Source organism: Paenibacillus dendritiformis (assembly GCF_021654795.1).
Taxonomy (GTDB): Bacteria; Bacillota; Bacilli; order Paenibacillales; family Paenibacillaceae; genus Paenibacillus_B.
Genome location: NZ_AP025344.1, coordinates 5,068,512 through 5,529,884, shown reverse-complemented (window position 1 = coordinate 5,529,884; position 461,373 = coordinate 5,068,512). Strand labels below are relative to the sequence as shown.

Annotated in this window: 416 protein-coding genes, 6 tRNA genes, 7 pseudogenes, 3 riboswitches and 1 other annotated feature (1 of these 433 cut by a window edge); of the genes and pseudogenes, 321 read left to right on the top strand and 108 right to left on the bottom strand. The window is 54.9% G+C overall.

Translation table 11 applies throughout. The features are described 5' to 3' along the window. Positions 1 to 9 precede the first annotated feature (9 nt). From L6439_RS24510 to L6439_RS24480, 8 genes are all read left to right on the top strand, one after another. Positions 10 to 3,318 (top strand): non-ribosomal peptide synthetase, encoded by a 3,309-nt coding sequence (locus tag L6439_RS24510; RefSeq protein WP_237096635.1) that lies wholly within the window; start codon positions 10 to 12, stop codon positions 3,316 to 3,318. Then, positions 3,308 to 5,134, top strand: a complete 1,827-nt coding sequence (locus tag L6439_RS24505; protein ID WP_168181686.1) for an ABC transporter ATP-binding protein — start codon at positions 3,308 to 3,310, stop codon at positions 5,132 to 5,134. Before L6439_RS24510 ends, L6439_RS24505 begins: the two co-directional genes overlap by 11 nt. Further along, the gene (locus L6439_RS24500; RefSeq protein ID WP_213471769.1) at positions 5,131 to 6,864 is read left to right on the top strand and encodes an ABC transporter ATP-binding protein; all 1,734 of its coding nucleotides are present in this window, start codon (positions 5,131 to 5,133) and stop codon (positions 6,862 to 6,864) included. Before L6439_RS24505 ends, L6439_RS24500 begins: the two co-directional genes overlap by 4 nt. A 99-nt stretch (positions 6,865 to 6,963) precedes the next feature. After that, entirely contained in the window at positions 6,964 to 25,776 is an 18,813-nt protein-coding gene (locus tag L6439_RS24495; RefSeq protein ID WP_420540600.1) for a non-ribosomal peptide synthase/polyketide synthase, read from the top strand. A gap of 476 nt (positions 25,777 to 26,252) precedes the next feature. Beyond that, a complete protein-coding gene (locus L6439_RS24490; protein WP_213471115.1) occupies positions 26,253 to 26,777 on the top strand; it encodes a transposase in 525 nt (174 codons plus the stop codon). Between the two features lie 415 nt (positions 26,778 to 27,192). Continuing rightward, positions 27,193 to 27,297: a hypothetical protein gene (locus tag L6439_RS29815; protein WP_213471116.1), complete on the top strand. Its 105-nt coding sequence runs from the start codon at positions 27,193 to 27,195 to the stop codon at positions 27,295 to 27,297. A gap of 453 nt (positions 27,298 to 27,750) precedes the next feature. Continuing rightward, the gene (rsgA, locus tag L6439_RS24485) at positions 27,751 to 28,827 is read left to right on the top strand and encodes a ribosome small subunit-dependent GTPase A (protein ID WP_143802265.1); all 1,077 of its coding nucleotides are present in this window, start codon (positions 27,751 to 27,753) and stop codon (positions 28,825 to 28,827) included. Beyond that, positions 28,824 to 29,906, top strand: coding sequence for a phosphotransferase enzyme family protein (locus L6439_RS24480; RefSeq protein ID WP_213471117.1), 1,083 nt, complete (start codon positions 28,824 to 28,826; stop codon positions 29,904 to 29,906). The genes rsgA (L6439_RS24485) and L6439_RS24480 overlap by 4 nt, the downstream gene beginning before the upstream one ends. Positions 29,907 to 30,351: 445 nt before the next feature. On the opposite strand, the gene L6439_RS24475 is transcribed toward L6439_RS24480, so the two are convergent. From L6439_RS24475 to L6439_RS24460, 3 genes are all read right to left on the bottom strand, one after another. Continuing rightward, positions 30,352 to 30,798, bottom strand: coding sequence for a hypothetical protein (locus tag L6439_RS24475; RefSeq protein WP_213471118.1), 447 nt, complete (start codon positions 30,796 to 30,798; stop codon positions 30,352 to 30,354). Beyond that, positions 30,782 to 31,255, bottom strand: coding sequence for a MerR family transcriptional regulator (locus L6439_RS24470; protein WP_143802263.1), 474 nt, complete (start codon positions 31,253 to 31,255; stop codon positions 30,782 to 30,784). Before L6439_RS24470 ends, L6439_RS24475 begins: the two co-directional genes overlap by 17 nt. A gap of 278 nt (positions 31,256 to 31,533) precedes the next feature. Then, positions 31,534 to 32,463, bottom strand: a complete 930-nt coding sequence (locus tag L6439_RS24460; protein WP_213471119.1) for an MBL fold metallo-hydrolase — start codon at positions 32,461 to 32,463, stop codon at positions 31,534 to 31,536. A gap of 630 nt (positions 32,464 to 33,093) precedes the next feature. Here L6439_RS24460 and L6439_RS24455 point away from each other — a divergent pair. The 5 genes from L6439_RS24455 (at position 33,094) to L6439_RS24435 (ending at position 37,869) form a co-directional block, all read left to right on the top strand. Next, on the top strand, positions 33,094 to 33,759 hold the full coding sequence (locus tag L6439_RS24455; protein ID WP_213471120.1) for a response regulator transcription factor: 666 nt from the start codon (positions 33,094 to 33,096) through the stop codon (positions 33,757 to 33,759). Further along, positions 33,752 to 35,176, top strand: a complete 1,425-nt coding sequence (locus L6439_RS24450) for a HAMP domain-containing sensor histidine kinase (protein ID WP_213471121.1) — start codon at positions 33,752 to 33,754, stop codon at positions 35,174 to 35,176. Before L6439_RS24455 ends, L6439_RS24450 begins: the two co-directional genes overlap by 8 nt. Positions 35,177 to 35,332: 156 nt before the next feature. Further along, positions 35,333 to 36,769, top strand: a complete 1,437-nt coding sequence (locus L6439_RS24445; protein WP_213471122.1) for an ABC transporter permease — start codon at positions 35,333 to 35,335, stop codon at positions 36,767 to 36,769. Positions 36,770 to 36,778: 9 nt separating this feature from the next. Beyond that, positions 36,779 to 37,453, top strand: coding sequence for an ABC transporter ATP-binding protein (locus tag L6439_RS24440; protein WP_213471123.1), 675 nt, complete (start codon positions 36,779 to 36,781; stop codon positions 37,451 to 37,453). Positions 37,454 to 37,506: 53 nt separating this feature from the next. Beyond that, on the top strand, positions 37,507 to 37,869 hold the full coding sequence (locus L6439_RS24435; RefSeq protein ID WP_168178668.1) for a hypothetical protein: 363 nt from the start codon (positions 37,507 to 37,509) through the stop codon (positions 37,867 to 37,869). A 276-nt stretch (positions 37,870 to 38,145) separates the two neighbouring features. Here L6439_RS24435 and L6439_RS24430 read toward each other — a convergent pair whose 3' ends face one another. Further along, the gene (locus tag L6439_RS24430; protein WP_168178667.1) at positions 38,146 to 39,507 is read right to left on the bottom strand and encodes an FAD-dependent oxidoreductase; all 1,362 of its coding nucleotides are present in this window, start codon (positions 39,505 to 39,507) and stop codon (positions 38,146 to 38,148) included. A 352-nt stretch (positions 39,508 to 39,859) separates the two neighbouring features. On the opposite strand from L6439_RS24430, the gene L6439_RS24425 reads away from it, so the two are divergent. The 3 genes from L6439_RS24425 (at position 39,860) to L6439_RS24415 (ending at position 42,595) form a co-directional block, all read left to right on the top strand. After that, positions 39,860 to 41,236 carry an Ig-like domain-containing protein gene (locus tag L6439_RS24425; RefSeq protein ID WP_168178666.1) on the top strand — a complete coding sequence of 459 codons (1,377 nt, stop codon included), beginning with the start codon at positions 39,860 to 39,862 and terminating at the stop codon, positions 41,234 to 41,236. Between the two features lie 330 nt (positions 41,237 to 41,566). Beyond that, positions 41,567 to 41,734 (top strand): hypothetical protein, encoded by a 168-nt coding sequence (locus tag L6439_RS24420; protein ID WP_168178665.1) that lies wholly within the window; start codon positions 41,567 to 41,569, stop codon positions 41,732 to 41,734. A gap of 531 nt (positions 41,735 to 42,265) precedes the next feature. Next, positions 42,266 to 42,595, top strand: a complete 330-nt coding sequence (locus L6439_RS24415; RefSeq protein ID WP_213471124.1) for a hypothetical protein — start codon at positions 42,266 to 42,268, stop codon at positions 42,593 to 42,595. A gap of 27 nt (positions 42,596 to 42,622) precedes the next feature. On the opposite strand, the gene L6439_RS24410 is transcribed toward L6439_RS24415, so the two are convergent. Together L6439_RS24410 and L6439_RS24405 are read right to left on the bottom strand one after the other, a co-directional pair. Then, a complete protein-coding gene (locus tag L6439_RS24410) occupies positions 42,623 to 42,853 on the bottom strand; it encodes a Clp protease/crotonase-like domain-containing protein (protein WP_213471125.1) in 231 nt (76 codons plus the stop codon). Then, on the bottom strand, positions 42,828 to 43,040 hold the full coding sequence (locus L6439_RS24405; RefSeq protein ID WP_213471126.1) for a hypothetical protein: 213 nt from the start codon (positions 43,038 to 43,040) through the stop codon (positions 42,828 to 42,830). The genes L6439_RS24410 and L6439_RS24405 overlap by 26 nt, the downstream gene beginning before the upstream one ends. Before the next feature lie 83 nt (positions 43,041 to 43,123). Here L6439_RS24405 and L6439_RS29810 point away from each other — a divergent pair. The 3 genes and pseudogenes from L6439_RS29810 to L6439_RS24395 form a co-directional block, all read left to right on the top strand. Further along, a pseudogene (locus L6439_RS29810) lies at positions 43,124 to 43,357 on the top strand (hypothetical protein); the annotation flags it as partial. Between the two features lie 98 nt (positions 43,358 to 43,455). Further along, entirely contained in the window at positions 43,456 to 44,007 is a 552-nt protein-coding gene (locus L6439_RS24400) for a stage II sporulation protein M (protein WP_213471127.1), read from the top strand. An 887-nt stretch (positions 44,008 to 44,894) separates the two neighbouring features. Continuing rightward, on the top strand, positions 44,895 to 45,191 hold the full coding sequence (locus tag L6439_RS24395; RefSeq protein WP_213471128.1) for a hypothetical protein: 297 nt from the start codon (positions 44,895 to 44,897) through the stop codon (positions 45,189 to 45,191). A gap of 263 nt (positions 45,192 to 45,454) precedes the next feature. Here L6439_RS24395 and L6439_RS24390 read toward each other — a convergent pair whose 3' ends face one another. Both L6439_RS24390 and L6439_RS24385 read right to left on the bottom strand, forming a co-directional pair. Further along, a complete protein-coding gene (locus L6439_RS24390; protein WP_168178661.1) occupies positions 45,455 to 46,558 on the bottom strand; it encodes a sensor histidine kinase in 1,104 nt (367 codons plus the stop codon). After that, positions 46,549 to 47,268: a response regulator transcription factor gene (locus L6439_RS24385; protein WP_168178660.1), complete on the bottom strand. Its 720-nt coding sequence runs from the start codon at positions 47,266 to 47,268 to the stop codon at positions 46,549 to 46,551. The genes L6439_RS24390 and L6439_RS24385 overlap by 10 nt, the downstream gene beginning before the upstream one ends. A 160-nt stretch (positions 47,269 to 47,428) precedes the next feature. Here L6439_RS24385 and L6439_RS24380 point away from each other — a divergent pair. The 7 genes and pseudogenes from L6439_RS24380 to L6439_RS24350 all read left to right on the top strand — a co-directional run. After that, positions 47,429 to 48,115: pseudogene (locus L6439_RS24380) on the top strand (ABC transporter ATP-binding protein); the annotation flags it as partial. Positions 48,116 to 48,152: 37 nt separating this feature from the next. Next, a complete protein-coding gene (locus tag L6439_RS24375; protein WP_213471129.1) occupies positions 48,153 to 48,860 on the top strand; it encodes an ABC transporter permease in 708 nt (235 codons plus the stop codon). Between the two features lie 39 nt (positions 48,861 to 48,899). Continuing rightward, positions 48,900 to 49,754, top strand: a complete 855-nt coding sequence (locus L6439_RS24370; protein WP_306434374.1) for a DUF4097 family beta strand repeat-containing protein — start codon at positions 48,900 to 48,902, stop codon at positions 49,752 to 49,754. Positions 49,755 to 49,887: 133 nt separating this feature from the next. Continuing rightward, entirely contained in the window at positions 49,888 to 50,664 is a 777-nt protein-coding gene (locus L6439_RS24365; protein ID WP_213471131.1) for a formate/nitrite transporter family protein, read from the top strand. A 36-nt stretch (positions 50,665 to 50,700) separates the two neighbouring features. Next, positions 50,701 to 51,126, top strand: a complete 426-nt coding sequence (locus tag L6439_RS24360; protein WP_331253392.1) for a stage II sporulation protein M — start codon at positions 50,701 to 50,703, stop codon at positions 51,124 to 51,126. A 228-nt stretch (positions 51,127 to 51,354) separates the two neighbouring features. After that, positions 51,355 to 54,783 carry a DUF11 domain-containing protein gene (locus L6439_RS24355; protein ID WP_213471132.1) on the top strand — a complete coding sequence of 1,143 codons (3,429 nt, stop codon included), beginning with the start codon at positions 51,355 to 51,357 and terminating at the stop codon, positions 54,781 to 54,783. A 235-nt stretch (positions 54,784 to 55,018) separates the two neighbouring features. Beyond that, positions 55,019 to 55,227: pseudogene (locus L6439_RS24350) on the top strand (formate/nitrite transporter family protein); the annotation flags it as partial. Positions 55,228 to 55,585: 358 nt separating this feature from the next. On the opposite strand, the gene L6439_RS24345 reads toward L6439_RS24350, so the two are convergent. Together L6439_RS24345 and L6439_RS24340 are read right to left on the bottom strand one after the other, a co-directional pair. Beyond that, positions 55,586 to 58,237, bottom strand: coding sequence for a cation-translocating P-type ATPase (locus tag L6439_RS24345; RefSeq protein WP_213471133.1), 2,652 nt, complete (start codon positions 58,235 to 58,237; stop codon positions 55,586 to 55,588). Positions 58,238 to 58,261: 24 nt separating this feature from the next. After that, on the bottom strand, positions 58,262 to 58,837 hold the full coding sequence (locus tag L6439_RS24340) for a TetR/AcrR family transcriptional regulator (RefSeq protein ID WP_168178653.1): 576 nt from the start codon (positions 58,835 to 58,837) through the stop codon (positions 58,262 to 58,264). A gap of 447 nt (positions 58,838 to 59,284) precedes the next feature. Between L6439_RS24340 and L6439_RS24335 the strand changes: the two genes are divergently transcribed. After that, positions 59,285 to 59,881 (top strand): YkoP family protein, encoded by a 597-nt coding sequence (locus L6439_RS24335; protein WP_237096956.1) that lies wholly within the window; start codon positions 59,285 to 59,287, stop codon positions 59,879 to 59,881. Then, on the top strand, positions 59,869 to 60,678 hold the full coding sequence (locus tag L6439_RS24330; protein ID WP_213471134.1) for a polysaccharide deacetylase family protein: 810 nt from the start codon (positions 59,869 to 59,871) through the stop codon (positions 60,676 to 60,678). Before L6439_RS24335 ends, L6439_RS24330 begins: the two co-directional genes overlap by 13 nt. A 60-nt stretch (positions 60,679 to 60,738) precedes the next feature. On the opposite strand, the gene cyoE is transcribed toward L6439_RS24330, so the two are convergent. Further along, positions 60,739 to 61,650, bottom strand: coding sequence for a heme o synthase (cyoE, locus tag L6439_RS24325; protein ID WP_168178652.1), 912 nt, complete (start codon positions 61,648 to 61,650; stop codon positions 60,739 to 60,741). Between the two features lie 111 nt (positions 61,651 to 61,761). On the opposite strand from cyoE, the gene L6439_RS24320 reads away from it, so the two are divergent. From L6439_RS24320 to L6439_RS24270, 11 genes are all read left to right on the top strand, one after another. After that, the gene (locus L6439_RS24320) at positions 61,762 to 62,364 is read left to right on the top strand and encodes a TetR/AcrR family transcriptional regulator (protein ID WP_213471135.1); all 603 of its coding nucleotides are present in this window, start codon (positions 61,762 to 61,764) and stop codon (positions 62,362 to 62,364) included. 240 nt (positions 62,365 to 62,604) lie between these two features. Continuing rightward, positions 62,605 to 63,066 (top strand): 2-thiouracil desulfurase family protein, encoded by a 462-nt coding sequence (locus L6439_RS24315; RefSeq protein WP_213471136.1) that lies wholly within the window; start codon positions 62,605 to 62,607, stop codon positions 63,064 to 63,066. A 292-nt stretch (positions 63,067 to 63,358) separates the two neighbouring features. Then, entirely contained in the window at positions 63,359 to 64,279 is a 921-nt protein-coding gene (locus L6439_RS24310; RefSeq protein ID WP_168178649.1) for an HD-GYP domain-containing protein, read from the top strand. 119 nt (positions 64,280 to 64,398) lie between these two features. Further along, a complete protein-coding gene (locus L6439_RS24305; protein WP_213471137.1) occupies positions 64,399 to 64,629 on the top strand; it encodes a hypothetical protein in 231 nt (76 codons plus the stop codon). A 27-nt stretch (positions 64,630 to 64,656) separates the two neighbouring features. Then, entirely contained in the window at positions 64,657 to 65,331 is a 675-nt protein-coding gene (locus L6439_RS24300; protein WP_213471138.1) for an RCC1 domain-containing protein, read from the top strand. Positions 65,332 to 65,442: 111 nt separating this feature from the next. Beyond that, positions 65,443 to 65,802, top strand: coding sequence for an SH3 domain-containing protein (locus L6439_RS24295; RefSeq protein WP_168178646.1), 360 nt, complete (start codon positions 65,443 to 65,445; stop codon positions 65,800 to 65,802). Between the two features lie 87 nt (positions 65,803 to 65,889). Next, positions 65,890 to 66,189, top strand: a complete 300-nt coding sequence (locus tag L6439_RS24290) for a DUF6509 family protein (RefSeq protein WP_213471139.1) — start codon at positions 65,890 to 65,892, stop codon at positions 66,187 to 66,189. A gap of 25 nt (positions 66,190 to 66,214) precedes the next feature. Then, a complete protein-coding gene (locus tag L6439_RS24285) occupies positions 66,215 to 66,763 on the top strand; it encodes a hypothetical protein (RefSeq protein WP_213471140.1) in 549 nt (182 codons plus the stop codon). A gap of 112 nt (positions 66,764 to 66,875) precedes the next feature. Further along, a complete protein-coding gene (locus L6439_RS24280; RefSeq protein ID WP_213471141.1) occupies positions 66,876 to 67,544 on the top strand; it encodes a carboxylesterase family protein in 669 nt (222 codons plus the stop codon). A 252-nt stretch (positions 67,545 to 67,796) separates the two neighbouring features. Continuing rightward, entirely contained in the window at positions 67,797 to 68,147 is a 351-nt protein-coding gene (locus tag L6439_RS24275) for a hypothetical protein (protein ID WP_213471142.1), read from the top strand. A gap of 726 nt (positions 68,148 to 68,873) precedes the next feature. Next, positions 68,874 to 71,432 carry a fibronectin type III domain-containing protein gene (locus tag L6439_RS24270; RefSeq protein ID WP_213471143.1) on the top strand — a complete coding sequence of 853 codons (2,559 nt, stop codon included), beginning with the start codon at positions 68,874 to 68,876 and terminating at the stop codon, positions 71,430 to 71,432. 93 nt (positions 71,433 to 71,525) lie between these two features. Here the strand turns inward: L6439_RS24270 and L6439_RS24265 are convergent, their stop codons facing one another. Together L6439_RS24265 and L6439_RS24260 are read right to left on the bottom strand one after the other, a co-directional pair. Continuing rightward, the gene (locus L6439_RS24265) at positions 71,526 to 72,797 is read right to left on the bottom strand and encodes a glycosyltransferase (RefSeq protein WP_213471144.1); all 1,272 of its coding nucleotides are present in this window, start codon (positions 72,795 to 72,797) and stop codon (positions 71,526 to 71,528) included. Then, positions 72,787 to 73,404 carry a TetR/AcrR family transcriptional regulator gene (locus tag L6439_RS24260; protein ID WP_213471145.1) on the bottom strand — a complete coding sequence of 206 codons (618 nt, stop codon included), beginning with the start codon at positions 73,402 to 73,404 and terminating at the stop codon, positions 72,787 to 72,789. The genes L6439_RS24265 and L6439_RS24260 overlap by 11 nt, the downstream gene beginning before the upstream one ends. A 187-nt stretch (positions 73,405 to 73,591) precedes the next feature. Between L6439_RS24260 and L6439_RS24255 the strand changes: the two genes are divergently transcribed. The 7 genes from L6439_RS24255 (at position 73,592) to secA2 (ending at position 80,754) form a co-directional block, all read left to right on the top strand. Then, on the top strand, positions 73,592 to 73,975 hold the full coding sequence (locus tag L6439_RS24255) for an MmcQ/YjbR family DNA-binding protein (protein WP_213471146.1): 384 nt from the start codon (positions 73,592 to 73,594) through the stop codon (positions 73,973 to 73,975). 105 nt (positions 73,976 to 74,080) lie between these two features. Beyond that, a complete protein-coding gene (locus L6439_RS24250; RefSeq protein ID WP_168178173.1) occupies positions 74,081 to 74,962 on the top strand; it encodes a DMT family transporter in 882 nt (293 codons plus the stop codon). A 173-nt stretch (positions 74,963 to 75,135) separates the two neighbouring features. Continuing rightward, complete coding sequence (locus L6439_RS24245; RefSeq protein ID WP_213471147.1) at positions 75,136 to 75,819, top strand: HAD family hydrolase; 684 nt, start codon at positions 75,136 to 75,138, stop codon at positions 75,817 to 75,819. Between the two features lie 69 nt (positions 75,820 to 75,888). Beyond that, on the top strand, positions 75,889 to 76,404 hold the full coding sequence (locus tag L6439_RS24240; protein ID WP_213471148.1) for a GNAT family N-acetyltransferase: 516 nt from the start codon (positions 75,889 to 75,891) through the stop codon (positions 76,402 to 76,404). A gap of 191 nt (positions 76,405 to 76,595) precedes the next feature. Continuing rightward, positions 76,596 to 77,273: a cobyrinic acid a,c-diamide synthase gene (locus L6439_RS24235; RefSeq protein WP_213471149.1), complete on the top strand. Its 678-nt coding sequence runs from the start codon at positions 76,596 to 76,598 to the stop codon at positions 77,271 to 77,273. 116 nt (positions 77,274 to 77,389) lie between these two features. Next, positions 77,390 to 77,854, top strand: coding sequence for a flavodoxin (locus L6439_RS24230; protein WP_168178169.1), 465 nt, complete (start codon positions 77,390 to 77,392; stop codon positions 77,852 to 77,854). A gap of 584 nt (positions 77,855 to 78,438) precedes the next feature. Then, a complete protein-coding gene (gene secA2 / locus L6439_RS24225; RefSeq protein WP_213471150.1) occupies positions 78,439 to 80,754 on the top strand; it encodes an accessory Sec system translocase SecA2 in 2,316 nt (771 codons plus the stop codon). Positions 80,755 to 81,274: 520 nt separating this feature from the next. On the opposite strand, the gene L6439_RS24220 is transcribed toward secA2, so the two are convergent. From L6439_RS24220 to L6439_RS24210, 3 genes are all read right to left on the bottom strand, one after another. Next, complete coding sequence (locus L6439_RS24220) at positions 81,275 to 81,943, bottom strand: DUF559 domain-containing protein (RefSeq protein ID WP_213471151.1); 669 nt, start codon at positions 81,941 to 81,943, stop codon at positions 81,275 to 81,277. Between the two features lie 213 nt (positions 81,944 to 82,156). Then, the gene (locus L6439_RS24215) at positions 82,157 to 82,621 is read right to left on the bottom strand and encodes a GNAT family N-acetyltransferase (protein ID WP_168178166.1); all 465 of its coding nucleotides are present in this window, start codon (positions 82,619 to 82,621) and stop codon (positions 82,157 to 82,159) included. 341 nt (positions 82,622 to 82,962) lie between these two features. After that, positions 82,963 to 83,295 (bottom strand): hypothetical protein, encoded by a 333-nt coding sequence (locus tag L6439_RS24210; protein WP_168178165.1) that lies wholly within the window; start codon positions 83,293 to 83,295, stop codon positions 82,963 to 82,965. 63 nt (positions 83,296 to 83,358) lie between these two features. Here L6439_RS24210 and infC point away from each other — a divergent pair, with 63 nt between their 5' ends. Continuing rightward, a complete protein-coding gene (gene infC, locus L6439_RS24205) occupies positions 83,359 to 83,847 on the top strand; it encodes a translation initiation factor IF-3 (protein WP_168178164.1) in 489 nt (162 codons plus the stop codon). 65 nt (positions 83,848 to 83,912) lie between these two features. Here infC and L6439_RS24200 read toward each other — a convergent pair whose 3' ends face one another. After that, a complete protein-coding gene (locus L6439_RS24200; protein ID WP_168178163.1) occupies positions 83,913 to 84,386 on the bottom strand; it encodes a DUF4188 domain-containing protein in 474 nt (157 codons plus the stop codon). Beyond that, on the bottom strand, positions 84,350 to 84,955 hold the full coding sequence (locus tag L6439_RS24195) for a PadR family transcriptional regulator (protein ID WP_168178162.1): 606 nt from the start codon (positions 84,953 to 84,955) through the stop codon (positions 84,350 to 84,352). The genes L6439_RS24200 and L6439_RS24195 overlap by 37 nt, the downstream gene beginning before the upstream one ends. 233 nt (positions 84,956 to 85,188) lie before the next feature. On the opposite strand from L6439_RS24195, the gene L6439_RS24190 reads away from it, so the two are divergent. From L6439_RS24190 to L6439_RS24155, 8 genes are all read left to right on the top strand, one after another. Continuing rightward, a complete protein-coding gene (locus L6439_RS24190; RefSeq protein ID WP_168178161.1) occupies positions 85,189 to 85,458 on the top strand; it encodes a YqkE family protein in 270 nt (89 codons plus the stop codon). A 214-nt stretch (positions 85,459 to 85,672) separates the two neighbouring features. Further along, positions 85,673 to 85,894, top strand: a complete 222-nt coding sequence (locus L6439_RS24185) for a hypothetical protein (protein ID WP_213471152.1) — start codon at positions 85,673 to 85,675, stop codon at positions 85,892 to 85,894. Between the two features lie 223 nt (positions 85,895 to 86,117). Next, positions 86,118 to 87,299 (top strand): dicarboxylate/amino acid:cation symporter, encoded by a 1,182-nt coding sequence (locus L6439_RS24180; RefSeq protein ID WP_168178159.1) that lies wholly within the window; start codon positions 86,118 to 86,120, stop codon positions 87,297 to 87,299. Between the two features lie 34 nt (positions 87,300 to 87,333). After that, positions 87,334 to 87,558: a hypothetical protein gene (locus L6439_RS24175; RefSeq protein WP_213471153.1), complete on the top strand. Its 225-nt coding sequence runs from the start codon at positions 87,334 to 87,336 to the stop codon at positions 87,556 to 87,558. A 225-nt stretch (positions 87,559 to 87,783) separates the two neighbouring features. After that, the gene (locus tag L6439_RS24170; protein ID WP_168178157.1) at positions 87,784 to 88,737 is read left to right on the top strand and encodes an ABC transporter permease; all 954 of its coding nucleotides are present in this window, start codon (positions 87,784 to 87,786) and stop codon (positions 88,735 to 88,737) included. Then, on the top strand, positions 88,727 to 89,677 hold the full coding sequence (locus tag L6439_RS24165) for an iron chelate uptake ABC transporter family permease subunit (RefSeq protein ID WP_168178156.1): 951 nt from the start codon (positions 88,727 to 88,729) through the stop codon (positions 89,675 to 89,677). The genes L6439_RS24170 and L6439_RS24165 overlap by 11 nt, the downstream gene beginning before the upstream one ends. Beyond that, positions 89,671 to 90,429 carry an iron ABC transporter ATP-binding protein gene (locus tag L6439_RS24160; protein WP_168178155.1) on the top strand — a complete coding sequence of 253 codons (759 nt, stop codon included), beginning with the start codon at positions 89,671 to 89,673 and terminating at the stop codon, positions 90,427 to 90,429. Before L6439_RS24165 ends, L6439_RS24160 begins: the two co-directional genes overlap by 7 nt. A 122-nt stretch (positions 90,430 to 90,551) precedes the next feature. Continuing rightward, on the top strand, positions 90,552 to 91,514 hold the full coding sequence (locus tag L6439_RS24155; protein WP_213471154.1) for a siderophore ABC transporter substrate-binding protein: 963 nt from the start codon (positions 90,552 to 90,554) through the stop codon (positions 91,512 to 91,514). A 90-nt stretch (positions 91,515 to 91,604) separates the two neighbouring features. Here the strand turns inward: L6439_RS24155 and L6439_RS24150 are convergent, their stop codons facing one another. The 4 genes from L6439_RS24150 to L6439_RS24135 form a co-directional block, all read right to left on the bottom strand. After that, complete coding sequence (locus L6439_RS24150; protein ID WP_213471155.1) at positions 91,605 to 92,384, bottom strand: hypothetical protein; 780 nt, start codon at positions 92,382 to 92,384, stop codon at positions 91,605 to 91,607. Between the two features lie 285 nt (positions 92,385 to 92,669). Further along, on the bottom strand, positions 92,670 to 94,526 hold the full coding sequence (locus L6439_RS24145; RefSeq protein WP_213471156.1) for a M56 family metallopeptidase: 1,857 nt from the start codon (positions 94,524 to 94,526) through the stop codon (positions 92,670 to 92,672). Beyond that, positions 94,526 to 94,936: a BlaI/MecI/CopY family transcriptional regulator gene (locus L6439_RS24140; protein WP_213471157.1), complete on the bottom strand. Its 411-nt coding sequence runs from the start codon at positions 94,934 to 94,936 to the stop codon at positions 94,526 to 94,528. Before L6439_RS24140 ends, L6439_RS24145 begins: the two co-directional genes overlap by 1 nt. Before the next feature lie 266 nt (positions 94,937 to 95,202). Further along, positions 95,203 to 95,763 carry a CGNR zinc finger domain-containing protein gene (locus L6439_RS24135; RefSeq protein WP_213471158.1) on the bottom strand — a complete coding sequence of 187 codons (561 nt, stop codon included), beginning with the start codon at positions 95,761 to 95,763 and terminating at the stop codon, positions 95,203 to 95,205. Between the two features lie 233 nt (positions 95,764 to 95,996). On the opposite strand from L6439_RS24135, the gene L6439_RS24130 reads away from it, so the two are divergent. Then, complete coding sequence (locus tag L6439_RS24130; RefSeq protein WP_213471159.1) at positions 95,997 to 97,148, top strand: epoxide hydrolase family protein; 1,152 nt, start codon at positions 95,997 to 95,999, stop codon at positions 97,146 to 97,148. Between the two features lie 520 nt (positions 97,149 to 97,668). Here the strand turns inward: L6439_RS24130 and L6439_RS24125 are convergent. Continuing rightward, positions 97,669 to 97,971, bottom strand: a complete 303-nt coding sequence (locus L6439_RS24125) for a hypothetical protein (RefSeq protein WP_213471160.1) — start codon at positions 97,969 to 97,971, stop codon at positions 97,669 to 97,671. 378 nt (positions 97,972 to 98,349) lie between these two features. Between L6439_RS24125 and L6439_RS24120 the strand changes: the two genes are divergently transcribed. From L6439_RS24120 to thpD, 9 genes are all read left to right on the top strand, one after another. Beyond that, positions 98,350 to 99,243 (top strand): DUF2268 domain-containing putative Zn-dependent protease, encoded by an 894-nt coding sequence (locus tag L6439_RS24120; protein WP_213471161.1) that lies wholly within the window; start codon positions 98,350 to 98,352, stop codon positions 99,241 to 99,243. A 341-nt stretch (positions 99,244 to 99,584) separates the two neighbouring features. Next, a complete protein-coding gene (ehuB, locus tag L6439_RS24115) occupies positions 99,585 to 100,487 on the top strand; it encodes an ectoine/hydroxyectoine ABC transporter substrate-binding protein EhuB (protein WP_168178140.1) in 903 nt (300 codons plus the stop codon). 4 nt (positions 100,488 to 100,491) lie between these two features. Next, positions 100,492 to 101,151, top strand: a complete 660-nt coding sequence (gene ehuC, locus L6439_RS24110) for an ectoine/hydroxyectoine ABC transporter permease subunit EhuC (RefSeq protein WP_213471162.1) — start codon at positions 100,492 to 100,494, stop codon at positions 101,149 to 101,151. A gap of 3 nt (positions 101,152 to 101,154) precedes the next feature. After that, positions 101,155 to 101,805 (top strand): ectoine/hydroxyectoine ABC transporter permease subunit EhuD, encoded by a 651-nt coding sequence (ehuD, locus tag L6439_RS24105; protein WP_168178138.1) that lies wholly within the window; start codon positions 101,155 to 101,157, stop codon positions 101,803 to 101,805. Between the two features lie 16 nt (positions 101,806 to 101,821). Next, the gene (gene ehuA, locus L6439_RS24100) at positions 101,822 to 102,688 is read left to right on the top strand and encodes an ectoine/hydroxyectoine ABC transporter ATP-binding protein EhuA (RefSeq protein WP_168178137.1); all 867 of its coding nucleotides are present in this window, start codon (positions 101,822 to 101,824) and stop codon (positions 102,686 to 102,688) included. A 2-nt stretch (positions 102,689 to 102,690) separates the two neighbouring features. Beyond that, positions 102,691 to 103,230 carry a diaminobutyrate acetyltransferase gene (ectA, locus tag L6439_RS24095; RefSeq protein WP_168178136.1) on the top strand — a complete coding sequence of 180 codons (540 nt, stop codon included), beginning with the start codon at positions 102,691 to 102,693 and terminating at the stop codon, positions 103,228 to 103,230. After that, the gene (gene ectB, locus L6439_RS24090) at positions 103,227 to 104,510 is read left to right on the top strand and encodes a diaminobutyrate--2-oxoglutarate transaminase (RefSeq protein ID WP_213471163.1); all 1,284 of its coding nucleotides are present in this window, start codon (positions 103,227 to 103,229) and stop codon (positions 104,508 to 104,510) included. The genes ectA and ectB overlap by 4 nt, the downstream gene beginning before the upstream one ends. Positions 104,511 to 104,572: 62 nt before the next feature. Then, positions 104,573 to 104,956 carry an ectoine synthase gene (locus tag L6439_RS24085; RefSeq protein WP_168178134.1) on the top strand — a complete coding sequence of 128 codons (384 nt, stop codon included), beginning with the start codon at positions 104,573 to 104,575 and terminating at the stop codon, positions 104,954 to 104,956. A gap of 89 nt (positions 104,957 to 105,045) precedes the next feature. Beyond that, entirely contained in the window at positions 105,046 to 105,948 is a 903-nt protein-coding gene (gene thpD / locus L6439_RS24080) for an ectoine hydroxylase (protein WP_168178133.1), read from the top strand. A gap of 551 nt (positions 105,949 to 106,499) precedes the next feature. Here thpD and L6439_RS24075 read toward each other — a convergent pair. The 5 genes from L6439_RS24075 to pepV all read right to left on the bottom strand — a co-directional run bounded on the left by L6439_RS24075 (position 106,500) and on the right by pepV (position 112,908). Further along, positions 106,500 to 106,931 (bottom strand): TlpA family protein disulfide reductase, encoded by a 432-nt coding sequence (locus tag L6439_RS24075; RefSeq protein WP_213471164.1) that lies wholly within the window; start codon positions 106,929 to 106,931, stop codon positions 106,500 to 106,502. Between the two features lie 2 nt (positions 106,932 to 106,933). After that, positions 106,934 to 108,877 (bottom strand): ABC transporter ATP-binding protein, encoded by a 1,944-nt coding sequence (locus L6439_RS24070; RefSeq protein WP_213471165.1) that lies wholly within the window; start codon positions 108,875 to 108,877, stop codon positions 106,934 to 106,936. Positions 108,878 to 109,332: 455 nt separating this feature from the next. Beyond that, positions 109,333 to 111,027: an ABC1 kinase family protein gene (locus L6439_RS24065; protein WP_213471167.1), complete on the bottom strand. Its 1,695-nt coding sequence runs from the start codon at positions 111,025 to 111,027 to the stop codon at positions 109,333 to 109,335. Beyond that, a complete protein-coding gene (locus tag L6439_RS24060) occupies positions 110,987 to 111,358 on the bottom strand; it encodes a phasin family protein (protein ID WP_168178128.1) in 372 nt (123 codons plus the stop codon). Before L6439_RS24060 ends, L6439_RS24065 begins: the two co-directional genes overlap by 41 nt. 110 nt (positions 111,359 to 111,468) lie before the next feature. Next, positions 111,469 to 112,908 (bottom strand): dipeptidase PepV, encoded by a 1,440-nt coding sequence (pepV, locus tag L6439_RS24055; protein WP_172879109.1) that lies wholly within the window; start codon positions 112,906 to 112,908, stop codon positions 111,469 to 111,471. A 316-nt stretch (positions 112,909 to 113,224) separates the two neighbouring features. Between pepV and gpmA the strand changes: the two genes are divergently transcribed. Next, positions 113,225 to 113,971 carry a 2,3-diphosphoglycerate-dependent phosphoglycerate mutase gene (gpmA, locus tag L6439_RS24050; protein WP_213471168.1) on the top strand — a complete coding sequence of 249 codons (747 nt, stop codon included), beginning with the start codon at positions 113,225 to 113,227 and terminating at the stop codon, positions 113,969 to 113,971. 80 nt (positions 113,972 to 114,051) lie between these two features. On the opposite strand, the gene L6439_RS24045 is transcribed toward gpmA, so the two are convergent. The 4 genes from L6439_RS24045 to L6439_RS24030 form a co-directional block, all read right to left on the bottom strand. Next, on the bottom strand, positions 114,052 to 115,158 hold the full coding sequence (locus tag L6439_RS24045) for a Ger(x)C family spore germination protein (protein ID WP_213471169.1): 1,107 nt from the start codon (positions 115,156 to 115,158) through the stop codon (positions 114,052 to 114,054). Further along, positions 115,155 to 116,249, bottom strand: coding sequence for a GerAB/ArcD/ProY family transporter (locus tag L6439_RS24040; protein WP_213471170.1), 1,095 nt, complete (start codon positions 116,247 to 116,249; stop codon positions 115,155 to 115,157). Before L6439_RS24040 ends, L6439_RS24045 begins: the two co-directional genes overlap by 4 nt. Positions 116,250 to 116,253: 4 nt before the next feature. Next, positions 116,254 to 117,669, bottom strand: coding sequence for a spore germination protein (locus tag L6439_RS24035; RefSeq protein ID WP_213471171.1), 1,416 nt, complete (start codon positions 117,667 to 117,669; stop codon positions 116,254 to 116,256). A 140-nt stretch (positions 117,670 to 117,809) separates the two neighbouring features. Continuing rightward, positions 117,810 to 118,691: a hypothetical protein gene (locus tag L6439_RS24030; protein ID WP_168178122.1), complete on the bottom strand. Its 882-nt coding sequence runs from the start codon at positions 118,689 to 118,691 to the stop codon at positions 117,810 to 117,812. Between the two features lie 205 nt (positions 118,692 to 118,896). On the opposite strand from L6439_RS24030, the gene L6439_RS24025 reads away from it, so the two are divergent. After that, complete coding sequence (locus L6439_RS24025; RefSeq protein ID WP_168178121.1) at positions 118,897 to 119,295, top strand: DUF3221 domain-containing protein; 399 nt, start codon at positions 118,897 to 118,899, stop codon at positions 119,293 to 119,295. A gap of 75 nt (positions 119,296 to 119,370) precedes the next feature. On the opposite strand, the gene L6439_RS24020 is transcribed toward L6439_RS24025, so the two are convergent. Together L6439_RS24020 and L6439_RS29560 are read right to left on the bottom strand one after the other, a co-directional pair. Further along, positions 119,371 to 119,943 carry a thymidine kinase gene (locus L6439_RS24020; protein ID WP_168178120.1) on the bottom strand — a complete coding sequence of 191 codons (573 nt, stop codon included), beginning with the start codon at positions 119,941 to 119,943 and terminating at the stop codon, positions 119,371 to 119,373. A gap of 91 nt (positions 119,944 to 120,034) precedes the next feature. Beyond that, positions 120,035 to 121,309, bottom strand: coding sequence for an NUDIX hydrolase N-terminal domain-containing protein (locus L6439_RS29560; RefSeq protein WP_168178119.1), 1,275 nt, complete (start codon positions 121,307 to 121,309; stop codon positions 120,035 to 120,037). A gap of 286 nt (positions 121,310 to 121,595) precedes the next feature. Between L6439_RS29560 and L6439_RS24005 the strand changes: the two genes are divergently transcribed. After that, positions 121,596 to 122,669 (top strand): acyl-CoA dehydrogenase family protein, encoded by a 1,074-nt coding sequence (locus L6439_RS24005; RefSeq protein ID WP_168178118.1) that lies wholly within the window; start codon positions 121,596 to 121,598, stop codon positions 122,667 to 122,669. 122 nt (positions 122,670 to 122,791) lie between these two features. Here the strand turns inward: L6439_RS24005 and L6439_RS24000 are convergent, their stop codons facing one another. Both L6439_RS24000 and L6439_RS23995 read right to left on the bottom strand, forming a co-directional pair. Next, a complete protein-coding gene (locus L6439_RS24000) occupies positions 122,792 to 122,980 on the bottom strand; it encodes a hypothetical protein (RefSeq protein WP_168178117.1) in 189 nt (62 codons plus the stop codon). 177 nt (positions 122,981 to 123,157) lie between these two features. Further along, positions 123,158 to 124,081 (bottom strand): aldo/keto reductase, encoded by a 924-nt coding sequence (locus L6439_RS23995; protein ID WP_168178116.1) that lies wholly within the window; start codon positions 124,079 to 124,081, stop codon positions 123,158 to 123,160. 426 nt (positions 124,082 to 124,507) lie between these two features. Between L6439_RS23995 and L6439_RS23990 the strand changes: the two genes are divergently transcribed. After that, positions 124,508 to 124,837: a thioredoxin family protein gene (locus L6439_RS23990; RefSeq protein ID WP_213471172.1), complete on the top strand. Its 330-nt coding sequence runs from the start codon at positions 124,508 to 124,510 to the stop codon at positions 124,835 to 124,837. Positions 124,838 to 124,978: 141 nt separating this feature from the next. Next, positions 124,979 to 125,551, top strand: a complete 573-nt coding sequence (locus L6439_RS23985) for a class I SAM-dependent methyltransferase (RefSeq protein WP_168178114.1) — start codon at positions 124,979 to 124,981, stop codon at positions 125,549 to 125,551. A gap of 112 nt (positions 125,552 to 125,663) precedes the next feature. Here the strand turns inward: L6439_RS23985 and maa are convergent, their stop codons facing one another. Continuing rightward, positions 125,664 to 126,227: a maltose O-acetyltransferase gene (maa, locus tag L6439_RS23980; RefSeq protein WP_168178113.1), complete on the bottom strand. Its 564-nt coding sequence runs from the start codon at positions 126,225 to 126,227 to the stop codon at positions 125,664 to 125,666. A 196-nt stretch (positions 126,228 to 126,423) separates the two neighbouring features. Between maa and L6439_RS23975 the strand changes: the two genes are divergently transcribed. The 3 genes from L6439_RS23975 (at position 126,424) to L6439_RS23965 (ending at position 131,086) form a co-directional block, all read left to right on the top strand. Continuing rightward, on the top strand, positions 126,424 to 127,089 hold the full coding sequence (locus tag L6439_RS23975; protein ID WP_168178112.1) for a tetratricopeptide repeat protein: 666 nt from the start codon (positions 126,424 to 126,426) through the stop codon (positions 127,087 to 127,089). A 320-nt stretch (positions 127,090 to 127,409) separates the two neighbouring features. Next, positions 127,410 to 130,184 (top strand): endo-beta-N-acetylglucosaminidase, encoded by a 2,775-nt coding sequence (locus tag L6439_RS23970; protein ID WP_168178111.1) that lies wholly within the window; start codon positions 127,410 to 127,412, stop codon positions 130,182 to 130,184. A 269-nt stretch (positions 130,185 to 130,453) separates the two neighbouring features. Next, positions 130,454 to 131,086 (top strand): LysE family translocator, encoded by a 633-nt coding sequence (locus tag L6439_RS23965; RefSeq protein WP_168178110.1) that lies wholly within the window; start codon positions 130,454 to 130,456, stop codon positions 131,084 to 131,086. Here L6439_RS23965 and L6439_RS23960 read toward each other — a convergent pair. After that, on the bottom strand, positions 131,070 to 131,462 hold the full coding sequence (locus tag L6439_RS23960; protein WP_213471173.1) for a hypothetical protein: 393 nt from the start codon (positions 131,460 to 131,462) through the stop codon (positions 131,070 to 131,072). The genes L6439_RS23965 and L6439_RS23960 overlap by 17 nt on opposite strands. A 661-nt stretch (positions 131,463 to 132,123) precedes the next feature. Between L6439_RS23960 and L6439_RS23955 the strand changes: the two genes are divergently transcribed. Then, positions 132,124 to 133,131 (top strand): copper amine oxidase N-terminal domain-containing protein, encoded by a 1,008-nt coding sequence (locus L6439_RS23955; protein WP_213471174.1) that lies wholly within the window; start codon positions 132,124 to 132,126, stop codon positions 133,129 to 133,131. Between the two features lie 187 nt (positions 133,132 to 133,318). On the opposite strand, the gene serS is transcribed toward L6439_RS23955, so the two are convergent. The 3 genes from serS to L6439_RS23940 form a co-directional block, all read right to left on the bottom strand. After that, complete coding sequence (gene serS, locus L6439_RS23950; protein WP_168179915.1) at positions 133,319 to 134,593, bottom strand: serine--tRNA ligase; 1,275 nt, start codon at positions 134,591 to 134,593, stop codon at positions 133,319 to 133,321. Between the two features lie 296 nt (positions 134,594 to 134,889). Continuing rightward, positions 134,890 to 135,363, bottom strand: a complete 474-nt coding sequence (locus L6439_RS23945; RefSeq protein WP_168179916.1) for a MarR family winged helix-turn-helix transcriptional regulator — start codon at positions 135,361 to 135,363, stop codon at positions 134,890 to 134,892. A 26-nt stretch (positions 135,364 to 135,389) separates the two neighbouring features. Further along, positions 135,390 to 135,869 (bottom strand): glutathione peroxidase, encoded by a 480-nt coding sequence (locus tag L6439_RS23940; RefSeq protein ID WP_168179917.1) that lies wholly within the window; start codon positions 135,867 to 135,869, stop codon positions 135,390 to 135,392. Positions 135,870 to 136,057: 188 nt separating this feature from the next. On the opposite strand from L6439_RS23940, the gene L6439_RS23935 reads away from it, so the two are divergent. From L6439_RS23935 to L6439_RS23915, 5 genes are all read left to right on the top strand, one after another. Continuing rightward, entirely contained in the window at positions 136,058 to 136,417 is a 360-nt protein-coding gene (locus tag L6439_RS23935) for a c-type cytochrome (RefSeq protein WP_168179918.1), read from the top strand. 416 nt (positions 136,418 to 136,833) lie between these two features. Then, a complete protein-coding gene (locus L6439_RS23930; protein ID WP_217277225.1) occupies positions 136,834 to 137,637 on the top strand; it encodes a gluconate 2-dehydrogenase subunit 3 family protein in 804 nt (267 codons plus the stop codon). A 21-nt stretch (positions 137,638 to 137,658) separates the two neighbouring features. Next, the gene (locus L6439_RS23925; protein ID WP_213471175.1) at positions 137,659 to 139,380 is read left to right on the top strand and encodes a GMC family oxidoreductase; all 1,722 of its coding nucleotides are present in this window, start codon (positions 137,659 to 137,661) and stop codon (positions 139,378 to 139,380) included. 49 nt (positions 139,381 to 139,429) lie between these two features. Then, the gene (gene tatC / locus L6439_RS23920) at positions 139,430 to 140,161 is read left to right on the top strand and encodes a twin-arginine translocase subunit TatC (protein WP_168182645.1); all 732 of its coding nucleotides are present in this window, start codon (positions 139,430 to 139,432) and stop codon (positions 140,159 to 140,161) included. Between the two features lie 33 nt (positions 140,162 to 140,194). After that, positions 140,195 to 140,395 carry a twin-arginine translocase TatA/TatE family subunit gene (locus L6439_RS23915; RefSeq protein ID WP_168182646.1) on the top strand — a complete coding sequence of 67 codons (201 nt, stop codon included), beginning with the start codon at positions 140,195 to 140,197 and terminating at the stop codon, positions 140,393 to 140,395. 56 nt (positions 140,396 to 140,451) lie between these two features. On the opposite strand, the gene L6439_RS23910 is transcribed toward L6439_RS23915, so the two are convergent. Continuing rightward, positions 140,452 to 141,189, bottom strand: a complete 738-nt coding sequence (locus tag L6439_RS23910; RefSeq protein ID WP_213471176.1) for a stalk domain-containing protein — start codon at positions 141,187 to 141,189, stop codon at positions 140,452 to 140,454. Between the two features lie 187 nt (positions 141,190 to 141,376). Then, the gene (locus tag L6439_RS23905) at positions 141,377 to 142,084 is read right to left on the bottom strand and encodes a TraX family protein (RefSeq protein ID WP_168182648.1); all 708 of its coding nucleotides are present in this window, start codon (positions 142,082 to 142,084) and stop codon (positions 141,377 to 141,379) included. Between the two features lie 205 nt (positions 142,085 to 142,289). On the opposite strand from L6439_RS23905, the gene L6439_RS23900 reads away from it, so the two are divergent. From L6439_RS23900 to L6439_RS23890, 3 genes are all read left to right on the top strand, one after another. Beyond that, complete coding sequence (locus L6439_RS23900; protein ID WP_168182649.1) at positions 142,290 to 143,078, top strand: SDR family oxidoreductase; 789 nt, start codon at positions 142,290 to 142,292, stop codon at positions 143,076 to 143,078. 142 nt (positions 143,079 to 143,220) lie between these two features. After that, complete coding sequence (locus L6439_RS23895) at positions 143,221 to 145,353, top strand: DNA topoisomerase III (RefSeq protein ID WP_168182650.1); 2,133 nt, start codon at positions 143,221 to 143,223, stop codon at positions 145,351 to 145,353. A 37-nt stretch (positions 145,354 to 145,390) separates the two neighbouring features. Beyond that, on the top strand, positions 145,391 to 146,380 hold the full coding sequence (locus tag L6439_RS23890) for a D-2-hydroxyacid dehydrogenase (RefSeq protein ID WP_213471177.1): 990 nt from the start codon (positions 145,391 to 145,393) through the stop codon (positions 146,378 to 146,380). Positions 146,381 to 147,705: 1,325 nt separating this feature from the next. Here L6439_RS23890 and L6439_RS23885 read toward each other — a convergent pair. Together L6439_RS23885 and L6439_RS23880 are read right to left on the bottom strand one after the other, a co-directional pair. Then, positions 147,706 to 148,671 carry a hypothetical protein gene (locus L6439_RS23885; RefSeq protein WP_168182652.1) on the bottom strand — a complete coding sequence of 322 codons (966 nt, stop codon included), beginning with the start codon at positions 148,669 to 148,671 and terminating at the stop codon, positions 147,706 to 147,708. 104 nt (positions 148,672 to 148,775) lie between these two features. After that, positions 148,776 to 150,128, bottom strand: coding sequence for a transposase (locus L6439_RS23880; protein ID WP_213471782.1), 1,353 nt, complete (start codon positions 150,126 to 150,128; stop codon positions 148,776 to 148,778). Between the two features lie 987 nt (positions 150,129 to 151,115). Between L6439_RS23880 and L6439_RS23875 the strand changes: the two genes are divergently transcribed. Next, positions 151,116 to 151,973 carry a polysaccharide deacetylase family protein gene (locus L6439_RS23875; protein ID WP_237096632.1) on the top strand — a complete coding sequence of 286 codons (858 nt, stop codon included), beginning with the start codon at positions 151,116 to 151,118 and terminating at the stop codon, positions 151,971 to 151,973. A 23-nt stretch (positions 151,974 to 151,996) separates the two neighbouring features. Continuing rightward, positions 151,997 to 152,731 (top strand): YkyA family protein, encoded by a 735-nt coding sequence (locus tag L6439_RS23870; RefSeq protein WP_213470549.1) that lies wholly within the window; start codon positions 151,997 to 151,999, stop codon positions 152,729 to 152,731. Positions 152,732 to 152,908: 177 nt separating this feature from the next. Here the strand turns inward: L6439_RS23870 and L6439_RS23865 are convergent, their stop codons facing one another. Further along, on the bottom strand, positions 152,909 to 153,118 hold the full coding sequence (locus L6439_RS23865; protein WP_168182654.1) for a hypothetical protein: 210 nt from the start codon (positions 153,116 to 153,118) through the stop codon (positions 152,909 to 152,911). A 381-nt stretch (positions 153,119 to 153,499) separates the two neighbouring features. On the opposite strand from L6439_RS23865, the gene L6439_RS23860 reads away from it, so the two are divergent. Together L6439_RS23860 and L6439_RS23855 are read left to right on the top strand one after the other, a co-directional pair. After that, positions 153,500 to 154,483, top strand: coding sequence for an ROK family protein (locus tag L6439_RS23860; protein WP_168182655.1), 984 nt, complete (start codon positions 153,500 to 153,502; stop codon positions 154,481 to 154,483). A gap of 91 nt (positions 154,484 to 154,574) precedes the next feature. Then, the gene (locus L6439_RS23855) at positions 154,575 to 155,228 is read left to right on the top strand and encodes a bifunctional 4-hydroxy-2-oxoglutarate aldolase/2-dehydro-3-deoxy-phosphogluconate aldolase (protein WP_213470550.1); all 654 of its coding nucleotides are present in this window, start codon (positions 154,575 to 154,577) and stop codon (positions 155,226 to 155,228) included. A gap of 216 nt (positions 155,229 to 155,444) precedes the next feature. On the opposite strand, the gene L6439_RS23850 is transcribed toward L6439_RS23855, so the two are convergent. Then, positions 155,445 to 155,810, bottom strand: a complete 366-nt coding sequence (locus tag L6439_RS23850; RefSeq protein ID WP_213470551.1) for a FlxA-like family protein — start codon at positions 155,808 to 155,810, stop codon at positions 155,445 to 155,447. 436 nt (positions 155,811 to 156,246) lie between these two features. Between L6439_RS23850 and L6439_RS23845 the strand changes: the two genes are divergently transcribed. After that, positions 156,247 to 157,218: an alpha/beta hydrolase gene (locus L6439_RS23845; protein ID WP_213470552.1), complete on the top strand. Its 972-nt coding sequence runs from the start codon at positions 156,247 to 156,249 to the stop codon at positions 157,216 to 157,218. Positions 157,219 to 157,511: 293 nt separating this feature from the next. Then, complete coding sequence (locus tag L6439_RS23840) at positions 157,512 to 158,714, top strand: transglutaminase domain-containing protein (RefSeq protein WP_213470553.1); 1,203 nt, start codon at positions 157,512 to 157,514, stop codon at positions 158,712 to 158,714. A 303-nt stretch (positions 158,715 to 159,017) separates the two neighbouring features. On the opposite strand, the gene pgtP is transcribed toward L6439_RS23840, so the two are convergent. After that, the gene (gene pgtP / locus L6439_RS23835; protein ID WP_168182659.1) at positions 159,018 to 160,382 is read right to left on the bottom strand and encodes a phosphoglycerate transporter PgtP; all 1,365 of its coding nucleotides are present in this window, start codon (positions 160,380 to 160,382) and stop codon (positions 159,018 to 159,020) included. A gap of 418 nt (positions 160,383 to 160,800) precedes the next feature. On the opposite strand from pgtP, the gene L6439_RS23830 reads away from it, so the two are divergent. From L6439_RS23830 to L6439_RS23790, 9 genes are all read left to right on the top strand, one after another. Next, positions 160,801 to 161,748 (top strand): substrate-binding domain-containing protein, encoded by a 948-nt coding sequence (locus tag L6439_RS23830; protein WP_237096631.1) that lies wholly within the window; start codon positions 160,801 to 160,803, stop codon positions 161,746 to 161,748. Beyond that, entirely contained in the window at positions 161,745 to 163,217 is a 1,473-nt protein-coding gene (locus L6439_RS23825; RefSeq protein ID WP_213470556.1) for a sensor histidine kinase, read from the top strand. The genes L6439_RS23830 and L6439_RS23825 overlap by 4 nt, the downstream gene beginning before the upstream one ends. Then, positions 163,174 to 163,848 (top strand): response regulator transcription factor, encoded by a 675-nt coding sequence (locus L6439_RS23820; protein WP_168182660.1) that lies wholly within the window; start codon positions 163,174 to 163,176, stop codon positions 163,846 to 163,848. The genes L6439_RS23825 and L6439_RS23820 overlap by 44 nt, the downstream gene beginning before the upstream one ends. A gap of 210 nt (positions 163,849 to 164,058) precedes the next feature. After that, positions 164,059 to 164,787: an amino acid ABC transporter ATP-binding protein gene (locus tag L6439_RS23815; RefSeq protein ID WP_168182661.1), complete on the top strand. Its 729-nt coding sequence runs from the start codon at positions 164,059 to 164,061 to the stop codon at positions 164,785 to 164,787. A 209-nt stretch (positions 164,788 to 164,996) separates the two neighbouring features. Then, positions 164,997 to 165,803 (top strand): transporter substrate-binding domain-containing protein, encoded by an 807-nt coding sequence (locus tag L6439_RS23810; RefSeq protein WP_168182662.1) that lies wholly within the window; start codon positions 164,997 to 164,999, stop codon positions 165,801 to 165,803. A gap of 83 nt (positions 165,804 to 165,886) precedes the next feature. Continuing rightward, on the top strand, positions 165,887 to 166,558 hold the full coding sequence (locus tag L6439_RS23805) for an amino acid ABC transporter permease (protein ID WP_168182663.1): 672 nt from the start codon (positions 165,887 to 165,889) through the stop codon (positions 166,556 to 166,558). Beyond that, on the top strand, positions 166,558 to 167,208 hold the full coding sequence (locus tag L6439_RS23800) for an amino acid ABC transporter permease (RefSeq protein ID WP_168182664.1): 651 nt from the start codon (positions 166,558 to 166,560) through the stop codon (positions 167,206 to 167,208). Before L6439_RS23805 ends, L6439_RS23800 begins: the two co-directional genes overlap by 1 nt. 95 nt (positions 167,209 to 167,303) lie before the next feature. Next, complete coding sequence (locus L6439_RS23795; RefSeq protein ID WP_213470558.1) at positions 167,304 to 168,557, top strand: ATP-binding protein; 1,254 nt, start codon at positions 167,304 to 167,306, stop codon at positions 168,555 to 168,557. Positions 168,558 to 168,591: 34 nt separating this feature from the next. Next, complete coding sequence (locus L6439_RS23790; protein ID WP_213470560.1) at positions 168,592 to 169,515, top strand: response regulator; 924 nt, start codon at positions 168,592 to 168,594, stop codon at positions 169,513 to 169,515. A 60-nt stretch (positions 169,516 to 169,575) separates the two neighbouring features. On the opposite strand, the gene L6439_RS23785 is transcribed toward L6439_RS23790, so the two are convergent. From L6439_RS23785 to L6439_RS23760, 6 genes are all read right to left on the bottom strand, one after another. Further along, the gene (locus L6439_RS23785) at positions 169,576 to 171,885 is read right to left on the bottom strand and encodes a beta-glucosidase family protein (protein WP_168182666.1); all 2,310 of its coding nucleotides are present in this window, start codon (positions 171,883 to 171,885) and stop codon (positions 169,576 to 169,578) included. Between the two features lie 35 nt (positions 171,886 to 171,920). Then, positions 171,921 to 173,156, bottom strand: coding sequence for a PTS sugar transporter subunit IIC (locus tag L6439_RS23780; RefSeq protein WP_213470562.1), 1,236 nt, complete (start codon positions 173,154 to 173,156; stop codon positions 171,921 to 171,923). Between the two features lie 196 nt (positions 173,157 to 173,352). Next, entirely contained in the window at positions 173,353 to 175,842 is a 2,490-nt protein-coding gene (locus tag L6439_RS23775) for a GH39 family glycosyl hydrolase (RefSeq protein ID WP_213470564.1), read from the bottom strand. Between the two features lie 114 nt (positions 175,843 to 175,956). Then, positions 175,957 to 176,994 carry a cytochrome d ubiquinol oxidase subunit II gene (locus tag L6439_RS23770; RefSeq protein ID WP_168182669.1) on the bottom strand — a complete coding sequence of 346 codons (1,038 nt, stop codon included), beginning with the start codon at positions 176,992 to 176,994 and terminating at the stop codon, positions 175,957 to 175,959. Next, positions 176,991 to 178,364 carry a cytochrome ubiquinol oxidase subunit I gene (locus L6439_RS23765; RefSeq protein WP_213470565.1) on the bottom strand — a complete coding sequence of 458 codons (1,374 nt, stop codon included), beginning with the start codon at positions 178,362 to 178,364 and terminating at the stop codon, positions 176,991 to 176,993. Before L6439_RS23765 ends, L6439_RS23770 begins: the two co-directional genes overlap by 4 nt. 141 nt (positions 178,365 to 178,505) lie before the next feature. Continuing rightward, complete coding sequence (locus L6439_RS23760) at positions 178,506 to 179,966, bottom strand: amino acid permease (protein WP_168182671.1); 1,461 nt, start codon at positions 179,964 to 179,966, stop codon at positions 178,506 to 178,508. Between the two features lie 117 nt (positions 179,967 to 180,083). Then, a riboswitch (Lysine riboswitch) is annotated at positions 180,084 to 180,270 on the bottom strand. Between the two features lie 337 nt (positions 180,271 to 180,607). Between L6439_RS23760 and L6439_RS23755 the strand changes: the two genes are divergently transcribed. The 4 genes from L6439_RS23755 to L6439_RS23740 all read left to right on the top strand — a co-directional run bounded on the left by L6439_RS23755 (position 180,608) and on the right by L6439_RS23740 (position 186,096). Next, entirely contained in the window at positions 180,608 to 181,303 is a 696-nt protein-coding gene (locus L6439_RS23755; RefSeq protein WP_172879052.1) for an N-acetylmannosamine-6-phosphate 2-epimerase, read from the top strand. Positions 181,304 to 181,369: 66 nt separating this feature from the next. Continuing rightward, positions 181,370 to 182,248: an ROK family protein gene (locus L6439_RS23750; protein WP_213470566.1), complete on the top strand. Its 879-nt coding sequence runs from the start codon at positions 181,370 to 181,372 to the stop codon at positions 182,246 to 182,248. A 24-nt stretch (positions 182,249 to 182,272) separates the two neighbouring features. Continuing rightward, positions 182,273 to 183,127 carry a MurR/RpiR family transcriptional regulator gene (locus L6439_RS23745; RefSeq protein ID WP_237096630.1) on the top strand — a complete coding sequence of 285 codons (855 nt, stop codon included), beginning with the start codon at positions 182,273 to 182,275 and terminating at the stop codon, positions 183,125 to 183,127. Positions 183,128 to 184,257: 1,130 nt separating this feature from the next. Beyond that, a complete protein-coding gene (locus L6439_RS23740; protein ID WP_213470567.1) occupies positions 184,258 to 186,096 on the top strand; it encodes an ABC transporter ATP-binding protein in 1,839 nt (612 codons plus the stop codon). A gap of 169 nt (positions 186,097 to 186,265) precedes the next feature. On the opposite strand, the gene L6439_RS23735 is transcribed toward L6439_RS23740, so the two are convergent. Then, on the bottom strand, positions 186,266 to 187,417 hold the full coding sequence (locus tag L6439_RS23735) for a virulence factor (protein WP_168182676.1): 1,152 nt from the start codon (positions 187,415 to 187,417) through the stop codon (positions 186,266 to 186,268). Between the two features lie 461 nt (positions 187,418 to 187,878). Here L6439_RS23735 and L6439_RS23730 point away from each other — a divergent pair, with 461 nt between their 5' ends. After that, entirely contained in the window at positions 187,879 to 188,844 is a 966-nt protein-coding gene (locus tag L6439_RS23730) for an MBL fold metallo-hydrolase (RefSeq protein ID WP_213470568.1), read from the top strand. A 144-nt stretch (positions 188,845 to 188,988) separates the two neighbouring features. On the opposite strand, the gene rsgA (L6439_RS23725) is transcribed toward L6439_RS23730, so the two are convergent. Then, positions 188,989 to 190,164: a ribosome small subunit-dependent GTPase A gene (gene rsgA, locus L6439_RS23725; protein ID WP_237096629.1), complete on the bottom strand. Its 1,176-nt coding sequence runs from the start codon at positions 190,162 to 190,164 to the stop codon at positions 188,989 to 188,991. 446 nt (positions 190,165 to 190,610) lie between these two features. Here rsgA (L6439_RS23725) and L6439_RS23720 point away from each other — a divergent pair, with 446 nt between their 5' ends. Beyond that, positions 190,611 to 192,242 (top strand): ABC-F family ATP-binding cassette domain-containing protein, encoded by a 1,632-nt coding sequence (locus L6439_RS23720; RefSeq protein ID WP_168181395.1) that lies wholly within the window; start codon positions 190,611 to 190,613, stop codon positions 192,240 to 192,242. A gap of 90 nt (positions 192,243 to 192,332) precedes the next feature. On the opposite strand, the gene L6439_RS23715 is transcribed toward L6439_RS23720, so the two are convergent. After that, complete coding sequence (locus tag L6439_RS23715; RefSeq protein ID WP_168181396.1) at positions 192,333 to 192,794, bottom strand: ArpU family phage packaging/lysis transcriptional regulator; 462 nt, start codon at positions 192,792 to 192,794, stop codon at positions 192,333 to 192,335. A 396-nt stretch (positions 192,795 to 193,190) separates the two neighbouring features. Here L6439_RS23715 and L6439_RS23710 point away from each other — a divergent pair, with 396 nt between their 5' ends. The 20 genes from L6439_RS23710 to L6439_RS23620 all read left to right on the top strand — a co-directional run bounded on the left by L6439_RS23710 (position 193,191) and on the right by L6439_RS23620 (position 208,467). After that, on the top strand, positions 193,191 to 193,667 hold the full coding sequence (locus tag L6439_RS23710; protein ID WP_213470570.1) for a hypothetical protein: 477 nt from the start codon (positions 193,191 to 193,193) through the stop codon (positions 193,665 to 193,667). Beyond that, positions 193,667 to 194,665: a DUF3383 family protein gene (locus L6439_RS23705; protein WP_213470572.1), complete on the top strand. Its 999-nt coding sequence runs from the start codon at positions 193,667 to 193,669 to the stop codon at positions 194,663 to 194,665. The genes L6439_RS23710 and L6439_RS23705 overlap by 1 nt, the downstream gene beginning before the upstream one ends. 82 nt (positions 194,666 to 194,747) lie before the next feature. After that, positions 194,748 to 195,152, top strand: coding sequence for a phage structural protein (locus L6439_RS23700; RefSeq protein ID WP_143802128.1), 405 nt, complete (start codon positions 194,748 to 194,750; stop codon positions 195,150 to 195,152). 36 nt (positions 195,153 to 195,188) lie between these two features. Then, a complete protein-coding gene (locus L6439_RS23695; RefSeq protein WP_213470573.1) occupies positions 195,189 to 195,473 on the top strand; it encodes a hypothetical protein in 285 nt (94 codons plus the stop codon). A 164-nt stretch (positions 195,474 to 195,637) separates the two neighbouring features. Beyond that, entirely contained in the window at positions 195,638 to 197,425 is a 1,788-nt protein-coding gene (locus L6439_RS23690) for a hypothetical protein (RefSeq protein WP_213470575.1), read from the top strand. A gap of 64 nt (positions 197,426 to 197,489) precedes the next feature. Then, a complete protein-coding gene (locus L6439_RS23685) occupies positions 197,490 to 198,209 on the top strand; it encodes a LysM peptidoglycan-binding domain-containing protein (RefSeq protein ID WP_237096628.1) in 720 nt (239 codons plus the stop codon). Between the two features lie 61 nt (positions 198,210 to 198,270). Next, on the top strand, positions 198,271 to 198,591 hold the full coding sequence (locus L6439_RS23680; RefSeq protein WP_119793197.1) for a phage baseplate plug family protein: 321 nt from the start codon (positions 198,271 to 198,273) through the stop codon (positions 198,589 to 198,591). Next, on the top strand, positions 198,575 to 199,369 hold the full coding sequence (locus L6439_RS23675; protein ID WP_213470577.1) for a phage protein: 795 nt from the start codon (positions 198,575 to 198,577) through the stop codon (positions 199,367 to 199,369). The genes L6439_RS23680 and L6439_RS23675 overlap by 17 nt, the downstream gene beginning before the upstream one ends. A gap of 47 nt (positions 199,370 to 199,416) precedes the next feature. Beyond that, positions 199,417 to 199,689 (top strand): hypothetical protein, encoded by a 273-nt coding sequence (locus tag L6439_RS23670; RefSeq protein WP_213470579.1) that lies wholly within the window; start codon positions 199,417 to 199,419, stop codon positions 199,687 to 199,689. Then, positions 199,686 to 200,054: a DUF2634 domain-containing protein gene (locus L6439_RS23665; RefSeq protein ID WP_168181405.1), complete on the top strand. Its 369-nt coding sequence runs from the start codon at positions 199,686 to 199,688 to the stop codon at positions 200,052 to 200,054. The genes L6439_RS23670 and L6439_RS23665 overlap by 4 nt, the downstream gene beginning before the upstream one ends. Next, positions 200,026 to 201,210, top strand: coding sequence for a baseplate J/gp47 family protein (locus tag L6439_RS23660; RefSeq protein WP_213470731.1), 1,185 nt, complete (start codon positions 200,026 to 200,028; stop codon positions 201,208 to 201,210). The genes L6439_RS23665 and L6439_RS23660 overlap by 29 nt, the downstream gene beginning before the upstream one ends. Beyond that, positions 201,203 to 201,841, top strand: a complete 639-nt coding sequence (locus L6439_RS23655) for a hypothetical protein (RefSeq protein ID WP_213470581.1) — start codon at positions 201,203 to 201,205, stop codon at positions 201,839 to 201,841. Before L6439_RS23660 ends, L6439_RS23655 begins: the two co-directional genes overlap by 8 nt. 99 nt (positions 201,842 to 201,940) lie before the next feature. After that, a complete protein-coding gene (locus tag L6439_RS23650; RefSeq protein WP_213470583.1) occupies positions 201,941 to 203,254 on the top strand; it encodes a hypothetical protein in 1,314 nt (437 codons plus the stop codon). A 216-nt stretch (positions 203,255 to 203,470) separates the two neighbouring features. Then, a complete protein-coding gene (locus L6439_RS23645; RefSeq protein WP_213470584.1) occupies positions 203,471 to 203,887 on the top strand; it encodes a phage holin family protein in 417 nt (138 codons plus the stop codon). A 78-nt stretch (positions 203,888 to 203,965) separates the two neighbouring features. After that, positions 203,966 to 204,361, top strand: coding sequence for an RNA polymerase sigma factor (locus L6439_RS23640; RefSeq protein WP_168181409.1), 396 nt, complete (start codon positions 203,966 to 203,968; stop codon positions 204,359 to 204,361). Positions 204,362 to 204,393: 32 nt separating this feature from the next. Beyond that, positions 204,394 to 204,522: a hypothetical protein gene (locus L6439_RS29385; RefSeq protein ID WP_269155954.1), complete on the top strand. Its 129-nt coding sequence runs from the start codon at positions 204,394 to 204,396 to the stop codon at positions 204,520 to 204,522. A gap of 93 nt (positions 204,523 to 204,615) precedes the next feature. Further along, entirely contained in the window at positions 204,616 to 205,278 is a 663-nt protein-coding gene (locus L6439_RS23635) for an N-acetylmuramoyl-L-alanine amidase (RefSeq protein ID WP_213470588.1), read from the top strand. 167 nt (positions 205,279 to 205,445) lie between these two features. Further along, complete coding sequence (locus L6439_RS23630) at positions 205,446 to 205,757, top strand: hypothetical protein (protein WP_213470590.1); 312 nt, start codon at positions 205,446 to 205,448, stop codon at positions 205,755 to 205,757. 278 nt (positions 205,758 to 206,035) lie between these two features. After that, positions 206,036 to 206,947, top strand: a complete 912-nt coding sequence (locus L6439_RS23625) for a cation diffusion facilitator family transporter (protein WP_269155953.1) — start codon at positions 206,036 to 206,038, stop codon at positions 206,945 to 206,947. A gap of 527 nt (positions 206,948 to 207,474) precedes the next feature. Beyond that, entirely contained in the window at positions 207,475 to 208,467 is a 993-nt protein-coding gene (locus L6439_RS23620) for a hypothetical protein (protein ID WP_213470592.1), read from the top strand. 86 nt (positions 208,468 to 208,553) lie between these two features. Here L6439_RS23620 and L6439_RS23615 read toward each other — a convergent pair whose 3' ends face one another. Then, on the bottom strand, positions 208,554 to 209,588 hold the full coding sequence (locus L6439_RS23615) for a hypothetical protein (protein ID WP_237096627.1): 1,035 nt from the start codon (positions 209,586 to 209,588) through the stop codon (positions 208,554 to 208,556). A 330-nt stretch (positions 209,589 to 209,918) separates the two neighbouring features. Here L6439_RS23615 and L6439_RS23610 point away from each other — a divergent pair, with 330 nt between their 5' ends. Further along, positions 209,919 to 210,773 carry a C40 family peptidase gene (locus tag L6439_RS23610; RefSeq protein WP_168181412.1) on the top strand — a complete coding sequence of 285 codons (855 nt, stop codon included), beginning with the start codon at positions 209,919 to 209,921 and terminating at the stop codon, positions 210,771 to 210,773. A gap of 79 nt (positions 210,774 to 210,852) precedes the next feature. On the opposite strand, the gene L6439_RS23605 is transcribed toward L6439_RS23610, so the two are convergent. Continuing rightward, positions 210,853 to 211,230 (bottom strand): permease, encoded by a 378-nt coding sequence (locus L6439_RS23605; RefSeq protein ID WP_213470594.1) that lies wholly within the window; start codon positions 211,228 to 211,230, stop codon positions 210,853 to 210,855. A gap of 41 nt (positions 211,231 to 211,271) precedes the next feature. Further along, positions 211,272 to 212,378: an MGDG synthase family glycosyltransferase gene (locus tag L6439_RS23600; RefSeq protein ID WP_168181414.1), complete on the bottom strand. Its 1,107-nt coding sequence runs from the start codon at positions 212,376 to 212,378 to the stop codon at positions 211,272 to 211,274. A 222-nt stretch (positions 212,379 to 212,600) separates the two neighbouring features. Here L6439_RS23600 and L6439_RS23595 point away from each other — a divergent pair, with 222 nt between their 5' ends. The 7 genes from L6439_RS23595 (at position 212,601) to L6439_RS23565 (ending at position 225,116) form a co-directional block, all read left to right on the top strand. Beyond that, positions 212,601 to 213,173, top strand: a complete 573-nt coding sequence (locus tag L6439_RS23595; protein ID WP_168181415.1) for a TetR/AcrR family transcriptional regulator — start codon at positions 212,601 to 212,603, stop codon at positions 213,171 to 213,173. Between the two features lie 201 nt (positions 213,174 to 213,374). After that, a complete protein-coding gene (locus L6439_RS23590; protein ID WP_213470596.1) occupies positions 213,375 to 214,112 on the top strand; it encodes a phytanoyl-CoA dioxygenase family protein in 738 nt (245 codons plus the stop codon). Positions 214,113 to 214,146: 34 nt separating this feature from the next. Further along, a complete protein-coding gene (locus tag L6439_RS23585) occupies positions 214,147 to 215,058 on the top strand; it encodes an AraC family transcriptional regulator (RefSeq protein ID WP_213470599.1) in 912 nt (303 codons plus the stop codon). Positions 215,059 to 215,271: 213 nt separating this feature from the next. Continuing rightward, complete coding sequence (locus L6439_RS23580; protein WP_168181418.1) at positions 215,272 to 217,464, top strand: Ig-like domain-containing protein; 2,193 nt, start codon at positions 215,272 to 215,274, stop codon at positions 217,462 to 217,464. Positions 217,465 to 217,697: 233 nt separating this feature from the next. After that, a complete protein-coding gene (locus L6439_RS23575; RefSeq protein ID WP_213470601.1) occupies positions 217,698 to 218,549 on the top strand; it encodes an EamA family transporter in 852 nt (283 codons plus the stop codon). A 381-nt stretch (positions 218,550 to 218,930) separates the two neighbouring features. Beyond that, complete coding sequence (gltB, locus tag L6439_RS23570) at positions 218,931 to 223,559, top strand: glutamate synthase large subunit (RefSeq protein WP_213470603.1); 4,629 nt, start codon at positions 218,931 to 218,933, stop codon at positions 223,557 to 223,559. A gap of 117 nt (positions 223,560 to 223,676) precedes the next feature. Then, positions 223,677 to 225,116: an MFS transporter gene (locus L6439_RS23565; protein ID WP_237096626.1), complete on the top strand. Its 1,440-nt coding sequence runs from the start codon at positions 223,677 to 223,679 to the stop codon at positions 225,114 to 225,116. Positions 225,117 to 226,184: 1,068 nt separating this feature from the next. Here the strand turns inward: L6439_RS23565 and L6439_RS23560 are convergent. Next, positions 226,185 to 226,553 carry a helix-turn-helix domain-containing protein gene (locus L6439_RS23560; protein ID WP_168181421.1) on the bottom strand — a complete coding sequence of 123 codons (369 nt, stop codon included), beginning with the start codon at positions 226,551 to 226,553 and terminating at the stop codon, positions 226,185 to 226,187. A 658-nt stretch (positions 226,554 to 227,211) separates the two neighbouring features. On the opposite strand from L6439_RS23560, the gene rfbC reads away from it, so the two are divergent. Genes rfbC through L6439_RS23540 form a run of 4 tightly spaced genes read left to right on the top strand, consistent with a single transcriptional unit; the run spans position 227,212 to position 229,598 of the window. Then, positions 227,212 to 227,781 carry a dTDP-4-dehydrorhamnose 3,5-epimerase gene (rfbC, locus tag L6439_RS23555; RefSeq protein WP_168181422.1) on the top strand — a complete coding sequence of 190 codons (570 nt, stop codon included), beginning with the start codon at positions 227,212 to 227,214 and terminating at the stop codon, positions 227,779 to 227,781. A 4-nt stretch (positions 227,782 to 227,785) separates the two neighbouring features. Continuing rightward, a complete protein-coding gene (gene rfbD, locus L6439_RS23550; protein WP_168181423.1) occupies positions 227,786 to 228,658 on the top strand; it encodes a dTDP-4-dehydrorhamnose reductase in 873 nt (290 codons plus the stop codon). Positions 228,659 to 228,688: 30 nt separating this feature from the next. Next, on the top strand, positions 228,689 to 229,363 hold the full coding sequence (locus L6439_RS23545; RefSeq protein ID WP_213470604.1) for an ATPase: 675 nt from the start codon (positions 228,689 to 228,691) through the stop codon (positions 229,361 to 229,363). 28 nt (positions 229,364 to 229,391) lie between these two features. Further along, positions 229,392 to 229,598 (top strand): diaminopimelate decarboxylase, encoded by a 207-nt coding sequence (locus L6439_RS23540; protein WP_213470605.1) that lies wholly within the window; start codon positions 229,392 to 229,394, stop codon positions 229,596 to 229,598. A 357-nt stretch (positions 229,599 to 229,955) separates the two neighbouring features. Here the strand turns inward: L6439_RS23540 and L6439_RS23535 are convergent, their stop codons facing one another. Both L6439_RS23535 and L6439_RS23530 read right to left on the bottom strand, forming a co-directional pair. Then, positions 229,956 to 230,414 (bottom strand): bactofilin family protein, encoded by a 459-nt coding sequence (locus L6439_RS23535; RefSeq protein ID WP_168182831.1) that lies wholly within the window; start codon positions 230,412 to 230,414, stop codon positions 229,956 to 229,958. Between the two features lie 45 nt (positions 230,415 to 230,459). Further along, positions 230,460 to 231,719 carry a peptidoglycan DD-metalloendopeptidase family protein gene (locus L6439_RS23530; RefSeq protein WP_213470606.1) on the bottom strand — a complete coding sequence of 420 codons (1,260 nt, stop codon included), beginning with the start codon at positions 231,717 to 231,719 and terminating at the stop codon, positions 230,460 to 230,462. 281 nt (positions 231,720 to 232,000) lie between these two features. Here L6439_RS23530 and cls point away from each other — a divergent pair, with 281 nt between their 5' ends. Further along, the gene (gene cls / locus L6439_RS23525) at positions 232,001 to 233,428 is read left to right on the top strand and encodes a cardiolipin synthase (RefSeq protein WP_213470607.1); all 1,428 of its coding nucleotides are present in this window, start codon (positions 232,001 to 232,003) and stop codon (positions 233,426 to 233,428) included. A 29-nt stretch (positions 233,429 to 233,457) separates the two neighbouring features. Here cls and ligD read toward each other — a convergent pair whose 3' ends face one another. From ligD to ku, 3 genes are all read right to left on the bottom strand, one after another. Next, positions 233,458 to 234,378 carry a non-homologous end-joining DNA ligase gene (gene ligD / locus L6439_RS23520; RefSeq protein WP_168182833.1) on the bottom strand — a complete coding sequence of 307 codons (921 nt, stop codon included), beginning with the start codon at positions 234,376 to 234,378 and terminating at the stop codon, positions 233,458 to 233,460. Positions 234,379 to 234,465: 87 nt separating this feature from the next. Then, positions 234,466 to 235,461, bottom strand: a complete 996-nt coding sequence (locus tag L6439_RS23515; RefSeq protein ID WP_213470608.1) for an ATP-dependent DNA ligase — start codon at positions 235,459 to 235,461, stop codon at positions 234,466 to 234,468. Then, positions 235,461 to 236,480, bottom strand: coding sequence for a non-homologous end joining protein Ku (gene ku, locus L6439_RS23510; RefSeq protein ID WP_213470609.1), 1,020 nt, complete (start codon positions 236,478 to 236,480; stop codon positions 235,461 to 235,463). Before ku ends, L6439_RS23515 begins: the two co-directional genes overlap by 1 nt. A gap of 225 nt (positions 236,481 to 236,705) precedes the next feature. On the opposite strand from ku, the gene L6439_RS23505 reads away from it, so the two are divergent. Continuing rightward, positions 236,706 to 236,894 carry an H-type small acid-soluble spore protein gene (locus tag L6439_RS23505; protein WP_168182836.1) on the top strand — a complete coding sequence of 63 codons (189 nt, stop codon included), beginning with the start codon at positions 236,706 to 236,708 and terminating at the stop codon, positions 236,892 to 236,894. Between the two features lie 86 nt (positions 236,895 to 236,980). Here the strand turns inward: L6439_RS23505 and L6439_RS23500 are convergent, their stop codons facing one another. Both L6439_RS23500 and L6439_RS23495 read right to left on the bottom strand, forming a co-directional pair. Beyond that, positions 236,981 to 237,541 carry an HXXEE domain-containing protein gene (locus L6439_RS23500; RefSeq protein ID WP_237096625.1) on the bottom strand — a complete coding sequence of 187 codons (561 nt, stop codon included), beginning with the start codon at positions 237,539 to 237,541 and terminating at the stop codon, positions 236,981 to 236,983. Then, positions 237,541 to 238,140: a TetR/AcrR family transcriptional regulator gene (locus L6439_RS23495; protein WP_237096624.1), complete on the bottom strand. Its 600-nt coding sequence runs from the start codon at positions 238,138 to 238,140 to the stop codon at positions 237,541 to 237,543. Before L6439_RS23495 ends, L6439_RS23500 begins: the two co-directional genes overlap by 1 nt. Before the next feature lie 332 nt (positions 238,141 to 238,472). Here L6439_RS23495 and tsaE point away from each other — a divergent pair, with 332 nt between their 5' ends. From tsaE to L6439_RS23465, 6 genes are all read left to right on the top strand, one after another. Beyond that, the gene (gene tsaE, locus L6439_RS23490; protein ID WP_168182839.1) at positions 238,473 to 238,952 is read left to right on the top strand and encodes a tRNA (adenosine(37)-N6)-threonylcarbamoyltransferase complex ATPase subunit type 1 TsaE; all 480 of its coding nucleotides are present in this window, start codon (positions 238,473 to 238,475) and stop codon (positions 238,950 to 238,952) included. A gap of 4 nt (positions 238,953 to 238,956) precedes the next feature. Beyond that, a complete protein-coding gene (tsaB, locus tag L6439_RS23485) occupies positions 238,957 to 239,793 on the top strand; it encodes a tRNA (adenosine(37)-N6)-threonylcarbamoyltransferase complex dimerization subunit type 1 TsaB (protein ID WP_213470613.1) in 837 nt (278 codons plus the stop codon). 18 nt (positions 239,794 to 239,811) lie between these two features. Continuing rightward, positions 239,812 to 240,336, top strand: coding sequence for a ribosomal protein S18-alanine N-acetyltransferase (rimI, locus tag L6439_RS23480; RefSeq protein ID WP_168181884.1), 525 nt, complete (start codon positions 239,812 to 239,814; stop codon positions 240,334 to 240,336). Positions 240,337 to 240,350: 14 nt separating this feature from the next. Further along, entirely contained in the window at positions 240,351 to 241,403 is a 1,053-nt protein-coding gene (tsaD, locus tag L6439_RS23475) for a tRNA (adenosine(37)-N6)-threonylcarbamoyltransferase complex transferase subunit TsaD (protein WP_168181885.1), read from the top strand. A gap of 467 nt (positions 241,404 to 241,870) precedes the next feature. Then, positions 241,871 to 242,128: a binding site (T-box leader), on the top strand. A 76-nt stretch (positions 242,129 to 242,204) separates the two neighbouring features. Continuing rightward, entirely contained in the window at positions 242,205 to 243,836 is a 1,632-nt protein-coding gene (locus L6439_RS23470; protein ID WP_213470615.1) for a 2-isopropylmalate synthase, read from the top strand. Positions 243,837 to 244,240: 404 nt separating this feature from the next. Further along, complete coding sequence (locus L6439_RS23465; RefSeq protein ID WP_168181886.1) at positions 244,241 to 244,717, top strand: YbaK/EbsC family protein; 477 nt, start codon at positions 244,241 to 244,243, stop codon at positions 244,715 to 244,717. 113 nt (positions 244,718 to 244,830) lie between these two features. Here the strand turns inward: L6439_RS23465 and L6439_RS23460 are convergent, their stop codons facing one another. Together L6439_RS23460 and mgtE (L6439_RS23455) are read right to left on the bottom strand one after the other, a co-directional pair. Continuing rightward, positions 244,831 to 246,804, bottom strand: a complete 1,974-nt coding sequence (locus L6439_RS23460; RefSeq protein ID WP_213470617.1) for an ABC-F family ATP-binding cassette domain-containing protein — start codon at positions 246,802 to 246,804, stop codon at positions 244,831 to 244,833. Positions 246,805 to 247,211: 407 nt separating this feature from the next. Beyond that, the gene (mgtE, locus tag L6439_RS23455) at positions 247,212 to 248,543 is read right to left on the bottom strand and encodes a magnesium transporter (protein ID WP_168181940.1); all 1,332 of its coding nucleotides are present in this window, start codon (positions 248,541 to 248,543) and stop codon (positions 247,212 to 247,214) included. 384 nt (positions 248,544 to 248,927) lie between these two features. Next, positions 248,928 to 249,102, bottom strand: a riboswitch (M-box (ykoK) riboswitch). 182 nt (positions 249,103 to 249,284) lie between these two features. On the opposite strand from mgtE (L6439_RS23455), the gene ftsW reads away from it, so the two are divergent. The 8 genes from ftsW (at position 249,285) to groL (ending at position 256,826) form a co-directional block, all read left to right on the top strand. After that, a complete protein-coding gene (gene ftsW, locus L6439_RS23450) occupies positions 249,285 to 250,394 on the top strand; it encodes a putative lipid II flippase FtsW (RefSeq protein ID WP_213470619.1) in 1,110 nt (369 codons plus the stop codon). A gap of 40 nt (positions 250,395 to 250,434) precedes the next feature. Next, positions 250,435 to 251,586: an FtsW/RodA/SpoVE family cell cycle protein gene (locus L6439_RS23445; RefSeq protein WP_475718916.1), complete on the top strand. Its 1,152-nt coding sequence runs from the start codon at positions 250,435 to 250,437 to the stop codon at positions 251,584 to 251,586. 293 nt (positions 251,587 to 251,879) lie between these two features. After that, positions 251,880 to 252,566, top strand: coding sequence for a 5-formyltetrahydrofolate cyclo-ligase (locus L6439_RS23440; RefSeq protein WP_237096623.1), 687 nt, complete (start codon positions 251,880 to 251,882; stop codon positions 252,564 to 252,566). A 110-nt stretch (positions 252,567 to 252,676) separates the two neighbouring features. Next, positions 252,677 to 253,168 carry a MogA/MoaB family molybdenum cofactor biosynthesis protein gene (locus L6439_RS23435; protein WP_168181891.1) on the top strand — a complete coding sequence of 164 codons (492 nt, stop codon included), beginning with the start codon at positions 252,677 to 252,679 and terminating at the stop codon, positions 253,166 to 253,168. Between the two features lie 113 nt (positions 253,169 to 253,281). After that, on the top strand, positions 253,282 to 253,554 hold the full coding sequence (gene tatA, locus L6439_RS23430; protein ID WP_168181892.1) for a twin-arginine translocase TatA/TatE family subunit: 273 nt from the start codon (positions 253,282 to 253,284) through the stop codon (positions 253,552 to 253,554). 69 nt (positions 253,555 to 253,623) lie between these two features. Then, complete coding sequence (tatC, locus tag L6439_RS23425) at positions 253,624 to 254,406, top strand: twin-arginine translocase subunit TatC (RefSeq protein WP_168181893.1); 783 nt, start codon at positions 253,624 to 253,626, stop codon at positions 254,404 to 254,406. A 389-nt stretch (positions 254,407 to 254,795) separates the two neighbouring features. Then, the gene (groES, locus tag L6439_RS23420; RefSeq protein ID WP_168181894.1) at positions 254,796 to 255,077 is read left to right on the top strand and encodes a co-chaperone GroES; all 282 of its coding nucleotides are present in this window, start codon (positions 254,796 to 254,798) and stop codon (positions 255,075 to 255,077) included. A 120-nt stretch (positions 255,078 to 255,197) separates the two neighbouring features. After that, the gene (gene groL, locus L6439_RS23415) at positions 255,198 to 256,826 is read left to right on the top strand and encodes a chaperonin GroEL (RefSeq protein WP_168181895.1); all 1,629 of its coding nucleotides are present in this window, start codon (positions 255,198 to 255,200) and stop codon (positions 256,824 to 256,826) included. Positions 256,827 to 256,942: 116 nt separating this feature from the next. Here the strand turns inward: groL and L6439_RS23410 are convergent, their stop codons facing one another. The 3 genes and pseudogenes from L6439_RS23410 to L6439_RS29805 all read right to left on the bottom strand — a co-directional run bounded on the left by L6439_RS23410 (position 256,943) and on the right by L6439_RS29805 (position 258,166). Next, a complete protein-coding gene (locus L6439_RS23410; RefSeq protein WP_237096622.1) occupies positions 256,943 to 257,368 on the bottom strand; it encodes a Hint domain-containing protein in 426 nt (141 codons plus the stop codon). A gap of 403 nt (positions 257,369 to 257,771) precedes the next feature. After that, positions 257,772 to 257,890, bottom strand: a pseudogene (locus L6439_RS23405) (ran-binding protein 10); the annotation flags it as partial. 33 nt (positions 257,891 to 257,923) lie between these two features. Beyond that, a complete protein-coding gene (locus L6439_RS29805; RefSeq protein WP_213470621.1) occupies positions 257,924 to 258,166 on the bottom strand; it encodes a Kelch repeat-containing protein in 243 nt (80 codons plus the stop codon). 170 nt (positions 258,167 to 258,336) lie between these two features. On the opposite strand from L6439_RS29805, the gene L6439_RS23400 reads away from it, so the two are divergent. Together L6439_RS23400 and L6439_RS23395 are read left to right on the top strand one after the other, a co-directional pair. Then, a complete protein-coding gene (locus tag L6439_RS23400) occupies positions 258,337 to 258,537 on the top strand; it encodes a hypothetical protein (protein ID WP_237096621.1) in 201 nt (66 codons plus the stop codon). A 243-nt stretch (positions 258,538 to 258,780) separates the two neighbouring features. After that, the gene (locus L6439_RS23395) at positions 258,781 to 259,299 is read left to right on the top strand and encodes a DUF3231 family protein (RefSeq protein WP_213470623.1); all 519 of its coding nucleotides are present in this window, start codon (positions 258,781 to 258,783) and stop codon (positions 259,297 to 259,299) included. A gap of 419 nt (positions 259,300 to 259,718) precedes the next feature. On the opposite strand, the gene L6439_RS23390 is transcribed toward L6439_RS23395, so the two are convergent. The 3 genes from L6439_RS23390 to L6439_RS23380 all read right to left on the bottom strand — a co-directional run bounded on the left by L6439_RS23390 (position 259,719) and on the right by L6439_RS23380 (position 264,899). After that, positions 259,719 to 260,588: a ComEC/Rec2 family competence protein gene (locus tag L6439_RS23390; protein ID WP_213470625.1), complete on the bottom strand. Its 870-nt coding sequence runs from the start codon at positions 260,586 to 260,588 to the stop codon at positions 259,719 to 259,721. A gap of 106 nt (positions 260,589 to 260,694) precedes the next feature. Continuing rightward, positions 260,695 to 262,749 carry a methyl-accepting chemotaxis protein gene (locus L6439_RS23385; protein ID WP_213470627.1) on the bottom strand — a complete coding sequence of 685 codons (2,055 nt, stop codon included), beginning with the start codon at positions 262,747 to 262,749 and terminating at the stop codon, positions 260,695 to 260,697. 659 nt (positions 262,750 to 263,408) lie between these two features. After that, positions 263,409 to 264,899 (bottom strand): peptide MFS transporter, encoded by a 1,491-nt coding sequence (locus L6439_RS23380; protein WP_213470630.1) that lies wholly within the window; start codon positions 264,897 to 264,899, stop codon positions 263,409 to 263,411. 524 nt (positions 264,900 to 265,423) lie between these two features. On the opposite strand from L6439_RS23380, the gene L6439_RS23375 reads away from it, so the two are divergent. The 9 genes and pseudogenes from L6439_RS23375 to L6439_RS23335 all read left to right on the top strand — a co-directional run bounded on the left by L6439_RS23375 (position 265,424) and on the right by L6439_RS23335 (position 277,740). Further along, complete coding sequence (locus L6439_RS23375) at positions 265,424 to 265,900, top strand: hypothetical protein (RefSeq protein ID WP_213470632.1); 477 nt, start codon at positions 265,424 to 265,426, stop codon at positions 265,898 to 265,900. A 22-nt stretch (positions 265,901 to 265,922) separates the two neighbouring features. Then, positions 265,923 to 267,914, top strand: a pseudogene (locus L6439_RS23370) (collagen binding domain-containing protein). Beyond that, on the top strand, positions 267,911 to 269,899 hold the full coding sequence (locus tag L6439_RS23365; RefSeq protein WP_213470638.1) for a SpaA isopeptide-forming pilin-related protein: 1,989 nt from the start codon (positions 267,911 to 267,913) through the stop codon (positions 269,897 to 269,899). The pseudogene L6439_RS23370 and the gene L6439_RS23365 overlap by 4 nt, the downstream one beginning before the upstream one ends. Before the next feature lie 330 nt (positions 269,900 to 270,229). Then, positions 270,230 to 270,901: an N-acetylmuramoyl-L-alanine amidase gene (locus L6439_RS23360; protein WP_213470639.1), complete on the top strand. Its 672-nt coding sequence runs from the start codon at positions 270,230 to 270,232 to the stop codon at positions 270,899 to 270,901. A 273-nt stretch (positions 270,902 to 271,174) separates the two neighbouring features. Then, complete coding sequence (locus tag L6439_RS23355) at positions 271,175 to 272,533, top strand: FAD-dependent oxidoreductase (RefSeq protein WP_213470640.1); 1,359 nt, start codon at positions 271,175 to 271,177, stop codon at positions 272,531 to 272,533. Between the two features lie 46 nt (positions 272,534 to 272,579). Next, positions 272,580 to 273,872 (top strand): citrate transporter, encoded by a 1,293-nt coding sequence (locus tag L6439_RS23350; protein ID WP_237096620.1) that lies wholly within the window; start codon positions 272,580 to 272,582, stop codon positions 273,870 to 273,872. A gap of 61 nt (positions 273,873 to 273,933) precedes the next feature. Next, positions 273,934 to 276,081 (top strand): hydantoinase/oxoprolinase family protein, encoded by a 2,148-nt coding sequence (locus L6439_RS23345; RefSeq protein ID WP_213470641.1) that lies wholly within the window; start codon positions 273,934 to 273,936, stop codon positions 276,079 to 276,081. 12 nt (positions 276,082 to 276,093) lie between these two features. Next, complete coding sequence (locus L6439_RS23340) at positions 276,094 to 276,783, top strand: hypothetical protein (protein ID WP_213470642.1); 690 nt, start codon at positions 276,094 to 276,096, stop codon at positions 276,781 to 276,783. 96 nt (positions 276,784 to 276,879) lie between these two features. Next, positions 276,880 to 277,740 carry a MurR/RpiR family transcriptional regulator gene (locus L6439_RS23335; protein WP_213470643.1) on the top strand — a complete coding sequence of 287 codons (861 nt, stop codon included), beginning with the start codon at positions 276,880 to 276,882 and terminating at the stop codon, positions 277,738 to 277,740. 171 nt (positions 277,741 to 277,911) lie between these two features. On the opposite strand, the gene L6439_RS23330 is transcribed toward L6439_RS23335, so the two are convergent. Together L6439_RS23330 and bluB are read right to left on the bottom strand one after the other, a co-directional pair. Further along, the gene (locus tag L6439_RS23330; RefSeq protein WP_168181906.1) at positions 277,912 to 278,841 is read right to left on the bottom strand and encodes a manganese-dependent inorganic pyrophosphatase; all 930 of its coding nucleotides are present in this window, start codon (positions 278,839 to 278,841) and stop codon (positions 277,912 to 277,914) included. A 159-nt stretch (positions 278,842 to 279,000) separates the two neighbouring features. Beyond that, complete coding sequence (gene bluB, locus L6439_RS23325; RefSeq protein ID WP_213470644.1) at positions 279,001 to 279,642, bottom strand: 5,6-dimethylbenzimidazole synthase; 642 nt, start codon at positions 279,640 to 279,642, stop codon at positions 279,001 to 279,003. A 282-nt stretch (positions 279,643 to 279,924) separates the two neighbouring features. After that, positions 279,925 to 280,073: riboswitch (adenosylcobalamin (AdoCbl) riboswitch) on the top strand. 382 nt (positions 280,074 to 280,455) lie between these two features. Between bluB and L6439_RS23320 the strand changes: the two genes are divergently transcribed. The 20 genes from L6439_RS23320 (at position 280,456) to L6439_RS23225 (ending at position 297,570) form a co-directional block, all read left to right on the top strand. Continuing rightward, complete coding sequence (locus L6439_RS23320) at positions 280,456 to 281,598, top strand: 1-propanol dehydrogenase PduQ (protein WP_168181907.1); 1,143 nt, start codon at positions 280,456 to 280,458, stop codon at positions 281,596 to 281,598. Positions 281,599 to 281,797: 199 nt separating this feature from the next. Continuing rightward, positions 281,798 to 282,151 (top strand): BMC domain-containing protein, encoded by a 354-nt coding sequence (locus L6439_RS23315; RefSeq protein WP_006676856.1) that lies wholly within the window; start codon positions 281,798 to 281,800, stop codon positions 282,149 to 282,151. A gap of 11 nt (positions 282,152 to 282,162) precedes the next feature. Further along, complete coding sequence (locus tag L6439_RS23310) at positions 282,163 to 282,594, top strand: EutP/PduV family microcompartment system protein (protein ID WP_213470646.1); 432 nt, start codon at positions 282,163 to 282,165, stop codon at positions 282,592 to 282,594. A gap of 51 nt (positions 282,595 to 282,645) precedes the next feature. After that, positions 282,646 to 283,218 (top strand): ANTAR domain-containing response regulator, encoded by a 573-nt coding sequence (locus L6439_RS23305; protein WP_006676858.1) that lies wholly within the window; start codon positions 282,646 to 282,648, stop codon positions 283,216 to 283,218. 1 nt (position 283,219) lies between these two features. Continuing rightward, positions 283,220 to 284,638: a sensor histidine kinase gene (locus L6439_RS23300; RefSeq protein WP_374043185.1), complete on the top strand. Its 1,419-nt coding sequence runs from the start codon at positions 283,220 to 283,222 to the stop codon at positions 284,636 to 284,638. Between the two features lie 140 nt (positions 284,639 to 284,778). Continuing rightward, entirely contained in the window at positions 284,779 to 286,209 is a 1,431-nt protein-coding gene (gene eutA, locus L6439_RS23295) for an ethanolamine ammonia-lyase reactivating factor EutA (protein ID WP_168181909.1), read from the top strand. Positions 286,210 to 286,257: 48 nt separating this feature from the next. Then, a complete protein-coding gene (locus L6439_RS23290) occupies positions 286,258 to 287,622 on the top strand; it encodes an ethanolamine ammonia-lyase subunit EutB (protein ID WP_168181910.1) in 1,365 nt (454 codons plus the stop codon). A gap of 18 nt (positions 287,623 to 287,640) precedes the next feature. Beyond that, positions 287,641 to 288,615: an ethanolamine ammonia-lyase subunit EutC gene (eutC, locus tag L6439_RS23285; protein WP_213470648.1), complete on the top strand. Its 975-nt coding sequence runs from the start codon at positions 287,641 to 287,643 to the stop codon at positions 288,613 to 288,615. A gap of 35 nt (positions 288,616 to 288,650) precedes the next feature. Beyond that, the gene (eutL, locus tag L6439_RS23280) at positions 288,651 to 289,304 is read left to right on the top strand and encodes an ethanolamine utilization microcompartment protein EutL (RefSeq protein WP_006676863.1); all 654 of its coding nucleotides are present in this window, start codon (positions 288,651 to 288,653) and stop codon (positions 289,302 to 289,304) included. 11 nt (positions 289,305 to 289,315) lie between these two features. After that, on the top strand, positions 289,316 to 290,002 hold the full coding sequence (locus L6439_RS23275; RefSeq protein ID WP_213470650.1) for a BMC domain-containing protein: 687 nt from the start codon (positions 289,316 to 289,318) through the stop codon (positions 290,000 to 290,002). 29 nt (positions 290,003 to 290,031) lie between these two features. Beyond that, on the top strand, positions 290,032 to 291,498 hold the full coding sequence (locus L6439_RS23270) for an acetaldehyde dehydrogenase (acetylating) (protein WP_168181912.1): 1,467 nt from the start codon (positions 290,032 to 290,034) through the stop codon (positions 291,496 to 291,498). Positions 291,499 to 291,633: 135 nt separating this feature from the next. Next, positions 291,634 to 291,921 (top strand): propanediol utilization microcompartment protein PduA, encoded by a 288-nt coding sequence (gene pduA, locus L6439_RS23265; protein ID WP_006676866.1) that lies wholly within the window; start codon positions 291,634 to 291,636, stop codon positions 291,919 to 291,921. Between the two features lie 145 nt (positions 291,922 to 292,066). Then, a complete protein-coding gene (locus L6439_RS23260) occupies positions 292,067 to 292,864 on the top strand; it encodes a cobalamin adenosyltransferase (RefSeq protein WP_213430025.1) in 798 nt (265 codons plus the stop codon). 10 nt (positions 292,865 to 292,874) lie between these two features. Beyond that, a complete protein-coding gene (eutD, locus tag L6439_RS23255; RefSeq protein WP_213470739.1) occupies positions 292,875 to 293,516 on the top strand; it encodes an ethanolamine utilization phosphate acetyltransferase EutD in 642 nt (213 codons plus the stop codon). An 18-nt stretch (positions 293,517 to 293,534) separates the two neighbouring features. After that, a complete protein-coding gene (locus L6439_RS23250; RefSeq protein ID WP_213470652.1) occupies positions 293,535 to 294,236 on the top strand; it encodes an ethanolamine utilization protein in 702 nt (233 codons plus the stop codon). A gap of 16 nt (positions 294,237 to 294,252) precedes the next feature. After that, the gene (locus tag L6439_RS23245) at positions 294,253 to 294,531 is read left to right on the top strand and encodes a EutN/CcmL family microcompartment protein (protein WP_172879043.1); all 279 of its coding nucleotides are present in this window, start codon (positions 294,253 to 294,255) and stop codon (positions 294,529 to 294,531) included. Then, on the top strand, positions 294,524 to 295,069 hold the full coding sequence (locus tag L6439_RS23240) for a BMC domain-containing protein (RefSeq protein ID WP_006676871.1): 546 nt from the start codon (positions 294,524 to 294,526) through the stop codon (positions 295,067 to 295,069). Before L6439_RS23245 ends, L6439_RS23240 begins: the two co-directional genes overlap by 8 nt. 119 nt (positions 295,070 to 295,188) lie before the next feature. Then, a complete protein-coding gene (gene eutH / locus L6439_RS23235; protein WP_213470655.1) occupies positions 295,189 to 296,298 on the top strand; it encodes an ethanolamine utilization protein EutH in 1,110 nt (369 codons plus the stop codon). 227 nt (positions 296,299 to 296,525) lie between these two features. Beyond that, entirely contained in the window at positions 296,526 to 297,011 is a 486-nt protein-coding gene (locus L6439_RS23230; RefSeq protein WP_213470657.1) for a hypothetical protein, read from the top strand. 28 nt (positions 297,012 to 297,039) lie between these two features. Then, the gene (locus L6439_RS23225) at positions 297,040 to 297,570 is read left to right on the top strand and encodes a hypothetical protein (RefSeq protein ID WP_213470659.1); all 531 of its coding nucleotides are present in this window, start codon (positions 297,040 to 297,042) and stop codon (positions 297,568 to 297,570) included. A gap of 117 nt (positions 297,571 to 297,687) precedes the next feature. Here the strand turns inward: L6439_RS23225 and fba are convergent, their stop codons facing one another. From fba to iolA, 3 genes are read right to left on the bottom strand one after another with little or no spacing between them, the layout of a single operon-like run. Then, on the bottom strand, positions 297,688 to 298,542 hold the full coding sequence (fba, locus tag L6439_RS23220) for a class II fructose-1,6-bisphosphate aldolase (protein WP_213470661.1): 855 nt from the start codon (positions 298,540 to 298,542) through the stop codon (positions 297,688 to 297,690). A 49-nt stretch (positions 298,543 to 298,591) separates the two neighbouring features. Continuing rightward, a complete protein-coding gene (gene iolC, locus L6439_RS23215; protein ID WP_213470663.1) occupies positions 298,592 to 299,566 on the bottom strand; it encodes a 5-dehydro-2-deoxygluconokinase in 975 nt (324 codons plus the stop codon). Between the two features lie 42 nt (positions 299,567 to 299,608). Further along, positions 299,609 to 301,072, bottom strand: coding sequence for a methylmalonate-semialdehyde dehydrogenase (gene iolA / locus L6439_RS23210; protein ID WP_168181929.1), 1,464 nt, complete (start codon positions 301,070 to 301,072; stop codon positions 299,609 to 299,611). 350 nt (positions 301,073 to 301,422) lie between these two features. Between iolA and L6439_RS23205 the strand changes: the two genes are divergently transcribed. Then, a complete protein-coding gene (locus L6439_RS23205; protein ID WP_213470665.1) occupies positions 301,423 to 302,202 on the top strand; it encodes a DeoR/GlpR family DNA-binding transcription regulator in 780 nt (259 codons plus the stop codon). A gap of 47 nt (positions 302,203 to 302,249) precedes the next feature. Next, positions 302,250 to 302,531, top strand: coding sequence for a hypothetical protein (locus L6439_RS23200; protein WP_237096619.1), 282 nt, complete (start codon positions 302,250 to 302,252; stop codon positions 302,529 to 302,531). Positions 302,532 to 302,769: 238 nt separating this feature from the next. On the opposite strand, the gene L6439_RS23195 is transcribed toward L6439_RS23200, so the two are convergent. After that, positions 302,770 to 302,874, bottom strand: a complete 105-nt coding sequence (locus tag L6439_RS23195) for a DUF6254 family protein (RefSeq protein ID WP_220084708.1) — start codon at positions 302,872 to 302,874, stop codon at positions 302,770 to 302,772. A gap of 254 nt (positions 302,875 to 303,128) precedes the next feature. On the opposite strand from L6439_RS23195, the gene mgrA reads away from it, so the two are divergent. From mgrA to L6439_RS23165, 6 genes are all read left to right on the top strand, one after another. Then, a complete protein-coding gene (mgrA, locus tag L6439_RS23190) occupies positions 303,129 to 304,121 on the top strand; it encodes an L-glyceraldehyde 3-phosphate reductase (protein WP_213470668.1) in 993 nt (330 codons plus the stop codon). 142 nt (positions 304,122 to 304,263) lie between these two features. Further along, the gene (locus L6439_RS23185) at positions 304,264 to 305,946 is read left to right on the top strand and encodes an alpha/beta hydrolase family protein (RefSeq protein WP_213470670.1); all 1,683 of its coding nucleotides are present in this window, start codon (positions 304,264 to 304,266) and stop codon (positions 305,944 to 305,946) included. Positions 305,947 to 307,277: 1,331 nt separating this feature from the next. Beyond that, a complete protein-coding gene (locus L6439_RS23180; protein ID WP_213470672.1) occupies positions 307,278 to 308,189 on the top strand; it encodes an ABC transporter ATP-binding protein in 912 nt (303 codons plus the stop codon). Further along, positions 308,189 to 308,926: an ABC transporter permease gene (locus L6439_RS23175; RefSeq protein ID WP_213470674.1), complete on the top strand. Its 738-nt coding sequence runs from the start codon at positions 308,189 to 308,191 to the stop codon at positions 308,924 to 308,926. The genes L6439_RS23180 and L6439_RS23175 overlap by 1 nt, the downstream gene beginning before the upstream one ends. A 3-nt stretch (positions 308,927 to 308,929) precedes the next feature. After that, the gene (locus L6439_RS23170; RefSeq protein WP_213470676.1) at positions 308,930 to 310,066 is read left to right on the top strand and encodes a sensor histidine kinase; all 1,137 of its coding nucleotides are present in this window, start codon (positions 308,930 to 308,932) and stop codon (positions 310,064 to 310,066) included. Beyond that, positions 310,063 to 310,668 (top strand): response regulator transcription factor, encoded by a 606-nt coding sequence (locus L6439_RS23165; protein ID WP_213470678.1) that lies wholly within the window; start codon positions 310,063 to 310,065, stop codon positions 310,666 to 310,668. The genes L6439_RS23170 and L6439_RS23165 overlap by 4 nt, the downstream gene beginning before the upstream one ends. Positions 310,669 to 310,733: 65 nt before the next feature. Here the strand turns inward: L6439_RS23165 and L6439_RS23160 are convergent, their stop codons facing one another. After that, the gene (locus tag L6439_RS23160; protein ID WP_213470680.1) at positions 310,734 to 311,555 is read right to left on the bottom strand and encodes a sugar phosphate isomerase/epimerase family protein; all 822 of its coding nucleotides are present in this window, start codon (positions 311,553 to 311,555) and stop codon (positions 310,734 to 310,736) included. A 280-nt stretch (positions 311,556 to 311,835) separates the two neighbouring features. On the opposite strand from L6439_RS23160, the gene L6439_RS23155 reads away from it, so the two are divergent. Beyond that, entirely contained in the window at positions 311,836 to 313,422 is a 1,587-nt protein-coding gene (locus L6439_RS23155) for an FAD-dependent oxidoreductase (protein ID WP_168181952.1), read from the top strand. Between the two features lie 121 nt (positions 313,423 to 313,543). Here the strand turns inward: L6439_RS23155 and L6439_RS23150 are convergent, their stop codons facing one another. After that, on the bottom strand, positions 313,544 to 313,927 hold the full coding sequence (locus tag L6439_RS23150) for a hypothetical protein (RefSeq protein ID WP_168181954.1): 384 nt from the start codon (positions 313,925 to 313,927) through the stop codon (positions 313,544 to 313,546). A gap of 375 nt (positions 313,928 to 314,302) precedes the next feature. On the opposite strand from L6439_RS23150, the gene L6439_RS23145 reads away from it, so the two are divergent. From L6439_RS23145 to cysC, 6 genes are all read left to right on the top strand, one after another. Continuing rightward, on the top strand, positions 314,303 to 315,139 hold the full coding sequence (locus tag L6439_RS23145) for an STM4015 family protein (RefSeq protein WP_172878911.1): 837 nt from the start codon (positions 314,303 to 314,305) through the stop codon (positions 315,137 to 315,139). Between the two features lie 8 nt (positions 315,140 to 315,147). After that, entirely contained in the window at positions 315,148 to 316,401 is a 1,254-nt protein-coding gene (locus L6439_RS23140) for an STM4014 family protein (RefSeq protein ID WP_237096618.1), read from the top strand. After that, entirely contained in the window at positions 316,398 to 317,180 is a 783-nt protein-coding gene (locus L6439_RS23135; protein ID WP_168181957.1) for an STM4013/SEN3800 family hydrolase, read from the top strand. The genes L6439_RS23140 and L6439_RS23135 overlap by 4 nt, the downstream gene beginning before the upstream one ends. A gap of 146 nt (positions 317,181 to 317,326) precedes the next feature. Further along, on the top strand, positions 317,327 to 318,658 hold the full coding sequence (locus L6439_RS23130) for an STM4012 family radical SAM protein (RefSeq protein WP_168181972.1): 1,332 nt from the start codon (positions 317,327 to 317,329) through the stop codon (positions 318,656 to 318,658). Then, positions 318,655 to 319,545 (top strand): STM4011 family radical SAM protein, encoded by an 891-nt coding sequence (locus tag L6439_RS23125; protein ID WP_213470682.1) that lies wholly within the window; start codon positions 318,655 to 318,657, stop codon positions 319,543 to 319,545. The genes L6439_RS23130 and L6439_RS23125 overlap by 4 nt, the downstream gene beginning before the upstream one ends. Next, positions 319,538 to 320,068 carry an adenylyl-sulfate kinase gene (gene cysC / locus L6439_RS23120; RefSeq protein WP_237096617.1) on the top strand — a complete coding sequence of 177 codons (531 nt, stop codon included), beginning with the start codon at positions 319,538 to 319,540 and terminating at the stop codon, positions 320,066 to 320,068. Before L6439_RS23125 ends, cysC begins: the two co-directional genes overlap by 8 nt. Positions 320,069 to 320,174: 106 nt before the next feature. On the opposite strand, the gene L6439_RS23115 is transcribed toward cysC, so the two are convergent. Next, positions 320,175 to 321,233 carry a S1C family serine protease gene (locus L6439_RS23115; protein ID WP_213470686.1) on the bottom strand — a complete coding sequence of 353 codons (1,059 nt, stop codon included), beginning with the start codon at positions 321,231 to 321,233 and terminating at the stop codon, positions 320,175 to 320,177. Between the two features lie 348 nt (positions 321,234 to 321,581). Between L6439_RS23115 and L6439_RS23110 the strand changes: the two genes are divergently transcribed. Beyond that, on the top strand, positions 321,582 to 321,827 hold the full coding sequence (locus tag L6439_RS23110) for a hypothetical protein (protein WP_168181964.1): 246 nt from the start codon (positions 321,582 to 321,584) through the stop codon (positions 321,825 to 321,827). Positions 321,828 to 321,907: 80 nt separating this feature from the next. Here L6439_RS23110 and L6439_RS23105 read toward each other — a convergent pair whose 3' ends face one another. Next, on the bottom strand, positions 321,908 to 323,059 hold the full coding sequence (locus L6439_RS23105; RefSeq protein ID WP_168181966.1) for a serine hydrolase domain-containing protein: 1,152 nt from the start codon (positions 323,057 to 323,059) through the stop codon (positions 321,908 to 321,910). 308 nt (positions 323,060 to 323,367) lie between these two features. Here L6439_RS23105 and L6439_RS23100 point away from each other — a divergent pair, with 308 nt between their 5' ends. Then, positions 323,368 to 324,465: a winged helix DNA-binding domain-containing protein gene (locus L6439_RS23100; RefSeq protein ID WP_213470688.1), complete on the top strand. Its 1,098-nt coding sequence runs from the start codon at positions 323,368 to 323,370 to the stop codon at positions 324,463 to 324,465. A gap of 1,291 nt (positions 324,466 to 325,756) precedes the next feature. Beyond that, on the top strand, positions 325,757 to 327,547 hold the full coding sequence (locus L6439_RS23095; RefSeq protein ID WP_168180527.1) for a flavocytochrome c: 1,791 nt from the start codon (positions 325,757 to 325,759) through the stop codon (positions 327,545 to 327,547). Between the two features lie 112 nt (positions 327,548 to 327,659). Here L6439_RS23095 and L6439_RS23090 read toward each other — a convergent pair whose 3' ends face one another. Both L6439_RS23090 and L6439_RS23085 read right to left on the bottom strand, forming a co-directional pair. Next, complete coding sequence (locus L6439_RS23090; RefSeq protein WP_213470690.1) at positions 327,660 to 327,923, bottom strand: hypothetical protein; 264 nt, start codon at positions 327,921 to 327,923, stop codon at positions 327,660 to 327,662. Between the two features lie 299 nt (positions 327,924 to 328,222). After that, positions 328,223 to 328,531, bottom strand: coding sequence for a hypothetical protein (locus tag L6439_RS23085; RefSeq protein WP_213470692.1), 309 nt, complete (start codon positions 328,529 to 328,531; stop codon positions 328,223 to 328,225). Positions 328,532 to 329,375: 844 nt separating this feature from the next. Here L6439_RS23085 and aceA point away from each other — a divergent pair. The 5 genes from aceA (at position 329,376) to L6439_RS23060 (ending at position 335,086) form a co-directional block, all read left to right on the top strand. Continuing rightward, entirely contained in the window at positions 329,376 to 330,659 is a 1,284-nt protein-coding gene (gene aceA / locus L6439_RS23080; RefSeq protein ID WP_168180529.1) for an isocitrate lyase, read from the top strand. Between the two features lie 49 nt (positions 330,660 to 330,708). Beyond that, positions 330,709 to 332,307, top strand: coding sequence for a malate synthase A (gene aceB / locus L6439_RS23075; protein WP_213470694.1), 1,599 nt, complete (start codon positions 330,709 to 330,711; stop codon positions 332,305 to 332,307). A gap of 24 nt (positions 332,308 to 332,331) precedes the next feature. Further along, the gene (locus L6439_RS23070; RefSeq protein WP_168180524.1) at positions 332,332 to 332,511 is read left to right on the top strand and encodes a hypothetical protein; all 180 of its coding nucleotides are present in this window, start codon (positions 332,332 to 332,334) and stop codon (positions 332,509 to 332,511) included. Between the two features lie 145 nt (positions 332,512 to 332,656). Then, complete coding sequence (locus L6439_RS23065) at positions 332,657 to 333,982, top strand: DRTGG domain-containing protein (RefSeq protein ID WP_213470696.1); 1,326 nt, start codon at positions 332,657 to 332,659, stop codon at positions 333,980 to 333,982. 135 nt (positions 333,983 to 334,117) lie between these two features. Beyond that, positions 334,118 to 335,086 (top strand): metallophosphoesterase family protein, encoded by a 969-nt coding sequence (locus L6439_RS23060; RefSeq protein ID WP_213470698.1) that lies wholly within the window; start codon positions 334,118 to 334,120, stop codon positions 335,084 to 335,086. Between the two features lie 49 nt (positions 335,087 to 335,135). Here the strand turns inward: L6439_RS23060 and L6439_RS23055 are convergent, their stop codons facing one another. Next, a complete protein-coding gene (locus L6439_RS23055) occupies positions 335,136 to 336,962 on the bottom strand; it encodes an adenine deaminase (RefSeq protein ID WP_213470700.1) in 1,827 nt (608 codons plus the stop codon). A gap of 187 nt (positions 336,963 to 337,149) precedes the next feature. Here L6439_RS23055 and L6439_RS23050 point away from each other — a divergent pair, with 187 nt between their 5' ends. From L6439_RS23050 to L6439_RS23015, 8 genes are all read left to right on the top strand, one after another. Further along, entirely contained in the window at positions 337,150 to 338,178 is a 1,029-nt protein-coding gene (locus tag L6439_RS23050) for a TIR domain-containing protein (RefSeq protein WP_168180520.1), read from the top strand. Then, positions 338,175 to 338,405, top strand: coding sequence for a cupredoxin domain-containing protein (locus L6439_RS23045; protein WP_168180519.1), 231 nt, complete (start codon positions 338,175 to 338,177; stop codon positions 338,403 to 338,405). Before L6439_RS23050 ends, L6439_RS23045 begins: the two co-directional genes overlap by 4 nt. 173 nt (positions 338,406 to 338,578) lie before the next feature. Continuing rightward, positions 338,579 to 339,571 (top strand): substrate-binding domain-containing protein, encoded by a 993-nt coding sequence (locus tag L6439_RS23040; RefSeq protein WP_213470702.1) that lies wholly within the window; start codon positions 338,579 to 338,581, stop codon positions 339,569 to 339,571. Positions 339,572 to 339,577: 6 nt separating this feature from the next. Then, positions 339,578 to 341,047 (top strand): sensor histidine kinase, encoded by a 1,470-nt coding sequence (locus tag L6439_RS23035; RefSeq protein ID WP_168180517.1) that lies wholly within the window; start codon positions 339,578 to 339,580, stop codon positions 341,045 to 341,047. Continuing rightward, positions 341,022 to 342,395, top strand: a complete 1,374-nt coding sequence (locus L6439_RS23030; protein WP_213470704.1) for a response regulator — start codon at positions 341,022 to 341,024, stop codon at positions 342,393 to 342,395. Before L6439_RS23035 ends, L6439_RS23030 begins: the two co-directional genes overlap by 26 nt. Before the next feature lie 323 nt (positions 342,396 to 342,718). Next, a complete protein-coding gene (locus L6439_RS23025) occupies positions 342,719 to 344,071 on the top strand; it encodes an ABC transporter substrate-binding protein (protein WP_213470706.1) in 1,353 nt (450 codons plus the stop codon). Positions 344,072 to 344,170: 99 nt separating this feature from the next. Further along, complete coding sequence (locus L6439_RS23020) at positions 344,171 to 345,151, top strand: carbohydrate ABC transporter permease (protein WP_213470708.1); 981 nt, start codon at positions 344,171 to 344,173, stop codon at positions 345,149 to 345,151. Further along, entirely contained in the window at positions 345,152 to 345,973 is an 822-nt protein-coding gene (locus L6439_RS23015; protein ID WP_168180514.1) for a carbohydrate ABC transporter permease, read from the top strand. 23 nt (positions 345,974 to 345,996) lie between these two features. On the opposite strand, the gene L6439_RS23010 is transcribed toward L6439_RS23015, so the two are convergent. Beyond that, positions 345,997 to 346,278: a hypothetical protein gene (locus L6439_RS23010; protein WP_168180513.1), complete on the bottom strand. Its 282-nt coding sequence runs from the start codon at positions 346,276 to 346,278 to the stop codon at positions 345,997 to 345,999. Positions 346,279 to 346,782: 504 nt separating this feature from the next. Between L6439_RS23010 and L6439_RS23005 the strand changes: the two genes are divergently transcribed. The 6 genes from L6439_RS23005 to L6439_RS22980 all read left to right on the top strand — a co-directional run bounded on the left by L6439_RS23005 (position 346,783) and on the right by L6439_RS22980 (position 356,212). Continuing rightward, positions 346,783 to 348,879 carry a 5'-nucleotidase C-terminal domain-containing protein gene (locus tag L6439_RS23005; RefSeq protein WP_249723433.1) on the top strand — a complete coding sequence of 699 codons (2,097 nt, stop codon included), beginning with the start codon at positions 346,783 to 346,785 and terminating at the stop codon, positions 348,877 to 348,879. 161 nt (positions 348,880 to 349,040) lie between these two features. Then, complete coding sequence (locus tag L6439_RS23000; protein WP_213470710.1) at positions 349,041 to 352,535, top strand: S-layer homology domain-containing protein; 3,495 nt, start codon at positions 349,041 to 349,043, stop codon at positions 352,533 to 352,535. Positions 352,536 to 352,771: 236 nt separating this feature from the next. After that, a complete protein-coding gene (locus L6439_RS22995) occupies positions 352,772 to 353,890 on the top strand; it encodes a DUF4367 domain-containing protein (protein WP_213470712.1) in 1,119 nt (372 codons plus the stop codon). Between the two features lie 242 nt (positions 353,891 to 354,132). Next, the gene (gene alr / locus L6439_RS22990) at positions 354,133 to 355,359 is read left to right on the top strand and encodes an alanine racemase (RefSeq protein WP_213470714.1); all 1,227 of its coding nucleotides are present in this window, start codon (positions 354,133 to 354,135) and stop codon (positions 355,357 to 355,359) included. A 217-nt stretch (positions 355,360 to 355,576) separates the two neighbouring features. Next, positions 355,577 to 355,858, top strand: coding sequence for a CopG family ribbon-helix-helix protein (locus tag L6439_RS22985; RefSeq protein WP_040731899.1), 282 nt, complete (start codon positions 355,577 to 355,579; stop codon positions 355,856 to 355,858). Positions 355,859 to 355,861: 3 nt separating this feature from the next. Continuing rightward, positions 355,862 to 356,212, top strand: coding sequence for a type II toxin-antitoxin system PemK/MazF family toxin (locus tag L6439_RS22980; RefSeq protein ID WP_006677694.1), 351 nt, complete (start codon positions 355,862 to 355,864; stop codon positions 356,210 to 356,212). A gap of 789 nt (positions 356,213 to 357,001) precedes the next feature. On the opposite strand, the gene L6439_RS22975 is transcribed toward L6439_RS22980, so the two are convergent. Further along, positions 357,002 to 359,473, bottom strand: a complete 2,472-nt coding sequence (locus L6439_RS22975) for a M60 family metallopeptidase (protein ID WP_213470716.1) — start codon at positions 359,471 to 359,473, stop codon at positions 357,002 to 357,004. Between the two features lie 569 nt (positions 359,474 to 360,042). Between L6439_RS22975 and L6439_RS22970 the strand changes: the two genes are divergently transcribed. After that, positions 360,043 to 362,277: a Tex family protein gene (locus L6439_RS22970; protein ID WP_213470718.1), complete on the top strand. Its 2,235-nt coding sequence runs from the start codon at positions 360,043 to 360,045 to the stop codon at positions 362,275 to 362,277. Positions 362,278 to 362,432: 155 nt separating this feature from the next. On the opposite strand, the gene cmpA is transcribed toward L6439_RS22970, so the two are convergent. Then, positions 362,433 to 362,552 carry a cortex morphogenetic protein CmpA gene (gene cmpA / locus L6439_RS22965; protein WP_006677697.1) on the bottom strand — a complete coding sequence of 40 codons (120 nt, stop codon included), beginning with the start codon at positions 362,550 to 362,552 and terminating at the stop codon, positions 362,433 to 362,435. A 180-nt stretch (positions 362,553 to 362,732) separates the two neighbouring features. After that, positions 362,733 to 363,098 (bottom strand): hydrolase/acyltransferase, encoded by a 366-nt coding sequence (locus L6439_RS22960; RefSeq protein WP_213470720.1) that lies wholly within the window; start codon positions 363,096 to 363,098, stop codon positions 362,733 to 362,735. 90 nt (positions 363,099 to 363,188) lie between these two features. On the opposite strand from L6439_RS22960, the gene L6439_RS22955 reads away from it, so the two are divergent. The 5 genes from L6439_RS22955 to L6439_RS22935 all read left to right on the top strand — a co-directional run bounded on the left by L6439_RS22955 (position 363,189) and on the right by L6439_RS22935 (position 367,099). After that, positions 363,189 to 363,686, top strand: coding sequence for a SprT family protein (locus L6439_RS22955; protein ID WP_168180504.1), 498 nt, complete (start codon positions 363,189 to 363,191; stop codon positions 363,684 to 363,686). Then, the gene (locus tag L6439_RS22950) at positions 363,679 to 364,500 is read left to right on the top strand and encodes a uroporphyrinogen-III synthase (protein ID WP_213470722.1); all 822 of its coding nucleotides are present in this window, start codon (positions 363,679 to 363,681) and stop codon (positions 364,498 to 364,500) included. Before L6439_RS22955 ends, L6439_RS22950 begins: the two co-directional genes overlap by 8 nt. Positions 364,501 to 364,587: 87 nt before the next feature. Next, positions 364,588 to 364,663: transfer RNA gene (locus tag L6439_RS22945), tRNA-Asn, on the top strand. Between the two features lie 9 nt (positions 364,664 to 364,672). Next, positions 364,673 to 364,761 (top strand) — tRNA-Ser (locus L6439_RS22940). Positions 364,762 to 364,852: 91 nt separating this feature from the next. Beyond that, positions 364,853 to 367,099, top strand: a complete 2,247-nt coding sequence (locus tag L6439_RS22935; protein WP_237096616.1) for a helix-turn-helix domain-containing protein — start codon at positions 364,853 to 364,855, stop codon at positions 367,097 to 367,099. Between the two features lie 36 nt (positions 367,100 to 367,135). Here the strand turns inward: L6439_RS22935 and L6439_RS22930 are convergent, their stop codons facing one another. The 4 genes and pseudogenes from L6439_RS22930 to L6439_RS29800 all read right to left on the bottom strand — a co-directional run bounded on the left by L6439_RS22930 (position 367,136) and on the right by L6439_RS29800 (position 370,656). Beyond that, positions 367,136 to 367,462, bottom strand: a complete 327-nt coding sequence (locus L6439_RS22930; protein WP_237096615.1) for a hypothetical protein — start codon at positions 367,460 to 367,462, stop codon at positions 367,136 to 367,138. A 98-nt stretch (positions 367,463 to 367,560) separates the two neighbouring features. Next, positions 367,561 to 368,442 carry an IS3 family transposase gene (locus L6439_RS22925; RefSeq protein WP_237096951.1) on the bottom strand — a complete coding sequence of 294 codons (882 nt, stop codon included), beginning with the start codon at positions 368,440 to 368,442 and terminating at the stop codon, positions 367,561 to 367,563. Between the two features lie 50 nt (positions 368,443 to 368,492). After that, a complete protein-coding gene (locus L6439_RS22920; protein WP_172879205.1) occupies positions 368,493 to 368,813 on the bottom strand; it encodes a transposase in 321 nt (106 codons plus the stop codon). A gap of 671 nt (positions 368,814 to 369,484) precedes the next feature. Beyond that, positions 369,485 to 370,656, bottom strand: a pseudogene (locus L6439_RS29800) (transposase). A 112-nt stretch (positions 370,657 to 370,768) separates the two neighbouring features. On the opposite strand from L6439_RS29800, the gene L6439_RS22910 reads away from it, so the two are divergent. From L6439_RS22910 to map, 10 genes are all read left to right on the top strand, one after another. Continuing rightward, positions 370,769 to 370,921, top strand: a complete 153-nt coding sequence (locus L6439_RS22910; RefSeq protein WP_213471666.1) for a hypothetical protein — start codon at positions 370,769 to 370,771, stop codon at positions 370,919 to 370,921. A 326-nt stretch (positions 370,922 to 371,247) separates the two neighbouring features. Continuing rightward, entirely contained in the window at positions 371,248 to 372,210 is a 963-nt protein-coding gene (locus L6439_RS22905) for an ABC transporter permease (RefSeq protein ID WP_213471667.1), read from the top strand. Between the two features lie 16 nt (positions 372,211 to 372,226). Then, positions 372,227 to 373,123 (top strand): carbohydrate ABC transporter permease, encoded by an 897-nt coding sequence (locus L6439_RS22900; protein WP_168178233.1) that lies wholly within the window; start codon positions 372,227 to 372,229, stop codon positions 373,121 to 373,123. Between the two features lie 55 nt (positions 373,124 to 373,178). Then, positions 373,179 to 374,855, top strand: coding sequence for an ABC transporter substrate-binding protein (locus L6439_RS22895; protein WP_168178234.1), 1,677 nt, complete (start codon positions 373,179 to 373,181; stop codon positions 374,853 to 374,855). A 102-nt stretch (positions 374,856 to 374,957) separates the two neighbouring features. Then, positions 374,958 to 376,193 carry an alpha-L-fucosidase gene (locus tag L6439_RS22890; protein WP_168178235.1) on the top strand — a complete coding sequence of 412 codons (1,236 nt, stop codon included), beginning with the start codon at positions 374,958 to 374,960 and terminating at the stop codon, positions 376,191 to 376,193. 240 nt (positions 376,194 to 376,433) lie between these two features. Continuing rightward, entirely contained in the window at positions 376,434 to 377,825 is a 1,392-nt protein-coding gene (gene mgtE / locus L6439_RS22885; RefSeq protein WP_168178236.1) for a magnesium transporter, read from the top strand. 500 nt (positions 377,826 to 378,325) lie between these two features. Beyond that, positions 378,326 to 378,400 (top strand) — tRNA-Glu (locus tag L6439_RS22880). 46 nt (positions 378,401 to 378,446) lie between these two features. Further along, a tRNA-Lys gene (locus tag L6439_RS22875) sits at positions 378,447 to 378,522 on the top strand. Positions 378,523 to 378,569: 47 nt separating this feature from the next. Further along, positions 378,570 to 378,655 (top strand) — tRNA-Leu (locus L6439_RS22870). Between the two features lie 160 nt (positions 378,656 to 378,815). After that, positions 378,816 to 379,565 carry a type I methionyl aminopeptidase gene (map, locus tag L6439_RS22865; RefSeq protein ID WP_168178237.1) on the top strand — a complete coding sequence of 250 codons (750 nt, stop codon included), beginning with the start codon at positions 378,816 to 378,818 and terminating at the stop codon, positions 379,563 to 379,565. Positions 379,566 to 379,676: 111 nt separating this feature from the next. Here map and L6439_RS22860 read toward each other — a convergent pair whose 3' ends face one another. Then, a complete protein-coding gene (locus tag L6439_RS22860) occupies positions 379,677 to 380,858 on the bottom strand; it encodes an ornithine--oxo-acid transaminase (RefSeq protein WP_210429287.1) in 1,182 nt (393 codons plus the stop codon). Positions 380,859 to 380,902: 44 nt separating this feature from the next. Beyond that, complete coding sequence (rocF, locus tag L6439_RS22855) at positions 380,903 to 381,811, bottom strand: arginase (protein WP_168178239.1); 909 nt, start codon at positions 381,809 to 381,811, stop codon at positions 380,903 to 380,905. 475 nt (positions 381,812 to 382,286) lie between these two features. On the opposite strand from rocF, the gene L6439_RS22850 reads away from it, so the two are divergent. The 13 genes from L6439_RS22850 to L6439_RS22790 all read left to right on the top strand — a co-directional run bounded on the left by L6439_RS22850 (position 382,287) and on the right by L6439_RS22790 (position 395,409). Beyond that, positions 382,287 to 382,871 (top strand): 5' nucleotidase, NT5C type, encoded by a 585-nt coding sequence (locus tag L6439_RS22850; RefSeq protein ID WP_213471669.1) that lies wholly within the window; start codon positions 382,287 to 382,289, stop codon positions 382,869 to 382,871. Beyond that, positions 382,853 to 384,607 (top strand): LamG-like jellyroll fold domain-containing protein, encoded by a 1,755-nt coding sequence (locus L6439_RS22845; RefSeq protein ID WP_213471670.1) that lies wholly within the window; start codon positions 382,853 to 382,855, stop codon positions 384,605 to 384,607. Before L6439_RS22850 ends, L6439_RS22845 begins: the two co-directional genes overlap by 19 nt. Before the next feature lie 49 nt (positions 384,608 to 384,656). Next, the gene (locus L6439_RS22840; RefSeq protein ID WP_168178242.1) at positions 384,657 to 385,469 is read left to right on the top strand and encodes a DeoR/GlpR family DNA-binding transcription regulator; all 813 of its coding nucleotides are present in this window, start codon (positions 384,657 to 384,659) and stop codon (positions 385,467 to 385,469) included. Positions 385,470 to 386,353: 884 nt separating this feature from the next. Continuing rightward, entirely contained in the window at positions 386,354 to 386,800 is a 447-nt protein-coding gene (locus L6439_RS22835; protein ID WP_213471671.1) for a hypothetical protein, read from the top strand. Positions 386,801 to 386,926: 126 nt separating this feature from the next. Continuing rightward, positions 386,927 to 387,715 carry a glycerophosphodiester phosphodiesterase gene (locus L6439_RS22830; RefSeq protein ID WP_213471672.1) on the top strand — a complete coding sequence of 263 codons (789 nt, stop codon included), beginning with the start codon at positions 386,927 to 386,929 and terminating at the stop codon, positions 387,713 to 387,715. Positions 387,716 to 387,766: 51 nt separating this feature from the next. Continuing rightward, complete coding sequence (locus L6439_RS22825; RefSeq protein WP_213471710.1) at positions 387,767 to 388,723, top strand: ABC transporter permease; 957 nt, start codon at positions 387,767 to 387,769, stop codon at positions 388,721 to 388,723. 65 nt (positions 388,724 to 388,788) lie between these two features. Then, entirely contained in the window at positions 388,789 to 390,516 is a 1,728-nt protein-coding gene (locus tag L6439_RS22820; RefSeq protein ID WP_172879042.1) for an extracellular solute-binding protein, read from the top strand. 80 nt (positions 390,517 to 390,596) lie between these two features. Then, on the top strand, positions 390,597 to 391,496 hold the full coding sequence (locus L6439_RS22815; protein WP_213471673.1) for a carbohydrate ABC transporter permease: 900 nt from the start codon (positions 390,597 to 390,599) through the stop codon (positions 391,494 to 391,496). A gap of 54 nt (positions 391,497 to 391,550) precedes the next feature. Next, a complete protein-coding gene (locus L6439_RS22810) occupies positions 391,551 to 392,444 on the top strand; it encodes a CehA/McbA family metallohydrolase domain-containing protein (RefSeq protein ID WP_213471674.1) in 894 nt (297 codons plus the stop codon). A gap of 5 nt (positions 392,445 to 392,449) precedes the next feature. After that, positions 392,450 to 393,358: a metallophosphoesterase family protein gene (locus L6439_RS22805; RefSeq protein WP_213471675.1), complete on the top strand. Its 909-nt coding sequence runs from the start codon at positions 392,450 to 392,452 to the stop codon at positions 393,356 to 393,358. Further along, the gene (locus tag L6439_RS22800; RefSeq protein ID WP_213471676.1) at positions 393,342 to 394,718 is read left to right on the top strand and encodes an MATE family efflux transporter; all 1,377 of its coding nucleotides are present in this window, start codon (positions 393,342 to 393,344) and stop codon (positions 394,716 to 394,718) included. The genes L6439_RS22805 and L6439_RS22800 overlap by 17 nt, the downstream gene beginning before the upstream one ends. Before the next feature lie 161 nt (positions 394,719 to 394,879). Beyond that, positions 394,880 to 394,965: transfer RNA gene (locus L6439_RS22795), tRNA-Leu, on the top strand. A 132-nt stretch (positions 394,966 to 395,097) separates the two neighbouring features. Next, positions 395,098 to 395,409 (top strand): PepSY domain-containing protein, encoded by a 312-nt coding sequence (locus L6439_RS22790; RefSeq protein ID WP_172879040.1) that lies wholly within the window; start codon positions 395,098 to 395,100, stop codon positions 395,407 to 395,409. A 685-nt stretch (positions 395,410 to 396,094) separates the two neighbouring features. Here L6439_RS22790 and L6439_RS22785 read toward each other — a convergent pair. Beyond that, the gene (locus tag L6439_RS22785) at positions 396,095 to 396,277 is read right to left on the bottom strand and encodes a hypothetical protein (RefSeq protein WP_213471677.1); all 183 of its coding nucleotides are present in this window, start codon (positions 396,275 to 396,277) and stop codon (positions 396,095 to 396,097) included. A gap of 240 nt (positions 396,278 to 396,517) precedes the next feature. Here L6439_RS22785 and L6439_RS22780 point away from each other — a divergent pair, with 240 nt between their 5' ends. Further along, positions 396,518 to 397,330, top strand: coding sequence for a helix-turn-helix transcriptional regulator (locus L6439_RS22780; protein WP_237096612.1), 813 nt, complete (start codon positions 396,518 to 396,520; stop codon positions 397,328 to 397,330). 50 nt (positions 397,331 to 397,380) lie between these two features. Here L6439_RS22780 and L6439_RS22775 read toward each other — a convergent pair whose 3' ends face one another. Then, the gene (locus tag L6439_RS22775; RefSeq protein WP_213471678.1) at positions 397,381 to 398,589 is read right to left on the bottom strand and encodes a tyrosine-type recombinase/integrase; all 1,209 of its coding nucleotides are present in this window, start codon (positions 398,587 to 398,589) and stop codon (positions 397,381 to 397,383) included. A gap of 84 nt (positions 398,590 to 398,673) precedes the next feature. Next, the gene (locus L6439_RS22770; protein ID WP_213471679.1) at positions 398,674 to 398,967 is read right to left on the bottom strand and encodes a helix-turn-helix domain-containing protein; all 294 of its coding nucleotides are present in this window, start codon (positions 398,965 to 398,967) and stop codon (positions 398,674 to 398,676) included. Between the two features lie 229 nt (positions 398,968 to 399,196). Between L6439_RS22770 and L6439_RS22765 the strand changes: the two genes are divergently transcribed. Genes L6439_RS22765 through L6439_RS22750 form a run of 4 tightly spaced genes read left to right on the top strand, consistent with a single transcriptional unit; the run spans position 399,197 to position 400,800 of the window. Then, complete coding sequence (locus L6439_RS22765; protein WP_213471680.1) at positions 399,197 to 399,412, top strand: helix-turn-helix domain-containing protein; 216 nt, start codon at positions 399,197 to 399,199, stop codon at positions 399,410 to 399,412. 28 nt (positions 399,413 to 399,440) lie between these two features. After that, a complete protein-coding gene (locus tag L6439_RS22760) occupies positions 399,441 to 399,635 on the top strand; it encodes a helix-turn-helix domain-containing protein (protein ID WP_213471681.1) in 195 nt (64 codons plus the stop codon). Next, entirely contained in the window at positions 399,632 to 400,444 is an 813-nt protein-coding gene (locus L6439_RS22755) for a phage antirepressor KilAC domain-containing protein (RefSeq protein WP_237096611.1), read from the top strand. The genes L6439_RS22760 and L6439_RS22755 overlap by 4 nt, the downstream gene beginning before the upstream one ends. Then, entirely contained in the window at positions 400,441 to 400,800 is a 360-nt protein-coding gene (locus L6439_RS22750; protein WP_213471682.1) for a hypothetical protein, read from the top strand. Before L6439_RS22755 ends, L6439_RS22750 begins: the two co-directional genes overlap by 4 nt. On the opposite strand, the gene L6439_RS22745 is transcribed toward L6439_RS22750, so the two are convergent. Beyond that, positions 400,754 to 400,984 carry a KTSC domain-containing protein gene (locus tag L6439_RS22745; protein ID WP_213471683.1) on the bottom strand — a complete coding sequence of 77 codons (231 nt, stop codon included), beginning with the start codon at positions 400,982 to 400,984 and terminating at the stop codon, positions 400,754 to 400,756. The genes L6439_RS22750 and L6439_RS22745 overlap by 47 nt on opposite strands. Positions 400,985 to 401,066: 82 nt before the next feature. Here L6439_RS22745 and L6439_RS22740 point away from each other — a divergent pair, with 82 nt between their 5' ends. Then, positions 401,067 to 401,732, top strand: a complete 666-nt coding sequence (locus tag L6439_RS22740) for a Rha family transcriptional regulator (RefSeq protein ID WP_213471684.1) — start codon at positions 401,067 to 401,069, stop codon at positions 401,730 to 401,732. A 192-nt stretch (positions 401,733 to 401,924) separates the two neighbouring features. Here L6439_RS22740 and L6439_RS22735 read toward each other — a convergent pair whose 3' ends face one another. Further along, a complete protein-coding gene (locus tag L6439_RS22735) occupies positions 401,925 to 402,482 on the bottom strand; it encodes a hypothetical protein (protein WP_213471685.1) in 558 nt (185 codons plus the stop codon). 87 nt (positions 402,483 to 402,569) lie between these two features. Between L6439_RS22735 and L6439_RS22730 the strand changes: the two genes are divergently transcribed. The 52 genes and pseudogenes from L6439_RS22730 (at position 402,570) to L6439_RS29795 (ending at position 439,921) form a co-directional block, all read left to right on the top strand. After that, on the top strand, positions 402,570 to 402,899 hold the full coding sequence (locus tag L6439_RS22730; protein ID WP_213471686.1) for a hypothetical protein: 330 nt from the start codon (positions 402,570 to 402,572) through the stop codon (positions 402,897 to 402,899). Positions 402,900 to 402,915: 16 nt separating this feature from the next. Beyond that, positions 402,916 to 403,077, top strand: a complete 162-nt coding sequence (locus L6439_RS22725; protein WP_213471687.1) for a hypothetical protein — start codon at positions 402,916 to 402,918, stop codon at positions 403,075 to 403,077. Next, entirely contained in the window at positions 403,074 to 403,238 is a 165-nt protein-coding gene (locus tag L6439_RS22720) for a hypothetical protein (protein ID WP_213471688.1), read from the top strand. The genes L6439_RS22725 and L6439_RS22720 overlap by 4 nt, the downstream gene beginning before the upstream one ends. 408 nt (positions 403,239 to 403,646) lie before the next feature. Continuing rightward, positions 403,647 to 405,275 (top strand): AAA family ATPase, encoded by a 1,629-nt coding sequence (locus L6439_RS22715; protein WP_213471689.1) that lies wholly within the window; start codon positions 403,647 to 403,649, stop codon positions 405,273 to 405,275. Positions 405,276 to 405,278: 3 nt separating this feature from the next. Next, the gene (locus L6439_RS22710; protein WP_213471690.1) at positions 405,279 to 406,043 is read left to right on the top strand and encodes a RecT family recombinase; all 765 of its coding nucleotides are present in this window, start codon (positions 405,279 to 405,281) and stop codon (positions 406,041 to 406,043) included. After that, positions 406,009 to 406,836 carry a PD-(D/E)XK nuclease-like domain-containing protein gene (locus tag L6439_RS22705; protein WP_237096610.1) on the top strand — a complete coding sequence of 276 codons (828 nt, stop codon included), beginning with the start codon at positions 406,009 to 406,011 and terminating at the stop codon, positions 406,834 to 406,836. The genes L6439_RS22710 and L6439_RS22705 overlap by 35 nt, the downstream gene beginning before the upstream one ends. Positions 406,837 to 407,248: 412 nt before the next feature. Next, positions 407,249 to 408,262 carry a replication protein gene (locus tag L6439_RS22700; RefSeq protein ID WP_213471691.1) on the top strand — a complete coding sequence of 338 codons (1,014 nt, stop codon included), beginning with the start codon at positions 407,249 to 407,251 and terminating at the stop codon, positions 408,260 to 408,262. Beyond that, positions 408,259 to 408,453, top strand: coding sequence for a hypothetical protein (locus tag L6439_RS22695; RefSeq protein WP_213471692.1), 195 nt, complete (start codon positions 408,259 to 408,261; stop codon positions 408,451 to 408,453). The genes L6439_RS22700 and L6439_RS22695 overlap by 4 nt, the downstream gene beginning before the upstream one ends. A gap of 117 nt (positions 408,454 to 408,570) precedes the next feature. Then, on the top strand, positions 408,571 to 408,771 hold the full coding sequence (locus L6439_RS22690) for a hypothetical protein (protein ID WP_213471693.1): 201 nt from the start codon (positions 408,571 to 408,573) through the stop codon (positions 408,769 to 408,771). Next, positions 408,768 to 409,193: a RusA family crossover junction endodeoxyribonuclease gene (locus L6439_RS22685; protein ID WP_213471694.1), complete on the top strand. Its 426-nt coding sequence runs from the start codon at positions 408,768 to 408,770 to the stop codon at positions 409,191 to 409,193. Before L6439_RS22690 ends, L6439_RS22685 begins: the two co-directional genes overlap by 4 nt. Further along, the gene (locus L6439_RS22680; RefSeq protein ID WP_213471695.1) at positions 409,186 to 409,584 is read left to right on the top strand and encodes a hypothetical protein; all 399 of its coding nucleotides are present in this window, start codon (positions 409,186 to 409,188) and stop codon (positions 409,582 to 409,584) included. Before L6439_RS22685 ends, L6439_RS22680 begins: the two co-directional genes overlap by 8 nt. 35 nt (positions 409,585 to 409,619) lie before the next feature. After that, positions 409,620 to 410,171 carry an MT-A70 family methyltransferase gene (locus tag L6439_RS22675; protein ID WP_213471696.1) on the top strand — a complete coding sequence of 184 codons (552 nt, stop codon included), beginning with the start codon at positions 409,620 to 409,622 and terminating at the stop codon, positions 410,169 to 410,171. After that, positions 410,168 to 410,761 carry a nucleoside triphosphate pyrophosphohydrolase family protein gene (locus L6439_RS22670; protein WP_213471697.1) on the top strand — a complete coding sequence of 198 codons (594 nt, stop codon included), beginning with the start codon at positions 410,168 to 410,170 and terminating at the stop codon, positions 410,759 to 410,761. The genes L6439_RS22675 and L6439_RS22670 overlap by 4 nt, the downstream gene beginning before the upstream one ends. 207 nt (positions 410,762 to 410,968) lie before the next feature. Further along, positions 410,969 to 411,220, top strand: coding sequence for a hypothetical protein (locus L6439_RS22665; protein WP_213471698.1), 252 nt, complete (start codon positions 410,969 to 410,971; stop codon positions 411,218 to 411,220). Between the two features lie 45 nt (positions 411,221 to 411,265). Next, the gene (locus L6439_RS22660; RefSeq protein ID WP_213471699.1) at positions 411,266 to 411,739 is read left to right on the top strand and encodes a hypothetical protein; all 474 of its coding nucleotides are present in this window, start codon (positions 411,266 to 411,268) and stop codon (positions 411,737 to 411,739) included. A 19-nt stretch (positions 411,740 to 411,758) separates the two neighbouring features. After that, on the top strand, positions 411,759 to 412,124 hold the full coding sequence (locus L6439_RS22655) for a hypothetical protein (protein WP_213471700.1): 366 nt from the start codon (positions 411,759 to 411,761) through the stop codon (positions 412,122 to 412,124). Positions 412,125 to 412,154: 30 nt separating this feature from the next. Continuing rightward, entirely contained in the window at positions 412,155 to 412,814 is a 660-nt protein-coding gene (locus L6439_RS22650) for a hypothetical protein (protein ID WP_213471701.1), read from the top strand. A gap of 5 nt (positions 412,815 to 412,819) precedes the next feature. Beyond that, on the top strand, positions 412,820 to 413,200 hold the full coding sequence (locus L6439_RS22645) for a hypothetical protein (protein ID WP_213471702.1): 381 nt from the start codon (positions 412,820 to 412,822) through the stop codon (positions 413,198 to 413,200). Between the two features lie 14 nt (positions 413,201 to 413,214). Beyond that, positions 413,215 to 413,466, top strand: a complete 252-nt coding sequence (locus tag L6439_RS29555; RefSeq protein ID WP_306434379.1) for an ASCH domain-containing protein — start codon at positions 413,215 to 413,217, stop codon at positions 413,464 to 413,466. 14 nt (positions 413,467 to 413,480) lie between these two features. Next, positions 413,481 to 413,708 (top strand): hypothetical protein, encoded by a 228-nt coding sequence (locus tag L6439_RS29550; protein WP_306434380.1) that lies wholly within the window; start codon positions 413,481 to 413,483, stop codon positions 413,706 to 413,708. Next, a complete protein-coding gene (locus L6439_RS22635) occupies positions 413,705 to 414,091 on the top strand; it encodes a hypothetical protein (protein WP_213471703.1) in 387 nt (128 codons plus the stop codon). The genes L6439_RS29550 and L6439_RS22635 overlap by 4 nt, the downstream gene beginning before the upstream one ends. Beyond that, the gene (locus tag L6439_RS22630; protein ID WP_213471704.1) at positions 414,084 to 414,491 is read left to right on the top strand and encodes a YopX family protein; all 408 of its coding nucleotides are present in this window, start codon (positions 414,084 to 414,086) and stop codon (positions 414,489 to 414,491) included. The genes L6439_RS22635 and L6439_RS22630 overlap by 8 nt, the downstream gene beginning before the upstream one ends. A gap of 124 nt (positions 414,492 to 414,615) precedes the next feature. After that, complete coding sequence (locus tag L6439_RS22625; RefSeq protein ID WP_213471705.1) at positions 414,616 to 414,807, top strand: DUF7167 family protein; 192 nt, start codon at positions 414,616 to 414,618, stop codon at positions 414,805 to 414,807. Positions 414,808 to 414,998: 191 nt separating this feature from the next. Continuing rightward, positions 414,999 to 415,301, top strand: coding sequence for a hypothetical protein (locus L6439_RS22620; protein ID WP_213471706.1), 303 nt, complete (start codon positions 414,999 to 415,001; stop codon positions 415,299 to 415,301). Positions 415,302 to 415,521: 220 nt separating this feature from the next. Further along, positions 415,522 to 415,962: an ArpU family phage packaging/lysis transcriptional regulator gene (locus L6439_RS22615; protein WP_213471707.1), complete on the top strand. Its 441-nt coding sequence runs from the start codon at positions 415,522 to 415,524 to the stop codon at positions 415,960 to 415,962. A gap of 323 nt (positions 415,963 to 416,285) precedes the next feature. Then, positions 416,286 to 416,480 carry a hypothetical protein gene (locus L6439_RS22610; protein ID WP_213471708.1) on the top strand — a complete coding sequence of 65 codons (195 nt, stop codon included), beginning with the start codon at positions 416,286 to 416,288 and terminating at the stop codon, positions 416,478 to 416,480. A gap of 179 nt (positions 416,481 to 416,659) precedes the next feature. After that, entirely contained in the window at positions 416,660 to 417,079 is a 420-nt protein-coding gene (locus L6439_RS22605) for a hypothetical protein (RefSeq protein WP_213471709.1), read from the top strand. A gap of 53 nt (positions 417,080 to 417,132) precedes the next feature. Next, the gene (locus L6439_RS22600) at positions 417,133 to 417,708 is read left to right on the top strand and encodes a terminase small subunit (RefSeq protein ID WP_237096609.1); all 576 of its coding nucleotides are present in this window, start codon (positions 417,133 to 417,135) and stop codon (positions 417,706 to 417,708) included. Then, positions 417,701 to 419,158 carry a phage terminase large subunit gene (locus L6439_RS22595; protein ID WP_213471754.1) on the top strand — a complete coding sequence of 486 codons (1,458 nt, stop codon included), beginning with the start codon at positions 417,701 to 417,703 and terminating at the stop codon, positions 419,156 to 419,158. The genes L6439_RS22600 and L6439_RS22595 overlap by 8 nt, the downstream gene beginning before the upstream one ends. Positions 419,159 to 419,170: 12 nt before the next feature. Then, positions 419,171 to 419,509, top strand: a complete 339-nt coding sequence (locus tag L6439_RS22590; protein WP_213471755.1) for a hypothetical protein — start codon at positions 419,171 to 419,173, stop codon at positions 419,507 to 419,509. A gap of 9 nt (positions 419,510 to 419,518) precedes the next feature. Next, complete coding sequence (locus tag L6439_RS22585; protein ID WP_213471756.1) at positions 419,519 to 419,752, top strand: hypothetical protein; 234 nt, start codon at positions 419,519 to 419,521, stop codon at positions 419,750 to 419,752. Between the two features lie 143 nt (positions 419,753 to 419,895). Beyond that, positions 419,896 to 421,853: pseudogene (locus tag L6439_RS29900) on the top strand (portal protein). A gap of 71 nt (positions 421,854 to 421,924) precedes the next feature. Then, a complete protein-coding gene (locus tag L6439_RS22570; RefSeq protein WP_213471758.1) occupies positions 421,925 to 422,899 on the top strand; it encodes a hypothetical protein in 975 nt (324 codons plus the stop codon). An 11-nt stretch (positions 422,900 to 422,910) separates the two neighbouring features. Next, positions 422,911 to 423,330: a hypothetical protein gene (locus L6439_RS22565; protein WP_213471759.1), complete on the top strand. Its 420-nt coding sequence runs from the start codon at positions 422,911 to 422,913 to the stop codon at positions 423,328 to 423,330. Between the two features lie 14 nt (positions 423,331 to 423,344). After that, complete coding sequence (locus L6439_RS22560; protein ID WP_213471760.1) at positions 423,345 to 424,304, top strand: Mu-like prophage major head subunit gpT family protein; 960 nt, start codon at positions 423,345 to 423,347, stop codon at positions 424,302 to 424,304. 45 nt (positions 424,305 to 424,349) lie between these two features. After that, positions 424,350 to 424,511, top strand: coding sequence for a hypothetical protein (locus L6439_RS22555; protein WP_213471761.1), 162 nt, complete (start codon positions 424,350 to 424,352; stop codon positions 424,509 to 424,511). Beyond that, positions 424,462 to 425,055, top strand: a complete 594-nt coding sequence (locus L6439_RS22550; protein WP_213471762.1) for a phage adaptor protein — start codon at positions 424,462 to 424,464, stop codon at positions 425,053 to 425,055. Before L6439_RS22555 ends, L6439_RS22550 begins: the two co-directional genes overlap by 50 nt. Before the next feature lie 4 nt (positions 425,056 to 425,059). Beyond that, the gene (locus L6439_RS22545) at positions 425,060 to 427,138 is read left to right on the top strand and encodes a tail fiber protein (RefSeq protein WP_237096606.1); all 2,079 of its coding nucleotides are present in this window, start codon (positions 425,060 to 425,062) and stop codon (positions 427,136 to 427,138) included. A 14-nt stretch (positions 427,139 to 427,152) separates the two neighbouring features. Further along, the gene (locus L6439_RS22540) at positions 427,153 to 427,491 is read left to right on the top strand and encodes a hypothetical protein (protein WP_213471763.1); all 339 of its coding nucleotides are present in this window, start codon (positions 427,153 to 427,155) and stop codon (positions 427,489 to 427,491) included. Next, positions 427,491 to 427,625, top strand: a complete 135-nt coding sequence (locus L6439_RS29375; protein ID WP_269155951.1) for a hypothetical protein — start codon at positions 427,491 to 427,493, stop codon at positions 427,623 to 427,625. Before L6439_RS22540 ends, L6439_RS29375 begins: the two co-directional genes overlap by 1 nt. Before the next feature lie 48 nt (positions 427,626 to 427,673). Further along, positions 427,674 to 428,234 (top strand): phage adaptor protein, encoded by a 561-nt coding sequence (locus tag L6439_RS22535; protein WP_213471764.1) that lies wholly within the window; start codon positions 427,674 to 427,676, stop codon positions 428,232 to 428,234. After that, positions 428,231 to 429,637 carry a hypothetical protein gene (locus L6439_RS22530; protein WP_213471765.1) on the top strand — a complete coding sequence of 469 codons (1,407 nt, stop codon included), beginning with the start codon at positions 428,231 to 428,233 and terminating at the stop codon, positions 429,635 to 429,637. The genes L6439_RS22535 and L6439_RS22530 overlap by 4 nt, the downstream gene beginning before the upstream one ends. A 13-nt stretch (positions 429,638 to 429,650) precedes the next feature. Continuing rightward, entirely contained in the window at positions 429,651 to 430,316 is a 666-nt protein-coding gene (locus L6439_RS22525) for a hypothetical protein (RefSeq protein WP_237096605.1), read from the top strand. A 78-nt stretch (positions 430,317 to 430,394) separates the two neighbouring features. Then, positions 430,395 to 430,934: a stalk domain-containing protein gene (locus L6439_RS22520; protein WP_213471789.1), complete on the top strand. Its 540-nt coding sequence runs from the start codon at positions 430,395 to 430,397 to the stop codon at positions 430,932 to 430,934. A 296-nt stretch (positions 430,935 to 431,230) separates the two neighbouring features. Beyond that, positions 431,231 to 431,521, top strand: coding sequence for a hypothetical protein (locus L6439_RS22515; protein ID WP_213471796.1), 291 nt, complete (start codon positions 431,231 to 431,233; stop codon positions 431,519 to 431,521). Positions 431,522 to 431,536: 15 nt separating this feature from the next. Then, positions 431,537 to 432,928 (top strand): hypothetical protein, encoded by a 1,392-nt coding sequence (locus L6439_RS22510; RefSeq protein ID WP_213471779.1) that lies wholly within the window; start codon positions 431,537 to 431,539, stop codon positions 432,926 to 432,928. Positions 432,929 to 432,963: 35 nt separating this feature from the next. Next, complete coding sequence (locus L6439_RS22505; protein WP_237096604.1) at positions 432,964 to 433,356, top strand: glucosaminidase domain-containing protein; 393 nt, start codon at positions 432,964 to 432,966, stop codon at positions 433,354 to 433,356. 4 nt (positions 433,357 to 433,360) lie between these two features. Beyond that, on the top strand, positions 433,361 to 437,314 hold the full coding sequence (locus tag L6439_RS22500) for an LPD38 domain-containing protein (protein ID WP_237096603.1): 3,954 nt from the start codon (positions 433,361 to 433,363) through the stop codon (positions 437,312 to 437,314). A 44-nt stretch (positions 437,315 to 437,358) separates the two neighbouring features. After that, positions 437,359 to 437,817 (top strand): phage holin family protein, encoded by a 459-nt coding sequence (locus L6439_RS22495; RefSeq protein WP_213471785.1) that lies wholly within the window; start codon positions 437,359 to 437,361, stop codon positions 437,815 to 437,817. Next, positions 437,804 to 438,493 carry an N-acetylmuramoyl-L-alanine amidase gene (locus tag L6439_RS22490; RefSeq protein WP_213471784.1) on the top strand — a complete coding sequence of 230 codons (690 nt, stop codon included), beginning with the start codon at positions 437,804 to 437,806 and terminating at the stop codon, positions 438,491 to 438,493. The genes L6439_RS22495 and L6439_RS22490 overlap by 14 nt, the downstream gene beginning before the upstream one ends. Positions 438,494 to 439,236: 743 nt before the next feature. Then, positions 439,237 to 439,458 carry a helix-turn-helix domain-containing protein gene (locus L6439_RS22485; protein WP_213470862.1) on the top strand — a complete coding sequence of 74 codons (222 nt, stop codon included), beginning with the start codon at positions 439,237 to 439,239 and terminating at the stop codon, positions 439,456 to 439,458. An 88-nt stretch (positions 439,459 to 439,546) separates the two neighbouring features. Then, positions 439,547 to 439,921: a LytTR family transcriptional regulator DNA-binding domain-containing protein gene (locus tag L6439_RS29795; RefSeq protein WP_369009962.1), complete on the top strand. Its 375-nt coding sequence runs from the start codon at positions 439,547 to 439,549 to the stop codon at positions 439,919 to 439,921. A gap of 218 nt (positions 439,922 to 440,139) precedes the next feature. Here the strand turns inward: L6439_RS29795 and L6439_RS22480 are convergent, their stop codons facing one another. Next, positions 440,140 to 440,295: a helix-turn-helix domain-containing protein gene (locus tag L6439_RS22480; RefSeq protein ID WP_331253367.1), complete on the bottom strand. Its 156-nt coding sequence runs from the start codon at positions 440,293 to 440,295 to the stop codon at positions 440,140 to 440,142. A 601-nt stretch (positions 440,296 to 440,896) separates the two neighbouring features. On the opposite strand from L6439_RS22480, the gene L6439_RS22475 reads away from it, so the two are divergent. The 5 genes from L6439_RS22475 (at position 440,897) to L6439_RS22455 (ending at position 445,887) form a co-directional block, all read left to right on the top strand. After that, a complete protein-coding gene (locus L6439_RS22475) occupies positions 440,897 to 441,778 on the top strand; it encodes an ABC transporter substrate-binding protein (protein ID WP_237096602.1) in 882 nt (293 codons plus the stop codon). Positions 441,779 to 441,930: 152 nt separating this feature from the next. Then, positions 441,931 to 442,938 (top strand): ABC transporter substrate-binding protein, encoded by a 1,008-nt coding sequence (locus tag L6439_RS22470; protein WP_213470860.1) that lies wholly within the window; start codon positions 441,931 to 441,933, stop codon positions 442,936 to 442,938. Between the two features lie 10 nt (positions 442,939 to 442,948). Further along, entirely contained in the window at positions 442,949 to 443,956 is a 1,008-nt protein-coding gene (locus L6439_RS22465) for a FecCD family ABC transporter permease (RefSeq protein WP_213470859.1), read from the top strand. Beyond that, entirely contained in the window at positions 443,949 to 444,980 is a 1,032-nt protein-coding gene (locus L6439_RS22460; RefSeq protein ID WP_213470858.1) for a FecCD family ABC transporter permease, read from the top strand. Before L6439_RS22465 ends, L6439_RS22460 begins: the two co-directional genes overlap by 8 nt. A gap of 34 nt (positions 444,981 to 445,014) precedes the next feature. Then, positions 445,015 to 445,887 (top strand): alpha/beta hydrolase, encoded by an 873-nt coding sequence (locus L6439_RS22455; protein WP_237096601.1) that lies wholly within the window; start codon positions 445,015 to 445,017, stop codon positions 445,885 to 445,887. Between the two features lie 163 nt (positions 445,888 to 446,050). On the opposite strand, the gene L6439_RS22450 is transcribed toward L6439_RS22455, so the two are convergent. Beyond that, entirely contained in the window at positions 446,051 to 446,461 is a 411-nt protein-coding gene (locus tag L6439_RS22450) for a GNAT family N-acetyltransferase (RefSeq protein ID WP_213470856.1), read from the bottom strand. A 52-nt stretch (positions 446,462 to 446,513) separates the two neighbouring features. Further along, on the bottom strand, positions 446,514 to 446,726 hold the full coding sequence (locus L6439_RS22445; protein ID WP_168178347.1) for a Ni2+-binding GTPase: 213 nt from the start codon (positions 446,724 to 446,726) through the stop codon (positions 446,514 to 446,516). A gap of 256 nt (positions 446,727 to 446,982) precedes the next feature. Between L6439_RS22445 and L6439_RS22440 the strand changes: the two genes are divergently transcribed. From L6439_RS22440 to L6439_RS22425, 4 genes are all read left to right on the top strand, one after another. After that, positions 446,983 to 448,236 (top strand): MFS transporter, encoded by a 1,254-nt coding sequence (locus tag L6439_RS22440; protein WP_168178346.1) that lies wholly within the window; start codon positions 446,983 to 446,985, stop codon positions 448,234 to 448,236. 190 nt (positions 448,237 to 448,426) lie between these two features. Then, positions 448,427 to 448,756, top strand: a complete 330-nt coding sequence (locus L6439_RS22435) for a PadR family transcriptional regulator (protein WP_168178345.1) — start codon at positions 448,427 to 448,429, stop codon at positions 448,754 to 448,756. Next, positions 448,740 to 450,044 (top strand): DUF4097 family beta strand repeat-containing protein, encoded by a 1,305-nt coding sequence (locus tag L6439_RS22430; protein ID WP_237096600.1) that lies wholly within the window; start codon positions 448,740 to 448,742, stop codon positions 450,042 to 450,044. Before L6439_RS22435 ends, L6439_RS22430 begins: the two co-directional genes overlap by 17 nt. A 26-nt stretch (positions 450,045 to 450,070) precedes the next feature. Further along, positions 450,071 to 450,316: a hypothetical protein gene (locus L6439_RS22425; protein ID WP_213470852.1), complete on the top strand. Its 246-nt coding sequence runs from the start codon at positions 450,071 to 450,073 to the stop codon at positions 450,314 to 450,316. A gap of 59 nt (positions 450,317 to 450,375) precedes the next feature. Here L6439_RS22425 and L6439_RS22420 read toward each other — a convergent pair whose 3' ends face one another. Further along, positions 450,376 to 451,713 carry an Nramp family divalent metal transporter gene (locus L6439_RS22420; RefSeq protein WP_213470850.1) on the bottom strand — a complete coding sequence of 446 codons (1,338 nt, stop codon included), beginning with the start codon at positions 451,711 to 451,713 and terminating at the stop codon, positions 450,376 to 450,378. A gap of 323 nt (positions 451,714 to 452,036) precedes the next feature. On the opposite strand from L6439_RS22420, the gene L6439_RS22415 reads away from it, so the two are divergent. From L6439_RS22415 to L6439_RS22390, 6 genes are all read left to right on the top strand, one after another. Then, positions 452,037 to 453,938, top strand: a complete 1,902-nt coding sequence (locus L6439_RS22415) for a heavy metal translocating P-type ATPase (RefSeq protein ID WP_213470848.1) — start codon at positions 452,037 to 452,039, stop codon at positions 453,936 to 453,938. Positions 453,939 to 454,124: 186 nt separating this feature from the next. Then, positions 454,125 to 455,618 (top strand): potassium/proton antiporter, encoded by a 1,494-nt coding sequence (locus L6439_RS22410; RefSeq protein ID WP_168178340.1) that lies wholly within the window; start codon positions 454,125 to 454,127, stop codon positions 455,616 to 455,618. A gap of 480 nt (positions 455,619 to 456,098) precedes the next feature. Further along, complete coding sequence (locus tag L6439_RS22405) at positions 456,099 to 458,189, top strand: methyl-accepting chemotaxis protein (protein WP_237096599.1); 2,091 nt, start codon at positions 456,099 to 456,101, stop codon at positions 458,187 to 458,189. 239 nt (positions 458,190 to 458,428) lie between these two features. Beyond that, positions 458,429 to 459,568, top strand: a complete 1,140-nt coding sequence (locus L6439_RS22400; protein WP_168178338.1) for a nucleotide-binding protein — start codon at positions 458,429 to 458,431, stop codon at positions 459,566 to 459,568. After that, a complete protein-coding gene (locus L6439_RS22395) occupies positions 459,565 to 460,893 on the top strand; it encodes a TadA family conjugal transfer-associated ATPase (RefSeq protein WP_237096598.1) in 1,329 nt (442 codons plus the stop codon). The genes L6439_RS22400 and L6439_RS22395 overlap by 4 nt, the downstream gene beginning before the upstream one ends. Further along, a protein-coding gene (locus L6439_RS22390) for a type II secretion system F family protein (RefSeq protein ID WP_213470844.1) crosses the window boundary here: on the top strand, positions 460,838 to 461,373 show its 5' portion. It continues 238 nt past the right edge of the window; 536 of the gene's 774 nt are visible here — the first part of the coding sequence; its start codon is at positions 460,838 to 460,840; the stop codon falls past the right edge of the window. The genes L6439_RS22395 and L6439_RS22390 overlap by 56 nt, the downstream gene beginning before the upstream one ends.

Genomic DNA, 461,373 nt, shown 5'->3' with positions numbered 1-461,373 from the left:
GAGGTACGAATGAAATCTTTATTTGAAAAGGAAGAACGGTATTGGAGCGGCAAGTTTGACGCCGATGACTGCCTGAGCTTCCTTCCCTACAGTCAATCCTCCAAATTATCCGCCGACGGGGAAGCTGCGGCCGAGCCGGGCTTGCTTCACCGTACTCTGCCGAGCGAACTCTCGGAGAGAATCATTCGCCTCGCCAACGGTTCGGATTTGGCTTTGTACATGATTGTTTTGGCAGGAGTAAAAAGCCTGCTGTTCAAATATACCGGGCAGGACCAAGTGCTGGTCGGCATGCCTTCTTATAGCGCAGACCCCGACGGGACTCCGCCGCCGCATGACATCTTGGTGATCAAGACGGCCGTAAGCCATCAGACTACGCTGAAAACGCTGCTCGGGGGCATCAAAGCTTCCATCGGCGAGGCGCTGGAGCATCAGCATCTGCCTTTTCCAAAAATGGTGGAGCCGCTCCATCTGGACTATACGGGGGACGGCCTCCCGGTCGTCAACACCGTCGCATCTTTCGCCCCGATTCATCCGGTACCGCTGGGTAACCGGGTGGCGGCCGATACGGTTTTTCAATTTGACCGCCAAAACCACTCTATCGAGCTGGAAATAAGCTTTGACGGGCAGCGGTACGAGCGGGCATTTGTGGAACAGGCGGCCGACCATCTTGTTCGGCTGCTGTCCTTGCTTTTATTTCAGCCGGATCTGGAGCTTGGACAAGCCGATGTGCTGTCCCCAGACGAGAGGGAGACGCTGCTGAAGCGATTTAATGACACCGAAACCGGGTTCGAGCGGGGGAAAACGATTCACGGCTTGTTCGAAGAGCAGGCGGAGCTTTACCCGGACCACGTGGCCGCCGTCATGAACGAGCGGCAGCTGACCTACCGCGAGCTGAACGAGCGATCCAACCGCCTTGCAAGGAAGCTGCGGGAGACGGGAGTAGAAGCGGACCAGCTGGTAGCGATTCTGGCCGAACGCTCGCTCGATATGGTCGTCGGCATTCTGGCGATTCTCAAAGCGGGCGGAGCCTACGTGCCTGTCGATCCCGACTACCCGGAGGAGCGCATCCGCTTCATGATCGAGGATTCGGGCGCGCCGTTATTGCTGATTCAAAAGCATCTGCACGAGAAGACCGACTTCGCAGGAACGCGCCTCGAATTGGATGATTTCGTTTGGGGCGACAGAGGGGCGGACTCCGAAGGTGCGCTGGACGCTTTGAACCTGGAACCGATTTCCGGACCGGGCAACCTGGCTTATGTCATCTACACGTCGGGAACGACCGGCAGACCGAAAGGAACGCTGATCGAGCATAAGAACGTGGTGCGCCTCCTGTTCAACGAAAAGAACCTGTTCGACTTCGGGCCGTCCGACACGTGGACGCTGTTCCACTCGTTCTGCTTCGATTTCTCCGTCTGGGAAATGTACGGAGCGCTGCTGTACGGAGGCAAGCTGGTCATCGTACCGCCGCTCACGGCGAAAAATCCGGCCGATTTCCTGGCGCTGCTGGGCCGCGAACAGGTCACGATTTTGAACCAGACGCCAACGTACTTCTACCAGCTGCTGCGTGAGGTCTTGGCGGATCATCCGTACGATCTGCGGATTCGCAACGTCATCTTCGGGGGCGAAGCGCTGAGTCCGCTGCTGCTCAAGGGCTTCAAGACGAAGTACCCGGAGACGAAGCTGATCAATATGTACGGCATTACCGAGACGACGGTTCACGTGACGTATAAGGAAATTACGCGGGTCGAAATGGAGGCGGCGAAGAGCAATATCGGCAAGCCGATCCCGACGCTGAAGGTGTACGTCCTGGATGAAAACCGCCGCCCAGTGCCGATCGGCGTAGCGGGCGAAATGTACGTGGCCGGGGAAGGCCTGGCGAGAGGATACCTGAACCGTCCGGATCTGACGGCGGAGAAGTTCGTCGATTCCCCGTTTGCGGAGGGGGAGAAGCTGTACCGCTCGGGCGACTTGGGGGCTTGGCTGCCGGACGGCAACATCGAATACCTGGGCCGGATCGACCATCAGGTGAAAATCCGCGGGTACCGGATCGAGCTGGATGAAATCGAGACACAGCTTCTGAACGTCGAGGGCGTGGAAGAAGCGGTGGTGCTTGCCCGTGACGACGCGAACGGCCATAAGCAGCTTGTCGCTTACTACGTCGCGGAAACGAGGCTGGCGGCGCATGAACTCAAGGAGGAGCTCGCCAAGCAGCTTCCAGGGTATATGCTTCCTTCGCACCTCGTGCAGCTTTCGCGGATGCCGCTGACCCCCAACGGGAAAATCGACCGCAAAGCGCTGCCCGCCCCGGAGGAAGCCGCGGTCAGAGGAGCAGAATATGTAGCGCCGAGAACGCTGCTCGAAATGAAGATCGCCCGCGTCTGGCAGGATACGCTTGGCGTTCCGCAGGTCGGCGTAAAGGATAACTTTTTTGAGTTGGGTGGCAATTCATTAAGTCTGATGAGGCTCGTTCAAGCCGTTTACGATGAAACGGGCATCGAGATACCGCTGAACCGCCAATTCCATCATGTAACGGTTGAAGCCATGGCTTTCGGAGAGGGGGATCTGGGCCTGGATAAAGGGGGAGACTCCTTCATTAAGCTGAATAAAGCAGGAGATCTGAACGTGTTCTGCTTCCCTCCGGGCAGCGGCTTCGGCATCGGTTACCGGGAGCTCGCAAGCAGACTCGACGGCCAGTTTTTGCTCTACGGCATTGATTTTATCGACGATGCCGCCGATTACGAGGTCATGCTGAACCGTTATGTAGACGAGATCGTCCGCATCCAGCCCGAAGGACCTTACGTGCTGCTCGGCTACTGCTTTGGAGGCAATCTCACGTTCGAGGTAGCCAAAACGATGGAGAAAAGAGGGTATTCCGTAACGGACGTGCTCATGGTGGATTCGTGGATTAAGGACACGCTGACGCCTCCCGAAACGTCGGAGAAAGAGCTTGAAGAAATGCTTGCCGATTTCGACGAAGAAGAGAAGGAATTAATGAGCAACCCGCTCGTGCGGGAGCGGGTTCATCAGAAGGTCAAAGCGACTTTGGCGTACGAAGCGCAGCTTATTAACTCCGGCACGGTTCCGGCCCGGATTTACGAGCTGATTGCGAAGGACAGCGAAGCGTTCCGCCTGGAGCACCAATTGCCGTCCTGGCGGGGGGCAACGACGCAAGCTTACGCCGATTACCGGCTGGAGGGCGCGCACGAGGAATTGCTGGAACTCGCGCGCGTGGACGAAACGGCCGTTGTCATCCGGGACATCTTAGAGCAAGTCAAGCGGCAGATCGAAGCGGAGGCCGGGGTACTGCATGGAAGCTGACCGGCAGCCGTCTGTTCGAGAGCACGGCACAGCGGCGCCTTCCAAGCGCCAATCCGCTTACGCCACCTGGAAAGCGTTCCGCTGGCTGATGTCCTATGTAAGCCGTCACAAAGGCTGGATGATCGTCGGTACCTTGTCTGCAATTGCCGCCGCCGTTATTGAGATATGGACGGGAAGTTTGATCGAGCAGCTGACCACCCAGGCCGAGAAGGGGGCGGGGCCAATCGTTCTGCAAATCGTGTACACGGTCTTTGTGGTCATCTTGATCGGTGTGCCGGCGAAGTATTTCATGAGCTTCGGGGTGGAGCGAAGCAGCGCCTCTGCGGTGCAGGATATCCGCAACCATGTCATGCGTCATATCGGCAAACTCCCGGTCTCCTATTTGGAAAAGCAGCATTCCGGCGACGTGTTGTCGCGGATCAACAACGACCTGCAGCTCATCCAGCAGTTTATGATTCGGGACCTTGCCCAGTGGTTTTATCATCCGCTATTGTTCATTGGCTGTTTCGCTTATTTGATCTACCTCCAATGGGAGCTGATGCTTTACAGCCTGCTGTTATTTCCCTTAGCGCTGCTGGTTTCCCAATGGATCGGCAAGCAGTTGGAACGGTTGACGGAGGAAGCCCAGGCGAACATGGGCCGAATGAACGTCAACCTCCAGGATACGCTCGGGGGTATGCCTATTGTAAAAAGCTACCTGCTATCCGGCATGTTATCTCGCTCCTACCAAGTGCTGCTGCAATTGACAGCTCAAAAAAAGCTGGCTGTGAAAAAGCGGGAAGCCTGGGTCAACCCGCTGCTTTCCACGCTGATGATCAGCCCGATCATTTTTGCCGTCAGTTACGGAAGCTATTTGATCTACAACGGGCAGCTAGGCGCGGGAGAGCTGATCGCCTTCCTGTACTTGCTGAATCTGTGTCTGGAGCCGCTGGAGCATATACCCGAGCTCATCACGCGGACGTTCGAAATGGCCGGTGCCCTGAGAAGGGTCTCCGAAATCGTCGAGCAGCCGACCGAAACGGAAAATGGCCGTTCGCTGCCGAAAGCGAGCGCCGCTCCCATCGAGTTTCAGAACGTAACCTTCGGGTATGAGGAGAGCTCCCCGATCCTGCGGAATGTTAGCTTTTCGGTGCCGGAAGGGAAGACGATCGCGCTTGTCGGAGCGAGCGGCGGAGGGAAGAGCACGGTGTTAAAGCTTGTATGCGGCTTTTATCCGCTTCCGGAGGATCAGGGTGAGATCCGCGTGTTCGGCAGCCTGATCCACGGTGCCGATCCGGAGCAGCTTCGGTCGCATTTTTCCGTGGTAACCCAGGATTCATATTTGTTTAGCGGCACGATCGCCGAAAATATCGGCTACGGGCGTGAAGATGCGTCGATGGACGAGATTATCGAAGCCGCCAAAGCCGCTCAGGCGCATTCCTTCATTATGCAGCTTGCGGGCGGATACCAGACGTATGTCGGAGAGCGCGGAGGATTTTTGTCCGGCGGGCAGCGCCAGCGCATAGCAATGGCCCGGGCTTTTCTGAAGGATGCTCCCGTTCTGCTGCTGGACGAGCCAACGTCGGCTCTTGATCCGGAGTCGGAAAGCGCGGTTCAGGAAGCGCTGGGCGTATTGATGAAGAATAGAACGACCATGGTTATTGCCCACCGGCTTTCTACAGTTCAAAACGCCGACGAAATTTGGGTCATGGAACAGGGGAATATTGTTGAAAAGGGCACTCATGAACAATTGCTGGAGAGGAAGGGACTGTACGCCCAGTCGTACTACCAGGAATTTACCGATTCTGCCGAACGCAGGGAGGTGGCGTACACATGAAAAAGGGCGGATGGCTTTCGCAAGTGAAAGAACTCGGCTACTTGCTGACCTTTATGAACCGCAAGCGCAAAACCCAGTACGCCATTGGCCTGGCCGTGACGGCGCTCACCCAGACATTGTTCCTGATCGCCTTCAGTTTGGTCGTACATAACTTGGTTGATTTCGCCGTGTCTCGAGATACGTCCCTGATGGTGGACGCCTTTATTATTTTGGGTGCGGCGCTGTTCCTGGAAAATGTGATTTCACCTTGGTTCATTTACTTATACCAGCGCAGTGTCGAGCTGACTGTGCTGAATATCCGCGAACGTCTTTACGACAAGCTGTGCCGGGTGCGGCCGAGATTTCTGGAACAGACGCACCATGGGGACTTGCTGTCGCGGGTGAACAACGACGTAACGACCGTTGAGTTTACATTTTCGCAGGTTTACTTCGTTTTGCTGCTTCAAATTGTTTTTTGCATCGGCTCCATTGTCTCCATGGTGTTGATCGATTGGCGGTTTGCTGGCGTATCCTTCGTCATTCTGCTGCTGTCCTCCGTGGTCAGCCTGAAATTTGCGCGGGATATTCGCGCCCTGTCCGAACAAGGCTTGCAAACACTCGGTAAAATGACCGAAAAATTCAAAGATTTTATGGGCGGCATTCAAATTGTGAAGCTGTTCCGCATCCGTACGATTTACAACCAGTACGAAGCGTTGAACGAACAAATGACGCAGACGCTTCGGCAAACCGCGCAGAAGAATGGCATGCAGGCTGCGGTGAACCATTTTATCAGCTACGTCACGTTTTGCGGCATCATCGTCATCGGCAGTCTTCTTTATGCCTACGGACTGATGGGCATGGGAAGCGTCGCTGCCCTTGCGGTTCTGCAAGTGAATCTGACGCACGCCTTGTTGGAATTGGGGACGGTTCTGTCGATGACCCAAAATTCGCTCGCGGGCGCTCACCGGATTCAAGAGGTACTAAGAGAGGAAGAGGAACCGGAGCGTTTGGGATCTCCTTACAGCGAGCTCGTGTCGGAGGCTGCGGTGGAGTTTCGAGATGTGGAATTTTCCTATCAGGCGGATAAAAAGGTGCTTGTCGAGATGTCGATGCAGGTGTTTCCCGGCCAGGTCGCCGCTATCGTGGGGGCCAGCGGCAGCGGCAAAAGTACGCTGATCAAGCTGCTGCTCGGCTTTTATCCTGTGGACAGCGGAGAAATCCTGCTCCAAGGCAAACCGTTCGGCCATTATACGCTGGAGGAAATCCGCAGGCAGATTGCATACGTTCCGCAGGAGCCGTTCTTGTTTACCGGCACGATTGAGGAAAATATCCGCTACGGCAACCCGGATGCAACGGATGAAGAAGTGATCGAGGCGGCCAAAGCGGCATACGCTCACCATTTCATTCAGGAACTTCCTGAACATTATCAAACGCCGGTGGGAGAGAGAGGAGCGTCGTTGTCGGGCGGACAAAGGCAGCGAATTGCGATCGCCCGGGCGATTCTCAAAAACGCCCCGATCCTGCTGCTGGACGAAGCGACTTCCGCGCTGGATAACGAATCCCAGCATTGGGTACAGCAGGCCCTGAACGAATTGATGAAGGGGCGCACCACCATTCTGATTGCCCACCGTCTCAGCACCGTGGAACAGGCGGATTTGATTACCGTCATGAATCAAGGCACGGTCGTCGAGCGGGGCCGCCATCAGGACCTGCTGGCGCTCGGGGGTTATTACGCCCGGCTGTACGGTTAGCCTATCTACAAACAATCTCTAAACCGGGAGGGTGTCGATGTGAAAGTGAATACCAACAAGCAATATGGATTAACGCAAGCCCAGCGCCGAATATGGTTCATGGAAATTATGAATCCGGGAACGTCCATCACGATGCTTTCCGCAACCTACCAAATTACGGGCGAGATCGACACACAGCTTCTGGAGCAAGCGGCGGCAGAGATCGTCAAAACCTATGACGCTTTCCGAATCCGCATTAGCGGAGATTTGCAAAATCCAACGCAGTGGTTCGAAGAGCCGGAAAATGTCCAAGCCAGGATAAGCCGCCTCGAAATAGGCACAACCGAACAATTCTATGCTTGGGTGAAAGAAGTAAGCGAAAAGCCGGCCAGCGTGTTTGACGAACACCTCCACCAATTTACGATTATCCATTTCGCGAACGGCCAGGTATGGCTCAATTTGACGATAAATCATATTATCGCCGACGGCTTGTCCGTCACTGCTTTGCTGCATGCGGTGATGGAAAAATACCTGGAACTGCGCAAAGGCATCTCCAGCAGTTACCAGGCCCCTTCCTATCTGGATTATATTTCCGCGGAGCGTGAATATGAGCAATCGCAGCGTTATCAAAAAGGCAAGGAATACTGGCTGACGAAGTACAGCACTTTGCCTGAAACGACCGGCATTAAATCATATCCGCCATTCGCGATCGGCAGCGAATCCAATAAACTGTCCATCACTTTGGACGGTTCCCGGTATGAACGCATTTTGGCCTTCAGCGAACAATATCAGGTCAGCTTATATACGTTATTTCTGTCTGCCATGTACGCCTTATTGTACAAGCTGACCGACAGCACCGATGTTCCGGTTGGCACGGTTTTCGCCAATCGCACCAGCAAAAAGGAAAAAGAAACGATCGGGATGTTCGTCAGCACCGTGGCTACGCGGATTCATCTGAATCCAGACGGGGACGTGCTTTCCTTGATCCAAGCGGTTTCCAAGGAGAATACGGCGGATCTGCGGCATCAGAAATACCCTTATAACCAATTGATCCAGGATTTACGCGAACAACACGGTCGCAATGATCTTTCGGGGCTGTTCCGCACGTCTCTGGAATATCTGCCTTTGAAAATCGTGGAATACGAAGAAATCAAGGTACGCCTGGAGGCTCACTTCGCTAAGCACGAGATGGATGATCTGCTGCTGCGCTTCGACCATATGCTGACTGAAGGCCATGTCATTCTCCATGCTTCCTATCGTACCGGCTTGTTCGAGACGGCCGAGATTGATCGGATTATGGAACAGTATGTAACCGTTCTGGATCAGTTTCTTCAGACTCCAGAACTGCCGGTACGCGAGATTTCTCTGCTGAGCGATGAGGAGAGGCACCGCATTCTGGGCGTTTTTAATCCGCCGGTGACAGGGCTGAGCGAGTGGGAAGCCTTTCATCGGTATGTTGAAAAGTTTGTCCGGGAAATTCCGGATCATCCGGCAGTCGTCTACATGGACAAGCAGCTGACCTACGGCGAATTGAACGAACGCGCCGAGCGGCTGGCTTCTCTCCTTCGCGAACAGGGCGTAGGAAGGGAGACGATTACGGGGATCTGGGCGGAGCGTTCGGTGGAACTGCTGGTCGGGGTGCTCGCCGTGTGGAAAGCAGGCGGAGCCTATGTACCGCTGGATCCCGATTATCCAGCGGAGCGGATTGAGTATATGCTCAGCGATAGCGAAGCATCGGTGCTGCTTACGCAGCGTCATCTGTTGGAGCGGGCCGAAGGTTGGTTGGCCGATGACCGGCTGAAGCTTCAAGCTGTCTATGCCATGGACGATGAACATATTTATAAGGGGGATGCCTTAGCCAGGGAATTTGAATCTGCCGGCAGCGCCCCGCAAGACTTGGCTTATGTCATTTACACCTCGGGTACGACGGGACGCCCGAAAGGCGTCATGATCGAGCACGGCAGTCTCGTGAATACGGCGGATGCGTATCGCCGCGAGTACCGCTTGGATCAGTTCCCGGTGCGGCTGCTGCAGCTGGCCAGCTTCTCGTTTGACGTGTTCGTCGGAGACATCGCGCGGACGCTGTATAACGGAGGCACGATGGTGATTGTGCCGAAGGACGACCGGATTGATCCGAACCGCTTATACGGCTGGATTCGGGAGCAAGACATTACGGTATTCGAATCGACGCCTGCGCTCATCCTGCCGTTCATGCAGCATATTTATGAAGAAGGGCTGGACGTTAGCTCCATGCAGTTGCTGATTACCAGCTCGGATGCTTGCAGTGTCACCGATTACCGGTTGCTGCAGGAAAGATTCGGCGGACAATTCCGCATCATCAACAGCTATGGCGTTACCGAAGCGGCCATTGACAGCAGCTTTTACGATGAGACGCTGGACAAGCTGCCGCCATCGGGCCATGTGCCGATCGGCAAAGCTTGGCTGAACGCCCGGTTTTACATTGTCGATTCCGCTTTAAATCCGGTTCCTGTAGGGGTTCCGGGCGAGCTTGTCATCGGCGGCGCCGGGGTGGCCCGCGGGTACTGGAACCGTCCGGACCTTAACGCCGAGAAATTTGTGGACAGCCCGTTTGTGCCGGGCGAACGTCTGTACCGTACAGGCGATTTGGCCCGCTGGCTGGAAGACGGCAACGTTGACTTCATCGGCCGGATCGACTATCAGGTGAAAATTCGCGGGTTCCGGATTGAACTCGGCGAAATTGAAACGGCCCTGCTGCGTTTCCCGGGCGTCAAGCAGGCTGTGGTGACTGACCGTACGGATGAACAGGGGCAAAAGTATTTGTGCGGCTACGTGGCGGCGGATGCTTCCTTGCAGCTGAGCGATCTGCTGTCCCAATTGAAGCAAGAGCTGCCGACCCATATGATCCCGGCCCGGCTGGTGTCTCTTGATAAGCTTCCACTTACTCCGAACGGCAAAATTGACCGTAAAGCGCTGCCTGAACCGACCGGAGAGGTAGAAGCAGGCCGTGAGTATGTGGCTCCTCGCACAACGCTGGAAACAAGACTTGCTCTCATTTGGCAGCAGGTGCTGGGTATTGCGCGAGTTGGAATCGAAGACGATTTCTTTGACCTGGGTGGTCATTCCTTGCGGGCCTCCACGCTGGTTTCCAAGATTCGGAAAGAGCTGCAAGTCGAGGTTCCGCTGCGGGACGTTTTCCGCTACACCACGATCAAACAGCTGGCCCAAAGAATCGGCGGTTTAAAGCAGCAGGAGACGTATGAAATTACAAAGGCGGCTGAGGCCGAGTACTATCCGGTTTCATCCGAGCAAAAGCGTCTGTACGTCCTGCGCCAGCTTGAGGGGGCCGAGCGCAGCTACAATATGTCGGCGGCGCTTCTTCTCGAAGGCAAGCTGGACCGCATGCGCGCCGAGCACGCATTCCGGGCGCTGATTCAGCGCCATGAGACGCTGCGTACCGGGATCGAGCAGGTTCAAGGCGAGCTTGTGCAGCGCATCTATGACGAGGTGGAGTTTGCTGTGGATTATTTCCAGGCGAGCGAGCGGGAAGTGGACCAAGTGGTGGAAGCTTACTATCGCCCGTTTGATCTGACCAAGCCGCCACTTCTCCGCATCGGCCTGATCGAAGTCGCCGAGGATCGCCACATTCTGCTGTTCGATATGCACCATATCGTCTCGGACGGCATATCGACAGCGCTGCTCTTCGACGAGTTCAGCCGCCTGTATCGGGGCGAAGAGCTGGCTCCGCTGCGCATTCAATACAAAGATTATGCCGTTTGGCAGCATTCCGAAGCTTACGGGCAGATGCTCCAGCCGCAGAAGGAGTACTGGCTGGAACAATTGTCAGGCGAGCTGCCGGTCTTGGAGCTGCCGACGGACTTCCCGCGGCCAGCGGTGCAAAGCTTTGATGGCCGGACCGTGAAGTTTTATATCGGGAAAGAGCGGACGGAGAAGCTGAAGGAGCTGGCGGCACGGACGGGGACGACCCTGTACATGGTGCTGCTGTCGGCTTACTCCATCCTTATGCATAAATATTCGGGTCAGGAAGATCTGATCGTCGGAACGCCGATTGCCGGAAGAACGCAGGAAGAAGTGCAGCCGATCGTAGGAATGTTTATCAATACGCTGGCCATTCGCAGCCGTCCGGAGCGTTCCAAGCCGTACCTTTCGTACCTGGAAGAAATCAAGGACATCACGCTCGGGGCTTTCGAACACCAAAATTATTTGTTTGAAGACTTGGTGGAAAGTCTTCACATTCCGCGCGCGACTGGTCGGAATCCGCTCTTTGATACGTTCTTCTCCCTGCAAAATACGGAGAACGAGCAAATTGTCGTCGAGGGTCTGGAGCAATCGTTTTATCCGCTGGAAAACCGAACATCCAAGTTCGAGCTGCTCCTAGACATTTCGGAGCTGGATGGTCAGCTCGAATGCCGGTTGGAGTACGCAACGGCTTTGTATAAACAGGAGACCGCGGAGCGGTTCGCCAAACATTATGACAAGCTGTTAGAAACCATCGCAGCAGCGCCGGACGGGGATATTGCCTCGCTGGAAATGCTCACGGAGGAGGAAATCCGCGAGCTGGTGCGCGGTTTCAACGATTCGGAGGCGGACTACCCGCGGCAGCAGACGATTCATGGCTTGTTCGAAGAGCAGGCAGAGCTTTACCCGGACAACGTGGCCGCCGTCATGAACGAGCGGCAGCTGACCTACCGCGAGCTGAACGAGCGATCCAACCGCCTTGCGCGGAAGCTGCGGGAGACGGGAGTAGAAGCGGACCAGCTGGTAGCGATTCTGGCCGAATGCTCGCTCGATATGGTCGTCGGCATTCTGGCGATTCTCAAAGCGGGCGGAGCCTACGTGCCTGTCGATCCCGACTACCCGGAGGAGCGCATCCGCTTCATGATCGAGGATTCGGGCGCGCCGTTATTGCTGATTCAAAAGCATCTGCACGAGAAGACCGACTTCGCAGGAACGCGCCTCGAATTGGATGATTTCGTTTGGGGCGACAGAGGGGCGGACTCCGAAGGTGCGCTGGACGCTTTGAACCTGGAACCGATTTCCGGACCGGGCAACCTGGCTTATGTCATCTACACGTCGGGAACGACCGGCAGACCGAAAGGAACGCTGATCGAGCATAAGAACGTGGTGCGCCTCCTGTTCAACGAAAAGAACCTGTTCGACTTCGGGCCGTCCGACACGTGGACGCTGTTCCACTCGTTCTGCTTCGATTTCTCCGTCTGGGAAATGTACGGAGCGCTGCTGTACGGAGGCAAGCTGGTCATCGTACCGCCGCTCACGGCGAAAAATCCGGCCGATTTCCTGGCGCTGCTGGGCCGCGAACAGGTCACGATTTTGAACCAGACGCCAACGTACTTCTACCAGCTGCTGCGTGAGGTCTTGGCGGATCATCCGTACGATCTGCGGATTCGCAACGTCATCTTCGGGGGCGAAGCGCTGAGTCCGCTGCTGCTCAAGGGCTTCAAGACGAAGTACCCGGAGACGAAGCTGATCAATATGTACGGCATTACCGAGACGACGGTTCACGTGACGTATAAGGAAATTACGCGGGTCGAAATGGAGGCGGCGAAGAGCAATATCGGCAAGCCGATCCCGACGCTGAAGGTGTACGTCCTGGATGAAAACCGCCGCCCAGTGCCGATCGGCGTAGCGGGCGAAATGTACGTGGCCGGGGAAGGCCTGGCGAGAGGATACCTGAACCGTCCGGATCTGACGGCGGAGAAGTTCGTCGATTCCCCGTTTGCGGAGGGGGAGAAGCTGTACCGCTCGGGCGACTTGGGGGCTTGGCTGCCGGACGGCAACATCGAATACCTGGGCCGGATCGACCACCAGGTCAAAATCCGCGGGTACCGGATCGAGCTGGACGAAATCGAGACGCAGCTTCTGAACGTCGAGGGCGTGGAAGAAGCGGTGGTGCTCGCCCGTCAGGACGGCGGGGGCGAGAAGGCGCTTGTCGCCTACTTTGTGGCGGACCGGATGCTGACGGTCAGTGAAATGAGAACCTCGCTGGCCCAGGGAATGCCGGGGTACATGATCCCGTCGTACTTCGTGCAGCTGGAGCGCATGCCGCTGACGTCCAACGGCAAAGTGGACCGCAAAGCGCTGCCGGAGCCGCAAGGCGGCTTGCAAACGGGCGTCGAATACGTAGCGCCGCGTAACCGGACGGAGTCCCAGCTTGTGAAGATCTGGGAGGAAGTGCTGGGTTACTCCGGCATTGGAGTCCTGGACAATTTCTTCGAGCTCGGAGGCCACTCCTTGCGGGCGACGAACCTTGTCAGCAAGATTCGGAAGGAAATGAACGTCGAACTTCCGCTGCGCGATGTGTTCCGCTATACGACGGTAGAGTCGATGGCCGGGGCTATTGCCAGCTTGGAGGAAACGCGGCACAGCTCGATTCCGAAAGCGGAAGAGAAAGCGTACTATCCGGTTTCCTCCGCGCAAAAAAGGCTGTACGTCCTGCACCAGCTGGATGGCTCGGAGCTGAATTACAACCTCCCAAGCGCCTTGCAATTGGAGGGGGCTTTGAACGAGGTCAAATTGGAAAAGGCGCTGACTACTTTGGTGAACCGGCACGATATGCTGCGCACCGGTTTTGAAATCGTGAATGGGGAGCCGGTTCAGCGAATTCATCCGCTCGCAGCTTTTAAGGTCCAGAAGCTTCAAGCAAGCGAAGATCAGGTTGCGGCTATTCTTGAAGGCTTCATTCAGCCTTTTGACTTGGCCCAGCCGCCTTTGCTGCGCGCCCTGCTGATCGAACTGGAGAAAGAGAAATTCCTGCTCGCGCTGGATATACATCATATTGGTTCGGACGGCCTTTCCATGGACGTGCTGCTGCGCGAATTCGTGCGGCTTTACAATGGAGAAGAATTGCCGGAGCTGCGGATTCAATACAAGGATTACGCCGTGTGGCAGCAATCCGAGGAGCAGCGCCAGCGCATCAAACGGCAGGAGGAATACTGGCGCGGGGTATTCAGCTCCGAGCTTCCGGTTCTTGAGCTGCCTATCGACTTCTCCCGCCCGGCCGTCCAGCAGTTTGACGGTCAGACGCTCACGTTTACGCTGGATGCGGAGAAAAGCGAAGCTCTCAAACGGCTTGCCGGCGATTCGGGGGCGACGCTGTACATGCTTTTGCTGGCTGCGTACTCCGTATTGCTTCATAAATACGCGGGACAGGAAGATATCGTGGTCGGCACTCCGATTGCCGCCCGTTCTCACGCCGACCTGCAGCCGATTATCGGCATGTTCGTCAACACACTGGCCCTACGCTTGAGTCCGGCGGCGGAACGGACATTCCTGGATTACTTGCAGGAAGTGAAGGAAACGACGCTTGGAGCCTATGAGCACCAGGACTATCCGTTCGAGGAGCTGGTGGAAGCTCTTCAGGTGAGACGGGATTTAAGCCGGAATCCGCTGTTTGACACTATGTTTTCTTTGCAAAAGCACGAAAGCTTGGATGTAACCCTGGAAGGCTTGCAATGGTCGCTGTTCGACATCGAGGAAAAGACGGCAAAGTTCGATCTCAGCTTAGATATCGTGGAAGCCGATAACGAGCTGGTTTGCAAGATCGAGTACGCTACCTCGTTGTTTAGACAGGAAACGATGGTACGACTGGCGGCTCATTACGAGCAGCTTTTGGCGTCGATTCTGGCTCAGCCGGGTGCGCGTATTGCGGATTTGGATATTTTGACGGACAGCGAAAAGCATGATTTGCTGGTCGGGTTTGACGTGTCGTCTTCGGTTCTTGCGAAGCAACCCGCCGCAGAGGGTACAGGCTTGGAAGCGGATGAGTCGTGGAGAGAGAGAACGTTCCACGAGCTGTTCGAGGAGCAGGCGGAGCGCACTCCGGGAGCGCTGGCGGTTGTCTACGAAGACAGCAAGCTGACGTATGCGGAGCTGAACGCCAAAGCGAATCGTCTGGCGTATGCGCTGCGGGCGCGCGGGGTGAAGCCTGAGCAGGTGGTCGGCGTTCTGGCCGGCCGTTCGGCGGAGCTGTTGATCGGGGTGCTCGCCGTATGGAAAGCGGGCGGCGCTTATGTGCCGCTCGACCCGGACTATCCGGCGGAACGGATCGAGTATATGCTCGCGGACAGCGGGGCGTCGGTGCTTCTCACGCAGACCCGCCTGCTGGAGCAGGCGGAAGCTTGGCGCAGCGACGGAGCTCTAGCGCTGCAAACGGTGCTTGCGCTTGACGACGCCGCGACGTACAGCCTCGGAGCGTCGGAAGCGGCTTCTGCCGAAACGTCGGCCACGGCAGAAGCCGAGAAGAACGTACTGGCGGCGGATCTCGCATCGAATCCGGCGAATGTGAACAAGCCGCGCGATTTGGCTTACGTCATCTACACCTCCGGTACGACGGGCCGTCCGAAGGGCGTGGCGGTGGAACACCGCAGCCTGGTGAACACGGCGGCGGGCTACCGGCGGGAATACCGGTTGGATCAGTTCCCGGTGCGGCTGCTGCAGCTCGCCAGCTTCTCATTCGACGTGTTCGTCGGCGACATTGCGCGGACGCTGTACAACGGCGGCACCATGGTGATCGTGCCGAAGGACGACCGGATCGATCCAACCCGCCTCTACGGCTGGATTCGCGACTACGCCGTGACGGTGTTCGAATCGACTCCGGCGCTGATCGTACCGTTCATGGAGCATGTACATGCTGAAGGTCTGGACCTCAGCTCGATGCAGCTGCTGATCACAAGCTCGGATGCGTGCAGCGTAGCGGATTATCGCACCTTGCAGGAGCGCTTCGGCTCGCAGTTCCGTATTATTAACAGCTACGGCGTAACGGAAGCGGCGATTGACTCCAGCTTCTATGACGAGCCGCTGGAGAAGCTGCCGAAGACGGGCAGCGTGCCGATCGGGAAAGCGTGGCTGAACGCCAAGTTCTACATCGTGGATGCGAATCTGAAGCCGGTGCCGGTCGGGGTGTTGGGCGAGCTGATTATCGGCGGAGCGGGTGTGGCCCGCGGTTACTTGAACCGCCCGGATTTGACGGCGGAGAAATTCGTAGACAGCCCGTTCGCCGCTGGGGAGCGGCTGTACCGGACGGGCGACCTGGCGCGCTGGATGCCGGACGGCAACGTGGACTTCATCGGCCGGATCGACAATCAGGTGAAAATTCACGGCTATCGGATCGAGCTTGGAGAAATTGAAGCAGCTATGCAAAATGTTGCCGGCGTGCGTCAAGCGCTTGTCATCGCTCGGACGGACGAGCGGGGGCAGAAATATTTGTGCGGGTATGTCGTAGCGGATTCCAGCTTCGGTCTGGAAGGGCTTGTGGCCCATCTGGACGCCGCGCTGCCTTCCCATATGGTGCCTTCGCGCATCATGCGCCTGGATCAAATGCCGCTTACGCCGAACGGGAAGATCGACCGTAAAGCGCTGCCTGTGCCGGAAGGAAGCATTCGTGCCGAGGCTGCATACACGGCGCCTCGTACTCCTGCCGAGCAAGCGCTTGCGTCGGTCTGGCAGTCGGTGCTGGGCGTGGATCAGGTCGGCACGATGGACAATTTCTTTGCGGTCGGCGGCGATTCGATCAAGGCCTTGCAGGTATCGTCCCGTCTTTTGCAAACGGGGTACAAGCTGGTCATGAAAGATTTGTTCCATTACCCGACGATTTCCGCCCTTAGTTTGCAGCTGCAGACGGCGGAGAGAACGGCAAGCCAGGCCGAAGTGACGGGAGAGGTCATCTTGACCCCGATTCAGCGCTGGTTCTTTGAACAAAATCCGGCCGACGTGCATCACAGCAACCAGGCGTTTATGCAGTTCTCCAAGCATGGCTTTGACGAAGAAGCTTTACGCCAAGCGGTGCGTCAGCTTGTCGTGCATCACGATGCTCTCCGTACGGTTTACCGCCAAACCGAGAACGGCTATATGGCCTGGAACCGCGGCGCCGGGGAGAACGAAGCGCTGTTCGATCTGGAAGTGGTCGATTGCAAGGGAGTCGGCGACGTAAAAGAAGCGGCAGAGGCTAAGGCGAATGCCATTCAAGCGAGCATCGATCTGGAGAACGGCCCGCTGGTGAAGCTCGGCTTGTTCCGCTGCCACGACGGCGACCACCTGCTCATCGCGATCCATCACTTGGTCGTAGACGGCGTATCCTGGCGGATTCTGCTTGAAGATTTTGCTGCCGGCTATGAGCAGGCGCTGCAAGGGCAGCCGATCCGTCTGCCGCTCAAAACGGATTCATTCCAAACGTGGGCGAAACAGCTCGCTGATTATGCGAACGGTCCGGCGATGGAAAGCGAGCGAGAGTATTGGCAGCATATTGAGCAATTGAGCTATGAGCCGCTTCCGAAAGATTTTGAACAAGGCAGATCCAAGCTGAAGGACAGCGGGCTCGTGACCGTCCGCTGGACGGCGGAGGAAACCGAACAGCTGCTGAAGCAGGCACACCGTGCTTACCATACGGAAATGAACGATTTGCTGCTTGCCGCGCTTGGCCTCGCGGTACAAGCTTGGAGCGGCCGGGAACGCGTGCTGGTGAATCTTGAAGGCCACGGCCGGGAAGATATTTTGCCGGATGTGGACATTACGCGCACGGTAGGCTGGTTTACAAGCCAATTCCCTGTCGTTCTGGAGCCGGGTCACGCCCAGGCGCTCGGTCATCAGGTGAAACAGGTTAAAGAAAGCTTGCGCCGCATTCCGAACAAAGGAATCGGCTACGGCATCCTGCGTTATTTGTCGGTGCCGCGTGACGGCGAGCGCTTCGCTTTGGAGCCGGAGATCAGCTTTAACTATTTGGGTCAGTTCGACCAGGATTACGAAAGCAGCGGCTCGCAGCCGTCTCCGTTCAGCCCGGGCTCCGATTCAAGCCCGAATGCAGTGATGGAGTATGTCCTCGATATCAACGGCATGGTGTCGGAAGGAGTGCTGGAACTCACGATCCGTTATGGGGAAACCCAGTATAAACGGGAAACGGTAGAGCGCCTGGGCACCCTGCTTCAATCGAGCTTGCGTGAAGTCATCAGCCATTGCGTATCGAAAGAGCGGCCGGAGCTTACGCCTAGCGACGTTCTGCTTCAAGATGTGACGGTGGAGGAACTGGAGCGGCTGGCCGAACATACGGCGGCGCTCGGCGAACTGGAGAATGTATACACCCTGACTCCGCTGCAAAAAGGAATGTTGTTCCACAGCCTGCTGGATGCCGATTCGGAAGCTTACTTCGAACAGGTGACCTTCGATCTGTATGGAAGCCTGAATGTCGAAGCCTTCACCCAAGGATTGGATACGCTGGTGCAGCGGAATGAGGCGCTGCGGACCAACTTTATTACCGGCTGGAGAGACGAGCCGATTCAAGTGGTATTCCGCGAGCGGAAGTGTGAAGTGTACTTCGAGGATATTCGCTCGGCAAGCGATGAAGACCCGGCGAAGACGATAGCCGGTTTCGTCAGCGCGGATAAAGCGAACAAGTTCGATTTGGCCCGAGGCTCTCTTATGCGCGTGACGGTTTTGCGCACAGGCGGCGAGTCCTACCATGTGATCTGGAGTCATCATCACATTTTGATGGACGGCTGGTGCATGTCCTTCATGATCAAGGAAGTGTTCGACACCTACTTCGCGTTCCAGGAGAAGCGGACGCCGGAGCTTCCTCCGGTTACCTCGTACTCCCGGTATATCGAATGGCTGGAAGCTCAGGATGCCGCGAAAGCTTCGCGTTACTGGTCCGAGTATTTGGCGGGTTACGATCAGCAGACCAAGCTGCCCCAGGAGAAAACGCAGCTGAAGCAGGGCGCTTTTGAAGCGGCTGAATTCGATGTGGAACTCAGCAAGGAACTGACCGGGCAAATCAAGCGGGTGGCGCGCCAGCAGCAGGTGACGCTCAATACGTTCATGCAGACCGTATGGGGACTGGTTCTGCAGGTATACAACAACAGCGAGGATGTCGTATTCGGCTCCGTCGTATCCGGGCGTCCGGCGGAAATTCCGGGCATCGAAAGCATGATCGGCCTGTTTATTAATACGATCCCGGTCCGTATTCAAGCCAAAGCCGAGGAGACGGTAGCCGATATTTTGAGAAAAATCCAGGATCAAGCGCTGGCATCGGGAGCTTACGAAACGTTCCCGCTGTTCGAAATTCAGTCGGTGAGCGAGCAAAAGCGCGACTTGATCAACCATATTATGGTCTTTGAAAATTATCCGATGGAAGAACAGATTGAGCAGGTCGTCGGCGGAGACAAAGAAGCGCTGAAAATCGCTAATATCCAGTCGCCGGAGCAAACGAACTACGACCTGGACATTACCGTCATTCCGGAAGAGCATATTTTGCTGCGGTTTACGTACAATGCGCTGACGTTCAGAGAGGAAGACATCAGGCTGATCCACGGTCATTTTGCCCAGGCACTGGAGAAGGTTGCGGCTAACCCGAACATCCGCGTGAATGAGTTGGAGCTTTTGACGGCGGCGGAAAAAGACCAAATTCTCGGCGCGTTCAACCCGGCGCAGCCGGAAGCGGCTCCTGCGGCCGCGTTCCACCGGCTGTTCGAGGAACAGGCGGAGCGCACGCCGGAAGCGGAGGCCGTCGTGTGCGAGAACGACCGGCTGACGTATGCGGAGCTGAACGAGCGGGCGAACCGCTTGGCGGCCACGCTGCGCGCAAGCGGCATCGGCCGGGAGTCGATCGTCGGCATTCTCGCCGAGCGTTCGGTGGACTTGCTGGTGGCCGTGCTGGCCGTCTGGAAAGCGGGCGGGGCGTATGTGCCGCTCGACCCGGATTATCCGGCGGACCGCGTGCGGTTCATGCTCGAAGACAGCGGAGCGAAGGTGCTGCTGACGCAAATGCCGCTGCGGGAACGCGCCGAAGCCTGGCTCGGCGAAGAGGAGCTGGCGCTGGCGGCGGTGCTCTACCTCGACGACGAAGCGCCGTACAGCGAGGAGCGGGCGAATGCGCCGATTGGCTCCGGCATGGTCTCCGGCAAGCGGACGGATGCTGTGGATGACGGCGATGAGACCCATCCGAATGTTGGCACCGACAGCTTCCATGAAGCCCGTCCGGAGGATCTGGCGTACGTGATCTATACGTCGGGAACGACGGGCAAGCCGAAGGGCGTGATGATCGAGCACCGCAGCCTGGTGAACACGGCGGCGGGCTACCGGCGGGAATACCGGTTGGATCAGTTCCCGGTGCGGCTGCTGCAGCTCGCCAGCTTCTCGTTCGACGTGTTCGTGGGCGATATCGCGCGGACGCTGTATAACGGAGGCGCGATGGTGATCGTGCCGAAGGACGACCGGATCGATCCGTCTCGTCTGCACTACTGGATGGAGCGGGAGCGGGTCACCGTCTTCGAATCGACGCCGGCGCTGATCGTGCCGTTCCTGGAGTACGTGCACGAGCAGCGGCTGGATATGAGCGGGATGGAGCTGTTGATCACGAGTTCGGACAGCTGCAGCGTGGCGGATTACCGGACCTTGCAGGAACGCTTCGGCTCGTTGTTCCGGATCATCAACGCCTACGGCGTGACGGAAGCGGCGATCGACTCCAGCTTCTACGACGAGGATCTGGCGAAGCTGCCGCGGACAGGCCATGTGCCAATCGGCAAAGCGTGGCTGAATGCGAAATTCTACATTGTGGATGCGCATCTGAACCCGGTGCCGGTCGGGGTGCTGGGCGAGCTGGTCATCGGCGGAGCCGGCGTGGCGCGCGGGTACTTGAACCGTCCGGAGCTGACGGAAGAGAAGTTCGTAGACAGTCCGTTCGCCGCGGGCGAGCGGCTGTACCGCACGGGAGACTTGGCGCGGTGGATGGAGGACGGCAATGTGGACTTCATCGGCCGGATCGACAACCAGGCGAAAATCCGGGGCTACCGGATTGAGACGGGCGAAGTCGAAGCGAAGCTGCTGAGTGCAGGTGGCGTGAAGGAAGCGGTCGTTGTCGTCAGGGAAGATCAAGAAGGTCAGAAAGCTTTGTGCGCTTATTATACAGCGGAAGAAGGCTTGACGGCGGCGGACCTGAAGCGGGCGATGGCCAGCGAGCTGCCGGGGTACATGATCCCGTCGTACTTCGTGGAGCTGGAGCGCCTGCCTCTGACGCCGAACGGAAAGATCGACCGGAAGGCGCTGCCGGCGCCGGAAGGGGGAGCAGGCGGAGGCCGCGAATACGTGGCGCCGCGCACCGAACTGGAGGCGAAGCTGGCCGTCATTTGGCAGGAGGTGCTTGTTCGGGAGAAGGCGGTAGGCGTAACGGACAACTTCTTCGACCTCGGCGGACACTCCCTGCGGGCGACGACGCTTGTCAGCAAAATGCATAAGGAGCTAGGCGTTGAATTCCCGCTTCGCGACGTATTCCGCTACTCGACGGTTGAGGAAATGGCCGCGGCTATGGAGCGGCTGGAGATCGGCTCGTTCACGGCTATTCCGGCTGCGGAACCTAGCGAGTATTATCCGCTCTCTTCCGCTCAGAAACGTCTCTATATCTTGAACCAGCTGGAAGGAGCCGAGCTGAGCTACAACATACCGGGAGCTATGCTGCTCGAAGGGGAGCTCGACCGGCAGCGGTTTGAAGAAGCGTTCCGCGGGCTCGTAGCTCGTCATGAAACGCTGCGTACCGGCTTTGAGATGGTAAAAGGCGAAGCGGTTCAGCGGATTTACGAAGAAGCCGCCTTCCAGGTGGAATATGTGCGGATCAGCGGGGAGCAGGCGGAAGAAACGGTGCGTCAATTCGTTCGTCCGTTTGATCTGGCGAAGCCGCCGCTTCTGCGGGTAGGCCTTGCCGAACTGGCGCCGGACCGGCACATTCTGATGTTCGATACGCATCATATCGTATCTGACGGTGTTTCGATTGACGTACTGATCGAAGAGTTCGTCCGCTTGTACAGCGGGGAGCAGTTGGAGCCGCTCCGCATTCAATACAAAGATTATGCGGTATGGCAGCAATCGGACGAGCAGAAGGCTCAGCTTGCCAAGCAGGAAGCCTACTGGCTCGACATGTTCCGCGGAGAGCTGCCGGTTTTGGAATTGCCGACGGACTATCCGCGCCCGGCTATGCAGAGCTACGAGGGCCGCACGCTGCAATTGTTTATGCATAAGGAGAAAAGCGAGGGTCTGAAACGACTTGCAGCCGAGAACGGCGCAACGCTTTACATGGTTCTGCTTGCTGGTTATACAATATTATTGCAAAAATATACAGGGCAAGAAGACGTGGTGGTCGGTACGCCGATTGCGGGAAGAAATCACAGCGACGTTCAGCCGCTGATCGGAATGTTCGTCAATACTCTGGCCATCCGCAGTTATCCGGCTGCCGGTAAGACGTTCCTTGACTACTTGAAGGAAATTAAGCAGACGACGCTGGGCGCTTTTGAACATCAGAATTATCCGTTTGAGGAACTGGTGGATAAGGTGAACGTAGCTCGCGATTTAAGCCGCAATCCGCTGTTCGATACGATGTTTGCTTTGCAGAATACAGAGAATTTGGAAATCCAGCTTCCCGGACTCCATTTGTCAACGTATGCCAGCGAAGAAATTGTTTCTAAATTCGATCTCAGCCTGGACGTCACGGAGATCGAGGAAGGCTTGGAATATCTGTTTGAATACGCCACTGCTCTTTATAAAACCGAAACGGTGGAGAAATTGGCCGCTCACTACTTGCAGCTGCTTGAATCCATTCTCCGCAACCCGTCGGCGACTATTGCCGAGCTGGGCATTTTGACACCGGCGGAAAAAGAGCAAATTCTCGGCGCGTTCAACCCGACGCAGCCGGAAGCGGCTCCTGCGGCCGCGTTCCACCGGCTGTTCGAGGAACAGGCGGAGCGCACGCCGGAAGCGGAGGCCGTCGTGTACGAGAACGAACGGCTGACGTATGCGGAGCTGAACGAGCGGGCGAACCGCTTGGCGGCCACGCTGCGCGCAAGCGGCATCGGCCGGGAGTCGATCGTCGGCATTCTCGCCGAGCGTTCGGTGGACTTGCTGGTGGCCGTGCTGGCCGTCTGGAAAGCGGGCGGGGCGTATGTGCCGCTCGATCCGGATTATCCGGCAGACCGCGTGCGGTTCATGCTCGAAGACAGCGGAGCGAAGGTGCTGCTGACGCAAATGCCGCTGCGGGAACGCGCCGAAGCCTGGCTCGGCGAAGAGGAGCTGGCGCTGGCGGCGGTGCTGTACCTGGACGACGAAGCGTCGTACAGCGAGGAGCGGGCGAATGCGCCGATTGGCTCCGGCATGGTCTCCGGCAAGCTGACGGATGCTGTGGACGACGGCGATGAGAGCCATCAGCATGTCGGCACCGACAGCTTCCATGAAGCCCGTCCGGAGGATCTGGCGTACGTGATCTATACGTCGGGAACGACGGGCAGGCCGAAGGGCGTGATGATCGAGCACCGCAGCCTGGTGAACACGGCAGCGGGCTACCGGCGGGAATACCGGTTGGATCAGTTCCCGGTGCGCCTGCTGCAGCTCGCAAGCTTCTCGTTCGACGTGTTCGTGGGAGATATCGCGCGGACGCTGTATAACGGAGGCACGATGGTGATTGTGCCGAAGGACGACCGGATCGATCCGTCTCGTCTGCACCACTGGATGGAGCGGGAGCGGGTCACCATCGTCGAATCGACGCCGGCGCTGATCGGGCCGTTCCTGGAATACGTGCACGAGCAGCGGCTGGATATGAGCGGGATGGAGCTGTTGATCACGAGCTCGGACAGCTGCAGCGTGGCGGATTACCGGACCTTGCAGGAACGCTTCGGCTCATTGTTCCGGATCATCAACGCCTACGGCGTGACGGAAGCGGCGATCGACTCCAGCTTCTATGACGAGCCGCTGGAGAAGCTGCCGAAGACGGGCAGCGTGCCGATCGGCAAAGCGTGGCTGAATGCGAAATTCTACATTGTGGACGCGCACCTGAACCCGGTGCCGGTCGGGGTGCTGGGCGAGCTGGTTATCGGCGGAGCCGGCGTGGCGCGCGGGTACTTAAACCGTCCGGAGCTGACAGAAGAGAAGTTCGTAGACAGCCCGTTCGCCGCGGGCGAGCGGCTGTACCGCACGGGAGACTTGGCGCGGTGGATGGAGGACGGCAACGTGGACTTCATCGGCCGGATCGACAATCAGGCGAAAATCCGGGGGTACCGGATTGAGATGGGCGAAGTCGAAGCGAAGATGCTGAGTGCAGGTGGCGTGAAGGAAGCGGTCGTTGTCGTCAGGGAAGATCAAGAAGGTCAGAAAGCTTTGTGCGCTTATTATACAGCGGAAGAAGGCCTGACGGCGGCAGACCTGAAACGGGCGATTTCCAGCGAGCTGCCGGGTTACATGATTCCGTCGTACTTCGTGGAGCTGGAGCGCCTGCCTCTGACGCCGAACGGAAAGATTGACCGGAAGGCGCTGCCGGCGCCGGAAGGGGGAGCAGGCGGAGGCCGCGAATACGTGGCGCCGCGCACCGAACTGGAGGCGACACTGGCCGCCATCTGGCAGGACGTGCTCGGGCCGGTCACGATTGGCGTGACGGACAACTTCTTCGACCTCGGCGGGCACTCGCTGCGGGCGACGACGCTGGTCAGCAAGGTGCACAAGGAGCTGAGCGTGGACCTGCCGCTGCGGGATGTGTTCCGGCACTCGACCATCGAAGCGATGGCCGAAGCGATCAGCCAATTGGAGCGGCAGGAACACCTCTCCATTCCGGTTCTGGATAAGAGGGATTACTATCCGCTTTCCTCCGTGCAAAAACGGCTGTACATCCAGCAGCAGATGGAAGGAGCCGAGCTTAGCTACAACATGTCCGGCATGACGGTTCTCGTCGGGCGCTTGGAACGGAAACAATTCGAGGCGGCGCTCAAAGGATTGATCGCTCGTCACGAAATTTTGCGAACCGGCTTCGAAATGGTCGACGGCGAACCGGTACAACGGATTTATCCGGACTTGAAGTTTGCCGTCGAGTATACGAAAGCGACGGAAAGTGAAACGAAGAGCATCGCAGACGGCTTTGTGCGCGTCTTTGATTTGGAGCGGCCGCCGCTGCTGCGTGTGGGCTTAGTCGAATGGGAAGCGGAGCGGCATCTGCTCATGCTGGACATTCATCATATCGTCACGGATGGCATGTCGATGGGCATCTTCGTCGCAGAGCTGCTGCGCTTGTATAACGGCGAGACGCTGGAACCGCTTCGGATTCAATACAAGGAATTCGCCGCTTGGCAGCAGTCCGAACCTGTAAAAGAGCGGCTGAAACGTCAGGAAGCCTACTGGCTGGACGTGCTGGAAGGCGAACTGCCGACGCTTGAACTGCCTACGGACTTTGTCAGACCTGCCGCTCGCAGCTTTGAGGGAGATGTGCTGCCTTTCAGCATCGACAAGCAGATGACCGACAGCTTGCAGCGCATCGCCGATGAGAACGGTGCCACCCTTTATATGGTGTTATCGGCGGCCTATTCCATCCTGCTCAGCAAGTACTCGGGACAAGAAGACTTCATTGTAGGCACGCCGGTTTCGGGCCGCACACATGCCGACCTGGAGCCGCTCATCGGAATGTTTGTCAACACTTTGGCGATTCGCCATTATCCGTCCGGGGAGAAGACGTTCCTCGCTTACTTGAACGAAGTCAAAGAAACGATGCTGGGGGCCTACGACCATCAGGATTATCCGTTCGAGGAGCTTGTGAAAAAGCTGCAGGCGCCGCGAGATCAAAGCCGCAATCCTGTATTCGATGTCGTGTTTGCTCTGGAAACGAACGAAGATAACGTTCCAAGCTTCGGGGATATCAAGATCGAATCTTATCCGGAAACTCATACGGTTTCCCAATTTGATCTTACCTTGGTCATTTCGTTGCTGGATGAGGGAATGAACGGGCAGTTTGAATATGCCACCAAGTTGTTCACACGCAATCTGATCGACAATTTCGCTCAGGACCTGCTCGCGATCATCACCCAAATTTGCGAACAGCCTTCGGTGCTGTTGAAGGATATTTCCCTGAACGGGCAATCCGAACAGGAGCAAGATGTGCTAGAGGCCATTGATATTATTTTCTAATCCCTACCCGGCTTGGGTGTATGCCGTATTTCTCTCGGTACGCATCCTGCCGGGTGTTTTTTTCAAATGAAAGGGAAAAATCCACCACAGGAATCTGACGTCAAGTGCCGCTGAGCAACGATTTCAATTTATTGGAAAAGCAACAAAACACAACAGAAATCTTAGTTTACCTTTGGTATACTAAGAATCAAACCATTTAAACAGAGATATTCCGAATACCCGAAAAACGAAAAGAAGTAATTGCCGATCGTTGCAGACGAGTTTAATCTTTTGACTATGACACCAGAAGAACAACAAACGGCACACGAAGACTACAGGAAGAAATACAGATATCTAAAACGTGCGCCGCGGCTACTCATTACTACTACCTCATAGGGGAAAAGTTCCGAAATACAACGGCCGAAATAGGCCGCAGGAAGGGCTGAGAGAGATAGCCGACGACGTTCTGATAAGGAATTTCAACAGGAATGCTAGGCTTGGAATCGATCTCACCGGCAAAATTATGCCGCAAGCATAATCAGGTGGATCCGAACCTGCTCCAGCAGGTTTTCGAGCGGCTGGCTATGCAGATTTTGTCTAGACATGGTTGTTCGATAGCAGACCGCAAAGCACTCCGGATTATCGACTCTACCACCGTTGCTCTTTGCTTGCGGAGGTACAAGTGGGCCGACTTTCGCAAGACCAAGGCAGGTATAAAGCTTCACCTCCGCCTTGCTTTTGCAGATGCTCATGAGGTCCTGCCAGAGAAGGCAACCATTACGACAGCCAAGAAAAATGACCGGACACAGATGGATGACCTTATCGAAGATGCCGGAATCACCTATGTGTTGACCGCGGTTACGTGGACAGCGGTGGCTGAAGGCTCTGATTTGGAAGCCCTATGCACAGCGGATCGGGCGTATGAAGCGAAAACCGAGCCGCAAGTCGGCAGGACGAAAGCGGTTAGAACCCACGTAACCGAGCCGGCCCGAAGGGCGTTGTCTGACGCAAAAGCCAAGTAAATATACATAAATTTTCAAATGGACAGGGCTACCTTTAGTGGCTGCTCGACCTTTTGGTTCTCATGTTAGATGATAATTATCTGAATTGTCTGTCAATGTTTTATGCAACGCTAGTGAGAATATCTAAGGCATTGAAATAACTTCTGGATAAAACTACCACCCAAATCTGCTTGGTAGTTTTTTATTTTGTAAAAGGGGTCGAATAAACTGAATTGAGATTTTTAAGACTCTCTTTATATCCTGCATTTCCTGCATAAATCCCATTTACAGCACAGTCTGGTGGTCAAAAAGTGTGGAACCAGTAGTAAATGTTGTGAACCGACATGCAAGATGATTGAACGTCTAGAAGGGAGCCCGGGGGAATGATTCGGGCTCCCTTCAGACCGTTCGAAATAATGATATCGTTACGATCGATTTGAGTCCTGTAATGAACAGCTACTGCGGGGATTATGCCAGAACCTATATCATTCGGAATGGACAAGCATTAACTGAAGATGAGCTGACGCAGCACTGCCTGTAGACTTTGTTTCTAATGGAATCGTCTAAAGCCTTTTATCCAAATATATACATACAGCAGGAAATATGGTATATTACTTATGTTGTACCGTGGTTTATAAATGTGTAAAGGGGCTGTTTCGTAATGAAAAACGCAAAAACATTTGAGGTATCCCATACTTAAAACCGAATAAGGGCGCATGACTGAATTTTTACGGGGATTGTATCCCTTTATTTAGTATGCCAAAAAAGTAACCTTTCGTGAATATTGAAGCTTTGGTCAAAAGCAACGGTAGCACACTTCTGGGTGTGTTATTTTTATGCTCATTTTTCCTTCATCATTGGACCGCAGCAGACAGCCATGAACGGCTGCTTGCTGCGGTTTTTTTGCATTGCGCCCTGGACGGTAACAAAGTATGGCCTGTAATGCGGTTTCTCGGACGTGATTTTTCTTTACAAAAACAGCAGGGAGGCATCCATGAACACTTTTACACTACGTGACTACGGCTTCACGCCGCAACATGATCCCCTACACACAGATGGAACCTACGCAAGGGTTACCGCTGTGCATAAACAACATTACAGCCTCATAACCGAGCAGGGGGAATGCCTTGCGCGACTGAAGGCGGGTATCTACTTCAACAACTGTACCGAAGAATTCCCTACCACCGGGGATTTCGTGCAAATTCAATATAATCCTGACGGCGAAAGCCTGATTATCAGAACGCTGCCACGCAAATCGAAATTTGCTCGAAATGACTTATCCGGTCATGCGGCTAACTTTGCAAAGACCGTAAAAGAGCAGACGGTGGCCGCCAATTTCGACTACGTATTCATCATGCAATCGCTAAACCATGACTTCAATCCGCGTCGGATTGAACGTTATCTGGCTTTATCATGGCAATCGGGCGCCATTCCCGTTGTCATCCTGACCAAAGCGGATTTGATAACCGATACCTCGGAATATCTTGCGGCGGTGAATCAAATAGCAATCGGGGTTGCAGTTTATGTCATTAGTGCAAAAACCGGTGAGGGCATAGACGGACTTTCCGACTACCTCACAAAAGGGAACACTATTGTGTTTCTCGGCTCTTCCGGTGTAGGAAAATCAAGCCTTGTCAATAAGCTTGCAGGAAAGGAAATGATGAGGGTTAGCGATATCCGCGAGGATGACAGCAAAGGCAAGCATACCACTTCTCATCGCCAATTAATTCTCCTGAGCAGCGGCGTTATGGTCATTGATACGCCGGGGATGCGCGAGCTTGGCATGTGGGAGGCGTCCGAAGGCATCCGTGAAGGATTCTCCGATGTGGAGCGTTACCTGGGTCATTGCAAATTCTCCGACTGCGGGCACGCAGGTGAGCCGGGTTGTGCCGTCAGAGCCGCCATACAAAACGGTGAGTTGCCGAAGGAGCGTTGGGACAGCTATCTCGCTCTCAGAAGGGAAGCCGCATTCGTAGAGGACAAAGCTGCCTATTTGCGCAACAAAACGGCCCAGATCGTGGCTTCAAAAGTAATAGAGAGACAGCAAAAAAGAGGAGGAAAACATAGATGAGCATAACCTACCAAGCAGCGGCCGCAACAGCACAAAGTCTGTTATTGCCCGCAATTAAGAAACTATATGGTTTAGAGGGCTACTCCTTTTCCCAAATTCCACCGCATGACGGCGGTAGAAATCTGGTGTACACCTGCCATAAAGCAGAAGCACAGGATATGGTCATCCGAATCTCTTTTCTGGACGACCGCAGCAAAGATGACTTTGTGGGCGAGCTCGAATATATCTGTTATTTGCACGAACACGGAGGCAGTGTATCCAATGTCATCCACTCCAAGAATGGTCGGCTTCTGGAAGAAATTCAGCATGAGGGTCAAGTCTTCTTTATCTGTTTGTTCGAACGGGCCCCAGGGAAGCAGCTTGCGGAAAACCACTACCGTTATCGGGATGGAGCGCCACTGACCGAATACTTCTACAACTGCGGCAAAACGCTTGGCAAGCTGCACCAATTGTCCAAAGCCTACCAGCCCACCCGGCAGAGATACGATTTCTTCGATAAATACAATAAAACCTATATAGAACAAATAGTTCCCGACTTCTTGTCGCCGACGGTCAAGGAGAAATTGTTCCGTATTCTTGAGCAATTGCAGGGGCTCAACAGGCATTCCGATCATTATGGCATGGTTCATTTTGATTACAGTGACGGAAACTATAACATCGATTACGATAACGGACAGATTACGGTATTTGACTTCGACAACTCCTGTTTCTGCTGGTATATGTACGACTTGGCGGGTCTGTGGGGACATGGCGTTGGCTGGATTCAATTCGAAAAAGACGTAAACAAACGGATGAAGTTTATGGAAGACTATTTTGAGACTGTTCTGGACGGCTATCGCTCCGAAACTGATCTTGATGATGCTATGCTGGAGCAATTGCCTTTATTTATTCAAACGACTATCTTGGAGGATATGATTGACGCATTTGAGGTGGCACAACATAACGGAGAGCAAGTGGAGTGCGACGAAGCATTGTTGTACCTTATCAAATGTTTGGAGGAAGACATCCCGTATAAAGGATTTTTCCACGACATTTATTCATTCGAAGCGCCTTTTCAATACGAGGAAAACAAGAGGTAACAGCGGTCATGGGCAGTGATGTATTGAATTAGGGATAAACCATCGGTTCTCTTCCCCTGATGCGGGTGATTGTGCATTGCGGAGGAACCGGTGGTTTTTCTTTTGGTTTGTTTATATAACATACTTGCCAATAATCGATTCAATAATTTTGGAGTTGAAAAATATGACAGTATGCCTATGCAGCATTGAGCTGCGTTTTAATCTGGGCTAATGTATCCCCAACTTGAGCTTGATAGTAGACTTCATAGCGGTAGACCCGATAAGCGGAGGAGCCGATGGTCGCCAGATCGGTATCCGATTTCGGAGGCCACATTAGACTCGGAGGTTAACTGGTACACATGTATTTTAGCATCTGCTCAAAAGTGGTAAAAGCCAATTTATTGAGCTAACGTTTCCCGTTAGCGTATTGCGATCACTGGCAGTGATACGCCCCCCAGTTAGTTCTTTAAACTTTCCTACTGGATTGTGCCGATTGACTTCCCAACTCTTTTTTCTTCATTCTTATGCCCAGTATGATGAAAGCGACATAGATTAGGATGGCAATCGAATCAATTAATGTGTCCGTAAGTGCCGAAACATCATAATATGCCGTTACACCAAGAATGACAATCAGACGAACGAGCAGAAGTGACACGATTATCCATGCAGCAGACCGGATCTTCGATCGCTCGCTTTGAAATGAGAGGATAATGAATACAATGCCGAAGATCAGATTCTCCGCAGTGATAATATGCCAGACATACCTAAATACTATCCGTGTATCCATGGCTATATCATTCACCAAGAGCATCGGCAGTACAGCGGATTGCCCGTTCCATGCGTGTGTAACGGCAAACAGTATTGCAAGAACGCCAGCAATCAGATAGTAATAATTTTTAATTTTCACGTCCATCACAATCCTCCTTAGTTATTCCAGGATCCTTCTTGTGCAGATCCCGGTAAATCTCCCGAACGAACGCTGCCAGCCGCTGGTCACTTTCATGATTAAAGTCCCTTAGTGATTCAATTGCTACGTCTAGCAACTGACTGACCTTTTCAAGATGTGCAATTTTTTTGCGCGTTTCTGCTTTTTTGGAATCAAGGAATTCAGCGACCTCCTGGTAATAAGCAGGATCTACACTCTGCATTCTGTGGAATTGAAACTTCTCTTTGATTTCTTCTAGAGAAAAGTCCGCATACTTCATGATTTGAATATTCATCAAATCGATGAGGTCCTCCTTAGAATAACTGCGGTAAGAATTGTGTTCCCGAGACGGTGAGACGAGTCCAATACGGTCATAGTACCGAAGCGTATCCTTCGGGATACCAAGTATCCGTGAAACCTCTTTTATAGAATATTGTTTTTCCATACATCAAAAATAACATTGGAGTAAACTCCAATGTCAATACGTTTTTACTATTTTTTTCACGCGGTATTCTAACAACCACTCTGTTACTGCACCTGACGAGCTTCGTACTTGCATTAATGAGTACATACACTTTTACGACACTGAGCGCTATCAGTGGACATTAAAGAAGATGACCCCTAACGAATAGGAATCATCTTCTGGCAACGTAGTGATTTTTTATACTGTCCACGTTAAGGGCCACAGTTCAAGGCCGTCAGCTACCGGCCGTCAGCGTTATATCATGGCCAGGAACGCTCACCCTTGATCACCTGGGCGCCCAATTCCAGATCACTTGTGTTCTTTAAGTCCGGATGGGCCTTCTGCATCGCTGCAATCAGCTCTGCGGAATTTTTGGCCTGCTTTGCCGCAGCTTCAAATTCTGCAAGGTAGTCACGGGTAAAGACGACGCTGGATGTATCTTCGGAGCTCTTGCCCAGGTAATGGCCCGGGATAACCCGTTCCGGCTTCAGGGCAAGAATCCGCTCCAGAATCTCCCGCCAGTGGTCACGGCTCTCCGGGGTCTGGTTGTCTGCCATCCAGACGTGCAGGTTCTCGTAGATCGGCACACCGCCAAGGATGGTCTTTTTCGACGGAACCCACAGGACGGTATGCGACGGATCCGGACCGTCGAGACCGATCACCTGCACGGTTTCGCCATCGACTGTCAGTTTATCCCCGTCAAGGACATCAGGGACGATCAGCGCGGTTGGGGCGTTTTCTTTCAGGATCGGACTCCAGAAATCGCTTTTGAGCTGGATAGTTGCCTTGATCCCTTCCACAGTGGCCGGGGTGGCAACGATCTTTACGTCAGGAAATGCCTCGCGGATCGCCGACAGGCCGAAGTAGAAATCCGGATCCTGGTGGCTGATATAAACCGTAGTCAGCTTCTTTCCGGTGTCGCGGATCATCTTGACCAGTTGCTCGGCGTAGTTCTTTTCGATCTGAGCATCGACGAGCAGTACCTCGTTCGGTCCTTCGATCAGGCTTGAGGTCACGGAGAAGAGGCCGCTTTCTCCAGGGTTGAACGGCGTGATCTTGAGGTCCGTCGCCGGCGTTTGAGTTCCTTCGCTCGCGGTATTCGTCGTACTCGCCTCGCCGGAGCATGCGCTCAGCAATAACGCGATACAAAGCAATAAAATAATTCCCATCGATGATTTCTTACTAAACATCGTCAAATCTCCCTCTTCCTTATATTGATAACGATTTTGGCTACCAGCATGTCATGCACGTCGTAATCCACGACTCTCCTTTCATTGGATTTCGAGATTTGGTGTTGTAACCAACTTTATTACAACCATTCCAAAAAAAATGGGTTCACTTTATTTTCCGATAACCGGATTCGTTCCGACGCTGCCAGCAATCCATTCCGATGTGGCAGTGCGCATCCTTGGCTGGAACAAGCAATGAAAGAATGTGAACCGCTTTGGAAAATCTGCTGCTTGGTTTCATTACTGACACCCTCGCGGTGTAACTATTATAGTTACAACACATAGCAAGTGTCAAGGGGGCTTTTGAAATTGTTCTCGACGCTCTGGAATCTTCCGGCAGAACACGGAAGAGGGGCGCGAAAGTTCCGAATATCTGTTAAAGCATCTATCAATCAATCCTCCAGACCGCATTCCGTCACCAAAGTGAAAGATATGGTTCAATCTCCGTTGAGCAGAAGCGTAAAAAACACCTTTGTCATGAAGTCTTTGTTATTAAGTCGCCCCCCCTTGGAAAATGATTCAAGGCCATGCTGTTACATCCTAGTTAGATAAAAGTTAGATTTTCATGTTATATTGGCTTCGGGTGAGATTATGGAGATTACAATCTTGGTTGTCGAGGATGATGAGCATATCAGGACGATGGTGCAAAAATTTTTGCAAAACGCGGGTTATCATGTCGATACGTGTTCGGATGGCGATGACGCGCTCGATCAATTTTATAACAAACCGTACCACCTCATCATACTGGATATTATGCTGCCGGGCATGGACGGACAGGAACTGTTGAAGGAGCTCCGTAAAATAAACGATACCCCGGTATTGATGATGACTGCTTTGGGCGATGATCGGAATCAGCTGACCGCATATACGAATGAAGCGGATGATTACGTCACCAAGCCGTTCTCTATGCCGATTCTTGTCAAACGTGTGGAAGCTATTTTACGGCGGAGCGGGGCCATCAAAAAAGAAATTACAGCAGGAAAACTGACCGTCTTCCCCGAAACGTACGGAGCGGAATATAGCGGCGAAAAGATCCAGCTGTCGCCAAAGGAATTTGAGATATTGCTGCTGCTTGCCCAAAACAGATATAAAATTGTATCGCATGAAACGTTGCTGATTAAGATTTGGGGGTATGATTTTGATGGAAACGAGGGTATTATTCACGCAACCATCAAAAAGCTGAGGGATAAATTGCCTAAAAATATCATCAAGACTGTAAAGGGGATTGGTTACTGTTTGGAGGCCGAGGATGATTAAGCGCAGGCTTTTTGGAATTTATGGAAAGGTGTTTTTCTATACCGCGCTGATCTTGCTTTTTGTTATATTTTTTATGTTTATCTTTTTCTTCGACCAAGTCAAATCGGTCGTTGAGTCAACGCAGCGCCAGCAAATATCAGAGGTATTTCAGCCTCTTCTCAATCATCTGCATGGAAAATCCGAGGATGAAATAATGAATATCGCTAAAAATTTTCACGAAAAAAACACGTCCTTTGAATTTTGCTTGGAGGCTTCCGATGGACAAATTTTATATCAAACCGAAAATTTTACGATGATGAAAAATGATATCGGATTACCGCCGCCAAGCCATGTTATCATCAAAGGAAATGCATTTACGGAGCGTAATTATCATTTTCTGACAAGCGATGCCAACGAGCGGTTTCAATTCCTGGTGAAAGCTTCGGGGGGCGTAACCTTATATGTTACGGGTACGATATCGGGAACTAAAGTATATAGCGAAGTCATAGAAAAAATGGTTTTCGCTTTTGGGATGATATTCTTGGCAAGTCTGCTTGCCGCAGCCCTATTTGCCAGACAAATCGCAAAGCCGATTGAAAAAATCGCGAAAGACACCAAGAAAATGGCTGATTTGGAGCCAGTCCCTGCTCCGGCTTCCCGTAAAGACGAGATTGGACAGCTTGCCGGAGATGTCTATAAAATGTATAAAACATTGCAAGTAACAATTCAACAATTGGAAATTGAAATTGAGCGGGAAAAAGAAATGGAAGAGAATCAGCGGTATTTTTTCTCCGCGGCTTCGCATGAGTTAAAGACGCCCATCGCCGCCACCAGTGCATTGCTGGAGGGGATGCTGGAACATGTGATTGCGCCCGCGGAATACCCCAAATATTTACGCGAATGTTTGAAAATGATGAATGAACAAAATCAACTGGTCTCGGAGATCTTAGAAATTGTGACGTTGAGCAATGATATGACCGTACAGGAAAAAGAGCGAATCCATCTTAACGAATTTATGACCGGGATTCTTACTTCCTACCGAACGTTAGCGGATGTAAAAGAGCAAAACATCGATGTGGATATTCCAGAGAACCTGTGCTGTACATTGGATCCAAGCCTGTTCCGCAAAGCGTTGTCCAACATTGTCATGAACGCCGTTCAAAATACGCCGGAAGGCGGACAAATCCATATCTATGCGCAGGAAGTGAATACAAGCGTTCGTCTTTGCGTCTACAACAACGGCGTGAGGATTGAAGAGAAAATGCTGCATAAGCTTGTTGAGCCTTTTTACCGCGAGGATAAAGCCAGAAGCCGGGATCAGGGGCGCAGCGGCCTGGGTCTTACGATTGTAAAAAAAGCTCTCGATTTCATGGGAATCCCGTTTGCGCTTGAGAACGCGGAGAATGGCGTTTTATTTCGAATGGACTTACCATATTAAATAAAATGATGTCTAACCGATTAACCGGCAGATAAACCTGCCGGTTATTTTTTATGTTGGAATCCGAAGTTAGATTAAAGTTAGATTGGGACGGTATTCTATTCTCCGATGAGAATCCGGGGCTCGTCGCAAAACGATTTTCATGGAGGAGAGAACATGTACATTTTAAAAAATGCGCTTCACAATGTGCTGCAAAATAGAGGGAGGAACATTCTGATCGGCGCAATCATTTTGGTCGTTATCGTTACCACCGTGATCACGATTATGATCCGTAACACCGCAAATGGCATCATAGACGACTATAAGGGCCGTTTTGGATCGGAAGTGCGTCTTGAACCTAACATGCAGAAAATACGAGAGGAGGCCATGGCTAACAGCAAAGATGGGCGGGTCATGATAACCATTCCGACGATCCCTGCTGACCACTATATTGCTTTTGGCGAATCGGAATATCTGCAGAGCAGCCTATATACGGCCAGAACCGGTGTAAACAGCGAAAACATAACCGCAATTGACGCGGAGCTTGGCGCGGGAAGCGGCCTGATGCGGATGGGTGGCGGTCCAGGTATGTCCGAGGGTGAACCCATGCAGTTCATGCTGAGTCTTTTCGGAAATAAATTTACTGAATTTGAGGATGGAATGCGGGAGCTTGCGGAAGGAAGAATGCCGGAAGAACGTAACGAGGGTATCATTAGTACGGATTTAGCGGAGAAAAACGGGATTCAAATCGGGGATAAGCTATCGTTATATGGTGAATTGAACAATATGATGGAAGGGAAACGTGCGGATATATCATATGAATTGACCGTGGTGGGAACCTACTATGACGCGACGGACGAATACTCGGAAGGCTCAATGAAAAACGCTTTTACTAACCGCCGCAATGAAATACTTACGACCTATGAGACGGTCGTGCAGGAAATCCAACCAGATATGTCGGGGATCAAGGTTGAAGCGACCTATTTTCTGAAGCAACCCGACATGTTGGATGCGTTCGCTGAGGAAGTATACGATAAAGGGTTGGAGAAAACCTTTGAAGTTACTACGGATGAGGCTTCTTACAATAAAATCATTGGTCCCGTGGAAGGACTCAAAGGCGTGGCTGTGACGTTCATGGCGGTCGTTTTAATTCTCGGGGGCATCATTATCACGCTTCTTTCCTCCATCTCTATCCGGGAGCGCAAATATGAAATCGGCGTCCTGCGGGCGATGGGGATGAAAAAAAGGAAGGTCGCTTTTGGATTGTGGTCTGAAATCTTAATCATAACCTGTGCATGCTTGGCGGTTGGACTTGGGGCGGGCAGTCTGTCAGCGCAGCCAGTCACCAATGCCTTGCTTGCCAACCAGATTGAAATGGCAGAAGAGGCAGCGAATCAACAGCCAAGCGGAGGCAATATGATGATGATGGCTCCGCAGAGCTCCTTTCCAAGCGCAGACGTGGAGCCGCTCAGCAGCATCGATCTTTCCTTAAATATGAACTCGGCTCTTCAAATTATAGGAATCGCGTTGCTGCTCGTATCTTTAGCGAGTCTACTATCGATCACCCGAATTACCAAATACGAACCGATTAAAATTCTTATGGAAAGGAATTAAGTGATAAATATGAGTGTATTGTCGTTACAAAACGTCTCCTACAAATATGATGGCGCCAAAAAAAGCGTTCTGAAAGAGGTAAGCACCGCGTTCGAGGCAGGAAAAGTGTATACGATTATTGGCAAGTCGGGTTCTGGCAAGTCCACCCTGCTGTCGCTGATGGCAGGTCTTGACACTTGTAAGGAAGGTGCGATTTATTATCGGGGCGATGATCTGAAAAAAATTGACCGCGACGATTACAGGGCAAAGAGCATCGGCGTTATCTTTCAGGCTTATAACCTGCTTACAAGCGCTACGGCGGTTCAAAATATTGTTCTTTCCATGAACATCAGCAAGAGCCCTGAAAAGGATAAGAAGGAATTTGCCTATCAAATTCTTGAAAAAGTTGGAATTGATCGTGAAACAGCCGACAGGCCGGTACTGAAATTATCGGGCGGCGAACAGCAGCGGGTTGGTATCGCACGGGCGCTGTCGCATCATCCAGGCATCATCATCGCCGATGAGCCGACCGGAAATTTGGACAAGGATACGGAAGCCGAAATTTTAAAGATTTTCACTTCGCTTGCCCATGAGGAAGGCAAATGCGTCATTATCGTTACCCACTCCAAAAAGGTGACCTCTATTGCCGATGAGGTATGGGGGATACATGCGGGAAGACTGTTTTTAGTTGGAGAAACTGACTAAGTCGTGGCCGTGAGGATTGAACATAAAAAATCTAGCGAAAAGAGAAGGAAAACATGAGAAAAAAGAAGATTCCCATTTTAAGTATGGGTCTATATGCACTTGCCGGGTTGCTAATGCTATATACCGCTTGGTCGGCGGCCAACAGCTACGGTTATATTTCTGAAATGATAGCCATGAGCCAGTTGGTGGCCAGCGAAAATAGATATGAAATTGTAAACTTCTTTATGACAAACTGTGCACAATATATGCTGTTTGCCGTTATCCTATTTACATTAGGGTGGATTCTGCAAATGAATTCATCCGTTCATGCAGGAACTCTTAACACGGGGAACCAGGCCGCTTCGTCCGGAGGTTTACGTAAGAATGAATCCGACGAAGATGATTTTGAAACGTGGTTTCAGAATAATGATAGATGAGGATTGTCTCAACTCTCCTTCATTCTACAATCATCCATGATAACGAGGCGTGTCCTGCTGGGCACGCCTTCTAAGTCTCTTCCTCATTCAAGATCGCTCGTATCACGTTATGTCTCATCTTTTGCTTACCTACGCTTGGTTGAAGCAGGAGTGTAAGGCTATCCCAGCCCCCCCCTGTTTCTGGTACAAGTACGCTTCATGATCGTTCTCGGGTAAAGCAAAAGTCATCGGGCGCCTGTAAAGATGATCCGATGACCTTTATTCATGTTGATTCATTCAGGCGTGCTGCGGCTCCCCGTCTCCAACGTGGGGAAGCGCGGCAATGCCGGCCGTATTCAAAAAGTTCCAAGGCTTGTTAAAGTGAGGCTGGAAGAAGAAGTCGACGAAAGCCAGCTCGTCGATCGTCATCCCGTTTTGAATGCATACCGACAAGGTGTTCATCGCTTGGGTCAGATCGACTTTGGACATGATTTGCGCACCCAGCAGACGGCGGCTTTCTTGTTCATATACCACCTTCAAGGTTACCGTCTCTGCCGTAGGCATAAATTCCGGCCGATAGGCGTCAGTTACCGTAACCGCTTCGGCATTCATCTTCTCGTCGGCGCATGCGACTTCGGTAAGTCCCGTCGAAGCAAGGTTGAGATCGTATATTTTGAGGCCCGACGTGCCCTGCGTGCCCAAGTATTTTGTCGTTGGCCCCATCAGATTGCGGGCCGCCAGCATTCCCATACGCACCGCATTGGTGGCCAGCGGAATGTAAGCCGCCTTGCCGGTAGGATTGTAATGCACGGCACAGCTGTCGCCGGCGGCGAACACGTCCTGCTTGCTGGTTCGCATATATTCATCCACGATGATCGCGCCATTCGGCAGCATATCCACCTGACCTTGAAGCAGTTGCGTATTCGGGCGGAATCCGATACAAAGAATGACCATATCCGTTTCGATTTCGCCCTTGTCGGTGATGACGAGGTTGACCAGGCCGTCCTTGCCTTCAAAACTTTTCACGGTCTGCCCAAGCGCAAGATCGATGCCTTTGCCGCGGAACGCTTCCTCGATCCGGCCGCTGAATTCGGTATCCAGATAACGGTTCAAAATCCGGTCTGCGCTGTCAATCAGCGTCACCTGTTTGCCGCTTTGCTGGAACGCCTCCACAAGCTCTACGCCGATATATCCCGCACCGACCACCGTGATATGATTCGCCTGTTTTGCCTTTGCGATGATGGTGTTGGCATGTTCATAGTTTTTGCACAGCAGAATGTTGCCAAGCTCCATGCCTGGAAGCTGTGGAATGACCGGCCAGGATCCCGTCGTAACAATCAGCTTGTCGAAACCATCTTTGAATTCCTCTCCGGTGAGCAGGTTGCGCACTTGAATGGTTTTCGCATCCGTATCGACCGAGAGGACCTCATGACGCATGCGGGTGACGACGCCCAAATCGGCCAGATGCTGCGGGGAGGAGTAAAAGAGCCCTTCCGGATTCTCTACGACGCCGCCCACATACAAAGCGATACCGCAAGATAAAAACGATATGTTGTCGTTGCGTTCGTAAACGGTAATCCGCGCATCGGGGTACAGCTTGGCCGCATTGACCACCGCTGCGGTTCCGGCATGGGTACATCCAATCACTGCAATCTTCATCGCAATTCCTCCTTGGGAGTCAAGTCTAAGTAACCAAAATTGTTGAATTTTGTTGTGATTTATTTCACACATACAGTCTACTGTGATTTTTTTCACAAATCAATAGTCCAAATTGTTCAAATTTTCACAACGTAAGTAAAGCATACTGTGAAGTGACGAGTTTGACGATAGTCTTGAGGCCGTTGCGGGTCGATATTTTCAAAAAAAGCAACACTTTTTCCCATCAATAGCCGTTATAAGAAGTAGAGCCTATCTCGATCATATGAACTATTCGGAAGAAACATAGTTTAATCCTTAAGTATCGGAATAAGGCATCGAAAAGATACAGTCAGGCAGTTGAAAGGAGTAACTTATGAAGTCCGTATTTGAATCAGGAAAAGGCCGCTTCGGTTCTGGCTTGCTCGTTGTGTGTGCGATACTTATCCTTGCCGTATCGTGGCCGGCTAGCATCCAAGCCAAGAGCAATGCCGCGGCGGCGTCATTTAAATTGAAGGCCGCATCCAAGTCATTATATCTCGTCATTGGCAAGGAAGCCGATCTTCCCAAGGTGAACGCCCTCTATAAGGACGGCAGGATCGAGGATGTGACCGGATCCGTCACGTGGCAGCCCAGTTCGGATGTGTTGACGATCAGCGGAGGCAAGGTGAGCGGCAGATATGGCGCTTCGGCGAAGCTGACAGGCACGTACGGCAATCAGAAGGTTACCGTTCCCGTTCGTATAGAAGAGGATTTCGTGAAGTATGAAGTGGAGCCGTCTTCCGTCACCATAAGCGCGGGCTCCTCTCAGCCGATTAAAGTAACGGGTTATTACTCCAATGGAAAAAAAGTATCCATCGGAACGAAAATCCAATGGAAATCCGGAAATGATCAGGTTGCGCGGGTTAGCGGCGGAACGATAAAGGGAGTGGCGGAAGGCAGTACGACCGTTACGGGCGTGTTAGGCCAGCAGCCGTTCAACATTCCCGTGCAGATTACGCCCAAGATTAAAAAACTAACCGTAACGCCTGCGAAACTGGTGCTGACTCCCGGTAAAGCGGCCGCTTATTCCGTTCAGGCGGTCTATGAAGGCGGGCGAACGGTGGATGTGACCTCGCAGGTGACGGCGAAAGTGGCCGGCAAAGGCATTCAAGCGAGCAACGGCACAGTTACCGCGGCAGGCCAGCCGGGGCGTGCCAGCGTGAAACTGTATTATGGAGGAAAAGGAGTATCCCTTCCAGTCACCTTGCAGGAGAGCCTGGCGAGCATCGAGGTGCAGCCTGCGTCTCTCGTCGTCGGGGCCGGAGCTTCTAAGCCGATCAAAGTAATCGGCACCTATTCCAACGGGAAAAAGGTGTCGCTTGCAAGCAAGGTGGCCTGGACATCCGACAACGCGCAAATCGCCAAAGCGGCAGGCGCCAGCATAAAGGGGTTGAAGGAAGGGACGACGAAAATCGTCGGCGTTTACGGCGATCGCACATTTGAAATCCCCGTTCAGGTCACGCCTAAGCTGCAGAAGCTGACGGTCACGGCATCGAACCCGAAGCTGGCTCCTTATCAAACGACCACTTATCGGGTACAGGCCGTGTATACCAGCGGAAACAGCAGCGATGTAACGTCGCTCGCCCAGTCCAAGTCGAATGGCAAAGCGACCGCCAGTCAGGGCACGATTACCGCAGTGAGCAAAGGCAAGGCCGTCATTACCTTTACCTATGGCGGCAAAAAAGTATCCCTGCGCATTCCGGTAGAGTAGCATGAAGATATCATGCCAGGATGAGGAGAAGGGATTCGTTTCTTTACCATTTTGAATATGATGTGAAATCGAGGGGCTGTCTCATCGTAGTTCATCTACTTATGAGCAGTCCTTTTTGCGATGCATCATTCCCCGTGATGACATGCGCTGATCGGTCAAAAGCAGCCCTATCTCAAAGAGTCACTTGCAGCATTTGTCATTTTGTCCCTCCATTTTTCAAGTACGGCAATCCATGAAAATATGTAATTTCGTTTGATTTTCATAGTTTCAGGGTCCGAAGAGACAACTCCCGAATATAGTAATCTCAGCAAGGCAAGAGGAGGTGATAACATGGCGTTATTCAAAATCGCTTCTATCTTGGGAATTAACCTCGCTGAGGCACAGCAGGTTCTGGAAGGAATCCTTAACGGCGTCGTTCCTCCCGCGCTTGAGCCTGTCAAAGATTTAATTTTATTCCTTGTAGACGCAGGCTTGAGCAACCTTGCCGTTGTACTGTAAGGCATTCACGAGTCTTGCGGTACGATGCGCACCCGTTATCGGGTGCGCCAGACTGTCGACAAAGTCCTGTCGACAGTCTTTTTTTCTTAGGAAGGGCGGGGCCGGGGGAGGCAGAGCAGGTTAGGTTATGGCAAGCTGGTCCGCGCTTGAAGCAAGCTGGTCCCTGCGAGAAGCAAGCTAGTCCCCGCTTGAAAATGCTGCACAGGCCAGGCTGTTGGAAAACCCCTGTTTTTTGTGAAGGGGTGGAGAAGGTCCATTTTCCTCATCCAAACTTTGGCTCTTAGAGCGTTTTAAATCGATTTTTTTCTACCGGGAGAAGAGATCCACATCACAGGTGAAAAGTCCCATAGACTACTCAATGGCCTGATCTTACGGGATCCAACCGACCGCGTCGGATGCTGGGGGCATCATCGCCTTCAGGAAGCATTATCAGCCTGCTGGAAGCACTATCGGCCGGCTGGAAGCATCGTTGCCTCCCGGGGCTTGGACGTGCGGAGGAAATTGCTGCTATTTTACAGGAATTTCGGCTTAATGAGTCCACATCCCGAGGAATTGCTGCAAATCTACATCATTTTAGGCCCTTTTGCTTCAAACCGAAGCGAAACGGGGGAAATTCCTGTAATTTTGCAGGATTCCCTTTCTGGAATAGTCGTCCAGATCGAATTGCTGTATTTCTGCAGGATTTCGCTTACCGAATCGGCGTGCCTGGAAAAATCGTGGAGTTTGCGGATTTCGCCTGCCGGATGGGCGTGTCTAGGGAAATGGTGCAGTTTTCAGGATGGTGGAAATATCCATTTTCCTGCTCAAAACTTCTTTCTCAACAGCCTGACAGGCGCAGCATTTTTAACCTCAAGAGGCTAAATTCCAAGAAAATCATGCAAAATTACATTATTTCGCCATTTTGAACGCTATATATGCCTTGCCGTAGGGGAATTGCTGTATTTTTGCAGCAATCTTATTTTCGCAACCTCGTGTCAATAAAAATTCCTGCATTTTTGCAGCATTGGTGGAGCAGATGACTAGAGTGGCGGGAGATACTGCAGCTTTGGTGGAGTAGATGAAAAAGCCATCGGCCACCGATTTGGCGTTCAATTCATCCAGCGCGCTGAGGATAATCAATCCGTATTTGCAGCGCAGCCAATCGCTTGGTGCAGCGGATGATGATATTCTCGGGGCAGGAGAAGTACGCCTGAGAAGTGGACCTCTCCGTCCCCGGCAAACCGATCCGGCATACGTGGAAGCCGTTGATCACGATAGGCAAAGCCAAGGAGGCTTGCATGCCGATGTTCAGGATCAGCTGCGGCATGGGGAGAGGGTGTGCCCCTTCCGCTATTTGCGAGTTCACAGCATCTTCGACGATGAGATGAGAGTATACGGTGAGGACGAGGCGATCACCTTCGCCATACAGATGAAAACAAATGGAGTTATGCGCAGAGGAAAGAAACAATAGAGCGAGTTTTTGCTGCCATGAACCTCAAAAAAATGGCGACCTGGCTCTGGAAGACCAGTCGCACCTCTCCCAATTTCTTTCGTAATGTAAATATGGATAAACAAGACAAAGAACTCCCGCGATTGCAGTATTTCGCGGAAGTTTGTCTTTCAACCGCATCGGTCTGCTGCTAGAGTTGATAACTTCGACGTACTTAAATCTAGCACGCATGCACGTTTTTCGACATATGATGTACTTGATTACAATCTATGGCAGAAGAAGGGAGCGGGTTATGTTGCGAACCTTTTGGAAGAAGATTTGGCATGATGAAAAGAAACTGATCCGGGCCGCGGCAATTTGGTTCTTCGCAGGCATTGCGCTCAGTCTATTCATTGGAAAGCAAATTCATGTGGATAATTCCAATCTGATCACCGGGTTCGATTACGAATGGTACCAGATTGCGGCGAACAATATCGGTGCAGGTCTTCTCATTGCAGCCAGCGGGATTCTTTTATCCGTTCCTGCCGTGCTGCTGACTCTCTTCAACGGGTTTATGCTCGGTTATCTTGTTATGCTGTCTGCCTCCCATTATTCTGCGGCTGCAATTATCGCGGCGTTGGCGCCCCATGGCATCTTTGAGGTTCCGGCGATCCTACTGGCCTGTACCATAGGCTTGAAGCCCTTTAGCTGGGTCCTTCGCTACGTACGCACCAAGCAACCGGTTGATTGGAAGAAGGAATGGCGTACAATCGCGGCGCTGCTTGGCTTAATGGCCGTCTTGTTTACTGTGGCGAGCTTGATCGAGACCTATGTCTCACCCGTCACGATGAACTACGTTGGCTAGTGTTCTTTGTAAAATAGTGAAATCTGGTATTTGTTCATTTTCTTTTCCGAACAGGTTAACCTGTTATTTGAAGTTTACTGAGGGATAAGTATTATCTTTTCCTGATTATCACTATTCCATTTAATCGTGACTGTAATTTTCTTACCTTCTTCTGGCAATCTATACATACTAATTGACGTTGAAATTGTATTGTTTGTTAAAGCTGATGTCTTACCACTTTTATCCGAAGAAGTTGACGATCCACTTAGCTGAGGACCAATCCCTTCACTAGTTATATCATAAGACATACCATAAACAACTTGAGAAGGGTCGGTGATTTAGAGCACCCAGCCACACCCATAACGACTAAGCCTTTTTAGGATCAGTTAGTTCTAAAAAATATTTCACTCACCTCTCTAAAATATCGAATCAAGTGTGAGGAAACTTAGTTTGTGCTGTACATCAAAGCTAGATGATTTCTTGAATGGTCAACAGAGGAAGGTGTGTGTTGTGCTTGTAATTTATTATATAATACATTTTTACCATAAATAAACAGATAGAGGTTTCTTTGTGAAAAAAAGAAAATTTCTCGTTTCTGTTCTAAGCTTACTTATTATGGTCACATCATTGGGCATTGGAACAATCGCAAACGCAAGTGAAAACCAAAACGCAACTGAAATCATTTCTGTAAAAGGCAAAAGGCTTTGAAAATTTTCAGATTATAAAGACTTACAACAAAAATGAACGAATTGTCCCTAGTGAGCACAGTCTTATCAATTTCTTGAATGGAGATGGGATACTTCCCAATGAGGCAACTGGAGAACTCCTAAATGTACAAGTGAAGAGTGCTTTAACTGAAAAAGTTAACGATCTATATTACTACAACAAACAAGGACGGATTTAACTTTGTGGGAATCGACAAAGTTAGCCATAGATTTGAAATTAATGACTCTTCTTATAAAGTTTCGTTTAAACAAATGCAAATAGCACAAAATGGTGTTGGTTATCCTGATATGAAGAATATTACTAAACAGGATAAGACAATAAACATTGAGGATTCGGGGACTGAATTGGTTAGAAATTATGGATGGACTCCGATTCTGAAATACGGGTTAGGTTATGCCGTAGGGATTAATATTACTGCAAAAATTCAAAGAGGACAACAATCAAACTGGGATTTCAAATTTAATTTCCCGGTCACATAGTAAGTTCAGCAAGATCTAAAATAAAAATATTACAAGCTCCCCTTTTAGAGCGGTTACTTTTTGGCGGCTTGAAGTGACTTTTGTAAAGTGCTACGGATATTTCGTTTGAATTAGCGCTTTTTCGATCCCCCCATCACTGGCCTAAAGGGTATATCGTGTTAAACACAGGCAGGGAAACGAAGGAACATGTTTGGTCTATAAGAAGAGGTGTCCAATGATCTGGGGGGATATCGGAATAAAAGTCCGGTACCCCCCTTCCTTTTTTATAATCGTCCTTTTTTCGGCAGCCTAATCTCGAACGAGGTTCCTTGCGAAGGCTTGCTCTCGACCGTAATAGTGCCGTCCTGGGCTTGAATCAGCTTGTAGACAATGGCCATCCCCAATCCGGTCCCATCGGAGGAGGAATCCGTGGTGGTGCCGCGGTAATATTGCTGAAACAGATGTTCTACCGTAGAAGCCGGCATGCCAACGCCGTTATCCATGATCCGGATAGCGGCATGGTCCCCTTTGTCCGCAAGCTGGACATAGATATCCGCAGGTTCAGGATTATGGATAATGGAGTTCATTAATAGATTTTGCAGGATGCGCTGCATGTATTTCGGATCAAACTGAACATAAATGACAGGCGTGTCCGTTTCAAAATGAAGATGATAGCTGCTTGCTTGCGGATTATTGCTGATATCGGCGACCACCCTTTTCGTAAATTCAACCATATCCTGGTTCGTCTTCTGTAAGGGCAGCGTGCCGTCAGCGCGATTGAGCTGGATGACAAGGCTTAGATCTTGAATTAAGTCTTCCATATGCTTTCCTTTGTCATCAATCTCCCGAATAAAAGAAATCGCCTCTTCCTTCGACCACTCATACTGATCATTTAATAACAGGGTGGAGTAGCCCTTGATATAGGTTAATGGCGTTTTCAGATCATGGGAAATCCCCGCAATCCAATCCTGTTTGGCTTGTTCGATTCTGGTTCTCTCGACTTCATTCGCTTGCAAGGTGACACCCAAGGATTGGAGGTGCTGGAGTACCTCCTGATAGAGACGGTATCGCATGCGAAGCTTCCCTTTGCGGGTATAAATGCGAGGCAATCCGGCTGGCTGCCGGTAGTTGTCTTGCGAGAGCTGATGAATCCAGGCCATGACGAATCCGAGCGGACCGCCAAAATACCACCCGAACAGGCCAATGCAAAGCAGCGTGCTGATCCCAAAAATCCATCCAACGAGAAATCCTTCATCATCTGGACTGACATGGATATCGAGCAGCGGCAGAAGGCCTTCACGCAACGCGATAATGACGAAGCCCGTCCCAAGCATCCACAGAATAAGTCCTAAGGCGAGATGAACAGTGAATCTAGTTTTTATTCGCATAGGAGCGCCTCATTCGGGGGGATGAATTTATAACCGATTCCTCGCAAATTCACAATGATTTTTGGTTTGCGGGTATCGTCCCCGAGTTTTTTTCGCAGCTTGGAGATATGGATCGTGACCGTTTTTTCTTCCCCGAACACCTCATTTCCCCACACCCGCTCGTAAAGCTGAGCCGTCGTGAAGATATGATTGGGATGTCTGCAAAAAAAATGAAGCAGCTCCAGCTCCTTGGCCGTGCAATCTACAGGTTGATGCTTCACGGTTAACGTTGCCGAGTCCGGATGAAAAGCGAAATACCCATAATCGTATACCGTGTTCTGTTGATGTGAATGCTCAACCAGCCTTTGACGGCGAAGGATAGCTTTGATGCGAGCAACAACCTCCAACGGATTGAAAGGCTTGGTAATATAATCATCTCCGCCGATGCCCAGCCCCGTTAGTTTGTCGAAATCGGTAGAACGCGCACTAATAAAAATAATCGGTGCATTTGTATGCTTCCGCATCTCGGTGCATAATTCAAAACCGCTTATATCCGAAAGCATAATATCGAGCAAAATCATATCATATGCTTTTTCTTTGATGCGCTCCAACGCGCCTTTGCCCGTGGATACGGTGTCGATATGAGTAAAGTTCTCTTTCCTGAGCGTGATCTCCAATAACTTCAAAATTCCGATTTCATCATCGACCGCCAAGATGTGTGCAGATTCCATTGTGCTCTTCCCTCGCTTCAATCTTATCCTGCCAATTCATTTTCTATCTTACATCCTATCCAAAAAAGTTACGGGCATTTTCCGCAGCGTTTACTTTGATTTTACTTTCATTCCTTACACTTAGTGTAGCACATCAATAAGAAATCGGGAGGAACTCGGAGTGGAAGCCGTCATTCAAATCCATCAAGTAAGCAAGACCTTCAGGGGCACGGAGACGATTTCGAATGTCAATATGAACGTCAACAAGGGAGAAATTTATGGATTTTTAGGCCCGAATGGAGCGGGAAAAACAACCATCATGAAAATGATATTAAATCTAGTAAAGCCATCTTCCGGTGAAATCAAAGTATTCAATCAGCCGGTTCTGCCAACGTCTTATCAATACTTACAAAGGATAGGCAGCATCATTGAATATCCCGTGTTTTATGACCGGCTAACGGCAAAGGCAAATTTGGAATTTCATTGTGAATACGCGGGGTATCGCGATAAGACCGCGATCAGGGAAGCGCTGGAGATCGCAGGTCTTCACGGAGTGGAGAATAAAAAAATACATGAATTTTCTTTAGGAATGAAGCAGCGGTTAGGGATTGCGCGGGCGCTTGTGACGAAACCGGAGATTCTCCTTCTTGACGAGCCTACTAATGGACTGGATCCTATCGGAATGAAGGAGATTCGCGAGCTTCTCTTGCTTTTAAAAGAGAAATACGGAACTACCATTTTCATTTCGAGTCATATCGTGTCCGAAATTGAATCTCTCGCCGATACGATTGGCGTCATTCATCATGGCAAATTATTAAAAGAAGTAAAGATGGAGACCATCCGCAGACAACATCCCGGCTCGTTAGAAGAATATTTCATCCATCTGATTCATGGAGGCACTCGATATGCTTAAACTGATAAGACTAGAATGGGAAAAAAGTAACGTATCCAGTTATTTGAAAGGCTTAGCCATTTGTATTGTGGCCATTTTCGTTGCCGTTGCGCTGATGGCACGGGGCTCTCACGGTGAAGGCGAGCCCATGTTTCCGGATTATGCCGCCTTCATGTCTTTAACGAATATTTTGATTCGAATCGTATATCTCATTTTCTCAAGCGTTATCTTGTCACGTCTAGTGATTGAGGAATACAAGAGCAGCATGATTCAAGTGCTGTTTACGTATCCGCGGCCACGGAAAAAAATCATTCAAGCCAAGTTAGCCATTGTGTTTGGGTTCTGTTTTTTTAGCATCATCCTGACTACGGTCATCATCAATATACTCACTTTTTTCTTAAATCCGATGATAGGTTTATTTGAAGCGCCTGTTCGTATCGATGACATGGCGGTGGCCGTTCCGGCAACGTTGATGCACGCATTTATGATGGCTGGAATCAGCCTGGTTCCTTTATCTTTTGGCATGAGAAAAAAATCGGCCCCTTCCACCATTACCTCGGCTGTCGTCATCGGCTTCGTGATTAACGCCACGGTGTCTGACGGGGGGAGCCCGATCAGTTTGTTCCAATTCATAGGAATCCCGATTGCGCTATGTCTGCTCGGCCTTCTCATCGGCTATCTTTCTTTTTATAAAGTGGACAAAAACGATGTGGCAATATAAATCCATTTCAAATGAATAGAGGGATTCGCGTTGAAAAAAATGATTTTTGCTTCGCTTGCCTTAGTTGCCGTTGGCGGGTTAGCGGTTGGCTGCCAGGGAGTGGGGATGCAGGACTTTAAAAATAAAATTTCCTTCGAGGCAAACGGCATTGAGGCAATCGAAATGAACAATGATTCTTGGGATATTGAGTTCAAAAATACGGAATCCCGACAAATCACCATCGCTTGTGAAGGAAAGCGGCAAGACAAGAATAGCGACCCTGTGACCCTTCTCCATGACGGGAAGAAAATTGTAATTACCCAGCAAGATCAAGGGGGAATGGGGGGCTTCAGTTTTGGCAAGAAAGGCACTATCTATATATCCATCCCCGATCGTGGGGTAGATTCGATTACATTGCATAATGGCGCGGGTGACATCAAGATGAAGGATGTAACGGCCGCAAACCTCGTTATTTCCAATGATTCCGGCACGGAAATGATGGAAGGACTATCCGCAGATAAGGGTGAATTTACATCCAGAGACGGGGAATTGAACTTGAAAGACAGCTTGCTCAACCAATTAACAATAACCTCCCTTAGCGGTGGCAGCTATATTACCGGTGTGACTAGTCCTGAGATGACCATTACTTCAACAGATGGTGAAGTCTCACTCCAAGAGATGCAAGAAGGGAAGTCATTACGTATAGAAACCAAATCAGGAGATATCGCGGTTTCTTATCGAGCGGCTCCCGTGTCATTAAGGCTTGCCGCGCACAGCGGTTCGTCGGATATAAGCGTTGATTTAGATGGCTTCAAAGAGAACGGGAGCTCGGAAACAGCAAAAGAAGGCACCATTGGGGAAGCCGCACATAAATTGGAGCTCATCAGTGAATATGGGACGATAACCGTAAAGTAGATACGGTTTTGGGGGCCGCATGCCCGTAGAACGAAGCTCGGGTTAGATCCGGCTTGCATGAATGGATATGCGCGTATGGGAGATATTACTTAGAGGCATGCTACAGGGAACTAAAGGGATTAAGGAGTAGGCTATGGAACAGCGGCATGCATTAGATCAGGTGGAGGCCTTGGCATTAAAAAAGAAGGCGGCGTGGGACTCCGGCAAGTTCCCGTATCTGCTCCGTTCCATCCTGGCAAGCATGTTTATCGGGTTCGGCATTGTCGTTGCGTTCAAGACAGGCAATCTGTTCGACGAAGGGGCCTCGCCGTTTGCCTATACAGCGGCTGCTGTGACATTTGGCGCCGCTATTATTTTGATCGGTTACGCGGGCGGCGATTTGTTCACGGGGAATACGTTTTACTTTACCTTTTCTGCGCTGCGCGGATCGACGACCTGGGGAGACGTACTGAAGATGTGGGGCGCCAGTTATGGGGGAAACTTGATTGGCGCGCTCCTCTTCGCCGCGCTCCTATGGGGCACCGGGTTATTCCGCGAACCGCACAGCAACGTTTTTTTCTATGATGTCGTTGCGCATAAGATGGATGCTCCCGCTCTTCAGCTATTTTTTCGGGCCATTCTGTGCAATTGGCTGGTCTGCATGGCGTTCTTCATCCCGATGAGCCTCAAGGGGGATGGGCCGAAGCTGTTTGCGATGATTCTGTTTGTGTATTGCTTTTTTATTTCCGGATTCGAGCACAGCATTGCCAATATGACCTCATTTGCGATCGCCTTGATCATGGAACACCGGCCCGGCATCTCCGTATACGGAGCCCTGCATAATCTGATTCCCGTCACTTTCGGCAATATTATCGGGGGAAGCTTCTTTATGGGGGCAGTCTATTTCTATCTGGAAAAGGTGAAAACATAAAGTCTTTGAACCGGTAAACTTTCAACCGCATCGCAGATTCATGTCGATAATGCCAATCTGATCACCGGATTCGATTACGAATGGTACCAGATTGCGGCGAACAATATCGGTGCAGGTCTTCTCATTGCAGCCAGCGGGATTCTATTATCCGTTCCTGCCGTGCTGCTGACTCTCTTCAACGGGTTTATGCTCGGTTATCTCGTTATGCTGTCTGCCTCCCATTATTCTGCGGCAGCAATTATCGCGGCGTTGGCTCCCCATGGCATCTTTGAGCTTCCGGCCATCCTATTGGCCTGTACCATAGGCTTGAAGCCCTTTAGCTGGGTTCTTCGATACGTACGCACCAAGCAACCGGTTGATTGGAAGAAGGAATGGCGTACAATCGCGGCGCTGCTTGGCTTAATGGCCGTCTTGTTTACTGTGGCGAACCTGATCGAGACCTATGTCTCACCCGTACGATGAGCTGGTTCCAATATGACTTATAAAGCGAGCAAAGGCAAGGCCGTCATTACCTTTACCTATGGCGGCAAAAAAGCATCCCTGCGCATAACGGTAGAGTAGCCTGAACATATCCGGGACAACAGGAGACATCATGCCCAGCCGATGATCAGCAGGTGACAATGAACCATCGGCAAATGTCCAGAATAAGATAATGCACATCATTTAAGTCCTGTAAGGATGTGTAGGCCAATGCCGTTCATTTTACGCTTCAGTACGATTACGAGAGGTGCGATTACATTCACGGGCAACTCGCTCGGAATTAGCCGCGCCTCCCGATTTTCTCCAGCGTGCACACCGGGTACGGCTGACGCGATCGGCTCCTTTATCATCAACAACCCCGACTCGGTATGCGGTTCGGTTCCTTCCAGTCCGGCTACCGGCGGGGGAACGACGAATATGTACGCTATGAACTTTTCCACAAATGAGTTAGTTCTCCCTCCAGGCAGCACGGTGGTGTATGCCGAATTGGTATGGGGCGGGACGTATCTTATTAACGCGCCAGGCGGCGAAGATTTATCGGCAAGATTAGATGATCCCGTACGCTTCAACACGCCGGCGGGCATGTTCAATGTGAACCCAGAGACCTTTTTTAATTATGCCGTGAATGTTCAAGGGGATCTCGGTTATATCCGATCCGCGAACGTTACGGCCCTGGTCGCCGGAGGCGGTGCAGGCACTTACGGTGCAGGCCGAATTGTGGGCACGCTCGTCCCCGACCCGAATACGACGAGCTTCGCCGGTTGGACGCTTGGCGTTGTCTATGTGAATCCCGCTTTGCCTTTCCGCAGCATGAATCTCTATTTGGGGAACGTCCCCATCCAGGCCGTATCTCCTCCGGTCACGGAAATGATCGGGAACTTCCAAACCCCGTCAGTCGGTCCCATTAACGGACGGCTTCTCGTTAGCGCGCAAGAAGGGGATGCATCGATTACCGGCGACTTTGTAAGATTCGGCCCCGATCCGAACAATCTGGTGACGATTCCGCAGCCGGATGGCTTTACAAACAACTTTTTCCAATCTCTCATCTATGATGATAACGGCAATATCAATATGACTGCCACATTCGGGGATCGCAACCCGATACCCGGTCAGCCAGGCTCGAACATAAGCGACGGCAATCGGCAAGGATGGGATATCGCCAACGTCAGCATACTTTCCAGACTCGTCAATGGCCAAACATCGGCCGCGCTCCAATTCGGAACGAACGGGGACGGATACACGATCAACTTATTGGCCATTCAGATCGATAACATTCCCCCTTCCTTATTGCTCGAAAAATCCGCATTCCCCGACACGGTAACCGTAGGGGAGGAAATCGTATATACCATCGTGGTCAGCAACGACGGCGATTCCCCGCTTGAGAATACGGTGCTCACCGATCCGCTGCCGGCCGGGGTCATCTTCCAATCGGTGCAAACAACTCAAGGGACGGCATCGTTCGCGGCCGGTACGGTAACCGTCGATATCGGGACGATTCCGGTCGGACAGAGCGTCACTGTAAATATTACCGTGCTGGCTGCGTCGGTTGGACTCATATCGAATACGGCCTCGGCGCAAGCAAGCCAAACGGGGCTCATCTCTTCAACCGCAGTCACTACGATTGTGCCTCTGCCGCCTCCTGTTCTGGAAATCGAGAAATTGGCTTTTCCTTCTACCGTCGCCGTCAATTCGGAGCTCGTATATATTGTGTTTGTGTCGAATATTGGGGGGAGCACGGCCACGAATGTCGTTATGACCGATGCCCTTCCTCCGGGAACCGTATTCGTATCCGCCGAATCGGATCAAGGAACGATCGTATTCGACGGAACCGTGATCACGAATGACATCGGTTCATTGGCTCCGGGAGATACGGTGCAGATCATCATCGTCGTAAGGCCTGTGGTGACCGGACTCCTCCTGAACACCGCCACAACGTTTTCGGACCAGACGGCTCCTGAATCTGCCACGACGGAAACGGTCGTCATCGAAGAGCCGATACTGGAATTAGTGATATCGAAAGCTGCAGGGCCGGACCCGGCTACGGTGAATGAGGAGCTTATTTACACGCTGGTCGTGTCGAACGAAACGGCGGAAGTGCTGACCGGAGTGGTGGTAGAGGATGTTCTGCCGGCGGGCGTCACCTTTGTATCCGCCGAGACGACGCAGGGGACGGTCGTGGAGGTGCTCGGCACGGTGACCGCGACGATCGGCAACCTTGCCCCCGGCCAATCCGAGATCATCACCATATCGGTTATCCCGACCGCCGCCGGTGTAATCACGAACACAGCTACCGCCACCTCCAATGAAACCGCCGCCGTCATGACCTCGATCGACACGACCGTCAATCCGCTTGCTCCCGCTTCCCTTACGATAGAGAAGCTTGCCGAGCCCGATCTTGTCCATCTCGGCGACGAAGTCGTATTCCATATTACGGTATGCAATAGGGGGGAGACAACGGCGGTAAATGTGGTCGCCACCGACACCTTGCCGGAAGGAGTAGAGCTGCTGTCCGTCCAGGTCTCGGAAGGTTCGTTCGTGCAGGGAGACGGAACCGTAACCGTGGGATTCGGTTCGCTTCCTCCCGGCGGCTGCGCGAATGTGACGATGGAGGCCAGAGTGCTTGCCGTCGGCACGTTAACGAATTCGGCGATTGTTACGGCCGATAACATTATCAATCCCGAAGTGACGACCGCGGATGTCACGGTCATTCAGCCGTTGGCCATCTCGAAGCAAGCATCCAGAGATCCGGCGATTGTAGGCGATAGACTGGAGTATACAATCAGTGTCGCTAATCTTGGCGAGATCGATCTGGACAATGTCATCGTGCAGGATGTTCTTCCTCCCATGGTGCAGTTCATCAGCGTGGAGTCCGAAGGCGGGACGTGTTCCGCATTAGGGCAGACCGTCACTTGTTTCTTGGGAACGCTGGAAGCGCAGCAGGAGCGGACGATCATAATTACGGTGATTCCATTGATGGAAGGGACCATCACGAACACGGCCACGGCACAGGCGGATAATGCGGCTCCCGTGACAACGGCGCTTACGACCCGCGTGGTTCGACTGTTGGAGTGCATTGCGGCCAGCAAGCTGTTCGATTGGGTGGTGACCCGTACCGGGGTTATCGTGGAAGAGACCATTCCGGAGGACTGCAGGGCATTCATAGAGGCAGTCAAGGCGAGCGGCCGCGATGTTCTCGTGAATTGTTCCGTTGTTCCGTCGACGGAAGCATGCAGCCTCGCGATCGTCAAGCGATTGCCGCTGCCGGATATCGGTCCGCAGGCCGGCATCGTTCTGACCGCTTGTACTGTCCAGGTGCTCCTTACATTAACGGAACCGGGAACAGGGGAGCAATGCGCGTTCCCGCTCACCGCGCGGAACAACAAAAAGGTGGCGCTCTGTCTGCCGAATCCGCTGGACGAATCCAACATCGCTTCCCGGATGTTCGACATCCATTGTGCCGCAAGAGTAACGGACAGCTCATCTATCGAGGTGCAGATCGATTGGTGCCTTGAGCTTATTGTCAAATTCGTCATCCCGATCATGATCGAGGCGACGATGTGTCAGCCTAGAGAAGAAGTACCGCTTTCGGAGCTGCCGTGCAGCATCCGAGTTCCCTCCGACTGCGGCATGGGACGATAACAGTACATTAAATGCGGCTGGGCAGGCGGCATTCCCGCAGAGCGAAGCCCGGGTTAGATCCGGCTTGCATGAATGGATATGCACGTATGGGATATATCAGTTAGAGGCATGCTACAGGGAAAGAATGAGGTTAAGGGAGCAGGTTATGGAACAGCGGCATGCATTAGATCAGGTTGAGGCCCTGGCATTAAAAAAGAAGGCGGCGTGGGACTCCGGCAAGTTCCAGTATCTGCTTCGTTCCATCCTGTGCAATTGGCTGGTCTGCATGGCGTTTTTTATCCCCATGAGTCTCAAGGGGGACGGGCCGAAGCTGTTTGATCATGGAGCAGCGGCCCGGCATCTCCCTCGGTGCATAATATAATCCCCGTTACCTTAGGCAATATCATCGGGGGAAGCGTCTTTATGGGGTTGGTGTATTTCTATCTGGAAAAGGTGAAAACATAACGCCTAGGGAAGCGGGAAAACGCAGAGAACGGAAAAACACAGAGATGAGGGTCAATGTCATTAAGATAAGGCGCGGAAACCATAATCAAGCACAAGAGCAGGTTATCGAAAAGATAGTCCGCTCTTTTTTTGTTTCAAAAGAAAATCAAGACTTAACAGGCAGATGGATATGTGTGGCGAAGATCCTTGAAACACGAGGAGGCCACGTCCATGAATGAGTACGCGAATTCGCTAAAAAAACGCTGACAACCCTCATATGAGATGAGGGTCTCTGTGTTTTTTGCATTTTGCTCTCGCTCTTTCCGTTAGAGGAGAGGGAACGAATCAGGGCGGCCCCGGGCCGCCCTGCATTTCCAATCTAGGCTTGCGCTGCTCTTCGCCGCGCACGCTTCTGTAGCTTGATCAGCTCGACCACGACGAGCGGGATGACGGACAGCACCGCAACCAGAGCCCAGTGGGCCAAGCTCAGCGGGACGAGGTGGAAGATGTCCATCAGCGCCGGGATCGCGGCTACCCCGAATACAATCGCCAGTGAGAGCATCGCGCACCAGAACAATGGCCGGTTGGACATGAACCCGATCGTGAAAATCGACAAGGTGTTGCTGCGCACATTGAAAATATGAACGACAGAGGACCAGCCGAGGATGACAAAGGCCATCGTCTGTCCCACTTCGTAGGACGGCCCGATTTGATCAGAGATTTGTACAAAGTTCCCTACATAGAAGCCAATTAACGTCAGAATCGTGTAAACCGTTGCTTGAAAGGCAATCTTCTTGCCCAAGCCATTCGAGAAGATGCCGGCATTCTTCGCGACTGGCTTCTGCCGCATCGCATCTGGCTCCATCTTCTCGCGGCTCAAGCAGAAGCCTGGAATCCCGTCAGCGACGACGTTGATTAAGAGCAATTGAATCGCGATGACCGGCGCTCCCCAACCGAGCAGAATCGCAATAATCATGATCATGATCTCAGAGAAGTTGCAGCTGAGCAGGAAGTAGATCGTCTTGCGTATATTTTCGTAGACGCGTCTTCCTTCCCCCACGGCATCGACAATCGTTGCGAAGTTATCGTCGGTCAATACCATGTCCGAAGCGCTCTTCGCCACATCTGTTCCGGTGATGCCCATAGCCGTGCCGACATCCGCAGCCTTCAACGCAGGGGCGTCATTCACCCCGTCGCCGGTCATCGCGACGACAGCATCATTGGCCTGCCAAGCTTTGACGATACGAATCTTGTCCTCCGGGGACACGCGGCCATATACGGCAATATCTTTGACCTTGCGCGCGAGCTCCTCGTCGGACATGCGCGCCAGCTCTTCGCCGGATATCGCGAGGTCTCCGTCTTCGAGTATGCCAATCTCGCGGGCAATGGCCGAGGCCGTGGCCATATGATCTCCCGTGATCATGACCGTCTTAATTCCTGCATCCTTGGCGGCTTGCACCGCAGCCTTGCTCTCCGGGCGCGGCGGATCAATCATGCCTACGAGACCGGCGAAGCGCAGACCCTGCTCCAGTTCTTCCGCGTCCAGCCTCTCAGGGAGCTCATCATAGTGCTTGTACCCCAGCGCAAGGACGCGAAGGGCTTGCTCGGCGAATCGATCGTGAACCTGGTTCGCCTGCGCTTGATGCTGCATCGTGCAGGCCGCATTCGGATCCAGCGGAATCCGATCGAACGCGCCCTTGGTGATGGAGATATAACCATCCGCGGTGCGGTGCACCGCCGTCATCAGCTTCCGTGAAGAATCAAAGGGCAGCTCATGCACACGCGGATATTTCGCTTCAAGCTCTGCCTTGGTCATCCCTTTATTCAGCATGAGGCGAATAATCGCGGACTCGGTCGGATCGCCGATCACCGTCTCTTCTCCATCCTGTACTTCGATGGATGCGTTGCTTGCCAGGCTGAACATGACGAGAAGATCGTTCTCGGCGTCATTAAATACAGCTCCGGCCTCCTTCGGCTCATGAGAGGCCGCCCAGATCCGCTGAATCGTCATCTGATTTTGTGTCAGCGTTCCCGTCTTGTCGGAGCAGATGACCGATGCGCTGCCGAGCGCCTCCACCGCCGGAATGCGGCGAATGATGGCGTTTTTCTTCACCATGTTCTGAATGCCGAAGGCCAGGGTGATGGTGACGATGACAGGCAGCGTCTCCGGCACGGCCGCTACGGCCAGGGATACGGCGGTCATCAGCATTTCCATCATTGTCTCGCCATGCATGAGGCCAATGAAGAAGACAAGCGCGCCAGATGCGACAGCCACGACGCTTAGCTTCTTCCCGAGCTCCATGAGGCGATTTTGAAGCGGAGTCTTGCTCTTTTTCGTATTGTTGAGAAGGGAAGCGATCTTGCCCATCTCGGTCTCCATCCCGGTGGCTACGACCACGGCTCTGCCGCGGCCATTGGTGACCAGGCAGCCGGAGAAGAGCATATTCACCCGGTCACCGAGCGGGGCGGATGCTTTCACTTTTGCATTCGCGTTTTTCTCCGATGGGACACTCTCGCCCGTTAAGGCAGATTCCTCGACTAGCAGGTTGGAGCTCTCGATAATACGGGCATCCGCCGGAACCATATCTCCGGCTTCGACCACGATAATATCGCCGGGTACGAGCTCTTTCGCATTGATGGGCTGCAGCATGCCATCGCGCACCACCTTGGCCAGAGGAGCATTCATATTTTTGAGAGCATCCAGCGCCTTTTCGGCGCTAACCTCCTGACGGATGCCGAGCACCGCATTCAGGATGACGATGGCGAGGATGACGATCGGCTCCGCATAGTCATGCCCCTCCGTTACCGCCAGATAAGTGGAAATGATGGCGGCGACAATCAGGATTAACGTGGTAACCTCTGACAATTGATGCAGGAGCTTCGCCCAGATGTTCTCTTTCTTCTCTTCTTCGAACTCATTGTAGCCCTTTTGCGCCAGCATCTCCGCTGCCTGCTTGCTGCTTAGTCCGTTCTCTTTGTTTGTCCGAAGCGTCTTAAAGATATCCTCCCGTGTTCTCTCCATCCATTTCATTCAATGCACCTCTCTTTATGAAATCTATCCGCCCCAGAGGCGAAGCAAAAATTCAACGAGCATTTCCTTTTTCATATCCAGTCGAACGGGGTGGCCAAAAGATTCTGCCTTCACTTTCTCAAGAATAAGGGTGAGCAGCACACTGTTCGCGATGAGCGCGATGCCGCTGATTTCATCCTCGGTGATGGAGTCGTCCGCCATCTTGGCAATCTCTTTTTCAAGTTCCTCCGTGATATATTCGAAGATCGAAGGATACATAAATTCCAGCTCTTTGCTGCCCATTTCTCTAATGGTGACCAAGAAGAACGCTTTATGCTCTTCGTATATCTCATGGATAAAATCAATCTTCGCCAGCAGAAGTTCGCGAATGTTTTCATGGTCGGCGTGGAAAAAGGTGTCGATTTTTGTTTTGATCCTGGTCATTTGTTGTTCCAGCGCTTCATGAATGAGATCATCTTTGCCTTTGAAATGCTTGAATATCGTTGCTTCATTAATGGCTGCCTGCCGGGCGATACATTTGGTTGTCGTACCCTTGAATCCATGCACCGCCATATTTTCCAAGGCGGCCGACAGCATTTTTTCTCTAACCGTCTGTTTCACAGAAGAGCTCTCCTTTCTATTAGTCAAGTAAGTACTTGCTTGATTTTTAGTTTACGGCTTGACGGCCGGCATGTCTGTGAAATAGATCGCATTTTTTTATTTTTTTTGCCGCGCCTCTCAAGGCGCATCATAAGAAATTTGTAAGAATCGAGTAAGAAATAAGCAAACATCGATTCCTATAATGAAGTTGTAACGAAACGAGGGACTTGTCGATACGCCGCATCGAGCATATCGATGTGTAAGATAACCAACCAGGGAGGGGGGGAGAGATGGCGCATCAAGCTTCAGCGGAATCGGATTGCTGGTTACGAGGAAAAGGGGTAACCGGGAAGAGGTACGTCAAATGAGTAACGGGTACGGGGCTGTGCCTGAAGCCGGTAATGGCTGGGGGCGGCCTCCTAGGGAAATGAACTTATTTTACGAAGGAAACAGGTGACGGGATTGAGTGTGTTGGCATCAACTTCAAAAGCATGCGTGCAAGGTCTATGGATGATGTGGGAGCGGGCGTTTGATCTGATTACGAAGGCAAGAAGCGTATCCGTATCCCAATATGGGATATGCAAGCTTGTCGTAAGACGCTATCATGGGCGCAGCATGCAATGCAATGACGGACAATGGGTGCATCCCGGCGATTGGGTAGGGGAGCTCCATCTGGATAACAGGCAGGTGCTGGAGCTGTCCCGTTCTCACGGGCCGAATCGGGCCGCCTTGATGACGGCGCGGCAGCTGCGCGAGGCGCTCCATCAGATCAGCAGGGCCATCGACGGCACGCCCGAGCTTGGGAAGGTCACCGCGCTAACGGGCATCACCTTGCTCCATCGCGGCATAATTTATGGATTGGGCTTTGAGCTCCACCCGATGAAGTCCAAATGGCTCCGCTGGACGACGACGCACTATCTTCGCCTCTTGCTGGCGGTAATGCATCCAAGCGGCACGCGAAGAGTGAAGCAGAACAGCGGGAAGCTCAATCCGATGGTATTGATGATGACGAAGCGGTCTTTACTGGAGCGGTACCGCCAAGATGTGATTCCATGCCAAAGCTGATGCTTGGCGGAGCGCTGTTGATTCTGGTGCTGATCGTCTTTTACATGGGGCTCCCATTTGTCATAACGAGAATATGCGGGATTGGTGTCTTAAGAAAAGGAAAGCCTGCGGCGCGGATCGCCCTTACCTTTGATGACGGGCCTGATCCGCGGTACACTCCCCAACTGCTTGATTTGCTCCAGGAGCATGGGGCGAAGGCCACCTTTTTCGTGCTGGGCAGCAAGGCGGAGCAGTATCCGGATTTGACGAGGCGCATCTATCTCGAAGGCCATCAGCTCGGGATACACAACTATTCGCATCTGCCCAATTGGTTGATGTCGCCCTGGCAGGTGAGGGAGCGGCATGTGGAGCGAACGGCCGATATTGTCGAGCGCCTCGTCGGAGAACGCCCCGTTTGTTATCGGCCGCCATGGGGGATGATGAATGGAGGAGACTGGTTCTTGCTGCGCAAAACGTACCGGATCGTTCTCTGGTCCGTGATGGGGTGGGATTGGATGCGCGGCACGGATGCGGGGCGGTTGACGCGAAGGCTGCTGCGGAACATCAAGCCCGGCTCCATCGTGCTGCTGCATGACAGCGGCGACACGGCCGGGGCGGACGAGGATGCTCCGCGGCAAATGCTGAAGAGTCTGCGGGAGGTTCTTGCCAAGCTGCGTCTGCAGGGTTATCGATGCGTGCGTGTAGACGAGCTTCAAGGGCAGCCGCATGCCGGCCGCAGCCCAATGGTTCAAGCGGGACGCGGCCAGGTGAAGATGGCGCTGCCGCGCCAGCGCGGATACCATCAGAATCACGGCTGACAAGGTCACGCGCCGGCTATGAAGATCTGCGGCATCAGAGTTTTTCCTATGCATCGGGGCTCACAGCAATATGCCGATCAAAGAATAGATAATTACGGTGGAGAACAAAACAGTCATATGAAAAAGCGAGAATAAAAACATGGATCTGGCCCATCTCTCGGAGTCCATTTTTCGATACCCGACCAGGCTGAGCAACAGCCAAGAGACACTCGACAGCAAAGCGACCAGCATCAGGCCGAGGCTTAGCGGCCAGAACAGACAGCTTGCCAAAATGAGAGCCGTCAAATACAGATTCGTCTGGATATAGGTTCTGTGGATGCCTTTGACGACGGGAAGCATCGGGATGTTCGCCGCCCTGTACTCTTCATGCTTGCGGATCGCGATCGCATAGAAGTGGGGCATCTGCCAGATGACAGCGTGTACAAAAAGTCCGATAATCGCAGGATGGGCCAGGTCCGGATAGATCGCGGCCCATCCGATAAGCGGGGGCATCGCTCCGGCAATGCTGCCTATCTCCGTATTGTAGACCGTCTTTCTTTTGCTCCACATCGTATAGGGAACCGTGTAAAAGAACAAACCGAGAAAACCGAGCAATGCGGCCAGCGGCGTGGCCAAATATAAGGCCGCCAGACCAAGAATAGAAGCGGCGATGCCAAGCCAGAGCACGGACGCCGGCTGGATTTCCCCGGTCACCGTCGGCCTGTTTTTGGTTCTCTTCATGATGGAGTCGATATCCCGGTCATACAGGTTATTGAAGGCTCCGGCCGCGCCCATGACGAACACCGATCCCATCAAGGCCAGTATCATCTCCGGCAGCTTCTCCGCCAAGCTCAGATGATAGGTATATAAGGCCAACGTCAACCCGGCGAACATCGGAATCAGGTTGGATATGATAATTCCGCTCTTGACCGTCTGGGCCAAGATGGCCGTCCGAGTCCGCTCTTGCTGTGGAACGTCAAGCGCCCTTCGCATAATGAACCTCTCCCTTGTGATGAATTTTATTTTATATACGAATTAGAATATATATACTATGTGGTATGTTAATGGGGTGTGGTATCATTGTCAAGTGAGGGAGGAAGAACCATGGGCAGACGGAGATTAACCCAGGAACAACGTAAACAGGAAACGCGGCAATTGCTTATCGAGTCGGCGATCGAGATCTTTGCCCAGTTCGGCTTCCACGGCGCTTCTGTAGATAAAATCGCAGAGCATGCGGGCTTTAGCAAAGGGGCCGTGTATGCTCATTTCAAGTCGAAAGAAGAGCTTTTTCTCGCCATATTGGAGCAGCAGATGCTGTTGCAAGTTGATAATATTCGGCAAGTCATCGAGCGGCAGCATTCCATCTCCCAGTTCATTGACGCGATGGATGCTTGCTTCGGAACGGTGAAGAAGCGAAACCGGACCTGGAATATGCTGTATATCGAGTTTTTGCTGTACGCGATGCGCGAAGAAGCGGTGCGCCACAAATGGTCGCGCATGCTCACGGAATCCGTCGCGCAAATTTCAGGGTCCATTGGGCAACTGATCTCGAGGGAGAAGGGCGGAACGGCGTTATCGGCGGATGACATTGCATGGACGATTCTGGCTCTGGAAAATGGCCTGGCCATATTCAGTTATATTGGCGACGAGAGCATGCCCCCCTATTTATATAAGAAGGCTCTGCATCATCTGCTTGCGTCACGGTGACGAAGCAGCCATAGCCGGCGGAAGTCGAGACGGTCTCAGGCGTTGAGCCAGAGGCCCCTCGGCTTCTTTTTTGTCCCCATGTCTGCGTCCATGACTAGAAAAAGAGATTGACCGTGCGGAATTCAGGAATTTTCTCCTGTTTTTTTCTCGGTTTTTTGTTTATTCCTGCAAGTTGTCGCGGTAAAATAGATAGGCGCTTGCTAGCTGCAGATTCGAATCGAATAGAAAAGAGGAAGAAACGTGATTATCGTCAGTGCTTGTCTGGCCGGATTGGAAGTAAGATATGATGGAACGCACCGACTCGATCATCGCATCGCGAGGCTGCTGGAGCAAGGGAAGGCCGTTACCGCCTGCCCGGAGCTGCTGGGAGGCTTCGCGACTCCCCGGGAACCGGCCGAGATTATCGGCGGAGACGGGGAGGATGTCCTGGACGGGAAGGCCCGCGTCATCGAGCGAACAGGCAGAGACGTGACCGCCATGTACGTCGAAGGAGCCCGGGAGACACTGAGACAGGCCCAAGCGATGAAGGCCACGCTCGTCGTGCTCAAGGAATACAGTCCTTCTTGCGGAAGCTCGATGATTTATAATGGAGAATTCGCTGGCAAGGCGAAGGCAGGGCTCGGCGTAACCGCTGCGCTCTTGAGAAGGCACGGAATCGAAGTGGAATCGGAGGAGCAGTTCGCGAGGCGGCATATCGGGTAAGTCATCACCATGCCGCTGAAGGAGAAGCAATGGGCTGCGGTTATCGATTCTTCGATGAGCTTCCGGCCCGGGAGGCCGCGTGCAAGCCCGCGAAGTCAAGCGGCTTTTGTATATGAAGGCATCAACAAGCAGGTAGTACAATTCGGGAATCGCCTGGTGTGAGATCAGGAACGCAGCGTGCGAACGGAGAAGAAGGCCAGGCAATGAAGGAGAGCGGGAACGTGTCCGCTCAACCTTGGATCCCGAGATAAGGTGGAATATGGTTCATTTTGCGCAAAGAAGATTACTGAAAATGTGGTGGGAGCGGCCCATCCTGTTTATTGTACTGTACGTATTCTGTTTATCGCTTACGATATGGATTGACGGATTCCTCTACCCGGATCAGGATATGTTCGTCTGGTATCTCGTCGATATCGTGCTTGCCGGATTCGGGTTCTGGCGCATTCCGCTGCTGCAGCTTCTCGCGGCGGCAGTGATTACATGGCTCCATTACGCGTTGGCTCCTTTTCCGTTCCCGCGTGCCAATGTGTTTATATCCCAAGCTCTTATTCATTTATTAGCGATTTTATCGATATCTTTTGCCATTAAATATTACATCCGCGAAAAAGAGAATACGCTCAACCTGACGCTGACCTTAGCCAAGTCGCTGGATTCGAGAGATCCGTATACGGCCTTCCATTCGGAGAATGTGGCTTATTATGCCGTATGCATCGCGACAGAGATGGGGCTGAAGCGCAAGCTGTGCGGCCATATTTATATCGGCGGCCTCCTGCACGATATCGGAAAAATAGGCGTGCCCGAATCGATTCTGAACAAGCCGTCCAAGCTGACGATGGAAGAGTATGAGGTCATTAAGCGGCATCCCGTCATCGGCTATGAGATGGTGAAGCATATTTCTTGCTTTCAAAAAAACGGCGTTCTCGACATGATTCTGTTCCATCACGAACGCTATGACGGGACCGGATATCCGCATGGATTGCGGGGGAGCGAGATTCCGCTGGCGGCGCGCATTATGGCCGTGGCCGATTCCTTCGACGCGATGACGTCAAGGCGGATCTACCGGCCCGAGGCCGATATCCGCTGCGCCCTGGAGGAGATTCGCAAGCATAAAGGGACGCAATTCGATCCCGGCATCGCCGATATCTTCATCCAGATTGTCGAGCGGGAAGGGGAACGCATCCTGTCTCATCCTCGAAATATTATCGCAAGATGACTTCGGGAAGTCCCATCTGCTGAATGATGTGTTTGGAAGGGGCTTAACGCCTCATAAGTTAGTTATATTTTCCCGACAAAGAATTGTGGCTATATACCTAGATACCGGGGGATAGCGGAATGGCATGCAAGAGAAAAAGAAGCGGGACCCTAGCGCTGAGGTTGCTAATCGCGCTGCTGTGGACGGTGGCGGCAGCGCTGCATGCGGAAGCGGCAAAGGCGGCGGATGGAGGCTCGGTCTCGCTCAATGCCTTCTTGGCCCCGGATCGGACGCTGTATGTGAAAGTATTGGCGCCGGAGTATGCCGGCAAGCCCATGCCGGATGGACAGTATGTCGTCATCGGCGCCTAGCTCCAGCGCGATGGATAGGCGAACCAGGTGACATTTCGCGAGTTCGACGAGAAGGGCTTTGTCAGGACGTCCATGGGGGAGGTGGAGGGAGCCCGGTACGTGTCCGTCGAATGGGGCGATCATACTTACTGGACGGACATTAAGCGCGAAGGCAGCTTCGAGCTGGCGAATGGCCTGATGTCTGCGGAGGAAAGGGCGAAGCTGCTGAGCTGCACGAAGGAGGTTGAGCCCGAGGATTTGATTTGGAAGCTGGACATAGGCCAAGCGAAGGCGATCGCGGCGGGGAATTTGCGAAGCTATGCGGTGCTGAAGGACGGTACGGTCTGGTCATGGAAAAATATCGTGCAGAAGAAGAAATATGCGGCGGCACAGCTGCCGGGATTTCCGAAGATGGCGGCCATCGCGGCCGGAAGGCGGAACGGAGACTGGGATAAACCAACCTATGCTTCCGTCACGGCGGGCTCCAACGGGGCCATCCTGCTGACGAAAAATAAGGAGATGCTCTTCTTCGGTTATTTATCCGTTCCGGACTGGCAATCTGTATCAGAAGGCCGATTGCGTCGCGGCGGCCGGCAGCAATGTGTCCGTCAACTCGAACGGGCAGATGTGTGGGCATACGGAACGAATAATGATTATGGACAGCTGGGGAACGGCACGCAAGCGAAATATGAGACGGCGCAGCCGATCCGTTTCTCGGAATAAAGCATTGTTCCCGATGGTCCGCGTGGTCCGTCGGGATTTTTTAATAAGGGAAGATTTCTGCTATGATAAGGAATAAGAATGTATGTTCTGAGGAGGAAGGAGGGGAGCGGGATGAGCCGATCCTATCGAGTGCTCAAGCCCCATCGTTCCAATTACCCGCAGCCGATCCGGTTGTCAGCCGGGCAGCGGGTAATTCTGGGGAGATTGGATGACGGCCCGGAAGGCTGGCCCGACTGGCGCTACTGTTATACGCTCGACCGGAAGCTGGAGGGCTGGGTGCCCGAGCAGATTATCGAGAAGCGGGATCAGGAAGGCATCATTCGGGAAGCGTATTCGGCCCATGAATTGAATGTCGATCCCGGCGATATCGTGAACGTGCGCCGGGAACTGAACCAGTGGGTATGGTGCCGCCGGGAAGGGGAAGAAGAATGGGGCTGGGTTCCCCGGACTCATGTGGAACCGGCAGAATAATTTTCGAGAGCCTCCGGGTTATGCCGCCAGGAACAGAAGCGCGGCAGGAAGCGGCCTGGCAGGCCATGCAGCGAAGGGATGAGATGAATGTTGACCATAACAGACTATAGCGTAGAATCCGTAAAGGATCCGTTCCGCATTTTGGCCGGACGGCGCTATGAATTCAGACTCGATATCGAAGTGCCCGAGGACGACGAACTGTATTCGGAACACGGCGTATACGTCAGAGTGATCTATGCCGTCGAGGCGGAGCGGTCCTATATCGTGAAGCACGAGATCTATGAACGGACGACCGACCGTTATCTGGAGCTCGATCTGGAAGACGATGAGATAGCGGCGGTGAACTTGTTCTGCAGCGATCATTATGCAGAGGCGGACGAATCATGAATCTCCGCCCTAGAAGGGAGCAGCCATGGGACGCAGCAACATAACCGTACCGTATGGCTATGAGCCGCCGGTCGAGAAGGAGAAAGGAACGCTCATTTACTACGATTCTTTTGAACGGGCCACGGAGGAAGAGCTCGAGCGGGCCGCGGAATATGCCGCGATGTATGCCTTCAAGATGCTGGTGCTGTATCCGATTCACGAGGAGACGCTGAAGCGAATGGCGAAGGGAAGCGCGGCCGCCTATTATAAGCGGGTGAACCGGCTGGAGCAATGGGCCCGGGAGCGTGGCGGTGGAGGCGGTGCGAAGGTGACCATCGAAGATTGGGAAGGGAAGCGCAAGAAGTATACGCCGATCGATGCCGCGCTTCGCCATCTGACAGAGAAATATCCTTCTCCTTATTTCTTATATGTCACGCCGGAGACAGCCAATCAGCTCGCATCCTTCTCCTCCTTCGCGGCATGGATCGGGAAGCTCCGGCTCTTGTTGGCGTCCGAGCCGGAGGAGACGCATCCGCGGCTGCGGGAATACGCGCACCGCTGGAGCGTCGCAGGCCAGAGCGAAGGGACGAAATAGCCGGGAACGAGAATGCGGGCCGTACCTTCTACAGCCATTGTGAACGCATTCATGGTACAATGAAGGGAGCAATGCCGCTGCAGCGGAATTCGAACACATGAGGTGACGAAGGATGGCTCTGGCCGCGCATACCCTGGATACACAGATTCGCAAAACGGTACATATTCAATACTTGCTCCATTTGCCGTCGGAGTATGATGCCTCTTCCGACCCAAAATGGCCGGTCCTTCTTTTCTTGCATGGGGCAGGCGAGCGGGGCGACGATCTGGACAAGGTGAAGGTTCACGGTCCTCCCAAGCTGGCGGAGCATGCGGATCTCCCGTTCATCATCGTCGCGCCGCAATGCCCGGAGCATTCGCACTGGCAGTTGGAGATGGACGCGGTGATCGCGCTGCTGGATGAGGTGACAGCCGCTTACCGGGCGGATACGGATCGGATCTATGTGACGGGATTAAGCATGGGCGGATTCGGTACCTGGAGCCTCGGAATAGCTTACCCGGATCGGTTCGCGGCGCTGGTGCCGATCTGCGGGGGCACTAATCCGCAGCAGGCCCCGCTCTTGAAGCAGGTTCCGGTCTGGGTATTCCACGGGGCGAAGGATACGGTCGTCCCGCTGAGCCAATCGGAAGCGATGGTTGAAGCGCTGCGGGAAGCGGGCGGCAATGTGAAGCTGACCGTGTACCCCGAGGCCGCCCATGATTCGTGGACCGAGACGTATAACAATGAGGAGTTGTACGAATGGCTGCTGCGGCAATCGCTGCGCAGCAGGCTTAAGAGATAAGCCAGGCGAGGGGCTGTCTCGCATGCAGTTCTTCGCCGCGGTGAGCCGGCCCCAGCTTGTGTAAAAGAGCCGCCCGTTTTGCCGGATGTCCAAGTATTCCTCATTCGAATTCTTTGATGTGACGGTTGGTTCAATTTGTTCGTTCTACTTGTCTGGTGCCTTCGGTGGTGCCTTCGGCCCCGCCTTCCTTCCACGGCTCGACTTCCCGAAAAAACTGCCAAAATGCAGGTTTCCCTTATAGCGTTTATTCCGTTGGACCAATTCCTGCAAAACAACATTAATCTGAGCACTATCAATGGATTCAAAGCAAAAATCGGCGAAAATGATGCGCTTTTGCAGGAATCTCATCAAATCGCAACTCAACTCGCGAAAATTGCTGCGTTTACCAGGTTGTTGAGAAAAGAAGTAATGAGTAGGAAAATGGATAATTCCACCGGCCTGAAAACGGCGCCATTTCCTGAGACACGCCGATTCGGTAAGCGAATCCTGCATAAATACAGCAATTCGATAGGGACGACTTTTCCAGAAAGGGAATCCTGCAAAATGACAGGACTTTCCCCCGTTTCGCTTCGGTTTGAAGCAAAAGGGCCTAGAATGATGTAGATTTGCAGCAATTCCCCGGGATGGGGACTCATGAAGCCGAAATTCCTGTAAAATAGCAGCAATTTCCTCCGCACGTCCAAGCCCCAGGAGGCAACGATGCTTCCAGCAGGCCGATAGTGCTTCCAGCAGGCCGATAATGCTTCCAGTAGGCTGATAATGCTTCCTGAAGGCGATGATGCCCCCAGCATCCGACGCGGTCGCTTGGTTCCCGTAAAATCAGGGCATTGAGCAGTTTATGGGACTCTTTACCTGCGATGGATCTCTTCTCCCGGTAAAAAACGATTTAAGACGCGCTGAGAGCCAATGTCTGGATGAGGAAAATGGACCATCTCCACCCCTTCGTAAAAAACAGTGGTTTCTCAACAGCCTGGTTTACGCAGGATTGCGCTGCCTCATCGTTTTCCGCGGCATTACCCCCGCCGTCTTCCGCGCTTCCCGCCTTCATTGTTATCCCGTCTTGTCTCCCGTCATTATGTAATAAAGCAGGGAGCAGCCCCTTGATATGGCTGCGTACGTCGAAAATGACAAGAAGATATGTTGAAATTTTTCAAAAAAGATAAGATAGGTTCTGGAAATCAATGAATATTATGGTGTAGGCTAAAAGCGACGAATCGGAACATTGGAGGGGAGGGAGCTGCGGATTATTTCCTGTAGCAGAACTGCTGTGTCATCCTTAACATCGAGCGAAGTCAGAAGTTGTGCACATGAGCGAGAGAGGTGAAGGAATTGAGACGAACAGGAAATCGCATGCTATGCCTGCTGATGGCATTCATGCTGGCTGTCATCCATGTCCCGGGACCCGCTGCGGCGGAAGGGGATCAGCAACAGCTGCTTGCGCAGCAGGAAGCGATTGCGCAATGGGTATTCAAGGATGCGGGAGACAACGGTATTTTTCCCGCGGCCTCCGGCGCTTACAAGAATGCCGCGTTGTTCGAGAATGTGGGCGGGACTTATGAATACTACGGCGATAACGCGATTACGTACCAAGGCTGGGATCGCGGGGTAGGGACGAAATATTGGCTCGCGACGGTGCCGACCGCCGGCTTCAAAAATATTACGGTCTCATCGGCCCAGACCTCTTCAGGTACGGGGCCGCGGGATTTCAAGGCGCAATTCAGTCTCGATAACCGGACATGGACAGACATCCAGGGCGGCGTTCTTAAAATGGAGACCCATAATTTTAACTGTAAAAACAACGCATGCAAGCTGGTCAGCAAGCCGCTTCCGAAGGAGGCCAACAACCAGCCGCTGCTCTATATTCGGTGGGTTGTCAATTCGGATGCAAGAACATCCGGCGAGTCGGGCGGCGTCGGCAGCGCCGGCTCCAGCCGCATCAAAGACGTGCGCATCGCGGGCGAGCGCATTGATGGTTCGGAGCTGGTCGTTCCCACCATCGATAAATTCCGCTATCCGATGAACGGCACCGGCGATGCGGCCGGCAATGTCTCTGTACAGGTGAAATTCAACAAGGCGATTACGGTGAATTCAGGATACAACGCCAGCATCGTGGACAGCGACAAGCAGGCGGTCGCCAATATTTCCGTCTCGGCGAGCAACGATATGCTGACGATTCAGCATCCGGCGCTGTCGCCGGGCAAGACATACACGGTCACGGTGCCGAAGGAATTGGTGAAGGGGACAGATAACGGGCCGCTCGTGCGGGATGTCGTCTGGAGCTTCACGGTGAAGGATTCCCCGTATACGCCGCGGCTCGTCAGTATGACGTTCAACGGCGATCCGAAGACGGGCATTGCGCTCGCCTGGTATACGGATCAGATGACGGGCACGGTGCTGCAGGTCGTGGAAGCGTCCAAGATGCAGGGAAGCGAATTCCCGGAGCGAGAGGCGTTGGTCTTCAACGGCAGCGCGGAAGCGATCAAGACGTTCATGAGCGCCAAGGATCGCGAGAAGAAAAAGTATACGACCTTCATCAGCCACCGGGCTTCCGCCGGCAACTTGAAGCCGGGCACCGCTTACAAGTACCGGGTCGGCAACGGAGATGACGCCGGGTGGAGCCGGATTGGAAGCTTCACGACCGATGCCGCGGGCAATCAGCCGTACCATTTCATCGTCGGGTCGGATTCCCAAGCTTCGAAGCTGTCCGCCTTCGAGAAGTGGCAGGACACGTTCCGCAAGGCGATTGACCAGATCGGCGATCCGAAGTTCCTGATCAGCGTCGGCGACCTGGTCGACAACGGCGATTTGGAGGAGCAGTGGCAGTGGATGCTGGGCGTCGCTCAGGAAGAATTGGCTCAGGTTCCTTTTGTTCCGGTGCTCGGAGGGCATGAAGTGCAGGATTATGACGGCGACGAGACGACGCCGAACCGGAATTTTTACAATCATTTCAACCTCCCGCTCAGCGCCGGGGTGAACGGGGCGCATGAAGGCTCGATCTACTCGTTCGAATATGGCGATGCGCTCTTCCTCGTCATCAATTCGCAGTTCGAGGGCGAGCTGAAGTCCAACGGCAAGGATGTCGATTGGGCGGATGACGAGTTCTGGGCCCAACTGGATTGGATGCGGCTTCAGGTCGCCAAGACGGATAAGAAGTGGAAGTTCGTGTCGCTTCACAAAGGCCCTTATTCGGCAGGCGACAACGCAGGTCAATGGGAGGACGGCCGGATTCAATTTTATAAAAAATATCTCGTTCCGGTGTTCGATGAGATGGGCATCGATATCGTGTTCGAGGCGCACGACCACATGTATATGCGTTCGTACCCGATGCTGAACGACGCGCCGGTGAAGAACGTGCCGAAGGATGAGCAGGGGCGCGTGCTGAACCCGCCGGGCAGCATTTATCTGATGCCGAATTCCCTCGGCGAGAAATTTTACACGAAGTATCCGGGCTATAATGATTATTTTGCGGCCATTAACGAGCAGCCGTTCAAGAAAATGTTCGTCGATGTCTCGATTGCGGATGATGTTCTCAAGCTGACGGCTTATACGGCGGATAAGGCGAAGCCGGCCGTCTATGACGAGTACGCGATTAAGCGCACGGACGGCAAGCCGGACAAGGTCGAGCAGGCGAAGCTCACCTTCAGCGGCAAGCGGGCCGACCTCTCGTGGAAGATGCCTTCTTCCAGCTCCGAGCCGGTCAGAGGCTTCCGCATCTATGAGAAGAACGGCCAGGCCGGCACCAACTGGAGCGCCTATATTCCGGCGGCCGCAGGACAGACCCAGTATACGCATTCCGTGAACAATCTCGACTCGAGCCGCTCCTATGAGTTCATTATTAAAGCGGTCGGCACGCGGAACAACTCGGACCCGGTGTCCGTAAAGAGGTAACGACAGCAGCATCGAACGGTGGAACTCCTTGCAGCCCCTTGCTTGGCCGGAACGGCGAGCGAGGGGCTTGGTTATTGGCCGCATGCACGAGAGTCAGCGCCGTCTGAACTGCTCAAGCTTGCGATGGATGAATTGCAGGGCGTGTTCCAGGCCGTCCTCTTGCCGTATCGATTGGGCAAGCGTGTGCGCGTTCCGGGACAGGCTCTCGTTCCGGGCAAGCTCCTGCAAGCGGGCGGTAAGCGTGTCGACCGTCATTTCCTTCTCGCGGAGAGGGGCCGCCGCTGCGCCCAATTGCCGCATTCGCCTCGCCCAGAACGGTTGATCGCCAACGAACGGGCAGACGAGCATCGGTTTGCCGGCCCGCAATGCAGAAGCGGTCGTACCTGCTCCTCCATGGTGAATGATACCCGTCGTCCGCGGAAACAGCCAGTCATGAGGGGCCGATTCGATAAGGAAGAGGCTGACGTCATCCAACGGTTTCTCCGCCTGCATGCCGCTTCCCCCGGTTAGGATAATGCCTCTTTGCCCTGACCGCTGCAACGCTGCCGTCATCATCGCGAGAATGCGTTCCGGCTGCTTCAACGGCATGCTGCTGAAGCTGATTGCCAGCGGGGCAGGGCCTTGACTCAGGAAAGCGGCTAATTGCTGCGGAGCCTGCCATGGATCTGTCTCCGGCAAATACCAGAACCCGGCCATACAGACACGATCCTCCCAACGCGGGTCATAGGGAACAACGGCAGGACTGCATCCGTACAGGACAGGAATATCTCGTCCGTTGATTCTCAGATCAGGGGTGAACAGCCTCCGAGCCGGCAAGCCGAGCGTCTCCCGTCTCCACCGGTTCAACAGATTCAGGAAAGGAGCGGAGATCAGACGATTCATGGAATAGCTCATCCGATTCAACCAGCCCATGCCCGTATCGAACGGGAGGGCCGGATTCGCGAAGCGCGAGGTCGGCATAAGCAAGGGCACGGGATGAGCCGCGAAGACCGGAATATCCAATTTCTCGGCGATATCGGCGCCGCCCAATGCCTTCGGATGGAAGATAAGCGCTTCGGCTTCCTGGGAGGCTGCCCATAGATCGGCAAGCATTTGCTCCATCATCGGATACATGAGCTTCTTCATATTTCGCATGATCGCGAGCGGGTTCCCGCCTAGCATTTGCTTGCCTTCCTCGGATTGGGCCAGATCCAGAAAGCGGGCCCGGATCGGGCTGCAGAAGAGCCCATGCCGCTCGACGAACGGCTTGAAGTTCTCGGCTGTTATTACCGTGACAGCATGTCCCGCTTTCCGAAGCTTCATCCCCAGAGCTACGAAGGGCTGTACATCTCCCCGTGTGCCCAATGTGAGAAGATTAATCTTCATAACCGTCTTCTCCTTTTCTGTAGACTCCGTACTTTAACATATCAAGAAAAGGCGTCAGATCCGCGCCCCCTTCTATCGTGGCATCGTCGATCGAAGGGGGGCCGTTCTGTGCCATCTGATGCGCAACGAGCGCTTCCAGGGAGAGCAGGATAAATCGGAGGGCCTGATCGGGATCGATCCCTTCGCGGAAATGCGCGTGATTCACTCGCTCCTTCAGCAGCGGGACGTATTGATTCTCCATCTGCTGCTGCATCTGCTTCAGTTCTTGGCGCAATGCCTTCGGAGGGCTGGCAAAGGCGGAGCGAAGCACGCCGAATATCGGAGCATGCTCCAGGAACAGCTTGCGCTTGGCGGCAGAGAGCTGAACCAGCGCCTCGAAGACATCGTCTGACATATGTTCCATCTCGCGCTGCATCGCTTCCATGACGAAATCGTTGCAATACCGGACCACGGCCATATATAGCGACTGCTTATCCCCGTAATAATGAAACAAGATGCCCTTGGATACGCCAGCAGATTGGATTATCCGATTCGTCGAAGCGGCTTCATAGCCTTTCATGGAAAACTCCGACAAGGCCGCTTGAAGCAGCACATCCCGTTTGTCCATTCCAACATGCCTCCCAATTCTGTGGTTTGACCACATGGTCAATTGATGTAGTGCTATTATACAGTTGTGTTGACCATCTGGTCAATGCATTTGAGCTTTAACTGTCCTCTTTTCGGATCTTCTCGCCGCTGTGCTATAATCGGGACAACATTGAACGACTGCAGGAATGTGGAAGGGGCATGACGGTATGGAACCAAGAGAAGGCATGACATCGCCGGAAGGGCGGGAGATGCTGGAGCGGGTGCGCCGCATCTGCGGCACGCTGCCGGAAGTGGAAGAGCTCATTGACGGATTCGGCCACAACACCTTCAAGGTGAAGGGCAAATCCTTCGTCATTATGGGGGAAAAAGGCAAAGTGCCCGGCCTGTCCTTCAAGTCGGACCGGGAGACGCAGGACATTTTGCTCCAGCAAGGCGGCTTTGAGAAGACGCCTTATATCGGCCATTACGGCTGGGTATCGGTCAAGACGGATGAGCCTTTGGATTGGGCTGAGCTGGGCGAGTTAATCGAGGAGGCTTATTTGCGCGCGGCTCCGAAGCGGCTCGTGAAGCAGGTGAAGCCGGAAATCTGACGATTGCGGAAAACCGCCCCGATAACGCCTCAAGAATTGCCGTCTCGCCGGAGAAAAGGTATGATGGGGAATGCATCAGTCATTTTACCGGAGTTGAGATTACTTATGAATTCATTCCCCAAATTGAAGTTGACGCTGTCGATGGCTATCTTCGGTTCCGTCGGCTTTTTCTCGCAGCAGACGGGCTTGCCCGCGCTGGAATTGGTGTTCGTCCGCTGCATCTGCGCGACCTTGTTCCTCAGCCTGTGCTGGGTGCTGACCGGGCAGGCCAAGCGGGAGCGGTACATCGGAAGAGAAGTGATTCAGGTTCTGGCGTGCGGCGTGTTCCTCGTCTTGAACTGGGTCTTTCTGTTCCGATCCTTCGAGACGATGTCGGTCACCATCTCGATTTCAATCTATCATCTCGCGCCTGTCTTCGTCCTCATCTTGGGGAGCTTCCTGTTCCGTGAGAAAATGACGCCGCTGGCGGCGCTCTCCATCCTCGTCTGCTTCGTCGGAACGCTGTTCGTCATCGGCCTCGATCAGGGCTTGTCGTGGGATGAGGTGTGGTCTACGGGCGCGGGGTGGGCGCTGCTGGCCGCGCTGTTCTACGCCGGGACGACGCTGCTGGGCAAAGGCATCCACGTTATGAGCGCCTACCTGATGACGGTGCTGCAGACGCTGTTGGGCGTTTTTCTGCTGCTGCCCTTTGTGGACTTCGGCGCGTTCCACAGTCTGACGCCATCTAATTGGGCATATATTGCGGCGACCGGGCTGATCCATACCGGTTTTGTCTACTATTTGTTTTTTGACAGCCTCCGCAATTTGTCGGCACGGATTATCTCCGCACTCATCTTTGTCGATCCGGCGGTCGCCATTTTGCTTGATACGGTCTTTACCGGATTTCGCCCGACTCCGCTGCAGGTTGCCGGCATCGTGCTTATTTTTGCCGGGATGGCCGGATCGCTGTGGAAGCCGGAGCCCAAGCGGGACTACCTTGCGGCCTGATAATCGTCAGCTGCACCAGGGTATTTGCAGATTCTCGTGAACCCGCCGGTCCAGACAGGCGGATGTTTTTATGAAGCTTTGCATATAGCCGCGGAAGGAAATAAGCGGCGAGGCAGGGAAGTATGTTCTTGATAAGGGAAAACAACGAAGTGGATTGAGAAGGAGGCGGGAATGTGGCGATCAAGGCGATTGCGTTGGATTTTGACGGACTTATTGTGGATACGGAGACGGCCAGCTACGATTCCTTCTGCGAGCTCGTTCGGAGCTTCGATCTGGACATGCCGCTGGAGGTATGGAAGGAGTGGGTCGGCGGCATTCAGACATGGCAGCTGGCCTGCGATTACTTGGATGAGCAGCTCGGCAAGCCTGTCGATCGGGAGGGGCTGCACCGCCGCCACCGGGAAATGTACACCGCCTTAATCGCGGAATTGGACGTAATGCCGGGCGTGAAGCAGCTCCTGGAGGATGCCCGCCGCACCGGCCTGCGCGTGGCCCTCGCCTCCAGCGCTTCGGCCGCCTGGGCCGTAGAGCATATCAAGCGCTGCGGGCTCCTGGACTATTTCGATGTGCTGCAGACGCGGGACGATGCCGCCAAGGTGAAGCCGGATCCGGAGATATACCGGAAAGCGGTGGAGAAGCTCGGGGTGAAGCCGGAGGAGACGATCGCGTTCGAGGATTCCCTTGTCGGGACGATGGCGGCAAAGGCGGCCGGTCTGTCTTGCGTCGCCGTGCCGAATCGGGTGACGCGTCTTTTCTCGTTCGAGCATGCCGATCTGCAATTGGCCTCACTGGCGGATATGAGTCTGGAGGAAATCATCCGCACGTTGGAGCAATCCCGGGCCGCGGCCCAAGGATGAGGCTATGCCGTTCCTCTCCGCAACAAATCCGCCCTTCCATTATCATCAGAAAGGGAGGCGAATCGATAGATGGCCGCCGCGAATGACGCCGCCCGCTCGCTTGTGATTCAACGGGCGGCTTCGGAGCATATTGCCCTCTTGCAAGAACTGTATGTGGAAGCTGCCCGCTGGAGAGCCGGCCGCGGCATTACGCTGTGGGATGAACACGCGTTTACCGCTGCGTACATAGAGCGCTTCATGCGGGAGAAGGAAGTGTTCATTGCCTTGGCGGACGGGGACGGAATCGGGTGCTTTGCCATTCAATGGAGCGATCCGGAGATATGGCGAGAGCTTGATCATGAGGCAGCGGGCTACCTGCATCGGCTCGTCGTCAGCCGAAAATATGGCGGAATGAGGCTGGGATACAGGCTGCTGGAGTGGGCCGAGGAATATGTGAAAAGCCAAGGGAAACGGTTCTTCCGGCTGGATTGCATGGCCGAAAATAAAGGCCTGAACCAGTATTATGCGGAAGCGGGTTTTGCATTTGTGCGGACAGCGGCCGGAGAAGGCTGGAGCGCCAATTTATATGAGAAGAAGCTGCGATAAACCCCCTTGGTGAAGTTAACCTGGGGGCTTAGAAGGGATAGACACAGGCTGCGGACGGCCTGTGTTTTTTTCTGTCTGCAGCTAGGCTGCGATTTTGCGGGTTGAAGCGAGGCTTAGGTTGTAATAAAATAAAGTCGTGATTAATAATGATAATCATTATCAACTATAGTTGTGAGATAAGGAGGAATCCCATGTCATTGCCGGGAATACCGGTGCCGAAGGAGCGGCTCAGCGATGAGGACATCGAACGGTTCGTCCGCTGCCGGCATTGTTATTATCGCAAGTGCCGGAATGCTCATGAATCGAGCTGGGTATATGCGGCGCAAGCGTCGGTCAATCAGATCGTACATGCGTATTATTCACGTGCTCCCGAGGCAAGAACGGCCGCTTCCGTCCTGGGCGATATGGAGAGCTATTGGACGCCGGAGCGGGAGCGTTTCCCGTCGGAACAGCATTATTTGCGAATCAAGCGTTCGGTATTTCACTTTTTGCATGCATACTTGACCGGGGAAACCCCCGGGCACGCGCTGCTGCTCGGGGAGAAGCTGAACGTCCAAGCTGTGGACTTGGGCGCGGATCTGTCGATGACGCTCCAAGTTGCCGAGTGCTCGGATTCGTCTCTCGTCATACGGAAGTATGTGGTTGCCGATGAGCCGCAAGTGTTTAGAGCCTACGTTCAATTTGCGCTCGTCTTCGCATACAAGGCTTTTGGCCGGCTGCCGGACCGAATCGAAATCTATGCCTTGATGAATGGCTCGGCGTATGCCTTCCGCCCGAAGGAGGAGCATTATCATTCTTCGCTTGATTTTGTGCGCTTGATGCTCGGGGTCATGAATGAGGGGCCGGCGGGCAGCGGCCTGTATCACTAAGCCAGTTTTTTGCAGGAAAAGGGGATTTGCTCGCTTTGACGATACGATTTCCCATAGCGCCGTTGGCGATGCCGGGGTGATTATGGGTCGAGATAAGGAAAGGATGGGATGAGAGAATGGCAAAGATCATGTTGATATATGCCAGTATGAGCGGAAATACGGAGGAGATGGCCGATGCGATTGCGGCAGGGGTTCGCGAAGCCGGAGAGGATCTCACTGTAATGGAGGTTACGGATGCCAATGCGGCCGACTTGGCCGGATATGACGGAATCCTGCTTGGCGCCTACACTTGGGGAGATGGAGAGCTGCCGTACGAATTTCTCGATTTTTACGATGATATGGAAGACCTTGATCTGCGCGGCACCAAAGCGGCCGTGTTCGGTTCATGCGATTCATGCTATGCCCAGGTGGGCAAAGCGGTCGATATTCTGATTGATCGGCTGCGGGAGTTGGGGAGCGAGATCGTGCAGGACGGCTTGAAAGTCGAGCTGACCCCGTCCGACTCGGACAAAGAATTGTGCCGGGCGTTCGGAAGGAATTTTGTGAACAGCCTCGTTCAGGGGACGGCCTTGAAGCAATAGTTTTGGATAGATGTGAGTTAGATGGTGGGGAGTCTTTCGTGATGGAACGGAGGGCTCCTTTTTCCGTACATACCTATAAAATACTTAACCTGGGGAAGAGAAGGAATGGAGCCTATGGAGGACTTGGGGAAGAACGGTTCGCAGCAGCGGCAGCGGCTGTGGCTGCGGGTGCGGCTGTGGCTACGGGTGCGGGTGTATCCAAGGGAAACGGAGATTCGGCAGGGGGTGACGGGCGCTGCCGTTCGGGTGCTGCTCTGGATGGCCGCCGCAGCGGCGGGGCTGTTCGGAGTGGCCGGCATCTTTTCACGCTGTCTGGAAAAGATGGGAACCCGAGTGCCGCTCTGCGTCCAGCTGCTGGTGGAGAATACGGCTCAGCGCGAAGAAATGCTGTCCTTGTCGATTATGCTTTTCCGGCCGCAGGCCGTGCTTCGCAACCATGGGGTGCAATCCCTGCGGTATGTGAGCCGAATGAGCGCGCTGCGGGTTATATGGCTTCGAATAATCAAAGATCCGGAAAACGGTCTTGTCGCACGATATTCCGATTCTACCGATACGGTGAATCGTACAGACAAGGGAGGTTTTCCATGGAATCTATTTATTATCGCTTGCGGAACCGATTGGAGCGCGAGCTCCAGTTCCGGAAGCTCAAGCCTTACGCGGAACGCCTCCAGGCGATACGCGCTCTCTCCTTGGAACAGGAGGCGGATGCCCGGCTTCGGGAGAGGGGGTGCCGGCTGCTTCAAGCGGCAAGGAGCGGAGCCTGCGCTGATGAGCTCCTCATCGAATCATACGCCCTGACGAACGAGGCGGTGCGGCGCATGCTGAATATCCGCTTGTACGATGTCCAGCTTCTTGCCGGCCTGGCCCTGCATGACGGGAAGCTGGCCGAGATGCAGACCGGGGAAGGGAAGACCTTGGCCGCCGTGCTTCCGGCCTGTCTGCATGCCTTATCTGGCAAGGGCGTGCATATCATGACGTTCAATGATTATTTGGCGGGCCGGGATGCCGCGTGGATGGGACCGGTGTACGAATACCTCGGCCTTACGGCAGGTTGTGTCCGCGAGGGAATGTCTTCCGCCGAACGCAGGGCGGCTTATGCGGCGGATGTGACGTATGTGACGGCGAAGGAGGCGGGCTTCGATTATTTGCGGGACGGTCTCTGCATGGATTCGGAGTCGCTGGTGCAGCGCCCCTTCCATCTGGCGCTGATCGACGAGGCCGATTCCATCCTGATCGATGAGGCAAGAGTGCCGCTCGTCGTCGCGGGCGAGGGGAAGCCGCCCGGGTACCGGGCCGAGGCGGAGAGAATGGCGGCCTTGGCGAAGCGGCTGCGGCCGGGGCTTGATTATGATGTGGATGACGCCGGCGGGCAGGTCTATTTGACGGAGATGGGGGCGGAACGGGCGGAAGCGCTCCTCGGATGCGGCAGCCTGTATGATCCGGAACAGTCCGGCCTGCTCGCGGGTCTGCACCACGCGCTTCACGCGGAAGCGCTGCTGCGGCGCGATGTCGATTACATCGTCCGGGAGGGGCGGGTCGAGCTCGTTGACGAATTCACCGGCCGCATTGTAGACAAACGCCGGTGGCCGGACGGGGTGCAGTCGGCCGTAGAGGCGAAGGAGGGCGTGGCGCCGCAGCCCGGCGGCCGCATTCTCGGCATGATTACGCTGCAGCATTTGCTGAGCCTCTATCCGTTGATCTGCGGCATGTCGGGCACCGTCCGCTCCGCGGCGGACGAACTGCGGGACACCTATCAGTTGGAGGTGGCCGTCATTCCTCCGAATCGGCCATGCCGGAGGCAGGATGAGCCCCCGCTCGTCTTTCCGAGCTTGCGGGGCAAGCAGCGGGCGCTGCTGGCCGAGATCGCCTCGGTCCACCGGACGGGGCGGCCGATTCTCGCCGGAACGGCAAGCGTGGCGGAATCGGAGCGGCTGGCACGCGATTTGGAGCAGGCGGGCGTGCCCTGCTGCGTGCTGAATGCGAAGCATGACGCGGAGGAGGCGGAGCTGATCGCGCGGGCAGGGACCTGGGGCGCGGTCACCATCTCGACGAACATGGCCGGCCGGGGCGTCGACATCGTGCTCGGCGGCGGGGATCCCGCCCAATATGCCCAGATCGCGCAGCTTGGGGGCCTGTACGTCATCGGCACCAATCTGCATGATAGCCGCCGCCTCGACGATCAGCTCCGGGGGCGCTCGGGCAGGCAGGGAGATCCGGGGATGTCCCGCTTCTTCCTCAGCCTGGAGGATTCGCTGCTGCATCGCTACGGCCGAGTGTATCCGTTCCCGGAACGGTGGAAGTCTGCTGCTCCGGACAAGCCGCTGCGAGCGGCTGCCGTCCACCGCCTGCTCGCCCATATTCAGCGGGTGGCGGAAGGACGGAATGCGGAGCGGCGCCGCATGTTGAACCGCTACGCCGATGTGCTGGAGCAGCAGCGGCGCATTATCGCGGCCTGGCGCCGAGATGTGCTGATGGAGGAGGCGCAGCCGTCGCTGAAGCTGGCTGAAGATGCGGAGCGGCGTGAGCGCATGTGCCGGCGGTGGGGCGCAGAGCGGGTGTGCCGCCTGGAGAAACGGGTGACCTTGCTGAACATCGATCGTCGTTGGTCCGATTATGTGGATTATGTGTCCGCGGTAAGGGAAGGGCTCCATCTGGAGGGATTGAGCCGTCAGGATCCGCTGGATCAGTACCATCAGCGGCTTATTCGGGCCTTCGCGGACTTGCCGCATCTCATCGAGGACGGCATTCGGCAGGAGCTGCGCGCGCTCGATGAGACCGGGCCGGACGCCTGGCAAGATGTCGCTCGGGAGATCGGGCTGGAGGGTGCGCCGCCACAGCAATCGACCTGGACCTATTTGCTGCACGACCATGTGGTGCCGAACCGATTCTCGCTGTTTTAAGCCGACTAGCGGGGATGCGAGAAGGGGGGAGACCGCATCGCAGTTGGCGATACGGTCTCCCGGCATCATTTTCATGCCTTGTGTACTGGTACCTTGTACATCCGCTTTCACGTACACTGTAACTCGTACATCTGCCTTCAAGTAGACATTACCTAGTACATCCGCTTTCACGGACACTGTAACTCGTACAACTGCCTTCACCGTACACCTGTACCTTGTACAGCCGCATTTTCATTTACCCGTACCCTCATGCTTCCACCTTCGCGAGCATCTATCCCGCTCATAATCCATCTCGCCTACATTTCGCCTACATTTCGCCTCTCCCCGGCTGACCAAAGCTGCAAAAATACAGTATTTTTCACTAGAAAACACCGAATAGAGGAAAAATCCTGCAGGGATGCAGGATTTTCACGCTCTGACTGGCACTGCTCCTATTTAAGCGCGAAAATGATGTATTTTTGCAGGAATCCTCCAGAGCTGCATATCGCCGATCAGAAATGATGTAAAATTGCAGCATTTTCTACAAATAGTCTAGCGCACCCGCCCTAAGCTCATAACGCACAACGTATTTCCCCGCCCCCCTGGTGACAGGCGTAAACCATCCCTTGTCACATAGCGACTGCAGCGTTCCCACCGCTTTGCGATGGTTTACGCGTAAATGTCTCTCCACGTCGATGGGGCGGAGCGGACGGCCGAGGGTGCAGGCGAGCCGGATAGTTTCCCGTTCCGCCAGACTATGCAGGCCGACAGGCGCGGAGTCTGCGTGATAGCGGCTCATTACCATGCGGAGCAGCGTCATGCCCAGTTCGGGACGGTCAGCGACGTCGTCATAAGCGAAGGAGATGACTTGGAACCCGACAGCGGACAAAAACGTCTCCCGGTTCAGTTCATTGCAGTACTTCTGCCTATCCATGTTTCGGACATGGGGAACGAAGCCTTTGATCTCGATGATCAGCTTGACATGCGGGGACAGCCAGGCGAAATCGCAGAAATAGGACAGGCCCCGCCAATCAAGCACTTCATATTCCGGATGCAGCTGGTCAAAGCTGCCCCGAAGCGGCCACCATACGTTGCGGCAAAACAGCTTCTCTGCGTCACGGTGTCCCCGCTCCAGCCGTCCCTTTCGTTCACCCGTTCTTCTCTGCAAGTGGTGCCGGATAAACGATGCATGCGCTTCTTCAAAACTCACCCTACCGCCTCCTTCGACAAAATAAAAACGCCCCGATTCCCTTCGCGTGGAAAGGATCGGGACGTTCTTCGTCTCTTACGTTGATTATACTGCGGTTACGGCATCTTGACCAGTTCGGCTTTGGCTGGCCACGGCGAGGCGATCAGACAGGGTGGCAGTGGCTGCATTCTTTTACCGCTGGGCCAGGCGACTCGTACCATGGACATCCTGTTCTCATTTCAATGGCTGCACATCTTGCGCCAGACGCACCATATCCCGCAGCAGCATGCCGTTCTCGTAGATTTCCTCGTCATAATGGCGAACGAAGAAATCGCGGTCGATGCCCGTCATCCGGAACCCGCATTTCTGGTAGAGCGCGAGCTGGCTTATGCTGGTGCTGCCGGTACCTACTTCTATCGTCTGGTAACCGAGCGCCTTGGCGGTCTCGACCGCGTGAAGGACGAGCCGCTTGCCGATGCCCTGTCCCTGGTGACTCTCCGCGACGGCGACGTTGACCAGCTCAATTGTGCTTGGCCGGGTCGGCAGCAGCACATAGACGCCGACGACTTCCCCGTCCTGTTCCGCAACGAAGCAGGTTCCCCGCCCGAGATACTCCTGCACGAGGTCCGTCGACGGGTCTGCCAGCAGCAGCAATTCCATCGGAGGCTTCTCCTCCGTGTTCCATTTTCGAATCTGCATAATCGTTTTGTGCTCCTTTGATGCGACAGACTGCTCTATCTTTATCTCCTTCATTTACTTCGGGTCGGCTTCGCATATTTCCTGTTTTTTTGAAAAAATTCGTCTCTTCTGATGGGCTTGGCGGGGAGAGAGGTGCTCTACAGCGGGCGTCAGTACGCCCAGGCGATCGTCTGACTCCTGCTGGTCAGTACCCGCAGATGCTTGTCTGACTCCTGCTGGTCAGTACCCGCAGATGCTTGTCAGACTCCTGCTGGTCAGTACCCGCAGACGCCTGTGAGACTCCTGCTGCGTCTGGCGTTAGCCGCGCGAATCGGCGGGAGGCTGGCCGCGTCCCGGGTCCGTCAGGAGGCTTCGTTCCCGCCGGCGGCCTTGGCGCGTGCCGCCCGAGTCTTGATCGCCTCCGTCACGACGAAGGCCAGATCATCGTTGCCGTAGAGCGACAGGACGCCGAGCACCGTGTCGTCCGGAATGTCGCCGGCCTCTTCCTTCGGAACCGTGAGCCCGATGGCCTGCTGCAGCGCCGGATTGGCGCCCTGCCGCGGATAGGCCCGCTGATAGAGCTCGGCCGGATCAAGGTCATGATTGACGCACCACTGGGCGAATACGAGGATCATCATCTGCTCGTCCCGTTCATAGTTGCGGATAATCTGTTCTTCGATTTCTTTGCGAGACATTGATATATCTCCTTCCAAGCAGTAATATGGGTTCATTATAGCGAATGGGCAGGAGGATTCACAATGATTAAGAACGAGAAGATACGGGCTGCCGAAGTCGAATTGACCGGTCTGAACGGGGAAAAGCTCGGCGTCGTGCCGACCTCGGAGGCGCTCGCGCTGGCGAAAAAGCTGAAGGTGGATCTCGTCTGCCTGTCGCTGATGAGCAGTCCGCCTCCCTGCAAGCTGATCGGAGCGGGAGCGGCCAAGCAGGAGGCGCAGCAGGCCCGCAAGGCGGAGCGCCAGCCGAAGGTGAAGGAGATTCGCCTGACGCCGCAGATCGAGGATCATGACTATGAGACGAAGAAAAACCAGGCGGAACGGATCCTGCGCGCCGGAGATTCGGTGCAGCTCGTCATCCGCATCAAGGGCAAGGAAGGCGCGCTGGCGCAGCAGATCCTCGAGCGGCTGCTGCAGGATCTGCGTCCGGCAGGAACGAAGCGGACCGGCATCCAATTGAGCGGCAAGCAGGCGATGGTGCAGGTCGATCCGGCGCCGGGCGCGGAAGCATAATCGAAGCAAAACAAGCGGCTCCCATCCGTCCATGCGCCGGACACGGACCGGACGGGAGTCTTCATTCAAGCCCGGACCCGCTGCGCCGCGGAATCGGTCCGAGTCGTGATGGGCGCATGTCCCCGCGCCTTGGCCAGGCCGAACTTCGGCATATTGCCGTAGACGGCCTCGAACTGGCCTCCTCGTACGATATACGTTTCATGATAGATGCCGACCGCATTCGTTTTCCCGACCGCTTGATAGAATCGCCGCCATGCCTTCAAATGCTCCGGCCCCCGCGCATAGGCTGTCAGATCCTCGAAGGAACGCCAATATTGAACCATCAAGATCGTTCTGAAATTGACGGTCGTCTCCAAGGAGAGAAAGCCAAGCCCCGGGTTCGTATACAGTTCGCGAATCATTGGCGGCATCGCTGTAAAGACCGGCCACCATTGATGGACGGCCCACCATTTGTTCACCCTCATTCCGATCAGGAACACGACAATATCCTGTTCCCTGTCCTCTACCGTGTAGCGTCCGCCAAAGATTGATTTTCCCATCCTATCTCCTCCTTCTTACTTTTCTGCTGGAACCGCCGCATCGCCGCATCGCTCCACTCGATCTCCGCCCGAACGACGCGCTTGCCATAGTCGAGCGTAAGCAGCCAATATTGCAAATCTTCTTCATCCGAACAATGCGTCATGATCTGATTTTCGATCGCTTCGTACATCTGATAACGCTCCTGGAGCATCGAGTTGAATCGCTGGATCTGCCGGACCGTCGCATCCGTCTCTTGATGACGGTGGAAGAACAGCTTGAGCAAAAATTCATTTTTGTGCGCGTGGAGCTGTTGAAGCGGCTCCTGCAGCCAGGCCTGCAGCGCCTGCATTCCTTGGGGCGTAATATGGTACTCTTTTTTGTCGGGCTTCGATTCCTGGGCGGTATCGGTGACCACGGCCCATCCGTCCTCGACGAGCTTTTTCAACGTCGGATAGATTTGTCCGTAACTGATCTTCCAGAAATGATTGAGGCTGGTATCCATCATCTGCTTGATCTCATAGCCTGTGTGGCAATCGGTCGTCAGCAGCCCAAGAATGGCATAGGTCGTGTCGCTGTGCTTAGCAGCCATTGCATCACCTTCTAATGTATCATAATGATATATATCATAAAGATACACTATCGAGTTAATGGCGGCAAGGGGAATTTTCCTGAACAATGGGGGGCAGAGCGGCGTTTAACAGATAGTTGCGGAACGAATTACAGATCTGACGGCGCAACGCGCACACAGCAGGGATCCCCGCGGCTGATGACGGCGGTGCCGCATCAGGGAGATTCTGCTATAATGGGGATGAGGTGAGTGCGATGGCGAAGAAGAGAGGCCGGAACGCCGCTCCGCAAGGGACTGCCCCGTCTGCCCAAGATAAGCCGGCGACGCTGAAGGATCTGCTTCGGCCCGATATCGTAGCGCAGCTGAAGGAGCAGGCTACCGTGTTGAAGGCGGAGGAAACGCAGCGGAAGGAAAAGGAGAGACGCCAGGCGGAGGAAGCCCGTGCGGCCGAACAGAAGCGGCTGGACAATGACTTCACTTATTTGTTGAACAACAGCAGCATGGATTGGCGCAAGTATAAATAATATGAGAAGAGAAGGCCCGATGATCTGTCATCGGGTTTTTTTAAATTTCTTGGTGGAGGAACAGGTCCTCCCCCTTGTTTCTGTTTTGGTCAGGCTAGGATATGGGGACGAACATCTTGAAACGAACCATTTTTGGATCAAAACTTGGCACTCTGTCTCCTGGGGCATGATCGTGTAGAGGGAATTGCTGCTATTTTACAGGAATTTCGGCTCCATGAGTCCGCATCCCGAGGAAATGCTGCACAGCTACATCATTTTAGGTCTTTTTGCTCTAAGTCGAAGGGAAACGGGTGAAATTGCTGCCGTTTTGCAGGATTCCCTTTCTGCTGAAGTCGTCCATATCAAATTGCTGTATTACCGCAGGATTTTACTTACCGAATACGCGTGTCAAGAGAAAACGTGCAGTAATGCGGATTGGCTTACCCAATCGGCGTGACCGGCGAAATCGTCAGCTAGTGCCGATTTCGCCTAGCGGATAGGTGCTTGGACGAGTCCAAATGAAGTGCCTAAAAAATCCCTTAGACTTTCTTGTAATCGGCGATTGTCATATGCGTGCGTAATATGTTAGTATATTGAAATGTACTTACAAGATGAACAATTGTATTTGTACAGGAGACAAATAAGCAAGCTTGTCTTCCTGGGCAGAAGGGAGAAGGTTTATGAAATTGCGATTGGGATTGTTTCCGCGCATTGTCATTGCGATTTTGCTCGGCATTGGAGCAGGACTTATTATGCCGGACTGGTTCATACGAATTTTTGCGACGTTAAATCATGTATTCGGGCAGTTCCTGAGCTTCCTTATTCCGCTCATTATATTGGGCTTTATTATTCCGGGGATCGGGGAGCTTGGCAGGGGAGCGGGGAAGCTCCTCGGATTGACTGCATTTATCGTATATGTATCGACGGTACTATCCGGGATGCTGGCTTACGGCGTGGCGTCATCGTCCTTTCCCTGGCTGCTGTCGGGGGCTTCCGGGCTGGCCGCCAACAATCCGGAAGAGATGCTGCTGACCACCTACTTCGAGCTGCCTATGCCGCCCGTGTTCGACATTATGACGGCGCTGCTGTTGTCCTTCCTGATCGGGGTCGGCATCACCTTCGTGAAGACGAACGCGCTTCTTACCGCGTCGCTGGAATTCAAGGACATCGTAGCCAAGGCGATTCAGGCGATTATTATTCCGTTGCTGCCGTTTCATATCGCGGGGCTCTTTATGAATATGACGCAGGCAGGCGAAGTCGCGTTCATTCTGCAAGTGTTCGTTAAGGTATTCGCGATCATACTCGTGATGCATGTCGTCGTCATCCTGTGCCAGTATGCGATCGCGGGGGCCGTGAACAAGCGCAACCCGCTGGCGATGCTGCGCACGATGCTCCCGGCCTATCTGACGGCGCTCGGCACGCAATCATCGGCGGCGACGATTCCGGTAACGATGCAGCAAGTGAAGAAGCTCGGGACAGACGAAGAAGTGACGAACTTCGTCGTGCCGTTGTGCGCGACGATTCATATTACCGGATCGGCGGTTACGATTACCTCGGTCGCGAGCGCTATTCTATACATTCATGGCGTGCCGCTGACGGCAAGCACAATGGTACCTTTCATCTTCATGCTCGGCCTCGCGATGATCGCCGCTCCCAGCGTGCCAGGCGGCGGAGTGATGGCAGCCATCGGGCTGTTCCAGTCGATGCTCGGCTTCGACGAGGCGATGGTCAGCTTGGCGATTGCGCTCTACATCGCGCAGGACAGCTTCGGGACGGCAGCCAACGTCACCGGAGACGGCGCGATCGCACAGATCATTCACGCGATGAAAAAGCGGGTCCGCCGAGAGCCGTCCGCAAACTAGCTTATGAACGATACCAATAGCAAGGGACAATGTGATGACAGTCCAACCTCCTGATAGCCCGGTGTTGCATTCACCGGGCTTTTGGGCGCAAGCGCATCGGCCTTGCAAGCGGGAGGAACAGTTTGCCGCTCCTCTTTTGTCCGGTATCCCTGCGGCCCAGCACGGGCTGGCCGGCTATCCCTTTGCAGCACCGAAGCACGGCCGCCTCGCTTACGAACAGGCGGCGGATCGGATGAAGGATCGCGTCATCCGCCGTTAATTCAATCGTTTTTATCAAATCATTTCATTATAATAACGATTCTAATTGAGAACGATAATCAATTATTTTGGCCAAATCCATTGACTTTCCCCGGGGAACCGCTATAATCATAACTGTTACAACGCGTTAATGATAATGAATATCATTATTATACATGCGGGTGAACATGGGGAATGCAGACCATACATCCGGAACGCCTATACTCTGATTTATAAGGAACGAGACATGAAGAAGAGATATCTGGTTATTGCGCTTATCCTGTTTGCCTTCATCTCCCTGTTTATCGGGGTTATAGACATCAAGCCGTGGGATTTGTTCAATCTGAATGACGATAAGGTTCATACTTTTCTCGTCAGCCGGGTGCCGAGGCTTATCAGCATCATTCTCGCTGGAGTCAGCATGAGCATCTGCGGCCTGATTATGCAGCAGCTCAGCCGGAACAAGTTCGTCTCGCCCACGACGGCGGGGACGCTTGACTCGGCCCGCTTGGGGATACTTGTCTCCTTGATGCTGTTCACTTCGTCGAGTCCGTTGGTGAAGATGCTCGTTGCGTTCGTCTTCGCTTTGGCAGGCACGATGCTGTTCATGAAAATACTGGATCGGATCAAATTCAAAGACACTATCTTCATTCCGCTCGTCGGATTGATGTTTGGCAATATTATCAGTTCCATTTCCACCTTTTTCGCGTACAAGTATGATTTGATTCAGAACATGTCCTCATGGCTCCAAGGCGACTTTTCGATGATTATCAAGGGGCGCTATGAGCTGCTGTATATCAGCATTCCGCTTATCGTGGTTGCATATCTGTATGCGAATAAGTTCACGGTAGCGGGGATGGGCGAGGATTTCTCGAAAAACCTCGGGCTCAACTACAAGCGCGTGGTCAACATTGGCTTGATCCTGGTGGCGCTCGTTACGTGCACGGTCGTGCTTACCGTTGGGACGATTCCTTTCCTGGGTCTGATTATTCCGAATATCGTCTCCATTTACAGAGGCGATAATTTGAAGAATAGCTTGTCGCATACCGCGCTTCTCGGGGCAGTATTCGTTCTGTTCTGCGATATATTGGGGCGCATCATCATCTTCCCGTATGAGTTGTCGATCAGCTTGACCGTCGGCGTCATCGGAAGCGCCATTTTCGTCTATATGTTAATGAGGAGAAGGGCACATGGGTTATAAAGCGAAAACGGGGGTTCTTGCTGTCCTTGCTCTTGCGCTTATCGGGTTGTTCCTGTTCTTCAAGCTGGGGGATAACTGGGACTACGTGCTGCCGAAAAGAACAATCAAAGTACTGGCGATTGTCCTGACCGGCGCTTCGATCGCATTTGCCACAACCGTATTCCAGACGATAACGAACAACCGCATACTGACACCGAGCATATTGGGCCTGGATTCGCTGTATATGCTGATTCAGACCATCGTCATCTTCGTATTTGGCTCGAAGACGCTGATGATGATGAACAGCAATGTCGACTTCCTGGTGTCCGTCGGACTCATGGTTGTATTCTCGGGCCTGCTGTTCAAGCTTATATTCAAGGGCGAGAATCAGAACATATACTTCCTGCTGCTTATTGGCATTATTTTTGGCACTTTTTTCGGAAGCATGTCCACCTTCATGCAGGTTCTGATTGACCCGGCCGAGTTCATGATCGTGCAGGACAAAATGTTCGCCAGCTTCAACCATATCAACACGAAGCTGCTGCTTATGGGAGGCGTGCTGCTTCTGCTGGTCACCCTCTACTTTCTGCGCTTCATCAAGTATCTGGATGTGCTGTCGCTGGGCAGGGAGCAGGCGATCAACCTCGGCGTCAATTACGACTATGTCGTGAAGCGGCTGCTCTTTATCGTCGCTGTACTTATCTCTATTTCCACGGCGCTTGTCGGGCCGATTACCTTCCTTGGCTTGCTCGTCGTGAACGTAACGTATCAGTTTCTGAAGACGTACCGGCACAGCTATCTTATCGCCGGCTCCGTCCTCATCAGCATTATCGCCCTTGTGGGCGGCCAGCTCATTGTGGAGCGGATATTCACCTTCTCCACGACGCTTAGCGTCATCATCAATTTCGTCGGCGGGGTCTACTTTATTTATCTTCTATTGAAGGAGAACAAATCATGGTAGAAGTAAGAGGAGTATCCAAACAATATGGCGGCAAAAACGTGATTGAGGACATCTCGGTCACGATTGCCAAAAGAAAAATTACGTCCTTCATCGGTCCGAATGGCGCAGGCAAAAGTACGCTGCTGTCGATCATAAGCCGGCTCATTTCGAAGGATTCCGGAGAAGTGCTCATCGACGGGAAAGAAATCAGCCAGTGGGACAGCAAGGAACTGGCGAAAAAGATTTCGATTCTGAAGCAGTCGAACCATATCAATCTGCGGCTCACGATTCGGGAGCTGGTCTCCTTCGGGCGCTTCCCATATTCGCAAGGCAGATTGTCCGATGAAGATTGGAAATACGTCGATGAAGCGATTGAATATATGGGGCTTGCCGAGATGCAGCACAAGTATCTGGATCAATTGAGCGGAGGGCAGAAGCAGCGGGCTTATATCGCGATGGTCATCGCGCAGAACACGGAGTATATTTTGCTGGACGAACCGCTGAACAATCTGGATATGAAGCATTCCGTGCAGATTATGAAAATATTGCGCAGACTCGTCAATGAGCTGGGCAAAACGATTGTCATTGTCATTCACGACATCAATTTTGCCTCTTGCTATTCCGACTATATCGTGGCATTGAAGAATGGCAAAGTCATCAAGGAGGGCGCGACCGATGACATTATCGACAGCGCGGTTCTCCAGGACATTTACGATATGGATATGAGCATTGAGAACTTCAATGATAACAAGATCTGCGTTTATTATGCATAGCTCGACACAAAAAGGGGTCACACCGTTCGGTAATATCGCATTGTCGTGCCATAATAGTACGAATTTGTGATATTAACGGCGATAAATATATTTTCAAAAATATGTGGTAGAGGTGAAAGAAATTGAAGAAAACAGTCCTAATTCTGGTTATAGCCATGATGGCAACCCTCGTTGCAGCATGTGGTTCCAATAAGACAGACAGCAGCAATGGTACGACACCTACTGGAGCCGAAGCGAACAACACGGCGGAAGAAATCGTAATTAAGCATGAGCTGGGCGAAACGCCAGTGAAGAAGAACCCGTCCAAAGTCGTTGTATTCAGCTATGGAGTCGTCGATTCCTTGGATAAGCTGGGCGTGGAGATCGCGGCGCTGCCGAAGAACAACCTTCCTCCTTACTTGAAAAAATTCGAGGACGAGAAGTATGTGAATGCGGGCGGTCTGAAGGAACCGGACTTCGAGACGATTCATGGCCTGAAGCCGGACCTGATCATCATTGCCGGCAGACAATCGTCGTCCTATGAAGAGTTCAAGGAAATCGCGCCGACAATCTATATGGATATCGACACGAACCGTTATATGGAGTCCTTCAAAGAGAACGCGGAAACGCTCGGCAAAATCTTCGGCAAAGAATCCGAAGTGCAAGCGGAATTAGCGAAGATTGATACGGACATTAAGCAATTAAATGAGAAAGTGGCAGCGGCGAACAAAAACGCGCTTATCATTTTGGCGAATGACGGCAAAATCAGCGCCTATGGCGCCGGCTCCCGGTTCGGCATTATCCATGATGTATTCGGTTTCCCGCCGGTCGATCCGGACATTAAAACATCGACTCATGGAGATCCTGTGTCCTTCGAGTATATCGTGGAGAAAGATCCGGACTATCTGTTCGTCATCGATAGAGGCGCCGTCGTCGGCGGCGAATCGTCCGCGAAGCAAGTCGTAGAGAACGAACTGGTCATGAAGACCAAAGCTTACAAGGAAGGACATATCGTTTACCTCGATCCGAGCTACTGGTATCTGTCCGGCGGCGGCCTCGTCTCCGTCGAAGCCATGGTGCAAGAAATCGGAGCGGCCATTCAATAATCCATCGCCGGCTTGCAGTTAAGCCGGAACGGCAACCGGGGCGCCTCGTGCGTCCCGGTTTGTTTTTCTACAATCATTCCGTTTACAAAGCTATTTTTTTACTGCCGTTTTCGCCAGCTTGATCAGGTCTTCCTTCGTCAACGGATTACCTGGATTGGTCGAGATTGAAAAACCTTTACCACCTTCTTTCCAGCTAACCGTATTGCCGAGTTGCGGGTGTGTGGATTTCGGATGTTTCTTTTTCATGTCCTCAGCGGATGTATAAACATAATCTTTTTCTTTCACTTTTTCTTTCCCGTCTTTATTTTCAAGGCGTGAACTCGTCAATTGGATATAATCCTCTCCATTCGTGTACGTTAACATGATAAAGTTGGTATATGTCCAGTCAACCTTTTTGGAATATACCTTTTTCCCTAATTTTTTAGCTTCGGCTTTCATTTCTTCGGTATATTCAATGATGTGCGGACCAATAATTATTGCCTCTTCGAAGGTATAGCCCTCTGGCAAGTCAGCAGGTTGTTGCGGCTTCGCCTCCTTCACACTGGATACTTTCTTCAGATAGTCCTCATATTTATCATAGCTACCATCGCCGTTCCTGTACCCCCAAACTTCGCGGCCCTTTGGTTGAAAACTGCTATATGTCAGATAGTTATCAAACGGATTTTTTTTCAATAATTCCAACATTCTAGCGCTCTCTTCTTTTTCTAGCTTCTCCCCTTCGCTTTCGGCCTTTGTTTTAGCGGTCGCCGTCTTCAAGGCGATGTCGCTTGAAGCAGGGGATGGAGCGGCTTCTACCGCGAGGTTCAACGAAGAACCCAGCAATAAAATACTGCTTAGTGCTGCGATTGCTGCTTTTGATGCTACTTTCATTTTGTAATGCTCCTCTCATGTGATGATTTTCAAATCTATAAAACTACAATTGTAGTTTGTTATTATACTACAACTGTAGTTTGATAATGTCAACATGCTTTGTTCAGAAAGTGTTTTCTCGCTTTTGTGACATGCAAAATGACCCCGTATCGGCTGCAAATCACTTTCAAAAAAGAACCCATGCAGTCTTATTTCAGACTGCATGGGCTTGTACGCAATACCTATGATTGGCTCAAAATCGTATATTGTCACCAATTCTTTCTGGTCTTTGTTCAATGGATTAATCTATTTTGTTACCATCGTTTTCGCCAGCTTGATCAGGTCTTCCTTCGTCAACGGATTATCCGGGTTGGTCGAGATTGAAAAAGCTTGACCACCTTCTTTCCAGCTAACCTTATTGCCGAGTTGCATGTCATGTTTCCTTGTATTGTCCTCAGCGGATGTATAAACATAATCTTTTTCTTTCACTTTTTCTTTCCCGTCTTTATTTTCAAGGCGTGAACTCGTCAATTGGATATAATCCTCTCCATTCGTGTACGTTAACACGATTAAGTTGGTAAATGTCCAGTCAACCTTTTTGGAATATACCTTTTTCCCTAATTTTTTAGCTTCGGCTTTCATTTCTTCTACATATTCACTGCCGTACGGACCAAAAATGTGTGCCTCTTCGAAGGTATAGCCCTCTGGCAAGTCAGCAGGTTGTTGCGGCTTCGCCTCCTTCACACTGGATACTTTTTTCAGATAGTCCTCATATTTATCATAGCGACCCCCGCCGTTCATGTACCCCCAAACTCTACCGCCCTTTGGTTGAAAACTGCTATATGTCACATAGTTATCAAACGGATTTTTTTTCAATAATTCGTTGATTCTAGCTATCTCTTCTTTTTCTAGCTTCTCCCCTTCGCTTTCAGCCTTTGGTTTAGCGGCCGCGGTCATCAGGCCGATGCCGCTAGAAGCAGGGGATGGAGCGGCCCCCACATCGTTTCCCTTCGCATTTACCAGCGTCACGCTGCCAAGCGCAACAATAATCGCCATCCCCAAAATGGATAAATGATAGGATTTTTTATGAAATCGCTTGATCATTAACAATCTTTTCTTCATTTGTTTATGTGTCGCAGACAATCCGGCAAGCCCTGGCTGATGTCGTTTGCCTGACCAATGAAAATGCTCCAGCACATGGATAATGGTGTGCCCGTATGTCTTGATATGCTGCAGATTTGGCTCTGAACTCATCCGATTCAGTACACATGCATCGCAGGCCATCTCCTGATCCTGCCTTGCTTTATGTACGGCAAGCCACAACATTGGATTAAACCAATGGAGAATGAGCAGAATGTGCATCGTCCAATTCACCGCCACATCCCGCCGCTGTATATGCGCGAATTCGTGCGCCAAAATACACCGAAGCTGATGCTCTCGCAGCGTAACGAGCAGACTCGGCGAAACCACGATCGCCGGCTTGCGAAAACCGACTATGGCAGGCCCTGGAATACGCTCACTGGCTACAAACCGCACTTCCCGCTTTACGCCCATTAGCTGCTTCGTATCGCGGAACACGGCCGCTAACCAAGGCGTATCAATACATCGGCCTGCGCGCAGAGCTTTGTTCAATCGTAGCTGGTCGTATGCCGTCTTCGCCGCAAGAAACAGCACGCCTGCCAGCCAAACCAACATCAGCAGATTGGTGAATCCCATTTGTTTGAACCCGCTCCACCAGATGCTTATGTCCCGAACAGTTCCCGACTTATGGGACGGATCTGATATTTCCGCATCTCCTCTGATTTGGCTGCTTTTCTCCGGGGTGTAGGAACGCTTTGCTTGAGCTGTCTCGTCATAATCCCCCTCCGTCCCCTTCAACCATTGATGCCAAGCTGATGGATTTGGAGTTTGTTGTTGAATTCCGGGCACTAAGACATCCACAGGCAGAACATTGTATAAGCTCAGCGATGATTCCGGGGCCCAAGGGAGCAGCAGACGAATCGCCACAGGCAACCAGAGCCAGTATTTCCATCTCGCCTCAAGCCTTTTGCGCAGCAGAAATTGCAAGCTCAGGACAAGCACGACCAGGATGCCGGCCATTAACGACCCGCGAATGACCCAGTCGAAGAACGACAATAAACATTCATTCCATGCAGGACTCATCAGGGCTCTCTCTTTTCCGATTCCCCGTCGCTGCGGTTTTCGTCAAACAATGCCTTCAGATCCTCGATTTCTTGCGCATTCAGCTTTTTATCCTGCAAAAAGTTGGCCAACATTGGCTTCAATGCTCCGCCATACAGTTTTTTCATGAAGGATTTAGTTTCAGACCGCAGGTACTCCTGCTCGCTGATAATCGGATAAAATAATTGGGTGCGCTTCGAACCCTTTTCCAGCTTGGCACCCGCCGCTTCCTTCTGCACCAGACGACTGAGGAGCGTCCGGGTCGTATTCGGGCTCCACCCCATTCGATCTGCCATTTTCTTGACGACCTCACTCGAAGGGCAATTCGGATTTGACCACAAGACGCGCATAATTTCCAACTCTGCATCCGTAATGGGCGGTATTTGATTCATGCATACAACCTCCAAAATCAACGTAAAAAACTACGTATGTAGTTACAAATCATGCTACAACTGTAGTCTGGTAAAGTCAACATAGTTTGTGCAAGAATGCTTTCACGCTTTTGTGACATGCCTAAACACCCGGTAACGCTTGCTCCAAATATCATATTTTCACCGTTGGCCGAGAACCTTCAGGCGTATGTGCTTGCCGTGAAATAACAGTAAAGAGTAGAGTAACTGGAAAAAGCCCCGGAGAGCAGGGGTGGCTTTTATCCGGTTCAGATTCCGTTCCCCGACTTCCTTTTCTGCCGGAACGTCTTGTTCTTTGCCCGATTGCCGCAGGCCTTCATGGAGCACCATCGGCCCGTTCCCGGCCGGGAGCGGTCGACGAAGACCCACTGGCAGTCATCGGCCGTGCATACCCGAAGGCGGTGCCACAGGTTGGCCCGCCTCAGATCGAACACCTGCGCCAACAGGTTGGCCGCCCCTTTGCGGCCATTCTCCATAAGCGGAATAAGCTGTTCCGACTGCTCTCCGAACACGAGGCCGAATGAGAACAGACTCAACATTTCATTCAGCTTATCCCAATGCACGGGACCATCATGCTCATTGTTCACAATCGTCCTCCGCAATTCATCCCGGAGCGCTCGCGCCAAGTGCAGTTCCTCTTCCGATACCGTGTCGGATCCCGCAATCAACTGATGCCGCAAGAACCATTCATATAAGAGGCGCGGCTCCGACAAATGCTCGATCCCCGGATCGCCCTCATAACGCATCCGTCTGTCCTGTGTATTGAAAAAGTCGGCCATCATGGCAAGCTGATCGTACTCCGCCGTCATCGAGCAACACTTCCTTCTATTGACACGTTGATTCCTAACTAATAAAATCAATTTACAGGTTAGCTAACTGGTTAAAATTATTTAATGGTTATCCCTTGGCATCATCTCTTTCGCTCTTTAGTTTAGCAGACGGGCGCTCTCTCTCCTACCTCTCGCTCGTTATCTTTCCAAGATCCATATGGCCAGTAGGTCAGTCTTCACCTGAACTTATCCCATTCCAAGGAGCATGTTATATGAAAATGACGCCTTTCACGGTGGATATTCACGAGGATGACATTCAAGAGTTGAAGCGAAGGCTCGATCGGACGCGATGGCCCGACGAGCTGCCCGGGGCGGATTGGGAATACGGCATTCCCCTCTCCTTTATGAAGGATATGATCGCGTGCTGGAAGGAGGAATTCGATTGGCGCGCAGTGGAACGGCGCATCAATTCGTTTTCCAATTGCATTGCGACGATTGACGGCATGGATATTCACTTTGTCTATGAGAAAGGGTCCGGCTCGAATTCGCTTCCGATTGTGATCCCGCATGGCTGGCCAAGCACCTTCTACGAAATGCTCGATCTGATTCCCTATCTTGCCCATCCGGACCGATATGGCGGAGATGCGGCGCTTGCATTCGATGTCATCGTCCCGTCCCTTCCAGGGCACGGATTTTCGGGCATTCCAGGGAAACCCGGCTTCGAGGATCGGCAAGCGGCGAATTTGCTGGTCAAGCTGATGCGCGGATTGGGGTACGAGCGGTTTGGCGCGCATGGGTATGACTTGGGGGCGAGCGTGCTTGGCTTGCTGTGCCTAGATCACCCGGAACGCGTGATCGGTTACCACACGACATCCCCGGGCAACCCGAGCCCCTTTCTGACGAAGGAGGCGCAACTCTCAGAAGCGGAGAAGGCCTTTCTCGCCTGTTCGGAGCAGTGGTACAGGGAAGAGGGAGGCTATGCCCATATCCTGGGGACGAAGCCGCAGACCGCCGCCTATGCCCTGCACGATTCCCCGGCAGGATTGGCCGCCTTCATTCTGGAAAAATGGCATTACTGGACAGGTCCGGCAAGCGGCGATCTGCTGCGGCATTTCAGCAAGGAAGATCTATTGGCCAATGTGTCGATTTACTGGTTCACGCAGACGATCAACGCCGCGAACCGGTACTATTACGAAGGCAAGCATACCCGGTGGCCGGGACCGGATGAGGTGTGCCTTGTGCCGCACGGAGTGGCATTGACGGCCACGCAGCCGCATGAGCGGCCGCCGCGGGAATATGTGGAGCGGCTGTTTCCGAACCTTTTGCAGTGGGAGGAGCTGTGCGCCGGCGGACATTTTGTGGCGTTGGAGCAGCCGGAACGGGTCGCGAGCCAGATTCGCTCCTTTTTTGCCCGGCTTCGATAGCCAGGAGCGATTAGGCGATGACGTCCACCGCATGCCATGGGCCCGGAATGGACAAGCTTTACAGGCTCATTCCAGAATTCGAACTTCCAGATCACCGATTACTCTCTGGGCCGCACCGGTTGAGGCCGTGACGCAGGAGCGGTCCGCGAGCAGGCGCCATCGGTCGAGCGATTGCCGCGGATTGACGCAGCCTGGTCGGCCAATACTGCAATAATGCAGCAATTTCATTGACACGAGTATGCGAAAATAGGATTGCTGCAAAAATACAGCAATTCCACGGCGGCAAGCTATAGATTGCGCCAAAAATGGGAAAATGATGTAACCTTGCAGGATTTTCTCGGAATTTAGCCTCTTAAGATTAAAAATGCTGCGCTGGTGCAGCATTTTTCATGTGGAGCAGCTTGCTCTCACCTAGCCTGACCTGCCCTGCCTTTCCCGGCCCCACCTTCATAAGAAAAAAGACTGTCGACACGATTTTGCCGACAGTCTGAAGCGGGGCTCCTCATGCGCCCCGCTTGTTCTATGTGAGCCGGAACCGTTCGAGCTGCTCCCATTGCCCCTCCTGCCGCAGAATCTCCCGCTGGCGCGGGCCGATGAGATCAAAATGGGGAAAGGGGCGGCGGGCATGGATATAGCGCGGGTTCAGACCATGCTGTACGCACCAGGCGGTCAGGCGGGCCATATCGGCACATCCGACCTTGGTGACGGTCGTGATTCCCGGGAAGCGTTCATCCTGCCAATAATGCGTCAAATAAGCGATTTCCCCGCGAGCGACGCGACGCTTCCACTCGTTGAGCTCCATGCGGGATATGCCGAAGGCCATCATACACCATCCTTATTGCTCTGAAGTGCTACCCCAAGCCGTGTCCCGGGCATCTTCCTCAGGAACGGAAGGTACCCGCTGCGGAGCAAGCAAGCACTCTTTCATTCTACTCCTCATTATATAACATCCGGGCTATCGCTTCCCGCCATTCCGCATTTTCCGGCTTGACCCTCTCGCTGCGTCACCCCGTACACTGCATAGGAGACGCCAGTTCATCGCGGTGATGTATGAGCTAGAGATGCGCAGTATGAGCTACAGATGCGCAGCCAGAGCTGCAGATGCGCAGTCAGCAGATGCGCAGTCAGCAGATGCACAGTAACAGATGCGCAGTCTCTACATCAACGTTGCATCGGCGCGACATAACAGGAGGGAATTACCATGAAAATTAACGTCATCGATACGATGGCCACGTATGAACGAATGTATGCTCAACCGGCAGCCAAGCGGGAGCAGTTGTTCCGCTATGAGCTGATGCAGCCGTTCGAGCCGATGTGGACGACGATACAGGTGCCGCTCAAGGCGGCGCAGCCCGGCGGATATGATGTCGTGATGGCCGCCGGGATGCTCGGCTGCCTCGATGCCGCACGCGATGACCTTGGGCAGCCTGCGATGAAGACGCTGCGGGAGCAAGGCTGGCCGGAGAAGGCGCAGCAAGTGCTGGCGCAGTGCGTCGATTATGCCGGCCGCTTCGGACTGAAGGTGAAGGCGGATGAGATCTTGTGCGGCTTCTTCCTCGCCGATCCGGACAAGCTTCGCCTGCAGCGCAGCTACACCGGCTTCGGCGGCATTCCCGGGTATATCCAGATTATCGTGTACCCGACGGAATATAATCTGCCTCGGCTGCCGTCGATCTTGGCTCATGAATTCCACCACAATCTCCGCTTCTCTTACACCGATTGGGATCACGGCAATGTGACGCTCGGCGAATACCTCGTCATCGAAGGATTGGCCGAATCATTCGCCAAGGAGATGTATGGGGAGGAGCATCTGGGGCCGTGGGTCGCCTCGTTCGACGAAGAGGATCTCGCTTATTCGATCGAGGTGATTGGGGAGCGGCTCACGACGAAGGGATTCGCCGAAGTGGCCGCCTATATGTTCGGCGACGAGATCGCGCGGGCGCAGGGCTTTCCGCCGGCGGGCCTGTCGGACTGTTCCGGATATGCCGTCGGATACCGGGCCGTCCAGTCATTCCTCGCGCGCACCGGCATGACTGCGGCCGAGGCGACGACGCTGGATAGCTGGGACATTGTGCGGGAATGCGGCTTGTTCTAAGGATGGATTTCTCTCTTTTTCTATTTTGCAAGCGATTGAAGGTCTGAATTTGTCTAATATGGGCGAAAAACGTTCATTTTCTGTGAAATCAGTGAATGAACGTTTTTCTGTTGCGGTTTTTTATTTATTTTTCTCTTCCGGGAGCTGGTTTTTAAAAAATCATATCATGCCCTATAGGGAAGGATATGGGAGGGATTTTTTGGATCCTCCCTCTAATCTCCCCTGTTCCCAGGTCAGGAGGGCTGAGGAAGAATAAAGTGGGAATATCAAGGGTGAGATACAGGGAGGAACATGTTACCCTTGAATAGGGCCCCAAAAAAAGGGAAAAAGGAGGTTGTCGGATGAAGAAATGGTATTCGTATGCGTTATGCTGCGTCATGGCCATCCTGCTGGCAAGCTGCGCTTCGCAACCTGGCGATAGCCGGACCGAACCCAACGGCGGAACATCGTCCGGGCAGGAGACGGCCTTGGAGAAGGCGAGGCGGGAAGGATATGTTACCGTAGGCTTCGCGAATGAGAAGCCGTATGCGTACGCCACGCCGGATGGCCAACTGACGGGCGAGGCCGTGGAGGTGGCCCGGGAAGTATTGACACGGATGGGCATCGAGGAGATGAACGGCGTCCTGACGGAGTTCGGTTCTCTCATTCCGGGGTTGAAGGCGAAGCGGTTCGACATCATCACCGCGGGAATGTTCATCAATCCCGAGCGGAGCAAGGAAGTGGCCTTCGCCAACCCCGAATACAGCATTGGCGAGGCGCTCGCGGTCAAGAAGGGGAACCCATCCAATCTGCGCAGCTATGAGGACATTGCCCGCAGCAAGGATGTCAAGGTCGCTGTCATGGTGGGGGCCATCGAGCTCGAATATTTAGCGAAATCAGGTGTCGCGAAGGAACAAATCGTAACGGTGCCGGATCAACCGTCGGCCATCTCGGCGCTGCAGGCGGGTCGTGTGGATGCGGTGACGATGACGGGACCATCCTTGCAGGCGATGCTTGACTCCACGAAGGATGATCAACTGGAGCGGGTCATGGATTTCGAGCAGCCCGAGATTGACGGCAAAAGCGTAAGAGGCTATGGCGCGGCGGCGTTCCGCAAGGAAGATGCCGACTTCCGGGAAGCATTCAATCAAGAGCTGGAAGCGTTGAAGCAGTCGGGCAAGCTGCTAGAACTGCTTGAGCCGTTCGGGTTCACGGAGCAGGAGCTGCCTGGAGATATGACGGCGGAACGGCTGTCGCAGGAGTGAAGCCATGAGGACTTCCGCCATGCTTGAATATGCGCCTGCGCTGCTGCAAGGAGCGTGGGTCACGCTGCAAATTGTATGCTTCTCGATGATGCTGGCCTTCTTCTGCGCTTTTGCGGCGGGATTGGCTCGCCTGTCCAAGTACCGCATCGTCCGCTTTGTCAGCGGGGTCTACGTAGAGGTGTTTCGGGGAACTTCTTTGCTGGTTCAGCTGTTCTGGTTATATTTTGCGCTGCCTATGCTGCTCGACGTCCGCATGCCGGCGATGACCGCGGCCGTGCTTGCGCTTGGCCTGAACTATGGCGCGTATGGTTCCGAGGTGGTGCGGGGTTCGATCCTGTCCGTGCCGAAGGGCCAATATGAAGCGGCCATCGCGCTTAATATGAGTCCGTGGCTCCGGATGAGAAACATCATTCTGCCGCAGGCGATGGCGCTCATGCTGCCTTCGTTCGGCAATCTGCTTATCGAGCTGCTGAAGGGGACATCGCTTGTTTACCTCATCACATTAATGGATTTGACCTACCAAGGGATGGTATTACGCTCCTTCGACAACTCCAGCACGCCGCAAATTTTTGCGTTATTGCTCCTGATATATTTTATCATGGCCTATACCTTGACGCTCGGCATTCGTTTTTTGGAGCGCAGGGCCGTGAAGGGGAGGATATAGCGCATGTGGAGTTGGGACTACGCATTGGAGATTCTTCCTCAGCTGCTGCGGGTGCTTCCGATTACGATCGGAGCGACGCTGCTCGGATTTGCCGCGGCATGTCTGCTCGGCTTGCCGTTGGCGCTTGCCCGCCGATCCCGATATCGAGCCGTATCCGTGCTGGCGAATGCGTGGATGGAATTCATCCGCAGCACTCCGCTGCTCGTTCAGTTGTTCGTGCTCTTTTACGCATTACCGCTTTACGGCATTTCATTCTCCCCGTTTGTCACCGGAGTCATCGGATTGGGCTTGCATTATAGCGCTTATCTTTCTGAAGTATTTCGCTCGGGAATCGAGGCGGTGCCCGCCGGTCAATGGGAAGCGGCCAAGGCGCTTAACTTCGGCAGGCGGAAGTCATGGACGAACATCATCCTTCCCCAGGCCATACCGCCAATCATTCCCGTCATGGGCAACTATTTGATTACGATGTTCAAAGAAACTCCCGTCTTATCGGCGATTACGCTGGTCGAACTGCTGCAAACGGCGAAAGCGATAGGTTCCGGCTCATTCCGTTATCTGGAAGCCTTTACGCTGGTCGGCTTATTGTTTCTGCTGCTTAGCTATCCGTCATCTCTGCTTGTCGGCAGATTGGAGAGGAAGTATCAGATCAAATAGGGGGTGTAGAGCAAAGATGGAAAGCGTTCCATGCAGACCGCTGGCCCTGGACACGGCGCACGAACCAATCGTCATTTATCGGGACATCTGCAAATCATACGGCTCAGTGAGCGTGCTGCAGGACATTAATCTATCCATTAATCCGGGGGAAAAGGTTGCCGTCATCGGCCCTAGCGGATCGGGCAAGACGACGCTGGCCCGCCTCCTGATGACATTGGAGCGGCCCACCTCGGGAACGATTCAAGTCGATGGGGAGTGGCTGTGGCACCAGGAAGTGAAGGGGAAGCTTGTAGCGGCGAAGGAAAAGCATCTGCACAACGTACGCGGAAAAATCGGCATGGTCTTTCAGCACTTTCACCTTTTTCCGCATATGACCATTTTGCGCAATGTAACGGAAGCGCCGGTGCACGTATTGGGATGGAGCAAGGAGGAAGCCGAAGCGCGCGCGCTGGAAATGCTGGCCAAGGTCGGGCTGGCAGACAAGGTGGATGAATACCCTGCGCGCTTGTCCGGCGGGCAGAAGCAGCGCGTCGCGATTGCCAGAGCCGTAGTCATGCGTCCGAAGGTGATGCTGTTCGACGAAGCGACCTCCGCGCTCGATCCGGAGCTGGTCGGCGAGGTGCTGGCGGTCATCAAGGACTTGGCGGCCGAAGGCGACATGGCGATGATGCTCATCACGCATGAAATGGATTTTGCCAGGGAGATTGCCGATCGGATCATCTTTACGGATGGGGGGGCCATCGTCGAACAGGGAACCCCGGAGCAAATCTTCGAGCACCCGGAGAGCCCGCGTTTGCAAGCTTTTTTGAGCCGCTTCAGACAGACGTGGTATAAGGGAGGATTTCAGCAAGCTTCATCATCTGCGGAAGAGGAGGGGATCTGAGCATGAAAGCAAATGTAACGCGCTCCTTGCCCTGCGCAATCCGCAACGCGCGGAAGGGCGATGGAACGGAATTATGGAAGATGGCGACCGAGAGCGGGACGCTCGATGTCAACTCGGCCTATTGCTATATCATGCTGTGCGAATATTTCGCCGACACCTGCTTCGTGGCTGAACAAGATCGGAAACTTATCGGGTTTGTATCCGCGCTGCGGCCGCCAGAGATGCCGGACACGCTTTTCGTATGGCAAATCGCGGTGCGCGACGGCTATCGAGGCAGAGGGATCGCCGAAGCGCTGCTCCGCACATTGCATGATGCGGCATGCCGGGCTCGGGTGCGGTTTATAGAGACGACGATCACGCCGAGCAACACGGCTTCCCAGCGCCTGTTCGCCAAGATGGCGAAAACATGGAAAAGCGCGCTCGTGACGAAGGCGGGATTCTCCGCTCATCTCTTTCCGGAAGGCGCTCATGAGACGGAGAAGCTGATCCGCATAGGGCCTTTGCGCCACAATACACACGATAGAATGGAGACGGTGACATGAAGGTATTGGATGGAAGAACGCCATCGCTGCAAGTATTCGATTCGTTGGAGTCTGAGGTGCGAAGCTACTGCAGGTCGTTCCCGGCCGTATTTACGAAGGCGCAAGGCTATAAGCTGTGGGATGCCGACCATCGCGAATATATTGATTTCTTCGCCGGAGCCGGAGCGCTCAACTACGGGCATAACAACCGGGCGATGAAGCGGAAGCTGCTGGACTATATTCAGCAAGACGGCGTGACGCATAGCCTGGATATGGCCACGAAGGCGAAGGAACGGTTTCTGCAGAAATTTCACCAAGTCATTTTGAAGCCGCGGGGACTTGAATACAAGGTGATGTTCCCCGGACCGACAGGGGCGAACTCGGTAGAGAGCGCCTTGAAGCTGGCGCGCAAGGCAACGGGGCGAGCGACCGTCTTCAGCTTCACGAATGCCTTCCACGGCATGACGCTTGGCGCCTTGTCCGTCACGGGCAACAAGTTCAAGCGGCGAGGGGCGGGCATCCCTCTGCATCATACGGTCACGATGCCTTATGACGGATATCTGGGTCCGGATATCGACACGCTCGACTATATGGAATGCTATATGAATGACAGCGGAAGCGGGGTGTCGCGGCCGGCCGCCATCATCGTGGAGACCGTTCAAGGGGAAGGCGGGATTAACGAGGCGAGCAATGAATGGCTGCAGCGGCTGGAGCGGATTTGCCGCAGCCACGAGATTGTGCTCATCGTGGACGATGTGCAGATGGGGTGCGGCCGGACAGGGACCTTCTTCAGCTTCGAGCGGGCGGGCATTACGCCGGACATCGTCTGCCTCTCCAAATCGATAGGCGGGTATGGGCTGCCCATGGCGCTAACGTTAATCCGCCCCGACCTCGATATCTGGGAGCCTGGCGAGCATAACGGCACGTTCAGGGGGAATAACTTGGCTTTTATTACTGCGGCCGAGGCGCTTGACTATTGGAAGAATGAACGCTTTACGCAAGATATCGTGGCAAAAGGAAAGATCATTCGCTCTTGCTTGGAAGAGCTGGTCGCACAATATCCTGAACTACAAGGAACGGCGAGAGGCCGGGGATTGATGCAGGGGATCGCCTTCGGCATCCCGGGCATGGCGGAGCGGCTCTGCGCCAGAGCCTTTGCGAAAGGGCTCATCATGGAGACATCGGGTACAGACAGCGAAGTGGCGAAGATTATGCCGCCGCTCACGATTGATGACACGGGTCTGCTTGCAGGCTTGGATATTTTGCGAACATGCGTGAAGGAAATGGCGGAAGAGCTGTAGCCAGCCATTCTCTCGCGGCACGTGCAATGTTGGAGAACATGAACAATTAGGAGGAATTTGCGATGATCGTCAAGCAATTGTCCGATATTCTCGGTACGGAACAGGATGTGAAGGCGGAGACATGGAACAGCCGCAGGTTGCTGCTCAAGAAGGACGGGGTCGGTTTTTCCTTGCATGATACGCTGATTAAGGCAGGCACGGAGACCGAAATCTGGTATAAACATCATGTGGAGGCGGTCTACTGCATCGAGGGAGAAGGGGAAATCGAGGTCGTCGAGAGCGGAGCCGTCTATCCGATTCAACCCGGCACGTTATATGTGCTCGATGGCCACGAGAAGCATCTGCTGAGAGGGAAGAGCCAGATGCGCATGCTGTGCGTCTTCAATCCGCCCTGCACCGGCAATGAGGTGCATGATGCGGACGGCGCATATCCGTTAGAAGTCTAAGCGTGGTTGCAAGCGAACGAATAGAAGCGATGACGAAAAAAGCGGGAACGCGAACCGCCATTCTCTTTTACGGAAGGAGCACGATCATATTGACAGGACAAAGCCAAGTTCAGCAGGCCGCAAGAACGCCGGATCTGTATCCGTCCAGAGTGAATACGGAGACCTTATTATTGAAGCGCCAGGATCCGGTTGTCTACAACCATGCGATCGGGCAGGCGGAGATAACGGCCGATCAGCTTGCTTCTTATGAAGCGGACGGATACTTGTTCCTGGATTCGTTCTTCAGCGAGGACGAGGTGCAGGCATGGAAGCGGGAACTGGTCCGCTTGTTCCAGGATTATAAGGGCAGCGCGAAGCCGGAAGTGATTCGGGAGCCGGGCAGCGAAGAGATACGCTCGATTTTTGCCGTGCACCGGGAAGGCATCTTCCAACAGCTGGCGAATCACCCGAGAATTATCAAGATCGTGGAACAGATTCTCGGCAGTCAGGTCTATGTGCACCAATCGCGCATTAATTTCAAGCAAGGCTTTACGGGCAAAGAGTTCTATTGGCATTCCGACTTCGAGACATGGCATGTGGAAGACGGCATGCCCCGCATGAGGGCATTGAGCTGCTCCATTGCCTTGGAAGAGAACAATGCGAACAACGGTCCATTAATGGTCATCCCCGGCTCGCACCGCACGTTCGTCTCCTGTATCGGGGCCACGCCGGACGACCATTATAAATCTTCGCTGCGCCGTCAGGAATACGGCATTCCCGATCGGGACAGTCTTATTCATCTGGCGAATCAAGGCGGCATTGCAGCGCCTACGGGCAAGGCCGGCTCGATTCTATTGTTCGACTGCAACGTGATGCATGGCTCGAACAGCAATATTACGCCGTTCCCGCGCAGCAATGTATTCATTGTCTATAACAGTGTCGATAATCAGCTTGAACCGCCGTACTCAGGCAAGCCGCCAAGACCTGATTTTATCGCGGCCCGTTCATTCTAGCTGAGGATGAGAGAGCGGTGAATCGCTTGCTCGCTCAATATGGAGAAGACCCATCGCGGATGGGTCTTCTTTTGCCGTCCGCCCGGCATAGGCTATAAAATTATCCATAAATAGGAGACGGATTGCTTTGCGATAGCCGGCATTTCACATTTGATAGTAAAACGAAATATGGATTTTATGGTAGAAACGATATATTATATACATGAAATAAAAGTAATTGGTAATGGAGGTAATGAAAGTGAAAAACTTTTTAAGCAAGTTGACCGGATTCCAGCCTCCCGCCGCACGTTGCATCTTAACGCGCAGAGTCGTCTCCTGCCGCTCCGACGCCCTTTGCATTATCCAAAAAGTATCCTCCTGGGAGTACTATGTCGATCGGGATACGGGGGAAGAGTGTACGAGGCCAAGTAAAGTAAGATGCGGTTGCTAGGCACAAGCCTATGTTGTCCAGCATGAGAATGCATTGAACCAGGGAAGCGATTTCGCCTCTGACAAGGCGCAAAATCGCTTCTCTTCTTGTCCGTTTTTCTTCCCATGCGAACGCTGCTCATTCATATCGATAAGGAATTGGGGACCCGGTCATGGGATCGTGCCGATTCATTCGCCAGCATATTCCACAGCATGTTCGAATTCAGTAACGATTGATGGAACTCAAGTGTTCCGTTTTGATTCACGACAAAAGCATAGGGAACTTTTGAGACGCCATAGGCTTCCATGATGTCCAGGGAGCGAATATAATCGATCCCGGAAGGCAGCATCGCTTGAATCTCTTCGTCATCGGATTGCTTATCCGTATTGATAACGACGATGTGCATATCCCAAGTGTCAACCGCTCTTTTTAAGTCAGGCAGTATGCTTTTGCAGGTCTGGCATGTCGTATTGTTCATGATGCGAATATGTTCACGATAGTTCCGCGCTTTATGCAAAAAGGTGGAGAAAAACAAAAAGGCAAGTACATGCCGGAACATCAAAACGAGAGCCATGTTTAGACGAAAACCCCGCTTTCTTGGTTATAAATCTTGGTCTGAGCGCGATAGATGCGATGGTATTCTCCTTGTCGGCGCAAAAGCTCCTTATGTGTGCCTTCCTCGACGATTTGACCTTCCTTCATCACCAAAATATAGTCCGCCTGCACGGCGACGCCAAGACGATGCGTAATAATCAGCACCGCTTTGTCATTGTTCCCTTGAAATAATTCATGGATAACATCAAGCTCCGATTCCGGGTCCATGGATGAAGTGGGTTCATCCAGAATAATCATATCCCCGTTCTTGAAGAGAGCTCTGGACAAGGCCAGCTTTTGCCATTGACCGCCGGATAATTCGCTGCTTCCTTCAAAATGACGTCCGAGCAGGGATTCATATTGTTCAGGCAGATTTGAGATATGTTCATGAATTTTCGTTTTTTTTGCGGCAGCGATTACTTCAGGCTTGCTCGGGTTGTTCAGATTGCCGAATCCGATATTTTCCCGGGCGCTGAATTCAAATTCGATGAAATCCTGAAATAAAGCGGAAATCCGTTGATGGTAGGAGGAAATATCATAATGGCGCAAAGGAATTTGGTTGACGCATATCGTATGTTCACCCGTTTCATAGAGTCCCAGTATGCATTTGATCAGCGAGGTCTTGCCGGAGCCGTTTTCTCCGATGATGACGATCTTTTGTCCTTTTTCAATAGACAGATGAATATTTTTGAGAGCCGGTTTGGTTTGATTCGGATAAGTAAACGTGAGATTTTGCACGCTGATTCGATGGATAGCGCCGCATTTGATGCGAGAAGGTGAACTTGACAACTCCTTTTTTTGTTGAAAAGAGTTGAAATCTTCAATATATAAACTGATCTCATAAATATTGGACAGCGATGCGGAAATCTCGGTCAAACTCGACTGAATATTTTGAATCGACTGCAAGGCCGCCACAAACGCCCCGATTTCTAACCTCTTGGCCGAGATCAGCAGGATAATGAGAATCCCGGAGACGATATAGGTTAATGTGAGCAGCATACTGCCGGCAAGCTCCCATATGCCTTGATTTTTGGACAAATTGTATTTTTCTTGCGCGCTCCGCTTATAGAACGAAGACCATTTGTCGATCAGGTGCGGGCCCAGTCCAAAGAGGCGGATTTCCTTCAAAGAGTCTCGTTGGCTCAGGAGATCGGATATATACATTTCTCTTCTCTGATAGGGAGTCAAAAATCGAGTGAGCGCATATCTTTTATTGCCGAAGCGGATATGAATCATCAGGATCGGAATCGAAAATACAAAGATAATGACCAGCAATCCCCAATGAATATTGGTAATGTAGCCGACTAAAGACAAAACCGTGATGATGGTGCTTCCCAAAGACAGGATGGTCTTGACCAGGGAAACGATCTGGAAGTGGCTATTGATAATTCGCTGGTTCTGATCATAAAAAGACGGATCCTCAAAGGCCGGGTAGGGCAGATTCATAATTTTGCCGAAGATCTGTTTTTTAAGCACCAGTCCGAGCTGATTTTCAAGTTTTTGATCATTTAATTGTGAGAAAAATTGCAGAATATAGGCAGAAAGGATGATGACCATTTGGAAGCTTAACATCGACAACGCTCTCGCGAATCCATGCCCGGGTTGAGCGATGAAAACAACCTCGTTCACGAGTTCTTGCATCGTCCACACGCTCAGCAAAGGCAAGAAACCTAGCGCGAGATAAAGCGCAACGGAGACGTAAAAATAGGGTCTGTGCAATCTCCAGATATAAAGAATAGCAAACCGGGAACTGTTCCAAATATTAGAAAAAGAATGCATCATTTCTCGCCTTTCATCAATATTTGCCATCATAGTAAAAAATAAGTATGATATGAAATGAGTATATACATAATTTGGTAGATGCGCAAGGACGAAATTATGAGTGGCGTAGGAAGGGGGGAGCCGCCGCCTGTACCCTTTGCTCAACCAGCAAGCTCCCTCTATTGTCTTGCCGGATGCCGACGGTACTCTCTTTGATTTAACCCATGTCATAGAGAAGAAGGGAATACTGCTTATTTTTATCGATTCTCATTGCCCTTACTGCATCCCTTCACTAGAGAGATGGATTCAGTCAAATAGGGAGCGGGGATCCGATCCCCATGCGGCCGTTTTGCTGCAGGAGGGCGGAATTGGCGGCTACAAAGACCTCTATAGCGATAGTACAGGGATCCGATTTTTGCAAGCCGGACAGAAATTATTCGAAGCCTGCCGGGTTACGGAATATCCTTACTTTGTCTATGTGAATTCCAAGCAAGAGATTGATTATGCTTCTCCGGATCCGGAGGGATGGCGGGGGAAGATGGAACTGCTTCACAGTTGCGCGGAGTCTAGGGGATAGAGGCGGGGAGAAGCGTCATCGGCCAGTTCCCCGCCCTGTCTTGCTAGAATCTGCCGGAGCGGAAAATCGACAGAAGCAGCCAGATGAACATCAAGGCCGCGATAAGGAAGCCGATCTCGATCGCGGGAATATCCCAGAGCAGCGTCGGCTTCCTGCTGAGCGAGGAGCCGACGATCAGCCCGACCATAATGATGCTGAAGGCAAGCAGCACAATGCTGAAGGAGAGCCGATTGCTGATCTGATCGAGCTTGTGCAGCACATGCTCCAGATCGCGCAGCTCCATTTCGGCCTTGATCTTGCCCCGGCTGAGGAGGGAGGACAGCCGGCTCGCCTGCATCGGCAGATCGGACACCGCTTGCGCCAGATCGAGCGCGCCGCCGACCACCTTCTTCTGAATGCGGCGGAAGCTGTATTTTTCCTTCAGCAGCTTCACGCCGAACGGCTCGGCCATATCGAGGATGGAGAGGGTCGGATCAAGCCTCTCCACGACGCCTTCCAAGGTGAGCAGCGCCTTCGCCAACAGAATCAGATCGGGAGGGAACACGATCCGGTGCTTCTCGGCGACGGCGAACAAGTCATGGAGAGACTCGCCGAGGCTCACCTCGGAGAACGGCACATCGTAGTACCGGTCCCGCAGCCGGTCCAGGTCGCGGCGAAGCGCATCCATGTCCGTCCTGTCGGAGATGAGGCAGAGCCGCGCAATCGCACGGAGCATGCCCGAGGTTCGATGCTGCATCAGCGCGATAATCAGCTCCGCTAAATACTCCTTCATTTCCCCGTTCAGTTGGCCCACCATGCCGAAGTCGATGAGGCCGATTCGGCTCTGGGCGAGCACCATAATGTTGCCGGGATGGGGATCGGCGTGGAAGAAGCCGTCGATGAAGATCAGATGCAGCATCGCGTGCACGAGGCGTTCGGCGATCCGTTTGCGCTCCGGCCCGTCTGGAAGCCGTTCCGTATAATGGTTCAGCATCGTGCCGTCCACATATTCCATGGTCAGCACCTTGGCCGAAGAGCGATCCCAATCGATGCGCGGAATCTGGATGCCCGGGTCTCTGCGCAGCAGATGCGCCATCTTGTCGGTGTTGCGCCCTTCATGCTGATAGTCGAGCTCGGCGATCATCGATTTGGCGAATTCCTGAACCATCTCCGGAATCTGATACTCGGACACCCAGGACCAACGGCGCGTAGCCGCTTCGGTCAGCCCCCGGAGGATTTCCAAATCCCGCTCGATAATGGAGGTAATGCCGGGCCGCTGCACCTTGACGGCCACCGCATCGCCGTTCGGCAGCCAGGCCTTGTGCACCTGGCCGATGGAGGCGGCGGCGAGCGGGATATCCTCGAAGCGCAGAAAAAGCTGCCCAAGCGGCCGGCCCAGCTCGTCCTCGATGATGCGCCCGGCTTCGGCGCCCGTGAAGGGCGGCACTTGGTCCTGCAGCTTCTCCAGCTCATGAATAATGCTGCCCGGCAGCAGATCGGCCCGGGTGCTGAGCAGTTGGCCCAGCTTGATGAATGCCGGGCCAAGCTCCTCCAGCACGAGGCGAAGGCGTTCGCCCAGCGTCTTCGTCTGCAGCGTCTCCTGCGTAATCCAGCGGCGGGGCAGGGATAACACCCGGCGCAATCCGATTTCCTCCACAATATAGCCGAAGCCATGGCGCATCAGCGCCATGGCGATATCGCGGCAGCGGCCGGCATGCCTAATCCGCACGGCCGTCCGTCTCCATATTCGGCTGTCCATCTTCTTCCCGGGGGTCTTCCGGGTCAGCCCCTTCGAGCGCGGCCACCCGCTGCTCCAGCATCATGACCCGCTGCTTCAGCGCGCTCAGGTCGGAACCGGCGGCCACATCGAAGTCCTGCAGCTTGCGCTTCACCATATCCTGAAGCGAGGCGCTGAAGGAGGCCTGCTCCTCTTCTCCCCGTTCCACCAGTTGGTTAACGAGCGCCTTGGACTGCTCCGGAGCGAGCTGTCCCTTCTGGACTAGCTCGTCGACGGCGGCTTCGATTTTCTCTTTGCTGACCACGGCCAGACCCCAGCCCAAGGAGACCGCTTTTTTCAACAAATCACTCACGTTCCCAATCCCTCCCTCATCGTTATATCCCTAATATGCCCAGGAGGGTCCGATTTCATTGCCACGCCATAGAGGCGGGAGAGGGCGGAGCAGCGAGCCATCCGCTTCCATCAGTCTTCCAGATTGGCCAGCTCATAGATGGCCCGCGCATAGATGGCGGTTGCCTTCAGCAGATCGTCGATGATGATGTGCTCGTCGACCTGATGCGCGGTCTCTTCGCGTCCCGGGAAGAGGGCGCCGAAGGCGACGCCGTTATCGAGGAAGGCCGCATAGGTGCCGCCGCCGGTCGTGAGCAGCGCAGGCTCCAACTGCGTCTCTTCCTGGTAGATTTGCTGGAGCGTCCGAATCATCGGATGGTTCCGATCGACATGATGCGGCTCCTTCAGATCAATCTCGCGATCCATCTCGATGCCGTACTCCGCAATCTTCTCCTGCAGCGGCTTCAACACATCGGCAGAGCTATAGGAGACCGGAAAGCGGATATTGAGATGGAAGAACGGAGCCGACTCGCCATCGTATTGGAAAATACCGGCATTGACCGTAAGCGGTCCGGTAATGTCATCGACACAGGCAATGCCGAGGGCGGTGCCCAGATGGTCATCGACCAGATGCTTGTCAATGAACCCGATATACCGCGCGGCATCCGGCTGGAAGGCGTAACCCGCAAGGAAGCGGATGAGCTTCAAGGCGGCGTTGACGCCGACATGCGGCTCCATCCCGTGCGCCGATTTGCCCCGCATGCGCAGGGTTGCTTGACCTTCGCTCACTTCCGCGGCGCCGGCCAGTCCCGCATCGGCGCAGTACGCCTCATACCGCTTGGCGAGGGAGACGAGCGCTTCCGGTTCGCCTGCGACGACGGCGGCGGCCGATTCCGGCACCATATTGGCGATGCCTCCGCCATCGAAGCGGACGAGCTCGTATTGCGGCGCTCCAGAATCGCCGGAGGAAGAACCGCCGAAGCCGCGGAGGTAGAACTTCGTATTGATCTGTCCCTTCTCCGCATGAGTAATCGGGAAATCCGCATCCGGCGCGAATCCGGACACCGGCATTGGTTCCCGCTCGGTATAAGTCTTCATGCATTCCATTCCGCTCTCTTCGTCCGTCCCGAAGATGACGCGCACCCGGCGCTTAAGCGGGAGGCCCAGGTCCTTGACGAGCTTGAGACCGTAGAAGGCGGCCATCGTCGGGCCCTTGTCATCGATCGCGCCCCGGGCGAACAGCTTCCCGTCGCGGATATCCGGCTCGAACGGCGGGGTGGTCCACTGCCCGGTCGCCGGGACGACGTCCAGATGGCAGAGCACGCCGACATATTCCGGCGCCCCTTCATTTCCATACTCGGCATAGCCGACGTAGCCGTCGAGGTTGCCGGTGCGGAATTGCTCCCGCTCCGACAGCCCGAGCATATAATCCAGCGCCTGGGCGATATTTCGTCCCATCGGCTGTCCCGGCCCGGCCGTAGCGTTATCCTTCGTGCTCTCGATCCGGAGCAGGCCTTGCAGGTCTTGCAGCAGCTCTTCTTTTCTCTTCTCGACTTCAGCCAACCAGTTCATGTCAACACGCTCCTTCAGCATGGCGTTCGGCACCAATGTAATAGGTAAATTTCATCTTCTCCTTCCCGACTGCGGGAACGGATGCAAGCCAAGCCAAGCTTCGCTCTAAAAGTAGTATAAAGCGGGAGGCGCAAAATACTCAACTTTCTTATCCGCCGGGCCATCGTGCCATCGGGGCATCTTGTGCCGCGCGCCCGGGAGAATCGGCGCGGGAACGCAGGGAAGGGCCGTATTCGATATAGCCGCCGAAGTTTGCTATAATCATCCATATATCAGAGATACCGGCTGGAACCGGATGAAGGCAGGAGGGATTGAGATGAACAAACTCGTATTGCTGCGCCATGGCCAGAGCGTATGGAACTTGGAAAACCGCTTCACGGGGTGGACCGATGTGGACTTATCCGAGCAAGGCCTGAAGGAAGCGCGCCTGGCGGGAGAAATTTTGAAAAAGCATGGCTACACCTTCGACGAAGGGCATGCTTCGGTGCTGAAGCGGGCGATCCGGACGCTCTGGATCGTGCTGCATGAGATGGATCTCATGTGGATTCCGGTCCATAAGACGTGGAAGCTCAATGAACGGCATTACGGCGCGCTGCAGGGCCTGAACAAGGCGGAGACGGCCGAACGGTACGGTGAGGAACAGGTCCAGCTGTGGCGCCGTTCCGTCGATGTGAGGCCGCCTGCGCTGGACCTGAGCGATCCGCGGTATGAAGCGTCCGCGCCTCAATACAAGGATCTCCGTGAAGGAGAATTCCCTCTGACGGAAAATCTGGACGATACGGAAGCCCGGGTGCTCAGCTATTGGAATGAGACGCTCGCTCCCGCCATCTCGGGCGGCAAGCGGATTATCGTGTCTGCTCATGGCAATACGATTCGGGCGTTGGTCCGGTACCTGGACAAACTGACGTCCGACGGCATTGTCAGTCTCAATATCCCGACCGGGACGCCGCTTGTCTATGAACTGGATGACTCTCTCGCGCCGCTCCGGCGTTACTATCTGGGGCCCGACGGCGAGATTCCGATGGAGGACTTCCCCCATCTGCCGTACGGAACGAACCGTTGATGCCATAATGAAGCCTCCTGCCATTTTCCCGGGCAGGAGGCTTTTGTGCGCATCGGACAGGCTCGCCCCGCCCCGCTCCGTTATATTTCCATTTTGCCGGACTCTTTAATCCGGACTTTGGGGTTCACGGTTACTTTGATATCCGGGAAGGCGTCATGCCAATCGAGTGCTTTCCACGCTTTGTATCCGATCCGGTTGCGGACATATTGTCCGAATCCGAACGGATCGACTTTTTTCTCCTGCACGGATCGTATCATGTCCTCGGCTTCTTTTTTGATATACTCGGTCATCATCTGCTCCAATCGCCGCTGGTTCTCATAATGCCTGGACGACAATTTCCCGGTGTATTCCAATATGGATCCGCTGATTTCGAGATCGACGCGGACTTCGATATCGCGCCCGTTCCGGTGAGAGACGCTAACCGTCCGCTTGTTGGACATCGACCCAAGCATCACATGCTCTTTTTTGCCTCCTTCCCCTTCCAGTTGGAACATCATCTCTCCGTTCGGGGAGCTGCTTCGCAGTATGGACAGAAGGAGACCCTTCGGTGCGGGAATCTGCCCCACATACTGTTCCCCCCGGAATAACGCGATGCCCGCCACTTCGAGCGTTTCGGGATGCGCCTTCATTACCGGCGCAACCGGATCGATCCCGTCATCGAACAGATCCCGGATGAAGCTGTACATACTCACTTCGGGAATCATGGAGCTTTCGATGACCGAATGCAGCAGCTTGTCGATATATTCCCCTGTTAAAGGATAATGGGGGTAACTCGCCGCGATAAGGTCCTTTGCTTTGCCATCGACGATGATGACGTGAATTTTACTGCCGACCGACGGATCCCTCAGCAGCGTATCCAGATGCCGCCACGTTCCTTTGCGGGTGACCTCCAGCCCGAACAGAATATTCCGCATCTGTCCGTTGACCAGCTTGCGGTTGTTCTGCCGGTTGAACCGCATGCGGGCTTCCTTCGCCGTCCTGGCGACGGTGGATAGCGTGAGCTTCTCCTGCTGGTTCGAATTCGGAATGCTGATTGTCACCTCGAGCAGTTGTTCGCCTTCCGGTGATTGCCCCGCGCTATCGAATGCGATTGAACGGATGAAGCCGATCTGCTCCAAAATATTTTGATCCCGGCAGGCGGTAAGCGACATCGACAGCAAGCAGATGAGCACAGCCAATCGTCTCATGAATGCAGCCTCCTTTTCCGGTGCCGCTGCCTCCACAGCAGCAGAAGCAAAAAGACAGGCGCTGCGAAGGAGAGGCCGATTTCAATAAAATAAGCATTCCGCAGCCACAGCTCCGACTTGCGCAGGATATTCGGGAGAAAGGCGGTGCCGTAAGCGAGACATACGACAATGAACTCCAGCAGCTTGGGACGGGCATGAGGAATGACCCGGCGCAGCGCTTGCACAGACGCAAAACAAAATATGACGGCAGAAGCCAGGTTCGTGAACAAGAAGATGGTAAACGTAATATTTTCGATCCGAGTAATAAAGGGCAGCTCGATATAAGCCAGCAGATTGATAATCGGATATTTGAGCAGCTGCAGCTGCTTCAAGCTGAAGAATCCGTAGGCGGTAACCAAGACGAGCAAGTAGACGGCGGTGGCGAACAGGTGGCCGAGGTAGACGCCCCGCAGCCATTTACCGTCCTTCTCGACAAAAGGGAACAGCAGCAGGCACAGCTCGTAGCCGACAAAGACCGTAAACAGCTCGGCCCAGTTATGGAGCGCCCCCTCGGAAGCCACCGCACCCTGAAAAATATAGGGGGTCATCCGGACCGCCTTCCATTCGTCGAAGAAATAGAAATTGAGAAGCGGCATCCACGCCGTCAGGAAAAAGATCATGGTGGTCGCCTTGCTAATGCCGTAAATCCCTTTGGTGAGCAAAAAGTACAGCATGAAGCAGAACAACAGAAACAGCATCATCGGATCGGTCGTAGGGAACGAGATCATCTGGTAAATCAAAATATAGTTTTTGCCGACAAGGCTGCCGATGAACAGCCAGAAGCCGGCCAGAACGAGATAGAACGGATAGAGCAGGGAGCGAGGGAACGATGCTTCCATAATATCGAAGACCGACGCCCCTTTCCCGAGACGGAAGACGAGCGAGATCATGAAAATGTTGACCAGGGCCGCTCCAGACAAGAGGAGCAGCCCGATCCAGCCGTTCGTGCCGAGATTTTCCGCCGAGATGCGCGGCAGGACGAACAGCAGGACATCCAACTCGATGGCGTAAATTAAGATGGCAATGTGGAACCAATTCAGTTTTTCCCGCATTTCATCACCGCTTCATCTTGTTCTTCACATCGTTAACCGTACGGGCGATAGAGGGCCTGAAGATAAGCTTCGCCAATGGGCCGCGGATGAACGTATCGAGCCAGTCGAGCCGGTTCATCGGGGCGACGGGCGTAAGATACGATGTGCCGAGATTCGTTACTCCGGCCAGATGGATGATAACCAGCCCGAGACCGACCATAATGCCGAAGTTGCCCCAGATTCCGGCCAAAATGATAAACGCAAAGCGAATGAGCCGGATGGAAGCGCTCATGATATAGCTTGGAATCGCGAAGGATGCAATAGCTGAGGTGGCAACAGCGATAATCAAAATATTGCTCGTGAACCCGGCCTGTACGGCAGCCTGTCCAATGACGATCCCGCCCACGATCCCGATGGTCTGGCCGATCTTCGTCGGAAGCCGGACGCCTGCTTCCCGGAGCAGCTCGATGGTCGTCTCCATCAGCAGCGCTTCGATTAACGGGGGAAAAGGCACCTTGCTCCTGGATTCGGTCAAGTTCAGGAGCATCGTATGCGGGATCATTTCATAATGATAGGTCGTGACCGATACATAGAAGGCCGTAAAGCCGATCGTGATAATAAAGCCGACCAGGCGAAGCAGCCGCAAGGCGGAACCGATATGCCAGCGCTGATAATAATCATCGGGAGACGAGAAAAATTCAAAGAACGATGTCGGACTGATAAAAGCGGTGGGACTTCCGTCGACGAAGCCGACGATACGGCCGGCGACGAGCTTCGAGACGGCGGAATCGGTTCGTTCGGTCGTCATGAACTGCGGGAAAATGGAGTTCGGATTTTCATCGATCATCTGAACGAGCATATGAGCCTCAAATACGGCGTCAATCTCCATTTCCTGTATCCGCTTCTTCAATTTCTCGACATGCTCGGGATGGACAATATCTTCGATATACATAAGAACGATATCCGTTTTCGAGATTTCGCCCACGGCCAGGCGGATTGCTTTGAGGTGAGAGCTGCGCACCCGCTGGCGCACGACAGCGATATTCTCTTTCATATTCTCCACGAATCCGTCATGCGGCCCGGAGATGACCGTCTCGGTCTCCGATTGCTCCACGCTTCGGCCGACAGGGTGGGCGATATCAATCAAATACGTAAGGGTATGATGGAACAAGGCCGCTTTTCCTTGCAAAATGCCATCAACGCACTCCTTGGACGTACGGGCTATCGAATATTGCGGCCGGGAGAGCATATCCGACGCTTCTTGATCGGTAGCGCGGTCGAACGGAGCGATCACCTCGCGGACGAGCTCATCGTGACCGGCCAGTCCCGCTAAATAGAAGACATGGATATGACAATTCGGGAAGGAGCGTTCCTGGAAATCCATGCAATCCTGAAATTGCTTGCGCACATGCTCCATTTTCGGGCTGCCGGAATCGTTCATCCTCGTCTCACCTCCTAACGGATCGTACAAAGAGAATTGTGTCCATTCAGGGAGTGAATTACTCTTCGGCCCCGAAATGGCCATATAAAAAAACGGACCCCCCGCTCGCATGGAAGCAGTCAGGGCCCGTATAACCGGCATCAGTCAATCGAATTTAAAGCTCGGAGTCTTCCGCCCTGGCGGATCAGCCACTCTCCGCTCTCCCAGTCGGATAATCCGGCGGCTTCCGATTCGTAGTACAAATCGAACCGGATGCCCATGCCGCTGTCCCAGGGGCTCTGAACGATAACGGAGCGGAAAATGTTTTCCAAGCCCGGAATGGCAAATCCAGCCGGCTCCGGGAATATTTCCTCCATCTCCCGCCGCGAAATTTTCGTCTCCAGCGCGAATTGAAGTAGCGGTTTATTCGTATAGACATCGTACACGAATTCGAATTTCGGCGTTCTTTTCACCGTAAAATCGGTAATGTCGGTCCTAAATTCGGCATCGCTGGCCGGAATGATGAATGGCCAATCCTCTCCGGGATACCGATACAGATTGCTGACGCTGCCTATTTTGGCCATGGCCGCATCCCATTCCGATTTGTCTAAGTCGGAAGCCGGGATATTCACTCCGGCATGATCGATTCCTGTCAGACGGCCCTGAAGCTGGCGGAACAGACAGGATATCGTCATATATGCCGCGGCTTGCTGATGAGGAGCGTCGTCGTGCGGCGGGTTCGCCGCTTCGCCTGTCATTGGGGCGCCGCCGATGTCCCCGGATGCCGAGCTGACGAGGAGAGGATGCTGGCGGCAATGAAGTTGAATCTTCTCGTCGGTGTTCAAGAGGAGCATCGGGAGCTTCAAGTCTCCCGTCCGGAACTCGATCGCAGGCAGAGCCGAATCCGTACAGGACGGGCGCAGAGCCCTTTCTGTGCGGAAGGCGGGGATTTGCTCCAGCAAGGCATAGAAATAACCGCACCATTCCTTTTCCGCCTCTGTGGCCCCAGGAAAAAGAAAGATGATTTTATCCAATCGTCTCATGGTCTGGTCCTCCCGACATAGTTTTTCAATCCGGCCCCCTCATAGCGCCCGTGCGGAGGGTCCCGATGGCCGAATTTGCCTCTGAAAGCACGCTAAATAATATTGATTTGTGACAAATTTGTTAATTAACGGAAAAACAAAAGGGTATTAATCTTTTATATAGAAATAGATTCCTGTACCAAAATATAGAAGGAGGATCATAAATATGATTACCAAGAAAAAGTTAGTTGCCGGGGTGCTCGCTCTCTCCTTAGGTTTAGGGTTTACGGCAGGAGTAACGCCTCCTTTTGCGCATGCGGATGAATCCGCATCGACGAGAATCTCTGGCGCAGTTATTGATGACCTGGAACTAGCGACTTTCACCGGATATGTCATTTCGATCGGTGACACGTATATGACGATTGCCAATGCGCCTACAAAAGAAGAAGCGCTGCAAGGGGAGTGGTGGGATCTTGTGAATCAAGGCAAGATATTATTAGTTCCTTCTCCGAAAAACGAAACCTATGCGGCAGGAGACAAAGTAAAGGTATATTATAAAGCGATGACGATGTCACTCCCGCCGATTGCGGTTGCGCCTATCCTCGAAAAAATCGCCGACGAATAGAATCCACCTCCCAACCCAGCACCGTTCAGGTGCTGGGTTTTTTGGCAAGTGTGGACCCCATCCTGGAATAAGTCGTTACAAAGGAGGATGGAAGTAACAACGGCGGCATACCGGGTAATACCGTTCATTGCCGCCAATCTGGATCTGTTCGCCGGAGTAGACGGGCTTGCCGTCGTCGCCGATGCGAAGATTCATGGTTGCCTTCCGTTCGCAGAACCAGCAGATCGTTTTCATTTCCTCGATTTTATCCGCATACAGCAGCATATAACGGCTGCCCTCGAACAGCTCATTGCGGAAGTCATTCTTGAGTCCGAAGCCCATGACCGGAATATCCAGCTCGTCGACGATGCGGGCCAACTGGAGGACCTGCTCCTTGGTGAGGAACTGGACTTCGTCGACGAGCACGCAGGAGACAGGTCCGCCGTGCAGGGAGACCTCCCGGAATATATTCGTATCGGCATGGACAAGCCGGGCCGGGCGCTTCAAGCCGATGCGGGACGACACATACCCGACGCCGTCCCGGTCGTCCACTGCCGAGGTGAAGATAAGCACCGGCTTGTTCTGCTCCTCATAATTGTGGGCCACCTTGAGCGCTTCGATCGATTTGCCGCTGTTCATCGCCCCGTAGCGGTAATAAAGTTGAGCCATTGCTGCCACTCCATTCTGCAGTTGTTGAAGATCTCGTGATGATGCCGGGTCTGTGCGCACACATTCTAGTCGCATCGGCATATTGGAGGAATCAATCGAATAATGCGGGCTGCTCCGGCATGCGATTGAATTGGAACAGCATGTGAAGCTGCGCTGCCGTATTGCGCTGTACGGATAGAGCGGGAAGATCGTCTTCGGGGAAAAAGCGGGCGTCTTCCGTCTCGACCCCGCCGCGCGCCGCGCCGCCAGACAGCCGGCATTGAATGAAAATTTTGTAGACATGATGCGGCTCGGGAGGATGGCGGTGCAGCCGCTTATCAAGCACGGCCAGCAGACGGACCGCTTCCGCGTCATAGCCCGATTCCTCCTTAATCTCCTTCACGGCGACTTCGGCCGGCGAGAGGCCCACATCGGCCCAACCGCCCGGCAGCGCCCAGCATCCGTCCGATTTCTCCTTGACCAGCAGGATCCTATTGTGTTGGAAGACGACGCCGCGAATGTCGACCTTCGGGGTGGCATAGCCGCTGTCCCGGGCGAAGGCCAGCTCCACCGTCCGCTTCTCCTCGCCGGACTGCTCGGCCATCATGGCGACGCTGATGTCGCGCAGCTCTTCGTACCGCTCCCGGTCATAGATATCCTGGCCGTAAGCGAGGCCGGTCTGAGCGATCGCTTGAATGCGCAGCGTCCAGTCGAGCCAGCGGCGATCGGCGGATGAATCGCCTCCCTGACGGCCGATGACGTCCAGCAACTCCCGGGGATGCCCCAATATTCCGTTCGGCTGAGTCTCGAATTGCCGCGTCTGCACCGTGCCGAACCATTGGGCCGCGAACGTCGGGACGCCGGCTCGGCGGCCAGCGGCGATATCGGCCTCGCTGTCGCCGACCCATACGATCTCATTCGGAGCCAGGCCGATCGTCTGCAGAAGCTGATGGATGCCTTCCGGATGGGGCTTCGGCTGCCGCACGTCATCGCCGGTCACCGCAGCGTCGATATACGGGTCCAGTCCAAGCTGCCGGACCGATATCTCGTAAGAGCGCCGGCTCTTGCCGGTCAGGACGCCGATGGACAAGCCCCGCGACTTCAGCTCGCGCAGCAGGTTCATGACCGGCTCCGAGGAGCGGGCCCGGCTCGGGTGCCAGCGGCGGTAATGCTCATAGTACGCTTCGATCGCTTGCGGAAGGAAGCCCTTGTGACGGAGATTGGCCGCCAATATGCCCTCTTCCGTCGGACCGAACATGGACATGATGTCATGGTCTGTCAGCGTTCGCTTGTCATAGGTCTGGAAGACCTGCCGAAATGCATGCAAAGACAATGGCAATGTATCCGCCAATGTGCCGTCGAAATCAAACAACACCGTACGAATCATAGTCTTGCCCTCCGTTTCTGCTCGGGAATGGTCAGATCCGGTTCCGCTGCTTGCTTGCGCGATTCGCGTCAAGGAGCTGTCTCGGTTCACTTGCTTCTTATGATAAAGAATGGAGGCGGCCAAAGCAATGGCGCAAATCGAAGGCGGAAGCGCTCTCCCCGTCCCGGTACGCTGCGCCTGTCCTCTGCCGGGGTTCCATGTTATATTGGAAAGAGCAGGGCGGGAGCGGAGCGGTTCCCGCCCCGGAATCCAAACCATCAAGACCGGAGAAGCAGGAGGGATGCCGATGTTTTTCAACTCAGAAGAAATTGCTTATATCCGCGAGAGGTCGGCGGACATGGAGCGGTCCGGAAGCCTGGCGCCGGGCGTCCTCGATCTGCTGTTCAATAAGGGCTGGTTCAAGCTATTCGTGCCGAAGCGTCTGGGAGGGAGCATGACGCCGCTGCCGGAGGCGGTTCGCCTCTTCGAAGAAGCTTCCTGGGTCGACGGGAATGTAGGCTGGACAATCACCATCGGTTCCGGGGGCGGCTTCTTCGTTCCGTTCTTGCCGCCCGCGTCCGCGGAGCGGTTGTTCGCGCCGCCGGAGGCGGTCGTGGCCGGCTCGGGCATGCCGACGGGAACGGCCCGCCGCGTCGAGGGAGGGTATATCGTCACCGGTCAATGGCAATATTGCAGCGGCTCGAAGCATGCGAGCCTGTTCACGGCGAATGCGTTGATCGGGCATAACGGCGCCGCTGCGGAGCCAGAGATGCGCGCGTTCGCTTTTCTGCCGGATCAGGTGGCGATCGAGGAGGATTGGGATGCCTTCGGCCTGCAGGCGACGGACAGCCATACGATATCCGTGCGGAAGCAATTCGTGCCGGAGGACATGACCTTCCTGCTGACGGAGCGGCAGACGGAGGACCGGGATCCGATCTACGATTATCCGTTCCTTCCGTTCGCGCAGGCCTCGTTCGCCGGCGTCGCTATCGGGCTGGGGCGCCGCTTCCTCGACGAAGCGGAGGAGATGCTGGCAGCCCGGCGCGCCGCCTGGTCGGCCTCCGAACGGGCCGCCTTGGTCGAACGGCTGCTCGCGGCGCAGCGCTTGAAGCTGGCTGCCGCTGTCGAGCCGTTCTACAGCGAACTGGAGTCGTCCTGGGGGCGGGTTGCCGAAGGCGGTACGCTGGATAAAGATGAGCAGGCGCGGGTGACCGCGTCCTGCCGGCATGCGGCCCGGGCCGCGCTCGAATGCGCCCAAGCGGTCTTCCCGTACATGGGGATGGCCTCGGTCATGAAGAGCGCCCCATTGAACCGGGCGTGGCGCGATCTGCAGACGGCCTGCCACCATTCGCTGCTCGTCTCGTTCGAGGATGGGGCGTAGCGGGCGTAGCAGCCTCGGCACGCGTCAAGCGTTCCGGCCTGCCTGCTGAAGGCTGGAGCCGCCGCTCAACGCGATCAAGGGGATGCGGCCTGCGCATCCCCTTGATCCATTGCGGAACGCTGCTAGGATCCACCCGTGCGGCGCCGCTGGTTATTCGGCTTCTTCGTATTCTGGCTTTTTAACACCTTGGCTGCCGATGAGCCGGAAAAGCCGCCTTTTTGACTCGCTTGCTGCTGCTTCTTCTTGGCCAGCATTTCTCTCATCGCATCCGCCAGATTGATTTTCTTTGGCTCATTTTGCTGTTCCGCCATTCCTTACACCTTCCTTCGCTTCTGCCGGCGTATCTTCTCCCGCGGAGCCGGTTCAACAGGCTCCTTACCGATAAGACTATCACGGGTTCTTGAGTGCGGACAACTCCGTATAACAAGACATATCGCTTGTCATGCCGGATGCCGATGCTGTCGCAGACGGCGCCGCCGTCTTGTCCGTTAATGATCCGCCCAGATCTGCGGATGATCGTCCGCCGCATGCCGCGCCGCCCGGGCGTTCCTCTCCACCTGCTCCTCATTCTTGCAACCGGGGATGACACAGGTGACTGCCGGATGGCGGAGACACCAGGACAGGGCCCACTCGGCCATGTCCATGCCGGCGGGCACTTCGTTCCTCTGAATCTCTTCCACCTGCTTCAGCCGCTCGTCGAGCTCTTCGCGGCCATGGCGATGGCGCACATCATTGGCGGCGAACTCGGTTCCCGGCTTGTACTTGCCGCTCAGGAATCCGCTCGCGAGAGGAACCCGCGCCAGCACGCCGAGATCCTGCTCAAGGCAAGCAGGGAACACTTCTTCCTCGGGCCCGCGATCGAGCCGATTGTAGACGAGCTGAATCGCGCCCGCTCCGACTTGCGTCGCCGAAGCCGTCTGGTGCATGCTGTTGCTCTTGTTCAGCGACAGGCCGATATGCCGGATCGTCCCTGCCTGCACCTGCTTGTCGAGCATTGTCCACAGGTCATCATTGTCGAATGCTTGATCATTGCCCGAATGGAATTGATACAGATCGATATAATCCGTCTTCAATGCCCGCAGCGACGCTTCCAGCTGCCCGCGCACCTCATCCGCCCCGTACCGGTCCGTGCGGTTCAGATGGGAGTGGAATTGATGCCCGAACTTCGTCGCGACGACCCAGTCCTCCCGCTTGTCCCGCCGCAGGAAATCGCCGATGAAGGCTTCCGACAGATGGTCGCCGTAGCATTCGGCGGTATCGATCAGGTTGATGCCGAGCTGCTTCGCCCGATGTAAAATACGATCCGCCTCCTGCTGCGTATAATCGTGGCCCCATTCCCCGCCGAACTGCCATGTCCCGATGCCGATAACCGACACTTTCAGATCGGTCCGTCCCAATCTGCGGTATTGCATGCCTCGTCACACCCTTCCTTTTTCGCTAAGGTCTTGTACCCATAATATCACAGCCGTACGGTCAATTCGAAGCGGCAGCGTTCGGGGCGCAGCAGAGCGTTGTCCATTATAAAAAAGGATGACGCCGGCTCTGCATGTGGTATCTTATGGAAGGGACGAACCGGTTCCAATTCTGAGGATGCCATGGAGAACAGAGATGAACTACGATTGTTTAATTGTAGATGAATGACGAGTGTATTCTTGCGGAAACCACCTGCGAGTATTTGAATATGTTCGAGGTGCGAACCGCCTTTGTGACGAGCGCGGAGGAATGCGAGCGGTTTTTGCAAGAGAATGAGAACTCTCTGATTCTTCTCGATATCAATCTGGGCCAACGCATGAATTAATACCGGGAGGGGTATATAATAGTGGGGAGGAGGTGTTCTTATGCCGGTTGTGGAACTAACCGATGCCACATTTGAAGAGCATATACGGAAGTATCCGCTTGTGCTGGTTGAATTTTGGGCCCCGTGGTGCAAGCCCTGTCAAGCCATGGCTCCCGTCATGGAGCAGCTGGCCGCCGAAGCCGAAGGACGGGCAAGCATCGCCGCGTGCAATGCGGATGTGAACTTCGTCGCCGCCGTCCGTTACCAGCTTCAAGGCATTCCATCCTTCGTCGTGTTCAAGGAGGGCAGGGAGTTCGCGCGCAAGGTTGGCACCCAGCCGGTATCCGTCCTGCTGGGCATGATGCAGAGCGCTCTCGAAGCCGATTTATAATGCGGAAGGTCCGGTCATATTCGGGACTTCTCTCTGTTGTTGGTTTTGCGCTTCTTGGTTAATATGAATGCAGGTGTGAATTGCAGCGGGCTTCCTTGGGGAGACTCCGCGCATCAGGTTGATTGTCAAGGAGGAGAAGAAATGTCAGAACGTCGCTTCAACCCGGAGAATATGGCGAAGCTGGACAGTCCGGAACGCCGTCAATCGCTCCCCCCTGAGCGCCTAGTCGCATTATTGAACATCGAGGATGGAGACACGGTCATCGATATCGGCGCAGGCACGGGATACTTTACCCTGCCTGCGGCGAAGCTGACCCGGGGCAAGGTGATTGCGCTGGATGCCGAGCCGCAAATGCTGGAGGAACTGCAAAAGCGGGCCCGGGAGGCCGGGCTGGGCCATATTCAGAGCCAGCTTGGGGAGATCGAACGCATGCCGGTGCCGGATGGGGCGGCCGATCATGTCATCGCCTCGCTCGTGCTGCATGAGGTGGAGCCGCCGGAGCAGGGCTTGAAGGAGATCCACCGCATTCTGAAGCCGGGCGGCCGGGTGCTGATCGCCGAGTGGGACGTGAAGAAGCCGAAGGAAGGCCCGCCGCCCGCTCATCGGATATGGTCCGATGATCTCCTTCATGCGATGCTGCAGCTCGGCTTCAAGGAGATCAGCGTCTCTTTTCCTTCTGAACAATATTACGTGATGACCGGCATGAAGGCATAGCTCTTCGGAGACGGGGGTCATCATCGCGTGTCATCCGAACGGCGCTAGCCGGATGCGAAGCCCCAAGGCCCGCATCCGGCTGTTCTGGTTGCTGAATCGTGGTCCGGCTGTGCTATTGGACGTCGATCGTCTTGATGATGCGGGCCGGATTCCCGCCGACGACGACATTGTCGGGCACATCCTTCGTGACGACGGCTCCCGACGCGACCACGACATTGTTGCCGATCGTGACGCCCGGATTGATGACGGCCCGGCCGCCAATCCAGACCCGATCGCCGAATGTGACCGGCTTCCCGAACTCTGCCCCGGAGCTGCGCTCTACCGGATCCAGCGGGTGGGTTGCGGTATAAATGTGAACGCCAGGCGCCAGGAAGCAGTCGTCGCCGATGCGAATCTCGCAGACATCGAGCATCACACAGTCGAAATTGGCGTAGAATCGTCTTCCGACATGAATGTTGTAGCCGTAGTCGCATTTGAACGACGGCTCGATATAGGCCCCTTCCCCCAAGCTCCCGAAGAGCGAATGCAGCAGGGTTGTCCGCTCCTTATAATCCGTTTCCACGGTCTGATTGTACAGACGGGTCAATCGTCTGGCACGCTCGCGGTCGCGCACCAATTCTTCATCTCCGGCACGGTACAGCTCGCCCCGGATCATCTTTTCCTTTTCCGAACTCATAGATGTCTCCTCTTCGTCGTCGTAGTATAAATTAGAAGCCACCCTTATTATGAATCCATCGCTGCCCCGGTTGCAAGCGGCCAGCGTCCGCCTTACCGTTCCGAAAAAACAGGCCCGGGAAGCAGGGATGGACAGGTAGGGGCAGGGTCCGGAATATGGTATACTCGGATCATTATGAGTTGAGGTGGATGTGAACGTGAGCAAATTTTTGGCCTTTGGGATGCTGTATTGGCTGTTGGGCAATCCGATTGCAGCCATCATCGTGCTGCTGCTCCTTCTATATGTGCTCGACCGGCGCTTTGTCGGTCTGTCGCCGAGCTTGTTCAGGCCGCTGAAGCGAAGGAACCGGATCGGGAAGCTGAAGCAGCAGCTTGGCGCCAACCCGCATGATGTATCCGCCAAGTTGGAGCTCGCCCGGCTGCTGATCGAGCGCAGAGCCTACCGGGAAGCGAGACAATGGCTGGAGCCCTTGCAGGAGACGATGGATCATTCGGCTGAATTCTGGGATGATCTCGGAGCCTGCTGGCTGCATACGGGCGAGCCGGAGCAGGGAGAAGCGGCAATCCGAAAGGCATTGGAGCTGAACCCCCGGGTCAAATACGGCCAGCCGTATCTCCGGCTCGCTTCCTTATATGCAGGGACGGATAAGAACCGGGCGATTGAGGCTTTGCAAGCCTATCAGGAGGTTCATTCCTCATCCTGCGAATCGTATTACCGCCTCGGCAAGCTGTACGAGCAGTTGGGCCGCAAGGAGGAAGCCCGGGAAGCGTGGAGCCAGGCCGTCGCGATCTATCGCGCGCTGCCGCGTTACAAGAAGAGGGAAGAACGGAAATGGATGCTCAAAAGCATGTTCAAGCGGTAGCGGGGCGCACATCCAGCTATTCCTTCACAGGGGTTGCAAGAGCCGGCAACGCTCCCTGCTGCTTGGAGCATACCCATTAAGAGGGTAATCCGGAAATCCCAGTAGTGGACTAATTAAAGGTTCGGGAGATTAATTAAAGGCGATTGTCCGATTGGGGATAATTGCCCTTTTTTTTGCGGCGCAAACGTTTACAATGGGATTTGTCGTTGCATGGAAGCGTTATCTTTTTTCGCTGCGGCTCAAGGGGCCGCGGTGCAAAGCGGACACCAATTATATCGATGCGAAAAGTATACATAATGGACTATTTGGAGGGATTTTTCATGAAACGCCTAAAACCAACCGTTCTGTCGCGCAGCAATATGAAGCGCAAATTTGCCGTATTGCTCAGCACGGCGATGATCGCCGGAGCGCTCACCGGATGGGCCGGACAAGCCCAGGCCGCGCAGCCGCATTCATCCTACTGGTATCCGGATACCTTGCTGGAGTGGTCGCCGCAGACAGACAAGGACGCGCCATTCAACCGGGGCTCGGTGAAGCTGAATACCGACCGGGTTCAGGGGTACAAGGTGAATCCGAACGCCAAGACGGAGCCGAAGGTCATGGCCCTCGCCTCCATGTACAAAAGCACGAGCGGAGCGCCGTCGCAAGGGAACGATCAGTTCCACGGCTATGCGTTCAGCTACTGGCAGTATGTGGACAAGCTTATTATGTGGGGCGGCTCGGCAGGAGAGGGGCTGATTGTTCCTCCGAGCGCGGATGTCATCGATGCAGGCCATAAAAACGGCGTTCCGGTGTATGGAACCGTTTTCCTGCCGCAGAAGGAGCACGGCGGCAAGATCGAATGGCTGCGCGATCTGGTGCAGCAGAAGGAGGACGGATCGTTCCCGGTGGCGGACAAGCTGATTGAAGCCGCGACGTATTACGGCTTCGACGGATGGTTCATCAACCAGGAGACGCAGGGGGCGACGCCGGAAGATGCGCAGCTTATGCAGCAATTCTTGAAATATCTGCAAAAAAAGAAGCCGTCCCATATGGAAATCATCTGGTACGATTCGATGGTTAAGGAAGGGCCGGTCAAATGGCAGGGCGCCTTGACGGACAAGAACAGCATGTTCTTCCAGGACGGGGAAGAGCGGGTCGCGGATCAGATGTTCATCGACTTCCGCTGGCAATTCAAAAAAGAAGGCCAATATGATTACGTCACGCCATTCCGGAACTCGCCCAAGCTGGCCGACAGCTTGAAGCGCGATCCGTATGATCTGTATGCGGGCATGGATCTGGAAGGCGGCGGGGGATACCAGGGCAAATACAACTTCCCGGTATTGTTCCCGGAAGACGGCACGGCCGTAACCTCGCTTGGTCTATATCGTCCGGACTGGGCGTTCAATACGACGAAGACGAACCAGGATTTCATGGAAAAAGAGCAGAGACTCTGGGTCGGGGAGAACATGGACCCGTCGGATACGAAGTCGCAAGGCAACGCATGGCGCGGCATTGCCCATGATATCGTGGATAAGACGGTGATTACGAAGCCGGACTTTATTACGCATTTCAATACGGGGAACGGGAAGCAATTCAGCGTGAACGGGAAAAAGGTTCGCGATCGCGAATGGTTCAACCGGAGCCTTCAGGACATTTTGCCGACCTGGCGCTGGATGGTGGACGAGCAGGGCCAGAAGCTGAAGCCTAGCTTCGATTTCGGCACTTCCTTCTACGGCGGCAGCTCGCTTAGACTGCTCGGCACGGTCGCGCCTGGGGCTTCCACGAACGTGAAGCTGTTCAAGACCGACATCGCGGCCACGTCCGCCTTGCAAATGTCTCTCATCTATCAACCTAATAGCGAAGCGGCGGACATTAACATCGGCGTCGCCTTGGAGGGAGCGCCGGACGAGTACAAGATCGTGAAGCCGGCTTCCACCGAAGAAGCTGGCGTTCATGGCGATTGGACGCGTGCCGTCTACGACTTGAGCCCGTATGCGGACCAGAAAATCGTCGGCGTCTCGGTACAAGTGGAAGGCAAGGAAAGAAGCAACCTGTATGCGGTCAACCTGGGCCGGCTCCAGATTGGCGATCGGAACGACAAAGCGGCGGCTGCCGGGCAAGTTTCCGATCTGAAGCTGATCGAGAACGATGTGCGCGACGGCATTTATGCCGATGCGCGTCTGACCTGGGCTCCGCTCGGCGACGATGCGATGCTCTACGAAGTATACCGCGTCCTGCCGGATGGCTCCCGCGAGTTCGTCGGAGCGACAGGCAACAACTATTACTATGTGTCCGAGATGAAGCGGAGCGGCATGGAGCAGGAGACGAAGCTGGCGGTCTTGCCGGTGAACCGCCACTATAAGCAAGGCCGCGCGTCGGAGGTATCGTTCGAATGGCCGGCCTATCCGGCGCCGAAGGCGGACTTCGAGGCCGACAAGACCTTCGTGGCGCCGGGAGAAGCCGTGCAGTTGACGGATAAATCGTCCGAGGTTACGGCAGAGTGGGAGTGGAGCTTCCCGGGCGGCACGCCGGCTTCCAGCACGGAGCGCCATCCGAAGGTAAGCTATGCGGAGGAAGGAACGTATGAGATTGCGCTGAAGGCCAAAAACGCGGCTGGCGAAGACGTCATGACGAAATCGAAGCTGATTACGGTATCCAAAGAGGCGGCGTTCCGCTCGGAGGATCTGGCCACCGGGGCGAAGACGGAGGCGTCCAGCTTTGTCAATGACAGCGAAGCGCCGCAATTCGCCGTCGACGGAGATATGACCTCGAAGTGGTGCGCCGTCGGCAGCGGCGAGCATTGGCTGACGGTCGATCTGGGGCAAGCGCATGAGCTTACCCAGTTCGTCGTTCACCATGCCGAAGCAGGCGGAGAATCTCCTGCCTTCAACACGCGCGAGTTCAAGATCCAGCTGAGCATGGACGGAGAGAGCTGGAGCGATGCGGTGACGGTGACCGACAACGACAAGGCGACGAGCAAGCACGCCATTGCGAAGACCGAGGCACGCTATGTCCGTCTGCTCGTGCAGAAGCCGACGCAGGGCGGGGACACGGCGGCGCGGATTTACGGCTTGGAAGTGCACGGCTTGAAGAACAAGCCCGCAGCGGAGTAAGAGAGACAAGCAAGATTAATATGGGGACAGCAGGCAGGCCGGAACAGCTCCGGCCTGCTTTGATGTGATCGGCCCCGAGAACGGTAATCGAATCTATGAAAATAACAAACGTATAGAGAGACTCTTCTTGCAAAAGTACACGCAGATCATCGAGTCCCGGCCATAAATATTGATTTTTCACGCATATTTTTGCATAATTATTAAATTCCATGTATTGTTATAGTGAATCTGGAATCATAACGACATCATAATTGAAAGAAGTGTATTCATTGAATCTATTTTTCACGTATCTGCTGGCAGGGCTTGCCGTTGCGATGCCCGTAGGGGCCATGACCGTTGAAATGACGAAGCAAGGCCTGAAAAAGGGGTTTATGCATGGTTGGGCTGTAGGCTTGGGCGGTATGACCATCGATCTTTTCTTAATTATAGCCTTATACATGGGCTTGGCTTCCGTGCTCGCCATACCTTATATTCAAATCCCGATGTGGGTTATCGGCGCAGGGTTTTTGGCGTTTTTAGGCTATGATTCCATCAAAAACTCGGATCAAGACATTGCGCTCGCTGGCGATAAACCGAACACATCTTTCTTCAGCTCCTATCGCAACGGGTTGCTCGTAGCGGTATCGCCGGGCAATCTCGTGTTTTGGATTTCCGTGTTTGGAGCGGTGCTTTCGGACTCGTATGATACGACACAACCGGCCAAATTTTTAATTGTCGGGGCCGGGATTTTAGCCGGCATCCTCGTCCATGATGTTGGTTTGCTTGCCATTGTGGCGGTCACGAGGAAAGCCATGAGCAGAACGATGATTAAGAGAGTATCCATCATCGCCGGCTTCATCTTATTTGGCTTTGCGGGTTATTTTATATATGAGTTTATTATGGCCATCAAAGGAATACTCTAAGTTTCATATCTAGTTGGCCGGACCACCCATCACGCATAAAACTTATTCCTCGTAACGGCAAGGGCAAAGCTGCAAATCCCAGGCTGTTGAGAAAGAAGTTTTGAGCAGGAAAATGGATATTTCCACCATCCTGAAAACTGCACCATTTCCCTGGACACGCCCATCCGGCAGGCGAAATCCGCAAACTCCACGATTTTTCCAGGCACGCCGATTCGGTAAGCGAAATCCTGCAGAAATACAGCAATTCGATATGGACGACTATTCCAGAAAGGGAATCCTGCAAAATTACAGGAATTTCCCCCGTTTCGCTTCGGTTTGAAGCAAAAGGGCCTAAAATGATGTAGATTTGCAGCAATTCCTCGGGATGGGGACTCATTAAGCCGAAATTCCTGTAAAATAGCAGCAATTTCCTCCGCACGTCCAAGCCCCAGGAGGCAACGATGCTTCCAGCAGGCCGATAGTGCTTCCAGCAGGCTGATAATGCTTCCTGAAGGCGATGATGCCCCCAGCATCCGACGCGGTCGGTTGGATCCCGTAAAATCAGGCCATTGAGTAGTCTATGGGACTTTTCACCTGTCTGTAATGTAGATCTCTTCTCCCGGTAGAAAAAAACCGATTTAAAACGCCCTAAGAGCCAAGGTTGGGATGAGGAAAATGGACCTTCTCCACCCCTTCACAAAAAACAGGGGTTTTCCAACAGCCTGAAATCTGCAGGATTTTATCTGGTGACAACGTAAATTCGGCAGAATTCCTGCAAAAGTACATCATTTCCTTCTCTACACGAAGGAATCATCATTATCCGCCGAAAATTGATGCAGATTTGCAGGATTCCCTCTCTACGCTACTTCCACCCCCTAGAAATACTGCAGTTTTGCAGTTTTTCGCGGCTGATGCGTCATCCCCCTGATCTCGCGACATTTTCCTCAATTCTTCGCCGATTGCAGCATCTGGAAGAAGGGTTCGGAGGAATGAATAGCGAATCCCTTTAATAGAAGCACGACCAGGACCTACATCGAATGCGAGAGGAGCAGGAAGCGATGCGCAAATGGATGCTTGCCGGATTATGTCTGGTCATCGGTTTGGGATTCCGATTGTTAGCGGAGCCGGGGAACGCGGAAGCGGCCGGCAAGACGGCGGCCGGCGGAAAGGCCAACGTGTACCTGAATGGATTTCAGCTAACGGAATGGCGATGGGAGCGCAATTACATCATGGTTCCGTTGTTTGCTTTTGACGATTACAGTTACTTCGGCAATTCGAACGAGCAGGAGATTACGTACAAATGGGATGCGGCCTCGAAGACGGTATGGGTCTTTTCCAAGGGCAAGACGAATGCCGTGAAGCTGATCGCGGATAAGACGGTCGCTTGGGTGAACGGCAAGGAAGTGGAGTTGGCGGCCCCGGTCAAAATCATTGACGGCCATACGTATGTGCCGCTCCGCTTCGTGAGCGAGGCGCTGGGCGGCGAAGTGGAATGGAACAACAGCAAGCGCACGGCGATTATCCGGACGCCGGAACGAGTTCGGCGGGATGAGGTGCTCCGCACCGGAGGGCTGGAGGAGGCCCGGAAGGAGGCCTTGCTGCTCCCCTTCGTCTTCCCGAACCGGGAACTGCCGTACCGGACGGAAGGCTTCGAAGTCAAGATCGAGTTTCCCGAAGGAGAGGCTTTGCGCTACTACTCTACGGTGAAAGACGTCAAAAGCTACATCGCCGTCAATGAGGACGGCCTGGCAGAGGTGCTATGGCAGGGACGCACGACGGCTAATCCAGGCGCCTATCTGGAGGAGAGCGGGAACAGGCCGGAAGGGGAGGAGACGCTGATCTATTTTCAGCATACGTTCCCGGTTCAGGACACGGTCAAATATGGAAAAATCGACAAGGACGGCAAGGCGGCCGAGTTGGGTACCTTCGAGGTGAAGCGCTCGCTGCGAACCTCTGCGGACGCGGTCACGGCCATTGCCGGCGAGAAGCGCAAGGATGCGGCAGCCGCTGAAGGGAGTGACAAAACCGCCAGCAAAAACACCAGCAGAACCCGGCAAAACCGCTAACAAGGCTCCAGGCGGCGGCGAGAGCAAGGAAGCGGACAAGAGCGGAAACTAGGGTCAACCCCAATAGGACAAGCCAACTAAGCACATCAGAGCAAAAAAAGCGGCAGCCTCCCATTCCCGGGGGCTGCCGCTGTGCATTGCGCGCTTAGCCGTATCCATTGAGCGGTTCCCGCTGTGCATTGCGCGCTTATTCGATGCGATCGATTCCGCGCATATAGGGACGCAGCGCTTCCGGAATCCGCACCGAACCGTCCGCCTGCTGATGGTTCTCCAGCAGCGGAATCAGGATGCGCGGGCTGGCTACGGCCGTGTTGTTGAGGGTATGGCAGTACTGAAGCCCGCCGTCCTCGTCCCGGTAGCGGATCTGCAGCCGCCGCGCCTGGAAGTCGAGCAGATTCGAGGCCGAATGGGTCTCGCCGTACGCGGCGCGCCCGGGCATCCACGTCTCGATATCGTACTGTCTATACGTCTTCTGCGACATGTCGCCCGTGCATACGTCCATGACGCGGTAAGGCAGCTCCAGAGCCCGAAGGATGTCCTCGGCGTGGGCGACCATCTCCTCCAGCATCCGGTTCGATTCCGCCGCATCGCCGCGCGTCAGGACGACCTGCTCCACCTTGGCGAACTGGTGGACCCGGTACAGGCCGCGCACGTCCCGGCCGGCCGAGCCAACCTCGCGGCGGAAGCAGGACGAGGCCCCGGCCAGCCGAATCGGCTCGCTGACGTCCACGATCTCGCCGCTGTAATACGCGGCGAGGCTGACCTCCGCCGTGCCGACGAGCCAACGGCCGTCCTCTGGGAGCGCGTACGTCTGCTCCTCGCCAAGCGGGAAGAAGCCGGTGCCGACGAGGGCTTCCTCCCGCACGAGGAGCGGAACGTCCAGCAGCGTGAAGCCCCGGCCGGCGAGCAGATCGAGCGCCAACTGCTGCACCGCCCGGTGTAGCAGCACGCCGGCCGCCCGCAAGTAATAGCTGCGCGAGCCCGCGACCTTCACCCCGCGTTCCGTGTCGATCAGGCCAAGCCGCTCGCCGAGCTCGACATGATCAAGCGGCTCGAAGTCGAAGCGGGGCGGCTCGCCGACGCGCCGCAGCTCCACATTGTCGGCGTCCGAAGCGCCGACCGGCGAATCCGCCGCCGGCAGATTCGGAACGAGCAGCATGCAGCGGCGGTACTCCCGCTCCGCCTCCCCCAGCTCCCGTTCCAGACGCTCCAGCGTCTCGTTCATCTCCCGCACGCTCGCCTTCAACGCCTCGGCTTCGTCACGCCGCCCATCGCGCAGACAGGCCGCGATGCGGCTCGATGCCTCATTGCGGGCTTGACGGAGCGCATCCGCCTCCTGCAGTCTCGTCCTTCTCGCTTCATCCCATTGAAGCAATTCGTTCACGTCGAACTCCATTCCTTTGACCCGGGCGGCCTCTTGAACCAAATCCGGGCGGCTGCGAATCCATTTGATATCCAGCATACGTCACATCTCCTTCGTTCTACCGAAAATAAACAGAAAGCGCCCCTCATCCGATTGGGACGAGGAGCGCTAGCTCGCGGTGCCACCCAACTTGATTCCCGCTCCCGCTCAGGCGGAGGAGAATCCCCTTGGTTCCGCGATAACGGGCGGGCCCGGTTCACTTAGAGACTGTGGCGGGCATACAATGCCGCCCATATCCGGTCGAGAACGCCTCCGAGTTGGATGCTCTTCATTGGCGTGATGGCTGTATCATGATTGATCCCTATTATAGAATATTTTAACGAGAAGTCAAACCGTTACTCGGCCCGCTGCGGAGGAAGCTGCGACAAATGCTCCAGCAGCGTGCGGATGTCCTGCAGGAGGCGGGCGGGATCGAGCCGGGTACGGTCAGCCAGCTCCGCCAATCGGGCAGGGATGCAGGCCGCCTCCTTTTTCAAGGAACGGCCCTTGCCGGTCAGCGAGAGGATCACCTTGCGCTCGTCCTCTGCGGCGCGGGCCCGGCGAATCAGCCCTTGCTGCTCCATGCGCTTCAGCATCGGCGTCAGCGTGCCGGAGTCCAGATATAAGCGGAGACCCAATTCCTTCACCGTCATGCCGTCATGCTCCCATAGCGCCAGGAGGGCGAGATATTGCGGGTAGGTAAGCTCCAGCCGCTCCAGCAGCGGCCGGTACAGCTTCGTCAATTCCCGGGAAGCCGCATAGATCGCGAAGCAGAGCTGATTATCGAGCTTCAGCCGCTCATCCGGCTCCGGGGGATGGGATGTCTTCATCGCAACCACTCCTAACTTCGGCCCCGCTACAGCAGGGCCGCGATCTCATCTTCCAGCTTGGCGGGATTCGTCTGCGGAGCATACCGATCCACGACGCGTCCGTCTTTGCCGACGAGGAATTTGGTGAAATTCCACTTAATCTCGGTGCTGCCCAACAGCCCTTTTTTCTCATTCGTCAGATAGGCAAACAACGGATCGGCGTCTGGCCCTTTGACATCCACCTTCGCGAACATCGGAAAGGTGACGCCGTAATTGACCTGACAGAACTCCATCGTCTCCTCCGTCTTCTCGAACTCTTGATTGCCGAATTGCGCGCACGGAAATCCAAGCACGGCGAAGCCGCGATCCTTGAACTTGTCATACAAGGCTTGCAGCTCCTTGAATTGCGGCGTAAACCCGCACTTGCTCGCGGTGTTGACGATAAGAAGAACTTGCCCCTCGTACTCCCGCAAGGACGTCAATTCGCCGCTTGGCTTCTTTGCCGTAAAATCGTAAACCGTTGCCATCACCCATCCGCTCCTTTGCTTAACTAAAAGTAACGTATCAACTTACTACCCTATTTATAGCACAATCAAAAATTGTGGTCAATTAGATTGTACACAATTTAACTGTGAGAGAAACGCTGGATACATGAACAGACAACGAGTGGGTATGCTAACCGTATTCCCGGCATGAATAAGAGGTGGATGAAGATATGTTCAAAAAAATGACCATGATTATCGCCGCTGCGGCTCTTGTCATCGGATTGGCCGCTTGCGGCTCCCCGAATAATCAAGGGGCCGGAACGAATCAGGGAACGGCCCCGGGGCAGACGACGCCCCCTCCCGCTGCCGTAGACGCTGCGGCGGTCTATAAGCAGAACTGCCTGGTCTGCCATGGCGCCAATCTGGAAGGACAAGTCGGACCGAATCTGCAAAAGGTCGGGGCGACGCGTACGCCGGAAGAAATCTCGGCCGTTATCCATAACGGAGGCAACGGGATGACCGCGTTCAAGGGTGTATTGAGCGAGGATGAGATCAGCGCATTGGTAGAGTGGCTGTCTGCCAAAAAATAAGCGCATGCGCCGTCCCCCGCCATGCGGTACGAAGGAGTGGAGATCCAGGTTTTCTCCGCTCCTTTTTCGTGCCGCCATTCGGGAAGGACAGAGGCTGGCTACCCGTGGCGAATATGCATATTGTTCCTGTGAACGGAAATAGTAAGCGTACATTAAGGAAACCTGCATAGATTCAGACCCGTTTAAAAAGAACGGTTTTCAGCGCCGAGAAAGTTGCTTGAACGCGAAGCGGATGCGTTCGCCGTGAGTTTGGCTCCGCAAAACTGGCGAGGAAGCGCGGAGTGAAGGCCAGACTTGATGAGCACTGCACTTCAAGAGTGAATGCAAGATTCGATGTCAAGCTGCTTTCAAGCTGCTTCCCGGATTACTTCGCGATCAAAAGCGGACTTTTTAAACAACCTATTAGAAAAGGGAGGATGAACGTGGCTGAGAAACACAGCAACCAGAGCGGCAGACCGCAAGGACAGGCCCGCGACCAATCCCGCCGCCAATTCCTGAAGGTATCCGGGGCGGCGCTGGGCGGGGCCGTAGTCGGGGGAGTCGTAGGAGCGGTGATCGATCGTTCCGTGCGGCCGGGAGCCGGAACGCAGCCCGGTCCGAATCAGCCGGCGCCGCAGCAGGCGCCGGATCATAACCAAGCGCTGATGTATTTCAATCAGCGGCAGTTCCGGCTAACGGAAGCCGCCGTGGAACGGATATTCCCGGCCGACGATCTGGGGCCGGGCGCGGCCGAGCTGGGGGTTGCTTATTATATCGACCACCAGCTTGCGGGCCAGTGGGGCATTAATGCGCGCGAATATATGCAAGGGCCGTTTTTCAAGGGCGAGCCGACGCAAGGCGGATTTCCGAGCATCAAGCATCATGAGCTGTTCATGCTCGGCCTGGACGCGTTGGAGCTGTACAGCACGAAGCATTACGGCAAGACCTTCACCGAGCTGGAAGCGAGTGAGCAGGATGAAGTGCTCAAGGCGTTCGAGTCCGGGAAGGACGCTCTCCTCGATAACGGAGAGACGACGGGGGCCTTCTTCAAAATGCTGCGTGCGCTGACGCTTGAAGGCGTCTACGCCGATCCGCTCTACGGAGGGAACAAAAATATGATGGGATGGAGAATGCGTCGGTACCCGGGCAACCAGATGAGTTATCTCAATATTATTGACAAGCCCGATTTCGTGGAGATTGAACCGCAAAGCTTGCACAGCCATATGACCCAACATTCATAACCACGTAAGGAGAGCGATGCAATGGCAACGAAGTTACCGAAAGTGCCCGTCGTCATTGTCGGCATGGGTTGGGCGGGAGGAATCATCGCTTCCGAGCTGACCAAGGCCGGCATCAAGGTTCTCGGGCTGGAACGGGGCAAAAGCCGCAAGACGGAAGATTATTTTATGGTCCACGATGAGCTGCGCTACGCCCAGCGCTATGAATTGATGCAGGACCTGTCCAAGGAGACGGTCACGTTCCGCAACAAACAAAGCCAGCGGGCGCTGCCGATGCGAAGCTACGGCTCCTTCCTGATGGGAGAAGGGCTGGGCGGCGCGGGGATCCATTGGAACGGCCAGTATTTCCGGTTTCTGCCGTATGATTTCGAGATTTACACGAAGACGGTGGAACGCTACGGCAAGAAAAAGATTCCGGACGGCATGACCATTCAGGACTGGGGCATTACCTATGACGAACTGGAGCCTTATTTCGACACGTTCGAGAAAATGGCGGGCATCTCCGGGGAGCAGGAGCAAAATCCGATGGTCGGCAAACGATCCAACCCGTTCCCGACGCCGCCCATGAAAAAAACGCCGGCGATCGCGATGTTCGAGGAAGCCGCCAGGAAGCTGGGCTATCATCCGTACATGATGCCGTCGGCGAATCTGTCGCAAGCGTATACGAATCCGGACGGGATCGCCCGGGCAGCCTGCCAATACTGCGCCTTCTGCGAGCGCTTCGGATGCGAGTACGGAGCGAAGGCCGATCCGGTCGTGACGGTCATTCCGGTCGCCGAGAAGACGGGGAATCTGGAAATCCGGACGAACTCCAACGTGACCGAGATTTTACATAGCGGCAAGAAAGCGACGGGCGTCGTGTACGTGGATACCGTGACGCGGAAGGAGTTCATTCAGCCGGCCGATGTCGTCATTTTGGCCAGCTATGTCTTCAATAACGTGAAGCTGCTGCTGCTGTCGAATCTGGGGACACCTTACGATCCGGACACCGGGCAGGGAGTCATCGGCCGGAACTATGCATATCAGGTGAACGGCGGGGCCGCGGTGGGCTTCTATGAGGACCGCGAATTCAATACCTATGCGGGCGCCGGCGCGCTGGGCATCGAGGTGGACGATCTGAATGGCGACAACTTCGATCATAGCGATCTCAACTTCATTCATGGGGCGGGGATCCGCCTGTCTCAGACCGGCCTTCGCCCGATCGCGAACAATTCGACGCCGGAAGGCGTTCCGTCCTGGGGCAAAGATTTTAAACAAGCCTCAATCCACTATGCATACCGGACTTTGTCGATTGCTCCGCAGGGGGCGAATATGCCGTGGCGGCATCATTATCTGGACCTGGACCCGACCTACAAGGATTCCTATGGTCTTCCTCAGATCCGGATTACCTATGATTTCGAGGATCAGGATCGGGAGCTGGTGAAATTCATGGCGGCGAAGTCCCAGGAGATTATGCAGGAGATGAAGCCAAGCAAGATCGGCTCGAACGGGCAGCTTGCCCCGTACAACATCGTGCCTTACCAGTCGACGCACAATACGGGGGGCGTCATTATGGGAAGCGACCCGTCCGCTTCCGCCGTCAATAATTACATGCAAATGTGGGACGTGGATAATCTGTTCGTCGTCGGGGCGTCGGCCTTCCCTCATAACAGCGGGTACAACCCGACCGCCACCGTAGGCGCGCTGGCCTATCGCGCGGCAGAGGGCATTCTCAAATATATGAAGCAGGAAGGACCGCTGGCGTAAATGCGGAACCCTTCGCGTCCTCTGCTTCACCGACAGGGGGCGAGAGCGAATGAATAATCAGGAAGAGCTGATTTTGCATTTGACCGAGCTGCGCAGACGGCTGATCGTGTTCTCAGCGTGGTTCATGGCGATGCTGTGCATCGGGCTCTGCTTATCGCCGCGGCTGCTGCTTCTGCTGAAGTCGCGGCCAGCCCGGCTCGGGATTGAATGGAACGTGTTTGCCTTTACGGATGGGCTGTTCGTCTATATGAAATGCGCGTTGCTCTTCGCCGTGCTGCTGTCGCTGCCGGTTCTCTTTTATCAGCTATGGGCGTTCGTCCGGCCGGGATTGACGGAAGAGGAAGCGCGGGCGGCGCTGGCTTATGTGCCCGCCTCCTTCCTGATGTTCCTGTTGGGGGTTGCTTTCAGCTATTACTTGGTGTTTCCGATGATGCTGGAATTTTTGATGCAGATGAACCGCAGCATCGGGGCGGCGGAGATGTACGGGATCGACCGCTATTTCACGTTGATGTTCAATATCGTCTTCCCGCTCGCCATCGCCTTCGAGATGCCGGTCGTGGTTCTGTTCCTGACCCGGCTGGAGCTGATCGCGCCGGATAGGCTGCGCCGCATCCGGAAGCCCGCCTATCTCGGCTTGACGATTGCCGGGGCCTGCATCTCGCCGCCCGATGTCGTCTCCCATTTGTCGGTGACCATCCCGCTGATCGCGCTGTTCGAACTGAGCATTTTTCTGTCCGCTGCCTATTCCCGCCGGCTGGAAGCCTCGTCTGCCAGTCCATAGCCCTCACATCTTGAAGGAAGGAGGTGTCCTCCGATGCTGAACAATATCGGGATTTCCGGCCTGGTCATTATATTCATGCTGGCGCTGATGCTCTTCGGCCCGGCGAAGCTGCCGCAGCTCGGGCGCGCGTTCGGCGATACGCTGCGGGAATTCCGCAACTCCACCCGCGGCCTGGCCGACGACGGCAAGGAAGACGAAGACCGGGAGACGATCGAGCTGAAAAAGCTGCCATAAGCCTGACGCAAACTGCCGCCGCCTCCCAATCCGGGGATGCTGCGGCAGCGTCGTCCTTATGGAACGGTTTTGAACCACAGGCCGCTTGTGCCGTCGGCTTTGCGGCCGTTCGCGATAAGCGGCTCCGCGTCGTCTTGACTGACCTGGAAGGCGGCCCATCCCGTATAGGTGCCGCCGACATAGATCTTCGTCCGGAGCGGAGGATCCGGAGTGACGACGGCCACTGCCGGATAATCGGCCCCGTCGGATGACACCAGGGTGAAGTCGAACGCGTTGACGTCCATCGCCGCATCCGGATTGGCATGAGAGTCGATGCTGACGGTCACTTTGGCCAATATGTATTCAAAGCCTTTGCGAGGCGCTTTATTGAAACGGTTTGCCGCGTAGATTTGTTCCCATGCTTCCTCACCTCTAACTATCTCCTCGACGGTTATGCTTCCTGTCGCCATCGCGGCGGCTCCGGTGCCCGCGGCAAAGACAACCGTCTCGCCCAGCGAAGCCGGGTGCTTCCGGGATGCCATACGCGCTTCCGCCCCCGCATCTTGGGCCGCCGGCACGGCATGCGGCGACGAATGGAGCGTGATCGTCCGGCTTGCCTTCTCATAGCGAACATCGGCCCCAAGCGCTTCCGAGACCGTGCGCAGCGGCACATAGACGGTTCCGTTGATGTCCCGGATATCCGCATCGATTTTCTTCCCGTCCACGATCAGCTTGTACGACCCGGAGGCGTACACTCCGGTAGCGCAAGCGAGCAGCAGCGCGGCCCCTATTGCGATTGAAAACCTGCTTTTCATATGATCTCTCCTTGAAAGTTATGTATGCAGCCTATCGGTCGTAGGACTATTTTACCTTAGATTGGACCGATTTTCCTGCTTGAGTCTAGTTTTTCGGTTTCAATTTTGGCTCCTCTCTTTAAAGAACGATTATGGATATCGTTTATGCACTTGGTACGCTAAATGCCTGAGCGTTAAAGATGCAAGCCTATGCCGCGGCCAGCCAGCGGATGGCATACAGTATCCATACATGAAGGGGATAAAATAGATAGAATACATATTTGGCCCACGGCTGGTCGGGTCCCCGTCTTCCGTTATAGGCAAGTATCGGCAGGATGGCGAAGATCATCATCCATTGCGGATTCACCGCAAACAGGTAATGCGCTGTCCACATTTCCTCTGCGTGCACATTGGCGTATGGCGCGAGCGAGAATACGAGGGAAGAGAGGACGAACGCCGGAATCATCGCTTTAGAGCCCCGCAGCAGATGAAAGACAAGCGCCATCGATACCGCCAGCAAGCTGTACTCGACGAAGAACATCGCTCCCATGATCGCACCGCAGATCAGGATGCCGCTCAATGTCTGGCTTGAGGCTCTCGCCCAGTCCAATGCCGCCATCAGCACGAGCGCGGCGAAGAGCGAGAGGAAGATGTTGTTGTCGATTGTCCCGCCCGGCATCGCCAATGTCAGCAGTTCGCTGCCCCCCGCCATCACCAGCGCGAAGATGAACATGCGCAGCATATAGCGCCGGATGCCGCGCGTATGGGCGTAGCCTTCCGCCGCTAAGAAGAAGAAGACGGGTGCGGCCAGCCGTCCCGCGCTATGGAACCAATCGGGAGATTCCGGGAAATAAAAATGAATATGATCGAGCAGCATGAGCGCTAGCGCGAGCAGCTTCAGCGTGAACGCGTTCATTGGTGAATCCCTCCTTGCGGTTGCGCCGCGGCGGTACCGGCCACCGCCGGCCCATTCCCTAAAATCATAGCACAAACGATGAGGAGGATTGCGAATAAAGTGGTTGAATTTGGTATAATGTCGGTAACAACATCGTAGGCGCATGTTGAGTCTGCCGCGCCGATCGGCGGACTTGCCGCATTTTCAGGAGAGGAGTCGGATATCTATGGATTTGCAACTGCAGGACAAGACGGCCATCGTGCTGGCCTCATCCAAAGGCTTGGGATTGGCTGCGGCCTCCGAGCTCGCGGCGGAAGGCGCGCGCGTGACGCTGGTCGGGCGCCGGGAAGAGACCGTTCGCGCGGCGGCGGGACAGATCGAGGCTCGGACAGGAAGCCGGCCGCTTGCCGTCGTGGCGGATATTACCCGTCCGCAAGATATCGAACGCATCGTCGCCGTCACCGGAGAGCGGCACGGCACGATCGATATTCTCGTCAACAATTGCGGCGGGCCGGCCCCGGGAACCTTCGACGAGATTGATGACGCGGCCTGGCAGCACGGCTTCGAGCTGACGCTCCTCAGCTATATTCGCTCCATACGTGCCGTGCTTCCTTATATGCGCGCGCAGAAGTTCGGGCGCATCGTCAATGTGACCTCCTCCGCGCACAAGGAGCCGATCGAGAATCTCGTCGTCTCCTCCACGCTGCGGGTCGGCGTGCTCGGGCTTGCCAAGACGCTGGCTCCGGATCTGGCGGGGGACAATATTTTGATCAATACGGTCGGCCCGGGCCGCTTCGCGACCGATCGCGTCCTCCAATTGGATGAGTTGGCTGCGGAAGCGCGGCAGGTGGAGGCCGGCCAGATCGCGGAGGAGCAGCGCCGCCGCATCCCGATCGGCCGCTACGGCAGTCCGGAGGAGATGGGAAGGCTGATCGCGTTCCTCGCCTCGCCGGCCAACAGCTATATGACCGGCCAGGCGCTGTTGGCCGACGGAGGAGCCGTCCGATCGCTCTAAGCCGACATGATGCATCGCCATGCGGGCCCCGAGGGGAAGTGTCCCTCGGGGCTGCGTCCGTTGGCGGCGGAGGGAAGAACGCACCGCGGTTGAACGCCATGCTATAATGGGTTCAGAGTATCGATAAGGAAGGAATGGACGCATGAAATCACTCGTTCTGGCAGAAAAGCCTTCGGTCGCGCGGGAGCTCGCCCGCGTGCTCGGATGCCGCAACTCGCATAAAACGTATTTTGAAGGCGCCGATTACGTCGTCACTTGGGCGCTGGGCCATCTCGTCGGGCTGGCGGAGCCGGAAGATTACGATAAGAAATACCAGACCTGGCGTCTGGAAGATCTGCCGATCATTCCCGATCGGATGAAATTGAAGGTGCTGCGGGAATCATCCCACCAATTCAAGGCGGTCCAGCAGCTCTGCAAGCGTCAGGATCTGAAGGATCTCATCATCGCGACCGACGCGGCGCGCGAAGGGGAACTGCTGGCCCGCTGGATTATGCAGATGGTGAAGTGGAACAAGCCGTTCCACCGTCTCTGGATCTCTTCCCAGACGGACAAAGCGATTCGGGAGGGCTTCCGCCAATTGAAGCCCGGCCAGGCGTTCGATCGGCTGTATGAATCGGCCCGCTGCCGCGCCGAGGCCGATTGGCTTATCGGCTTGAACGTGACGCGGGCGCTGACGACCAAGTTCGAGACCCCGCTGTCCGCCGGCCGGGTGCAGACGCCGACGCTGGCGATGCTGATGAAGCGCGAGCAGGAGATTCGGGAATTCCAATCGCAGGACTATGAGACGGTTCACGCCGACTTCGGCGGCTTCGAGGCCGCATGGCGCGCTTCCGGCGGGGATGCGCGACTGTTCCGGCTGGAAGAGGCCGCGGCGCTGGCCGAGAAGCTGAGAGGGCGCGAGGCGGTCATCTCCGGCTTGAAGAAGACCGAGAAGAGCGAGCCGCATCCGCTCGCTTACGACTTGACCGAGCTGCAGCGGGACGCGAACCGGCGCTACGGCTTCTCCGCGAAGCAGACGTCGAATGTTCTGCAGCGATTGTATGAGCAGCACAAGCTGGTGACGTATCCGCGCACGGACAGCCGCTACCTGTCTTCCGATATGACGGGAACGCTGCCCGAGCGGCTGGACGCGATGGCCGTCGGCCCGTACGCCGCGATCGCGAAGCCGCTCCTGCGCGGGAAGCTGCATGTGACGAAGCGCATCGTCGATGACGCGAAGGTGACGGACCACCACGCGATCATTCCGACGGATGAGCCGCTGCGGCTGGCCAATCTGTCTCCGGAGGAGCGCAAGCTCTATGATCTGATCGCCCGCCGTTTCCTCGCCTTGTTCCTGCCTCCGGTCCGTTACGAGCAGGTCGCGGTCACGATCGATATGGGCGGGGAACTGCTCCATGCGAAAGGCAAGACGGTCATCGACAACGGCTGGAAAAAGGCATATGAAAACGATTGGGATCTGGCGGATGACGAGGATGATGCCGATGAAGGGGACCGGGCCGAGCAGCGCCTGCCGAGCCTGGCCCAAGGCCAGCGGCTGCAGGCGAAGCGCGTCTTCACCCGGCGCGGACGGACGAAGCCGCCCGCCAGGTATACCGAAGCCACGCTGCTGACCCAGATGGAGAAATACGGGCTCGGCACGCCGGCGACCCGGGCGGATATAATTGAGAAGCTCGTCTCCTCCGACACGATCGAACGCCAGGGATCTTCGCTCCAGCCGACCGGCAAGGGGAGCCAGCTCATCAAGCTCGTATCCGAGCAGCTTCGCTCGCCGGAGCTGACGGCGCAATGGGAGCGCGAGCTGGAGCAGATTGCCCGCGGATCGGCCCATACGTCGGCCTTCATGGCGGACATTCGCCAGATGACGGAGCAGCTGGTGAGCGAAGTGAAGCGGAGCCAGGCGGAGTATAAGCCGCATAATCTGACGAACAGCCATTGCCCGGACTGCGGATCGCGGCTGATGGAGCGCAAGGGGAAGCGCGGGAAGTGGCTTGTCTGCTCCAGCAAGGAATGCGAATACCGGCGCTCGGCGGAGAAAAATCTGTCGAACCGTCGCTGTCCGCAATGCCATAAAAAAATGGAGTTCAAGATCGGCAAGGCCGGCAAATTCGTGCAGTGTCTTCCTTGCAACATTACGGAGAAGCTGGAGGATGGCGGCGGCCGAATCAAGAAGCATGAAGAGCGGAAGCTGGTGAAGCAATTCGAGAAGCAGGAGCCGCTCGGCAACAATCTGGGCGAGCTGCTCAAGGCGGCGCTGGCGAAGCAGGACGGCGAATAACGAAGCGGAAGCGAGGAAAACAAGGGGGCAATAAGCGATGCGGATCGTCATCTTGGACGGCCACGCGCTCAATCCCGGCGATCTGAGCTGGGACGTGCTGCGCACGGCAGTCGCGGAAGGGTTGGGCCTTTCTGCGGCCGAGGTGCATGTGGAGGCGCATGCGCGCACGGATAGGGAGGAGATCGAAGCCCGGGCGCAAGGGGCGGAGATCGTGCTGACGAACAAGACGCCGCTGTCTGCGGAGACGCTGCGGAAGCTGCCGTCGCTCCGCTATATCGGCGTGTTGGCGACCGGCTATGACATCGTCGATGCCGAGGCGGCGCGGTCGCAGGGCATCACCGTGACGAACGTGCCGGGATACGGGGCGGACAATGTTGCCCAGTTCGTCTTCGCCCTGCTGCTGGCCTGGTGCCACCGCGTAGAAGCGCATGACCGCTCGGTGAAGCGGGGCGGCTGGTCCCGCCAGCCGGATTTCAGCTACTGGCTGTCGCCGCAGACGGAATTGGCCGGCAGGACGTTCGGCATCATCGGCTACGGAGAGATCGGACGCAAGGTGGCCGTGCTGGCCCGGGCCTTCGGGATGAAGGTCATCGCGGCCACCCGCACCGTGCCGGAGAGCGAGACCGGCATTCGGTTCGTGAGCCGGGATGAACTGCTGGCCGAGGCCGATATCGTCTCGCTGCATTGTCCGCTGACCGAAGAGACGCGGGGCATGGTCAACCGGGCCTTCATCGGGAAGATGAAGCGGACGGCGGTGCTTATCAATACATCCCGCGGCGGGCTGCTGCATGAGCAGGACGTAGCCGACGCGCTGCGGGCAGGCCGGCTCTGCGGCGTGCTGCTGGACGTGCTCGCGGAGGAGCCGCCGCCGGCATCGCATCCGCTGCTCATGCCTCATCAGCGGCTTATCGTCACGCCCCATATGGCCTGGGCCTCGCAAGCGGCCCGGCAGCGTCTGCTCGCGATTGCCGCTGATAATATTCGCGCTTATCTGTCAGGAGCTCCGCAGCATGTCGTCCATCGCTAGCGGATGGCGGACAGATAACGGCGCTTACCAAGATTGACCCGGGATTCGTTCCCGGGTGCAGACTATCGACCAAGTCCTGTCGATAGTCTTTTTCTTATGATACCCGGGGCTGGGAAAGGAGGTCCGGTTCGGTTAGGTTGGGGAGCAAGCTGTTCCCTGAGTGAAGCAACCTGGCCCGCGGAAGAAGCAAGCTGGTATGCCCATGGAGCAAGCTGGCCCGAAGATGAAGCAAGCTGGCATGCCAATGAAAAATGCTGCACAGGCGCAGCATTTTTAGCCTCCAGAGGCTAAATTCCGAGAAAATCCTGCAAAACGGCATCATTTCGCCGTTTTGAACGCTATCTGCGCCTTACCGTAGGGGAATTGTTGTAATTTTGCAGTAATCCTATTTTCACCACCTCGTCTTCAATGAAATTGCTGCATTTTTGCAGCATCGGTGGAGAAAGATGACCGTAGGTGCGAGAGTTGTTGCAGCTTTGGTGGAGTAGATGAATACAGGAGCGAGAGTTGTTGCAGCTTTGATGGAGTAGATGAATACAGGAGCGGGGGATACTGCAGCTTTGGCAGAGCAAATAACTAGAGTGGAGGGGGATACTGCAGCTTTGGCAGGGCAAATAACTAGAGTGGAGGGAGATACTGCAGCTTTGGCGGACCAAACGACTAGAGTGGAGGGTGGTACCGCAGCTTCAATGGAGCAAATGAAAAAGCCATCGGCCGACGAGTTGTCGTTCCATCCATCCAGCGCGCTGAGGATGATCAATCCGTATTTGCAGAGCAGCCACCGTGACGGTTATTAAAATGTATCGCTCGAACCCGGCAGCCTGTAAAGCTTGTCTGTTCCGGGGCCAAAGTAAAGAGAGTATAGATGCAGGAAAGCGCATTAGTCGCTAGGTGTGGGCTGAATAGGTTGAAGAGGCGGATCACCTTCGCCATATCGAAAAAACAAACGGAATTATGCGCAGAAGAAAGAAACAATAGGGCGAGAGAGCGAGGTTTTGCTGAAATAAAAGAGAAGCATGGTATGGGATGGGAGAACTTACGAGGGTCAATGTACAAATAAAATAAAGTTGCAGACGGGAACTGTTGATGTAGCGCGATTTTCTAACATGATAAATCGTCAGTCTTTGAGAAATAAGTTTTAGACTAAGCCACCGCTAGAGTCCATAAATAGATTTGAACCAGAAAATATAGTATTAGACTGACACAAGAGTCCGTTGACAAACGAATAGCTCGGGAAGTGCGACCCCCGAGCCATTTGGGCAAAAATTATAATTTGTACATGCATTTGAGCCTGTATTTTTAGACCGAGAACATTGGCGCACCAATCATTCTGAGCCATCTGATATAATATACACTGCGTTCTTATCAGCATCCAATGCTGCTCTCACTATCGTTTCTTTGCCTGTAACGAAACGGTAATCTTTCGTTGCGTTGTCCCATTTCACTTCATATCCCGCAATATCGATATTGTATAATTCCTTGGCAAGCGGAGCGACCACTTCCTTTGCATCTTTTGCCGTAATCTTTTGGTCTGTCGTTACTTTTTTTCTTGTATTATGAAATACGTTCACAATCTTTGCCTTTTTTGCATCCATCATAAGTGATACAGCGTTATCCTCAAGCGACAACATATAATAATGGTCCCCGCTAGCAACAAGAAACGCCTCTCTTACATTCAAATCATGATCGAAAGCCGTTTTTATCGCTTTTGCTGCCGTTTCCAGCCATTTCGAATCAAGATCCTCCTTGGCAAGCTTTATGGTAACCTCACTCACAAAACCTGCTCCACTCCTCCATACTGCCTCAAAGTCTTTCCCTGTCAGCTTATATGAAATAAAATCTTTTAGTTTCTCTTTTTTTCCATCATAAGTTTGCATCAGAACCGCTTCTTTATCAAGGACGTATGTTTTCTTTGCGTATGCCTTTTTCAGCGCTTTCAGAACCTTGTCCTGAGTCTCTTTGCTGATTTTATCGAGTGGAAGCGGTCCGTCTATCGACTCTACTCCTTCTTTATCATTAAAGTAGACAATGTACTTACCATCTACCGATGTAACCTTCGCATCTGAACCGCTTAATAACTCGGCAGCATCCTGCAGCTTGATCTCTTTCCCCGCAAACTGCTTTATCGCTTTTTGCAGCTTGGCGGCCATCGTTTTGTCGATTTGAACCTTCTTACTATTCGTTTGCTTCTGCTCTTGCGCAGCCTCGACTCCTGCAGGAATTGGGCCTGTCACGGCCACTAACATACTGGATACGATCATAGATGCTAGAATTGCTTTTTTTAAATTCAATTCATTTCCTCCTATGTACGAATTCAAAAGTTCTATTTTTATGATAACATTGAAACAAATAAGATTAACTTAACATAATCTTAAAGTATTTCCTTTTTTGAAAATTATGCAGCTTGCTCTTGGAATTGACGATTTAAACGATCACATGCTAATTTTATACAATTGTAAACCAAAGTAACCAAGTTAAAATGAACCTTAGCTTTTTGACCCGTTCGGTGTCTCACATTGTTCAATTGGAAGAATTCCTTCAAGTAAGCATTCACTCTTTCGACTGCAGAACGTCTCTTAGCGATTTCTTTCCAATGCTTTGAGCCTCTGGCCGGGGCGGTATATTTTCTAAGATCAGTTGTTATCTTCATTTTATAGACTTTCTGGCAAAGTGAATCATGCGCCAATGGACAGCTTTCGCATTCTTTCGGTCGAACATATTTGAGTGTTCCATATTTTGAATCGTAGCTGTCATAACGATAAGAATGCTCCCTTACACAGGTTGGGGCGAAGTGTTCGTCAAATCCGTCGTGTTCTGGTTCTCGGCGACGGTTATACGCAATTACAGCATGTGCCTCTGCTTCTCGAACTTGCTTGTATATAGGTTCATAATCGTATCCAGCATCCATGGTTGCGTACTTGAAACTGAAATTCGGATGCTGTGAAGCAACCCCTTTTAGGAGTGGAATGGCCGCTTTACCGTCATTCAAGCTTCCGGAAGAGAGCAAGGCTCCGAGGATATACTGACTCTGCGTTCCAATGGCAAGATGACCTTTATAGCCATACCAAAAGACATTTTTTCCATCACTATTTTTCTTGACTCCCCACTGCGGATCAAGAGGCATTTGATCTCGCAAAACATGGAATGATTCATTTAATTGAGCGGCAATTTCTTTTTCGAAGATTGGTTTTTGTTCCTCTTCTTCTTGCTTTTGTTTGAGCCAAGCTTCACGTTCGGCTTTTGTTTTTCGCCCACGCTTTTTTGGCTCAGGTTTTTCCTTTTCTTGCTTCGCAGGTGCCTGATCCCGAGCTTCGATATGGGTCGCATCGATTGCAACCGTATCGTCTGTAATGAATCCTTCTGCCATGGCTTGTTCGAGTAACTGCTCTTGCATGTCCTCCAGTGCATGGCTTTGGCTCATCTTGCGCACCAACCGGGAATAGGAAGAGGCCGAAGGAATCGCTTCTGAAAGCATAAAGCCACAATCCATGCGGAATAAGATGTCATGTTGAAGTCTCTTTATTAAATCTTTAATCGTAGGAATACGTTCAACGATTCTAACAATCAAGGAATAGACCATCGCCCTATAATTCACTTCAATGGGGGCACCATAAAAAGATGTTTTCCTGACCAAACGCAAGATCGGAGTGATGTCGATTGTAGAAAAAATCTCACGAAAACGATCTTTTTGTTCCATCTCATAAAGCTCTTGCAGGGTAAATAAGCTCTCATGTCGAATATAGGGCATAGGGAGTTCGCCTCATCTCTTTGGGTATTGTGTGGATACTTTACTTATTCGAGATTTGGGGAGGTACTCCTTTTTCTGTACCTTAAAAACCCAGTCATAGCAAGACTTTCGATTTATGAAATTGATTCATCTGAATAAAATTTAAGAATCAAATCAGAAATGAAATGCGAACAACCAATTCCCTAATGTATGGAGAACATAGAGTATTGGACTGGCAACTTTGATTTGATGGGGAAGAGTCATCAAAGAGACTTATACTAGAAAATAATGTGTTAGAGGCTGAAGGCAAGAGCTGCACCAGAGCATGTTCGGCCATCACCGTCATTGGCGTGCCGCGCCTATCATGCTTTTCTCGTCTGCAACTATGTTTTCCTAGTCTGCGCAGGCGATGCTTTGGCTTTGCTGCCATGTACCGCAAAAAAAATGGCGACCTGGCTCTGGAAGACCGGTCGCACGTCTCCTACGTTCCCTTTCATTTTTGTAAATATGGATAAAAAACGTAAAGAACTCCCGCGGTTGCAGCATTTCGCGGGAGTTTGCCCTCAATTCGTTCCCGGGTCATATTTGGGGCATGACGCCCATATAAATAGTTGGGGCGGCCGTGAATGCGGCCGACGCCGCACTGAGGGAGCGCCCTACTCCTAACGCGCAGGCGTTGCAAGCCCCTGCCCTGGCGCACAGGCGCAGGATAGGCTGCCCGCCAAGCGAATGCAGACATCAGAAACGGGCAGATCTCGTCCCGGAAGCGGATTCCTCAGCGCTATCCTTCCCCGCTCCAGCAGTGTCAGCAGATCTCATCATATTTATTTCCTCGTCTCCTATCCGCTCGAATTCTCGATTCCTACCATATTTTTTCTATGGAATGGTAACAACATTGTTTATATTAATTCTGCTTATTTTCCCTTTTTGTCATGTTTCTGTAATGTCAAAATGCTAGACTTGTATTATAGTAGTGTCGAAAGAAGGAGAAGGAAGTGGAGAAAGAGCATGAATAATCGAAATGTGATGGCGAGAAGCACACGGAAGCGGAAGAGCAAGAAAAGATGGATCGGACGGACCGTATTATTGCTGCTCGTTGTGGGCATTTGCTATGGCGCATACTCGGTCGCTAAGAGTTTGATAGGAACCGGAACGGCATCCGCGACCAGCAGCGAACTGGTTGTCACGGAAGTCGCCGCCTTCGCCTCGGCAGCGGTCGAGAAGGAAGTGCCGAAGGAGTATAATGGCATGACCCGCAAAGTCGCCTATCTTACATTCGATGACGGTCCAAGCAAGTATTCGAACGACATGCTGGATCTGCTGGACCAACACGGTATCAAGGCAACGTTCTTCATGCTTGGCGACAATATGAGAACCTATCCCGACGCGGTGAAGCGGATCGTGGAAGACGGCCATTATCCTGGCCTTCACAGCATGTCGCATGACTACAATAAGCTGTACAAGAGCGGCGGTTCAGACAATTTCATCAAGGAATTCCAGGAAGCGCAGGGCATCGTCAACGATCTGACCGGCGTGACGCCGACGCTTATCCGCGCTCCTTACGGAAGCGCTCCGCAGATTGGGGAAGCATTCCGCGGCGATATCGCGCAGGCCGGATTCAAAATGTGGGACTGGACGCTTGATTCCCTCGACTGGCAATATATCGGCCAGCCGAACCGGATCCTGGAGCAGGTCAAGGCAGGACTGACGGAGGACGTGGAGGTCATCCTGATGCATGATCGCCAGCAGACGCTGGAAGCCTTGCCGTCGATCATCGAGTATATCCAGAGCAAGGGGTACGAGTTCGAGGTCTATGATCCGAACGCTCACTTTGTATGCAATTTTCACCATGACAAGCGTCTGTAGCAGGAACTAGGGAGGTACGAAGAGTGGCAGGATTGAGAATATGGGGCGCAGCGGCGGCGTTATTGTCCATCGCCGTAGCGGTGTCGGGATGCGGCGCATCCCCGACGACGCAAATTTTCGACCGGTTCGAGAAGGCTTCGTCCACGGAAGTGAACGTGCCGGCTGCGATGAGCTCGCTGAAAACCCTTGAAGATAAGGATGAGAAGCAATACATTTCGATTATTAATCAGGGCAAGCAGGACAACCGCAATGTGCAGACGCTGATCGACAATACGAATCAGGCGCTCGCCGAACGCAAGCAGGTGCTGGAGCAGATGAAGGCGCAGCTGGACGAGGCGCGCGAGCAGATTGGCGAGATGGACGGCATCATCGCGAATCTGAAGGAAGAGGAGCTGAAGAAGCCGGCGGAAGACGCCTATCAAGCCTACGTGAAGCGGTACGACACGTTCAAGTCGCTTTTCGAGAGCTATGAGAAGTGGATTCAACATGAGCAGTCGCTGTACGACCAGCTGAAGTCGGAGGATACGAAGCTGAAGTCCATCAATAAGGCGGTCGCGGAACGGAATGAAGCCTACCGCCAGGTCGAAGAATTGAAGAAGCAGTTCAACGATTACACGACGCAGTTCAATACGCTCAAATCGGATTTCTACGAAAAGGCAGGCTTGCAAGTGAAAAAGCCGGCCCCGCCGAAGGAGGATAACGACTCTGTCGATCCTGAGTTGGAAATTCCGCCAATCGAGAACGACGGCAGCGAATGACATCATGCATGGCCCTCATCGCTTTTTCTCCGCCCATCAGGCGGCGGAATTGGCGGCGGGGGCTTTTTTGCCGCCGCGGCAAGCTGCTGCAACATGTCCGGAAGCGGGACGCTTGGATCAAAAAAAGCATCCTTGTCGGCAAGGATGCTTCGAAAAAATAGGGTGGCCGGGTGCGCGTCATCCCCATGTCTTGTTCACGAATTCGGCAGCGATGAGAAAGACGATGTAGGAGACGATAGCGGATGCAATGTATGTGATGCCGATCTTCACGCGCTGCTGGAAGAGACGGACGATTCCCAGACTGACGAGCGGACACACGATAAGCAGAAAAAACAGCACCGTCACGAACATCTGCGGGCTTATGGAACTGATATCGACATATGTCATGAATAATCACCTCTTGGACCGATGGTTGAGCGTTGCTCCTGCGTCTTGTACATCTATCACCAAATGTTCGCCTTCCTTATGTAGTGATATACATCACAGTATCATTATAACGATTTGCCGTTCCCGCGTCTTCCATAATGGTTGCAAGATTAAGGCGATTTTGAGGCGAAATTGCAGAAGTTCGCCGAGGCGGCGCTGTTGAAGACCGCCCCAGATGTTATTTTCGCGTTCGGAGGGCGGCCCGCCGCACAGGTTTTCGTTTTCTTTCGTTTGCGGGAAATTTGTAATCCGGTGATTTTTTCACGCAAAAGATCGGCGCATCTCGTGCTATAATACGAATCAAACATAGCTATCGACTAGAGGGAAGGGCAGGAAACCAGCATGCACTATATGGTAGGGATCGATGTCGGCGGCACGAATATCGTGTGCGGCCTGGTGAATGAGCGGTATGAAATGGTTGGGAAGCTAAAGCAGCCTACGGAAGCGGCGCTTGGCGTCGACCATGTGTTGGACAAGATCGCTCATATGATTGACGAGCTGTTCGTTCAGTTCGAGGCGGATCGGAGCCGGCTTCTGGCTGTCGGCGCCGGAATTCCGGGTTTTATAGATCCGGAGCGCGGCGTAAGTATCTTCGCCTCCAATCTGAAATGGCATAATGTAGACGTCTCCGGGCGCCTCAGCGCCAAGGTGGGCGTGCCGGTCTTCATCGACAACGATGTCCGGATGTATGTCTATGGCGAAGCGATGAGCGGAGCTGGCCGGGGCGCGGGCGTCGTGCATGGCGTCACGATCGGAACCGGACTGGCGGCCGCGACTGTCGTGCAAGGGGAGCTCTATTACGGAAGCGGCTTCATGGCGGGAGAGCTGGGCCATGTCGCGATCCCGGGCGAGACGACCCCGTGCGGCTGCGGGCTGACCGGCTGCCTGGAGACGGTGGTCTCGGCGACAGGCATCGTGCGCCAAGCGAAGCAAGCGCTGGAGGCGGGGCGCGACAGCCTGCTGCGAGGCGCTTACGAGCGGGGAGAGCTGACCGCGGCCCATGTATCGCAAGCCTATGACGAGGGGGATGCGCTGGCCGTCGAGATTATGGAATATACCGGCCAGGTGCTCGGCACCGGCCTGTCGTATTCCATCTCGCTGCTGAGCCCGGATGTCATCGTTATCGGCGGCGGCGGCGCCATGGCCGGCGACCGGCTGCTGAAGCCGGTGCGGGAGACGCTGTCCCGCTCCGTCTATCACGGCTATCTGGAGCGGCTCACGATTCGCCAGGGCGAATTAATCGATGACGGTGGCGTCATCGGCAGCGCGGCCTTCGCCAAGAGCCGGGCCGAGAAGCTGCGGCAGGCAGGCGAATTAAGCAGGTAACCCGGGCGGAGTCTCGTCTTTGCCCGAAGCGGCATACCGAATGGCTTGGGCTGGGCATCACGATAACTAGAACCGGGAAGGGGGCGGGAGGATGGAGTATCCGGACCGCAAGGAAGATCTGACGTCACTCATGCTGCAGGAACGGATTGTCGCCATATTCCGCGGCTATACCGGAGACACGGCCGATCGGGCCGGGGAAGCGCTGGTATCCGGCGGGATACGGTTCATGGAGGTTACGATGAACACCGATGGCGCCCCGGATATCATCCGCCGATGGCGCGATCGGTTCGAGGGCCGGGCCTTTATCGGCGCCGGCACCGTGCTGGATACCGGTATGGCCCGTACGGCCATGGACGCGGGAGCGGAGTTCCTCATCTCGCCGAATCTGGACGAGGCCGTCATCGATTATGCTGCCGGGCGCGGCGTCGATGTCTGGCCGGGCGTGCTGACCCCGACCGAGATCGTGCGGGCGTGGAATGCCGGGGCCAAGGCGGTGAAGCTCTTCCCGCTCGGCACGCTCGGGCCGAATTATATCCGCGAGATTCGCGGCCCGCTGTCCCATATTCCGATCATGGCGACAGGCGGCGTCGATCTGTCGACGATGGAAGCTTATGCCGAGGCCGGCGCCTCCGCGTTCGGGCTCGGTTCGAAGCTCATCCGGAGCGAGGACATCCGTGCCGGCCATTATGCCGCGCTGGCTGAGCATGCAGCCCGCTTCGTTCGGCTGGCCAGAACATTGGGATAGCAAAGCAGACGGGAGAACCGCCATAGAGGGCAGAGGCAAGGGAGAATGCCAGAAGGGGAATCCACCGATCCGCACCATGGCGGTGAGGATGGTCAGAGGAGTGAGCGCTCCTTCCAGGACGCCGCTCCGGCACAAGAGGCGATGAGAACCGTCAACCAAGCGCCGGAGCGGGCGGAAGGAGCAAGCGTGGCCCGGACCGGACAGTCCCGTCCCTCGCTACAGCTTCATATCAATAAAAACAGAGTTGCCTTGCGGCTTCTCGTCGGGTTGAATCAAGTCGCTGATCGAAGGCCCTATATCTCCCGTGTCCGCTTTGGACGGATCTTGTTTGTTCTTCTCCATCTCCATTTTTTTCTTCAATAGCTGCTGAATTTGCATGTCAATGACCTGCATCTCCATCTTGAGCGCCTTTATCTTTTCGTCTTTCACTTTTTGCTCGTCGTCGCCGGTGGCGACGGCCAACATTTTCTCCGCAATGACAGCCTTTCGTTTGTTCAGCCTTTCAATCTGCCGGTCGATGCCGCTGGCCGCACTGCTGCCGTAGCTTACTAGACCGCCTGCAGATACCGCAGATACATTCATATTCAATCCTTCCTTTCTCCTTGCAAGGGACAAATGCGTGACGCGGCCTCTTGGCCGGCAGCACGGGCATCTCGCCGATATACTGAAGTTATCGGTTTTCTTTCGCAATTTTTGAACAGTTACGGCAAAATTTAGGATGCTGGGACTGGTGAAAACGAGCCCCAGAGCATGGATGTTTCCCGGAAGGCGGCGATTGTTCGCGTGGAATGCTTGCCATCATCGTATTTTGAGCCGTAAATCTAGGAAAATTTGGACATATGGTATACAATAAAAGTAAATTGGTTTCGGAAAGGATAGCCTATATGGAGGCTGACGATACTAGAAGTTAGTCCACAAGCGATCCTGAGCATCGCCGCTCTCCAAGGCATGCCGGTCATGCAGCGACGGCTTGCGGCATCGATGGGATGGATGAACCGGAAAGTGAGGCGGGAGGAAGATGACAGAGCTAACTGATATATGGTCCTACAGCATGGGAGCGATGGCCGCGCTGGGCTGCCTCGCCGGAGGAACCTGGACGCTCGCGGTGAAGAGCCAGTCGCCGCGGCAAGTGCCGGTGCGGAAGGAGCCGGAGCGCCCGTTCGAGCGCATCTCCTTCGACGGATGCGCCACGCTGCGGGGCTGGTTCGTATGGGGCAAGGGGAACACTCCGGCAAAGCGCGCTCCGGTCATTATCATTTGCCACGGATGGGGATCCAACCGCGAGCGCGTGCTTCGCTATGCGTACCCGCTGGCGGATGCCGGCTTCAATCTGCTGCTGTATGATGTGAGCAGCCATGGCGACAGCGGGGCGGTCAAGGCCCCTTCGCCGCTTCTGTTCCGCGATGACCTGCTCGCTGCGGTTCGTTATGTGCGTACCCGTCCCGACATCGAGCCGGATCGAATCGGGGTGCTCGGCCATTCGTTGGGCGGCTTCGGCGCCGTTATGGCGCTGGATTGCGGTCTCGATGTGCAGGCGCTGGTGACGGATTCCATGCCTGCGCGCCCGCTGACTCTGGTCGCTGCGGAGCTGCGCCGGCGGCGGCTGCCGTCTTTTCCGCTCGCCACGGTCATTCCGCGCATCTGGCTGTACCGCTCCCAGATTCCCGTCTCGGTGTATGAAGAGCTCGATCTGGCCCGCTCGCTGTCCGACAACGAGGCCCGTACGGAAGGCCGGGTGCCTGTGTTGATGGTGCACTCCCTGGGGGACGGCTTCATCCCGGCCGGAGAGCTGGAGGGAATTCTGTCCCGGCTGGGGTATCCGCAGCAGCACGTGTTCGTAGACAGTCCGGGGCATAGCTGCTCGGAGCAGGATCCCCGCTTCTGGCAGGAGGTGCTCCCGTTCTTCCGCTGGCGCCTCGGGCTGTCGGCCGAGATGCCTTGTTGTTATCCGGAGCGGGCATCTGCGGCGCAGCGGACATTATTGACTTGATTTAAGCGACGCGCAACCGGCTTTTTCGGCCGGCTGCGTATTTTTTTATAGGCAAATGCCGCATCGATTCGCTACGGCTCGTCTTTTTCCAAAAAGGGGGAAAGGGGTTATTCGGGTGGAACAAGCCTGAACCCGCACTGTTGCTGGTGGACACTGTCGAGCGGAATAGAATCGTCAGAGGCCGGGAACGGGGAAGCTCATCCTATAACTAGACAGCATCTGCAAAATCCGTATGTTACGATACGTACCACCAAAGGCGGACAACACCGCCGGATGGAAAGGTGGGTTGCGGATTGTATGATGCAGACGTGCGAGAGGGCGGGGGATACGATGAGGGAATGGCCTTCCGGAAGCGGCCAAGACGTCGCTCCCCGTTCTCCGTTATGCGTATGCTGCTTCTGGGCTGCTTCATCGTCAGCGTCGTGGCTGGACTGGCCTTGTGGCCGACGGTGGAAGCCCGCCCCTTCGAGGTCGTGCTGAATGACGCAGAGGCGATGACGAATTGGTTCGAGGAACGGTTTACGCAGCGGGAGGGCATTTCCTCTTTCCGTTATGAAGGCAGCACCGACGCGCTGACCGCGCAGGTGACGGAAGCTCTGTCCGCCGCGCTTCATTCCGATCCATTTATCAGGTACAATGTAAGCAAGTATTCGTTCCAATGGAAAGGGAGCGCCGATCATGCGCTCGTCACCGTATATGTGGAATACAGAGAAACGCGGGAACAAACACAGTTCGTCTTGAACCGGGCCCGCGAGATCGTGCAGGAGATTACGGCTCCGGATGATTCGCCGCATCAGAAGGTAAGAGCGATACACGACTATGTCGTAAGTCATCTCACCTATGACGAGGGAATGACCAAGTTCACGGCGTACGAAGCGCTGACCGAGGGCAAGACCGTGTGCCAGGGCTATGCGCTGCTGGTACATGCCATGCTGCGAGAGGCTGGCATTCCGGGCCAAATTATCGAAGGCGAGGCGGGCGGAACCCTGCATGCCTGGAATCTCGTGCAGCTCGACGGTTCCTGGTACCACTTGGACGCAACCTGGGACGACCCGCTGCCGAACCGGGGCAAGCAGATCCGGTACACGTATTATTTGCGCACCGATGAAGAGATGGGGGGCGATCATATCTGGGAGGCGGGGCAGGCCCCGGCTGCCGATCGGGCCTACGCGCTGGCCGTCGATCGGATGAAGGCGGAAGGCGGCGCGCTAAGCGGCTTCGCCCGCGAGCTGGAGAAGGTATGGAGCCCGGACGTGCTCCTGGCCGACCGGGCCGTTCATGACGCCCCCGCCTTGGCCGAACGGTTCCAGACGGCCCGCGATGCCGGCCGCGAACGAATGCAGATTCGCTATGAAGGGGATGAACTGCAGCTTCGATCGGATCTGCATGATATGGTGGCGATGCTCGGACTTGCCGCTCCGCTGGAATACCGCGTCTCGTCGCTGACGAACAGCGAGGACCGGATCGTGGAGATTACGATTCCGGCTTCGCCCTAACTTACGGTAGTCCTCTTCCTCTCTATAAGGCCCCGGCCCGCTCAGGCGGAACCGGGGCCTGCTTATTTTTTTATGTACAAACGAAATCGTATGTCAATCAGCGGCGTACCGTAAAATATGTTGAACACTTCGGTTCAGGGAATGATGAGTTGATGCTTACAGTTATGTTGAAACTATCCAGATCCAATCCCATTCTTGACCTAAGCGCCGCCTGAACGATAAGAAGCTCCTGACGGGCATCTGCCCGGAAGGAGCTTCTCGGAATGGATGCGAAGCGGCAGTCGCTTTTTGGGACACCGCAGCTTACGGTTTCACCGCTTCCTGCTTGGCGCGTTCCATTTCCTTGGCCCCCATATGGGTCAGAATGCAGAAAACAATGCACAATATTACGGCAGTCAGCAATACGTAGAAGCCGCCGTTCCAGCCCACCCGGTCTACCATGAAGCCGAAGAGCGTCGTTCCCAAGGAAGCGCCCAAAATATAGCTCATAAATCCGCGCAAACCAACCGCCGATCCAACGGCGAAGGGCGGCACGACCTCCAATGTCTGCACGGACGCGAGGAACTGCGGAATGTAAATCAGGCATCCGATGATGGCCGCGAATATCGTCGTGACCAGCAGCGAACCGCTCTGCCAGTAGCCGATGATACAGAAGAAAATCATGATCATGGCGATAATGGCCGGCGGCATGCGGTAGCCCTTGAAGAACCGGTCCGATATGTAGCCGACCAGGAGCGTGGAAGGGATGGCCGCCCATTCGAAAAAGAGAAAGGCGACGCTCATTTCCGCCTTAGTGAAATGTTTCACGTTCAAAAGATAGATTGGCAGCCAGCTAATAATGCCGAAGCGCACCATATAGACGAATACGTCTACGAACGAGACGAACCAGGCGTTTTTGTTGAACAGGACATAATTTTTGAAAATTTGCCAGACCGACATATCCTCCGGCGGCTTGGAAGCGGAGGAGGCCGATGCGGCCGGCTCGGATTCATCCGGGACGATCTCGTTCAGCGGCGGCAAGCCTTCGTTGACCGGAGAGCCCTTGGTCAGGGCCAATACGATCAGGGCGAACACGATCGCGACCGCCGCAGGCACTTGATAGCTTGCCGCTTGCCAGTGCTCCTGGCCCAGCATGGCGAAGCCGACCCCGACGACAGGCGCCACGATGCCGCCGCCGACATTATGCGAGATGTTCCAGATCGCGCCGACGACGCCTCGCTGTCTGCGCGGGAACCAGTTCGCGATCGTGATGAAGCTGGGGCCGACGCCCATTCCTTGGAATATGCCGTTCAAAATAACGAGTGCGGCGAACATCCAAAATGCCGTTGAGAAGCCCAACATAATATTGACCAATGCACACATGAGAAGACCGAGGGCCATATACCTTTTCGGATCGGCCTTGTCGGCCAGACTGCTCATCAGGCCTTTGCTGATGCCGTACGCAATGAGCATGCAGCTGCTCAGCAGCCCGACTTCCGTCGCGCTGAGGTGGAGATCGTTCTGGAGATGCGGCGTCGATAACGCAAAATTGTTCCGAACGATGTAATAGGCCATATAGCCGAAGAAAACACCCATCAAGGATTGGATCCGGAAGCGCTTATACGTTTTTTGGACTTGCTCCGGCGGCACCTTGGCAGCGCTTACTCTAGGCTTCAAAAATGAAATCATGCAATCAACCTCGATTCTTAGCTGTAGATAAACAAAATGAAAAAACAAATGATTGCGGGGACGATGCCTTCCAACGGTTAGCGGAACCGGTTTCAGAAAGAGTGATGACTCTTGGCGATGTCTATGGGCTGTCCACGGCGTTATCGTACCTCCCTGTCTTTCATTTGCATTCCTCGCTTTTCATTATCAGGCTTAGGCCAGCCCCGATACTATCAGCAAAGTTCTGATTTTTTGTAGGAGAAAACGCGGCCGCTGTCGGAAAAAATCCTACACCGGGCGGGACGAGTAGGCAAAAACTCCTTAAAACGGGTTGGAAAGGGCATCGTTTATAGAGAGGGCGTGCTTTTCATGCTATACTTGGGGATGCAAAAAACGTCCCCGAGGTGGGCGCTGTCGAGGGAGGGAGCCTATACGCACCATGAAGAATAGAAGGATCAGGCTGCCGAGGGCAAAGGGAATGCTGCTTCTGCTTTTGCTTGCCGCGATGATATCGGGCTGCACGTCGGGGCGCTCCGGTTATCAGATTGTGTTCGCCGAGACGGAAAGTACGCCGCCCGATTCCCGAGACGATTCGCCGCCCCCGCTTCGCGTGGCGATTTCCAGTGTGCTGTCGCCGGCCGATACGATCAATTCCTATCGGGCCATTGCCGATTATGTAGGAGATAAGCTGAACCGGCCCGCGATCCTGATTCAGCGCAAGAGCTATAATGAAATTACGATGTTAATGATGAATGGCGGGGCCGATATTGCTCTGCTGTCGTCAGGGGCCTATCTGACCTACAAGCAAAAGAAGGCCGAGGGGCTGGAAGCGATTGCGATGCAGGAACGAATGGGCGTGCCGTATTATTATGGCTATCTGGTCGTCAATCGCGACAGCGGGATGACGGATCTTAACGATTTGAAGGGGAAAAGCATCGCCATTACCGATCCTGCGAGCTACTCGAGCTACTTTTTTATCAGTGAGCGGCTGGCCGAATTCGAGGAAACGCCGGAGCATTTTTTCGGACGCTACGTCTATACCTACAATCATGACAGCTCGCTTAAGGCCGTCATTGACAGGGTCGTGGATGCCGCGGCGGTGAACAGCCTGGTCTATGAGCAGGCCAAGCGCAAAAATCCGGAGCTGGCCGATTCCCTGCATATTATCGCCAAGTCGAAGCCGGCGGGCACCAGTCCGGTTGTCATCAGCAGCAGCTTGCCGGATGAAGAGAAACAGATGGTAAAAGAACTTTTTCTCTCCATGCATGAGCAGGAAGCGATGAAGCCGGCGCTGGAGGGGCTGTTCATTGATCGGTTCGTGCCCTTCGATCCGCGGCTGTATGAGACCGCTTACAGAGGGAAGCAGATGTCGCGAGGCCGCCTATGAGATGGATGGGGAGGCTTCGCATTAACCAGAAAATATTCGGCACCATCTTTGCCGCTCTCATCTTTCTGGCCTTGGTCCTGGGCTCGATCATTTGGGACTCGCTGACGAGCATGATGGCGGAAGAGCTGAAGAAGCGCGGCGCCAATATTGCGCAAAATATCGCGGCGTTGAGCTCGGATTATATCCTGACGGACGATCAATTTTCGCTTCATCTCCTCATCACCCAGGCCCAGAAGACGAACGAAGATGTTCGCTACATCCTGGTGATCAACAGCAATAACGGCTTGGTCGGCGACACCTTCTCCGGACAGCTGCCGCTAGGCATCCGGACCGCGCACCTGCCCGATGGCTCGAACCGCCAGCAGGCGGCCACGCTGCTAACGGATGAAGGCCGCATTCATGATATCCTGGTTCCCATCGAGGGGGGAGATGTCGGATTCGTTCGGGTTGGCATGGAGGAGACGCAGGCACGGTCCTATATTTTTATGAAAATCGGAGAGCTGATTGTCGCGGCCTTATTGGTATGCGCGGCCACGGCCGGCATTACGTATTACGTGACCCGCTTCATCACGAAGCCGATCAACAATCTTGTTGCCGTGGCGACCGGAATATCGGCCGGGAAGCTGTCTCTGCGGGCGCAGGTGACGACCGGCGACGAGGTAGGGAAGCTGGCGCGGGCGTTCAATGAAATGGCGGATAGTCTGATTGACTCCAACATTGAAGTCGAGAAGCTGCTGACCGAGCTGCAGCATAAGGACCGGCTGCGGGATACGCTGATTTTGAAGCTGCTGTCCGCGCAGGAGGATGAGAGAAAGAGAATCTCGCGCGAGCTGCACGATGAGACGAGCCAGGCGCTCACGTCGCTGATGGTGACGATGCGCGTGCTGGCGGATGAAGCGAAGGATGCCGAGCAGCGGGAGCTGCTGTATGCCAGCCGGGATATGGCGGCCGGAATTTTGCGGGAGATCCGGGATTTGGCGGTGGAGTTAAGACCGCCGATTCTGGACGATATGGGATTGATCTCCGCAATCAAGAAATATGCGCAAAAATTCGAACAGAAGCACAACATTGCGGTGCTGCTGTCCGTTCCCGAAGCGGATATCGCCATCGGCAGCCATATCGCGGTCGCCTTGTACCGGATTTTGCAGGAAAGCTTGACCAATGTCGTGAAGCATGCGGCGGCGACCCGGATCGAGATCAGGATGGACGTCTCCGATTCCCGGGTGCAATTGACGATTCGGGACAATGGCCATGGCATCGAGCCGGAAGATTTCGCCAGGGCGCGCGAGCAGCAGCGGATCGGATTATACGGCATGAAGGAAAGAGCCGAGCTGCTGGGCGGTTCCTTCCATGTGACAACGACGAGTGCCGGCGGGACCGAGCTGCGGGCAACCATCCCGTTAGTACTGGAACAGGGGGACAGTGATGGAACAGACCATACAGACCGTCAAGATCATGATCGTGGATGACCACGCGCTGCTCCGCGCGGGCTTGAAGCTGCTCTTGCACAAAAAGCCGTCCTTCCGGGTGGTGGGGGAAGCCGCCGATGGCGTCGAGGCCCTGCGGCTGTATGAGGAAGTCCAGCCGCATCTCTTGCTGCTCGACATCAGCATGCCGCGCCTGGACGGCATTCAGGTGCTGGCCGAGATCAAGCAGCGGCATGAGCAGGCCAAAGTCATCGTCCTCACCATGCATGAAGACGAGGATTATATTACGTCGATTATGAGGGCGGGAGCCTCCGGTTATATTCCGAAGGCGGCGGTGGATGAAGAATTGTATACGGCCATTGATTCGGTGATGAGCGGCTACGTCTACCTGCGGCCGCAGGAAACGCGGATCCTGGTATCGTCGATGCTCAACCAAACGCCGCCGGAAGCGGAGGCCGGCGATCCTTACCGGCTGCTGAGCCCGCGGGAAATCGAAGTGCTCCGTTTTCTGGCCAGAGGCTATACGCTGGCGGAGACTGCCCGGGAATTGATGGTCAGCATCAAGACGGTCGATACCCATAAGTCAAGAATGATGAATAAGTTGAATGTTACGCGCAGAAGCCAGCTTGTCGACTATGCCATGAAGCACCGTCTTCTGCAGAGCGGACGATAAGGCGCGTTGGGAAAATCACCTTGAAAGCCGAGGCTTTCAGGTGATTTTTTTGTGTCCGGCCATCGGAGAGCGGGTCCCGCAATCCTTCCCTCGCACAATTCCCTGCAAATTTTATCATTTTAATTTTGTCGGATTCGGTAGTTTTCCGTTGTTTTCCTATTAACCTGATTGTTATCACCGATTTCATTCCGGCGCAAAGGGGGGAAAGCAATGATTCAATTCCATCAAATCAACAAACATTACGGCAAGTTCCACGTGTTGAAGGATATTAACTTATCGATTAAGCAGGGGGAAGTGGTCGTCGTCATCGGACCGAGCGGCTCCGGGAAGAGCACGATGGTACGCTGCATCAACCGTTTGGAAACGGTTACGGACGGCGAACTGATCGTGGACGGCGTTCGGGTCAATGACAAATCCACCGACATCAATCAATTGCGGCGGAATATCGGGATGGTATTCCAGCATTTCAACCTGTACCCTCATAAGACTGTGCTGGAAAACATTACGCTCGCTCCGATACAAGTAGCCGGCATGTCGAGACAGGAAGCCGAGCAGGCGGCGATGCTGAACCTCGAGAAGGTGGGCATTGCCGATAAAGCGAAGGCTTACCCGTCGCAGCTCTCGGGAGGGCAGCAGCAGCGCGTCGCGATTGCGCGCGGCTTGGCGATGAAGCCGAAAATCATGCTGTTCGATGAGCCTACCTCGGCGCTCGATCCGGAGACGATCGGGGAAGTGCTCGATGTCATGAGAACGCTGGCCCGGGAAGGGATGACGATGGTGGTCGTCACCCATGAGATGGGCTTCGCAAGAGAAGTGGCGGACCGCATCGTCTTTATGGATCAAGGACGGATTATTGAAGAGGCGGCGCCGGACGACTTTTTTTCCAATCCGCGGGAGGAGCGGGCGCGCGTATTCCTCAGCCGGATATTAAACCACTAAGGCTGCTTTTGATCGCGAAGTTACCCAGGCGGCAACACGGCATCGAATCTTGCATTCACTCTCGAAGTCCGCTGCTCATGTAGCCTTGCCTGCTTGCCTGCTTGCCTGCTTGCCTGCATTGCGCTGCTCCTTCTTCGAGTTCAAGCAACCTTCTTGATGCTCACAACAGCCCGCAGCGCACGTAACGAATAATAAAAGGAGTGTTATTAATGAAACGTTGGTTCAAAATTATCGGCGCCGCCGTAGCCGCCGCCTTGATTGTAAGCGCTTTATCCGCGTGCTCCCGGACGTCTGCCGGAAGCGAAGGAACGATTGAACAGATTAAAAAGAGAGGCAAGATCATTGCCGGGGTGAAGTACGATCTGAATCTGTTCGGGCTGAAGGATCCGGGCACCGGGGAAGTGCAGGGTCTCGATATCGATATCGCGAAGCAAATCGCCAAAAAGGTGCTCGGGGACGAAAACGCCATCGAGCTGATGGAAGTGACGTCCAAGACGCGCATCCCGATGCTGAAGAACGGCGATATCGACTTCATTATCGCGACAATGACGATTACGGAGGAGCGGAAAAAGGAAATCGATTTCTCCGACGTTTATTTTACGGCGGGCCAATCGCTGCTCGTTCCCGTTGACAGCCCGATCAACTCCATCAAGGATCTGACCAAAGATTCGAAAGTGTTGACGGCCAAAGGATCGACATCCGCCAAAAACATTCGCGAATCGGCGCCGGATGCGCAGATCCTCGAATTCGAGAATTATGCGGAGGCATTTACGGCATTGAAAGCGGGCCAAGGCCATGCCTTAACCACCGACAATGCCCTGCTGTACGGAATGGCGCAGCAGGACAACAACTTCCGCGTCCTCGACGAGACCTTCACGGATGAGCCTTATGGCATCGGAATCCGGAAAGGCGATGAAGAATTCGTCAAGCTGGTCAATGACACCTTGAAGGAACTGAAGGACAGCGGCGAATACGAGCGGATTTATGAGAAATGGATCGGCAAAAAACCGAACTAGAGCGAGACCATTGAGGGGGAGCGGGCGCTCGCCCCTTTTTGGAACATAGGGATATGACCCGTTCTACCTGGGAGGAGGAAATTATGTTTATTCAATTCACTGTCCTTACCGAGCATCTCGACCGCTACATCATCGGCTTGGGGGGGACCGTTGCAGCCAGCGTCATTTCATTGATTGCGAGCTTTATCCTCGGCGCCGTCATTGCCGTGTTCCGCATTACCCCGATCAAGCCGCTGCAATGGTTCGGCACCGCGTATGTCGAGTTCATTCGCAATATCCCGCTGATGCTGATCGCGTTTTTTGCTCTTGTCGGACTGCCGCTGTTGACGGGCGCCATTCTGGTGCCGTTTGCGGCCGGAATGGCCGCCTTGACGGTGTATACTTCCGCCTTTATCGCGGAGGTGATCCGCGCGGGCATCCAGGCGGTTCCCGCCGGACAGATGGAAGCGGCCCGCTCCTCGGGGCTGACCTATATTCAAGCGATGCGGCATGTCATCCTGCCGCAGGCGATCAAATTAGTCATTCCGCCGTTGGGCAATCAATTTCTGAACCTGGTGAAAAATTCTTCGATCTTGACCGTGCTGTCGGCCCCGGACTTGATGTACCAAGCCGACCTGATTAATTCCGACACCTTCGACACGTTCAGCACGTATATTTTTGCCGCAGCGTTTTACTTGCTTTTGACGATTCCGCTGAGCTTCGGCATTCGTTTCCTGGAACAGAGGTATCAGAGCGGCAAAGGAGTTGAGGCCTAATGGACTTTATCGGAGCGCTGTCCCCCGTCAATATTCAATTTTTGCTGCGAGGCTTTCTCATTACGATCGAGGTGGCCCTGATCTCGATTGCACTCAGCTTTGTGATCAGCGTCCTGGTCGGCACGGTCCGGTACGCCAAGGTGCCGGTGCTGGGCAAATTATTCGCGTTCCTCGTCGAGACGATTCGCAACCTGCCGCTGCTGCTGATTATCTTTTTTACCTATTTCGCTCTGCCCCAGATCGGCGTCAAGCTTGATAAATTTACGGCCGCAGTCATCGCGCTTGTGATTTTCGAGTCTGCGATGATCTCCGAAATCGTACGGGGCGGACTGAATTCCGTCGAGAAGGGCCTGATTGAAGCCGCCCGTTCTTCCGGCTTATCGCAGGTGCAGACGCTTCGGCATATCGTGCTTCCGATCGCGCTGCGCCGCATGGTGCCGCCCATGGTGAGCCAATTCATCTCCTTGCTGAAAGACACGTCGCTGGCAGTCGTCATTGCGCTGCCGGAGCTGATGAACCATGTCAATATCATTAACGGCCAGAATGTCAACTATGTCATTCCTACGTTCGTGTTCGCGGCGCTGCTGTACTTCGCGGTCAATTACGTGCTGTCGATCGCTTCGCGCAAGCTGGAAAGGAAGCATTCCTGAAAATGGATATTTTACGAGACAAAACGGGTTCTTTTCCGGTACGATAAGAGAGAGGGCGTTGAGAGCATCGGGAGGAAAGGAGCGATACTATCAGCGTGCGGGACCACAGGCTGCTCATTTGGAGCATTATTCTCTTATCGACCGGATTGCTGGGCGAAATGAAGATCACCCCGTTCGGCGGCGATTTTCGTTTCTCGCTCGGAATTATGGCCTATTTTTTCGGACTGCTCTGGTTCTCCGTGCCTGTGCTTGCGACCGGCATCGCCGTGGGCGCCTTCGTCGTTGTCTTCCGCATCATGTTAGGCATGCTGCTGCATGGCATCCCTGTCGACGAAGGATTTATGCAGCATATGCCCGTATTTTTCTATTATGTCACCTTCGCGGCGGTTATCTCTCTGCTCAAATTGAAAGCCAACGTAGAATATCATGTCAAAGTCGCCATATTCGGCGCGTTAGCGGATATCGTCTCCAATGGGGCGGAATTGCTCATTCGGTTCGCTGCCGGCACGCCGCCCGCGATCACGGTTCAGGAGACGATGCTGGTCATTCTCGTCGGCTTGCTGCGAAGCTTTTTTGCCGTAGGCCTGTGCAATATGCTGGCGATTCGCCAAGTTCGGGCATTGGGAGAACAGAGGCAGAAGGAATTGGAGCGGTTAATGCTCATTAATTCGGATTTGTTCGAAGAGGCCTTTTATCTTCGCAAGTCGATGTCCCATATCGAAGAAATTACGCGGGAAAGCTACCGGTTATACCGATCGCTCAAAACCGAATCCCACCCGGGCGCGGGACAGGCGCTGCATATCGCAGAGCATGTGCATGAGGTAAAAAAGGATTCGGAACGGATTCTATCCGGCTTGTTCAAAATCATCCAGCAGGAACGGATGCTGACCAAGCGCATCTCGATTGCCGAACTCTGCGCCATGGTGACGCGGGCGAATGCGAATTACGGCTTGCTGCTCGGCAAGAGCGTAGACATCGCTGCCGCATGCGACATCAATTTGTCCACCACCGAAATTTATCCGCTTCTCTCCGTACTGAACAACATCGTATCGAATGCCGTAGAAGCGCTGCCGCATCAAGGCCGCATTCAAGTGAACATCGATCTCCGCGGACAATCTATCTTGTTCTCCGTCACGGACGACGGCCCGGGCATATCCGCCGATGAGCTCGATTTGATCTTTCATCCCGGATACACGACCAAATTCGATGCCGAAGGGAACTCCTCCACCGGCATCGGGCTGTCGCACGCCGCCGATATCGTGCGCTTGCTTGATGGAGACATCCGCGTCCGCAGCGCTCCCGGGAACACATCCTTCGAGATCCGGATTCCTGTGGAGCGGCTGACTTGAAGAGGTTGATCGATCGAAAGGGAGGCTGTCAACGTTGTTGAAATTTTTTCTGGTTGAAGACGACCCTGCCGTTCGCAAAATGTTGTCGCGCATCGTGGGCGAGAGCGGCCTGGGTGAGGTCGTGGGCGAAGCGGGAGACGGATCCCAGGCTTCCGCCTCCGCTGTCCGGGAAGCGGATATTGTCATCCTCGATCTGCTTATGCCGGGGCGCGACGGGATTGAGACCGTCAAAGCGCTGCGCGAGGAGAAGTACAGCGGCAGATTCATTATGATTTCCCAGGTGGAGAATAAAGAAATGATCGGTGAAGCTTACCAGCAAGGCGTGGATACTTTTATCCAGAAACCGATTAACCGCCTGGAGGTGCTGGCCGTGCTGCGGCGCGTCTCCGATCATCTGCTGCTGGAGAAGTCGATGCAGACGATCCGCAATTCGCTGCGGACGCTGGACAGGACCGGAACCGCGGATGCCGGGCCAGGCATTGCCCTCTACAATGACAAACCAATCGAACAACAGGCCCGGTCCTTGCTGCTGCAATTGGGGGTTGCCGGCGAAGCGGGCGCTCCCGATCTGATTCGGGTTATGACATGGTTGAAGGAACAGGAGGAAGGTTACAGCGTCCTGCCCGATCTGCCCCCGCTGAAGGCCATCTACGAACAGGTGGCGCTTCGCAGCCGCAAGGAGGCAGGAGCCGATGCCCATCTGCAGAAGGACGTGCGCGCGATCGAACAGCGTATTCGCCGCCTGGCGCTGCAAGCGCTTACCAATCTGGCGTCGTTAGGCCTGAGCGACTATGGCAACCCGACCTTCGAATACTTTGCATCGCGCTTATTCGACTTTCAGGAAGTGCGCCTGCGCATGCGGGAGCTGGAGGAACAGAGCAAGTCATCCGCCTCCAAAATAAACCTGAGAAAATTTTTGTATGTCTTTTATATCGAGTCCTCATGCCCCGGCCTGTGAACAGGCTCTCCCGCACAGCAAAGCAGCTCCTTCCGAGGCCCGGAAGGAGCTGTCCTGCTATTATCGTTCTGCCGCTGCTTCGTCAGCAGGCTGGCTGCGGGCTACGCGATCCAGCATCTCCTGGATGACGAGGCGAGGGGATTTGTATTGCAGCCATTGCTGGCCGAACATTTGAATAATTTTGATCAACGGGAAATCATTCCAGAATCCGATGAATTCCTCGTTCAAGACGATGGCTTCTTCCACATGCCGGTTCATATCCGCCAGGTATTCCTCCAGTACCGCCCGCGAATGAGGATAACGGAGCCAATCGCTCAACAGGCTGAAGGTGTGGAATTCAACGTCTTGCGTGCCGAAATCGCAGTGCAGCCGGCAGCGAAGCCGGATATCGCGAGAGGAGCTTCCAACCAGGATATTGAAAAATCCGGTCTCGGCTGCCCAGCGCTGCTGCTTCGTGTTGTAATAGGAAAAGTCGCGCCGGTCTAACGTAAAATGAACTTCCTTCGTTTCTCCCGGCTTCAGAGCGATCTTGGCGAATGCCTTCAGTTCTTTGTCCGGACGCACCCACTTGCATTCTTCATCATTGACATACAACTGGATGACCTCCTTGCCGCTGCGGGCGCCTGTATTGCGAATGACGCAGGTGACATGCACTTCGTCTCCCGCCTGAACCGCTTCGATCGAATCATACTCGAATGTCGTATAGGACAGGCCATGACCGAACGGGAACTGCGGCTCCAACTGCTTCCGGTCATAATATCGGTATCCGGTGAACAGTCCTTCTCTGTAATACAGCTTGCCGTCCTCGCCGCGCGGATAGAGAGTCGCAGGGGTGTCCGACAGCTTGACCGGGAATGTCTCCGACAGCTTGCCCGAAGGATTGACCATGCCGAACAGAATCTCGGCGATGGCTCTGCCTGCGCCTTGACCGGACAGCCAGCCCTGAATCACGGAAGGCACTTGATCTACCCAAGGGCGCATGACGAGGGAGGTGCCGCTGCTGAGCACGACGACACAATTCGGTTGGACGGCGGCTACCGCCTGGATCAGCTTGCTCTGATGGAGCGGCAAGTCGATCGAGTCAATATCGACCCCTTCCGATTCTGAGGATTCAGGCCGTCCGGCAAAGATGATCGCTACGTCCGAACGTGCAGCCAATGCGACGCTCTCCTCGATCAAGCCTTCATCGATCGCATCGAGCGGGCTGTCTTGAGCATAGCCTTCCGCATAGCGAAGCTCAAGGCGATCTCCGGCGATGTCTTGCATCTCATCCCAAGGGAGATCGACGCGCGTCGGTGTCACCTTGGCGCTACCCGCTCCCTGGATTCTTGGCTGCTTCGCGAAGCGGCCGATGACGGCGACGGAGGACAGGCGCTCAGGCTGAAGCGGGAGCAGTCCGTTGTCATTTTTCAACAGCACCATGCTCTCGGCGGCCGCACGGCGGGCCAATTCATGCCGCTCTTCGGCGGATTGGCTCTCTGTCGCCCGATGCTCTCTCGTCCGGCGGACCAGCTCCAGTATTCTTCTCACGCATGCGTCCACTTCCCGCTCTTCTAATTCACCGGCTTGCACCGCCTGGACGATCGCTTGCGTATGATAGTGTGCCGGACCCGGCATTTCCAGATCGAGGCCTGCCTTGATGCCCTTGATGCGGTTGTCCACGGCGGTCCAATCGGAGAGGACGACGCCGTCATATCCCCATTCTTCCCGCAAAATTCGCTTCAGCAAAAATTCGTTCTCGCTGGTGTACTCGCCATTGAGCAGGTTGTAAGAGCACATGATCGTCCACGGGTCCGCTTTTTTCACAATTCGTTCGAATGCGCTCAGGTAGATTTCGCGCAGCGTGCGCTCATCGACCTCCGAGCTGGTGATCATCTTCTCGTACTCCTGATTGTTGCAGGCGAAGTGCTTGACCGATGCGGCGACGCCCTGGCTCTGGAGCCCGTCCACGAAGGCGGCCCCCAGTTCTCCGCTCAGGCATGGGTCCTCCGAATAGTACTCGAAGTTGCGTCCGCCCAGCGGCGTTCGCTTCATATTGATGCCCGGCCCGAGCAAGATATCCGCATCGAGCTCCCGGCTTTCCTTCCCAAGCGCGATGCCGAGCTCGCGCAGCAGATCCGCGTTCCACGACGATCCGATCGCCGAGCCTGTCGGGTAGCACGTAGCCGGCACATTTTCCCCCAGGATTCCGAGCTCTTCCGTGCTGGCCGTCTTCCGGATTCCGTTCGTGCCGTCATACATGGCGAGCGAAGGAATATTCAGCCGATCGATGTTTTTGGTCATCCACATATCCAATCCGGCGCAGAGCGACGCTTTTTCTTCCAGTGTTAATTGGGTCAGAAGCTTGTCTGTTTCCTTTGTTGTTTTCATTGTCAGACCTCCTGTACTAGGCTATTATAGCTTTTCTATTGTTGCGCTTGCTGTTCTTTCTTTAATTCCTGCATGTCATAAGCCTTGAAGAAAGGGAACCAGACGGCGAACATGACGAGCAGGACCACCGCCAGTAAGAGCAATCCGCCAAGTCCCGACACGATGTAAGACGAGATGCCAAGCGGGGTATACCACATCTGGAACAACTGGCTTGGAATGGCGGCAAGACCAAGATCGAGCGCGACATAGACGATAATCGGGACAATCAGTCCATTAATCCACATCGGGATCATCAAGATCGGATTGAACGCGATCGGGGCGCCATAGATGACCGGCTCATTGATATTGAACAGCGAAGGCACCAGCGTCGTCTTGCCGATGGCGCTCAGCCGCTTCGATTTGGCGAAGAGGAACCAGATAACCAGCGGCAGCGTGGCCCCCATGCCGCCTACCCCGACCCAGCCGGAGAAGAACGTCTCGAAGGTGTTGATATTCGTTGGCTCCAGGCCCTGGGCGACAGCGACGGCGTTGGCTTCAATGGCGGGCAGCCAGATGGCCAAAAATATTGGCATCAGCACCCACGGGCTGATTCCGAAGGAAAACAGGAAGACCCCGATAAAATTGAAGAGCACGAACCCGAGCAAGCTCTGGCTAATCTGGTTCAGCGGTTCGAACACATTCAAGATCATGACGAAGATGTCGAACTGCAGCGGATACGTCAGCACCCATCCGGCACCCAAGAGCAGGGCAATCGGCACGAGAAAGTCGAACCAGTCGACGATGAATTCCGGAAGGCTCGTATCTTTTTTGAAAAAAGAAAACCGGTGAAACGCGCTAAAGACAACGGCGACAAGCACACCGACGATGAGCGAGGTGAACATGCCGCTCGGACCGAACCGCTCCATAATGAAGCTGATCGTTCCGTCTTCCCCGAATGTCGGCTTCAGCAGCATCAGGTAGAAAGAGAGTCCGGTACAACCCGCGATCAGCTTGATTTTATGGCGTTCCTTCTGTTCCATCACTTTATAAGGAGTGAGGAATGCGATGAAAAGCCCCAGCAGGCCGAAGCTGAAGGTTGAGACCGGCGACAGATCCGGCATTCCCGGGATAAAATCATTGAGTATGGACAACAGTGTAATCAAAGAGCCGATAAATACCATCGGCAGAGCAATCATAATCGATTCCTGGATCGAGAAAACCCATACATTTTTCGTGAAGCTGTCTAATTTGGGCGCAAAACGTTCATTCATCCACTTCATGTACCGATCCATAGGGCCGTTCCTCCTTTGGTTAGTTCCTTCGTGCACATCTTTAGTTTAGATAAAAATGAATGCGCTTTCTTGTTCTTTATTGCCGACTGGGGGGGCGTTTTTTGTTCTTCTGGCCGCCGCGAACCGGAACGCGAAGCGGAGGAAGCGGCCCGAGACAGCAAAAAACACCCTTGTGTCAAAAAGGGTGTCTGCATCTTCAGTATTGGCGCTGCAAGGTGATAAGCTGTACGCCGTGCGGCGGAATCACGATGCGGCGATCGAAGGAAGTGACGGCTTCGAGGAATTCCACCGTGACGGCCGGCCCCGTTCTCCGCCGCAAATAATCGATTTCCTCCTCGCTCGGCGTGCCGGGAGCGCCCATGCGCACCCACTCGTCGAACAGCGAGCCATGATCGCGGTCGAGCCGGTACGTTGTCGCCTTATAGTCCCCCGACAGCCCGTCGAGATGAAGCGCGACTTCCAGATTCCCTTTTTCCTCAAATACCGTATATCTGTCCCGCTCCGTCAGTCCGGACCAATCGCCGCTGGCGAACAACGGATCGACATGAACGTAATGGTACAACAGAATCGAATAGTCGCCGCCCGATGCCGTAATGGCATACCCGTCCCCCTGCCGGAGAAGGTTCCCTCTCAGCTTGGCAAGAAGCTCGAACGCGTAATAGGCGGGCTTCCTTAATCCATTGCGGTTGACTAGGCCGAAGCCGCCGTGCAAGATGGAGGGAACGGCCTGGCTCTCCTCGAACACGTCCGTGAACGACCAGAAGCCGAGCGAGTGGAGATTCCCCTGAGACTGGAGCGCATGCCGCAGAATGAACGGGGCCATGAACATCGTGTCATGAATATAATTCCGGTCGTAGAGCGAGAAGTTCCACTCCGTCACATGCAGTTCCGGCATCACGGGGAACTGTGCGGCGTGGAGCTTGCCGCGGATCCGCTCGATCGTGCTGCGGTAAAAATCAGGCGGCATAATGGTAGTCAACCGCTCTTCATACCTGGTGAACGGGTACTCGGAATAGACGTGGAACGAGAAGAAATCAAGCGGCGCCTGGGAGGCCCGGCAATAGTCGAAAAAATCCTCCGCCCATGTATCGTTCCATATCGATCCGTATCCCAGCGCGGGACCGCCCGTTCTCAGATCGGGATCCACCGATTTGATCGCCTCCGCCGTTGCCTGGTAAAAGCGAAAGTACTCCTCCCGGGTTCCGGCCCAGCAGATGCCCTCCAGATCCGGCTCGTTCCACACTTCAAAATACCATTGCTTCACTTCCTCCAGCCCGTACCGGTTCACGCAATGGCGCACGAACTGGCGCACCAGCTCCGTCCATCTGTCCATGTCGCGAGGCGGAGAGATGTTGCCCTTCCACCAAAATATGGTCTCGTCGGAACGGCGCAGCAGCGAAGGCATAAAGCTCAGCTCGACAAAAGGCCTTGTTCCGGCGCTCAACAAAAAGTCATACAGCCGATCCACATAAGACCAGTTATAGACGGGCGTGCCGTCTTCCGTCTCGCTGTAGATCATCATCTCGTCGTTGAAAATTCCGTGAAAGCGAATGTAGCGGAACTTCAACCTCGACTGCATCTCCCGGAACTGCTCCTGCCAATCGGCGCGGAGTCCCTCGATCGCCCGCCCGGCCGTGGTGAGCATCCTCCAGTTGGGCTCGTAGGGATGAACCGGATCATCGGCGCGAACATCAATGGAGATGCTGTCGCTGGCCACCGGCACGCTGAGCGGCAGCTCATGGCCGCGCTCCAGATAAGCGTACAAGGAATCCATCGCCTGGATCGTGTCGATATCGTAATAAGCGCCATTGATCGGGCCTGTGCTTACATTCCAGCGGCTGCTTTTTTTAAGCGTGTCCCGCTCCTGCTTTTCCCGATAGCCCGTCGGGGTTGTGCCATACTTTTCCTTGAAATAGCTATTGAAGGCTTTTACATTGGCGAAGCCGCATTCCGAAGCGATTTGCGTCACGGTTTTATTGGTGCCCGCGAGCAGGTCGGCGGATTTCTCCAAGCGAATGAGCGTCAAGTATTTTTGGAACGGGATGCCGATTTTGTCTTTGAAAAAATGGGAAAAATAGTGCAGGCTTAAATGCTCTTGCCGCGCGATATCCTGCAGCGTGATCTTTTGACTATAATGCTTGTCGATAAATTGAAGAACCCGGTTCAACCGTCTGAGTTCATAATCGCTGCCTGGTTCGGCTCCCGGTTCGCTGTCCGGAAGCGCCTCATGCGGGAAGGAGCGAACCAGATGCCCAATCAGCATATGCAGCAGCCCTACGGCGCAAGAGCGGTACCCGGCAGGCTTTTTGTTCAGCTCCCACGCCATTCGCGCCAGGTAATAGCGGAGCTTGTCATGCTCAGGCTTGCCGTCGGCCCCGCGATCAAGCGAGCTGCAATGAATATGCATGGGCCGCTCCAGCAGCTCGGGACTGAACTGCAGGGTCAGCAATACGTTGTCCTGGCCCGTCTGTTCGATTTTGTGAGCGGACAAGCTGTTGATGAACAGGAAATCGCCGGGCTGATATTCATGATTGTCCCGGCCGACATAGATCCGCACGCTCCCCTGCAGGACGCAAATCATCTCCACCTCTTTGTGCCAATGGAAATGAACATGATCGACGCTGTTGATGAACATGCGGAACGGCATGTCGTCCTGGTGTTCGATGAACTCGTACAAGTATTTCATGGTATTCCTCCTCGCAAGCGCGGCATCCGGCCGATCCGGCTTGATCCTAACGGACGCCTGCGCTCATAGCTCCCTCATGCGCACTATCACTGTAGCACGCGGCTTCCGCTACTGTCATTCCGGCTCGTTCTCGAAGTAGCGGCGGTCCTTCAAAAACAGCTTCCAGAACAAATAAAAGACCGGGACGAGCAGCAGCGCGCTGATGATATAGCTGATGAGCAGCGAACGGAAAATCGCCGGATTCGTGATGCTCGCTTCAATCGTCAGCTCCGGATAGATAATGTAGGGCAGATGGGCTCTCCCGTACGCGTAGCTGGCGAAGGCGTACTGCAAGATGACGAGCGCGACGGCGGCCCGGGAATGCCCCTTCCAGCCGTCCCGGCGCGGGACGAACAGACAGGCATAACCGATGGCGAAGGCGGCCGCGGACAGCGCGAAGCCGACCCATTGCTGGCGGAAGCCCTCGACGATCCAGGAAGCTTCCGGCTGGACGGTAAGCGTGACGGCGAGCGCGGTCAGCAGGCTGAAGGGGCCGAAGATGACGGCCCAGCGCCGGTAGATGCGGTAGGTCGCGGCATCGCGCGCCTCGCGGGAGTAATCGGCCAGGAACAGGGCCGAGAAGAACAGCTCCGTCGCGTAGCCGAAGGCGAGATGCGCATACAGCGTCGGGCTGGCCAGCAGCTTGCCGAAGTCGAGCGTTAACCCGCCGCCCGGCTCGTCGATGATGAAGCCGCCGAGCGTCACGGGGAGCACCGAGACGAGCAGCCCGGGGATGAGCAGCCCGGTCACGCCCGAGATAATGCTGATCGTGCGCCCGTACCGGTGGACGGAATATCCGTATACGAGAAAGGCGCTGCGCAGCGTGAGCAGCACGAGCACGAGACAGACGGGGACGAGCAGCACGGAAGCAAGTCCAAGCGTCGCTCCGGGGAAAAATCCGACGAGCGCGACCACGAACAGGACCAGGAACGTATTGGTGACCTTCCAGGAAGGAGACAAGTACCGGTTGGCCAGCTCGGCGGCCCGGCCGTCCTCGCTGCGGCGGCCGTAGATCATCGACCAGAAGCCGGCCCCGAAATCGACCGAGCCGAGCAGACTGTAGACGAACAGGAACACCCACAATATCGAAATCGCGATCGTGGCATCGTTCATGTAAAGGCCTCCTCCGTATGCGGACGGTCATGGTCCGGCGCCGGCTCCTGCAGCTCCGCGGATACGGGATGGCGCAGGAAGTAGAAGCGAAGCACGAGCGCCGTCAGCACGAGCAGCAGCACATAGATGCCGACGAAGAGGAGGAACAAGGAGCCCATATCGCCGCTCTGCAGTGCCGCCTCCGACGTGCGCTGGATGCGGTAGATCGTCCACGGCTGGCGGGCGGAGCAGCTGAAAATCCAGCCGATCTCGATGGACAGCAGCGACAGCGGTCCGGTGACGGCCAGCGCATAGCGCAGCCAGCGCGGATAAGGGCGCGGCGATTGGCGCGTGAACGCGCGCCACAGCACGACCGCAAGCGACAGCCCGAGCAGGCCGAAGCCGATCACGACCATCAGGTTGAACAAGGTGTGGACGAAGAGCGGCGGCCAATCCTCGCGCGGAATCTCATTGAGCCCCTTCACCTCGGCGTCGAACCGGTTCGAGGCGAGGAAGCTGAGCATGCCCGGGAATTCGATCCCGTATTTGATCGTCCGCGCCTCGGGATCGGGAATGCCGCCGAGGACTAGCGGCGCATGGGTCGTCGTCTCGAACAGCGCCTCGGCTGCGGCCAGCTTCTCCGGATTGTGGCGGTACATCGATTGGGCGGCGGCATGGCCGTTCACCGCGGTGGCGAGCGTCATGACGAGCCCGATGATGAGGCCGAGCATGAGCCCCTTGCGGTGATAGGCGGCTTCCCGCTCCGATACATTGCGCTTGAGAAGGCGCCAGGCCGCCACGGTCACCACGAAGAAGGCGCCGGTCATATAGGCCGTGCTCAGCACATGCAGCGCCGAGGTCGGGTAGGAAGGATTGAAGAACGCCGCCCACGGATCGACGTCGGTAATCTTCCCGTCGGCGATGCGGAAGCCGGCCGGCGTATTCATCCAGGCCTGGGCGGCCGTAATCAGCGCGGCGGAGGCGCTCGCTCCGACCATGACGAAGAAGACGCTCAGGATGCGCATGCCGTGGGTCAACCGATCCGCCGCATAGAAGTAGATGGCCATAAATAGAGCCTCGAAGAAAAAGGCCCAAATCTCGATCTGGAACGGAAGCGCGATGACTTGGCCGACGATCTCCATGAAGCCCGGCCACAAGAGGGCGAGCATGACGCCGACGATGGTGCCTGACGGAATGGCGACACCGAGCAGGATGCCCAGCGTTTTGGTCCAGCGCTTCGCCATGATGGCATAATCCGAGTCCTTCTTGCGCCAGTACATAATCTCGGCGAAGACGATCATGAGCGACATGCCGACCCCCAGCGTCGCGAATATAATGTGGAAGGCCATCGATGTGCCGAACAGGGAGCGGGTCATCGTAACGGAATCCATACATACACACCTCTTCTGCAGTCATTACCGCCTAGTGTGTGGAAAATAGGTGCGGGATATGCATGATTACCCAGTTCGCCAGCACAGAAAAAAGCCCGCTTGCGCCGGGGGATATTCCCGATAGCGCAAGCGGGCCGTATTCTATTCGTGCGGGGAGTCGAATTTGCACTCCTCCAGCGGAATCAATTTCGTCCGGTGCTTCCATTTGTAACCGAGCCAGACGGACAGGAAGATCGGAAGGCCGATATAGGTCATCAACAAGCCCTTCCAGTCGATGCCCTCCCCGGTGAAGGCCTGATAGTTCTGTCCGACGATGACGATCAGACAGAGCGCGAAGGCGAACAGCGGGCCGAACGGGAAGAATCTCGCCTTATAAGGCAATTCCTTCAGATCGTGGCCCTGCTTCACGAAGGCGCGGCGGAAGCGGTAGTGGCTGATCGCGATGCCGAGCCAGGCGATGAAGCCGCACATGCCGGAGGCGTTCAAGAGCCAGATATAGACGACGCCGTCCCCGAAGAAGCTGGCCAGAAAGGCGAGCATCCCGATAACCGTCGTGACGATAAGCGCGTTGATCGGCACGCCGCGCTTGTTCAGCTTGCTCAGGAACTTGGGCGCCTTGCCCTCCTTCGCGAGCACCCAGAGGACCCGCGTCGAGGCATACATGCCCGAGTTGCCGGCCGACAACACGGAGGTCAGAATGACGGCATTCATAATCGCGGCTGCGAACGCGAATCCGGCCTTCTCGAAGACGAGCGTGAACGGGCTCGTGTTGATGCTGTCCACATCGCTCGCCAACAGGCTCGGATGCGTGTACGGAATCAGCAGCGCGATGACGAAGATGGCGCACACGTAGAACAGCAGGATTCGCCAGAACACCTGCCGGATGGCGCGCGGCACGCTCTCGCGCGGATTCTCGCTCTCGCCGGCCGCGACCCCTACGAGCTCGGTGCCTTGGAACGAGTACCCTGCCGCCATGAAGACGCCGAGCAAGGCGAAGAATCCGCCATGGAACGGTCCGTCCCCAATCCGGAAATTTTCGAAGCCGACGCGTTCGCTGCCCAGGATGCCGAAGATCATCAGCACGCCGACAGCGAGGAAAATCAGGACAGTCGCGATTTTAATGATCGCGAACCAATATTCGGATTCCCCGTAGCCTTTGACCGACAAATAGTTCAGCAAGAAGATGATGCTGAGGAACAGAAGACTCCATAAAAAGGAATTGCTGTCGGGGAACCAGTATTTGATGATGAGCGTTGCGGCGACCAGTTCGGATGCGATCGTAATCGCCCAGTTGAACCAGAAATTCCAGCCGAGCGCGAACCCGAACGACGGATCTACGAAGCGGGTCGCATAGGTGCTGAACGATCCGGGATCCGGCATATAGGTGGCCAGCTCGCCCAGACTGGTCATCAGGAAATAGACCATGATGCCGACGGCGATATAGGCGACGAGCGCGCCGCCCGGTCCCGCTTGGGCGATGGCCCCGCCGCTGGCCAGGAACAGCCCGGTGCCGATGGAGCCCCCAAGCGCGATCATCGTAATATGACGGGTCTTCAGGCTGCGGCGCAGCCCGGACTGCCGATTATCTTCAGTAGCTTTCATTGCGTAAAACCCTGCCTTCCTTCTTAGTTGAATAGCTTCGGAAGGAGCGGCGACATGACAAAAAACCGTTCGAGCGTATCACGTCCGACGGTTAGACCGTCCCCATCATACCCTTCCATAAAAGATAGCGCACCATACAGGATCGGGTAATCCCGCATGACAGTGCTGCACCTTTCGGCAACAGCCCCAGCCTGCGTGCCGGAAGATGCCCGCAGACTTCGGCGGTGGTTCCTTTCCCTCTGCATCCTCGGCGCTTCCCGCCTCCGCAGAGATACTTCTAACAACCGCAACCTCTACCTCATCTCGGATAGGATGAGGATTTGCATATTGTGCACAATGGCACGTTATATTGGTTAAGTATAAAGAATACCCCGGGGGGAATCAATGACAAATGTTGCCGAAAGTTTGCATGATATGTCGAATGGTGTTCCGGTGTCCGCAAAAGAGCTGTCCATATTCAGGGAGTTGGCGAAAACCGCAATGCGGGCGAAATGAATGGAAGCGAATAGATTTTACCGGAAGAAATTTTTTTCAAAAATAAATAGAAAAAAGAAAATAATTTACTGCATGGCGCGGACGGTGATATAGTAAGGATAACTTCAGAGTGAAGAAATACATTACTAATGTGGAGATGCATGCAGATGAACAGAAATGCCAATGTATTCGAACAGGTCAAAGGAAAGTTGGTCGTATCTTGCCAAGCGCTGCCGGATGAGCCGCTTCACAGCCCGTTCATTATGGGGCGAATGGCGTATGCCGCCTTCCTCGGCGGAGCGGCGGGAATTCGCGCGAACAGCGTCGAGGATATTCAGGAGATTAAGAAGCAGGTCCAACTGCCGATCATCGGCATTATCAAGCAGGATTATGAAGGCTCGGACGTATTTATTACGCCGACGGACCGGGAAGTGGGAATGCTCTATCGCGAAGGCGTCGATATTATCGCGATGGACGCGACGGATCGGGTACGGCCGGACGGAACGACGATTTCCGAGCAGTTCCCGCAGTTGAAGGCGAAGTATCCGGATCAATTATTTATGGCGGATTGCTCCACCTACGAGGAGGCCATGACGGCGATTGAACTGGGCTTCGATTGCATAGGCACGACGCTGAGCGGCTATACGGAAGCGACCCGGGGCAAGGCGCTGCCCGATTTCGAGCTGCTCGGGAAGCTGGCGGCCTCTTCATCCGTTCCGGTCATCGCGGAAGGCGGCATCTCGACGCCGGAGGAACTGAAGCGGGCCTTCGATCTTGGCGTGCATACGGCTGTCGTCGGCTCGGCGATTACGAGACCGATGGAGATTACGAAGCGCTTCGTGAAGGTCATTGAGCAAGGCTGAAGGTTAACGTCAAGTCATGTTCTCATGTTTTCTATATAGCTCATATAGAAGGGCAGGGCGTATGTTATGAAAATTGTGGCGGCGGATATTGGCGGGACTTCGACCAAGATCGGCTTGTGCGACGAGTCGGGACGGATTGAGCGGTTCCAGGAATACGAGACCGGGAGCAAGCGCGGCGGCGAGCATGTCATCGAGAAGCTTATTCGTCACCTGGAGGAGTACAGCGGCTATGACGCGATTGCCGTCAGCACGGCGGGGCAGGTCGATGCGGAAGCGGGCGTCATCGTCTATGCCAACGAAAATATTCCGGGGTACACCGGGATGCGCATCGCGGACAGGCTATCGGAGCGGTTCGGCAAGCCGGTCCGGGTCGAGAACGATGTCAACGCGGCGGCGCTGGGCGAAGGACGCTTCGGCGCCGGCCGGTCCTATGCCGACTTCCTGTGTCTGACCTACGGGACGGGCATCGGCGGCGCCATCGTCATGAATGGAGAGATTTACCGGGGCGCGAATGGCGTGGCCGCCGAATTCGGCCATATGATGACGCATGCTTGGGCGGAGCGCCGCGATCCGGACTTCAAGCCGTATTACGAGAAATTCGCCTCGACAACGGCCTTGGTTCAGTTGGCGCGGCAGGTTGACCCGGAATGTGTCAACGGGCGGATATTATTTGATAAAATAGACATAGGCAACGAGCCGCTGCGCCGCGTCGTTGACGACTGGATCACGGAAGTCGCGGCCGGGCTGGCGTCGATCGTCCATATCTTCAATCCGTCCGCCATCGTGATCGGCGGCGGGGTCATGGAGCGGGACGAGCTGGTCCGCCAGGCGGAAGCGCGGACGAAGGAGTTCATTATGGACAGCTTCGCCGGGGTTCGCATCGTCAAGGCTTCGCTGGGGAACAAGGCGGGGCTGCTGGGCGCCGCATCGCGTTTTTTGCCGTAACTAGACATGAGGGGGGTGGATGCATTGCGCAATGTAAGTATTCTGACCCGCATTCATTCCATGTATAATTCCTTCACGAACACCGAGCGCAAAGTAGCGGATTATATATTGGAGCATACGAGGAGCGTCATCTACATGTCCATCACCGATCTGGCCGATGCTTGCGGGGTCGGCGAATCAAGCATTTTCCGGTTCTGCAAGTCGCTCCATTTCAAGGGCTATCAGGAATTCAAGATCGCCTTGGCGCACAGCATTACGGTGGAAAATGAAATTCCGCAGCTCACCGAGCAGATCGGGATGGACGACACGATCGAGCAGGTGGCATCCAAAGTATTGACCACGAATGTCAACGCGATGAACGAGACCTGCGATCTCCTCAAGGCGGAGGATATCGCGAAGGCGATCGACTATATGGTGCAGGCGGAGCGCATTCATTTTTTTGGCGTAGGCACGTCCTTGATTACCGCGCTGGAAGCGAAGAACAAATTTATGCGCATCACCAGGAAGACGGAATGCTCCTTCGACTCCCATCTTCAGATGATGTCGGCCGCCCTCATGACCGAGCGCGACGTGGCGGTCATGTTCTCGTACTCGGGCTCGACCAAGGATACGATCGAGGTCGCGAAGAAGGTAAAGGAGAAGGGAGCCAAGCTCATCTCCATCACCCGCTTCGTCAAATCTCCGCTGACGACGCACTCGGATGTGACGCTTCTCTGCGGAGCGAATGAGGGCCCGCTCCAGGGCGGCTCCTTGTCCGCGAAGATCGCGCAGCTTTACTTGCTGGACGTGTTGTATGTCGAGTATTTCAAGCGCACGTACCAGGAATCGATCGACAACAAGGAGAGCACGGCCAACGCCGTCATTGAGAAGCTGCTGTAGGGCGGCCCCCGCGGGCGCGGGCAGGGGGGAGCGCACGGGGGAACGGTTTCGCTCCTTCTCTGGCTCTCCTTCACTTTCCCGTATCGATCGCCATTGCAGATTTTCATGGCTTCCGCCGGAGAGCAGTCGCTGCAGACTGCTCTTTTTTTTCGTCGGCCACACAGGCGGCGCTTGCCGGGGAAGCCAGAGCGGTAATTGGCGGCCTGGACAGGGAAGCTCCCCTGCAGAGCCTGGAGAGGAGATCCGCACTACTTGTTGGAGAGCCAAGAACTCTGCAGGAGGCCTGGTAGAAACCTGCGCAGGAGTAGAAACCTTCTCAGTAAGCCTGGTAGAAAGCTCCGCAGGAGTAGAAATCTCCTGAGCATGCCTGGTAGAAAGCTCCGCAGGAGTAGAAAGCTTCTCGGTATGCTTGGTAGAAACCTCCGTAGGAGTAGAAAGCTTCTCGGTATGCCTGGTAGAAACCTGCGCAGGAGTAGAAAGCTTCTCGGTATGCCTGGTAGAAACCTGCGCAGTAATAGAAACCTCCTGAGCATGCCTGGTAGAAACCTCCGCAGCAGTAGCAATCTCCTGAGCATGTCTGGTAGAAACCTCCGCAGTGTCCGATGTCTGGTTAGAAGAATCCTCTCCTTCTGCATCGTAGGTCCCCCACCGTCTCAAAGGAGAGACTTTGTACAGCCTGCATGGTCAAAATATTGCAAATCCAGAGGATGGGAAGCTGTGCAGGCCTCCCGGCAGCAATTCTGCCAAGTCTGCCGGGAAGAAATCCTGCAAAAATGCAGGATTTTCTTTTGTTTATGCCACTTTTCAGCCGAATTGCTGCAGGGATGCAGGATTTTCGCCGATTTGTCTCCATTTCACCTTGAGGTGGGGGGGATTGCTGCAGTTTTGCAGGATTTTTATTTTCATAAGAAGGCGCGATAATGAATCCTGTATTTTCGCAGGATTTTTGAGACATGGTGCTGCGAGCGGCACGGAGCCCACCCCCGTTTTTTCTATGGGCAAGCTCTTCCTAACCCACTTTTTGCGATTATAATAGATACAACATCACAGTACTACAAAGGTGACAGTGTAAGGCAAGACATATACCGGCGTGCATGGGGAGAGAAGCCGGATGATGAGGGGGAATCTCAATGTACCAAGGCTGGGGCAACCGCCCGGCTCCAATCACGAAGGGGCAGCCGCGCGTCTCGGTGAAGGATGTGTCCTTCAAGCGGATCGGGGCCTTGTTCCGACCGTATCTGTTCCGGCTTTTTTTGATTGTGTTTCTGGCGCTCTCCGGCGCCGTTATCGGATTGCTGCCGCCGCTCGTGATGCAGCGAATTATCGACATTGCCATCCCGAACAAGGATGTGGCGCTGCTGCTGACCTGCGCCGCCCTGCTCGTCGGGCTGCCGATCGCAAGCGGGATGCTGGGCGTGCTGCAGAGCCATCTCAATACGCTTGTGACGCAGCATATTATGTCCGACCTCCGGCAGGGGCTGTTCCGCAACCTGCAGCGGCAGTCGGTCGGCTTCTTCACCGCCGCCCGCTCCGGCGAGGTGATCCAGCGGGTGACCGATGATGTGGCCGCGATACAGAATGTGGTCACGAACGTCGCCGTCTCTTCGCTCACGCAGATCGTCATCATCTGCACGACGATTGGGATCCTGTTCACCCTCGACTGGAAGCTGGCGCTGATGGCGATTGTCATCCTGCCGTTGTCGATGATCCCGGTGCGCAAAGTAGCGGGCTACCGCAAACGGCTTCGCGCGGAGACGCAGAAGGTGCGGGCCGATATGTCCGCGCAATTGGGGGAAGTGTTCGGCGTGTCGGGCGCGATGCTGAGCCGGATCTTCGGGCGCGAGGCGGCGCTGCAGGCCCGCTTCGAGGAACAGAACAACAAGGTGAAAGAGCTGGAAGTGAAGCTCAATCTGGCCGGGCGCTGGTTCTTCATGTTCGTCTCGACGATGGGGCCGCTGGGCACGGCGCTCATCTATATGTACGGCGGCTATCAGGTCATATACGGCCCGATGACGATTGGCGCGATCGTCGCCTTTGCGGCTTATCTGTCCCGGCTGTATCAGCCCTTTGGAACCTTGCTGAATCTGCATGTCGAGGTCGTGACCGCGATGGGCGTGTTCCATCGTATTTTCGAATATATGGATATGGAGCCGGAGGTGACGGATCGGCCGAATGCGAAGACGCTGGGCACGGTTCAAGGCGCGGTGGAATTCGCCGACGTTACCTTCCGCTATGGCAGCGGGGGAGAGGTGCTGCGCGGCATCAGCTTCCGGGCGGAGCCCGGCGAGGCGGTCGCCCTGGTCGGGCCGAGCGGCGCAGGCAAATCGACGCTAATCAACCTGATCGGCCGCCTGTATGACGCAACTTCAGGCACCGTCTCCATCGACGGCCATGACGTGAAGGACGTGACGCTGGAGTCGCTGCGCGCCCAGGTCGCGTACGTTACCCAGGAATCGTTCATGTTCCACGCGACGGTGGCCGATAACCTGCGAATCGCCAAGGATAGCGCGACGCAGGCCGAACTGGAGGAGGCCTGCCGCAAGGCGTATATTCATGATATGATTGCCGGCCTGCCGCAAGGCTATGAGACCGTCGTCGGCGAGCGGGGGCACCGTCTCTCCGGCGGGGAGCGGCAGCGGCTGGCGATCGCGCGGGCCATTCTCAAAAATCCGCGCATCCTTATTCTTGACGAGGCGACATCCCATCTGGACTCCGAATCGGAAGCATATGTGCAGGCGGCCCTGTCCGAGCTGATGCAAGGGCGGACGACCATCGTCATCGCCCACCGCTTGTCCACGGTCCTCTCTGCCGACCAGATTCTCGTCGTGGAAGAGGGCGAGATTGTGGAGCGGGGAGGGCACGAAGCGCTGCTGAAGCGGGAAGGGCGCTATGCCTCGCTGTACACGACGCAGTTCCATGCGAAGCTGCATCCGGAGGAGGCGGCAATGGCCCCGTCGCCGGGACTCTGAGCCGATACCGAGGGTGCAGAGTCGGGGTATGGACCAAAAGACGGTATCCGCTCTTTCCGGATACCGTCTTTTTGCTGCGGGCAGGCAGGCGTACCGTCACGTGAAGAGGGAGGCATCCCGCCGTTCCGTTATTTCGTTAACCTCTGTACCGCTGCAGCCCGGCTTCGCGTCAGGACCGATCGGCTTGGGACTGCGCGCGCAGGCGGGCCATTTGCTGCCAGACCGTGCCGACGGCTTCCTCGCCGGAGCGAATCCGCTCGAGCGCCATGCGCGCCTGCAGCGCGACTTCGAACTCGGTGTCGTTCACCGCTTCCTCCAGCGCCGGCACCGCCCGCTCGTCTCCCGCTTCGTAGAGGAACCGGGCCGCCCGCCAGCGGACCAGCTTGTTCTTGTCCTGCAAGGCTTCGATCATCGGCTCGATCGCCGCCGGATCGCCGATATCGGACAAGGTGTCCCCTGCTGTGCGGCGCACGCTGACCGAGGCATCGCGCAGCGCTTCGAACAGCAGCGGCAGGCATTCCGGCGTCTTGATCTCGCCAAGATAGACGACTGTCAGCCGCCGAATCTGGCTCTGCGGATCGCGGAGCGTCTCCGCCAGCAGCGGCAGGCGGCTGGCCTCCGGCTCCATCCGATCGAGCGCCGCATAGCGCACCCGCCAATCGCTGTCCTTCAGGCGCGCGGTCAGCTCTTCCTCCGTCAGCTCGCGGCGCTCCTCGATGAACGGCTCATCGCTCTTCGCCTTCTCGATCGCCTGGCGCACGAGCGAGGCGAGCCGTTCCTCCGGATACGCCGCCTCCAGCTCCTGCTCGACCTCGCGCGCGATATCGGCGAGCTCGCCATAGCGGATGCCGTAGTCGCTCAGCTTGCGCTCCTTGATCAAGGTGGCGCTGGCGACCTCGGTGACGGCCTTCACGAAGCGCTCGGACAGGCCGACCCGTTCCTCCCGGTTATCCGCCTGCACCCGAATCTGCATCGGAATGCCGCGGAAATACTGCACATAGACCTGCGCCTCTCCGAAGGAGGTCCAGGCCGACCATTCCTCGCCCTGCCCGCTCTCTTCCTGCGGCTGCCCGAAAATATCCCGCACATCGGCCAGGATGCGGGCCCAATCGGCATTCGGATAACGATCCAGCGCGATGAAGTCCGCGGTATGAAAAACGCTCTTCACGCCCTCGATATCGAGCAACTGCCCGATGATCGGCGGCGCGGAGCGGCGGTTGTCTTCAGAGTAGGTTCGCCGTACGCCCGCCGGCAGCGTCTCGTCCAGATGAAGCTTCATGGAATTCGGACTCGGCGTCGGTTCGATTGTGATCAATTGCATTGACGGCACCTCCTGCGTCGTTCTGTTATGTCTCCATTGTACATGAAGGCACACCCGCGAACAATGCGGCCGCCGGACAAGCATTTTGTGCGGGGGAGGTTGGAACGGGCCGCTTTGAGTTAAAAATAGAGAAAGGGCTCCCGGCTGCGCCGGCAACCGCGACCGGCGCGGCGCCGTGGGCGTTCGCTGCTTTTGGCGGACGGGGATAGACGGCGCTGCGGCTTGCGCATACGATAGAGGCAGACAGCGCCTGGCCGCACGCGGCGCGGAAGGGGGAGCGGCGGCTTCGGCCGGGGATCGCCGGACGACAGGCCGAGCCGGGCGCGAATTGGAGTTCGCGGGACCGATTTGTTATTCTAGTACGAGAATCATTTTTCTTGCTCGGCCCCTTCCTTGCTGCTGCACGTACGAACGGCAAGGCTTACGCTTACGAATACTTGGTGTGCAAATGAGGTGGTGCCATGAAGCGCTATTACACGAATATGGACAATGTGTCGACAGAAAAAGCATGGAAGCAATTCCGGCGTTGGCGCGCCGAACGCAAAGTGCGGCTGAAGCAGAAGGATTATTCTTATGTCGTTCCGCAGGTGGAGCCGGATCTCGCCCGGCTGCATGCCAATGACGGCAGCCTGTCCATTACCTGGATCGGGCATTCCACCTTCCTGCTCCAAATAGGCGGCTTGAATATCGCCACGGATCCGGTATGGGCGGCGAGCATGGCGATGGAGAAGCGATTGTCTCCGCCCGGAATTCCGATTGATCGGATGCCGCCGCTTGATGTCATTCTCATCTCGCACTCCCATTATGATCATTTGCATATGGGATCGCTTCGCAGACTGGCGGGACCGCGTACGCTGCTGGTCGTGCCGGGAGGACTCAAAGCGAAAATGGTGCGCAAAGGCTTCCCGCAGACAGTTGAGCTGGAATGGTGGAAGGAGCTCGTGATCGGCTCCGTCCGGGTGACCTTCGTGCCGGCCCAGCATTGGACGCGGCGGACACTGTCCGATATGAACCGCTCTCATTGGGGCGGGTATGTGCTGGAACGAGTGGAAGTCGAAGCCGTGGAGACGGGGGAACGGCCGCCTGCGAAGGAGACGGTTTATTTCGCCGGGGACAGCGGATATTTCCGGGGCTTCCGGGAGATTGGCCGCCGCTTCGCGATTGATGTTGCGCTGATGCCGATCGGCGCCTACGAGCCGGAATGGTTCATGTCCCGTCAGCATGTGACGCCGGAGGAAGCGCTGCAGGCATTCGAGGATGTGGGCGCGAAGCTGATGATCCCGATGCATTACGGCGCCTTCAAGCTGGCCGACGACACGCCGAAGGAAGCGCTCGATCGGCTGGAAGCGGAGCGGCTGCGGCGGAACCTCGATGAGGCGAAGGTGAAGCTGCTCGCGCTGGGAGAGACGTGGCCCGGAAGAGAATAGAGATGTAATCCATGAGAAAAGCCATTTGCCAAGGCGCTTCGCCTAGGGCAGATGGCTTTGTTGATCAGGGGGGATCGTCCGGCGGGAAGGAAGCCGCCCGCCAGGGGCGGACGGCCGGCTCCCGGACGGACGGTCCGTTCCCGCCTAGCGGCGCTTGCCTGGCTTCCTCGCGCCCTTCGTCTCCAGGCGGCGCAAGCGGATTTTCTCCTCCCGGCGCATCCGGGCCTCTTCGCGCAGCAGCTTCCGGTAGCTGGCGAGGCGGCCCGCTTCCAGCTCGCCGGTGGCGATCGCGGCGTTCACCGCGCAGCCCGGCTCGCCGCCGTGCGCGCAGTCGTGGAAGCGGCAGGCGGCCGCCAAGATCTCGATGTCCCCGAAGGCCGAGGACAAGCCGTCATGGTCGGCGGCGGTCATGCCGACCTCGCGCATGCCGGGCGTGTCGATGAGCCACGCTCCGCCTTCGAGCGGCAGCAGCTCGCGGTGCGTCGTCGTGTGCCGCCCTTTGCCGTCGCTGGCGCGCACCTCCTGCGTCGTCATACGTTCGCCGCCGGCAAGCGCATTGGCAAGCGTCGACTTGCCCACGCCGGACGAGCCGACGAGGACGACTGTCGTGCCCGGGGCAAGCCGCGCGCGCAGCCGTTCCAGGCCGGCGCCGGTCAGCGCGGACACCGCGAACACGTCGGCGCCCGGCGCGGCGAGCTCGGCCTGCGCGATGAAGGCGTCGGCATCTTCGGCCGCATCGGCCTTCGTGAGCACGATGCACGGCATGGCGCCGCTGTCCCAGGCGAGCGCGGCGTAGCGCTCCAGCCGGCGCGGCTCGAAGTCGGTAGTCATCGACGTGACGAGCAGCGCGACATCGGCGTTCGCCGCCACGGCCTGCGCCTCCGGGCGGTTGCCGGCGACCTTGCGCGCGAAGAGGCTGCGGCGCGGCAGCACGCCCGCGATCGTCGCGCGGCCTTCCGCAGGCCGCGGCGCGGCGGCAACCCAGTCGCCGACGGCCGGCCAATCGGCCGGGGCCGTCATCTGGCTGCGCGCCTGGCCGGATACCTCGGCCAGCCATTCGCTGCCGTCGGGGCCGGCGATGCGGTACAGATGCTTGTGCGCGAGCAAGACGCGCGCCGGCACCAAGCCGCCCGCATAGCGGCGCAGCGCCGCTTCGTTGAGCCCGTCCAACCACTGGCTCCACGTCTCGGTCCAGCGGCTGTCCCAGCCGAGGCTGGCCAGCCCGGCCAACGTATCGCTGCTCAGGGCAGCTCCATGTATTTCATTGCGTTGTTGATTGCGGTCATTTCGGGTGTTGCAATAGCTATCGGTTTCGTACAAGCCTGATATCTCCTTCGTGCGGTCGATGCCGCATTAAAATGAACTTGCGGTGCAGTACCAACGTGTCCCATGCGGGGACAGACGACGCAGCGGCAGCAAGTTCGGGAGCACGGTACCAGGCGGGCCGACGCTTGGGATTAGAGTTGAATCATGCCGCAGCGCCGGGCGCTTGCTCGTTCCTCCCGAACGTTATAGACAGGTGTATTCACCATATAACATCCCTCGCTTTCTTTCGCAGATAGTTACATTATATAGGAAAAAAAGCAACGGAAATAGTCCCCTGTCATATTTATCCGACCATCTCGGGAAATGGCGAGGATATGCGAGGGCCAATTCGTAGATTCAACGACCAGGGGCGTCATTGCGCAGGAAGCGGGCATAACCGGCCATAGTGTGCTATAATAGTCATTTGAATGATAAATCGCGTGTTAAAGGACGGGAATGCCATGATTAGTACAACCGGCGTTACGCTCCGATACGGCAAGCGGCCTTTGTTCGAGGATGTGAACATCAAGTTCACCCCGGGCAATTGCTATGGTCTTATCGGCGCGAACGGAGCAGGCAAATCGACATTTCTTAAAATATTATCCGGTGAAATCGAGCCTACCAACGGGGAGGTTCATATTACTCCGGGAGACCGCATGTCCGTATTGAAGCAGAACCATTATGAATACGATGAATTTCCGGTGCTGGAGACGGTCATTATGGGTCACCAGCGGCTGTACAGCATCATGAAGGAGAAGGACGCGCTCTATGCGAAGGCCGATTTCAGCGAAGAGGACGGCATGCGCGCGGGCGAGCTGGAAGGCGAGTTCGCCGAGCTGAACGGCTGGGAAGCCGAAGCGGATGCGGCCGAGCTGCTTATCGGGCTGGGCATTCCGAAGAATCTCCACGACGACAAAATGTCGGAGCTGGACGGCAACCAGAAGGTCCGCGTCCTGCTGGCGCAGGCGCTGTTCGGACGCCCGAACATCCTGCTGCTTGACGAGCCGACGAACCATTTGGATCTCGAGTCGATCAACTGGCTGGAAAATTTCCTCATGGATTACGAAGGCACCGTCATCGTCGTATCCCACGATCGCCATTTCCTGAACAAGGTGTGTACGCATATCGCCGATATCGACTTCGGCAAGATCCAACTGTATGCGGGGAACTACGATTTCTGGTACGAATCGAGCCAACTGGCGTTGAAGATGGCGCGCGACCAGAATAAGAAGAAGGAAGAGAAAATCAAAGAGCTGCAGACGTTCATTCAGCGCTTCAGCGCGAACGCGTCCAAGTCGAAGCAGGCGACCGCCCGCAAAAAAATGCTCGACAAGATTACGCTCGACGACATCCGCCCGTCGAACCGCAAATACCCGTTCATCAACTTCAAGTCCGAGCGGGAAGCCGGCAAGCAATTGCTTACGATTGAAGGGCTTACCAAGACGGTCGAGGGCGAGAAGGTGCTCGATAATATGCATCTCGTCGTGAACAAAGGCGACAAGATCGCGTTTGTCGGACCGAATGGCCTCGCGAAGACGACGCTGTTCCAGATTTTGATGGGCGAGCTGGAGCCGGATGCCGGCACGTACACCTGGGGCGTGACGACGTCGCAGGCGTATTTCCCGAAGGATAACTCGGCTTACTTCGACGGGGTGGAAGACAATCTGGTCGATTGGCTGCGCCAATATTCGAAGGATCAGGACGAGACGTTCCTGCGCGGCTTCCTGGGCCGCATGCTCTTCTCCGGCGAAGAGGCGTTGAAGAAGGCGAGCGTCCTGTCCGGGGGCGAGAAGGTGCGCTGCATGCTCTCGAAAATGATGATGGCGGGCGCGAACGTGCTCATCCTCGACGAGCCGACGAACCACCTGGATCTGGAATCCATCACCGCGCTCAACAACGGCCTGATCGACTTCGACGGCACGATGCTGTTCACGTCGCATGACCATCAGTTCGTGCAGACGATCGCGAACCGCATCGTCGAGATTACGCCGAGCGGCATCATCGACCGCGTGACGACGTTCGACGAATATCTTGAGAGCGACGAGATCAAAGGCTTGCGCGAGCAGATGTACCCGCAGGAGAGCAAGAAGTAAGAAGCAAGTATTGGAAAAAGAAAGGCCCGGACGACCTGGGAAGCAGGCGGTCCGGGCTTATTTGTCATTGCATTCTTCCACTGCGCCCCCTTATCCGCTATGGCCCGGGAACACATACTGGAACGCGTGCAGCAGCTTCTGGAACGCCCGCTTGCGGATATGGCCGTACGTGACCGCGCTGATCGGCGGGTCGAAGGAGAAGCTGTACACGTTCGTGTCCGTGACGCGGGCTCCTTTCATATAGCGTTCGCGAATGAGGAGCTGCTCGTCCGGCTCCAACTGGTCGACGAGCGACTCGATCACTTCGCAGAAGGCGAGACATTCGTTCGCCTTGTCCGCATTATGGGCGGCGATGCTGCCGGTCGGATCGCCGACCCGGTTCGTCGCGCCGTGCTCCTTCGCTTCATATTTCATCGTGACCGCCGCTTCCCGCACCGCATACCGCATCACTTTGCACATCCGGTATTTCGCGAAAGTCTCCTCCATGAACCGCTTGGCCGCCTTCGGATCGAAGGAATCGAACGAAGGGATAGTGAATTGCCGGTCTTCCATATAGGTTGTCCTCCTCCATAATCTGTTGCGTTAAATCATTGGTCTTATAAAAATGAGCCTGCCGATTCTGCGCCTCCCGCCGGCAGATCCATGAATAGATGAGAATATACTCATTATACCACAAAACAGGAACAAATGTTCGTTAATTTATTTAAAATAACGTTTTATAAATACTGTTGTTATTCTATAAAAAAACGATAAAACAAACATATGTTCCCCGTATTATAATGCTATTGTGGACGAGTTGAGCAGAAGGGACACGCATTCGGCGGACGACAGGGTGCGGGGCAAAGAAGCCAGAGGCACCGAAGTTTTCCTTGTTCTGCTCCTCGCTCCGCAACCATGCCGGCATTGATGCCGGTTTTTTTATTGCCGATGAGAGGGGGGAGAGACGGCTTGATTGTGTATCGCGATTATTTCGAGCAGTGGCTGCAGCCGCTGGCACAGTCCGCGGGACTCCCGCTCGAACCGCTGCCGCTGCAGGCATCCGGGGGAGGGCAGGGGCCTGACGAGAGCAGGCTGGTGTACCGGGTGTCCGTGCCGTACGCGGATCGCTCGCAGCGGCACCGGGATATGACCGGGCCGTTGACCAGACTGGTCGAGATGGAATGGCAGCTGATCTGGTGTTCGCCCGATCCGTGGACGGCGATGGAGCAATGCCGCCAGGCGATCGGCTGGCTGTGGACCGAGGGCGTAGACAAGCTGGAAGGCTTGTCGGCTGCGTTGGTTCATGTCAGCGACGCGCAATGGGTGGCGGAACCGGTTCACGGACTGGAGATCCGCGTCCGGCTGCGCATGCGGGACTCGTTCGCCCGGACAAGTCCCGGCCATATCGAGAAGGTTCATATGACATTGAAGGAGATGAAGGAATAATGACGATGCAGGATGTTCAAGTGACGATTGATTTGCAAAAGCCGACAGGACGGTTGTCCTTCGGCATGCCGCTCATTCTCGGCAAAAAGGCGGGAGGATCGGCCTATAAAGAATACGGCGATCTGAAGGCCGTCCAGGCGGACTTCGGCGAGTCGACGGCGGAGTACAAGATGGCCGCGGCCCTGTTCGGTCAAGGGGACCGTTCTCCGGCCCGCATCGCGATTGCGGCATGCGATGAGCAGGAAGGCGCGGCGGAGCGCCTCCGTTCCGTCATGGATATGGGCTGGTACTATCTGCTCTCCCCTGACAACAGCGAAGCGGCGGTTGCAGGGCTGGCGCAGGAGCTGGAGAAGGAGGACTACCGCCTGTTCGTGACGCGGGTGTCCGACAAGACGAAGCTGCAAGCGTTGAAGGCCGCCGGGTTCAACCGCACGGTCGCGTTCTATCATACCGATGCCAGCGCCTATCCGGATGCCGCGCTCGTCGGCTCGGTCGGCTCTGCCGATGTCGGTTCGGTGACCTGGAAATTCAAGACCTGCACCGGCATCGCTCCATTGAAGCTGACGGCAGGCGAATTGATGGAGATTCACGACGGCGGCGCGATTACGTATGTGAACAAGCAGGGCGAAGCCCGCACATCCGAAGGCAAGACGCTGTCCGGCGAATACATCGATGTCATTATGGCGCGCGACTATGTTCGTGCCCGCATGGAGATGCAAATTCAGCGTCTGCTCAATCAATCAAGCAAGATTCCATATACGGACGCGGGCATCGCGCAAATCGAGAGCACGGTGATCAATGTGCTGCTGGAGTCGTTCCGCATGGGCATCATTGCCGCGGAGGACAGCGGCGAGCCGCTGTTCGGCACGTCCTTCCTGCTTCGCAACCAGGTCGATCCGGGCGATCGCGCGAACCGCGAGTACCGCGGAGGATCGTTCTGGTTCGAGATTGCCGGGGCGGTGCATCAGGTGAAGGTGAACGGCGTTATCCGTTTCTAAGAGAGGCCGTGCAAATCGTCTGCTTTTGATTCCAAAGCATCCTTGCGGGTAAAAATATTGAATTTAAGGAAGGTGCACATTCATGAGTATCGGCATTTATGATGCGAAGCAAGTGTCCGTCGTCATTGACGGCGAGTATATTACGGGATTCGGCGAGAATACCTTCGTCTCCTGCGAGAAGGACGAGGAGCAGAGCGTGGCCCATGTCGGCGCGCGCGGCGAGGTGGCGATCGCCCACAAAAATAATCCGCTCGGCACAATTAAGCTGACGCTGATGTCGACGTCGCCGCAGATTGCCCTGCTGCATCGTCTGGCTCGGGAGAAGAAGCTGTTCTCGATCTGGGTGAAATCCAACAACGAGCCGGGCGAAACGATCGGGGGCACGCAGGCGATCGTGAAAAAGCTGCCTGCGGCTGCTTACGGCTCGGAGCTTGAGGATCGCGAATTTGAAATTCAAGTGCTGGATTATACGCATCGGGTGAACTAATTTCCGCATCGGGATTCGGAAGAAAGGGTGAATGAAGTGAGCAAGCAACAGACGGTAATGATCGAGCAAGAGGAGTATGTGCTTCAGCATCCGGGCGCCCGCGCCCTGATGCGGCTCTATGATGTAGCGCTCAAAGCAGACGGGGGATGGAAGCTGGAGCCGTCGATGGACTTTTTCCTCCAGCATGTCATTGTGTCTCCGCGCCTGAGCTGGGAAGGGCTTGAAGAGAAGACCGACATCATGACGCCGCTCTGGCTCGAATGCGCGCGCTTCCTGGGCATGGTGGATACGCCCTTGGAATCCGAATCATCCGGCGTATAGACATTCCATCTCCCGCAATCCGCTCCGGCAATTGTTCTGGCGTGTTGTCCTGAACAGCCGGGGCGGCATTACGTATGCGGAAGCGAGCGGCATGAGCATCGAGGAATTATGCGAGGCCGCCGCCGCTATGGAATGGATGTACGGGACAGGAGGGGGGCAAGTCAATGGATGATCGGATTACCCAAAATGTGCACCGCGAGCTGCGCACGATGAACGGCAAGCTGGACGAGATTGGCTCCGTGTTCCGGATTATGACGGACAGCATACAGGAGCAGATCGCGGAGATGAAGCGCGCCGCCAGACCGAAGCGGAGCGGACCCGCCCTGGCGACCGGCGGCATCGCGTCGGATGTGAAGTCGATCGCGAATATGATGCGAAGACAGGCCTCTATCCGTCCGGGTGGGCAGAATCTTGCGCATGCAGCCCGGCCAAATGAGCTGGGGCAGCAGTTGTCCGCTTCGCTGTCGGCGCTTCAGAGCACGACGGTCGTGGTGCAAGGCCCGGCGCAAGCGGAGGACAAGAAGTCAGGGAATGAGGAGAAATCCTACTGGCAAAAAGCGCTTGAATTCGCGAAAACCGCCCAAGATTATGTCTATGCCGCGAGCGATAGCATCAAGAAAGTAAAAGGCGTCATTGATAATGTGAACTATGTGAAAAAGCTGTTCACCGGGGATTCCGGCGGCAGCCAATGCAAATGCTGCTGCTGCCAGGGCGGAGGGAACGCTATGTCCGGTCTCGCGGGGGGAGGACGGGACAAGAAGAAAAAGCCGGGCCGAGGCAAACCTCTTAAGCTGAAGAGAGGGGCTCCAGGCCGAAGCGGCGAAGGAGCGCAGCGGCAGAAGGAGCTTGGCAAGGCTGTCGCTCCGTCCAAGAACGGGGCCGCTGCGCCGCCGGGCAAAGGCGGTACAGGCGTGCCGCCAGCCAAAGGCGGATCACCGGTTCCGCCAGCCCAAGGCGCTCCGGCCGCGTCGCCGGCAAAAATCGGTTCAGCTACCCCACCGTCAGCAGGGAAGACGGCCGCCCCGCTGGCAACGGCTGCGTCGTCCGCTTCGGCTCCGCAAGGCCATAGCGCATCGGCGTCCACGCCGTATGTGCAAGCGCGACGAAAAGTCACGAATCCGAAGCCGCAGCGGGGATTTTTGAAAAAACTCGGAAAATGGGGCACGGTAGCTGCCATAGCGGGCGACTTCGCTTTGAATATGTTCGGCCGCAAAAAGGAAGAGGAAGCGGAAGGCGGCACCGCGGCTGCTCCCGCAGATGCGATAGTAGCCGCCCAGACGACGGCGGAGACCGTGCAATCCGTCCAGGCCGCCACCGGGACGATGGCGGACATCGCCGCTTCGACGTCAACCGCCTCGGATGTCGGCAAGGCCGCGTCCGCCGCGAAGAAGACGGGCTGGTTCGGCAAGCTGCTCAAAGGCGCCCGCGCCGTGAGCAAGGCGACGAAGTTTCTGCGTTTCACGCCGGCCGGATTTTTGGGCGGGCTTGCTTTGGATGCCGGGCTGTGGGCGGCAGAGAAGTTTTTGCTTCCAAAAGAGGAGGAACAACCCGCCGCCGCGCCTGACGCGAACAAGCTGAGCGTGCAAAGCCGGCTCCCTTCGCCTCCGGTTGCGGAGGGAACGTACCGGCCGATGGCAGAGGCCCCGTTGGCGTCTGCTCCGCCTTCTCCATTGCCGGAGCCTATCCATTCCGGCAGCAGGGGCAGCTTCGGTCCGCCGCTTCCTGCCGGGAACCGGAGCGGCCTCGATGTCACCGCGAACAGCAACGTGGTCATGAATCTGAATGTGAACGGCTATATCGATATGCGGATGATCGAGGAGATTAAGCGGATTGCGCGGGAGCAATTCGACGCGTCGTTCCGTTCGTTCGAGCGAAGCATCGCGAGCAAGCTGCCGCCGCCGAAGCCAATGCCGAAGCCGGTGGTTGCGGAAGGAGGCATGATGTCCTATTAGTGCGCGAAAAAGCAAGTTAGGCGGAGTCGAGCTGTTCGTTATCTCCGAGGAACCGGAATATTCGGTGCAGGTAAGCAGCCATAACATCGAGAAGGGCGGCATGGTCACCGACCATGTGCAGAGGGAGACGGTGAGCCTGCATTTGGAAGGCTTGCTGATCGGGCCGCAGGCCTCGAATTACAGGCATCGGCTCGTCACCGCGATGAATGAAGGGAAGCTGCTGCAATATAGCGGCCGCAATATGCTGTTGAATTGCGTCATTACGAGTCTGCGGACGACGCATGACAACTCGATCGCGAACGGCATGTCGTTCGCGATGACCTTGAAGCAGGTCAATCTCGTCAAGATCGCGTATGACAAGCTGCCGCCCAAGCGGAAAGCGGCCGTCAAGCCGAAGAGCCGCTCCGGCAAGCGGAATACGGCTTACCGGCCGAAGCCGGACGTTCATGTCGTGCGCCCCGGCCAATCGGTCAAAGATATCGCGGCCTACTACCAGGTCAGCGAAGCGGGGATTCGGGCCGGGATGAAGCTCGCCGGCATGCCGGGCATCGCGCAGGCGGGCATGATCGTGGCGCTGCAGACCGGGAAGAAATTACTGTCGGACCAGAGCAAGACGAAGGCCAAGGGCGATCCGATACGGATGTATCGGGTTCAGCCCGGCGACAGTTGGCCCTCGATCGCCAAGCAATTCGGAATCAGCGTAACGGCATTGCACGCCCTGAATTTCAAAAGGGTCAGCACCTATATGAGTCCGCCGCCAGGGACAGTCATTCGCGTCAAATGACGCGATCCCATTGGGAGAGCCCGCCCCGCCTGACGGGCGGCGGACAAAAGGGGGGAGAAGCATGGCAATCATCCGGATCGACAAAGATCTGATTCCCTACTCCTTCGATATGGACTTGGGGGAACGAACATACACGTTCGAAGTGCGCTACAATGCGGCGCATGATTATTTTACGGTGGATCTGTCCGAAGGGGATAAGCCGCTCGCGCTCGGCGTGAAGCTCGTGTGGGGAATGCCCTTGTTCGAGAGCATGGAGACGCGCGAGTTCCCGCTGGAGGTCATCGTGCCGTATGGCGACAATCCGGGAGAGTTGATTACTTGGGACACGCTGGGGCAGTCCGTGCACCTTCATTTGGGGGATGACGATGGAATACTTATATAAGCGCGGCTGCGAGATTTTGATCGGCGGATACCGCTTCACTTACGGCGACTTGACGATGAACGTCATTGCCGACTTCGACGACGACAAGGAGCCGGGCGAATCGACGGTGGAGATCTACAATTTGTCCAAGCATACCCTGGCCAATATTCGGACCGGCATGCGCGTCATCGTGAACGCGGGGTACGGCAAAGACCTCGGCACGGTGCTTCAGGGCCGCATTGTGGAGGTGCGGACGAAGCGGGAGCAGACCGAGCGGATCACGACGATACAAGTGAAGGATGACGTGGCAGTCTCCATCTATGAGATGGCGCATACGTACCGGCCCGGGACGAAGGCGAGCGAGATCATTCGCGATCTGCTGACGCGGGCGCAGATTCCGCATGGACCGGTAGATTTGGAGTCGGATCATGCCTATATGAAGGGCTTTATCGTGAAGGGCGATCCGGTGGACGCGATTCGCCGCGCGGCTTCCGCCTGCAAGACCGGCGTATATACGCGGCAGGGGAAGCTTTATTTTCAAGCGCAGAGCAAGGGGGGCGGCGGAAGCTCCATCGTCAGGCTGTCGCCGAAGAGCGGCTTGATCGGCAGTCCGCAGTCCTATGAAGAGAACAAGGAGGCCGGGGTCCGGGCGACATCGCTTCTGAACTACCGGTTGCATGCGGGGGCGGAGATCCGGCTCGTCAGCGAAGAGTTCGAGGGCGTGTACAAGGTGAAGCGGGGCAAGCATACGGTATCGGCGGAGCAGTTTTTGACTGAGGTGGACTTGGTCAAAATCTAGGCCGTTCATTTTGGCGGAATTGCAGTTGGAAAAGGAGGTGGCGCGCATTGGGAACGAATCGGGCGGTCAGCGCCCTGGAGGCCTGGATCGATCATAAGATGTCCGGCACGGCGGGCGCGCAGATCGGCACGGTTGTCCGTCTGTCGTCCGGGACGGCGGATGTGGAGCTGGACGGGGAAGCCGGCCTCATTCGGTATCAGCTTCCGGTTGTGGAGCAGGCTCCGGACATCGCGATCGAACCGGGGAGCCGCGTCCTCGTCGTGTTCACCGAGGCGGGCCAGAATGGCGGCGTCATTGTCGGAAAGGTGGCGGGATCATGAGAACGTGGGCGCTCCATGATGGAGATATTCGGGTAACCGATGGAGATATCGCCTGGATCGACGGGCGCGAGGAACTGGCGCAATCGGTCCGCATTCGGCTGAGCACCCGTCTGGGCGAATATTTTTTGGCGCCGGATATGGGGCTTGATCATGAGCGGCTCGTCGGCAAGCAGGTAAGCGAAGACAGCATTCGCGAGGCGATCATGCGCTGCATCGCGGATGAACCGCGCGTGCAGTCGGTGGAGGAAGTCACCGTGGAATGGGATGCGCGTTCGCGCACCGTGCAGGCGCATGTTCTGATGACGAGCGCGGACGGAGAGGAGGTTGAGCTTGTCTATGCTGACAGCAGCGGGATTGAAGCGTAAGACGTATCACGAGATTTATGAGGAAATGGTGGCCGGCGTGAGCAAACGGCTGGGCCAGGATATCAATTTGTCGGAGACGTCGCCGCTCGGCATGATGATGCAGGTGTTCGCCTGGCATTTGGCCGAGCTGTGGGAGGATGTCGAGCAGGTGTACCACGAGTCGTACATTCAATATGCGACAGGCGTCCAGTTGGATGCTTTGGCCGTATTCTACGGTCTGCGGCGGAAGCTGGAGCAGGCCGCGCACGGGCGCATTCAGATTACCGGAACCCCGAATTATACGGTGCAGCCGGGATTGCAGGTTGGCACGAAGTCGGGGGTCTGGTTCACCACGGACGAGGCTTGCGCGCTGGATGAGAGCGGCAAGGGCGCGGTCAAGGTGACGGCGATGGTGCCGGGCAGCGGCGGCAACGTTCCGGCGGGCGCGGTCACGGAGCTGCTTACTTCGGTGAAGGAGATTGCGGCGATTACGAACCCGGACAGCATGACCAACGGGCGCGAGCGGGAAAATGACACCGAGTTCCGCGATCGGCTGCGGGTGGCGCGGGACGGCAGTCATGCCGCCACGGTGGACGCGATCGTATCGGCTCTGATGCAGCTTCCGGAAGTGAAGTCGGCGGCCGTGCGCGTCAACGACACGATGGAGACGAACGCGGAGGGCGTTCCGCCGAAGTCGATTCGCGCCTATGTGCATGGCGGGCAGCCGGAGCAGATTGCACGAACCCTTTTCGAGAAAAAGGCGGCCGGCATCGGCACCGACGGCATGGAGAGCGTCAAGGTGCGGGATGTGAGCGGGAACGAGCATGAGGTTCGCTTCAGCCGCATGAAGCTGCTGGATGCGCATGTGGAAGCGGCCGTCAAGACGGGGCCGCTTTTCCCGGCACGCGGCGAGGACGACATCATCACCGCGATCGCGCAGTATATCGGCGGCGTCGGCGCGGATCGGCAGGATTATACCGGCCTGCCGCAAGGCTCGCGCATCGTGTACAGCCGCCTGCTGGCGGCGATTCAAAACGTGGCTGGCGTCGAAGAAGTGATTGAATTGAAGGTGAAGCTGGGCACGGGCGACTGGGTCAGCGGCAACGTGGATATTCCGCTCTACGAAGTAGCCCGCGTGGCGCCGGAGCGGATCAAGGTGGCGGTAAGCGATGATTAAGCTGGATGACGTGATGGCTTTGCTGCCGGATGTCATCGCTAAGGAAGACAGCCTTTTCGCCCAGCTTGTGAGCGTCTGGCTCGAACAGATGAACGAGATTCGCGCCACGGTGGAGCGCATCTCGGCCTGGAAGAGCATCGAGCAGGCGGAAGGCGCCGCGCTGGATGACATTGGCGGCAATCTGGGCCAGCCCCGCGGGCAGGCGACCGATGAGATCTACCGCATCCTGCTGCGCTCGAAGCTGGCCCGCCTGAATGCGAGCGGGGATATCGATTCCATCATCGGCGTGCTGGCCTTGGCCCTCAATGCCGATCCGTCGGTTCTGGCGATCCGGGAAAAGCAGAACGACGCCCATGATCCCGAGCCCGCGGCGATTCAGGTCGTCAAGGTTCCTTACGAGCAACTGAACCACGTCGGCATGAGCCCGGCGCAGTTCGTCCGCCTCGTCCAAAGCGTCACCTCCGCCGGCGTCCGCGTGGCACAGGTGGATCTGTCGGGGACGTTCGAGCTGTCTTCCGTGGCGGACGAGCCGGAGCAGAGCGAGCATGGGCTGGCCGATGAAGCGATGACCGTCGGCGGCACGCTTGGGGATGTCTATACGCCGGGTCATGATTATCCGATTCCGGTGTAAGAGAGGTTGCAGCATACACTAGTAGTTTTTTACTTGAAGAAGTAGATTCCTGAAATGGTCTGAAACTTTTTCAATATATTCGATGTGGGAGGGAGCCATATGGCATTTCAGAAGCCGCTTCCGGAGTGGAAGCAGCCCGGCATCCGGCCGCCGGAGTCCAAAATCAAAGAAGGCTACCAAGTTCTCGACAAGCCGCCAGCCGCCTGGATGAACTGGCAGATGAACACGACCTACGAAGCCTTGCAGGAACTGCAGGAAAAGGCGGCCGAGAAGGAAGACGTCTCGCAGGCGCTGGGAGAGGCAAGGGCGTATACGGACGAGAAGATATCGAGTATAGATGCGCCGGTTAGGTCGGTAAACAACAAGACTGGTGACGTTGTCCTGACTGCGGCGGATATTGCAGGCGATAACGGTGACTTCTCGGTTCCCGGTAACATCACATCTGGTAAGCAAGTATCGGCTACAGGCGGCTTTGTAACTCCGAAGGATGTCCACGCCCGTGACATAGCTACTTCCCGCAATCTGGTCGTGTCTGGAGAAACAAATTTATCCAGCCGGGTATTTATGGCTGCGCCGCCTGATGCTTCAATTAACCCAGAGTTATGGTTCTTTAAAGGTGACGTTAAGCGCGGCGTTCTATGGACGTCAATGGCTGGAAACTTTAATTCAATAAACTTACGCCCGCAAAAATCAGATGGTTCAAATGCTCCGGGATTAGCCTTAACAGAAGATGGCCGCATGATGTACAATGGCCGGGATGTTATGGCCGAGATCGATTCTGCAAAGCAATCTGGCGTTGATGCAAGAAGTAAAATAGCGGGTGCCATCAACGCCAAGGGAGTGCCGGCATCCGCGAATGATACGTTTGAGCAGCTCGCTCAAAAGATTAGTTCCATCAGAGTAGGATCGCAGGTTCGCTATGTGCCAATTGACTTCCACGAAGTTTCGTCAAGGAGAGTTTACGAGAAAGAGCAATCAGGAACTGTAACCTATAAACTTGCCGATGTGCCTTTTGAGCATGCTCTTTTAGGTATAGATGGATTCTTGAATGTGGAATGCGAGCATATCCACTCGTGGCGTTCTAGTGTTAGTGCCGAATGCGGTTTTTATTTAGCGGATCAAGCAGATAATAGATTTTTTTTGGTTTCCGTAGGGCATGCCGATGACTCCAGGAAATCATTGACTCAATCTCGGAGTTTATTTAAAGTGTCAACAACCAACCGCAGATATGAGGCAATGACACACGAGTTTCCTTATAGAGAACCGAAGATCATTTCAGTCAGTATCCCAGAAACGTTTCAATTAACAGGCCCTTTGAGACTCATGTGCGAATTTAAATTCTATTATGGGGTTGGAAATGATTATGAAGCTAAATTAACGGCCAACTTTAAAGGTACCTTGCTGCTTGTATAAGTCAGCAAGATTTATACTCGATGCATTAAGAGGTTAAAGGTTAGCTAAAGTTATGAGGGACGGGTTGCCGAGACGCGATCCAATGTAATGATAAAACCTGCCATCATAGAAATCGTGACAGACAAAACAAGAGTAAGCGCCGTGCCATAAGCAGGCGCTTTTTTCACGCCCTCGGACACCTTCCGGGGGCTATTTCACGCAAAGGAGGGACCACACATGGAAAGACTGGACGTGCTTTTGAAGTCGGCCTTTGCGGCGGCGGGCGGGACGGTGGCGTTTTTGTTCGGCGGCTGGCCGGCCTTGCTGCAAGTGCTGCTTATCATCGTCGCGATTGATTACGTGACGGGCGTGATGGCCGCCGGAGCCGAAGGGCGGCTGCGCAGCAGCATCGGGCTGATGGGCATCGCGCGCAAGGTGTTTATTTTTTTCGTCGTGGCGGTAGCGCATCAGGTGGACAGCGTGCTGGGGGACCAGCATTTGCTGCGGGACGCGACGATTTTTTTCTATTTGGCCAATGAGCTGTTGTCGATCATTGAGAATGGCGGCCGCCTGGGCGTCCCGCTGCCGCCGGTCATCAAGCAGGCAGTCGAGGTGCTGCGCGGCAAGGGAGAGATTCGCGACAAGAACCAATAAGCAGGGTTCGCTGCCGCCAACGAGGCCGCAAGATAAACTGAGCGTTCAAAAGGCCGGTTTTGCGCCAAAGGGGACGGAATGCCGGGCTTTTTGAACAGCTATCCGAAGGGGAGGAATGACGAAGTGACTCCGCAGACGACTCTTATGGAACGTGTCCGCAAGGAATTGTATCGCAGAGCCTGGAGGCTGCAATACCGGGCGAAGGCGGCCCGCCACCGCGAGATCCCATGGGGGGCGGAATCCTTCGCCGCTCCCGATTTTACGGCGCAAGCCGACAACCGCATGCTCGTCCGGCAATTGCTGCAGGAACTGCCCCGTGACAAGGGGCGGGTTATTCTGTACAGCCTGTATATAGAGAACGAGACAGAGGTTCAGATTGCGAGGAAGCTGAATCTGAGCCAGCAGGCGGTGAGCAAATGGAAACGCAAATCCCTTCACCGGTTATATCAGAAGCTGAGCTCGCCGAATGGCTGAAACAGGCGCGGCAGCATGACAAGGATGCTCTGTTGCGCTTGATTCGCTATTTCGAACCCGACATTCAATATATGTGCCGCTTCATGCTCATGCCGAAGGAGGATGCGGAGCATAGCCTTCGCCTGGAGCTGATCGATCTGCTGAAGCATGCCGAGGTATAAGCCTATATGAGGAACTATGGTCATGAGGACAGCCGCTGCCGAGGAAGGTTGCGGCTTTTTTCTTTTCAACACAAATGAGAGGATGACAACACGATGAGTCTGGACATTAAGCAGCGGCTGCTCCCCGACGGGCGGCCGAACAAGCCGAACCGGCCGATGAAGCCGCAATATATTACGATCCATAATACGGACAATCCGGCCCCCGGCGCTACCGCCGAGGCGCATTCCCGCTATATTTTGAATGGAAGCGGCGGGACGAAGAAAAGCTGGCACTATACGGTTGACGACCGCGAGATCTATCAGCATTTGCGGGAAAATGAGCAGGGCTGGCATGCGGGGGACGGCAACGGCCCCGGCAATCTGTTATCGTTTGGGGTCGAGATCTGCATGTACGAGGGGATGGATGAGCCGAAGGCCTGGCGGCGGGCCGCGGAGCTAATCGCCCGGTTGGCGGAGAAGCACGGCATCGCCATGGAGCGAATCGTTCCGCACCGACACTGGAGCGGGAAGGCTTGCCCGTCGCGTGTGCTGCCGCGCTGGCAGGAGTTTATGAAGCTTGTAGAAGAGCAGCGGGAAGGACAAGGCCAGCCCGAGGAGCGGGATTATGCGGGCCACTGGGCCGAATCGTCGATCCAGTATGCGATCGCCCATGGGGTGATGGCGGGCCGCGGTCTCGGGTTTGCCCCGAATGAGCCGGTCACGCGTGCCGAGCTCGCTGTCGTCGTCGAGCGCCTGTGCAAGCAAATGAAAGCATAGCCCCTCTTTTGCCATGAGGCTATCCGGTTCTATCGCCATACTTTGGAAAATGGTAACATAGAAAAACCATGCTCATTGTATTTGCCATGGATTCCATGTTTTTCGCACGAAGGCAGACGACTTGGTTGAGGCGTTGGACAAGATTTCTCCATACTCGCGAACATGGGATGCATCCGCTGGATTCTGCTATCTTCTTCACGGAGATGGGACTCACTTTATATCGTTCCCGGGTCTTTACCGAGAAAGATTTGGAGGAAGAGTGGTTTTTGGCCCAGTCGCTGGATGCTCAGGAGGATGATAAGAGGTTTTTCTATTTTGAAACGGTCTCGGCAGGCGAATGGAGTTATGATGAGAGACTTAAGGAGTTGGAGGAACCCGCACACGATCCCGAACCCACTATCGAGGAGAGCCCTGCATCCGGGACAAAGAGCAGCGAAGAATTGATTTTGGAGCTGAAAGGAAAGCATGGTCTCATCTAGGGATTGTCGATAGCCCCCGCAAGTATAGGCCGCCCCTATCCGGTACAAGCTAAAAGGATGAAGCAGTGTTGCCTCTCAACAACTTTCATTAACGGTCCCAACTTTTCTACCTGGCAGCAACAGGTTGTTGCCGGTTCAAGAGTTGTATGGGGGGTCAACACTGTTTCTGTAGACCCACACGGGATCCGTCTGATACGATAGTAACTCAACATGAGCGCTGATAAACTTTAACAGCTCGGTGACAGTTGGATGGAGAGATAGCGGGGGAGGGCTTGACCGTGAGTGCGGATGTATACGCGGATATGAAGCAGGGAGAAAAAGGGGCATGGATTAGCATTGCCGCTTATATTGCCTTGTCCGGCGCCAAGCTGTTGGTTGGCTGGATGTATCAGTCGCAAGCGCTGCAGGCCGACGGGTGGAACAACCTGACCGATATTATCGCTTCGGCGGCCGTCCTTATCGGTCTGCGCATCTCGCAGAAGCCGCCGGATCGGGATCATCCGTACGGGCATTTGCGGGCGGAGACCATCGCGGCGCTGATCGCGTCCTTCATTATGGCGACGGTTGGCATTCAAGTCATTTTGTCCACCGCGCGCTCCTGGTTCGCCGGGGAAGAGAGCAGCCCGAGCCCGGTTACCGGCTGGGTCGCCTTGGGCAGCGCGGCCATTATGCTTGCCGTCTATGCCTACAACAAGCGTCTCGCGACCCGGATCCGCAATCAGGCTCTTATGGCGGCGGCACAGGACAACCGCTCCGACGCCTTCGTCAGTATTGGCGCAGCCATCGGTATTTTCGGCGCCCAATTCGGCCTCAACTGGCTTGACCCGCTGGCGGCCTTGACCGTCGGCCTTCTGATTTGCAAGACGGCGTGGAATATCTTCCGCGAGGCCACCCATACGTTAACGGACGGCTTCGACGAAGCGCAGCTGGAGCGGCTGCGGAAGACGGTGGAGAGCACGGAAGGCGTGCGGGCGATTCGCGAGGTGAAGGCCCGGCTGCATGGAAGCCTGGTGCTGGTGGATGTCGTCGTGCTGGTCGATGCGGGATTGAGCCTGGTGGAGGGCCATCGCATCTGCGACGATATCGAGCAGCGGATGCAGCGCAAGCATAATATCGCCCATGTTCACGTTCACGTCGAGCCGATGGTGTCCGGGGCGGAGCAGCGGCCGCAAGGCCGGGCGGCTCATTAAGCGGATGCCTTGCCGGGAATCATGTTCTTGTTACGGAAAAGCGTTCGGAAGACTCTGATTCGGTTCAGACTCTTTTGAACGCTTTTATGCGATCGAGCGGATCAGAGGATTTCTTTTCAAAAAAAAGATTGACAAAAGTCTCCATTTTTAAATATGATTACGTTAACAAACATTCCTAATAATGGTTGTTGATGTTCGATGACCTCTTCTATTATGGCGAAGCAATTCTCCTACATACCCGCTTGACCGATCGATTTTGCTTTGCGATAAAGAAAATCCGGGTCCGAAAGGGGAGAAATAACGTAGTCTGATTCGTTTAATTTCAAGCACACTCCAATTGCAGCATTCTCTTTGCCGCCAGGCCGCTGCAAGCGATTTGCCTTCGCTTCATGTTCTCAACCCTTGCCCTTCTTCCGATTTGCCCATCACCTGTGAAAATGCCCTTCTATTTGTTTTTCACTCCCATATTCAACAGAAACAGCATGGTAAAGAAGCCGAAAAAAGAATAAGAAAAGAGGTTGATGCGAATGAAAACAAGATTTTTATCGGTTTTCGTCTCTTTCTTGCTGCTTGGCTCGCTTGTGCCCCCGTTGGCCTCCGCCGCTCAAAACCATACGATCTCTTCGGGGTGGAACTTATATTCTATCACTTTTGCGAGTGCGGACAATGACAACGGACTCTGCGCGCGAGGGGCCAAAAACTGGACGGCGGCTGCGGGTACGACCATGACGGAGAACTCCTCGTCCAGCAATAAATGCTATTACCGAGACTTTCCTGAGTCATGGTACGGTCTGTACAGCAAATATAGCTCCTACTTTACCATTAAGGTGAATAAGAGGCTGTTGGCCCGCGATTTCCCGAATCAAGTCTGGAACGCCAGTCTCAGCTCCACGACTCACGAATTCGGGCATGCTCAATTTCTGGGGGACCATGATACGGCGGGCGAGGGAGTGTACGGAACCACGTCCATAATGAGCTACAACCGCAATCGCGCCACGATGACTACGCCTCAGTCTCACGATTTGAGCGACCTTAAGCAATTAAGAAATTCTTCTGTCGCGCCGGCCTCGGCGGATGAAGCGGTCTTGGCGGATTTTCCTTACTATCACATTGAAGAAATGCTTGATGGGAAAACCGATTTGGTTGTCGTTGCACGAGTCGATTCCGTGAGTGAAATCCGGGAAAACGGAGCCGATCCGCTGGCTTCGCATCAAGAGGCTGTCTTGCGAATTGATGACACCTTGTATGGTGAGGCAGAGTCGCCATCGATTCAGCTCTATCAATCCGTGGACAAGGTGAAGGCCGGCCAGCAATATTTGCTCTTTCTCTCTTACCGGCCGGATATCGGGCAGTATGTCGTATCCGATGGCGCCTCCCAGACGCTAGTTAATCAAAACCAGCTAAAATCGAAATGGAATGAAGCAGCCTCCGACAAAAAGCTGACGGTAAACATCAAGGGCATCAAAGGCCAATACTCGAATGACGAGCTGCGCCAGCTTTTGAACGTGAAGTATAAATAATCAGATCTGACCGGGAAAAGAGAAAAGCGTGCAGAAAGACTCGGAGATCGAATCCGATTCGGACTGCACGCTTTTTTGCGCCCGGATTAGGAGAGGGACCCGTCCGCCTCCGCTTCCAAGACCGCGATGAATTCATGCGGCTGATCGAGGCAGAGCGCGACATGCTTCAGGTCGCGGCAGCTTCCGAACCGGCCCATGACGGAGACGGGGGCGGCCAGCTCCAGCATGATGTTCGGCGTGCCGAACAAGGGGGCGGCCGTATGGCGCAGTTCGTCATTCGGCAGCGGTTCCTTCAACAGCCGGACGGCGGCAAGCCGATCCCGGGGGATATCGGTCCAGATATCATGCGCGATGCGGATTCGGATGAGGCGTTCCGTCACCAACACCGGGTTCAGCTTCGTCAGGCGGTAATCCGCGATTAGGACGAAGATGAGGTACACGTTGGAGAGCGACAAGATCCATGCCGCTGCCGCAGACCATAGGTGCACGAGAAAATGCAGGCCGATTCCTTCCAGGACGAGCAAATGGATGGCCCCGATGACGATGACCAGCATGCCGGACTGCTCCGTTGCGCTGAAGGCGGCTGCGTTCTCTGGCCTATGCGGCTTTTTCCGCCAGCTGAGGAAGGCATGGTAGCCGATGGAGGCTTCATGCGCGAGCAGCCGTCCCAGCTTCTCCGAGGATGCCGTCCCGGCGAAGGCCAACCGGATGGCATCGACGGGAGAAGCGCCGCCGCTCCGCGCTTGGCGCCAGGCGGCTCGAACCCGCGACGCACCGTAGAGCGCATATGCCGCCAGGCCGATTCCGGCGCCAAGCGCGGCCGAGTCAAGCGCCAGCCGGAGATCGCTTCCGTGAATCGGCACGAACAGCCGGGCTGCGGCATAACCGGCGAGGACGGCGGCGAGGGCCCGGGCGAAGGCTACCAGCCTCCCATTGACCGTCCGGCGCAAGCCTAGCCAGAACACAAGCAATGGCGCCACGAGCATGAAATCGAGCGCTACTCCCAGGGATAAGAGCGAAGGCGGCGACGGGAAAGTGAACAGCATGGAAATATCGGCGGCCACGACCAATAATAGAATGAGAAATGGCCATGAAATGGAATTTCGAGCTATCCGAACCATCAAAACACTCCTCTCCAGTTCATCAATCGTTTTCTATAATATACCTCAATTCCCTGGTGAATAGTTACAAAATATTCTTTTTTCTTACTAGTAATAGGCATATTGACCTAGATAAAGTTACAATTTTGTCTATTTTTAAGCAGATTGTCGGATGGCTTCCTTTGTCCGGCTCTATTTATAATTAGGGCAAGTTGTTTATGGGATGTCATAACATTTTTAGTATAACTATTAAAATATGCTATTCTTTGACATCTTGTTCATATGAACAACAACTCAATATTCCGTTGCAACGTCACATTACAGCATGGTCAGGACAACAAGGAGGATGACATGAAAAAACAACTACTGCTAGGATTATTGATGGTTACGATGGCCGGACAAGTATTCGCGGGGGGATCTCACGCGGCGGCAGCTCCGCAAGCCGCAGCTGCGACGGCACAGGCCGCTGCGAGCATTCAGAAGGGCGACATCATTGCTTCCGTTAATCTGCGCACAAGTCCTTCCACTTCGGCGTCGGTTATCCGCTTAATGAAGAAAGGCGAGACAGTCGCTATTTTGGACAAGCATAACAGCTACTGGTACAAAGTTCAGGATGACAAAGGCAATACCGGATATATAAGCACGAGCAGCAAATACATAAAGGCGGGCGCATCCTCTGCAGGCAATCCGCCAGCTGACAAGCCTTCGGTCAGCACTCCGGGAGCCAGTGAAGATTCCCAGACGGCCTCCGCTTCTAGCCGGGCGGCCAAAATCGAGAAGGTGATCCAGGTCGGCAACAAATATTTGGGCACGCCATACGAATTCGGCTCCAACCGGAACAGCACCAAAACGTTTGATTGCTCCGCCTTCGTAAGACAAGCGTATAAGGAAGCGCTCGGCATCGTGCTGCCGACGGATTCCCGCAAGCAAGGAAGCTGGATTAAGTCCAATTCCACGCCGAAGACAAGCATCAGCCAACTGAAGCGCGGCGATCTCATGTTCTTCATGTCCTATAAAGGCTCCAAGGCCTCCGCTTATAAAAACGTCAACAAGAGCACGGAGCGGATTACGCATGTCGGGATTTACTTGGGAGACGGCAAAATTTTGCATACGTACTCCAAAAAATCGGGCGGCGTCCGGGTCGACAATGTGCTCAACACCGCTTGGGAGCATCGCTTCCTGTTCGGCGGCAGCGTGCTGAAATAAGTGGGGAATAGGAAAAGAGGCCGAAGGGCCTCTTTTTTTATACGTGATAGAGTGTCCGAAGCGCGGGCATGGCGCTAGTTCACCGGAACTTGGGCGGCTCCTTCTTATGCTCGTCGATGACCGGCATCGTCCGGTACTTCTTCGTGCGCGCGAGCCGGACGGCCCCGAAGGAGCTGGCGGCGCCGAGCGGGAGCAGCAGCGCGATCGCCGCGTATTGGGGAACCGCGCTCCCGGCGACGACATAGGCGATGACGAGGACCATCAGCGGCGTATAATCGAGATAGCGGACAAGCCAGTGCCGCCGTCCCCAACGGCTCTCTACGATGCCGAAGCAGATGAAGCCGGCAATAATCAGCGCGGCGAACAGGAAGGAACTCGTTATCCAGCCGAGCGTCCTGGCGAGCAGGGCCAGTCCAATGATAATATAGCCTGCGAACCCTACCGGGGTGAACATCATAAGCGAATCATTCCTTTATATTCAATATTGCGGATGCTGCGTCAGAGCAAATCAATGACGGCGCGCGGGCAGCCGTCCGGCTTCATGGCCGGGGAAGGCCCGAGCTGCCGCTTCTGCCGGAGCGTCTCGTAGTGCTGACTCAAATCGTGGAACCAGCGGTCGATCGTCTCCCGCGATTCCAGCATTTCCCCCAGGCCGTGCTCGATGAAGAAGTCGCAGTTCTCCTCCTCCTGGCCGGGAATCGGCGCATGGAACAGCATCGGTATGCCCTTCATCATCCCTTCCGTGCAGGTCATGCCTCCCGGCTTCGTAATAAGCAGGTCGGAAGCGTCCATCAGCATCGATACTTCCTGGGTATAACCGAAAATCCGGATATTCGGATGCTGGAAGATCGGGTCCTGCTCGATCCGGTGCATCGCCTTCTCATTGCTTCCCATACAGAGGAGAAGCTGAATCTGATCCCGGTACTTCGTCATATAACGCAGCAGATCCTCGTCCAGAGCGAGTCCCCAGCCTCCGCCCATCAGCATGACGGTCGGGAGCGGCTTCAAGCCGAGCCGCTGCTGCGCTTCCGCTTGCGGACAGCGCTGCCAGAACTTCGGGTGGACGGGAATGCCAGTGACAATGATCTGATCGGGGGAGATGCCCCGCTGAATCAGCTTCTGCTCCACCTCGGGGGCCGAGACGAGATATTTGTTCACTTCCGGCGTGATCCAGGTTCCGTGCGCGTCATAGTCGGTGATCAGCGTATACAAAGGAATGCCGAATCCGGCCCGCTTCAGCCGGGAGACGACGATATTGGGAAACGGATGAGTGCAGACGATGGCATCCGGCCGCAGCTGTCTGATGACATGAGAAGCTTGCGTATAGAATATGCGATGCAGAGCCGATTGCGTAACCCGGTTCAACGATTTTTCATATTGCTTGCGGTAGAGCATGCCGACGAGCTTCGGAGATACGCTCACCGTCTTGCGATAGGCCGCAAAAATTAAGGGAGCGACCGTTGGGTTCAAAAATTTGCCCAGCTCCATGACGCGGGTCTGCACTTCCGGCGCCAGCTGCCTGATCCCGACGGACAATGCATAGGCTGCCTGCGTATGTCCGGTTCCGAAGCCTTCGGACAACAGAAGAATTCTTTTCTTTCGCATATTCTCACCTACTCTCATTATAACCGGAAAATGAAATGGAAGCATCTTATTGCACTCGTTATTGCACTCGGAAATGCCAACGTCAGGCGCGGCCTGGAAGCTGTCAAAGTTGAAAACAGGCCGGATTTGTGCTATGTTCAATAGTATAAAGGAAATGACCGGAAAATTATATTGGTCATTTAGTCACATCAGCCTCCCGTCGGGGGGAAGGAGGCGGAGTACATGTCCGTTGACCGCCGTAAGCTCATCGTAGATGCGGCTGCCCAATCCTTTGCCTTGTTCGGCTATAAGGCGACCACGATGGATCAAGTCGCCAAGATCGCCAAGGTAGGGAAGGGGACGATTTACACGTTCTTCACGAACAAGGAAGAACTCTTTGATGAAATTTTACAACAATTGATTATGGAAATGAAAGGGATTGCCGACCGAGAAATTCAGGAAGACAAGCCTTTCTTCGACAATCTGTATCGCGTCCTTGATCGGGTGCTTGAATTCCGCGGCCGCCATGAGCTCGCCATCAAGCTCTCGCAGGAAGTCCGCGATCTGGGCACGCCCATGGCCCGCGAGGCGATTCAGAAGCTGGAGAACGAGCTGCTCGCCTACATAGAGCGCCAAGTGCGCCTCGCCATGGAGAAGGGCGAAGTGAAGGGGCATAACGCGAGGATTGTCAGCTTCGTCATGCTGCAGATGTACAAGGCGCTTACGACGGAATGGAACAAGCTGTACGATCCGCTTGACAAGGAAGAGATTAAGTTCCATTTCCGGCTTCATTTTATGGAAGGGCTTGCTCCATAGAATTTGCCGGCTACTATAGAGGAGATACCCGGTTTGCGGCCTGCAAGGCTGCCGCCGGGTATCTTTTTGTTGCTCCTCCGGGATCTGGAGGATAGACCTGAAGATATGCATACTTTTCCCGTGCAAACCGAAAGCGCTCTCGCGCTTGATGGCTTACAGTGTTGCTATGATGTAAATCACACAGCCAAAGGGGATGAAGGAATGAGCACAACAATATGGTCGGCATCCGAGATGGAGCATTACCGGAAGAACGGGTACCTCCTTCGCAAAAAGCCGCTCTTCGGCCCGGAGGATTTTGCCGAGCTCACCGGCATATTCGAGGAGCAGTTGGCGCAAAAGGGCGACAAGCTGTCCGATGAGCTGGATACGCCGCATTTCCGGGATGAGCGGCTGCTGCGCTTCCTGCTTAGCGATGAAGTGCTGGACGTGGTCGAGCCGCTGATCGGCCCGAATATCGGTTTGTGGTCGAGCCATTTTATTTGCAAAGACCCTTACACAGGGCGCGCGACACCATGGCACGAGGATTCGGCCTATTGGACAGGCCGTCTGGACCGCTTCGACAAGATCGTGACCGTCTGGCTGGCCATCGATCGAAGCGCGAAGGAGAACGGCTGCATGCGGGTCATTCCCGGCACCCATGACAACGGGTTCTCGGAATATGTGGACGCGGACGGGAAGGAGAACCTGTTCCCGACCCGGATCAAGCATGTGGAGGAGTCCGCAGCGGTATACTTCGAGCTGGAGCCGGGGGAATGCTCGCTGCATGATTCCCGGATTATCCACGGCGCGGAGCCGAACCGGAGCGCGCACCGCCGCTGCGGGTATACAATGCGTTACTTCTCGACCGAGGCGAAGGTGATTCCGGAGAACAACCATGGCTTCAAAATATGGCTGGCCCGGGGCAAGGACATTGCGGGCAATCCGTTCTGCAACGTATAATAAGCGCAAAGCTTGAAGGAAAGAGGGGATGGGAATGAGCCATGCGACGCCGGAGCGGCTGCGCAATGAACAATATATGTCGCTCTCGTCCCCTTTTCGCATTTTCCGCCATCATATCGATGCGCGGATCGAAGTGCATTGGCATGAATTTTTTGAGCTGGCGCTTGTGGCAGGCGGACAGGGCATTCATACGGTGAATGGAACCTCCGTCCCTTTGCGGAGAGGGCTTCTCTTTCTGATGACGCCCGCGGATTTCCATGAAATCATCCCGGATCCGGGACAGCGCATCGATTTATATAATGTCATTTTCTCGGAGCCGTTCATCCGGCCGGAGCTGTTCCGGCAGCTGTTCTCTCAACGGGGCGACTCCTGCGTATGGCTGGGGGAAGAGGCATTCCCGGCCTTCGAGGCGGAGTTCGCCCGGATGTGGCGCGAGAGCGAGCATTGGCAGGAGGGCAGCGAGTTCATCGTTCAAGGGGCGCTGGAGCGGGTGTTGATCGACCGGGAACGTCTATGCAGGAACGGGAGCGAGAAGCAGGAGATGGCGGGTCCCTTGCAAGAGCCGCCCGGCGACGAGGCGCGGCGGCTGCATCCTTCGATTGTCAGTGCCGTAACCTACATTCAGCATCATTTCCGGGAACCGCTGACGCTGGCGGAGGTGGCAGCCCACGCCGGATTATCCGCTAATTATTTCAGCGAATGCTTCAGCAAGCAGGTCGGGGCCTCGTTCCAGTGCTATGTGCAGGAGCGGCGGCTCCAATTCGCCCATTCCCTGCTGTGCGTGACGGCCCTTCCGGTTACGGAGATCTGCTATGCCTCCGGCTTCGGCACATTGAATCATTTTGAACGAGCCTTCAAAAAGAAATACGGGCGGGCGCCGCGCCATCTGCGGAAGGAGCGGAACTCCCGGCCTGGCCATAGCCGAACGAACAGCCCCGGCGGATAACGTCTGCCGCGGTTTTTTTGTGTTGAATGGCGCGGCCGACGGCCCGGTGTGAGGGATGCCGATGGATATAGGAAAGAAGCCCTAAATCGATAATCTCGGCTTATATTTTTATGCCATGAGGTAACATTTTGGCGTCTTTTGTCCGTTATATAATCTATCAGTAATTTGTCTATTAGTTAGTGCAAAGCAAGGCTGGAAGGGAGAAGATAACGAGTGAACCCAACGTGGAAAAAAACATCGTGGCTCAGCATCGTGTTGGTATGCGCGCTAGTGATCGGCTTGCTGCCGTTTCATGGAGTGGCTAACGCAGCGGATACGGTGACCGACGTCCACTTTGAATCTGATGTATCGCCGGTTCATGTCATCGTGGAGGGACAGTCCGTTCAATTGAAGCTGATCGGCACGATTAAGGGAGAACAGAAGGACGTGACCGGACTGGCGGACTGGAGCTCCTCCAACCCGAGCGCGGTCACGGTTGACGCCGGATGGGTAAAGGGCGCCGGCAAGGGAACTTCGGAGATTACGGCGAAGTACCAAGGGTATACGTTGAAGAAGACGGTCGTCTCCAACTATATGTATGATGAATTGAGCATACGTTCCGCGGACACCGGCGTAGATATCGACAAAGAAACGACGCTTTATCTCGGCATGAAGCCGAATTGGAAGGCGTTTGCTTTTGACAAGGAAGGCAATACGGAGAACGATGTAAGCTCCGACGCTTCCTGGAGCTCTTCGAATTCGAGCGTCGTCGACGTGAACAAGGGCAAGCTTACGCTGAAGAGCAAGGGTGAAGCCGAGCTCACGGTGAAGTATAAAGGCTTAAGCAGCAAAATCAAGATCAAGGTCGAGCTTCCGTACGAAGAGCTGACATTGTCTCCGGACAAGCTGATTGAATTCGAATTCGGCGACGCGGCGGTCAACGTGATCGCGAAGGCGAAGACGAAGGACGGCAATCTGGAGGATGTAACGGACAAGGCGGAGTGGTCGACGAGCGACAGCGGCGTCGCGGAAGTGAAGGACGGTTCCGTCAAGCCGATCGGCGTCGGCACGGCTACGATCACGGCCGCTTATCTGGGCGCGACGAATTCGGTTACGGTCGTTGTCCGTCCATCATACCAGGCGATGCGCATCTCGCCGGACAAGAAGCAGACCATGCTCCTGGGCGACGCGCCGCTCCAAGTGCAGACGTTCGTGTTGAACTCGGCCGATACGCAGGAAGAGGTCACGCATCTGGCGGAATGGACTTCGAGCAATGTGATGGCTGTGACCGTCGAACAGGGCCGGGTCTATGCCAAGGCAGCCGGCACGGCGACCGTGACGGCGAAGTACAAAGGGCTCTCCAAATCGGTTGAAGTGAATGTCATTCCGGCGATCGAGAAGCTGAAATGGCCGGAGGAAGATAAGGATAAAGATAAAGACGGCATCCGCAAGATGGATATTTATATGGAAGAATCTCAGAGCCTGCCGAAGGTAAGCGCGGTTACGCTGGGGGGAGACACCGTAGATGTATCCGATCTGGCGGTATGGACAAGCTCCAACCCGGGCGTCATCTCTATTAAAGACGAGAAGATGAAGGCGGAGACCCGAGGAACGGCGACCCTCACCGCGACCGTGCGCGGTCATGAGATCTCGATGGAAGTGACCGTGAAGCGCAAGGCGCTCATTCTCCAGTCGAACACGACGGAGATGAATATCGTGACGGGACGGGAGCAGGCGGTCCCGGATGTGACGGTCATCTATATGAACGGGGATGAGGAGAATATCACCTCCGAAGTGAAATGGGAGTCGAGCTCTCCGAATCTGATTGTCGTGGGTGGAAAGATCAAAGGACTAGTGGCAAGCAAGGTGACGTTAACCGGAACCTATGCCAATGTCAAAGTATCGGTTAAAGTCACAGTCGAAGAAGAGGTCGTCCGCTTCGAGATTGAACCGGAGAACCTCGCCTTGAATGTGAAGAAAAGCCAGAGCATCAAGGTAACGGGTTACTACAAGAACGGAAAGAAAGTTTCCCTCGGGTCCAAGGTGAATTGGAAGTCGGACAACGAGAAGGTAGCGACGGTGAAAGGCTCGTCCGTCAAGGGCGTCGCCATCGGCAGCGCGCTGCTGACCGGCGAGTTCCAGGGACAGAAGCTGGAAGTTCCGGTGACGGTGAAGCCGAAGCTGACGAAGCTGATTGCCGAGCCGGGCAGCCTGAAGCTGACCGCCGGCCAGAAAGCGAACTGGAAGGTGAAGGCGATCTACGACACCGGGGAAGTCGTCGATGTCACTTCCTCCGTCACGTTCGTGCCGTCCAACACGAAGGTGAAGGTAGAGCGGGGCAGCGTGCAGGGCGTGTCCAAAGGCTCGACCAGCGTGAAGCTGACCTTCGAGGGCAAGAGCACGTCGCTGCGTGTCAGCGTCAAATAAAGGAATCATGCATGCACGGCCTGCCGGCTTCCTGAGAAGCGGCGGGCCGTCTGTGTATAATGGCCCAGCCTCGTCGTGGAAGTGAAAACCGCGTGCCGGCCTTTTTGCATGGGCAGCGGATTCAAATCCCGTCTTGTCGTTCACGGCAGATGTGCTACAATAACATTATTTCATGGTAACGGACTATTCGTCCCTGGCCCAGGGATGGCGACACGAAAGAAGGAACGCAAAACATGATGGTTTATGGCCTTATGCTCGTCATCGCATCCGCATTCACGCATGCGTTGTGGAACTTGTTCGCCAAGCGAAGCCTGCACAAGGAATCGTTCTTGTTCTCGCTTCATGCGGTTGCCACGGTTTTGTTTTTGCCTTTTTTTATCCGCGATTTGATGGTGATGAACTGGACATGGGGACACGCGCTGCTCCTTATCGTCTCCTTCCTACTGCAGGGAACCTATTTGTATCTGGTGTCCCAGGCATACAAGGTCGGCGAGCTGTCGCAGGTGTATCCGATGATGCGGGGGACGGCCGCGCTGCTCGTGCCGCTTGTCAGCGTCTCTCTCTACGGGGAGAGCATGTCGGTGATCGGCTGGATCGGGTGGAGCCTGATCGTGGGAGGGCTTTTCGGCCTGAGCGGCATGCTGTCCGTGAAGCAGAAGGATAAGTCATGGTGGGTTGCGCTTGCCTTGACCACCTCGGTAGGCATGTGCACCGCGGCATATACCTTGACCGACAAGGCCGTTGTCGAATTTTTCAGCCCGCTTGGGCTGATCGAGATTTCGAATCTCGGGGCCGTTATCTTCCTGGCGCCTGCCGTGAAGCGGGCCGGGCTGCTGCGGCGAGAATGGCGCGCGAACTGGAGCACGATCGGCCTCGGCGCCGTTATTTCTCCGGGCTCGTATCTGCTCTTCCTGTTCGCGATGACCTTGGGGCCGCTGGCTCATCTGGCGCCGATACGCGAATTCAGCATTGTTATCGGTACCCTTCTCGGTTATTGGATTCTGAAGGAGAAGCAGGGCAAGAAGCGGCTGGTCGCATCGACGATTGTCGCGGCCGGAATGGCCTTGATCAGCATGTGGGGCTAAGCAGGCAAATCGATAGCAGACTGGAATCGCAGACTGAGTCTTCCGCAGAACGGGAGGCGCAGTTTTTTTATTCACATATACGCATAAAAATACTATGTATACAGGAAATGATTAGGAGTATTCTTGTGAATTAATTAATTATATGTAGAATTGTGCAAAATAATTATCAATGGGTGCAAATCCTGCACGAAGATGCAAATTTAGTGTTAAATATTGATAATATAGGCGTGATCCCGATATCCGAAGAAGTTATCGGATCCATAAAAACATTCAATTGCTCTAAAAAAAACATGATGATAAAATGATGAAACAATACAAATGCATAAATATGTGATTTCGTATGTAGAGAATACATTTTCATCAGGAAAGGACGGTGCCCTCATGAAGCCGAATGATTTCCCTCCACGGCAAGGCTTGTATGATCCCCAATTCGAAAAAGATGCATGCGGCATGGGCTTTGTCGCTCATATCAAGGGCAAGCGGTCCCATGATATCGTCCGGCAAGCGTTGGGCATGCTCGTCCGGATGGAGCATCGCGGCGGCCAAGGCAGCGAGCCGAACAGCGGGGACGGCGCAGGCATCATGCTTCAGCTGCCCCATCATTTTTTCGCGCACACGATGGCCGCGCAAGGAGTAGAGCTCCCTCCGCCCGGAGACTATGCCGCCGGCATGCTTTTCCTCTCCCCGAATGAGGCGATTCGTGCCGGACAGGAGGCGGATCTCGGCAAGCTGATTGAGGAAGAAGGGCAGACGCTGCTCGGCTTCCGGACGGTGCCAGTGAATGCGGATGGGTTGGGGGCCACCGCCCTCGGAGCGATGCCGTGCATCCGGCAAGTTTTTATCGGCCGCGGGAAAGCGCTGGGGGAAGGAGCGGGAAGCCCGCTTGAGTTCGAACGGAAGCTGTATGTGATCCGCAAACGGGCGGAGCGCATGATTCGTTACGCGGCCGGCGCAGGGGACGGCGCGATGTACATCGCGAGTCTGTCCAGCCGCACGATTGTGTACAAAGGGATGCTGACGACGGAGCAGCTCGGCCGTTTTTATTTGGATTTGCAGGAGGAGTCGCTGGATACGGCGCTGGCGCTCGTGCATTCGCGCTTCAGCACGAATACGTTCCCGAGCTGGGAGCGGGCGCATCCGTACCGTTACATGATTCACAACGGGGAAATCAATACGCTCCGGGGCAATGTCAATTGGATGAATGCCCGCGAGAAGCAATTCGAATCCGAGGCGTTCGGCGTCGGACTCGAGGAGGTCCTCCCGGTCATCCAAGGGGACGGCTCCGATACGGGCATGTTCGACAATGCGCTGGAGTTTCTCTACCTTGCTGGCCGGCCGTTGTCCCATGTCGCCATGATGATGGTGCCGGAGCCATGGGCCAATGACGGGCGGATGGACGAGGCGAAGAGAGCGTTCTATGAATACCACAGCTGTCTGATGGAACCGTGGGACGGACCGGCCGCGATGGCGTTCACCGACGGGGTCCAGATCGGGGCGATTCTCGATCGGAACGGGCTGCGCCCTTCCCGCTACTGGGTGACGAAGGATGACGTGATTATTCTCTCTTCGGAGACCGGGGTCGTCGACATCGCGCCGGAGCAGGTGCTCCTCAAGGATCGCCTCCGCCCGGGACGGATGCTGCTGGTCGATACGGAGCAGGGCCGGATCATTTCCGATGAAGAGGTGAAAGCCGCTATCGCGGGGGCACAGCCGTACCGGCAGTGGCTGGATGAGCATCTCGTCGATCTCGAAGAGGTGCCGGACGCCCCGCGGATCCCCGGGCCGGAGCATGTAAGCGTGCGCCGCCGCCAGCAAGCGTTCGGCTACACGTTCGAGGATCTGCGCAAGGTGCTGGAGCCGATGGCGTCCAGCGGGGTGGAGCCGATCGGCTCGATGGGCTATGATGCGCCGCTGGCCGTGCTGTCCCGCCGCCCTCAGCGATTGTACAACTATTTCAAGCAGATGTTCGCCCAGGTCACGAATCCGCCGATCGATGCGATTCGGGAAGAGATCGTGACGGCGACGGACACGACTATCGGTCCGGAGCGGAATCTGCTGGCGCCGGGGCCGGAGAGCTGCCGCCACATCAAGATCGAGAATCCGATCTTGTCGAACGAGCAATTCGCGAAGCTGCGGCATATCCGCTTGCCTGGCTTCCGGGCGATCACGCTGCCGATCTTGTTCGAGGCGTCCCGGGGAGCAGACGGACTGCGCGAAGCCCTTCAGACGATGTGCGAAGCGGCGGATCGGGTCATTGCGAAGGGACATAATCTGCTTATTCTGTCCGACCGGGGCGTCAGCGAAGAGGAAGCGGCCATTCCGGCCCTTTTGGCGGTATCCTGCCTGCATCACCATCTCATCCGGCAGGGGACGCGGACGAAGGTCAGCCTGCTGCTGGAATCGGGGGAGCCGCGGGAAGTCCATCATTTCGCGCTGCTGCTCGGGTACGGCGCAAGCGCAATCAATCCGTATCTGGCATTCGAATCGATCGAGGATATGATCCGGGAAGGAATGCTTACCGGCGTCTCGCCGAAGCAGGCCGTGAAAAACTACCGGAAAGCGGCCATCAAGGGCATTGTTAAAGTGCTGTCCAAAATGGGGATCTCGACGATCCAGTCGTACCGCGGAGCGCAAATCTTCGAAGCGGTCGGCCTCGATCAGGCATTTGTGGAGCGGTATTTTACCGGAACGCCGTCCCGCATCGGCGGAATCGGAATCGAGGAGGCCGCCCGGGAAGCGCTGCAGCCGCATAAGCGGGCGTTCGCCGCGGCGGAGCATCGCGACCGGACCCTGGATCCCGGGGGCGAATACCAATGGCGGCGCGACGGGGAGGAGCATCTGTACCATCCCCGCACGATCCATGCGCTGCAGCAGGCCTGCCGCAACGGCGATTATGGGCAGTACAAGATTTATTCGAAGCGGGTGCAGGGCGAAGGCGAGCGCCATTACACGCTGCGATCCTTACTGGAGCTGAAGCCGAACGGCCCGGCGGTCCCGCTGGAGGAAGTGGAGCCTGCCGGGAACATTTTGCGCCGCTTCAAGACGGGGGCGATGTCGTTCGGTTCGATCTCGAAGGAGGCGCATGAGAGTCTGGCCATCGCGATGAACCGGATCGGCGGCCGTTCGAACTCGGGCGAAGGGGGCGAGGACCCGGCGCGCTACGAGCGGGATGGGAACGGGGACTCCCGGCGGAGCGCGATCAAGCAGGTCGCATCCGGGCGGTTCGGCGTCACCTCGCAATATTTGGTCGAGGCCGACGAGATTCAGATCAAGATGGCGCAGGGCGCCAAGCCGGGCGAGGGCGGACAGCTTCCGGGGCGCAAAGTGTATCCGTGGGTCGCGGAGGTGCGCGGCTCGACGCCTGGCGTCGGACTCATCTCGCCGCCGCCGCATCATGATATCTATTCGATCGAGGATCTGGCGGAGCTGATTTTCGATCTCAAAAACGCCAACCCGCGTGCCCGCATCAATGTGAAGCTCGTCTCGGAAGCGGGCGTCGGAACGATCGCCGCCGGGGTCGCCAAGGGCAAGGCCGATGTCATCCTGGTCAGCGGCTACGACGGCGGCACGGGGGCGTCGCCGCAAGGCTCGATCCGCCATGCGGGCCTGCCGTGGGAGCTCGGACTGGCCGAGACGCATCAGACGCTGTTGCTGAACGGGCTGCGGGAGCGCGTCGTGCTGGAGACGGACGGGAAGATGATGACCGCGCGCGATGTCGCGGTCGCCGCGATGCTCGGAGCCGAGGAGTTCGGCTTCTCCACCGCGCCGCTGGTCGCTCTCGGCTGCGTCATGATGCGGGTCTGCCAGCTGGATACCTGTCCGGTCGGGGTCGCGACGCAGAATCCGGAGCTGCGCAAAAACTTCAAGGGCGACCCGGAGCATGTCGTCCGCTTCATGCGCTTCATCGCCGAGGAGCTTCGGGAGCTGATGGCGGAGCTGGGCTTCCGCTCGCTGGAGGAGATGATTGGCCGCACCGATCTGCTGCAGGCCAGTCCGGACATGCAGCGCCATGAGAAGCTGCGGCATCTGGATCTGTCGCCGCTCCTTCATCGCCCGGTGAGCCCCGGCGGGAACGGCTTCGCGGCGGGCAAGGAAGCGATGGCGGAGCGGAACGAGCGGGAGCTGGCCGCGACCCTCGATGCCCGGGAGCTGATCCCCCGCGCCAAGCGGGCGCTGGACCGCCGCCAGCCGGTGGAAGGGGGGTTCGCCATCTGCAACGAGGATCGGGCGACCGGCACGCTGCTCGGCAGCGAGATCACGCGCCGCCATGGCGCCGCCGGCTTGCCGGAGGACACGATCCGGTACAGCTTCCACGGCTCGGCGGGGCAGAGCTTCGGCGCGTTCGTGCCGCCTGGCGTGACGCTGACGGTCGTGGGCGACTGCAACGACTATGTCGGGAAAGGACTGTCCGGCGGCAAGCTGATCGTGCGGCCGCCGGCGGAAGCGACGTTCCGGCCGGAGGACAATGTTATCATCGGCAACACGGCGCTGTACGGCGCAACCGGCGGCGAGGCGTATATTCGCGGTATGGCGGGCGAGCGGTTCGCGGTGCGCAACTCCGGCGCCGAAGCGGTCGTCGAGGGCGTCGGCGATCACGGCTGCGAATATATGACCGGCGGAACGGTCGTCGTCCTCGGCCCGACCGGACGCAACTTCGCGGCCGGAATGTCCGGCGGCATCGCTTATGTGCTCGATCCGGAACGCGTCTTCGCGGGACGCTGCAATCTGGAGATGGTTCTGTTGGAGCGGCTTGAGTCGAAGGCGGAAGAAGAGCGGATTCGCCTTATGCTGGAACGGCATGCGGCCTACACCGGCAGCGGCCTCGCGGAATGTCTGCTCGCGCGGTGGAAATTGACGCGCCAGCAATTCGTCCGGGTTATTCCGAAGGATTACAAGCGGATGCGGGAGCATATCGCGCTCGCGGAAGCGTCCGGAATGACGGGCAAGGATGCGCTGCACGCGGCATTTATGGCCAATGTAAAAGATTTAACACGTGCCGGAGGCAACTAAAATATGTTACGATAGCCTTGTTTCGCCGTGCGGTTCCCTTGAAGAGCCGGCGGCGGAACAAGGCTATTGCCCGTTGGCGGGAAGGCCTATCTTCCGGGGAACTGACGGTGAATCTGCATGAAACGGATGCCGCGCGGCATGATGAGCAAATATACAGGGGAAATGAAAGTATTTATCTGGGCCAGCATGATCAACTCGACGGGCGGCGCGCTGATGTGGCCCTTGACAACGCTGTTCGTGCATACGCAGCTGAACCGGTCGCTGGCGGATGCGGGCTTTGTCATTTTGATGCAGATGCTGGGCGGATTTTTCGGCCAGCTGCTGGGCGGAGGGCTCTATTACCGCCTCGGAGTGCGGAGGCTGCTAATCGGCGCGCTCGCCGCCACCTCGCTGCTGCAGCTGTCGCTGGTCGTGACGGCGCATGCCGACTGGTGGCTGTACGTGGCGACGATGACGGTGCTAGGCCTGACCAATTCGGCCTCGATGCCGGCAATCCAGTCGTTCGTCGGCTTCCGCTGGGCGGACCGGCGGGAGGAGTTGTTCAACGTCATCTATGTCGGGAACAATGTCGGGGTCGCGCTGGGCACCGCGCTGAGCGGGGTGTTGGCGGATATCTCCTTCAATCTGACGTTCGCGCTCAACGGGCTGACGTCCGCCGGCTTCGCCCTGTTCTTCTACCGCTTCCTGCGGGGACAGACCGAGGAGGCGGATGCGGGCGGCGCGGTGAACGGAACCGCGGCGAAAGAAACGTCGGTGAATGGTACGCCGATGGAAGGATCGTCTGTCGATCGAGCGGCAGTGAATGGTACGTCGATTAATGGAGCGTCAGTGAATGGCTCATTGGCGGAAGGATCGTCCGTGAAGGGAGACCCGGCGGATGGAGGCAGCGGGGAGGAGCAGACAACTGCCGCTCCAGGGACCCAGCGGGGCGTCCTGCCGGAGCGCAGTCTGTGGGAGAAGATGTCCGCCTACCGGATATATCTCTTCATGTCGGTAGGCACCTTGTTCATCTGGCTTGCCAATTCCCTCTGGGGCACCGGAGTGGCGCCGCATATTGCGGATCAAGGGATGAACTTCTCCATGTACAGCCTGCTTTGGACGCTGAACGGAGTGCTAATCTTCGCGGCGCAGCCGATCACGTCGTGGATGAAGCGGACGATCGCGGTGCCGTTAACGTCGCAGTTGACCTGGAGCGCGATTTTTTATGGATTGGCGTATATCGTCATCTGGTTCCTGCCCTTCTACAGCGGCTTCCTGCTCGCGATGGCGCTCGCCACCTTGGGCGAGATGCTGGTCTCCCCGGCGGTACCCGCCTTCCTGGCGGCCCGCGCAGGGCGGGAGGCGCCCTTCTATATGGGCGTATCCGGGGGAATTGCTTCCATCGGGCGCATGATCGGCCCGTATGTGCTCGGCCTGACCTATGATCGCGGCGGCCTCGGCGGGGTATCGTTCATCTCCGTCCTCATCGCGGTGCTGGCCGTCCTCAGCTTCGTCACCCATGCGGCGCTGCAGCGCAAGGAGCGGTCTCCCCAGCATGACATGATGATGCACGGGTAAGGGCAGAGAACAAGCCATAGCTTCATAATTCTCACTATCATTCTTGGGCATGTAGAGGAACGTAGCTCCACAAGCTTATCTTAAAGGCATGCAGCGGAATGTGGCTTCCCGAGCGCATCTTGAGGCCCGTAGAGGAACGTAGCTTTATAAGCTTACCTGATGAAACGTTGTGGAACCTAGCTTTACAAGCTACTCTTGAGGCATGCAGCGGAATGTAGCTTCCCGAGCGCATCTTGAGGCCCGTAGAGGAACGTAGCTTTATAAGCTTACCTGATGAAACGTTGTGGAACCTAGCTTTACAAGCTACTCTTGAAGGCATGCAGCGGAATGTGGCTTCCCGAGCGCATCTTGAGGCATGCAGCGGAATGTGGCTTCCGCATGTAGAGGAACGTAGCTTTATAAGCTTACCGATGAAACGTTGTGGAACCTAGCTTTACAAGTTACTCTTGAGGCATGCAGCGGAATGTAGCTTCCCGAGCACATCTTGAGGCACGTAGAGGAACGTAGCTTTATAAGCTTACCTGATGAAACGTTGTGGAACCTAGCTTTACAAGCTACTCTTGAGGCATGCAGCGGAATGTGGCTTCCCGAGCACATCTTGAGGCATGTAGAGGAAGGTAGCTTCACAAACCTATCTTAAGCAACATTGCTTAACTCACTGGGACATCCTCGTTTGAAAGGCGGGGATGTTTTTTATTTCTCTACATTGCTCCTAGCCGCCTCCTTTGAGCCTGCAGCTCTATGTATGATGGCACCGAGGAGAGCAATCCTGCAATTTTACAGCATTTTACCGGTGCATAACCCTTTTTTGGTAGGATTCCTGCAAAAAGACAGGATTTTTCGTCCATTCTATCCCGATCCAAGCGATAAGGAGGGAAATTGATGCGCTTTTGCAGTATTTTTCCTTTCGAAAAGGAGGTACGGCACGAATCCTGCACTTTTGCAGGTTTTTTTGCGTTTTTGAACGGGAAGGCTCGCTGCGGCATTGAATCGCCCCTGCCCGAATAGCGTGCCCCCGCCTGCCCTGGCGCGGCACACCTCTCTGCACCAAGTCAGATCCCCTGCCCCTTAGCGCATCATCCGCTCCGCCCGCACGAAGGCGACGAATCGGCGTGCTTCCTCGTAAGTTAGTGGCTCCCCGTCGACCTCGAAGCGAAGGCGGCTCAACGCCAAAGGATCACTCAGCTCGATTCCGGGGGCGGCTTCAGCGGGCTTCGAATCCGGCCGCATGCCCCCGCGGGGAAGCCGGCCGATCAAATAATCAACCGACACGCCGAACAGATCGGCTGCCCGTATCAAGGTCTCGAAGTCGGGCTTGCGCCGGTTCTTCTCGTAATGCGATAGTGCGGCCCGCGTAATGCCTAGCTTCTCCGCCATTTCTTCCTGCGTCCAGCCGCTGCGCTCGCGCAGCTGTCCCAGTCGGCTTCCGAGCTCCATCTTGGTGCTCCTCCTTTGCTTCTAATTTGCTTCTCCTGTGGCTTCGGATGTAACGGCCCCATCGGCCTCTCAGCCCCATCAGCCCCATCAGCCCGTCGCAATCTTGGCCCTCGAAGGCTGTGAGACGGCCAACTCGGCCTGGCACCGAATCTGGTGGCGAGTTGAACCGGTGCCTGACAGCGCTCCGGCGAGACGTGCGTCCGGCATAGGGGCCCGTCTTTGTACACCGGTTTCCGTCGTCTCATTATAGGCCGGTTGTGTCCGGGGCGCAATGAGCATCCAGTTTCGGCCCGGATTGCCGTCCCGGCCCGGATGCTACGGGGCGGCTTATCGGCGGACAAGGCCGCTTCGATGCCCCGGCCTGCCGATGGCGGGTCGCGCGGCCCTCGAAGCGGGGAGAACGGCGGCCGGATATCGGATCGCCGGCTCTGTTCCAAGTCTCAAGCCGATGAGAGCGATCGCAGGCGCGGGATCATTGTTCGGGATCCGCGGGCATATATATAAGTAGGCGTCGTTATGATTCCGGCCATACAGACGCTGCACTGCGGTTCTGCATAGGATGAGGAAATGGGTATTCCAGCCCTCGGCGAGGCGTCCGCGAAGGGGAGCGGCCAAGCGGCTGAACCGTCCGATTCGTCAGAACAAGGAGTTGTGTTACATGAAAATCACTTCTACGCCGCTCGACGGCGTTTTGATGTTGGAACCGAAAGTGTTGGAAGACGGCCGCGGCTTTTTTATGGAAAGCTATCATCGCGAAAAATGGGAGGCTTCCGGTATTCCGCAGACGTTCGTGCAGGATAATCATTCGCTGTCTGCCCGGGCCGGAACGATTCGCGGATTGCATTACCAGTTGGAGCCGATGGCGCAGACGAAGCTGGTGCGGGTGCTTGCCGGCGCCATATATGATGTGGCGGTCGATATCCGCCGCGGATCACCGCGGTTCGGCCAATGGATTGGCGTGATTTTGAGCGCGGCCAACAAGCGGCAGCTCCTGATTCCGCCAGGCTATGCCCACGGATTCTGCACCTTGGTGGATGATACCGAGGTGATGTACAAGGTGGATGCCCACTACGCGCCGGAATGGGATCGGGGGATCCGATGGGATGATCCCGCGATCGGGATACCGTGGCCGGCCTCGGATCCGATAATGTCGGACAAGGACAAGATGCTGCCGCTGCTGGAAAGCGCCGAGACGTTCTCCCTGTCCAGTCTGGAGCGAGGTGGGTGAGATGATGAATCAGGGAAGGATTGTGCTCGTTACCGGAGCGGAGGGCCAGCTCGGCAAAGATATGATGGCGGTGCTGCGCCGCTATGGCGTCCCGGCCCGGGGTTATGGCCGCCAGGAGCTGGATGTGACGGATGCGGAGGAGGTGCTGCGTGTATTTCTGCGGGATCGGCCATCCGCTGTCATTCATGCCGCGGCATATACGAAGGTGGACGAAGCGGAGCTCAATCCGGATCTGGCGTACCAAGTCAATGCCTTCGGCTCGCGCAATGTCGCGGCGGCCGCGAGCCAGGCCGGGGCGAAGCTCGTCTACGTCAGCACGGATTATGTGTTCGACGGCCGGACGACGAAGCCGTACACCGAGACGTCCCGCACTCGCCCGATCAATGTGTACGGCGCGTCGAAGCGGGAAGGGGAGCGGTTCGTGCAGCTTCTGCAGCCGTCCTCCTTCATCGTTCGGACGTCGTGGGTATATGGGCCGCATGGCAATAACTTCGTCAAGACGATGCTGCGTCAAGCGGCGGTCCAGCCGGAGCTCAAAGTGGTGCATGATCAATCGGGCTGCCCTACGTATACGCTCGATCTGGCCGAAATGATCTTGCGGCTGCTGCGGACGAACCGCTTTGGAACATATCATGTCACAAATGCCGGGATCTGCTCCTGGCATGAATTTGCGCTTGCGATTATGGAGGAGGCGGGATTGTCCGTTAAGGTTCGTTCCGTGCCGACATCGCAATTTCCCCGTCCTGCCCGGCGGCCGTCCTTTTCGGCCCTGGAAGGATGGGCGCTGCGCTTGAACGGCTTTCCGCCGATGCGCCCGTGGCGCGAAGCGCTGGCCGATTATTTGCGCCGCTATGCGGCGGGCGGCCCGGTTCGCTAGGAATGGGAACGCCAGGGAGGAGGGAAAGGCATGCGATGCGCTGTAATGGGAGCGCGGGAGGGGGGGCTGGACCTGGCCTGGCGGCTGAGCAAGCTCGGCCATGATGTCTGGCTCGTCCTCCCGGAAGCCGAGGAGGCCGAGCACTGGCGCCGCGTCTGCGCCAGCCGCATGCTGTGCACCGTGCATGCGGACTACGCCGTCCGCCGTGCCGATGCCGTCGTCGTGCCGGGCTCTTGGCCTCGCGGCCGGGGGCTTGCGGAGGCGATGCGCCTCGCCATCGTGGCCGCGCCGGAGGCTGCGCCCGGCTCGACGGAGCGCCTGCGCGGGGGAGGGGAGGCCGGGCCTGCGACCGATGTCGCGTATCTGCCTCCCGCCTGGCTGCAGGCGACCGGCACCGTCCTCCTCGGCACGGCGGACGGGCAGCCGTTGGCGGCGCTTGGGGAGCTGTTCGCGCCGATGAAGCGGCCGGTACGCTATGTGCCGTACCGGGTGGCGGAATACGCGCAGCGCTGGGCTGCGCGCGGAGGGGTGCCGCTCTGGCGGGAGCGTCCCGCCGAACCGGCGGACGAAGAGGCCCGCCGGCTGTGGCGAAGCAGCTGCCGCCCGGAGATGGACAGGGTGGAGCGGCTTCGCTATCCGCCATGGCCCAAGACGATGCCGGGCCTGGGCGGCGGATTGACACGGCAACGCGGGGGACCGGCATGAATCCATTCGGGATGAGGGGAGCAAGCACATGAGAGGGAAGCAATTGCCTACGGCAGTGAAATGCCTGGGCTGCCAGCGCCTGCTGGTCCATGAGGAAGCGATGCTGGTATTTCGGACGGGCTTCTGCGGCGATAATCCGATCGGCGGGTGCGAGCAATGTATCGCGAAGCATCGGCCGTTGAATCGGCTGTGGCGCGTCCGGCTGACGGATTTGCCCTATGAATCGCTGCGTTAGCAAGAGGACAGCGGCATCGCCTTCGGGCCGGATTCCCGTCGGGGCGGGGAAAAAGAGGCAGTTGGAAAGGACAAGGATGTAGTTGCAAGATAGGGGCAAAGCGTGTGGGGAAAGGGTTGTCGCAGAGCAGGGATTGGAATGAGGGCTTGGAAGGGAAACTAGAGAATGGAGAGGAAGAAGGCTGGAGAGGGTGCGAGACACAGCCGTTTCAGGCGCCGGGAGGATGGCGCGGATGATACGGCGGTGAGCAAGAGCTAAGCCAACTAGCATAAACAGAGGGCAGGCGCAAATTACATACGGGGCCACATCTCTCTTGATTGGGGAGAGTGAGCCCCAGAAAAAAAGCAAGCGGCTTGGTTAGCCCGCTTGCTTCGTTCCGGCATTTTCCTCGTCGTCCTGCTTCTCCGGCCGTTCCCGTTCGGGCGGTTCACAGGCGGCGGCAGCGCCGTTCGCGAAGGTTCCTTCCTTCGCTTCCCGCTCCACCATGCTCGTGCCGTTCAGGATGCCGCCTTCCTCGACGACCAGCAGCCCCGATTCGCAATGGCCCAGCACCTGTCCAGACGAGGTGATGAGCAGCCTGCCCGTCGTCTTGATATCGCCGACAACGGTGCCCGCGACGACGACATGGCGGGCGATCAAGGTGGAGTGAGCCTCTCCGCGCTCGCCGACGGTGATCGTGCCGCTGCTGCTCAGCTCGCCCGTAAATTTACCGTCGATGCGCACATTCGACTGCGAGTGAATGGTGCCGTTCATATCGGTGCCGTGGCCGATGAATGTGTCCGTCGGCTTAATCCGCTGGGATGAGCGTTGAAACATCGTAATCCCTCCTGTTTTGACAGATTTGGCTTCATATGTCCGGGGTTATGTGCCGTAGGCAGGCACCGTTTCCGTGATCCACTTCGGAAGCGGCGACAGTCTGGTAACGGAGGCCGGGGAGGATGGGGAAGACCCGGGACCGGTACTCTCGGAACCGGATGTCCGGGAACTTCCAAGGTACTCTATGCCACCGAAAGCGTCTGAACGGTTCTTGACTCGGGAAGACCAGGCCCCCCCAGAACCCGCAGGACTCCCCGCGGCGCCGGAGGCGGCAGAGATCTTAACGGACCGTCCCTCTGCCGGGGTGCCCGCGGATGCCTTCGTCAGGAACGGAAGCGGATCGATCGGTTCGCCCCGCTGGACAATCTGGAAGTGGAGATGCGGCCCGGTGCTGCGGCCGGTCGTGCCTAGCGCGCCAATCGTGTCGCCTTTGCCGACCTTGTCGCCCACGGAGACGCGGATTCGCTGCAGATGCATATACCAGGTGTCCAATTGATTGACATGCCGGATAATAATATAATTGCCCCGCGAAGCGTTGAACCCGGCTTCGATCACTTCTCCCTCGGCCGCTGCGAGGACGGAGTCGCCCGTCTCGCCGCCAATGTCAATGCCGGCATGGAATGCGGCATATCCGGTCAACGGGTCCTTCCGGTACCCGAAGCTGGAGGTCAAGCGACGTGACTTTGTCGGCCAGACGGACGGCGTTCCCGCGATGAGTTCCTGCTTCTTCTGCGCTTGATTCAAGACGGCCGGCGCATTGCGCTGTATGGAAGACAGCATGCGCTTCATCTGGACGAGATCCAGCCGCGAGCGCTCGGCCAACTCCAGCATCTGCTCCGTACTGACCCCAATCTCCTCGCCGCCGACCTGCCGGTGCTCGTTCCTGCCGGCGGTGCGGACGAAGCGGGCTTGCTTCCCGCCGCTATCCTTGGACACCCCGGAATTTCCTTCCACGAAGTCTTCCAATTGCTTCTCGAGGCTGCTCATGTGATTGATCCGCTGCTTGACGGTCTCGGTCTCCGAAGAGAGGCGGACGATCTCATTCTGCAGCCGTTGAATCGCTTCGTCCTTATTCTTGACCGTAACTTCAAGCGCCTCGGACTGGTTAGACAGCAGGCCTTCCAACTCGCGGATCTCCGCCGCGGCCTTCCACTGCATGCTCAGCACCAGACCCGATATCGACAAGACGGCGGCAATCGGGACGGAGACAACGAGCATTTTCGGCACATTCATCTGCTTGACCGCTTGCTCCGCGTCGCGGATGACGAGCAGTGTCATTCGGCCATTCCACCAACGCCCTTTCATCACATCACCTCGGATTCCGCGTAATCTTGCAAAGTCTACCTATTGCACTCTATTCCACTGTCCCGCTATACAGAACGGTTATCTGTCCGAATGAGCGATTTTGCACGTATGATTAGGCCGAAAAATACACAATACTGGAAGGATAGGGGGGACCGGAAGGATGAGAACAGGAACGGGATGCCGAACGGGCAGAGTTGACAGGAGGCCTGCACTGATGTAATACATGAAATAAGTCCTGCAAAGGCAACGAGGTCAATGACAGGCGGAGGTTAGAAAAATTGATGTTATGGCTGGTAGTCGCCTTGCTCATATACATATTTCAGATTTTTACAATCGTGTTGCTGGAGTACAAGCAGCCTTCCAAGGCGGTAGCCTGGCTGCTGGTTCTGTTCTGCTTCCCGCTGATCGGCTTCGTCATGTACTACTTCCTCGCCCAGGAATATACGGCCCGGCGCCGGGTACGGAAAAGGGGAGGCTGGGGGCATCCCGAGAACCGGACCCGCGCCATCGGAATCCGGACGGTGAGCCGTCCGGACGAGCTGAACAACCCGCAAATGCATAGCCAGGAACGCTTGTTCGAGCTCATCTCTTCTCTCTCGGAAAGCCCGATTACGAGCTGCAACGAGACGCGGGTGCTGACGAATGGACAAGCCACGTTCGAAGCGATGCTGTCCGCTATCCGGGAAGCGAAGCATCATATCCATATGGAATTTTATATTTTGCGGGACGACGGCATCGGCACCGTCTTCCAGCAGGCGCTTATCGCCAAGGCGAAGGAAGGGGTCCGCGTCCGCATCGTGGCCGACGGCGTCGGCAGCATCGAACTGCGCCGCAAATACTTGCGGACGTTCAAGGAAGCGGGCGTGGAATTTCATTGGTTCCTGCCGCTGTCCGTTTCGTTTTTCCGCCGCCGCCTCAATTACCGCAATCATCGGAAGCTGCTTATCGTAGACGGGCGGATCGGCTTTGTCGGCGGAATGAATATCGGCGACGATTATTTGGGGTTGGACCGCAAGCTTGGTTTTTGGCGCGATACGCATTTGCAGGTTGAAGGAGATGCGGTTTATGCGCTGCAGGCGATTTTTCTGCACGACTGGACGTTCGTGACCGAGCAGTCCCTGCCGGTTCGCGAGCTGTTTCCGCCCCATCAATGCAAGGGGAAGGAGCAGGTAAAGATGATCTCGAGCGGGCCGGACGCAAGCTGGGATGCGATTCAGGAGCTGTTCTTCGGGGTGCTCGGTTCCGCGCGGGAGCGGGTCTGGATCATTACGCCGTACTTCATTCCCGACGCCAGCGTGCGCCTCGCGATCAAGACGGCCGCCGTCAGCGGGATCGATGTCCGGATCATTATTCCGGGCAAATCGGATTCGCGTCTCGTCGATTGGGCCTCTCTGTCTTACGTGGAGGAGCTGCTGCAGGCGGGCGTCCGCTTCTATCAGTACCAGAAAGGCTTCGCGCACGCGAAAACCTTCCTCATGGACCGGACATTGGGATGCGTGGGAACGGCGAACCTCGATATGCGAAGCTTTTTCAGCAACTTCGAAGTCAACGCGGTGCTGTTCGAAGCATCGGCGGTCGATCGGATTGAGGAAGATTTTTTGCGCGACTTCGAAGACAGCGTCGAGATCGATTACAACAAGTTCGTCACCCGTTCCCGCGGACAGCGCGCCGCCGAAGCCCTCATGCGGCTGCTGTCGCCTCTGCTGTAACTCGCTAATGCACGTTCGACGTTCGGAAGTCAGCCTTTGCGTGAACGGATGGCCTGAATCTGGCTGGAGAAGGCCTCCAGAATCGGCTCGATTGCCAGTGGTTCGGCTTCGCGGATCAGATCGCCGACCTGGGCAAGCCGATCGGCCGCATTGAGCAGATGGTAATCTCGCGGCTTCGGGTTGCGCTTCACCTCGTCCCAGGTGAGCGGCATTGAGACCGAAGCGTACGGCGTTGCCCGCGGCGTGTAGGGCGCTGCGATTGTCCGGGAGGCATCATGCTGCATGTAATCGATATAAATGCGGGTGCCCCGGTTCTTCTTCAGCCGCTCGATCGTGAACAGCTGCGGGTGCAGCTCGCACAGATAGATCGCGAGCATCTCGCCCAGTTCGCGGAGCTGCATGAAGGTCGGGCCGCGCTTGATTGGCACGATAAGCTGCACGCCGGTGGCCCCGGATGTCTTCGGGATCGTCCGGATCCCAATCCGCTCCATCGCCTCTCCCACGATCCAGGCGGCCTCCATAATGCGCTCTTCCTCCCGAACGGACGGATCCAGGTCGATAATCCACTCGGCCGGGAGCGGGTCGCCGATGCGGTGCAGCGAGGGATGGAACTCGATGCAGGAGAGATTGGCCAGCCACAGCAGCGTAGGCACGTTTTGGAGCACGATATAGCGGATATCCCCGGACATGGCGGTCTCGACGAAGGAGGGGGCTCCGGGCGGCACGTTTTTCTGGTAAAAAAATTCCCCGGGAACGCCATGCGGATACCGGATCGTCGTCAGGAAGCGGTCGCGGCACGCCGCCAGCAAATAAGGGCTCAGCCGGATCATTTCCCGGATATAGTCCGTCTTCGTTATGCCCGCCTCCGGCCACAACAGCTTGTTCGGATTCGTGATCTGGATCTCATGCCCTTCTACCATTAAGGACGCGGGCGGTTCTTTGCTGGCCATAGTCCCACCTTCCTGTTGCTTCATTCCGATTCTTATAAGCTCGTCTTCTGACTTTTTCATTCCTAACGCGAACTTGGCGTTCTTCCGTTATTTCAGTAGCGGCAGCGTATCGATGCGCGGATGGCGGAGCTGCCCGGTCGGCGTATATTCCAGGGCCGCGGCCCGGCACGGAATGGGCACGCTCATCCAGACGATCGGCTCCCGGCGGAGAGCCGGAATCGGTCCTCCGGGCGGACTTGCGGCTGGATAACGCGCCGCCCAGCCTTCCAGCAGCTGCCGTCGGATCTCATCGAGTCCGATGGACGCCTTGCCGATATAGCGTCCTTCCAAGTCGGTCAAGACGACGCTGGCCGGGCGGCCGTTATTGATCATATAGCCGACCGTCAGAGCTTCGACCAGAAGATCCTTTTTATGCTTGAACCAGTCCTGATGCCGCTTGCCCTCCTGGTATGGAGAGCTTCGCCTTTTGCTGACGACGCCTTCCCAGCCGTGCTGCTCCACCCATTCCCATAATTGATCGCCATCCTCGAAAATATCCGCGACGAAGCAGGCGGGATGCTTCTCGGGAAACAGCTCCAGCAGCAAGCGGTGCCGCTCCTCATAGGGAAGCCTCCTCACATTCCGTTCTCCGATCCCGAGCACGTCGAAGAGAACGTAGACAGCGGGAAGGGACCCGTCGGGCCGCTGGCGCATCCGTTCCCGTTGGAGCGCCAACGGAAAAGAAGGCCGTCCCAGATTCGGATCGAAGACGACGACCTCCCCGTCGAGCAGCAGCGTCCGGCCGCGAAGCTCGGGCCGCGCTTCCATCATGGCCGTCACGTCCGCATAGATGGACGTCTTCTCCAGCATCCGCTTGGAGAACAGCCGCACCCGGCCCTGAATGCACACGGCGAGCATTCGGACGCCATCCCATTTCAGTTGATGAAGCCAATCCTCGCCCGTGGGGATGCGGTCGCTCCGAAGCGGAGACATCGGCGCCGAGGGCAGCGCCAGAGAAGGAGGGAGCGCCTCGGAGAAGACCCCGGGGTTCCGTTCATCCGGCTCCGTCCGCTGTCCCGGGCCTTCCATCGGCGGCCGCGGCACTAGGTCTCCGTCCGTGCCCGCTTGCGCCGCGTGCCGCCCGTGGCGGCCGGCTCCTCGCCGTCATTGGCCGCCTTCTGCGCGCCGGCTTCCGCCTTGCGGGACGTCTTCTTGCGCCGCGGGGCGGCTTCCTCGGCAGGCGTATCGGCGGCCGCTGCCGCAGGAGCGGCTTTTTTACGCCGCTTCGGTTCCGCCGCTGCGCCAGGAGCCGCTGCCGCCGCCGGGCCCGGATCGGTGCCGATCGGCCGCGGCCCCTTCATCGCCTCGATGCTGGCCTGCAGCGCCGCCATCAGGTCGACGACATTGGCGGCCGGCTGGGCGGCCGGAGCGGTGCGGACTTCTTCGCCCGCGATCTTTTGCCCAATCCGCTGCAACAGGCGCTGGCGGTATTCATCCGTGTACTGCTCGGGCTCGAAGGCGGTAGACAGCTGGCCGATAAGCAGCTTCGCCATCTCCAGCTCCTTCGGATTGACCTCCACATGCTCCGGAATATTCGGCACCTGCGTGACCGCCCGAATCTCGTCCGGATAGAACATTGTCTCCATCACGAGGCAATTTTCGATGACGCGAATGGCCGCGAGACTGCTCTTAGCCCGAATGGTCACCTTGGCGATGCCGATCTTGCCTGTCTGCACCAACGCCTCGCGCAGCAGTTGATAAGCGTTGTTCCCGGCCTGATCGGGAGATAAATAATACGTCTTCTGATAATAAATCGGATCAATTTCGGCCAGGTCGACGAAATCAAGAATCGCGATCGCCCGGCTGGCATCATCCTGCAGCTGCTCCAGCTCATCTTTGTCGAACAGGACAAATTTCCCTTTTTCATACTCATAGCCCTTCACGATCTCGTCCCAGCCGACCTCTTCCTTGCAGACCGGGCAGGAGCGGACATAGGAGAGCGGGCTGCCGCATTCCTTGTGTATCATTCGCATCGAGATGTCTTTGTCTTCGGTGGCGGTATGCATTTTGACGGGGACATGGACCAAGCCGAAGCTGATTGCCCCTTTCCAGACCGTATGCATCAATTATCCTCCTTGCGCCTGTTCACTCATTGCCTGCACATCGTTGCGCGGCATCTGTATCACCATATTCATGAAGTTCCTGCCTGTATGTCAGTGTTCAACCTGCGACTTTTTGGACAACCTCTATAGGTAAGTATGCGATAGTTCGCTTTCTTCTACGCATGCATGAAAAAGCCGCCTTTGCGTCACGTTAAGGCGTAGATGGAGCGGAAGGGAGGTTTGGACATGGATGCGCATCGCGCAAAGCATATTTTGGAAATGAAGGACACCGTACCCGTCCAGCTGGACGGCGAACAACCGGTGTGGATTGAGAGCGTGGATGTCGCCAATGGGATGGCGACGGTGCAAGTCGGGAACAACCCGCTAAATACCGAGACGGTATCGGTTGACCGCTTGAAGGAGCCGAACCAATAGTCGGATGGCAGGAGTCGGACCTCCCGCCTCAAGCACAGGAGCGGGAGCAGGGAAGGCGCGTGGTTAGCATCGGCCTTCCCGTCTTGTCATTGACCTGCGGTTCGGAACTTGCTCCGCCAACGGGACATAAGAAGGAAGATGGCAGGAAGCAGCAAGATGGCGGCGGCCCCGTCCCATAGCAGCCGATCCGGCGGGATGACCTCATCCGCGAACAGACGGAAGAAGGCATAGCCGGTGTAGGGCAGCACGAGAAGGACGGCGGTGACGACGCCGGGCGTTATGCTTTGGGTATACAGGCACAAGCCGATATGGGTGAATACATGCAGGAAGAAGATAAGGAGCAGAATCAGATACAGGTCGTAGAAGGAAAACATCACGGCCGCCACCGTGGAGGCAACGACGACCAGAAACACCCAAAAGACATCGCCCGCGAAATCCCGCGTCGTCATGCGCAGGCTGCTCGAGGCAAAGCGGCGGGCCAAGGGAGACATCTTCTCCAAAATGCGGCCGCCGTGGCGGCGAAGCCAGGGCTCGACATAGAGGATTTCCTCGAAATCATGGAACATGAACACGATCGGAAACAGCCACATGACCGTGATCGCATCAAGATGAGCGGCTATCCAGCCGGTAACGGCATCGTTCATCATTACTCCTCCTTCTCCCCATGAAGCAGCATGCCTTGCAGGAACAGGCGTGCGGTATGAGCGCCCAGCTCCTCCGGCGTTCTCTCTCCGGTCGCGGCATAACGGTAGACGAGTCTCTCTATCGCCGCCACGATCGATTCGGCCGCCAGCTCCGGATCGATGTCCGGCTTAACGATGCCCAGCGACTGGTTATGAAGCATATTGGCGATGATCTGGCGCACGATGCGTTCCCGTACCTGCTCGCTGTCGTCGGAGATTTGCAGCGCAATCTTCGTCAGCTGCGGTTGTTCCCCGAACAGCCGGAATATGCCGGTCAGCGCCGAGACGATGAACTTCTCGACATCCGAAGCGGGGAGATGCTTCACTTCGGAACCTGCGTTGCCCAGGCGCAGCAGCTGCTCATTGAACTGCTCCAGAAGCTGTGCGGCCAGATCGTCCTTGCTTTTGAAATACAGATAAAAAGCGGCTTGAGTCAGCCCCGCCCCGGCGACGATGTCGCTGACCTTCGTGCCGCGCACCCCCTTGGCGGCGAATAATTGCCCGGCCGATTCCATCAGCCTCCGCTTGCTCTCCTGCGCGGTATTCCGAGCCAATAGGCCCACCTCCTCCTCTTTGATAACTAATTAGTTAGTAACATTTTATCATTCCGGTTCTGCCGTGTAAAGGGAGCCTCCGCTGGGCCTTGAAAAAACAGATGAATCAGCCCCAAATGAGGAATCCTAGTGAAGAAGGAAGAGTGTATTCATTCCGGCGGCTTTCCTGGATTTTCCGTTCAATGAGCTTGATAAGGAGCGAGCGTCCGGTACGGAACCGTCTTGGAACGAGGGATACAGCAAGCCGGAGCGCTGCCGGCCCCCTTGCGGCTTGTAAGGAGAGTCGGGATTTTTGTGTTATAATGAGGTGTCAGTAACAGTTGAATGTCGTGGAGGGAATTATGAACCAATCAGCGGAATTCGCCTTTTACTCCGCGAGCGAAGCGGATACGGAACGGTTGGCCGCGAAGCTGGCCGAACGCTGTCAGCCCGGCACGGTCATCGCGCTCGATGGGGATCTGGGGGCGGGGAAGACCCGCTTCTCGCAGGCGGTCGCCCGTGCGCTCGGCATCGAGGGGATCGTCAACAGTCCGACGTTTACGATAATCAAGGAATATGACAGCGGCCGGCTGCCGCTCTATCATATGGATGTGTACCGCATCTCGATGGCGGAAGCGGACGAGCTGGGGCTGGATGAGTACTTATATGGCGACGGCGTGTCGCTGGTCGAGTGGTCGAGCCTGATTACGCCGCTGCTGCCGCCGCGTTATTTGCATCTTTTTATGCAGACGGAAGGCGAGACCGAGCGGATTATTCGCTTGACCGCCTACGGGGAGCCTTATGTAAGCTGGGTTAACGAACTTAAACGGATGGGAGTCTGACATCGTGCATCAACAGGATCATAACAGAACGCGGGTGCTGGCCCTGGATACGTCGACGGCCGCTCTCACCGCCGCCCTGCTCGAAGGGGGCGCGCTCGTGGACGAGCGCCATTCCCTGGCCGAGCGCAATCATTCGATTAAGCTGCTGCCGACGGTGCAGTCGCTGATGGCGGATAACGGATGGAGCGGGAAGTCGACGGAGCTTGTCGCCGTCGGTGTCGGCCCCGGATCGTATACGGGCGTGCGCATCGCGGTCACGGCCGGGAAGACGATGGCCTGGGCATGGGACAAGCCGGTGATCGGCGTATCCAGCCTGGAGGCTCTGGCGCTCTCCGGCATGCACCAGGCCGAGCGGGCCGGGGCGGCAGGGGGCCGTTCGGGGCGCATCCTCGTCTACCCGCTGATGGATGCGAGAAGGGGCCAAGTCTATACGGCTCCCTTCGCTTGGAAAGGAAGCGGGAATAAGGGCCTGCTGGATGGCGCGGAACGCCATGGCGAGGACGGGATTCGCCTGTTCTCGCTGGTGGCCGAGGAAGCGTCCCGGGCGCTGCAGGCTGAGGCGGAAGGCGCGGATCATCCGCAGGCGGCCGGATCCGTGTGGTTCGTCGGCGACACCGGAGCGCAGCAGGAAGCCCTGCATGGCCTGCAGGCCCAATGGGGAGAGCGGGTTCGCGTCATCCCGTGCGGGATGGAGGCGGGCTGGATCGGCCGTCTCGGGCTGCGCGCTTATGCCGCGGGCGAACGGACGGACACCCATCGGCTCGAGCCGAACTATACGCAGTTGGCGGAAGCGGAAGCGAAGCTGCTGGCGAAGGAACGGGCGGACCGGAGGCAGCAGTAAGAGAAGGGAGTATGGCAGATGGGACAACGGCCTGAATACGATGAGGATGAACGGGAAGCATTCGGCGGAGTGGAATTCCGTCCGATGCGGCTGGAGGATATTCCCGGCGTGCTGGAGGTGGAGCATGCTTCGTTCACGGTGCCGTGGACGATGGACGCGTTCCGGAATGAATTGACGCAGAACCATTTTGCCAAATATACGGTGATGCTTCATGGCGATCGCATTATCGGCTATTCCGGCATGTGGACGGTCGTGGATGAAGCTCATATTACCAATATCGCCGTTCATCCCGATTTCCGGGGGCAGAAGCTCGGGGAGCGCTTGCTGCGGGAGATGGTCGTTCAGGCGATGGCCTATGGCATGGAGGCGATGACGCTGGAGGTTCGGGTGTCGAATCATATTGCCCAGCGGCTGTATGCGAAGTTCGGCTTTCGGGGAGCGGGCGTGCGCAAAGGATACTATTCGGATAACAAGGAAGATGCGCTCATTATGTGGACCGACCTGAAAGCGTTGGCGGGCTCTTCCTTGCAACAAGCGGAATAAAGCAGGTGACATTCGTGAATATACCAAGTTCTCATACCCATCCGGCGGAAGCGGATATCATACTCGCGATCGAGACAAGCTGCGACGAGACGTCGGTCGCCATCGTCCGCGGCGGGCGCGAGGTGCTGGCCAACCAAGTATCAAGCCAGATCGGCGTCCACCAGCGCTTCGGCGGCGTCGTGCCGGAGATCGCTTCGCGCAAGCATGTGGAGACGATTACCGTCATGCTGGAGGAAGCGGTCAAGCAGGCAGGCATTGCCCTGTCCGACATTACGGCCGTCGCGGTCACCCAGGGGCCGGGGCTTGTCGGTTCGCTGCTCGTCGGCATCGTGGCGGCGAAGTCGCTGGCGATGGCTCTGGACGTTCCGCTCATCGGGACGCATCATATCGCCGGACATATTTATGCGAACCGGCTCGTGCAGGAGCTGGCTTATCCATGCATGGCGCTCGTCGTCAGCGGCGGGCATACGGAGCTGGTTCATCTGGAGCGGGAGGGCGTGTTCCGCGTCATCGGAAGCACGCGCGACGACGCAGTCGGCGAAGCTTACGACAAGGTCGCCCGCGCGGTCGGCTTCCCGTATCCGGGCGGTCCGCATGTCGACCGCCTCGCCGTGGACGCGGACGACGCGATCACGCTGCCGCGAGCCTGGCTGGAGCCTGATTCCTATGATTTCAGCTTCAGCGGACTGAAGTCCGCCGTGCTGAACGTCGTCAATCAGGCGAAGATGCGGGGCGAGCCGCCGATGTATGCGGCCGTCGCCCGCGGATTCCAGGAATCCGTCATCGACGTGTTGACGGAGAAAGCGATGCGCGCCGTGAAGGAATATGGCGCGGCCCAATTGCTGCTCTGCGGCGGCGTGGCCGCCAACCGCGGATTGCGATCGGCGCTGGCCGGGCGCTGCGAGGCCGAAGGCGTGCCGCTCTTGATTCCGCCGTTCGAATATTGCACCGACAATGCGGCCATGATCGCGGCGGCGGCGCATCTCAAGTGGAAGCACGGGCAGTTTGCTCCGCTTGATTTCCAGGCGCAGCCGCTGTTCTCGCTTGAGGCGTGGTCGGTGGAATAGCTGCCGGGCGCTGACGGACGGGAGGGGCGGAACCTTTTTACAAATTAGGTGTTGACTCGCAACCACCGGGACAATATAATAGTCATCAAACCTCAATCCTTCCATGGAATGGGAATATCGGTTGACACGCAATGAACAGGAGCAGTAGAGGATAACGGTCGGAATCAGAGAGCTGCGGGACGGTGCGACGCAGCGGCGGTTGCCTTGAACTCGCCTGGGAGCGGAACGGCGGAATGCTGGCTTGGGATGCGGATGCAGATCCTCAGGCGCGGCGGTATGCCGTTACGGAGCCCCCGTCATCGGGCGCGCGCATCGCCATGATCCGGATTCGGCGGTGTACGCCTAAGCGGACGAACGCTTCATCTTGAGCGCGAAGATGAAGGTCGTCAACTAGAGTGGTACCACGGCATCTACCTGTCGTCTCTAACGAGACGTCAGGTTTTTTTGTTATCAAGAACATGCATATATCGAACACGTAGAACGGGAGCAGTAAGACAAGGAAGCCGATCAGAGAGCTGCGGGGTGGTGCGACGCAGCGGCGGAATGTCTGAACTCGCCCGGGAGTGGAGCGGCTGAACAGGCTCATGGCGTCCGGGAGGATGCCCAAGGGCAGTAGGCGGCTACGGTACCTGACCGTTATCGGGCCGAGGGGGAGGATCCTGCGAATGCGGATGATCTTCCAACGAGAGTGGTACCGCGGCAGAGCAGAGCTTGTCGTCTCTTTAGAGACGTCAGGCTTTTTTTAATTTCGTTGAAGATGGGTTGGTTTCTGGAAAAGACGGATTAATGGGAGGAATCGCGATGGACGTTCAGACACAAGGCTATTCAATGCAGGCAGGAGTTCCGCAGAACAAGGAGAAGCGGATGATTCAGATTTTCGATACGACGCTGCGGGACGGCGAGCAGGCGCCCGGCGCGGCCTTGACACTGCCGCAGAAGCTGGAGCTGGCGGAGCAGCTCGTCCGGCTCGGCATCGACGTGATCGAGCCGGGCTTCCCGATATCGAGTCCGGGGGAATTCGAAGCGGTGCAGCGCATCTCCCGCCTCTATCCGCAAGTGGAGATCTGCGGCTTCGCGCGGGCGGTTCGGGAGGATATCGAAGCAGCCGTCAAGGCGACGGCCGATGCCGCCCGGCGCCGGATTCATGTGTTCATCTCCTCTTCGGATATTCATCTTCAGCATCAGCTGCGCAAATCGCGCGCCGAGGTGAAGCAGATGGCGAGAGAGACGGTCGCCTATGCGAAGCAGTTCGTCGATCGCATTGAATTCACGGCGATGGATGCGACGCGATCGGATGCGGATTTCGTTATCGAACTGGTGGAGACGGCGATTGAGGAAGGCGCGTCGATCATCAATCTCCCGGATACGGTCGGTTATGCACTGCCGGAGGAATACGGGGCGCTGTTCCGCCAGGTGCGCCGGGGCGCGCGCGGGGCCGAGCGCGCGGTATTCAGCGCGCACTGCCACAACGATCTGGGGCTGGCGGTCGCGAACAGCCTGGCGGCGATTCAAGCGGGCGCGACCCAGATCGAGGTTACGGTCAACGGGGTCGGCGAACGGACGGGGAACTGCGCGCTGGAGGAGTTGATCATGGCGCTCGACACGCGCGGCGAAGCTCTGCAGGCAGCGACCCGGATCCGGCCGGAATTTTTGTATGAGACGTCGCGGGCGGTCAGCCGGATGATGCATTTCCCGATTGCGTACAACAAGCCGGTGGTCGGCCGCAACGCCTTCCAGCATGAATCCGGCATCCATCAGGACGGCTTGCTCAAGAACCGCAGCACGTACGAGATCATGGATCCGGTGAAGCTGGGCATTCCGCATCATATGATCATTCTGGGCAAGCATTCGGGGCGGCACGCGCTTAAGCACCGCGCGGAGCAGTATGGCGTTCATCTCAATGCCGACCAGTTGAACGAAGTGTATGATCGCTTCAAGCGCGTAGCCGATGCGCAGAAGGTCGTGACCGACGATCAGCTGCTGCAATGCATCGGCGAGACGCTGAACGAGCAGCTGGAGCCGTTGAGTCTGCTTGATGTCGAAGTGGTGGCGGGCAATGACCGCAAGCGGGCGGCCTCCGTGACGGTGCAGGAGCAGGCGACCGGCAAGAAGCAGACGTATGCGGGAGTGGGCAGCGGCCCGATTGAAGCCGTCATTCGCGCCTTGTCCCAAGCGGTCCGGGAGCCGGTCCGGTTCGAGGATCTGGAGCTGCACTCGCTCTCTTCCGGGGAGGAGGCGTCTGGGGAAGCCGTCGTGACCGTGTCCCTCCATGATCAGGTGTACCAGGGAAGCTCGACGCATCAGGATATCGTGCTGGCCGCGGCTCAAGCCTATATGGCCGCCTGTAATCAGGCGCTTCGCGGCGCCGCTGCTCATGGAGGACCGGAAGAAGAACCCGAGCTTGTGTCCGCCCGGCGTAACGATGCATCCTGAGGCGGATGTGGACAAAGTTATCCACATATCCTGTTGAAAATGGGGATAAAACGCTTACTCCCCTCTGGGACCAAGGTCTGGATCCAGGTGAAAAAGAGGATAGATTTTTCAAGATATGCCCTGCAAATTGTGGATAATGTGGATAAAACGGTGGATAATGTTGGGGGTTGCCCGAAAACCATTGGTATGACTGCACAAAACGAACATGAACCATGGAGCCATCCGCCGACTGTCCCTTCGCGTTCTGTGTATAAGTTGTGATTTACGCAGGCGTGAATCTTACCGGGCTTCCTGACATGAAAACGGGAAGATGCCGCCGCTCGCGGGGCAGAGGATGGGATGGGGATGAGATGCGCCATTGAGTTCAGCAGCAGATTGGGTTAGGAAGCAGGAGGGATTTTCCTATGGAAAAAATCAATGATCGGGTTCAAGCGGTGCAGGATAAATTGGAGGAGCTTGGCTTCGCCAACCGGGTCGCTGTCCTGCCGGACAGCGCTCGCACGGCCCAGGAAGCGGCAGAGGCGATCGGATGCGAGGTCGCGCAGATCGCGAAGTCCATCATCTTCCGCATGAAGCCGTCGGAGAAGCCCGTGCTGATGGTCGCGAGCGGAACGAACCGCATTAACGAGAAGCGGATCGGGCAGGCGCTCGGCGAGAAGCTTGGCAAAGCCGACGCCGGCTTCGTGCGCGAGCATACCGGATTCGTCATCGGAGGCGTCCCGCCCATCGGGCATAAGGAGCCGATTGCGACCCTGATTGATGAAGATTTGCTTCATTATGAGGAGATTTGGGCCGCGGCGGGACATCCGCACGGCGTCTTTCCGCTCACGCCGCAGGAGCTGATCGGGATGACGAACGGGCGGGTGATGCCGGTCGTCTAGGCTGCCGGTGATTCTTCCCGGGCACAATCAAGGGCTGCCCTGCGGATTCAATCCGGCCCGGGCAGCCCTGTGCTCTTCGGACAGCTGACATGCGGACGAGAGTGCCTCTTCCTCTAGGCTTCCATCAACAGCTCCCATTCTCCGTATATCGCGTTCAACGCTTCCTTGTCTTCATCAAGCTGGGCCTGGATCGCCTGGACGCGGACATAGTCGTTATACACGTCCGGTTCGGCCAGCTCCAACTCGCGCTCGGCGATCTTCGCTTCCAGCGCGGCAATCTCCGCCTCCAATTGCTCAAGCTTCCGCTGGCGCGCACGCTCCTCGCGCTTCGCCTGCTTATCGGCCTCGTAGGCCTTTGCCGCGGTCAGGCCCGCATCAGCCGCGCTGTCCGCTGCGGCGCTGCCCTGGAACGCGGCCGGCTTGCTTGGCGCCGCCTGCTGTTGGGAGGCGCGAATCGCCGCGTCTTCGGCCAGCTCCTGCTTTTTGGCCACATAGTCGTCATAGTTGCCGAGATACGGATGCGTTCCGGCCGCATCCAGCTCAATGATACGCTCCGCCATCTTGTTCAGGAAGTAGCGGTCATGGGAAATGAACAGCAGCGTGCCTTCGTAGTCGTACAGCGCCGATTCCAGCACTTCCTTGCTGAACAGATCGAGGTGGTTGGTCGGCTCGTCGAGGATCAGCACGTTCGCCTGCTGCAGCATCAGCTTGGCCAAGGCGACGCGCGCCTTTTCCCCGCCGCTCAGGGAAGCGACCTTCTTCGTCACATCATCCCCGCTGAACAGGAAGTTCCCCAGTACGGTCCGGATCCGCACCTCTTCGAGATGCGGATAAGCGCTCCATACCTCTTCGAGCACGGTATGGTTCGGATTCAGCGTCGATTGCTCTTGATCATAGTAACCGATCGAGACGTTGGTGCCCCAGCGGAAGCTTCCGCCCCGGAGGGGATGCTTGCCGATCAGCACCTTCAGCAAGGTCGACTTGCCGATTCCGTTCGGGCCGATAAGAGCGACCATCTCGCCGCGCTTCAGATCGAATTCGGCGTGGCGGAACAAGGGGTCCGCACCGTCATAGCCCGCGGAGAGATCCTGCACCTGCAGCACGTCCTTCCCGCTCTGCCGCGCCGTCTCGAAGGAGAAATGAGCTTTCTTCAGCTCGCCGGCCGGCTTCTCCAGACGTTCCATCTTCTCCAGCGACTTGCGCCGGCTCTGCGCCCGCTTCGTCGTCGATGCGCGGACGAGGTTGCGCTGGACGAAGTCCTCGAGCCGGGCGATCTCATCCTGCTGCTTCTCGTACAGCTTCATTTGCTGCTCGTACTCGGCGGCTTTTAATTCCATATATTTCGTATAATTGCCGGTATAGCGCTTCGCCTGATGCCGCTCGATCTCGATAATGGCGGTGACCATCGCATCCAGGAAATAACGGTCGTGGGACACGACCAGCACCGCTCCCGGATAGGAACGGAGATAATTCTCGAGCCATGTCAGCGTATGGATGTCCAGATGGTTCGTCGGTTCGTCCAGAAGCAGCAGATCCGGCTGCTGGAGCAGAATGCGGGCCAAGGCCAGCCGGGTCTTCTGGCCGCCGCTCAGCGTATGAATGGGCGTGCCCGGATCCATCTGGCCGAATCCCATCCCGTGAAGCACGCTCCGCACCCGCGTCTCCATCTCGTAGCCGCCATGCATCCGGAACCATTCCGAGCGCTCGGCGTATCTGCGCATCACCGCTTCATGGCGGGCGGCGTCAGCGGCGGTCTCCGGGTCGGCAATCTCATGTTCAAGCTGTCTCAGTTCCTGCTCCGCTTCCACTAACGGGGCGAATACGAGCATCATCTCGTCCCAGATGGAGCGGTCGGATTGCAGTCCGCTGTTCTGGGCCAAGTAACCGATGCGTGTTTCTTTGGCTTTATAAATGGTCCCGCTGTCCGGGGACATCTCGCCGGCGATGAGCTGCAGGAGCGTCGATTTGCCGGCCCCGTTGACGCCGACCAGCCCAATCCGCTCGCGCTCCAGAATCTGCAGCGTAATATTCGACAATACGGGAGTTATCCCGTAATTCTTGCTCATGCCGTTCACTTGAAGCAGCATAGGGGTATCTCCTCCGTTAATCACAAGCTATTCTCGCATCGCGGTTCGAAAATAATGAAAATGTACCATAGGCGATGATGACATCATTTCATTTTCAATCCGTTGCTATGCCATGGGGCCAGGCGGTCAGGCCGACGGGAATCGGGGATTCCGTTTCGGTCCGACCCCTTTTCTATTCTCGCCGATCGCGGGAAATTTGTCTATCAATCCGCCCCTGAACCGATGAAGAGCGCCGCCGGCCATATGCTTCAGTCAAGGACTGGGAGAACGCGGATCGGACCCGGACGGCCGCAACGGGAGGAGGTGTACGCAGGGAGCCCCATCCCGGCTCGGAATGGGGCTCTCCATTGGCAGCGCCGGATTCGGTACTCGCGATCGCGAGCAGATGCGGGGCTGTCCCGGATTCATCACAAGTTCAGCATCAGCTTAGCCAGAGTAAAGTAGATGATGAGCCCGGTGCCGTCCACCAGAGTGGTAATGAACGGTCCGGAGACGACGGCCGGATCGACTCTAAGCTTGTGCAGGACCAGCGGCAGCACCGCCGCGATAAGAGAGGCCCAGATCACGATGAAAATCGCCGTGACGGCAACGACGCTTCCGATATCAAAGCCTACGCCGAGCAGCTGGGCGCGAAGAAACGTGGCTGCGCCCATACAGAGTCCGAGAATGAGACCGGTCGCCACCTCTTTGCGAACGACTCTGAATATATCCTTCGGCTTCACTTCCCCGAGCGCCAGAGCGCGAACGAGAGTCGTTACGGTCTGGGTTCCCGTATTGCCGCCCGTCCCGACCAGCAATGGGATAAAGAATGCGAGCGCGATGACTTCCGACAGCGTATCTTCAAAGTAGCGCAGCACATTCCCCGTATAGGCCTCGGCTACGAATAGGACAAGCAGCCATGCGATTCGCTTGCGAAATAGCTTCCAGAAGGAATTTTTAAAGTACGGTACTTCTAAGGGCTGGCTTCCGCCCATTTTCTGAAAATCTTCCGTCGCTTCTTCATGGATAACGTCAATTAAATCATCGACGGTGATTATCCCGATCATTCGCTGCTCCTCGCTTACGACGGGAAGAGCCACCAGATCATAGTTGGATAAAATCGTCGCAACCTCCCGCTGGTCCATCCGGGCGGACACCGAGACGAAATCCTTGAGCATGATTTCCTCCAGCTTGGCGCCGGCCTTGGCGAGGATCGCCTGCTTGAGCGACACGATCCCGACCAGCTTGCCGTTATTGTCCAGCACATAGAAGTACGATACCATTTCCGCGTCTTGCCCAACCTTGCGGACATGCTGCAGCGTATGCTCCACCGTCCAATAATTCCGGACCGCAATATAATCTACCGTAGCCAGGCTCCCGGCCGACTCCGGCGGGTATTGCATCAGAGCGCTGATTTTCTCCCGGTAATCGGCAGGCAGCAGCTCCAATAATGTTCCGGCTTGATGTGGATGGATGGCCAGCAGCAGATCGGCCACTTTATCGCTGGACATCTCATTGAGCATGGAAGCGGCTGTCTCCTTGGTCCCGCGGTCTAAAATTCGGTACTGCAATTCGGGATCGGCATATTCCAAAATTTCCGCCCCCAAGGCAGCCGGAAGCTTGGCAATAAATTGAATTTGCTCGCTTTCCTCAAGTTCTATTAACATCTCGGCCAAATCATAAGGTTGGAACCGGGCGAGGAACTCATTGAGGCCATCCCGCTTTTGTTCGGCCAGTCTATCTTTCAAATCTTGAATCATCCATTTTTGAACCATGTTTATTCCTCCTATCGCAAACATCCTTCCGCGTATGATTGCTTGCTCTCCATTCGGCAAGCAGACACAAAAAAGCTCTCCCTGCGCCTAGGAGAGCTTGTAGTTCCTGTTCTTCATTACACTCACTGCTTACATCTATGCATGCTTAAATACACCTGCCCCGGTACCGGGCAGCGTGATGAATGCAGCATGAATCACAAGTAAGGGTAAAGAGAACCTCATTCTCCCTCTTCGCAAGATTATGAACTTGATTCGATGACGGATTACTGGAACTACTATCCATTGAGTGTTCTCCCCCCTTTGCAGAATAAACTAAAAACCCTCCAGGAGTCCTAGAGGGTTCGATGAATGCACGCAAATATAGAACATTCCCGCGCCCCCTAGTTGAGTTTTAGCACTATGCAACGTAAAGAGAAGCCTTCTTCCCTTAGCCACGTTAAGAAAAGCCTTAATCCGGCAATTCCTGTTCTACCCATGGGCATCTTTCGATATTTCTGGGCAGTGGCCTATGTTTGCATAGGAGCCTCACCTAACAAGGTCTTTATGACATTGTCAACCTTAACACCGGCTGTGGATGTTGTCAACCTCCAGGGAACAACTTTAACCTTTTCATAACCTCTTTTGGGGGAGGAGTCCATACACTGGAGTAGTGTCTGGGGATCAGTGAGGCATGATTTTCGATCACGCTAACGTTTTAATAATGGAGGATGCTCGAGGTGAGTTCATTTGAAGCAAACGATCAAAGGCCGGCCGGACTTTCTGCTCCTTTTTGTGACCTTGCTGCTGGTTCTGTTCGGATTGGCGATGATATACAGCGCAAGCTCGGCCGTGGTCAGTCTCAAATATGAAAATCCGTCCTATTATGCGTCAAAGCAAATGTTGTTCGCTCTCATCGGACTTGCCGCTATGTTTGTGTTCATGAATATTCCGTTTCGAAAATGGAGCAAGGCCGCCCCCTTCTTGTTGTTGCTCTCGATCGTGCTGCTTGCGCTCGTCCCTTATTACGGCATCAAGGTGAATGGCGCCACGCGATGGTTCAATGTGGGCGGGATGCGGTTCCAGCCGGCCGAGTTCGCGAAGCTATCCTTAATCATCTACCTGTCGCATATGATCAGCAAAAAGGGAGAACGGATTCGCTTATTTTCCGGGGGATTGCTGCCCATTCTCACGGTCATTGGCGTCATGCTGCTTCTAATTATGCTGCAGCCGGATTTTGGTTCGGTCATGATCATTTCGATTCTGTCAATGACCATTATTATTATCGGCGGGGCGGATATGCGTCATATCGCGATGCTTGGCGGGGGTTTTGGGGTGCTGTTGGTCATTCTTGCCTTCAGCCGCAGCTACCGGTATCAACGGATTATGTCGTTTTTGAATCCGTTCGATGATCCGGAAGGAGCCGGCTATCAATTGATTCAGTCTTTGATCGCGCTGGCACACGGAGGAGTGACCGGAACAGGATACGGCCAGAGCGTGCAGAAGCTTTTTTATTTGCCGGAAGCGCACACCGATTTTATTTTTGCCGTCATCGGAGAGGAATTCGGATTTGTGGGCGGATTACTGCTTTTATTTTGTTTTTTTCTTTTCTTTTGGCGGGGCCTTATGGCGGCGCTTCGCAGCGATGAGCCCTTCGGGATTATGCTCGGAACAGGCATCATTACCATGATATTTGCCCAATTCGCGTTCAATCTGGGGGCGGTGACCGGGGCGATGCCGATCAAGGGCGTGCCGCTTCCGTTCATCAGCTATGGAGGCTCTTCTCTCTTGTTATGCATGGCGAGCGCCGGCATTCTGTTAAATATTTCGCGCGATAATGATCGGAGACAGCGCGAATAGGCACGCCTTCTTACCTAATCTGCGAACTAGAGGTACTCACATGATGTTTTATATTCGCAAGCTCAAAAAATTGGACAAGCCGACGCTCCTTGTGCTGCTCGGTCTGATGATTCTAGGGACGGTCGCCGTAGATCAAGCCACTTCCGGCACGAATCTCGACGGCCTATACAAGTACAGCCTTGTCTTTTTCGTTCTCTTCCTTATCCCCATGCTGCTGATCGCCATGCTCGACTACTCGATATTCACAGGCGCCGCCGCTTATATTTTATATGGAATCGGGCTTGCCCTGCTTCTCTTCGTGATGTTCACCGGAGAAAATATTAACGGAGCGGTCCGCTGGATAAGAATCGGAGGCTTCCAGCTTCAGCCCTCTGAACTGGTTAAAATCGCTGCCGTGCTTGTCACCTGCAATCTGCTGCAAAAGCGATCCGGCAACAAGCTCCGGTTCCTTCAGGATTTGCTTCCGATTGGCGCCGTGTTCTTCGTTCCGGCCTTCCTCGTGATGAAGCAGCCGGATTTGGGCACGGCGCTCGTGTTCGTCGCCGTCCTGCCCGTCATGCTGTGGGTGGGGAATATCCGCGTCTTGCATATGCTGCTGCTGCTGGCGTCGATGGGCTTGCCGGTCGGGGGCGTTTGCTGGCTGTATTTTGCGAATTATGACATTCTGGCCACCCTGTTGAAGCCCCATCAATTGTCCAGAATCGAGACGTTTCTTGAACCCGGACTCGATCCGGATAAATCGTGGCATGTCAATAACGCCATGAACGCGATCGGCTCGGGTCAAATGAGCGGAAATTCCGGCTTCTACGTTGAACGCGGCTACATACCGTACGCCTATTCGGATTCCATCTACGTGGTCATTGGCGAGAAATTCGGATTTATCGGATCCTCGATTCTGTTGCTATTCTTTTATTTGCTTATATTCCGCATGCTGTTTATCGCCCGCGAGAGCCGGGAGCTGGCCGGTTCCTATCTCGTTGTCGGCTTGGCCGGCATGCTGCTGTTCCAGATCTTCGTCAACATTGGGATGCATATCGGCCTGTTGCCGCTGACCGGCATTTCGCTACCGTTCATCAGTTACGGGGGCAGTTCCCTGCTGGCGAATATGCTGTCCATCGGGCTGGTGCTGAGCGTCCATGTTCACAAGGATGACATCTCGATAGCGGCAGAGACTGACGGCCTGATGAGATAGATAAGGACGTGCCCGATTAGGTGAATTGGAGCATGACGAGTCATCCCTCTGCGCGCTGCGCAGGGGTTTTCGCATTGCTTGAGCTATCGTTCTATTCGCGCATATGAACGGGAAGAACGTGCGGCATGGCGTTTGCCGCCAAAAATGGGCCGGATGGTGGCGCTAACGGGGGAAGGATGGTAAACTAAGGTTGAAAATAATGAAAAATGAATGAAAATTGAGTACATAGCATATAAACTGGCCTGCGGAATTCCGATACAACTTCAGGGCCGTAATAGAAAGGGGCGGTAACGTTGACGGCAGCGGAGGAGAAGCGAATGCTTCGTCTGCAATATAAGGCGCGCAGGCAGGCGGTCGGCCGGCAGGAGAGGGAGGCCGGCAGCGAAGCCGTGTGCCGGCGGGCTTACCCATTCTTGAAAGCGCTGCGAGAGCGGCATGGCCGTCCCTTGCATTTATGCGCCTATTTTCCGTTCGGCAATGAGCTGGATATTACCGCTGTGCTGCTTGACTCCCGGAAGCGGGGCGATGTCGTCTATCTTCCGCGCACGGACGCGGCTTCGCGGACGATGTCGCTGCACCCGTGGACAGAGCATACGGTCTTGACGACGGGAGCCTTCGGCCTGCAGGAGCCGGGCCCCGAAGCGGAACGGCTCGATCCGGAGCATTGGGACAAGCTGGACGCGATTTTCGTTCCCGGCATCGCCTACGACCGGCAGGGCGGACGGCTCGGGCTGGGCGCAGGTTATTATGACCGGTTCTGGCACGCCTATCTGGAGGCGCTGGACCGCGCCCCGTTGGAACGCAGACGCGCCGATCGCGCTGTAAGGCTGGCTTGCATCTATTCGTGGCAGCTGGCGGAGCGCGTCCCGATGGAAGCGCATGATATCGCTGTCGAGTGGCTGATAACCGAGGATGAGATCATCGCTTGCGCAGCCGCTGGAGAGCTGCCGCTAACCGGGAAGAACGGCGGCCGCGAGTAGTTAAGGATTGGATGATATCGCATGCGGAAGAAGGATGGACGTCCTTCCTTCGCGTGCCAATATATTGAAGAAGGCCGGTTGCTGCCGGCTAGGCGGGAGGAGGAGCCCTGATGCGCTGGAAAGTAGCAATATTGACGGCGAGCGACAAAGGATCCCGGGGAGAGCGCGAGGATACGAGCGCCCAGGTCATTCGGGAACTCGTCGAAGAAGAACTTCATGGTGAGATTGTGGAATACCGGATTGTCCCGGATGAGATGAATGAGATCTCCGCATCGCTCATCGAGATGGCCGACTATTTTCAGGCCCATTTGATTATTACGACGGGCGGTATCGGCATGGCGGAGCGGGACGTGACGCCGGAGGCGACGCTCAAGGTCGTCGATCGGCTCGTGCCGGGCATGGCCGAAGCGATGCGCTTCGCCTCGATGCAGAAGCAGCGCAGGGCGATGCTGAACCGCGGCGTGTGCGGGGTAAGGGGGCGGACCCTTATCATTAATCTGCCCGGAGACCCGAAGGGCGTGCATGAGAATCTGCTGCCGATTATGGATCAGATTCCGCATGCGCTCGCCGTGCTGAACGGGGATCATAAGGGCGCGGAATAGAATCCTTCATAAGATTGTGACAGATTATTTGGTATATTACGGATGGCGCATATGATATGATGTAGATCACAAGCACTCTATTCTAGGATCTGCAGAAAGGAGATATTTTCGCTATGTTCAACGGTATTGGCGTCTCGGGAATACTTCTGCTCTTGGTCATTGCGCTATTATTGTTCGGACCGAATAAGCTGCCTGAGTTGGGACGGGCCTTCGGCCGCACCCTGCGGGAATTCAAGGAAGGCGCCCGCGATATTATGGGGGATGAGCCGAGCGCGAAGCCTGCCCGCCAAGAAATTCAGGCGGTCGACGTCGAACCTGCTGCCCAGGAGCCGGCCAAGGCGTCCGGCGAAGCGAACAGCGCCCATCAGCGCCGCCTCCCTGAGTAACAAGACCTTGTCTGTTATGTTCAGCGGGGCGGCCCCGCTTTTACCATGGAAGGAACAGGTTGGTGAGGCATGTCGAAGGTAACGGAAGAACAAATGACACTGGTCGAGCATATTACGGAGCTTCGCAGACGTGTCGTCTATATCATCATCGTCCTCGTCATTGGCTTGGCGGCAGGATTCCTCGCCGCCGATCCGATATACGAATATTTGCGCAATACGGAGCCGGCCAATCAGATGCCGCTTCACGGCTTCTCGCTCTGGGACGGGATCGGGATATATATGAAGTTCGCCTTCATTATTGCATTGGCTGTGACGCTTCCGTTTGCGATGTACCAGCTGTGGGCTTTTGTCAGCCCGGGCCTCCGGGAAATAGAACGGCGTGCTGCCCTTCGGTACGTCCCTTTTGTATTTGTGCTTTTCGTGCTAGGGCTGTCTTTTGCCTATTTCGTCGTCTTTCCGATGGCGTTTTCGTTTACGTCGGGCATTAACAAGCATATGAACTTGACCGAGACGTACGGCATTACGCAATATTTTTCGTTCATGTTCAATCTGCTGGTCCCGATCTCGCTGCTCTTCGAGCTGCCGATCGTCATTATGTTCCTGACCCGGATACGGTTGTTGAACCCGCTGAGATTGCGGAAAATGCGGCGGGTGGCCTATTTTGTCCTGATCTTGCTCGGCACGATGCTGTCGCCGCCGGATATTGTCTCGGATTTGCTCGTGGCGATACCGCTCCTCATTTTATATGAGATCAGCGTATTCCTGTCCTCGATTGTCTACCGGAAGCAGCTGCTGGAGCAGGAGGCATGGGAGAAGGAATTTGGAGAAGGAGCCGATACGACGGCGGTCTGATTATGAAGTCACTTATGCAGGCGTAACAGGTACGCATGGAGCGTTCATCTTGTTGTGCCTGCATTTTTTGTGCCCGGCGGATGAATGCGGTCGCTCGGCGCGCAACGGGGCCAATCCGCGGGCGGGATGGAATGTGATGAGCCTTATTGGATAAACTGGGTAAGGCGTGATCGCCCACGCCCGGATCGGAAAAATCATTTTTTCACGCGAAACCCTCTTGCAATGTAAACCCAAAATCAGTATCATAGGAATTGGTTATTAGCACTAAGCATCGTCGAGTGCTAACACCAGGCGAATGCTTCGTTTTTGAGGATTCTACCGCTGCCTGTCCGTCAGGCGCCGGGGAATTCTTCACCTTATAAACTCTTGTTCAAAGGAGGCTATTTTTCATGATCAAACCATTAGGTGAGCGCGTATTGATCGAACCAATCGCGAAGGAAGAAACTACAGCTTTCGGCATCGTTCTGCCGGATACGGCGAAGGAGAAGCCGCAAGAAGGCAAGGTTGTCGCGGTAGGTAACGGGGTATGGAAAGACGGTCAACGTGTGCCGCTCGATCTGAAAGAAGGAGACCGCGTTATTTTCTCCAAATATGCCGGTACTGAAGTGAAGTATGAAGGCAAAGAGTATTTGATTATGAAAGAAAGCGACGTTCACGCTGTTATCGGCTAATCGGGCCGGCGGAACAGCCTTGCCGACATAAGTACGATCGAGTCTTTCCGGAATGGAAGACTTCCAGACGGACATATATGCACGCCGTATCATTCTGAATGAATTGAGGAGGGTTTCACGATGGCAAAAGAAATCAAGTTCTCGGAAGACGCACGCCGCTCCATGCTTCGCGGGGTTGACGCTCTGGCTAATGCGGTGAAAGTAACACTTGGACCGAAAGGCCGCAACGTCGTATTGGAGAAGAAATTCGGTTCTCCGCTTATCACGAACGACGGTGTTACGATTGCGAAGGAAATCGAACTGGAAGACGCTTTTGAAAATATGGGTGCTCAACTGGTTAAAGAAGTAGCTACGAAAACAAACGACGTTGCCGGCGACGGTACGACAACCGCTACGGTTCTGGCGCAAGCGATGATTCGCGAAGGCCTGAAGAACGTGACGGCTGGCGCGAATCCGATGGTCGTTCGCAAAGGGATCGAGAAAGCAGTGAAAGCCGCTGTTGAAGATCTGAAGAAAATTGCGAAGCCAATCGAGAACAAGCAAAGCATCGCTCAAGTCGCAGCTATCTCTGCCGCTGACGACGAAGTGGGCACGCTGATCGCGGAAGCGATGGAGAAAGTCGGCAAAGACGGCGTAATCACGGTAGAAGAATCCAAAGGCTTCAACACCGAGCTTGAAGTTGTGGAAGGAATGCAGTTCGACCGCGGATACATTTCTCCATACATGATTACAGACACTGACAAGATGGAAGCCGTTCTCGACAATGCTTACATCTTAATCACGGATAAGAAAATCTCCAACATCCAAGAAATCCTGCCGGTATTGGAGAAAGTCGTTCAACAAGGCAAGCAGCTCGTCATCATCGCTGAAGATGTAGAAGGCGAAGCGCTCGCTACCTTGGTTGTGAACAAACTGCGCGGCACATTCACTTGCGTTGCTGTCAAAGCTCCGGGCTTCGGCGACCGCCGCAAGGCAATGCTGCAAGACATCGCTGCCCTCACTGGCGGCCAAGTCATTACGGAAGAACTCGGCCTCGAGCTGAAATCGACTTCGATCGATCAACTGGGCTCCGCTCGCCAAGTTCGCGTAACGAAAGAAAACACGATCATCGTAGACGGCAACGGCAACAAAGCCGATATCGATGCTCGCGTGAACCAAATCCGCACGCAATTGGAAGAAACGACTTCCGAGTTCGACAAAGAGAAGCTGCAAGAGCGCCTGGCGAAATTGGCTGGCGGCGTAGCGGTTATCAAAGTCGGCGCTGCGACGGAAACCGAGCTGAAAGAGCGCAAGCTCCGCATCGAAGACGCGCTGAACGCGACTCGCGCGGCTGTCGAAGAAGGTATCGTAGCCGGCGGCGGTACGGCGTTGATGAACGTATACAAAGCCGTTGCAGCGGTAAATGCTTCCGATGACGAGTTGACAGGCGTGAACATCGTTCTCCGCGCGCTGGAAGCTCCGGTTCGCGCAATCGCCGACAATGCAGGCCAAGAAGGCTCCATCATCGTTGAGCGCCTGAAGAACGAAGCGACAGGCATTGGCTACAACGCCGCATCCGGCGAGTGGGTGAACATGATCGAAGCGGGTATCGTCGACCCTGCGAAGGTTACTCGTTCCGCACTGCAGAACGCAGCTTCCGTAGCGGCTATGTTCTTGACGACCGAAGCGGTTGTCGCTGACAAGCCGGAACCAGAAAAACCAGGCATGCCTGATATGGGCGGCATGGGCGGAATGGGCGGCATGATGTAATCCATCGCCCGCAAAGCTTGATATAGCAAGGAAAAAGGCTCCCGATAGGAGCCTTTTTTCTATAAAAATAACATTTAAATAACATTTTTCAGAGTATGCTATCTTCCATGTATTTTTCAGTATGTCGCTTGCGTTTTTTTCATCTTCTCAGTCACATGCGGGTTGTAATTATGCGTCCATATTTCCAGCCCTGTTACGAAATAATTATGTACTCCTTCGACACGGAAGTTATGCACGGTGGTGATGCCGTTCTTAATCTCGATACGGTCGATCGGATAGAGTTCTGGATTTTGAAACAGGTCACCTGCTTTAGGGTGTCTTGCCTCAATCCAGCCTTGGCCGGGCACCCAGAACGGATGCTCTTCCGTTGTCGTTATCGTTATTCCTTTGACCGTAATTCGGTACGTCTCGGCCTGCCTTTTGAACAATTCCACAACCGTATTATAGGTGTATACTGGAGTCAAATCCGGAGGAACCGGTAAATAGCAGCTCTGCTGGCATTGTGCTGGTGAGGCTCTTTTTTGCTGCCGATCAAATCTCACGGGAAAAGCCCCGGGAGTATTCCGAGGCATTTCTCTTACGGGTAGACACGGGGTGGAGCATGGCCGATGGCACTCCACAAAAATGAGTTATTACCAAAAATGTCTTTCACAACAATGTCTTCTCCGTTTTTTGCACACGATCAACACTTTCTGCCCTTCTTTAAGAATAACCTTGATTGCTTTATGATGACGTCTCATTCAAGCCACCTCCTTTTCTAAGATACAATATGAGAAAGTACTTCAAATGATTGGACCAGTATCACGGCCAGTGAATTGAGGCATACCTATTATGGTTCCTTGCCTCCTTATCAGTGGGCCGTCTTTAGGGCGGTCTTTTTCTATTTCTAAATGACTTTAGCGCAGCAATACATCGCATGGGCCGGACGTGGAAAGTATTCCCGCTTGTTTCGTACCAGGCGATAAAGGCATTGACTTCATCCAAACTGAGGTCAAATTCTTTTTCTAAACCCGTGGTCATCGTTACGACAAGTATTGCTTATCACCTATAGGTTGTTCTGGTTCTTGGGGATCTGGCTCTTTCGGCTCTGGTTCTTCTTATCGATAACCGCTGACACGGCTTGAGTTCTTGGGAAAGTTATTCACAACTGCTGTTGCAGCTCCCGCACGAGCAGTTGGCATAGGTTTCTTTTCAGACCAAGCACCAGATGCCGGATCGTATACATAGGTATGATTTCGCTTGATCCCTTCATACGCAGTTCTTCCATCGGAAGATCCACCAAAAACATTAATCTGCCTATTCCATGTAGCAATTGCCGCCCCTGTTCGGGGGGCAAGCATATCGCTCTTTTTTTACCTATTCCCCTGACTCTAAACATGAAGTCCTATATATTGAAATAATGTAAAGTTTGTTATTTAATTTTCATTTCAGGTAATTTCCATTGATAATCGAACGTTTATTTGCATATACTGTTATATAGAATAGAGAACAAATGTTCGAGGTGATGGGAATGAGGCTGGATCAATACATCGGTTACACGGTTGAGATTATATACGAGGACAAACATGGAGCCATTACGCAACGGCGCATCATTATCCGGAGCATCCGGGACGGCGTGCTGCATGCTACGTGCCTAAAGGCTGGAGCATGGCGGCCGTTTCGGATCGACCGCATATTGTCCTGGCAGCCGGTTAGGGGGAGAACAGCGTGACATAACGGTCTGTGGGAGTCCAGCCGTACGAGGCTTCCACAGCATAAGGAAGCACTGCTGCGGCACCGACACGAGCGGCGTGATATTGTCTTTTATAGCAATCTATTTTTAGTTATGGGGCTGGGGACTTATGTAAGGAATTTAAAACAATTGGTAAAAAATGATATGGATAATGTCTCCTTCGGAAGATAACCTTAACAACGACCAGAACGGCTGGTTAAAATGAAGTAGGAGATGTTAGGAATGGGAATTTTAAGCGGCAACCCTAAGGATGAGCCATTGCATTATGGCGAAGTTTTTGACGTGTGGTCCTTTTCAATGAAAGCGAAAGGATGCGTATCTGTTTACCGGGCATATCACTGCCACGCAGGAGATAAGGATTTAAAAAATATATTAGGAGATTTGATTAATCAAGCAGAACTGGAAGAGAAAGAATGCGATCACATATTAATCAGCAATGGAATAGCTCCGAGCCCGAAGCTTCCTGAGCGGCCGGAAGCCAGACTCGAAGAGATTCCCGTTGGAGCGCGGCTTACGGATCAAGAATTATCCGCTTTGATTGCAGCTGATACGGCAGCCGGCATGGTAATGTGCAGCCAAATCATGGCGAAATCAATTCGTGAAGACATCGGTGCGCTGTTTGGTAAATATCACATGACGAAAGCCGCATTGGCCCTGAAAATTTTGGAGATGAATAAAGAAAAAGGCTGGTTGGTCCCGCCGCCGCTGCATATAAAGAGACCGGAGGAAGTCGAAAAATAAGATACTTGCGGAAGCTATACCGAACGAGCCGGAGATCGGGAGCATGGCGCCCATCCGGAATTGGGTATAATCCATTGTCCGCAAAGCGAAGCCCCGGATTCCTCCGAGGCTTTTTTCTTGCGGGTATAGAGTAGGAGGAGCATCGCCGTCAATGGTGGATATAATTACTCAAAACGTCTTCTGTGTCTTTTGCACACTACCAATACTTTCTGACCCCGATGAAGAACAATAGTGATTGGTCTACGATGACGTCCCATTTAAGCCACCTCCTTTCTAATATTACGATATGAGAGACAGTTAGAAATGATTGTGCCAAAGCTCCGGTATAGTAGCGTGAAAAGGCTTAATAGATGTCCCATTCTAGAACTCGGGTAGTCATTTGGAACAAGACAAACAACAAACCCCGGAGCGCTCCGGGGTTATTTCGTCGTTGTCCATGTTATTGTCTTGCCATCGCTGATTGCCGTTATTGTTCCTTGCCGGTCTGTCCGGAATATCTTAACACCGGCTTTTGTGAGCCGGTTCATGGTAACCTTCTTGGGATGGCCATACTTGTTATCCGCTCCCGCGCTAATCACGGCCCAGGTTGGTTGGACCGCGTCCAGGAACTCCTGCGAGGTGGACGTGTCCGAACCGTGATGTCCCGCCTTCAGCACATCGGCCTTCAGTTTTTTCGGATGCTCCAGCATATCGCTTTCGCTTCTGGCCTCAGCGTCGCCGGTAAAGAGGAAGGAAGTCTTGCCATAAGAGAGGTGGAGAACCGCACTCCAAGCATTCAGATCCTTGCCATACTCAGCCGCGGGGGCAACAAACTTTGCTGTGACGCCTTCCAGCGGGATTTCAAGGCCTGCCTTGGCTGACTTGATTTTGAGGCCGCGATTTTTGACGGACATCAGGAAATCCTTGTATGTATTTGTGGTGTGGCTCACTTTGGGCGCATACACGCTCTTGGCGGGAATCGCATCAATTACCGTATCGAGACCGCCGATATGGTCGGCATCCGGATGCGTCGCTATCACTGCATCCAACTCCGTGACCCCTATTTTTTTAAGGTATTCGACAACATCCTGCCCCTTATGATTATCCCCGCCGTCAATTAAGATATGCTGTCCTTTTGGAGTCTTAATCAATGTAGAATCTCCTTGGCCGACATCCAAATAGCAGACTTCCAGGGTACCAGCAGGCTGCTGAGGCTGGCCTGTCTGGCTTACTGCCGGCATCCCCGCTGAGCATCCCGCCAGGAGCAATACGAAAATAAGAACAGTCGTGATGTAGAAATGCTTCTTCATATTTCCCTCCCGTCTCATTGTAGCATATCACGGCGCCGGATACCGGCTTTTCTTCCTAGCGGGATGGCCCGGGCGGCTGGCAGAATCCATGCCTCGATGTATTCCCTTATATTTTGTAGCGGCTCATCATCTGGCTCAACGTCTGTGCCATTTGATTAAGCTGCTCCGCATTTTTCAATAAGGCCGCCATATCCAGCAGCTGCTGATCCGTGAACTTCACGAGTGTCGTGGCATGCTCCGCGTTCTTCTCGGCGATGTGCGCGATTTCGTTAACGGATGCAAGCACTTCCTCAGAGCCGGCGGACATTTCTTCCGTCACGGCGGACGTATCTTGCATTTGGCCTGCCATATCGGTAATTTCCGATAAGATGCGCTGAATGAGCTGCACAGAGTTTTCTACTTTGTAAATGCCATCGGCGACGCTATCCCGAACGTCATCCATCGATTTGACGGCCTTGGAGCCATCATTCTTCGCTTCTTCGATCAGGTCGGCGATCTCGCGCGCGGAGTCCGCCGAGCGCTCCGCCAGCTTCCTTACCTCATGGGCAACGACGGCGAAGCCTTGACCGTGTTCGCCTGCGCGGGCGGCTTCGATTGACGCATTCAGGGCAAGGAGGTTTGTCTGCGATGCGATTTCGGTGATGGCATCGACAATAACGGCCATCTGTTCCGAGCGCTCGCCCAGATTGTGAACCAAGACCCCCGAATTACGCACGGATTCATCGATCGTGTTCATCTGTCTTACCGCTTCCTGCAGCAGCATGCTGCCATTCTTCGCCTGCTCGGACGTATCCATCGACGTCTCGGAAATGCTGGTTGTGCTCTCCGCGATCCGCTGAATGCCGATGGCCATCTCTTCCATTGCCTTGGAGCCTTCTTCCGTGCCCCGCATCTGCGTCTCGGCCCCGTCGGCGACTACCTTAACGATGGATCCGACTTCTTGAATCTGTTCCGTGCTCGCTGCCGTGTGTGCGGACAACTCCTTCGAAGAGGCTGCCAATGTCGTGGCGGCGCCGCGTATTTCGGCCACCAGATGGCGAATCGAAGATTGCATCGTCTGCAGCGATTGACCTAACACGCCGATTTCATCCTTTTTCTGCCGGATGTAAGCCGGAACCTCGCCCGTGAAATCGCCCGAGCTGATCGCCTTCAGATTCGTGACGACGGTCTGAAGCGGCTTCGTAATGTTAGATGCCAGCGCCAGCGCCAGCAGCACGGACAAGATGGCGCATATCGAGCTGGTCAGGAGATTGATCTTCCCGATTTTGTAGGCTTCTTGAGTCAATTCGCTTTTTTCAACGACAGACAGGTACTTCCAACCGGTTTGCTGTGACGTATATAAATTGGTGATGTAGTCTGTGCCGTCCATTCGGATCTCGAAATGCTCCGCCGTTTTCTCTTTGATGCCGGCAAATTCCGGCACGCCGATATCCGCAATATTTTTAGCTATAAGCTCCGGGTTGCGGGGATGAGCCAGAATCGTTCCGTCGCGGGAGAGCAGAATGACATAGCCTGTCGTCCGGATTTTGATGCTGTCGAGCTGCTCGGCCAGCTTGCCGAGGCTCATGTTCAGTCCGACTACGCCCAGCGGCTTGTCGTTGCCGTCGTTGACGGCGGTTACGCTGCTCATTCGCAAAAGGCCGCTAACCGCATCCGCATACGGTTCAGACATCGTGACTTGGCCGGGATTCGCCACCCCGTCATCGTACCAAGGGCGGGTCCGCGGATCATATTGAGCGGCCAATTCATCCTCCGGCCACTGTACGTAGCCGCCACCGGCCGTGCCTACAAACACGGAGGACGTGTTGGGATGTGTTTTGGCAAACCGCTCTAATTCTTTATAAATCTCGGTTTCAATGCCTCCGTTTTTTGAAGGTGTCGCCTTGCTCTTTTCCGGCCGGTTCATATATGAGGTGATGGTGTCATCGGCTTGGCGGATGATTGGGCTGGCAGCCAGGAGCTGCACATTTTCCTTCACGGTATCGAAGTAAAGAGACATTCTGCCGTCCACCTGCGAGACTTCATTCGTAGTCGATGTCACGAAATTATCGGTGATTTCCTTTACCATGCTATTATGGACAATCACGCCAATGAGTGAGATAGGAACGAGAATTGTCACTAAAAAGGCTAGAATCAGTTTCAGCTTAATGCTTCTTAACATAGAGCCCCTCCTCTAAGATGTTTGTCGTTGTGAACTCCCCCCATAAAATTCGACTTGAGTATTTATCGTCCGAGAAAAAGGGCTTTTTAATACAAATGACCGATCTTGGCAGGTTTTGAGGCAGAAGATGAATGGATCGTTTGCAAGGAGCCATTTATCTGGAAGAGGCTGCTGCAGTCTTTTCCGGGTTGCAAGGGAGGGACGATTCGCGGAGGAGATATATGTAGTTATGTAGAGTGAATGGCAATCCGGCGCCAAGGCCCACAAACGGCTGCGAGGCCTGTCTTCTTAATAGGGGAGCGGGCTTATCGCGATGAACGAGGAGAGGAAGCGGCTGTACGAGTACCTGTTACATTTGTGCTCTGATCAGTGTTATTGTTTCTGTCTCATCGTGGCATTATCTTCTTCCAAGAATAACAGCATGCGATGAACGTTTCGGTTGAAGAAATAGCGAAAAGGTGGTAGACTTATCACAGAATCGTCAAATTCATGAGATCGTCATATTTGGGACGCCGTCTTGAGTCTGGCTGGTCGAATGCGCGCATACCCAAGACCGCCAGAAATCGTACCTTTCTGACGGCCCTAAGCTGCAAGTACATATGTTGTTCGTTATTTTTCTAAGGGCAAGGAATCAGATTATCTGATGGATGAAAGTCTGCTTATTTAACGCCTTTCATATAGCTTTGGATTTTCGGGGACAGCAAGTAGAGCAGAAGACTCAGCACGATGGCTGCCCCTCCGATTACCCCAAAGTAAAGCATCTCGGTTTCTGGTGTATAGAATTTTACGATTTGGGCGTTAATGGCTTGGGCCGCGGCATTGGATAAGAACCATAGGCTCATGGTCTGGGCCGTGAAGGCAGCGGGCGCAAGCTTCGTCGTAGCCGAGAGGCCCACCGGCGACAAGCATAGCTCGCCGAGTACCACGACGAAGTAGCTAAGCACGAGCCACAATGGGTTGACGAGCGAAGCGGGTCCGCCCAAGTAAGCCGGCAGCAGAATGATCAAAAAGGACAAGCCGCCAAACAATAAGCCCAGCGAGAACTTTTGGGGTATGGTCGGCTGGCGATTTCCGAGCTTTACCCACAACCAAGCGAATACAGGGGCCAGTAAAATAATAAAGAGCGGATTCAAGGACTGGAACCAGGCGGGTGAGATATGGATGCCTGCGAATTCCAATTGGGTACGCTTGTCTGCATAATTGGCCAGAATGGTAGACCCTTGCTCCTGAATGGCCCAGAACATAATCGAAGCAATGAACAAAGGAATGTACGCAATAACCCGCGAACGCTCGACAGGCGTTGTTTTCGGACTGCGGTACATCACGACAAAGTACAGGGTTGGAATGAGGATGCCTAGAATCCCAACCAGCTTGATAAATGTATCGAAAGTCAGAACGCCAAATGCAATCGCAACCGCGATCAAGGCGCCCAGAACCACGGCACTCACACCTAGAAGAGCAAACACCTTTTTCTTCTCGGCGGGTGAGAGCGGGTTGACGACAACCGTACCGGCAAGACCCAGATTTTTGGAGCGGGTTGCCGCATATACGGCCAGGCCGATGAACATGCCGATAGCAGCCAGGCCGAAGCCAAGGTGGAAATTATTCATTCCGACGGTTCCTACCACTAGAGGAGACAGGAATCCTCCAAGGTTGATCCCCATATAGAAAATGCTAAAGCCCGCATCCCGGCGGTTATCTTGTTCGCCGTAAATTTCCCCTACTAAGCTCGATGCATTGGGTTTCAAGAGACCGGTGCCTAACACAATCAAGATCATGGATATAAAGAACAGCGAAGCATTTCCCGGTACAGCCAGCGCGATATGACCGAGCATGATCAAGATACCGCCATAAAAAACGGCTCTCGACGTGCCTAAAATCCGGTCAGCCATCCAACCGCCGATGATTCCCGACATATACACGAGTGATCCGTAGATGGACATTATCGCAAGCGCGGTGTTCTCCGGAAACCCGAGTCCGCCCCGCGACACTTCATAGTACATAAAGAATACAAGAATAGCCCTCATTCCATAATAGGAAAATCGCTCCCAGAACTCGGTGAAAAATAGGGTGAACAAGCCTTTGGGATGCCCGAAAAATCCCTTTTGCGGAACACTCTCTATAATCTTCTTTCTGTCATTACCCGCCATAGCAACTCTCCTTTAATAAAATAATCCTTTAACGTAATGAAGCTTTATATTTTTTTATTATAATACCCTGAATTGTATGACTGCAATCATTTCGAGGTGACAATATAAGACAGTCCCGGAAAAGACTACGCTATTAATAACTATGCAGCCTCCGTTTTCAAAATGCATCCCGGGCGGATGCCGGTTACCTGCTTCGCTGGGTCTAACGATAGTAAATAAGCGATGAACGGGGATATGCACTCCAGAGAACCGCTTCTGTTAGGAGGCGGTTCTTCCTTTATTGATAGATGTTTTACGGGAAGAAAGCTTCCTATAGATTCTATATTACCCAATAATGCTAGACCTATGCCGCTATTTACCATGATCAGTTTTTGAATAGGGTCGTTTGTTATCCTATTTGATGGGAACTTTTTCCTAGACACAGGGATAGAGTCCTGATCCTTCGACAGAAAGGAGCAGACAGCTTCCGTTGCAAGCTCATTGCAGTACAAATTTCATACGTAAAGAGGTGAGCGTCCCAAACCATGAGAGAGAGAAGAAAGACCTTATATGTTTTTTTGGTCGCCGCATTGCTGCTGAACCTAGTTATTCCGCCTTCCTTTGCGAGTGCGCTTGAAGGAGTGCCGATGGAGTCAGCGGGCTTTGGCGATAGCAGGGAACTGAGTGTGACGGATCTGACCTACGGGAAGAGCTTGAACACCGTTACCAATGCAACCTATGGAACGATCACAGAAAATATGATTACGTCGGTGACGATCAAGGATGAGGCGGACCACGATATTAGAGAGGTTCGTCCTGATGTAGGTTCACGCGTGACCGTCAACTATACGTGGGAACTCCCTTCCGGTCATCCCTATGGCAAGGGCTCTACGTATACCTTCCATCTTCCGGATAAGTTCGAGACCGCCACCGAATTAAAAGGCAAACTGGCGGGGGGGGACCGGAGAAGTTGGGACCTATATTGTCACTCCGCAGGGGCAAGTCACTTTTACCTTCAGTGAAGAAATCAATGCAGGGCAAGGCATGACAGGAACCTTCCATGTCTGGAGACAATTCGACAAGAGCAAGCTAAGCGGCGGGACGCGTGAAGATATCCTATTTGATATTCGGGATAATTCCAATTTTATCATCCCGGTTCACTTCAAGCCGGCATCCGGCAAAGATATGGACAAGCGGGGGAAGACCGATAAGGACCGAAATCCTCGCGAGGTTCGCTGGGAAGTGGACTTTAACAAGAGTGAACGTGAAATTAAAGACGCCGTCTTTACCGATACGATTACTCCAGAGGGACTTGAAATCAAAGAGGGAAGCATCGGGCTGTACAAGCTGCGGGTGTTATTAAATGGCCAGGTAGAGCCGCTCGAACCCGTGGACATTGCCGGGAAAGTGAAACGAACTGAAACTGGCTTTGAATTAAAGCTGGGTACGATACAGGATGCTTATCGGGTGACGTACACAACGGAGATTGTTGATGGCGAGAATAATAAAACGTACAGCAATACAGCCAAGATAACGGGCAGCAATAATATAGAGAGTGAAGCGCCGGCTAATGTCAGCGTTATCTTCAGCGAACCGCTGGCTAAGGAATCGACAGGCTATACGCCGAGTACCCAGACGATTCAATGGGCGATTCAATACAACTATAACGAGCGGGAAATCTCTCAATCCAAGGCGCTGCTTACGGATACTTTTGATACAACACGGCAAGAAGCAGACTTGGATTCCTTTGTCGTTAATGAAATGACGATTGACGATAAGGGGCGAGGGACGAAAAAAGCGGAGCTGAGCAAGGACAAGTATAGAGTGGAGAAGACCGGCGAAGGGTTTACGCTTCAATTCAAGCAGGACATTACGAACGCGTATGAAATCCGTTATTCCACGAAAGCGAAAAGCCGCGTGTATGATGAAGCCGTGAAAGTGACCAACAAGGTGCAGTACGCTGACAAGGAAGCAGACGCGGAGCGGACGATCGGCCAAGTTATATTCAGCAAGAGCGCCGGCAGCGTCGATTACAAGAACAAAACAATTACGTGGACGCTTACCTTGAACTCGGACAATGAGGACATGGACAATGTCGTGATCACCGACAGCTTTAAAGATCGGGGTTTAACCTTTATCGAGAGCAGTCTGGACATCCCGGGCCTGACCAAGAGTCAACATCCGGAGGGCACAGACGGCGATTATTCGGTGTCTCTGAATATGGCGGCGGACGAAGGGTTTATGATTAAGTTCAATAAATCCATCAATAAAGAGTATTTGATCACGTACAAGACGGCATTTGATCCGAAACTCAATAAGCCGGGCTATAAAAATACAGCTGCGTTAACATGGGACGAAGGAACGGAAAGCCAGACGCCAATTACGAAGGAAGCTGCCGTTACTCCGGACAGTTACACCAAAGATAATGGCAAAAAGGTTGGCGAATATGACGCAAGAACGAAGGAAGTCACCTGGACCATTGACGTGAACTACAATTTGCACGAGATTAAGAATCCCGTACTGCGCGATTTCTACACGGGCGAGCAGTCTTTCGATCCGGCAAAGGTGTAGGTTCGGCATTTACTTCTTACAGGCGGCGCAGACGGTGTTCGAACAGGGGATGCGCTTAAGCAAGGAGCCGATTACGTGGTGACTCCGATCAAGCAGGAGGGCACGGGCAAGGACGGCTTTGAACTGGTATTCAAGAAGCCGATTGATTCGGCTTACCGCATTGCCTATATCACGAGTCTGGAAGACCATCCTGTGACGAAAGCGTACACCAACGATGCCAAGCTTTACGACGGGGATATTGCCGCGGAACCTTTATTCAAAGGAACTTATACGGTCACGCCGAAGCATGGCGGAGAATATATCAGCAAGACGGGCCGCCAAGGGACAGGCACGGAATCCGACATATTTTGGAATATCAGTCCTATATCGACGCGGGGCACGGAGAAAAACTGGATAATAAAGTCTCCTTCCAGGGGCAATCTTCCGGGGACGTCGTTACAGGAGATGAAAAAGAAATTATCGTGAGGCTCGCGGGAGCAGGCGGTGAGGCTATCCCTTCGGGTCGCGGGAATATTATCGTTCTGAAAAAGGATGGATCAGGCAAGCCGTTAGCGGAAGCTTCCTTTGCCTTGTATGATAAGTCGGGCCGGATTTTGCTGCAAGGTCCTGTAGTAACTGGCGCCGATGGAAAGATAGTTTTGCAGGATCTTCGCTATAAGGACTATATTTTGAAAGAATTGTCTGCTCCAGAAGGTTATCTTATCGACAAAACCTATGAAGCCGGCGTTGCAATCGAGTTGAGAAAAAGCGAAGATACCAAAACGATTGTGAATGTCAAAGGCGTCTGGGATTTCGAGCTGACGAAGGCCGATGCGGATGAGCCTTCCCGGACGCTGCCCGATGCGGTGTTCAAGCTTCAACAGGATCATGGCAGCGGGTATAAGGATGTGTCCGGGAAGACCGACTTGAAGACGGATCAGAACGGCAAGCTCTATCTGTCCCATCTGGAGCCGGGCGGACACTATCAGCTCATTGAAGTGGAAGCTCCGCAAGGCTATGAACGGGACGAAACGCCTATTTCGTTCACGATCGGGAAGAACCAGACTTCTCTTCTCAAGCGGACCGTGGTAAATAAGCCGATCCCGGGTTCCGTCGAATTGACGAAGAAGGATGCTTATGACGGACAGCCGCTCTTCGGTGCCAAGTTCGAGCTGCGGGATGCGAAGGGAGCCGTCGTACGGGACGAGCTGGTCACCGACCAAAATGGAAAATTGGTCGTCAACGGGTTGAAGAAAGGCAGCTATTCCTTTGTCGAGACGGCTGCGCCTGAAGGGTATGAGAAGAACGCCAAGCCGGCAACATTTGATGTGAAAAATAATGAAACGACGATCATTGCCTTTACGAACGAACTGCGCCCGGGAACCGTGAAGCTGATTAAGGCCGAAGCGGGGCAGCATGACAACAAGCTTGCCGGAGCCGAGTTCCGGATTCTGGATGCCAGCCAAGAAGTTGCGAAGGATCGGACAGGGAAGGAACTGTCGCAATTGAGGACGGACGAGAACGGACAGGTGCTCCTCCCGAACCTGAACCCAGGCAAGTATTATGTTGAAGAGACGAAGGCGCCTGCCGGGTATATCCTGAATCCGCAGTTGGTTGAATTCCAAGTGAAGAGCACTGTCGAGACCGTGGTGCTTATCGAGAATTCGCGCGAGCCTGAAGCGCCGCAGACCGGAGCGGCGAAGCTGATCAAGGTCGACAGCAGCCGTTCGGACCTCAAGCTGGCAGGCGCCAAGTTCCGGCTCCTCGATGCCAATAAGGAACCCGTCAAGGATCGGACCGGAAATGACCTGCCGACCCTGATCACCAATACGAACGGGGAATTGCTTGTTCCGAATCTTGCGCCAGGGGCATATATTTTCGAGGAAATCGAGGCGCCTTACGGCTACCTCATCAAGCATAAGCAGACCGGGTTCGAGATTGTCGCCGGACAGGAGAAGCTGGTTACAGTCGAGAATACCCGTTACACGGGAGGAACGGCATCTCCTTCCGAACGGGATGATTCCGACACGCCGGGCACATCCGGCAATTCCGGCCAGCCGGCTGCGCCAGGAACGACGGCAAATCCGAACGTGCCTACCGTTCCGGGTACTATCGTCGAACCGGGCAACGGAACGAATCCGGACAGCGGAATGAATCCGGATCAGCCTTCCGTGCCAGGCGGCAGCGGGGAGCCTGATGGAGAAGATACAGGCGGCGCGGCACAGCCTGACGGCGCTACGGAGGACAACCAGGACGGAGAGTCTGCCAACAATTCCGATAACGAGGCCGACGCCGGAAATGCGGATGTCAATGGCGATTCTGATGCGGTTACGGAAGCGGATAATCCAAAAAGCATATTGCCGCAGACCGGCGGGGGAGCGCCTGTGTCCCCGATCGCAGGCTGGTTCTTATGTGCCGCAGGTGTTGGATTGTGGTACATGCGGAAAAGAATGAAGAGAGATGCGGCATAACGCTACCTTAACAACCGCCAAGGGTAAGATTCCTTGGCGGTTTTTCGCAGTTTTTTTGGCGCTGACAAGCTCAGGGCAGCGGGAGGCAAATTGAAAAGCGTATATTCTGCCTTAGAAATGGCCTAAAATCGGTAAGGGTTCTCCCCTCCCGTTTCTATAAAAATAATCTTTTGGCACGGGACATCTGCAATCGGCGCATTCTACCTTGCCATCATAGAATTTACTATGGAAGATAGAGAAGCTGAGCATCATAGCGTCAAGTCACTCTTTCTACCGCAATCGGATTTGTTTTCTTCCAGATTAAAATTTTCTGAAGAGAGCTGATGAAAAGTGACTATCGAGATCAAGCAGCGATTGCTTCCCGACGGGCGGCCGAACAAGCCGAGCCGGCCGATGAAGCCGCAATATATTACCGTTCACAATACGGATAACACCGCTCCCGGGGCTACGGCGGAAGCGCACAGCCGTTATATTTTGAACGGGAGCGGCGGCACGCAGACAAGCTGGCACTACACGGTAGATGACCATGAGATATACCAGAGTCTGCGGGATGATGAGCAGGGCTGGCACGCGGGCGACGGCAACGGCCCCGGAAATACGTCATCCATCGGCATCGAGGTCTGCATGTATCAGGGCATGGACGAGCCGTTGGCATGGCAGCGGGCCGCGGAGCTGATCGCTCTGCTGGCCAAGCGGCACGGCATCGGGCTGAACGCTGTCGTGCCGCATCGCCACTGGAGCGGGAAGGCGTGCCCGTCCCGGATTCTCCCGCGGTGGCAGGAGTTTATGCAGCTGGTAGAAAAGGCGATGAAGGCGTCGGACAAACCGATCCCGCCCGACATTGCAGGCCACTGGGCGGAGGCGGCGATCAGAGCGGTGATCGAGGCCGGAATTATGGTGGGCCGCGACACCGGGAATTTCGAACCGAATCAGCCGATCACCCGCGCCGAGGTGGCTGTGGTCGCCGAACGGTTACTGAGTCGTATAGCAAGTAACCCGTGAGAAAAAATAGGCCGACAAGGCTCATGGCCGGCCTATCTATATGAGGAAAACCGATGAGGCAATCCCCTTTTCAGATGACCCGGAGCGCAAGCTTCGGTCATTTTTTTTGCCTTTTATGCGCTACATCATAGATTAAACACATCCGGAAAATAATAAACATAATTTTCGGATATATAGAAAATTATTTTCCTGAAAGCATTTACAATGAGGTTTTTGTCTGATAGGCTATGGGTAAGCAGCAATCATACATCAATCAGAAGGAGCGAGGACGGTATGGGGAACAGGCTGAAGTATGATGTGGTCGTCATGGGGGGCGGCATCTCGGGAGCGATGGCCGCCGTTGCGGCATCCAGCTTGGGGGCGAAGACCCTGATTGTAGAGTCGCACGGCTTTCTTGGCGGGACGCTTACCGCGAATGGGGTCGGCCCGATGATGACCTTCCATGCGGGAGAGAAGCTTGCCATTCAAGGATTTACGAACCAGTTGATTGAACGGCTGAAGAAGCAGGACAAGTCGCCGGGGCATATTTTCGACACGGTCGGCTTCACGTATTCGGTCACTCCGTTCGATGCCGAAGCGATGAAGCATGAACTGGAGCTGATGGTCACCGAGAGCGGCGGGGAGATTCTGTACCATACGATGCTGGCCGGCGTGAAGACCGAGAGCGGGCGAATCGTCAGCATCACGGTGTGCAATAAATCGGGTCTGAGCGAGATCGAGGCGTCCGTATTCATCGACGGGACGGGCGACGGCGATTTGTCCGTCGGCGCGGGAGCCGAGTTCACTAAAGGCAGGGAATCCGACGGGGCCATGCAGCCGATGACGTTGAAGATGAAGATGTACAACGTCGATATTTCGAAGGTAAAGGAATATATTCACGCCCATCCGGAAGACTTTCCGCTGTACCAGGGCGATACGTCCATCATCGAGAAGGCGCCGCGCCTGTCGGTAGGCGGGTTCGACAGCCTGTTCAAGCTGGCGAAGGAGAGAGGCGAGATCTCGATTCCCCGGGAAAATGTGCTGTTTTTCGAGACGAATAACCCGGGCGAGGTCATCCTGAATACGACCCGGATTCTCGGTCATGACCCGACAGATGCGTTCAGTCTCAGCAAGGCGGAGATGGAAGGCCGCAAGCAGTGCCGCGAGCTGGAGCTGTTCGTGCGCAAGTATATTCCGGGCTTCGAGCATGCGGTCGTGGAATCGACCGGACCGACTATTGGCGTTCGGGGTTCCCGCCAGATTAAGGGCGTGTATACGCTGACGGCCGAGGATCTGCTGGAGCAGCGGTTGTTCGAGGACACGATCGCCCATTCCGGCTATCCGATCGATATCCATAGTCCGGACGGGGAAGGAACGAAGCATCAGAAGCTGGAATGGGGCGGCATGTACAGCATTCCTTACTCCTGCATGATCACGGATTCCGTGCATAACCTGATCGTCATCGGCAGATGCATTTCGGCCACCTTCGAGGCGCAGGCCGCGATGCGGACGACGCCGACGACGGGAGCGATCGGCCATGCCGGCGGCGTAGCCGCCGCGGTAGCCGCGAAGAACGGCATCGGCGTGCGGGATGTGGACATCAAGGAAGTCCAATCCGTACTCAGAGCGCAAGGCGCTTATTTAGAAATATAGATGAGCCTGAGCAGGATAAGAACTTGATTCGAGAGGGGAAATCATCGTGACATCGTTAATGTGGGTTCAAGCCATCGGCATTTTACTTGTCTTTCTTGTATTCGTCGGGTTAATGATGACCCGGAAGCTGCCGACCATTCTCGCCCTGCCCTTGATGGCCATTCTGTTCGCCGTCATCGCCGGCGTGCCGTGGATGTCGAACGATCCCGAGGCGACCACGATTGCCAAGACGATTCTGTCGTCCGGCTCGATGCGGCTGTCCGGCGCCATCGCGGGCTTGGTGTTCGGGGCCTGGTTCGGCCAAATTTTGAATAAAGTCGGCATTACGAAGTCGATTATCCGCAAAGCGGCCGAGCTTGCAGGCGACAAGCCGGTGCTGATCGCGGTCTTGTTTTTCGCAACCGCATCTATTATTTTCTCGGCGGCCGGCGGACTGGGCATGGTCATCCTGGTCGGTACGATCGTCATTCCGATTATGCTGACGGCGGGCATTTCCCAGTTCGTCGCCTCCATCGTCGTCATTTCCGCCGTCGGCGTCGGGGCGCTGTTCAACGTCTCCAACTGGGCCGTCTATGTGGACGTGCTCGGCCTCTCGGTGCAGACGATTGCGGATTATACGCTGGTCGCCGCGCTGCCGCTCATTCTCGTATCGTTGGCGATGATTATTTTCTACATCCGGCGGGACGGCAAGGGCCGCAAAGCATGGGCGATGCCGACGGCTTCCGGCGGAGAAGGCAAAAAAGTGCCTGCCTTTGCTCTCATTAGCCCGCTTGTACCGGTCATTCTCGTCTTTGCGTTCAAGCTCGACATCGTGCCGGCGGTGGTCATCGGCGCGTTGGTTACGATACTGCTGACCTGGCCGAAGCGGCCGATTCATGTCCTGTCCAGCGCGCTGGTGGAAGGGATTCAGGACGTCGCGGGCGCGATGGCGCTCATGATCGGCATCGGCATTCTGTTGAATTCCGTCATGGCGCCGCAGGTATCGGCGCTGATCAGCCCATTGATTGAAGCGGTGCTGCCGACCAGTCCGCTCATGTACATTCTGTTCTTCACTGTGCTGTCTCCGCTCGCCATCTACCGCGGGCCGCTGAACGTATGGGGGCTGGGCAGCGGCATCGCCGCCCTGTTCGTCTCGGCGGGCATGACCCCGGTCGCGGCGATGCTGGCTCTGCGCGTCGTCAGCAACGTGCAGGCCGTATCCGACCCGACCAACTCGCATAACGTGTGGGTCGCGGATTTTACGAAGAGCGACATTAACGATATTTTGAAAAAGACGCTTCCTTGGATGATGGCCGCGGTGCTGATTTCGATGGTGTTCGGGTCATTCATGGTCTTTTAGAAGAAGCTAGAATCCGGGCGGAGACTTGCGGGTGTCCGCCCGTTGCCGCAGGAGGAGAACGATGGAGAGAAGAAAAGTAAGGGTTGGGATTGATGTCGGAGGCACCTTCACGGATGCGGCCGTCATTGACAATGAGACCTACGAGGTTATCGGGAAGATGAAAATTCCGACGACACATCATCATGAAGACGGTGTGGCGAAAGGGATTGTGGAGATATTACAGCGCATTTTGGAGAACGAGGGCATCTCCCCGGACGATGTAACCTTTATAGCCCACGGCACGACGCAAGCGACGAACGCCTTGCTGGAAGGGGATGTGGCCAGCGTCGGCATCATCGGCATGGGTTCCGGACTTGACGGCATGAGCGCGCGTTCGGAGTCGAATCCCGGGGATATCGAGCTGGCGCCGGGCAAATATTTGAAGACCTATCATACGTACCTGGATTCCAAAAATTTGCGGGACGAGGATATCGAAGCGGCGATTGACGAGCTGGCGCGGCAGGGGGCGGAAGTGATCGTCGCGTCCGAGGCATATAGCGTCGATGATCCGGCCAATGAGCTCCGCGTCGTCGAGATCGCGAACCGCAAAGGGATGTACGCGACCGGCGGACATGAAATCTCTCAGTTGTACGGACTCAAGACACGGACAAGAACGGCGGTCGTCAATGCCTCCCTCATTCCGAAAATGATGGAAACGGCAAATATGACGGAGAAATCGGTCAAGAACGCCAATATTCAATCTCCGCTTATGATTATGCGGTGCGACGGAGGCGTGATGAGCATCGACGAGGTGCGCAAGCGTCCGATTTTGACGATGCTGTCGGGGCTTGCCGCCGGTGTCGCAGGCGTCCTGATGTATGAGAAGGTGTCGGACGGCATCTTTTTCGAGGTCGGCGGCACGAGCGTCGATATTTCCGTCATCAAGAACGGGAAGGTCATGATTAAGAATGCTCAGGTCGGCGGACACCGGACCTATTTGCAATCCCTGGATGTGCGCACGCTCGGCATTGCCGGCGGAAGCATGATCAAGGTGGCGAACGGGAAGATCACCGATGTCGGTCCGCGAAGCGCCCATATCGCGGGCAAGGACTATGAGGCGTTCGCTCCGGGCGATGAGATCATCAACCCGAAGGTCAAGTTCGTCAGCCCGCGGGAAGGGGATCCGGCCGAATATATTATCTGCCAGAGCGAGAACGGCAAGGAATTCTCGTATACGCTGGCTGGCGCGGCCAATATTCTCGGTTATATCCCGGAAGGCGATTATGCGCGGGGGAACAAGGAAGCGGCGGTGCGGGCATGGGAAGCCTTTGCCGCCCATGTCGGCCTGAGCGTCGAGGAGGCCGCCAGACAGGTGATGGATATCGCCATCGACAAGACGATGAAGACCGTCAATGAGATGATCGAGGACTACGAGCTGGATCGCTCGTTCGTGACGCTGGTCGGGGGCGGAGGCAGCGGCGCGGTGCTTGTCCCGGCCATGGCGGAGCGGGAGCGGTTCCGCTTCCAGATCGCGAACAATGCGCCTTTCGTGTCGACGATCGGCGTCGCCCTAGCGATGGTGAAGGAGCAGTTGGAGCGAACCGTCGTGAATCCGACGGAAGAAGATATCAAGCGAATTCGCTCCGACATCGTCGAACGAATCGTCCAATCGGGGGCCAACGAGGACACGGTCGAGGTGACGATCGAGATCGACAGCCAGAAAAACATTTTGCGGGCCGTCGCGACGGGCTCGACAGAGCTTCGCTCCAAAGATCTGGGCCAGGAGGCGCTGTCGGTCGAGGAGATGGCCGCCATCGCCGCGAGCTCGGTCGATCAGCCGGCGGACAGTATGAAGCTGGCGTCCCGGTGCGGCCGCTGGAGCCTGTTCGTCGGCGAGGAGACGAAGAAATCGTTCTTCGGTCTAATCAAGAAGAAGAGGAACTATGTGAGCGTGCTCGATCGGGAAGGCGTCGTCCGGTTCAAGAAGGGGAACGTTCATTTTGCGAAGGTGGCCAAAGGTGAGTTCGGGAACCGGCTGCATGAATTTTTGGACGACAATACGATCTACTCCGACGCGAACGCGACCATACCGAAGGTCTTCGTCTTTTATCGGGAGAAGATGCTTGATCTGACCGGGATGCAGACGAAGGAGCAGTTGATGTCGATTCTTGAGATCGAGACGGAAATGCTGAAAGAGGAAGAAGAATTGATCGTCGTAGCCTACCAATAAGGAGGGGAAGGAATGCCGGACGAGGTTATCCGCCGCTTGACGGAAAGGGATGGATCCGATGAATGGCTGGCGTGCGCCGAGCTGGAGCAGGATCCTCTTTTCCGCAAAATACCGCAGGAACGAATTCCGTACTATGTAAGCAATTCATTGAAACGGGGGAGAGAGACGGCGGCTGTATACAAGGGGAAGCGCAAGTCCATCCGGGATCTGTGTCACATGGAAGGCTTGCGGTATGAAGTGACGAACCGGTCCGGCAACTTCCACAACGTCAGCTTCCGCGCGCAGATTGATTTCGCCCAGAGCCCGCCGGCGATTGTCATTTATGCCTCGTCGCTCCGCGATATGCGGGAGGCTTACCGGACGGTGATGGGGAAGGGATGCGAGGAGCCGGAAGAAGAGCTGGAGCGGCTGATCGACATTCATTTGGCGCATGAGTTTTTTCATTATACGGAGTACCGGGCGGGGCAATTCACGAATGAGACGCTGGAGCCGATCGAGATTTTCAAGCTCGGAAGCTGGTATACGAAGCGATCCAGCATCGTGAAATGCAGCGAAATCGCAGCGCATGCGTTCTGCAAGACGATGCTGAACCTGCCCGTTCTGCCGAATGCGCTCGATTACGCTTTTCTAGTCGAGACGGGGGCAATGGATGCCGCCGAGCTTCGCCGGCGGGCCGAAAATTGGAAAATGATGTTGGCTTGATTTTCTCATTACTTCCCTTGATATGATATAATGGGGTGTGCTAGCGAGGTTACCGGATTCGCATTTTTTTCCCATTGGCAGTCAGGAGGAGGTACCATGTCTTCACAGGTTCCGGCGGTCATCGCAAAAATTGTATCGCAAACGCAAAAATTAACATACGGCGAAAATCAAATCGCCAATTTCGTTATACACAATCCGGAATTCATCACCCGTAACACGATTACGGCGATCGCGAATGAAATCGGCGTGTCCGAGACAAGCATCAACCGTTTTTGCAAAAAGGTGGGCTTCAAAGGCTTCAACGATTTTAAAATCGCGTTCGCCCAGGATGCGTTTTACCGGGATATGCAGGCCAAAAAGAAGGAGCGGCGCGAGATCAACGTCATTGATGCGCTGGCTCTGGATTATAACGAGCTGATCGTCAACACCTCGGCGCTCATTACGGAAGCCCAGCTTCATCAAGTGGTCGAGCTGCTGAAGGGGGCGCGCAGAATCGTCCTGATCGGATTGTTCGATTCATTCCTCGCGGCCATGGCCTTGAAGAACCGGCTTGCGATTATCGGCATTCATGCCGATGCCATCAACGACAGCAGGGAAATGAAAATCGCGGCCTCCCAATGCGGTCCGGACGATGTCGTGATCGCCTTCTCGCGTTCGGGTTCAACGCGGGAGATTATTGACGCCGTCGCCATCGCGCAGGTCAACCAGGCCAAGACGGTGGCGGTGACCTGCTACGATTCGTCGCCGATTACGGAAAATGCGGTAGTGGATATTATCGCGCCGGATAAAATTTCGGTCAACAACAGCGCCTTCATGTCCAACCACATCACGTTTCTGTTTGTCGTCGATCTCATCATGAGCGTTTTCATTTCATCGGATAAGCAGTATTTGAAGAAAAAGCTGGACAGCGAAGGGATATTGGCCAGCGATCAGTCGATAACGAATTATTTTCTGTGATGGCAGGAAAGGAGGACGCTCCCGCACGGCGGGGGCGTTTTTTTGTGCCCTCTAGCGGGTGGGGTTGCAAAACAAGGAGAGAGGAAACATAGCGGCCGGCCGCACTCGAAAGCGCGGCCCGCACCGTTGGTCCCAAGCTGGGGGGAATGATGATTATCGGGCTTAGGGAATTTATTTGCTCAGGGTGTCTGTCAGCACAGGCACGATTTGCTTCTTGCGGGATACGACGCCCTTCAGAAGCGCGGTGTTGTTTTCGAGGTTAACATTGTATGCCTTCTCGACGGCGTCCGCCTTGGAGCCGAGCGCAATGGCCACGGAATTGCTGTTCAGAATATCGGTCACGACGAACACGAACAGATCGAGGCCTTTCTTCGCGATAATGCCGGACAAGGCCGCTTCCACTTCCGCTTGGCGAGACAGCACATCGTTCACGTCCACCGCATTCACTTGCGCGATTTCCACCTTTGCGCTGCCCATGGTGAATTCCTTCGCGTCAAGCGAGAGCAGCTCCTCGATGCTCTTGTCGCTCAGGTTCGCGCCCGCTTTCAGCATTTCCAGGCCGTATTGCTCCGCATCGACGCCGGCGATGGCGGCCAACTCGCGGGCAGCAGCCACGTCTTGCTCCGTGCAAGTCGGGGATTTGAACAGCAGCGAATCGGAAATGATCGCCGACAACATCAGACCGGCAATATTTTTGCTGATCGACTTCCCGTTTTCTTTGTACATTTTATTCAAGATTGTAGCGGTGCAGCCAACCGGTTCCGCCCGATAGTACAGCGGACCGCTCGTCTCGAAGTTCGCGATGCGGTGATGGTCGATGACTTCCAGCACCTGTACCTGATCAATGTCGTTGGCGCTTTGCTGCCGTTCGTTGTGATCGACGAGAATCACGCCGTTCACTTCGTTCGCCACGGTCTCTACCAGGCGCGGCGCTTCCGCTTGGAACGTATCCAGCGCGAATTGCGTTTCCCCGTTGATGCTGCCGAGGCGAACCGGCTCGACATCGAAGCCTAATTGCGTTTTCAAATCTGCATACGCAATGGCCGAACAAATACTATCTGTGTCTGGATTTTTATGTCCGAAAATAAGAACTTTTTCCATGATGCTTACTCCCTTACATCTATATTCTGGCGAGAAAAGTATACCTTAGAATCCATTTAACAATCAAGGTTACAGCGAATGGCAGACGGAATAATCGCAACATCGAAGCCGCGATTTTACCCATTTTTCAATAACTGTAGCTTGTTGCTTGCCATTCGCTTATTGTTCTCCCCATTTATTATGAAATATTAGATTTTCAAGAGATTTTCGTTTTTCCCACTTGACTTGTTCTAAAATGGGAGCGGAGGGGTAGTCGTCCGTATATCCAATGGAAAGTAAAGCAACAGGGTCAATGTGCGGAGGGATTTGCAAAATATCTCGAACATCATTTTTTTTGTAAAAACTTACCCATCCCATGGCTAAACCTTCTACACACGCCGCTAACCACATATTTTGGATGGCACATGCCGTAGAAAGAATATCTGTCTCCGGAATCGAATTTCGTCCCAGTACATGCGAACCCCCGCTTGTTGGATCGCAGGTGACACAGATCGTTAAGGGCGCCTCTTTAATTCCTTCAATTTTTAAACTTAAAAATTGGGCAGCGCGCTCTTCTTCGTAATGAATCGCCAAGGCTCGTCTTTCTTTTTCTGTCGCCCAAGCTAATCTCTCTTTGACTTCCATAGAATCCACTATAATGAAATTCCATGGCTGCATAAATCCTACAGAGGGTGCATGGTGCGCCGCTTGTAAAATTCGGCCGATAATCTCTCTAGGTACAGGATTCGGAAGAAAATTCCGAACGTCTCTTCTTTTATAAATGACATTATAAACTGCTTCTTTTTCGATCTCATTAAACATGTGATGCGCCTCTTTCATTCTGTATCGTGTCTCCATCAACCACTGCAGCTATCCTTTGATAATGTGAATTTTTTCTTTCTCTACGATATCATAGATTCCACATATTCGACAAATTAGATCAATTTTCTACTTGTTTTTGTTTCTACGTTTGAGCCGAGCGAACATTTAGATGTCAAATGAACGGTCCTTCTTTTAGTGACATTTTAGCGGAGTGATCGCACCCTCTTGTCAATCCGCTTTTTTATGCTATAATGAGGTCGAATGGACGCCCATTCACGTCATGCACAACAGAAGAAGTTATAGGCAATGGAAGTTTGGTGCAAATCCAACGCGGTCCCGCCACTGTGATAGACCGAATCGGTCTTAAGTCAGGTCTTTTGCCTAGTAACTTTGAAGGACCAGTCATTTCGAGGCGAAAGTGGCTGGTTTACAAGTCTAGTGACGATTACCGCCTCGCTAGGCTTTTTTTACGTTGCAGGAAGGCAGCCGACATTGCTGTCGGCACAGCCGGGTGGTCGCCGCCGAACAGATACGATGAAGTAGAGCTTGGCAAGCGGGGACGTTCTTCAAGGCCGAAGAACGGATGCACAGCGCCGTGCAGGTCCCTTTTTTTACTGCCTGCCGATAGCGGCACGTGATCGGACGGGTTGACGAATGTCCGGGTCACGGTGTACAGTGTTGGTAGACAATTGAATGATGGCGAGTTGCACAATGGCGTGCACCTGTATCATAAGCGAAGAGGCTTTTAAAGGAATCCGTTCTTTTAAAAGTCTCTTTTTTTATTGCCAACGACTTCATTGGAGGTGCCTGTTTATGGACAAAATATCGATGAACACCGACATTTATCTGGGGCAAGGCGCGCTGGATCGCCTGATGGAATGGCGGAATCAACGCATCTTTATCGTCACCGACCCGTTCATGGTCAAGTCGGGGATGATTAACATGCTGTTCGAGCGGCTGCATGAGAGCAATGAGCAATACATTTTCAGCAACATCGTGCCCGATCCCCCGATCGAGATCGTGACGGAGGGCGTTGAAGCGTTGGGCGCGTTCCAGGCCGATCGGATGATTGCGATTGGCGGCGGCTCCGCGATCGATGCGGCCAAGGCGATGAAGATTTTCGCCCAGAAAATATTGAATCAGCACGATATGCCGTTCGTGGCGATTCCGACAACAAGCGGAACGGGCTCGGAAGTGACGTCTTTCTCGGTGATCAGCGACAAGAAGAAAAACATCAAATACCCGCTCGTGTCCGATGACATGCTGCCGCAGGAAGCGATTTTGGACCCGGAATTGGTCAAGAGCGTACCCGACTTCATTACCGCCGATACCGGAATGGACGTCCTGACCCACGCAATCGAGGCGTATGTGTCCACCAAAGCGAATGATATTTCCGACGCCTTGGCGGAGAAAGCGATTAAGCTGGTCTTTGCCTATTTGCCGAGAGCGTACAAGGACGGGAACGACCTGGAGGCGCGGGAGAAAATGCACAATGCCTCCTGTCTGGCGGGCATGGCGTTCAATATCGCGTCGCTCGGCCTCAATCACGGCATCGCCCATGTGGCCGGCGCGAAGTTCAAGATTGCGCACGGACGCATGAATTCCTTGCTGCTGCCGCACGTGATTGAATTCAACGCCGATTACAAGCCGGGCTACGGCAGGGAGGAAAGCAACGCGGCGGCGGTCCGATACGCCGAAATCTCCAAGAGCCTGGGATTGCCGGCTCCGAATCCGAAGAGCGGCGTTCGCAGCCTGGTGCAAGCGATCAAGCAGCTGCAGAAGCAATTGCGCATGCCGCAGTCGCTGCGGGAATGCAATGTCGACGAAGCGCTGCTCGGAGAAATGAGCGCCTCGATTGCCGAGGGAGCGCTCAAGGACGGCTGCACCGCCACGAATCCGCGCGTTCCGACTGTGTCGGATGTTGTCGAAATATTGAACAAAATGTTTCAATATTAAGGAATTCAATAAATACCATGCGCGTTCAGGTTGACAACGTTTGCAGCTACAAAGTATAGTAAAAGTAACACAAAGGCGTGTTGCATATCAGTCAAAGCAAAGAGGCTTCTTAAAAATTCCACGTGAACTTTTAAGGGGTCTTTATGTGTTTTTACGGCTAATCGATGTTGTTTTCTCATAAGAAATGAGTGATGAGAGTATGGACCAACACAACGAAAAACAACGCGTCATTCAGGAGTACGTGCCAGGGAAGCAGGTCACGTTGGCGCATATTATCGCGAACCCGAACCCGGATATTTACAAGAAGCTGGGCTTGGGGAGCGATGCGCAGGATGCCATCGGCATCATGACCATTACGCCAAGCGAAGCCTCCATTATTGGCGCGGACATCGCGACCAAGGCGGCTGGCGTGCAGATCGGCTTCGTCGACCGCTTCAGTGGATCGCTCGTCATTACAGGCGATGTCTCATCCGTGGAATCGGCCGTGAATGAAGTTCTGCTGGGCCTGCAAAACATTCTCGGCTTCTCGGCTGCGAAGATTACGAGAACGTAGGAGAAGCGATCATGAAGACCATTATTTTCGCCGGCAGCACCGGATCGGGCAAGACGACGCTGTGCCAATGGCTGCACGGCCAGGAGATTACTTACAAAAAGACGCAAGCGGTGGAGACCTTCGACCAAGCGATCGATACGCCGGGGGAGTGCATCGAGAACCGTTATTTGTACAAGATGCTCCTCGTGTCGAGCGTCGACGCCGATGTAATCGGGCTTGTGCAAGATTGCACAAAGGAAGAAAGCTATTTTCCGCCGGCCTTCGCGACGATGTTCGCCAAGCCGGTCATTGGGATTGTGACCAAGACCGAGCTCGCCCGGACAGATGAGGATATCGCGCAAGCGAGAGCTTTTCTGCAAGCGGCGGGCGCAGAGCGCATTTTCGAGGTCTCAACGGTGGAGAACGTAGGAGTGGACGCTCTTCGGGCTTACTTGGAGGAGTAGGCGGTTGGTTAGCCGGATACAAGCAAATATCGACATAGAGGTGCATGACACATGAATGGAAAAATTGTAATAGTCGACGACGAACCTATTACAAGAATGGATATTCGTGAGATGCTGGAAGAGGCGGACTACAACGTAGTAGGCGAAGCTTCTGATGGCTTTGAAGCCATCGAATTATGCAAAAAGCATCTGCCCGACCTGGTCATCCTGGATGTCCAAATGCCTATCCTGGATGGGTTGAAGGCGGGCAAACGAATCATTTCAGAGCAGCTGGCCGGCGGAGTTATTCTCCTGACCGCGTTCAGCGACAAGCAGACGATTGAAAAAGCAACCTCTATCGGTGCGCTTGGTTATCTGGTGAAGCCGCTAGACGAAAAGTCGTTCATCCCTATGGTGGAAGTGACTATCGCCAAAGGCAAGGAAATACGCAAGCTGGAACAAAATCTATCGAAGCTGTCGCAGAAGATGGAAGAGCGGAAAGCGGTTGAAAAGGCAAAAGGGATTCTGATGAAGGAAAATGGCTGCACCGAAGAAGAAGCCTATCAGACCTTGCGCAAACTTAGCATGGATCGACGGTGTCCGATGATCGAAATTGCAACAACCATCGTCATTTCCTATGATTGAGATCAAGGAACGGATTCGGCGGCTGTGCAAGCGGCACACGGCACTGACGGAGGCGGATATTACCCGGCTGACGGAGATTGCCGAGTCGTTCGAAATGTCCGAAGTGAAGGATGATGTGTTCATCGACGTCCTGTCCAGTATGGGCAATGAGGCGATCGTGGTGTATCACCGCCGGCCGGATGACGGCAAATCGCTGTACCAGCGACCGGTCGAAGGCGAGAAGGCGCTGCGCGAGAACGAGCCCGGCGTCCTGAGGACGCTGGAGACCGGAATCATGTCGCAGGGGCTCATCGCCAATACGCAGGAAGATCATCTGGTTCGGCAGACGGTGTACCCGATCAAAAATCAAGACGGCGTCATTGCGGTCGTCATCTATGAAAAAGATGTGAGCGACAATATTCAAGCCCACTTCAATGTGGCGGGATCGCAATACGAAGACGGCGAGATGTCCTCGATGCTGACCGCCATGCTGCGGTTCAAGGATTCGATCATCAACCAGCTTGAGGATGCCGTTCTCGTCTTCGACAAGCACGGGTTTCTGAAGCTGAAGAACAAGAAGGCGGACGCCTATTACCGGAAGCTTGGTTATCTGGAGGATATTCAGGGCCTGCATTATGACAATCTGTCGCTGGATCAGACGACGTTCTCCGGCGTGATGAAGCAGTATTCCACCTCTCCTTCCTGTCCCTTGACGGCAGACGTGAAGGTGGCCGGCTCCTACTATCAGGTGAAGCGGCTGTTCATCGCGGAGCGGGATCTGTGCATCGGCGTCATCCTGCATGACGTCACGGAGATCAAGGATAAGGAGGCGGAGATTGTCTCCAAGTCGGTGGCTATCCGCGAGATTCACCACCGGGTGAAGAACAATCTGCAGACCGTGGCGTCCCTGCTCCGCATTCAGGCGCGGCAGTGCGACAGCCCGGAAGCCAAAAAATGCTTGAACGACAGTGTCAGCCGGGTGCTTGCCATCGCGGCGACCCACGAGCTGCTGTCGACGGAGATCGATGCGCAGGTGGACTTGCTTGACGTCATTCGGCTCATCGCTTCGAATATCGAGCGCTGCTTCGTCGATTGCAGCAATGTCGCCATCCAGATCGAGGCTTCGCAGAGCATCTGCCTGGATAGCGACCGCACGGTCGCGATCGCGCTCATCGTGAGCGAGCTGCTGCATAACAGCTATGAGCATGCGTTCGGAGATTGCTCGTACGGCACGATTACGGTGAACGCCCAGCTGGATGGCGGATTGGTGACCGTGGTCGTGGCGGATGACGGCGTCGGCTTCCCCGTGAAGGACGTGTCCAACAAAAGCTTGGGCTTGTCCATCGTCCGCAGCTATGTGAAGGACAAGCTGAAGGGCAAGCTTGAGATCGAGTCCGGCCCGTCGAAGGGCACCATCGTGATATTCACCTTCAAAAAATAAATACGAAACCGGGCTACAAGGATGTAGTTCTGTAAGCAAAGAGGCTTAAGGTTACCCATTCCCGTTCAAGCGGGAGGGGGATATAACTTTAAGCCTTTTTGCGTGCATATATGTGTATCAAGCGACGGGAGGGGAGAGACGTGAACGAGCAACTGCTAAGCGTAGGCATCGATATGGGAACCTCGACGACCCAGCTCGTGCTGTCGAAGCTGCATATTCAGAACCTGGCATCGTCCTTTTCGGTGCCCCGCTTGGTCATTACGGATAAAGAAGTGGTCTACCGCAGCGATATCTGCTTCACGCCCGTGCTGGCGGACAACCGGATCGACGCCGGGCAAATCCAGGCGTTCGTGCAGGAGCAGTACCGGAAAGCCGGCATCCGCAAGGAAGACATCCAGACCGGCGCCGTCATCATTACCGGCGAGACGGCCCGCAAGGACAATGCCAATGAAGTGCTGCAGTCGTTAAGCGGCTTCGCCGGAGACTTCGTGGTCGCCACCGCGGGCCCGGACCTGGAAAGCATCATTGCCGCCAAAGGCGCGGGGGCTCACACGTATTCCAAAGAGCACTCGACGTCCATCGTCAACATCGATATTGGCGGCGGGACCAGCAATCTGGCCTTGTTCGCCGCCGGGGAGCTGCTGGACACGGGCTGTCTCGACATCGGGGGCCGCCTGATCAAGGTGGACCAACGGACGCGCGAGGTTACGTATATCGCGCCGAAGATCAAGCAGCTTGCGGAGCGCAGGGGCATAGCCCTCGCGCTTGGGCAGCAGGTGACGCCGGCCGCGCTGGAGCCGATCATCGGGGAGATGGTGAAGCTGCTTGAGGAAAGCGTGGGTCTTCGGCCGCCGGGCGATTTCTACGACACGATCGTCACCAACAAAGGGTTGAAGCTCGACCGGAACATTCCGTGCATCTCCTTCTCCGGAGGAGTGGCCGACTATGTGTACCAGGAAGCGGCGGGCGATGTGTTCCAGTATGGAGATATCGGGATTCTGCTGGGGAGAGCGATTGCCGCTTCCCCGTTGACGCAGCGGTTGACCGTGGCGCGCTCGGCCGAGACCATCCGGGCGACCGTAGTCGGAGCCGGCTCCCATACGACGGAGATTAGCGGAAGCACGATTACCTACACGGAAGAGAGCTTCCCGATCAAAAACATTCCGATTCTGAAGCTTGCGTCGGCGGATGAGTCGGGGAGCGCCGAGGCGCTGGCCCAGGCGATCGCCGACAAATTGAACTGGTTCAAGCTCAACAATGATCTGCAGCGGGTCGCCATCGCCTTGGAAGGGAAGAAAAGTCCAAGCTTCCAAGAGGTGCAGAAGTATGCGCGCGGCTTGCGCGAAGGCATGGCGGAGCTGCTGGAAAGGGAGTACCCGCTGATCGTCATTGTCCATCACGATATGGCAAAGGTGCTGGGACAGACGCTGTACGCCCTGCTGGATTACAAGAAGGATGTCGTCTGCATCGACAGCGTGCAGGTCGACAACGGCGACTATATCGACATCGGCAAGCCAATTGCGGAGGGCAAGGTATTGCCAGTCGTCATCAAGACGCTTGTCTTTCATTAATCGAGGTTGAGTCAATCCAATGGGTCGCATTTGAAAGGAGGAGCTTTTGTGATTTTAAAAACGAGACTGTTCGGCCGCACCTATCAGTTCAAAACGCTGATGGAAGTGATGGCCAAAGCGAATGAAGAAAAATCGGGGGATATGCTGGCCGGACTCGGGGCCGCGTCTTCGGAAGAGCGCGTGGCCGCCAAGGTGGTGCTGTCCCAGATTACGCTGAAGGACTTGCGCAACAATCCCGCCGTTCCTTATGAGCAGGACGAGGTTACCCGCATTATTCAGGACCAGGTGAACGAGCGCATTTACAGCGAGATTCAGAACTGGACCGTGGAAGAGCTGCGGGAGTGGATTCTGGACGATAACACGACCGAACAAGACATCAAGCGCGTCTCCCGCGGGCTGACCGCCGAGATGATCGCCGCGGTCGCCAAAATCATGTCCAACCTCGACCTGATGTACGGGGCGAAGAAGATTCGGGTGACGGCCCGCGCCAACACGACGATCGGCCGTCCGGGCACGTTGTCGGCCCGCCTGCAGCCGAACCATCCGACCGACGATCCGGACGGCATCATGGCTTCCCTGATGGAAGGCTTGACGTTCGGCATCGGGGACGCGGTCTTGGGGCTGAATCCGGTTGACGACTCCGTCGAGAGCGTCACGCGCGTCTTGAAGCGGTTCGAGGAATTCCGCCAGAAGTGGGAGATTCCGACCCAGACCTGCGTGCTGGCCCATGTCACCACCCAGATGGAAGCCGTCAAGCGCGGCGCGCCGACCGGCCTCATCTTCCAATCGATCGCCGGCTCGGAGAAAGGCAACGCGGCATTCGGCTTCAACGCCGCCACGATCGAGGAAGCGCAGCAGCTCGTGCTGAAGCATGGGCAAGTGTCCGGTCCGGACGTGATGTACTTCGAGACGGGCCAAGGGTCGGAGCTGTCTTCCGAGGCTCACCACGGAGTCGACCAGGTGACGATGGAAGCGCGCTGCTACGGCTTCGCCAAGCGGTTCAACCCGTTCCTCGTCAACACCGTCGTCGGGTTCATCGGGCCTGAATATTTGTATGACGCGAAGCAGGTTATTCGCGCCGGTCTGGAGGATCACTTCATGGGCAAGCTGACGGGCATCTCCATGGGCTGCGACGCTTGCTACACGAACCATATGAAGGCCGATCAGAACGACCTGGAAAATCTGGCGGTGCTGCTGACGACGGCAGGCTGCAACTTCTTCATGGGCATCCCGCACGGCGACGATGTCATGCTGAACTATCAGACGACCGGCTATCACGAGACCGCGACGCTGCGCGAATTGCTCGGCCTGCGTCCGATCCGGGAGTTCGAACAGTGGATGGAGAAAATGGGCTTCATCGAAAATGGCAAGCTGACGAAAAAAGCCGGAGACGCGTCAGTGTTTCTCAAGTAAGGAAAGGGGGAAGCTCTCATGAATGAAAAAGACCTGAAATCGATGATTGAATCGATTCTGAACGAGATGGTAGGCAACCTGCCGCAGGAAGCCACGAAGCCGGCCCAAGCCGAGGCGCCTGCCCAGCAGACTGCCCAGCCCGCATCTGCCCCGCAGACGGCAGTGTCCGAGCCGGCTCCGGCCGCGGCCATGCAGATGGCGCTGTCCGAGGAAGAGCCGGAGGACAGCGGCGAATGTCTGGACGATATTACGGAGATCGACCTGCGCAAGCAACTGCTCGTTCCCGAACCGGCCGATCGCGAAGGCTACATGAAGATGAAGGAAAAAACGCCGGCCCGCCTTGGCGTATGGCGTGCGGGCCCGCGCTACAAAACGATTACGTCGCTGCGGTTCCGCGCTGACCACGCCGCCGCTCAGGATGCCGTATTCTCTTACGTGTCCGAGGATTTCGTGAAGGAAATGAATCTGGTGGCGATCGAGACGATGTGCCGGGACAAGGATGAATACATTACCCGGCCGGATCTGGGGCGCCAGTTCTCCGCAGAGACGATTGAATATATTAAGCAGCACACGGCCAAGGGCGCCAAGGTGCAGATAATGGTCGGCGACGGCCTGAGCTCGGCCGCAGTCGAGGCCAATCTGCGCGACATCGTGCCGGCGATTACCCAAGGTCTCAAGATGTATGGCATCGAGACGGGCAATATTTTGTTCGTCAAGCACTGCCGCGTGCCGTCGATGGACGTCATCGGCGACGTCACCGAGGCCGACGTGGTCTGCCTCCTCGTCGGGGAACGTCCGGGGCTGGTTACGGCGGAATCGATGAGCGCCTACATCGCCTATAAACCGACGGTCGGCATGCCGGAAGCGCGTCGCACGGTCATTTCCAACATTCACTCGGGCGGAACGCCTGCCGTTGAAGCGGGCGCGCATATCGCCGAATTGATTAAGACGATGATTGACCGCAAAGCGTCGGGGATTGATTTGAAACTGTAGAGGTTGTTCAAATAAGTATTCGCAAGGAGGCTCGTATGAGAAACGATCCGATTCATGCCAAGGTGTTAGGCGTCAAGCTGATTCCCAACGTAAGTCCGGATCTGGCTGGCACGCTGGAGCTGAAGCCGCATCATAAAAGCCTGGGGATCCTGACCGCCGACATCGACGATGTCACCTATACCGCCCTGGACGAAGCGACCAAAGCGGCTGCCGTCGATGTTGTCTATGCGCGAAGCATGTACGCCGGTTCGGCCAATGCTTCGACGAAGCTGGCGGGCGAGGTCATCGGGATATTGGCCGGCCCCAGCCCGGAGGAAGTGCGCAGCGGCTTGAACGCCGCCGTTGATTATATCGAGACCGGCGCTCATTTCGTCAGCGCCAACGAGGATGACAGCATCACGTATTTCGCCCATTGCGTCTCCCGTACAGGAAGCTATTTGTCCCAGACCGCCAACATCAAGGAAGGGGAAGCGCTGGCGTATCTCATCGCCCCGCCGCTGGAAGCGATGTATGCGATCGATGCGGCGCTGAAGGCCGCCGATGTGACGATGGCCGCCTTCTTCGGCCCGCCTTCCGAGACCAACTTCGCCGGCGCCTTGCTGACGGGCAGCCAGTCTGCCTGCAAGGCGGCGTGCGACGCGTTCGCGGACGCTGTCCAGTTCGTCGCCGACAACCCGGCGAGCTATTAAGGTAGCGGCCCATGAGACATAACGCGTTAGGGTTGGTGGAAGTCAGAGGCTATCTGGGAGCCATCGCCGCGGCGGATGCCGCCTTGAAAGCGGCGAGCGTCACCTGCATCGGCGCGGAGATCGTCAAGGGCGGATTGGTGACGGTCAAGCTGAGCGGCGACGTCGGCGCCGTGCAGTCCGCCGTGGAAGCGGGAGCCGAGGCGGCGAAGCAGTTGAACGTGCTGTTGACCAGACATGTCATTGCGCGTCTGCATGAAGAGACGGCCGCCATGGTGGCTGGCCCGGAGGACGCGGGCGCCAATGAGCCGCAGGCCGCCGCCGAGAAGGCAGCTCCCGCCGAAGGCGAAGCGCCGGCGGCCGGGCAAGCCGCGCCGGCTGCAGCCGCTGAGGAAGCAACGGAAGCTTCTCCCGTGGCGGAAGCGGTCGCGACTGAGGCCGCGGCTGAGACTGAGGCGAGCGCGGCAGGGCCGGCAGGGGAGAGCGAAGAGGCAAGCAAGGCGGAAACGGCGGTCCTACCGGATTCCGGCCGGACCGGTAACGTATCTGCCGCGAAGCCCGGAGCGCCTGAGCCGGCTGCCGACAGGAAGACAGCGCCAAGCGCTCAGCCAAGCCGAACTGATGCGCACACGCCGCGCAAAGAAACGGCCGCCGCGCCGGCTGCGAAACGAGCGAAAAAATCGAAGAAAGCCACCTCGTAACAAAAAAGTAACAGAGAGAAGGAGTATTGATGGAAACATTGGATAAAGACCTAAGATCCATTCAAGAAGTCCGCAATCTGATCAAAAAAGCCAAAGAGGCGCAAGCCCAACTGGCTACGATGTCGCAGGAGCAGATCGATGCGATTGTCAAAGCGGTCGCCGATGCCGGTTATCAGAACCGCGAGAAGCTGGCGAAAATGGCCAATGAAGAGACGGGCTTCGGACGTTGGCAGGACAAGATCATCAAGAACGCATTCGCTTCGAAGCAAGTATATGAGTCGATTAAGGATATGAAGACGGTTGGCGTCCTCAAGGAGGACAAGGCTCACAAGGTAATGGAAGTGGCTGTGCCTGTCGGCGTCATTGCCGGCCTGATTCCATCGACCAACCCGACATCGACCGTCATCTACAAAGCGCTCATCGCGCTGAAAGCCGGAAACAGCATCGTCTTCTCCCCGCATCCGAACGCGCTGAAGTGCATTCTGGAGACGGTGAAGATTATTAGCGAGGCGGCTGTGCAGGCAGGTTGCCCGGAAGGCGCGATTGCGGCCATGACCGTTCCGACGATCCAAGGAACCGATCAATTGATGAAGCATGACGATGTATCCTTGATTCTCGCTACCGGCGGAACCGCTATGGTCAAAGCGGCTTACTCGTCCGGCACGCCGGCCATCGGCGTCGGCCCGGGCAACGGCCCTGCCTTTATCGAGAAGAGCGCGAACATCCCGCTTGCGGTCAAGCGCATTATGGACTCCAAAACATTCGACAACGGCACGATCTGCGCTTCGGAGCAATCCGTCGTCGTCGAAGCCTGCAGCAAAGAAGCGGTTATCGCCGAATTCAAGAAGCAGGGCGCTTACTTCCTCTCCGCAGAGGAAGCCGCGCAGCTCGGCAAATTCATTATGCGGGCCAATGGCACGATGAACCCGCAAATCGTCGGCCGCAGCGTAGAGCATATCGCGAAGCTGGCGAACCTGGATATTCCGGCGGGCACGCGCGTGCTGATTGCCGAAGAGACTCGCGTCGGCCGCAACGTTCCGTATTCGCGCGAGAAGCTGGCTCCAATCCTGGCGTTCTACACGGAAGAGAACTGGGAAGCGGCGTGCGAGCGCTGCATCGAGATTTTGAACGGGGAAGGCGCCGGACATACGATGGTCATTCATTCCGAGAATGAAGAGATTGTCCGGGAGTTCGCCCTCAAGAAGCCGGTATCCCGATTGCTGGTCAATACGCCGGGCACGCTTGGCGGCATCGGCGCCACGACGGCGATTGCGCCGGCGCTTACGCTCGGCTGCGGCGCCGTCGGCGGAAGCTCGACATCCGACAACATCAGCCCGCTCAACCTGCTCAACATCCGCCGGGTCGCTTACGGGCTTCGAGAAATCGAAGACCTGGCCGAGAAGCCGGCCGCGCAGACCGAAGCGGCAAGCATCGATCTGGGCGATAAAGAGCAGTTGATCAATTTGATCGTCAAACGCATTCTGGCAGAAATGTAATTCGGAAGCCCGTGCAAAAGACCGCTTTTGATCACGATGCGCTACAGAAAGCAACGCGGCATCGAATCTTTCAGTTAACCCGGTTTTTCACAACATTTCATATAAACTATACAACTCATTAGGAGGAATTTAATCATGGCAAACGCAAACGCATTGGGAATGGTAGAAACGAAAGGTCTGGTAGGCGCAATCGAAGCGGCAGACGCAATGGTCAAAGCGGCTAACGTTACTTTGATCGGCAAAGAGCAAATCGGCGCAGGTCTCGTAACCGTCATGGTTCGCGGCGACGTAGGCGCCGTCAAAGCGGCAACGGATGCAGGCGCGGCTGCGGCAGAGCGCGTGGGCGAATTGCTGTCCGTACACGTTATCCCAAGACCGCACACAGAAGTGGATGCCATCCTTCCTAAGACAAAAGCGGAATAATAACCGATTTCGGACAAGCCTGACGGGTAAGAGGGAGCGGAGATGCGGCTTCCGCCGCATCTTCCTCCCCGCCTGCCGGCCCATCGCCAGCGGCGCGGACCCCCGCGTGTAACCAAAGATGCACGCAATAAAAGGATGTGAAAACATGGCTGTGATTACGGAAAGCGAGTTGCGCAAACACTTTCGGAATCAGAATCTGAAAGAGGTTGCCGTATATGAGGCTCCGGCGGGCACGATTCTGACTCCTTCCGCCAAAAGCTTTTTGAGCGATCATCAGATTGAGCTTCGTTATGTGGGAGCCCCCGCTGCAGACAGCCCGGCGCCCAAGAAGGAAGTCAAGCTTCAAATCACCAAAAACCTGGACACTCAGCAAGAACCGGCCGAAGGAAAAAAACGTTTCCGCACGCTGTACGGCGGTTTTCTGGAGACGAAGCCCGAGCATATGACCCATTTATATGGCAATATGCTTGTTTTTAAAGATCATCCCCGGATTTTATTCCGCGGCAAGCTGGATTCATTGGAGACCAAAATTTTAGAAGCGCAAATCAGCTGCTCCAAGCTGAATATGACCAAGCTGGTCGACGATTTGGAAGAGATTTTACAGTTCGTGCGAAAGATCGTGCGCTGTGAAGTGTTGAACGAGAGCATCGAGGAATTTCATTTGCTTGGGATGACACCGAAGGAATTGCGCGAGCAGTCCCATTTTCCCAAGAAATACTTTGGATTGGAACATTTTCAACCCAGCTATGATATGGGCGAAGCGGTTGTTGTCATAAATGCGTTGCGCACATTGACGAGGGAGACGGAACTGCTGGCTTACCAAGCCTTCAAAACGGAGCACGGAGGCGCCGAGCGCGAGGACATCATTCGGACGCTGAACCGGCTGTCTTCATTGTTCTGGATCATCATGTTCCGAATCCGCGTAGGACAGTACAATTCTTGAGGTGAGAATGGTGGATAATCAACTGGTAGAAAGCATCGTGAATGAAGTGGTCAAGCGGGTGCGGGACGAAGCCTGCATCGAAATCGAAGCATCCGGCAAGCATGTGCACTTGAACCGGGAAGCGATTGACGCGTTGTTCGGCCCCGGCTATCAACTGACGAAGGCGAAGGATCTGTCCCAGCCGGGTCAATACGCCTGCAAAGAGCGCGTCACGCTGATCGGGCCGAAGGGCGCCCTGCACAATGTCGTCGTGCTCGGTCCGGAACGCAAGGAATCGCAGGTGGAGGTCTCGCAGACGGACGCCGTCGTGCTGGGCATCCCGGTTCCCGTCAGAGAGAGCGGCAAGCTGGAAGGAACTCCGGGCATCGTCATCGCTTCGGGCAGCAACATGATTCGGCTGGAGAGAGGCTTGATCGCCGCCCAGCGCCATATTCACGTGAAGGCGGAAGACGCCGCCAAGTACAACGTGGAGAACGGCGAGATCGTACAGGTGAAAGTGTACGGCAAGCGCCCGCTTATTTTTGACGACGTGCTGGTGCGGGTAAGTCCGAACTACGAAACGTACATGCATATCGACTATGACGAGGCGAATGCTTGCGGCTTTGCGAAAGGCACGAAGGGCAAGATTTTGAAAAAGACCAACCAGGACTAGGTCTAGGAGTGTGAAATTATGAACATGGAAGCTCCAGATCGGGCGGCGCTGATTGAAGCGGTCGCGGCCGAAGTATTGAAAAGGCTGCGGCAGGCCGGGGAAGCCGGGACAGCCTCGTCCAGGAAGCAGGCGGTTCTGTTGGCTGCGGAGCCGGCTCCGGCACTGGAGAGCGTCCTCCAACCGCATTATGACGTGCGTTATTACGACGAGACGCTCCGGGATTGCGATCTGCTCCTCATTCCGAAGACATGCCTTCAGCTGCTGTCCAACCTGGCCCATGGCATCAGCGCGGGCCCGCGCGAGCGGTTCGTGCTGACGATGCTGTTGAAGGGCCGGAAGGTCGTCTTGCTGGAGGAGGGGCTGGCTTACCGGAAATACAAGCCGACAGCTCCTGTCCTGCTGTACAAGCTGTACGACGGCATGGTGGACAAGCTGCGCGGCTGCGGCATCCGTGTAGTCAAGCAGACGGAGCTGCCGGCGGCATGCCTGGAAGACGGAGGGATCGCGATGGTGCCTCAGGCGGGAGGCGAAGCCGCTTACTCGGAAGCTGAGGCGCTTTCGCAGCCGGAAGCGCTGCCCGGCAAAGTCATTACCGAAGCCGAGCTTAAAAAATGCCGTCTCCAAAACAAGACGGAAATCGTCATTGATCGGCGCGCGATTATTACGCCGCTGGCGCAGGATTACATGCGCACGCAGCAGATGCGGGTGCACAGAAGATAACGGGCGAGGTGAACCTATGATCGTGGGAAAAGTGGCGGGCAGCCTCTGGGCTACCCGAAAAGACAATAAGCTGAGCGGGCTGACCTTTCTGGTGGTCAAGCCGTTATCGGTGGACGGCGCGCCGGTTCAGCGCGACCATTTCGTCGCCGCGGACAACGCGGGGGCAGGCATCGGTGACACGGTGCTCGTCACGACGGGAAGCGCTGCCCGGGCATCGATAGCCAATCCGGACGTGCCCGTTGACGCGGTCATCGTGGGCATCGTCGATTCGATCGAGGTGGCCCGCCATGAGTAGCGCGATTGGCGTGGTGGAGCTTCGCAGCATCAGCAAAGGATACGAAACGGCGGATCGCATGCTGAAGACCTCGCCCGTGGACGTGCATCATCTGAAGCCGATCTGTCCGGGCAAGTTCCTCATCATTATGAGCGGCGATACCGCTGATGTGCAGGCGGCGATGGATTCCGCGAAGGCGGAAGCGGGTGAATTCCGGATTAGCGATTTTATGCTGAACGGCGTTCATCCCGGCCTCGTGGACGGCTTGAAGAAGCGCTATTCTTCCCAACCCGTGGACGCCGTCGGTATTTTGGAGACGTCAACGGTCTCTTCCGGGATTTACGCGTTCAATGAGGCGTTGAAGCAGTGCGATATTTATGTGAAAAGGATGAATCTCGGCATGGCGATTGGCGGCAAGTTCCTCGCCGTGTTCACGGGAAGCGTGAGCGACGTGGAACAAGGGATGAAGGTGATCGCCTCCTCCATGGATGAGAAGCGGATTGTTCATTGCACCGTGCTTCGTTCCCCGAGCGAGGAAATCAGGCAGCATTTCCGATAGGCAGTTCAAAAAGCCCGCTTTTGACATAAAACCGCCTTTTTGAACATTTCCGATATATCGTTCGATACGAACGCTAACACGCAATTCAACACGCACAATAAGAATGGAGGAGCACGTTCGTGGAGATTAACGAAATCATCATTTACGGCATGGTTATTTTCATGATTCTCGGCGCCATCGACAAATGCCTCGGTTACAAATTCGGGCTTGGGCATCAATTCGATGAGGGGCTTATGGCGATGGGCTCGCTCACGCTGGCGATGGTCGGAATCATCTCCCTGTCTCCCGTGCTGGCCAAATTGTTAAGTCCGATTGTCGTCCCGCTGTACAGCGCGCTGGGGGCAGACCCCGCGATGTTCGCGACGACGCTGCTGGCCAACGACATGGGCGGATTTTCATTGGCGCAGGAATTGGCGCAGACGCCGGAAGCCGGCATGTTCGCGGGTACGATCCTCGGCGCCATGCTCGGGCCGACTATCGTCTTTATCATTCCGGTTGCGCTTGGCATCATTAAGAAGGAAGACCACAAATATTTGGCTACCGGCGTCTTGGCCGGCATTGTCACAATTCCTATCGGTTGCTTGCTCGGGGGATTGGCGGCAGGTTTTCCGATTATGATGATTGTGTCCAACCTGGTGCCGATTCTGCTCTTCGCCTTGCTGATCGTGCTTGGCTTGTGGAAGTTCCCGCAAGGCATGATCAAAGGCTTCACCATTTTCGGACAGTTCATCGTTATCGTCGCGACGCTGGGACTCGCGGCCGGCATTACGCAGCAGTTGACGGACATCACGATTATTCCCGGACTCGCGCCGATTGAGGAAGGAATCAAGATTGTCGGCGACATTTCCATTGTACTGGCCGGCGCTTTCGCGATGGTCTTCGTTATCACGAAGGTATTCAACAAGCCGCTGATGAAGCTGGGCAAAATGCTTGGCATGAACGAGATTGCGGCGGCGGGCATGGTTGCCACGCTCGCCAACGTCATCCCGATGTTCGGGATGATGAAGGACATGGATGCCCGGGGCAAGGTGATCAACGTGGCCTTTGCCGTGTCCGCGGCATTCGTATTCGGCGATCACCTCGGCTTTACGGCCGGGGTCGCCAAGGACATGATCTTCCCGATGATCGTCGGGAAGCTGGCAGGCGGCATTACGGCCATCTTCGTAGCTGTATACTTGGCGAAGAAAATGGTGCCGGAACCGAACGAAGGGCAGCAGGAGGCCGCCTAAAGGCCGGGCTTGCTCAGCAAGCCGCTGCTCGGTTGTGTAACGTTTTCTCTCAATACTGAGCTCTCATATATATATTTGATGCCTCGCAGGCCGATTGATCGGCTGCGGGGCTTTTTTTTGCATGAAAAATGAAAGGGGAATCCTCGACAGTTGCAGTTCAACGCAAGCGGCCTGCTGCTCCTTCTCTTTTCGATCTTAAATATTTACATTAAAGGAGGGGTTTTTGAATGAGGAGTAAAGGATATGCCGCCTACAATATTTTTATTGAAGATAATATTATTTCCAACATTCTCAGCGAGATGAATGCAACGAACGCTTCCGACGCAGGCTCCGCTCAACTCGTTTTTATACTGCCAATGCAGTATTTGATAAAAAGAGAAATGAATCAAAATGTGCAATATTTTGATATAACTAATATAAGGCAAATTAATGAAGTAACAAATATTATCGAGAAGAAGCAATCCGATCTTCAAGATACTTATAAAAACATCCGAAATGAAGAAAATAGAGAACATATGATTAACTTGCAACACGCAAGTCCTAGCTACTCGACGCTTGCAGCTAAAGAAGACGTCAGCTTATATTCGGAGCGGACGTATGGAACTTTTGTACCGATAGAGTTATCTAAGGGCCAGTATAGTATCGATTACCGGGTTCATTTTGATGCAATGAAATACGGATGGTGGCAAGGCGGATTGATGTACTTCGAATGACGCTTTTATACCTTGAGGAGTTGCAGTAATGAATGGATGTGGGGTTTTGAAAAAGCGCTACTGGGTTTGTACACTCCTGGCGATTGTCCTGCTAGCCGGTTGTATGACTTATAAAAAGGTAGCTTCACCGATTGTGGATGAATTCCGGCAGCGCATGCTCGATCATTACAGCGGAATAGATCGTGTGGAAGTCAGGTTTGCTCCAACGGAGCTGCAATTCGTATACACGATGAAGAAGCAATATCAGGAGACAAAGACGAAAGAAATATATCTGGACACGAGGAAGTTTGCTACAACACCTAGCGTGTTTGAGGAAGTCATAGAGGGGCAATATTTTCAAAACTATAAATTTGCAAAAAAAGCAAAAGAGTACCCGCGATCTCTATCAGCTTTAATGTCGATGGGGATAAAGCAAGTGATGATGCGTACCAATCGGACTATAATGAGAAAACAGGTTCTGGCTCAGAGCACGAAGCAGATGGGTATTCTACCTGGTACTACAATAATTATGATGGAGAGATGCCTGTTGAAGTGCCTTAACTCAACGCCCCTTCAATAGAATCGCAGGCATGCGCAGCACAAAAAAGCACCCTTTTGGGGTGTTTTTTTGCTGCCCGATCCGTCCTGCAAGGCCGGCCTCCGATTTTGGTGCGGGGAGAGGGCGAGAGGCAGGAAGCTACGCTTTGCCGGCAGAGCCCAATTCGTTTATCTTTTCCTTCACTTTGGCAACCAATGCTTCCTTGGCAGGCATCATGATCGCTCTAGGCTCGCACAGAGACGGGTTCTCTTCCATCACCGTTCTGACTGCTTCGGCCCAAGCCGTCACCAGCTCCGTATTGTAGTTCACTTTGGCGTGCCCCAGTTCAATCGCCCGCTTCAATTGCGGGAGGGGAATGCCGGATGCGCCGTGAAGCACGAGCGGAATGCGCACCGCTTCCGCAATGGCTTGCATCTCCTTGAAGCCGAGCACGGGCTCGCCTTGATACTTGCCGTGAACGGAGCCGAGCGCGGGGGCGAGGGCATCGACGCCGGCCTCTCTGACCAGGCGCTCGCATTCGGACAGATCGGCATACCGTATCCCGCCGACGAGTCCATCCTCCATTCCTCCGACCGAGCCGACCTCAGCCTCGACGGATACGCCGTGAGCATGGGCGTAAGCGGTTACCTTATGCGTATTGGCGATATTGTCTTGAATCGGCAGGTGGGAGCCATCATACATGACCGAACTGAACCCGGCATCAATCGCTTGCACGCAGCGGGAGAAGCTGGAGCCATGATCGAGATGAAGCGCGACCGGCACGGTAATCTCCAGCTCTTCCTTCACCGCTTTCAACATGGATGCGATGGTGGCGAATCCGCCCAGATACTCGATCAAGCGATCGGAGGCCGCCAATATGACAGGAGACCGGGCTTCCTCCGCCGCCTGCAAAATGGCTTGTACCCACAGCAGACCATTGATATTGAACTGCCCTACGGCATAGTTTTCCTTCAGAGCGCGTTGCAGCATCTCTGTCATCGGTACGAATGTCATTCTTGTTCCCCTTTTTGCCTATATATAGTTTCCGCAAGGCTCCTTCTGATTACGCGTTGGCACGGATAAGCGCCTCAATCTCCTCAACCGATGGCATCGCTTCGGAGGAACTGTGCCGGCTGACGACAATCGCAGCCGAAGCGCTGCCGTATTGGAGAGCGGTTTCGATATCTTTGCCGGACAGCAGGGCGTAGAGGAAGGCCGCGGCATAGGAATCCCCTGCGCCGAATGTTTTCAGCACCTTGCTCTTATAGGCTCGCCCGCGGTACACCTCGCCGGATTTCGTATACGCATAGGAGCCTTCCACGCCGTGCTTGATGACAATCAGCTTCGGCTTGTGCCGGAACAGATATTGAACCGTCGCTTCATTCTCGCCCTTGCGGTTCTCCATTACGTCGAACTCGTCCCGCGTTCCGATGACGATATCCGCTTGCTCCGCGACCAGCGTATAGTACACGGATGTCTCGTGGACCGATGTCCAGGTATAAGGGCGGTAATCCAATTCGAAGATAATCTCAATCTCATGCTTTTTGGCATAATGAATCGCTTGCAGGACCGCTTCCCGGGACGGGCTTTGCGCCAGCGCGGTGCCGGATACCAGCAGCGTCTTCGCTTGTTGAATATAAGCTTCGCTCACTTCTTCGGGCTTCAGATACAGATCGGCCACGTTGTCGCGGTACATCAGGATGCTGCATTCTTCCGGGCTTTTAATCTCCGTGAAGGCCAGTCCGGCTTTGCGGCCTTCCGTATCGGACACCATATGGGAAGTGTCGACGCCCGCGCCGGTCATGTAATTTCGAATGAACCGCCCATGCTGATCGTCGGGAATTTTGCCGATGAACCCGGCTTTCAAGCCCAGCTTGGCGCTTCCGATCGCGATGTTCGCGGGGGAGCCGCCGACATATTTGGAGAAGGTCATCGTCTCTTCCATCGGACGGTTATATTCCACTGCATTCAAATCAAGACAGGCGCGACCAATGGCGATAATATCGTACTTCTTGGTGTTATCCATGGCATGAGGCATAGCAAGGACTCCTTTTTTTGATCTAAAAATGCAGAACCGGCTTTATTCAAATGCAGGTTTTGGATATCGTGCCGTCACGACTTTCTTTCTCGTGTAGAAATCGACGCTGTCCTTGCCGTTCGCGTGCAAGGTGCCGTAGAACGACGATTTCCAGCCCGAGAATGGGAAGAAGGCCATCGGCGCAGGGACGCCCAGATTGATTCCGAGCATGCCGGCATCGATATTTTCGCGGAAGTACCGGATGGCGGACGCATTGGTCGTGAACAGGCACGCCCCGTTGGCGAACTCCGATTGATTGGCGATCTCGATCGCTTCCTTCAAATTTTTGACGCGAATGATCGAGAGCACCGGAGCAAAAATTTCTTCCTTCCAAATCGTCATCTCGGTCGTAACTTGGTCGAAAATGGTCGGCCCGACAAAATAACCGTCCTCCGAAACCGATTCGCGGCCGTCACACAGCAGGTTGGCGCCTTCCTCGATTCCTTTCTCGATATACTGATGGGTCCGCTTCAAATTTTCTTCACGGATAACGGGTCCGAGGAACACGCCGTCATCGAGGCCGTTGCCGATTTTGATGCCGGCCGCGCGTTCGCGCAGCAGCGCGATGAACTCGTCGGCAATGTCCTCCTCGACCGTTACGACGGCGCAAGCCATGCATCGTTCGCCGGCAGATCCGAAGGCGGCGGAGATGACATTCGTCACCGTCTCTTCCAGATTCGCATCCTTCAGGACAATGGTATGGTTTTTTGCTCCGGTCAACGCTTGTACGCGCTTCAGGTTCTCGCTTCCTTTTTTATACACATATTCGCCTACCGGCTTGGATCCGACGAAGGATACCGCTTTGACGTCTGGATGCTCGAGGATGCCGTTCACCACGTCATGCGCGCCATAGACGACGTTGAAGACGCCTTTTGGCAGCCCGGCTTCCGTGAACAGTTCCACCAATTTCTCCGTCAGGAGCGGCGTTCTCTCCGAAGGCTTGAGGATGAACGTATTCCCGAGCGCGATCGCCATCGGGAACATCCAGCATGGCACCATCATCGGGAAGTTGAATGGCGCGATGCCGCCGATGACGCCGATCGGATACCGGTAGTTCGCCGCTTCTACGTCCGTCGCAATGGAGGAAAGGGAGTCTCCCATCATCAGCGTGGGCGCTCCGGCGGCGAACTCGACATTTTCAATGCCGCGCTGCACCTCGCCGCGCGCTTCCGTAAGGTTTTTGCCGTTTTCGATCGTAATCAGGCGCGCCAGCTCTTCCCGATGCTCCATGAGCAACTGTTGGTAGCGGAAAAGAATTCGGGCCCGGCGGGGAACAGCTACGTTTTTCCATTCCTCGAATGCCTTCGCCGCGGCGGCTGCCGCCGCATCCAACTCGGCTCTCGTCGACAGGGGAACCTGCGCTATCACTTCCTTGGTAGCCGGATTATATACGCTTTCATACTGGGCCGTGCTGCTTTCTACCCATTCGCCGTTGATGTAGTTCTTGATTCTTCGGATCTCGTTCATGGTGCTCCTCCTCCATATTGCAGATCATAGATATCCAAGAAACCGACAGATCCATCAAAAAGAAGGCGCTTTCGAAAGACGTGCAAAACAAAAATAAAAACAAGTGCTTTGAATTATGCCTGTAGATATGGTTATTATTTTGATGAACTCGTATCATTTCTTGGTTATCTTTTGAGTACATATTAATCCCGATGTGAGTTATTGTCAAACCCTTTTTTGGTCATTTTATGATTATATTGAATCGTAAATCGGTTTCAAAGTGGTTTTTTAGTATGTAAGTTTGTCAATTATTGATTAACTATTGGTTATGTGTTATATTTTTTGTAAAAAAGAATAAGGGGGAGGAGCCGATGCGGGAGAAACGGCTGCAGGATATCGAAGACTACATCCATTCCGTGGGAACAGTCTCGTTGGACGAGCTGTGCGAGCACTTCAATGTTTCGAAAAACACGATTCGCCGTGATATTAACAATATTTTGGATAAGGGGGCAATCCAGAAGGTCTATGGCGGCGTCACTTCGATGTCCAGCCATTTGGTTCCGTTTGAGAACCGGGATATTAGGAATTCATCGGCGAAGACGGCCATTGCCAAATGCGCGGCTCAATTTGTGGAAGGAAATGAACTGATATATATCGATTCCGGCACGACGACGCGCAGTATCGTGGAGCATTTGCCGCGAGTGCCGAAGCTGACCATTTTGACGAATAGTCTTGACATTATCAATGCCGCAGCGAATCTGGAGCATATCACGCTCTTGACGGTCGGCAATTGCTATAAGCGGGATACGAAATCGTTCGTCGGCAACGACAGCCTTCATATTCTCGACAAATACAATATCAACAAGGCGTTTATGGCGGCTACAGGCGTTTCGATTGAGAGCGGATTGACGAACTCGGATATTTTGGAATACGAGATTAAGAAGAAAATCGTAGACAAGGCGCAGCAGGTCTACTTGCTGGCCGATGCCTCCAAATTCGGGCGCTCGACGCTGTTGACCTATGCCCCGTTCGACAAGGTCGACACGCTGATTACTTCGCAGCCGCTCCCGAAGGAATACCAAGAGTACTGCGACGAACACGGAATTGCCGTCCTTGCGGCGGAACAGGAATCGGGGACAAAGGGGATATAACCTATGCCATTGCTGGGTTTTGATGTTATCGAGGGCCGGAACAAGAATTGAGACAACTGCTGGACGTGCCCGAAGCGATGGTGGAGGCATTCGATGTGCCTAACAGCGACCGCTATCAAGCAAAAAACTCCGGTGACGGAGTTTTTTTTACATATACTCTGCAAGCCAGATACCTCATTCTTTTACTTGGGAAAAGAGAAATGCAGCGCAAACCAAATAATAAAGATAAGGGAAACGCCCCATATCATAAACATGGCCAACAAATGAACCACTTGTTTGTCGCATTCGAGGATGGAAGCCTCATCATCGCATTCGGATTTTGCTTTTAGCTTGAAAAGCGATCTAAATATCGTCACGCCCATAAAGACATAGATTGTAATAAAAGCGAGACTTAGTGCCGTATGCATGTTACTCATCCCCTTGACACATAATTGCATGATCTTAGTTTGCCCAAGGAGGATCCCGTTCATTCGGTGGAGTCAGGTCATCTTGCCCGATCACCGAAGCGAAGGGGTAGGAAGACATCCCGCCAGGGCTTCCGCCCGGAGATGTCTGTCCCATGCCGTGCTACTCCTCGGCCAGCTCGCGGAACGATTTCACTTTGCCGTGGGAGTGCGGAGTTTGTTTGCGGATTTTGTCCGCATTGACACGCCGGTGCTTCGGAGAGGTCATCGGCTCATCCTCCTTCATGATGATGGAAAATAAGGGCGATTACACACGTCATTCGACAGGACGCCGCACAACCTTGCCGGTCTGCCCGGCATAGCCGGACGGACTCTTCCCATCGAATGTGTTATTAATATGGTTCTGGCCGCCCCTCCTTATCCCCGCCAAAGTCAGGAGGCGCACCGGGGGAAGAAAAGGTATAATAAGGTGAGGAACGAGCTTCCATCCTTGGCGGCTCCATGAAGGGAGAGAAGTGGGATATGGTATATCAAGCAGACTCCACCCGTTATGATTCGATGGTCTACCGGCGCTGCGGCCGTTCGGGCTTGAAGCTGCCCGCGATTTCGCTGGGGCTATGGCATAATTTCGGAGGCATCGATTCATTCGAGAACGGACGGGCTATGCTGCGCCGCGCGTTCGATCTGGGGATAACGCATTTTGATCTGGCGAACAATTATGGTCCGCCCGCCGGCTCCGCGGAGCTTATGTTCGGGCAAATGCTGAAGGAGGATTTCCGTCCATACCGGGATGAAATGATCATCTCGACCAAAGCCGGCTACTACATGTGGGAGGGCCCGTACGGCGAATGGGGATCGAGAAAATATCTCATCGCCAGCCTTGATCAAAGCCTGAAACGGATGGGACTGGACTATGTCGATATCTTCTATTCGCACCGTCCGGATCCGGATACGCCGCTGGAAGAGACGATGATGGCCCTCGACCAAGTTGTCCGCCAAGGGAAGGCGCTGTATGTGGGCATTTCCTCATATGACAGGGAGCAGACCAGCGAAGCGATCCGGATTTTGAAGGAATTGGGGACCCCGCTCCTCATTCATCAGCCGTCTTACTCGATGCTCAACCGCTGGATCGAGGATGGACTTCAAGGCGTGCTGGAGGAACATGGCGTTGGCAGCATCGCATTTTGTCCACTACAGCAAGGTCTGTTGACGAATCGTTATCTCCGCGGGATCCCGGAAGATTCCCGAGCCAAAAAGGCATCCGGATTTTTAAAAGAGGAAGAAGTGTCGGAACAAGTTATTGCCAAGATCCGCCGACTGCATGAGATCGCGGAAGGTCGAGGCCAGTCGCTTGCCCAGATGGCCCTTGCCTGGGTACTGCGCGACGGAAAGGTCACTTCCGCTCTCATTGGCGCAAGCCGGGTCAGCCAGATCGAAGAAAACGTGAAGGCGCTGGAGCAGTCGGCGTTCACGGCGGAAGAATTGGCCGACATCGACCAAGTGTTGCAATCATAATCTAACAGAGAGGCCGACTCCGTCTCTCCTTTTGGTGATTTTTTTGACACCCAAAGAAACGCTATGCTATTGTTTTTTGAGACATTTATCAATCATTAATGTCGTTGCAGTCACATATGACGAGGGATAAGGGGAGAAATTAATGGGAAAAGCCAGTTGGAAATGGATGATCGCGGGGTGTCTGTTATTTGGGAGTATGGCGCCGTTCGCGATGGCGCAGGAAATCGGTTCGGCAACGGAATCGGCGGTTGAACTCGTACCGCTGCGGCAGGCGGCGGAATCGATTGGAGCTCTCGTGGAATGGGATCAGCAGACGAAGACAATCACCGTTACTTTCGGCGAACGGGTGTGGACGATAGATTCCGCGAGCGGCCGTTCCGAGGTGAACGGAACAACCCTCACGCTCGACGGCGGCTCCTTGCTGAGCAAGGAGAAGGGGTATCATTACATAGCTTGGAATGCCATTAAGGAGGCGCTGCAGATTCAAGGGAAGTGGGTGAACGGCAAGGTGCTGGCCGATGAGGCCGATTGGAAAACGCGCGCTGCCCAATTTACGGTCCAGTGGGCCGCCTTGGCGGAAGCGCCGGAAGAGGAAGCGCAGTTGGCTTCTCTTTTGACGCCGGAGCTGAAGGAAGCGACGAAGGTCGCGCGCTTATCTAGCTTGGCACAGCAGATCATCCCAATGTTCGGGAAGCCGACGCAGTTCGTCCAAGCCTCCTCCGACAACGATGGCGTGCACCAGAACGTGCAGGTGCTGTTCAAGACGGACAAGGAACTGATGCTGTCACTTACACTCCGTTATAAAGAGAACGGCTTGTTGAACGATGTGTTCTTCTCGTATCTTCCATCCGGGGATTACCAGCCGCCAGCTTATGACGATGCTGCTCTTTACAAGGAAGAGACGATTTTCATCGGGGACGGGCAGTTCAAGCTGCCTGGCACATTGACCCTGCCGGCCGCTGCGAACGCGTCGGGCACCTATCCGGTGCTCGTGCTGGTTCACGGCTCAGGGGCCAATGACCGTGACGAGTCGATTGGCGCTGCCAAGACGTTCCGGGACATGGCGGTTGGACTGGCGAAGGAAGGGATTGCCACGATTCGATATGAGAAGCGGACGCGGGAATATCCGGTTCAATCCGCAGCGATCCCGAGATTTACCGTGAAGGAAGAGACGGTCGATGATGCGCTTCTGGCGGTGAAGTGGGCCAGCCAAGACAAGCGGCTGAACAAGGATCGCATCTATGTGCTTGGTCATAGCCAGGGAGGCATGCTAATCCCGAATATCGTCAAGGCCGACACCGAAAAGGGAATCCGCGGGGCTATCATCGCGGCCGGGCCTTCCGGGCCGATCGAAGATTTGATGATCGAGCAAATGGAACGCCAGCTTCAATCTGCCAAAGACAACGGCCAGCCGGCGGAAGCCATCGCGGCGGCCGAAGGACAATTGAAGATGTGGAAGCAGATGGTTGCCATCATCAAGGATGAGCAATATACGCTCGACAATCTTCCGGCCAATTTGGCGCTTCCGAACGCTTCTTGGTGGATAGATTTCCGCAACTATCACGGTGGAGAGATAGCCAAGGATCAGCAAGTGCCGCTCTTCATCATCCAGGGGGATAATGACGCTCAGGTCGGCAAAGAGCACCTGGACGGCTGGAAAAAGGCGCTGCAAACCCGAAACAACGTCCAATACAAGCTGTATCCGAAGCTGAACCACGTATTCGTGGAGAGCGACAAGCCGTCCACCGGCCAAGAATACATCATTCCAGGCAACGTGCCGGAACAAGTCATGAAAGATATCGCGGCCTGGATTCGCAGTAACTAAATTGCTCACGAAGGACCGTCCGCAGCGTAAAGCTGCCGGCGGTTCTTTTTTTGCCAGATGAACCTGGCCTAGGTTGCTGCTCTCTTACAGTCGCTTATCCCAAGCAGTCAGGAGAGAATGTACATGTGTCTTGCCTCTTTCGGCCGCTATCCCAAGCAGTCAGGAGAATGTACATGTGTCCAGCCTCTTACGATCACGATCCCAAGGAGTCAGGAGAAAATGTACATGTGTCTTGCCTCTTACGGTCGGTATCCCAAGCAGTCAGGAGGATGTACATGTGTCCAGCCTCTTACGATCACGATCCCAAGGAGTCAGGAGAAAATGTACATGTGTCTTGCCTCTTACGGTCGGTATCCCAAGCAGTCAGGAGGATGTACATGTGTCCAGCCTCTTACGATCGCTATCCCAAGAAGTCAGGAGAGAATGTACAAGTGTCTTGCCTCTTATAGTCGCTATCCCCAAGCATCAGGAGAGAATGTACATGTATCTAGCCTCTTACGGTCGGTATCCCAAGCAGTCAGGAGGATGTACATGTGCCTTGCCTCTTTCGGTCGGTATCCCAAGCAGTCAGGAGAATGTACATGTGTCCAGCCTCTTATGATCACTCTCCCAAGCAGTCAGGATACCGTGTACCTCTATAACCCCTTGCATCCGCTATACCACTTGCGAGGCAGGGGTCATCTGAAGGAATGGAATAACGATCAAAAAGAGCAGAGTGGTCATATCCTGACTGGAGGGGATAGCTATCGAAGGAAGCAGAGTGGGTCATTTCCTGACCGAATGGGATAGTTATCAAAAGGACCCAGAGTGCGTCATATCTGACCGAATGGGATAGCGATCAAAAGGAACCAGGGTGGGTCATATCTGACACCGAATGGGATAGCGATCAAAAGGACCAGAGTGCGTCATATCTGACCGAATGGGATAGTGATCAAAAGGACCAGAGTGCGTCATATCTGACCGAATGGGATAGCGATCAAAAGGAACCTGAGTGCGTCATATCTGACCGAATGGGATAGCGATCAAAAGGAACCTAAGTGCGTCATATCTGACCGAATGGGATAGTGATCAAAAGGACCAGAGTGGGTCATATCTGACACCGAATGGGATAGCGATCAAAAGGACCAGAGTGCGTCATATCTGACCGAATGGGATAGTGATCAAAAGGACCCAGGGGGTGTAATATCTGACCGAATGGGATAGCGAGGTCTGATCGCGCGAAATGAATAAGATGACAATTGTCATATGGACATCATGACAGTCCATACTAACCGGCCCAGTCCCGAATCTTTATGATAAAGGCAGAAGCAAGGAGTGAGGGGGACCGCAAGATGGATGCAGTGATTGAGATGCGCAATGTCACGAAAAGGTTCAAAAATAAAACGGCGGTGAACGGGGTGTCGCTCGACATTATGCGAGGGTCCGTGGTTGCCATCCTGGGGCCGAACGGCGCGGGAAAAACGACGACGATTTCGATGCTGCTTGGCTTGATCGAACCGACCGAGGGAACGGTTAAGCTGTTCGGCCAGAACCCGAGTCATCTTCAAGTAAGGCAGCGGATTGGCGCTATGCTGCAGGACGTCAGTATTATCGACATGCTGAAGGTGCATGAGGTCATCGAGATGTTCCGCAGCTATTACCCGAAGCCGCTGGCGATGGAGCGGCTGATCGAGTTGACCGGCTTGAGCAAGCCGGAGCTGAATATGTATGCGGAGAAGCTGTCCGGCGGCCAGAAGCGCCGAGCCGGCTTCGCACTGGCGATGGCCGGTGACCCGGAGTTGGTCTTCTTCGACGAGCCGACGGTAGGGATGGATGTGGCCGCCCGGCGCCGCTTCTGGGAGCAGGTTCGTGTGCTGGTATCCGAAGGCAAGACGGTACTGTTCACGACGCATTATTTGCAGGAAGCGGATGATGCGGCCGACCGGATTATTTTATTCCATCAGGGGGAGATCGTGGAAGACGGCAAGCCGGAAGAGATTAAAGCGCGGCTGCTCAAAAAATCCGTCTCCTTCCGGCTCGAAGGAGATACGGCGGCAGCCTGCGCCAGCATTCGCCTGTGGCCGAATGTGTCGGATTGCGATTTGATCGGCGGGCGGATACATATCCGCACGGATGATACCGACGGCGTGCTGGCCGCGATGTTCGAGCGGCCGCTTCCGGCCCGGGATATTCGGATCGATCAAGGGCGTCTGGACGAGGCGTTCGAGCAATTAACCATGAGCAATCAGGAGGTCGCATACTGATGAAGCTGTTATTTCTTCAGTGCAAGATGGAACTGCTGCGCGTTATTCGCAACCCGTACTTTGTATTCTGGTCCCTGCTGATGCCAATGGTCTTCTATTTTATCTTTACCCGCATCGTGAATGTCGGCGTGGATAATAAGGCTTGGTGGCAGGCCCATTATTTGATGTCGATGACTGGATTCAGCATTATGGGATCGGCGATTATGACCTTGGGCATCCGCATCGTGCAGGAGCGCAAGAACGGATGGGCTGCATATATCCGAATTACGCCGCTGCAGGGCAGTATTTATTTTGCGGGGAAAATGTTCGGTCAGTTCATGATGCATTTGTTCTCGATTATCACTATTTTTCTGTGCGGGTATCTATTGAATGGAGTGTCCTTGTCCTGGTCTGCCTGGCTTAGCTGCGGCTTGTGGCTGTTGCTCGCATCGATCCCGTTCCTCGGGCTTGGCGCCCTCGTGGGGACGATGAAGCGGGTAGATACGGCGAGCGGCGTCAGCAACGCGATCTTCATGCTGCTGGCGATTACAGGGGGCATGTGGTTCCCGCTGGATATTATGCCGAAGTTCCTCCAGACGGCTGCGAAGCTGCTTCCGGCCTATCATTTCGGGGGAGGAGCCTGGGAGATTGTGCGCGGCGAGACGCCGCAATGGGAGCACGCACTGTTTTTGGCAGGTTATCTGCTTCTGTTTATGATACTATCTACGTATATCCGAAAAAAGCAGGAAGCGGTGTAGTTCATGTCCCGGACGAAGTTCAGCTTGTTCCCCAGACAGTTTGGATTTTATCCTTATATATGGTTAATCTATATGACCCTCTTTATTTACAATATGCAATTCGAGCATGGAGTAAAGAAAATCATCGGCTACGCGATGATCGCCTTATTCGTCGTAACCTATCGGCAGCTTTATTTCGCTTCGGGCCGGGCCTATGACTTTTGGATTGCGCTGCAGATGCTGTTAAGCGCTATTCTGCTCACGTTCTATAATCCCAACTATTTGTTTCTTGGTTTTTATACAGCGAACTTCATCTCATTTTATGAGGACAGGCGAAAATTCAATATTGCGTACGGCGTGCTTGTCGCGTACATCCTGTTGCCGATGTTATTCCATTTGCGAGCCATTCATGTGTCGGAGTATATCTTTTTCATCCCGTTTATTGCCATCATGCTGGCATCGCCATTCGGCATGCGGTCGATGCACCGGCGCCAGCAACTGGAGAAGGAGCTGGACCAAGCGAATGAGCAAATTCGGGAACTGGTGAAGCGGGAGGAACGGCTGCGCATTGCCCGCGATCTGCATGATACGCTCGGCCATACGCTGTCTCTTATTACGCTTAAGAGTCAATTGGTCGAAAAGCTGATTGCGAAGCAGGAGATGGATCGGGCGGGGGAGGAAGCGCGGGAGATTGGGCAGACCTCCCGGGCCGCGCTGCGGCAGGTGCGCGAACTCGTCTCCGATATGCGCGCCGTCACGGTTGCTCAGGAGCTGGTGGAATCCGAGCGGATGTTGGGGAGCGCCGGCATCGAGCTTCAGGTTCAAGGGGAACTGGCATTGGAGGGAGTTCCGGACCTGACGCAAAATATGCTTAGCCTGTGCATTCGGGAAGCGGTGACCAATATTGTCAAACACAGCCGGGCGAAGAGCTGCCTCATTCATATCGAGCGGACGAACGCGGAGATTCGGATTCGTCTGCAGGATGACGGTATCGGGTTACGCAGCGGAAGCGGCATGGGCAACGGTTTGAATGGCATGTCGGAACGGCTTGCCTTGATCGATGGAAGCTTGTCGCTGCATTCGGATGGGGGCGGCACACAATTGACGGTGGCGGTTCCGCTTATCGTCAAGAACGGGAAAGACGGAGGAGGTGCAGCATGATCAGGATCGTTATCGCCGAAGATCAGCGGCTGCTTCGCGGTGCGCTCGCATCCCTCCTTGATCTGGAGGATGATATTGAAGTGGTTGGGCAGGCCGGCGACGGGGATGAGGCGCTGGCGCTGATCGCAAGGCTGGAGCCGGACGTATGTCTGATGGATATTGAGATGCCTGCCAAAAGCGGTCTGGATGTAGCCGAAGAGCTGAAACGCCGGCGTTTGAATTCCCGGGTTATTATTTTGACGACTTTTGCCCGGCCGGGATATTTCGAGCGGGCCGTGAAATCCGGGATTCAAGGCTACCTCCTAAAGGATGAGCCGAGCGAACGGCTTGCCGAGGCGATACGCAACGTCATGCGGGGCGAGCGGGAGATTTCGCCGGAGCTCGCCTTTGCCGTAATTCGCGAAGAAGACAACCCGCTGACCGATCGGGAGCGTGAGATTTTGAAGCTTGCCGCCGAAGGGCGCACCGCGAATGAGATAGCATCGGCGCTGTATTTATCTTATGGCACCGTGCGCAATTACTTGTCCAGCATCATGAGCAAGCTGGAGGCCAGGACGCGCATCGAGGCTATCGAGATCGCAAGGTCCAAAGGATGGTTATAACCCCTTAGCAACAAGCCAGAGCCGCGTTCGGCTCTGGCTTGTCTCGTTGGTCAGCACAGCCGGGGCTATGGCGTGCGTGCGTCGCTGACAAGCTTCATCAGCGATTGGTAGCATTGTACCAGTTCATGGGGATCCTTGTAGTCCGCTTCGAACATGAAGGGGCCGCCGTAGCCGCTGTCGATTAGCGCTTGAAGCACTTCCGCCCAATTCACGATGCCCCGGCCGGGAAGCCAGTGGCGCTCGTCCACGCCGTCATAATCCGAGAGATGGAGGGTGCCGATGCGGTTCCCGAGGAAGCGGATGAACGCTTCCGGCTTCTCCGTCAGCAGATGGTTCGTGTCGCAACAGACGACAGCATCCGGCGCATCGCCGATCAAGGCAGCGATCTCGGCGCTGTTCCGGCCGAGGCAGGAACGCGGCAGATCCTCGACGGCCAGCTTCAGGCCGCGCAGACGGGCCCGCTCACTTAACTCGCTCACGGAGGCAGACGCCAGCTTCAGCCGCCGTTCTCTTTGCGCATCGGGAATCGGCTCGAAGCTCGGATGAATGACGGTCACCTGCGCGCCCCAGTCTCGTGCCCAATCCATCACGCGCGTATGGGCCTCGATGATGGCGAGGCGCTCGGCGTCATCGGGCGTAGAGATGTCCCACGGGTTCCCGAAGGGCAGATGAACCGACCAGATCTCGATGCCTGCCTTCCCGGCGGCATCCACGGCCTGCCGGTAGCGGGTGCGCATGGCGGGAGTAAGCCCTTCCTCTGGAGGGATATAGTTATCCAGATTCAGCTCAATATAAGCGATGCCGGCTTCTTTTAACTGCATAAGCGATACCGATTCCTTGTCGTACCAATACGTGCCCAGCTTCCATGGAGAGTGGGCTTCAGACATAGGCATCTCGCCTCCAATAAGATGAGGATGATTGCAGGGGAACTTTTCACTTACTCTACCATTGCAATGGGAAGGTGTAAATAAGACCGGACTCCCTCTCCAAATGATAATGGCGTCGAATTTCCCACGGCTTTTTCGTATCGATTTTTTTGGGGATTCGAGAGCTGGGCATCAGGTAAAAGATAGGAGAAACTTTTTTGCATCGAAAGCAGGGAAGAAAAGGGACGTAAGGATGTGTTATAGTATACATGAAATTAACATCAAAGGGAGGGAATGGGTTATGAAGCTGATTAAGGATGACATCCGGGCCGATGTTGTAATTATCGGCGGAGGATTGGGCGGCGTCGCGTCTGCCTTGTCCGCGGCTAGAATGGGAATGCGTGTGGTGATGACGGAAGAGACGGATTGGATCGGCGGTCAATTGACATCGCAGGCGGTTCCTCCCGATGAGCACAAGGCAATTGAGACGATGGGCTGCACCCGTACATACCGGGAGCTTCGCGAGCGGGTGCGGGCTTATTACCGGGCGAACTATCCGCTCACCGAGCAAGCGGCGAATAATCCCTTGCTCAATCCTGGGCGGGGATGGGTCAGCCGCCTATGCCATGAGCCGAAGGTGGCGCTGCGCGTGCTGCATGACATGCTGGCGCCGTACACGAGCAGCGGCCGGATTACGATTCTCTACGAGACGATTCCGGTGGAGGCCGAGACGGAAGGCGATATCGTCCGTTCGGTCACGGTATCGCATGTGCGCACCCAGCAGTTGACCCGCTTGACAGGTTCATACTTCCTCGACGCGACCGAATGCGGCGATCTGCTGCCGCTCGCAGGGGTGGAGCATGTGATCGGGGCCGAGTCCCGCGCGGAGACGGGCGAGCTGCATGCGTCCGAGAAGGCGAATCCCCTTGATATCCAGTCGTTCACTCATGTATTCGCCATCGAGTATTTCCCGGAAGGGAACTTTACGATCGAGAAGCCGGAACAATATGATTTCTGGCGGGAGTATGTTCCGGAGCCGTCCATCTATCCTCTGTTAAGCATGTATACGATCAATGTCAATGATCCGACCAAGTACCGCAAATTCAACCTGTTCTCCGACGGCCAGGATCCAATGCCGCTGTGGACGTACCGGCGGATTATCGATAAGTCCCTGTTCGAACCGGGCTTCTATGAGAGCGACATCACGCTGGTGAACTGGCCGCAGAACGATTACTACCTGGGCCCGATTATCGGCGTTAGCGAGGCGGAGAAGCGGCAGCACCTGGAGAATGCGAAGCAGTTGAGCTTCTCGCTCCTCTACTGGCTGCAGACGGAGATACCGCGGCCGGACGGCGGCAAGGGCTACCCGGGTCTTCGCTTGCGCACAGACGTGCTCGGCACGGCGGATGGCATGGCCAAAGCGCCGTACATTCGGGAATCGCGGCGTATCAAGGCGCGTTATACCATTACCGAAGCCGATGTCGGCAAGGAGATGCGGGGAGAGGCGGGAATACGCCGCTATACCGACAGCATCGGCGTGGGCAGCTATCATCTGGATCTTCATACGACAACGGCCTCGCACCGCAAGTTCTACCTGCCAAGCTATCCATATGAGATTCCGCTGGGCGCCCTCCTGCCTGTCCGGATGACCAATATATTGCCGGTATGCAAAAATATCGGCACGACTCAAGTGTCCAACGGCAGCTATCGGCTGCATCCGACGGAATGGAACATTGGCGAATCGGCAGGCTATCTGGTCGCCTATTCGCTGCAGCATAAGGTGACGCCGCATCAAGTGCATGAGGAGCCGTCCCATCTCGAATGCTTCCAGTCGCTTATTCAGGAGAATGGCGTTCAGATCCATTGGCCGGATGGCTTCGAGATGTAGTCTGGGCGGGACAGAATAGGGGGCCACGGCCCCCTATTTCAGGTTCGTCCCCCTGCCCGAGTTGCGCCGACCAAGCGCTTCGCCGAGGCGGTTCGGGAACGGCGCGGGAGAGGCGGACGGGTCAATGGGTCTTCATGCCGGTGCCAAGGACGGCGACGCGCTTCGTTCCGTGTTCCTCCAGCACTTTGACGCTGATCTGCGCCCCTTCCTGGAATTGCGGAATGTTTATCATATGAATGGCCGTTTTGATCTCCAATGGAAACGATTCTCCGTTCGGCATCGCCACGTCCAATGACAGCAGAACAACAGGTTGATCATCGATGTGGGTTGTTGTCGGCGACAGGGACATAATTGTGGCGGTGGCGGGGATGCCTCGCGTCATTACTTCATGCTCTTCTTGTCTCGCGCGCTTTTTCTTGCGCAAGATAGACGATACCACGCACAATACAATGATAATATCGATCACCAAAATTCCAATGATGATCCACAACGTCGTGTTCTCCATTCGGATTCTCCTTCGTCTCGGACAGGATGCCGCCGGATCCTGCCCGGCAAGCGGCTGAGCGCAGGGCCCGGAGGGGCTCTGGACCGCTATGTTGCTGTTAGCGGTATCCCATCTGCATCGTGTTGTGCCATCCCCTTCGCATACGTTCGGGCATAGAGAGGGGCACGGGCCGCCGCTACCGAACAATATACAGAAGAGGGGACTTCTATTGTATCAACCATTCATTTCCACCGTCCCGTGACTTTGGATTCATTTTGCGGCAATTTAGGCCCAAAATGTGGAACCGATACAGGACTTTTTCCCGGCATGTTGAAAAAGAATAGGTTGCCGTAACCGCTATAGGAAACCAATATCGCCACGGGAGGGCTATCTGTGATTGAAATTCGTTTATCGGTTGGCTATGAAGAATATGAAGACGGAGAGAGGATGTCTGCGCTGATCGAGAAGCTGGCAGCCGGAGAGCATAGCCAGCAGCTGGTCAGCTTGATTATCGGCGATTGGGGACAGGCCTACGAGGATTCCCCCGAGAGCTTCCTCGACACCTTGATTGCGAACCGGGAACGGTTCCCGAACTTGAAAAAGCTGTTCATCGGAGATATGGACTATGAAGATTGCGAGGTCTCCTGGATTATGCAGACGAACCTGTCTCCTGTGCTGAAGGCGTATCCGAATCTGGAATCATTCACGATCAAAGGAAGCACGGACCTGCGTCTGGAGCCCTTGGAGCATGCGCGGCTTAAGGAGTTGGTCATTATTTGCGGCGGACTGCCTGCAGAGGTGCTGGCCGACATCCGGAACGCGAAGCTGCCGGAGCTGCGGAAGCTGGAGCTGTATCTCGGCGTGGATGAGTACGGCTTCTCGGGTTCGATCGATGACGTGTTGTCTGTAGCGGATCCCGGTTTATTTCCGAAGCTGACCTACCTCGGATTGAAGGACAGCGAGATTCAGGACGAGATTGCGCAAGCGCTGGCCGATGCGCCGATTCTGGATCAACTGGAGACGCTCGATCTGTCATACGGCACCTTGTCGGATGCAGGCGCGGAAGCGCTGCTCGCCAGTGCCCGGATCAAGAAGCTGAAGCATCTTGATCTTAAATACCATTATATGTCGGACGAGATGGTGAAGCGCTGGCAAGATTCCGGACTTCCCGTCGATGTCAGCGATCAGCAGGATACGGAAGACGAATGGCGCTATCCGTTCCTGACGGAGTAGGGATAAGCATGTCTAGGCATGAACCAAGCGCCGATCTGGGTGCCGTGCGGGAAGGAACGGCAGGGCACGCCCCGTACATCCTGATCGGCAATGCCGGGAACCGGCGCACGGACGGTCTGCAGGCGGCCCGCCGCAGATTCGGGCTGGCGCCCGCGTTGCTGCTCACCTATCAGGAGCTGCTGCAGGGAGACGCCTCGCTGGAGGAATTGCTGGACCGCGTGCGCCGTTCGGGGGCGGGAAGCCCGATCATCCGCCTGGATGCTCCGGGCGAGCATCCCGAAGTCGAGCGGGAGCTGATCGCGCTCGGCGCCCTGAACGGATCCGCGGACGAGCAAGGGGCGCGGGGCCAGGAGAGCATCCCGGCGGAGTCGGCGCGGCGCCTTCCCGAAGAGCATGGGCGGATCCGCTATCCGGCCCAATGGTTCCGGGGCTATGGCCGCTTGCTCGCCCGGCTCCGGCTGCAGGCCTCATCGGCCGGCATCCCGGTGCGCTGGGTGAACGATCCCGCCGATATTGCGGTCATGTTCGACAAGCGGCGCTGCTGGGAGCATCTGTCCCGGCATGGCGTGCCGATCCCCGATCTCCCGGCCCCGGCCGGTTCGATTACCGGCTATGAAGGGCTGCAGGCGGCCATCCGGTCGAGCGGCATGCACCGCCTCTTCCTCAAGCTGGCCTGCGGCTCCGGAGCGGCCGGGGTCATTGCCTATCAGTGCCAGCCCTCGACCGGAGCCGAGCTGGCGGTCACGACGCTGGAGATGGAGGAACGGGCGGGAGAGACTGTCTTTTTCAATTCGGGACGCCTGCGGCAATACCGGGATCATGCGGTGATCCGCCGAATGGTCGATTGGCTCTGCGGAGAAGGGGCTCATGCGGAGCGCTGGATCGCGAAGGAGCGCCTCGACGGCAAATCATTCGATGTCCGCCAACTCGTCGTGAACGGGTCGGCTTGCCATGCCGTCTTGCGGCTCAGCTCCAGCCCGATCACGAACCTGCACCTGCGGAATGAGCGCCGTCCGATGGACGAAGGCATGATCGCTTCCGGGGTGGCGGAAGCGGTAGCCTCGACCGCGGAAGCGGCCTTGGCGTCCTTCCCGGCCTCGTCCGTGGCGGGAATCGACGTGCTCGTCCGGCGCGGCAGCGGGATGACCTATGCCGTCGACATCAATCCCTTCGGCGATCTGCTCTATCGGGTCGAATATGAAGGGTGGGACACCTACGAATGGCAGATGCGCCAACTGCAAGAAAGGAAAAATCACCAATGATCGATATGAATCAAATCGTGGGCACCCACGATATTGTCATGATAACGCTCGACACGCTGCGGTATGACGCGGCGAAGCTGGAGGAAGCGAACTGTCCGAACCTGTGCGCGGACGGCCCGTGGGAGAAGCGGCATACGCCGGGCAGCTTCACCTATGCGGCGCACCATGCCTTTTTCGGAGGCTTCCTGCCTACGCCGGCGAACACCGATAAGGCATCTCATATCCGGCTGTTCCATACGCGCAATACCGGATTGAAGACCCATCCGCACACATGGCAATTCGATGCGCCGGATATCGTCTCCGGCCTGGCGGCGGAAGGATACCGGACGATATGCATCGGCGGGGTTATTTTTTTCACGAAAAAGAACAAGCTGGCCAAAGTGCTGCCCGGCTATTTCCAGGAGAGCTATTGGCGGATGACCTTCGGGGTGACGAACCCGCGCTCCACCGAGCATCAGGTGCAGCATGCGCTCAAGCTGCTGGATCGGGCCGATCCGGGGCAGCGGCTGTTCCTGTTCCTGAATGTGTCGGCGATTCACGGGCCGAACCATTATTTCATTCCCGGCGCGAGGGAGGATTCAGTCGAGACGCAGCGGGCGGCGCTGCGCTATGTGGACAAGCAGCTTGGCGATCTGTTCGATGCGCTGCGCAAGCGGGGCAAGACATTTTGCATGGCGTTCTCCGATCACGGCACCGCTTATGGCGAGGATGGCTATCATGGGCATCGCCTTGCGCACGAGGTCGTATGGAATGTGCCGTACCGGGAGTTTTTTCTATGATGAGAGAGGGGAGAGGCATGATGAGGGCGCCGCAATCAATTCCGGCCGGGGTGAACGGGCCAATGGACAGGGGAACAGACAGGCTGACGGATAGACGGGCGGAAGGCCGAACGGAGGGGCAGGCTGACGAGCCAAGGAGCGAAATAATGGACGAACTGGCAGAGGAGCGGCGGCGTTGGCTGCGAGCTCCGTACCGATCGTATCTGTATTCGTATCCGCACAAGACGGCTTACCGTCCCCTTGAGCCGGCGCTGCCGTTGGAGGAGCTGTGGAAGCGGGAGGAGACGGACTATTACTTCCTCTATATGCATATCCCGTTCTGCGGCGCCCGGTGCGGCTTCTGCAATCTGTTCACGCTGCCGGACCGGCGGGCCGATGTGCATGAGCAGTATGTGGATGCGCTGGAGCGGCAGGCCCGGCAATGGGCGCCCTGGTTCGCCGGCCGGCCTTTTTCCCGCTTTGCCGTCGGCGGGGGGACGCCCACGCTGCTGGAGGCCCCCCTGCTGAACCGGCTGTTCGATATTGCGGAGCGGGTGATGGGACTGGATCCGTCGCAGGCATCCGTCTCGGTGGAGACATCGCCGGACACGGTGACGGAGGAGCGGCTGCATGTCCTCAAGGATCGGCTGACGGACCGCGTCAGCATCGGCATCCAGAGCTTCGTCGAGCAAGAAGCGGCGGCGATCTACCGGCCGCAGAAGCCGCGGTTGGCCGAGGAAGCGCTGGAGCGGCTGATGGCATTCGGCTTCCCATTGGTAAATGTCGATCTGATCTACGGTTTGCCAGGGCAGACGCCGGACTCTTGGCTGTACTCGCTGGAGAAGGCGATCGCCTACGGGCCGGGGGAGATCTTCATCTACCCGCTGTATACGCGGGAGAATACGATACTGAAGCCCGATCAGATGCGCAAGCAGGGCGCGGACATCCGGCTGGAGCTGTACGAGATGGCGCGCCAACGGCTGGAGGAAGCGGGGTATACGCAGTACTCGATGCGGCGCTTCTCCAAGGTGAACGGCTTCGATCACAAGCGGATTCTGCCCTTCAGCTGTCAGGAGGAAGGGATGGTCGGCCTGGGCTGCGGAGCCCGCTCGTATACGCGCCGCGTGCATTATGCGTCGCGCTACGGGGTAAGCCAAGCGGCGACGAGAAGCATCATCGCCGACTATGTGGCAGCGGAGCGGCATGATCGGGCCGATTACGGCTTCGTGCTGAACGAGGCGGAACAGAAGCGGCGCTATCTGCTGAAGGCGATTCTTCATCGCGAAGGGCTGGAGCTGGCCGCCTATGCGGAGCGCTTCGGCAGCGAGGCGATGCGGGATCATCCCGAGCTTGAGCAGCTGCTTCGCCTCGGCCTGGCCGAGCTGGAAGCGGGCGTGCTGCGTCTGACGACGCTCGGGATGGCGTATTCCGACGCGATCGGGGACGAGTTGATCTCCGCCGGCGTAAGAGAGCGGATGGAAGGATATGAGTTGCGATGAGGGCGGTGCTCTATTATCGGGGGAAGCTGTCGTCCTGCAACTATGCCTGTCCGTACTGCCCGTTCAGCAAAACCAAGGACAGCAGGGAGACGCTGGCCGAGGACAAGCGTCAGCTGGAGACGTTCATGGGCTGGATCCGGGCGCAGGAGGAAGCCGGGCATCGGCTGGCCTTGTTTTTCAATCCGTATGGGGAGGCGCTGATTCACCGTTGGTACAGGGAGGCGATGACCGAGCTGTCTGCGCTTCCGCACATCGAGAAGGTGGCCATTCAGACGAACCTGTCCTGCCGGTTGGATTGGACGGAGCGGCTGAACCGGGACAAGGCGGCCTTCTGGGTCACGTATCATCCGGGCCAGACAAGCCTGGACGGCTTTCTGTCGCAATGCATGCGGCTGTACGAGCAGGGCATCTCCTTCAGCGTCGGAACCGTCGGGGTCAGAAGCGCCTTCGGCGCGATCGAGGAGATCCGGCGCTTGCTGCCGGAAGACGTGTACGTCTGGGTGAACGCCTATAAGGATCGGCCGGATTATTATACGGCGGAAGAAGTGAAGCGGCTGCAGGTCGTCGATCCTTATTTTGCGATCAATCTGAGGGATTACGATAGCCTCGGCCGGCCCTGCGCAGCGGGGGAGACCGTCTTCTACGTTCAGGGCTCCGGCATCGTGAAGCGCTGCTATCAGGATCGGCGCGTCATCGGCCACCTGTACCGGGACGGGCTGGAAGGACTGTCGGCAGAGCGTGCCTGCGGGATGAAGAGCTGCGGCTGTTATATCGGATATATTCATATGCCGGAATTGGAGCTGGGCGCAATGTATGCGGAGGGATTGCTGGAACGCATCCCTGCGCGGCATGGCTCCATGCGCAAGGAGGGAACAACGATTGTCTGAACACGCATTCACATTATGGCTGACGGGATACTCCGGGGCGGGCAAGACGACGATGGCGCATGCGATCGCGTCCGCGCTCCGGTCGCATGGCCGCCGGGCCGAATGTCTGGACGGCGATGAGCTTCGGGCCGCCATTGGCAAGGGGCTTGGCTTCAGCCGGGAAGACCGGATGGAGAATATCCGCCGGATCGTATATATAAGCGGGCTGCTGGCCCGCAACGGAATTATTCCGGTCGTCTCGGTGATCAGCCCGTACCGGGATATGCGCGCATACGCAAGCGAGCAGTTGGCGCCTTTCGTCGAAGTGTTCGTCGATTGTCCGCTCGACGAGTGCGAGCGGCGCGATCCGAAGGGCTTGTACGCGCGGGCCCGGCAGGGAGATATTCCGATGTTCACCGGCGTCTCGGATGTGTATGAGCCTCCCGAGGCCCCCGAGATTGTCCTTCCGACGGACCGCTGCTCCGTGGAGGAAGGAGTGCAGCTCGCCCTTAACCGGCTGAAGGAGCTGTCCTTGCTGGCCTAGAAGTCATGCTCAAGGCTCTTCGCCAGGCCGCGGGCATCCGAATTCCCGGACCGGAGACGGTGAGGGGCAAATAATGGTGCAGCAAGGAAATCGGTCGGCCGTAATGCTACTCCTGACCGGCTTCGTTCAGATAAGGCCGAACATCTTCGATCGGGATGGCAAGTCCGACATCGATCGATTCCTCGCCCTGCTTCACGGTCGAGGTGGCGAAGACGACGGCGATGACGCGGCCCTGCTCGTTCACGACTGGGCTGCCGCTGTTGCCTGAATGGATCGGAGCCTGAATCATCAGCACGGGCCGCTCGCGCTGCTGCAGCGGGGCCAGACCGAGAATCTGGCCTTCGATCGCGATATGGTAGAAGGAGAGCGGGTTGCCAATGATATGAACTTGGGCGCCTTCCCGCCATCCGGAGTTCGTCTCCAGCGGCAGGGCAGGCAAAGAGTCGGTATTCTCCCGCAGCTTCAAAACCGCTACATCCAGGGCAGCGTCGCTAGCGATCACATCGGCGAGATAGGTTTGATTGTTTTGAAACGTGACCGATCCGGTCTTGTCCTCCGCCATCACATGGCGGTTCGTAATGATGATGCCTTCCGCGGCCACATTGAAGCCGGTACCCTTCCGATCGCGCGCATTGACGATGACGACCGCCTGCTTGTACTGCCGGATCTGTTCACTCTGCGATAATTCTTTGTCCGCATGGAGGAAGCGGAGGGCAGGGAGATTATAGATCTGCGGCCAGAATGCGATCACATTGCCGAACAGCATCAGGGCCAGCAGTACCGTGATCGATTTTGTCATCCATTGTCTTCGCGGACCAGGATCTGGATCCTCCTCTTCGTCCTCGCCTTCTCCAATCCACTCCTCGAATTCTGCTGCGGTTAACGGTTCCGAATAGCCCTGTTGCGGCCATTCGCCGGGCCGCTGCGCTATGGCAGACTGCTCCCGTTCGCTGGAGGCTTCCGCATATCCGGCCCGGGCCTGTTCCCGGCCGTACTCTTCTTCCCTCGCGTCCCAAGCTTCCATCGTCTCCTTGCGGGCGGCTGAGACATCCCCGGCATCCACGATCTCGCTTCCGGAGCTCCCTAGAACGGAACGCTGTGCCGATTCCACGGCCGGGGCCGGATCGGACGATCGCTTCGCATCGTTCGGCTTGCTTGGATTCATCGCTTTTTCCTCCTCGCATCAGATTCGTGGAGAGAACCTGGAATATGTCATGCCCTTGCGGCAGGGCTCATACGGGTATTATAGCAAATCGCCTCCCGGCAACGAACCAATCGGCTCTGTCTGGATGGGGGACGGGATGCAAAGCGCGGCGTGAAATAGTAGAATGAGGAAGAAATCTCGCAGCTGCCGGCCGATCCTGATTGAAGAGGGATTTTGGCGGGTACTTATTGTCGAGAGGGTCGTTCGGTGCCTGAGCAGCATAAAGCAATCAAGCTTATTCGTTCTTTTCGCCAGGCAGAGAAGAGAATGTTCCCCCCCCAAGCTGATCATGAAGAGGAGGAATCCCCAATGTTATGGGATGTACGAATCAATGTGCACCGCTACGATCCTTATCATTCCTGGTATGCGCATCCGGGCGCGAGACCAGCGCATCGGAGAGACCGCTCCCGCAGCAAGCCCAGCTTTTATGACATTCTCCATGAGAAGCGGAAGCGGGCAGGCCAACGGGAGCGACAAGCAGACCGGCAGGCCAAGCCGGGGAAGGAGCGGGCCATCGTTACCCGGCTTGCGCGGCTGCAGCCTCCGCTCGGGTAGCTGCGGCCCGGGCACCGCCCCCGTGGTATCCACATCCTGCATTTTGCCGGTATGAGGATGCCGCCCTAATACGTTACGCGTTATCCGAGATGTTCAAGAATGGTCCGGTATGCCGTGACCGCCTCGAAGTCGTGAACATTGAAGACGGCCGGATCGACGCCGGACTTGACGATGACGGCATGATGCCGCCGATTGATATAGATCTGTTGCCCGTAAATGCCGCGGGCCATCACCTCCGAGCCGTCGCTGCCGAGCGGTGTCCACCACTGATACTGATAGCCGAAGCAATCCTCGGCTTGCCCCGCCTGCAGGTCGGACCGATCGGGAATGACCGATTCCTTCATCCACTTCTCCGAAATGATCTGCCGGCCGTTCCAGGCTCCCTGATGAAGGACAAGGCGGCCGAATTTCGCGTAGTCCCGCAAAGCGGCATTCAAGAAGGCGAATGCAATCTCATTGCCGTGCAGGTCTGTGTTCCAATAAGCATCGTATTCCATGCCAAGCGGCTGCCACAGCTTTTCCTCCAAATAAGACGATAACTTTTTCCCGGTCGTCCGCTCCAGCAGCATACATAACACTTCGGTATCCACGCTCTTATATTGGTAATGTCCCGGCGGCTGCAAGCGCGTCAGCTTGCGAACGTACTGTGAGATCGGCACCGCCGATTCCCCGAAGACATCGTTCATAAAGGTATAAATCTCCGCATCGGGATCGGCGTAGTCTTCGTTGAAGCGAACGCCGGAGGACATTTGCAGCACATCTTTGATGGTAGCCCCTTCATAGCCGCTTCCGGCCAGCTCCGGCAAGTACCGCGTTACCGGATCATGGACGTCCCGTATCGCGCCTTCGTCGAAGGCGATGCCCATCAGGGCCGAGACGAACGATTTGGCGACCGACATCGACGTGGCGGTCGATTCCCGCGTATATCCCTTATAATAACGCTCAGTTACGATGACATCATCCTTGATGACCAGCCAACCGGTAGCTTTCACCTTGTCCATATATTCCCCGACGGTGGAGGATTGTCCGTTGTAGCTGTAACGGACATCGCCCAGATTTTGCAAGTTCTCGGAGAATCGGAACTTATCCGCAGGCGCTTGAATATCGCGCTTCGGCAAAATATGGTCCATATTGCGGAAATTCCAGGCAATATGATCCTCGTGCAGCAGCGTCTCCAGCTTGGCGAGATCATATTGGGGCCCGCATCCCCCGGTGTGCACAGCTGTCTTCATCGTTTCTCAAGCCTCCCATAATCAATCTGTGCGTCTGCTCGACACTTCCTTCATTGTACTGTACCCTGCGGGGGAGTACAAATTTTACCATGAATTCAAGGGGACGGAACAGGAATTGTCCGCTGTGTGTTGAAGTGTTGGGAGAAGGTATTGTTAAGGAACTATGTATAAAAGGCCAGGACCCGGTGACTAGCGGGCAGATTTGAGTATGCGGAAACAAGGCTGCCGATGCTGGTTCGGCGCGCATAGCTTTTTCCAGGTAAGTGGGGGCGGAAAATGGGAGCGGTAAATCGGAAGGAGGCATTAACGTGGACACGAGGAGCAGATGCCAAGAGCTGCTGCACAGACAAAAACTTTCGCGGAAAAACGCCGCTGCCCATGTCATGGAGCTGCTGGATCACGAGTTCGGAATTCAATCGCAGATTTTCAGCCATTCCTTACTGGCGGTACAGTGCAGAATGCAGAACAAGGTCTCCTTGCATGATATCCAGTTCTTAATCGCGGACGAGAAAAAATTAATCAGGACGTGGTCGCTTAGGGGGACGCTGCATCTGATGCGAACAGCGGATGCCGCTCTGATGTGGAGCGCGCTCGGCACGGAATGGGCGGCCCGATGGGGAACGTATCTGAATCAGCATGTCACGGAATATGAGAAGCAGCTTGTCTCCGAGGCGGTGCTCTCCTCCTTATCCGATGGACCGAAGACGCGCGAGCAGTTAAAAGCCGAACTGAAGCAATCGTTGACCCTCGAGCCTGCTCTCATCGACTATTTACTGTCTTCGTGGGGCGGCATCCTTAAGGACTTGTCTTATCAGCGGATGGTGATTCACGGGAACCCGTGTGATCCGGACATCGCATTCCATCTTACAAGCTCGTGGCTGCGGGATCGCCCCGACGTCTATCATACGTATGATCAGGTAGAAGCGCTTGGCCTCATTCTGTTGCGCTATTTACAGGCTTATGGTCCGGCAAGAGCCGAGGATTTTGCGTACTGGTCGGGGATTACGGTCACGTTGGCCAAAAAAATCTTCAAAAATAGAAGTGCCGACCTCATTTCGATTGGCGACCTGTACGATAACAAAAATATCTATAGAACAGTCGCTACGGCCGACGTTCCGACAGTGAAGCTGCTGCCGAAGTTCGATCCTCTGTTATTGGGGCATAAAGAAAAGTTTTATATGGAAAGCGAGCATTATAAAAAGGTTTATGGCGCTGCGGGCCATGTCCATGCGGCTGTCATGCTACACGGCATGATAGCGGGAACATGGAGAGTCAAAGGTAAAAAAGTGGACATGCGCCTGTTTGGGGATGCAGATGAAGGTTTGCGGGCCGAACTCCGCCGCGAAGCGGAGATAACAGCCTCTTTTTTTCATCAAAGCTCTCGGCTGCATCATGCTGACGGCTAACCCTTCTTCCGTAATTTCCGACCTCGAATGCGCCGTTGATTGTCACGCCCGCCGCGTTCGAAGCGGGAGCATAAACCGAAGCTGCATCCCGGCCGGGGCTGCAGTTTTTTGTGCGCAGCGGCACGGCGCTTCAGGCCGAGGGCGCGCTATGAATCGCCGGTGGCGAATGAAGCGCGGCGAATAGCGAATAAAAGCCATGCCCTGCGCATCTCTATGTCCTGAAGGACGTTGCACGCTGCACGGCAGTACCAATCCTGCAAAATTACACTATTTACTCCTTTGAAAGGCGAATTTTTTACTGATTCCTGCAAAAATACATCATTTTCCTACCTATACCTTGCGTTAAAGCCGAAACGGATGAAAATCCTGCCTTTTTGCAGGATTCTTTTTTCCAGCAAAGGGGGCAGACGAAAATGCTGCATATTTCAGGCTGTTGGAAAACCCCTGTTTATTTTGTGAAGGGGTGGAGATGGTCCATTTTCCTCATCCAAACTTTGGCTCTTAGAGCGTTTTAAATCGATTTTCTCTACTGGGAGAAGAGATCAATCACAAGTAAAAAGCCCCATAGACTACTCAATGGCCTGATTTTACGGGATCCAAGCGACCGCGTCGGATGCTGGGGGCATCATCGCATTATCCGGCCTGCTGGAAGCATTATCGGCCTGCTCGAAGCATCGTTGCCTCCTGGGGCTTGGACGTGCGGAGGAAATTGCTGCTATTTTACAGGAATTTCGGCTTAATGAGTCCACATCCCGAGGAATTGCTGCAAATCTACATCATTTTAGGCCCTTTTGCTTCAAGCCGAAGCGAAACGGGTGAAATTCCTGTAATTTTGCAGGATTCCGTTTCTGGACTAGTCATCCATATCGAATTGCTGTATTTATGCAGGATTTCGCTTACTGAATAGGAGCGTCTGGAGAAATCGTGGAGTTTTGCGGATTTCGACTGCCGGATGGGCGTGTCTAGGGAAATGGTGCAGTTTTCAGGATGGTGGAAATATCCATTTTCCGACTCAAAACTTCTTTCTCAACAGCCTGATATTTGCAGCACTTTCTTTTCCAACAAACGTTCATTACCGAGGAATCCTGCACTTTGGCAGCAATGAGGAGCAGCTTCTGGCGATCCCTGCCCAAGGGGCAGTAGTTTATTCATTAGTATTTACGATTTTATATAGTGAAAGTGATTACTTTCACTAATAAGCAGGAATTCCTGTGCTATCATGAGGATGTGGTGCACAGTACTGTTACGCTGCAGACAAACACAACAAGAGAAGACAAGGGGTTTAAGCGAGATGAAGAGGATGAAAAAAGCGGGACTAATGATGCTTGTCCTGTGTATGGTCGCGATGCTGGCGGCATGCGGGAGCGGGAACAAAGATGGCAAGGAGGCCAATAATGGAGGGGATCGGATCGTAACATCCATCGGGGAAGGCGATGGCAAGCACGGTACGATTAAGGTTGAGGTCACGTTTGAGAACGATGAGATTAAAGATATTAAAGTGCTCGAGCAGAAAGAAAACGAGGTGTTGGCCGAGCCGGTATATAAAGAGCTGAAAGAGATCATGATCGCCTCGAACAGCGCGGAGGCGGATGCGATCAGCGGCTCGACGGTCACAAGCCAAGGCTACATCGACGCGGTGAAGGATGCGGTAGCGAAGGCGGGCTTGACGCTCGTTGCGAAGCAGGCGGCTGGAAAAACCCAGACAGACGAGCCGGCAGAGCAGACATATGATGTCGTCATTATCGGGGCTGGCGGCGCCGGATTCAGTGCGGCGTTGGAAGCGAAGCAGGCCGGCGCTTCGGTGGTGCTGCTGGAGAAAATGCCTAGCGTAGGCGGCAACACGCTGATTTCGGGCGGTGAAATGAATGCGGCCAACACATGGGTGCAGAAAAACTTGGGCATTGAAGACAGCACCGATCTGTTTATTGAAGATACGCTCAAAGGCGGAGATAATGCCGGCGATCCGGAAATGGTCCGCGTCCTGGCCGAGAACGCGACCGCGGCGGCAGAATGGCTGAAGGATGCGGTGAAGGTGAACTTCCTGGAGGATCACCTGTTCCAATTCGGCGGCCATTCCGTCAAGCGCGCGCTCATTCCGGAAGGGCATACGGGCGCCGAACTGATTACGAAGCTGAAAAAGCAACTGGACGAGATGGGCATCGATCTGAAGACAAATACGAAGGCCGAGAAGCTGCTCACGGATGAGAGCGGTAAAGTGATCGGCGTCGAAGCAGCCGGAGCGAACGGCGGCACCATCACCTTCCATGCCAACAAAGGCGTCATTATTGCATCGGGCGGCTTCGGATCCAATGTCGAAATGAGAAAGCAATATAATCCGGAATACGATGAAAAATATATGACGACGGATGCCCCGGGAACGACGGGAGACGGAATCGTGATGGCGCAGGCGGTCGGCGCCGCCCTGACCAATATGGAGAGCATTCAGACTTATCCGGTATGCAATCCGAAGACCGGCGTGATCTCGCTTGTGGCGGACAGCCGTTTTGACGGAGCGATTCTCGTCAATCAGAGCGGCCAGCGTTTCGTCGAAGAGCTGGAACGCCGCGATGTCATTTCCAAGGCGATTTTGGCCCAGGAAGGCGGCTATGCCTACCAGTTGTGGAACCAGGAAATTGGAGACATCAGCAAAACCGTCGACACGCATAAAGACGAATATGAAATGCTCGTCAAAGACGGCCTTTTGTATAAAGCCGATACGCTGAAAGAAGCGGCCGAATTTTTCAAAATCGATCCGGAAGCGCTGCAGGCGACAATCGACCGCGTCAACAAATTCGCCAAGTCCGGAAAAGACGAGGACTTCAACCACCGCGCGGGATTGAAGGATATGAGCAAAGGGCCTTATTATATTCAAAAAGCGGTGCCTTCCGTTCACCATACGATGGGCGGACTTGTGATCAATAAGACGACACAGGTGCTGAACGAGCAAGGCCAGCCGATTGCGGGCCTATTCGCCGCAGGCGAGGTCACGGGCGTCATTCACGGCAAGAACCGGCTTGGCGGAAATGCGATTGCCGATGCCATCACCTTCGGGCGCATCGCCGGCCAGCAAGCGGTCAAATAAATAGCAAAGGGAAAGAAGCCGAAGCGAAGCCGCAGCATCAAGCTGCGGCTTTCAGGTTGTAGACAAACTCACGCGAATACTGCAACCTCGGGGTTTTTTTACGTTTTTATCCCTATTTAAAGACGAAATTTCCTATGTTATACCCTATTAAAAGGCGGTGAATGCTTGAAATTATCTCATAAAAAACAAGCCTGTCGACAATGGCATTGCCGAGATAGGCCGCCTTGTACACGGTGTCATTCAGCAATTCCCTGATAGGCGGCGGATTCCATTCCGTGAGAACCAACTCCTTGTCAGACAACCCTTGCTCGGCCTGCAGCCTCATCTCCTGCGCAAGCATGTCTCGCAAGTACACCGGATTCGGAGAGATCCCCATATGAACTCCTCCGCTATTCGGTCTCGATGCAAAGGGAGCCCCAGCGGAGCGGCCAGTTCGGCATAAAGCACCTCTTCGATATAGTCATACGGATAGAAATGAAGCGGTATGAAGTCCGGCAAACACGGATTGCTGCGGCAGAACGCAAAAAATTCAGCCGCGGCGAGCGGATGGTGATGATTCATCCTGGCGCGCAGCCGCTCCGAAACGCCCTTCAAGGTCTGATTGGTTCGCAAATACATCTCCATATCACCTTCCATCGTTCCCGGCCAGAACGTCTGCAGAGTCTGCAGCTCCGGTCATCCACTCACTAAATCCCCGGTATCTCCCGCCACTCTAGTCATCTGCTGCACCAATCCTGCAATATCTCCCGCCACTCCAGCCATCTGCTGCACCAATCCTGCAATATCTCCCGCCACTCCAGTCATCTGCTGCACCAATACTGCAGTATCTCCCGCCACTCCAGTCACCTGCTCCACCAATCCTGCAGTATCTCCCGCCACTCCAGTCACCTGCTGCACCAATCCTGCAATATCTCCCGCCACTCCAGTCATCTGCTGCACCAATCCTGCAGTATCTCCCGCCACTCCAGTCACCTGCTGCACCAATACTGCAGTATCTCCCGCCACTCCAGTCACCTGCTCCACCAATACTGCAAAAATGCAGTAATTTCCTTGACACGCGGTTGCGAAAATACGATTACTGCAAAAATACAGCAATTAGCACACGGCGAGTCATAATTAGCGTTTAAAATGGCGGAATAATGTAATTTCGCAGGATTTTCTCGGAATTTAGCCTATTGAGGTTAAAAATGCTGCGCCTGTGCAGCAATTTCATACGGAGATCAGCTTGCTTCATGCGCAGATGCGCAGACCATCAAGCTTCACGCAGGGACCAGCTAGCCCTAACCTAACCAACCTGTTCTGCCTTCCCCGGCCCCGCCCTTCCTAAGAAAAAAGACGGTCGACAGGACTTTGTCGACAGTCTGAAAGCCGCAGCGTCAAGCTGCGGCTTTTGGCATGGGGCCGGGCGTTAAAGCAAGCCTTTGGCCTGAAGACGCCTGCATCTTGTGACCGAGGTGCAGGCTTTTTTGCTTTTTTGGCTGCAGTGATTCGATCTGAGGAAGGCTGCCTAATTTTGTTATATAACAAGAAAAAAATTCAAAAACAGTATTGAACAGTTCTTTCCAGTGTTATATAATGACCTCAACAAAACAGTTTTGTTATATAACAGTAAAGAGGGGGTGCACGGCATGGATTGTCCTGTATGCGGCGGCAATGGCGATTTGGACTGCTTTAAATGCATGAGCCCGATGACTGAAGGCCAGGAACATCAGGATTGCCCGCTATGCGAGGGCAGGCGGTTTCTTCCTTGCAGCCGGTGCTCCGGCAACGGTTACCTGGAGCAGGAAGCATGAAGCGAATGAAATTAGAATCATGGAGGGGATTGACGATGAGCGGAACAGGGAGAACGGAACTTGAGCAGATGAAGGAACATTGGTCTGGAGCCCGTTATCAGGGCATCCGGCGCCCATATTCGCCGGAAGACGTGCTGAGATTGCGGGGGTCTGTGAAAATCGAATATACATTGGCCCGGCGCGGCTCCGCGAAATTGTGGGATCTGCTTCATTCGGAAGACTATATTCATGCGCTGGGGGCCTTGACCGGCAATCAAGCCGTGCAGCAAGTCAAAGCGGGACTGAAGGCCATCTATCTCAGCGGATGGCAGGTGGCGGCGGATGCGAACCTGTCCGGACAGATGTATCCCGACCAGAGTCTGTATCCGGCGAACAGCGTTCCCCATGTCGTGAAGCGAATCAATCAGGCCTTGCAGCGCGCCGATCATATCCAGCATTCCGAGGGCAAGAATGACATCGATTTCTTCGCGCCCATCATCGCGGATGCCGAGGCCGGCTTCGGAGGCCCGTTGAATGTATTCGAGCTCGTGAAGGCCATGATCGAAGCGGGAGCCGCGGCGGTCCATCTGGAGGACCAGCTTGCCTCGGAGAAGAAATGCGGCCATATGGGCGGCAAGGTGCTGCTCCCGACCGGTCAGGCGATTCGCCATCTGATCGCCGCGAGGCTGGCGGCGGACGTGATGGGGGTGGATACGGTGCTCATTGCCCGGACGGATGCGAATGCGGCGCAGCTCCTCACCAGCGACATCGACGGCAACGATCGGCCTTTCCTGACCGGAAAACGTTCGACGGAAGGCTTCCATTACGTCAGGGCGGGACTGGAGCAAGCGATAGCGCGGGGCCTGGCTTATGCCCCTTACGCCGACATGGTCTGGTGCGAGACCTCCGAACCGAATCTGGAGGAGGCGGAACGGTTCGCGCAAGCCATTCACGCCCGCTATCCCGGCAAGTTGCTGGCGTATAACTGCTCCCCATCCTTCAATTGGAGGCGGAAGCTGAGCGACAAGGAGATCGCGACCTTCCAGCAGAAGCTGGGCGCCATGGGCTACAAGTTCCAGTTCGTCACCTTGGCCGGCTTCCACGCCTTGAACCACAGCATGTTCCAACTGGCCAAGGGGTACAAGGAGCGGGGGATGCAAGCCTACTCCGAGCTGCAGCAAGCGGAGTTCGCCAGCGAGGCGGAAGGCTATGAGGCGGTCCGCCATCAGCGGGAAGTGGGAGCCAGTTATTTTGACGAAGTGACGCAGATTATTGCCGGAGGTCTGGCCAGCACGACGGCGTTGGCGGGTTCGACCGAACAGGAGCAATTCAGCCGGTAATGAACGATATTTCGGCACTGCAGCCATTTTAAAAAGGGGGGTTCGACCTATGAACCGTGTGAGCCAGTCACACCGTGAATTGAAAGGGGAGTGCAGCTCCGATGCGCACCGCATCATCTTGACGCCTGAGGCGCTGGACTTCGTGGCGGCATTGGAAAGGCGGTTCGGGAAGCGGCGCAAAGAGCTGCTCCGCATGAGAGACGAGCGCCAGCACAGACTCGACGAGGGGGAGTGGCCCGACTTCTTGGCGGAGACGGCGCATGTCCGGAACGGGGATTGGACGGTTGCTTCCATCCCGGCCGATTTGCAGGATCGGAGAGTGGAAATTACTGGCCCCTCGGGGGATCGCAAAATGGTGATCAATGCGTTAAACTCGGGCGCCAAAGTGTTTATGGCGGATTTCGAGGACGCCAATTCCCCAACCTGGTCGAACACGCTGGAAGGCCAGGTCAACCTTCGCGATGCCGTCAACCGGACGATACGGTTCGTGAACGAGGCGGGCAAAGTCTATGAACTGAACGGCAGACCGGCCGTGCTCAAGGTGCGGCCGCGGGGCTGGCATATGGAAGAGAAGCATCTGTTGATCGACGGAGAGCCAGTGTCGGCGTCGCTCTTCGATTTCGGACTATACTTTTTTCATAATGCGGAGACGTTGATTCGCCAGGGAAGCGGCCCCTATTTCTATCTTCCGAAAATGGAAAGCCATCTCGAAGCGAGGCTGTGGAATGACGTATTCGAATTCGCGCAGCAGGAGCTGAACATTCCGCGCGGCACCATTAAGGCGACCGTCTTAATCGAGACGATTCTGGCCGCCTTCGAGATGGATGAGATTCTGTTCGAGCTGCGCGATCATGCGGCCGGCTTGAATTGCGGGCGCTGGGACTACATTTTCAGCTATATCAAGAAGCTCCGGAGCAAGCCGGACGTCATTTTGCCCGACAGAGCCATCGTGACGATGGAATCGCCTTTTATGACGGCCTATTCGCTGCTCGCCATCCAGACGTGCCATCGGCGCCAAGCCTACTGTATCGGGGGCATGGCAGCCCAGATTCCGATCAAGAACAATCCGGCGGCCAACGAAGCGGCCCTGGAGAAGGTGCGGAAGGATAAGCTGCGGGAAGCGCGGAACGGCCATGACGGCACATGGGTGGCGCACCCCGGTCTTGTGCCGATCGCCATGGAGGTGTTCGATGCCCATATGCCAGGACCGAACCAGCTCGGGAAGCTGCCGGAGCGCGAGATCACCGCGGCGGATTTGCTGGAGGTTCCTCAAGGGCCGATTACCGAGGCCGGCGTGAGAATGAACGTGTCGGTCGGCATTCAATATTTGGAGGCATGGCTGCGAGGAATGGGCGCGGTGCCGATCAACCATTTGATGGAGGATGCCGCGACCGCCGAGATTTCGAGAGCCCAGCTCTGGCAGTGGATACATCATCCGCGGGGCGTGCTCGACGATGGGCGCAAAGTTACGATCGAGCTCTTCGATCAACTCTTTCAGGAAGAGCTGGAACACCTCCGGCTTCGGATCGGCGAAGAGCAAGTTCCCGGCTCCCGGCTGGCGCTGGCCGCCTCTCTGTTCCGCGAGATGACGGTTGCCGATACGTTTGAGCCGTTTTTGACCCAACCGGGTTATACGCACTTATCCTAATTTCGCAAAAGGAGGTTCACGCATATGGCGATGAACAAGGTTGAACACGAGACAGACGAGACGATGGAGCACACGGCGTTTTATCCGCTGTCCCCCGTATTTTTGGATTTGTATTATCATTCGAGCAGCGAGGAAGTCCAGCAGTCCTCCTTGCCGCTGTCGCACTATTTCATTACCAATTATTATTGCTACCGCAATGATTAATTAGTTGATCGCAAGCTGATCTCCAACAGAGCCTGCTCGAGGAAAGAACGGGCCTGTTGGAGATTTTCTTTTTCCGCTTCCGTTTCAATATTTTCCCCATGCTATATAATAGAGGTATTCCGCTATATAACAGAGGGGATAGCTTATGAATTCTCACGAAATGATGACGAAGCACGGGCAGATTATCCAATACATTGAAGAGCTTGACATCGGGACGCGCATTTCGGTGCGCAAAATCGCGCAGGCCTTGAACGTGAGCGAGGGGACGGCTTACCGCGCCATCAAGGAAGCGGAGGGCCGGGGGATCGTCAGCACGAGAGAGCGCACGGGCACCGTCCGCATCGAGAAGAAAGAGCCGCAGCATATCGACAGACTGACCTTCGAAGAAATACGAAGTCTGGTGGACGGAGAGGTGCTGGGCGGCACAGCGGGCCTGGACAAGACGCTGAACAAGTTCGTGATCGGGGCTATGCAGCTCGAAGCGATGATGCGGTACATTGAACCGGGAAATCTGCTGATTGTCGGGAACCGGAACAAGGCGCATCACAGCGCGCTGACCTTGGGCGCAGGGGTGCTCATTACGGGAGGCTTCGATACCCCGGCGGAGGTTCGCGAGCTGGCGGACGAGCTGGCGCTTCCGGTCATCAGCTGCAAATACGACACCTTTACGGTGGCTGCCCTCCTGAACCGGGCTTTATCCGAGCGGATGATCAAGAAGCAGATTATTTTGGTCGGCGATATTATTCGAAAAGACATTCCGCTGACCTCGATTCACCAGTCGAGAACGGTCGGGCATCTGAAACAGCTGATCGAGGAAACCGATCACAACCGCTTTCCCGTGGTGGATGATGAGAACAGGCCCGTGGGCATGATCATCGCCAAGGACATTATCGGCGCTTCCGACAACGAACGAATCGAGCATTTAATGAGCCCCCATCCGATTACGGTCATGCCTCATACCTCGATTGCGACCGCGGGCCATATGATGGTATGGGAAGGCATTGAGCTGATCCCGGTCGTAGACGGGGAGAAGAAGCTGATCGGCGTGATTAGCCGCAAGGATATTTTGAAAGCGATGCAGTCGGTTCATTCGCAGCCTCAACAGGGGGAGACGCTGGAGGATCAGATCTGGTCGGCGTTCGAGGAGATTCGGGGCGAAGACGGCGGACTTTCTTTCCGCGGTCCTGTTCATACCTCGATGATCAATCAGATGGGCTACATCTCCGAGGGCATCCTGGGCAGCATGATCACCCTTGCCGTCACCCGCACGATTAAGCAGCATAAGAAGAAGGATCTGCTTATCGATCACACCTCCGTTTATTATTTGGCGCCGATCGAAATCGAAAACATCGTGGAAATGGTTCCGGCGGTCATTGAACTGAGCCGCAGGTTCTGCAAGATCGAAGTGGAAATGTTCGTCGCGGGGCAGCGCGTAGTCAAGGCGATGGTGACGGCCCGAATTTTGGATTAGCGCGCCGCTTCGCGAAAAATGCTTGCCCGGGGATTATCGTATATTGAGCAGGCGGAGGGACCATGGTATACTTCCGGCCATAACGCGATATCCCGATTCGGGTGATCGGGATCCGACAGAAGGAGGCTGCCGGTAATGAGTCAGACGTTGGCGTTCCGCGGGGATGGGACATTCAAGATTGTCCAGTTCTCGGATACGGAGTTCTGCGTGGAAAGTGGATTCAACTTGGAGGAACCCCAAAATATCGATGATATGACGCGGGCCGGGATGGATCGGATTATCGAAGCCGAGCGGCCCGATCTCGTTGTCATCGCGGGAGACGTGACGGCGAGCGCGAAGGGAGATCCGTTATACTTCCTGGACAAAGCGGCGATGACCTTGGAGCGGCACCGGATTCCGTGGGCGTTCGTATTCGGCAATCACGATTCGGAAGGCGCGGCGACAAGGCGGCAAATGCATGAAGCGCAGTTGTCTTACAGGTACTGCGCCGCCCAGCCTGATCCGCTTGGAGTTAGCGGTAACGGGAACTATGTGCTCACGATCGCCGATCAGAGCGGCACGGCGGCGGCCGCCCTTTATTTCCTGGATAGCGGAGATTATTCGCCGCTGCGCCAGGTGGGCGGCTATGACTGGATACGTCACGATCAGATTGAATGGTATATCCGGCAGTCGCGGGCGCTGATTGCGCAGAACGGCGGGCAGCCGCTGCCGGCGCTCGCATTCTTCCACATTCCGCTGCCGGAGTATCAGGAGGCGTGGACTACCCAGACATGCGTGGGCCATCGGATGGAGCCGATATGCTCGCCCGCGGTGAATTCGGGCCTGTTCGCGGCGATGCTCGAGATGGGAGATGTGATGGGCACCTTCGTCGGGCATGATCACGCGAATGATTTCTGCGGGACGCTGCACGGCATCCGTCTCTGCTACGGCAGGTCCGCGCAATATGTCAGCTTCGTGGATGGAGAACGGAATGATCATTTCCCGACGGGCGCGCGCGTCATTCAGTTGAAGGCCGGGGAACGCGGCTTCGAGACATGGATTCGCGAGAGCGACGGCCAGACCGTTGGCGCACAGCCGGAGCATCGCCCCGAGGTTCGCGCGTAATAGAAGCAGGCAGCCATCCCGCGGGACGGCTGCCTGTTTTCAGGTCCAATTATTCTTCCACGAACAGCGGAACCTCAACGAAGCCTTGCTCCGTCGTCTTGATCAGCCCGAGATCGGACAGGCGCAGCTCCGGCACGACGATCAGCGCCAGCAGGGACAGAGTCATGAACGCGTAGTTCATCGTGCAGCCCGCATCGTACAGCGCCTTGCTGATGGCGCGCGATTGTTCGGCGACCTCCTCGAACGGCGCATGGGACATCAGGCCGGCCACCGGCAGCGGCAGCTTCACGACCGCATCCTCCGTGACGACGGCGATGCCCCCATGCATACCGGCCACGGTATTGGCCGCCTTGGCCATCAGCGTGTCGGAGTTGCCGATTACCATCAGGTTGTGGCAATCATGGGCGACGGTCGTCGCGATGGCGGCCGGAACCTGGAAGCCGACGCCGGACACGAGGCCGAGCGACTGGTTGCCGGTTCCTTGATGGCGCTCGATGACGGCGATTTTGCACAGGCCATCCTCTCGGCGCAGCGCCACGCGGCCGTCCTCGATGCGGACGGATACAATCAGTTCCTTCGTATCGACATGATTCTCCCGCACTTGAATCGCTCTTGCCTTCCGCTCCCCGGATGAACCCGGGCAGGCAATGACGAAGTCGTCCGCACGGACTTCCCGCGCCAGATGCACCGAACGAATGGCTTCCTCCGGATAGCTGAACTCCGGCAGATCGACGACCATGCGTCCGTTCTCGGCCACGACTTGTCCGGCGGCGATCGTCATGGCGACATTGACGTCGGCCAGGTTGCCCTCGAGGATAATGATGTCGGCGAACGAGGCGGGCGTGATCGTGCCGACATCGCGGGCGACGCCGAAGCGCTCCGCCGTGTTGATAGTCGCCATCTGGAAGGCGGTAACCGGACGGACGCCCTGAGCGATGGCGTGGCGGACGACGAAGTCCATATGCCCTTCATCCACCAGCGATTCGGGACTGCGATCGTCGGTGACGAGAATCATGCGCCGCGTATCGATGCCATAGTCGGTATGCGCCTTGATCGATTCGGCGACGTCATGCCAGGCCGAGCCGCGTCTCATCTTCGCGTACATGCCGCGGCGCACCCGCTCGATGACATCCTCCGCCTTGACGCTCTCGTGGCATCCGGTTATGCCGCTCGCCGCATACGCGGAGATTCTCCAGTCGTCGACCGGCCAGGTATAGTGCCCGTCCGCGACCCGGCCCGCGCGCAAGGCCGCCTGGATTTCGCCGATCATTTTCTCATCGCTGTACACGACGCCCGGGAAGTTCATCACCTCGCCAAGGGCGATCATATCCGGCCCCCAGGTGAAGGCTTCCGCCACTTCGGCCGGGCCGATCGAAGCGCCGCTGGTCTCCAGCTCGGGTCCTGTCGACGGCACGCAGGAAGCGACCTGCATATAGGCCGCGAGCGGCGTCGTTCTCGCTTCGTCCAGCATCAGGCGCAGGCCGGGCAGGCCGAGAACATTGGTAATCTCGTGGGCGTCGAAGAAGCCGCCGGTCGTGCCGGTGACGAGCACGGCCCGCGCGAATTGCGACGGCGTGATCTGGCTGCTCTCGATATGACAATGGCCGTCGAGCAGTCCGGGCGCGACATAGCGGCCGGCCGCATCGATTACTTTCGTGTCCTCCCCGATCATATGACTCGCATCCTTGCCGACGAAGGCAATGCGCGAGCCCTGCACGCCGATGGACATATCGTCCTGAATCTCCCCGGAGCATACATTGACGAGCTTCGCGCGCAGAATGACGAGGGTTGCCTTTTTGTCCCCTCTCGCCGTCGCGACCAGGCCGGGCACGCATTCGGCCAGATGAGGCCGGGCAAAGCGGTTGCTAGTGTTCATTGTGTCGTCTCCTTTGATGACTTAAAAATTATGGGAACAGCATAAGTATAGATCAAGGAAACATTTTCTACACGTTGACGGATTGAAGGGAATCGGATGAAAAAGCGGTTTCATCGCTTTGTTCTCACACAGAATTGGTAAATCATAGTATAATTAAGGCTATCAAGTTCAAAAAGGAGCTGCGCTTGTGTCCATTTCTGCGAAACCGAATATATTTATCGGCTCATCGAGGGAAGCGATTGACATCGCGAACGCCGTTCATTCGCAACTGAATTATTACGGCCAGGTTTCCCCTTGGTATGCCGGGGCATTTGGCGGAAATGAATATACGATGGAGACACTGGAGAGGGAACTTGAGCAGCATGATTTTGGTATTTTCGTTTTCGCGCCGGATGATGTCGCATTGCACCGCGGGAAATATGTGTTTGTCCCGCGGGACAATACGTTGTTCGAGATGGGGCTTTTTTGGGGAAAGCTCGGGCGGAGCAGAGTGTTCGCCGTCATTCCCGGCCAAGTCCGGGAACGAAGCGATCTGATAGAAGGGAAGACGATCCATGAATTTCACGTGCTCTCCGATCTGCAGGGGCTTACGCTGTTGAGCTATGAGCTGCGGACGGATAACAAGCATGAGGCGGCCGTGTCGGTCGCCTGCCAGCAGCTGATCCGCAGGATTAAAGAGGAAGGATTTTTTCAAAACCCCCGTGACTTGTTGGCTGCCAAAGAAACGGAACTGCTCCAGAAGCAAAGCTTGCTTCACTTTTTCTGGGAATACACTCGCAATCTGGCGGCCGTCAACTCTCAGGAGAAATACGAAGCGCTGTATGAGGCCGTCCGCAACTCCATCATGCCTCCGCAAGGGTTCCGCGTCACGGGGGCGGCGCTATGGCGCAAGCAAGGCCTTGATGGCATCGGGCAGGTGGCGGGTAATGTAGGGAGAGGGCAGTTTTTCTCGTTCAGCGCCGCGGAGCGCCGGCAGGACAAGGATCACCAAATTTACGTGATAGATGTCTTTCTTAACGGAAAATGGTCGTTTTTCAAGCGCGAGGAGCTTGCGCTGGTTTATGTGCTATGCTATCCTCTTGGTAGAGAGCACGTGCTGTCCGTGCATTTCGCCGGGCAGAGGCTGCTTGAGGAATCCGAACTAGCCGCGATTGTACAGCTGAACAATGATTTGCTGCGAACCATTGACCACTTAATTGGAGGTGATTCCGCATGACGGGCGATCATCCGATTCACTTGCATAAGGGAAGCGCCGGAATCAACAAGCTTAACCGCCAGGCAAGAGGTCCATTTGGCCGTTCCAGGAAGAAAGGCATTCGCGGAAGCGGTCAGCATAACGCGGCAGCTATTGTCTACATTGGCCCTTCCGTCGAAGGCTCGGACGAAGAATATGTGAAGGTGCTCAGCGGCGAAGTCGATCGAACCAAGCCTTCATTCGCATAAACCGATAATGAATTCATCCCGGGAATCGGGCGCAAGATGACTTCTTTCAGCGAGGAGTCATCTTTTTTAGATCTTCGCACCGGGTGCAGAGCCGGTCGCGGGATGGCCAGTGCATGCAGATCACGATGTTCGGGGTTGTAAGCGCATTCAATTATTGTTGGGAGGGATGATCCATGTCAGATAAAAGATGGGCGGCGGTTCTTGGCTTGCTGCTCCTGTCCTTTCTTTATCTGCTCTTTGAGTTCATGTCATCCACCTACCGCAATCAGGCGTTGATTCGGCAGTGGAGCGAGGCGGAGGCCGGGGCATCCGGCAAGCCCCATGTGATGCTGATCTCCCAGGAGCTGGATAATCCGTACTGGCGGATGATCGAGCAGGGGGCGAGAGATGCGGCGAACCGGTTGGGTATGGCCCTGGAATATGTCGGGCCGCTCCGCATCAACCCGGAGGAGCAGACGATGCTGCTGGAGAAAGCCATCGCCGCGAAGGTGGATGCGATTCTGCTGCAGGGCATTCACAGCATTGCTTATACCCGGTTGATCGACCAAGCGGTGGCACAGGGCATCCCGGTCCTTACCGTGGATGCCGATGCGCCGGACAGCAAGCGGCTCACCTACGTCGGGACGGACAATTATGAGTCGGGCAGGAGACTGGGCGAGATCGTGGCCGAAGCCGGCCGCGCCTTCTCCGATCGTTCGACGACCAAAATCGGCGTTCTTATCGGCAGCAATCTGGCCGAGAATCAGACGCTGCGGCTGGACGGATTCCGCTCGGTCATCAGCCGGCACCGCTCGCTGCAAATCGTCGATGTCCGGGTGTCGAATATTTCACGGGTTGAAGCGGCCCAGAAAGCGTCGGAGATGCTGTATTTGCATCCGGATATTGCCATTATCGCCGGGATGAGCGCGCTGGACGGAGCGGGCATCTTGCAGGCCGCCAAGAGCACGGGCCGGGACGATTTGCTCATTTTCGGCTTCGATGACATCGAGGAGACGAAGCAGGCGATTGCCCGCGGCGAGATCGCGGCCAGCATCATTCAGAAGCCGTACCGGATGGGCTATGACAGCGTCTCGATCATTCATGATGTGCTGGAAGGAAAAAGCGCGCCGCCCCATCATCTGATGGATACGGACATACTGACGAAGGACGGAATCCGATTGGAGTGACGCACGATGAATATCCGCACGAAGCTTTTCGTTTTTATTCCTCTTCTTGTCATCCTGGTCAGCGCCGTCACTTATTTTATATCTTTCAGCAGCCGGATGATGCAGGAGAGCTATAACCTGATGATGGATCGCATTCTGTTGTACAAGCAGATTGCCCAGCAGACGGAGCAGCATCTTCGCACGCTCAGCCGCTACTTAATCGACCAGCAGGAAGCGACATACCGCGAGCTGGCGGCGCAGCAGGAGGAGCTGCTTGCTTTGAAGCGGAATCTGGCCGGGCAGGCGGAGACGGACAACAACGAGATCTCCGTCCGGAATTATGATCATATGCTTGACTCCTTCTTGGAAAAAGCGGAGGAGGTGCTGGGAGCGACCGATGTGCGAGGCTTGCGTTCGTTTGCCGTCTTGTATGAAGATACGGAAAAAATCGCGGGATTCATTCGGGATCAGGGCCAGTCGCTCGTCGATCTGGAGCTGAGCAGCTATCAGCCGTATTATCGGCAGCTTCTGCAAAATACGCGTCAGATGAACAAGATCGGCCTCGCCCTGTTCGGGGTCAGCCTGCTGCTCAGCATCGTCTTCGTCATCTGGCTGTCGCGGAGCATCACCCGCCCGATACATATGCTCGTCCGCACCGCCAAGCAGATCGCGAAGGGCAATCTGCAGATTGCGCCTCCGGTGTTCCGGCAAGACGATGAATTCCGGATTTTGTCCGAGGCGTTCCGGCATATGCTGGCCAATATCCGCAAGCTGATTGCCAAGGATATGGAGCATCTGGAGCGGGAGCGTCTCGTCAAGGAACTGGAGCTGCGGGCGCTGCAGAGCCAGATCAACCCGCATTTCCTGTTCAATACGCTCAATGCGCTGTCGAAGCTGGCGCTGATCGAGGGAGCCGACCGGACGAGCGACTTGACCGTGTCCGTCTCGAATCTGCTTCGCTACAATTTACGCAAGCTGGATAGCCCGGTGACGCTGCGCGAGGAAGTGGACCATACCGCGGAATATTTCACGATTCAGCAGGCGCGCTTCCGCGATCGCATCCGCTGCGAGATGAGCATCGACGAGCGGGCGTTGGCGCAATATATTCCCTGCCTGTCGCTGCAGCCCATCGTCGAAAATGCGTTCATTCATGGCGTCGAGGGCATGGAAGAAGGCGCGGCCGTGCGCTTGTCGATTATCCGCTCGGATACGGAAGTAACCGTGATCATCGCGGATAACGGAGCGGGGATGGATGAGGCGACCCGGGCCTCCCTGTTGGGCGAGGGCGGGCCGCAAGCGGGCGCCCGCTCCCGGGACGAAGCGCAGCGCTCGACCGGGCTCGGCTTGCAGAACGTATTCAAGCGGCTGCAGCTCTTCTATGGCCGGGAGGATATCGTGGAGCTGGAGAGCGAGATCGGGAGAGGCACCACGGTCAGGCTGCGGCTGCCCATTTATGAGGAGGGGGAAGCGGATGTACCGTCTGTTAATTGCGGATGACGAAGCGTTGGAACGGGAAGGGCTGGAGTTGATGATTACCCGCGCCATGCCGGACAGCTTCGAGGTGATTCATGCGCCCAACGGGCGCCGGGCGATAGAGCTTGCGGAACGGCATCATCCGGATATTGTAATGATGGACGTGAAGATGCCGGGCATTCAGGGGCTGGAAGCGCTGCAGGACATCCAGGCGGTTCACAGCCGGGTGAAGATGGTGCTGGTGACGGCGTATGATCATTTCGCCTATGCGAAGCAGGCCATTGCCTTGGGAGTGAAAGACTATATCGTGAAGCCCGCGAAGAAGGAACAGATCATCGGCATCTTGCGGCGGCTCGTCCAGGAGCTGGAGCAGGAGCGAAGCAAGCGCGACAGCGAGCTGGCCTTGCGGGACACCGTCTCGCGGTTGATGCCGCTGGTGGAGAACGAGCTGGCAATGATGCTGATGAACGACCGGGTTCAGGATTGGAATGTGGAGCAGCTGGCGGAGCTGGCACAGTTCCCGCTGCAGATGGGGTATGCCCTGGTCGTCGACGTGACCGCTCCCGGAACGGACGAGGCATCCGGGGGCGGGAGCCGGCGATTGCGGCTGGAGAACGTATACACCGCCGTCAGGCATGAACTGGCCGGCCGTCTGTCCTGTATCGTCAGTCCGATTATCGGCGGACAGATGACGGTCTTCATCCGCTTGCAGGACGGCGCGCAATATGCGAAGGAGGACGTGCTCGCGATGAGCGAGGGGCTTGTTCCTGCGCTGCGGCAAGCGGCAGAGGGGGCCGTCCATATCGGAATCGGGCGCTTGAAGCTCGGCATCGCCAAGCTCCGCGAATCGTATGTGGAGGCGGCTTGCGCGGCGGCCTATGCCCGGAATGCCGCTTCTTCCGCGGTCATTCATTTCGATCAGGTTCCCGTCCGGGCCGGAAGCTGTTCCCGTCCGGCACAGCTTGAAGCGATCCGAAGCGGAACCGGTACGATAGAGGCGCTTCATGCGGCGATCGATCAAGTGCAGGCAAGCCGCGATCGGGAAGCGCATGCCGTGATCGAGCAGGCGCAGGCCATTATCCACGAGCGGTACCATCTGCCGCTGGCAATGGAGGAGGTGGCCGGGATGGTTCATCTGAGTCCGCATTACTTCAGCAAATTGTTCAAGCAGCGGGCCGGAGCGACGTTCACCGACTACATTACGCAGCTCCGCATCGCCCGGGCATGCCGCTATATTGAGCAAAATAAGCTGTCATTGAAGGAAATCTGTTATCAGGTGGGATACCGGGATCCGAATTATTTCAGCCGCGTGTTCAAAAAGGTGACAGGCGTGGCCCCGACCGAATACCGCAGCCGTCATCGCGGCGATTGATTCAGGCAGCGGGCTCCGGAATGGGCCGGCGAAGGATAAATTTCGTACGGTGACGCCGGCCCGTCCCCGCATGACATAAGCCAATTCCGTCCCCGGCCTGGACGGAATTGGCTTATGGAAACGGAACGAGGCAAATAAGTGCTAGATTTTCCGATAATCCCTTCGAATTTTTTCCCTCCTTAAATCCATCCAGATGAATGACAAACGAGTGCGGGTTTTCTCGCTCCGGTAGAGGCGATAGTTGTGTTACCTTGGATGTAAGCGGTTTCATTGAAGCTTAATGGAATCCGCAATGGACATTCAAGCGTGAAGGGGGATATGACATGAGGAAGCACATGATATTGATTCTGCCCGTTATCTGTATGATGAGCCTGCTCCTGGCGGCTTGCGGCTCCGGTTCGGATGCGAAGCCTCCGGAGCCGGCCAAGCCGGCGGCGGCCGGACAGGACGAAGGAACACAGAATGACGCGGACAGGCCGTCTTCCGGAGACAAGAAGTCGGTTGAGATTTTTAGCTGGTGGACGGGAGCGGGAGAAGAGGCAGGATTATTAGGCCTGATCAAGCTGTTCAACGAGAAGCATCCGAATATTGAAGTCATCAATGCCGCCGTGGCCGGAGGCGCGGGCACGAACGCCAAGGCGGTGCTCGCCAGCCGGATGCAGGGCGGAGATCCGCCGGGAACGTTCCAGGTGCATGGCGGGGCCGAGCTGAACACGGGCTGGGTCGCGGCCGGCAAGATGGAGGGCTTGAATGAGCTATTCGAGAGCGAAGGCTGGATGGATAAATTCCCGAAGGATTTAATCGAGATGGTAAGCGAGGGCGGGACCATCTACTCGGTCCCCGTCAATATCCATCGCGGCAATGTCATTTTCTACAATAAGAAAGTTTTTGACGATAATGGATTGACTCCTCCGGCCACCTTCGACGGCTTCTTCCAAGCGGCCGATGCGCTGAAGGAGAAAGGCCTCACTCCGCTGGCGCTCGGCGACAAGGAGCCTTGGACGGCGACCATGGTCTTCGAAGCGGCGCTCCTTGGGGTGCTTGGCCCGGAAGATTTCAAGAAGCTGTACACGGGCGAGATCGCGTTCGACGATGCGCGAGTGAAGGACGCGCTGGAGAAGACGAAGAAAATGTTCAGCTATATCAACGACGATCATGCGGCGCGCAACTGGCAGGACGCAGCGCAGCTCGTCGCTAACGGCCAGGCGGCGATGAACATTATGGGCGATTGGGCCAAGGGGTACTTTACGACCGATCTCAAAATGCAGGCGAATGTCGACTTCGGCTGGATTGCGACTCCGAATTCGGGGAACAGCTTCATGGTCATTACCGATACGTTCGGCCTGCCTCAGAACGTCAAGGACGCCGATTCGGTGAAGGAATGGCTGAAGGTGCTCGGCTCCGTGGAGGGACAGGATGTGTTCAATCCGCTCAAAGGGTCGATTCCGGCACGCGTCGATGCGGATGCGAGCAAATACGACGCCTATGGCCAAGCCACAATCGAAGACTTCAAGAAAAGCAGCCTCGTGCCGAGTCTGGCGCATGGATCCGCCGCTCCCGAAGGCTTCGTGACCCAGGTCAATCAGGTGATGACGATCTTCGTGACGAACGGGGACGTAGAGCAGGCGGCCCGCTCGCTTCGCGACGCACAGCTGGCCAGCGGCATCGCCAAGTAGGCGGCTGATTGGGGCGGCCTTGGCCGGCCCTGACGAACATTGCAAGCGGGGCCGGCGGCGGGAGTCCGCTGCCGGCTGCCGCGGTCAGGAGGGATAAATATGAATGCCGCTGGCATAGGCGGAGAGACGATGCCCCTATCCATGCCGCCTGAGCGGAAGGCGCGGCGGCGGAAGAGGGTCCGCATCGTGCCGATATTGATGGTGCTGCCCTCTCTTGTCGCGATTGCGATATTTGTATATGGCTTTATCGGATGGAGCGGATATGTGTCCTTCACCGACTGGAACACCTTAGCCCGCAACTTGGACTTTGCCGGCTGGAAAAACTACCTGTTTCTCTTTCAGGATTTCCGGTTCCAATCGGATTTGCGCAATACTTTCGTATTCACGGTGCTCTTTATTGCCGTGACGATTAGCTTCGGCCTGCTGCTGGCGGTGCTTGTCGATCGGAAAATTCGCGCCGAGTCGTTCTTCCGCAACATTTTTATTTTCCCGATGGCGCTGTCCTTCATCGTGACCGGCGTCGTCTGGCAGTGGATTCTCAACCCGTCGACAGGGGTGAACTTGATTCTGAAGGCGATCGGGATGACGGATGTGCCCAAATGGTATGTCAGCACCGATATTATCCCGGGCTTCCGCTTCGGGCAGATTGAGCTCGGGCTGCCCGTCGCCCTGATTGCGGTGGTGATCGCCGCCGTCTGGCAGCTCTCGGGCTTCGCGATGGCCATGTATCTGGCGGGTCTGCGCGGCATCCCCGAGGAATGGAAGGAAGCGGCCCGGGTGGACGGAGCCGGCGAGTGGACGATCTTCCGGCGCATTCTGCTCCCGCAGCTGCGGCCGATTTCGGCCAGTCTCGTTATCATGCTGACCCATATTTCCTTGAAAATATTCGATCTCATCTATGCCATGACCGGTCCAGGAGCGATGTTCGTCACGGATATGCCCGGGGTCTACATGTTCGAGACGACATTCCGGGGCAATCATTACGCGCAGGGGGCGGCGATCTCGATGGTCATGCTCGTGCTGATCTCGCTCTTGATCATCCCTTATCTTCTGTCGGGCATGAGGAAGGAGGAGGCATAGATGACGAAAAAGCGGGTGCAACGAATCACGCTGTACACCGGCTTGACCTGCTTGGCTTTGCTCTTTCTCGTGCCGGTATATGTGCTTCTTGTCACGAGCTTCAAAGGGTTGGACGAGATTACGCTGGAGCGGATGTGGGCGCTGCCGAAGAGTCTCGATTGGTCCGGGTACCGCGAAGCCGTGTCCAAGCTGTATCCGCATTTGAGCAACAGCTTCCTGCTCGCGGTTCCCGCCACTTTATTATCGGCGTTGTTCGGGTCCATGAACGGCTATGTGTTGTCCAAATGGCGGTTCAAAGGCTCGAACGCCCTGTTCGCGCTGATGCTGTTCGGGATGTTCATCCCGTACCAGAGCATCCTGATTCCCTTGATTCAGTTCATGCAGCGCATCCATCTGTACAATTCGATACCGGGGCTTATTCTCATCCATGTCGTGTACGGTTTGCCCGTGTGCACGCTTATGTTCCGGAATTTCTACGTGGCGGTACCGGATGAAATGCTGGAAGCGGCCAAAATCGACGGCTGCGGCTTCTTCGGCATCTACAAAAACATGATGGTGCCGCTCTCCGTGACAGGCTTCGTCGTCGTCGGCATCTGGCAATTCACGAACATCTGGAATGAGTTTCTGTTCGCGGTGACGATGACAACGCAGAAGCAGCAGCCGATTATGGTCGCGCTGCAAAATTTGTCCGGCAGCCAGATTGTGCAGTGGAACGTCCAGATGGCCGGGGCGCTGCTCGCGGCCCTGCCGACGCTGCTCGTCTATATTTTCCTGGGAAGATATTTCATTCGCGGATTGCTGGCCGGATCGATTAAAGGATAAGCGGTACCGTTTTCCGGGCGGAACTATTCGTCTTCAATCCGTTCCCTTTGCGAATCCTCCGTCATCAGGTCTTCGCCCGGATAGTTCCGTTCCAGTCCTTGATGCAATTGCAGATTTTCATTGCCGAACGGGTTGGGACCATGCTGCCCCTTGCGCCATGGCGTGCTTTTGCCAAGCGATTCCGATTCGATGCTCGCGCCATATGGCCCTTCCGGGAACTCCTCCGCCGTCAAATCATTGCGCTGCGATTGCACCGTCGACACATCGGTATGGTTATGTTCGGTCTCGCGATCCGATGGATCCATCAATGGGAGCACCTGCCTTTCTTTTTCGAGTAGTGTATCCGTGAAGTCCTGCCGTCATTCGCGACCCTTCTTTCACCGCGTCGCAAGCAACCGTTCTGGGATGACAAGCTGGAAGAATAGCTGCGCGACAAATTGAACCTCTAAGCCTCTTGAAAATGGGCGGATTTCACGAAATGTATGTTAATCCATTCATAGATATGAAGCGGCAAGGAGGAGTATAGTATTTGTTGAAAGCGCTGACAACCCTGTGATAGTCTGGCTTCGCAGCCGATGGGAGAGCGGCGCTTGTCAAGGATGATGAATCGATATGAGGGGAGCAGCAGCATGATGATCCAGAGCAGATCCACTTGGAAAAAATGGCTGAGCGCGTTGATGGCGGTTACGATGCTGACAAGTCTTGTCGTCACTTCAGCGGCCGCTTCTGAAAGCGTTGCCGATGGAGGCTTGGCTAAGAAAAATGTACATATTACTTTGTTAGGGACTTCGGATATCCATGGGCGTTCCATGCCTTGGGATTATGCCTCGGATGCGCCCAATCCGAGCGGAAGCCTGACGCAGTTATTCACCGCCATTCAGCAGATTCGCCAGGAGAATCCGAATACGATCTTGGTGGACGCCGGGGACATGATTCAAGACAACTCTGCGGAGCTGTTCAATAGCGAGCCCCAATCACCGATGATGGTGGCGATGAATGCGATGGGCTATGATGCATGGGCATATGGGAATCACGAGTTCAACTTCGGGTTGGACGTATTGGACAAGGTGAGCAGTCAATTTGAAGGCGTCATGTTAGCGGGCAATGTATATAAGGACAATGGGGAACGCTTTTTTCCTGCCTATACGATTATAGAAAAGGAAGGCGTCAAAATCGGTTTAATCGGCATGACGACGCCGTTTGTCCCCGACTTCGAAAAGGGAACGGATCATGTGAAAGGCTTGGTCTTTACCGATCCGGTGGAAGAAACCAAGAAGGTGATTCAGGAATTAACAGGCAAAGCGGATGTCATGATCGGGGTTATGCATATGGGGCTGGACAATGAAAACAACACCCCTCATTCCGGCGTGCGGGATATTGCCAACGCGAACCCGGAGCTGGCGGCGATTTTTGCCGGGCATATGCATACACTGGTCAACAAAGAAGAAGTAAATGGGGTATTGATTACAGAACCGAATAAATATGGAACGCATATTTCCCGCATTGATTTGCATTTTAGCCAAGAAGACGGGAAGATGGTACTGACGTCGAAAGATGCTTTTACGATCCCGGTCAAAGACGCGGACGGCAATGTTCTTGCCTCCGATCCGGGGCTTGAGACAATCCTGAAGCCATTCCATGAATTTGCGCGTCAAGATGCCAATACGGTTGTCGGTCGGCTCGTTGGCGAGAATCTGGTTCCGCCGAACGAAATCGAGGGGATTCCGCAGGTTCAGGTAGAAGAAACGCTGCTGTCGGATTTCTTTGCGGATGTGATGCAGCATTACAGCCAAGCGGATGTCGTCGCTTTTCAGATTGATAACGATAAGGCTCGACTAGATGTCGGCGACATCAAGAAGAAGGATATCGCCTATAACTATCAATTCACATTTGGCGAAGTAACGAATTATAAAGTAACAGGCCAAGATCTGAAAGATTATATGGAGTGGGCTGTAGGGTATTTTAACTCCACGCGTCCGGGAGATGTGACGGTTAGCTTTGATCTGAAGCGCCGATCCTCCAAGTACAGCACCAATGATTTTTTCGGGAACATCAAATACGATGTCGATGTGCGCAAGCCTTATGGCCAGCGGATTATTAACTTGCGCCGTATGGATGATTCCCCGATTCAGGCAACCGATTCGCTGGTGCTCGGAATGAATGCGTATCGAATGGATGCGCTTGTGGCCAAGGGCGGGGCTCTCGAAGGAAGAACGTTCGAACAGCTCTGGTCTTCCAAGGACAACAGCGCGTTCGGTGAAATGGGCGGCACGATCCGCAACCTGGCAATCAAATATATTAAGGAAGAGAAGAAGGGCGTGCTTGAGCAAAAGGCGCAAAATCGCTGGAAGATTGTCGGCGTGGAGACGGACGCCCCGGCGCGCAAAGATGTCATCGAGCTAGTCAATGCGGGCATTCTGAAGGTTCCGGCGACGGAAGACGGCAAATATACGAATGTGGCTTCCATTAATATTTTGGATGACGTACAGGCCGATGAAGTTAAGGCGCTTGCCGAGAAAGCCAATGTGGACGTGAAAATGGTTGCCGGGGCCCGGAACAAAGGTGAACTCTATTCCCGATTAAACGCTGCGTATCAAGCGGCCCAACAGAACACAACGCCTAAAACGGAGGTGCCGGCCCAGCCGGACAAAGCGGCGAAGCCTGAACCTGACAAGATGAAATTGGACAAACGGGAACCGGACACAGGCAAACCGGCAGAGCCAGCTTCCCGGGTAACGGTTACAGCCTACTACTTAAACGTTCGCAAGCAGGCGTCCCCGAACAGTAAAATCGTAGCCGTAGTCAAGCAAGGAACCATTCTTGAGGTGACAGGTAAAAAAGATGGCTGGATTCAAATTGCCATCGATGGGAAGACCGCATACGTCGATGGGATGTATGTGAAATAATGAGCCCTCGCGGTAAAAGCTCTCTTCGGAGAGCTTTTTTTGTTGATCCCGGAGCTCGAATGCGCCAAAAATCCCTCAAACGGGGAATATCGGATTCATAGGGGATGCTCTACAATTTGGTATGGATTACGACAAAAAGCGGGGAAAGGAGGATGCAACATATGAAAAACAGAGACCAAAAGACAAGGTTGCGGGTGGCGCTATCCATGCTATTCGTCTCCCTGTGTGCGCTCATGCTTCTGCCGGACCAAGTGTCGGCGAAGCAGGTCCAGGCGGAATACCTGAAAGTGATTGTTTACACGCCTAGCGGTTTTTCCGGCGTGATGCACTTTTATAGCGATGGAAGCAAGGTATCTTATATCGATGTGGACAAGGGCACGCTCCATGCGCGTTGGGTGAGCTTTATTCCACTCAGCGCATTTCAAGACGGGGTGGAGCTTTATTACAGCCGCGACGGCATTACCACGGAAAAACAATTCATCAAGATGGGGTCTTGGGATGATGCGCCGGCCGATCTGAAGTGGCTGACGATTAGCAACTTCGATGGAGCCTTCGGCGAAGGACATGCGATTACCAATCAACAATACAGGTACAGCGTCGATGGGATCCATGTTTTGAGCGGGCCGGAGGTTCCGGCCAATGCTTTATGGGCGACCTTGAGCGAGTATGATACCGTGTGGTCAGGAGAGCACAAAACGCTGGACTACGATCGCTCTTACGGGACCTATGCGTTGGATATCGACCCGATCCGTTCGGTCGCCATCGCATCGAATCATGCCGCTGCCCCGGGAATTGCGAAGGCCGGCGATGAAGTGACGCTTTCTTTTACTGCTATTTTTCCATTAAAAAGAGCGGACGTTACCATAGCGGGTCATCCGATTAAAGCGACGGAGCAGAGCGGGCGCTGGATCGCGCGCTACCGGCTAACCTCTGCCGATGCGGAAGGCGATATTCCTTTTCGCATCGACTACGAAGAAGCGGGCAGCGGCATGGTCAAGTCGCGCACGGAGACCACGGACGGCAGTTCGGTCCGGTTCGATAAGACACCGCCGGCTATTGTGCTGAAGCAAGCGCCGACAGCCTGGACACGCGATAACGTTCAGGTCGCGGCCCAGGTTGAGGATGATGGCGGAAGCGGGGTGGAGATGCAGAAATGGGCGGAGGGAACCCGGACTGCTGCGTACTTCCAAGACAATGGGACGCTAATTGTCAACGATTCCTTTACTGTCCAGAAAAACGGCGCCTACACCGTTTATGCAGCCGATCGGGCCGGAAATGGGACGATCCGCACCTTTACCGTCGCCAACATCGACCGGACCCCGCCTGTCATTGCATTGACCCCGTCCACCGAGACGCCGACCAATAAGGAAGTAATGGTTACGGCGAGGATCGTGGAGGAAGAAAGCGGAGCGGCGGTGCAAAAATGGGCGCCCGGAGAACGGAGCATCACGTTTTTCGAAAATGGAGGAAACGCGCTCGCGGGAGACGGCTTCAACGTCTCCGACAATGGAGTCTATACCGTTTATGCCAAGGATCGGGCCGGGAACGAAGCCGTCGCAACGGTTACGATTGCGAATATTTATAAGCAGCCTCCGCGGTTGACGCTGACGCGTTCGCCGGACACGTGGACGAACCAGCCGGTAACAATATCGGTCACGATTGGGACCGACCAAGGAATTGCGGTCAAGCTCAAGAAATGGGCGCGCGGAAAGCATCCAAGCGGCTATTTTCAAGAAGGCGGGGAACTTCTGCAAGGGAACGCCTTCTTCGTCAACGACAACGGCGCCTACACCGTCTATGTGCAGGATGAAGCAGGCAATGAGGCGGTCGCCCAGATCGCGATTACGAACATGAACACGACCCCTCCGCACATTCAGGTTACGCTTGCCCCCTCTGGCTGGACCAATCAACCGGTTACGGTGAACGTGCTGGCGACACATGAGGCCGGCGAGATCAAAATGCTGAAATGGAGCGGGGGCATCCGGCCGGCGGGCTTTTTTGAGACGGGCGGATCGATGATGGGCGATTCCCGGTTCATCGCCTACGCGAATGGGGACTATACGATCTTCGCCCAAGACGAAGCGGGGAACGGGACGGTCGAGCATATTGAAGTGAAGCAGATCGATACAGACCAGCCTGTCATCCAATTATCCCTGCCTTCGGAACAGCTAACGAACGGCAACGTCACGATCGAAGCCCGGATTAGCGACAGGACGAGCCCTGTCGCCAGACAGAAATGGGCGGCCGGCAGACAGACGGAAAGTTATTTCGAATCCGGCGGAACAAGCTTCGCGGGCTCGGATTCATTCGAGGTGGAAGTCAACGATGTTTATACGGTCTTTGCCCAGGATGAGGCCGGCAATTCCAGCATCGCAACGATTGAAGTCGCCAATATCCATAGACTGGAGCCCCTTATTTCATTGACTCTATTCCCGACGGAGCCGACGCAAGGCCCGGTCACGGTAACGGCTTCCGTCTACTCTCCTGCTGATATCGCAGAGCGGAGGATGGCGCTTGGACTTCACGATGCCGCCTTCTTCCGCGGCGAAGGCGAGCCTTGGGAAGAGAAGCGGCCGATTGAAGTCCAGGATAACGGCTGGATTAGCTTGTATGCCAGAGATATGGCGGGGAACGAGACGGTGAAGCAGCTTGACATTACAAACATCGATCGGGAGAAGCCGGTCATTGCCCTGCTTGGCGAAGCGGTCATCCATGTGGTCGAGGGCACGTCCTTCCAGGATCCCGGCGCCTCCGCGACAGATAATGCCGACGGGGATATCTCCGCCTCCATCATCGTATCCGGACAGGTGAATACGCGAATCCCGGGCGAGTATATTTTGCGGTACAATGTGACCGATAAGGCGGGCAATGCGGCTGACGAAATCATTCGCGCCGTGAAGGTGACCGCTCGTCCCGTACTCGATGACGGCAATGATCATAATAATGGAGGCAGTCATGGCGGCGGGAGCTCCTCGCCGCAGGATGAACACCAAGTGCCTGCGATGATGCCCCAACCGAATGAACATAAGGATAAGGACGATCCTAAGCGGCCTCATGCACTCGAAGATAACCAGCAGTGCACGCCAGAGGGATCCAGCCGGAGCACAGGGAGCTTGCCTCGCTTCACGCACGCGGAAGGCCACTGGGCAGGCGAAGCGATCCTGGAGTTGGCTGCCGCCGGGGTCATCGCAGGATATCCCGACGGTACGTTCAGACCGAGCCGTGCGGTAACGAGAGCGGAATACGTTACCCTGCTCATCCATGCGTTGAAGCTGGAGATGCGCCAGGGGGCATTATTTGCGGATACAGGGGACCATTGGGCAAGGAACGCGATCTCGATTGCTCATGAGTATGGCATAATCCAAGGCTACAATGCGAACACCTTCGGTCCCGATGATCGGATGACGCGGGAACAGATGGCTGCCGTGCTTGCCCGGGTCTGCGCGGGGGATAAGGCCGCATCAGCGAAAGAGCTGCCGGCGCTGTCTTATCGAGACGCTGCCGATATCTCGGGATGGGCAGCGGATGCGGTTCGCTGGGTGACCGGGCAACAGATTATGATCGGGAACGGTCAGCGCCATTTTCAACCGAAGTCGTTCGCTTCCCGGGCGGAAGCCGCCGTAGTCTTGACCAAATTACGGGCCAAATCAAAATAAGGCTGCCGCCTGTTCCGATCGCTGCATCGTGATCGGAAGGCTTTCTTTTTCGACCCGCAGAGTCCCCTCTGGCTGCCGTGAAAGAAGCCGTTCCCAGCGGCCGTTCCGGCTGCTTTGAGACCGCGGAAGGCTCGTCAAACTAGTCCGCATAATCGGCCAAGTTCCCTCATAGACATGTTATCAGTGATGCGGAGTACACCGAATCGAAGAATACTCATGTCAGAGGGGATGATTACATGCGTCGACTCACGTGGATGTTGGCCATCGTGATGAGTGTGGCGATCCTGGTCGCCGGATGCGGGAAGAAGGACGCAACCGATGTGGTCCATGACCTGGATCAAGTAATGAGCAAATTGGAAAGCTATGCCGGCATCGGCACGATGACGCTGCATTCCGGTACTCAGCCGCTGCAGTATCGCGTGGAGGTGTGGTATCAGGATCCGACCTATTATCGGATTGAGCTGACGAACGAGAAGAAGGACATCAAGCAGATCGTGCTTCGCAATGAAGAGGGCGTGTTCGTGCTGACGCCGAGCCTGAAGAAGATATTCCGCTTCCAGAGCGAGTGGCCGGAGAATCAAGGGCAGGTCTACCTCTACCAGACCCTGGTCCGCAGCATTCTCTCGGATGAAGGCCGCCAATTCACCGAGGATGGCGACAGCTACGTATTCGATGTGGCAGCCGATTATCAGACGGACTCGCTCGTCCGCCAGAAGATCTGGCTGCACAAGAGCGACTACACGCCGAAGCAGGTGCAGGTCACCGATTCGGAGGCGCAGGTTGTCGTCGAGATGAAGTTCAATCAATTCGAATTCGGCAAGAAATTCGATAAAGATTCCTTCGACATGCAGCGCAATATGACGGGCATGAATCATGCGATGATTCCGAACGGGGAGCTGGATGAGAACGGACAGCCGCCATCCCGGGAGACGCTTGCCCCTGGGGACGGAGCGGAAGGTACGGATGCGGCGGGGCAGGAGCCTGACACCGCGCAGGCGGAAGAGGATATGGGGCCGTTCGGCTTCATCGAGCCGTCCTATCTGCCGGAGGGCGTGGCCAAGCTCGATGAGCAAGAGCTTCCGAACAGCGGAGATCATCCGGTCATGATGCGGTATACGGGCACGTATTCGTTCACGCTGATCGAATCCCGGCCGAAGGATATGGAAGTCGGGCTTCAGGTCGAGAGCTCGAAGGCGGTAGATCTTGGCTTCACCTATGGGCAAATGACGGGTGAGGAGCAGAAGACGCTCACCTGGACTTATGAAGGAGTGAAGTACCGGATGCTGAGCGGCGATCTGCCGGAGCAAGAAATGGTGAAAATTGCACAATCGCTCGTGGATCAGCCTGGAAAATAACGGCTGCAGCACAGTTCTCCGGTCCGTATTCCGTGGCGCTCCACGGGATACGGGCCTTCTCGCTCTCAGCGAGCAGCGCGAATCATTGCGCCTCCCACAAACCACCGACCGCGTGCAGCGGAAATTTCCTTAGTAATGGTTGGTTATTTCCATCTGTCCTTGGTTGACAGTCTCCGCCATGGGCATTAACATAGGTTTGTTACATGGAACGGGATGAACAGACATGAAGAAGGTGACTGACCATGGAGGCGTATTATCGTCCCACGCGAGCGGAGATTTCGCTGGATGCGCTGCATCACAATATGGAAGCTTTTCGCGCCGCGCTTCCGTCTGCCACGAAGTTGAGCATCTGTGTGAAGGCAAATGCTTACGGACATGGCGCGGTGGAGATCGCGCGCGCCGCGGAACGGTTCGGAGCGGATTATGTGAACGTGGCGTTCCTGGATGAAGCCGTACAATTGCGCCGGGCCGGCGTACAGGTGCCGATATTGGTATTGGGCTATACGCCGCCTGCCGGGATTGAAGCCGCCTTCGAGCATGATATTTCCTTGACGGTCTTTACCGAAGGGTGTATCCGCACTCTGGAGGAAAAGGCGCGGGAACTGTCGGCCCGGTATGGCGGGCGCCTGCTCAAGGTGCATGTCAAGACGGATACCGGCATGGGACGATTGGGTCTCCGAACGCCGGAGGATACGGCCTGCTGCGTCCGCCGCCTGCAGTCGATTGCCGGCGTGCTGGTCGAAGGGGTGTTCACCCATTTCGCGGGTGCGGACGAGAAGGATCAATCCTACAGCCGCCTGCAACAGCAGCGGTTCCAGGCTGTCATTGACGAGCTGAAGAGGCAGGAGCTTGCCATACCACTGATACATGCGAGCAACAGCGCGGCGGCAATGGAGCTGCCGGAGTCCGCATTTGATATGGTGCGGGTAGGTATCAGCGCTTACGGATTGTATCCGTCCGCCGATGTGAACCGCCAGCGAATCCGATTGCGGCCGGTGCTGAGTCTGAAGACGGCCATCGTCCATGTGAAGACGGTCCCCGCCGGCGAGGCGATTAGCTACGGCATGCATTACTATACGAGCGGGGAGGAGCGCATTGCGACCATTCCCGTTGGATATGCGGACGGCTATTCCCGCATGCTGAGCGGGAAAGCGCAGATGCTGATCCGCGGCCGGCGCGTACCGGTGCTGGGGACCATCTGCATGGATCAGTGCATGGTCTCGTTGGAGCCGCTAGGCGAAGAAGGGCCGCTGCCAGGGCCGGGAGAAGAAGTCGTGCTCCTGGGCGAACAGGGCGAAGAGCGCATTACGGCAGAGGAGATCGCCGGGCATCTTGGGACGATTCACTATGAAGTCGTCTGCATGGTTGCCCATCGTATGCCGCGCCTCTATCTCGAGAGCGGGAAGCCCGTGAAAGTGGTTAACCCGCTGCTGCGACCGTCGGCGCACGCCGAAGGTGCAATAAATTGACGGAATTTAGGGGAATGGCACCTTTTACCGAAATCATTTTTACATTTTCGGCAGGATTTTCACGTTGAAGAGAGAATAAGTATCAGGGATTGTCTGCAGGCAGAAGGTCTGCAACATACTCGATATGGATGAAGCATATATATGCTGTTGTATAATTTTTCTACAGAATCGACATAATGGGTACTAGGCAGCAAAGGCTTTGGGGGTGCGAGGACAGGTGGCTAATATTCAGAACACCAAACGAATTATGATCAGCTTGCCCGACCAACTATTGCAAGAAGTGGACGGTATCGTTGCTATGGAAAAATCGAATCGAAGCGAGTTCATTCGCCAAGCGATGAAGTTGTATTTGCAAGAGCGCAAGAAGCGTCATATCCGTGAATCGATGCAGCGCGGCTATATGGAAATGGCCAAGATTAACTTGACGATGGCATCCGAGGCTTTTTACGCAGAAGTCGAAGCGGATGGCACGCTCGACCGCTTGGTTAGCGGGGTGTAGACATTGATTGTAAAGCGCGGCGACGTTTTTTTTGCGGATTTATCGCCCGTCGTAGGTTCAGAGCAAGGAGGAGTGCGTCCCGTTCTCGTTATCCAGAATGATATCGGGAACCGGTTCAGCCCAACCGTCATCGTGGCGGCAATTACGGCCCAGATTCAGAAGGCCAAATTGCCGACCCATGTCGAGATTGACGCGAAGACGCATGGGTTCGACCGCGACTCCGTCATTTTGCTGGAACAGATCCGCACCATCGACAAACAACGGCTCACCGACAAAATAACACACTTAGATGAAGAGACGATGCACAAGGTCGATGACGGGCTGCTTATCAGCCTCGGATTGATTGATTTTTAAAAACCGATTGCGACCGACTGAACGAGGCCTGCCTCGTTTTTTTGTTGCCGCGTGAGAACATTCGAACCTGCGGGCGGGGTTGTCCCCGCCTTTTTTTGTTGCCCGTGCGAGAGGAGGGGGGCGGGCTGTGTGCCGCTTATGTTCGATATCCCCTTGAGTCAGATTCAGCCGCAACAACCGCATTCGAGCCTCTTTGTGCTCTTATGTTCGATATCCCCACGGCTCAGAGAGCCAAGGCCGGCGCAATCCGAGGCCCCTTTGTGGCTCTTATGAGCAATATCCCAATGAGTCAGAGCAGGCAAGGCAAGTCAAGGGAGCGATTTGCGCTCTTTCGGCGAACATCCCATTGGCTCAGGGCAGCCGAGGAAGGCTAGACCGGCAACCTGCGCCTTTTACGGACAATATTGCGCAGCTCGGCAGAATCAAGATGAGGACTGCCGGCCATTTGACCTGCTTACATCACCGATTGCAGGCACAGCGGATAATGATTCCTGAGCGGAGGGGAGATTCCGCATAAGGCTCCTTGGAGGATAATTTTACTGAACGGAAGGGAGAACGTGCAATAGAAGTGCGCAACGAGGAAAAACAAACACGGCCAACCGAACGACGGGACAAGCGCACAAGTTGCCAACGGCTTCATTGGTTTCATTCTGAGCGGTAGGGAGGAGTATGAAGGCAAGGCCCCGACCGGCCATACGAGGCGGCAAGGGGCATAAATTAAAGGGACAGCGGCGGCCCGCTATCCCTTTGTTCGCGACGTATGGTCACGGAATAATCCGCTTGGCGCACTCACTTTTCCTTGTCCTTCAATGTCCAGATCGGGGTCTTCGGCTTCGGCAATTTCATCGCCTCGACCTTGTTCTTCACGGCCGCGGAATATTTCAGGCCCCATTTGTCGAAAAACTCCAGCAGGTTATTTCCGCTCAGCTCCGACGCTTTCGTAACGAAGAAGTCGATGCGTTCTTGATCCGTCTTCGGGAGCAGATCGGCGGGCAGCTCGCGAACATTATAATTCAGCTTCGTGTACAGATCCCAGCCGTAAGCGAGCTGGAGCTGGCGGAACATGACAAGTCGCGTCCACACGTCGGCCTGGGTGTCATCGTTGAAGTTTTTATCCGCATTGGTTGCCTCGATATATTTGAAGGCGGTGTCATAGATGGTCGTGCCGTCGGACCGCTTTTGCAGCAGACGCGACGGATTGCCGAAGCGGTCCTGAATGTACAGGGAGAAGATATTGACGGTTACTTCCGTCACTTTGCCCCACGTCCAGGCATTTTGCTGGTATTCATGGCCCGTCTCATGCCACCAGCCCCATCCATTCAGGGTCTTGATGCCATCCACGGTTACCGCATCGATGGCGGACGGATCGTTGAAGAACATGATCGGGTACCCGGCATGCATGAAGCCGGCGCTGATCTGGATATCTCCCACGTAGCGGTAAGGCAGGGAAATGCTTCGATGAGGGAGGTTTCGGTTCGGCGCCGTGCCGGCGAGCTTGTCATATTCGGTCAGCATTTCGTCCCACAGCTTCAGCACTTCATCCGGATGATCGAGATTGCGGACGTACTCCGAAGGCAGGGTCAATATTACCCGATCGGTCTGAAGCTCGGCCCAAGGCGCGCCATAATGGCGAATCGTATCCTGCCAATCCTTCAGCTTTGTCGTCCCTTTGATGTAATTGGGGGCCTGAACCCCGCCGTTCAGGTTGACCGTAACGGCCGTTCCCGGCTTCGGCTTGGTCGGAATCAGATAGACCAGGCCGCCGTAAGGGCTCGTGATCGTATTTCTTCCCGGAGACAATGTTTCCCGCTTCGCAATCACCGGGGCGCGCTTCCAGTTGTCCAGCGACAGGCTGCTCAGATTGTCGGTATGAGCGCCGATCTGGACATCGAGATTCGTGGTTCCTCTCGGGACATCGATCGTGATAGGCTGGCCCGCTTCCGCGTACACGCCGGTGCTGATCCAGTTCTGAGGAACGTAGAATTGACGCAGATAAGAGTAGGCGGAATAGTCGAAATCAACCCAGACGCGCTTGCCGGTCACGGCAGGAGCGCCGTCCTTCACTTGGCCCGGGAACGCATCCGCGAAGGGCGACTTGGCGCCGGACGGATCGCGGAGAAGGCGCTCCATCAGCGCTGGCAGCAGCGATGCGCTGTAGGGCTTGGCGGCTGGCTCGACAGGCAGCGTAATGCCGCCCAGGCTGGCCGCATCTTCCTGAACCTGGGCATACACCGGGCTTGCCGGAGACAGGGAGCCAAGTGTCGAACCCAATGTCGAGGTGATGATATTCATTTTGGCCTTGTCGTCGGAAGCGGGGAACCCGATAGCGGCTTCCCCGATCGTTTTCGCACCGGCTTCGATCGCCCTGGCTTCGGCCATAATATGGTTCGCGTCATAATGAGAGGCTTGGGTCAGGGTCAGGAACGGCGCCAATCCATCCCACGCCGTGGCCTGGTTATTCATAAGCGACAAGCCCGCCGTATTCAGGAGACGCTGCAGCGGATAATCGGATGCGAGCGACGCGGTGGCTTGGCCTGTCTCTCTCGACACGGATGGGTACTGCTCGAAGACCCAGCCCTTGGCGGCGAAGACGAGGCGCCCGCCTTCCCGTATGTAGTCCAGCAGCGGCTGCACTTCTTCTTCCTCCACATAGGTGTAGTCAATAAAGGCGATCGGATGTGCGGCTGGCTCAAGGATAGCCTCGCCTTGTTCATCTGTGGCCGTCCATCGGTCGATATGGGTAATATCGATTGGCAGATCCGCACGTGCGGCGAAGTCGGAAGTCTTCGTAATGATGGAGATGCGGCCCTGCCCCGCGCGCGCTTGCTCATAGCTGAGCGGCAAATCTTCCGTAAGCCAGTTCAAAATGTTGCGGGCGACGATCGCATTGCCGCTCGCATCGGGCTCGGTGAGCTTGAAGTATGCTTCCCCGCCAATTGCGGCGATCCGGCCCTGGCCGTAGCGGGCGGCGGCCATAATCGAGGTTGAGCGCGGATCGGCGGCGACGGCGAAGGCATGCTCCCCGAACGCAGCCACGCCTCCGTTATAGGAATTGCCGTCCAGCGGAATCCCGGCAAGATCGCGGCTGAGCACATCGAGATCATGTTGGGAGCAGGAAGGGGCGGACGCCATGGCGGAAGAAGAGGACTGCTGCGCGGACGAGGCAGGCTCGGCATGGAAATAGGGGACAGGCTGCAGCAGGGATAAAGCAAGAGTCATTGAGCAGATCGCGCTGATACGGGATAGCTTATTGTTCAACATTCGAACACTCCTTATCTCTTATCGTTTGGGGAAAAGGATTGCCGATCGGTTCACTGCCGAAATCACCTTGTTTTTGCCAAGCCGGTTCTTCACGGGGGGATGTTGCGTTGATGCTTTAATGCACGGTAGCGGCGGGACAAGATGAGATTGTCCCTGAAACATTACGGGCCTCCTTTCATAATCGGGCATCTTACGCAGGCTGTTCATTATAGTGCTCTAGTTGTGTACCATATTGTACATAACCGCAACAATCTTGACAATCATGCGGACCATGATTTGCCTAAATTCCTCCTAATGTCATGGCCCTAGTTCAAAAAGCCTTGAGTCCGCCTTCAAAGGCTTCACGTTCCCTTCGAATTCGACGCGAGCCGCCGATGGGCGCCAGGAACGGAGTCTCGGCATGTCGAATGAAGTCCGGCGCGGATATCTCTAATGCGTCTGGCCGTGGTCCTTCATAGGGGCGTGCCGCATTGCAATGAAGATGAGTGTGGATTTTACGGCTTGTTTTTGCGACAATAATGAGTAGGCTGTAAAGGGTTGCAGAAACAGGTATGGAAAGGAAGTCATACATGACCGTACGTGACGAAACGATGGAAGTCCAACCGCTGGACGCGGCAATTGAACAGATGACCGCGAGCGAGCCGGAACGTCTTCTCCATCAGCTTGCCTCGGAGTTGTCTCTTGGACGCGGACAAGTCCAACGGACGATCGAGCTGTTGGATGAAGGGAACACGATCCCGTTCATCGCCCGGTACCGCAAGGAGATGACGGGGGAGCTGGATGAGACGCAGCTCCGGACGCTGGAGGAGCGGCTCGGTTATTTGCGGGGCCTGGAGGAGCGCAAGCGCGAGGTGCTCCGGCTCATCAACGAGCAGGGGAAGCTGACGGAGCCGCTGCTGGATTCGATTGTCCAGGCCGCGAAGCTGCAGGAAGTGGAGGATCTGTACCGCCCTTACCGGCAGAAGCGCAAGACGCGCGCCAGCGTGGCGAAGGAACGCGGACTCGAGCCGTTGGCGCAGTGGATTCTCTCTTTGCCGAAGCAGGGCGATCCGATGCAGGAGGCGTCCGCTTATGTAAATGAAGAGAAAGGCGTTCCTGCCGCCGAGAATGCGCTGCAGGGCGCTCAGGATATTATCGCGGAGATGCTGGGCGACGATCCGGATATACGCGCCTGGGTACGCCGGTACACGATGGATCAGGGCGTCATTCGCACGGAAGCGAAGGATAAAGAGCAGGAATCGGTCTACGAGATGTACTATGAATATACAGAGCCGGTCAAGCGGCTGCCGTCTCACCGGATTCTGGCCATTAACCGGGGGGAGAGAGAGGACGTCCTGAAGGTCGCGCTCGATGTTCCCGTGGACAAGATCGTAGCGTATATGAGCAAGCGCACGATTCGGGGCGCTTCGGTCGTGAGCGACTTGCTTCAAGTGACGATCGAGGATTCTTATAAGCGCCTGATCGCGCCTTCGATTGAGCGGGAGGTGCGTGGGGAACTGACGGAGAAGGCGGAGGAGCAGGCCATTCAAGTCTTTGCGCAAAATTTGCGCAGCCTGCTGCTGCAGCCGCCGGTGCGGGGGCAGACCGTGCTTGGCGTCGATCCGGCCTTCCGGACCGGCTGCAAGCTGGCGGTGGTCGACGAGACGGGCAAGCTGCTGGAGGTAGCGGTCACGTATCCGACCGCCCCGCATCACAAGACGGCGGAAGCCGTCAAGACGTTCAACCGGCTTGCCGATAATTACGGCGTCGGACTGGTCGTTATCGGCAACGGCACCGCCTCGCGCGAGACCGAGCAGTTCGTCGCCGACTGGATTCAATCCCGTCCGGACCTGAAGCTTCATTACGCGATTGTGAGCGAGGCGGGGGCGAGCGTCTACTCGGCTTCGAAGCTGGCGGCCGAGGAGTTCCCGAGTCTGGATGTCGCGGAGCGGAGCGCCGTGTCGATCGCCCGCCGGCTGCAGGATCCGCTCGCCGAACTGGTCAAGATCGACCCGAAGGCGATCGGCGTCGGGCAATACCAGCATGATGTCGCGCAGAAGCGCCTGGAAGAGAGTCTGGGCGCCGTCGTGGAATCGGCGGTCAACCACGTCGGGGTCGACGTCAATACGGCTTCCCCGTCGCTGTTGTCCTATGTATCGGGCATCAATGCGACGCTGGCCAAAAATATCGTCAAGCACCGCGAGGAGAACGGAAAATTCACCGAGCGCAAGCAGCTGTCCAAGGTTGCCCGCCTCGGGCCGAAGGCGTTCCAGCAATGCGTCGGATTTCTTCGCATACCGGACGGGGCGCATCCGCTGGACAATACGCCGATTCACCCGGAATCGTATCCGGTGGTCGACCGGCTGTTCGCCGAGCTTGGGGTCCGTCCCGACCAGATCGGCACGCCAGAGCTGGCCGGGAAGCTGCGCGAGGTGGACGTGAACGGCTATGCGGAACGGCTGGAAGTGGGCGTGCCGACCTTGAAGGATATCATCGACAGCCTGCTCCGCCCGGGCCGCGACCCGCGGGAGGAACTGCCTCCGGTCGTGTTCCGCACGGACGTGCTGCAGATTGAAGATTTGAAGCCGGGCATGGAACTGAAGGGAACGGTCCGCAATGTGATTGATTTCGGCGCCTTCGTCGACATCGGCATCAAAAACGACGGCCTGGTGCATATCTCGCAGCTCAGCGATCGGTATGTGAAGCATCCGCTTGATGTGGTGTCCGTCGGGGACAATGTCACGGTATGGGTGCTGTCCGTCGATGTGAAAAAAGGGCGCGTCGGCTTGACGATGAAGCGCTCCAGCGTCGAGAACCTGCAATAAGGAGGCCGCGCTGGCCCGCTTGAAAAAGCTAACAAGCCCCCGCTGGCCGTCCGTTCGCATAGACGGGCGCCGCGGGGGCTTCATTCGATCAGGGTTACGGCTGCCGTCCGGACATGTCCTCAGGCGCCTTGGACTTGTGGAAATAGCGCTTGCATTTACGGATGAACGCGCTGCTTCGAACGATAAAAAAACCAGCACTCATTCAACAGCTTAATCTGGCGGCGGTCCTTCTTGTGAAAGGCGCGCATCAACTGGTTGCATAACCATTGCGGCATGAGTATCCCTCCTTCAGCCCGGGGACGAAGATTCTTCGTTGTAACGCTATCTTATGGGCTGCCGCCGCATTTGGTGCAGGTCCGACGCAAAAAACCGGAACGAGGCTGCGGGCTTCGTTCCGGTTCTGATCGGTCGTTTATTCGATTCATCGCTTGAGGCGTGTGCTTCCTGACATTCCGCTATTGGATGCCGGCCGCTTCGGCCTCCTCCTCGTACCATTGCTCCATCTGGGCCTGCAGCGCCCGTATCTCCGTCAGCAGCGCGATGAGGGGATAATGCTCCTCTTGAATCCCGGCGAAGGCCTGTTCCAGCCGGTTCATGTATTCGAGCCCGCTGACCGTGCGCGCCTCCTCCTGGAGCAGCTCCAGCTTCTCGCATTCCGCGATCGCCACGGGCAGCTTCGGGATCCGTTCCGCTGTCAGCTTACTGATTTCCTTATGCAAGCGCAAATTCAGCGCGCTCAGTTGGTAGGCGTATTCGGCAGGCATCTCGACGAATTCCCAGTCGCTTCCCAGTTGAAACAGAATATAGCGCATCTTCGCCATCCGGCAATCCCTCTCTTCATCCGCAATTCTACTCTTGACAGTGTACTGGACTTCCAGTACAAATTCAAGTAGGGAAGCAGGGTGATACAGATGACCTATACGAACCAATCGCTGCAGCAGTGGGTAGAGGCGGTGTCCTTGCGGGACTTCGGCAAGCCGTTCCGGCATCAGGCCCGCTATAACGGGCGGCTCAAGTCGACGGGAGGCCGGTACCTATTAACCTCGCATCATATCGAGATCAACCCGAAGCAGCTCGAAGCCTTCGGCGAGGAGGAAGTCGAACGGATCATCAAGCACGAGCTATGTCATTATCATCTTCATCTGGAAGGAAGAGGCTACCGGCATCGCGACCGCGAATTCAAGGAACTGCTCCAGGCCGTGGGGGGCTCGCGCTACTGCCGTTCCTTGCCCGGCGCGGAGGGCCAGGGCAGGCTGCCGTACCGCTATCGCTTGGAATGCGTCGATTGCCGCCACACCTATCTCCGCAAGCGGAGGGTGGATGTGAGGAAATATGTGTGCGGGCGCTGCCGCGGCAAGCTACGGATCGTTCCGGTCCGCACAGAGACGGGGAGGAAGGATCATGGCTAAGCTGGAAGGGAAAACGATTGTTATCACGGGACCTCGCAAGGCGGAAGAAATGTCCGCGCTCGTGCGCAAGCAGGGCGGTACGCCCTTGGTGAGGCCGACGCAGGGAACGATGCTTGAGGGCTTCGAGCGGCTGGAGGCGGAAGTCGACCGGCTGCTGGAGGCGCCCGTGTCGCTGGCCGTCTGGACGACGGGGATGGGCTTGGACAGGCTGCTGGAAGCGGCCCGCGAGGCAGGGAAGGAGCAGGCGTTCCTCCGCAAGATGGCGGAGATGAAGCATGCGGCGCGCGGATACAAGACGGTGAATGCGTTGAAGCGAATCGGCATCGTGCCGGCCGTCCGGGATGACGACGGCTCGACGGCCGGGCTGCTGCGCTCCCTCGACGCGAGCGGGACCGGCTTGGCCGGACGGCTCGTCTCGCTTCAGCTCCACGGCGATCCGGCCCCGGCGCTGGCGGGGTATTTCAAGCAGGCGGGCGCCGATACGATGGAACTGATGCCGTATCGCCATACCCCGCCTCCGGAGGACGTGCTGAGCCGGCTTGCGGACGAACTGCTCGCCGGGGAAGTGGACGCCGTCGCGGTAACCAGCGCTCCCCAAGCCCGCTTCCTGTTCGAATACGCGAAGCGGAACGGTTTGACGGAGCGGCTGCTGGAGGTGTTCGCCAACCGGACATGGATGGCCGCGGTCGGCAAAGTTACGGCGGCCGCCATCGCCGAGGAAGGGGTGCAGCGGATCATTGTCCCCGAAGAGGAGCGGATGGGCGCGCTTATCGTGGAACTGGCCAAGCATTTCGGGAAGGAGAGCGGGGAGTAAGCCATGGGAGGGAGATGACAGGGAAGACGAAATCATCTCCCCCTGCTTGACATCTGTTCTATCGTGTGATACATTAATACTTGTCATTCCCCGATAGCTCAGTCGGTAGAGCACTCGGCTGTTAACCGAGTTGTCACAGGTTCGAGTCCTGTTCGGGGAGCCATTTTCATACGGAGAGGTACCCAAGAGGCCGAAGGGGGCGCTTTGCTAAAGCGTTAGGGTGTAACAGCCGCGAGGGTTCGAATCCCTCTCTCTCCGCCACTTATGATTTCAACAACAAGTCCCGCAAGGGATTTTTTTGTTATCCATGATGTAAGCGTTTACTTAGGACGGTTCGGCAAGGGAGGCCCCTATGATGAATGCCAAGCGATGGTTCTACCGTCTTCTGCTCTCGTATATGCCCGTGTTCATCATCGTCGTCAGCTTCTTGTTCTTCGTCTTTTTTCAGACGCTGAGCGAACAGAGCCGGAATGACGCGATGCGCACCAATGCCTCGCTTCTGCTGCAGACGCTGCGCGCGACCGATGCCTCGCTGAAAGCCATCGATCAGACGCTGGTCTCCGAAGTCGTGAACTCTCCGGAGCTTGCCCAATTTTTTCAACTCACGGCGGATGACGACGTTCCGCTCCATATGCGAATCATGAAGCTGATGCGGCGGATGAGCGCCAGCTACCCGCTTATCGATTCGATCTACCTCGTCCGCTTCCAGGAGGGCAAAGTGCTCAGCAGCAGCAAGGAGTGGAGCCTCGCGCAGTACCTTGACCGGGAGTTCATTGAGAAGAACCGGAATCTGAAGAGCACCGACTCTCCCTGGATTGGAGCGCGGCCGTTCAAGGAATTCGACTTCCAGGAACCGAAGCGCGTCATCTCGCTTGTTCGCAGCGTGCCGAATTCGGGCGGAAGCGGCGGGATGGTCGTCGTCAATGTCGCTGCCGCGTCGGTGGCCTCGATGGTGAAGGAATGGTACGGATCCGAATTGAACAGCATCCGCATTATGGATGGGGACGCGAATGATCTGCTGTTTGATGATACCGGTAACCCTTCGGGCAAAAGCTTCAAGATCGTCTCGAATTACATGTCCCCCTATACCGGTTGGGTATATGAGAGCGGCTTCCGCCAGGATAGGGCGGTGCTGTCCGCCGATCGGTGGTTCAATATATGGATGATCGGAGGGATGGCTCTGCTGCTCGCTGCGGCGGCCTGGATCGTCTACGTGACGCATCGGCATTATCAACCCGTCGCGAAGCTGGTGAACCGCGTGAACGAGGTTGCCGCGACTCCGGCCTCGAAGGGGTCGGACACGGGCCGCTGGGATGAATTCTCGGTCATCGAATCGGCGCTGGACCGCATGTTCGCGGAGCGGGATGAGTCTGTCGAGCGGGGGAAGAAGGATGCGGTCTTCCTGCGCAATTATACGTTCCGTCAATGGCTGGACGGGACATACGAGGATCATCCGCTCGGAACGGCCCAGCATATCGATGTGCCGCTCGCGTCCGATCGGCCATGTCTTGTCGCCGTGCTGGAGCTCGACAACTACGCCGCCTTCGTCGAGGCGTATTCGAAGCGGGACCGGTTCCTCCTCCAGTACGCGGCCAAGTCCGCATGCCAGGAGACGGCCGCTCAGCACGGCTGGTCCCTGTGGGCGGACTGGCTGACCGGAGAGCGGCTGGCAATGCTGTGGCAGCCGCCGGAGCGAGGCGAAGGGGAACCGGCTGCGCGCGACGAGGCCGAACGCCGGCTGGCGGCGATAATGCAGGATATGCTGGAGTGGATTAACGGCTATCTGAAGTGGACGGCGACCGCCGGGATCGGCGGCACGGCGCCGTCGATTCGGGCGGTTCCGAAGGCGCTCGATCAAGCGCTGCGCGCCTTGAGCCGGAAGATGACCTGCGGCTCGAATCGAGTGTTGATCGAGGAGGAGCTGCGCCGGGATCCCCCGGATTTGCAGCCGTTGGGGCGCTTGCTCGCCCACAGCCTGACGGGAACGGCCGCGGAACGCGAGGCCCGCCTGTCGGAATGGGCGGACCTGCTCCGCGCCGGGTGTCTGACCCGGGGGGAGGTTCGCCAGGCCTGCCGCCAATGGGTGCCGGATGTGGCGCGCCGCTGGAAGAGCGCGGGGGAAGAAGCGCCGGGGGCGGCCTGGCTGGAGCGGCTGGATGCATGCCTGACGCTGGAGGAGCTGGAGCGGACGCTGCGGGACGGGCTGGAGGCGGCGGCGGATTCCCTGGCCTGTGCCGATCGGGAGCGCAATGCCCGGCTTATCGGCCGCGTGCAGGACTATCTGCAGGAGCATTATGCGAATCCGCAAATATCGCTGAATCTGCTGAGCGAGACGTTCGACATCGCCCCGAAGCTGCTGAGCAAAAGCTTCAAGGAAGTGACGGGCGAGAAATTCATCGATGTCCTGATCGGGCTGCGGCTGGAAGAGGCGAAGCGGCTGCTGCGGCAGACCGACCTGCCGGTGCAGACGATTGCGGAGCGGATCGGATATGGAGGAGCCGTCTCCTTCAGCCGGGTATTCAAGCGAATGGAAGGCATCTCTCCGGGAGAATACCGGAGCAGTCATCACGCCGCCGGTTCGGCGGATAGGGCGCAATAAATGGGGCGACGTGCATGCACGCCGCCCTTGCGGCGTTCACGGGGAGTGCGAAAGCCTGCAAAAGTCAGGCTGTTGAGAAAGAAGTTTTGAGTAGGGAAATGGATATTTCCACCATTCTGAAAACTGCACCATTTCCCTAGATACGCCCATCCGGCAGTCGAAATCCGCAAAACTCCACGATTTCTCCAGACGCTCCTCTTCAGTAAGCGAAATCCTGCATAAATACAGCAATTCGATATGGACGACGATTCCAGAAAGGGAATCCTGCAAAATTACAGGAATTTCCCCCGTTTCGCTTCGGCTTGAAGCAAAAGGGCCTAAAATGATGTAGATTTGCAGCAATTCCTCGGGATGGGGACTCATTAAGCCGAAATTCCTGTAAAATCGGCTAGGCCCCCTATATCTGGAGTCATGTCCACCAAAAAAGATGCGTTCTTAGAATTGCTTCCTATTTCGCGTGGTTACACGGCCCGATGATATTTTGATCGGTCCTCCAGCGTCATGACCCACTTTGAGTATTCCGATGGTGACATGCTCTTTAGGCTACCATGCATTCTGCGGTTGTTGTAGAAATCCATGTAACGATCAAGTGCTTCATAGGCCTCTTCAAATGTCATAAATTCCGTCAGGCTGAACAGATCACGTTCGAGTAAGCTATGAAATGACTCAATGTAGGCATTCATATTCGGACTGCGTGGCGGGATGCGTTCATGGACGATCTCCAGACTCTCGCACGTATCACCAAACAACTTGCTGACAAACTGAGGCCCGTTGTCGGTGCGGACGGTGGGCAACTCATCGCCGGGATTCAGGCGTTCTTGTAGCGCCCGGCATAGTGTCTGTACGACGTGCTTGGCCTCACACACGGAACCCCGGTATTGTCCGACGACGACGCGGCCAAATACATCGATGATACTGAGCACGAAAAAGAAACGCTGGCGCCCAATCACGTACCCATATTTAATATCAATTTGCCATAGCTGGTTCACCCCGGTTACCGTCCGGTTTCTCGGTACTCTTCGAGGATGTTTGCTTGTTTTCTTCCGTTGTTTCTGAAGAATTCCTAACTCTTTGCAAATGCGGTACGCCTTTTTCTTGTTTAGAATCAATCCACGTTGTCTGCGGAGGCACAGCGCCAAATTCTTATACCCATAAATGTGCTCTTCTCCTTCCAGGAGTTCGAGCATCCATTCTTTAATCTGTTCATCTGAAACTTTCCGGCCCGTATTCGTAGAGGAAAATCCAGGCACAGGACGCCCTTTTAGAGCGCATGAAGCCTGTTCTTCGGTACTGGATGCCTCTCGTTTCTTCCGGCCATAGTACGTCGATTCGCGAACTTTCAGGATACGCAGAACTTTAGCTGCTGCATGCCCCCGCTTAATAAACGGTTCTGCTATTTCAAGTCTTTCAGATAAGCGGGGTTCTTCTTTTTTACGACTTCTCGTAGGATCTCGATCTCAAGCTCTTTTTCACCCAGGAGCTTTTTTGCCTGCTCGAACTTTGCCTCTACCTCTTGAAGTCGACGGAGTTCTTGCAGATGCTCGTCTGCTGCGGGTATCTCCTCTTGGCTAATTTCGTCACGGTGGTCTCTAACCCAAACACGTACCGTCTCCGGATGGACACCGTACATTCGGGCAAGTGTTCCCACCTTAATGCCGGCCATTGCTTCCTTTACAATTTGCAGGCGTTTTTCCTTGCTAAAGTGCTTTCCCATACTAGTTGTCCCCCTCTGATAACAGCTTATAATATTGGAGCCGGAAGCTCCAGTTTAATTAGGGGGCCTAGGAGAAATAGCAGCAATTTCCTCCGCACGTCCAAGCCCCAGGAGGCAACGATGCTTCCAGCAGGCCGATAGTGCTTCCAGCAGGCCTCCAGCAGGACAGATAATGCTTCCAGCAGGCCGATAGTGCTTCCAGCAGGACAGATAATGCTTCCAGCAGGCCGATAGTACTTCCAGCAGGCTGATAATGCTTCCTGAAGGCGATGATGCCCCCAGCATCCGACGCGGTCGCTTGGATCCCGTAAAATCAGGCCATTGAGTAGTCTATGGGGCTTTTTACTTGTGATTGATCTCTTCTCCCGGTAGAGAAAATCGATTTAAAACGCTCTAAGAGCCAAAGTTTGGATGAGGAAAATAGACCATCTCCACCCCTTCACAAAAAACAGGGGTTTTCCAACAGCCTGCCAAGGTGCAGGAATTGATCGCCAGCGGAGCGGGAACAGCCTTAAAAAGCTGCAGCAGTGCAGTTTTTTGCCCGAAACGGTCCCGAACCAAGCGATAACGGAGAGAATTCCTGTATATTAAGTCAATTTCATAATTCCTTTCGTTCAAAGCGGTTGGACCAGCCCAAAATGGCAGATTCATTTTTTTGAAAATTACGCAACCTACTTAGCTCCAAGGATGCTTTTGTTTAGGCGGTCTAACGCAAGTTTGCATAGGGTGTATGTCAGACAACTCAAGTCTAGATCGACCAAAGCACGTTTCTTAAGTTTTCTGCTTGAGCCCAATTCCATGTACAGCTTCAAATAGGCAAAAACACGTTCAATCGCTACTCGCTGCTTGAATAGTTCAGCAAACTTTTTGCTTCCACGTCCGGGTGCCGTGTATTTCCGGACATCTTCATCAATGCGAAATTTGAAAACTTTCTGGCAGCCGTCCGCTTGAAACGGGCAGGAGGCGCATTCCTTTGGCCTTGTGAATTTTATGGTATCTCGCTTGGCATCTTAACTGTCGTAGACGTACGCATGACCTTGCTTGCCAGTCGGGCGAAATTGCTTATCCACCCCTTCAGGTAGCTTGCTGCGATGGATAAGCGGGATGATCCTTTGCACCTACACTTGCGTGTTGCGGCATATCAGCGAGAAGCTGTTCGTAAGTGGCGGGCAACATATCGGCGACCTCCCGTTCAAATAGGCTGAGCGAGGCCTCGTACGCTTCAACTTCGGCACGCCAAGCCGCATCTTCGGCTTTCGGAACGCGTCCACGCTTTGGTCGCTTGGGTTTCTCTGGTTTAGGTTTCTCTTCTGGCTTGTTGGCAGACTCGTCCAGAAAAGTAGGTTCGTCGGTTTCGGGCGAGAGCTTCGGCAATGATTTACCGGCGTCCAAATGGGGATTGCGATCAAAGGACTCGATGTGAGAAGAATCTATGGCCAGTATATTTTCCTCAAGAAACCCTTCCGTGATCGCCTGGTGTACAAGGTCCTCCTGTGTCGTTCGCAAGAAACCGGATTGACTGAGCTTGGCAGTGAGCCGGGAATAGGCTGCTTCGCTGGGCACTCGATCGGAACCGGTAAAACGGCAGCGAGTAAGAAATTCAAGACTTTCCTTCAAACGGCTGACCAAATCCTTGGTAAAGCGGATGTGCTCCATTTTGCCGATGACGAGTGAGTATATCATCGCTCTTGTATTTAAACTTTCAGGACGGCCCCGACGATTGTAGCTGCTAATGACGTGTTTCCGATCGGCAGATGTTCTAAAACGAAATCCGCTTTAGGGGCAGGCGCCATTTTCATCATTTCTCAAAGGAAAACAGCTCTTCTTGTCGAATATGATACATGGGAGTACTCCTTTCTCGGTTTTTTGGTTTAGTCACCTATAACTTCGGGAAAATGGGGAGGTACTCCTTTTTTCTGTGCCTAAAACTCCAGCAACCGCAAGGGTTTCGAATTATGAAATTGACTTTATTTGCAGCTTTTACTATTCCACGCCCCGGTGCTGCAGAAAAAGATGTACTTTTACAGTTTTTTGAAGACACGCGCGCGAGAATCCGAAAATCGTGTGCTCCGGCCCAGGTCGGTATTGGTGAGCTGACGGTGTCCTGAACACACGGATATTCCCGCCAAGGAAGCGGCTGGCGAAAGTTATCAAGCGGGGGGAAAACGGTCAATTGACGCTTTGCCGCAAGGGAACGCAGTGCGGGAGAAAATGGTTCTTCCCCGGGAAAATGGTTGATTGTGCCGCTGGAATTCCCTGGCCTATAATCAGACTCAACCCGGGAGGCTTCCGGAGCGGATTGCCGGAAGCCGAAAGCCATCGCTTCGCAGCTGCTCCATGCGCTTCGTGCTAAGAAGAAGAGCCGGCCATGGGACACGCCGGCTTGAAAACGGTACCATTTGCATTTATGCGTCTGACAAAGGAGGAATGCCCCATGGCAAACGTCACGCCCGGATCTGCATCCCGCCGCCTGACATCGCGCTTCGCGTTTGCCCCAGGCGCCGGCAAGCGGATCAAGAAGCATTGGCAGTTCTACCTGCTGGTTCTGCTGCCTGTCTCCTACCTGATTATTTTCAAATATGTGCCTATGGGAGGCGTGCTGATCGCGTTCAAGGAATATAACGTCGTGCAGGGCATCTGGGACAGCCCGTGGGTCGGGCTGAAATATTTCGAGCAGTTCCTCGAGTCCCCCTACTTCTGGAATTACATCCGCAATACGATTGTCGTCAGCCTGTACGGGCTGGCGGTCGGGTTCCCGGCTCCGATTCTGTTGGCCCTGCTCCTGAATGAGATTCGCAACGGCTGGTTCAAAAAGACCGTGCAAATGGTGACGTATGCCCCCTATTTCATCTCGACCGTCATTATGGTGTCTATCGTTATCGTAGCTCTGTCGCCGAACGTCGGCATGGTGAACAATGTGCTGCGGCTCTTCGGGTTCGAAGGAATCGACTTCATGGGACGGCCGGAGCTGTTCAAATCGATTTATGTCTGGTCTGACGTATGGCAATTTACGGGCTACGGCGCGATTATTTATATCGCCGCGCTGGCTGGGGTCAATCCGGAGCTGTATGAAGCGGCCAAGGTCGACGGCGCGACGCGCTTCCAGAAAATATGGAACATCGATTTGCCGAGCATTTTCCCGGTGATGGTGATTCTGCTTATTCTGAATGTCGGGAGCATGATGAGCGTCGGCTTCGAGAAAATGTATCTGATGCAGAACCCGCTCAATCTGGAGTCTTCGGAAATTATCTCGACCTACGTATACAAGGTGGGGCTGTTGAATGCGAACTTCAGCTTCTCGACGGCGATCGGACTCTTCAACTCTGTCATCAATCTGTTCTTGATCGTGACGGTTAACGCGATAGCGCGCCGGCTGTCCGAGTCGAGTCTGTGGTAAAGGGGGCCTTTGTTCCATGCGCACAACGACGATTCGGGAATCGCTGCCCGACCGTTTGTTCCTCGCCGGCGTGTACGTGTTTTTAACGTTGATTCTGGTCATTATTTTATTTCCGCTGCTTCATATTTTGAGCGCTTCATTCAGTTCGCCGCAGGCGGTCAATTCGGGGCGGGTCTGGATCTTTCCCGTCGAGTTCACGCTTGCCGGCTACAAGGCCGTCTTCGCCAACTCCAATATATTGACGGGCTATGCGAACTCGCTCTTCTATGCCGTCTTCGGCACGTTGGTCAATGTCGTCATGACCGTGCTGATCGCCTACCCGCTGTCGCGCAAGACGTTCTACGGACGGCAGATGCTCATGATGCTGCTCGTCTTCACGATGCTGTTCGACGGCGGTCTCATCCCGAACTACATGGTCGTGAAGTCGCTCGGTCTGATTGATACGCGCTGGGCGATGATTATTCCGGGCGCGTTGGCCGTATTCCAGGTCATTATCGCCCGCACCTTCTTCCAGTCCTCCATCCCGGAGGAACTGTCAGAGGCGGCGGAGATTGACGGCTGCAGCGATGCCCGCTTCATTACGAGCGTCGTGCTGCCGCTGTCCAAGCCGATTCTGGCCGTCATGACGCTGATGTATGCGGTCGGGCATTGGAATTCGTATTTCGGGGCGCTCATTTATTTGAAATCGCCTGATATGTTCCCGCTGCAAATCGTGCTGCGCAACATTTTGATTCTCAATTCCGTGGATCCGGCCATGATGGCCAATGTGGATGACATGCTGCAGCTTCAAGGCATCGCCGAACTGCTCAAGTATTCGCTCATCGTGGTGGCGAGCGCGCCCGTGCTGATGATTTATCCGTTCGTCCAGAAGCATTTTGTGAAGGGCGTCTTGATCGGGTCATTAAAAGGGTAACACGGCATGCCTTAGCATTTCGCTATGAGATGACATTTTCAAGGAGGGTCTAACCATGGGACAAAAAGGATCTGTCTTGCTCGCCATGCTGTTGAGCATCTCGCTGCTGCTGGCGGCATGCTCTGGAGGAGGGGCGAAGCAGGGAGCGGCAGCAACCGATCCGGCCGATGAGGCCAAGGCGGAGGAGCTTTTCAGCCCGGTCGGGGAATTCCCGATCGCGAAGGAGCCGATGACGCTGAAAATGTTCGCTCCCCAATCGGCGGCGATCGAGAATCTGGAGACGAACGAGTTCACGAAGTTTCTGGAGGAGAAGACCAATATCCAGATCAAATGGGATGTCGTGCCGGAAGGCGCGCTGGAGGAGAAGAAGCAGCTTATGATGGCCAGCGGCGACTACCCGGAAGTGATTCTGGCAGGCTCCTTCAGCAAGGCGGATCAAATCAAGTACGGCCAGCAGGGCGTCTTCATCCCGCTCAATGATCTGATTGAGAAGTACGCGCCGAACATAAAGCAGGCGATGGCGGAGATCCCGTACTTGAAGGACGCGATGACGACGCCGGACGGCAATATTTACGCGATTCCCAAGGTGAATGAGTGCTATCACTGCACCTACGCCTCGAAAATGTGGATCAACCAAACGTGGCTGGATAAGCTCGGCCTGAAGATGCCGGCGACGACAGATGAGTTTTATGAGACCTTGAAGGCGTTCAAGGAGCAAGACCCGAACGGCAACGGCAAGCCGGACGAGATTCCGCTCACTACCGCCGGGAAAAAGGAAATGTGGGGCGGAGGCCTGGACGCGTACTTGATGAATGCGTTCATCTATAATGATGCCACGACCTATATGTATCTGGACAACGGGGAATTGAAGTTCTCGCCGAATCAGGAGGCATGGCGGGAAGGGCTTCGCTACATTCACAAGCTGTATGCGGAAGGGCTGATCGACAAAGCGTCCTTCACCCAGAACGCGGATGCCGTGAAGCAGGTCGGGAACCGGCCGGACAATGTGATGGGAGCGGTCGCCACCGCGCTGATCAGCTATGTGTATTCGCCGAATGAGCTGACCCCGCGCCACAAGGATTATGTCACGGTTCCGCCGCTCAAGGGGCCGGAAGGCGTGCAGCTTGCAGGCTATTTCGTCGGCGCAGGCAACGGCCAGTTCGCGATTACGAACAAGGCGACGGCCGAACAGCAGATTGCGGCGATCCGGTTCGCGGACTATCTCTATTCGGAGGAAGCGACCCTGTTCAGCAGCATGGGCAGAGAAGGGGATGGGTACCGCAAGGCCAAGGAAGGCGAGAAGACGGCGGACGGAACGCCGGCGCGCCTCAAGCAGACGCCGAAGCCGAACGTGGCCCAGGTGCAGAATGGAACATGGCAGGAGCTCGGGATTATGAAAATGACGAATGAGCTGCGGGACTCCTTCGCCGTGCCGGAGGATATGTATTCGGAAGACGGCTACGGGCTGCGGCTGCGCACCGAATCCAAGAAATACGAGCCGTTCGCGAAGCCGGAGATCGCCTTCCCGTCCGATATCTTCATTGCGGCGGAGGACGCTTCCCTGGCCGCGCAGCTCCAGACCTCGATCAATGATTACGTCGAATCGAACATGGCGCAATTCATTACCGGCAGCAAAGATGTCGACAAGGACTGGGACGCTTATGTAAAAGGGTTTGACGGGCTGCAATTATCGAAGTATCTTGAAATTTACAGCAAGGCGCTGAAAAAATAAGGGGCAGGCTGCCGTCCGAAGCGCTAGGGCGCGGATTTCGGACGGCAGCCTCTCGTCGCCTGGAGAATGACCAATCTAACGTTAGAGAGGAGCGGCTGCCGGATGAATCAAAGGCTGGCGGTGCCCACGCCGCAGCAAATGGCGTGGCAGGACTTGGAACTGGGCATGTTTTTTCACTTCGGCATCAATACGTATTGCGATCAGGAATGGGGGGACGGGACGGACTCCCCGGAATTGTTCAACCCGGCGGAGCTGGATGCGCGGCAGTGGATTGGGACCGCGAAGGAAGCCGGCTTCAAGTATGTCATTCTGACGGCGAAGCATCATGACGGCTTCTGTCTGTGGCCGACCAAGACGACGGATTACTCGGTGCGGTCAAGCCCGTGGAGGAACGGGCAGGGCGATGTCGTGCGCGAGGTCGCGGATGCCTGCCGGGAGGAAGGGATGAAGTTCGGCTTATACGTGTCGCCTTGGGATCGGAACGCGCCATGCTATGCCGATCCGGCGGCCTATGACGATTTCTATGCGGAGCAGCTGACCGAGCTGCTGACCGGCTACGGGCCTCTCGTCGAGGTCTGGTTCGACGGGGCGGGCTCCGAAGGGCGCGAATACGATTGGAAGCGCATTATCGGCCTCGTGAAGCGGCATCAGCCGGACGCGATGATCTTCAATATGGGCGCTCCGACGATCCGCTGGGTCGGGAATGAGGACGGCGTCGCCCCGTATCCTTGCTGGAATACGGCCGAAAGCGCCCGGGTCAGCATGTTCACGAGCGATATGAATACATGGATGGAAGAGACGCCGGGCTGGGTGCCGGCGGAATGCGACGTGCCGATCCGGAAGCGGCATTGGTTCTGGCATCCGAACGATGAGCACAGCCTGCACTCCCTCGATCATTTAATGGACTTGTACTACCGCTCGGTCGGACATGGCACGACGCTCCTGTTGAATGTCTCTCCGGACAACCGCGGCCTGCTGCCGGAACCCGACGCGAAGCGAGTGCTCGAATTCGGGGCGGAGATCCGCCGCCGGTTCGGGCAGCCGCTGGGCTCCGTCTCCGGCACAGGGTCCGGGCTTGAGCTGGCGCTGGATGGAGAAGCCCTCATCGATCATATCCTGACGATGGAGGATATCGCCTACGGGGAACGGGTGCGCGCCTATACGATCGAGGCAGAGGCCGGCGGCAAGTGGAAGCCCGTCGCAGCGGGCAGCGCCATCGGCCACAAAAAGATCGACCGCATCGAGCCGACGCAGACATCCCGTATCCGCATCCGCGTAACGGAGGAGGCGGCAGAGCCGCATATTCGCAGCTTGGCCGCCTATTCGGCGGGGGAATAAGGCAGAAGTGAATTGGCATACGGAGCCATAACGGCAAGGATGGACCGCAGCGGAAGGAATGCGGTTAATCCTTGCTTTTTTTCATATAATATGAAAGATTTAATAGGTAAAGTTCGCGGGCCGCACGAAGTGTCGGTACCGACGGAATGTGTTAATCATATGATGAAGCGATTGGCCTTATCGCGGCGCATGGACATCGAAGGGAGAAGTCCTGCGGAACATCATGAAGGAGGTGGCGGAGTGAGCAGACAGCAAACCAATGACTCGAACGATGCGGGCAGCGGAGGCAGAGAGCCGGAAGATATCGTGGCGGAGGCGGTTCAGATTCTGGAGGGAGACGACGAATCGATTCGGCATGCCTTCCGGTACTGGCACCCGTATGACCTCGCTCTCGTCTACCGGGACGCGAAGATGACGCACCGCACCCGCTTGCTGGAGGTGCTCGACGTCGATCAGCTTACGGGCATCATGCGCGAGCTGGATCCGGCGCTGCAGCTGGAGTCATTTCAGATGCTGGGGCGCGAGCGGGCTGCGGAAGTATTGAACCGCATGGATAACGACGACCTGGCCGACACGATGGCGGCCGTCAGCGTGGAAGCGAAGGAATTCCTGCTGTCCCTGATGAAGCGGGAAGAGAGCGATACGGTACGCCAGCTCTTGACCTACGAGCCGGAGACGGCCGGCGGCCTGATGACGAACCGCTACGTCTGGTTCTATGAGCGTTATACGGTGCGTGAAGCCGTCGAGAAGGTGAAGGCTTTCGCCGAATTGACGAAGCATGTGCATTATTTTTATGTCGTAAATGAAGAAAAGCGTCTGGTCGGCACGCTCTCGTACCGCGAGCTGGTGCTGGCCCAGGAGACGGAGACGATTCAAGCCTTGATGAACGAGAAGGTCATCTCGGTTACGGCCGACACGGATCAGGAAGAAGTCGCCCGCTTGTTCGAGCAGTATGACTTCCTCTCGATGCCGGTCGTGGACGAAAATAACCGGCTGATCGGGATCGTGACGGTCGATGACGTCATCGACGTCCTGCGGGAAGAGGCGCATGAGGATTTCAATAAATACTCCGCTACGGACAAGACGATCGATTTCCGCACGAATCCGTTCACGGCGGCGCGGCGGCGTCTGCCCTGGCTGATTATGCTGCTGTTCCTCGGCCTGGTGTCGGGCAGCATCATCAGCCGCTTCGAAGAGACGCTGCAGCAGGTCGTCGCCTTGACCTTCTTCATGCCGATGATCGCCGGCATGACGGGGAACACGGGCACGCAATCGCTGGCGGTCGTCATCCGCGGCCTCGCGTCGGAGAAGCTGGACAAGGGCTCCGTCAGCCGGCTGATCGGACGCGAGCTGGTCGTCGGGCTCATCATCGGCACCGTATGCGGCCTCGCGGTCGCCCTCGTCGCGGGCTTCTGGCAGTCCAGCCTTCCGCTCGGGCTGGTCGTCGGCAGTTCCTTGTTCCTGACCGTCATTATCGGCACGATGGCAGGGACCGTCATCCCGCTTATTCTGTACCGCTTGAATGCCGACCCGGCGGTGGCATCCGGCCCGCTCATTACGACGCTGAACGATATCTTCTCGCTCACGGTCTACTTCGGAACGGCGACCCTGTTCTTGTCCTATATCCTGTGAGAATCGTGCGGCTGACTGCGATATTTGTTTCCCCATGAGATTGTACTCTTTCGGCGGACGAATTTCGAAAATGTCTATACAAAGGTGGACAAGAAGAGGATATGCTTCGCTTAAGGAGATAAGTCTATATATAGGGTTTATTGGGGCGTTGTTCTATATCTAGCGGGATGAGTGTCGAAAAAGAACATCTCTCCTTCACCGAAAAGTGTCCACTATTTGAAAGACATTTCTTTATGTTTTCCACAAAATGAGGACACACCTGCGGCAGCGGCTATCGTCAGCCTGATGAGTCTGATCTTTGTCCAGGATCATTCCGAATGTTTGGATTTTTTCGGATCAATGGAGACTGGCGCCGCGGATGGACCGTCCTGCAGGAATCCGCCCGGAAAAGGACCCTGAAAAGCACATTGAAAAAAGACCAAAAAAAAAGCTTGTCAACGGCCAGGTCGTTTGTTATACTCTTAATTGTCGCCGCGAGGTGATGAAGTTTTTGAAGACGTGGCCCGTTGGTCAAGCGGTTAAGACACCGCCCTTTCACGGCGGTAACACGGGTTCGAATCCCGTACGGGTCACCATCTATTCTTATGGATGATATGGCGGACAGCAATGTTCAGTCAGCACGAGCCATTAGCTCAGTTGGTAGAGCACCTGACTTTTAATCAGGGTGTCGAAGGTTCGAGTCCTTCATGGCTCACCAGTTTTCCTTTATGGTTGCAATGCGGAAGCATCGTTCCCAACATACGTGCGGTAGTGGTGGAATGGCAGACACGCTATCTTGAGGGGGTAGTGGGCGTACGCCCGTGGAGGTTCGAGTCCTCTCTACCGCACCATAATTTTCATGACGAATGAGCGAAGTCTTGGCATACAAGGCTTTTTTTGTTTTTACCGGGATATCGCATTGAACTTGAACCTCGTTACCATTTTCCAGCGCCGGACGGGGCGAAGGAACGTTCCGAATCTGACCCGGCAGTTAACCAAGAGGTGTTGAATATGATTATTATCAAGACGAAAGAACAAATTGCCAAAATGCACGAAGCGGGCAAAATATTGGCGGCCTGCCACAAAGAGATCGCGAAAATGATCCGTCCGGGCATCACGACGATGGAGATCGATCGCTTTGTGGAGCGTTTTTTGAAGGAGCATCACGCGACACCGGAGCAAAAAGGCTATATGGGCTATCCTTACGCGACATGCGCTTCCGTCAACGATGTCATCTGCCACGGCTTTCCGAGCGAGACCGAGCTGAAGGACGGGGATATCGTCACCATTGATATGGTCGTGAATCTGAACGGCTGGCTGGCCGATTCGGCCTGGTCCTACGCGGTGGGCAATATCTCGGACGAGGCCGCCCATCTGCTGAAGACGACGGAAGAGTCGCTGTACAAGGGCATCGAGCAAGCGGTCATCGGCAACCGCCTCGGCGATATCGCGCATGCGATTCAGACATTGGCCGAGGCCGAAGGCTTCTCGGTCGTGCGTGAATTCGTCGGCCACGGGATCGGGCAGGATATGCACGAGGAGCCGCAGGTGCTCCATTACGGGCCGGCCGGCAAGGGCATGCGCCTGAAGGAAGGCATGGTGATCACGATCGAGCCGATGCTGAATACCGGAGTCTGGCAGAGCAAGCGCGATCCGGACGGCTGGACGGCAAGAACGAAGGATGGCGGCTTGTCCGCGCAGTATGAGCATACGCTCGCGATTACGGCCGACGGCCCGCTTATTTTGACGAAGCAAGACTAAATTGAGAGGCACAGGTGCACGAACATGCATCCTGTGCCTTTTCTTTTGTGCCCGGTCTCGGGCGTTGTTCGTTCGAGCGGCCCGGCGGCCCGCTGCTGGCTTGAACCGGATTTACGCCGGCAGCACTTCCCGAATCCGATCCAGCGCCCAATCCAGCTCTTCCTTCGTAATGACGAGCGGCGGGGCGAAGCGGATCGTATGCTCGTGGGTTTCCTTGGCGAGCAGGCCGACCTTCTGGAGCTGCTCGCAGTAAGGGCGGGCGGGCTCCGTCAGCTCGAGCCCGATCAGCAGGCCGCGGCCGCGCAATTCCTTGATGCGCGGCGATTGGAGCTTGGCGAGTCCGTCCATGAAGTAATCGCCAAGCTCCCGCGCCCGGTCGGCGAGCCGCTCGCGGACGAGCGTCTCCAGCGCGGCGTTGGCGACGGCGCAGCCGAGCGGATTGCCGCCGAAGGTGGAGCCGTGCGACCCGGGCGTGAACGTGCCGAGCACCTCGGCATCGCCCGCGACGGCGGATACCGGAATGACCCCGCCGCCGAGCGCCTTGCCGAGGATATACATATCCGGCACGATCTCTTCCCAGTCGCAGGCGAACATTTTGCCGGTGCGGCCGAGCCCGGTCTGGATCTCGTCGGCGACGAACAGGACGTTGTGCCGGCTGCACAACGCGCGGGCCGCCTGGAGGAAGCCCGGCTCCGGCACGATGATGCCGGCTTCGCCTTGAATCGGCTCCACCAGGAAGGCGGCCGTATTCGGGGTGATGGCCCGCTCCAGCGCGCCGATATCGCCGTACGGGATGAGCTTGAATCCCGGCGTGAACGGGCCGAAGCCAGCCTTGTATTCCTCCTCCGACGAGAAGGACGTGATCGTGACCGTCCGCCCGTGGAAGTTGCCGTCGCAGACGATGATCTCGGCCTGATTGTCCGGAATGCCCTTGCGCTCGTAGCCCCAGCGGCGCACCGCCTTGATGGCCGTCTCCACCGCCTCGGCCCCCGTATTCATCGGCAGAATCATCGCCTTGCGCGTCAGGTTGGAGAGGCGCTCGTAGAAGGGGCCGAGCTGATCGTTATGGAACGCTCTGGAGGTGAGCGTCACTTTGTCGGCCTGGTCCTTGAGCGCCTGGATAATGGCCGGGTGACGGTGGCCGTGGTTCAGGGCGGAGTAGGCGCTCAGCATATCCATATACCGGCGCCCCTCCGGATCCTCGACCCAGACGCCCTCGGCCTTCGAGATGACGATCGGCAGCGGATGATAGTTCCGTGCTCCGTATTGCTCCGTCTGGTCGATAATTCGCATCGATTGGTTCACTCTTGTCTCCTCCTTTTTTCCAAGTGCGGTCATTACAAAATTCGTTCGCCCAGCAGCGAGCCGATTAGGCCGATCGCCAAGCGGACCGTCCGCTTCTGGCTGTCCAGCGGCGGGCTGACCTCCACGAATTCGGCGGATGTGATCAGGCCGGATTCATACATCATTTCGAGCGCCAGATGCGCTTCGCGGTAGCTGACTCCGCCCGGAATCGGCGTCCCTGTGCCGGGAGCCTCGGCGGGATCGAGGCTGTCGATGTCGAAGCTGAGATGGACGCCGTCGGTTCCGTCGCCGAGGATGCGCAAGGCCTGCTCCATCACATAAGGCATCCCCTTGCGGTCGATATCATGCATCGTGAAGCAGGTAATGCCGGCTTGGCGGATGTACGCCCGCTCGCCCTCATCCAGCGATCTCGCCCCGATAATGACGACCTTCGCCGGATCGATGCGGGACGACTGCCGCCTGATCTGCATGAGCAGCGGATGGCCCTGTCCAAGATTGACGGCCAGCGACATGCCGTGAATATTGCCGCTCGGGCTCGTGTCCTCGGTATTCAGATCGCCGTGGGCGTCGAACCAGAGGACGCCAAGGTTGCGGTAATGCCTCGTCAGTCCTGCGATCGTGCCGATGGCGATGCTGTGATCGCCGCCGAGTATGAGCGGCAACCGGCCGCTGGCGGCGATGCCGGCAACGCGGTCGGCCAGCTCGCTGTTGAGAGCGGCGATTTCCTCCAGATGCTTCAGCTTCGTACCGGGCGCTTGCGTGCTTCCGGCAGCCGCGGCGGGAGGCAGGACGGCGCCCTCATCGGCCGTCTGCAAGCCCAACTGCGACAAATGGCGGACAAGCCCGGCCTCCATCAGCGCATCCGGTCCTTGCTCCGCTCCAGGCCGCGCGCCTCCCTTGCCGTAGGGAACGCGCAGCAATGCAATCAGATTACGGTCCATAAGCAGACTCCTCTCTCGGGAATGTAAGCGTTCACAATTTTATGAAGGAGGATTCAGGATGTAATGGAACAATCAGGTTTAAGCTCTATATATTACGGGAGCTTGGGAAGGAAGTTGCGGGCGGGATCCAGCGTCTTTCCTGGAAAAAGCTTAAAAATTAAGCATTTCGCCACGGGGATGGGTTGCTTTTATGCAGGTTTTTTATGCATAAATGCATAAAATCGGTTCGCTTTTCATTTAAAAGAGGGGCAGCGGATGCATGATGTGCATACCCGATGAATGGATTTGAATCGCGGTGCATCAATATGAACGAACAAGTTGTTGGAAAAATGATACTTTTTACAATACATTTACAATGGATTGATCTGATGAAAACATAACCCTTCTATGATTGTGGTATCCGGCTTGTTTGATTGCGTTTTGCCTGTATTGTTGCTTGGTTGCTTGAGGCAAGTCTGAACGAGGAGGAATCGCGATGGAGCGCATTGCAATCGATATGGATGAGGTGATGGCCGATACGGCCGGCACGCACCGGGAATGGTACAACCGGGATTATGGCGACGCGGTTACGGCCGCCGAGCTGCAGGGCAGGACGTTGGCGCAGGTCAGGCCCGGGCGGAAGCGGGAGATTGACAGTTATTTCGGGCGCGAGGATTTCTTCCGGCAGCTGAAGGTGATGGAACATAGCCAGGAGGTGATCCGCGAGCTGAGCCGCCATTATGAGATTTTCATCACGACCGCGGCGATGGAGGTTCCGGCCTCGTTCCGGGGCAAGTACGAGTGGCTGCGGGAGCATTTTGGCTTTTTGTCCGATATGAACTTCGTCTTCTGCGGGAACAAAAGCATCGTTCGCGCCGATTATATGATCGACGATAATGCGAATCAGCTCCGGCGCTTTCAGGGGCAAGGGATTCTTTTCTCCGCTCCGCACAATGCGGGGGAGCAGGGATTCGTGCGGGTGGATTCATGGCTGGATGCCGGGGCGTGGTTCATGGCAAAGCTGCGGGGCAACGAGGAAGCGGCCGCGGCGGGAGGCTTGCGATGCAGCGCGAACGCGTGACGCCGTTGGCGGAGCAGCGCCGGTCCGCGGCCGTGCTGGCGCATTGGCGCTTCCAGCCCGGACAGGTCGTATCCGGCTCGATTGAAGCGGGCGCGCTTATGCTCGCTGATCTGAGCGGCCGCGGGAATCGGCTGGAGTCCGTTGCGGTGAGGCCGGAACCGGACGCCGCTTCGCAGGAGCCGGAGGCGCAGCCAAGCCTGCCGCTGTCGTGGGCGGACGGCGGCCTCGTCTTCCGGAACGATGCCGCCCTCTCCGGTTGTTATTTCCGGACGGCGGCGGACGCGCCGATTAACCGGGAACGCTTCGAGCGGGGCTATACGATCGAGGCCATCGTCCATCTTCCTCGCCCGTTCCGGGAAGCGAAGCACAGCTGGATGGGAGTGCTCACCCGGCAGGGGCGCGGAGCCGATCTCGGCAGACGAGGGGAAAATGAACTGCTCGCCACTCTATCCGTCTCGAACTGCATGGAATATCAATGGGTCAACCATTCTTGGAGCCGGGCCGTACCGGCGACAAGCTGGTCGCGTTATTTAAAGGAAGAGGAGTGGCATCATGTCGTCATCGTCAACGATGCGGATCGGACGCTGCTGTATGTGAACGGCATTTGCGACTTCAACAGTCCGGCGCGAAACATTACCGGCATCGCCGCCATCGAGGGCAAGGGCTGGAATGTCGGGGCATCCGAATGGGGAGGGCGTCTCGACAAGCTGTTCTCCGGAACGATCCGGGAGATCCGCATTGCGGGCGAGCCGCTGGAACGGGGGGATTGGTTAATGGAGATCGAGCCGAAGCGGGTGTTGGAAGGCGCTAATGCTCCCTTTCCTTTACTTGAACGGGCGGAGAACTATCAGTTCGCTTTCGTCCCCGATCCGCAGAAGCTGGTCTATCTGAATCCCGAGATGTTCGAGGCGCAGACCGAGTGGCTCGCGAAGCACCAGGCCCGGGGCCGGATCGCCATGACGGCTCTGCTGGGGGATCTCGTCGACCATAGCGAAGCGGAGGAGGAATGGGAGCGGGCGTCGCGGGCCGTCGCCCTCCTGGATGAGGCGAATGTTCCGTACATGATGACCGCGGGCAATCACGATTATGATACGGCGGGGACCTATTGGCGGCATTTCGGGCCGGAGCGCTTCCTCCCGAAGCCTTATGTCCGGGGCTGCTCGCCTTCCGGGTACAGCTCGTACGCCGTCATCGCAGCGGGGAGCTATCATTACGGTTGGCTGATGGCGGATATGAAGCATCTGCGGCAGGATATGGCTTGGTGCAAGGAGATGCTGGAGCTGCATGGGACGCTGCCGACCGTTCTCGTCTCGCATGATATCCTGTATGCGGAACGGGATGAAGGCGGGCGGCGAATGGCCCGGGATTCGGAGAACGGAACGCTCATATGGAAGGAGCTGGTCTGGCCGTATCCCCAAGTCTTTATGACGGTGAACGGACACTATGACGGCACCGCGCATCGGATTCGGCATAATGCGAAGGGGCAGGAAGTCATCCAGCTGCTCATCAACTATCAGGACAGCTACCGCGGCGGCAACGGGTGGCTGAGGCTCGCGGAATTCGATGAGCGAGCGGGACGGATTACGTTCCGCACCTTTTCTCCATGGGTGGATCGCTTGGCCAGCCTGAACGGAGCCGAGAACCTGGCTTATCCGGATTACCGCTTGCTGACGGGGCCGTATGATTGCTTCTCCCTTCCGCTGCCATTTGAAGAACGCTTCGCGCTGCGGGAATAGAGGATGGAGGGCAACGATTGTTCAGGAAAAAAGAGGAGGGGCGATGCCGATGTCGCTTTTGGCGGAAGAACGCAAAGGGTATATTATCGAGCAGCTCGATGCGGTCGGGAAGGTGCGTGTCGTCTCGCTCGCTGAACGGCTGCATGTCTCGAATGAGACGATCCGCCGCGATCTGGCGGTGCTGGAGGAGGAAGGGCGGCTGCGCCGCGTGTACGGCGGGGCGGTCAAGGTGCAGTATGAGGAGGGCGAGCCTCCCTATCAGCAGCGGCAGGTCCTCAACCATGAAGCGAAGCAGGCGATTGGCCGCCGCGCCGCCGAACTGATTCAGGACGGGAATACCGTCTATATGGATACCGGCACGACGATTCATGAGCTGGCTCGGGCCGTGAAGGGCAAAAAGCGGGTGACCGTCATCACCAATTCCTTGGCGGTGGCCAGTCTGCTCCGCGAGTCGCTGACGCAGGGCTTGTTCAGCGGCCGGGTCATCATTCTCGGCGGGGAGATCTCGCCCGAGCAGCAGTCGGTGAGCGGACATCTATGCCAGGAGATGCTGCGCAATTTCTATGTGGACAAAGCCTTCATCTCCGTGGGCGGGATGTCGGCGGTAACCGGAATCAGCGACTATGACATGAATGATTCCGTCATCTCCCGGACGGTGACCGCGAACGCGAAGGAGGTCATCGTGCTGGCCGACTACAGCAAGATCGGCATTCAGGCCTTCTGCCATATCGCGCCGCTGGAGCAAATCGATGTGATTGTCTGCGATCAGGAGCATCCGGCGTCATGGACACAGGAGCTCGAGATCAAGGCCATTACGTGGATCGTAGCGAATGGCGGCAGGGAGCCGAAGAGCCGGACGTGAGTCCGGTTCTTGCTGACTGTCGACAACGTCCCGTCGGGCATGAAGCATGCTGCTCCCCGCATGAAAATTGCTGCACAGGCGCAGCATTTTTAACCTCAAGGGGCTAAAAATTGAGAAAATCCTGCAAAATTACATTATTTCGTCATTTTGAACGGTATTTCTGCCTTGCCGTAGGGTAAATGCTGTATTTTTGCAGCAATCCTATTTTTGCATCCTCGTCTCAATGAAAATGCTGCATTCTTGCAGTATTGGCGGGGCAGACGACTAGAGTGGCGGGGGAGATACTGCAGCTATAGTAGAGCAGATGACTGAGTGGCGGGGGAGATACTGCAGCTATAGTGGAGCAGATGACTGAGTGGCCGGAGATACTGCAACTATAGTGGAGTGGACGACTAGAGTGGCGGGGGAGATAGCAGCGATAGTGGAGCAGATGACTGAGTGGCGGGGGAGATACTGCAGCTATAGTGGAGTGGATGACTAGAGTGGCGGGGGATACTGCAGCTATAGTAGAGCAGATGACTGAGTGGCGGGAGATACTGCAGCTATAGTAGAGCAGACGACTAGAGTGGCGGGAGATACTGCAGCAATAGTGGAGTGGATGACTGAGTGGCGGGAGATACTGCAGCAATAGTGGAGCAGATGACTGAGTGGCGGGGGCTACTGCAGCAATAGTGGAGTGGATGACTAGAGTGGCGGGGGAGATACTGCAGCAATAGTGGGGCAGACGACTAGAGTGGCGGGGGAGATACTGCAGCAATAGTGGAGCAGATGACTGAGTGGCCGGGGAGATACTGCAGCAATAGTGGAGTGAATGACTAGAGTGGCGGGGGATACTGCAGCCATAGTGGAGTGGATGACCGGAGCTGCGGACGTGGGCGGGAACGATGGAAGAATATATAGCGATGTATGTGCGAACCTATCGGATCTTGAAGGGAGTTGCGGAGCGGCTGCGCGAGGACTCTTCCGAATCCGGATGGTTTGCGGGACATGCTTGCGGTGGGGATGAGGCTCTGGCCGAACAAGGGCTGTCTGACAAGGAACTGGTTCTCACGGAATGGAATGCGACCGCCTGTCAGGTACTTGATGATGATACCGTGTATAAGGCCGCCTATCTCGCCAAAACCATTGCCGATACTGTTGAAGAACCGGACGTGAGTCCGGTTCTTTTTTTTGCGCTGGCGATGAAAAATACCACAACAAACCACACGCACCTCCCGTTTCGCGTACCAACCCCCGCTTTCATCGCCCTCGCTTCCTGGGCACCGGAAAAGACCGGGCTTCAAAAAACGTTAATATCCCGTTCATCTCACGAAAACATTCACTCCTTATAGTGTACATATCACAACATCAGAAGGAATCAAAAGGAATCTGCAGCAAGCGTTGAAGTCGCCACCGCATCCGGCGCGAATCGGCCGCCCGCCGGTTCGCGCAGCAGATGAGAGAGGAGTCATATGCCGATGAGAGGAACACGCCTGCTCGTCACCGCCCATACCGGCTGTGGCGAAGCGCCTGCCAATACGTGGGCGTCGTTCATGGAAGCGGCGGCCACGGGAGCGGATGTCGCCGAGGTGGATATCCGCGTCACCTGCAAGGACGAGCCCGTGCTGCTCCATGATCATTCGCTCCTGCTGGAGTTGTACGATGCGAGAGAGCTGAACCGCATGCCGGCCAGAGGGAGGCTCGGACCGCCGCACCGCGAGCACGGACTGGTGCTGCTGGCCGATGTGCTGGAAGAGGCGAAGCGCCGCGGCCTGATGCTGAACCTCGATATCAAAAACGCGGAGAGCGTCAATCCGACCTTGCGGCTCGTCAAGCGGCTCCAAGCCGAGCGGCTTGTCTTCGTTACCGGCTGCACGGAAGGAATCGAGGCCGATGCCGAAGGGATTTCGCTGCTGCTGAATGCGCCGGAGAGCGCCGATGCGGCTGCAAATGGGACATCTGGGGCTGCGAATGCGAATGGCGCTGGGAATGATGCAGCGAATGCGGCTGCCGAAGAGGCATTCATCCGCTCCTTCTGCCAGCGGGCCAAGCGGGAAGGGTACCGTGGCGTCAATGTGCCCTATCAACGGTGCAGCCCCGGCCTCGTCGCCTCCGCGCATTCGCTCGGGCTTATCGTCTCGGTCTATACGGTCGATGACGCCGATGCGATGCGGAGCCTGATAGAGATGAAGGTGGACAGCATGACGACGAAGCGGCCGGAACAACTGCTCCGGTTGAGGAAGGTGGATGAGCGCCATGAAGGATAAGCGCATCGATGCGAAGGGAGGGCGATACGGATGCCACAGGAAGCGTCCGCGATGAAGGCGGCGGGGTGGAGCCGGCGGCATCGCTCCGGAACCGGCGAACGCTCGCGGTTATGGAAGCGGGTGGGCCGCCATTATCAGTTATATCTGCTGCTGCTGCCTTGCATCGCGTTCTTCATCATTTTTTCCTATATCCCGATGGCCGGGCTGGTGCTCGCGTTCAAGGAGTATCAATTCAACAAAGGAATTTTCGGCAGTCCCTGGACTGGGTTCACTTATTTCGAAATGTTCTTTCAGGATCCGCAGAGCCTCCAGTTAATCCGGAATACGCTCATTATTAGCGCGATGAAGGTGTTCCTGGCCATGCCGTTCCCGATTGTGCTCGCGCTGATGTTCAACGAAGTGAAGAACTCGCGGCTGCGCAATCTGTTTCAAGGAATCGCGTACCTGCCCCATTTCTTCTCCTGGGTCATCGTTATCGGCATGCTGCAGCGCATTCTCGCGCCGGATACCGGCCTGGTCAATCAGATCATTTCCTGGTTCGGCGGCGACGGAAGCACCTTTTTCCTGATGGAGGAAAAGGCCTTCTATCCCACGATGTTCTGGAGCTATATATGGAAGGATGTCGGCTGGAGCTCGATTATCTATTATGCCGCCATTGTGGGCATCAGCCCTTCGCTGTATGAAGCGGCGAAGATGGACGGGGCCAACAAATGGCGCCAGATCTGGCATATTACGCTCCCTGGCATCCGGCCGACGATTATCGTGCTCTTCATTTTGTCGCTGGGCAATATTTTGTCCGCCGGGTTCGACCAGATTTATCTGCTCAAGACGCCGGGCAATGTGAATGTCTCGGAAATTTTGGACACGTATATCATCTACATGGGGCTCGAGAGCGGCCAATTCGGCTTTGGCACGGCCATCGGCCTGATGCAGGGCCTTGTCGGCTTGATACTCGTCCTGACCGTGAACCGGGTAGCCAAGAAATGGTTCCAGTCATCGTTGTGGTAGGCCGGAGGGATGGAGATCCTGCCCGCAGCCGTTCACATATTCAAAACAGAGGAGAGGAAGTAGACATGAGAGTGAATCGAATGCAGCTCTGGTCCAAATTGACGGCATTGACGCTTGTATTTTCCATCCTGTTGACCGCATGCGCCGGGGGAAGCGATACGAAGTCCGGCCAGGAGGCGGGAACGGATGCGAATAACGCTGCCGCCGGCAAGCCAGCGACCTGGATTGCCGATCGCAAAATCAAAGGGCTCATCTTCATGGGCAGCGACGTCACCGAAGGGATGAACCCGGAGATTGCGAAGAAGCTCAAGGAAATGACCGGGATCGAGCTGGAGCTGCAGGCCGTCGGGCATGACGGATCGCAGAAGGCTTTGGCCGCCGGGCTGGCCGCGGGCGATCTGCCGGACTTCATCGGTTATTATCTGAACCATAGCGGACGGCCGGAGATGGAGATGATCAACAAGGCGGCGCGCGAGGAGATGTTCCACGATCTGACCCCGTTTTTGCAAAAGACGAAGATCTACAAAAAGTATACGGAAGAAGGCTACTTGCCGCTTGATACGCGGTATGGGGTGGTGTTCCGGCCGGAATTCGCCGGGGCCGCTTACTCGATGCATTTGAACATTCCGCGCGAGGGCGGTTATGAGGTGCGCCAATATGTGCCGGGCTCTTACATCCGCAAAGATATTGCCGATGCCCTCGGCGTCGATCCGCGCACGATTACGACCTCGGAGCAGCTCTATGAGCTGGCCAAGAAGATTAAAGACGGCCGCTTCAAAGACAAGAACGGCAAAGAAGTGTACCCGATCGGGCCAACGGTCTGGGGAGGAATCGATCGCGATGTGCTCTACAACGATCTGGTGTGGACCGGCTTCAACGGTGAAGGGTTCAATCGGGACAAGGACGGCAAGATTTTGCATGAGAGCCAGACCGAGTATGGAACGAAGCGCGTCGAATTCGTCCAGAAGCTCCTCCGCGAGAAGCTGATGCATCCCGAATATTATTCGATGGAAGAGAATCGCGCCAAAGAAGGCGTGCTCAACGATTCATTCGCCATCATCGGAGATATGCATAATTATGTCATCGAGAACAAGGACAATCGCTACATTCCGCTCGGACCATTGAATTCCGTCAATGGCCCTTATCAGATGAACTTGACTTTTAAGGGCGGTTACGGAGCCTGGTCGATCCCGAAGACGACGAAAAATCCGGAGGATATCGTGAAGCTGGCCGACTTCCTGGCGAGCCGCGAAGGCAAGCTGCTGTGGAAATACGGTGTGGAAGGCCGAGATTACGAGCTTGACGCGAAGGGCAACCCGGTGCCTAAGCAGGAGGTGCTCGATCTGCTGGACAAGGATCCGGTCCAGGCGAAGGAGCTTGGCTTTGCCGGCGTGGGCAATGACTGGGGCTGGTATCTCGGCGGCACGGATTTGAACGACCTGGCCGACTTCGGCGAGGCGAGCTATGGCGAATCCGCCAAGCCCGATATGAACAAGGGACCGTTGGAAATTGCGGACTACTGGCAATATGACGAGAAAAAGCAGCAGGCGAACATCAAGGACGGCTATGCGGCGCTGGCATTCATTGGCGAGTTCAGCAAAGGCACGCAGCTCACGATGGCGCTCGATAAATACAAAGAGAGCCTGATCCGCGCCTACTATGCCAAAGACATGACCGAAGCGCAGGCGATTCTGGACAGTGCGGCAGCGCTGCTCAAGACGGCGGGATTGGAAGAGTACATCAAGCTGCTGGAAGAGAAGGACAAGGATCCGAAGACGAAGCTGCTGTTCTAAGCGAACGCCAAGGGGAGGAGAGGGCCTGTCCGCGGGAGCGGAGGGGCTCTCCATCCATGGAAATAGAGGGAGGAACGAGGATGAGAAAGACGGCTGCGTTCGGGCGGCTTCTGACCGGGCTGAATTACGCCCTGCTCGGATTTTTGTGCCTGTCCATTATTTTGCCGACCTTGAACGTGCTGGCGCTGGCGTTGAACGTAGGGACGGATGCGGCGAAGGGCGGCATCTATTTTTGGCCGCGTCAATTCACGCTCGATAATTTCAAGGAAGTGTTCAGCCAATCCAACATCGTGAACGGCTTCGTCATCTCGGTATTCCGCACGATCGCCGGCACCTTCCTCAGCGTGCTGCTGACGGCGATGGCCGCCTACGCGCTCAAGAGCAAGTCGCTGCCCGGGCAGAAGCAGATCACCTTCTTCGTGTTCTTCACGATGCTGTTCAGCGGCGGGCTTATTCCTTACTATATCGTGCTGAAGGAGCTTCATCTGACGAACAGCATCTGGGTGTATATCGTGCCTGCGCTGTACAGCGTCTGGAACATGATGATAATGCGATCCTTCTTCCAGCAGGTCCCGGAAGGGCTGGAGGAGGCGGCGCGGATTGACGGCTGCGGCGATCTCGGCATCTTCTTCCGGATTATTTTGCCGACGAGCAAGCCGGTCATCGCCGCCATCTCGCTGTTCAATGCGGTCGGGCACTGGAATGACTGGTTCACGGGGACCTTCTATGTGCGCGATCCGAATTTGAAGCCGTTGTCGACGGTGCTGCAGGAGATGCTGACGAAGCAGCAGGCGTTGACGGAGACGCTGATGAATACGGCGGGATCGCTGCAGATGGATATGCTGGACAAAATGCAGGTGACCGGCACGTCTCTGAAAATGGCTACGATTATTATCGTCATTACGCCGATAGTCATTGTCTATCCGTTTCTGCAAAAATATTTCGCCAAGGGCGTCATGATTGGCTCCATGAAAGAGTAGCGATACAACGTCTTACCCGCTGCAATGCTTACGAACAGACAGGAGGCAGGCTGGATGAAGATTCGAAATCCATATGCACAAGAAGGGGTATGGCTGCGGGGAAGCTTCCACAACCATACGACGAACAGCGACGGGCATCACTCGTTGGCGACGGTATACCGGATGTATCATGATTATGACTTCCTGGGCATCTCCGATCATGATCGGATTACGCCGCATGCGGCCGACAGCCCCATTCCGACGCTGTTCGAGGCGATCGAGGTGAGCAGCCCGCAGGCGCATATGCTGCTGGTGCAGCCGCCGGAGACGCTGATGGAACCGTATTCGAATGAATTTACGATTGAAAATTACGGGCGTCTCTCGTCCCTCTGTCTGGAAAACGGCGGCATCTCGGTGCTGGTTCATCCGAACCGGTATTTTTCGCAATATTGGAAATTCGGAGATATGCTGCGGCTGCCCGCTTATACCGGCATCGAGATCATCAATGGCGACGGTCATCCTCAGTATGACATCGCCTTCGACAAATGGGACGCGCTGCTGTCCTCCGGCCGCCAAGTATGGGGCTTCGGCAATGACGATTTCCACGCGTACGGCCAGGAGCGGCGAGCGTGGAATATGGTGCGTGCCCGCGAGAACAGCCGCGAGGCGGTGCTGAACGCCATCCGTCAGGGCAGCTTCTACGTCTCCACCGGATACGGCTTCGAGTCGATCCGCGCCGAGGGGACGTCCATCGTCGCCGACTTATTGTCCGATGTTCATCTGGACGGCATGTACAAATATGCGACGGTCATCGGCAAGGACGGCCGCGTGCTTCATGAGCTGACGGGCCGCTTCAAGCAGGTCGTGTACGAGTGCACAGGGGACGAGCAGTATGTGCGTTTGGCCGTTTATTTGGAAGGGGGCTTCGGCGCGTTCTCGCAGCCGTTGTTCCTGAGCAAGGGGGAATGAGCGGGATGAGCATACCGCTGCAATTTCGTCCGGACGGCACGTTTACGATCGTTCAATTCACCGATCTGCATGTAAGAGGCGGCAAGACGGAGCTGGACGCCCGCACCTTGGCCCTGACCGAGCGCATCATCGAGACGGAGCGGCCCGATCTGGTCGTCTATTCCGGGGACATGCTGTACGGGAAGGAAACGGTTGAGCCCGTCGCCGCGCTTCGCCGCATTGTCGAGACAGCGGAGCGAAGAGAAGTGCCGTTCGCCGTTATTTTCGGCAATCATGACGCGGAGGGCGGAGCTGCCCGCGAGGAGCTGCTGGAGGGAATGGCGTCCTGCCGGATGTCGCTGGCGGAAGCGGGTCCCGCGGACATCCATGGGGTTGGCAACTATGTCATCGCGGTGAAGGCGTATGCCCAGGCGGGGCCGGCCGCCCTTCTGTATCTTTTTGACTCCGGCGATATGGCTCCGGCTTCAGTAGGCGGATATGCCTGGATTCGTCCGGATCAAGTGGACTGGTACCGCCGGGAGTTGCTCGAGCAGCGGCGGCGCCACGGCGCTCTGCCGAGTCTGGCCTTCTTCCATATTCCGCTGCCGGAGTTCAAGGAGGCCTGGGACTCCGGCCAGGCTGCGGGAATTCGGCAGGAAGACGTATGCTGCCCCCGCCTGAACAGCGGGCTGTTCGCCGCGATGGCGGAGAGCGGCGTTATGGTCGGCGCCTTCGCCGGCCATGATCATGAGAATGATTATATCGGCAGCGTGTACGGCATCCGGCTTGGGTATGGACGAGTGACCGGATACGGCGGGTACGGCGGTCTTCAGCGGGGAGCACGCGTTATCCGCCTGCTGGAAGGGCACCGCCGGTTCCGGACGTGGATCCGGCTGGATGACGGGAGCAAGGTAAGCCATGAGTTTCCCGAATGATCGCCGCACCGGCATTCTTTCCTTGACCTGGCCCATCTTCATGGAGTCGTTGTTCGGGATGCTGCTCGGCATGGCCGATACGATGATGCTGAGCAGCCATTCCGACGGCGCCGTGGCGGCCGTGGGCGTGGCCAATCAAATTTTGACGGTCGCAAGCCTTATGTTCGGCTTCGTCACGGTCGGGACAAGCGTCATCCTGAATCAATGGCTTGGCGCGAGGAAGCTGAAGGAGGCGGGGGACCTGGGGAGAACGGCGCTCACGTTGAACTTGATGATCGGCCTCCTGCTCAGCGCCGTTTTGTGGGCGTGGGCCGACGCCTTCCTGCTTCTGTTCAAGCTGCCTCCGGGGCTGCTCGCGGAAGGCGGGGCTTATTTATCCATCACCGGCAGCTCGGTCTTCCTGATCGCTCTCAGCATGACGCTCGGAACGATGCTGCGGTGCCGCGGCCTGGTGAAGGAGATGATGGTCATCTCGTTCGGGGTGAACGCGCTGCATATCGCGGGCAACTATTTCGTGCTCATGGAGCCGTTCGGCCTGCCTTCGTTCGGAGTGGAAGGAGTGGCCGCATCGACCTGGATCAGCCGGGCCGCCGCGATGATCGCGTACTGGGTTGTATGCAGCCGGCGGCTGGATCAGCCCGTCCGCTTGATGCATCCGCTGCGGATGAGGCAAGCTGATCTTCGCCTTATTTTCAAGCTGGGCATTCCGTCTGCCGGGGAGCATGTTTCCTATAATCTGTCCCAGGTTGTCATTACGTACCTGGTCGCCATGCTGGGGGCGGCGGCATTGACGACCAAAATTTATACCCAGAACATCACGTCCTTCGTCTTCGTCTTCTCGATGGCGATCGGCCAAGGCACGCAAATCATCGCGGGCCATTACATCGGGGCGGGGCGCAAGGAGGAAGCCTATCGTTCCGGCATCCGTCATCTCAAGCTTGGGGCCGGGGTGACGCTGGCCGTCTCCCTGATCTTGTTCGCCTTGTCCGGGCCGCTGATCGGATTCTTCACCACCGACCCGGAGATTATCAAGCTTGGCCGGCAACTGATGCTCCTGTCCGTGCTGCTGGAGCCGGCCCGGGCCTGCAATATGGTGCTTATCAGCTCCTTGAACGCGGCGGGGGACGTCAAATTCCCGGTGCTTGTCGGTCTCGTCTCGATGTGGGGAATCAGCGTGCCCTTGGCCTATATGTTCGGGATCGTGTTCGGCTTGGGGCTGGCGGGAATCTGGCTCGCCTTCGCCGCGGATGAATGGGTAAGGGCACTCGTCATGCTGCGAAGATGGAGCAAGCGCGGCTGGGAACGGCTAAGCCTGAATCCGGGACACGCGGCGGAGGAACAAGTGGCGGGGCAGGGATGAACACGCTTCGGTGCAGGGCGGGCGAAAATTCTGCTGAACTTGAATAGGCCGGTGTCTCAGTCGGAGGCCGGTCTAGTTTTGCAGGAGAACAATTCCACTTTACATTGGGCTCAAATGATGGTATATTAACTTTGTTGTCCTCTTGGTGAGGAATTCAATGTGCGGTAGTGGTGGAATGGCAGACACGCTATCTTGAGGGGGTAGTGGGCGTACGCCCGTGGAGGTTCGAGTCCTCTCTACCGCACCATAACAGAGCGAATGAGAAGCCTTGCAGATAAGGCTTTTTTTGTTGTTTTCGAACGATATTCCGGACGTATAATTTCAGCCTCTTGTACAGAACCTAGACACAAAGATAACTGTACATAGGAGCGTGTAAAGGTTGAAAAAAACAGTGCTTGGCGTTCTTGCCCTGGTGAATGCGGGCATGGCGTCCCTCGCCCTATTTCCTGCGGCATCTGAAGCGCATGCCGCCTACCAGGCGAACCAGCCGACCCAGCAAGTCATTAGCGAGCAAGAGGCGAAGTCGATTGCCCTTCAGCAGGTGAAGGGAAGAGTTCTTCATGTTGATCTCGACACCGACAACGGGAAGATCAAGTATGAAGTCATCATTATGACGGATCAGAACAAAGTGTTTGAAGTGGAAGTGGATGCTCGGACCGGTAAAGTGCTTAAGGTAGAGCAGGAAGATTAATACGCTTCGCAAGCAAGAAGGCCGTTCTCTGTATGGAGGACGGCCTTTTTTGGGTTGAACGTGTGAAAGAAAGCCGGGGGAGCCTGGTCGCTGTCGGCCGTCAAACTGGTCGGGGAAGAGCATGATTTGTGTTGGCAAATGGTCGGGGGAGAGCGTATTTTATGTAGGCCGTGTAATTGGTGGAGGGAGAAATGGTTTGTGTTGACCGTGTTAGGTAAGGCGAAATCGCCGGACGATGGACAGGTGCATGGAAGTAGCACATAAGCTGTACGGAAAGTAGCACATAAGCTGTACGGAAAGTAGCACATAAGCTGTACGGAAAGTAGCACATAAAGCTGCGCGGGAAGGAGCACATGAAGCTGTGCCGGAAGCTACACATGAAGCTGCGCGGGAAGGAGCACATGTAGCTGCACGGGAAGGAGCACATGTAGCTGCACGGGAAGTAGCACATGTAGCTGCATGGGAAGTAGCACATGAAGCTGTTCCGGAAGCTACACATGAAGCTGCATGGGAACAGCACATGAAGGTTCGCTTTGAGGAGCTTTAGGAAGCGTGCAAGTTGAACGGGGTAATGGCCGCGATGCGAGCCGGCTTCTTGTTCTTGCGCTGAGGAGTGAATCCTGCAAAATTACATTATTTATCCGCCCCAAATAGGGTATTTCGGTAGAATTCCTGCAAATATACATCATTTCAGGGCGATAAAACGAATAGTTGCCGTAACAAGGGGAAATTGCTGCACTTTTGCAGGATTCTCATTGTGCGCCGCGGTTGTGTTGCCAATTGGTGCACTTTTGCAGGATTTGTCTCCACGAATCAATTCTCCCTCACAACGCCATTTTCTCCCGGTTTTGCCTTTCGCCGCGCGCATGCCGGCCGGCCTGCCCTACGCGTAGCGCATAATCAAGCAATATCTCTCCCCAAGACTCAGGGCGAAGCGGGATTCGCCAACCAGCTGCCGGCTGGACATCGTCCGGCCCCAATGCCCCTCTCGCTCCTCCGGCGCATTCCGTCCTCGAAGTACATTGACCGGACCCCGCAGCTATGCTACTTTAATATAGCGATACTGATAATCATTATCACACATTAAAGTACAGCCGAGGTGCTTGCATTGCGAACCACAATGATGGACTCTGAACATATTTGCCGCTGCTTGGAGCAATTCTGGTTCAAGCTGCGCGGCGTTGATATTGCGCGCTTCGGACGTATGGAGCCGCAGTTGCTGAGCACGTATGTCCTCGTCCTGTCCAAGCATGGCGAAGGCCGCCTGGTCATTGACTACGCCGAATATCGGCTGGGCGAGGGAGCCGTTCATGTCGCCGCGCCGGGACAGACGATCGGCATGACGGCGGAAGAAGGGCAGGAGGCCGAAGCGTATGTGATTCGCTTCGATATCCGCTCCGATGCGGAGCCGGAGGCGGAATTTCCGCTGCGCGGGGAGGTGCCGTTGCATCGGGAAGCGCCGACCGTCGTGCTCTGTGAAATACTGTATGGCAAGAGCCGGTCCGAGCTAAGGGCGGAACGTCTGCTCGCTCAAGCGGCCTTCCACGAGCTGATGTGCGGAGTGGCCGCCAATATTCGCCGGCTGCCCGGCGATCCGCGGGCGGCCCTGGAGCGAACGAAGGCGTACATCGACAATCATTTCAACGAGAATCTGACGATTGGGAAGCTGGCGCGGATGGCCGATATCAGTCCGAAGTACTACGTCGATCTTTTCAAAAAAACATACGGACAAAGCACGATCGATTATATTACGGAAGTAAGGATCCGCCATGCGAAGCGGATGATGCTGCAGGCGGATGCCCGGGTGCGGGAGATTGCCCAGCAGGTCGGTTACAGCGACGAATTTTATTTCAGCCGCAGATTTAAACAAAAAGTAGGGGTGTCTCCCAGTGCCTACCGTAGAGCGGTTTCTACGAGATAGGATTGAGTTCCATTGCCGTTTTACCCACAGTCTACCCACAAAGATGGACATTAAGAATTCATGACACGCTCGAACCGATCGGGCACAAGTTTCTTTTGTCCCTCCGTGACGTGCAAGTAGATTCGCCTCGTGATGTCGTCGTTCTTATGTCCGAGCCGGTCCTGAATAACGGCTAGTTGCTCCCCTGCTTCCGCAAGCAGCGTTACATGGGTATGGCGCAAACTGTGCGGAGTGAGCGACGAAGGAAGCTCAGCAGCTTCAAGAAGACGAGAGAAGCGAGATTCTATTGAAATCGCACTACCTGGGTAGCCGGGATATTTAATGCTCCAGAACAGAAAGCCTGCGTCATGAAGCACTTCACCGTTCTTTTCTTTCTGAGCACGCCACGCTAATTGACTCCTGATGGTCTTTATGACCGTATCGCCAATGGACACTTTGCGGATGGATGATGTATTCTTGGGCGGTCCGAGTTCGTAATCCTTCACACTGCCTGTCACGGTGAGTGTTTTGGTTACAGAAACGTAACGTTCTTCTTCGTTGAAGTCAGACACCTTTAGTGCCAGCAACTCCCCGATCCGCAGGCCCGTGTATGCCAGAACAACAAACATGGCGTAGTCTTGTGCATACCCCCGGAACCGGACAAAGTTCAGGAAATGTTTCAATTGGTCTTTCTCTAAGTATTTTGGAAGACTACCCTCCCCGGCTTCGATCTCTTCGAGGGTTTGCTTGAACGCCGGAATTCTTGCACCTTCTGCAGGATCGATACCGATAATGTTTTTTCGGACGGCATCAGCGAAAATCATACTCGCGTCGCTGTGATAATCCTTGATGGTTCCTTCTGTCCGCCCTTTCTTTTTGAGAGTGTTCAGCCATTGCTGGTAATCATCGCCTGTTATGTCCTTCACCTTTGTGTCCGCGCCAAGGTGCCGCAGGATGGAATTTATAGAGGTCTTCTTGTTCCGGACTGTGTGTTTTCTCGGTTCCCTCTCAATGATATAATCCTCAAGCCAGCGTTCTGTCCATTTCTCCAGGCTGATATTTTTCTCGTCTACCAGTTTCCCGCGCTGCTTGTCCGCCTCGATAAGTATCCCTGCAGCGTACGCTGCTTTCGCTGTTGAATAGGACTTTGTCTCCTTCTGTTTACGAGTCTTTTTCCCGTTAACGATGACGGGCACGCTGTAACGATACGTGTAACGACCGTCCCGTTCCCGGACACCGGGCGGTAACTCATTCTTTTTCTTCTTCCTTTCCTTTGCCATTTCATCCCCTCCGCCAGAATGTTTGTTCGCTTTAAAGTGTATGATAAACAGCCTTGCGGCTGGAAATCGCAAAGTTAATTGAAATTATTGTTGTTTTCGTTTTGATCTCACAAACTCTTTAAAACGCTCAATTTCCATTAATTCTTCAGATGTCCAGTCTTCTTCCTTGCGAGTTTCTTGAACTTCCTCGCCTAGCAACTCGTATACTTTGACATCGAGCGCGGATGCGATCAATTGTAGAGTATCAACGCTCGGATTATATCTATCTCGCTCAACATCCGCGATATATGAGCGAGATAATTTTGTTTTTTCAGCCAAGTCAAACTGAGTCATGCCTTTATTCTTCCGAAAATTCCTAATATTCTTGCCTAAAGTCATTGCTATTATCTCCTCTAAATGACGTGTATTACCGACGTTCACCATCAGTATATCCGCAAAAAGTCGGAAATACAATGCTACAAATGACGTAAATACAAGTAAAAATAAGGAAAATGACGTGAATAGACGATATAATGGGGTTATTTCTTGAATTTGCTGTTATTTAATAGATTTTCGGCTTTTACATGATGACGTGAATACTGTACATTATAGGCAGGAGGTGACGTAAATGCTAGACAAAAGACTACTTGGCTTAACCATTAAAAAAGCCAGGAAGAAACAAAAAATGAGTCAGGTTGAGTTGTCTATATCGACAGACTTGTCAAGATCGTACATCTCTGATGTCGAGAATGGGCGATATGCACCAAGTCTGGAAACATTAATGAAAATTGCTGTTGTCTTAAATGTATCATTAGACGAACTCGCCTATGGAAAGGTTGCTTAACGACACAAGAAAAAGAAGGTGAAATTTCATGACCAAAAACCTTCCGCCCGTCCTAACTGTTAAGGACGTGGCCGAATACTTACGACGCAGCACCAAGACTATACGACGCCGCATAGACTCTGGGGAAATACGCAGTTATCGAGAAGGCCGGGAACATCGTATTCGTCGCGAGTGGCTACTGGAGTACGAACAACAACTTATGGAGGGAGGAGAATCAGCGTGACCAAGTTACAGGCAATTGAACACAAAGATCAACGGGTACTTCTTACAACTCAACTGGCGGCATCGTATGGGGCAGAGAGCGACCGCATCAGCAAAAATTTTCACGAAAACAAAAATCGTTTCAAGGAAGGGAAGCATTTTTACAAGCTTGAAGGGGAATCGCTTTTGCACTTCCGAAATTCGGAACCACAATTGGAAATCTCAAAAATGGCGCGTGTTCTCTACCTCTGGACCGAAAAAGGCGCTTGGATGCATGCGAAGTCGCTCAACACAGATCAAGCCTGGGACGCCTATGAAATGTTAGTAGATGATTATTACCGAGTAAAGGCCGTGGGCGTAACACCATCTTATGCAATCGAAGATCCGATCGCCCGAGCACAACGATGGATTGAAGAACAGAAGGAAAAACAAGCGCTCGAAATCAAGTCCTTGATGCTGGAACAACGTGTAGCGGAGTATGAACCGAAGATTAGCTATCTCGACCGAATCCTACAGTCAAAAGGCACAGTTACCATAACACAGATCGCCAAGGACTACGGAATGAGCGGACAGGCATTGAATCAAATCCTACACGAAGAGAAGGTACAGTACAAACAGAATAAACAATGGCTTCTATATCGCCAACATCACGACAAAGGGTATACGAAGTCGGAGACAATCGACATTACCCGGAGCAACGGGGAGCCAGATGTAACGATGAATACGCGTTGGACGCAAAAGGGACGACTGTTTATCCATGAAATATTGCAGCGGCGGGGAATCGTAGCAGTGATGGATCGGGAGCGAGTCAAGAAAGGAGAATCAGCATGAACCAAGATAAGCCAAAATTCAAGTTCGGAAAACGTTTGAGACAAGTTGTTCTCACGGTTGATGGGTTTAAATACGTGGTTGAATTCGATAAACAAGCATTCTTGGAATTGTACCTCCAGAAGTATCCGAAGCCGCAGTATCAAACGTTTAAGACCTTTATGAAAAGGAACATTCCAGAGTGGGCAGACTGGGCTCCGGTCTGGTGGGCAGACATGAACAACTTAAAAGCCGCGAACGGCGAAACTCGTTATCACGATGATCCGCCGCCGGGCTACGCGTTAAGCGTTCGTGAAGATGTGGTGTTTGAACTTACTCATGTGAGCGAGCTTCTAAACGATTTTCGGACTCAAGAATAGGGAGTAAAACCTTGGAGAAGAATTTTTCCTTATCTTCAGCCTTGGCGAACTCCTCTGCTAATTCTGGTGGCAAATGAGTAATCGTTCGGAAGTCGCCGCTTGTGAAGTGGATTTCCAGAGCCTGTAAGTCTTCATCGTAAAAGACCTTTTCAAAGACTGTTGAATTATCGATAGGTATTAACACATTTATCCCTCCCTTCTATATAGAGTGGTAAGCTGGACACTTTCATTCTAGCAGAAAGGGAAATTATTGAAAGGTGAATGACATGAACCAATTACAAGTATTTAACCGAAACGGAAAGTTGCTAGTGGACAGCCGGGAAGTATCTGAGATGACGGGTAAGCGTCATGACCATCTCTTGCGTGACATCGATGGCTATATCGAGGTTTTATCCGCTGCCCCCAACTTTGGGGTGAGTGATTTCTTTATCGAATCCACGTACAAAGATACCACAGGCCGGGTCCTGAGATGCTACTTAATTACTCGGAAAGGCTGTGACATGGTAGCGAACAAAATGACCGGGGAAAAAGGAGTGCTGTTTACGGCCACATATGTGAGCAAGTTTGACGAGATGGAGAAGCAGTTGTATGGCGGTTTAGACATTAACCAACTTAGCCCGCAACTCCAATTCATGATTCAACTTGAACAACGAACTACGGGAGTAGAGCAAGAGGTTTCGGCGCTAAAGCAGGTAGTGGATAACGAGGTGTGGATCACCGAATCACAGCGCAACCGGATAAGAGAAGCAGTAAATCTCCGAGTTGGGCAGTTGATGAAAAACGGATATAGGAACGCACACTTCCAGGGAATCTATAGTTCTCTGAAAACTCACTTCGGCGTATCGAAATACGACAAGATACCACGTAAGGACTTTGAAACGGCAATGGATATTATTCGTGGATGGTATCCAAAGAGACGCGAAGACGATTAAGAAAGGGGTAGTCGAATGTTTGGAGACAAAAAAACCCCCACAATTAAACATGAGGGAGCCGTATTTCATATAGGACTACTAGAATCGGCAGATATCCTAAATGAGATAAATAAAAAGCTATACAGCCAATTTGATGGGAGCAATTACGAAGTCATAGAACAGATTCGTCAAAACTGCTTGCTCATTCAATCTCTACTTAAATAGCTGTTCTACAAATTTATCAATAAATAGTTTTATTTGGTCTTTGTATAAAGGGAAAAGTGCCGCAAGAGAAACAGTAATGAACCACCAGACAATTTGGATTAACTTTACGCCAATATTCTCACTATTTACCCCTAAGTATACTAAAAAATTCTTAGGCAAGTAGATAACGAATTCTATCCAGTACATGGGGTTAAATGTCTCGAAGCATCTTGTCTTATATACGCCTAGTGCTTCTTCAAACATTCTGATCATATGAGGAGCCATTCTCTCTAGATTGGATGGAAAGTTTTCCAAAGTACTTGCAAATCCAGTGCTTACATGCCAATAACCAAGTGGTTCTACGTAATCTACTTTTGCGTCATTGACACCGGCTCCAAGAATAAGCTTTTTGATAGTTGCTTTATCCTCGACGATAGAAAAATCAACATTTATGTTACGGAGCCACATTTGGTATCGCTTCAAATGACGCTTGACCTGAAAATACTTAATTCCGTTGCTAATGAACTTGTAGGATAAAACGACAACAATGCCCCAGATAATGTACATGGACGGACTCCTTATGTTTATTATGTCCTCTATATTTTAATAGGTAAGGCCGAAAGATTACAGCCAAAATAAGGAAGGGGAATGAACATGGAATTGAAAAGCAGTGAAATTGCCGTATTGATCGGCGAAGTGCAGGCATTAGCATTTTTGGTCAATCAGAAGACAAAGTACGCAGTGTTTGTTGAACATGCTGGACATGTACAGAAGTTAAAACTATCAATCCGTGCTTCGAAAGAAAATTTCACGGAATGGATTACGGATGATGAACTATATGTTTCCGGTAATTTAGCCCATGGTGTTGAACGGAAACTAAAGCTATTAAAACTCCGACTTAGAAAAATCTTGCGTGACAACAAGGTTGATTATAACGAACTGTCGTACACGGTCCGGGAAGAACGCGATTACCATTTACTCTAAGAAAGGGGAGGATGACATGACCCATGAATGGTTGGACAAGCGAGTACAAGCATGGCGCAGGCTGAATGAATTGCGCCGGCTGCGTAGCAGCTACCACATCATGGATGCAGCATATGACTGGCTATCTGGTGAAATCGCGCAATTAGAACGAGAAGTATACGGGAGGGAACTGGCATGACACAGCAGCAACGGGCACAGATTGAGCGTGCGATTGAGGAATACATGCCGCTCTACGATCAGTACCTGGATGAATCTAATGAGGACGCTAGACGCCGCATCAAGGCTAGGATGGAGGAAGTGGAACGAAAGTATGGCTTTGACGGCGGGATGGCGTCATGAGGCCGGAATGTGGATGTGGAGCTCCGGCAGAATACCTTTGCTATGAAGATGAGCAGCCACACTGTGAGGACTGCATGAAGGAAGCTATCGAGTGTTCGGTCTATATCATGGTGAGAAAACCACTAGATTGGGGTGAATGGTATGAGACTCGCGGTAAGAATTGCTTACTCTGAAGACTTACATGCGCAACGGTGCCTTGCAGCTGCAGGGGGAAGGATCGTATTCCCGAAAGGGAAGCCGGCACAATTCGCCTTCGGCTCAAGTGCACAGTATGACGAATATCGTAGGATGCTTCGCATGGGAAAAGCTGCTCAAAAGTAAATTAGCCGCGGGGTAGGAGCCGCAGCTAATTAAATCTTAAAGAAATGAATTTATCGGCATTATATCACAATAGTGGGAGGATGCAAAATGCATATCAAAAAAATTGAAATTAAAAACTGGCTCGGCATTAAGGAGTTGCTTTTCAGCCCGGGCAAGATCAACAAAGTTTCAGGCGATTCTGGTGTGGGCAAGACGAGCCTTGTAGAAGCGCTAGAGAAGATTTTTACAAACAAGAATCGGCGCACTGAAGTCATTAGGCACGATGCAGATGAGGCGGAATTATTCGTTGAGCTGGATGACGGTTTGCAGACGACTCGGAAGATCCGTTCTGAAAAGGCGGACTATCTCAAGGTGAAGCATGATTCTAAGGCGGTCGCCAGTACCGAAGCTTTCCTTCGTAAACTCATTAACGGAGACATCTTCCGGCCGATTGAATTTGTGAATAAGTCGGCTAAAGAGCAGGCCGAAATTATTTTGAATATGCTGCAGATCGATTGGACGGTCGACGACATCAAGGAATGGTTCGGGGAGGTCCCGGAGGCTGACTATCAGTTGCACATTCTCCAAATCCTCAAGCAAATTGAAACGTGGTACTATGCCGAACGCGAGTCAATAAACCGTGAAATCAATTTATTACGGGCAAATATCGAGGGGATCAAGCGTGACTTGCCCCCGAATTATGACGGCGAAGAATGGCGAAGTGTCAACCTGCAGGAGTTATACAAGAAGCTGTCAGATGCAGAAGAGTCCAATAAGCGGTTAGAAGAAGCCAAGAAAGTGATTGATGAGTTATCGCTGCGAATCGATGATATCAAGAGGCGGGCGAAGAATGCGGCAGAGGAAAGGCGTCTCGATTACAATAGGCAGCGCGATAGTTTGAAAGCATCCATTTCTCGACTGGAGGAAAACGCCCAGCGTGAACAATGCAACATTGACGATGCGGATCGTCGAGTGTTGGAGGTATCGGCGCAGTTGGACAATGAAATGGAGCAAGCAATTGAACGGTTGAAACTCCAATACCAAGCAAAAAAGCAATCTGCACGAGAGGAGATTCGTTTGGCGTCGGAACAATCCCGTGTATTTATAGCGGAATACAGGGAGAAAATTGCCGCGAAGAAGGCGGAGCTTGGAAATATAGACGAGCATGAGCGCAAGGACTTGGAAAAAATCGCTGACAATGAAGCGAGCCTCATTACTACTGAGAACACCAAATCCGGGAACGCGCAACATGTGATTGACACGACAATGTGGATCGACCCGGAGCCGCTGAAAGCTGCCGCCGATGAGGCTGCCAGTATGAAGGAATACCTTCGTGAGTGGGAACGTATGCAGGATATTATCCGGGAGAAGTTGGCGCCAAAAGAAGAACGTAGTGCGGCGCTGACGGCGAAAATCAAGACCGCCCGGGAACTACCGAAAGAACTGCTCAAAACCGCGGCGCTACCGGTAGATGGTTTATCAGTGGACGAGCAGGGGCGCATCCGGATCAATGACACGTTGATTGACGGGTTGTCCGAGGGAGAGGCGTTGGAGTTTGCCTTTAGACTCGCCAAGGCGCAGGCCGGGCCGTTGAAAGTTATCTGTGTAGATGGATGGCAGAACCTTGGCAGCCGCCAACGTGAAATTATCGAAGCGGCAAAGACTGACGAGTATCAATACTTTGTTCTTGAAACGGTGGACGGCGAAGATTTGAAGATCGAAATCATGGAGGGGTAACCAGTGAACGATTACATTTTAAAGATTCAAGAAGCACTGGATCAATTACTTGATGCCAAACATGACGCCTTGCCTTCGGGGTTTAAAAAGACTCGCTTCAGCGAGAATTGCAAGGCCTATATCAAGGACGTCAAAGGTATTGAAAAGTGCAATGTTGATGATGTTGTCCAGGCTTTATTCAAGGGCGCGGTTCTTGGATTGGACTTTTTGGCGAAGGAATGTCATGTCATCCATGAACTGGGCGTTGTGAAATTTCAGACCGACTACAAGGGCGAAATGACGCTTGTGAAAAGGCACAGCGTTCGCCCGATCCTCGACATATATGCAAAGAACGTGCGAGAAGGGGACGATTTCCGAGAAGAAATCAGAGAAGGTATACCGTTGATCCACTTTAATCCGGTGCCCTTTAACAATAGTCCGATCGTTGGAACATTTGCAGTAGCGTTATTCCTCGATGGCGGCATGGTCTATGAGACTATGCCTGCCGAGGAAATAGAACAGATACGCCAGCATTACGGCAAGAACCCTGGAAGCGATAGCTGGGAGAAGAGCCAGGGGGAAATGTATAAACGGACTGCTCTTCGGCGGCTGTGCAAGACTATAGAGATTGACTTTGATGCCGAACAGTCGCTTGCGTATGAAGCAGGCAGTGCCTATGAATTTACGAGAGCGCCGCGACCGCAACAGCGAAGCCCGTTCAATCCATTAGAGCCAGAAGAAGGCGAGGTGAGCCATGATGACGGAACTGCTGAAACTGACGAAGGATAATTACTTCTCACTTGAAGCTAACCGCCAGTACATGTCTGTCAGCCAGTTTAAAGGCTTCTTGCCCTCATACGGAGGTTGTGAAGCCCAATCCATGGCGAAGCTTGCGGGTGAGTGGGAGGAATTGAAAAGGGTCGCATTTGACGAAGGACATTATCTACACGCATGGAACGAAGGTACATTGTCTGAGTTCAAGGCAAACAACCCTCATTTATATAGCAGCCGAGGCAACACCGCAGGACAACTAAAATCAAACTATAAAGATCTAAACAAGTCAATTGAAGTCCTTGAAAACGATCCATTAGTAATGAAAGTTCTTGCTGGACAAAAGGAAGTCATTTTAACTGCAACACTTTTCGGCATACCATGGAAGGTCATGCTGGATAGCTATCAACCTGATATACCGGTGTTTGCCGATCTCAAAGGCATGCAATCAATGGATGGAAAGTGGTGGAACAAGGAAGCGCAAGCCTACGAAAATTTCATAGAGCACTACGGCTATGACATTCAAATGTCTGTGTATGCAGAAGTTGAAAAACGTTATAAAGCAAGAAATGAGTGGGCTTTACCTCACATGGTGATTGTTACGAAAGAACCGGTTCCAGACCATGAAATCATTTTCTTTGACTTCGAAGATATTGCCCGTGGCCTGAATATAGTTGCCAATAACATCGAACGAGTCAAACTCGTGAAGTCTGGAAAGGTAGAACCTGCACGTTGTGAGAAATGCGACTTCTGCAAGACTACCAAAAAGATAACCCGCATTAAGCAAGCAAGAGAATTAAGCCTGTATTAAGGACGGAGGTGGAAGGTCATGACACTACCATTTACGCCGGTGCCGAAGCCGAAACATAAGCGCGGGAAGCCGAAGCGTGGAACGCATACCAAGATCACTCAAAAGGTAAGGGGCGAGGTGGATCGAAGAACAGGCGGCTGCGAACGCTGCAGCCGGACGATACCAGAACATTGGTTTGAAATGGCGCACCTTGAAAATGCTTCGCAGATGGGCAGCGGCCGGGTGCCGTGGAATGTAGCGAAGTTATGCGGTCCAAGAACAGCAACGGGAACATGTCATCAGATATGTGATGATACAGCGGCCGGGAGAGCGTGGAAGCGACAGAAGAGAGCAGAACTCATTGAATATTATACAAACGGCGCAGGAAGAGAAATCTGGCCTTACGACGGAACATAGAGGGTGGTGGGAGTAGGTGGCCAGTCCTCAAAAGGAAAACGGGTATGTCGGGATCGCGAATGAAATATGGGATGAAATCATAAGCAGAAAATTCACGGAACGACAACAAAAGATACTGAAACTCATCCTGCGCTTATCGTACGGCTGCCGGAAGAAGACGGCCACCATACCCCTTCTAAAGCATTTCGAGCTTGGCGGAGTACGTATCCAGGATGCGAAGAAAGAACTTAATTACCTGAGCCAATGCAAAGTCATTGAATGGGACCAAAAGGACACATATGCCTTGAATAAAAATTACGATGAATGGCGAATAAGTTTGGTCAAAGGTTGGGATGAGGAAGAGTTTAAGAGGCTGATTTCTTTAAATATTAATTCAAAAACTGGAAGCGAAAAAAGCGGAACGAGAGTTACGAAAAGTGTAACTCCAGAGCCGGCACCTGAAGAGGAAAGTTACGAAAAGTGTAACTACCCAGTTACGAAAAGTGTAAGTGATGAGTTACGAAAAGTGGAACTTTCCAACGCCGCAAGCCCTTGTGGCTCTAAGGCGGGAGGCACTCCTAAAGACAGTATTAAAGACAGTATTAAAAACAATATAAAAGATCAATACAACAGTGGTGGTTTGTTTCCTGATCCGGATATTAATTTTGGGAAGGCATATCAGGTCATTCAAAAATACTTCGGGTTAACGATGAATGCGGTCCAAATGGACAAGCTTGACGGTTACTTACAAGCCGGGATGGAACCGGAAATGTTAGATAGGGTCGCGGTATATACTCGCGAATGCGGGAAAGATATTCGCTTTATGTGGGGCACCTTGGACAACTGCGTGACAAGCGGAATCTTGACGGTTACGGCATGGGAAGAGGATCGGGCTCGGCATAAGGCTACTCCCGCAAAGGGTGGTTACAATCGCCCCCAAAAGCAGGCCCTACCTATCGTACAAAGGGAGATAGGTAACGAACCGTCCCGGGAAGAGATGGAAGCAGCCTTAAAGCTTGCTGATGCGCTGGATGAGAGGAGGGCGCCATGAACTGGACAAGCGCAACAACCCATGAGTTATGCGCCGCTATTTTGGACATGACTGCGACGGAAGAAGAATTTGAGGCGGTCGGGGCCGAACTGTTCCGGCGGATTGGAGGGGATCGCAATGAAAAAGCGATGCAATGTAAAGCACTGCCGGGTGCCAGCAACGATGACATGGGCACTCGTACCAATATGTGAGGGGTATCATGCCGACATCAGAGTTGAGCAACTACGTTATTACGCCAGAAAGATTGAATCGGGCGAAAGACACACGCTTGCGACTATCCAGCATCTCACACCTTGGGGGCGGCGCTCATGAACGAACTTGAAGAGATTTGGGAGAGTTGGGATTACCACTTGGAAGAGGCTTTAATCCGTGCGGATCAGATCGTTCGACTGATGTTTAAAGAGGCCAAGATGTTCAGGGTACCGCAAGAGCAGCAAGATAGATTCTTTCGGGAGAAGATGCGGGAGTTGATGAAAAGAGTTGCAGCAAAGGGAGGGCAAGAGGCATGATAAGCTTCACTGTTTACGGGGAACCAGTTGCGCAGGGGCGGCCGCGGTTTACGACAGCGGGCAAGTTCCCACGAGCATATGATCCCCAAAAGTCGAGAGACTACAAGGACTATGTACGGCTGGCAGCGAGCGAGCATGCACCCGACGAATTGCTAGACGAGCCATTAATGCTAGAAGTGACGTTTTACCGACCTACGCCCAAGGGGTACGGCAAAAAGAAGGCCGCAGACGCAGAGAATGGCCTCGTGTTGCCGGTTACAAAGCCAGATATAGATAACTACCTCAAGGGAGTGAAAGACGCCTTAAAAGGCGTTATATGGCGCGATGACAATTGCGTGACTGATGTCATCATGCGGAAGCGATTCAGCAGCCGGCCACGCATTGAGGTGACGGTCACGAAGGCGGTGCCTGCTGATGGGTGATCGGCGTGACGAATACGAGCGTAAGGTCCGCAAAGAGTTTCAAAGGGTAAAGAGCATGACAGCGGGCGGATTCGAAGAATGGTGCAATTACCTCATCAGCGCCGGCTATGCGGTCGGAGTAGAGCACATGATGACAGCGATGGAGACACATCCGAGAATATACAGGCCCATGATCGTAGACGTTCTCAAAAAGGCGGACGAAATCCGAGAGACATGGGACGACGTTCATATCATTCGCAAGGTTGAAGAGGCGCCGCCTGTAAAGAGTGCTGAAGAAATCATTCATAACCTTTCGCCAATCGAAGCCGAGTTATACCGGGCTGAAGCCGGAACGACCATAAGGATACTAGGACGGACTTTCAGGGTTGAACCTATTCAAAATTCTGACTAAACAAATTGAAATACTTGAATAAGGAGGCCTGGACAGTGAAGTACACCATAATTTACGCGGATCCGCCATGGTCCTACCGTGATAAGGCCCGAGCCGGAAATCGCGGGGCTGCATGTAAATACCCGGTCATGTCACTTGAGGAAATAGCTGCGCTACCGGTAGGTGAGTTGGCTGCTGATGATTGCCTGCTTGCGATGTGGTGGGTGCCACCGATGCCGCGCGAGGCCCTGCATGTTGTGGAGGCCTGGGGATTTAAACTCATTACGATGAAGGGATTTACGTGGCACAAAGAAACCGTAAAAGGTAAATCTCACTTCGGGATGGGGCACTGGACGAGAGGAAATACAGAAGACTGCCTGTTTGCTCGGCGTGGAAGGCCAGAAGTGATAAACAAAAGTGTTCGTCAGTACATTTCAGCACTTAAAAGAGAGCACAGCCAAAAACCAGATGAAGCTCGGGATAGATTAGTTCAACTTCTGGGAGACGTGCCGCGAATTGAACTTTTCGCGCGGCAGCGCTTCCCAGGCTGGGACGCATGGGGAAATGAAATAGAATCAGACATTGATATATGGGAGGAACGGACATGAAAAATATCAAGGAATTAGTACAGGAAGCGCATAGCAACGCTATTTCCAAGGGATGGTGGGAAGAACCAAGGACGTATGGAGAACTGATCGCACTGGTGCATAGCGAGGTGTCGGAGGCGCTGGAAGATTACCGGGCCGGATGCTCTCCATATGCAACGTGGTATGAGAAGAAATGTGGCGACGAAATCAAACGTTCTGACGAGTTTGTGAACGACACTTGGAAGCCATGCGGTATCCCGTCGGAGCTGGCGGACGTATGCATACGGATCTTTGATATCGCTGGAAAGTGCGGATGGGGAAAGCAACTGGAAGGGGAAATTCATCACCTGAGTGGTTTGGAAACGAATGAAAAATGGAATGGGGTTCCGTTCGCAGGGAAGCTTTCTAACATTCATTATATGCTTTCAAAAAGCCTTGAGGCGCATGATTTTACTGATGATATTACAGAGGCGGTATTGCAATTGGGCGCGGCCGTAGTTGGTGCGGAGCTAATCGCCCAAGAGTATGGCATCGACCTTGAACGGGCCATCTACGAAAAGATGGCATACAACGCAACGCGGCCGCAGCGCCACGGCGGCAAGGTCCTATAAGGGGGGAATCGGACATGATCAAATTAACCTTACAAGATGGCAGAGCAATCTATTTCGCACCCGAACACATTGCATGCATAAACGAGTATGGGCTCAGGGGTTCGTTAGTATACATTTCCGGCGTAATGGATGATGCGTTTTGTGTGATGGAGACGCCGGAAGAGATAATTAAGCAGCTACCTCACGGGCTATGAGGGAGGGAATAGAGTGAACAACCAGGTCTTCAGATTTTGTACGTGCGGAAACCAATCAGGAACATTCCAACAACTAGGGGCTAATGATGAGTACATTGTTGATCATCATGAATGCGGCGGCATGGTCATCCGACCGAGAAGGCAGCATAAAGAAACCTTGCTCGAAAAGATAAACGGACAGCAAGCCTCTTACATCGAGATACTGGAAAAGAAAATAAGATTCTTGGAAGGCGAATTAAATCCTAGTGGCCACGGTCGGAATTAAATCTATAAATCTATGGGCGCTACAGCGCCCTAAGGGGAGATAGGCATGCCTTATGTATGCATGAATCCGGCTATAAAACTTAATGTTCGCGTGGACCAACGAGCGAAGAGACGATCAGCGGAAAAGGTTGCATCTGGCGAGCGTTGGGAATTTGTTCGCGGAATGTATGGGAACGTTTATGAAGTCGTTGACCACGAACGAATGCGTTGGTATCGGCAGGATCACCCGATAGATGGGCAAGGCGATTTGTTCGACGGATTTCTCCCTCTTATGTGCGACTATTGCGGACGCATCGTGACTAATGTAAAGCATGTTCATTATCACAGTGTTTATTGGTTCTGCGTTAGAGCGAAGCTGCCAACCGCTGAATGGAAACAGAGCTTTGTAGACGTGAAATTTACTTGCTGTGATGCGTGCCAACATGGTCCATTGCCGATTCCAACGGGGTTGATTGGATATCACATGACCGAGCTGTACCAAGATGGAAAATTGATATATACGCAAGAACGAAAAAAATGAACGGGGAGAGTGTAGAACGATGGATAGAAGAGATGGCGCAGCAATTCTCAATATATTGAACAGTGAAGCTTTCGAGTGGAACGGCGGAGAAGACGCATATATCTTGGTCCGTGATACCGATCGAGTACGGAGTATGCTCCGGGCGGCAGGTGTCACGGATGAACAGATGGATGAATCAGGCGATGGAGGCGAATGTATTGACCTACTCGCGCTTGCTATCAACAACCATATTGCAGACAGCTATGAAAAGGGGCGATTCATCCTCTGGGGGCCGATAGATGACGAACTGCGCCACAGAGTGATTAATGGCGAAGCTACTCCTAATGATGCATATCGAATTTTGAGAGCCTTGGAGCCGGAATTGTTTCCAGAAACGAAGATGTAGGGCCTTCGGGCCCTCTAAGGAGGAAGCGGGATGAAACAGGCAAAAAAACGGCTGCGAAAAAAGTATTTCAAACGGGTAGCGAATGGCCTGCAGACGGGCGCACCGATTCCAAATTTTTATATCGACAAGGTTCGAATTGAGTCTACGCTTTTCTACAACCGGAAGTATATTACCGAGTTCCGGCCGTGGTGGTATGAGCAGCTTGGGAAACGAAGCGACCTGAACCTTTCTACAGAAATGAGACGATTCTTTAATGATGTTCGGAGCGATTTTGGGGACATGACGGGAATCAATATGGACGCTTTCGACGACACTCTCAGGGAGCGGGAACGCCGACGGCGAGTCTACGGCCCGAAGAAGCAGAAACGCCGTAAAGTCACTAAGCAGCCTATCCGCAAACTGAGACGGCCGGAGCAGTTCTATGTCGCCATTAACGGCGGGCGGCGGCAAGTAGTGGTTGGGGAACGTGTCTTCCAGCACCGCGGGTTCCACTTTTTTGTCCGTTACGTTCCAGGCGCGTATGCCAATTATGTCGTGAGTGATGTTATGGCCGGGTTAGTCGTCGCCCGACACGAGAGATATAAAAAGGCCGTCGACATCGCAAAAAGACGGATAGAAACAATGTTTGACGCTTATCTGACGCAGGTCAAGACTCACAAGCACCAGTGCGTTTGCACTAAGGGAGCGTGATCCAAATGAATAAGGAAGACGTGAAAAAGATTCAAATTAAAGAAGTAATCAAGAACCATCTAAGTTGTTGTTCAGATCCAAGCGGGGAGTATTACACACATTGCAATGTAGACTTCATTCTCGACGCCGCATTTGTTTTTCCTGTATTCGACAAAGAAGTAACAATAGACCGAATTAAGATGACCGTTGATTATGAAACAACAGAATTGCATCTTGCTAATGCAGAGAAGACATACTCTTCGTTGCCGATTACAAAGATACTAATCCATAAGTTATACGATCGAGTATTAAAGGAGCAAAAAGAAGGGGTTTTAAGGGGCTGGGTTTTTGATGATGACATATTAGAAATGCTTCGGGGCGAACGCGAAACATCATCCTCATGGTAAAGGGAGTGAAGCAAATGAATAAAAACAGAGTCATGAAGGCAATCACAATCATTCAACCGTGGGCGACGCTGATTGCTATTGGAGCAAAACGGTTTGAAACAAGAAGCTGGGCTACAACACATAGGGGCCCTATCGCCATCCATGCGGGTAAGAAAATTGATCGGGATGCATACATGAGCAAACAAATTTACACCACCTTGCAAAAACATGGAATTATGTTTATCGACGATATGCCGACGGGGCGGTGTTGGCGCTATGCAATTTAGAAGAGTGTTACAAAGTGGATAACCGATCTGAATACGGAACGATTGGTCTTAAAGCTAACAACGGAAAATTCAAAATCTGGGGCGGCTGGAGAGACGACGAGTATTACTTTGGCGATTATACCGATGGCCGCTATGCCTGGGAACTGACTGACGTCAAGCAGCTTCCAGTGCCGATCCCAGCCAAGGGACAACAAGGGCTATGGAATTGGCAACCCCAGGGGCAGGGAGGTAAAGAGTCATGACAGAAAACAAATGCGGAATATGCGGCAAAATCGTACCTATGGACCACACGCAAATTGCTCGGGTGGCTCAGGATGGGACAAGCACTGTTTATCATATGGCCTGCGAGCGAGAGGCCATGAAGATCATCGTTTTAAACTCTCTTGATATCATTGACTATTCCACCGCCTTCGGTGAGCTCGAATATGTGCTTACCAAGAATACTGATGATACCCGTTCAAAATTGCTGGAGGCAGGATTTACATCGGAACAAATTAGGGAAGCTTGTGACGACGACTTGGAAGAAATAGACCTCTCGCATCTCGCATTCAACTACACGGAAGCGAAGTGCTGGAGCCTGCGGAATGGCTTTAGTGTTGGGCAGGGAGGTACAGGGGATGAGTAGACCAATCAAGTTCCGCGCATGGCACAAGGCAGATAAAAAAATATATCAAGTAACTGGGTTTACGCAAAAACATTGGCTACTTCGAGGTAAGGGATTTCCAATGCCGCCATCGGCTATTGAAGTCATGCAATACACTGGATTAACCGATCGAAACGGCAAGGAGATATATGAGGGGGATATTGTAAGATTCCTGGATGCTTACAGTTACGGAGAAACTGGTGATTGGGATGAATGCGTCTGTACAGGGAAAATTGAATGGGATAATCTTTTGGCCCAATTTTACGTGACGAATCGAGAATCTATGAGCAATGACGATTTTTGGGAGCAGTGCGGTGAAGAATGCGAAGTTATTGGCAACATATACGAACACCCACACCTGCTAAAAGGAGATAGTGAATAAATGGATTGGTTCGGATTGGCATTAGTGGGAGTGGCTCTGGCATTCATGACACACGGTTTTAACTTCGTGACAATCAATAAGCATGAACATAAACACTATCACGGATCGGAAGGAGATAGTAAGGATGCCGAAGTTTAAATTTTACGTATCGACTGGTTACGTCGGAAGCCAGCGCGAGGAAATCGTAGAGATAGACGATGCTGAACTTGAAGGAATGACGGAAGACGAACGCGCGGACTACCTGAATGAAGTATGGCAGGACTGGCAATGGAACAACATATATGGAGGATGGGAGGAAGTAGAGGATGGTAATTAACTGTGAGCGATACAAGCCGGGCGTAAAAGTCCGGCACATACGGCTCAAAGATTACGGGGTCGGAAACATAGTAGAAATAGCTGCGAGCGGTAAACGTGCAAAGGTTAGATGGCCGAATTATGATCGGGAAAAGCTTTGGTGTAAGCCTGGCCCGTCCTATTATCGACTTGATTTGCTGGAGGTGGTCCAGGATGCCTGAGCAGCAGCCGGCAGCAAGAGATTGGCAAAGTGAATTTCAAAAAAAGAGCGAATGTTATGACGAGTTGAAAGCAGAATACGCCCGGACGCTATGTGAATACCACAGCCTGAAAGCAAATTTCTACGAGTTGGCGAAGAAGTGCGGATCTGCGGAGTCCCGGGAAAAGCAATTGAACGAATTTATCCAAAAACTGCTGGACGCTGATGACATTTCGTTTCTCGTTGAAGGTCATATACGCTGGAAGGACCAAGCGAGACGGACACTAGATCAAGTGTACGGGACGGGCGCACCATGAAGGTAACAGCCAAAACTCATTGGGTATGGACATCGTTAGCGGAGCAAACCTGGGACGGCCGGTATAAAAGCGGCGAGCGGCGAAAGGCTGGCCAGCCGATACATGGAGATCCTACGCAGGTAGATCTAGCATGGCTAAACCGCGGCTATGTCATAGATGCATCGGACTATATACCGGCAGGCGGGCAGATAGATTTATTCGAGATATTGGAGGGGTGACAATGCAAATGTCGATGTTCAAACTGGACGAGAAAGAGACGTGGCGCCGCGTAGAGGAACGTTTGGAATCAGCCAGACTTTATAAACGCTTCGGGTTTATCCGCCGGGAGGCCAAACTTACAGCCACATACAGCGACATGCCGCGCAGCAATACAAATGTCACCAGTGATCAGACTGCAGACATCGCCATGCATAATGTGGACCGCGAAGAGCAACTGCAGCGAGAATACGAGCAGGTCATGCGGGCCGTCGGCAGGCTGGCAAAGACGCAGCGGCGAATAATCGAAGAACGGTACCTCGGAGACGAGGACGTATTAGATATCAACGTCTATATGACACTGGACATGCCAGAACGTAGTTATTACTACGCTAAGGCGAAAGCGATATACCGATTAGCCTTTGCTTTACGGCTGGAGGTGTACGAGGGAGACACGAGCGCATAAAATCATTGCAGACTTTTTGCAGATATTTTGCAGATATCTTGCAGTTCATTAGGAGAAAAAGGCTGTATGATAGTAGTATAGACGCATAGGAACGCAGGGGCGCGGCTAACTGAGCCGGAATGGATGGATGAATGGTCTGCAACTGAGAACCAATCTGGCGGGAAACCGCGCCGCGTCTAAATATCAGGCGTGCGCCGGGGGAGACAAGGCTGCTTCGCGGGCGGCATTTGTTCCGGGAGCTTGAGTGTGGGTGTGGTCGGCTATGACCTACGGTTGTACGGGCGGCCACATCTCTCAAAAAACAGTAATAGGAGGGCATACCAATGCAAAAACCATCAGTAGGACGGATTGTCCATTATCATGTAGAGGATTGCGAGCCGCTAGCAGCAATTATTACAGCGGTCGGCGATGACGAGGTTGTACATCTGTGTGTGCTCGCTCCAGATGGAATGAGTTTTCAAAAAAATGTGCTTTTTGGCGATGGTGACGGACGTTGGTCATGGCCGCCGCGAGTATAATTTGCACTATTTTACATCAATATTGATATAACAGTCGTAATTTCGAGCATTTATTTGCACTTAACTACAGCTATTTCATAACATTCCTCTCTATATAGCCGCTCCTTAGGGGGCGGCACTCTTTATTAGGAGGAATATCCTTCCTTATGTCGAAGTATGACGAGAGGGGAGGTGAAGTAATGCCAATTTCATTAACAGCAGAAGTAAGGACCTATGCAATGAGTGTCGCCCAAGTAGGGGAGCGCATGAGGCTTACTGGTAACAGATTTGGAGAGGCTGGCAGCAAGGAACTCGCTAATCTGGAGGAAATTAAGCAGTTGAAAGTGATTTACGAGACCTTGCTGGGCGAGTTTATGTCACAAAAGGAAACACTGGAAAAGCTAAAAGTGCCCGCGCAACTCATAGATGAGCACAACAGGTTGGTTGAAAATTTCAGTAAATATGTAACTTCAACAGAAATAGCTATTCGAGCATTGAACACGAATGATTTCACTGTTGACGAAGTTACCCACAATAACGCTCTAAAATTACAACAGGAAGCATCGAAAGGAATTGTGCAGGTCTCGAATGAGATCGCGGTGAAACTAGGATTAAAATAGTAACCTCAGCACCCGCTTGGGTGCTTTTTTATTTCTGAAAGGAGATGATACACATGGCATTGACGGCCAAACAGAAGGCATTTGTCCAGGAGTACCTGATAGACCTCAATGCCACACAAGCGGCAATCAGGGCAGGATACAGCGCAAAAACGGCGCGGAAGATAGGACAAGAGAACCTAACAAAACCAGACATTCAGAAGGCTATACAGGAGGCTATGGACGCACGAGCAAAGCGGACGGAGATTACAGCAGACAGGGTATTGCAGGAATTGGCTAAGATAGGCTTTGCTAATATAACTGACTACCTGAGGGTTAGTACGTCTGAAAGAGTGGTTGAACGCAAGACGGTTACGGATGCTGAAGGCAATGAAACGATAGTGCCTATCTTCGATATGGTACAAAGCGTAGAACTATTTGATACAGACGGCATTGATCGCGTAAAAATGGATGCAGTGGCGGAGATTTGTGAAACCAAATACGGCATATCTTTAAAGCTGCATGATAAGGTGTCGGCGTTAGAGAAGATCGGGCGCCATTTGGGGATGTTCAAGGATAAGGTGGAACTGGCTGGACAGGATGGCGGACCGTTGCAAGTAATTTTTGATGCGGGGATGAGTAAGGATGAGTAATAAAATTGTCATTCCATACAAACCACAGCCTCGGCAGCAGGTGTACCATCAGACGGTAGCAGATGAGATACTGTACGGCGGAGCCGCTGGAGGTGGGAAGTCGGAAGCGACCATATGGGACGCACTGAAATACGCTGTCCAGTATCCCGGCAGCCGGCAGATTATATTCCGGCGTACTTACCCGGACTTGCAGCGGTCCATTATAGCACGTACACTGCAGGTCTACCCCAAAGAGTTATGCAAATACAATGCGTCCAAACATGAGTGGTCATTTATAAATGGTAGCGTCATAGAGTTGGCTTACTGGGACAATGACGCCAACTATATGAACTATCAAGGTGCAGAATACGACGTTATCCGCTGGGAAGAGCTGACCCAGTTTGAAGAAAAATGGTACAAGTACATGCTTTCCCGGCTGCGCGGTAGTAAGCCATATCCCCGCAGCGTCAAGAGTACGACCAACCCGGGAGGCGTGGGCCACACATGGGTGAAGAAGCGATTCGTATCCATTGGCCCAGCTGAGACGGTCTATCACATTCCAGAGACGGACGACGATGGAAATGCGCTGTATTGGCCCGAAGGTACACCGCAGGCCGGGGAACCTATTATACGCAGCAGGATATTCATCCCCGCGAATGTACATGACAATCAAGCCCTGGTCCAGTCAGATCCGGGCTATTTGGCCCGCCTATTGGCGTTGCCGGACGTGGAACGCAAGCAGCTCCTTGAGGGGGATTGGGACGTGTTCGCCGGGCAATATTTCAGTGAGTTCAGCCGCGCCGTGCACGTCGTAGAGCCGTTCGAAATACCTCGGGACTGGAAAAGGTACCGGGCACTTGATGAAGGGTATACTGACCCATTCGTGTGTTTGTGGATTGCCTTGGCTCCAGATGGCACGGGGTATCTGTATAGAGAATTGGCACAAACAAAGCTGCTGACAAGCGAACAGGTAGAGCGCGTACATCTAAATACGCCAGTGTCAGAGCGATTTGAGTACAACGTAGCTGATACAAGCTTTTGGAATAAGGCCAAAACGGAGAACATCACGCCAGCGGAGATATTCGCGACCAAAGGTGTGCCGCTTATACAGGCCAAAAAAGAGCGTGTCAACGGATGGAAAAGACTGAGGGAATGGTTGCACGTTGAAGAACGCATTGACCATGTGACAGGGGAGCGATACAAGACGGCGCGCCTGAAGATATTCTCCACCTGCATCAAGGCTATAGAGGCCATTCCGGCCATGATGCACGATGAAAAGCAGGTAGAGGACGTGGCGGCACACAGTCTCGACCATATACCGGATGCGTTAAGGTATTGGGTTATGAGTCAGCCGACGCCCGGGAATGGCGAATCCGCATGGTCAGCGACGCCGGAGGCATTGCCCGGGAGACGTTCTGACTTCGATGACGATGACGACGATGATACACCAACCATACAAGGATTTTGGTAAAGGGGGATAACAATGAAGTTAAGTCAATTGGAAGACTATTTAAGCCAGTTCAGGAAGGCTACAGTATCGTGTCAAGACGTTGGCTGTGTAGATGAAGTGATTATCCGGTCTGAAGGCGGCGCCGGAATTGTAGACGAGCATTTTCAGGAGATCCAAAAGGCAATTCAAGAACATGACGGGATGATCGTATACGTGAGAGCTATGCCACACCTAAGGGAAGTTCTTGATCCTGAAGGCGAATGCGACGGTTTGTATCGAATGAGAACAAGGCTGTTCTTTGGGGAACTTGGCAAGTGCATTACGATGGAGCAGTACGAGAACCTGAAACAGTTGGGCGCTTATCTTGGTTAGGACGGTGACATGATGGAATATGCACTTATAGCGGTGATCGTTCTGGTCATCATCTTTTTGTGTTTACGTATTGAGGCCCAGGATAAGATTATACGCGATTTGAATGACAGGCTGATGGCTAAGGACTTTGCAGATTACGCAGCTATAAAAATGGCGCGATATGAACCAATCGAAGATATCCACGTACGTAAGCCGATCAGTTGGTTTGATGATGGCACAATACCGGACGGTGACAAGATGTGAAGATACTGGATAAGTTTAAAGGTATATTTTCCGATGCGTCCAGCGAAAAGCAGGACAACACAAACCCGAACACGCTCGAACAGCAGGAACTATGGGATACCGTATATCAGGATTATCAGGTTTTTAAAGCTGCGCGGCAGCCGATGGAAAGCATCTGGCAGCAAGAGCAGCGTTTCTACATGGGGGACCATTGGCGCGGGCTTCGTAGTGAGGCTGTATCCAAACTACGACCGGATGCGGTGGAGAATGTGGCATTCAGTCAAATTGAATCCATCGTAGGCAAACTGACGGGATGGATGCCATACCCGGACTATACGGCGATGGAGCCGGCAGACGAGGAAAAGGCGCGGGACCTGAACGACTTTATGCCGTATGAGTTGCGCCAGATTAAATTCAGGCACAAACATACAAGGGCGGTCCGGCGTTGCGTCATACATGGACCGCTCATATACAAGACGATATTTGATCCAACCGTAGAGGGCGGCCGCGGTATGCATCGCTGGCAGGGGCGCAATGATATTCTTCCGGTTGATTTGGGCAGTTTCTTTCCCGATCCGCGTGTGACGGACTTTATCCACTTACAGGACATGTCGGCGATCATCATCCACACGCGGCGACCATTGGAATACTTCAAGAGACGATGGCCGAAGCAAGGCACAAAGGTGCTGCCTGATAACGTGTCAGCGGATGTCGAGATTTTCAGCACGGATACGTACGATGCAACGGGTGGCGAGTCATCCATGAGTACGGCCGTAAGCGAGAAGACATCGGGCCTGATTGAATACTGGTACAGAGGATTGCCTAAGTTGGTATCCAAGGAAGACAAGGAACTATTCCGGGAGTTGGCCGAAGAGAAGCTTTCGCAAGGCATTGACCCGTCCGAGATGTTTGCGAAGGCATCCGGCAGTATGGAGGGCGTGCATTGTATATATATCAGCACATCGGGCGTGTATCTGGAACACAAGGCGTATGTATACGATCACGGGCAGTACCCTTTCACAGCACGTACCTTATATCCTGAGGAAGGCAACCTGTGGGGCAAGGGCTTCATGCGTGACATGATTAAGCCGCAGATCTTTAAGAACAAATACGCTGAAATAGCAATTGCCACAATGGCCAAACAAGGAAACAGCGCAATCATGTACGAAGAAGGGCCATCGCGAAGCCGAGAGTGTGGCAGGAACAAAGGAGCATGGAAGGTGCGATGTTACCCGTGCGTACAGGCTCCTTGAATGGGGTCAAAGAACTGCAGGGAGTAAACGTCCCGAGCACGGTATTTAACATGCTTAACTATTACGACGAGATGTTACAAAAGATACCGGGACAGTTTGATAGCTCTAATGGTCAAGCTGATTCCAGGGTAACATCGGGGGAGCAGGCAAAGGCTCTTATGGCTGCTGCGGGGACGCGCCTCAACACCGTGTCTGACCTGATAAGCGAGGCGCTTGTTGATGTGTTTACCCAGTATGTGGAGCTAATAGCCCAGTTTTATACCAATGAAAGAATCGCGCGCGTTACAGGTCGAAATGTGTCTATAAGTAGGGATTCAATTATAAGCCGGGTTGAATCTCAATATGAAGTTGGTGAGCAAATACCAGACCCGGAAACGGGCGAGATGATGCCGGATGTACGTCCGGTACAGGAAGAATTTGTACCCGAGTTTGACATCAACGTGCATATCGGGGTAGACAAGCCACAGGATCGCGAGTACTGGCTGCAGTTAGCATTCAATTTGTTAAATGCCAAGGACCCTATTACTGGCCTCCCGATGATTGATGCGGAGGCAGTCCGCTTTGTCATTCAAACGGGCCGCATGGAACCTATGGATGTCATCCAGCGGAGAATAGAGCAGGAGGCAGGACTACAGCAGCAGTTTGTACAGGCCCAGCAGCAGGCGCAGCAGCTTGAACAGGAGAACGCAGCATTGCAACAAGCGTTGGCTCAGATGACCGATCAGCGTGTACAGCAAGAACAGGCAGACAAACAATTCAATCAATCTATTCAGCAGCAAAAGATGGACATGGAAGCAATCAAGCTTATGCATGACATGTCCAATCAAATGAATATAGCGCAGCAGGGCAATGTCCCTATGTTGCCTTAGCAGGGCTATCACAGTGCAGTGGTAGCCCTTTTTATATCAGCTCCCACCCATAGGAGATTGGAGGAAAGAACATGTTAGATGTAGACGGAAACGCCACCCATAGCGAAGAAGTCACAGAGCAAGTGTCAGCCCACCCAGAGGCAGACGATCGGCAGTCCATGATGGATGCATACGCTGCGTTCGGACTGGACTATCCGGCGGAGGAATCGGAAGAAGTACAAGAGCAAGAGCGAGAAGGCGAGCCACAGGACGAGCATCCCCCCACAGATGATGAACCTGTAGAGCGGCAAGAACGCAAGGGGATCACCGTCAAGCACAACAAGGAAGAAGTGTTTATCGATGAAGAGAAGATCCCAGAATACGCCCGCAAAGGACTCAATTACGACAAGATTGAGGGGCGGGCAAAACAGTACGAGCAGGCGCTAGACCGGATTGCAAAGCAGCAGGGATTCAAAGACCACGCGGATTTGGTTGCGAACCTTGACCGTATCGAGCAACAGGCGATCCAGCGTCAACAAGAACAGTTCGACACGCTCAAGCAGCAGATTCGCGAGGATGCGGAAAATGCCGGCCTTGACCCGGAGTTGGTTGATCAGTACCTCGAAAACCATCCGGCGTTACAGCAGGCGCGCGAGGTACTGGAGAAGGACAAGCTAGCAAGTGAGCTGCGAAAGCAAGAAGAAGAGAGTCGGCGCCAGACGGAATCTTGGGAAGCTCTATTTCGGAAGTATCCGCAATTGCTCGAGCAGACGAATGAAGACGGAAGCGCGGCCTGGATGACGCCGGAGTTGGAGAGCCGCATTCGCCGTGGCTATGACCCGATTGACGCCTATGAATTGGTGTACCGGGATAACATTATTGCCGACGAGCGCAGGCGCGCAGAGCAGGCCACGCTGAAACAACAGCGGCTAAATAAGCGCGCTGACGTGTTGAAAGATTCGGGCGCGAAACTGGAACCGCAAGCGCCGGAGGAACTGATGGCAGGATTTGCGTTGTTTGGCATTGATCCAAAGAAAGCGCAAAAGTATGCAAAGAACTTTGAATAGGAGGAACAGACATGCCACAAGGATTTAAGTATGTGTACAACGATTACGGCAAGGACCCAACGAGGGTGACATCGATTATAATGACCGACAATGAAGCTGGATATGCGGGGGAGGCCGTGAAGGTCGTAAACGGGCGAGCTACAAAGGCTGGGCCAACCGATGCAATTGCCGGCTTTCTGACATCAAACATCGCAGCAGGAAAGGATAGCCCATGTGAGATCATCCTTGCTCGCGAAGGAGATTGGTACGATGCACCATTCGTAGGTACGCCAGATGCCGGGTTTGTGTCCGGGGCCGATGCGGTAGCCGTGGCTGCCGATGGTCTAGCTGCTGATGCTGCCGTTGTAGCCGATGGCCCACTAGCAGTACTTACGGTAAACGACAATAACAAGACGTGCCGCGTGAAAGTTAAGAAGCGGCAATTTTCATAAGGGGGAATTGACACATGCAAACTAAACTTCGTTGGGATCCGCGAGTACTGGAACCAATCTTTAAGGAACTGTACTCATTGGAGCAGAAAGACAAGAAAGACTATATTCCGATGCTGTACAACGTTACGACATCGAACAAAGATATGGAGAGTTACGAAGGCATCGGCGCAGAGGGCCTGATGGAAGAATGGAGCTATTCGAACAATCAGGTCTATTACGAAGATGTAGATGAGTTGTGGCAGAAGGTCATCAAAAACCGGAAGTTCTCAGACGGACGAATCATTGAAAAGGATTTTGTCGATGACCTTAAATTGACTGAGATTAAGCGTAGAATTGCTTCCTTGGCGGATGCTGTATACAAGACGCAGCAGTTGCAGGGTGTTGAGTTCCTGAATAATGCATTTGTCGGCACAGGGCCTAACTGGCGCGGCCGGATGGATAACTATTTGGGTCCAGATGGAAAGCCGTTGTGTGCTGCCGATCATCCATATAGCCCGACGAACGACACCGATGTACAGTCCAACCTTGGGAACAAGCCGCTTACAATTGATTCGTGGGATGAAACGGCCGTTGCTATGCAGGAATGGAAAGACGATCGCGGCAATCCGCTGGCTGTCATTCCTGACACGCTGATTGTCGCTCCGTACAATGCCCGGGCAGCATTCAAGATCGCTGGGCTGCCTGACGCCGACCTGCCAAAATATGAGCCGGGCAGCAATAACTTCGATTCGAACATGTACATGGGCAACATCAAAGTTATTGTCAATCCGTTCATTTCGCCGAAGTACCGCAAAAACTGGTTCGCAGTAGATTCCGCCCGAATGAAACGGTTCAACATCTGGCAATGGAGACGGAAAGTTGAAAACGGCACAATGACCGATTTCGATACAGAAGTAGCCAAATATAAAGCTATCGGCCGTTGGGCGTATGGATATACGAACTATTCGTTCATCTACGGCCACAAGGTAGAATAGGGGGGCTCCGGCTCCCTTATTTTCTTGTATGGAGGGATATATATCATGTATCGTGATGAACTTGACGCCTTAAACGCGCTCGTAGAAGCGCAACGACAGACAAATGAATTGCTTGCCGATCTACTGCAGCGCGTAGGCGAAAAGGAAGGTGATTCGGGTGCTGTTAAAAGAGGTCGTGGAGGAAATACAGGAAAAGGCACCAAATAACTATCTTTCCCCGCGCTCAATCGTTCGAAAGGTAACACAGGTTCGGGACCGGCTGATCCGTCTGTACGGGTCCGCGCAGCAGCAGGCGGATGTGGTATGTACTGCAATCGACCTGCATAAAGGCCAGGCCAAGTACATCCCGCCATGCCCGCCCGGAAATGTGGTGGACGTGGATATCTTGGATACGGCCTATGGTGGTAGTGGAGAGTGGCGCAGAATACCGCTCAGACAGTTCAACGAGCTCTCGCCTCACACGCCGTATTATTACTTTACCGCGGGCATGATCGGCCTCGTACCAGAGCCAACCCAAGATGCTGCGACCGGTTTGAAAATCTTTCACGTACCAGTCCTACAAGAATTGACGTTGGGCGATATGGATAAGCCAACAGGGTTTGATCCTGATTATGATATGGTCCTTGTCTATGGGGTACTACGAGAGATTAGTGGCAACGATGAGCACGAAATGAAGTATCAGCAACTATTGAATGATTATCAAACGGCGAATAGCGGATGGGAACGCTACGCCGTCAAAGAAAGGTGGTAATGTCATGAGCCGTTACCCATGGCGCAATACAAGCGAAGACATTGCCGGTCAGGTTGAGTCCCAATGGGAAACACCATTAGGGGCACAGGCAAAGGCAGACAAGGCAGAGGCAAACGCCAAGGCGTACTCAGACGAGAAACTGAATGCGCATATCGGAACTGGTGGCGCGGCTCATGCCAATGCTGTACCTAATGGACTGGCCGGATTTATGACAGGGCTCGATAAGGCTAAGTTGGATGGAATAGAGGAAAGGGCTAATCATTATGTCCATCCGGCAACGCATCCGCCTTCCATCATCGCGCAGGATGCAAATAATCGGTTTGTGTCTGACACAGAAAAAGCAGCTTGGAACGCTAAGGCGAGCACAGATGAGGCGACAGCAACAACCAAGGGGTTGATGCCCGCCAGCGATAAGGCCAAACTTGACGAGAGCACGGCGTCCGCAACCCCGGGAACACTCGTGCAGCGTGACGCATCGGGAAGGTTTAAAGCAGCAACTCCATCAGCAAAAACCGACGTTGCCCGAAAATCAGAGGTCGATACCGTCCAGGATGATCTTGACGCACACAAAGCGGATGCCAACATACACGTCACAAAGGATGACCACGACAAACTGAATGGCATACAAGCAGGGGCGGAGGTCAATCAGAACGCTTTCTCAGCCGTCAAGGTAACCGGTCAGGGGGATGTAACCGCTAAGACAAAGACTGACGCCCTACGGATTGCTGGCGGCACAGGGATTACAATAACAACGGACCCTAGCACGAGTGAGGTTAAAGTTACAGCCACAGGAAACGCAACGCCCGGGCCGCACGCAGAAACACACCTCCCAGGCGGAACGGACGTGATCCCATATGCGACTTCAACAACGGGCGGCTTGATGTCGCCAGAACATGTAAATGGAATAGGGGAACTAGATGGGTCACTGACTTCGCACAAGAACGCCACGCTTGTCCACGGCGCAACTGAAGAGGCGACCGCCAATAGGATCATTAGACGAGATAGTGCGGGACAAGCAAAGGTTGGGGCCCCTACAGAGGATGAGCACATCGCTCGAAAAGTAGATTGTGACGCTGCCGAGACCAATGCAAAGGCATATGCTGCACCTTTGATACACACGCATGATGCCTCTGATATCATTTCTGGAACAATTGTGGCCGCTCGTTTACCATCTGCCTCGACTGGAGCCAAGGGCGTTGTTCAACTTTCGGATGCTCTCAACAGTACATCATCAACGTTGGCTGCCACAGCAAACGCCGTCAAAAAAGCCTACGACGAAGCTCTAGCGGCAAAGCAATCTGGAGTTGATGCCAAGCAACAGACGGTGGACGCCATCAACTCCTTGGGAGGATCTGCGTCCACAAGTGATAGCTGGGCGGTACTGGCCAACAAAATTAGAGGCATCCGGCAAGCCGCAGGCGGGCTGGACATCTCTGAAGCATTCCTATCGAAGTATAACCGTCAAGCAGGCAATAACAACGGTAAAGGGTTTATCAACAGCAATGACAATTTCCTCTTTGTCGTACAAACCGGGATAGTAACAGCACCTAATATGGTACTGCGGGAAGTTAATCAACAGGGAACTGTCGTGAGAGATACGCCGTTAGCAGCCGATGCAGGAGAGAACTCCATGAATTTGCAAGACAAGCAAGGCGCTGTTGGCGAGAATGTGGCGATATTTGCCACATACGGCGGATCTACTGATTACTATCTTTATGTCTATAACCTCGATGGTACAAGGATATCAAAAAATAAGGTAACAAATGCAGATGCTGCTTACGCAATTGATGTGTGCAGAGATGGGGCAAATATATTTATCATAAATGGTCGTGACCCTATCTCTATACTATCTGATACGGGCACAAAACTCTTCCAATTGGCGAGTGGCAAAGTAGACAGTATCCTGGGTACAGGAGCTTGGCTCAGCAAGACAAAGGCATTTGTGGCAGTTTATACAGATGACGGCTACAATAAACTGGCCATAATAACGCGTAACGGAACATCCTTCAGCGCAGTCATGGGGGGTGTGGAAGTTACGGTAGGGCGGGCAATGGACTTCTTGGCCGCTCATGCATACCGATGATGGGAGGAATGAATATGATAGGGTTAAAGATTACTAATGTTGTGGGGGTTAACGGCGGTGACTACGATTACAAGGGGCTAGACATCCATAAATTCCTTCCCGGGACTCAGGTGTACCTCGCTGGTACAAGAGATTTTTACGTCATCACGGAACAGGATGACATCCCAGAGCACAAAGATATTACGCTCATTACAACCGAAGAATATGAGGCAGTCTATGAGGAAGATCGTAACAAGCGGTACGAGCCGGGGCCGATTGAGAAGCTCCAGGAAGAGAATGCAGAGCTTCGAAAGCAGATAGACGCAATGCAACTCGCCCTCATGGGCATTATGGATACAGGAGGTAATGCTTAATGAAGAGTCCATTCTATGCGTTTTTGGTGGATTGCTGGCGCAAGGGATTCGCGGATGAGAAGAAGCTGCAATCCTACGTACCGCGGTATATATCAGAAGAAGAGTTTCAAGAAATCATAGAAACGAAGCAATAAGCGCCTGCCCTATGGTAAGGCGCAATTTTTATATAGGTAGGTGGTAGTTTGAACCTCCGCGAAATCATTACCGAAGCTGATATCTTAGTGCCGAATGAGGTGCCTACCGCGGACAAGGTGATATGGCTTAATGCGCTGAATCATGACTTTTTCAACGTTGTGAAAATACCAAAAATGGCATGGTTTGATTCGGTGGCCGGACAGAACGTATACTCACTGCCTGCCGATGTCCGCATGAAGAATACGGATATGTGCATGGTGGGCATGATCCAATACCGGAGCATTCAAACAGAGGATGTGGCGCCGCTGCAGAATAGCTATATGATCGACGACGAGACACATACGCTTGTACTCACTCCTGCACCGTACCAATCGGACATGCAGGGGATTGTACGGTATCGTCGTATAGCTACCACAACCTTCAGCAGCGCTACCCTTGCAGCCGCACCGGACACCCCAGAAGAATATCACTGGACGTTCATTCCGGGGCTATGCGCATTCATAGCTAATACGCAGGATGACAGCGTAAAGGCGGCTAACTATGAGGCCCAGTACAAGGCTGCATGGAACGTAGCAGCCCAGAACTATCAAGTGGGTGAATCTATATGAAGCCGGTTCAGTATTCAACACCGAATTACCAGCCGCTGCCGGGCATCATGCAACCCATTTCCATACGAGAGTTTCGCGGAGTTAGCACCTTCGATCCCCTGACACTAGAAGATAGCTTTTTTACCGACACGGTAAATATGACAACGGATGATTACCCGGCCATCGTGACAAGGCCTGGTTATTCTAGGATCGGAGACATGGGCACCAAGGTTCTGGGCATAGGTGTGTGGAAGGATAAGGAGTTACATGCAATTCATAATGATGGGACTTGGTGGCGATGGAGGTTTAATAGTACTAGTTGGGACAAACTCGCCAGCGGGTTAAATACATCGGCTGATTGGTCCTTTACGAGTTTCCAGGGTAACTTGGATGATATCAATTTGATAGCAAGTAATGGCGTCGATCCTATCAAGCGCTATGACGGAAAAACGGTCCAGAATTTGAGTGGAGCCCCGGACAAGGGAAATTACATCACAACGTACCAGAATCGCCTCTGGTGCGCTGTAGGGAAGGAGCTACATGCATGTGCGCTTGACCGTCCCACTGAGTGGCAGAAGTTCGAAGGACTTGAGGATGACAGTTATGTGAAAGACATGGAAAGCAGCCGCGGCGAAGACATCAATATGCTAACCGGCAGCCTAACGAAGCTTACGATTGGAATGCCGAATAGCCTTCATGAATTGTACGGCGGGCTACCATCCGATTTCAACACGCGCTTGATTACGGAAGACATGGGCCTCATCAACAACAAGTCCGCTGTGACGCAAGAGGGATTCATGAGGTTCATGCACCGGACCGGCATTTACGAATACGGCGGCGGCGTGCTGCCAAATAAGACGTTCTCGGACGTGATTGGTAAACTCATTTCCGACATCACACCTGAAAGCGTGGCCGGCTCAGATGGCACAAAGCTGTATTTCCTGCTGCCGCCTGATCAACTGCTTGTATTCGATCCGCGCCCGGGCGTCCAGGCATGGAGCATCTGGCGCGGGATCCCGGCAACACATTTTGTCACGATGCAGAATCAGCTTTATATTGGCGATGCAGAGGGCCGTGTATTGCGTCTGGGAGACACGACGGATCACGGCAATGCTATTCCATGGTCGGTAACGACGAAGCCGTTTACTGGCGTGTCAGCGGCCATGAAGCAACGCTGGTATAAGATGTGGCTGGTGGTTGAACTAATCGGCAGCATGGACGTGCATCTTTCGCCATCTATCTCCGGGGATGACTGGGTACATGTTCAATCCATATCAGGTGGATCGGCGCCTCAAGTGCGTAGGGTTATTATACCGGTAGCGAAGTTCGCGCGTGAGAATTGGATCCGGGTACGCTTTTCGGGGACTGGCTGGGCACGTATTCACGAGTTCACCAGACAGACTCGACAACTGCCGCTATATTAAGGGGGAATGTACTATGGCAATGTGGAGTGACATGCCGAGGATTTCGGCGCCGCCGAATACAAAGGAAGTAGACGTACTATTGAGCTATACCAAGAATTTAGCGGACATTACGGCCCGCATGGCTAAGGATCTGGAGTTCATTATCAACGGGAATGTCGATTCGAAAAACATCCGGGCTGAATCAATTGAGACGCGAAACCTGAAGGCCAACTCTATTACAACGGATAAGATCAACGCAGGCGCAGTAATTGCAGAAAAAATTGACGTCAAGGAACTATCTGCAATCTCGGCTAACCTGGGCCATATCGTGGCCGGGCTTATCGAGTCTATCGAGATTTACGGATCGTATATTGCGACAAGCAGGGGCAGCTTCCCGCGGTGTGAGATGTCGAATACGGAAAATATGTTTGCTGCTTACGGCGGCAATGGTCGATCAATAAAAATGGTGGCTCATGGGGATGTTGGATCCCCGATTTTGTCTTTTGTTGATAACCAAGGTATGACGGTGATACGATACAGCAACTCTACGTTTTATATAGACGCACCTTCTGGAACTGATATCTTCATTAGTGGGGGAAATATCGAATTATCGCCATACGGACGTGTATACGTAAAAAATTGGGATAGTGTTTATAGCCGAGACGATAGAGAATCCTTGAGGGACGCACTAAACAAATGAACTCCAATGTAAACATGTATATAGTCTTCGATAAGAATTATTTGGTATAATAAGCGAAAACGGCAGAGGGGTGCAACGATGAAAAAATTTATCCTAGGCATTATTGTTGGTGCTTTACTCGCGTTTTCGCCTCAAGTTTACAGTGCGGCATCTTCGCTTGTAGGAAAGAAAATTGACGGACAGATCGAAGTAAAATTAGATGGGAAACAAGTTGGATCTGCGGTGGTCGTGGAAGGTACAAGTTATTTACCAGTCCGGAATATAGCTAATGAATTGGGGCTGAAAATTAAAGTGGATAAGAAAGAAGTAACAATTACGTCGGAGGAAAAATCGGCGGAAGAAGAGATTGCAAAATTGAAAAAAGAAAGAGTAAAAGTAAGCGACCAGTTAGAGCGAGACAAAGCAAACGTTGAATCATCACTTCATGATGTTGAAAAAACAAAAGAACGGTATGAAAAGACGCTTGCTGAAACAAATGATTCTCGATATGTTGATCCTGTGAAATCTGCTTATGAGTCCTCGAATAAGGGGCATGAAAATCTCTTGAAACGGATTGAAGATAACGAAAAAGAACTTGAACGCATCGATAATAGACTGAAGGAATTAGGAGCCGAATAAGGCTCCTTTTTCTTTTGAATGCTTCATATGAAAACCACCCAACAATGCGGGGTGGTTTTGTTCATTACTTCTTGTGCTTTGTAGGATCTACAAGTTTATACCCTTCGCCTGATTTTTGCGTTGGAGGGAGTGGGTTGCCTTTTGTGGATGTGACTTCCCTGCCCTTACTGCCTCCGCGCGGCCCTACTACTTCATACTGGCCGGATCTAGGAGTTGTAGTTCCTGGCTTTAAAGGCTTCGTCATTGTGTTCACCTCCTTCTATATCCAAATATAACCGATGAAAGGAGATTATTCTATGGTAAACGACATTAAAATTGGGTGTTACACATATCATGTCGAAGAAGTGGAGTGCGTAAATAAATTCACTCCCCGTGCTGGAGAAATTGATTACTTCGCCAGGAAAATAAGAATTGACAAAGACATGGACGAGGCGCAGAAAAGAGAAACGTTAATGCATGAAATTATTCATGGGCTGGAAGACTTCATGTGTTTCGAATTAGAGGAAGAACAAGTTATGAAGCTTGGCAAAGGTTTAGCTATGGTATTCAAGGACAACGCCGAGATACTAAAACGGTTTACGATTTGATAGGGGGGAGGCAAAATGGCAATAACCGTACAAGGGTCTATCGTCAAGAAAGACGAACCGAAAAGCGTGATAGCACAAGCTGCGAGCAACGTCCGAGGCCAAACAAGTGCCGGCCAGACTCCATATTCCCAACCAAACTACGGGCCGGGCCGGATAAATCAAACGCTCGGCCAGATGCAAGATTACATCAATGGCCCAAGTTTTCAATTCACTGGCCCACAGCAGCCATTCAGCTATGATGCAGACTCCGACCCGGCATATCAGGCTGCGCTTGCTACAGCGCGCCGGAACATCGCCGATCAGCAAGCGAATACAAATGCATTCCTGCGGGCCGGTGGTCAGGGAAAGTCATCGTATTCGGAGACGGTAGCAAATCAGATCGGGGCCCGCGAGATGTCGCGAATATCCGATACCGTGATCCCGCAATTGGTTCAACAGGCATATCAAAGATACTCGGATCAAGCTAACCGGGATTTGCAAGTGCAGCAACTGAATTACGGGGTAAGCCGTGACAAGATCAGCGACCTTGCCAACCTATATGCGCATCAATATCAATATGACGTCCAGCGGCCGATGGACGAGGCGCAGTTAACGGGGAACTACCTACCCGGAGAGGCGCGGGAAGCTATTCAGAATTTGCTTGGGCTGAAGCAGCAGGCAGAGGCTAAAGGAATCACGGCGGCAGAACGGCAGCAGCTATCCCGGCAGGCAGACGGTATTCGGGCACAACTTGCGGCGCTAGGTATCGATCCTAGCCTGTATGGCGCCGATGTGAACTATGCTAAGGCGTCACAGAATACTCCGGGCATTCGAACGCTGGCCGGGCAACAGATGGACCTTGCGAAGAGAAAGGCAAACAACGAGGCAGCAATGGGCTGGAGCCAATTGAGCGGCAGGGTGCTATTCCCGCAGCAAGACTGGACCGGGTACCTACGGCAAATTCAACGCGGGAACTCCCCGCTGACTTTGGGCGGCATGCAGCAGCAATTGGCCCAACAACAGCAGCAATTCGGACAGCAACAGCAGTTATGGCAGAATCAGATGCAGGAGCGGCAGTTTGCTGAAAATGTGCGTCAATTCGGCCTGGACTACGCGCTACGGCAGCTTGGGCAACAACAACAGTATCAGATGGGGCAAGACAGGTTAGCGCTTGATGAGGCACGCTTCGGTTATGACATGGCGACCGCGGGAGCGAATAATTCAAGCAGACCAAACTATAGCATTGATCCGAAAACGCTAGTCGATCAAATAACAAGGCAATTCGGCGTAACGGATCCGATGACAGGTAACACAAGCATTCCGGCCGGGTCTGAAATGAAAATCGGACAAGTTATTGCAGCGGCTAATATGTCTCTTGAAGATAAGGCGTATGTAGCTAAATTGATGGGAGTGCGGCTCCCAAACTGACGAGCCCCGCCGGCGGAAACGCTAGCGGGGCTTCGTTGAATCGCTCGCTTGGCGGGGTACTGCAAGGCACGGGCGATCTGTTTGTGAAATATGGAAATAAATACGGAATTGACCCGGCCTTGCTCGCCGCTATCAGCATACACGAGACCGGGAACGGGACATCCTCAGCCGCCCGCAACAAGTACAACCTTGGTGGCATGATGGATCCATCATCAAACTGGACGAAGCTCATGTCATTTAAGAGCATTGAAGAGGGAATTGACGCAATGGCTCGGAACTTAAAAAAGAACTACATCGACCAAGGCATTACATCAATCGAGGGGATCGGAAAGAAATACGCTCCAGTAGGGGCCGCGAATGATCCTCGTGGCCTTAATAAGTATTGGGTACAGGGAGTAAGCAATTATTACAACAAACTGAGGGGATGAGGCTATGGCGTCGCAGAAAGACCAGATCAAAATGTACCGCGATATCTACCGTCAAAACAGGGATGATGTGGGCGGGTATATTCAGCAGTCGCAGCCTCAGCCCCAACAGCTTGATCCCGAGATGCAAAGATGGGCACAGTTTTTCGATGACTTGAATGCCGGAATAGACCCATACCAGAGAGAGGCGCGCGCTGCACTACCAAAAGAGTTGACTGCGTTGAATCCACTTGAAGGCTCGAGTTTGCTGCAACCTCCAAGGCAGCCTAGCAAGTTGGAAAAGTTGGGGAATAGTATTGTCTCCCCGGCGCGGCCAAAAGAGACGCAAGCGGACATCAACCGCAGACGCAGGGCGGAAATACAGCCAAGAAACGGATTCGAAGCCGCCGTTAAATCTGTTGCCGATCCGGTTGCGAATTTCATCGACAGCTTGTTATATGAAAACGTCGCGGGTCAGTTTGTTACCCGTGCCGGACACTCGGCGGCGGGGATGGTCGGGCCGACTGTAACCCCGAAGCCAGAGACAGGATCGAAGATCGCGGATGTTGTGGCCGATATAGGCGGTGGCATCGCGGGATTTGGTCTGAATGCTGCCACAGGCGGCGCCCCGGGGACGAACCTGTTAAGTGGTCCATATCGCGCCGCAGATGCCGCCTTGCTCTCTCCTGGAGGACAGAAGCTTACGCAGGCAGCGGCGAATCAGATCGGGAAAGTATTTAAGCCTGAGACTGCGCAGAAGTTGGCGGAAACAGGACTGCGGGGTGCTGCCGCTGGAGCAATCCAAAACGTAGCTCAGTCGGGGATGCGTGGGGAAACTGATGCTCAAGACATCGCACTAGCGGCCGGCCTTGGTGCCGGTCTGGGTGCGTTGGGGGATGTCGCCGCCTATGGTATAGGCCAGGGTATCAAGACCCTAATGAAGAAGAACGGCATTCCAGAAAAGGAGATAGCAGAAATTTTGGCTTTGCCGCCTTCTGGCAAAGAAACGCGTATGGCAGCCGCTGCGGAACGGTCTCGGCTGCCGGTAGGTGAGGAGCCGATAATCAGCCCTCCGCAAACGAAGGCGATAGCAGAAAACGTAAGCGCTGGCCGTCCAGAGCTGCAGCAGATCGACAATGCCATGAACGATCTGCAAATGAAGCACGAACAAGCGATCATTGACGAGTATAAGGCTCTCAAAGAATCTGTTGCTCAACTCGGCGAGAGTCGGCCGACGAACAAAGAGTTATATGAGGTGGCGCGCGAGCGAGTAGGCAGAACTGGATTTGACGAGCCGCCGCGTCCTAATGATAACATTCCAGAGTTTTTGCGACTAGACGCATCCCTAGAAGAGATGCAGCAGCCTATGGGTATATCGGCATTCGGGAAGGCGGGTACTCCTTACGAGCGTGCATCTCTTGAGGATACGATGTCACAGATACGCTCCAGGTCACAAAAAGAACTTGACGTCAGAACAAAGAAGGATACGTTTTATCAAAACTTCGTTGACGACGTGCATTCCTTCAATAGGTTTGACAAGTTCGCGGAGAAGGTACTGAACCGGCAATTGAAGGCGTCCGAGAGGGTGCATACGTCTGCGCTGAATGCCCGCGGGGCCGACATGATTGCCGCACAAATAGTGAAGGAAGGGTTGGTGAACAAGGAGGGGCAGGTAGTCGGTAGATCGTTGAAAGAGCGGCTGGCCGGGCTGCCGTTGAACCGGTACGCGGAGTTTGAGGACTATCTATTGAACCGGCACGCCATGACGCGGGCGGAACGCGGCGAGAAGGTATTCGGCGAAAAGGTCAACTGGAATCCAGAGCTAGCAGCAGGAAAAATAGCACAGTACGAAGAGAAATACCCGATGTTCCATGAAATTGCTGAGGACCTTTACGACTATCAGCGAACGATGGTTAATGAATGGCTTGTAAAGACGGGAATGATTTCGCAGGAACAAGCAAATGCATGGTTCGAGGCTAACCCGTACTACGTTCCAAATAAACGGCATTTTTCGAACATCGAGAAAGGGGGCGCCGGATACCGATCAAAGAAAGGGTACGCCAACCAGTCAGTACCCGTTAAGAAATTCAATAAGAAAGGCTCGACGCGTCAGATCATTTCTCCAATAGAATCAATCATAGAAAACACGGACGCTTTCGTTAAAGCGGCCAAACGGAATGAGGTTATGCAGAAGTTTGTCCAGCGTTTGAATCAAGATCCCGAAGCATACCAAGATTGGGCGGAGATAGTGCAGTCTTTTTCCGATGTTCGGGACCTGAAGAAGATGCTGGATGATGGGATCGGCTCTCTGCTTGATGACGTCGCCAAAGATTACGATAAAGCCTTCAAACAGATCAATCTTGATACGGACGACATCGTGCGTGTGCTTGTAGACGGGGAACCAGTGCATGTTCAGATCAAGGACAAGGATTTACTCCGATCTGCAATGGCGCTGGGACCCGAACGGTCGGCGTGGCTGCTGGATCAGGTGGGCAAGCTTACGAACATGTTCAAGACGTTTACCACGGGGGTTAACCCATATTTTGTGGCGCGAAACATTACGCGAGACCTAGGTGATTCGTGGGTATTCTCGAAATCAACGGGGAATCCGTTGACCTTCGTAAATGATTTTCTGAAGGCTGCAATAGACATTTTCGGAAACAAACAGGCGTGGAAGGAATACAAAAACATCGGCGGTGGGCACACATCGCAGGTAGCAAGCAGAAACATGCTCATGCGAAGCAAGATGGATGTTCTACCGAAAACATATTATTCGCGACTTCGGACAGGCCCACGCTGGCTATGGTCCAAATTAGAGGACGCTTTGTCTGCTACGGAGTCCATGAGTCGGTTGGCAGAGTTTAAACGATTACGAGGTTCAAGCACACCGGAAGAGTTGCAGAAGGCACTATACGAGGCTCAGGAAGTGGCTGTTAATTTCAAGCGCCGTGGTGCGCTGACCAAAGAAATAGACAAGGTATTTCCTTACTTCAATGCTGCCGTACAGGGCTTGGATCGATTCGTGCGCTCTTTTAAAGACGACCCAGTGAAAGCTCTTGTTAAAGCCACACTAGCGATGACTGTACCGACAGCGGTGCTTTACGCAATGAACAGAGATAACCCGAGGTATCAAGAACTACCAGAGAACACGAAGGATAATTTCTTCCTTATCCCGATAGATGGAGGGGAGAAATTTATTCGCATTGCTAAACCTCGGGAATTTGGCGTGTTGTTTTCAGGCTTACCAGAAAGGCTGATGCGACAATTTGCAGATGAAGATCCAGATGCATGGGATGAGTTTGCATCATTACTTGTGAAGACATTTTCTCTCCCTGGACTGGAAGGTGGGCTGACAGCCAAGGGTGGACTTCCACAAAAAGCGCTGGGTACGCTGCGGGACACGATTGGCGGTCCATTCGTCGACCTAGCGATGAACCAAAACTTCGCGGGATCTCCTATCGTGCCTGGGTATCTTGAGCGATTGTCTCCTGAGTTGCAGTACGACGAGAAGACGAGCAGCCTTGCACGTAAAGCTGCTGAGCTTATGGGTGGATCGCCAAAGCAATATGACTACATCATGCAGCAGTATCTAGGAGGGATAGGAAAAGCCATCCTTCCGGGGGCGGCGCCTGCGGGCAATCCACTCAAGGAATTGAGTGCTCAATTTGTGACTGACCCTACTTACAGCAACAAACTCTCTACACGGTTTTACGACGTCAAGGACAAACTTGATCAAGCCTATGCCGACCGCGGAGTCAAGGGGGAATTACCGGAGTGGTACAGCGACGGAGCACGCAAGCGCTTGAACAAGTTATCTGAATCGATGTCCAACACGAGAAAAGTAATGAAGGCAATCGAGGCAGATAGAAACCTCAGCCAGCAGCAGAAGGAAGAGCAGCTTCGTGAACTGCGGGAAGAAATCAATGAGTTAGCCCGCGTCGGCATCGAACTGACAAAGGATTTGAAAATACCGAAATCATAATGCCCTCGGATATCCGGGGGCTATTTTATTGAGGGGGAAATTACATGGAAAAAGTAGTTATGGCATTGAGTCAAATTGTAGGAGACTACGCGCCGAAGCAACTAGCGGCTGGTGGAGCGGCTGGGATGTTTGGTGTTCTCGTCGCGCTGTATGGAGATTGGACGTCATTGCTAACGATATTACTCATTGTTGTGGCTATTGATTACGTGACGGGTGTCATGGCTGCTGGGGCCGAAGGCAAGTTGAAAAGCAGCATCGGCATGATCGGCATTGCGCGGAAGATATTTATCTTCATGGTTGTGGCGGTGGCTCACCAGGTGGATACTGTCTTGGGCGATCAACACATGCTTCGTGATGCGGCGATTTTCTTTTATATGGCTAATGAATTGCTATCGATAATCGAAAATGGCGGCCGCTTGGGCGTACCGATGCCGAAAGTCTTTATCAAGGCCGTGGAAGTTCTGAAAGCAAAGGGAGGGGAGGAAAAAGATGAGCATGTATAACTATATCGTTGATCACATTCCGCGTAACACGCCGTATGATCGGCGTCCTGGGAACAAGATGGACGCGACAACGCTGACAATTCATAACACAGGAAATCCGTCGTCTACCGCTCGGAACGAGCGCGGATGGCTCACGAACCCGTCAAACAAGCGGACAGCATCATATCACATTGTTGTGGATGAACACGAAGCAATCGAAGTCCTGCCGCTAAACGAAAATGCATGGCACGCAGGTGATGGTAACGGCAATGGCAATCGGAAGTCTATCGGCATTGAAATCTGTGAGTCCGGTAACTACGGTAAGACTCTTCAAAACGCGGCTGCACTCGTAGCACGTATGCTATATGAGCGTGGATGGGGCGTAGATCGCCTGAGACGGCACTTTGATTGGTCGGGTAAGATTTGTCCTAGATTGATGTACAGCGGAGGTAAATGGACAGCCTGGGAGCGGTTTAAACTTATGGTACAAAAGGAGTTGAACGCAATGGATAAACCGAAGCAGCCTGATAAATCGGCCGACGGCGTGACAATCACTGTCGACGGTCGCGAGTTGGACGAGGCTGGGATTCTAATCGGAAATACCGCCTATGTTCCGGTTCGGGCGGTGCTTGAGGCAGCCGGCGCCAAAGTGAAATGGGATGGAAAGGGAAAAAAGGTCAACATAACTTCATCGTGATTGGAGACACTATTGGGGTGTCTTTTCCTCCGAAAAAAGGGCCGCGGTAGTATACCGCGGCCCCTACAACTCCTTGCTTATCTTCTAACGATCGTCCGGAATGCATTATCTAGCGTACGAATCTCAGCGAGCAATCTCGAATCTGTAAGATCGGTCCATCCCAATATGTTGCTGACTTGTCCGACGTAAAACGTATGAGCTTGCTGCATTAAATCAGACCCGTCAAGTTCAGATACAAATGCACGGAACACCTTTTCATACGGAGTCATTGCTGTCCTCCTCTCCTGCGTACGCCCGCCGGCTTATTTACGCTTACGCATATTCATTAATCCCAAGACGCTTAATGACAAAGCTACAACGATGAGTGTCCAGACAATGTAATTCATGGCTTGTCCATCCTCCCTCATGCGATATTGTTGTGAGGTGAAGGCTGTGATAAGATTTGGGGTAAGGAGGCCGTCGTGCCGGACGACCTCCCGTGGGTACTTACCTTTGCGCGCTCCGCAATGTTAAGTACCTTTTTACTTTTTACGGCCAGTTGCTTTGTAGATAAGGTATGCAGTATAACACTGGATTAGCGCCGTAAGAAGTTGCACCCAATCTTTCACGCCTTTCACCTCCTTTTTATGGCTGACACTAATTTCGTGTCATCCACATCTATAATATAGCATGACACTATTTTCGAGTCAATACTTATTTGACACTTTTTTCGTGCCGTTATATATTGGTGTTGAGGTGATAGGATGAAACGGATCCGATCTAATTTAAAGGTGCTGGCAGACAGTAGGGGTATAGGCATCCGCCAAATCGCGAGAGACATAGATTACCGATATGAGACGGTACGGCAAATGTATAATGATGAGTCCAAGCAGTTTCCACGCGATCTGTTGGACAAGTTGTGTACGTATTTTGATTGCGACATAAACGAGTTGTTATTGGTAGACAAAAAGGAGCCCTGGGAGTAGTCCCGAGGCTCTTTGTTTTGAATGTATAAAGAGTAAAACAATAGGGAATACAGCAGCTAATTGGGGGGTGCTGTGTTCGCCTAACGTTATGATCAGATTAACAGTGACTTTAGATCCGTTTGGGGATACCGGACTTAAAATGATAGAAGTCGGACGAGTTTATTTTTTGCATTACGACAAGTTGACCAATCGTATCATTGTCCATACGGCAAAAAGAGAACACTATATGCCTGGAACATTGAAATTTTGGGTCAATGCTTTGAACTCAAGCGGGTTTGTTTTTATGATCGTCGACCGAAACAATGCCGTTAATGTACAAAATATAACATTTATCGACAAAAAAAATTATTATGCTTACTTCGACGGAGCGCCAAGGTCGAAATCAAAGAAATGCACGATGTCACAACAATTGTGCCGGCAACTTATCAAAATGTACCCAGAAATCCCATATATCACAATTTAAGCGCGAAGTCTGTCGAATCATGTATGAACATATACGAAATTCAGAATCTGAATTGTTGTGTACAGGCGCTCGAAAATGTTGTACAAAGTAGGTAAGTGGCCGGCTACTTGAAAAGACATAAGGCGGGAGGGAGGGCGAGAACGGCACGGACAAGTATGGGGGATGTATAGATATATCTATACATTTTACTCGGGAGAGACGCCATGCAGGCGTTAGGATTAGAATATCCACTCATACATATCCTCGGCGTGGCAGTCGAGGATAAATGCAAACAGGACAGCCGCTTCGAATGGCATTGGCTCCCGGTTGTTCGCCCAGTTACTGATCCGTTGAGGCGAATAACCGGAGTGTCTGGCTAGCTTTGCTTGAGTCATATCCGCTTCCTTAATGCGCTCTTTAAGCAGGCATCTCCCACGAGTAATTCTAGCCACAGAATCACCTTTGAGGAGATTTACTTTCAATCGCAATTATATCATCTTGAAAGTTGAATAGATAGTTAGGACTATTGGATAGGAACGTATGTTCGATATATAATTGCGTTAACGATAAACATCATGAGTTCCCGAAAACTAGAAAACAACAAGTAGAGGGGCGGATGAAATAATGGTGAGATGGGAAACTGCATATAAACAAGTATATGAAGAGAAGATGAGACGACGAGAGGAAGAACGAGAAAGGTTTTTTGTGCTCTTCAACGTATTTTGCCATGAGGTGAAGCACGTTAGCCCTGATTTATTCGAAGCTGTACTCGAACTCGAAGAACTGATGAACGAAACATTTTGACATCTCTTATTTTCACAAGAGAGCCCCGGCATAATGCCAGGGCTTTTTCCTTTACCCACTTTACCCACGTTTTCCCCACAAAAAGCTAGTAAAACAACGTCCTCTCGTGTCCGTTGCTGACCATTCTAAAATCTAGCGAAGCCGCATGGTTACTACATTTTGTCCTAATACGTATATTAGTGTCCAAATTAATTGAATTTCAGCCGCAAGTTCAAGCAGCAAATCGGCGTCGCCCCGACCGTCTATATGAAAAAACGGCGGCGCAAAATCGTTGCCTATACGCCGGGGGTTGCCGGCCATATGCTTGCACTCGGGCAAACTCCGTACGCCGCGCCGCTTCATCCGAAATGGACGGCTCATTATTATGAGAAATATCGCTATGATATCCCGCATCATCTGAGCGCCTATCGCTACAATAAGGATTGGAGAACCAACATCGAGGCGTTATGCGCCGCCAAGCCGGAGCTCATCATTTGCGACTCGGAATATTTGCAGCCGGAAGAGAAGCGCTGTCTGGAAAGCGTGGCCGAGGTGAAATATATTTCCGGCCGGGAGCACAACTGGCGGGAGCAATTCAGCCTGATCGCCGGGTACATCGGTGCTGAGCCGGAGGCGGAAAGCTGGTTGTCCGCTTACGAGCAGAAGGCGGCTGCCGCCAGGGAGCGTCTGCAGGAGCTGCTGTCCGGCGAGGCGTTTTTTATGATGTGCATTCACAAAGATTGCTGTTATCCTTGCACCTGCCGCGGAATGAATGAAATGCTGTACCAGGAGCTGCAGTTGAACAGAGCGCCGTATTCGGGCGGGAATGCAGGCAGACAGGCGGTCAGTCTGGAAGAACTGGCGCGTCTGGAGCCCGATCGCATCTTGCTGAACGTATGCCAGGAGCAGGAATCGCTGCAGACATGGCAAGCTGTCCAGACTTCACGCTTATGGTCCGATCTGAAGGCCGCGCGGCGCAATCATGTCTATCTTATTTCTTCCGATCCGTGGCGGGAATACTCGGCATATGCTTGCGAGCGGATGATCGACGATCTGATGAAGCAGCTTGCGCACGAGCTTGGGACGGAGAAATAGTCCGATCAGGATTTTGTCCAAGTGAATTCCGGAGATTATCCATGTTCGCCCGGGGAAGAGCAAGTATATAATCTTTATTGAGAATCGTTATCATTATATTGATAATAATTCTCACATATTATTCATTTAATTCATTGAGAAGGAGAAGTATCATGAATAAAAAAGTAGGGGTTCTACTATTATCTTTAGCTATGATGTTCAGTGTCGCGGCATGCGGAACGAAGGATACGCCCGCTGCATCGGCTCCGCAACAGCAGGAGACACAGGCGGAGAACGCTTCGGCTGCAAATACAGACAATACGGCCAGCGAGACAAGAACGATTACATATCTTGGACAGGAGTATACCGTCCCTGTGCAGCCGGCCAAGCTGGTCATTACCGGCTCGGTGGAATCGCTCGAAGACGCGCTTGTCCTGGACGTGCATCCGGCAGGGGCGATGACGACCGGCGGCGAGTTCGCGCCGATGTTCGCCAAGATTACGGACCAGTCGGAACCGATTGGAGAGAAAGCCCAGCCGAATCTGGAAGCGATTTTGAAGCTGAAGCCGGACGTGATTCTGGCAAGCACCAAGTTCCCTGCGGAGGCCATTGAGAAGCTGGGCAAGATTGCCGTCACCATCCCTGTCTCCCATATCGCGACCGACTGGCAGGACAATCTGAATCTGCTGGCCGAGCTGTCCGGCAAGCAGGAGCAGGCGAAGCAGGCCTTGCAGAACTACAATGACGAGGCCCAAGCCTTGAAAGAGCAAATCGGCCCCGTTCTCAAGGACAAAAATGTGCTGATTCTCCGGCTGCGCGCAGGCAGTTTGTTCATTTATCCGGAAGACGTGTTCTTCAACCCTTCCGTCTATGCCGATCTGGGAGCTTCCGTTCCGGAGGAAGTGAAGAAGGCGGAGGCGCAGCAGATGGTTACGATCGAGCAGTTGTCTCAGATGAACCCGGACTATCTGTTCGTCCAGTTCGCGGAAGCGGAGAACAAGGATAATCCGAAGGCGTTGGAGGAACTGCAGAAAAATCCGATCTGGAACAGCATCAATGCCGTGAAGAACGACAATTTGTTCGTCAATCTGGTCGATCCGACCGCTCAAGGGGGGACCGCTTACAGCAAAATCGCCTTCCTGGAAGCCCTAAAAAACAGCAAGCTCGTTCAAGCCAAGTGAGCCGGTTCCTATGCGGCTAAAATCATACGCAACAGCGATCATCCTGTGGAGCTCGCCTCTGCTTGCCGTGCTGCTCATCCTAGTTTCGGTTCAATACGGGGCCAAAAACATCGATACCGGCACGATTTATGAAGCGGTGTTTCACTTTGATCCGGGAAACGTGAATCATCAAATCATTATGCACTCCCGGTTCCCGCGGGTGATCGGGGCTTTGCTTATCGGCGCGTTCCTGGCCATCTCGGGCGCGCTGATGCAGGGGATGACAAGAAACGATCTTGCATCCCCTTCGATTATGGGGGTGCTGGACGGCTCCGTATTTGCCGTGACGGTATGCATGATTTGGCTGCCGGGCTCCCCGCCGTTGGAATTGATCGTTTTTTCGTTCATCGGCTCGGCACTCAGCATCGTTCTTGTATTCGGCATGGCGTCGCTGCTGCCCGGCGGATTGTCACCGGTGAGGCTGGCCATCTTGGGCACGATTATCGGTACGTTTCTGAGCAGTATTTCGGCAGCGCTGGCATCCTATTTTCAGATCTCGCAAAATATCAGCTTCTGGTACAACGCCCGGCTTCATCAGCTGGATCCGGAGCTGATCAAGATGGCGATCCCGTTCGCGGTTGTCGGCATCGCGTTGGCGGTCGGACTGTCCCGATCGATATCGGTTCTGTCTCTGGGCGAAGAGGTAGCGGTCGGGCTTGGCCAAAAAACGGCATGGATCAAATTCGGCGCGACCTTCAGCGTCGTCCTGTTGACCGGGATAGCGGCCGCGATCGCCGGCAAAATCGGGTTCGTCGGTCTCATTATTCCGCATATTGTCCGGATGCTTGTCGGGGTCGATTATAAATGGATCATCCCGTGCTCGGGGGTGCTTGGAGCGTTGTTCCTGGCGCTCTGCGACCTGCTCAGCCGGTACGTGAATTATCCGTTCGAGATGCCGATAGGCGTCATCACCTCGCTGCTTGGCGTTCCGTTCTTCCTCTATCTTGTGCGGACGAGAGGAGGCGCGAAGCATGAATAACATCTCGGGCGGCCGCTTTGCGGCTGTGCTGATCGCCGGAGCTGCCCTGATTTTGATCGTCACCTATGTCAGCCTGACCAACGGTATATTTGATATGAGCGTGAAGGATGTTATCGATACATTGCTGCGCATTCAGCCGCAAGCCGACCATGATCTCGTCATTTTCGAGTTCCGGCTGCCGCGGATCGTCATTGCCATTCTGGTCGGGATGGGACTTGGCATCGCCGGAGCGGTTATTCAGAGCATTACGCGCAACGGGCTGGCGGATCCGGGCATTCTGGGAATCAATGCGGGAGCCGGCGCGGCGATGGTTATTTTTATGTTCTTTTTCCAAGGCCAGATCAAGGGGACCGGGCTGCTGTCGATTATGGCGATGCCGCTCTTCGGCTTGCTGGGCGGGCTGCTTGCGGCCGCCCTTATCTACCTGTTCGCCTGGAAGGACGGCCGGCTGGAGCCGCAGCGGCTGCTGCTTACGGGGATTGCCGCCGGATCGGGCCTGAGCGCGGTATCCTTATTTTTGACGCTGAAGATGAATCCGAATGATTTCGAGATGGCCGCGGTATGGAGCTCCGGCAGTATTTACAATGCGAACTGGAAATACATCGCTTCCATTATTCCCTGGCTTCTGCTGCTGCTCCCGGTCATTATTCGCAAGTCCTATATCATGGATATATTTCAATTGCGCGAGGAAAGTGTCATTAGCGTGGGCGTCTCTTCGGAAAAAGAGAAGGCCGAGCTCTTGCTGTGCAGCATCGGCATCGTAAGCGCCTGCGTATCCGTATCCGGAGGCATCGGATTTATCGGGCTGATGGCGCCCCACATTTCCAGACGGCTCGTCGGAACCGCGCATCGCCGCATTCTCCCGGTATGCGGAATCGTCGGGGCGCTGCTCGTGCTCGTATCCGACTATATCGGCCGAACCGTGTTCGCCCCGGCGGAATTGCCCGCGGGGATCGTAACGGCCATTATCGGCGTTCCCTATTTCATGATGCTCCTGTACCTGGGAAGAAAAAAACGAGGTTAGACCGTTATTTATGACAGATGAGGAGAGAACATGGATGTCTAACAGCCATTTGGCGCCGCTTGAACCGCTGTTTTCGGATCAGGCGGGCCGTGAAGTTACCGTGCCGCGTTCGGAGCAATGGGATGTCTGTTCCCGAGGCAGCGGCCGGCCATACCGGATTTTTGTGGCCGTGCCGGCCGAGGAGGCGCCGCCGGCCGGTCATCCGGTCATCTATGTGCTGGACGCGAATTCAACGTTCGGCACGTTAGCGGAGACGGTTCGCGCCCAGTCCCGCGCCAAAGCCAAGACCGGCGTCGATCCCGCCGTCGTCGTCGGCATCGGGTATCCGACCGATGCTCCGTTCGATCCGGCCCGGTTCTATGATTTTACGCTCCCGGTCCAGGCCGAAGAGCTGCCGCCCCATCCGCATGGAGATGCGTGGCCGGAGATGGGCGGAGCCGAAGCATTCAGCCGCTTCATTGAAGAAGAACTGAAGCCGGCCATCGAGCGCAAGTTCAACATCGATCGCGGCAGGCAGGCGATTATCGGCCACTCTCTGGGCGGACTGTGCGTGCTGCAAATGCTGTTCACCCGGCCCGGGGCATTCAAGACCTATATCGCGGGCAGCCCGTCGATTCATTGGAACAGGCCGTTCATCCAGGAAGCGGGAGAGCGCTTCCTGGCCCGCATGCAGCAGGAACATGCCGATATTCAGGTCATGATTGCGGTAGGGGAACGGGAGCAAGGCCATCCCAGCCGCATGACCGAGAATGCGAGGGAGCTGGCCGAACGGCTGGCTGCCGTCTCGTCCTCCGGGGTGCGGACCGCGTTCTATGAATTCGGGGGCGAAGGCCATATTTCGCTGCTTCCCGTCTTGATGAGCCATGCCGCCCGCTATGCATTATCGAGCCCAGGCCAGACGGGCTGAACGATGGGCGGAAGCGAGGGACGGATTCGCCGTCTCAAGCGGAGGGCCGGACCCTCCCCGCTGCCGCAATGAAGCCCCCTATGCCTATTTTCGGCATAGGGGGCTTGCTGTCGGCGGACGGCCGCCGTTCTGCGCGAAGTCGTCCGGCTTCTCCCTTGGGCGCCTAGTATCGCTTGTACATTCCTACCGAGCGAGGGTAGGTGTAATCGAAGCCGAACTGCGCGTACAATTGATCGGCGGGAAGATCCGCAATTAAGCTGACATACGATTGCTTGGGCGCGTTCTCGTCCAGGTAACGGGAAATCTCCGCCATAATCGTCTTTCCCCACCCTTGTCCCTGATGGGATGGCCTTACGCAAATATCGACCACCTGAAAAAAGCAGCCGCCATCTCCGATGATCCGGCCCATGCCAATCAGTTCGCCATTCTGCCGGAGCGTTACCGTGAAGACAGAATTTTGCAGCCCGACGGCGGCTCCCTCCAAGCTTTTGGAACTAAGACCGGCTGCTTTCCGAATGGCAACATACTCTTCCGGGCTGGGAGCCTCATGCAAAATAATCACATTGGACTTCATAATTCCCTCCATTTCCCCTGCGTTGCGGGCGGAGCGATGTTGTCACAGGGATTTATTCATACAGGGCGTCCTTCAGCTTCGTGGACATGCCCGAACGGCTGCGGGCCGCAGCAAGCGCAGACTTGCGAAGCCGTTCATTCTCTCGCGTCAATGCTTCCATCCGGCTCAGCATCTCGTCGAGCAACTGGCGCGCCTCTTCGCTTAATCCGCTCTCCAGAGATTTTTTTCTCTCCGCGAACGCTTGAACGGATGTGTCCTTGCTCATTGATTTTGCCTTCTTTCTTTTCTTCTATACTGGATATCCTTCTATTCTATCACTATTCTATTATAGGGCAGATGAGCGGAAGCCAAAAGAACATAAAAAAGATAACCGTCTTCATCCAATGATTGTGATACAATGATGGATGCCAATTTAATCGAAGAAGGGATCCTGACATCATGAGTAGACGTTACGAGAGCCGATTCCATCGATGCAGTGATGCATCGCTTTCCATTTTGGCGGCGGCAAAGGCGGCCGGACGATGACGGCCCGCACCATCGAAGATGCCATGAATGTGCGCCAGTCGCAAATCCGCCGCATGTATCTGTACATGTTTATGATATTTACGCCGGGAGCGGTGTTTTCCTCGTTCTTTCCGCTATATTATCGCGATATCGGATACACCGACGCGATGTATGGAATGCAGAACGCGATTATGCCGCTTATCGGAGTGGTTGGCAACTATCTGTTCGGGTATGTGAGCGACAAATTCGCCCGGATCAAGCCGTTGATTTTTGGACTGATTCTTGCATTGATAGCCGTACTGTTCTTTGTTTTCCACGTTACGGATCCTTGGACCGTGATGGGGCTGATTTTCCTGTTCCAGTTTCTGTGGGTGCCGTTGATGACCTTGACGGACGGAATGGCGATGCTGGCCTCCCGGAGACTTGGAGACTCCTACGCGGTCATTCGCGGCTTCGGCGCGGCCGGGTTCGCGGTGTCCGCGCTTGTTATAGGCTGGCTGCTCGGCCGGCTGCCGGGGCATGCCGCCATGGGGTGGATTATGATGGCTCTGCTTGCCGCAACCGGCGGGGTGCTGCTGATGATCCGCGATCCCCGGCGTCCGGAAGCGGACGGCCCGGAAGCAGAGGGGGAGGGCGAGGGGCCTTCGCGAACGGAAGCGGCTGACATGTCCCAATTTTGGAAATACGTGTTCACCCGGCGCTTCCTCTTGTTCATTGCGGTGCTCATTACGTACAATATGACTTTAATCTTCAATGATCAATATTTCAGCTTCCTTATCCGGGAATTGAACGGAACGCCTTTCCACATCGGGCTGGGCTGGATGCTGCCGGCGGCTACGGAAGTCATTATCTTCCTGTATTTGGGCCGCGCGGGCAGACAATTCCGCCCGTTGACGATGCTGGCCTGGTCCTCGGTCATTCTCGGCATTCGGGCGCTCGTCATCTATGTGACCGATTGGCTGCCTCTGATTCTGTTCATGCAGGCGGTTCAGGGAATCGGCATTGCGCTCTTCTTCATCTATCTGGCCGAGTACATGATGGACCTGATACCGGATCGGTTCCGGGCCAGCGGGCAGGCGGTAATGCAGGTGGCGCTCAGCATTGGCGCGACGATGACGGGCAGCATTATCGGGGCGTACATCTATAGCCAATGGGGCAATAAAGCGCTGTTCCTCGTGATGGGAGCGGTGCTGGCGATCGCGGCAGGCGGCTTCGCCGCGGCGGATCGGCTGGAACGGCGGAGGGAACGGACAGAATCGGCCTCCGTCTAACATCTGACTAACATAACAACGGAAGTCTGGGCATTCAGCCTGGGCTTCCGTTTTTTATGCATCACCAAGATTTTTGTTTGAAAAGGTACCTTGCAATATACAGTAGCATATGTTACGATGTACTCAGCTTAAGAGATGTGCTCAAATTCGTTGGAATCCATATTGGCGTCGAGGGGAGGTTGGCTAGGGCGTGAATACGCAATTCAAGAAAGGCGTGCTCGAATTGTGCGTCCTCGTTCTCACTTATGAGAAGGATCGTTACGGCTATGAATTGGTGAACCGGATCTCGGAGAAATTTCAGGTCGCGGAAGGCACGATGTATCCTTTGCTGCGCCGCTTGACTCAGGAAGGGCATTGCTCGACGTACTTGAAGGAATCATCGGAAGGTCCGCCCCGCAAGTACTATAAGCTCACCGATTCGGGAGAGGCGTATATGCGGGATATGGTGAAGGAGTGGACTTTGTTTTCGCAGGGCGTAGACGAGATTATCAAGGAGGTTATGAATGGTGAGCGAGCGTAAACAGCAGTTTTTGACCCGGCTGGAGCAATTGCTGGGAGCGGTTCCCGAGGCGGAGCGCCGGGAGATTATGTCCGATTTCGAGTCGCATTTTCAGGAGGCCCACGAGGCGGGGAGATCGGAGGAAGAGATATTTCGCTCGCTGGGAAGCGAGCAGGCGATTGCCCGCGAGATACTGGCCCAATATGGATTGGATCTCCCGAGCGTTCAGGAGCCGCCTGGGGCCCGAGAGGAAGCGGAACCGAATGCCAATCCGGATCGCAGCGCTGCCGCGCATCACGCATCTGCCGGTCCGTTCGGCTCCGGAACCGGTTCACCGCTGCGGGTTATCCGGCTGGAGACGGATGTTGTCGATGTTCATCTAGACACTCATGACGGCCAAGACATAACTTATCATTTTGATTCATTTGACGCGGGGCAATTTGATGTGCGGGAAACGAGAGAAGGAGATGCTTACCGCCTGACCGTCCAGCTTCGGCGCAGCGGAATGAAGCGCTTCTTTTCTCCGGTAAGCGGAGATCTTCATGTTCAAATCCCGGCTTCGTTCGGGGGAACGGTGGAACTGGCCATCGTATCCGGCGACGCAGAGATACGGCAGATTCGGGCAGAGCGCCTTGATGCGGAGCTGAAATCAGGCGATCTCACGATTGTTGACAGCTCATGCGGGCATGTGACGGCACGGATGAAATCGGGCGATGCCGAGCTTCATGATTGCACATGCGGCAAGGCTGATCTGCATACGTTATCGGGCGATGTGACGATTTTTGATCTCCGGGCAGACGAGTTCGCGCTGAAGGCGGCCTCCGGCGATATTGAACTGCATCGGTTGGAGGCTCAAACGCTGCGTGCCGAGCTGCTGTCCGGCGATATGCATATCGTTGACGGCAGAGGCGGCACCTGGAAATTTACCGCCGCGTCCGGCGATTTGAAGCTGTCGTCCATTGCCGCGGACGTTCACATTGATGTAGCTTCCGGCAGCATCTCGACGAAGAATGTCCGTGGTTCACTGAACGTTCTGGCCAAGAGCGGGGAAGTCGAATGCGAGCTGGCTTCCGGAACGAGCCGAGCTGTCATCGAGAATATGGCAGGGAATGTGTCGCTTATGGTTCCTTCCGGCATGCAGGCGCTGGAGCTGGAGGCGTCCACCGTGCTTGGAGCGGTGTCGGTCCGTCTTCCTCAATTCCCGGAGGGTCATGCCCAGACCAGCCGTTTCCGCGGTCAGCTTGGGGAGAACGGTCCCAAAGTTCAATTGGCGACGAAGGTTGGCTCGATTTCCGTAACATCGATATGAATCAGCAGAAGGAGGACGAAGAGAAAGTGGACTATTTCAGCTCATACAAACAAATGGAGCAGCTGCAGAGGGAAGCGGTTCGAGAGGCGGAGCAGAGCCGCTTGTGGCGAATCTTTATGGCGAAGAGGCTGACCGGCGAAGAACTAAGGGAGAGAGCGCTCCATGTTCTGAATGACTTGCTGAATTCGGAACTCGACGACGTCAGGCTGCGCGCGGCGGAGATTATTATGAACGGCTGCCGCCGGCGCCGGTGGTTCGCGTTAAGATATTAATATCGTCCGATAGATCTAAGGCCGATTCTTCCCTTGCGGGGCAGGAACCGGCCTTTATTTTATGCCAACGTAACGGCCAGCAGATACAGATTGAGCACGGCGATGATGGTTCCGGCAATCCACGCAAGCGCCTGCATCCAGCGAGGACTGGCGAAGGGGCCCATCTTGCGTGGGTCTCCGGTAAAGCGAAGAAGCGGAAAAACGGCGAACGACAATTGCAGAGACAAGATGACCTGGCTGAGAATCAGCAGCTCGCCGGTGCTCTTCTCCCCGTAGATGGAGATGACCGCTATCGCGGGAATAATCGCGATCAGCCGTGTAATGAGGCGCCGGACCCACGGTTTCAAGCGAATGTTCAGGAAGCCCTCCATCACGATCTGTCCGGCAAGCGTGCCCGTCAAGGTCGAATTCTGGCCGGAGGCGAGCAGGGCGACGGCGAACAGGATGCTGGCCATCCCCGTGCCCAGGAGCGGCGCCAGCATTTGATACGCATCTTCAATCTCCGCGATCTCGGTATGTCCGGTGCGGTAGAAGGTCGAAGCGGCCAGCATGAGAATCGCGGCGTTCACGAACATAGCCAGCATCAAGGCGATGGTCGAATCGAGCGTGGCGAAGCGGATCGCCTGCTTCTTGCCGGCAAGCGAGTCTTCGAAGTTGCGCGTCTGCACGATCGAGGAATGCAGGTACAGATTATGGGGCATGACCGTCGCTCCCAAAATGCCAAGGGCGATATATAGCATCTCCGGATTCCGGATAATTTCCGGGCTCGGAATGAACCCCTGCGCGACTTCCCGAATATCCGGCCGGGAGAGGAACAGCTCGACGCCGAAACAGGCCAAAATAATCAGAAATAGCGCGACGACGATGGATTCGATGTAGCGGAAGCCTTTGTGCTGGAGCATCAAGACGATAAATATATCGAGAGAGGTAATGATGACCCCGATCAACAGCGGCAGGCCGAACAGCAGCTTAAGCGCGATCGCGGAGCCGATGATTTCGGCCAGATCGCAGGCGGCTATGGCCAACTCGCATAATACCCACAGGACGAAATTCACCGGCTTGCTGTAATGATCATGGCAAGCCTGGGCCAGATCCCGTCCGGTCGCGATGCCGAGCCGGGCGGACAGGGATTGCAGCAGCACCGCCATCAGATTGGAGAGCAGCACGACGGACAGCAGCGTATAATTGAAGCGGGAGCCTCCCGCAATATCGGTCGCCCAATTGCCAGGATCCATATAGCCGACGGCGACCATATACCCGGGCCCGACAAACGCTAAAAATTTGCGGAACCGGGATCCTTTTGCCGGCACGGGCATCGATTTATAGGATTCGGCCAGCGTTGGCTCCGTTCGCTCATGGCGCCAGCCGCTGCCGGAGGATTTCGTTCTCTTGCCCATCTCGGCTCCCCCTTCTTTCCTTCCTTTCTTCCCTTTGCGCAGCCAGACTGCACGGCTTCCTGTTTCCCGTCATATTATAGGATATTATTACCCTGCCCGGCCGCATTGTATCAAGGCAGCATTTTTCCGGATGGTTAGGATTCACATTTTGACAAAAGAGTACTATAATAAAAATTGAAGTAATTACTCTCTTCAAAAAAAATAGCCCCAGTGAAAACTAATCTCATTCTCAATACCATGCTGTTCCCTGATAGGGAACAGCATGTCGCATTTTTAGGGGAATAACAACGATAGTCATTATCAGTGAAGAGGGTGTGTTACGAATGAAAAGCAACAGCAAGCAATCATTTACGGAATGGATGGATAAATACGGCGAGGCGCTGGCTGCGGCCGGAAGCGCCTGCTTTATCGCTTTGGCGTTTATCGCCGGCTATGTCTCGGAGACGCTGGCAATCGCGTTTTTTGCGCTCTCCTATGTGATGGGAGGCTGGCTGAAGCTGAAGGATGGGCTGGTTACGCTCATCCGGGACAAGGATCTGGATGTCAATCTGTTGATGATCGCCGCGGCCTTGGGCGCCGCCAGCATCGGGTACTGGTCGGAAGGCGCGATTCTCATCTTCATCTTCGCCTTGAGCGGGGCGCTGGAGACGTTCACGATGAACCGGAGCTCGCGCGACATTTCGGCCCTGATGGAATTGAAGCCGGAGCAAGCGATCGTGCTCCGGGACGGGCAGGAAGTTATCGTTCCGGTGGAGCGGCTGCAAGTCGGCGAGACGGTATTGGTCAAGCCGGGAGAGCGCATTCCGGCGGACGGGCTCGTGCAGGAAGGAAGCTCGGCCGTCGATCAAGCTTCGATTACCGGGGAGAGCGTGCCGGTTGACAAAGGCCCCGGCGATGAAGTATTCGCAGGCACGGTGAACGGCCAAGGCGCGCTCTATATGGAAGTAACTCAATCCAGCGAATCGTCGCTGTTTTCCAAGATTATTCGGCTCGTCCAGGAAGCGCAGAGCGAGATGCCGAAGTCGCAGCGCTTCATTGAGAAGTTCGAGCGGATTTATGCGCGGGTCATTATTCTGGTTACGCTCCTGCTGATCTTCCTTCCGCCGCTTCTTCTCGGCGAGACATGGGAGGCTGCGTTCTACCGGTCGATGGTGTTCCTCGTCGTGGCCTCCCCTTGCGCCCTCGTCGCGTCCATTATGCCGGCCACCTTGTCGGCCATCTCGAACAGCGCCCGCAAAGGCTTGCTGTTCAAGGGCGGCGCTTATCTCGATCATATCTCGCGGGTGAGGGTGATCGCGTTCGACAAGACCGGAACGTTGACGCAGGGCCGATTGACGGTAACCGACGTGGAACCGCGCGGCGGCCTGCAGGCCCCGGAGCTGCTTCAGGCGGCGGCGGCGCTGGAGACGCTGTCGACCCATCCGATCGCCAAAGCGATCGTTCTGGAAGCGGAGCGCGCTCGGCCGAACGGCAGCGGAGCCGCATGGGCGCGGCCGGCGGATTTCCAAGCCCGGTCGGGACTTGGAATCGAGGCAGAGATGGAAGGCGCGCGCTGGCGCATTGGCAAGCCGTCCTTTATTTTGAACGGGGCCGATGCGGAGGTTCTCGCCCGGACCGCCGAGCTTCAGAGCGAAGGCAAGACCGTCATTGCGGTCGAGCGGGACGGCGCTGTCGTCGGCTTGATTGCGCTCCAGGATCGGATTCGCCCGGAGACGCCTGCCATTGTCCGTCAATTGAAGCGTAGCGGCATTCAGGTGGCGATGCTTACGGGGGATCAGGAGCGAACGGCGCAGGCCATTGCGGCCGAGGCCGGAATCGGCCTCGTCTTTGCCGAATTGATGCCTGAGGACAAACTGACGATTGTCAAAAAGCTGAGGTCGGAGTATGGAGCGGTAGCGATGGTGGGGGACGGCGTCAACGATGCGCCCGCGCTTGCCGCGGCCAGTGTCGGCATTGCGATGGGGGCCGCGGGCAGCGATGCGGCGCTGGAGACCGCCGACTTGGTGCTGATGAATGATGATCTGGGCAATATCGAGCACGCCATTTCGCTCGGCAGACGCACCCAGACCATCGTCAAGCAGAATATTATTTTTGCCGGCGCCGTAATCGTGGCCCTCATCTCTGCCAACTTCTTGTTCGGAATACCGCTTCCGTTAGGCGTCGTCGGGCATGAAGGCAGCACCATCCTCGTCATCCTGAACGGATTGCGCCTGCTTCGATCGTAACATTTATTTATCTGCAATGATTCGATTCCTATCCATATGATGAAAGCGATAATTTCACATAGCATAGAATCAGCAAGACGAAGAGCCGGAGATGCATTAGCAGACTCCGGCTTATTTGCGCCTCCCCCAAATTGGGTATCCTAGTATTGTAGTCGGACCATACGGTGTCAGCGGAGGTGAAAAACATTGTGGACAACCGACACGATTATCTTTCTGCTTGGCATTTTGCTGCTGGCCGGAGTCGTCAGCGCCAAGTTTTCGAATCGCTTTAACGTTCCTTCGCTCGTGCTGTTCATCGCTGTCGGCATGATCATGAACCGGTTCATCTACTTCGATAATACGAAGCTGACGCAGTTATTCGGAATATTGGCGCTGATTGTGATTCTGTTCGAAGGGGGGATGCAGACAAGCTGGAAGCAAATGCGGCCCGTGGTCGGCGCAGCCGTCTCGCTTGCTACGCTCGGCGTTGCCGTAACCGCCTTGGTGTTCGGCCTGTGCGCGGCCTATATTCTCGATATCTCCTGGAAGGAAGGTTTGCTCATCGGCGCGATTGTCGGCTCCACCGACGCGGCGGCCGTGTTTGCGGTCATGGGGAGCCAGCGGGTCAAGCGCAAGCTGTCCTCGACATTGGAGGCGGAGTCGGGCACGAACGACCCAATGGCGGTATTTCTCACTGTGTCATTAATTGAGTGGATCCAGACGCCGAATGCGAATCTGTTCTACATGTTTTTGTCATTCCTGTGGGAAATGGGATTCGGACTCTTATTCGGGCTGGGCGTTGGCTGGTTGGCGATACAGCTCGTCAACCGGATTCATCTGGACACCTCCGGACTGTATCCGGTGCTCTCGATCGGACTGGCTATCGTGACGTACAGCGGAGCCGCGATGCTGCACGGCAGCGGGTTCCTGGCCGTCTACGTCATGGCGCTGGTGCTGGGCAACGCCGATTTGCAATACCGCTTCACGATTACCCGCTTCAATGAAGGCTTCGCCTGGATGATGCAGATTTTGATGTTCATTCTGCTAGGGCTTCTCGTCTTTCCCGGGGAACTGGTTGAAGTGATGTGGCAGGCGATCCTGCTGTCGCTGATTTTGATGCTGATCGCGCGTCCGCTGGGGGTGGCGGCGAGCTTGCTGTTCGGGCGCTTCTCGCTGCGCGAGCAGACGCTGATTGCCTGGGCGGGATTGAAAGGCGCCGTGCCCATTGTGCTCGCCACCTACCCGATGATCGCGGGGCTGGAGCAGGGGCAATTGTTCTTCAATGTCATCTTCTTTATCGTCCTGACCTCGGCGTTGGTGCAGGGAGCGACCATTTCTCCTCTGGCGAGGAGGCTGGGGTTGGCCGGGGATCCGTCTGCGGGAATATCGCAAGGGCTCGAATTGGTCTCGGTCGGGAAGACGAATCTGGATATGGTCAAAAAGTCAATTGAACCGGGAACCTGTGTCGAGAACGTCACCCTGGAGCAACTGGGGCTGCCGGAAGATACGCTGATCACCGCCATCGTGCGCGGGGAAGAAATGCTGGCCCCCCGGGGGCATACCCGCTTGCAGGCCGGCGACGTCGCTTATGTGCTCGTGGCCAAAAAAAACCTGGATACGGTGCGCAGCATGTTCACCGAGCCGGTCAAGGAGGGATACTGCTCCGGCCCGAACCGGGAAGCGGACGGAGAGGCGCCATAGTACGAGAGGATATACGTCATGCATCGACAAAAAACAACTATAGACCGATATCTGCGTCAAGCTCGTAGGTATGCGGTCTTTTTTTTGGGTAAAATTCCATGGGCGTGCTACATTCTCAGAGAAATTTTCCCTGATCCTATTGTGAAATAGGACCTACGATCCGATACTTATATTATGTGCCCTTATTTACCATGACAGTGCTTTGCGCAGCCGGACGGCAACCTGCGGAACTGCATGCGGCATGAACAGGCGGCCGCTAGCCATATGGTTCGCAAGCACCATAGTCGCAGAGCTTGTCTCGAATGAATATCTGAATATCGCCACGAACGGAGATAGCGCTATCGCCGTATTCGCAGCTAAGAACGCAACTGTGACAAGGAGATGAAACAATTGAAGGAGAAGCAACAGAAAAACAAAAAGAGGACATCAGGGCAAAAAGCGCCCCAAGCAAAAGCGGAACAGCGGAAAGAGCGCGCTTTTGTGAATTCGGTGAAACAGACGGTGAAGATGGTCTCGTCCTCCGTGTTCAAAAGTCCGGCCCGATCGGTCGGGGCGAAGCTCTTCCTGGTGTTCGTAATCAGCATTATTGTGTTCGTCTTCGCCGTCGGGATGTTCTCTTACTCGGTAGCGAAGAATGCGATCGAAGATCGCTCGGCGGAATCCAGCTACCAGACGATGATTCAAGCATCCCAGAAGTTGGACATGCAGCTTACGCAGTTCAACAATATGACGATGCAGATTATGTTCGATCCGAACTTGAAGACTCAGGTGGCGAAGCTGAAAGGCCTCAAGGATGGCACTTATGATATGATCCAGGCGATTGACAGCATCTCGAAGACGCTGCAGACCTTCAGCATGAGCAATGATCAGATCGAAAATATATATTTGATTCCGAAGGAAAAGACCGATCTGGTGATCGCCGCCATGGGCGTCCGCCGCGGTCTTGACAAAGTGTGGGAAGCCGATTGGTTCCAGGAGGCGAAGAGCAGCAGCGGACAATCGGTATGGGTCAGCACGCAACTGGGCGGTCTGAGCGATGCCGCGGAGCCGACATTCGGGATTGCGAGACCGATGCGGGATCTGAACTCGGGCGAGGCGAACTTTATTATTTATTTGGAAATCAAGCAGCGCACGCTGAAAAATTCGTTGCGGGACATTCATATCGGCGACGGCTCCAGCATTCAAATTTTGAATCCGAGCGGGCAGTATATTTATGCTCCGGACGATAAGCTGCTGACTCAGGCCGCTGCCGAATGGCTTCAGCCGGTCAAGGAAGAAGGGCAGAAGAAGCTCAGCGGAAGCTCCATCGTATATTCCGATCAGGACGGCAAGATGATGCTCGTCTATGATCAGATTAAGGTGAATGGCTGGACGCTTGTCGGAGCCGTGCCGGTGACGGAGTTGACCAAGGACGCCGGCGCGATTCTCCTGGTTACGTTCTTGTCTATGGGCGGGGCGGCCCTGCTGGCCATTATTCTCGGGGGATTAGTCATTCAATGGGTAGCGACGCCAATGGTAAGGCTGCTCGCTCTGATGAATGAAGGGGCGCAAGGCAATCTGGCCGTTCGGGCGACCGTGAAGACCAAAGACGAAATCGGGCAGCTGTCTGCCGGCTTCAATACGATGATGGAGCAGATTACGTCGCTCGTTCAGAGCACCGAGGCGAGCGCGCGCTCCGTATTGGACACGGCGGAATCCCTGTCGGAAGCTTCCCGTTCGACCGCGATCTCGGCGAAAGAGATTGCCGTGGCGACGGAAGAGATCGCCAAGGGCGCGACCTCGCTGGCTGTCGAGGCCGAGCGCGGGCATGACTTGACCCATAATATGGCTTCGCACATGAAGCATGTCATCGATGCGAATGTGCAGATGGATACCTCCGCTCAAGCGGTTGCCCAGTCCAGCGAATTGGGAGCATCCAACATGAATTCGCTCTTGACCAGAACGGAATCGACAGGAGAAATGATGCGTTCGCTGGCGGAGCGGATCAAGCAATTAAGCGAGAGCACGCGGTCGATTCGCAAAGTATTGGAAATGATCCATAACATGACGAAGCAGACGAATATTTTGTCTCTGAACGCGACTATCGAAGCGGCGCGGGCGGGAGCCGCCGGCAAAGGCTTCATGGTGGTGGCCGACGAGATTCGGAACCTCGCGGATCAATCGCGGCAATCGATCGATGTCGTCGGGCAGATTACGGAGCGGATCGAGACGGAGATTACCGAGACGGTAGCGGCGCTGTCCGCCGCGTTCCCGATATTCCAGAAGCAAGCCGAAGCGGTGCAGGAGACGGATGCCATTTTCGGCACGGTTCAACAGCAGATGGGCGGCATGATCGAGCATCTCGGCAATGTCACCGGTTCGATCGACCGCCTGAACGAGGCGCAGTCGATTCTCGTCGAAGCAATGAGCAACGTAAGCGCGGTTGCGGAAGAAGCCTCGGCTACTTCGGAAGAGGTGGCGTCGCTCAGCACCGAGCAATTGAACATTTCCAACCGCTTGGTCGAGCTGTCCCAGCAGTTGGAGGAGGTATCCACCAACCTGAAGGATACGCTGTCCCAGTTCAAATACTAAGTGGACAGGCAGGTGCCGTGCGCACTTGCAGCATGCCCGCATTCTTGCAGCCAGGATGCGGGCATCCAAAAAAGCCGGTTGCAACGGCAGCAAGATTATGGTATGTTAGGAATAACTTCACACGAACGTTGGTACGGAAGCACCGTCATCAAGCAGATGGGACATGCAGCGCATGTCCTGCTTGATGGCGGTGCTTTTTGCGTTTTGCGAATCCGTGCCGGAAGAGGAGGGGAAGAGAGATGAAGGCTTGGGATATTGTCGCCGTTCATCCGCACAAGCGAATGCTCGATGCATGGACCGAATATTGGAAGCTGTCCGATTATGCGGAACAGCTTCAACTCCGGGTGTTCACTCAGGCGGACACGCTCCGCCGTTACCTGGGATTGAAGCCGGGCATCCATATGATCGTCGCCGATCCGGAAGTGCTGCGGGAGATGAACGGGGAGGAGTTGGATGGAATCTTGATTACGGCATTGTCGGCGGAGGAGCGGCTTGATGCATTGCCGTTCGTCTGTGCGTCAGAGAGTCCGTATCAGCCGCTTCCGCAGTTGTTCCAATCCTTGATTGAACGCTGCCGGGCGGAATACGGGGGCGCTGCCTTCCGGGCGGACAGCCGCTCCTGCATGCTGCTCGGGGTCAGCTCGCTGGGAGGGGCCGGCAAGACGACGGCAGCCCTTCATCTCGCCCGCCATGCGGCAGCCAAGGGGAAGCGAGTCATGCTGTTGAATGTTGACCCGGTGCAGGAATATGCGCTTCTGCATGCTTCGCCGGTGCTTGCGTCGCTCACTCCGTTGGCGCGGCTTTTGTATTACCTGCGGAAGGAACCGGCGGGAGACCCCCTGGAGCTGGAACCGTATATCCTTAGCGTTCCTGATATGGAAGGCGCGGAGATATTCGCTCCAGCCGATTGGATGAAGGAATGGGAAGGGATTGACGGGCCGCTCATGCGAAGGCTGCTCCGGCTGCTTCGGCGGAGCGGGCGGTACGACCTCGTTATTGCGGAGGGAGGGTTCTCCCAACCGGCGTTCGCTCCCCTGTGGGAAGATGCGGATGGAATCATCTGGCTGCTGCAGGATGATTTGCCGCATGTGCACAAGACGGACCTTCTGTTCCGGCAATGGGAACGCTCCGCCGATGCGGCGGTCCGCGCCCGGATTCGCAAACTTGCGCTGCTCGTAAACCGCTATATGGGCATGATGGCGAACCGCTGGATGCACCGAGATGCGCCGGTTACCGGTTATTTGCCCTATATTCCGGGCTGGAAGCAGATGCACCGCATCGATCAGTGGCTGAAGTCGGCCGTCTATCAATCTGCCATCGCCGAGTGGGCCGACCGTCAGCTTCTTCATGGGCCGCCGTCCGGAAGGGGAGTCTCATGAACGAGCGCGCGGCAGTTCCTTCCGTTCCGGAAGCGATGGATGAAGCGTATGCCTGGACCCGGCAACGCGTTCGCGACAGCCTGGAATGGGGCGACCCGATTCCGGATGAAGCGCTCAAGGGGAGAATTGAGCAGACGCTGTTCTCCAGCCCCCAAGCAGGGCAGTTCACGTCGGAAGCCTTGGAGCAGATCGTCAAGCGGGTCTATTATTCGTTCCGCGGCCTGGACGCTCTCCAGCCGTTGGTCGACGATCCGGACATTACGGAGATTATGATCAACAGTTATCGGGAGTGCTTCATCGAGCGCAAGGGGCGGGTCGAACGGATGGAGATTGGCTTTGAGAACGAGCAGAAGCTGGAGGATGTCATCCAGGCGGTCGTGTCCCAAGTGAACCGGGTTGTCAATGAATCGTCCCCGATCGTGGATGCCCGGCTTCCCGACGGCTCGCGGGTGCATGTTGTCCTGCCGCCGATCGCCCTCCAGGGGCCGACGGTCACGATTCGCAAATTCCCGGCCGAGCCGATGAAGATGGACGCCCTGATCCGGTTGGGCGCGGTGAACGAGGAGGCCGTTTTGCTTCTGCAGACGCTGGTCGCCGCCAGGTTCAATATTTTTATCAGCGGGGGGACTGGATCGGGCAAGACGACATTTCTGAATGCATTGTCGCAGTATATTCCTCCCCGGGAACGAGTCATTACGATCGAGGATGCGGCCGAACTCCAGATTCGCACCGTTCCGAATCTGGTGTCGCTGGAGACACGCAATCCCAATACGGAAGGAAAGGGGGCCGTCTCGATGCGGGATTTGATCCGTGCCTCGCTGCGGATGCGACCGGACCGCATCATCGTCGGGGAAGTTCGGGGGCCGGAGGCGCTCGATATGCTGCAGGCGATGAATACCGGCCATGACGGATCCTTGTCCACAGGCCATAGCAACGGACCCGCCGATATGCTCAGCCGCCTGGAGACGATGGTGCTGAGCGGCGCGAATCTTCCCGTCGAGGTCGTGCGGCGGCAGATCGCCTCAGCCATCGATATTATCGTGCATCTGGCCCGTCTTCGCGACGGCTCGCGCAAGGTGATGGAGATTTCGGAGGTTATCGGCATGCATGACGGGGAGGTTCGCCTCGCGCCCTTGTTCCGGTTCGAGGAGTCCCGCACTGAAGAAGGGCATGTGGCCGGGCGCCTTGCCCCGCATCATATGCTTCGGAACCGGCGCAAGCTGGCGATGGCCGGGCTGCGGCTCCCGTGGGACAAGGAGGTGAATACCGATGAGGAAGCAGCCGGAGACGGCGGAACAGCGGCTGCCGCAATACAGCGAGTATAGGTTGAACCCCGGGGAGAAAATTGCGGCCCTGAGTACAGGAGCCGCTGTCATGGCCGCCGTCGGTTACTTGTTCTATCAGCATTGGCTGGGGATGCTCCTGTTGGCTGCCGCCGGAATGCGCTATACCCGCATTCGCCGCCAAGCGCTGCTCGCGCGCAAGCGGACCCGGCTTGCACAGCAGTTCAAGCAAGCACTTTATTCCTTATCCTCGTCGTTGTCAGCCGGACGCTCTATGGAGAATGCGTTCCGCGAGGCGATAGCCGATTTGAAGCTGCTCTACCCGGGAACCGAGGTGGAGATGGAGCGAGAGTTGCGAATTATTGCGATGCGGATGGAAAATGGGGAACCGATCGAGCAGGCGGTAATGGATTTGAGCCGCCGGGCCGCCCAGGAGGATATATCGAATTTCGCCGACGTGCTGGTCACCTGCAAGCGGACGGGAGGAGATTTGATCGAGGTCGTGCGGAGAACGTCTTCCGT

Coding starts and splice junctions, on each gene's coding strand:
- L6439_RS24510 (WP_237096635.1), top strand. CDS start 10: ATGAAATCTTTATTTGAAAAGGAAGAACGGTATTGGAGCGGCAAGTTT.
- L6439_RS24505 (WP_168181686.1), top strand. CDS start 3,308: ATGGAAGCTGACCGGCAGCCGTCTGTTCGAGAGCACGGCACAGCGGCG.
- L6439_RS24500 (WP_213471769.1), top strand. CDS start 5,131: ATGAAAAAGGGCGGATGGCTTTCGCAAGTGAAAGAACTCGGCTACTTG.
- L6439_RS24495 (WP_420540600.1), top strand. CDS start 6,964: ATGGAAATTATGAATCCGGGAACGTCCATCACGATGCTTTCCGCAACC.
- rsgA (WP_143802265.1), top strand. CDS start 27,751: ATGAACACTTTTACACTACGTGACTACGGCTTCACGCCGCAACATGAT.
- L6439_RS24480 (WP_213471117.1), top strand. CDS start 28,824: ATGAGCATAACCTACCAAGCAGCGGCCGCAACAGCACAAAGTCTGTTA.
- L6439_RS24475 (WP_213471118.1), bottom strand. CDS start 30,798: ATGGACGTGAAAATTAAAAATTATTACTATCTGATTGCTGGCGTTCTT.
- L6439_RS24470 (WP_143802263.1), bottom strand. CDS start 31,255: ATGGAAAAACAATATTCTATAAAAGAGGTTTCACGGATACTTGGTATC.
- L6439_RS24460 (WP_213471119.1), bottom strand. CDS start 32,463: ATGTTTAGTAAGAAATCATCGATGGGAATTATTTTATTGCTTTGTATC.
- L6439_RS24455 (WP_213471120.1), top strand. CDS start 33,094: ATGGAGATTACAATCTTGGTTGTCGAGGATGATGAGCATATCAGGACG.
- L6439_RS24450 (WP_213471121.1), top strand. CDS start 33,752: ATGATTAAGCGCAGGCTTTTTGGAATTTATGGAAAGGTGTTTTTCTAT.
- L6439_RS24445 (WP_213471122.1), top strand. CDS start 35,333: ATGTACATTTTAAAAAATGCGCTTCACAATGTGCTGCAAAATAGAGGG.
- L6439_RS24440 (WP_213471123.1), top strand. CDS start 36,779: ATGAGTGTATTGTCGTTACAAAACGTCTCCTACAAATATGATGGCGCC.
- L6439_RS24435 (WP_168178668.1), top strand. CDS start 37,507: ATGAGAAAAAAGAAGATTCCCATTTTAAGTATGGGTCTATATGCACTT.
- L6439_RS24430 (WP_168178667.1), bottom strand. CDS start 39,507: ATGAAGATTGCAGTGATTGGATGTACCCATGCCGGAACCGCAGCGGTG.
- L6439_RS24425 (WP_168178666.1), top strand. CDS start 39,860: ATGAAGTCCGTATTTGAATCAGGAAAAGGCCGCTTCGGTTCTGGCTTG.
- L6439_RS24420 (WP_168178665.1), top strand. CDS start 41,567: ATGGCGTTATTCAAAATCGCTTCTATCTTGGGAATTAACCTCGCTGAG.
- L6439_RS24415 (WP_213471124.1), top strand. CDS start 42,266: ATGAGTCCACATCCCGAGGAATTGCTGCAAATCTACATCATTTTAGGC.
- L6439_RS24405 (WP_213471126.1), bottom strand. CDS start 43,040: ATGCCGCAGCTGATCCTGAACATCGGCATGCAAGCCTCCTTGGCTTTG.
- L6439_RS24400 (WP_213471127.1), top strand. CDS start 43,456: ATGTTGCGAACCTTTTGGAAGAAGATTTGGCATGATGAAAAGAAACTG.
- L6439_RS24390 (WP_168178661.1), bottom strand. CDS start 46,558: ATGCGAATAAAAACTAGATTCACTGTTCATCTCGCCTTAGGACTTATT.
- L6439_RS24385 (WP_168178660.1), bottom strand. CDS start 47,268: ATGGAATCTGCACACATCTTGGCGGTCGATGATGAAATCGGAATTTTG.
- L6439_RS24375 (WP_213471129.1), top strand. CDS start 48,153: ATGCTTAAACTGATAAGACTAGAATGGGAAAAAAGTAACGTATCCAGT.
- L6439_RS24370 (WP_306434374.1), top strand. CDS start 48,900: ATGATTTTTGCTTCGCTTGCCTTAGTTGCCGTTGGCGGGTTAGCGGTT.
- L6439_RS24365 (WP_213471131.1), top strand. CDS start 49,888: ATGGAACAGCGGCATGCATTAGATCAGGTGGAGGCCTTGGCATTAAAA.
- L6439_RS24355 (WP_213471132.1), top strand. CDS start 51,355: ATGCCGTTCATTTTACGCTTCAGTACGATTACGAGAGGTGCGATTACA.
- L6439_RS24345 (WP_213471133.1), bottom strand. CDS start 58,237: ATGAAATGGATGGAGAGAACACGGGAGGATATCTTTAAGACGCTTCGG.
- L6439_RS24330 (WP_213471134.1), top strand. CDS start 59,869: ATGCCAAAGCTGATGCTTGGCGGAGCGCTGTTGATTCTGGTGCTGATC.
- cyoE (WP_168178652.1), bottom strand. CDS start 61,650: ATGCGAAGGGCGCTTGACGTTCCACAGCAAGAGCGGACTCGGACGGCC.
- L6439_RS24320 (WP_213471135.1), top strand. CDS start 61,762: ATGGGCAGACGGAGATTAACCCAGGAACAACGTAAACAGGAAACGCGG.
- L6439_RS24310 (WP_168178649.1), top strand. CDS start 63,359: ATGTGGTGGGAGCGGCCCATCCTGTTTATTGTACTGTACGTATTCTGT.
- L6439_RS24305 (WP_213471137.1), top strand. CDS start 64,399: ATGGCATGCAAGAGAAAAAGAAGCGGGACCCTAGCGCTGAGGTTGCTA.
- L6439_RS24295 (WP_168178646.1), top strand. CDS start 65,443: ATGAGCCGATCCTATCGAGTGCTCAAGCCCCATCGTTCCAATTACCCG.
- L6439_RS24290 (WP_213471139.1), top strand. CDS start 65,890: ATGTTGACCATAACAGACTATAGCGTAGAATCCGTAAAGGATCCGTTC.
- L6439_RS24285 (WP_213471140.1), top strand. CDS start 66,215: ATGGGACGCAGCAACATAACCGTACCGTATGGCTATGAGCCGCCGGTC.
- L6439_RS24280 (WP_213471141.1), top strand. CDS start 66,876: ATGGCTCTGGCCGCGCATACCCTGGATACACAGATTCGCAAAACGGTA.
- L6439_RS24265 (WP_213471144.1), bottom strand. CDS start 72,797: ATGAAGATTAATCTTCTCACATTGGGCACACGGGGAGATGTACAGCCC.
- L6439_RS24260 (WP_213471145.1), bottom strand. CDS start 73,404: ATGGACAAACGGGATGTGCTGCTTCAAGCGGCCTTGTCGGAGTTTTCC.
- L6439_RS24255 (WP_213471146.1), top strand. CDS start 73,592: ATGGAACCAAGAGAAGGCATGACATCGCCGGAAGGGCGGGAGATGCTG.
- L6439_RS24250 (WP_168178173.1), top strand. CDS start 74,081: ATGAATTCATTCCCCAAATTGAAGTTGACGCTGTCGATGGCTATCTTC.
- L6439_RS24240 (WP_213471148.1), top strand. CDS start 75,889: ATGGCCGCCGCGAATGACGCCGCCCGCTCGCTTGTGATTCAACGGGCG.
- L6439_RS24235 (WP_213471149.1), top strand. CDS start 76,596: ATGTCATTGCCGGGAATACCGGTGCCGAAGGAGCGGCTCAGCGATGAG.
- L6439_RS24230 (WP_168178169.1), top strand. CDS start 77,390: ATGGCAAAGATCATGTTGATATATGCCAGTATGAGCGGAAATACGGAG.
- secA2 (WP_213471150.1), top strand. CDS start 78,439: ATGGAATCTATTTATTATCGCTTGCGGAACCGATTGGAGCGCGAGCTC.
- L6439_RS24215 (WP_168178166.1), bottom strand. CDS start 82,621: ATGCAGATTCGAAAATGGAACACGGAGGAGAAGCCTCCGATGGAATTG.
- L6439_RS24210 (WP_168178165.1), bottom strand. CDS start 83,295: ATGTCTCGCAAAGAAATCGAAGAACAGATTATCCGCAACTATGAACGG.
- infC (WP_168178164.1), top strand. CDS start 83,359: ATGATTAAGAACGAGAAGATACGGGCTGCCGAAGTCGAATTGACCGGT.
- L6439_RS24200 (WP_168178163.1), bottom strand. CDS start 84,386: ATGGGAAAATCAATCTTTGGCGGACGCTACACGGTAGAGGACAGGGAA.
- L6439_RS24195 (WP_168178162.1), bottom strand. CDS start 84,955: ATGGCTGCTAAGCACAGCGACACGACCTATGCCATTCTTGGGCTGCTG.
- L6439_RS24190 (WP_168178161.1), top strand. CDS start 85,189: ATGGCGAAGAAGAGAGGCCGGAACGCCGCTCCGCAAGGGACTGCCCCG.
- L6439_RS24185 (WP_213471152.1), top strand. CDS start 85,673: ATGAGTCCGCATCCCGAGGAAATGCTGCACAGCTACATCATTTTAGGT.
- L6439_RS24180 (WP_168178159.1), top strand. CDS start 86,118: ATGAAATTGCGATTGGGATTGTTTCCGCGCATTGTCATTGCGATTTTG.
- L6439_RS24175 (WP_213471153.1), top strand. CDS start 87,334: ATGACAGTCCAACCTCCTGATAGCCCGGTGTTGCATTCACCGGGCTTT.
- L6439_RS24170 (WP_168178157.1), top strand. CDS start 87,784: ATGAAGAAGAGATATCTGGTTATTGCGCTTATCCTGTTTGCCTTCATC.
- L6439_RS24165 (WP_168178156.1), top strand. CDS start 88,727: ATGGGTTATAAAGCGAAAACGGGGGTTCTTGCTGTCCTTGCTCTTGCG.
- L6439_RS24160 (WP_168178155.1), top strand. CDS start 89,671: ATGGTAGAAGTAAGAGGAGTATCCAAACAATATGGCGGCAAAAACGTG.
- L6439_RS24150 (WP_213471155.1), bottom strand. CDS start 92,384: ATGAAAGTAGCATCAAAAGCAGCAATCGCAGCACTAAGCAGTATTTTA.
- L6439_RS24145 (WP_213471156.1), bottom strand. CDS start 94,526: ATGAGTCCTGCATGGAATGAATGTTTATTGTCGTTCTTCGACTGGGTC.
- L6439_RS24140 (WP_213471157.1), bottom strand. CDS start 94,936: ATGAATCAAATACCGCCCATTACGGATGCAGAGTTGGAAATTATGCGC.
- L6439_RS24135 (WP_213471158.1), bottom strand. CDS start 95,763: ATGACGGCGGAGTACGATCAGCTTGCCATGATGGCCGACTTTTTCAAT.
- L6439_RS24130 (WP_213471159.1), top strand. CDS start 95,997: ATGAAAATGACGCCTTTCACGGTGGATATTCACGAGGATGACATTCAA.
- L6439_RS24125 (WP_213471160.1), bottom strand. CDS start 97,971: ATGGCCTTCGGCATATCCCGCATGGAGCTCAACGAGTGGAAGCGTCGC.
- L6439_RS24120 (WP_213471161.1), top strand. CDS start 98,350: ATGAAAATTAACGTCATCGATACGATGGCCACGTATGAACGAATGTAT.
- ehuB (WP_168178140.1), top strand. CDS start 99,585: ATGAAGAAATGGTATTCGTATGCGTTATGCTGCGTCATGGCCATCCTG.
- ehuC (WP_213471162.1), top strand. CDS start 100,492: ATGAGGACTTCCGCCATGCTTGAATATGCGCCTGCGCTGCTGCAAGGA.
- ehuD (WP_168178138.1), top strand. CDS start 101,155: ATGTGGAGTTGGGACTACGCATTGGAGATTCTTCCTCAGCTGCTGCGG.
- ehuA (WP_168178137.1), top strand. CDS start 101,822: ATGGAAAGCGTTCCATGCAGACCGCTGGCCCTGGACACGGCGCACGAA.
- ectA (WP_168178136.1), top strand. CDS start 102,691: ATGAAAGCAAATGTAACGCGCTCCTTGCCCTGCGCAATCCGCAACGCG.
- ectB (WP_213471163.1), top strand. CDS start 103,227: ATGAAGGTATTGGATGGAAGAACGCCATCGCTGCAAGTATTCGATTCG.
- L6439_RS24085 (WP_168178134.1), top strand. CDS start 104,573: ATGATCGTCAAGCAATTGTCCGATATTCTCGGTACGGAACAGGATGTG.
- L6439_RS24075 (WP_213471164.1), bottom strand. CDS start 106,931: ATGGCTCTCGTTTTGATGTTCCGGCATGTACTTGCCTTTTTGTTTTTC.
- L6439_RS24065 (WP_213471167.1), bottom strand. CDS start 111,027: ATGGACAGCCGAATATGGAGACGGACGGCCGTGCGGATTAGGCATGCC.
- pepV (WP_172879109.1), bottom strand. CDS start 112,908: ATGAACTGGTTGGCTGAAGTCGAGAAGAGAAAAGAAGAGCTGCTGCAA.
- gpmA (WP_213471168.1), top strand. CDS start 113,225: ATGAACAAACTCGTATTGCTGCGCCATGGCCAGAGCGTATGGAACTTG.
- L6439_RS24045 (WP_213471169.1), bottom strand. CDS start 115,158: ATGAGACGATTGGCTGTGCTCATCTGCTTGCTGTCGATGTCGCTTACC.
- L6439_RS24040 (WP_213471170.1), bottom strand. CDS start 116,249: ATGCGGGAAAAACTGAATTGGTTCCACATTGCCATCTTAATTTACGCC.
- L6439_RS24035 (WP_213471171.1), bottom strand. CDS start 117,669: ATGAACGATTCCGGCAGCCCGAAAATGGAGCATGTGCGCAAGCAATTT.
- L6439_RS24030 (WP_168178122.1), bottom strand. CDS start 118,691: ATGAGACGATTGGATAAAATCATCTTTCTTTTTCCTGGGGCCACAGAG.
- L6439_RS24025 (WP_168178121.1), top strand. CDS start 118,897: ATGATTACCAAGAAAAAGTTAGTTGCCGGGGTGCTCGCTCTCTCCTTA.
- L6439_RS24020 (WP_168178120.1), bottom strand. CDS start 119,943: ATGGCTCAACTTTATTACCGCTACGGGGCGATGAACAGCGGCAAATCG.
- L6439_RS29560 (WP_168178119.1), bottom strand. CDS start 121,309: ATGATTCGTACGGTGTTGTTTGATTTCGACGGCACATTGGCGGATACA.
- L6439_RS24005 (WP_168178118.1), top strand. CDS start 121,596: ATGTTTTTCAACTCAGAAGAAATTGCTTATATCCGCGAGAGGTCGGCG.
- L6439_RS24000 (WP_168178117.1), bottom strand. CDS start 122,980: ATGGCGGAACAGCAAAATGAGCCAAAGAAAATCAATCTGGCGGATGCG.
- L6439_RS23995 (WP_168178116.1), bottom strand. CDS start 124,081: ATGCAATACCGCAGATTGGGACGGACCGATCTGAAAGTGTCGGTTATC.
- L6439_RS23990 (WP_213471172.1), top strand. CDS start 124,508: ATGCCGGTTGTGGAACTAACCGATGCCACATTTGAAGAGCATATACGG.
- L6439_RS23985 (WP_168178114.1), top strand. CDS start 124,979: ATGTCAGAACGTCGCTTCAACCCGGAGAATATGGCGAAGCTGGACAGT.
- maa (WP_168178113.1), bottom strand. CDS start 126,227: ATGAGTTCGGAAAAGGAAAAGATGATCCGGGGCGAGCTGTACCGTGCC.
- L6439_RS23970 (WP_168178111.1), top strand. CDS start 127,410: ATGAAACGCCTAAAACCAACCGTTCTGTCGCGCAGCAATATGAAGCGC.
- L6439_RS23960 (WP_213471173.1), bottom strand. CDS start 131,462: ATGAGTCCCCATCCCGAGGAATTGCTGCAAATCTACATCATTTTAGGC.
- L6439_RS23955 (WP_213471174.1), top strand. CDS start 132,124: ATGCGCAAATGGATGCTTGCCGGATTATGTCTGGTCATCGGTTTGGGA.
- serS (WP_168179915.1), bottom strand. CDS start 134,593: ATGCTGGATATCAAATGGATTCGCAGCCGCCCGGATTTGGTTCAAGAG.
- L6439_RS23945 (WP_168179916.1), bottom strand. CDS start 135,363: ATGAAGACATCCCATCCCCCGGAGCCGGATGAGCGGCTGAAGCTCGAT.
- L6439_RS23940 (WP_168179917.1), bottom strand. CDS start 135,869: ATGGCAACGGTTTACGATTTTACGGCAAAGAAGCCAAGCGGCGAATTG.
- L6439_RS23935 (WP_168179918.1), top strand. CDS start 136,058: ATGTTCAAAAAAATGACCATGATTATCGCCGCTGCGGCTCTTGTCATC.
- L6439_RS23930 (WP_217277225.1), top strand. CDS start 136,834: ATGAACGTGGCTGAGAAACACAGCAACCAGAGCGGCAGACCGCAAGGA.
- L6439_RS23925 (WP_213471175.1), top strand. CDS start 137,659: ATGGCAACGAAGTTACCGAAAGTGCCCGTCGTCATTGTCGGCATGGGT.
- tatC (WP_168182645.1), top strand. CDS start 139,430: ATGAATAATCAGGAAGAGCTGATTTTGCATTTGACCGAGCTGCGCAGA.
- L6439_RS23915 (WP_168182646.1), top strand. CDS start 140,195: ATGCTGAACAATATCGGGATTTCCGGCCTGGTCATTATATTCATGCTG.
- L6439_RS23910 (WP_213471176.1), bottom strand. CDS start 141,189: ATGAAAAGCAGGTTTTCAATCGCAATAGGGGCCGCGCTGCTGCTCGCT.
- L6439_RS23905 (WP_168182648.1), bottom strand. CDS start 142,084: ATGAACGCGTTCACGCTGAAGCTGCTCGCGCTAGCGCTCATGCTGCTC.
- L6439_RS23900 (WP_168182649.1), top strand. CDS start 142,290: ATGGATTTGCAACTGCAGGACAAGACGGCCATCGTGCTGGCCTCATCC.
- L6439_RS23895 (WP_168182650.1), top strand. CDS start 143,221: ATGAAATCACTCGTTCTGGCAGAAAAGCCTTCGGTCGCGCGGGAGCTC.
- L6439_RS23890 (WP_213471177.1), top strand. CDS start 145,391: ATGCGGATCGTCATCTTGGACGGCCACGCGCTCAATCCCGGCGATCTG.
- L6439_RS23880 (WP_213471782.1), bottom strand. CDS start 150,128: ATGCCCTATATTCGACATGAGAGCTTATTTACCCTGCAAGAGCTTTAT.
- L6439_RS23875 (WP_237096632.1), top strand. CDS start 151,116: ATGAATAATCGAAATGTGATGGCGAGAAGCACACGGAAGCGGAAGAGC.
- L6439_RS23865 (WP_168182654.1), bottom strand. CDS start 153,118: ATGACATATGTCGATATCAGTTCCATAAGCCCGCAGATGTTCGTGACG.
- L6439_RS23860 (WP_168182655.1), top strand. CDS start 153,500: ATGCACTATATGGTAGGGATCGATGTCGGCGGCACGAATATCGTGTGC.
- L6439_RS23855 (WP_213470550.1), top strand. CDS start 154,575: ATGGAGTATCCGGACCGCAAGGAAGATCTGACGTCACTCATGCTGCAG.
- L6439_RS23850 (WP_213470551.1), bottom strand. CDS start 155,810: ATGAATGTATCTGCGGTATCTGCAGGCGGTCTAGTAAGCTACGGCAGC.
- L6439_RS23845 (WP_213470552.1), top strand. CDS start 156,247: ATGACAGAGCTAACTGATATATGGTCCTACAGCATGGGAGCGATGGCC.
- pgtP (WP_168182659.1), bottom strand. CDS start 160,382: ATGATTTCATTTTTGAAGCCTAGAGTAAGCGCTGCCAAGGTGCCGCCG.
- L6439_RS23830 (WP_237096631.1), top strand. CDS start 160,801: ATGAAGAATAGAAGGATCAGGCTGCCGAGGGCAAAGGGAATGCTGCTT.
- L6439_RS23825 (WP_213470556.1), top strand. CDS start 161,745: ATGAGATGGATGGGGAGGCTTCGCATTAACCAGAAAATATTCGGCACC.
- L6439_RS23820 (WP_168182660.1), top strand. CDS start 163,174: ATGGAACAGACCATACAGACCGTCAAGATCATGATCGTGGATGACCAC.
- L6439_RS23815 (WP_168182661.1), top strand. CDS start 164,059: ATGATTCAATTCCATCAAATCAACAAACATTACGGCAAGTTCCACGTG.
- L6439_RS23810 (WP_168182662.1), top strand. CDS start 164,997: ATGAAACGTTGGTTCAAAATTATCGGCGCCGCCGTAGCCGCCGCCTTG.
- L6439_RS23805 (WP_168182663.1), top strand. CDS start 165,887: ATGTTTATTCAATTCACTGTCCTTACCGAGCATCTCGACCGCTACATC.
- L6439_RS23800 (WP_168182664.1), top strand. CDS start 166,558: ATGGACTTTATCGGAGCGCTGTCCCCCGTCAATATTCAATTTTTGCTG.
- L6439_RS23785 (WP_168182666.1), bottom strand. CDS start 171,885: ATGAAAACAACAAAGGAAACAGACAAGCTTCTGACCCAATTAACACTG.
- L6439_RS23780 (WP_213470562.1), bottom strand. CDS start 173,156: ATGGATCGGTACATGAAGTGGATGAATGAACGTTTTGCGCCCAAATTA.
- L6439_RS23775 (WP_213470564.1), bottom strand. CDS start 175,842: ATGAAATACTTGTACGAGTTCATCGAACACCAGGACGACATGCCGTTC.
- L6439_RS23770 (WP_168182669.1), bottom strand. CDS start 176,994: ATGAACGATGCCACGATCGCGATTTCGATATTGTGGGTGTTCCTGTTC.
- L6439_RS23765 (WP_213470565.1), bottom strand. CDS start 178,364: ATGGATTCCGTTACGATGACCCGCTCCCTGTTCGGCACATCGATGGCC.
- L6439_RS23760 (WP_168182671.1), bottom strand. CDS start 179,966: ATGAAAGCTACTGAAGATAATCGGCAGTCCGGGCTGCGCCGCAGCCTG.
- L6439_RS23755 (WP_172879052.1), top strand. CDS start 180,608: ATGAACAGAAATGCCAATGTATTCGAACAGGTCAAAGGAAAGTTGGTC.
- L6439_RS23750 (WP_213470566.1), top strand. CDS start 181,370: ATGAAAATTGTGGCGGCGGATATTGGCGGGACTTCGACCAAGATCGGC.
- L6439_RS23740 (WP_213470567.1), top strand. CDS start 184,258: ATGTACCAAGGCTGGGGCAACCGCCCGGCTCCAATCACGAAGGGGCAG.
- L6439_RS23735 (WP_168182676.1), bottom strand. CDS start 187,417: ATGCAATTGATCACAATCGAACCGACGCCGAGTCCGAATTCCATGAAG.
- L6439_RS23730 (WP_213470568.1), top strand. CDS start 187,879: ATGAAGCGCTATTACACGAATATGGACAATGTGTCGACAGAAAAAGCA.
- L6439_RS23720 (WP_168181395.1), top strand. CDS start 190,611: ATGATTAGTACAACCGGCGTTACGCTCCGATACGGCAAGCGGCCTTTG.
- L6439_RS23715 (WP_168181396.1), bottom strand. CDS start 192,794: ATGGAAGACCGGCAATTCACTATCCCTTCGTTCGATTCCTTCGATCCG.
- L6439_RS23705 (WP_213470572.1), top strand. CDS start 193,667: ATGACGATGCAGGATGTTCAAGTGACGATTGATTTGCAAAAGCCGACA.
- L6439_RS23700 (WP_143802128.1), top strand. CDS start 194,748: ATGAGTATCGGCATTTATGATGCGAAGCAAGTGTCCGTCGTCATTGAC.
- L6439_RS23690 (WP_213470575.1), top strand. CDS start 195,638: ATGGATGATCGGATTACCCAAAATGTGCACCGCGAGCTGCGCACGATG.
- L6439_RS23680 (WP_119793197.1), top strand. CDS start 198,271: ATGGCAATCATCCGGATCGACAAAGATCTGATTCCCTACTCCTTCGAT.
- L6439_RS23675 (WP_213470577.1), top strand. CDS start 198,575: ATGGAATACTTATATAAGCGCGGCTGCGAGATTTTGATCGGCGGATAC.
- L6439_RS23665 (WP_168181405.1), top strand. CDS start 199,686: ATGAGAACGTGGGCGCTCCATGATGGAGATATTCGGGTAACCGATGGA.
- L6439_RS23660 (WP_213470731.1), top strand. CDS start 200,026: ATGCTGACAGCAGCGGGATTGAAGCGTAAGACGTATCACGAGATTTAT.
- L6439_RS23655 (WP_213470581.1), top strand. CDS start 201,203: ATGATTAAGCTGGATGACGTGATGGCTTTGCTGCCGGATGTCATCGCT.
- L6439_RS23650 (WP_213470583.1), top strand. CDS start 201,941: ATGGCATTTCAGAAGCCGCTTCCGGAGTGGAAGCAGCCCGGCATCCGG.
- L6439_RS23645 (WP_213470584.1), top strand. CDS start 203,471: ATGGAAAGACTGGACGTGCTTTTGAAGTCGGCCTTTGCGGCGGCGGGC.
- L6439_RS23640 (WP_168181409.1), top strand. CDS start 203,966: ATGCCGGGCTTTTTGAACAGCTATCCGAAGGGGAGGAATGACGAAGTG.
- L6439_RS23635 (WP_213470588.1), top strand. CDS start 204,616: ATGAGTCTGGACATTAAGCAGCGGCTGCTCCCCGACGGGCGGCCGAAC.
- L6439_RS23630 (WP_213470590.1), top strand. CDS start 205,446: ATGCATCCGCTGGATTCTGCTATCTTCTTCACGGAGATGGGACTCACT.
- L6439_RS23620 (WP_213470592.1), top strand. CDS start 207,475: ATGAAAACAAGATTTTTATCGGTTTTCGTCTCTTTCTTGCTGCTTGGC.
- L6439_RS23615 (WP_237096627.1), bottom strand. CDS start 209,588: ATGGTTCGGATAGCTCGAAATTCCATTTCATGGCCATTTCTCATTCTA.
- L6439_RS23610 (WP_168181412.1), top strand. CDS start 209,919: ATGAAAAAACAACTACTGCTAGGATTATTGATGGTTACGATGGCCGGA.
- L6439_RS23605 (WP_213470594.1), bottom strand. CDS start 211,230: ATGATGTTCACCCCGGTAGGGTTCGCAGGCTATATTATCATTGGACTG.
- L6439_RS23600 (WP_168181414.1), bottom strand. CDS start 212,378: ATGCGAAAGAAAAGAATTCTTCTGTTGTCCGAAGGCTTCGGAACCGGA.
- L6439_RS23595 (WP_168181415.1), top strand. CDS start 212,601: ATGTCCGTTGACCGCCGTAAGCTCATCGTAGATGCGGCTGCCCAATCC.
- L6439_RS23590 (WP_213470596.1), top strand. CDS start 213,375: ATGAGCACAACAATATGGTCGGCATCCGAGATGGAGCATTACCGGAAG.
- L6439_RS23585 (WP_213470599.1), top strand. CDS start 214,147: ATGAGCCATGCGACGCCGGAGCGGCTGCGCAATGAACAATATATGTCG.
- L6439_RS23575 (WP_213470601.1), top strand. CDS start 217,698: ATGATGGTTTATGGCCTTATGCTCGTCATCGCATCCGCATTCACGCAT.
- gltB (WP_213470603.1), top strand. CDS start 218,931: ATGAAGCCGAATGATTTCCCTCCACGGCAAGGCTTGTATGATCCCCAA.
- L6439_RS23565 (WP_237096626.1), top strand. CDS start 223,677: ATGAAACGGATGCCGCGCGGCATGATGAGCAAATATACAGGGGAAATG.
- L6439_RS23560 (WP_168181421.1), bottom strand. CDS start 226,553: ATGGAGCTCGGAAGCCGACTGGGACAGCTGCGCGAGCGCAGCGGCTGG.
- rfbC (WP_168181422.1), top strand. CDS start 227,212: ATGAAAATCACTTCTACGCCGCTCGACGGCGTTTTGATGTTGGAACCG.
- rfbD (WP_168181423.1), top strand. CDS start 227,786: ATGAATCAGGGAAGGATTGTGCTCGTTACCGGAGCGGAGGGCCAGCTC.
- L6439_RS23545 (WP_213470604.1), top strand. CDS start 228,689: ATGCGATGCGCTGTAATGGGAGCGCGGGAGGGGGGGCTGGACCTGGCC.
- L6439_RS23540 (WP_213470605.1), top strand. CDS start 229,392: ATGAGAGGGAAGCAATTGCCTACGGCAGTGAAATGCCTGGGCTGCCAG.
- L6439_RS23535 (WP_168182831.1), bottom strand. CDS start 230,414: ATGTTTCAACGCTCATCCCAGCGGATTAAGCCGACGGACACATTCATC.
- L6439_RS23530 (WP_213470606.1), bottom strand. CDS start 231,719: ATGAAAGGGCGTTGGTGGAATGGCCGAATGACACTGCTCGTCATCCGC.
- cls (WP_213470607.1), top strand. CDS start 232,001: ATGTTATGGCTGGTAGTCGCCTTGCTCATATACATATTTCAGATTTTT.
- ligD (WP_168182833.1), bottom strand. CDS start 234,378: ATGGCCAGCAAAGAACCGCCCGCGTCCTTAATGGTAGAAGGGCATGAG.
- ku (WP_213470609.1), bottom strand. CDS start 236,480: ATGCATACGGTCTGGAAAGGGGCAATCAGCTTCGGCTTGGTCCATGTC.
- L6439_RS23505 (WP_168182836.1), top strand. CDS start 236,706: ATGGATGCGCATCGCGCAAAGCATATTTTGGAAATGAAGGACACCGTA.
- L6439_RS23500 (WP_237096625.1), bottom strand. CDS start 237,541: ATGATGAACGATGCCGTTACCGGCTGGATAGCCGCTCATCTTGATGCG.
- tsaE (WP_168182839.1), top strand. CDS start 238,473: ATGAACCAATCAGCGGAATTCGCCTTTTACTCCGCGAGCGAAGCGGAT.
- rimI (WP_168181884.1), top strand. CDS start 239,812: ATGGGACAACGGCCTGAATACGATGAGGATGAACGGGAAGCATTCGGC.
- L6439_RS23470 (WP_213470615.1), top strand. CDS start 242,205: ATGGACGTTCAGACACAAGGCTATTCAATGCAGGCAGGAGTTCCGCAG.
- L6439_RS23465 (WP_168181886.1), top strand. CDS start 244,241: ATGGAAAAAATCAATGATCGGGTTCAAGCGGTGCAGGATAAATTGGAG.
- L6439_RS23460 (WP_213470617.1), bottom strand. CDS start 246,804: ATGCTGCTTCAAGTGAACGGCATGAGCAAGAATTACGGGATAACTCCC.
- mgtE (WP_168181940.1), bottom strand. CDS start 248,543: ATGATTCAAGATTTGAAAGATAGACTGGCCGAACAAAAGCGGGATGGC.
- L6439_RS23445 (WP_475718916.1), top strand. CDS start 250,435: ATGATGTTTTATATTCGCAAGCTCAAAAAATTGGACAAGCCGACGCTC.
- L6439_RS23435 (WP_168181891.1), top strand. CDS start 252,677: ATGCGCTGGAAAGTAGCAATATTGACGGCGAGCGACAAAGGATCCCGG.
- tatA (WP_168181892.1), top strand. CDS start 253,282: ATGTTCAACGGTATTGGCGTCTCGGGAATACTTCTGCTCTTGGTCATT.
- tatC (WP_168181893.1), top strand. CDS start 253,624: ATGTCGAAGGTAACGGAAGAACAAATGACACTGGTCGAGCATATTACG.
- groES (WP_168181894.1), top strand. CDS start 254,796: ATGATCAAACCATTAGGTGAGCGCGTATTGATCGAACCAATCGCGAAG.
- groL (WP_168181895.1), top strand. CDS start 255,198: ATGGCAAAAGAAATCAAGTTCTCGGAAGACGCACGCCGCTCCATGCTT.
- L6439_RS29805 (WP_213470621.1), bottom strand. CDS start 258,166: ATGCTTGCCCCCCGAACAGGGGCGGCAATTGCTACATGGAATAGGCAG.
- L6439_RS23400 (WP_237096621.1), top strand. CDS start 258,337: ATGAGGCTGGATCAATACATCGGTTACACGGTTGAGATTATATACGAG.
- L6439_RS23395 (WP_213470623.1), top strand. CDS start 258,781: ATGGGAATTTTAAGCGGCAACCCTAAGGATGAGCCATTGCATTATGGC.
- L6439_RS23390 (WP_213470625.1), bottom strand. CDS start 260,588: ATGAAGAAGCATTTCTACATCACGACTGTTCTTATTTTCGTATTGCTC.
- L6439_RS23385 (WP_213470627.1), bottom strand. CDS start 262,749: ATGTTAAGAAGCATTAAGCTGAAACTGATTCTAGCCTTTTTAGTGACA.
- L6439_RS23380 (WP_213470630.1), bottom strand. CDS start 264,899: ATGGCGGGTAATGACAGAAAGAAGATTATAGAGAGTGTTCCGCAAAAG.
- L6439_RS23375 (WP_213470632.1), top strand. CDS start 265,424: ATGAGAGAGAGAAGAAAGACCTTATATGTTTTTTTGGTCGCCGCATTG.
- L6439_RS23355 (WP_213470640.1), top strand. CDS start 271,175: ATGGGGAACAGGCTGAAGTATGATGTGGTCGTCATGGGGGGCGGCATC.
- L6439_RS23345 (WP_213470641.1), top strand. CDS start 273,934: ATGGAGAGAAGAAAAGTAAGGGTTGGGATTGATGTCGGAGGCACCTTC.
- L6439_RS23340 (WP_213470642.1), top strand. CDS start 276,094: ATGCCGGACGAGGTTATCCGCCGCTTGACGGAAAGGGATGGATCCGAT.
- L6439_RS23335 (WP_213470643.1), top strand. CDS start 276,880: ATGTCTTCACAGGTTCCGGCGGTCATCGCAAAAATTGTATCGCAAACG.
- L6439_RS23330 (WP_168181906.1), bottom strand. CDS start 278,841: ATGGAAAAAGTTCTTATTTTCGGACATAAAAATCCAGACACAGATAGT.
- bluB (WP_213470644.1), bottom strand. CDS start 279,642: ATGTTTAATGAGATCGAAAAAGAAGCAGTTTATAATGTCATTTATAAA.
- L6439_RS23320 (WP_168181907.1), top strand. CDS start 280,456: ATGGACAAAATATCGATGAACACCGACATTTATCTGGGGCAAGGCGCG.
- L6439_RS23315 (WP_006676856.1), top strand. CDS start 281,798: ATGGACCAACACAACGAAAAACAACGCGTCATTCAGGAGTACGTGCCA.
- L6439_RS23310 (WP_213470646.1), top strand. CDS start 282,163: ATGAAGACCATTATTTTCGCCGGCAGCACCGGATCGGGCAAGACGACG.
- L6439_RS23305 (WP_006676858.1), top strand. CDS start 282,646: ATGAATGGAAAAATTGTAATAGTCGACGACGAACCTATTACAAGAATG.
- eutC (WP_213470648.1), top strand. CDS start 287,641: ATGAATGAAAAAGACCTGAAATCGATGATTGAATCGATTCTGAACGAG.
- eutL (WP_006676863.1), top strand. CDS start 288,651: ATGAGAAACGATCCGATTCATGCCAAGGTGTTAGGCGTCAAGCTGATT.
- L6439_RS23275 (WP_213470650.1), top strand. CDS start 289,316: ATGAGACATAACGCGTTAGGGTTGGTGGAAGTCAGAGGCTATCTGGGA.
- L6439_RS23270 (WP_168181912.1), top strand. CDS start 290,032: ATGGAAACATTGGATAAAGACCTAAGATCCATTCAAGAAGTCCGCAAT.
- pduA (WP_006676866.1), top strand. CDS start 291,634: ATGGCAAACGCAAACGCATTGGGAATGGTAGAAACGAAAGGTCTGGTA.
- L6439_RS23260 (WP_213430025.1), top strand. CDS start 292,067: ATGGCTGTGATTACGGAAAGCGAGTTGCGCAAACACTTTCGGAATCAG.
- L6439_RS23250 (WP_213470652.1), top strand. CDS start 293,535: ATGAACATGGAAGCTCCAGATCGGGCGGCGCTGATTGAAGCGGTCGCG.
- L6439_RS23245 (WP_172879043.1), top strand. CDS start 294,253: ATGATCGTGGGAAAAGTGGCGGGCAGCCTCTGGGCTACCCGAAAAGAC.
- L6439_RS23240 (WP_006676871.1), top strand. CDS start 294,524: ATGAGTAGCGCGATTGGCGTGGTGGAGCTTCGCAGCATCAGCAAAGGA.
- L6439_RS23230 (WP_213470657.1), top strand. CDS start 296,526: ATGAGGAGTAAAGGATATGCCGCCTACAATATTTTTATTGAAGATAAT.
- L6439_RS23225 (WP_213470659.1), top strand. CDS start 297,040: ATGAATGGATGTGGGGTTTTGAAAAAGCGCTACTGGGTTTGTACACTC.
- fba (WP_213470661.1), bottom strand. CDS start 298,542: ATGACATTCGTACCGATGACAGAGATGCTGCAACGCGCTCTGAAGGAA.
- iolC (WP_213470663.1), bottom strand. CDS start 299,566: ATGCCTCATGCCATGGATAACACCAAGAAGTACGATATTATCGCCATT.
- iolA (WP_168181929.1), bottom strand. CDS start 301,072: ATGAACGAGATCCGAAGAATCAAGAACTACATCAACGGCGAATGGGTA.
- L6439_RS23205 (WP_213470665.1), top strand. CDS start 301,423: ATGCGGGAGAAACGGCTGCAGGATATCGAAGACTACATCCATTCCGTG.
- L6439_RS23195 (WP_220084708.1), bottom strand. CDS start 302,874: ATGACCTCTCCGAAGCACCGGCGTGTCAATGCGGACAAAATCCGCAAA.
- mgrA (WP_213470668.1), top strand. CDS start 303,129: ATGGTATATCAAGCAGACTCCACCCGTTATGATTCGATGGTCTACCGG.
- L6439_RS23185 (WP_213470670.1), top strand. CDS start 304,264: ATGGGAAAAGCCAGTTGGAAATGGATGATCGCGGGGTGTCTGTTATTT.
- L6439_RS23180 (WP_213470672.1), top strand. CDS start 307,278: ATGGATGCAGTGATTGAGATGCGCAATGTCACGAAAAGGTTCAAAAAT.
- L6439_RS23175 (WP_213470674.1), top strand. CDS start 308,189: ATGAAGCTGTTATTTCTTCAGTGCAAGATGGAACTGCTGCGCGTTATT.
- L6439_RS23170 (WP_213470676.1), top strand. CDS start 308,930: ATGTCCCGGACGAAGTTCAGCTTGTTCCCCAGACAGTTTGGATTTTAT.
- L6439_RS23165 (WP_213470678.1), top strand. CDS start 310,063: ATGATCAGGATCGTTATCGCCGAAGATCAGCGGCTGCTTCGCGGTGCG.
- L6439_RS23160 (WP_213470680.1), bottom strand. CDS start 311,555: ATGTCTGAAGCCCACTCTCCATGGAAGCTGGGCACGTATTGGTACGAC.
- L6439_RS23155 (WP_168181952.1), top strand. CDS start 311,836: ATGAAGCTGATTAAGGATGACATCCGGGCCGATGTTGTAATTATCGGC.
- L6439_RS23150 (WP_168181954.1), bottom strand. CDS start 313,927: ATGGAGAACACGACGTTGTGGATCATCATTGGAATTTTGGTGATCGAT.
- L6439_RS23140 (WP_237096618.1), top strand. CDS start 315,148: ATGTCTAGGCATGAACCAAGCGCCGATCTGGGTGCCGTGCGGGAAGGA.
- L6439_RS23135 (WP_168181957.1), top strand. CDS start 316,398: ATGATCGATATGAATCAAATCGTGGGCACCCACGATATTGTCATGATA.
- L6439_RS23130 (WP_168181972.1), top strand. CDS start 317,327: ATGGACGAACTGGCAGAGGAGCGGCGGCGTTGGCTGCGAGCTCCGTAC.
- L6439_RS23125 (WP_213470682.1), top strand. CDS start 318,655: ATGAGGGCGGTGCTCTATTATCGGGGGAAGCTGTCGTCCTGCAACTAT.
- L6439_RS23115 (WP_213470686.1), bottom strand. CDS start 321,233: ATGAATCCAAGCAAGCCGAACGATGCGAAGCGATCGTCCGATCCGGCC.
- L6439_RS23110 (WP_168181964.1), top strand. CDS start 321,582: ATGTTATGGGATGTACGAATCAATGTGCACCGCTACGATCCTTATCAT.
- L6439_RS23105 (WP_168181966.1), bottom strand. CDS start 323,059: ATGAAGACAGCTGTGCACACCGGGGGATGCGGGCCCCAATATGATCTC.
- L6439_RS23095 (WP_168180527.1), top strand. CDS start 325,757: ATGAAGAGGATGAAAAAAGCGGGACTAATGATGCTTGTCCTGTGTATG.
- L6439_RS23090 (WP_213470690.1), bottom strand. CDS start 327,923: ATGGGGATCTCTCCGAATCCGGTGTACTTGCGAGACATGCTTGCGCAG.
- aceA (WP_168180529.1), top strand. CDS start 329,376: ATGAGCGGAACAGGGAGAACGGAACTTGAGCAGATGAAGGAACATTGG.
- aceB (WP_213470694.1), top strand. CDS start 330,709: ATGAACCGTGTGAGCCAGTCACACCGTGAATTGAAAGGGGAGTGCAGC.
- L6439_RS23070 (WP_168180524.1), top strand. CDS start 332,332: ATGGCGATGAACAAGGTTGAACACGAGACAGACGAGACGATGGAGCAC.
- L6439_RS23065 (WP_213470696.1), top strand. CDS start 332,657: ATGAATTCTCACGAAATGATGACGAAGCACGGGCAGATTATCCAATAC.
- L6439_RS23060 (WP_213470698.1), top strand. CDS start 334,118: ATGAGTCAGACGTTGGCGTTCCGCGGGGATGGGACATTCAAGATTGTC.
- L6439_RS23055 (WP_213470700.1), bottom strand. CDS start 336,962: ATGAACACTAGCAACCGCTTTGCCCGGCCTCATCTGGCCGAATGCGTG.
- L6439_RS23045 (WP_168180519.1), top strand. CDS start 338,175: ATGACGGGCGATCATCCGATTCACTTGCATAAGGGAAGCGCCGGAATC.
- L6439_RS23040 (WP_213470702.1), top strand. CDS start 338,579: ATGTCAGATAAAAGATGGGCGGCGGTTCTTGGCTTGCTGCTCCTGTCC.
- L6439_RS23035 (WP_168180517.1), top strand. CDS start 339,578: ATGAATATCCGCACGAAGCTTTTCGTTTTTATTCCTCTTCTTGTCATC.
- L6439_RS23030 (WP_213470704.1), top strand. CDS start 341,022: ATGTACCGTCTGTTAATTGCGGATGACGAAGCGTTGGAACGGGAAGGG.
- L6439_RS23025 (WP_213470706.1), top strand. CDS start 342,719: ATGAGGAAGCACATGATATTGATTCTGCCCGTTATCTGTATGATGAGC.
- L6439_RS23020 (WP_213470708.1), top strand. CDS start 344,171: ATGAATGCCGCTGGCATAGGCGGAGAGACGATGCCCCTATCCATGCCG.
- L6439_RS23015 (WP_168180514.1), top strand. CDS start 345,152: ATGACGAAAAAGCGGGTGCAACGAATCACGCTGTACACCGGCTTGACC.
- L6439_RS23010 (WP_168180513.1), bottom strand. CDS start 346,278: ATGGATCCATCGGATCGCGAGACCGAACATAACCATACCGATGTGTCG.
- L6439_RS23005 (WP_249723433.1), top strand. CDS start 346,783: ATGCCTTGGGATTATGCCTCGGATGCGCCCAATCCGAGCGGAAGCCTG.
- L6439_RS23000 (WP_213470710.1), top strand. CDS start 349,041: ATGAAAAACAGAGACCAAAAGACAAGGTTGCGGGTGGCGCTATCCATG.
- L6439_RS22995 (WP_213470712.1), top strand. CDS start 352,772: ATGCGTCGACTCACGTGGATGTTGGCCATCGTGATGAGTGTGGCGATC.
- alr (WP_213470714.1), top strand. CDS start 354,133: ATGGAGGCGTATTATCGTCCCACGCGAGCGGAGATTTCGCTGGATGCG.
- L6439_RS22975 (WP_213470716.1), bottom strand. CDS start 359,473: ATGTTGAACAATAAGCTATCCCGTATCAGCGCGATCTGCTCAATGACT.
- L6439_RS22970 (WP_213470718.1), top strand. CDS start 360,043: ATGACCGTACGTGACGAAACGATGGAAGTCCAACCGCTGGACGCGGCA.
- cmpA (WP_006677697.1), bottom strand. CDS start 362,552: ATGCCGCAATGGTTATGCAACCAGTTGATGCGCGCCTTTCACAAGAAG.
- L6439_RS22960 (WP_213470720.1), bottom strand. CDS start 363,098: ATGGCGAAGATGCGCTATATTCTGTTTCAACTGGGAAGCGACTGGGAA.
- L6439_RS22955 (WP_168180504.1), top strand. CDS start 363,189: ATGACCTATACGAACCAATCGCTGCAGCAGTGGGTAGAGGCGGTGTCC.
- L6439_RS22950 (WP_213470722.1), top strand. CDS start 363,679: ATGGCTAAGCTGGAAGGGAAAACGATTGTTATCACGGGACCTCGCAAG.
- L6439_RS22935 (WP_237096616.1), top strand. CDS start 364,853: ATGATGAATGCCAAGCGATGGTTCTACCGTCTTCTGCTCTCGTATATG.
- L6439_RS22930 (WP_237096615.1), bottom strand. CDS start 367,462: ATGAGTCCCCATCCCGAGGAATTGCTGCAAATCTACATCATTTTAGGC.
- L6439_RS22920 (WP_172879205.1), bottom strand. CDS start 368,813: ATGGGAAAGCACTTTAGCAAGGAAAAACGCCTGCAAATTGTAAAGGAA.
- L6439_RS22910 (WP_213471666.1), top strand. CDS start 370,769: ATGAAATTGACTTTATTTGCAGCTTTTACTATTCCACGCCCCGGTGCT.
- L6439_RS22905 (WP_213471667.1), top strand. CDS start 371,248: ATGGCAAACGTCACGCCCGGATCTGCATCCCGCCGCCTGACATCGCGC.
- L6439_RS22900 (WP_168178233.1), top strand. CDS start 372,227: ATGCGCACAACGACGATTCGGGAATCGCTGCCCGACCGTTTGTTCCTC.
- L6439_RS22895 (WP_168178234.1), top strand. CDS start 373,179: ATGGGACAAAAAGGATCTGTCTTGCTCGCCATGCTGTTGAGCATCTCG.
- L6439_RS22890 (WP_168178235.1), top strand. CDS start 374,958: ATGAATCAAAGGCTGGCGGTGCCCACGCCGCAGCAAATGGCGTGGCAG.
- map (WP_168178237.1), top strand. CDS start 378,816: ATGATTATTATCAAGACGAAAGAACAAATTGCCAAAATGCACGAAGCG.
- L6439_RS22860 (WP_210429287.1), bottom strand. CDS start 380,858: ATGCGAATTATCGACCAGACGGAGCAATACGGAGCACGGAACTATCAT.
- rocF (WP_168178239.1), bottom strand. CDS start 381,811: ATGGACCGTAATCTGATTGCATTGCTGCGCGTTCCCTACGGCAAGGGA.
- L6439_RS22850 (WP_213471669.1), top strand. CDS start 382,287: ATGGAGCGCATTGCAATCGATATGGATGAGGTGATGGCCGATACGGCC.
- L6439_RS22845 (WP_213471670.1), top strand. CDS start 382,853: ATGCAGCGCGAACGCGTGACGCCGTTGGCGGAGCAGCGCCGGTCCGCG.
- L6439_RS22840 (WP_168178242.1), top strand. CDS start 384,657: ATGTCGCTTTTGGCGGAAGAACGCAAAGGGTATATTATCGAGCAGCTC.
- L6439_RS22835 (WP_213471671.1), top strand. CDS start 386,354: ATGGAAGAATATATAGCGATGTATGTGCGAACCTATCGGATCTTGAAG.
- L6439_RS22830 (WP_213471672.1), top strand. CDS start 386,927: ATGAGAGGAACACGCCTGCTCGTCACCGCCCATACCGGCTGTGGCGAA.
- L6439_RS22825 (WP_213471710.1), top strand. CDS start 387,767: ATGAAGGCGGCGGGGTGGAGCCGGCGGCATCGCTCCGGAACCGGCGAA.
- L6439_RS22820 (WP_172879042.1), top strand. CDS start 388,789: ATGAGAGTGAATCGAATGCAGCTCTGGTCCAAATTGACGGCATTGACG.
- L6439_RS22815 (WP_213471673.1), top strand. CDS start 390,597: ATGAGAAAGACGGCTGCGTTCGGGCGGCTTCTGACCGGGCTGAATTAC.
- L6439_RS22810 (WP_213471674.1), top strand. CDS start 391,551: ATGAAGATTCGAAATCCATATGCACAAGAAGGGGTATGGCTGCGGGGA.
- L6439_RS22805 (WP_213471675.1), top strand. CDS start 392,450: ATGAGCATACCGCTGCAATTTCGTCCGGACGGCACGTTTACGATCGTT.
- L6439_RS22800 (WP_213471676.1), top strand. CDS start 393,342: ATGAGTTTCCCGAATGATCGCCGCACCGGCATTCTTTCCTTGACCTGG.
- L6439_RS22785 (WP_213471677.1), bottom strand. CDS start 396,277: ATGCGCGCGGCGAAAGGCAAAACCGGGAGAAAATGGCGTTGTGAGGGA.
- L6439_RS22775 (WP_213471678.1), bottom strand. CDS start 398,589: ATGGCAAAGGAAAGGAAGAAGAAAAAGAATGAGTTACCGCCCGGTGTC.
- L6439_RS22770 (WP_213471679.1), bottom strand. CDS start 398,967: ATGACTTTAGGCAAGAATATTAGGAATTTTCGGAAGAATAAAGGCATG.
- L6439_RS22765 (WP_213471680.1), top strand. CDS start 399,197: ATGCTAGACAAAAGACTACTTGGCTTAACCATTAAAAAAGCCAGGAAG.
- L6439_RS22760 (WP_213471681.1), top strand. CDS start 399,441: ATGACCAAAAACCTTCCGCCCGTCCTAACTGTTAAGGACGTGGCCGAA.
- L6439_RS22750 (WP_213471682.1), top strand. CDS start 400,441: ATGAACCAAGATAAGCCAAAATTCAAGTTCGGAAAACGTTTGAGACAA.
- L6439_RS22740 (WP_213471684.1), top strand. CDS start 401,067: ATGAACCAATTACAAGTATTTAACCGAAACGGAAAGTTGCTAGTGGAC.
- L6439_RS22735 (WP_213471685.1), bottom strand. CDS start 402,482: ATGTACATTATCTGGGGCATTGTTGTCGTTTTATCCTACAAGTTCATT.
- L6439_RS22730 (WP_213471686.1), top strand. CDS start 402,570: ATGGAATTGAAAAGCAGTGAAATTGCCGTATTGATCGGCGAAGTGCAG.
- L6439_RS22725 (WP_213471687.1), top strand. CDS start 402,916: ATGACCCATGAATGGTTGGACAAGCGAGTACAAGCATGGCGCAGGCTG.
- L6439_RS22720 (WP_213471688.1), top strand. CDS start 403,074: ATGACACAGCAGCAACGGGCACAGATTGAGCGTGCGATTGAGGAATAC.
- L6439_RS22715 (WP_213471689.1), top strand. CDS start 403,647: ATGCATATCAAAAAAATTGAAATTAAAAACTGGCTCGGCATTAAGGAG.
- L6439_RS22705 (WP_237096610.1), top strand. CDS start 406,009: ATGATGACGGAACTGCTGAAACTGACGAAGGATAATTACTTCTCACTT.
- L6439_RS22695 (WP_213471692.1), top strand. CDS start 408,259: ATGAACTGGACAAGCGCAACAACCCATGAGTTATGCGCCGCTATTTTG.
- L6439_RS22690 (WP_213471693.1), top strand. CDS start 408,571: ATGAACGAACTTGAAGAGATTTGGGAGAGTTGGGATTACCACTTGGAA.
- L6439_RS22685 (WP_213471694.1), top strand. CDS start 408,768: ATGATAAGCTTCACTGTTTACGGGGAACCAGTTGCGCAGGGGCGGCCG.
- L6439_RS22680 (WP_213471695.1), top strand. CDS start 409,186: ATGGGTGATCGGCGTGACGAATACGAGCGTAAGGTCCGCAAAGAGTTT.
- L6439_RS22670 (WP_213471697.1), top strand. CDS start 410,168: ATGAAAAATATCAAGGAATTAGTACAGGAAGCGCATAGCAACGCTATT.
- L6439_RS22660 (WP_213471699.1), top strand. CDS start 411,266: ATGCCTTATGTATGCATGAATCCGGCTATAAAACTTAATGTTCGCGTG.
- L6439_RS22655 (WP_213471700.1), top strand. CDS start 411,759: ATGGATAGAAGAGATGGCGCAGCAATTCTCAATATATTGAACAGTGAA.
- L6439_RS22650 (WP_213471701.1), top strand. CDS start 412,155: ATGAAACAGGCAAAAAAACGGCTGCGAAAAAAGTATTTCAAACGGGTA.
- L6439_RS22645 (WP_213471702.1), top strand. CDS start 412,820: ATGAATAAGGAAGACGTGAAAAAGATTCAAATTAAAGAAGTAATCAAG.
- L6439_RS29555 (WP_306434379.1), top strand. CDS start 413,215: ATGAATAAAAACAGAGTCATGAAGGCAATCACAATCATTCAACCGTGG.
- L6439_RS22635 (WP_213471703.1), top strand. CDS start 413,705: ATGACAGAAAACAAATGCGGAATATGCGGCAAAATCGTACCTATGGAC.
- L6439_RS22630 (WP_213471704.1), top strand. CDS start 414,084: ATGAGTAGACCAATCAAGTTCCGCGCATGGCACAAGGCAGATAAAAAA.
- L6439_RS22625 (WP_213471705.1), top strand. CDS start 414,616: ATGCCGAAGTTTAAATTTTACGTATCGACTGGTTACGTCGGAAGCCAG.
- L6439_RS22620 (WP_213471706.1), top strand. CDS start 414,999: ATGCCTGAGCAGCAGCCGGCAGCAAGAGATTGGCAAAGTGAATTTCAA.
- L6439_RS22615 (WP_213471707.1), top strand. CDS start 415,522: ATGCAAATGTCGATGTTCAAACTGGACGAGAAAGAGACGTGGCGCCGC.
- L6439_RS22610 (WP_213471708.1), top strand. CDS start 416,286: ATGCAAAAACCATCAGTAGGACGGATTGTCCATTATCATGTAGAGGAT.
- L6439_RS22605 (WP_213471709.1), top strand. CDS start 416,660: ATGCCAATTTCATTAACAGCAGAAGTAAGGACCTATGCAATGAGTGTC.
- L6439_RS22600 (WP_237096609.1), top strand. CDS start 417,133: ATGGCATTGACGGCCAAACAGAAGGCATTTGTCCAGGAGTACCTGATA.
- L6439_RS22595 (WP_213471754.1), top strand. CDS start 417,701: ATGAGTAATAAAATTGTCATTCCATACAAACCACAGCCTCGGCAGCAG.
- L6439_RS22590 (WP_213471755.1), top strand. CDS start 419,171: ATGAAGTTAAGTCAATTGGAAGACTATTTAAGCCAGTTCAGGAAGGCT.
- L6439_RS22585 (WP_213471756.1), top strand. CDS start 419,519: ATGATGGAATATGCACTTATAGCGGTGATCGTTCTGGTCATCATCTTT.
- L6439_RS22570 (WP_213471758.1), top strand. CDS start 421,925: ATGTTAGATGTAGACGGAAACGCCACCCATAGCGAAGAAGTCACAGAG.
- L6439_RS22565 (WP_213471759.1), top strand. CDS start 422,911: ATGCCACAAGGATTTAAGTATGTGTACAACGATTACGGCAAGGACCCA.
- L6439_RS22560 (WP_213471760.1), top strand. CDS start 423,345: ATGCAAACTAAACTTCGTTGGGATCCGCGAGTACTGGAACCAATCTTT.
- L6439_RS22555 (WP_213471761.1), top strand. CDS start 424,350: ATGTATCGTGATGAACTTGACGCCTTAAACGCGCTCGTAGAAGCGCAA.
- L6439_RS22545 (WP_237096606.1), top strand. CDS start 425,060: ATGAGCCGTTACCCATGGCGCAATACAAGCGAAGACATTGCCGGTCAG.
- L6439_RS22540 (WP_213471763.1), top strand. CDS start 427,153: ATGATAGGGTTAAAGATTACTAATGTTGTGGGGGTTAACGGCGGTGAC.
- L6439_RS29375 (WP_269155951.1), top strand. CDS start 427,491: ATGAAGAGTCCATTCTATGCGTTTTTGGTGGATTGCTGGCGCAAGGGA.
- L6439_RS22530 (WP_213471765.1), top strand. CDS start 428,231: ATGAAGCCGGTTCAGTATTCAACACCGAATTACCAGCCGCTGCCGGGC.
- L6439_RS22525 (WP_237096605.1), top strand. CDS start 429,651: ATGGCAATGTGGAGTGACATGCCGAGGATTTCGGCGCCGCCGAATACA.
- L6439_RS22520 (WP_213471789.1), top strand. CDS start 430,395: ATGAAAAAATTTATCCTAGGCATTATTGTTGGTGCTTTACTCGCGTTT.
- L6439_RS22515 (WP_213471796.1), top strand. CDS start 431,231: ATGGTAAACGACATTAAAATTGGGTGTTACACATATCATGTCGAAGAA.
- L6439_RS22510 (WP_213471779.1), top strand. CDS start 431,537: ATGGCAATAACCGTACAAGGGTCTATCGTCAAGAAAGACGAACCGAAA.
- L6439_RS22500 (WP_237096603.1), top strand. CDS start 433,361: ATGGCGTCGCAGAAAGACCAGATCAAAATGTACCGCGATATCTACCGT.
- L6439_RS22495 (WP_213471785.1), top strand. CDS start 437,359: ATGGAAAAAGTAGTTATGGCATTGAGTCAAATTGTAGGAGACTACGCG.
- L6439_RS22490 (WP_213471784.1), top strand. CDS start 437,804: ATGAGCATGTATAACTATATCGTTGATCACATTCCGCGTAACACGCCG.
- L6439_RS22485 (WP_213470862.1), top strand. CDS start 439,237: ATGAAACGGATCCGATCTAATTTAAAGGTGCTGGCAGACAGTAGGGGT.
- L6439_RS29795 (WP_369009962.1), top strand. CDS start 439,547: ATGATCAGATTAACAGTGACTTTAGATCCGTTTGGGGATACCGGACTT.
- L6439_RS22480 (WP_331253367.1), bottom strand. CDS start 440,295: ATGACTCAAGCAAAGCTAGCCAGACACTCCGGTTATTCGCCTCAACGG.
- L6439_RS22470 (WP_213470860.1), top strand. CDS start 441,931: ATGAATAAAAAAGTAGGGGTTCTACTATTATCTTTAGCTATGATGTTC.
- L6439_RS22465 (WP_213470859.1), top strand. CDS start 442,949: ATGCGGCTAAAATCATACGCAACAGCGATCATCCTGTGGAGCTCGCCT.
- L6439_RS22460 (WP_213470858.1), top strand. CDS start 443,949: ATGAATAACATCTCGGGCGGCCGCTTTGCGGCTGTGCTGATCGCCGGA.
- L6439_RS22455 (WP_237096601.1), top strand. CDS start 445,015: ATGTCTAACAGCCATTTGGCGCCGCTTGAACCGCTGTTTTCGGATCAG.
- L6439_RS22450 (WP_213470856.1), bottom strand. CDS start 446,461: ATGAAGTCCAATGTGATTATTTTGCATGAGGCTCCCAGCCCGGAAGAG.
- L6439_RS22445 (WP_168178347.1), bottom strand. CDS start 446,726: ATGAGCAAGGACACATCCGTTCAAGCGTTCGCGGAGAGAAAAAAATCT.
- L6439_RS22440 (WP_168178346.1), top strand. CDS start 446,983: ATGACGGCCCGCACCATCGAAGATGCCATGAATGTGCGCCAGTCGCAA.
- L6439_RS22430 (WP_237096600.1), top strand. CDS start 448,740: ATGGTGAGCGAGCGTAAACAGCAGTTTTTGACCCGGCTGGAGCAATTG.
- L6439_RS22420 (WP_213470850.1), bottom strand. CDS start 451,713: ATGGGCAAGAGAACGAAATCCTCCGGCAGCGGCTGGCGCCATGAGCGA.
- L6439_RS22415 (WP_213470848.1), top strand. CDS start 452,037: ATGAAAAGCAACAGCAAGCAATCATTTACGGAATGGATGGATAAATAC.
- L6439_RS22400 (WP_168178338.1), top strand. CDS start 458,429: ATGAAGGCTTGGGATATTGTCGCCGTTCATCCGCACAAGCGAATGCTC.
- L6439_RS22395 (WP_237096598.1), top strand. CDS start 459,565: ATGAACGAGCGCGCGGCAGTTCCTTCCGTTCCGGAAGCGATGGATGAA.